This is a genomic window from Paraburkholderia sp. CI2 (assembly GCF_014201055.1).
Taxonomy (GTDB): Bacteria; Pseudomonadota; Gammaproteobacteria; order Burkholderiales; family Burkholderiaceae; genus Paraburkholderia; species Paraburkholderia tuberum.
Genome location: NZ_JACHDL010000001.1, coordinates 287604 through 690876, shown reverse-complemented (window position 1 = coordinate 690876; position 403273 = coordinate 287604). Strand labels below are relative to the sequence as shown.

Genomic DNA, 403273 nt, shown 5'->3' with positions numbered 1-403273 from the left:
CAACGGTGGCCATGGCGGTGAAGGCGGTGGCGGCCAGGGCAACGGCGGCTCCGGCCACGGCGGCCATGGTGGTGAAGGCGGCGGCCAGGGCAACGGCGGTTCCGGCAACGGTGGCCATGGCGGTGAAGGCGGTGGCGGCCAGGGTAACGGCGGTTCCGGCAACGGTGGCCATGGCGGTGAAGGCGGTGGCGGCCAGGGCAACGGCGGCTCCGGCCACGGCGGCCATGGCGGTGAAGGCGGCGGTGGCCAGGCCAACGGCGGCTCCGGCAACGGAGGCCACGGTGGCCGTGGCGGCAACGGCGGCAACGGCGGCAACGGCGGCGGTCAAGGCAACGGCGGCGGTCAAGGCAGCGGCGGCCACGGTGGCGGCTACGGCGGCGGTGGCTCCGGCAATGGTGGCCACGGCGGCGGCAACCACTAACCAGTGGCAGGAGTCCCGCGAACCTTGCGGGGCTCCCGAGGGTGGAGGCCGGCGCCGCCCGGCCTCCACACCGACCGCGCTCGCACGCCGCGGGGAGTTTGCAGCGAACGAGCCAGCAAAAAACCCAGCCAGCGAACCGGCAAACCAATCCGCAAACAAAAAACCAACCAGGCAACAAAGTGGACGGCCCCCGCCGTCCACTCAACTCCTCAACTCGATCACTCTCTGCTGTACCACCAGAAAAACCCTCTCCCCCAGAACGCGCCCCGTCTCACGCGCGCCTCCGGTAAAACTACCGAACGCCGGCAGCACCCCCCGATCGATCCCAAAGCGAAAGCACGGCACGCGCACTGAATCGATCCGCGTCGCGATCTGATAGACCGGATGCACATGCCCCGCGAGCACATACGCGTGATCGACCGCATGCGGGTGATGGCACAGCGCCCACGCCCGATATGCCACGGCTCGCGCACGGACTCGACATCCAACGTAAGCGGCAACGCACCGGCATGCCGATCGTGATTGCCCTCGACGAGCACCACGCGCCTCGACGCATGCCGCGCGCGCCACGCATGCAACGCATCGAGCGCGAGCGTCGACAGCGACTCGCGCGCATGCAGCAGATCGCCGAGAAACACCAGCGTCGCCGGCTCGAACTCGGTGATCAGACGATCGATGCGCAGCAGATTCTCCGCGGTCGAACCAGTCGGCACTGGAATGCCGCGCGCGCGAAAACACCGCATCCTTGCCGAAATGCGCATCGGCGATAACAAGCGCGCGCAGCGCCGGATCGAAACACGCGCGCAAGCTTGACAGCACGAGAGGTCGTCCGCCGACGTCGATCGCGAGCGAGGTCGGCTTCATCGTTGCGCCGCCCGTTCGAGCTCGGCCAGCATTCGCTCGACGCGATCGGCGAGCTTCTCGGTGCTGACCTTTTCGCGCAGGCGTCCGACGATCAACGGAAACGCGAACGGGGTCGGCTTCTTGGGCCGCGTGAGCACGACGCGGTTCGCGTTCATTCGTTCGAGCGCAAAACGAATGCGCCGCACGTCGAGTTCCTGCAGCAGTACTTCGGTATCGGCCTGGCCCAGCAGCAGATTGCCGCGATCGTGCTGACGAAAGATCTCGTAGAAAAGCCCGCTCGATGCCTGCAATTGCCGCGCGCTCTTCTGCTGTCCCGGATGCGCCTGAAACACGAGTCCCGACACTCGCGCAATCTCGCGAAAACGTCGCAAGGAGAGTTCGGATGAATTGAGGCTCGCAAGAATGTCGTGATCGAGTTCGTCAGGTGAAAGCAGACCATTCTCTATTTGCGCGGCCCAATCGAAAGTCTGCGCGCACAGCAATTCGAAACCGTAGTCGTTGATCGAAATCGAAAACGTGCCGGGCTTGTCGCGCGCGACTCGCCAGCGAGCAGAGCGCCAAGTCCGATATGCGCAATGTGCCCCGCGAACGGATAGCAGAAGAAGTGGTGACCCTCGCGCGATTTGAGCAGCTCGACGACGAGTACGCCCGGCTCGGGCAACGCCGACCACTTTCGCTGCAATTCGAGCAGCGGCCGCACCGCGCGCAATTCCGGTTCGTCGTAGATGCCGTCGGCGGCGCGCGCGAGCATCGTCAATGTGGCGTCGGCGAGCTCGGACGATAGCGGCTGCGGCTGCGGGCCCATTGCGGCATTGCGCCACGCGATAAGCTCGCGCGCCGCACCCACGCCGTCATGTCCTGAACGCGGATCAGTTCGAGCGCGCGGCCGCCGAACGTGAACACATCGCCGGGCTTGAGCCGCGAAATGAACGATTCCTCGATTGCACCGATGCGCCCGCCCGATAGATACGCAACGTTCAACGTGCCATTCGCGACGATCGTGCCGATGTTGTTGCGATGCCGGCGTGCGAGATCGTTGCGCGGGACGCGGTACAGACCGTCGCTATCGCGCGCGACGCGATGGTAGTCGGGATATGCGCGCAGCGTCGCGCCGCCGCCTTCGACGAAACCCAGCGTCCAGTCGAACTCCTGCTGCGTCAGATCACAATATGCATAGGTATGCAGAAGTTCATCGTACAGCTCGAGCGCGTCGAAGCCACCGCCGAGCGCAACGGTGACGAGGTGCTGCACCAGCACGTCGAACGGCTTTTGCAGCGTATCGCGGCTTTCGATCTGCTGCTTGTCGACGGCTTCACGCGCGGCCGCCGCTTCGATCAATTCGAGCGCATGCGTCGGCACGATCGTCACGCGAGACGGCAAACCGGGCGCATGTCCCCAGCGGCCCGCACGCTGCATCAAGCGCGCGACGCCTTTTGGCGAGCCGATCTGGAACACCCGTTCCACCGGCAGAAAATCGACGCCGAGGTCGAGACTAGACGTACACACGACAACCTTTAGCAAGCCGCTCTTCAACCCACGTTCGACCCACTCGCGTACCTGCTGATCGAGCGAGCCGTGATGCAGCGCGATCACTCCGGCCCACTCGGGGCGCGCCTCGAGCAGCGCCTGGTACCACACCTCGCATTGCGAGCGCGTGTTCGTGAAGACGAGCGACGTGTGTGCTTCGTCGATCGCGCGCGCGACTGCATCGACCTGCCGCATGCCCATATGACCGCCCCACGGAAAGCGCTCGATCGTGTCGGGAATGATCGTGTCGACGATCAGTGCTTTCGGCAGCGCGCCGTGCACGCTGACGCGCGGCGTCGCGACCGGCGCGAGCAGTACCTCGGTCGCGAACGACAGATTGCCGAGCGTCGCCGACAGCCCCACACCTGCAAGCCGGGCCGCCAAAGGGTGAGACGCGCGAGCGCGAGTTGGGTCTGCGTGCCGCGTTTGTTGCCGAGCAATTCATGCCATTCGTCGACGATCACGAGCCGAACCTGAGCAAGTACTTCGCGCGCATCGGCGCGCGTCGTCAGGTGAATACGAGGGGAACGGTAGCGGTTCGAACGCGGGTTCGCGCGCATCGAGCCGCGCCTGTTGCGCGCGGCTGCGTGGAATCCGGCGCGGCCTTGGCGCGCGAACGCGCTCGTCGGAGGGGGCCGGCGCTGCGCAGGGATCGCAAGCGGGGTCGTCGGAATGGGCCGGCTCGGTCATCGAAAGCGCTCTCAACAAGTGTGGCGGATTCGCTTGCCGGCGACTCGCGCCGGACGTTCATGCGGACCGAGGGGTCGCGCGACGGTTCAGCGAGGTTCCTGATGGGCGCGCAACGATCCGCGGCATCGGGCAATATGTGGGAGCCTCGGCCGACACCCGATCCGTTACAATCAAACGGACTACCCCACTGGAGATTCGCTTTGAAATCACTCGTTGCTTTGCTGGCCGCAGCCGTTCTGTCCTCGACCGCGATGGCTGCCGCGCCGACCACGGAGAAGTTGCCGTCCGGCGTCATCGTCGAACATCTGACGCAAGGCACGGGCCCGCAACCGTCCGCGACCGACGTGGTAAAGGTCAACTATCGCGGCACGCTGCCCAATGGCACCGAATTCGATAGCTCGGCCAAGCATGGCGGGCCGGCCACGTTCCCGCTCAATCGCGTGATTCCGTGCTGGACGCAAGGCGTGCAGAAGATGAAAGTCGGCGGCAAGGCGCGACTCACGTGCCCGGCGGCGACCGCATACGGCGATCGCGGCGTCGGCCCGATTCCGCCGAATACCGATCTGACCTTCGAAGTCGAACTGGTCGACATCGTCAAATAAAGCACGCGAGCGGCGCTAAAGATGCACTGACACCCGAGCCTCGCTGCGCCAATCGCAGCGAGGCTTTTTTATGGGCGCCGAATGGCCTGCCAGGGGATTCACCATGAAACGTGACAAAAGTAGCGTGCAGGTGGCCAGCATTGGTTTTACCGGCAAGAGCGCCCAGAAATTCTTCAGTTTGCTGAAGGACGCCCATGTGCGCACGGTGCTCGACGTTCGCCTCAACAACACGTCGCAACTCGCGGGCTTTGCGAAAAAACAAGATCTGCCTTACTTTCTCGACCAGTTGTGCAATGCGGCGTACGTGGAAATACCGGAACTGGCTCCCGAGCCGGACCTGCTCAAACGCTACCAGGGCAAGCAATTGAGCTGGGAGAACTTTCGGGAGGAATATTTCGACCTCGTCGCGCGCCGCCGCGTGGAAAGTAATCTGGATATCGCGCTATTCGAATCGGGTTGCCTGCTTTGCAGTGAACATTTACCACATCATTGCCACCGGATGTTTGCGCTCGAATATCTGAACCAGCACTGGAATAGTCGTCTTTCCGTTACACATTTGACCTGACCGGCGCCGATCGGGCCAGGTTACGTTTATCCGCCTCATTGGCCGGCGGCTTTCCGTGCCGGCAGGTTACATCTCGCCGGCCGCGCCCGCGTTTCCTTCAGTAGCCCGAATGGTTGCGTGGCGCGAAACGTGAAAAAGCGCGTCCAGTACGCATGTTTTTTTCAATGCGTGTGCCGCTCGCTCGTCTACTATCTACTCACGCGCAGCTCCCTGTATTCGTCTCGCCCTATCGCCGGCCACGAACCGGCCGTGATTATGCGCGCCAGGAGCGCTTGCCATGAACATCGACTTTCATTACGGCGTGGTCTACATTGCCGCGCGCGTCGGCGGCATGACGGCCGGCGATGCGCAAACCGTCGCGCATGCCTGCCAATATGTCGACGACGCAACGACGAGCGGAATACTGCGGTTCAAAGGCGGCGAGACATTCGAGCGATTCGCGACCGCGCACAAGTTATTCGATTACGCCAATACCGAGAACGACCAGAACCGGCTCGTGTGGACGCCGTTCCATTTTCTGCCGGCTGGCGAGGGTGAAAGTCTCGAGGAAAAGGCGATTTGCCGGCCCGACAGTGAAGTTGCGCGCGAAGTCGTGCGGCGCGCGATCCGGCAGCGCGATTCGGAGACCGCGTTGCACCGGCTCGGCGTGACGCTTCATACCTATGTCGATACGTGGGCGCACCAGGGATTCGCGGGCATCGAAAGCCCGTGGAATCGCGTGCATCTTCTCGAGGCACAGGATTGCACGCGCAAAGGCTGGCTCGCGAGCCTCGAACTAGCGGTCGCGCATCTGATCGAGCATGTCGAGGAGGACGTTCTGACGATCGCGTTGCCGGTCGGCCACGGCGCCGCGTTGCATTATCCCGACCAGCCATGGGCGCGCTGGCATTACATCGACGGTCGCAATCACTTCATCTCACGACATAATTTGCCGGATTTCGTGCAGGCGGCCGACATGAGTTGTCGTGTCGTGCGAGCTTATCTGGCCGGACGCGAAGATTTCGAAAACCAGCCAGGCATGCCGGACGACGTTAAAGACGCACTGACCCGGCTGCTCGATACGAACCGCGAACCCGACGACAACCTGCGTCTGAGAACCGTTTGCGAATGGGTGAATGCAGGCCGTATTCCAGGTTTGAAAGAACCCGTGCCCGGCTATATTGCCAAAGGACAAGGTTCGTGGAAGTACCAGGCCACCGGTTTGTTGTGCGATGACGACACCGGGGACAGACCGGAGTGGACGACCGCCTTCGAGAAGAGCGACTACCGGCTCTTTCACGACGCGGTCAAACAGCACCGTTTCGTGACCACTCAGGAGATCTTGCCCGCGCGCGGATTACGCATTGCCTAAGTGATCGGAGCAGGGCGCGTCGCCGCGAACGGAGATTCGAAGATCATTGCCGCGTCGCTCGTGCGAACGTTTGCGGCGGCGCCCGTATTCTCCAGTCACTGCATTCGGGCTTGCTGATGCGGCGCAGCCTGAGTCGCCGCCTGCTGTTCTTCGGCGTGCTTTTTGGCCATATGCCGTCCGACGATACAGCCGCCGACCGCGCCGACCACCGCATGATGTCCCGCGTAGTGCCCGGCGACACCGCCCACTACCGCTCCTTTCAGGCAACCGGCCGCGTTCGCGGTGCCGGCCATTGCCAACGAGACTGCCATTGCCCCGAGGGCGGTCCGAATAAAACCAGCTTTCATTGCAAGTACCATCGTGTTTGAGTGGATCGGAATTAGGGTGGCCCGGCCTCCATTTCAATAGCCGCCGCGAGCATGGCGGCTGACAAAGGACTCTCTATTGGCCATACGTCTGCCGCTGGGCACGGATACGAAGTGTAAATGGACTTGGCCGGTACAGGGGCAACAGATGCTGCAAGATCGGTAACGGCACGTTACCGGAGCCCGGGCGGTGTCTTTGCACGCGTCGTCAGTGGCGTTTCGCGCATGCTTGAATCCGTTCGCTATAGCGGGCCACGAAAAAAGACCGTTTTCAAATAAAAAGTGGACTACTCTCCTTTGAATATCCAAAGGCCTGGCTATAGTAGAAGCGACTAATGCCAGAAAGCACGGCGGCGCCCCTTTCTGTTGCCGATGCGGATGACGGGGAAACACAAATGACGCCATCGAATGCAGCGATCTATCAGACCAGGACTTGCACGCCAGAGTCGTTGCGCACGCTCGCGAGCTTTCTCGAATTGGCGCTCGACGAGGGAAAAAGCGTGGTCGTGATGCGGATCGGCAAGCAGGCGCGCAGCGTTTATGTCGGAAATCCATCCGGGGCATTGGAGGATTTAACGGATTCCGGCGTCGTCGACGCTTTCCAGGCAGATGAAATGCTGGTACTGACCCGCCTGGGCCTGAACCGGATAACGGCGGACGGTCAACACTACCGCTTCATACGGAGTGTGAGGTACATTGCCGATCGCCAGGTCGTCGTTTTTACACCCATCTGAGTGGTGGTGGAACCGAAATGAAAAAGGAAGAATCAGGAGGGAAGGAAAAGGAAGAAAGCTTCGATGACCCGGTAGAAAACCTGAAAGCTTTGTTATTTGAACGCCGCATCGGCGCTCGTATCGGTGTATTGAAGCTCGGGATAGGTCAATACACTGCCTTTCTTCCGTCATTCATGGCATAGTTCAACGATTACCACATAAGGAGCAATCAAATGCCTTCGTTAGAGCAAATCCAAGCAAAGCTTAAGAAGCTCCAGGAGCAAGCTGACGTTCTCATTGCCAGAAAAGCACAAGCCGCGGTCAACCAGATTCGCGAATTGATGCTCAAGCACGGTCTCACGACTGCCGATATCGAAGCACAGGCGAAGGCACGACGTGCCGCGCGAGGTCTGAATGGCAATCCGGCGGGTCGCGGAAGACCTGCGGGCGCGAGCAAAGCCGCCAGGTCGGCAACCCCGGCGAAGTATCGCGACCACAAAACCGGCGCGACCTGGACGGGGCACGGCCGCGCGCCTGGCTGGATCGCCGGCGTGAAGGACCGCACGGCGTTCCTGATCGACGCTGCGAGCGCAAGCAAGCCCGCGGCTGCTCCCGCCGCGAAGCGCGTCAAAGGGCAGCCGAAAGGCGCCCAGCCGCCGAAGTACCTGAATCCGAAAACCGGCGCGACCTGGAGCGGCCGCGGTCCGGCGCCGGCATGGCTCGCGGCCGTCAAGGACCGCAGCAAATTCCTGATCGATGGCGCGAGCATGGCTGCCGCTCCGAAAGCGGCGAAAACGGCGGCAAAGAGCAGCCAGGCGAAAGCGACCGCGAGTGCGGTAGGCAAGAAGACCGCGGCGAAAAAAGCAACGCGCAAGACGGCCGTGAAAAAGACCGCAGCCAGAAAGGCCACTCCGGCAAGCCGGAAAGCCGCGGTGAAGAAGTCCGCCGGCCGCAAAAGCGTTGTGAAGGCGGCAAGAAAAGCACCGGCGCGCAAGGCTGCTGCAAAGAGTACGGCCGCACCCGTCGCGGCGGCTCCCCAAACGCCAGAGACGCAAGCAAGCGCGTAATAGCCGTGGAGTCGTGAAGTAGATGGTTAGCACGTTCGATGCACCCCGGCAGGAAGATCAGGTCTTCCTGCTGGACTCCGCTCCTCATCCGGCAGCCGATGCCGCCGAACCATTCATCGTCGCCAGCGATCGCCGCGTGATCCTCACTTATCCGATCGCGGAGTCGGACTTTGAACGGTTCGGGCCATTCGATCCCGACGACGATCCTTTTTGCGCGGTGCTGTTCGCCGACGCCGTCTTTCACCGTCTCGGGCCGCCGGGCGATGACGATCTCGCCATTCATCCGCTCGCGGCGCAAGGCCTCGTCGGCTGCGCGGTGCATGAAGTCGTCAATTCGTCGTTGTGCGCCGAGATTGCCGCCGTGGCGACAGACTCCGTCGCCATTGCTCCCGAGGCACCGGCGCGGCGTCATTTCGTCATTACGTTTCAGGCATCGACGTTCGAATGCGTGGCGTCGGACTATACGGTCATCGGCGTATTCGGCGCGGGCGAAATCGCAAGCCGCGAGGCGTTTGCATTGGTCAGATAAAGCATTGGAACCAGAAAGCAAGGCGTGGTCCTGAGCCGGGCACGCGCCGTGCATGACGTGCTGATAGTGAAAGCCAGGCACGAGTGCGGCATTCTCCCGTCGGATGCGGGACTCGTATACCGTGACCCGCCGCCTGCCATCGAGGCCACGCATGCTGACCATTTCTATTACCGCGTTTGTCACGCTCGTGATCGTTCTGCTGATCGCCAATCTGTCGAGCGGCGAGAAGAAAATAGAACACAGAATCGAGCGGCTTTATAAGAGCGAAGATCCGCAATTCCTTCGTTCGATGGGTTTATTGCTCGGTCCACCCGTGGTGCCGGGTAATCGCTTCGAGATGCTGCTCAACGGCGACCAGATCTTTCCGTCGATGCTCGAGGGCATTCGGTCGGCGCGCGAAACCATCACATTTGAAACGTTTATTTACTGGTCCGGCGAGATCGGCGGACAGATTGCGCGTGCGCTTGCCGATAAGGCGCGCGAAGGTGTCGCCGTGCATGTACTGCTCGACTGGGTCGGTTCGTCGAAAATGGATCGGCACTATCTGCAACTGCTGCGGGAGGCCGGCGCCGAAGTGGTCAAGTATCACAAGCCGCATTGGACCGGACTCGGTCGCATGAACGACCGTACGCACCGCAAACTATTGGTGATCGACGGCCGGATCGGTTTTACGGGCGGGGTCGGCATAGCGCCGGAGTGGACTGGCAATGCGCAGGACGAAAAGCATTGGCGCGATACGCATTTTCGCGTGACGGGTCCAGTGGTCGGCCATATACAGGCCGTGTTCATGGACAACTGGATCAAGGCGACCAGCAGCGTATTGCACGGTCCCGAGTATTTTCCGCACATCGATGCCGAGCCGAAAGGAGCGGGCCAGGGTCTCGCGCATATGTTCAGCAGTTCGCCGTCGGGCGGCAGTGACGACATGCAGTTGATGTATCTGATGGCCATCACCGCCGCCACGCGCAGTTTGCAGCTTGCGAGCGCGTACTTCGTGCCCGACAAGCTCACCGTCAACGCGATCGTCGAAGCCGCGAAACGCGGCGTGAAAGTACAGATCGTCACGCCGGGCAAACGCATCGACACGCACACGGTGCGCGAAGCGTCGCGTGCGTGTTGGGGCGATCTACTGAAAGCGGGCGTCGAGATCTACGAGTACCAGCCGACCATGTTCCATTGCAAGTTGCTGGTAGTCGACGAGTACATGGTGTCGGTCGGCTCGACGAACTTCGATAGCCGCTCGTTCAAGCTGAACGACGAAGCGAACCTGAACATCTACGACCGCGATTTCGCCACGCAGCAGACTGCCGCGTTCGACGACGACATCGCGAAGTCGAAGCGCGTCACGCTCGAAGCATGGACGCGGCGTTCGTTCACCGAGAAGCTCGTCGAGAAATTCGTGCGGCTACTGGACACGCAGCTTTGAATGCCGGTGCGAACGAGACGAAGCGCCGATCAGCGCCAACTGGCTGTCGATATAGTCGATGCACAGCTCGCGGCAGCGCGAGGATACCGCCGCGCTCGCCGCACTGATGGAAGGCGCGGCAAACGCGGCGGCAAATGCGACCGCCGCGATCGCGGCGTATGCGCCATACAGCGCCACGCCGCCTTTGAGCTTGAATGAAAACGCCATTGTGTGCTCAGTAGTAGCCGCGCGGACGCAACGGCTCGACGCCGCCGATGCTGGTCATGTAGTCGTTCCACTGCTGCACGAGACTATCGATGATCGACTGGTTCTGCGCCGACACGTCCTGCGTTTCGCCGCGATCGGCGCTCAGGTCGTACAACTGCCAGCGACCGTCGACGGGGCCGAGCGGCGGTTCGGTCCACAGGGCGACCGCGAGGAACGTCGCGGGGTGTTGTCCGTCACGTGTGTGAATTCACGCAGCGTCGGCTTCTGCGAGGTCTGGCCCGGCCCCGGCCATGTACGTGTGATAGCCGCCGTCTTTCAGCAACTGCGCAACCGATAGCGCGCGATCGTTCAGATAGCCTTCGTATCCCGGCAGTCCTTTGCGCTCGTCGGTCGGCACACCCATCGTGCCTTCGCCGACCAGATGGTGATCGGTGCCCGAGATCAGCATCGAACGCGTGATCGCGCAGACGGTGCCCGTGTGGTGATTCGTCAGGATGCGGCCGCTTTGCACCAGCGCATCGAGATTGGGCGTGTTGATTTCGCCCCCGAACGCGTGGATGTCGGAGTAGCCGAGACTACCGCGCTAATTGCCCGGATCGAGCACGGGCTTGTCCGGTTCCGCCTGGGTGCGGTAAGGCAACTGCGCGGCGTGAGGATCGGTGATCGTGTTGTCGATCACGCGCTCGACGTCCGCCGTTTTGGCGAGTTCGGTGAGGAAAGTCTTCTTGTCGAAGCCCGGCGCGACGCAGCCTTCGACGTAGATAAAGCGGCGTTGCAGCGTGAGCCATAGCGTCGATTGCTCGCGCCAGTGCGTCGCGACGTTCAGATTCGCGAGACGCCGTTGCACGCTCTCGGCGATTTCCGCGTCGTACAGATACGCGTTCGGCAAACGGCAACGGCCTTCGATCCAGCAGCTATTGCCGCGTTCGATTCTGTAATGGCTATCGTCGAGCCATTCCTTTTCGGTTTCGAATGGGCCAAGCGGAGTTGGGCAATCGGCGATCGCTTTGGATATCTGCAGGAATGGATCGTGGCCGCGATTGACGCGCGCCGGTTCGCCATAAACGCGAGCCGTGGCCACGCAAATCATCAGACCGGCAAGACTCAGTTCGAACACGCGCTTCATGCCGTGGTCGCTCCAGGTGTGGACCGCTCATTATCGCGCGCCCGCAAACCTCAACGCTTGTTGCGCCGGTTCTCGACCGCGAACTTGATCAACTCGGCCTGTCCTTCGATATCGAGCTTGCGCTTCAGATTCAGCCGATGCGTCTCCACGGTTCGCACCGACAGATCGTTGCGCTGCGCGATCTGCTTGCTCGACAGTCCCTCGGCAAGCGCATCGAGAATGTCGCGCTCGCGCGGCGTCAAGCGTTCGACCGGCGATTGCGTTGCCGACGCCTGGATCAGTCGAGCACCGATCTCCGCGCTAAAGAACGTCTTGCCGTCGAGTACCGCGCCGATCGCCTGAACGATTTCGAGCGCCGGCGAATCCTTCAGAACGTAGCCGCTCGCGCCCGCGCGCACCGCCTGCGTCACGTATTCGAGGTTGTCGTGCATCGACAGCATCAGCACACGAATCGCCGGAAAGCGCTCGTGAAAGAGGCCCGCCAACGCAATGCCGTTCATGCCGCTTTTCATGCCGACATCCATCAGCGCCAGATGCGGCGCCTGTCGTTCGGCCAGCGCGAGCGCTTGCTGCGCGTCGCCCGCTTCGCCGACCACTTCGAAGTGGCGCACTGCTTCGAGCCGTGCGCGCAGACCGTCGCGCACGAGCGGATGATCGTCGACGAGCAGCAGACGCGCGATGGAAGGAGAGGTCGTGTCGGTCATGATGCGAGTTCCTGCAGGGACCGCACCGTTGCATGCGTCGTGGGCAGCGGCACGCGTGCGGCGACGACGGTGTGCCCCGGCTGCGAGTTCAGCGACAGCGTGCCGCCGAGCCCTTCGAGCCGTTCGCGCATGTTGCGCAGGCCGACACCTTCACGTCCGCCGACGAATGCTTCGGTCACGTCGAAGCCGCGGCCGTTGTCGGAGATCGTCAGCGTGACCGCATCGCGCGAAACCTCGAGCGCAAGCGCCGCGCTCGACGCCTGCGCATGTCGCACGATGTTCGTCAGCGCTTCCTGGGCGATGCGAAACAGCACGGTGTTGACCGTGTCGGGCAACGTGGCGGCATGCGTGTGCGCGATCTGCGTGAAGCCAATCGCGATGCCGGACTCGTCGCCGAGTTCGCGCGTCAGTTGTTCGAGGGCGGCCGCGACGCCGAGATCGTCGAGCATCGACGGACGCAGCGCATGAGAAATGCGCCGGACTTCGCGCAGCGTATCGCCGAGCCGCGTGAGTCCGGTGGACAATGCGGCCTCGGCGGCAGGCACGCGCGCGTCACCGCGTTCGAGCCGCGCGAGCGCCGATTCGAGCAGCAGCTTCACGGACACCATCATCTGGCTGATGCCGTCGTGCAATTCGCGCGACAGGCGCGCGCGCTCGTTTTCCTGCGACTCGACGACCTGCTGCGCGAGCCGCTTCAGCTTCGCGTCGGCACTTCGATATTCGGTCACGTTCAGCACGAGTGCGCACAGCGCAATGACCGCGAGGCCAGCCACCGCGATCGCGTCGATCCACTTCATCGTGCGATCGATATTGGCCGCGGCCTCCCCGTCGATGTGCGCGAGCGTCGTGTCGACGTCGTCGAGATAGATGCCGGTGCCGAGCATCCAGCCCCAGCGTTCGAGCGGCACCACGTAGCCGAGTTTCGACTCCTCCTTGCCGGTCGACGGCCGATGCCACAGATAGCGCACATAGCCGCCGCCGCGCGCGGCCGCGGCGAGTAGCTGCTGGATCGTCGGCGTGCCATGGCTATCGCGCAACGACCACAGATCCCGACCCACCAGGTCCGGCTCGCGCGGATGCATCAGCGTGCGGCCGTGCAGGTCGTACACGAAGAAGTAGCCGTCCTCGCCGAAATTCATCTTTTCGAGCACCGCGAGCGCACGCGTGCGCAGCAGCGCGTCGTCGCGTGCGTTGTCGCCGCCGGCCTCGTAGAGCGGCGCGATCGCAGTCGTCGCGAGTTCGACGTAGTGCTTGAGCTCGATCTCCTTACTCGCCATGTACGCGGCCTGGGTGGTCGCGTGCTGCCGCTCGGCGAGTGCGGTCGCTTCGCGGCGCACGCCCGTCTCGATGCTGGCGATCGCCGCCAGAAAGGGCACGATCGCGAGCAGCACTATCTTTGCTTTGAGTTTCATCGTTGAAAAAAGCCGGTCAACGGGCTACGTAATATTACGTAGACGGCTTACGTAGTTGCGCGCTTGAAAGCAAGCGCGCGAAGGCGAATACTACATGCCCGTCGCATACCGCGCCGCTCGAGGCCTGGCGCTCGAGTGTGCGACGTTCCCCGGTCTTCCGCCTGACCTCAGGCAACCGGGCATTTGCGCGTCGGGCCACGAGCCATCGCGCGCGCTGTCGATAATACTCAGGAGACGTTCGTGGAGACCTCCCCCTCGGCCGGCCGTTCATGGCTCTGGCTCATTTTGCTGATCCCTTATATCGCGCTGCTGTGGCTGCCGTTCTATAACGACACGCATCCGCCGCTCGCGGGCTTTCCGTTCTTCTACTGGTATCAGTTTCTGTGGGTGCCGTTGACCTCGCTGCTGATTTACATCGTGTATCGAGGTCTCAAATGAGCGATCTGAATCCTGTGAACCCGGTTGCGATGACGGTCTTCATCGCGTTCTTCGTGCTCGTCACGGTGATCGGCTTTTTCGCGGCGCGCTGGAAACGCGGCGATCTGACGCAGTTGCACGAGTGGGGTCTCGGCGGACGGCAGTTCGGCACGGTCATTTCGTGGTTCCTCGTCGGCGGCGATTTCTATACCGCCTATACGGTGATCGCGGTGCCCGCGCTCGTTTATTCGGTGGGCGCGTATGGCTTCTTCGCGCTGCCGTACACGATCATCGTTTATCCGTTCGTGTTCGCCGTGATGCCGAAGCTGTGGAAGATTGCGCATGCGAAGAACCACATCACCGCGGCCGACTACGTGCACGGCGAGTACGGCGGCAAGTGGTTCCCGGCGGCCGTCGCGCTGACCGGCATCGTCGCGACGATGCCGTATATCGCGCTGCAGCTGGTGGGCATGCAGGTCGTGATCAAGGGGCTCGGCGTCAGCGGCGAATTGCCGTTGATCGTCGCGTTCGTGATCCTCGCGCTCTATACGTATGCAAGCGGCCTGCGCGCGCCGGCGATGATCGCGTTCGTCAAGGACATCATGATCTATATCGTCGTGATCGCGGCGGTATGGCTGATTCCGGCGAAGCTCGGCGGCTATGGGCAAGTGTTCGCACTGGCCGATGCGCACTTCCAGGCGAAGGGCGGCGCGACCGGTATCCTGCTGAAGCCGAATCAGTACACGGCGTTCGCATCGCTCGCCCTCGGCTCGGCGCTTGCCGCGTTCATGTATCCGCATACGATGACGGCGGTGCTGTCGTCGGCGTCGGCAAAGACGGTGCGCAAGAACGCGATCTTCCTGCCTGCGTACACGGTGCTGCTCGGCCTGATCGCGCTGCTCGGCTATATGGCGATCGCCGCCGGCGTGAACGTGAAGTCGGCAAGCGACGTGGTGCCGACCCTGTTCCGCACGCTGTTCCCGTCGTGGTTCGTCGGTTTCGCGGCCGCCGCGATTGCGATCAGCGCGCTGGTGCCGGCCGCGATCATGTCGATCGGCGCGGCGAATCTGTTCACGCGTAATCTGTGGCGTCCGCTGGTGTCGCCGAACATCTCGCCCGAGGCGGAGGCAGCCAATGCGAAGATCGTTTCGCTGGTCGTCAAGTTCGGCGCGCTGCTGTTCATCGTGTTCCTGCCGACGCAGTATGCGATCGATCTGCAACTGCTCGGCGGCGTGTGGATTCTGCAAATTTTCCCGGCCATCGTGTTCACGCTGTACACGCGCCGTCTGAACACGCCGGGTCTGTTCGTCGGCTGGCTCGTCGGTATCGTGCTCGGCACGGGCCTCGCGATTTCGCAAGGGCTCAAGCCGGTGTATGGCCTGCATTTCGGCCACGAGAACTATCCGCTGTATATCGGCCTGATCGCGCTGGTCGCGAATATCGTCGTGAGCTTCGCGGTGTCGGCAGTGTCGCCGCGACGGGCTGCCGTGACGGCCTGATCGACGGTTGTCCGGCTCGATGAAGAACGCCGCGGGGCCGTTGGCCCGCGGCGTTTTTTTATTGCTTCGACGGCTGGTGGCTTGGTCGGAGGCGTGCCGTGAGGGTGGCTTTAGCGTGAGATGGCGATAATTGCGCGATGAAGGCGGAGATTTCGAGCAGGCCTCAGACCATCCGGCTAAAACCGCTCGACTCGAAACGGCCGCGGATCGACCAGCGTCTGCTCGCCGGTCATCATCTCGGCGATCAGCCGCCCCGTCACCGGTCCGAGCGTCAGACCATGGTGCGCATGGCCGAACGCGAACCACAGTCCCTGATGTTTCGTCGCGGGCCCGATGATCGGCATCATGTCCGGCGTGCACGGGCGGCGTCCCATCCACGGTTCGGCATCCAGACGTTCGCCGAGCGGAAACAGCGTGCGCGCGATCGGCTCGACCGCGTCGAGTTGCGCCGGCGTCTTGGCCGCCTCGGGGCGCGCGATTTCGGCGCCCGTGGTCAAACGGATGCCGCGCGCCATCGGCGCGAGCACATAGCCGTGTTCGACGTCGAGAATCGGATGGTTGAGCCGCGCGCTCCGACGCGGCGCGTAGTGCATGTGATAGCCGCGCTTGACCGCGAGCGGCAGCCGATACCCGAGCCGCGTGCTCGCGCGATCCGACCACGGTCCGAGCGCGATCACCGCCGACTCGGCCGTGATCGCCCCGTCCCGCGTCTCGACCTGCCAGCCTTCACGCAGCGTATCGGCATCGCCGAAGAAGAACCGTCCGCCGAGCGCTTCGAAGTACCGCGCGTATGCGGTGACGAGCGCGTTCGGATCGCTGACCGAATCGGATTGCGGATAGCGCAGCCCGCCTTGCAGACGCTTGTCGAGATCGGGTTCGAGCTGTTGCAGGCGCGGCGCGTCGAGCGTTTCGAACTCGACGCCGTACTCGCGATGCCACTGTTCGGCGAGGGTGGTTTCGGCGTCGCGCGCGGCGGCATGGCGAAACACCTTGATCCAGCCGATCGGCCGCAGCAGCGCGCTGGCACCGGCATCCGCGGCAAGCGCGCGATGTTCGCTGACACAATGCTCGATCAGCGTCGCGTACGATTTCGCGATTTCCGCGTGCTTCGCCGGATGCGAGTTGCGCCAGTAGCGCCACAGGAACGGCGCAACCTGCAGCATCGCGTCGGCGTGATAGCGCACGTCGGGCGACTGGTTGCGCGCGTAGCGCAGCAGGGTGCCGAGCCCGCGCGGAAACGCGTACGGATAGACGCCTTCGCGCTGGATCAGCCCGGCGTTGCCGAACGAGGTCTCGTTGCCCGGCTGCTTACGGTCGATCAGCGCAACCGCGCGGCCGCGTTTCTGCAGATGCACGGCGACGCACACCCCGACAATGCCGGCGCCGAGCACCACGGTATCGAATTTCATGCTCCCTGTCCGCCTTGCGTGTGTTCTGTGTGTTGTCGACGCTTCGCCGTGTTCCAGTGCGCAGCGAGGCGCCAGCTTTCATCTTATACAGGGATAGGTCCGCTTCGCTATTGGCAAAAAAGCCGCGCTCGGGAAAACGCCCGAATGCCAGGTTCGATCGGGCAAAACCGTGTCTTTCGACGCACGATCGAGCGGGCGACTTCGGACTCGCTGGCGTCAGCGTGTAAACTGCTGACTTTTTTGCGACCGGTGGTATGTTGCAAGCCCCTCAGCGCAGCGCCCTCACTGGGCCTGCACTCGTTCGCTTACTGGCCCGTCTCGCCGAGGCCGACGTCGCCGAATCGCGACAATCGCTGGCGGATCGGCTGAGCCAGTGGCTCGGCTGGACCGACGCGATCGCGTTGTCGTCGGCGCTGGATGGCAAGCCGCCGTCCGTCGCTGGTGGCGCGCGCGCGTTCGGCCGTGCGGAAGAGGAAGAGTGCACGCGCGTACGCCGCTCGCTGGTGAGCGCAATCGTGAGCGATAGCGTGCTCGCCGGCTCACGGCGGCGTGGCCCGTCGCCGTCGTCCGCCCGGATGTCGGCGCCGCGCGTGGCGGTCGACACGCAGGCCGACTACGCGGTGTTCCGACAGCGCTATCTCGCGCTTCAGCAGTCGATGGAAACGGCGATCGGCACGTTGCGTGGCCGGCTGCGCGCGCTGCTGGCGACGCAGGCGCCGTCGCTCGCGCGGCTCGCGGTCGTCGATGCGGTGATGGAGCGTGCGCTCGGCGAGCGCGAGCGGAGTTTGCTCGGCGCGGTGCCCGGGTTGCTCGGCGGGCACTTCGAGCGCTTGCGCGAGGGTGAGAAGCGGAGGATGGCGGAGGCGGAAGCAGCGGCCGAAGTTGCCGCCGATGCCGATCCCACGCGGCAGCAGTCGGCCGAAGTCGAAGCCGGCGCTGCAGCCATGCAGCTGGAAGCAGCCTTGGCTCACGTCAAAGCAAGCACCGCAGCCACGCGACTCGCCAGGTCGACCGATGGCGGCAACGCTGCCGTGCCGCTCGCGTCCGAGGCGTGGCTCGACGTCTTCCGCAAGGACATGCAGAGCGTTTTGCTGGCCGAGCTGGATGTTCGTTTTCAACCGGTCGAAGGGCTGCTCGCGGCTCTTCGCGCCTGCTAACTGGGACCCCATGTCCAGATATCGTATCGATCTCGTTGTATTTCTCGCGGGGCTCTCCGCGGCGTGCTGGATCGCCGTCGGTTATGCCGTGTCCAATCCGCTCGCGTTCGTCGTCACGCTGCTGATCGGCGTCTTCTACGTGCTAGGCGCGCTCGAATTGCGCCGCTATGGTCAGGCGACCGCCACGCTGACAGGCGCGCTCGCCGCGTTGTCCGGACCACCGCCGAGCCTCGGCGCGTTTCTCGAAGCTGTCCATCCGAGTCTGCGCAATAGCGTGCGGCTGCGCGTCGAAGGCGAGCGCGTCGCGTTGCCGGGACCCGCGCTGACGCCGTATCTGGTCGGTCTGCTGGTGCTCCTCGGCATGCTCGGCACGCTGCTCGGCATGGTGATGACGCTGCGCGGCACCGGCCTTGCGCTGGAGAGCGCTAGCGACCTGCAGGCGATCCGCGCATCGCTGGCCGCGCCGGTCAAGGGGCTGGGCTTCGCGTTCGGCACGTCGATCGCGGGTGTCGCGACGTCTGCGATGCTCGGGCTGCTGTCCGCGCTGTCCCGCCGCGAGCGGCTCGAAGCGGCGCAACAGCTCGACGCGAAGATCGCGACGACTTTGCGCGTCTACTCGCAGAGCCATCAGCGCGAAGAAAGCTTCCGGCTGCTGCAACGCCAGGCCGAAGCGACGCCGCTGCTGGTCGAACGTCTGCAGACGATGATGAGCGCGCTCGAACAGCAGAGCGCCGCGTCGAACGAGCGGAAGATAGCGAGCCTCGACGCGTTTTACGGCCGCACCGAAGCCGCCTATCTGCGGCTCGCCGGTGTGATCGAGCAGTCGCTGAAGGACAGCGTGGCCGGCAGCGCGCAGGCCGCCGGCAAGGCCCTGCAGCCGGTCGTCGAAGCGACGATGGCCGGCCTCTCGCGCGACACCGCCGCGTTGCACGACGCGGTGACCCAGGCCGTGCAGCGCCAGCTCGACGGCATGTCGAGCGGCTTCGCGGCGACCAGCGCGAACGTCGCCGAAATTTGCCACAGCGCGCTCGCCGGACATCGCCAGGCGAGCGACGAGTTGGCTGCGCAACAGTGCGCTTCGGTCGAACGCGTCGCCGAAGCGTTCGAACAGCGCTCGCTCGCGCTGCTCGACGGCGTGTCCGCGCGGCTCGAAGCGACGGCGAGCGGCATCTCGCAGGCCTGGGGCGATGCGTTGGCTCAGCAGCAAAGCGCGGGCGACAAACTCGCCGCCAACAACGAACAGGCGTTGGCGCGCGCCGCCGCGACGTTCGAGCAGCATGCCGCGGCGTTGCTGAGCGCGGTCGGTAGCTCGCATGCGAACTTGCAGACCGAACTGAGCGCGCGCGACGAGCAGCGTTTGGGCGCGTGGGCCGAGGCGCTCGACGCGATGGGTGCGAAGCTCAGCGAACAATGGCAGCAGAGGGGTGCGCAAGCCGCCAGCCATCAGCAGCAGATCTGCGACGCGCTTGCGCAAACGGCACGCGATATCTCCATGCAGACGCAAACGCATGCCAGCGCGACGATCGCGGAAATCGATCGACTGGTTCAAGCCGCGGCTGAAGCACCGAAGGCGGCGACAAACCTGCAAGCCGAACTCGCCGCGCGCGACGAACAGCGCTTCGCGGCATGGACCGAAGCGCTCGCCGCGATGACCATAAAGCTCGACGAACAATGGCAGCAAACGGGTTTGCAAACTGCGACCCGTCAGCAGCAAATCTGCGACGCACTCGAGCAAACCGCACGCGATATCTCCACGCAGACGCAAACGCATGCCAGCGCGACGATCGCCGAAATCGGGCGCCTCGTGCAAGCGGCGTCCGAAGCGCCGAAGGCCGCTGCCGAAGTCGTCGCGGAGCTGCGCCAGAAGCTCTCCGACAGCATGGTCCGCGACACCGCGATGCTCGAAGAGCGCAGTCGTCTGCTCGCCACGCTGGAGACCCTGCTCGACGCAGTCACCCACGCGTCGACCGAGCAACGCACGGCCGTCGATGCCTTGGTCTCGACGTCGGCGGGTCTGCTCGAACGCGTCGGCAATCGCTTCACCGAACACCTCGAGCACGAGACCGGCAAGCTCGGCACGGTCGCCGCGCAGGTCACCGGCAGCGCGGTCGAAGTCGCGAGCCTCGGCGAAGCATTCGGCGCGGCCGTGCACACCTTCGGCGAAGCGAACGACAAGCTCGTCGCACATCTCGAACGCATCGAAGCAGCGCTCGACAAATCGCTCGCGCGCAGCGACGAACAGCTCGCGTACTACGTCGCGCAGGCGCGTGACGTGGTCGACCTCAGCGTGATGTCGCAGAAGCAGATCGTCGAAGACCTGCAGTTGCTGGCCGCGCAGCGCGCGACCGCCGGAGCCGACGCGGTATGAGCGAGGACATCGACGGCGGCGTGGAAACCTCAGCGCCGATCTGGGCCTCGTTCGGCGATCTGATGTCGGTGCTGGTCGGCGCGTTCGTGCTGATTCTGGTCAGCGTGATCGGCGTGCAGCTCGAACTGTCGACCAAGCTCGAGCAGGAGGTCAAGCAGCGCCAGGCCGAAACGCAGCGCCGCAAGACGCTCGAACAGGCGCTCGCGGGACCGCTCGCGGCGGGGCGCGTGACGCTCGTCAATGGGCGCATCGGCATTAGCGGCAACGTGCTGTTCGCGCTGAACTCCGCCCAGCTGCAGCCTGAGGGTCGCGCGCTGCTGAAGAGTCTCGCCGGGCCGCTGTCCGCGTATCTGCGCGCGAGCGATCAGATTCTGATGGTCAGCGGCTTCACCGACGATCAACGCCTGCGCGAAGGCAATCGACGCTTCGCCGATAACTGGGAGCTGTCGGCGCAGCGCGCGTTGACGGTCACGCGCACGCTGATCGACGAGGGCGTGTCGGCGTCGTCGGTGTTTGCGGCGGCGTTCGGCTCGGAGCAGCCGGTCAGTTCGAATGCCGACGAACCCGGCCGCGCGAAAAACCGCCGCGTCGAAATCGCGCCGGTGCCGCGGCCGTCGAGTGCGGCGGCGGCGGAGAAGTCCGGTGCTTGACGACGCGATCCACGCGGCTCGCGCGAGGCTCGATGCATGGCGCGCGAGCGGCGCGGCTCGGCTCGATCCGGTGCGCTTTCATCTGCTCGACGCGCTTACGCGGCGCGCGGCACAGCACAGCGGCGAGCCGCGACGAGTGCTCGAGCAACGACTGGCAGGACTGCTGGCCGACTATACGGCCGAGGTCGAGCGTGCCGCTGCGCACGAGAGCGCGTCGCAAGCCACGTCCGGTGAAGCCGACGCGGCCGACGACGCCACGCTCGCGGCGCTGATCGAACGCCTCGCCCGCCACCACGCGCGCGCCGATGCGCCGCACGCTGCCGCCTATCCCGATCTGCCCGCAGTCGACTACTTCCGCGAAGTTTGGTCCAAACTGCGCACCGAAAAGCAGTTGCGCCAGTCGCTCGCGCAGGTGCCAGGCAACGCGGGGCCGCTCAATTCGAGCAGCCTCGTACATCGCGCGCTGTCGTTGATGCGCGAGCTGTCGCCGGAATATCTGAAGCAATTTCTGTCGTATGTCGATACGCTGTCGTGGTTCGAGCAGATGAACGGCGGCGCACCGCTCGAGAAGGAAGCGCCGCGCGCCGCGACGACCGGCAAGGGCGTTCGCAAGAAGGCGCGCTGATGCGCTAACGGCGGCTGGAATTTGCGTGCGCCAAGCCGCCGAAGCGTTCAGCCGAAGTCGAACACATCGAAAATCGAGCGCTTCTTTTGATACCCGCGATGTTCGTCGCGACGCTCCTCGTAACGCTGCCGCTCGCTTTCCAGGGCACGCTCGCCGCGCCGCGAGCCGTCGCCGTCATCCTGCGCAATCAACTTGTCCAGTTCGCCGCGATCGAGCCATACGCCTCGGCAGTCCGGACAGTAATCGATTTCGATCGAGCGGCGCTCGGTCATCAGCAAACCGGTCGTTTTGCAGACTGGGCATTTCATCACGGCATCACTCCTCGCTGCTTGCCAGACGTTTCGTTTTCGCGCGCCGCGCGAGCATGTTCATCGCCTCGACGAACGCGGAAAACGCCATCGCCGCATAGATATACGCCTTCGGAACGTGCGAGCCGAAACCATCGGCGATCAGTGCCATGCCGATCACGAGCAGGAAGCTCAGCGCCAGCATCACGATGGTCGGATTGCGATCGATGAAGCGCGCGAGCGGCTGCGCCGCGAACAGCATCACCATGATCGACACGATCACCGCGATGAACATGATCGGCAGGTGCTCGGTCATGCCGACCGCGGTGATGATGCTGTCGACGGAAAACACGAGGTCGAGCAGGATGATCTGGCCGATCGCGGCCGCCAAGGTCAACTGCACGGTCGAGCTGGTTTTCGCGGCGAGTTCGTCATCGGGGATCATGTGCTGACGGATTTCGGTGGTTGCCTTCCACACGAGGAACAGGCCGCCGCCGACGAGGATCAGATCGCGCCACGAAAAGCCATGATCGAACAGCGTGAACGCGACCGCGGTCAGCTTCGTGATCCACGCGATGGTGCTGAGCAGAAGCAGCCGCATCACCAGCGCGAGCAGCAGCCCGATGCGCTGCGCGCGCGCGCGTTGCGCTTCCGGCAAGCGGTTGCTGAGGATCGAAATGAAGATCAGGTTATCGATGCCGAGCACGATCTCCATCACGATCAGCGTGACGAGCGCGGCCCACGCGGCGGGATCGGCAACGAGTGCGAACAGGGAGTCCATGAGGTGGCGTAATCGAGTGCGCCGCGAGCGGCGGAACAGCCATCATGGGCCTATTCGCGGTTCGAATGAACCAGTCGTTTCGGATTTTTCGAAGTATCGGATCAGCATGCTCAACTATCGTCACCTGTACTACTTCTGGATCGTCGTGAAGGAGGGCGGCTTTGCGCGCGCGGCCGGGCGCGGCGTCGCGATGACCGAGGCCGGCGAGCAGGCGTTCGATCGCGCGGAGCAAATCTTCCAGCTGGGCGAGGCGTTGCTCGACGAGATGCGCGAAGCGAGCGGCGCGGACTCGGTGCGGCTCGCGGTTGGGCTGTCGGATGGGATTTCGAAGCTCGCCGCGCACGCGTTGCTCGCGCCGGTGCTGGCCACGCCGTCGCTCAGGCTGCTGTGTCACGAGGGGGAGCCCGCGCAGCTGTTGTCGGAGCTTGCGCTGGCTCGGCCGCGCGGACGGCGTCATCGAGGAGATTCGCGCAATCCGCTCGCGACGCGGCCAGCATCATGCGCTCGCGTCGCAGGTGATCGCGGCGGCGCAGTCGTGAGGGCATCGCACTGTCGCGGCGCGCCACGCCTGCGCCGCGCGAGATCGGAACGCGTGACGCATGCCCACCGTCACCGCCACCCGCGTATTCGTCGACGACGGCGGCAGCGTGTTGAGAGTCGCGTGCGACAACACCGAATCGCCCGGCGGGCCCTGCGCGTACGAAAGGCCGAAGCCGTACGAGCGGTTGTTCGCGAAGTTGCCGGCCTTTGCTGAACGAGTTCATCGTCTCGAACGTGAGACCGTGGTAAAGCGAAATCGGGGCAAATACGCGCCCATCTGTGGGAATTTGCGCACATCGTGTAGAGACCGTGAGCGTCGTCAAGGGCGACGAGCCGCCCTGGCCGTTTCATCGACACATGGCATAGTGATTGAACCCATCATCACCGGAGGCCGGCATGCGCATCCAGACATCCTTTCTTTTCGACCTCGACGGCACGCTCGTCGACAGCGTCTATCAGCACGTGCTGGCATGGAAAGAGGCGCTCGACAGCGAAGGTATCCCGCTGTCCGTCTGGCGCATCCATCGCAAGATCGGCATGAGCGGTGGGCTGTTCACGGACCAGTTGCTGCGTGAGACACACGGCGAGATCAGCGTCGAACGCGCCGAACGGCTGCGGCACGCGCATGCGGCCGCCTATCAGCGGATGCGCGCCCAGGTCTGTCCGCTGCCGGGCGCGCGCGAACTGCTCGACGCGCTGACCCAGGCCGGCACGCCGTGGGCCGTCGCGACGAGCGGGCGGATGGAAACCGCCGCGCTGAATCTGGCGGCGCTCGGCGTCGATCCGGCAAAGGCGGTCGTCGTCACGCGCGACGACGTCAAATACGCGAAGCCCGATCCCGACCTGTTCCTCGCCGCGGCCGAGCGGCTCGGCGTGTCGATCGAGCACACGGTCGTGGTCGGCGACAGCATCTGGGACATGCTTGCGGCCCGCCGCTGCCGCTCGCTCGGTGTCGGCCTGCTGTCGGGTGGCTATGGCACCGAGGAACTGGAGCGCGCGGGGGCGTTGCGCGTCTACGACGATCCGGCCGATCTGCTCGCGCACCTCGACGAGGTGGCGTCGCGGCCGTGAGCCCCGCGTCGCTCAGGGTTTGATGATGGGCGGCTCCGCGGCGGGCTGCGTCGGTCCCACCTTCGACGATTCGCGGACGAGCCGATCGGTCATCGCCGACGCGACCGGATTCGTGCCGCGGCCGCTACCCGCGCCAGCCCCCGGGGGATTGGCAGACTGCAACGGCACGGTGACGCCGGACGGCATCGGCAGCGACGGGTCGGGTTTCGCCGATTCCTTGACCAGTTGGTCCGTCAGCATCGCGGCGACCGGGTTGGCGCCATTCGGGTGCGTGTCGTCGCGCCGGCGGGCATGGGTCTGGTCGATGCGCGGCCCGTATTGCGGCCTCGGTTGAGCTTTTTCCTGTGCGTACGACTGCGACTTCGAGGGGGCGTGCGTGCCTGCGGCCGGATTGGCCGCGGGCGGCGCCGCGTTATCGATGCGGCCGCTCGCGGTCTGGCTCGACTGGGGCGTGACGCTCGGCACGGGCGCGGCCGCTGTGGCGGGCAGGGACGGGGCGGGGGCGGGCGCCGCAGCAGGTGCCGCAGCAGGTGCCTGAGCGGCTCCCGGAGCCGGAGTGGCCGACTCCATCTGCGGCAGCGCCGATTGCGGCGCGGGCGGACTCACGGGTTGCGCAGGCCTCACGCTGGCGCCAGCGGCACGCGTCGCATCGGTCTGCGGTTCCGATTCCACCGCACCGGTGACGCTGCGGGTCACCGCGCCGGTCATGGCCGGCGCCTGATCGTCCCTGGGGTACAGCAGATAACCGGCGACGCCCGCATCGACCACGAGCAGCCCGACTATCATCATCTTGCCGGTATTCGTCATATCTAAGCAACAACCATTAAGCAACTGCGATTGACTGATGATAAACGACCATTTCGACATCGACGCTTCTTGTGGGCATATTGCGGCGCGTCACGATGATTGATGTCCGAACGGACCTGGCACGAACGGCGCGCGCTTGCCGCTAAAGCCATTCGCCGGCACGACGGAAGCGGACATTTTTTCCGCGTGCCGCGATTTTCTTTTTCGACCAGTTAGTCCCCCGCAATTGCGCGGCCGGCGCCTGCAGGAATGCGATTTAAGTTGTGCCGCCAATGCGCGGAGCCTGTACTATACGAACCATTGCAGACGACCGGCAGCCACGGTTCGATTATCCGGCGTGTGAAAGCGACTTGCAGCGACTGGCTCGCAGCGCACATGCCGGCAGGCCCGCGCCAGGCTGCGCCACCCGAGACGCACGAACAGCGTCGATAGCGGCGCGAACAGCGACGGCAGGCGGTCTCCGGTAGTAGCGACAAGAACCCATTGATCATGCGGACCCGCGGGCGAGGCATCGCCCGGCATTCCTTGGGCAGTCGCCTGGCGAAACGTCAGATCGACCGACCGGTCGGTCGAGGGCCTTCGCGGCGGCGTGAGAAACACGTGAAGATATGAACAACTTTATTCGACCTCCCGTTTTTTATCCGTCCACAGTGGTTTTCGTCGACGACAACGACAGCTACCTCGACGCGCTCCGCCGTTTCTTCCCGGGCACCTACACGAACCTGTTTTTCACGCGTCCGCAAGCGGCCCTCAACTATATCCGCCAGCACGCACGCGAGAATTCGCTCGAATTCGCGGCCGCGTCGGCGTGTCTGAGCGAACCGGGCGTCGAGCGCTTCGTCGAGACCTCGGCGGAGCGCGACATCGTCGCGCAGCCGTCGCGCTTCGAGGAAGTGGCGGCGGTCGTCGTCGACTACGACATGCCGGGCATCGACGGCGTCGAGTTTTTGTCGTCGATCTCGCACCTGCGTTGCGCGAAGGTATTGCTCACCGGCGTCGCCGATGAAACCGTCGCGGTGAAGGCCTTCAACGCCGGCATCGTCGACCTGTACCTGCGCAAGACCGACGCGGATTCCGCCAATCGCCTCACGCACTTCCTGAAGGACGCCAAAAGCCGCCATTGCGCGGAGTCGGGCTGGCTCGCGCTCGGCGAAAACGGCATGACCTACTGCGATCCGCGCACGCGCAAGATGATCGACGAAGTGGTGGCCGCTCAGGGCATCGTCGAATATTACTGGCGGCCCGAGCAGAACGTGATCCTGATGTTCGACGCCGCGGGCAACCCGAGCGTGTTCGTCGCGTGGGCCGAGAACGACTGGATCTCGCAGGGCGAGATCGTCGCCGACGAGGGTGGCCCGTCCGACCTGCTGCGCCAGCTCGCCACGCGCGAGGTGATGCCGCTGTTCTGGCCGGACCTCGCGTATCGTGGCGGCATGAAGTTCCGGTCGCTGACGCCCCAAAGCATTCCTGGCTGGGACGACGCGTTCTTCGGCTGGACCCGCATAGAGCCGGCTGAGGTCGGCCTCGATCTCGTCACGTTCGCGCAGTGGCGCGGCGACCGCAATCGCTGAGCCGCGATAACGCGCCGGGCGCGGCGGTGCATATCGCCGCGCTAATGGCGTGCGTTTTCGCGGAGAAATTCGCATACAGCCCTGTGCATGGCCTGCACGCCGGGGCTTGTTTCAAGCGCGCGCCAGCATCCATGCACGAGCCCCGTGCCGACCAGCAGCCGGGCATCTCCACCAGCTTCGCGAATTCGCTCGACGAACACGCGCGCGTCGTCGCGTAGGGGGTCGTGCTCGGCGCCGATGGCAAGCGTCGGCGGCAGCCCGTCGAAGCGGGTTGCGGCGAGCGGGATCGTCCACGCGGGGCCGGGCGTTGGGTCGGCTTCCTCTCCTTTTCCCCAGTAAGCGTCGCGAAACTTATGCACGTCCGCGAGCGTCAGCATCGGCGCATCGGACTCGGTGTCGCGCGCGGGCAATTGCGGCTCGGTGCCGAGCATCGGATAGACGAGCGCGATGCCGCGCAACCCGCTCGCACATTCGTCACGCAGGCGTAGCGCGACGCTTGCCGCGAGCGTGCCGCCGGCGCTATCGCCCGCGAGTTGCAATGCGGCGCGCTCTGGGAGGTCGAACGGCAGGCGGTGGTTCAACGCGGCACGCGTGATCTCGAGGCAGTCGTCGTGCGCGGCCGGCACGCGATGCTCAGGCGCGAGCCGGTAGTCGACCGCGATCACGTCGAGGCCGGTGTCGGCGGCGAGGCGCGCCGTCACCATCTGATGACTGTTCAGCGAGCCGAGCACGAAGCCGCCGCCATGAAAATACAGCACCGTGCCGCGGATCATGCTGTGTTCGCTTGCCTTCGCTGGATGCCGGTAGAGCCGTAGCGGGATCGCATGGCCCGCGTCGGTGCGAAAGCTTGCGTCCCGTGTGGTGAGTTCGCTGGGCAGTGGCGGCGTCAACGTCGCGGCGTAGCGGTCATACAGCTCGCGCTGCTCGCGCGGCGTCATCGCCGCGTGATGCGACGGATAGAGCGCGCTCGCTCGTTCGATAAAGGCGGCGATTTCCGGCTCGAGCATGGTCACTCCGTTTGAGTAGTGTTTCCCGTTTGCACTGCGCATGGCAAAGCGATCACACGTCCCGCGAAACGCGCCGGCGGCAATGCCGCATGGGCTTGCGCGAGTTCGTGTACGCGCGCTTTGACGTCCGGATCGAAAGCAACGCCGCGCGGTCCGCTGGTATCGACGTGCAGCAGCATCTGCTCGCCCGCGGCGACGGGGCCGGTGCGTTGGCTTTGCGTCGTGTCCAGCGCAAACATTTCGAAGTACACGTGAATACGTTTCGCGTCGCAGCCGAGCACGCGCATGTCGACACGCACCTGCGTGCCTTGTTTGATTTCATGCAGATAGTTGAGATGCGCTTCGAGCGTGTAGATCGATCGATGCCGCTCTTTGCGCACCGCATCGGGCAGGCCGATCAGATCGATCAGCCCGTCGACCGCGAGACTGAAGATCAGCAGGTAGAACGCGTCGCGCATGTGGCCGTTGTAGTCGACCCATTCGGCGCGCACGCCGTCGCGGTAAGAGGGCAGGGCAACGGGATGCGACATGAGCGTCTATCTCCTCGATCGAATGCGATGTCTGCGGCGCGTCGTTGGGCGTTATCAGTGTAGTGCATCGCGTTGAGGCTGCGCCGGAACGTGGTGGCCTCGAATTGTGGCCGCTATGGCAACAGTGAATTCATGGTTCAGGGCTTACTACGTGGCTCGACCGGCTTCTAAACTGCGCTAACCGCTGCGGATGGCCGATGGTCGCACCAGGCTCCGCGGCAATCGCATGAAGCCATCTCGGGAGGTTGGAAATCATGAAGTCCATCAGGTCGCTGATCGAAGCAGGGGCTATCGCCGCTCTCGTTGCCGCGCCGCTCGTGGCGTTTGCCCAGTCGAATCCGGCCGATCAGCCGCTCGCGCGCGCCCAGGTCCGCGCCGAGCTGATTCAGCTCGAAAAGGCGGGTTACGATCCGTCCAATGCGAACGTGATCGACTATCCGGCCGATATCCAGGCGGCCGAAGCAAAGGTCGCGGCGCAAAACCAGGCTGCGCAGAATAGCGGCTACGGTGCGCCGTCGAATGGCTCGTCGCAGCGCAGTGGCCGCACCGATTTCGCGCCGACTTCGTATTCCGTGCCGGTGGTGAATTACACGCGTTGATTGCAGCGTGTACAACTAACGTCACTTCCGAAGCGCAGCAACGCGACGCCGTCGAATCTGACGAGCGGCGCGGTCGACAGCACGGGCTGAGGCTTCAGTTCACCGTTCGTCGTGAGCCCGACGGGGGCGCGCACCGACCAGCAGCGCATCCTCGGTGCGGGCCACGCGGCCAGCGCCGGCAGCGGCAGCAAGAAGGCCGGAATGGCGGAGTGGATGATCGAAGCGAAGGGGCTTTGTGCGGTGGAAAGCGGCGGTATGAGGCGCGGAAGAAGTGTTGGCATTGCCCGGTGATCGAGATCACCCCCCTGCAGCACCGAGTGCAGGTGACGCGGAAAAAAACGGGCGGAGCGGCAGTGCGCTTCGCCCGTGCTGTCAGTTTTGAATCCGGCTGCTCAGTGCCGCGCGCGCGAACGCGCGCCATCCTCAGATCACCCGTTCACGCAGCCACGCCGAGCCGAGATCGATCACCGTCACGACGACGATCACCATGATCATCACCGCGGCCGTCTGCGCATAGTTGAACGAGCGGATCGCTTCGTACAGCACGACGCCGATGCCGCCCGCGCCGACCATGCCGACCACCATCGCCGAGCGCACGTTCGACTCGAAGCGATACAACGCGTACGAGATCCACAGCGGCAGCACTTGCGGCAGCACCGCATAGACGATTTCGTCGAGGCGCGTCGCGCCGGTTGCGCGCACGCCTTCGGCCGGACGCGGATCGATCGCCTCGGCCGCTTCTGCGAACAGTTTGGCGAGCACGCCCGTCGTATGCACCCACAGCGCGAGCACGCCGGCGAATGGCCCGAGGCCGACCGCGACGATGAACAGCATCGCGAAGACCATTTCGTTGATCGCGCGGCATGCGTCCATCAGGCGGCGCATCGGCTGCACGACCCACTGCGGCGCGAGATTGTGCGCGGACATCAGGCCAAATGGCACCGCGCAGACGAGGGAGAGCGCGGTACCCCAGATCGCGACCGCCAGCGTCACGTACATCTCGTGCACGTAGCTGCGCCACTCGGTGAAGTCGGGCGGGAAGAAGTCCGCGGCGAACTGGCCCATGTTGGCCGAGTCGCTCAGCAGATCGAGCGGCCGCATGTCGGCGCCGTGCCACGCGCCGCCGAGTACCGCGAGCACCGCGATCCAGCCGAGCAACGACCACCAGTTGCGCTTGCCGGCACGATCTTTATCTTGCGCCGTCCGCGCGGCGGCCGCTTCGCTCGCGCGCGCGGGCGACGTGCTCAGATCGGCGGAGTTCATTGCTTCGACTGTGCGTTGCTGAGCGCGCTCAGCTTCGCGTCGAGAGCGGCCAATTGCGTCTTGCGGTCGCTATCGGACAGATGTGCATCGTTCTCGATCTTCTGCTTCTGCTGGAACAGCACGATCTCGCGAATCGGCAGCAGTTGCCGATCCGACGATGCCTCGAAGCCGCTGTACTCGGTGATGCCGGCCATCACCGCTTTTTCGTGCAAATCGGTTTTCGCGTAGTTCAGGAAAAACTTGCGCAGCTTGTCCTTCGTCGCTTCCGGCAGATCCTTGCGCCACACGAGCGGGTCCGAAGGAATCAGCGGCGAGGTCCACAGCACGCGCACCTGCGCGAACTTGTCCGGATGCTCGCGCTTGAGCGTTTCCATCATCATGCTGTTGTTGGTCGCGATGTCGATCTTGTTGTTGACGACGGCCAGCAGATTCGCTTCGTGGCTCGACGGCAGCACGCTCTTGAACGACGTGTAGACCGGCGCGTTGTGCTTCGCGAACAGGTAGTAGCCAGGCACCAGCGTGCCCGACGTCGAGTTCGGATCGCCGAACCCGAGCGTCACGCTCTTCGTGTCCTTGAACACGTCGTCGAGCGTCTTGAAGCGGCTGTTCACGTTGGTGATCAGCAGCGAGTAGTAGCCGCTGTCGCCGTTCGCGTGCTGCGCTTTCGCGAATACTTCGCCATTCGAACGATCGACGGCTTCGATCGCCGACGCGTTGCCGAAATAGCCGACCTGCACCTTGTTGAAGCGCATGCCTTCGATGATGCCCGCGTAATCGGTCGCGAAGAATGCCTTCACGTTCAGGCCGGTCTGTTTCTTCATGTCATCGATCAGCGGTTCCCAGCGTTGCTTGAGCACCGCCGACGAATCGGTCGAGATGATCCCGAGGTTGATGTCCTCGGCGTGGGCCGCGGCGATGCAGGCGAAAGCGGCAGCGCCGGCCGCGAGCGTGATCAGGGAGCGCAGGAATTTCATCGGTTGAGATCCGGTTGAGTGGACGGAGAGAATCAAAAGCGCGCGATAGCGTGCGTGGTTCAGTTCGACGGCGCGGGGTTCAACGCGAACGCGTAGCGCGCGGCGGCGGTGTCGGGGGCGTCAGGCTCGTCGTGAGTTTCGTCTGCGTCGTGCGTCGCGTCGTCGAGCAGTTCGCGCGCATCGCCGCCGTAGAGTTTCTTTAGCAGCGCCGGTGTCAGCGCACTGGAAGGGCCGTCGTAGACCACCTTGCCGCGACGCAGCGCGACCGTGCGCGGGCAGTACTGCATCGCGATGTCGACCTGATGCAGCGACACCAGCACCGTGATCCGGTGCTCGACGTTCAGCGCTTGCAGCATGTCCATCACGCGGCGCGACGACTCGGGATCGAGCGAGGCGATCGGTTCGTCGGCGAGCACGATTTGCGCACGTTGCACGAGCGCCCGTGCGAGCGCGGCACGTTGCTGTTGACCGCCCGACAGGTTCGCGGCCCGCTCGCGCGCATGTTCGCCGATCCCGACCTCGTGCAGCGCGGCCCGCGACAGCGCGCGTTCCGCGCGCGGGAAGCGGCCGGAGAGACGCCGCCACCACGGCAGGCGCGCGAGCGCGCCGATCAGCACGTTGGTTTCGACCGACAGCCGGTTCACCAGATTGAACTGCTGGAACACGAAGCCGATGTCGCGGCGAATGCTGCGCACCTCGCGCACGATGCGGCCGTTCTGCTGGATCGGCCGGCCGAGAATCTCGATTTGCGACGGCTGCGCGTCCGACGCGGTAAAGCCCGCGATAAGCCGCAGCAACGTCGATTTTCCCGAGCCGGACGCGCCGATCAGCGCGACCATTTCACCGGGCGCGACGCGCAGATCGATTTCGTCGAGCGCTTTGCGGCCGTTACCGAACGTCTTGCTCAAACGCTCGATTCGAATAGCTTCATGGATCGCTTCCATCTGTATTCCCTCTTGCATCCGGCCACTGCCGGCAGGTGTGGGCACATTCTAGGAAGCGACTGTGACGGTTGAGTGAAGGCATCGCAACGTCTAGACGACTACATCTTTATGCGTCGCGTTTTCCGCTGTGTCATGTGTCGTCAGGATGGCAAAACGAAGTCATTGCGAAGTCAGCGATTCGAACGAAAAGTGACATACGGATGACACGATTCGCGTGCAGACGTGCGCGCTCGCGCGTGCTGACACACAGCCAGGCTATAGTGCGGGTTTTCCGGCCGTCCTTAATAATCCCGACACTCCGGTCACGCCGTCATGCCGACTCCTTTGAGCTTTCTTCCGGACAGTTTTGCCGAATATGAAGATCTCAAGTCGATACTCGACCAGGGCAGGGCGAGCTTCGAAATCCGCGCGGTCTGCGAGACCGAGGTACGCGGCCGGCGCTTTTCCATCTACACCGCGAGCATCGGTTCATCCGATCCGCTCGCGCCAGCCATTGGCTTTTTCGGCGGGATTCACGGGCTCGAGCGAATCGGCTCGCAACTCGTCCTCGACTATATGCGCGCGCTGCTCGCTCGGCTCGAATGGGACGAATTGCTGGTGCGCCAATTGCAGTCCATCCGGCTGATCTTTTTACCGATCGCGAATCCCGGCGGCATGTGGGCAGCGACGCGCGCGAATCCGCGCGGCGTCGACCTGATGCGCAACGCACCGCAAGACGCCGACGCGCGCGTGCCGCTGCTGGCGGGCGGTCAGCGCGTCGGCGCGTGGTTGCCCTGGTATCGCGGCCGCGCGGGCGAGCCGATGGAGGTCGAGGCGGCCGCGCTGCTGCATGTAGTCGAGACGCAACTCGCCGCGCGGCCGTTGAGCATCGCGCTCGATTGCCATTCCGGCTACGGCTGGAGCGACAGCATCTGGTTTCCGTACGCCCGAACCCGCCGGCAGATGCGGCATCTGCCCGAAATGTACGTGTTGAAGAGCATGTTCGAACACGCGCATCCGCATCACGGCTACACGTTCGAGCCGCAAAGCCATCAGTATCTGGTGCACGGCGATCTGTGGGACTACGCGTATGACCGCACGCCGGCGCCGAACGTCTTTCTGCCGATGACGCTCGAACTCGGCTCGTGGCTGTGGATCAAGAAAAACCCGCGGCAGTTGTTTTCGCGGCAGGGCATGTTCAATCCGGTCATGGAGCATCGCACCGCGCGCGTGCTGCGGCGCCATGCGAACCTGTTCGACTTCCTCGCGCGCGCGGCGTTTTCGGCGCAGCGCTGGCTGCCGCAAGGCAACCGTCGCGAGCAGTTGCTGCAAAGCGCGCTCGATCACTGGTACAGGCCGGATCGCGTATGAGCACATGGATTCTGTTGCGCGGACTGACGCGGGAAACGCGGCATTGGGGGAGCTTGCCGGCGGCGTTGCGCGAAACCCTGGGTCAAATTTCGGGCGATCGCTTGCGCGATGCAACCCCAGCCGCAACGAGCACGACCGGCTTGCGTTTGCTGCTGCTCGATCTGCCTGGCAACGGTGAATACGTGCGGCGGCGCGCGCCCGCGAGCGTCGCGGGCATGGTCGCATTCGTGCGGCAGGCGGCGCTCGAAACGGGTGTGCCGGGCCCCTACAACGTGCTCGCGATGTCGCTCGGCGGCATGGTCGCGACCCACTGGGCACAGCGTCATCCCGGCGAGATCGAACGGCTCGTGCTGATCAATACGAGCATGCGGCCGTTCAGCCGCATGCACGAGCGGCTGCGGCCGTCGGCGTGGCCTGGTCTGCTCGGCGTCGCGGCGCATTGGAGCGATGCCGCCGATGCCGAGAGCGGCATCCATCGACTCACGTGCAATAACCTCCACACCTTGGGCGCGGATCTCGCTGCCTGGACCGCGATTCGCCGCAGCGCGCCGGTGAGCCGCGCGAATGCGTTGCGGCAATTGTGGGCGGCCGCGTGCTTTAGCGCGGCGCCCGCCGCGCCGGAGTGTGCACTGCTGATTCTGTCGTCGGAAGCCGATGGGCTCGTCAACCCGGTCTGTTCGGCGAAGCTCGCGGCGGCGTGGGGCGCGCCGCATCGCAAGCATCCATGGGCCGGCCACGATCTACCCCATGACGATCCCGCATGGACGGCCGCGCAGATTCGCGCGTGGCTCACCCAGCGCGCCGAGAATAGCGATGCGGCCGCGCCGGCACCGGCGCCCGCAAAGCCCGCGCGTTGAGCCGCGCACGGCGTTGCCGCGCCGCAGCGATGCCAGGGCCTGGCGATTCTTCGACGACCGGTCAGCGGGTATTACCTGACTGCGCGAAACGGCCGTATCGCGTACGGCAGGCGCATAATTCCAAGTCAGACGTTGCCTGCGAATCACGCGATACTCACCATTGCCGCCAGCCAGGGGAGTCGATCATGCAAGCAAAGAACGAAGAAGCCGTCACACACCTGCTGAACGATGTTGTCGAATTTGCGCGGGGGCGGTTGCCGGAGCCGACCTTCAATATCGTCGAACCCTTCCTGCGGCATTACTACGATTTCGTCGACGCGGGCGATCTGCAAAGCCGCTCGATCGCCGATCTGTACGGCGCGGCGCTGGCCCACTGGCAGACCGCGCAGCGCTTCGTGCCGGGCGAGCAGCGGCTGCGCGTGTATAACCCGATCCTCGAACAGCATGGCTGGCATTCCGATCACACGGTGATCGAAATCGTCAACGACGACATGCCGTTCCTCGTCGATTCGGTCTCGATGTCGGTCAACCGGCATCGGCTCGCGCTGCATTCGGTCGTCCATCCGGTATTTCGGGTCTGGCGCGCGCCGGACGGCAGCATCGCGCGCGTGAGCCAAGGTGCCGAAGAAGCCGGCGATACGCGCTCGCATCTGACCTCGTGCATCCATTTCGAGGTCGATCGTTGTGGCGATGCCGCAAAACTCGACGCGTTGCGCGACGACATCGCGCGCGTGCTCGGCGACGTGCGCGCGGCGGTCGAGGATTGGCCGAAGATCATCGAACGCGCGAAGCAGACCATTCAAGATATGAAGGTGCGTGAAACCGGTCCCGAGGGCGTCGAAGCGCGCGCGTTCGTCGAATGGATGGTCGCCGATCATTTCACGTTCCTCGGCCACCGTGATTACGAACTGGTGCAGCACGACGGCGGCTTCGGTTTGCGGGCGGTCGCGGGCTCCGGTCTCGGCATTCTGCGCGATGCGCTGCAGCCGGGCGGCGCGGCGGAAGTCACGCCGTTGCCGCCGGCGGCCGCGGAGATCATCTCCGGGTCGTCGCCGATCTTTCTGACTAAGGCCAATTCGCGCGCCACGGTGCACCGGCCCGGCTATCTCGACTATGTCGGCATCAAGCTGAGCGGCGCCGATGGCAAGGTGACAGGCGAGCGGCGCTTCATCGGCCTGTATACGTCGACCGCTTATTTCGTGTCGGCCGCGGAGATTCCGATCGTGAGGCGCAAATGCGCAAATATCGTCAGACGCGCCGCATTCCTGCCGAAAGGTCATCTGGCGAAATCGCTGGTGACGGTGCTCGAGACCTATCCGCGCGACGAATTGTTCCAGGCCGACGAGGACCAGCTGTACGACACCGCCCTCGGCGTGCTGCGTTTGCAGGAGCATCAGCGCACGCGGCTGTTCGTGCGGCGCGATCGCTTCGATCGCTTCGTATCGTGCCTCGTGTTCGTGTCGCGCGACAAGTACAACACCGATCTGCGGCAGCGCATCGCGAACCTGCTCGCCGACGCATTCAATGGTGAGAACGTCGAATTCACGCCGCTGCTGTCGGAGTCGACGCTCGCGCGAATTCATTTCGTCGTGCATGCCAAAGCGGGCGGCATGCCGAGCGTCGACACGCGCGAGCTCGAAGCGCGCCTCGTGCAGGTCGCGCGACGCTGGCAGGACGATCTGGCCGACGCATTGCTCGACGCGTACGGAGAAGAGCAGGGCAACCGTTTGCTGCAGCACTACGCCGATTCGTTCCCGGCCGGCTATCGCGACGACTATCCGGCGCGCACGGCCGTGCGCGATATCGAACTGATCGAGCGCGTGCAGGGCAGCGAGCGGCTCGCGATGAACCTGTACAGGCCGATCGAATCGGGACCGCGCGCGTTCCGTTTCAAGGTGTATCGCACGGGGCTGCCGATCGCACTGTCGCGCAGCTTGCCGATGCTCGAACATCTGGGCGTGCGCGTCGACGAAGAGCGGCCTCATCTGATCGAGGCGCCCGGTGCGATGCCCGCGTGGATCCACGACTTCGGCCTCGAACTCGCGGACGATACCGAGTTCGACATCGAGCGGGTCAAGGATCTGTTCGAACAGGCGTTCGAGCAGGTGTGGACCGGCACGATCGAAAGCGACGACTTCAACCGCCTCGTGCTGCGCGCGCAGCTCAATGCACGCGAGGTGACGATTCTGCGCGCTTACGCGAAGTATTTGCGGCAAGTCGGTTCGACGTTCAGCGACGCGTATATCGAACGCGCGGTGACCGGCAATCCGGCAATTGCGCGCATGCTCGTCGACCTGTTCATCGCGCGCTTCGATCCGGCGCTCGGCGCGGTACGCGAGGCCCGCGTCAACGTTTGTCTGGAGACGATCGACAGCGCGCTCGACCAGGTGCCTAATCTCGACGAAGACCGCATCCTGCGGCAGTTCCTCGGCGTGATCAAGGCGACCAAGCGCACTAACTACTACCGCCATGACGCTCTGGGCCAACCGAAGCCGTATCTGTCGTTCAAGTTCGATCCCGCCCAGGTGCCCGGCTTGCCCGAGCCGAAACCGATGTTCGAGATCTGGGTCTATTCGCCGCGCGTCGAGGGCGTCCATCTGCGAGGCGGGCGCGTCGCGCGCGGCGGCCTGCGCTGGTCTGATCGGCGCGAGGATTTCCGCACGGAAGTGCTCGGCCTGATGAAGGCGCAGATGGTGAAGAACGTGGTGATCGTGCCGGTCGGCTCGAAGGGCGGCTTCGTCGTCAAGAATCCGCCGCCGCAGAGCGAGCGCGATGCGTGGATGCGCGAAGGCGTCGCGTGCTATCAGACCTTCCTGCGCGGCTTGCTCGACGTGACCGACAATCTGGCGAGCACCGACGTCGTGCCACCGCCTGACGTGGTGCGCCACGACCCCGACGACCCGTATCTGGTCGTCGCCGCCGACAAGGGCACGGCCACGTTTTCCGACTACGCGAATGCGATCTCGCAGGAATACGGTTTCTGGCTCGACGACGCGTTCGCGTCGGGCGGCTCGGTCGGCTATGACCACAAGAAGATGGGTATCACCGCGCGCGGCGCGTGGGAGTCGGTCAAGCGGCACTTCCGCGAAATCGGCGTCGACACGCAGAGCGAGGACTTCACGGTAGTCGGTGTCGGCGACATGTCGGGCGACGTGTTCGGCAACGGCATGCTGCTGTCGCCGCATATCAAGCTGCTCGCCGCGTTCGATCACCGCCATATCTTTCTCGATCCGAATCCCGATCCCGCGGCGAGCATGGCGGAGCGCGCGCGGCTCTTCATGCTCGACCGTTCGAGCTGGGCCGATTACGATCCGTCGCTGATCTCGGCCGGCGGCGGCGTGTTCCCGCGCAGCGCGAAGACGATTCCGCTATCGACGGCGGTGCAGGCGGCGCTCGGGATCAGCGCGGCGGCGCTCTCGCCGGCCGAGCTGATGCGCGTGATTCTGCAGGCGCCGGTCGATCTGCTTTACAACGGCGGCATCGGCACCTATGCGAAGGCGAGCCGCGAGACCAATCAGCAGGCGGGCGATCGCGCGAACGACGCGATCCGCGTGAACGGCGCGGATCTGCGCTGCAAGGTCGTGGCCGAAGGGGGCAATCTCGGCTTGACGCAACTCGGGCGCATCGAGTTCGCGCAGCGCGGCGGCCGCATCAATACCGATGCGATCGATAATTCGGCCGGTGTCGATTGCTCGGATCACGAGGTCAACATCAAGATTCTGCTGGGCCTCGTCGTCGCCGACGGCGAGATGACGGAGAAGCAGCGCAATGCGTTGCTTGCCGAAATGACCGATGAAGTCGGTCTGCTCGTGCTGACGGACAACTACTATCAGACCCAGGCTTTGTCGATCGCGGGCCGTTTCGGCGTGGAGCTGCTCGATGCCGAAGCGCGCCTGATGCGCTATCTGGAGAAGGCGGGGCGGCTCAATCGCGTGATCGAGTTTCTGCCCACCGACGAGGACATCGCCGAGCGCGCGGCCGCGAAGCAGGGACTGACGACACCCGAGCGCGCGGTGCTGCTCGCGTACAGCAAGATGTGGCTCTATGACGCGCTGCTCGAATCGTCGATGCCGGAAGATCCGCTCGTCAGCGATATGTTGATCGAGTACTTTCCGAAACCTCTGCGGCAGCGTTTCCGCGAACCGATGCAGCGCCATCCGCTGCGCCGTGAAATCCTCGCGACGCATCTGACCAATGCGCTCGTGAATCGCGTCGGCTGCGAGTTCGTGCATCGGCTGATGGAGGAGACCGATGCACAGCCCGGCGACATCGTGCGCGCGTGCATCATGGCGCGCGACGTGTTCGATCTCGATCAGATCTGGCGCAGCATCGACGCGCTCGACAACCGCGTTCCCGACGACGTGCAGGCACGCATGTTCGCGGAGGTCGCGCGGCTCGTCGAACGTTCGGCGCTGTGGTTCCTGCGGCATCTGCAAACGGGCGCGGCCGGCGACGACGTGACCGGCCTGCTCGCGCGCTGTCGCGACGCCGCGCACCGTCTCGCGCCACAATGGCCGGCGCTGTTGCCTGGCGCGGACCTCGAAGCGTTGTCGGAGCGGCAACGGGTGTTCGTCGATGCGGGTGTCGATAGCGATCTCGCGGTGCGGATCGCGAGCGGCGAGGTGTCGGCCGCTCTGCTCGATATCGCCGAAGTCGCGTCGACGTGCGGGCGCAATCTCGAACAGGTCGCGGGCGTCTACTTCGCGCTCGGCACGCTGCTGAATTACAGCTGGATCAGCGAGCGCGCCGCCTCGTTGCCGGCGCCGACGCATTGGGACATGCTCGCGCGCGCATCTGCGCTCGCCGAACTCGCGCGGCTCAAGCGCGCGCTGACTACGAGCGCATTGGCCGGCGCGACCGATGCGTCGACGCCCGACTCGCTGGTGCAAGCGTGGCGCGACAAACGCGCGGCGCAGCTCGAGCGTTATACGCGTCTGCTGACCGACCTGCGCGCGACGGGCGGCGCGAGTCTTTCGGTGCTGCTGGTTGTCGTACGGGAGATGGCGGCGCTAGAGAGGGCGTGAGCCGCACGAATGGTGCAAAGGACGCCTGGGGAACTGGCGGCACGACGGCACATCAGGTCCGATTCCTGCGACCGGGTGTGTCGTTGTCATCCATAATATCGAGTACTTGCCGATCACTTCGCTCGTGCAATACCCAACAATACCCAGCCCGCTCACCGACCCCCGCCAGCAGATGAAAGAAGAATCGCCGAAAGCCATTTTCTACGCACTCGCCGCCAACTTCGGCATCGCCGTCTGCAAGTTCGCCGCGGCGGCGTTCACCGGCTCCGGATCGATGTTCGCCGAAGCGATTCACTCCACCGCCGACTGCGGCAATCAACTGCTGCTGCTATTCGGACTGCGCGAAGCGCGCAAGCCGGTGAGCCCTTTGCATCCGATGGGCAGCGGCCGCGAAATCAACTTCTATTCGCTGCTGGTTGCGTTGCTGCTGTTTTTCGTCGGCGGTGCGTTTTCGGTGTATGAGGGCGTGCATCGACTGATTGCGCGCGAGCCGTTGCAATATGCGTTCGTCGCGTTGGCGGTGCTCGGTGTGTCGGTGGTGCTCGAATCGCTATCGTTGTGGGGCGCGGTCAAGGAGATTCGCAAGACGCATCCGGATAAAAATCTGTGGCACTGGTTTCGCGAGACGCGCGAATCGGATCTGCTGGTCGTGGCCGGCGAAGATATCGCCGCGCTATTCGGTCTCGCGATCGCCTTCGTCGCGGTGCTATCGACGATGGTGACCGGCAGCCCCGTGTATGACGCGCTCGGCTCGGTGGGGATCGGTTTTCTGCTGATGACGATCGCGTGGCTCGTCGCGCGTGAAGTGAAGTCGATGCTCGTCGGCGAATCGGCGAGCCCGGAAGTGCGCAGCGCCATCGACGCGCATCTGCGCGCGCGTCCTGAGATTCGCGGCATCATCAACCTGATCACGCTGCAGTGGGGGCGTCACGTGGTGGTGGCGGTGCAGGCGGAAATGATCGACTACGCGAGCGGCCGCGCGATGGTCGATGCGATCAACGTCATCGAGGCCGATCTGCAGGCCACGTTTCCTCAGGTGCGCTGGGTGTTCTTCGAACCGGATGTGCCGCGCAATTAAAGAAGACTTCTCCACTCGGGCATGAATCGGGTCCATGAACCCCGCGGACGAGAGGAGGCGAGAGGAGGCGAGATGAGGCGAAGCGACGCGCGCTGCAATCGCGGGTCATTCCGCCCGTCCCGACTGGATGCCAGTACGCTTCACAGCGTTTATTTGAACCCCGCCACCGCATGCGGCACATACAGTTCTTCGAGCCGGCGAACTTCGTCGTCACTGAGCTTCAACGAGAGCGCCGCAACCGCATCGTCGAGATGATGCAGTTTGGTAGCACCGACAATCGGCGCGGTAATCGGCTTCTTCTGCAGCACCCACGCTAGCGCAACCTGCGCGCGCGGCACGCCGCGCTCTTTCGCGATCTCGCTGACCCGCTCGACGATACGCCGATCTGCTTCCTGCGTGTGCGCGTACAGCGTGCGGCCGAATTCATCGGTTTCCGAGCGCGCGCTTTCGGTGTCCCAGTCGCGCGTCAAGCGTCCGCGGGCAAGCGGACTCCACGGAATCACGCCGATGCCTTCGCTTTCGCACAGCGGCAGCATTTCGCGCTCTTCCTCGCGGTACAGCAGATTCACGTAGTTCTGCATCGTCACGAAGCGCGTCCAGCCATTGCGCTCGGCCACCTGCAGCGCCTTGGCAAACTGCCATGCGTACATCGACGACGCGCCGAGATAGCGCGCCTTGCCGGCTTTCACGACATCGTGCAGCGCTTCCATCGTTTCTTCGATTGGCGTGCCGTAGTCCCAGCGATGGATCTGATACAGGTCGACATAGTCGGTACCGAGCCGCCGCAGGCTGTTATCGATCTCCGCCATGATCGCCTTGCGCGACAGCCCGGCGCCGTTCGGGCCCGGATGCATGCGGCTATTGACCTTGGTGGCGAGCACGATCTCGTCGCGCTTCGCAAAGTCCTTCAGCGCACGGCCGACGATTTCCTCGCTGGTGCCGTCCGAATAGACGTTGGCCGTGTCGAAGAAGTTGATGCCGTGATCGAGCGCCTGCTTGATGAAGGGCCGCGCGGCTTCGTCGTCGAGCGACCAGGGGTGCGTGCCGTGCGAGGGTACGCCATAACTCATACAGCCGAGACAGAGACGCGATACATCGAGGCCGGTGCGGCCGAGTTTCACATAATCCATCGTGTTGCTCCTATAGTGAAGCGCACAAACTCGCTGCGAGGGAAGGATATTCGATTATAGGGAAACGACGGCAAGCGCGTCGTCACGGGCCGCACCGCTTTCGATCGCTTCAATGCGAATGCGCCCGCGAAGCCACTTCGCGGGCGCATGACGCAGAGTGCCGTGAACGACAGCCAACGCTCAATGCTGTATCGGGCGATACGGTGTCCACACGGGCGTGTCGGTATTCCAGTTGTCGAGTTCCGATGGTGTCATGATGTGCTCCTTGATGAAGAGGCGCGCAGTTTTGCGCCGCAAGCGCGCCGGGTTCTGAATCAACTTCTTCTAACTCGTTACTGGCCCTTCGCAATGCGCGTCACTTCGCCGTTCGTTCCTTCCTGCAACGCGATGCGCGCGGCTTGCGTCTGGCCGATCAGGCCTTTGTCCGGATACGAGGTGCGATTCAGTGAGGGCAGCGAGCCGTCGCGATACGCGGCGACCAGTTCGGCCTTGACCTCAACGCGTGTCTTCGCGCTCGCGGTCGGCGCCGGTTGCGTGTCATACGTTCCCGCGCGGCCGATACCGCCGCCGCCTTGCGCAAATGCCGGAACGCTGACGAGCAGCGACAGAGCGAGGCCTGCCAACAGATTGCGTTTCATGATTCACTCCTGTCGATTCATTGGCAGCGCGATGGCGCCGCGACAGGGTGAAATGTAGACGTCGACGCGGTGTGGATAAATCGCGGGTTTGCGAAATGAATTGTCGCGATTCAGGAACAATCGCGAGCGAGGCTTCACCGGGGCCGTGCGATTGCACGGTTGCCGCGGCATTGGCGCCGCGGCTGGAATTCACTGTTTCACTTCCCGTACTTCATGCGACCCATTCGGTCATCACCGGCGTGTCGAGTGCCGGCGCGGACTCGCGCTGCTCGAATGTGCGCTTCGTGCAGGTGGCGTCGAGAGTGCCGCGTCCGCTCAGCAATGGGCAACGATCGAACAGCTCCGCGATCCAGTCTACGAAAACGCGGACTTTCGGCGACAGATGACGACTGTGCGGATAGACTGCCGAAATCGGCATCGGCAAGGGTTTCAAGTCCGGCAGTACTTCGACGAGCTGACCCGAGCCCAGATGCGGCAGCACCATGAAGCGCGCCGGCTGAATCAGGCCGAAGCCTTCGAGTCCGCAGGTCACGTAGGCATCCGCGTCGTTGACCGACACGATGCTTTTCATCTTCACTTCCACTTCGTTGCCGTTCACCAGGAACGCCCAGTCGAGCGTGCGTCCCGTGCGGCTCGAGAAGTAGTTGACGGCTTTGTGATTGTCGAGATCTTCGAGCGAAGCGGGCACGCCCGCGCGCTTGATGTAGTCGGGCGACGCGCAGGTCACGCCCTCGAACAGACCGATGCGGCGCGCGACCAGCGACGAATCCTGCAACGCGCCGACACGCACCACGCAATCGACACCTTCTTGCAGCAGATCGACGGGCCGGTCGGTCAGGCCCAGTTGCAGATCGATGTCCGGATAGCGCGTGTGGAATTCGCACAGCGACGGAATGACGAGCAGACGGCCAATCGAGCCCGGCATGTCGATGCGTAGCTTGCCGTGCGGCTTCTTGTTGCCGCTCTGGAAACTCGCCTCGGTCTCTTCGACGTCCGCAAGGATGCGCACGCAGCGCTCGTAGTACGCGGCGCCATCGGGCGTCAGCGACAGACGGCGGGTGGTCCGGTGCATCAGCCGCGTGCCGAGAAACGCTTCGAGGTTCTGAATAATCGTAGTAACCGATGCGCGCGGCAGGTCGAGCGTTTCCGCTGCGCGGGTAAAGCTGTTGGTGTCGACGACGCGCGTGAACACTTGCATGGCCTGAAGCCGGTCCATTGCAAACCTCCAGAAGGGGCTGGTGCACAGGCGGGAATGGAGTCCGCGAAAACAATCACATCGGGATTGTTCAAAGGCACCGAATTGTGTTGCCGGATTATAGGCATTTATTTGCGAGTCTGCCGAACCCACAATTCGCACCATTGAAGTTCTATGCGCATTTGCGCGGCTCGACATGGATGCATTCAAATCGCCGTACCCGCCTTTTTCCACCGGCGTTTCCGCCGAAGACACTGGCGCTGAGGCCAATGACGCAACGCTTGAAGTCACCGACGTGGGTATCGATGGGTACGCTCAACCCATTACGTTGCGCCTGTATCGGCTGACGAAAAAAACCGCATTGCCGGTGCTGCTTTATTTTCACGGCGGCGGTTTTACGAAGGGTTCGATCGAGTGCGCGGATTTCGCCGCGCGGTATTTCGCAGAACACTTACCGGCGCTCGTGGTGTCGGTCGGCTATTCGCTCGCGCCGCGGTTTCCGTTTCCGGCCGCGCCGGAAGACGCGCATCGCGCGGCGCTGTGGGTGCAGACGCGAGCGCGGGCGTTTGGTGGCAATAGCAGAAAGATCGGTGTGGCGGGCCATGACGCGGGCGGCCAACTCGCCAATTGTCTCGCGTTCATCGCGCGAGATCGTGGCGACGTGCCGATCAGCGCGCAGGCGCTGTTCGGCCCGATGCTGGATCCGAGCCTGACGCGGCTCGGCGACGAGCGGCGGCTCGGTTCGGATATCACCGCGCGCGAGTGCGCCGCGTGTTATCGCGCGTATCTGCCGCAAGCGTCTCAGCGCATGCATCCGTATGCGGCGCCGCTCGAATCGTCGCGGCTCGCCGGCTTGCCGGCCACGCTGATCGCGACCGCGCAGAACGACGTGCTGCACGTCGAGGCCGAGAAGTATGCAAGCAATCTGATCGACGCGGGCGTGCAGACCCAGGTGGTGCGCTTTCCGAGCGTGTCGCACGCAGCGCTCGCCGATCATCCGCCCGCTTTGCAGGAAGCGGTGCGCTTTTTCCAGTGGCGCTTCGACGCGCGCGCTCATCGATAAACAGAAATTCAATCAACGATACCGGGAGCTACACATGACTATCCTTCCTCTTTCCCGCCGCCGCGTGGCGTTAGCCGCCGTGGTCGTCGTCGTTCTTGCCGGGCTTGGCACGTTCGGCGCGATTCGTGTCGATGCGAGCTCGCCGGCCGCACCCACCATCGTGCCGGAAGTAGACGTGGCGACCGTCGTGCAGAAGACGATCACCGACTGGCAGTCGTATTCGGGCCGTCTCGAAGCCGTGCAGAAAGTGGACGTGCGTTCGCAGGTGCCGGGCACGATCGTGTCAGTCAACTTCAAGGACGGCGCGCTCGTGAAGCAGGGCGACACGCTGTTCGTGATCGATCCGCGTCCGTACGCGGCCGAAGTCGATCGCGCGCAAGCGCAGCTCGCGGCCGCGCAGGCACGCACCGGCTACACGCAAAGCGACTGGGAACGCGCGCAACGGCTGATCGTCGACAACGCGATCGCCAAACGCGACTACGACGAGAAGCAGAACGCCGCGCGCGAGGCGAGCGCGAACCTGAAGGCCGCGCAAGCCGCACTGGAAACCGCGCGCATCAATCTCGGCTACACGAAGATCGTCGCGCCGGTGTCGGGCCGCGTGTCGCGCGCGGAGATCACGGTCGGCAACGTGGTGGCGGCGGGCGCGAGTTCGGTGCCGCTGACGACGCTCGTGTCGGTGTCGCCGATCTACGCGTCGTTCGACGCGGACGAGCAGACCTACCTGCAATACCTGAGCCGCGCGAAGGACGGCAGCAAGGTGCCGGTCGAACTCGGTCTCGCCGATGAATCCGGCTACTCGCGCAGCGGCACGATCGAGTCGGTCGACAACCGGCTCGACACGTCGTCGGGCACGATCCGCGTGCGCGCGAAGTTCGACAACGCGGACGGCGCGCTGATTCCGGGCCTCTACGCGCGCATCAAGGTGGGGGGCAGCGCACCGCATCCGGCGCTGTTGATCGACGATGCCGCGGTCGGCACCGACCAGGACAAGAAGTTCGTGCTGGTCGTCGATCAGGGCAACCACGTCGTTTATCGCGGGATCACGACGGGTTCGATGCAAGGCAATCTGCGCGTCGTCAAGGACGGCTTGAAGCCGGGCGATCGGATCGTCGTCAACGGCGTTCAGCGCGTGCGTCCCGGCGATACGGTCCGAGCGCACATGGTGCCGATGACGACCGACGACGACCCGAACAGCGCAGCGCTCGCGCAGTCGCGTGCCAAGGCCGAGGCCGGCGCGAAAGGCAATTCGTGAGCCGCATGCTCCAACGCGCATGCTCCAACGTTAAGAGCTTCCAATGAACATATCCAAATTCTTCATCGATCGCCCGATCTTCGCAGGCGTGCTATCGGTATTGATCCTGCTCGGGGGCATCATCTCGCTGTTCAAGCTGCCCATTTCCGAGTATCCGGAAGTGGTGCCGCCTTCGGTGGTGGTGCACGCGCAGTATCCGGGCGCGAATCCGAAGGTGATCGCCGAAGCGGTCGCCGCGCCGCTCGAAGAGCAGATCAATGGTGTCGAGAACATGTTGTACATGCAGTCGCAGGCCAATAGCGACGGCAATCTGACGCTGACGGTCACGTTCAAGCTCGGCACCAATCCCGACCTCGCGACGCAGCTCGTGCAGAACCGCGTCAATCAGGCGCTGCCGCGTCTGCCGGATGACGTGCAGCGGCTCGGCGTGACGACGATCAAGAGTTCGCCGACGCTGACGATGGTCGTGCACCTGATCTCGCCGAACGATCGCTACGACATGACGTATCTGCGCAATTACGCGCTGCTCAACGTGAAGGATCGGCTCGCGCGGATTCAGGGCGTCGGCGAAGTGCAGCTGTGGGGCTCGGGCGATTACGCAATGCGTATCTGGCTCGATCCGCAGAAAGTCGCGCAGCGCGGTCTCACGGCGACCGAAGTCGTCAACGCGATCCGCGAGCAGAACATCCAGGTCGCGGCCGGTGTGATCGGTGCGTCGCCGTCGGTGCCGGGCACGCAGTTGCAGTTGTCGGTGAATGCGCGCGGCCGTTTGAAGACCGAGGGCGAATTCGGCGACATCATCGTGAAGACCACGCCCGACGGCGGCGTGACCTATCTGCGCGATATTGCCCGGATCGAGCTCGCGGCATCGGAATATGGCCTGCGTTCGCTGCTCGACAATAAGCCCGCGGTTGCGCTCGCGATCAATCAGGCGCCGGGTGCGAACTCGCTCGCGATTTCAGAGCAGGTGCGCGCGGCGATGAAGGAACTCGCCGAAGACATGCCGGCCGGCGTCGAATACCGGATCGTCTACGACCCGACGCAGTTCGTGCGTTCGAGTATCGAGGCGGTGATCCATACGCTGCTCGAAGCGATCGCGCTGGTCGTGATCGTCGTGATCGTGTTCCTGCAGACGTGGCGCGCGTCGATCATTCCGTTGATCGCGGTGCCGGTGTCGATCGTCGGTACGTTCTCGCTGCTGCTTGCGTTCGGCTTCTCGATCAACGCGTTGTCGCTGTTCGGCATGGTGCTCGCGATCGGCATCGTGGTCGACGATGCGATCGTCGTGGTGGAGAACGTCGAGCGCAACATCGAGAGCGGGCTCAGTGCGCGCGATGCGACCTACAAGGCGATGCGCGAAGTGAGCGGGCCGATCATCGCGATTGCGCTGACGCTCGTCGCCGTGTTCGTGCCGCTCGCGTTCATGACGGGTCTCACGGGCCAGTTCTACAAGCAGTTCGCGATGACCATCGCGATCTCGACGGTGATCTCGGCGTTCAATTCGCTGACCCTGTCGCCGGCGTTGTCCGCGCTGCTGCTGCGCAGCCACGGCGAGAAGGAAGACTGGCTGACGCGTGTGATGAACCGTGTGCTCGGCGGCTTCTTCAAGCGTTTCAACAAGGTCTTTCATCGTGGTTCGGAAGCCTACGGCCGCGGCGTGACCGGCGTGCTGAGCCGCAAGGGCGCGATGCTCGCGGTGTACGCGATCCTCGTCGGTGCAACCGTATTGGTGGCGCGGGTCGTGCCGGGCGGCTTCGTGCCCGCTCAGGACAAGGAGTATCTGATCGCGTTCGCGCAGTTGCCGAACGGTGCGTCGCTCGATCGCACGGAGAAGGTGATCCGCGATATGAGCGCGATCGCGCTGAAGCAGCCGGGCGTCGAAAGCGCGGTGGCCTTCCCTGGTCTGTCGGTGAATGGCTTCACGAATAGTTCGAGCGCGGGCATCGTGTTCGTCACGCTGAAGCCGTTCAAGGAGCGCGGCAACAGGAAGCTCTCGGCAGGCGCGATTGCCGGTGCGCTGAACCAGCAGTACGGCGCGATCAAGGACTCGTTCGTCGCGGTGTTCCCGCCGCCGCCGGTGCTCGGGCTCGGCACACTCGGCGGCTTCAAGATGCAGCTCGAAGATCACGGCGCGCTCGGTTACGCGGAACTCAACAAGGCTGCCGAAGCATTCGTGAAGCGCGCGGCGCAAACGCCCGAACTTGGGCCGACCTTCTCCAGCTATCAGATCAACGTGCCGCAGCTGAACGTCGATCTCGATCGCGTGAAGGCGAAGCAGCTCGGCGTGCCGGTCACGGACGTGTTCGACACGATGCAGATCTATCTGGGCTCTCTGTACGTGAACGACTTCAACCGCTTCGGTCGCGTGTATCAGGTGCGCGTGCAGGCGGATGCGCCGTTCCGTCAACGCGCCGACGACATCCTGCAACTGAAGACGCGCAACGCGGCGGGCGAGATGGTGCCGTTGTCGTCGCTCGTCACGGTGACGCCGACCTACGGACCGGAGATGGTGGTGCGCTACAACGGCTACACGGCGGCCGACATCAACGGCGGCCCAGCGCCCGGCTTTTCGTCGGGACAGGCGCAGGCCGCGGCCGAACGCGTGGCCGCCGAGGTGCTGCCGCGCGGCGTGAAGCTCGAGTGGACCGATCTCACGTATCAGCAGATCCTCGCCGGCAATGCGGGCATGTGGGTGTTCCCGATCAGCGTGCTGCTCGTGTTCCTCGTGCTCGCCGCGCTGTACGAAAGCCTGACGCTGCCGCTCGCCGTGATCCTGATCGTGCCGATGAGCGTGCTGTCTGCGCTGACCGGCGTGTGGCTCACCGGTGGCGACAACAACATCTTCACGCAGATCGGTTTGATGGTACTGGTGGGCTTGTCCGCGAAGAACGCGATCCTGATCGTCGAGTTTGCGCGTGAGCTCGAACACGACGGACGCAGTCCGCTGCAGGCCGCGATCGAAGCGAGCCGTCTGCGTCTGCGGCCGATTCTGATGACGTCGATCGCCTTCATCATGGGCGTGGTGCCGCTGGTGTTGTCGAGCGGCGCGGGCTCGGAGATGCGTCACGCGATGGGCGTCGCGGTGTTCTTCGGCATGCTCGGCGTCACGCTGTTCGGCCTGATGCTGACGCCGGTGTTCTATGTGGTGCTGCGTTCGCTCGCGGGCGGGACGATTCACGTCGCGCAGAAAGATGCGCCGCGCTACGGCGCGCCCGTTACGGACGCCTGAGGAGAAAACAACAATGAAACGCTTTGAATCTCGCTTTGTATCTTTGCGCGGATGGGGCCGCGCGGCCGCGAGCGGTTTGCTGATCGCCCTGCTGGCCGCTTGTTCGGTCGAGCCGACGTACAAGCGTCCCGACGTCGATACGCCGGCGGCGTTCAAGGAAGCGCCGGCGATGGCGACGTCGGCTGCGGCGGCGTCGGGCGTGGCGGCTGGTTCGGCCGCGTCGGCGCAAAACACCGGCACGTGGAAGCCGGCCCAGCCCGCCGACGACGCCCTGCGTGGCGAATGGTGGAAGGTGTTCGGCGACCCGCAGCTCGACGCGCTCGAAGAGCAGGCCGCCGCCGCGAACCAGGACCTGAAGGCCGCAGCCGCGCGCGTGCAGCAGGCGCGCGCGGTCACGCAGGCGGCGAAGTCCGACTGGTTCCCGAAGCTCGACGCGGGCTTCGGTCCGACCCGGGAGCGTGCGTCGGCGGCGTCGCAATTCCTGCCGGACAGCGCGGGCGGCACGACGGGCACGATCTGGCGCGCGCAGGTCGGCGCGTCGTATGAGGCGGATCTGTTCGGGCGGGTCAGCTCGAACGTGAACGCGTCGCGCTCGGACGAGCAGCAGAGCGAAGCGCTGTTTCGCTCGGTGCAGCTGTCGTTGCAGGCCGACGTCGCGCAGAACTACTTCCAGTTGCGCGAGCTCGACACCGACCAGGATCTGTATCGCCGCACCGTCGCGTTGCGCGAGGACACGCTGAAGCTCGTCGAGCGGCGCTTCAAGGAAGGCGATATCAGCGAGCTGGATCTGTCGCGCTCGCGTAACGAGCTCGCGAGCGCGCGTGCCGATGCGGTCGGCGTCGCGCGGCAACGGGCGGCCTCGGAGCATAGCCTCGCGATTCTGCTCGGCAAGCCGCCCGCGGATTTCTCGTTCGCGGAACAACCGCTCGCGCCGGTGGCGGTGCGCGTGCCGCCGGGTTTGCCGTCGGCGCTGCTCGAACGCAGGCCGGACATCGCGGCAGCCGAACGCGCGATGCAGGCAGCGAATGCGCGCGTCGGGCTCGCGAAGTCGGCGTTCTTCCCGAAGCTCGACATCACGGGCGCGTTCGGCTTTGAATCGGCGACGCTCGGCGATCTGTTCATGTGGTCGAGCCGCGCGTTCATCCTCGGTCCGTTCGCGGGTACCGCGCTGACGGTGCCGATCTTCGACGGCGGCCGTCGCAAGGCCAATCTCGCGCAGGCCCGTTCGAAGTACGACGAGGACGTCGCGCAATATCGCCAGCAGGTGCTCGTGGCGTTCCGTGAAGTCGAGGACAATCTTGCCGATCTGCGCTTGCTCGACGATCAGATGCGCGAGCAGAACGACGCGGTCGATGCGTCGCAGCGCGCCGCGCATCTGTCACGCACGCAGTACACGGAGGGCGCGGTCAGCTATCTCGACGTGATCGATGGCGAGCGGCAGGTGCTGCAGTCGCAATTGCAGGCGAGCCATCTGGCGGGCACGCAGGCGGTCGCGACCGTGAATCTGATTCGCGCGCTCGGTGGCGGTTGGGGCGATGTGACGGCGGGGGATACGGCGGTGGGGGCGGCGCCGGTGCCGGTTGGTGCTTCCGGCGGCGCGGCGGCTTCGCTGGCTGCGGCTTCCGGCTCTGCGGCCGGTGCCGCATCGGTTTCAGCGCAGCAGCAGGTGGCGAAGCGCTGAATTCCTAAGCCTGTTGGCAAGCGCTTCATCGACCTCATCAACGACGCTTGGCATTCTCGGCGCGACGGTGATGCCGCATAACCTGTATCTGCACTCGTCGATCGTGCAGACCCGCGCGGTGAAGCGCGATCCGGCCAGCATCCGCTCGGCGATCGGCATGTCACGCATCGACACGATCGCATCGCTCGTGATCGCGGCGCTGATCAACATGGCGATCCTGATTCTCGCGGCCGCCGCGTTTTACGCGACGGGCCACGACCAGGTCACGCAGATCGAGGACGCCTACCGGCTGCTAGCGCCGATCGTCGGCACCGGCTTCGCCGCCTTCCTGTTCGCGATCACGCTGCTCGCGTCGGGACAAAGCTCGACGTTCACCGGTACGGTGGCGGGGCAGGTCATCATGGAAGGCTTCCTGAAAATGAAGATTCCGTGCTGGCAGCGGCGCTTCATCACGCGAGCGCTCGCGCTGTATCCGCTGATCCGCATGACTAGCGACCGCTCGCTGATAGGCGAATTCGCCAACACGCTGCCGACGCGCCTGCTCGTGTGGACGCTGTTTGTTGCGATCAGTGCGGCGAATCTGTGGCTCGTTGCCCAGACGGTGGGGCTGGCCGGTTGATCTGAACGACCGGTATTCGGCACGCCGGTCTGCCCGGCGCGAAGGCGAAAAAAATCCGCGCAGTTCAATCACTGCGCGGAATCATGTGAGCTTCGGTTTGAATCGGGTCGAGCGCGTCTCGCGACGGCGAATCGATCGGTCAAGCGGCCTGCGCAACCTGCGCCGCGTCGAGCGCTTCCCGGCGCGCGGCTGCTGCCTTCTTCGTCTTGCCGGCACGCGACGGCGGCTGGCAGGCGCCGCACACGACGTTGTGCTGCAGGTCGTGCTTGTGCGCGACGAACTTGCCGGTACAGCGGCAGCATCTGGTCAACTGCAGGATGTCGGCGTCGAAGAAACGCACGAGCGTCCACGCGCGCGTCAGATCGAGCACCGGCTCGGTTTCGCTGTGCTGACAGTGTTCGAGATACAGCCGATAGCCCTTGGTCAGCGCATCCAGATGCGAGCAGCGCGCTTCGTTCTTGAGGAACAGGTACGTGTTGTAGAACAGCGACGCGTGAATGTTCGCGAGCCACGTCATGTACCAGTCCGCCGAGAACGGCAGCATGCCCTTGGGCGGCGATACGCCCTTGACCTCGCGATACAGGCGGATCATACGGTCGCGCGACAGCGTCAGCTCGCTCTCGAGCACCTGCATGCGGGCGCCGAGTTCGATCAGTGCGATCGCGCGAAATACTTCCTGTGCATCTTCGGTCAGGCTTCGCTTGAGCATTGCAGTCACCTCGATCAGGCAAATTGCTCGGCGGGCTGGCCTGCAAGCAGGATCGCCGTGTGGGTCGGTGCAACTGCGGTGTGCTTCGTCGTTTGCGTCAACGCCGACAGCATCGCGTGGTCGTTGAAGCGGAAGAAGCACAAAAGCTGGTCGGAAGCGGCCAGCTTGACGATTTGCGCGAGCGACAGCCCGGCAAGCAAGTCAGCCAGTTCCGACGACAGTCCCAGCCGGAACATTCCGACCGGCTTGTCCTCGCGCAACATGCGTTGCGCGAGCATGATGTAAGACAAGTTGATCTCGCGGATTGAATCCAGCGTCTCGCTGCTACGGTCCATTTTGTCTGTTTCCGAAGCCCCGAATTACTATGTCGGCTTTGCGCCGTTATGTCTTTTCTGCCTCGCCGGCAACGCGGCCTCCGGCTACATGTTGCTACTTGCTACAGACAGCGAACATTTGATACAAGACGTTACATTTCGTAACAGCTCGGGACGAATTGTATGAAGGCTAAAAGCAGAAATCAATCCCTTCTCAAAAAAATATCTCAAAAAACTACATCATTTTTCGGTAAGTTTTTCACGCCATTGTAATGAATGATGCCAAGTGAATTTATAGCCTTTCGACACTGGCCTCTATTCCATGAAAACCCTTGCTGGATGGGCATCCTACGCGACTGTCCGAGACGTGCGTCCGCACCGCGCGGCGATCGGTAAATTTGTTTTGGATTAGAAAGGAACAGAAAGCGATGGAATGGACGGTAATAAATACTCGCGCTGGGTGGCGCGTGAGGGGCGGATGGAGCCTGTAACCGTATGAAGCGTCCCCCGTTACAAACTACGCAAACGAGGGCCGGATTTGTAACGGCTCGATGAGGATGGGCAGCCGGTCTGGCGCACGCGTGCGACCCCGAGACCGAACAGCGGTCGCAGACGCGTACCGATCACGTTGCGGACGGAGGCTGCGAGAAGCCAGTGCCGTGCAGGCTGCCTGACATGATGTCGGTGCAATAGGACGACATTACAACGTTGACGAGGCGCCGGGAATGGCCGCAAGGAAGCGTTGTCAATGATTCCGAGGGCGCTATGCGAGGAATCGCGCCATCAGATCCTCGTCATGAAACACCCCGTCGACGTTCAAGGCGCCGACTTCGCACCCATATTTGCGAAAGCCGAGCGATTCGTACAGCCTGCGCGCCGCGTCGTTGCGGCTACCCACGGTCAGCTGCACCTGTCGCAAACCGTGGACGCGCGCCGCGCGCGTCAGCAACTCGCCGAGCAGCGCGCGCCCGACCCCACGACCAGCCGCTTCCTGTGCGACATACATGCCGACCACGTTCGCCTTGTGCCGCTCCTTGTGGGCTTTATTGCGCAGCAGACCGACGACGCCGATCAGCGGAGCGTCGGCCGACGCATACGCGCCAAGCAGAAACGTGCCTTCCGTCTCCGAGCCCTGCAGTGTCACGTCATGCTGCCCGGCGCCTTTCGCCAGCGCTTCGTCGTGGCTTTGTCCGAACGAAGCGGGGTGCGCCTTCAGCCCGCGCAGACGAAGCTGGAAATAGGCGTCCCGGTCGGCGGGTCCGAGTTGGCGGATCAGCAGGGTGTCGACGTTGACGGACATCTCACTTATTCGTGGTGAGTGGAGTGGAGGTACGCGAGCGGCTAGCCGCGCTGGTGTTCGGCAAATTCGCGCAGCGCCGACGCGGTTTGCTGATCCGCCGGAAAGAACGCCTCGATGGCGAGTTCCGACAGCGTAACGTCCACGGGCGTGCCGAACACCGTGGTGGTGCTGAAAAACGACAGCACGCCAAGCGGCGTACGCAGCCGCAATGGCACGGCGATCTGGTTGAGGACTGCATCGTCCAGCGTCGAGGCGTCTGCATCCGGCGGCGCGGGGTAGCCGGCCAGTTCGTCGCGTAGTGCGCTCAGCGTGTCGTCGCCGCTGACGTCGATCTGCCGTTGCAGGCGGCCCAGCACATGCTCGCGCCACGCATGCCAGTTGACGATCGACGCCGCAATGCCATGCGGATGCAGACTCAGGCGCAGTGCGTTGACCGGTGGCTTCAACAGTTCGGGACTCGCGCCGCTCAACAACGGCGCAATCGCATTGTTGGTCGCGACGATGGTCCAGTGCCGGTCGATCGCGAGGGCCGGGTAGGGCTCATGTCCTTTGAGCACCAGTTCGACGGCTTCGCGTGCGGCGGCGAGCTGCGGGTCGGAGAGGGGACGTTCGCGAAACAGCGGCGCGTAACCGGCCGCGACGAGCAGAGCATTGCGCGCGCGCAACGGCACGTCGAGGCGCTCGGCGAGATGCATGACCATTTCCCGGCTCGGTAGCGCGCGCCCCGATTCGACAAAGCTCAGATGGCGGGTCGAAATGTCAGCCTCCGTGGCGAGCAGCAACTGACTCATGCGCCGCCGCTGCCGCCATTCGCGGAGAAGTTCGCCGACCGCCCGAGTGCCGATCGGCGCGGATGATGGAGCCGCTTGTGCAATAGAGAGTGTGTTCATGCCACCGATCATAGTCAAAGCGTGCAAGCAATCGATTACCTGAGAGGTAATGCCCCGCCAATTTCAGTCAACGAGACGCGTGCCCGGCTCAGGCGGCAGCCAGGCGCAACGGCACGGCAGTGAATTTGACGCCGATCGCACTCGCCAGTTTGAGGACCGTGTCCATGCGTGGCTTGGAGCCGGGCGCGAGTGTCTTGTAGAGGCTTTCGCGGCCCAGGCCCGCTGCCGCGGCGATCTTCGTGATGCCACGTGCCTTGGCGATATCCGCGATGGCGGCGAGCAGCAGATCGGAGTCGCCTTCGTCGAGGGCGGCGTTCAGATAGGCCGCGACCATTTCGTCGTTGTCGAGGTACTTCGATGCATCGAAGCGTGCCGTTTTGATCTTGCTCATGACCGTTCCTTTCTGATGGTTGTCCACATTGCTCCGGCATGCCTGATATCCGCCTGCTGCGTGGACTTGTTACCCCCGCAGAGCAGCAGATACATCATGCGTTCCTCGCGCGCGTAGTAGACCCGGTAACCCGGCCCGCAATCGATGCGCATCTCGAACACGCCGTTTTCCAGCAACTTCGCGTCACCGAAAAGCCCGCGTTCCGCGCGGCGGAGCCGCACGAGAATTTGCGCCTTCGCCTTGAGGTCGGTGAGGCCGTGAAGCCAACGGTCGAACTCTTCGGTGCAGTTGATCGTGTACACGCGCGGTGTTTCGATCTGCGGATGATTGTATCTCCGGGGATACGGTCGTGCAAGCGAGAAAAGCGTCTCGATAAAGCGGTCCAAGCGGTCCTCCTGTTCATTGCATTGCCCGCCTCGCGATGTCGTCGGCGGGCTTCGATGAGTCACTTGAGGTTAGCGGTGCGAAGGTTTTTTGACGACTCGGCCGAATGACCTATTTGGCGAGAAAAACAGTGAAAAGCGCTGCGTGACAGCGAAGGCTGCATCCGCTTGATTACCTCTCACGTAATCGACGCAATGCACGCGAGCCGTCAATCTTCATTCCGAGCCCGCCGCATGCGATGCGTATGCCGCGCGAAGTGCTCCGTCCTGTCAATCGAGGAGTTTGAGATGAATGCGCATACCGATTTGATCGACCGTTATTTCGATACCTGGAACGAGACCGATGGCGCGCGTCGTCGCGAGTTGATCGCGGCAACGTGGAGCGCCGATGCCGACTATCGCGACCCGCTGCTGGCGGGCGCGGGCCACGATGGCATCGACGCCATGATCCGCGCGGTGCATGAGCGTTTTCCGCATCACACGTTTCGCCGTACGACCGACGTCGACGGCTTCGCGAATCGCCTGCGCTTCTCGTGGGCACTGACGACCCCCGCGGGCGAGGCGATCGTGAAGGGCTCGGACTTCGGCGTGGTGGACGCGCATGGGCGTCTGCAAGCGGTCACCGGTTTTCTCGACGAAACCCCCGGCGCCGCCTGAGGCGTTTTTCACGGAGACGATCATGCATCAGCCCGCCGCTGCCAAGCCCGCACAAGTCCATCTCGCGTTGCTGCGCGTCGCGGCCGCGCTCGATGCGTTATCGAGTGCGATCGCCGGTTTCGCGCTGCTCGGCGGCGCGCGGGCGTTCATGTTCATCGCACTGCTCGGTTGGCGCGAGCCGGTGCTCGGCGGCGCGGGGCTCGTGCTGCTCGCTCTGGTCGGATGGCTGCGCTGGCAATGCGGTGCGTGCGCAGCGCCGCAAGACGTCCGGCGCGCTTGCTACAATCGATCGTCGTGCGGATGAAGCGTGACACCCCCGCAGCATGTTCCCAACCGAACGACCTGGAGACCCCGTGCTGAAAAATCTGGACCCGCTACTGAACGCCGATATCCTGCACGCGCTGCGCTCGATGGGCCACGGCGACGAACTCGTGATCTGCGACGCCAACTTCCCGGCCGACGCCGTCGCGCGCGATACCGTGCTCGGCAAGCCGCTGCGTCTCGACGGCGTCAGTTCGCCGCGCGCGATCCGCGCGGTGTTGTCGGTGCTGCCGCTCGACACCTTTATCGAGCATCCCGCGTCGCGCATGGAAGTGGTTGGCGAGTCGCACACGATTCCCGCGGTGCAGCGCGAAGCGCAAGCCGAGGTCAACGCGGGCGAGGGGCGCGAGGTGCCCTTCGTGTCGATCGAGCGGTTCGCGTTTTACGAGCGTGCGCGCCAGGCATACTGTGTGATCGCGACGGGCGAGGAGCGCGGCTACGGCTGCTTCGTATTCACGAAGGGCGTGTTGCTCGCGCCGGACGCGCCACGCGTATAGTCGCTACCACCTTTCTCGATTCATCACGACAAACCCATGAGCTTCCAGCTAGCCAGTCTCGATCATCTCGTTCTGAACGTCGCCGACGTCGAAGTGAGCGCGGCGTGGTACGCGCGGATGCTCGGCATGCGACGCACCGAGTTCGCGTCGCGCACCGGCACGCGCGTGGCGATGAACTACGGTAATCAGAAGATCAATCTGCGTCCCGCGTCGGCCGATACCGTCGCCTGGTTCACGTCGCGCGAGGCGGTGCCGGGCACGGCGGACCTGTGCTTCGTGACCACCGCAAGCCCGGACGACGTCAAGGCGCATTGGCTCGCGCAAGGCGTCGCTATCGAGGCGGGGCCGGTGGAGCGCGACGGCGCGCGCGGCAAGATGACCTCGGTGTATTGCCGCGACCCGGACGGCAACCTGATCGAGGTCGCCACGTATCCGTCAGCTTGAGCGGGCTTGGAAATCGCGGCCATTGCTCATATGCTCAGGGGCGAGGCGGGGAACTGAGCCCGTCCATTCGGGTCTGCTGCTTATTCATTACAGGAGTCCCCCCCATGTCGCGTCCCGTCGATTTCGGCATTATTTTCATCGCCCGTCTTGCGCTTTCCGTGCTGTTCCTGTGGAGCGGGGTGATGAAACTGCTGGGCTATGCGGGCTTCGTCGGCTACCTGCATTCGAAAGGCGTCCCGTTCGTGCAGATCGCCGCGCCGATCGCAACCGCGGTCGAGGTGCTCGGCGGCCTGCTGCTCGTGGTCGGCTTCAAGGTACGGCCGCTCGCGCTGGTCATGGCGGTGTATACGGTCGCGACGGCGGTGCTCGGCCACGACTTCTGGAATATCACCGACCCGGCCTTGCAGCACGACATGGTGATTCATTTCTGGAAGAACATCGGAATCGCGGGCGGTTTCCTGCTGCTGTTCGTTACCGGCGCGGGGCGACTGAGCATCGACAACGCGCGCGCGCCGCGCGGCGGACTCGGCGGCCTGTAAAGCGGGCTGTCAAGCGCGAGCGCGCGCAGTCGGCGCGGCCCGCATCCTGCTACACAGCAGGATTTCCAATCCGCGCCAATCATGGGAGCAGATGATGATTCAGAACTTCGAGCAAATGATCGGCGGCAAGCTCACGCAACTGTGCGCGAGTCTCGGCGAAGGGCCGACGCCGCATCGTGTGATCATCAGCCTCGCCGAGTCGGCGAAGACGCTGGTGGTTCTGGATGCGTCCGGATTCATCGGCACGCTGAAGGCGGACATCGAGGACCCGGAAAAGCTGGTCGCGGATGCGATCGCCAAAGCGCGCAACGAAGGCCTGATCGAGCGCGCAATCGCTACCGGCACGATTCAGGAGACGTCGCTGTAGGCGCCTGCATTACACACCGCTTACTTGCTCGCGGCGCTCGCGCCGCGCGCAGACGATGCCGCCGCGTGCGGCTCCGGATGCACGAAACACGCGAGCACGAGACCCAGCACCAGCAGTCCCACCGAAATAGCCGTCGCCGCTTGCATCCCCGGCACGATCTGCGTCGCGGCCGCACCGCCCGCGAGCGCGCCGAAGGCCGCCACACCCACCGCGCCGCCGGCCTGGCGCGCCGTGTTCAATACCGCCGACGCCGTGCCCGCGCGTCGCGCTTCGGTCGATGCGAGCACCGCCGTGGTCATCGCCGGCACTGCGAGTCCCATGCCCGACGGAATCAGCAAAAACGGCAGCAGCAGGCCAATCAGCGGCGTCTCGGCGTCGACGAGACGCAGCAGGCCATAGCCGAGACCAGCCGTGATCGCGCCGAGGATCATCGGCACGCGCACTCCCAGGCGGCCGATCACCCAGCCGCTCGCGACGTTCGAGATCAGGAAGCCGCCCGTCAGCGGCAGGAACGCGAGGCCCGCCTGCAACGGCGTGTAGCCGCGCACGCGCTGCAGGTAAAGGCTCAGCACGAACACCATGCCGTAATACGTCAGATTCACGCAGATGCCGAACAGCACCGCCGCGCTGAACGTGCGCGTGCCGAACAGCGACAGCGGCAGCATCGGGCGCGCGACGCGCGCTTCGACGAACACGAACGCACCCGCCGCCAGCAGCGCCAGCACGAAGCCGCCGGCGACCAGCGGATGCGCGAGCCCGAGCGGCCGCCATTCGATCACTGCGGCGACGAACGCGGTTAGCGCGACGATCGCGAGACACTGGCCGCCGAGATCGATGCCGCGTGGCGTCGCGCCGGTGTTGCCGCGAGCGGCGGCCGGCACGCCGCGTTGCGAGGTTTGCGGACGCGGAATCCACAGCAGTGTCGCGAGCAGGCCGGCCGCGCAGATCGGTAGATTGACGAGAAAGATGCTGCGCCAGCCGAACGCGGCGATCAGCAGACCGCCAGCCACCGGCCCGGCCGCGATCGAAATCGCGCCGGAGGCGGTCCACAGGCCGACCGCGCGTGCCCGCAGCTTCGGTTCGTGGCCGAACGACTGGTTGAGCAGCGCGAGCGAATTCGGCAGCATCGCGGCCGCGCCGATGCCCTGCACCGCGCGCGCGGCGATCAGCATCGGGGCGTCGAGCGCGAGCCCGCAGGCCAGCGACGCGAGCGCGAACAGCACGATTCCGCACGCATACATGCGCCGCGCACCGAAGCGGTCGCCGAGCGCGCCGGCCGACAGCATCAGCACCGCAAACGCGAGCGTGTACGCATCGACGACCCATTGCAGGCCCGCGACGTTCGCGTGCAGGTCCGCGCCGATTCGTGGCAACGCGATGTTGACGATGGTCACGTCGAGTTGCGTGACCACGAAGCCGACGCTGACGGTCGCGAGAACGCGACCGAGGGCGGGCGAAAAGGAGGGTGTGGATGAGTTCATGACTGCATCGTAAGCCCGATGCAGCGCGCCACGTTTCGGCGTGGCGTGAAGTATGGATGTCGCCGGATCAACGCGCCCGCGGCGCATCCTTGATGAACAGCGTGGTCAGCGCGCCCAGCACGCAGATCGCTGCGACGTACAGCGGCGCGGCCAGCGGGTTCGACTTCATCATCAGCGATACGGCGATCGGCGTCAGACCGCCGAACACCGCATACGCGACGTTGTACGAGAACGAGATGCCCGAGAAGCGCACCACCGGCGGGAATCCGCGGACCATCACGAGCGGAATCGCGCCGATCACGCCGACGAAAAGTCCGGCCAGTGCATACAGCGGCACGAGCAGGGACGTATCGACGGCCAACTGGCGAAACATCACGTAGTACGTGATCGCAAGCGCAACGCCGCCGACGAAAATCGTGCGACCCGCGCCAATGCGTCCGGCGATCGAACCCGCCACCACGCAGCCGATCGTCAGGCACAGCGTCGCGACACAGTTCGCGAGCAGCGCGGTGGCCGGCTCGATGTGAAATTGCTTTTGCAGCAGCGTCGGCGTCATCAGGATCACGACGACGATCGCCGCCGACAGCATCCAGGTGAGCAGCATCGACACGATCACCGCGCGGCCGTGATCGCGCAGTACGGCCTTCAGCGGCACTTCCGCGGCGATCGCCTTGCGTTGCTTCAGTTCGGCGAAAACCGGCGTCTCGTGCAGCCAGCGGCGCAGATAGACCGAGAACATACCGAACACGCCGCCGATGAGGAACGGAACACGCCACGCATATTCGGAAATATCGGCCGGCGTGAAATGGCGATTGACCGCCGACGCAATCAGCGAGCCGAGCAGAATGCCCGCCGTGAGGCCGGCCGTCAGCGTGCCGCACGCATAGCCGACGTGCCGCCCGGGCACATGCTCCGCGACGAACACCCATGCGCCCGGGACTTCGCCGCCGACCGCCGCGCCCTGCATCACGCGGAACAGCAATAGCAGCACCGGCGCGAGTACGCCGATGCTCGCGTAGGTGGGCATCAGGCCCATCAGCAGCGTCGGCACCGACATCAGCAGCACGCTCAGCGTGAACATGCGCTTGCGGCCGAACAGGTCGCCGAAGTGCGCCATGATGATGCCGCCGAGCGGCCGCGCCAGATAACCGGCCGCGAAAATGCCGAAGGTCTGCACCTGACGCAGCCAGTCCGGCATCGCCGCCGGGAAAAACAGCTGGCCGATCGCCGGCGCGAAGAAAACGAAGATGATGAAGTCGTAGAACTCGAGCGCTCCGCCGAGCGCGGCGAGACCGAGTGTCTTGTAATCGCTGTGCCCAAGCGGGCGGGGGGTGACAGCCTGCGCTCCACCCAGATTTGTCGCTTGCATTGCCATGTCTTTTGATGAATTGTGAGCCACGCGGGAGACGCGTGGACATACGGCGGTTGTCGGGCGAGAAGTGTGGCAGGCGCTGGGTAGAGCACGGGACACGGGCGCGCTGTCCGGATAGGGCGGGCGCGCTGACGACGGAGGCCGGCGCGGATTTTACAGGATGAAAGCGGAAGTCCTGCGGAGGCGCCCAGTTGGGCGAAGAAAGCGGCGGAAAATCGGAATGCTCCGAAGGGAGGGACCGGGGTGCGGCTCGGAGAATGGCCTGCATGTTCCTTGTCGAGAGTCCATCCCATGCGCGTTGCAGTCCTTCAGCGTGACCCGGTCATGCGTCAGTCCATTGAATCAAGTCTGGTGAGAGCCGGCCATTTCTGCGCGGCCTATGACGACGGCGTTGCGATGTCGAGGTCGCTCGTGCGCTCCACGATGGATCTGCTGGTGCTCGACTGGCAGGATATGCGGCCCGCCGGCGCGGACCTGTTGCACTCGGTGCGCCGCGTGGCAGGCGAGCACGTGCCGATCATGTTCGTGTCGAACGACGGCTCGGAGGAAAGCATGGTGCGCGCGCTCGCCGGCGGTGCCGACGATTACCTCGCGTTGCCGCTGCGGGACGCCGAGTTTCGCGCGCGAGTTGCGGCGCTTCTGCGGCGCGCGTATCCGGAGCGTTTCAGCGCCGCGACCTGTTTCGAGATCGGCCCCTATTGCTTCGACACGATCCGCCGGGCGGTCACGCTGCGCGGCGAGCCGGTGCCGCTGTCGCCCACCCAGTACCGGATCGCGGCGCTGTTCTTTTCCAACGTCGATCGCGTGATGTCGCGCGACCATATCTTCGCGACGGTGTGGGGCCGCGAACTGCGCGAGTTCACGCGGACCATCGACAGTCACGTGTCACGGCTGCGTGTGCTGCTCGCGATCGAGCCGCACAATGGTTTCCGGCTGCAGCCGGTATACAGAAGCGGCTACCGGTTGCTGCGGCTTCACGACCATGTGCTCAGGGAGTGAAGATTGGCAGTCGGCGCGCACGGCATGAGGTCGCCACGGCCAGGTATATGCTGAAATCCGCGTTGCAGCCCGTCGCGCTCGCCAGCGGTGTTCATTCTCCTTACGTGTCCGTATCGGTTAGCCGGGTTGCCGTGTTTGCGCCGAGGGTCATCGACGCCGATACCGAATAGCGGGACGTTTCGCGCGCCGCGCGCGCGGCGGCTCACGCATCGAGCCGCTATGCCGAAATCGTCTCAATCCGCGCGTACGCGCACCAAGACCCACCGGCCCGCGATTCCTACCATGGGCGACATGAAAACCCTCAACATTATCGACTCGCACACCGGCGGTGAGCCCACCCGCCTCGTGGTGTCGGGTGGCCCGGATCTGGGCGGCGGCACGCTCGCGCAACGGCTCGAGGTTTTCCGCACCCGCTTCGACGACTGGCGCGCCGGCATCGTCACCGAACCGCGGGGCTCGGACGTGGTGGTCGGCGCGTTGCTCTGCGAGCCCGACGATCCGACTTGCGCGGCCGGCGTGATCTTCTTCAACAACGTCGGCTATCTCGGCATGTGCGGGCACGGCACCATTGGGCTCGTCGTGTCGCTCGCGCACATGGGGCGGATCGGGCCGGGACGACACCGCATCGAAACGCCGGTCGGCATGGTGGAGGCGACGCTGAACGAAGACGGCGGCGTCGCGGTGCGCAACGTGCCCGCGTATCGCCACCGTAAGGCGGTGCAGGTCGACGTGCCAGGCTATGGCGCACTGACCGGCGACATCGGCTGGGGCGGCAACTGGTTTTTCCTCGTCGCCGAGCATGGGCACGAGCTCGAAGCCGCGAACATCGCGAGCCTGACGGCTTTCAGCTCGGCGATTCGCGACGCGCTGATCGCACAGAACATCACCGGCGCGAACGGCGCGCTGATTGACCATATCGAGCTGTTCGGACCGGGCTCGCGCGAGGGCCTCGACAGCCGCAGCTTCGTGCTGTGTCCCGGCAATGCGTACGACCGCTCGCCGTGTGGCACCGGCACGAGCGCGAAGGTCGCGTGTCTCGCGGCCGACGGCAAGCTCGCCGAAGGCGCGGTGTGGCGCCAGGAGAGCATCATCGGCAGCGTGTTCGAGGCGAGCTATCGCACGGCGGGCGACGGCGTCCACGTGATTCCGACCATCACCGGTCACGCGCACATCATGGCCGAAGGGTGTCTGTGTTTCGACGAGCTCGATCCGTTCGCGTGGGGTATCCGGACCGCATGAGACCGGACGCGCTGATCATCGGAGCGGGTATCGTCGGTGCCGCGTGCGCGGCGGAACTGGCCGCGCTCGGCATGCGCGTCGACGTGCTCGATGCGCAGCGCATCGGCGGCGGCGCGACGGCGGCCGGCATGGGCCATATCGTCGTGATGAACGACTCGCCCGCCGAATTCGCGCTGAGCCGCTATTCGCGCGAGCTATGGCTCGAGCTCGCGCCGCAGCTGCGCGCGCGCGACGCGTTCGCGCGCTGCGGCACGCTGTGGGTCGCAGCCGACGACGAAGAACGGCAAGCCGCCCGCGCAATGCAGGCGGCGTTTGAGAGCCAAGGCGTCGCCGCGCAATTGCTGGACTCGGCCGAACTGCGCGCCTGCGAACCGGCGCTCGCACCATCGATGGCGGGTGGCTTGCGCATCGAGCACGACAGCATCGTGTATGCGCCGACCGCCGCCGAATGGCTGCTCACGCAGTCGCCGCATGCGGCGAATATCAGCGTGCGACCTGGAGCGCCGGTCGCGTCGGTCGGTGCGGGCGGCGTGACCCTGGCGTGCGGCGAGCGCACCAGCGCGGCGCACGTGGTCGTCGCGAACGGCCTCGGGGCGGCGCAATTGTTGCCGCGGCTGCCGTTGCAGCCGAAGAAAGGCCATCTGCTGATCACCGACCGCTACCCGGGGCTGATCCGTCATCAACTGCTCGAACTTGGCTATATCAAGAGCGCTCATCACGCGACCGGCACGTCGGTCGCGTTCAACGTACAGCCGCGTCCGACCGGGCAACTGCTGATCGGCTCGTCGCGCCAGTTCGAAACAACCGATCCGGCCGTCGAGATGCCGGTGCTCGCGCAGATGCTGCAACGCGCCGCGCAGTATCTGCCGGGGTTGCCGGCGCTCAGCGGCGTCCGCGCGTGGACGGGGTTTCGCGCGGTGTCGCCGGACGGCCTGCCGCTGATCGGACCGGCCGGCGAGTTCGCGCCCGACGTCGGCTCTGGCTCCGCATCCCGCCTATGGCTCGCGGTCGGCCACGAAGGGCTTGGCGTGACGACCTCGCTCGCGAGCGCGAAACTACTCGCGGCGCAGATCGCGGGCCATGCCGCGCCGATTCCGTGCGAACCCTATCTACCGGTGCGTTTTGCAGAGCAGGCGGCCCATGACCGACACTGACGCGGCCCGCATCCGTTTGAGCGTCGACGGCCGCAGCATCGAAGTGAAACCCGGCACGACCATAGCCGCGGCGCTCGCGATCGCGGGTGTGCGCGGCTCGCGGCTGTCGGTCAAGGGCGAGCCGCGCGAAGCCTTGTGCGGGATGGGCGTGTGCCAGGAGTGCCGCGTGACGATCGACGGTCGCGCGCACGCGCTCGCGTGCCAGACGCTATGCCGCGACGGTCAGCGCGTGCAGACACGAAACGGGACAGTACACGCATGACGCAGCACTTCGACATCGTGGTGATCGGCGGTGGTCCGGCCGGGCTCAATGCCGCGCGAGCGGCGGCGCAGGCGGGCGCGACGGTCGCGCAGATCGATGACAATCCGCGCGCCGGCGGCCAGGTCTGGCGCCAGGGGTCCGCCTATCCGCCTCAAGCAGCGTTGCATGCGTTGCTCGCGGCGTTGCAATCGCAGCAAAACTTCACTTACTGGCCATCGACGCGCGTGATCGCGCCGCTCGGCGCGCAAGGCTTGCTGCTCGAATCCGCCGAACACGGCGGCGTGTCGATCACCTATGACAGACTGATTCTTGCGACCGGCGCGCGTGAGCGTCTTCTGCCGTTTCCTGGCTGGACCTTGCCCGGTGTGACCGGCGCGGGCGCATTGCAGGCGCTGATCAAAGGCGGCATGCCGGTGCGCGACGAACGGATCGTGATCGCCGGCAGCGGCCCGCTGCTGATGGCCGCGCTCGCCACCGCGCGAGAGGCCGGCGCGCGCGTGGTCGCGGTGGTCGAGCAGGCATCGGCGGCCGAGGTCGCGCGTTTCGGCGTGTCGCTGCTGCGCGAGCCCGCGAAGCTGCGTCAGGCGATCAGCCTCACGCACGGCTTCGCGGGACTGCGCTACTGGACCGGCAGCATCGTGAGCGAAGCCCGTGGCGCGCAGCGCGTGCAACAGGTGACGATCCGGCGCGGTGAACGCGAGGTGACGCTCGATTGCGACCGCGTCGCGTGCGGCTTCGGACTGCTGCCGAACGTCACGCTTGCCCAGGCGCTCGGCTGCGCGATCAACGACGCGGGCGAAATCGTCATCGACGACGGACAGCGCACCTCGCTCGAACGCGTTTATGCAGCGGGCGAGTGCACGGGCGTCGGCGGCGCTGAGCTCGCTGGCGCGGAAGGCGAGATCGCCGGTCTCGTGGCGAGCGGCGCGGCGAGCACGCAACGCGCCGCGCTGGCGGCGCTCGTCGCGCAACGCGCTCGCTGGCGGGGCTTTGGCGGGCGCGTCGCGGCGTCGTTCGCATTGGGCGAGGCCGCGTGCACGCCGCCCGCCGACGCGACGCTGTTGTGCCGTTGCGAGGACGTGAGCGTCGGCGAGGTGCGCCGCTGCGCCGACTGGCGTGACGCGAAACTGCAGACGCGCTGCGGTATGGGCCCTTGCCAGGGGCGCATCTGCGGGGCGGCCGCGAGCCTGTACTTCGGCTGGCCGACCGCCGCGGCGCGTCCGCCGTTCAGTCCGGCGCAAATCGGCACGCTGATGAGCGCCGCCGAACCGCCGACTGCGGCGCCATGACGGCTCCGCGCTTACCCTCGGTAGATATTGGCGGGCGACGCGCGGCTCTATAATCGACCGCAATCAACCGCACGAGCGGGCTGCCCGGCCGCACCGGCGCAGCGATCCGCGAACGCAACCTAACGCAATCAACCAGGCACGCACCCACGGAACCGCACGATGAACACGCTGGCGCATCCGCTCGAAACTGACGATACGACGCTGTCCGGCATGCTGTCGCATTTCAGGTTGCTCGAGCCGGTATTCGATGCAATGCCGGACGTCGTGTTCTTCGTCAAGGACGCCGACGCGCGGTATGCGCTCGTCAACCGCACGCTCGCTTCGCGTTGCGGCTTCAAGGAAAAGGCCGCGCTGCTCGGCAAGACCGCGGAAGACGTGTTTCCGCGCCGCTTCGGGCGCATCTATACCGCGCAGGACAAGGCGATCATCGGCGTCGGCAACCAGATGCTCGATCAGCTCGAACTGCATCTGTATCCGGGCCGTCAACCGGGCTGGTGCCTGACCTGCAAACAGCCGTTGCGTGATGCGACCGGCAAGGTGGTCGGCCTCGCCGGCATCTCCCGCGATCTGAAAGCCGACGAAAGCAGCCATCCGGCCTACAGCCGGCTTGCCGCCGTCGTGCAGTCGATCCAGCAGAATTACGTGCAGCCGCTGAACCTGAAGCAGCTTGCGGCGATGGCGGACATGTCGGTCGCGCAGTTGGAGCGGTATTTTCACAAGGTGTTTCATCTGACGCCGCGCCAGGTGCTCCTGAAAACGCGACTCGATGCAGCGACCGCGCTGCTGGTGTCGCACGACAAGGTCACCGACGTCGCCGCGCGTTGCGGCTACACCGATCACAGCGCGTTCACACGGCAATTCAAGGCGACCGTCGGCGTCACACCGACCGAATACCGGATGTTGCTGCACGGTACGCTGCGCGGCTGAACGGCGTCGCACGTGTCATGGCGGGTCGCGCGCATCACTACTACGTGTACGTCGTCGCGCTCGACGACAAGGTGTGGAACGAGGCGCGCTTTCGTCGCGCGAATCCTGGTTACCGTTTCGACAAGCCGTGCGTGTACGTCGGCATGACGGGGCTCGACCCGGACGTGCGCTTCGATCGGCACAAGGCGGGCATTCAGGCGAATCGCTTTGTGCGCGACTACGGCCTGCGTCTGATGCCCGAACTGTACGACGTGTTCAACCCGATGCCTTACCGCGGCGCGCAGGATATGGAAGTGGAATTGGCGATCGGGCTGCGCGAGGCGGGGTATGGGGTATGGCAGGCTTGAAAGGCTTGACGCGGCCGAATTCCATTGTGACGATCGTGCTCGATGTGCTCGCCGCCATGCGATGACGCTGGCCGGCACTACCAATGCGATGGCGACGATATATCCCGAAACGATCAGCACAAAGTTGCCCCAAGCCTCGACATCGTAGGCGTCGGGCTCCCAATTGGGACATAGGCAACGCAGTAGCCATCGAACGGAACCGGCGAACCATTACGGTATCTGGAACGATAGTTGTTGCGTGCCCCATGCGAGTGCAGTGCCTAATGCGACCCATATCCCAAGTGCACTGATGCACCATCGAAGCGATCGGGCGTCTCTCATCGCACTTCTACTCGCCCGTAAGCTCGCATGTTAGCCGGCTCTCTGACCTGAATAGGCCTCGACCGCGCCAAAGCCTGAACAGACGAATCGTGAAGTTTCTTTCCGATTGAGCTCGAAGATACAGCTTACAGTCATTGGTTTTTGCTCCAGAATTCCCTGAGGTGGCGGAGCAATGACTATTGCGTGTACGTCGGTGCCAGACAATCGGAGCGTTCTTAAAGATGCCTCGCATGTCTACGAAACTGATGCAGAAGCGCGGCGGTCTGATCCATCGCCAAAAACGTAGGCCACGCTCAATGGCTGTGCCTGAATAGAAAAAAGCCGCGTCAACGCAAAGCGCTGACGCGGCCTCGGATGACCGGGTCGCGAGCCGATCTGCTTACTTCACCCCAAGCCCTCGCAACACCGCATTACCCTCGGACGTCAGACGGATATGCGGCGTGCCCGCGTCGTTCGAAACGGTCTCGACGAGACCTGCTTCGTAAAGCTGCGGAATTTCGGGTTTTGCGGATGCATCGATCGGCGCGTGCAGCAGCAGCAGCAGCGTCGCGAGCTCGTGATGGCTCAACAGACGGCGCAGGATAGTAGGCCGTTTGGCCGGTGTTTCGTTGGTGTTGATTTCGGGCTGATTCATGGAGCGCACCTCGTGCGGGGACATGTCCGGGGATCTTGCGGACGAAGTCTTAAACGATTCTTAAGACTCCATTGTCCTGTAACACCGTGACATGAACGTTGCAATGGATCAGATTCCGGCGCCCGCAACTTCGCCTTTATGCGCCACAAAGCCTTATGGCGCGCAGGTTTTGCTTGCCGATTCGATCCACAGGTTGCTTACATGACGCTTGCCCGCATAGAAACGGTAAGTTGTCGCGCCGTTGTCGCTGCGTACCTTGACGACGTTCGAGTCGCCGAAGTCGAGCATCTGACCCTGCGGGATCCCCGTCGACTTGAACGCGGCGTTGTGATGATTGGCCATCTGCGTCAGACAGGCGACCACGTCGTCGACGGAACGCTGTGTCGTCGTGTCCGTGACGGGTTCGCCGGAATCCGGGTCTTTCTGGAAATACGCGCAAGCGCTGAGCAGTAGCGAAAGGGACAGGACTGCAGCGAACTTCTTCATATCTCTCCTGGCGTTGATTCGGCGATTCGGCTGAGCAGGCGCCATTATATCGAGACGGCGAGCCTGCCCCGATCGGGGACGCAGGTCGCGTGCCTGAAAAGACGAAATCCGTATCGACGCGGCGACTTCGAATGACGAAGCCGCCGTCGTGCCTCCGGTGTCCGCCCGTTACTTGCGCCGCTGCGCCTGCGCCGCGAGCCGCACCGCCGCATTGGCCGCGCCGTAGCCGTCATAGCCGCCGCGCCGCTCGACGATCTCGAGGAAGAAGCGCTGGTCCAGTTGCTCCGTATAAGCGTGGAAAAACTCGCCGCCGCGTTCGTCGCGGTCGTACAGGATATTGTTCGCGCGCATCGCTTCGAGCAGCGTGTCGGACAGCGCGTAGCGGGCCGCGAGGTCGTCGTAGTAATTGCGCGGAATGCGCAGGATCGGCACGCCGTCGGCGACGAACTCGGGGAGAGCGCTGAAGATGTCGCCGGTACTGAACGCGACGTGGTTCAGTCCGGAGCCGTGATACGTGTGCAGCGCCTCGGCCACCGCCGTATGGCGATCCACCGATGCATTCAGCGCGATCCGCACCGAGCCGTCGGGGCTGCGCAGCGCGCGGCTGCGCACGAGGCCGTACGGATCGGGAACGAGCACCCCCGGCTCGGCCAGGAAGCCGAACGCGGTGCGCAGAAACAGCACCCACGTATCGAGCGCATTCGCCGGCACCGACAGACACACGTGATCGATGCGCTCGAGCGGTCCCACCTCGGTCGGGCCGTTGACGTCGGTCAGCACGAAATCGGCCTCGAACAGCGTGGGCTGATCGGGCGTTTCGTCGACGAAGTAGTTGAGACTGCCGTCCGGCGCCTGCACGGCCGGCAGCACGCGCTCGTTCGGCCCGATCTGGCCGGAGAACGGCGCGTAGCCAAAGCCGGCCGCGCGCTCGAATGCGTGGCTCGCGTCATCGACACGAAACGCCGATGCGCACAGCGACAAACCATGCTGCTGAAAAAACGCGTTCGCGAACGAATCGGGCTCGGCGTTCAGCACGATCGAGGCCGCGCCGTGCTGATACAGCGTGACGTCCTTCGAGCGATGCTGGCCGGCCTGGCGAAAGCGCAGCTTGCCGAGCCAGTCGGCTAGCTGCGTGCGCGTGGTGTGATCGACCGCGAATTCGAGGAACTGATAGCCGACGTGCGCGGGCGCGGCGGGCGAGCGGTACAGGCCGCCTGTCGTTTTGCGCGGCTGCTGTTGCTCTTCGAGCAGCGCGCGAGTTTGCTCTTCGAGGAACAGCAACGAGCGATGGCCATCGGCGGCCGTGATCGTGGTGGGGGCGGCGCGAAAGCCGTCGTTGAAGATTTCCAGCGAAAGCGGGCCCTTGTAGCCAGCTTTGACGACCTGCGCGGTGAAGTTCGCGAGATCGAAGTCGCCCTGGCCGGGGAAGCAGCGGTAGTGGCGGCTCCATTCGAGCACGTCCATCGCAAGCTTCGGCGCGTCCGCGATCTGCACGAACGCGATGCGCTCGCCAGGAATGTCGGCGATCGCGTCGGGCGTGTCGTTCAGCGACAGCGTATGAAAGCTGTCGAGCACGAGCCCGAGATTCGGATGATTCACGGCGTCGACAAGCTTCCACGCGTGGCGATAGGTCTTTACGTGCCTGCCCCAGGCGAGCGCTTCGTAACCGGCGACCACGCCAGCCGCTTCGGCCGCGCGGGCGAGCGCGCCCAACTGGTCGATCATCAGCGAGTCGTCGCAGATCGTGTCCGGCGACACGTTGCTGCACACGAGGATGCGGTCCGTGCCTAGCTCGTGCATTACGTCGAACTTGCGCTTCGCGCGGTCGAGATTACGCTCGAGCCGTTCGGGACTGACACCGTCGAAATCGCGAAACGGCTGGAACAGCATGATCTTCAGGCCGAGGTCGTCGGCGATGCGGCGCACGTCGGCGGGCGAGCCGTCGAAATACAGCAGGTCGTTCTCGAAGATTTCGACACCTTCGAAACCCGCCGCACGGATCGCGCTCAGCTTCTCGACGAGGGTGCCGCTAATCGACACGGTGGCAATCGAACGTTGCATGAACGGCTCCTGCAAAAACGGACAAACGAGGGGGAAACTCAGAGAAAAACCGCGGCGGCGCGCCTGGAGGCGCGGCCTGCCGGGCTTGCTGCAATGCGCAAAAATGAGCGAGTTCGTTACGCACTGAAGCAAGACGCAGGCCGGAATACTCCACACTATCCGGGAGTTTTGATAGTCTATACAAACTAACTAGATGGTACAAATTCGTAGAAACCCCGAATGACGACGACGGCCGATGCGCGCACACTTCGCCATGCGTCGAAGAACCGCCGCGGGTGCCGCGGTTCGAGTCGCGCCTTATTTTGCGGGAGTCGTTGTCATGAGCTTTGCCTCCGTACTGGTCCTGAACGGACCGAACCTCAATCTGCTCGGCACGCGCGAGCCGGCCATCTATGGCGCGCAAACGCTCGACGACGTCGCGAAGCTGTGCCGCGACGCGGGCGAGCGCCTCGACCTCGCGATCGACTTCTGCCAGTCGAACGCCGAGCATCAGCTGATCGACTGGCTGCACGCGGCGCGCACCAAGGTCGACGGCATCGTGATCAATCCGGCCGCTTACACCCATACGTCGGTCGCGATCGCCGACGCATTGAGCGCGATCGAAAAGCCCGTCATCGAGGTGCATATCTCGAACGTGCATCGGCGCGAAGCGTTCCGGCATCACTCGTACGTGTCGGCGGTGGCGGACGCGATCATCGTCGGCTGCGGCACGCAGGGCTATGTGCTCGCGCTGGAACGGATGGCGACGATTCTTAAGAATAGGGCGGCGAAATGAACACTCAAGCGAACACTCGGGGAAATTCCCGGACCGACGCGCAGATCGCCGCGTTGGCCAATGCGCAGGCGAGCTTGCGGGCCACTCCCCGCTCCTTTCTGGTCGGCCTGATCGGCTCGGGCATCAGCGGTTCGCTCACGCCCGCGATGCACGAGGAAGAGGGCAGCAAGCTCGGACTGCACTATGTCTATCGACGCATCGATCTCGATGCGCAGAAGCTCGACACCGCCGCGCTGCCGGAGCTGCTGACGGCGGCCGAACGGATGGGTTACAACGGCCTGAACATCACGTATCCGTGCAAGCAGGCGGTGATTCCGCTGCTCGACGAACTGTCCGACGACGCCCGCGCGCTCGGCGCGGTCAACACCGTGCTGTTCAAGGACGGCAAGCGCATCGGTCACAACACCGACTGGTCCGGCTTCGCGCGTGCGTTCCAGCGCGGCCTGCCGGACGTGTCGCTGGAACGCGTCGTGCAGCTTGGCGCCGGCGGCGCCGGCGCGGCGGTCGCGCATGCGGCGCTGAACATGGGCGCGCAGTCGCTGACGCTGTTCGACGTCGATGCCGCCCGCGCGCAGTCGCTCGCCGACGAGTTGCAGGCGCGTTTCCCGAAAGCCAAGGTCAGCGCGGGCACGTCGCTCGAAGAATCGCTCTGCGTCGCGCAAGGCCTGATTCACGCTACCCCGACCGGTATGGCTAAAATGCCGGGGCTGCCGCTGCCGGCCGAATTGCTGCACCGCGACCTGTGGGTCGCCGACATCGTCTATTTCCCGATTCGCACCGCGCTGCTGCAGGCGGCCGAGGCGCTTGGCTGCCGCACGCTGAGTGGCGGCGGCATGGCGGTCTACCAGGCGGTCGACGCCATGCGTATTTTCACGGACCTCGAGCCGGACGCCGAGCGCGTCTACACTCACTTTCAATCGTTGTTGCAACGCTAACCGGCCGCGTAGAGACCGGCACCCAAGCTGATCGAGGAGACAAGCACGCCATGACGCAATCGTTCCAATCCAGCTCCGCGGGCTCGCCCGCGCAGAACAAGGCGGCGAGCCCCGCGCGCCGTTCGAAAGCCCGTTACAAGATCCTCGCGCTGCTCGCGGTCGGCACGATGATCAACTATCTCGACCGCACCGTGCTCGGCATCGCGGCACCGCAGCTGACGAAGGAGCTCGGCATCAACGCCGCGCTGATGGGCCTGCTGTTCTCCGTGTTTTCGTGGAGCTACGTGGCCTCGCAGATTCCGGGCGGCCTGTTTCTCGACCGCTTCGGCAGCAAGCTCACATACTTCCTGTCGATGACGTTCTGGTCGCTCTGCACGCTCGCGCAAGGGCTCGTGGGGAGCATCGGCGGCCTGTTCGCCTTCCGTCTCGGCCTTGGCGTTTCGGAGGCGCCATGCTTTCCGACCAATAGCCGCGTGGTCGCCACGTGGTTTCCGCAAAGCGAGCGCGCGATGGCGACCGGCACCTACACGGTCGGCGAATATATCGGCCTCGCGTTTTTCAGCCCGTTCCTGTTCATGCTGATGGGCGCATTCGGCTGGCGCTCGCTGTTCCTCGTGGTCGGCGGCGTCGGTATCGCGTTCGGCGTGGTGTGGTGGCTGCTGTATCGCGAGCCGCGCGATCATCCGTCGGCGAATCAGGAAGAGCTCGACTATATCGAGGCGGGCGGCGGTCTCACGCAACGCAACAAGGATGTCGCGGGTGCGGCCGCGGGTACACCTGATACGGCGGCATCGAAGAAGAGCGGCTTCCAATGGGGCACGATCGGCCAGCTGCTCAAGCATCGCCAGTTGACCGGCATCTGCCTCGGCCAGTTCGCGGGCAATTCGACGCTGGTGTTCTTCCTCACGTGGTTCCCGACGTATCTCGCCACCGAACGTCATATGGCGTGGCTGAAGATCGGCTTCTTCGCGATCATGCCGTTCATCGCGGCTTCGATCGGCGTGATGTTCGGCGGCGTGTTCTCCGACTGGCTGCTGCGCCGTGGCAAATCGCCGAACGTCGCGCGCAAGCTGCCGATCATCGCGGGTCTGCTGCTCGCGTCGACGATCATTCTCGCCAACTATGTCGAGAGCAACGTCGTGGTGATCGCGATTCTGTCGGTGGCGTTCTTCGCGCAGGGCATGGCCGCGCTCGGCTGGACGCTGGTGTCGGATATAGCGCCCGAGGGCTTGCTCGGCGTGACCGGCGGCATCTTCAACTTCGCCGCGAACCTGGCGGGTATCGTGACGCCGCTCGTGGTGGGCCTGATCGTCGCGGCGACCGGTTCGTTCGTGGGCGCGCTGGTGTTTATCGGTGTCATCGCGTTGATCGGCGCGCTGTCGTATATCTTCGTCGTCGGCGATATCAAGCGGATCGTGCTGGTGGATTGAGTCTTCCCGCCGAGCCGTCGCTTCATGTGACGGTCGTGGTTCCCTTCGAATCCCCGGTTGTCGTCGCGGTGCGGCGGCAACCACGTCGACTGCCGTCACCGGTTTGCCGGGGCAGTAAGCCGCTGAACGCGCTGCGTTTCTCGAAGCGATAAAAAACGGGATGTGGCTTTCACCACATCCCGTTTCCATTTCAGCCGGTCGCCGCGCAACCGGCGTCAATCGTCCTTCTTCACGAACCGCAAGATCGCATCGACGATCATCGCCCGATGCCGCGCCCGCAGCCGCGGATGCGACGGATCGCGCCCAAACGCGGTGCCGAACGTATGCCGGTTGCCCACGCGATGGAAACACAGCGAGCTGATCATCAGATGCAGATCGATCGGATCGATGTCGCTGCGGAACTGGCCCGCCGCGATGCCGCGCGCGAGCAGATCCTCGATCGTGTGAATCACGGTGACGTTGCGTCCTTTGAACGTCTTGACCTGCTCGACGTACTTCGCGCCGTGAATGTTTTCGATCGTCACGAGGCGCACGAAATCGCGCTGACGGTCGTGGTAGTCGAACGTGAATTCGACCAGCGCGCGCATGCCTTCGACCGGATCGAGTTCGCTGATGTGCAGGTCCTGTTCGAGCGCGCGAATGTCTCCATATACCTTTTCCAGCACCGCCTGGTACAACCCTTCCTTGCTGCCGAAGTAGTAGTACAGCATGCGCTTGGTGGTGTTCGTGCGTTCCGCGATCGCGTCGACGCGGGCACCCGTCAGCCCCATCGCGGAGAACTCCTGGGTCGCGACGTCGAGGATGTTGCGCTTAGTCTGCTCGGGATCGTATTTGCGTGGGGCGTCCACACGCGGGGCGTCGGTACGCCTGGCGCCGGTACGTCGCGCGTCGGCGTGCGGCGTGCCAGACACGATGCCGTTGGTATCAGGCTCGGCGGCCTTGCTTCCCTTTTTCATTGTGGTTTCGAGCGGCAGTGACGGCGCATTCTAGCATGGCGAAACGGGCCTCTGGCGTGGGTCCCGGGCATCGACGAAGGCATCTCGAAGGGGCTTGCGTGGCGCTTACGCGACCGGGCGCGTGGGCCGGCGGCGCGCGGCGAGTGCGTCGCGTGTTTGCATCGCGGTGTACGTGAGCTGCGCGGCCGCGAGGCCGAGCGCGCCGTACGTGCGCGCGAGGCCGAAGGTCGCGAACGCGTCGGGCACCGGCCGTTCACCGGAGATAGCCGCGGCCAGCAGTTCGCCCGACACCGTGGTCGGCGCCATGCCGTGTCCGCCGAAACCGACCGCGTACCAGACGCCGTCCGTGCTTTGGCCGATCTGCGGCATCTTGTGTCGCGCGTAGCTCATCAGGCCGCCCCATGCGTGCTCGATGCGCACGTCGCGCAGCTGCGGATAGACCTTCAGCAGGTCCTGTCGCAACAGACGCGCGATCGCCTCGGGCTCGCGGTCGCGCACGGAGATGCGGCCGCCCCACAGGATGCGCGTGTCGGGCAACGGGCGGTAGTAGTCGAACGCGAAGCGGGTGTCATAGATCGCGGCGCGTGTGGCGATTGCGTCGTGCAAGCGTTCGCCGAGCGGCTCCGTTGCCATCACGTAGGTGGCGATAGGCAGCACCGCGCGCTCGACGCGCGCGTACACGTTGCGTGCATAGCCGCCGCCCGCCATCACGACGTGACGCGCGTCGAGCGCACCTTGCGGCGTCTCGACGACGAAGCCCGCGCCGTCGCGCCGCAAGCTGACGACCGGCGAGCGCTCGTGTATCGTCACGCCCGCTTGCGCGGCCGCCGCGGCGACGCCGACAACGTATTTGAGCGGATGAAAATGGAACGCGTTGCGCTCGAACAGGCCGCCGTGATAGCGGCTCGTTTTCAGTTGCGCGGCGAGTTGGTTGGCAGCGATCGGTTCCCAGTCGACGCCGAACGAATCGCGCATCAGACGCCGTTGGGCTTCGAGACGCGCAGGTTCGTCGAACCAGTTCGCGAGGATCACGCCGGCATCGGTCGCGTCGCAATCGATCCGATAGCGCGCAATTCGCTTGCGCATCAGCTCGACCGCGTCGGTGGTCAGCGCATAGAGTTCGCGCGCGCGAGTCGGCCCGAGCGTCTTCAGCAGGTCGGCGCAATCGAGGCTGTAGCCGCCGAACACGAAGCCGCCGTTGCGTCCCGATGCGCCGAAGCCGACCTGCTGCGCCTCGAGCACGACGACGTCTTCGACGCCGCGTTCGGCGAGTCCCAGCGCGGTGGAGAGTCCCGCAAGTCCGCCGCCGACGATGCAGACGTGCGCGCTGCGTCGGCCGTTGAGCGGCGCGTAGGCGGAGGAGCGGGTGACGGTGGCTTCGTAGAAACTTTGCATGAGGCGCGAGCTTGTGGACACGCCCTAGGTTAGCGGCAATCGCGTGTGCCCGTCCAGCCCGCGTGAGCCCGCACGTCGACAGGCGCCCCGCCGCGCTTCGTTCTGCGTTATCGACCCCAGCGCAACACCAGCGGATCGAGCCGGCGTGCGATCTTCAACAGTCCTTCGCGCGTCGCCGGATGCATCTGCGGCAGCGGGTGACGCACCGCGTCCGAACCGATCACGCCGCCTTCCTTCATCAGCGCCTTGCACGATGCGAGGCCGCCCTGGCGATTCTCGTAGTTGATCAGCGGCAGCCACTGCTGATAGTGCGCGGCGGCGGCCTCGGTATCACCGGCCGCATAGGCATCGACGATCAGGCGGATGCCATCGGCATAACCGCCGCCCGTCATCGAGCCGGTCGCGCCCGCATCGAGGTCGGCCATCAGCGTGATTGCTTCCTCGCCGTCCCACGGACCGACGATCGCGTCGCCGCCCAGTTCGATCAGCTCGCGCAGCTTGTTCGCGGCCTGCGGCGTTTCGATCTTGAAGTACGACACGTTGTCGATCTCGCGCGCCATGCGAGCGAGGAACGGCGCGGACAACGGCGTGCCGCTGACCGGCGCGTCCTGGATCATGATCGGAATCTGGATGGCATCGGACACCGTACGATAGAACTCGTAGATGCCGCGCTCGCCGATGCGGATCGTCGCGCCGTGATACGGCGGCATGACCATCACCATCGCGGCGCCCGCGGCCTGCGCTGCGCGGCTGCGCTCCGCGCACTGGTACGAGCTGAAGTGCGTGGTCGTCACGATCACCGGCACACGGCCCGCGACGTGTTCGAGCGCAAGATGCATCAGTGTGTTGCGCTCGTCGTCGGACAGCGCGAACTGCTCGGAGAAGTTCGCGAGAATGCACAGGCCGTTCGAGCCGGCGTCGATCATGAAATCGAGGCAGCGCTTCTGACCTTCGAGGTCGAGACGCCCGGCGTCGTCGAAGATCGTCGGCACGACGGGGAAGACGCCGCGCAGGGCGGGAGAGTGTGACGCTTGGCTCATGGCGATGTGGTCCGTACGGGGATGGAAGGATTGCGCTCGAGCCCGCGAACGGGCGGCGCAACTGGATGAATGTCTCCTTCGGCGACTATACGGCGCTGGGCCTCGCGGGTATATTGAATTGTTTCCATATCGTGATCGCTTTTGCGACTCACCCCACCGATGAAAGACACGCTCAGCGTCCTGCTGTCGAAGCTGCGCATGAAGCAACTGCATCTGCTGATCGCGCTCGACGATCACAAATCGCTGCACAAAGCGGCCGGCGTGATGTCGATGACGCAATCGGCGGCGAGCAAGGCGCTGCAGGAGCTCGAATCGATGCTCGACGCGCCGCTTTTCGAGCGCTCGAAAAGCGGCATGATCCCGAACCAGCTCGGTCATTGCGTGATCCGATATGCGCGCGTCGTGACGACAGACCTCACCGCGCTCTGCCAGGACGTCGCCGAAATTCGTTCGGGGCGCGGCGGGCGGCTCGCGCTCGGCGCGATCATGGGCGCGATTCCCGACTGCGTGGTGCCCGCGCTGAATCAATTGCATGCGGCGCAACCGGGTCTGGCGATCGAAGTGGTCGAGGACACCAGCGCACGAATGCTCGCGCAGCTCGACGACGGGCGGCTCGATCTGGTGGTCGGCCGAGCGGCGGTCGCGGCCGATCCGTCGAAGTATCAGTATCGTCCGCTCGGCGACGAGCCGTTGGCGGTGGTGGTCGGTTATCAGCATGCGCCGTTGCCGCGCCGCGAGATGATGTTGCGCGATCTCGCCGGGCATCGCTGGGTCATGTATCCGTCACACATGCCGCTGCATGCGCTGCTCGAACGCGAGATGGATCTCGCCGGCCTCGACATGCCCGACAATCCGATTTCGACGGCTTCCACGTTCGTGACAGTTGCACTGCTGCAAAGCAGCGCCGAACTCGTTTCGCTGCTGCCGAGCGCAATTGCTGGGCCGTTCGTGCGGCACAAGATGCTGCGCGTCGTGCCGGTCAGGCTCAAATCGCCATCGCAGACGTTCGGCATCGTCACGCGCAAGGGCGGCGTGCTGTCGCCGCCGGCGGAACGGTTTATCGCGCTGTTGCGGGCACAGACGAAAGCGCGAATTTAGGCGCGGCGCAAACAGGCTGCTCAGCTGTCCGCCCGGTTGTCGGTAAGAATGCCAGCCAAAAAGCGACTTTCTTTCGGCAAGGGCCGCCAGAAACGGCAAAACCGCCCGAACAGGCGGTTTGTTATTCGTGTGAAAAGAGCTTCAATATCTCATGCCGGTTCGCGTTTTGTCATCCGACGCCAGCAGGTGTTGTAGCCGCGACACTGTCGCATCAATCCGAACCGATGAGGGTTTCTCGTTCCGAGCTACACTGGTTTGAATGAACTGAGCCAGGCTCGACGCCCTGGCCATCGCTCGGGGAGAGCAGCCATGAATCGGCCACCGCTTCGGTTTCCGCTTCGCGTGACCAGCACCGTGCCCGTGCGGAGTTGGCGTTGGCTCAAATGGGGGCTTGGCGCGTTTTTGCTGCTCGCGGTGGCGCTGATTGCGCGGCTCGTGCAGATCGAGATCGAGACCTCGCGATTGCAGGCGCGGTACCTTTCCGAGCTGACCCGCGACGTCGCTTTTTCGGTCACCGACGGTCCCAGTCATTCCATCCGCTTTCCGCAAGCCGACAAGGGCCCGTACGACGCGCGCCTCGGCTACGCGCTGTTGCCGGCTATCCAGCAGCGTCTGTTGCAACATGGCTTCGAAATCAGCTCGCAGGCGCGCGATTCAGAACGCATGCTTTCGCTAGCCGATGACGGCCTGTTCCTGCCTTACGACGAAAAAGACACGGCCGGCCTGCAATTGTTCGACGGCACCGGCGTGCCGCTATACAGCGCTCAGTTTCCCGGTCGCGTGTACGACAGCTTCGACGCGATTCCGCCGCTCGTGGTGAACTCGCTGCTGTTCATCGAAGATCGCTATCTGCTCGATCCGGATCAGCCGAACCGCAATCCGGCGATCGACTGGGGGCGCTTCAGCCGCGCGCTCGTCGACCAGGGCGCGCGCGTGTTCGATCGTCATCAGCAGACGCCCGGCGGCAGCACGCTCGCGACGCAGATCGAGAAATTCCGTCACTCGGCGGGGGGCCGCACCGCGACGCCGCCGGAAAAGCTGCGGCAAATCGCGTCGGCGTCGGTGCGCGCTTATCTGAACGGACCGCAAACGCTGCCGGCGCGCGAACAGATCGTGGTCCATTATCTGAACTCGGTGCCGCTTGCCGCGCAGCCCGGCGTCGGCGAAATCAACGGTATCGGCGATGGGCTCGCCGCCTGGTATGGGCGCGATTTCCGCGAGACCAACCGGCTGCTGAAGGCGCCGTCGACCGATGCAAATCTGCCCGACCAGGGTCTGGCGTTTCGCGAAGTGCTGTCGCTGATGATCGCGCAGCGCGCGCCGTCGTTTTTTCTGCAGCGCGGCTATCCCGAGCTCGAACGGCTGACCGACAGCTACATGCGGCTGCTCGCGAGTGGCGGCGTGATCACCGGGCAGTTGCGCGACGCGGCGCTGGCGGCGCACGTCGAACTGCATCGCGCGCCGCGCAGCACACCGGATCTCGGTTCGTTCGTGTCGCGCAAGGCCGTCACGTCGATGCGCTCGCATCTGCTCGCCGCGCTCGGCGTGCGTAGTTTCTATGAACTGGACCGCCTCGATGTGCAGGCGACAGGCACGCTGAACGATGACGTGCAACAAGCCGTTGCCGAGCGCCTCGCCGCCGCCGCGACGAAAGACGGCGCGAAGGCCGCGGGCCTCGTCGGCTACGAAATGTTGCGCGGGTCCGACGATCCGTCGCATATCGCCTACAGCTTCACGCTGTTCGAGCGGCACGGCGACGCGAACCTCGTGCGCGTGCAGACCGATAGCGTGAACCAGCCGTTCGACATCAATTCCGGCGCGCGCCTGAACCTCGGCTCGACCGCGAAACTGCGCACCGTCATCACGTATCTGCAGATCGTCACCGATTTGCACACACGGTACGCATCGCTGAGCAATGCCGAGCTGAAGGCGATCACGCCCGATCCGAACGATCGGCTGACGCGCTGGGCGATCGACTATCTGCTGCACACGCGCGACCATTCGCTGCAGCCTATGCTCGACGCCGCCGTCGAGCGTAAATACTCGGCGAGCCCGGGCGAAACGTTCTTTACGGGCGGCGGCGCGCAGACCTTCACGAACTTCGAGTCCGACGACAACAGCCGCATCCTGACCGTGCATCGCGCGTTCCAGCATTCGGTGAACCTCGTGTTCGTGCGGCTGATGCGCGATATCGTGCACTATGAAATGGTGCAGACCACCGGGCCGTCGTCGCAATGGCTCGGCGATCCGGCGACCCGCAAGATGTACCTGACACGTTTCGCCGATCAGGAAAGCCGCGTGTACATGAAGCGTTTCTACACGAAGTACCACGGCAAGACGCCTGATCAGCAGATCACGCTATTGCTGCTCGGGGTGCGCAAGTCGCCCCCGAAAGTGGCGACCGCGTTGCGCAGCGTCGCACCGGATCAATCGAACGCGTGGTTCAACAGGTTGATGTACGCGGCGCTGAAGAACACGCCGGCGGCTTCGATGCTCGACGACGAAGATCTCGCGAATCTGTACGACAAGTACGGCATCAACCGCTTCAACCTGAACGACCGCGGCTATATTTCGAGCGTGCATCCGCTCGAACTATGGACGCTGAACTACCTGCGCTCGCATCCGGATGCGACGCTTGCGCAGATCGAAGCCGCGAGCCAGGACGTGCGCCTGTCGACTTACTCGTGGCTCTTCAAAACGCGCTATCACGTGACCCAGGATCACCGCATCAAGCGCATGGTCGAGCTGCGCGCCTACGACGCGATCGGCAAATCGTGGCAGGCGCTCGGCTATCCGTTCGCGACCCTGACGCCGTCGTATGCGGCGGCGATCGGCGCGTCGGGCGATCGTCCGGCGGCGCTCGCGCAACTGATCGGCGTGATCACGAACGGCGGCAACAAGGTGCCGACCGAAACGCTGACGCAAATCGACTTCGCGAAGGACACGCCGTACGAAACGCATTTCAGCCGCGCGGTGGTCGCGCCGCAGCAGCAGGTGTCGCCGGAGATTGCCGGGGAGGTGCGGATGCTGTTGCGCGACGTCGTGACGGGCGGCACCGCGAGGCGTCTCGCGCAAGGCATGACGTTCCCGAACGGCGAAACGCTCGAAGTCTATGGCAAGACCGGCACCGGCGATCAGCGCTTGAACGTGTACGCGAAGGGCGCGCGGTTGATCGAGTCGCGCAAGGTGAATCGCAGCGCGACCTTCGTGTTCGCGCTCGGCGACCGCTTCTACGGCACGTTGACCGCGTGGGTGCACGAGCCGTATGCCGCGCGTTACGACTTCACGAGTGCGCTGGCGGTGCAGTTGCTGAAGTCGATGGCACCGGCGTTGCAGCCGTTGCTCGACAAGCCGGTTCAGAAAACGGTGACGGCGGCGCCGGCGGGATCGACGCCTGCGGCGACGAAAGTTGCCGCGCAGTGAATCGCTCACCGCTCGTCATAACCTGCCTCCGACGCCGCCGGCTTCAGGAACAGCTCATGCACCGGCGCGAAATGCGCATATAGCGGCAGAATCGCACCGCCCATCGCGCGGGCATCGGCGCCGATCGCGCCTTCGAGCAATTGCGGCCGCACCATCCCTTCCCATTCGAAACGATCGAGCACGCGCTCGGTGCGGCGAATGATCTCGCGCAGCAGTAGCCGGTCGAACTCGCCGTCGATCACGACGGCTTCGAGATCGAGCAACGCGGCCGCATTGGTTAGCGCGTTCGCGATCGCCGGGCACGCACTGTCGAGCCATCGCTCGGTATGCCGCCACAACTCGGGCGACAACGCGCGATGATCATGCGCCGCGGCCGCCGGCGCGCCCGCATCGCTGAACAGTCGTTCGAGCACGAAGCCCGATGCCGCGTGCAGCAACTGCCGCGCGGGTTTGCGTGCGCCGCCTTCGCGCAGCGGGATCGAACCGACCGCGCCCGCGTTGTCGTGCGGACCGCCATGCAGACGTCCGTCGATCACGAGACCCCCGCCGATGAAGGTGCCGACGAACAGATACAGGAAGTTGTGGATGCCGCGGCCCTGGCCCATCACGAGTTCGGCCGCGCAGGCGGCCGTGGTGTCTTTGGCGAACTCGACGGGCAGGCCGGTTATCGTCGCGATGCGCGCGCGCAGATCGATGTCGTTCCAGGCGTCGAGCGCGTCGGGCGGCGCGCCGAGAAAGTCGCGCCAGCCGCCGAGCCACAACGGCGCCGCGACACCGACGCCGACCACCTTGCCCGCCTTCGCGCCGAGCGTCTGGTTCACGCGCGCGAGTTTGTTTTCGAGCGCGGGGAACAGCGCGCGCGGATCGGGATACGCATACTCGAATACGTCGCGGCATACGATGCGCCCGGCGAAGTCCATCGCGAGCACGTCGAGACTGCGGCGTCCGACCTTGATACCGATCGTGTACGCGCCGTCCGCGCACAACGCGATCGGCACCGACGGCTGGCCGATCTTGCCGCGCACGCGCGCGTGCTTTTCGAGCAGGCCGTCGGCGATCAACCGGTCGACGATCATCGACACCGTCTGCATCGAAAGACGCGTGAGGCGGCCGACCTCGGCCTTCGGCAGTGGTCCATGCAAGCGGATCGTTTGCAGCACGATGCGCTCGTTGAATTGCCGCATGCCGACCTGATTCGAACCGACCGTGCGTTTGACCGGCGAACGCCTGCTGGTGCTGGGGGTGTTCATTGTCGTGTACCGGCCTCGTGGCTCAGCGGATTGGGCGGCGCGTCATGCGATCGCCTTCACGTCGGCTTCCTTCGCCCCGGTCATGATCGCGACCGCTTCCGACATGTGCACGTCCTTCGTATTGACGAGCGCCGCGCGCCGGCCGAGCCGCTGGATATGGATGCGGTCCGCGATCTCGAACACGTGCGGCATGTTGTGGCTGATCAGAATCACCGGCAGGCCACGCTCGCGCACGCGCCGGATCAGTTCGAGCACCATGTTGCCTTCCTTCACGCCGAGCGCGGCGGTGGGCTCGTCCAGAATCACCACGTGGCGCGCGAATGCCGCGCTGCGTGCAACGGCGACGCCCTGGCGCTGGCCGCCGGACAGCGTTTCGACCGCCTGGCGCATCGAGCGGATGCCGATTTGCAGATCCTTCATGGCCGCGGTCGCTTCGTCGAGCATGCGGCGCTTGTCGATCATCTTGAACAGCGAGCCGCGCCAGCCGGGCTTCAGCAACTCGCGGGCGAGAAACAGGTTTTCGGCGATGCTCATCGCCGGCGCGACGGCGAGTTCCTGGTACACGGTCTCGATGCCTTGTGCGCGCGCATCGAGCGGACTGCGGAACTTGACCGGTTTGCCGTCGAGCAGAATCTCGCCTTCGTCGGGCACCGTGGCGCCCGAGAGCGCCTTGATCAGCGACGATTTGCCCGCGCCGTTGTCGCCGATCACCGCGAGGATCTCGCCGGGCAGCACTTCGAAATCGCAACCGTCGAGCGCGGTCACGTTGCCGTAACGTTTGACGAGCCCGCGTGCCTGCAGAACCGGCATCGCAGCGGACATGGAAGAGGAGGTGGAGGTCGACATGACAAGGCTCCTGTGCGGGATCAACGGCCGCGGTGCGAGAGTTTATCGGCGGCGACCGCGAGAATCACGAGGATGCCGGTGATCAATACCTGGTACACCGAGGAAACACCGATCAGCGTCAGGCCGTTACGGAATACGCCGACAATCAGCGCTCCAAGCAAGGTGCCGACGATCGAGCCGCGTCCACCGAACAGACTTGTGCCGCCGAGCACGACCGCGGTGATGCTGTCGAGGTTCTCGGTTTGCCCGGCCTGCGGATCGCCGACACCGGTGCGCGCTACCGACAGCAGCGCGGCGATGCCGTAGATCGCGCCGGCAAGCGTGTAGACGGTCAGCAGAATCCGCTGCGACGACAGGCCCATCAGTCGCGCGGCCTCGGCGTTGTTGCCGAGCGCGTACAGATGCCGGCCGGGCACCGTGTCGCGCAGCACGAACCACGTGGCCAGATACATCAGCAGCGTCAGCACGGTCCCGTACGTGACTTCCGCCGGTCCGAGCCTGAACGTGCTGCCGAGGAACATGATCGCATCGGGCAGGTTCGACACGCTTTCCGCGTTCGAGTAGATCTGCGTGAGCGCAAACGCGATGTTCAGCGTACCCAGCGTGACGATGAACGCCGGCAACTTGATGCGCGTGATCAACAGACCGTTCAGTAAGCCGAACAAGGTGCTGGCGCCGATGCCGCACAGAATCGCGAGGATCGGCGGCACGCCGAGCACGACCGCGAACTTCGTCATGATGATCGAGCCGAAGGCCATTACCATGCCGCAGGACAGATCGATGCCACCGGTCAGCACGATCAGTGTCTGGCCGATCGCGATGACCGCGACGACCATCGTCTGTTGCAGGATCAGCGACAGGTTCTGGAACGATAGAAAGCGGCTGCTCTGCGAGACAAAGAATGCGCAGGCCAGCACCAGCGCGATCAGCGGTCCGATTTCGGACAGCGACGGCAGGTGCTCGGTAAAAGACGGGCGCGGGCGGCCGGCGGGCGCGGAAGGGGTCGACATGATGGCAGTCCTCGGTACATGAGCGTGACATGTAGGTCACGCTGCAAATCAATTGGCGGCCCGGTGCGACGCGCAACGGGCCGCTGTGCAATGCGCGTTACTTGTTGCCCCAGCAGTTGTCGAGGCCGAACTTCGTGTCTTTGCTGTCGATGCCGGACATCGGCTTGTCGGTGATCAGCGTGACGCCGGTGTCCTGATAACCGGACACCTTCTTGCCGGTTTTCGCGTAGTCGACGCCGGCGGTGACGCCGAGCGCGGCCATCTTCAGCGGATACTGCTGCGAGGTCGCCGCGATCGCGCCGGCCTTCACGTTGCGCACGCCTTCGCAACCGCCGTCGATCGATACGATCATCACGCCCTTGTCCTTGCCCGCCGCCTTCAGCGCGCGATACGCGCCGGCCGCGGCCGGTTCGTTGATCGTGTAGACCACGTTGATGTCGGGCGCTTTCTGCAGGCAGTTTTCCATCGCCGTCTGACCTTTCGCCTGATCGCCGCGCGTGTCCTGGCTGCAGACGATCGACGGATCGCCTTCCTTGACGCCGAAGCCTTCGAGGAAGCCGTTGTGGCGCAGCACGCCGACCGACACGCCCGGCGCGAGATCGAGCGTGGCGATCTTCGCGGGCTTGCCGTTCAGCGCGGCCTTCGCATATTTGCCGATCAGCACGCCGGCCTTGAAGTTGTCGGTGGCGAACAGGGCGTCGGTTGCGTCCTGCGGATCGGTCGGCGTATCGAGGGCGATGACCATCACACCGGCCGCGCGTGCCTTCTTGATGCTCGGCACGATCGCCTTGGTGTCGCTCGGCGTGATCAGGATTGCTTTCGCGCCGGCCGTCATCATGTTTTCGATCGCGGTGACCTGACTCGCATTGTCGCCGTCGAACTTGCCGGCGGCCGTGATCAGTTTCGCGCCGTCTTTCGACGCGGCCGCGTCCGCGCCCTGGCGCATCTTGACGAAGAACGGGTTCGTATCGGTCTTCGTGATCAGACCGATGACGGGCTGGTCGGCGGCCTGACTCGCGCTTGCGCACCACAGCGCCGCTGCCGCGGCGCACATCGACGCGATTGTCCTGGCGACAGGACGCCTGTGGAAATTCAGATTCATGAGACGCTCCTCCGGTTATTGGCAACGACGTATGGGACTGCAGATAGATCGAAACTGCGAAGCTGCGGGCTTGACGTTTGACGATGACGCTTCGATGCAATGTGGTCCGAAGGAAATCGCCTAAATCACTTTGGTTGATTTAGTACAGCAGGCGGGCGATCGCTCGTCAAGGAAATGTGAACGCGGAAAATCGCTGTGCAGCGAACCGCGTGCAGGCTGAGAGCCTTGTGTGGTAACGCTTTGGCGCCGTGCTGCAGTGCGAAGCGGCGCTTCTGGGCTTGGGGAAAGTCCTGGCCCGGGTCGGACATTTGTGGGCGAACGTCGCGTTCGCGACGGTTTCCGCGGTATTGGCCTGCATTGCGTTGGCGGTCGGTGCGCGCCGGCCTCGTCACGCGAGTTGACGCGCGGCAAGCTGGCCGAGCCTGGTCCAACTGCTACGAACTGCAACCTTGCGGCGCGGCTGTAACCGCCACATCAACGCGAACGCGGTGCGGCCGTCGATGCGCGCACGACCAGTTTCGGCTCGGACGAAATCCGCATCGGCACGGGCGCCGGCATGTCCCGCGCGGCGCGTCCCGGCTGTCCGTACGAAGTCTCGATCAACTCGCGCAGCAGTTCCACTGCAAGTCCGGCGACCTCGACCGTCGGCACCGCCACCGTCGTCAGTGCGGGGCGCGACTCGCGCGCGAGCTGGATGTCGGTGATGCCGATCACGGACAGATCGTCCGGCACGCGCAGGCCGAGATCCGCGGCCGCGTGCATCGCGCCGAGCGCAGGCAAATCATTGGTCGCGAAGATCGCGCTGAGTTGCGGATCGGCTTCGAGCAGCGCGCGGGCCGCCAGGTAGCCGCCGTGGATCGTGTCGGCCGCGTGTCGCACGCGATTTCTCGTCACACCGGCCGCGCGCAACGCGTCGACGAAACCTTCGAAGCGCGCCGCGTGAATGCCCGACGCCTTGCTGCCGACGATCGCACCAAAGCGCCGATGCCCGAGCTCGAGCAGATGCTCGCCGGCCAGTTGGCCGGCCAGCCGGAAATCGACCGCGACGCACGGCAGCCCGGGCGGCTCGGTGGGCCGCTCCCACATGCACAGCACGACCGGCGTGCCACGCGCTTCGGTCTCGTGCAGATCGGCGAAATCGAGGTTCGCGTTGGTCACGAGCACGCCTTCGGACAAGGTGCCGGCGATCTGGTCGAGGTACGCGCGGCCGCTTAGCGGATCGTCGTTGGTATTGCAGATGATCACGAAGTGGCCGCTCGTACGCGCAGCGCGTTCGACCGCGAGCGCGAACTCCGGATAGAACGGATTCGCGATGCTCGACACCATCAGCGCGAGCGTCGGCGCGCGGCCCTCGGCGAGCGCGCGTGCGGCGAGATGCGGGCGATAGCCGAGCGCCGCGACTGCCTCGAGCACGCGTTGCCGGGTCGTTTCGCCAACGCGGCCGCGCTTGCGCAGCACGTTGGACACCGTCGCTGGCGTGACGCCGGCATGACGCGCGACTTCGCTGAGTGTGGGCATGATGTGGCCAGTATTTGGGATGGCTGTCCGACATTTGCGTCGCGGCGCGAGGCGCGGCAACATCTGTCATCGAACCAACGTACAAAACGATATCGGAGACAGACCAACGATCGCCTTGCGATCGATTTTTCGGTCGCGCTGATTAAGCGCTTAATCTCCGACTTCGCGCCGATTAAATCACGGAGTCGATGCAATGGCGAGCATTTCGTTACGAGGCGTGCAGAAGGCGTATGGCGACGGTGCACCGGTGATTCGCAACGTCGATCTGGACATCGGCGAAAACGAGTTCTGCGTGTTTCTCGGCCCGTCGGGTTGCGGCAAGTCAACGCTGTTGCGCATGATCGCCGGGCTCGAGGATGTGACCGACGGCGACCTGTCGATCGGCGGGAAGATCGTCAACGACGTGCCGGCCGCGCAGCGTGGCGTAGCGATGGTGTTCCAGAGCTACGCGCTGTTTCCGCACATGAGCGTGTTCGAGAACATGGCGTTCGGCCTGAAACTCGCGAAGACCCCGAAGGATGAAATCGAGCGCAAGGTGCGTGAAGCCGCGCGCATCCTGCAACTCGAGGCACTGCTCGAGCGCAAGCCGAAGGCGCTGTCGGGCGGGCAGCGGCAGCGCGTCGCGATCGGCCGCGCGATCGTTCGCGAGCCCGGCGTGTTTCTGTTCGACGAACCGCTGTCCAATCTCGATGCAACCTTGCGCGGACAAACGCGCGTCGAAATCGCGCGTCTGCATAAGCAGTTTGCGAAGGCGAGCGTGGTCTACGTGACGCACGATCAGATCGAAGCGATGACGCTCGCCGACAAGATCGTGCTGCTGCATTCGGGCAAGGACACCGAGCGCTACGGCAGCATCGCGCAAATCGGCGCGCCGCTCGAGCTGTATCACCGCCCGAAAAGCCGCTTCGTGGCCGGCTTTATCGGCTCGCCGCGAATGAATTTCCTGCCGGGCAAGGTGGCGTCGCTCGATGCGCAGGGCGTGCTCGTCACGCTCGATCACACCGGCGAGAACGTGCGTGTGCCGGTCAGCAGCGCCGGATTGCAGCCAGCGCAGCCGGTCACGTTCGGCGTGCGTCCCGAGCATCTCGAGTTCGTCGATGCATCGGCCACGACCAATGCGGCCGCGTCGCAAGACGGCGTGCTCGCGCGCACCGTATCGCTCGTCGAGCAGCTTGGCGAACACAGCTACGTGCACCTCGATCAACCCGGCGGCGCCGTTCTGATCGCCAAGGCGCCCGGCAACACGCGCCTGGCTCCAGGCGATCGCGCGAGCCTGCGGGTGTCGCGCACGGCCTGTCATCTGTTTACCGAGGACGGTTTCGCGGCCGCGTCGCTCGAATCCGTCGAACACTACGCTTGAAAAACACTGGGGACATAGGGATGCGTCTTGGAGTCTGTTATTACCCGGAGCACTGGCCCGAGTCGATGTGGGACGACGACGCGCGCCGGATGAAAGCGCTCGGCATCGAGCAGGTGCGGATTGCGGAATTCGCCTGGAGCCGGATCGAGCCGACTCCCGGCGAATACGACTGGGGCTGGCTCGATCGCGCCGTCGACGTGCTCGGCGCGGCTGGCCTGAAGGTCGTCATGTGTACGCCGACCGCGACGCCGCCGAAGTGGCTGATCGATCGTCATCCGGAGATCCTGCCGATCGGCGCCGATGGACGTCCGCGCGCGTTCGGCTCACGGCGTCATTACGACTTCTCGTCGCCCGCGTATTTCGAGGCTTCGCGTCGTATTTGCACGGCGGTGGCCGAGCGTTACGGCAAGCATCCGGCGGTCGCTTTCTGGCAGACCGATAACGAATTTGGCTGTCATCACACGGTGGTCAGTTATTCGGCGGCCGCGGTCGCGCGCTTTCGCGAGTGGCTGAAGGCGCGTTATCGCACGATCCAGGCGTTGAACGAGACGTGGGGCACAGTGTTCTGGAGCATGGAGTACCGCGGCTTCGAAGAAATCGACGCGCCGGTCGGCACCGTGACCGAGGCGCATCCTTCGCATCGTCTCGACTACCGGCGCTTCGCCTCCGACGAAGTGGCGCGCTACAACCGCATGCAGGTCGAGATCATTCGCGCGCATTCGCCGGGGCGGCCGGTCGCGCACAACTTCATGCAGCTCTTCACCGAGTTCGATCACTACAAGGTCGCGGCCGATCTCGACGTCGCAACATGGGACAGCTATCCGCTCGGCGCGCTCGAAGAGCAGTGGTTCGCGCCGGACATCAAGGCGCGCTGGTTGCGCACTGGTCATCCGGACTTCGCGTCGTTCAATCACGACGTCTATCGCGGCATGTCGAAGCTGCCGTTCTGGGTGATGGAGCAGCAGCCGGGTCCGGTGAACTGGGCGCAATGGAATCCGGCGCCGCTGCCGGGCATGGTGCGGCTGTGGAGCTGGGAAGCGTTCGCCCACGGCGCGGGCTGCGTGTCGTATTTCCGCTGGCGTCAGGCGCCGTTCGCGCAGGAGCAGATGCATGCGGGGCTCAACACGCCCGACAACCGGCTCGACGTCGGCGGCAATGAAGCATCGCGGGTGGCGTCCGAAATTCACGCGGTGCTCGCCGCGAACGCCGATGCCAATGCGTCGATCCGCTCGAAAGTCGCGCTCGTCTACGACTATGAAGCGAAGTGGTTGTTCGAAATTCATCCGCAGGGCGCGGACTTTCACTATCCGCGGTTCGCGTTCGAGTACTACTCGGCTTTGCGCGCGCTTGGACTCGACGTCGATGTCGTGCCGGCCGATGCATCGTTCGATGGTTATAGCCTCGTCGTCGTGCCGCCGCTGCCGGTCGTGCCCGACGATTTCGCCGAACGTCTCGCGCGCTCGGGCGCGCAGGTCGTGCTCGGGCCACGCACCGGATCGAAGACGTGCGAGCTGCGGATTCCGGCGAATCTGCCGCCGGGCGCATTGACGTCGGTGCTGCCGCTGCGCGTGTGGCGCGTCGAATCGATGCGGCCGAACGTCACCGAAGCGGTGCTGCTCGAACAGCAGGGCGGTGCCGCCGAGGGCTTCGCGCGACACTGGCGCGATTTCATCGACAGCGATGCATCATCTTCATTCGACGTGCGCGCGCGTTTCGCGGACGATCATCCGGCGTACGTGCGAAGCGGCGCGTATCACTACTTCGCGAGCCTGTTCGACGACGCCTTGACCGTGCGCCTGTTCGCGCGCATCGCGCAGGAAGCGGGCCTCGAAACGCAGGCACTCGGCGACAGCGTGCGCATCAGCCGTCGCGGCGGACTGACGTATGTGTTCAACTATGGCGATCGAACCCACACGCTCGACGACATTTCCGACGACGCATTCGTGATCGGCTCCCGGGAGGTGGCGCCGCAAGGGGTAGCGGTCTACCGCTCGCAATAGAAGTCCGGCCTTGGCAATTCCACGCAGTCATTCGATATAGAAGCGACAACGACGTAAAAACCATGGAATGAAGGAGACAGTCAGGATGAAACTGAAACCACGCAAGATTCTGTTGGCGCTCGCGCTGGCCGCGGTTGCCGCGGGGACCTCGGTCGTCGTCGGCACCGCGCAGGCGGCCACGCTCGCGCTGAACATCGCGTACAAGGGCGCGAGCCAGCGCGCGGTTTGGCAGCAGGTGGTCGACGAGTTCAAGAAGGCGCATCCCGGGATCGACGTGAAGGTATCGTTCATCGATGAGGAAGCCTACAAGGTTCAGTTGCCGGGTTGGCTTTCGACTGTCGCGCCCGATATCGTCAACTGGCACGACGGCGAGCGTATGGCGTATTACGCGCAGCGTGGCCTGTTCGAGGATCTGACCGGCGACTGGCAGAAGAACGGCTGGAACGACATGTATGCGTCGACGAAGGAAGCATCGTCGTACAAGGGCAAGCAGTATGCCGCGCCGACCGTGTACTACTCGTGGGGGATGTTCTATCGCAAGGACCTGTTCGAGAAGGCCGGCATCAAGGGCGAGCCGAAAACGTGGGACGAGTTTCTCGACGCCGCGAAAAAGCTGAAGGCCGCCGGCATTACGCCGATCGCGGTGGCGGGCCGCGATGCCTGGACGCTGGCCGGCTGGTTCGATTATCTCGATCTGCGCCTGAACGGCAATGCGTTTCACCAGAAGCTGATGGCCGGCGAAATTCCGTACACCGATCCGCGCGTGAAGAAGGTCTATACGACGTGGAAGCAACTGATCGACGACGGCTACTTCATCAACAATTCACTGTCCTACGATCTCGACGCGGTGCAGCCGTTCCTGTTCCAGGGCAAGGCTGCCATGATGCTGATGGGGACGTTCATCGCGGCGGGTTTCCCGGACAACGTGAAGCCGCAGATGGGGTACTTCCAGTTCCCGATCATCGACTCCAAGGTGCCGACCGCCGAGGACGGGCCGGTCGAATCGCTGCATATTCCGTCGAAAGCGAAGAACAAGTCCGATGCGCACACGTTCCTTGCGTTCGTCGAGACGCCTCAGATCGGTGCGCAACTCGCAAAGGGACTCGGCTCGTTGTCGGCGAACAGCAAATCGCCGGAGCCTGAAGATCCGATTTCGAAGATCGGCTTCCAGATTCTGTCGAACACGAAGGGCGGCATTGCGCAGTTCTACGATCGCGACATGACGAAGGAAATGGCCGACGAAGGGATGAAGGGGATGCAGCAGTTCGTCTCCGATCCGTCGAAACTGGACGACATCCTCGCGCAGCTCGAGCAGACGCGTCAGCGTATCTACAAGAAGTGAGCGGCGGCGGCCGCAAGGCCGCTGTCCGATGCATCGGATTGGATCGGGAGATTGATCGTGTCGCATTCCGTCAGCCGTCATAGCGTCGACGGTCCTGTTGAACCCGGCGGCCCGGGCTTGCCGGCGTCGAGCGGTGCGCTGGGCGGCGCGTCGGTCGCGCCGCGCCGGCGCGGTCCCACGCCGACCGCGCGGCGGCAGCGGCGCGCCGCGTTCCTGTTTCTCGCGCCGGCCTGCTTCATGGTGGCCGTGTACGTGGTGTGGCCGATCCTCTCGACGATCCGCCTTAGCTTCTTCAACTGGGATGGGATGACCGAGCCGACCTTCATCGGCCTCGCGAACTATATCGAGCTGGTCCATACGCCCACGTTCTATACGGCGCTCAAGAACAACCTGATCTGGCTCGTGCTGTTTTTGCTCGCACCGCCGATGGGCCTCGCCGTCGCGCTGTATCTGAATCAGGCGGTGGCGGGCATCCGTATCGTCAAGTCGCTGTTTTTCGCGCCATTCGTGTTGTCGGGGGTCGTGGTCGGACTGATCTTTTCATGGTTCTACGATCCGACCTTCGGCCTGCTCGCGATGATGCTCGGCCACGGCGTGCCGGTGCTCGGCGATCCGCGCTATGCGACGCTCGGCATCGTGTTCGCGGCGCTGTGGCCGCAAACCGCGTACTGCATGATTCTTTATCTGACCGGCTTGACCACGTTGAACGCCGAGCAGATCGAAGCTGCGCGAATGGAAGGCGCGCAGGGCTGGTCGATGCTCTGGCATGTCATCCTGCCGCAGTTGCGGCCCACGACGTTCATGGCCATCGTCGTGACGATCATCGGCGCGCTGCGCAGCTTCGATCTGATTTCGGTGATGACGGGCGGCGGTCCGTTCGAAAGCTCGACGGTGCTCGCCTATTTCATGTACGACCAGGCGATCAAGTACTACCGCATCGGCTATTCGGCGGCGATCGCGGTGGTGCTGTTCGGCATCATGCTCGTGTACATCGTCTATCACCTGCGGCGAATGCTGCGCGCCGAGCAATGAGGAGCCGCTGATGTTTCCGATTCCGATCGACAAATGGAAGCCGGCCACGCGCCGCGCATACAAACTGACGTTGCCGATTGCACTCGTGATCTGGCTGTTGCCGATGATCGCGGTGCTGGTCACGTCCGTGCGTTCGACCGAAGAACTGAGCGAGGGCAATTACTGGGGATGGCCGAAGCACTTCGCGATGTTCGATAACTATCGCGAGGCATTGACGACGTCGCCGATGCTGCATTACTTCTGGAATAGCGTGCTGATTACGGTTCCTTCCGTAGTGGGTTCGATCGCACTCGCGGCGATGGCGGGCTTTGCCTTGGCGATCTATCGCTTTCGCGGCAATTCGACGTTGTTCGCCACGTTCGTCGCGGGCAACTTCGTGCCGATCCAGGTGCTGATGATTCCGGTGCGGGATCTGTCGTTGCAACTCGGTCTGTTCAATACCGTGAGCGCGCTGATTCTGTTTCATGTGTCGTTCCAGACCGGCTTTTGCGCGCTGTTTCTGCGCAACTTCATCAAGCAGCTGCCATTCGAGCTGGTCGAGGCGGCGCGCATCGAAGGGGCGAACGAGTGGACCGTGTTCTTCAGGATCGTGCTGCCGCTGATTCGTCCCGCGCTCGCGGCGTTGGCGATCCTCGTGTTCACGTTCGTGTGGAACGATTATTTCTGGGCCTTGTGTCTGACGCAAGGCGACGACGCCGCGCCAATCACGGTCGGCGTGGCCGCGCTGAAAGGGCAGTGGACGACCGCGTGGAATCTCGTTTCGGCGGGATCGATTCTGGCGGCGCTGCCATCGGTCATGATGTTCTTTGCGATGCAGAAGCATTTCGTCGCGGGTCTGACGTTTGGCGCGACGAAGGGGTGATGCTGTTCACGCGTGGCGCTGCCGCGTAGAGAAGGGTTGCCCGCGGAAGCGGGCTTTTTTCGGTGCGGCGCGCAGCTGCTCGCACGCTGACTTCTCGATCAACGCTTTTCAGCTGACGCCGGGTTGACCCGCTGCATAACGGCATTCAACGCCGCGCGCACTATCGAGAGGCCGCTTGCCTTCGCCGACTTGGCTCGCGAAGTCCAACTTCTGCTTCCGGTATGGCTGCTACCCCTATCAACCATCGAACGAGGCCTTCCTGCCTGAAAACAGGAAGGAAGGCGCCTGCCGCTATCAGGCCGGATCAGCGTACTTCAGCGTCCACGTCAGCGTACGGCTGGCGCCGCCCGTCAACGCGAACGGGTTGGTCGTACAGGCGAAGTTGGAGTGCAACTGTCCAATCGGCGTGGTCGACAGCGGGTTCGTCGCGGGGCTATTCGTGTAGCTGACCGAGTAGCCGTCGCTATTCGCCGTCGTGTTCTGGAAGTCCGCGAACGACGTGTAGTCTGTTTCCACCGCGAGATTGCCCGTCAACGTGCCCGAGCTCAGCGTATCAGTGCGCGTGATCGAGCCCTTGGCGAACGTCAACACGGTGTGCACCTGCAGATCGCGATCCGTCGTGTACAACGCGTTCCTGGCCGCTTGCCTGAACTTCGCGGTGTCGAACGTGGCGACCACCTGACCATTGGTTTCCTGCACGTTAAGATTTTTGTAGTACGTGACCGGGATATAGGTTTTGCCGTTGTACGTGACCTGCGGAATCATCAGCGCATAGCCGAGGTCAGTACGTGCCGTACGCGAGATTGTCCGAGAACGGCGCCGGATAGTACGGCGTGTACGAGTTGTAGTCGGGCGCCTGGCTCAGGTTCAGGTTGATCACGCGCTTGCCGTCGCGCACCGTGATCAGCGCGGCGCTATGCGGATGCGCGGTATCGCTTGGCTGTTGTACCAGGTCAGCGTGTAGTGCGGGAACGCGTCGAGGTAAGACTGCATGTCGAAGCATTCACTCGTCGTGGAGCCGACGCATTGCTTTCGCCTCCATGCCGACTTCCTTCGCTTTTCTTTGATCTGTCGAGGCCAGGGGCGATGCGAAAAATTACCAGGAATACCAGGTATCAGATGCGCGTGCCGATCCGTCGTGGCCACCAATTCGCCCGCTTGCCGCCCATCGGATAAGATACGGCCCGCCATGCATTTTTTAGAACGGAAGGAGTGGTTTCAATGATCGAACCGAGCAACGTTTTCAAGGAAAATCTCGCCAGAATGCCGACGATCGACGGCATCGCACACATCGATCTGGTCAACGGCAGCGGTACCGTGGTCGCTAGCATCGAGAACAAACCTGGCAAGCAGGGCTCGCTCGCGGTGTACAACTACCTGCGCGGCGCGTTCGGCACGCTCGACGCGAAGGCGGCCGAACACGGCCTCGCGCTGTTTGCCGAGCATACGGCCGACGCGCGCAACCGTCCGGGCGCGCATCCGAACGTCGATCACCTGCTGGCGATTGCCGCTGGCGGCGAGGCATTGCGCATCGATGTTGTTCCGGCAGCTTGAGGCCGCTCAAAGTCTTTTCCGCGCCGGCAAGGTAGACGTTTTCCTGCCGCTGCCGCGAATTCCAACGCCCCGGCGACGGGATTTGCGGCCCACCTGCGCTAATTGCTCGGTAAAAACCCTCGTTTTTCCCGAAGCCCCCGGATTGGCTTCAGATTCGGCTTCTGTTCGGTGAATTGAAACGCGGGGGGCGGCGCACACTGGATTCGTCCCGCCGCGTATACCGCGCTTTTCCGTCAGGAGCCCCGGATGTCTTCCCGTCACAACAAACCCCGCCGGTTCGACGCCGACCTGCCGGAACTCACCACCTCGGAACGGGATCAGCCGACGCCGGGTCCGGACGACCGCGCGATGCGCGAACTGCAACGCGGTTCCGAAGCCATCGTGCGTCTCGCCACGCAGGCACACGCGGCCATCGCCCGAAGCGACGAAGCGGGCGCGCAAGCCGCGCGCCAATCGCTCGAAACGCAGCTGACGTTCACGACCGCCCTGATCGATGAACTGCTGTTCGGTGCGCCCGAGCGGTCCACGCTGCATTGACAGCCTACGCAGCAGCATCACCGTATTAACCCGCAGTTCCGGAAACTGACATGAGCGCTTTGACCGTCATTCTTTGCATATGGGCCATGGTCGCGTTTTGCGCGGTCCTGTTCATCCGCGGCGCGAGTCCGCGCGTCGAGCGTGAGGCGGAGCAGCCGCGTGCTCGTCCGTCGCGCTATTCGATCGCAGAGTGACGCGCACGACCAACGACGCGGAACCAACGGGGTAACATGAGGAGCGCCGGCGCCACTGCCGGCCGGCACCGACGATGTTCCCCACGGAGGTTCCCGTATGGACACACATTCGATTCTCGGCATGCTGCATGCCGAAGAGGCTTTGCTGGTCTCCATCGTGCGGTCGCTGCCCGACGATATCAGGCGCAGGATCGCCAACGACTTTCACGAGCAGGCGCAACTCGCCGAAAGCTCGCATCTGAATCCCACCACGAACCGCGAAACGAGCGACGCGTTCAAGGCCCATGTCCGACGGCTGTCGAACATGCTTGCTTCGTTGTCGTAACCCGGTCGCGCAACGGCGACCCCGACGTCTCGCTCCTGAGCAAGGACTCGACGCGGGCCGTTGCCCGCGTGCCGATACCGGCGTCGGCACCCGCACCGGTCGTGCCCGCTGCGCAAGCTCCCGCGTATACCGTGAGGGAAGCGCCGGTCGAGCGTACATTCGCGGCGGCCGCGCAGAGCATCGGCGTCGATGCGGGCACCACAGCCATTCTGTCGCGCGATCTGCAACCTGGCGACCGCGTGCGCGCCGTATTCGACACCGGTAGCGACAACAGCAAAGACGCATCGCGCGAACCGCTCGCGGTGCGCATCATGCGAGGCTCGACCGCGCACGACGTGTTCCTTCAGAAAAATCTTCACGGCCAACCGGTCTACTACTCGAAAGACGGCGTCAGCCGAGGGCCTGCGTTCGAGCGCTATCCGCTCGACTTCACGCGCGTGTCGTCGGCTTTCTCGTTGCGCCGCTTCGATCCGGTGCTGCGTCGTTGGCAAAGTCATGACGGTGTCGACCTTGCCGCGCCGGTTGGCACGCCCGTGCGTGCCACCGCGCGCGGCGTAATCCGCTTTATCGGCCGTCAGACCGGTTATGGCAACGTGGTCGTCATTCAGAACCCGGCACCGTTTTCTACGACGTTCGCGCATCTGTCGCGCTTCGCGAAAGGACTGCGCTCCGGCAGCCGCGTAATGCGCGATCAGGTGATCGGCTATGTCGGCAAGACCGGTTGGGCAACCGGACCGCATCTGCATTTCGAGGTCCACGTGAACGATGTGCCGCAGGATCCGCTCAAGGTCGACCTGCCGCGGAAGAGGTCGCTTGCCGGCGATGAATTACGGCAGTTCGAGTCGCGTGTCGCGCAATTGACCGCGCTGCTGTAAGCCGCTTGCCGTCTCAACTTTGCGACACGCCGGTCCGCATGATTCAGGCGCGCTTTCGTCGCATGACGTGTCGGCATGTTGACTGGTACGGGTCGCAAACCTTGATCCGTCAATGCGCGTTCGGGTATTCCCGCGCGCGTCGAACGACGTGTACGAGCCAGCACGAAGGCGTCGGGGCATTCCCGCGGCGTCTCATTTCCGATGCATTGCGTGCGATCAGGCCAGCTTCGAAGTGCCCCGGCAGGCATTTCTCCATACGTAGCAAGCCTTCATTCCAGCATGGCATAGCCATTGCAATGACGAATGCACAAGAACTACACATGTTGCAGCCGGGATTTCACGCAGTGAACAAATGCCGACGGCAGCAAAAATCTTCGCGATTCGCGCTCGGGAAGCGTGGCGCAACTTGCGAGGTGGGGCGGGGCCAATTGCAAACGGATGTCGACAAACAACGACGACGCGAGCGGACGTTACGGCTGCATCTAACGTCCGCTCGCGATCGTGACGGCGTGAAGCGATGACCCCGCCATTTTTTTTTGTGCTCGCGGGTGAAGCCGAATTCGCGGCGGGCCCCGCTAAAGGGCGCTTGCGCGCGGGCCGGCGGGCTGCGAAGATCATGCTAACGACCGCCGCATCAGGGAATTCCATGTTAGCGTCGAGCCCGTTTCCCGCATTGCTGCACCACGCGAGCCTGTGGCTGCAAGCCTACGCGCTCGTGCTGGTCATGATGGGCGTCGGTGCGTTGCTCGAGCGTCGCTGGCCGGCCGCATTGCTGCAATCGCGCGCGGGGCAGCGTCTGAACATGGCGTATGCGGGTCTGTATCTGGCGTTGGCGGAAGCCACGAAGCCGCTGACGGCGGCCGCGAGCGTCGCGATCGTCAATGCACTCGGCGGCGGGATGGTGGTGCTGGTGTCGCGCGGGTGGGGCGCGCTCGCTTCGTTCGTGATCGTGCTGCTGACGATCGATTTCCTTGAATACGCGTTTCATCGCTTGCAGCACACATGGCCCATCCTGTGGAAGCTGCATTCGCTGCACCATAGCGCGGTGGATTTCAACGTGACGATCACGTTGCGGCATCATTGGATAGAAGTGCTGCTCAAGGGCTGCCTGCTTTATCCGCTCGTCGGCGTACTGTTCAAGGTCGAGCCGTGGATCGTCGGTGCGACCTCGATCGTGTTCATGTTCGGCAACTATTTCGCGCATCTGAATCTGCGCATGGACTTGGGCCGCTACGTCACGTGGGTCAACAATCCGCAGTATCACCGGCTGCATCACTCGATTCGCGCCGAGCATCTCAATCACAACTTCACGCAGCTATTGCCGATGTGGGATCACGTGTTCGGCACGCGTTGGGTGCCCGCGAAACACGAGTGGCCCGCCACCGGTCTCGACGATGGTACGCAGCCGAGCTCGCTGCTCGGCGCGTTCAGCTGGCCATTGGGTCAGCATGCGGCACGCGATGCGTTACCCGTTCGCAAGCCGCTTGCCGTGCTCGACAAGAAAGCGAAATAACGCTGGCTACGCGGGTTGCGCGGCGCGCACCGCCTTGCCGCCCAGCAGCGACACGATCAGCGTGGCCATCACGAGCACGCCCAGCGCCGCGCGCAGGCCGAGCACGCCGGCACCGAAACCAATCAGCGGCGGCCCGACCAGAAAGCCCGCATAGCCGAACGTGGCCGCCATCGACACGCCGATCGCCGGCGTCGCGCTCGAGCGACCCGCCGCGCTGAAAATCACCGGAACGATATTCGCGAGACCGATGCCGACCATCGCGAAGCCGACGCACGCGCTCAGCACCGTCGGCAGGCTCAGCACGAGCGCGAGTCCGGCGAGCGCGATCAGACCGCCGAGCGCGACGACCTTGCTCGAACCGAAGCGCCGCACCGATGCGTCGCCGGCGATCCGGCAGGCCGCCATCGAAAACGCGAACGCGGAGTAGCCGATCGCGGCGACGCTCGCTTCCTGGTTCAATGTGGAGCGCAGGTACACCGCGCTCCAGTCGGCCACCGCGCCTTCGACGAGCATGCACATGAACGCGAGCAGCGCCAGTTTCATCACGCTGCTGTCGGGCCATGCGAAGCCGCTCGACGCGGCGGCCGCGCGCGGACCGATATCGCGCAACGCAAACGACGCGGCGAAAATGATCAGGGCCGCGATGAACAGATCGGGCGCGAACAGCCCGCCCATGACGCCGACGCCGCTTTTCTGCAACATCGCGCCGCTCGCCGCGCCAAGCAGGCCGCCCGCGCTCCACGCGGCATGAAACGACGACATGATCGGCGCGCGCCAGCGTGTTTCGATCGCGCTCGCATGTCCGTTCATCGACACGTCGAGCGCGCCGTTCGACGCGCCAAGCGCAAACAGCACCACGCACAACGTCAGCATGCCCGGCGCGAGCGCGGGCAACGGCAGCGCGATCGCGAATGCCGCGCCGAGCAGCGCGGTGGCGCGGCCGCTGCCGACGCGTGGCGCGAGCTGTCCCGCGAGCGGCATCGCAACGATGGCGCCGAGCGCGAAGCAGAACAGCGCGATGCCGAGCGAGGTGTCGCTGAGCGCCAGGCTTTCCTTGATGCGCGGCACCTCGACCGCCCATGCGCCGATGCCGAAACCGTTGGCGAGAAAGACGGCGAGCGTCGCGATGCGTTCCCTGACGAGTGAGTTCATGGGCGTGCCGTCATCACGTTATCGCAGACGGCCTGGAGGCTCGCGACACGCGCGTGCGGCACGTCCGCTTCGACGAACAGATAATCGACGGCCGAAACAGGCGCTACCGCGAACGGCGCCGCTGTCATGAGCTTTTCCGAAGTCAGTGCGATGGCGATCTGGCTACTCGCTTTGACCATCGCGCGTTTCAGTTCGGCGTCCTCTGCGTCGAATACGGCGACGCCTTCGTCGGGGTCGAAGGCGCAGGCGCCGAGAAAACAGAGGTCCGCGCGGATCTGCTGGATCTGCAGCAGCGCGGTCGCGCCGAGCGAGCCCGCCGCGCCGCCGGCGATGCGGCCGCCGATCAGGATCACGTCGATACCGGGGCGGTTCAGCAGCCGCGCGCAGGCCTCGGGCGAATTCGTGACGACGCTCAGGCCGGCGTTGTCGGGCAGCGCCGCCGCGATCGCGACGTTCGTCGTGCCCGCGTCGAGCAGCACGATCTGCTTCGGACGAACGATCGATACGGCCGCCGCGGCAAGGCGTGCCTTGCGATCGACGGCCTCATGCATGCGCAGCGCCGCGGGTTTGTCGGCGGGCGACATCAGTAGCGCACCGCCGTACACGCGCTTGCAGTGCCCCTGATCCGCGAGATCGCGCAGATGACGGCGCACGGTGTGCTCGGAGATCTGCAGCTCGGCGGCCAGCTCGGCCGCGAGCACGCGACCGTGCGTGCGCAATCGCTCCAGAATCAGTGCTTCGCGCTGCTCGGGCAGTAGCCCGTTGATTGCATCTTCCCGGGTTCGCTGCATGGATCTCGTCTCCATTTCGGCGTGAATCGATCATAATCGAGCAAAATATATCGTAAACGTTCGTGGGGCGCAAGCGGTGCGCCCCGGCTCGTCTTGATCTCACGCGACGCCGTTCGGTTCCGGTCGTGAGTCACGGCCGAAAACCAGCCGGTCGAGCAGCCACACCGCGACGAGCGTTGCGCCCATCAGCGGGAAAACGACGCCGAGAAGCGCGAGGCCGGTTTTCCAGCCACGCATCGGCGGCGCGGCGCGCTCGCGCGACGGCGCGCCGAGCGAGCGTGGCGGCCGACGTTTCCACCACATCACGAAGCCGGTCACAGCGAGCGCGCCAAGGCCGAGCGAAATGGCCGCGCACAGTATCTGATTCGCGACGCCGAAGTAGCGACCCATATGCAGCGAGGTGCCGTACGACACGGCCTTCGCGATCGCGCCGTAATCGCCGTAGCGAATGTCCTTCAGGATCGCGCCGCTGTATTGGTCGACGTACAGCGTGCGTTCGTCTTTGGGATTCGCGGGGAACCAGGAGAGCGTGTAGACGCCGGCTGCGGAGTTCGGCAGCACGATGCGGTAGCCGTCCGCGATACCGAGCGACGCGGCGAGCGCGACGATATGCCCGAGCGACAGAGGCTGCGCCGCGTCGGTGGCCGCGGAAGAGGGCACGCTCGCGTTGCCCGCGGCCCACGGCGTCAGCGGCAACGGCAGGTCGTCCATGACCATGCCGGGCATCGAGCCCATGTCGGCGCGCGTGGCATGCGCGAGCGTGGCGCTCGCGTGGTCCGGGTGGTCCGAGGGCGTTCCCGGCACGATGGAGCGCAACGGCAAACCGCCCCACGCGCCCGGCGGAGCGCCAAGCTGCGTCGCGGTCGCGAACGCCTTGAACTGCTTGCCCCACGAGCCGGTCCACGGCAGCCCCGTCAATACGAACGCAAGTGCGCCAAGGGCGAGCCAGATGCCGATCACCGCGTGAAGACTTTTCCATAGCGGACGTCCTTTCAGCGCCAGGCGCGGCAGCAGCACAGCGCGCGTAATCGTTTTGCCGCGCGGCCACCATAGTGCGACGCCGGTGCCAATCATCACGAGCGTCCAGCATGCGGCCAGTTCCATCAGCAGTTCGCCGGGCTTGCCGAGCAGCAGCTTGCGATGAAGCATGCGATCCACCTGCATCAAGCGATGCTCGACGCTCAGCGTGCCCAGCACCTCGCCGCTATACGGATTCAGATAGACGCTCTGCTGCGAGCCGTCCGCGAGACGAAATACGAATTCCGCGCTGCGTTGCGGATCGCGCGTGATCACGACGGTCGTCGCGATCGAGCCGGGCGGCATCGCCGCGCGCGCTTTCGCGAGCAGCGCGTTGTCGGCCAGCCTCGGCACGGCTTGCGGTGCGACGACCAGTTGCTGTCGATAAAGCAGCGGCTCGATCTGCGGCTGGAAGCAATACAGCGTGCCGGTGATGGCGAGCACGAGTAGAAAAGGCATCACGAAGAGGCCCGCGTAAAAATGCCAGCGCCACAGTGTTCGATAGCCTGGATGTGTCGGGCCGCTCGCGGCGGCGGTTGTACCGTTCTGCGCGCGCACGCGTTCGGCGGTTCGAGTCGTGGACATGAAATCCTCGTCGGGCAAATGGGTCGATGGTTCGTGTGCGACAAGCGGTTTGCCGCGTCTTGCGTCAGGCCTAGATATGCAGCTTCGCTTCGACATAAAACGTGCGGCCCGGATACGGGTGGTAGACGAAGTAGCGCGCGTCGAACAGGTTGTCGACGCCGATGCCGAGTTCGCTGAGCTTCGTCGGCTTGAACGTGAACTTCGCGTCGGCGACCGTGTAGGTGCTGGTGCCGCCGAACACGTTGGGGTTCGTGTCGGTATTCGTCAGCGTGTTGTATTGACGACCCGAGTAACGCGCAGCGAGCGTCAGCGCCGCGCGCGCGTCGAAGTGATACGTCGCGGCAAGATTCGCGCGCCACAGCGGAATGCGGTAGAAGTACTTGCCGACCGAGGCCGGATTCCGTGCGTTCTCGAGGATCTTCGACTGCGTGTACGCGACGCTCGCGAGCAGATCGAGCCCGCGCACGAACACGTCCTCGCCCGAATAGCTCGCTTCGACGCCGCGCGAGCGAACCTTGCCGATGTTCTGGAAGTTCGTCACGTTCGGAATCACGGTGGTGTCGGTCTGACTGAAGATCGTGTTCTTCACGTCGTCCTGAAACAGGGAGAAGCGAAACAGGCCATTCCAATGCGCCCATTCGGCGCTCAGCTCTTTCGACAGATCGTCTTCGGGCTGCAAATATGGATTGTTGTTGACGATCGCGGAGCCGTTGATTTGCCCCTGGAACAGTTCGCTCGCGGTCGGAAAGCGATACGCGCGAGCGATCGACGCGCGCAAAGTCAGCTCGTCGCTGACATCGAACGATAACGACGCCTTCGGCGAAAGGTGGCGCTGGCTGGCATCGCTGTACGCGATCGTCGTGCCGGGCAGCGACTGTGCGCCATCGTAGGCTTGCCAGTCTTCATAGCGCACGCCGTAGACGAGCTTCCAGCGCGGCAGAAAGCGCCACGCGTCCTGCGCATAAAGAGCTTGCGTCTGCGTCTTGCCGGTGAACGCGTTGGCGAACGAGGTCGCGTCGCCGTCGCGCCAGTTCAGCGTGTTGTAGGTCTGGTTGTCGACGAAGTAGTTGTCGTAGTGGTAGCCGACGCTCAGTGCGTGATTGGCCAGTCCTGGCTGGTTCGTCGCGGGCGTATAGGTGCCGCGCAGGTCCAGCGTCTTCCAGCCGGTGCCGTCGTTGAACAGCACGGTGCCGGGGCCATTGCCCGGACCGCCGGCATTCGCGGTGCGTGCGACGCCATTGCCGATGTCGTAATACGAGGCGATCGCCTCGCCGTTCCAGCCGGTCGCGTTGCGCGTTTTCAGCGACACGCCGTAGAGCCAGTTCTCGCTGTGCCCGACACCCGGCGCAAACGCGGCCGCCGGAATCGTGTAGTGGTAACCGTTGATCGATACGTTGCCGCTGTACACAGGGTTGCCGGCCGCGTCGCGCAGGAACGTCGATGTTTCGCTGTTGTACGTCTGGTGCCAGTAGCCGAGCGTGAAGCCGCCCTGCAGCGTCGGCGTGAAGTCGTACTGCATCTTCAGCTTGAACTGGTCCTGCACCGTGTGCTCGATGCCTTCGCCGTTCACACCGAGCACGGCCGTCGGCGCATTGGTCTGGTTGTTGTAGAAATAGGCGCCGGTGACGGGCGTGTCGCCGGCCTTGGCGGGCGTGGTCGATTTAGCGAGTGTTGCGAATTGCAGCGGCTGACTCGTGTTCTCGAGATGATTGACGCCGAGCCGGTACGAGAACTTGCCGATGCTATCGCCGATCGACGCGCTCGCTTCGCTGCCGTTGAAGCTCTGGTTCACGCCGAACAGGCTGAAGTGCTGCGTGAATGCCTTCACGTCGGCGTTGGCCTCGAACTGCTTTGGCATGCGCGTGCTGATCAGCACGGTCGCGCCGAGCGAATTGCCCGGATACAGCGCGGAAAACGGCCCGTAGATTACGTCGACCTGCTGGATTTCGTCGGGATACACCATCGACCAGCGCGGCGGAAACGAATAGCTATTGCCGAGCAGGTTGCTCAGCAGCAAGCCGTCCGCATAGACGAGGCCGCGCGCGCTCTGCGTATTGCCGGTGCCGCGCACCGCGATGATCGAATTCAGATCGCCGATAAAGCGCTTGCGTACCGCCAGGTTCGGCATGTACTTGAGCACGTCCTCGGTGTTGACGACGTTCCAGTTCGCGAACTGATCGCGCGTCACGGTTTCGACGGAGGCGAGCAGGTTCGGGTCGACGGCGCGCGGTGCGGCGCTCGCGCTTGTGCTCGCACTGACGCTGACGGCGGGCAGCGTCGCGTCGGTGTTTGCGTCGGCGGCCTGCGTGGGTGTTGCGACGAAAGCCGGCACGAAGGCAGGCATGAGCGCGGGCCAAAGAACGGAACGACGAACCGCGCGATGAGCGGAAAAGACAGCGTCACGGCGGACGCAATAAGAGAGCCTTCGCAGCGCGAAGTTGAACATGAGCGTTTCCTCGATGCATTGAACAGGCGATCGCAGGCCTCGTCGATGTGGGCGACGAAGGCGCGATCAGAACCGGTAGCGATCAGGAAACGGCAGGTGGGGCGCGCGGACGTCCCGACGGGAAGGCGCCAAGCGGGGTGAAGCGGGTGGACAGCGTGGGCGGCGCGGTGCCGGCCAGCGGCAGCGCGGCCGGCGGCTCGACGGCGGCGAGCGTCGGCATCGCGACGTGATGTTCGAGCAGATGACAGTAGCCGCAGGCGCCGAATGCATCGTCGTGGCCCAGATGCACGGGCGCGGGGCTGGTTTGAGCGACGACGCTCGCATCGCTCACATTGCTTGCACCAGCCGGGTGAAGCGCCGAACATAGCGCGGCAATCGGCTCGTGGGCGCGGCCCGATTCGAGCAACTGACTCATGAGCGGCGCGAACACGACGAGCCACATGGCGACGAGGCCAAGCCATGCGGTCAGGTGGTTGCGCGAGTGTCGAGTCATGATCGTCGAAGAAAAGACGGGCGCGATTCTAGCATCACCGCGCGATCCTTTCATTCGCAATGACGGCCTGAGCTTCGTGAGCTTGCAGAAGGGGCAGGGCGAGGACGAAGCGCGCAATGCGCCGGTACACGCTGCGCCTGTTCCGGCGCGCGCCGGGCGAGGACTGGGCGAGCTCGGTCGAGCGCGTGCGGCAGGCGTGCGTCGAGCGATTCGGCGGCGCGCTATGACGCCTCTGTGAGCTGCATGTGATACAGGCCCCACGGCGACAATTCGAAGCGGTCCTTCAGTGGCTTGGCCGCGAGTTCGGGAATCTGATCGGCGTCGTAGATCGCCCATAACGGCCCCACGCCGCCGAGCGTCAGCGGCTTGCCGTCCATTTGTGTCGCGACGATGAAGTGATACTCGCGTACCTTGTCGAGCGTCGTCAACACCGCGTAGCCATCGACCGCATGCATGACGATTTGCGTGCTGCCCGCGTCGGGCGCGCCGACGTTTGCGAGCACGTCGGTGAGCAGCGGGCCGCTAAACGTATGCATGTGCGCATCGTATTCGATCGTCGGATGGATCGTCACGGTCTTCATGCTGGCGAGCCACGGCAGATCGACGCCGTACGCTTGCGAAAACTTCACCTGATGCTTCGCCAGCAGTTGATCGAGAGCCGGATTGAGCGCGCCGCGATTGCTGTGCCTGATCGCGCCGGAGATCGTCAGGAGGACTGGAGACGGCCCGCATTCGGCGTGCTCACGCTTCGCGCCGAATGCGGGCGCGATCGCCGCGCCCAGTGCCGCGGCGCTGGTCAGGAACTGGCGTTTGTTCATTACGTTTTCTCCGGGTGTCGTCGAGGCGCCGCGTGGTGAGGTGCGCGCTCTTCTATTGTCGGAGAATTGTCGCCGCAGGTGATACGGCGATGCTTCATTAACGCGTCATTCGCTATGCTATTTCCGCTTGCGGTTCGTGCCGGAACTGGCACGGTTCCTTGCGCGGCGGTCCAATGCGGTGCGCGTCTTCGCAGGCTTATGACGAAGTCCTTTTCCAATGCCCATGGACGCACGAACCAGGCGCAACGCAAGAAGCCTCGCGTACATCGGGGAAATCACACTCGACATCAACTCTTTGTTGCCCTGATCAATGGAAGTGCTCAGTTCGCGCCGATACTGACGGTGCGCGTCACGTCGACGACCGACAGCCGGATCGCGTCGATCAATGCGCGCGCGGCCGGTGACGGCGTGCCCGCCGCGCGCATCGTCAGGCCGATCTCGCGCCGCGTGTTGTGCAGCGGTACATCGAGCACCACCAGTTGCCCGGACTGAATCTCATGATGCAGCTGCTGCGCCGACAAGGCCGCCGCCATGTCGGTACCGAGCAGCAGGCCGCGAATCACCGCGAGGTCGGCGGTCTCGACGGTCGGCAGAGGCGGCTTCACCTTCATCCGCTTGAATTGCGTTTCGAACAGCGCACGCGCCGGCGCGTTGCTGCGCGGCAGAATCCACTGCGCGTCGCGCAGACCCATGATGGTCAGATCGTGCGCGTGAGTCAGCGGATGACCGCGGCGCACCAGCACCACCATGTCTTCCGACATCAGTCGCTCGTTTTTCAGGCCGCTCGTCGCGTCGTTGTCGCGCAGCGCGCCGAGAATGAAATCGATGTCGCCCGCGCGCAGACCGGCCACGAGCGTCTCGTATGCGCTTTCGTCGGTGACCACGCGCACGCCCGGATTCTCCGAGGTCATTCGCGCGATCGCCTTCGGCAGGATCAGCGTGCGCCCGAGCGGCAACGCGCCGACTGTCACCGAGCCCTGAATCTTGCCGTGCAATGCGGCGATATCGTCGGGGACGTGGCGCAGTTCGTTCAGCGCGCGGCGTACGTGAAGCAGGAACGTTTCGCCCTCGGCCGTCAGCAGAATGCCGCGCGGGCTGCGGTGAAACAGACTCAGTCCCGAGCCGCTTTCGAGTACCCGGATCGCGGTACTCACCGCGGGCTGGCTGATGCCGAAGGTTTTTGCCGCGCTCGGCATATGCCGATGCCGAGCGAGCGCCGCGAATAGTTGCAACCGCCGCGTGTTGAGCAGATACGCGGGCAATGCGCCTGCCGCGACGGGCCGGCGGCGCGTCTGTCGCGCGGTGCACCATCGGGCGAGTTCTTCGAGTTCGGCGAAGATCCGCTCGCAGCGATGCAGCACCGCGCGGCCGACCGGAGTGGGCAGCATGCCCGAAGGACCGCGATCGAACAGCGGTTCGCCGAGCGCCGACTCGAGCTCCTGCACGGAGCGCGTGACCGCCGACTGCGCGCGAAACAACGCGGCCGCCGCGCGCGTCGCGCTGCCCATCTCGGCGACGAGCCGGAATGCGCGCAGTTGCGCGAGATTGAGCAGGTCCTTGCTGCTGACCGACAGCGGCGCTTTGGCGCTCGCCTGGCTGGTTGCGGCGGAAAGCGTGTCGTTGCTCATGCCGCGCCCGCGATCAGATGCAACGACGGCAGCGACAGATTCAGACTTTCCTTCGAGATATGCGTGTGCTCCTTCATCAACGCCTCGACGCGCGCGCCTTCGCCTTTTTTCAGCGCGTCGACGATCGCGTGATGCTGGCGATGCGCGTACATCAGCATCATGAATTGACGCTCGCGCGCGGATTCGTCGAACGCGATCGTGAACGGCGACACGAACGGCACCTTGTCGTTCAGACTGAGCGCGGCCGTGACCGCCTGGTTCTGCGCCGCGTCGACGATCAGCGCATGAAAGCGGCCGTTCATCTGCGCGTAGCGCACGTCGTTTTCGACGACCATTGCGCAAGCTGCGCTTCGACGAGCCGCTGCCCCGGCGACAGTTCGCCCGACAGGATCTTCTCGCGTAAGGTCTGCACAATCGCTTGCTGGGTGGTCTCGTTCATCGTTTCGTCGCTCGTCGGAAGCAGCGCAGTATAGCCACGCGTGCAGCACCGCTCCAAGCCTTAAAAATGTGCGTTGCGAGTTGTTTTCCGGGCCATCTGTTTTATTTATCGCGTGACGAGATGCCAAGGCGTCGGGGAAGGCTTGCCTCACGGGCTTGGGATACCGAGGGGGGCCCTGCGCGGCGTGGGTCGGGGTGCGCTTCATCCGCGCTCCGGCCGCGCAAATGCCGGGCTTTTACTCGTCAACCCGGCGCTGCCTGAGGTATACCCGTGCTTCCCGTATCGCGACACAATTTCTATCTTTGTATCCCAAGACGGTCGTGGTGACTAGCGCGGTAAACCTGGCGACCTATCCGATTGGCAGCAGCACGAAGTGACGGAAGAGAACGAATATGGCAAGAATCATTGGTGGTATCGGCACGTCCCATGTACCCGCGATCGGGTTGGCGTATGACAAGGGCAAGCAGAACGAACCGGCATGGGCGCCGATGTTCAAGGGTTATGAACCGGTGGCGCAGTGGCTGACCGAGCAGAAGCCCGACGTGATGGTGATGTTCTACAACGACCACGCGAACAGCTTCTTCTTCGACTGCTATCCCACGTTCGCGCTCGGCGTGTCGCCCAACCACGAGTTCGCCGATGAAGGCGCCGGCAAGCGTCCGCTGCCCGACATCGCCGGTCATCCGGATCTCGCGATCCATATCGTCGAGCAACTGGTCGCCGACGAATTCGATCTGACCGTCTTCCAGGACCGCCCGCTCGATCACGGCGTCAATTCGCCGCTGTCGCTGATGCTGCCGCATCAGGGCGGCTGGCCGCTGTCGCTGGTGCCGCTCGAAGTCAACGTGCTGCAGTATCCGCTGCCCACCGCGAATCGCTGCTACCGGCTCGGCCAGGCGCTGCGTCGCGCGATCGAATCGTTCGAGCAGGATCTGAAGGTCGTGGTGGTCGGCACGGGCGGGCTGTCGCACCAGGTGCATGGCGAACGCAGCGGCTTCAACAACACCGAATGGGACATGGAGTTCCTCGACCTGATCGTCAGCGATCCGGAGCGTCTTGCCGCGATGAAGCACGTCGATTACGTGCGCCTCGGCGGCGCGGAAAGCGTCGAGACGATCATGTGGCTCGCGATGCGCGGCGCGCTGGGTCAGAAGGTCCGCGAACTGCATCGCAGCTACTACCTGGCGACCAGCACCGCGATGGCCGTGACGATCTACGAAGAAGAGGTGGCGTAATGAATCCGCAACTGGTTGGCGTCGAAGAACTGACCGGCACGTATCCGTTCGATATCCGCCAGAGCATGAAGGCGATGCGCCTGAACCGCTTTTTCTGGCAGATGCGCGAAGCGTCGGCGCGCGCGCTGTGGCTCGAAAACCGCACCGCCTCATACGATGCGGCCGGCCTGACGCCGGAAGAACGCACGCTGGTCGACAACACCGACTGGATCGGTCTGATCCGTTATGGGGTGTCTTTCTTCGTGCTCGAGAAGTTCGCGCGCGTGGTGAAGATCACCAATCTCGGCGTGTACGCGAGCATGCGCGGCGAAACGCTCGAAGCGTTTCTGAAGACTCGTCAGGTACCCGACGCCGTTTAAAGGCCGCGCATCAAGGCGCGCATCAAGGCAGCGCTGTCCGCTGGGCAATCCGATTTGACGCCCCCGCCAAGCCCCGCGACACGGCGATACTCGAACTCCGCGAGTTTTCTCGCCGGCTGGTCCGCGAACTCGGCTTCATGCGCACGACCATCGCCGACAGCGATCTGGCGCCATCGGCCGTGCATGCGGTGATCGAGATCGGCATGTCGCCGGGCATCAGCGCCAAAGATCTGGCGACCATCCTGCGGCTCGACGCGGCGCGTCATCTGTACGAGTCATTCGGCTTTCGGCTAGGTGAAGAATCGGAAGGCACGCAATGGGGAACACGCGTGGTCGAGCAGCGTTTCAACCGGCTTTCCGCAAGGAAAGGCGATAACGGTACTGCGTGATCGGCGGGGCAGCGAACTCGACGCCGTCGGTCAGTGCGCGAGGACCGACGCCGCGATCCGGTCGGCCAGTTCGCCGAGAACGCGGCTCAACGCGGCCGCCTGCGCGAGCGCATCGTGTCCATCGATCGCGGAGTCGAGCGTCACCTGCTGCCGCAGCGGCGCCTGATCCGAGTGCCCGGCCAGCAGCGTCCACTCCGCTTGCAGCGTCAGCGTGCCGCTCTCGTCGGCCGTGGCATTCAGCACGGTGACGACCAGCCTGCGCGTGCCGGGCGGCGCGGGTGCATCCGGAACGACGAACGATCCGGCGGGCAGCCGCGTGAGCAAGTCCTGGGCAAGCGTTTTGCGCATCATCTGAGCGAGCGGTGCGCCCCACCGGTCGCTATCGTCGATCGTCAGCCGGTTCTGCGAAGCCAGCGTGACGACTTCGAGCCGATCGAGCACCGCGGGAATATGCACGGCGGTCAGTTGAATCGGTGGGATCGGCGCCGTGGCGGGCGGCGCGTCGGCGGGCATCGGGTTCAACGTCACATAGCGTGTCGGTATGCTGTGTCCGCATCCGGCGAGCGTCATCGTCGCGACGGTTACGACAAACGCCGCCGTCCTGACGCTCGTCGCGAGCGATGCCGCGACGGCGCGTCCGACGGGGAACGTGGACCTCGTCATCATTGAGCCTCCTGCTGCCTGCCATGGATCAGCGCCTCCGGATGGCGGTCGAGATAGTCGGCCAGTGCCCGAATCGAGCGTGCGGTGTCGGTCAGCTCCTGCATGGCGGCAGGCAGGTCGTTCTGGCTCGACGCGTCGCCGCCTAGCGTCCGGTTCGCCGCGGCAATGGTGCGATCGGCCGCGTTCGCGGTGTCGCGCAATTGCGCGACGAGCGGACCGATCTGTGGCGAGACCTGCTGCAACGTGTGATCGATCTGCGCGACCGAGTGGTCGATGTGCGTCAGGCTGTCCTTGATCCGAGGCGAGGAACTGAGCGCGTTGATATGCGCCGCGATACTGCGGACCTGTTCGCCGGTTTGCCGGATCGGAAGATCGTCGATTTTCTGGATCACCTCGTTGGCCTTGGCCATCGTCGTGTCGAGATTCGCGGCGGCGACACTCGGAATGACGGGCAGGCCGTCCTCGCTGGCGAGCGTCGCCACCGGCGCGCCTTGCACGAAGTCGAGGTTGATCTTGTCCGCGCCGACGAGCGGCGGATCTTGCGACAACCGCGCGCGCAAGCCTGTGGCGACGAGGCGGGTGAGCATGCCGTCGACGAGCGGGCGCCAGTCCCCGTTGGCCGGTGGCGGCGCGCCGACGATGCCAAGCTGCGACGGGTTCAGCGCGATCTGCACCGGGGTGCTCAGCGCGCCCGTGCGTGCGTCGTAGTTCAGGCGCACGCTGGTGACGGTGCCCACGTCGAAACCGCGCAATTGCACATCGGCACCACTCTTCAGGTCGCCGACCGCACCGTCGAAGCGCACCAGATAGGTGACGACCGGGCCGTGCCCCGGCGCGAGCGCGGGGCGGCGATCGACACCGTCGAAACGCGATGCCGGCTCGCCGGGCCCGGGCTCCATCACGATCTCGGGGCCGGACAGCACTGCCTTGATCGACGCCGGATCGTTGAGATCAACGTGGGCGCCGCGCAAGAAAAACCTGGTCTCGCTGCGCAGATACTTTTTTTCGGCGCGATCTATCTTGAGCTCGGCTTTCACGTGTTGGCCATCGGGCGCGAGCGTAATCTCCGAGACGGCGCCGACCTTCACGCCGCGCAGCGTGACGATCGTGTCGTCGGGCTTCATGCCGTACGCGTTGTCGAAGGTTACCGTGACCGTCTCGCCCTGATGCATCAACGCGCGAACGCCGAGCCATCCGGCCATCGCGAAGGCTGCGACCGGCACCGCCCAGATCCAGCCGGGCCACGCGCTGCGCCGCACCTGGGCCTGCGAACGACGGGGACGCGTGCCGCTCATCGCTTGCTCCGCGGGTGGACGTCCCACATCAGGCGCGGGTCGAAGGCGCGCGAAGCGGCCATCGTCAGCAACACGACCAGCGCGAACGCGGTGGCGCCGATGGCGGGTCTGGCCGCGGCGATGCCGTCGAACCGGATCAGCGGCACGAACGCGGCGATCGTGAACACGTCGACGTACGACCATCGGCCGAGTTCGTCGATCAGGCGGTACAGATGCGCCTTGACCCGCAGATGCCGGCGCGAACGGCGCCGAACGGAGACGACGAACCATGCCATGCCGAGAATCTTCGCCACCGGAATGACGATGCTCGTACAGATGATCAGAATGCCGATCGGCCACAAGCCAGCGTGAAACAGCTGGTAGACGCCGTCGATGATCCGGGTTGAGTGGGTCCGCCCGAGTTGCATCGAAGTGGTCATCGGAAAGAAGTTGGCCGGGATCGTCAGAACGAGCGCGGCGAGCGACAGCGCAGCCGCGCGCACGACGGCGTCGGTTTTGCGAGCGCGCAACGTCAGTGCGCAGCGAGGGCAGGGGCGCCCCTCCTGCGACATCGGCACGACCAGATCGCAAACCGTGCAGGACAGCGGCGCTTCATGTTCCGGCAACTCGTTTTCCGCGGCGATCGCGCGCCACACCGTTCTCCGGTCGAGCGACGCGCGCGTGAGCATCGACAGCAGCGCCGCGGCGATGAAGCAGTAGCCGCCGGGGGCGATCGTGCCGGTCAGATTCTGCGTCACGCGCGCGTAACCGACGAAGCAGCCGACCAGATAGACATCGGGCATGGTCCAGATATCGAGCGAGGTGGTCCAGCGAAACAGCGCGCCGATTCCTCTGGTACGCCGGCCGAGCCGCAGCGCGGCGAGGACGATCACGAGGCCGCCAAAGCGGATGAATGGCAGCACGATACCGAAGGTGCCGAGCAGTACCGCGAGAATGAACCAGCCATCGTTCCACATCTCCACGATGCCCGACGACAGCAGTGATGAGCGTTCGACGCCGAGCATATGGACATACATCAGGGGCGCGAGGTTGGCCGGAAACAGCAATACGAAGGTCGCGGCCGCGCAGGCGAGCGCCGCGGTCTGGCTTCGGCCGCTACGCCGCTCGAGCGGAAAGTGACAGGCGCGGCAACGCGCGTAGGTATGTGCGGTGAGCGGCGGGATGTCTTCGAGCGCGCCGCATTCGGGGCAGCCGATCGTCATGCGACGTTCTCCATCGGCTGTCCGTTTTCAGGCGGGCAGCGCGTTGCGAATGAGGTTTCGCCGATCATCACTCGACCCCTGGCGCCGTTTGGCGCGTGCATGTACGGCAGACGCGCTGGCGCGCGCCAGCTCTTGTCCTGCACTAGCATGGCGCGTTCCCGGCCGGTCTCGGCGCGCCGGGCAGCACGGACGAACGGCGGCGGCGGTGTGGCGTCAGTCGGGTGAGCGGTTCCGATCCGCTTCGCTTTGCGAGCCGGGCGGCGTGCCCGGTTTGGTGTCCGGCGCCGCTAACGGAGCGGCGTCGGCAATGATCAGCAACCTCGAAGACAGCGCGTCGGGATGGCCCGGCTTGAACCAGTTCATCTCGGGAATGCGTGAATCGGTCAGGTAGATCGTGCCGTCCGGCCCTTCCGCGAACGTATCCGGCCATCGCAGGCCGGGCTCGTGCAGCAACGTCGTCAATGTCGCGCCGTCCCATACCTTCACCGCATGTTCTTCGACCGCGGTAATCAGCAGGCGTCCCGTCCGGTCGATGTGCAGCCCGTCGGCGGGGCGATGCTCGAGCACTTTCTCGACGCGGTTGCCGACTTCATCGGTCGCGAGCGTGGTATCGCGAAGCGCTTCGGTGGGCACGCGGTAAAGCGTTTTGCCCTTCACCGCCTGCCAGTACAGATACAGTCCATCGCGAGTGAGCGCGATGCCGTCGGCCGCCAATTCGACGCCGCGTCCATCGGGACGCCGCAATGGTGCGCCGCCTGCATGGACCGTGACGCCCGGATCCGTTTGCGTCGACGGATGCCCGTCGAGCACGCGGCGCGCTTGACCGGTGCCGAGATCGACCACCACGATCGCGCCGCGTGTTCCAGAGTCCGTGATGTAGGCGAAACGGCCGTCCGGACTGATGCGCACGTCGTTCAGATAGCTGCCCTGAGGCGCGATGTCGAGCGTGAACGCAATGCAGCCGACGACGCTATCCGTCGCAAGATCGATGCGGACCAGTTTAGGGGCACCCGGCACGACGAACGCCTGGGCCGGCGCGCCGGGGTCGAGTACCCACAGGTTGTTTTGGCAATCGCACAGCATCGCCTGCACGCAGACCCAGCGATCCTGCGGGTTCAACTCGTCACGCCTGGCATTGCGCCAGCCGTTCCATCGATCGTCGGGATAAGGACGGACGTCGCCATCGGGCGTGAGTACGCCGACGGAGATCGGCGCGTCTTCTGTCCAGCGCGGGAAGTTGACGAAGATGCGTCCGTCCGCGGCGACGGCGACGCCGGTCACCTGGTGCCCGAACGACGCAATCTCGCGCAGATGCGGCAGCGAGCCGTCGTCACCGGCGCTCGATGCAGGCGCGGCGGTCAGTGGAACCCGATCCGCGGCGGTTGGCGTGGCGGTGTCTTTCATGGGCTGCCTCCGGGACAGGACGGAAATGTCCGTATTCAGCAAAGCGAATGCCGCGTGCAAGGATAAAGTAGATCGTAATCCGCGAATCTTTCGGAAGGTATTCAACGTGAATTGCGGACCGTCCTTTATGCGAATTGTTTGACTTTCGCGAGAGCAGAGAACGGTAGTGCGCGCAATAGGGAAAGCCGAGTTGTCGCGTGGCGCTTGATACGACATGGCGCGCTAAAAGGCCGCGTTGCTACTACGTCATTCAGGGCGAAAAGAATCGCTCCGCGGCGGCGTGCGGAGCCGCCGTACCAAACGGTCCGTTTCGGCAACTCTGACTCTCAGGGTTTCTCCTGACTCGCCTTTGGACCCGCCGTGTCACTCGTGCGCTACACCGCTCATTTGCAAAGAAAAAATAATGCCGACGTCAAAGGAATGTGCTAGAAAATAACAATTGCACGCGCAGACGAATAGCCACGCCTGCAAGTAAAAATTTCGGCTTTCAATACTCTTAATCGGCCGCGAGGTGGATCATGAGAACAAGGACGCTTTGGGGGCTCGGGGTGACGACGGTCGCTTCGGTGCTAACGCTGCAGTGTTATCCAGCGTGGGCCGACGGGCCCGAAGCGGCCTATGCGTCCGACGACGAGGTGCCGGCCGGCTCGCTCAGTCCGAACGAGTACAAGGTCAATGCGGACGGCATGAAAGAAGATCCGAATGCGAAGATGTCGGACGTGGCCCGCGCGTATCGCAATGGCTATATCAATCGCGGCAAGCAGGATCAGGCCGATTACCAGGCAATGATCGACTCGCACAATCACGGTCAGCGGCAACCCGCCAGGACCGACGTCGCGCGGGTCGACGTGCCGCCGCTGCCGCCGGGCGTTCCCGAAGACGATAACTCGAAGTACACGAGCATTCCGCCGCAGCCTCAGAAGCCGCGGCCGGTCCAATACGCGCAGCGTCAGGTGCCGCAACCGCCACCGCAACAGCAATATCAGCAGGTGTACCAGCAGCCGCAATACGCGCCGCCGCCAATGCAATACCAGCAGGCGCCGGCCTACGCGCAGATGCAGCCGGTCTACGACAACCAGCCGGTATACGTGCGGCAGGACTATCCTCAGCCGCCCGTGCAGTACGTGCCGGTTTATCCGCAGGCGCAATACGATGAAGTGCCGCAGGTCGTGGAAACGGTGGTTCAACCGGTCGCGCCTGTCGCTTATCAGGTTTATCGTCCGCCGGTCTATTGGGCGCAGCCGCGCGTGTATGCGTATCGCGCGCCGGTCTACAGCTATCGTATGTGGCGTTGAGGTATTGCGCGAGTCGTGGCGGCGTTGCGCAGCAATGGAACGCCGCGGCGAATACTCGCACGCATCGATTGATTGGTCGATAGAAAGTACTCAGCCCGCCGCATTCGTGGCGGGCCGAGTACTTTCTTTTATTCGTTTTGCGCTAGTGACCGCTGGCACCTCTCGTGCGCACATTCAGATGGTTATTCACCTGTCTGACTCCGCGCACCGACCTCGCGACACTGCCCGCGCGTTGCACCTGAGCGCGCTGCGGTACCCAACCGGTCAGCGTCACGATACCGCGGCGCGCCTGCACGTGAATCGACGTTGAATGCAGGTTCGGTGTGCGTGCGAGCGCGCGCCGCACGTCGCGCGCGAGCTCGCTATCGGGTCTGTTGCGAGGCGGCGATGCCGCGATGGATTGGCTTTGCGCGGAAGCATCGTTCGGCATGCCGCCACTGGTTTGCGCATTCGCACAGGTCGCAGTGCCGATCGCAATCGCTGCCGCGGCAATGGCGCCAATCAGGGCGCTCGCGCTGTCTTTTCTCACAAGTCCTCCTGTACCACCTGATTGTCGCTCGCCGCGCAGCAGATCGACGTTGCGGCTATTGCGGTTGCCCGTTGCCCAATAGCGCGTCCGTCGTGACGACCGTGCAGTACTCGTGATCGAGATTGGCCAGTGACATCGCATGAATGTCGTCGGCGCTGCGCGGCGTTCCGTGCCAGTCGGTCCGTGCAAAAGTGAAACAGCCGTCGGCCACGAGATACGTATCGAAGCCGAGGTTGCCGGCCATTCGCACCGTGGCCTCGACCGAGTTGTTGGTGATGACACCCGCCACGACCAGCGTCGTGTGGCCGGCGGCGCGCAGGCGGTCCTCGAGTCCTGTGCCGATGAACGCGTTATTCGTGCGTTTCGCAATCACCGGCTCGTCGGGCAACGGCACGTTCGACGCCTTGAATTCGTGTCCCGCCTGACCGGGCCGATAGTGCGACCCAGGCTCCGTCGAGTCGTGCCGCACATGCCACACCGGCCAGCTTCGGCTACGCCAATGCGCGAGCAAGCGGCTCACCTGCGTCTCGGCTGCGGGATTGTTGCGCTCGCCCCAGCTCGGATGATCGATCGCGCGTTGCAGATCGATCAACAACAATACGGCGCCGGCGGAAGGAGCGGGAGAGCGCATGGGTCGAATGAGTCTGTGTAGGTGTCGATATGGTTCTGGCAGACTTTACCGTATTGGCGCCATCAATAGCCATGTATGATGGCGGGCTCGCGCCCGGCAGGGGCCCTGCGCGGGCGGCTTGCGCGGATCGCGCGCCGTCTGCCGCGCCCACCGGGCCGCAACGCCTCCCTTCACGATGATCCAGAGGAAGACCGCCATGACGGCTGCAACGCAATTCGACCAGGTTTCTGTTGTCAAACGAGCCAACGTGTACTTCGACGGCAAGTGCGTGTCGCACACCGTGCTGTTCGCCGACGGCACGCGCAAGACGCTCGGCGTGATCCTGCCCGGCATGCTGAACTTCGGCACCGACGCGCCGGAGCTGATGGAAGTGCAGGCGGGCAAATGCCGCATCCGTCTCGACGGCAGCGATGAGTGGAAGACCTATGGCGCGGGCGAATCGTTCTCGGTGCCTGGCAAGAGCCGCTTCGATATCGATGTGGTCGAAACGCTGGACTACGTTTGCAGCTATCTGTAGGCGGCTTTAAGGCGCGTGCAGTGGGATAAGAAAGACCTGTTGCAAGCAGCCGGGACGGCTTGGACAATAAGGCCCAGACTATCTTTGCTCAGATGTGTTGAAGAGACAACACGCAAGCATTCGCGAGTGCATGCGTGAGCCAGGTGCTCAGAATGGGCCGTCCATTACGCTTCGCTTCGACGATGAACCTTACACCGTCTCTTTCGCCGCGATCTCCTCGATCACCTGCACGAATTGCTCGACCGGCTGGCCGCCGGTCACCAGATAGCGGCGGTTGAAAATGATCGACGGCACCGATTGAATGCCCATTTCCTGATTGTTCTTTTCCGCTTCGCGCACTTCATCGGCATACGCGCCGCTCGTCAGCACGTCGCGCGCTTCGTTGGCGTCGAGTCCTACCGACTGGGCCGCTTCGACCAGCACGTCATGATTGCCCGGATTCTTGCCGTCGGCATGATACGCGCGCAATAGCGCGAGCTTCAGCGGCAACTGGTGGCCTTTCAGGCCGGCCCAATGCAGCAGGCGGTGCGCGTCGAACGTGTTGTAGGTGCGGGTGCGCGGACCGAAATCGAAGCCGACGCTCGCGCCGCGTTCGCGGATCATCGCCTGCGTTTCGGCGATCTGCGCGGCCGTGCGGCCGTATTTCTTGCCGAGATACTCGACGATGTCTTCGCCGTCCGGTCCCATCTGCGGATTCAGTTCGAATGGATGCACGACGATGCGCGCGTCGATTTTGTCCTGAAGCCGCGCGAGCGCGAGCTGCAGCGACGACAGGCCGATCGCGCACCACGGGCAGGCGATGTCGGAAACAAAATCGATGGTGAGCTGCTGTTTCATGGTTGTCCTGGCGGAATGAAGTGCGATGCGGCGGCGGCGAGTGCGGCCGCAACGATACCGAGAGCGTAGCGTGAATCGTCCGTCCGTGCAGTGCGGCTGAATTTGACCGCAAGACCCGGAGTGTTTTCCCGCCACCACACTCGTACACTAAGTTCATCGAGCTACCTACCTTGATGGCGCGGGCGACGAGCCCGCGCCGCCCACTCATCGACGATGAACGCAATCGCTCCCACCCAAACGATCGACCAACGCGTCGACGCACTCGACTGGCCGCGGATCGAACACGATCTCGATCAGTACGGCTGCGCCGCCGTGCCGCAACTGTTGACGCCCCGCGAATGCGACGCGCTGAGCGCGCTCTATACACGCGACGCGCTTTATCGCAGCCGCGTCGTCATGGCGCGCCACGGCTTCGGTCGCGGCGAATACAAGTACTTTGCGTATCCGCTGCCGTCGCTCGTCGGCCGCTTGCGCGGTGCCCTTTATCCGCATCTCGTGCCGGTCGCGAACCGCTGGAACATGGCGATGGGCATCGACGTGCGCTATCCGCCGAAACATGCGGATTTCATTCGACGCTGCCATGACGCCGGCCAGGTGCGTCCGACGCCGCTGATCCTGCAATACGGCGAGGGCGATTTCAACTGCTTGCATCAGGATCTGTACGGCGAACACGTGTTCCCGCTGCAGGTTGCGGTACTGCTGTCGGAGCCGGGGCGCGACTTCACAGGCGGCGAGTTCGTGATGACCGAGCAGCGTCCGCGCATGCAGTCGCGTGCCGAAGTCGTGCCGCTCGCGAAGGGCGACGCGGTCGTGTTCACCGTGAACAGCCGGCCCGTGCAGGGTACGCGCGGGCCGTATCGCGTGAATCTGCGGCACGGCGTGAGCCGCCTGCGCTCGGGACATCGGCATACGGTCGGCATCATCTTTCATGATGCGCTGTGAGGGCCGCTGTCGGCGCAATGGCGCAACACCGCGTGCCGTGAGACGATAACGGCCACGATTCCGGCGATCAGCCGCCATTGTCGTAAGATCCGTCGCCTCGTCCCATGGAAAACCTGCTCAAGAAACTCGATCTGACTTCGCTGCGTCTGTTCGTCGCCGTTTGCCAGGAGCGCAATATCGCGCGCGCGGCGCAGCGCGAGTTCATCGCGTCGTCGGCGGTGAGCCGGCGCATCGCCGAGATCGAGGCGATGATCGGCCTGCCGGTGATTCAGCGGCAGTCGCGCGGCATTACCGTGACGCCGGTCGGCGAGACCGTGCTGCGCTACGCGCTCGCGATCATCGGCAATATCGAGCAGATGAGCGCGGAGTTGTCGCGCTTTTCGACGGGCGTCAAAGGGCGCGTGAGGGTGGTCGCGAATCTGTCGTCGATCGTGCAGTTTCTGCCTGAAGACGTGGCCGCGTTCGGCCGCGCGTTCCCGGATGTAGCGATCGAACTCGAAGAAGAAAACAGCGCGGACGTGCTGCGTATCGTCGACGAACACGGCGCGGACTTCGGCATCTGCAATCCGGTTGCTGGCAGCGAGGCGTTCGAGCAGGTGCCGTACCGGCAGGACCGGCTCGCGGTGCTCGTGCCGGGTGGGCATCGGCTCGCCAGCGCGGCGCGGGTGAACTTCGACGATCTGTTGCACGACAGCTTCGTCGGCTTGCGCAGCGAAAGCGCGCTCACGCGCTTGCTCGCGCAGCAGGCGGCGAGCGCGGGCCAGCAGCTCGACGTGCGGATGCGCGTGAGCAGTCTCGATGCGCTGTGCCGGATGGTGCATGCGGGGCTCGGCATCGCGATCGTGCCCGAGCCGGTCGGCCTGCTCTACGTGAACACGCTCGACGTGCGGCTGCTGCCGCTTGCCGATGCGTGGGCGGAGCGTCATCTGATCATCATCTTCAAGGCGCGCGAGCAGTTGAGCGCGAGCGCGGCCGCGCTGGTGTCGTTCCTCGGCAATCCGCCTTAGACGATTCCACCACCCGCACTCCGCGCCGCGGCTCCGCCATCGAGCATTCGCGAAACGAGACGGCAGCATTGCCGCACCGGCACTTCGGCATCCGCCTTGCGCACCGTATAGTGAGCGCAAGGAGAATGCAGTGATGAGCGATACGATTCGTTTGGACGGCCGCGTGCTGTACCTGTCGCAAGACCCGGCCGTGATCGAGGCGCAACTGGCCGGCGAAAACTTCACTCGCGACACGGCGGGGCCGTTGCGCGACAACGTGTCGACGGACGAGATCACGCCCGTCACCGTCATGCTCACCTACGACGAGCGCCTCGGCCAGTACCCGTACGTCGGCTTCAAGGCCGGCGAGCGTCTGCCGATCGGCCGCAATGCGGTGAAGGACGGCGGCTTTCGCGTGACGGTGGCCGGCAAGCGCTACGGCAAGGGCTCGTCGCGCGAATCGAGCCCGCTCGCGGAGTTGTCCGCAGGTATTCGCCTGATCGTTGCCGAGAGCTTCGAGCGTATCTATCAGCAGAACTGCGACAACATCGGCATTCTGACCACGACCGATTTTTCCGTGCTCGATCGCTTGCTCGCAGGCGTTGCGGTGCCGATCGACGAATTCCTGAAAGGCCGCGACTCGCTCACGCAGCAGATCATCCGCAGCGGCGGGCTGCTCGCGTATAGCCGGTTCGCGCAGTGGCCCGCGCCGGGCGCGCGCGCGAGCGATGCCCCGAACGAGGCGCCGGGCGCCGAGCCGAAAACGCTGGTCGAGAAGATCATCGACCGTCATCTGCATCCGGGCACCGCGAGCGCGCAGCGCGGCGACGGCGTGTTCATCGCCGCCGACTGGCGCTTCAGCCACGACTATTTCACCGGCATGTGCGCGCATCTGATGCATCGGGCGTTCGGCAAGCCCGCGCCGCTGCATGCGCCGGATCACATCATCGCGTTCCAGGATCATCTGGTGCTCGCGCCGCAGAGCATCCCTCACGTGCGCGACGGTCTGTTGCCGGGCGTCGCGAATCTGATGGAAGGCCACACGTCGTTTTCGCGCGGCTACCCGGTGCGCTCGCACGGTGCGCTCGATGGTGTGCCCGGCTCCGAGGGCATCTGTCATGCGTTGATGGCCGAGCAATACGCGCTGCCGGGCCAGGTAGCATGCGGTACCGATTCGCACACGCCGCATTCGGGCGCACTCGGCTGCCTCGCATTTGGCGCGGGCGCGACCGAAATCGCCAATAGCTGGGTCACGGGCTACGTGCGCTGCAAAGTGCCGGAGACGCTGCGCATCGAGATCGACGGCCAGTTGCGCGACGGCGTGACCGCAAAGGACGTCGTGCTGCATCTGCTGCGGATGGAGGCGATTCGCTCGGGCGGCGCGATCGGCCTCGTGTTCGAATACGGCGGCGCGGCGGTGCGCGCGACGTCGATCGACGAACGTGCGACGCTGACCAACATGGTCGCGGAACTCGGCGGCTTCACCGGCATCGTCGAACCGGACGAGCGCACGGTCGCGTTCCTGAAGGAGCGGCGCGGCGTCGATTTCGTGCTGGAAGGCTGGATGAAAAGCGACGCGGACGCGACCTACCGCGACACGATCCATATCGATGCGAACGCGATCGAACCGATGCTCGCGCGTCCGGGCGACCCCGGCAATGGCGTGCCGGCGCCGCGGCTCGAACAGGACGTCGCGATCGATATCGCGTACGGCGGCTCGTGCACCGCGGGCAAGCGCGAGGACTTCGATTTCTATCACGAGGTGCTGCGTTGGGGCGTCGAGCACGGCCTACGGGTGCCCGAGCGCACGCGTTTGTATCTGCAATTCGGCACGATGGCGGTGCGCGCGTATTGCGAGGAGCAGGGCTATCTGCCGGTGTTCGAGCGCGCGGGCGTGACGCTCGTGATGCCTGGCTGCGGCTCGTGCGCAAACTGCGGACCGGGACAATCTGCCAACCCGAACGACGTGACGATCAGCGCGATCAACCGCAATTTCCCCGGCCGTTCGGGACCAGGCGACGTCTGGCTCGCGAGCCCGTACACGGTCGCGGCGAGCGCGCTGGCCGGGAAAATTACCACGTTCGAACAATTGCAACGCGGGCACGGCTAGAATGCTGGCCGGACTCCGGCCGACCCATCGTGGCGCGTGCGACGCGCGACAAGACGCAAGGCCGGCATCGAACCGGCCGCGGTAAGCGCTCAGCCCTGCCGTAAAAGCAGTCGCAACAGAAGGAGACAGACAACATGGCATTCCCCGATCCCGCGGGGTCCGTCGCGCGCAGCGGCGGTACCGTGGCGCATTCCACTGACGCGGCCGGCAGCGCCGAGCGCAGCGCGCCCGCGCAGGTGGCGGGCCACGCATCGCTCGACGCCGGCAGCATTTCGGCGCGCCTCGACCGCTTGCCCGCCACGCGCTCCGTCTGGAAGCTGGTGGTGCTGCTGAGCCTCGGCTTCTTCTTCGAACTCTATGACCTGCTGTACTCCGGCTATATCGCGCCGGGCCTCGTGAAAAGCGGCATGTTGACCGCGACCACGCGTGGCCTGTTCGGCTCGACCGGCGTCGCGAGTTTCATCGCCGCGCTGTTTGGCGGCCTGTTTATCGGCACGATCGCGTGCGGTTTCCTCGCGGATCGCTTCGGGCGGCGCGCGGTGTTCACCTGGTCGCTGCTGTGGTACACCGCGGCGAACCTCGTGATGGCGTTTCAGGAGACCGCGACGGGCCTTAATTTCTGGCGCTTCGTCGCCGGTGTCGGCATCGGCGTCGAACTGGTGACGATCGGCACGTACATCTCCGAGCTGGTGCCGAAGCAGATCCGCGGCCGCGCGTTCGCGTGCGAGCAGGCGGTCGGCTTCACGGCCGTGCCGGTGGTTGCGTTTCTATCGTTTCTGCTGGTGCCGCGCACGCTGTTCGGTCTGGACGGCTGGCGCTGGGTCGTGCTGATCGGCGCGCATGGCGCGCTATTCGTCTGGTGGATTCGCCGCGCGTTGCCGGAAAGCCCGCGTTGGCTCGCGCAGCAAGGACGTCTCGCCGAAGCCGACCGCGTGATGAACGCGCTCGAGGCGAAGGTACGTCACGAATATGGCCGCGAGTTGCCGCCGCCGGCGCCGCCGGTGCCGATCCCACCGCGCGGCAGCTTCCGCGACATGTGGCTGCCGCCGTACCGCAGCCGCACGCTGATGATGACGATCTTCAACATCTTCCAGACGGTCGGCTTCTATGGCTTCGCGAACTGGGTGCCGACGCTTCTGATCAAGCAGGGCATCACGATCACGACGAGCCTGATGTATTCGACCGTGATCGCATTGGCCGCGCCGCTCGGTCCGATCATCGGGCTGTTTATCGGCGACCGCTTCGAGCGCAAGACGGTGATCGTCGTGATGGCCGGCGTCAATATCGTGTGCGGGTTGTGGTTCAGTCAGGCATCGGGTGCGGTGCTCCTCGTGAGCCTCGGGGTGTGCCTGACGCTGGCCGGCAACATCATTTCGTACAGTTATCACGCGTACCAGGCCGAATTGTTTCCGACCAGCATCCGGGCGCGCGCGGTCGGCTTCGTCTACTCGTGGAGCCGCTTTTCCGCGATTTTCACGGCCTTTCTGATCGCGGCCGTGTTGCGCTACTTCGGCACGACCGGCGTGTTCGTGTTCATCGCGGGCGCGATGCTGATCGTGATGCTGGCGATTGGCTTGATGGGGCCGAAGACGAAAGGGCTCGAACTCGAGAAGATATCCGCATAGCGAAGGCCGGCTGTCGAGCCGGCCCGCCACCATGTGCCGCATTGGCTATGCCCTCAATGGAATGCACGGTCAGAGCGCCGGCCTTCCTGCAAAGCGGGGTCCAGGACTGCTTCAGGTGCCCACAGGACGGATCGACAGCGCGTTCCTGACCGAAGTTACGCCAGGCACCCCTTTCGCCACCTCGGTTGCCCGGTCGCTTTCTGCCTGAAGCGGTACGCTGCCCTGCAGCGTGACAGCACCATCGCGGGCGCGAACTGTGATATTGGCCGTTGAGATGTTCCTATCTTTCACCAGCGCATTTCGAACCTGACGCTGTAGCGCCCGGTTCGCTGCTTTCATTGACTTGTAATGCGATCGGGCTTCGGGCGTCGTGGTCGGGGCAGACTCAGGGGCGTTAGCGTTGCTCGCCTGCGCATAGGCGTGAATCGAACCCGAAATCAGAAGGGCGGTACCGACCAGTTTGACGGCGTGGATTGCTTTCATGCATCTTCTCCTGTCGTTGCAGATCGTTGGGGCTACAGATTCAGGGATATCACACACACACGTCCCCACAATATTTCTGAGGCGGATCAAATGGCACTATAGGACAATAAAGGGTTAGGTCAAGCAACAATGCAAATCCGGGCAATTGCGCGGACAACCGAAGAAATTAGAATACTTCAAATTATGACGGCGCTCTAATTCTGTTGATAGGGTTGCAAATCAAAACTAGGGATTAGTTTTTTTCCGCCTTTAATCACGGATTACCGGTGTCTGATTGACATTTTTAGCCATCCCCGATGTAGCGGCACAGTTACATTGCGCCGTCGATTTACGCCGGCCTGGAGAGCGCGGAGCATGCGATACGCGACCCGCGGCAACTCGCCCTGCCGCACCTTTGCTGTGCATAACACGCACTCCGATGAAGAGGCCGAGCCGCCGTCCATGGTGAAGTAGGCAATTCGTCCATGCTCGCAGCCGCGCGTTCGCCGCCACGATCAGAACAACTGCTTCTGCCCCGACATCAGCGTCGTGAAATCGTCGCGTAACAACGGCAGAATCGCGTCGGCAACCGGCTGCAATTGCCGCGTCAGATAGTGCTCGTAGTCGATCGCCGAGCGCAGCGTTTCGAGCGGCTCGGGGCCGGCCACCGTCATCACGTAGCTGATCCAGCCGCCGTTCTGATATTGCAGCGGACGTCCCTGCTGGCGATTGAACTCATCGGCGACGCGTGCCGCGCGCACATGCGGCGGCACGTTGCGCTCGTAAGCGTCGATCGGTCTGCGCAACTGCTTGCGATAGACGAGCTGATCGTCGAGCCGGCCGGCGAGCGTATCGCGCACATAGTCGCGCACGTAATCCTGATACGGCTGCTGCTTGAAGATGCGCCGATACAGCTCCTGCTGAAACTGCTGCGCAAGCGGCGTCCAATCGGTGCGCACGGTTTCGAGCCCTTTGTAGACCACGTCCTCGCGGCCGTCCGGCAATACCGTAAGTCCTGCGTAGCGTTTCTTGCTGCCTTCCTCGGCACCACGCACCGTCGGCATGAAAAAGCGCCGATAGTGCCGCTCGAATTGCAGTTCCAACGCACTGTCGATACCGAAGCGCGCCTGCAGCTTCTGCCGCCACGCCGCGTTGATATGTTCGACGAGCGCGCGGCCGATGCGCGCGGCGTCTTCCTCGTCATGCGCGTGCCTGAGCCAGACGAAGGTCGAATCGGTGTCGCCGTAAATCACTTCGTAGCCTTGCGCCTCGATCAGCTCGCGTGTCGTGTGCATGATCTCGTGGCCGCGCATCGTGATCGACGACGCAAGCCGCGGATCGAAGAAGCGGCAGCCGGTCGAGCCTAGCACGCCATAGAACGCGTTCATGATGATCTTCAGCGCCTGCGACAGCGGCTTGTTGTGCTCGCGCTTGGCCGCTTCGCGTGCCTGCCACACCTGCGCGACGATCGACGGTAAGCAGTGACGCGTGCGTGAAAAGCGCGCGCCGAGAAAGCCCGGCACCGAGCTCGCGTCGTCGGGATGCAGCATGCCTTCGACCAGACCGAGCGGGTCGATCAGAAACGTGCGGATGATCGACGGATACAGGCTCTTGTAGTCGAGCACGAGCACCGAGTCGTAGAGCCCGGGCCGCGAATCCATCACGAAGCCGCCGGGGCTCGCGGCGCCGGCCACGTCGCCGAGATTCGGCGCGACATAGCCCTGCCGATGCATGCGCGGCATGTACAGATGCGTGAACGCCGCGACCGAGCCGCCGCTGCGATCGGCGGGCAGGCCGGTCACGGTCGCGCGTTCGAGCAGGAACGGCAGCAACTCGGTCTTCGCGAAGATACGCGTGACGAGCTCGCAGTCCTTCAGGTTGTAACGCGCGAGCGCTGGCTTGTCTTCGTCGAAGCGGCGCTGGATTTCGTCCATCCGCTGATACGGATTGTCGATCGCCTTGCCTTCGCCCAGCACCGAGCGCGACACGTATTCGAGGCTGAACGACGGGAAGCTCCACGTCGCCGAACGCAATGCCTCGATGCCGTCGATGACCCAACGACCCGCCACGCCCGCGAAAAAGTGATTGCGCGTGACGCCGTGTTCGCGCCACTCCATCACCGCGCCGCCTCGTCCGATGCGCAGCGGCACGCGATACTGCTCGGCATGGTGTTGCAGTACCTTCAGATCGAACTGCACGAGGTTCCAGCCGATGATCGCATCGGGATCGTGCCGCTCCATCCACTCGATCAGCTTTTCGAGCAGCTGTGCGCGGGTTTCGCAGTATTCGAGCTTGAAGTCGATGGCGTCGGTGACGTTGCCGATGTTCCCGCTGTTGCCATTCGGCGGCCCAAGCATATACACCTGCCGCTCGCCGCAGCCTTCGAGCGCGATCGAATATAGCTCGGCATGCGCGCTCGTTTCGATGTCGAGCGACACGAGCTTCAACGGCGGACGATAGTCGTGGGACGGTTTGAGTTCGCTGTCGAGCCAGGGGCCATCGAGCCCCGGACCATTCTGCTGCGGCACGCCGCTGAACCACACCGGCGCGGTGACGAAGCGCTCCATCATGTAGCGCTCGGGCGGCTGGATATCGGCTTCGTAGACATCGACGCCGCCTTCTCTGAGGCGCTTCTCGAAGCCCTTCAATTGCCGGTATTGCGCACAGTAAAGCCCGCTGACCGGCCGATGCTGGAAGTCGCGCAATTCGAGCGAACGCAGATCGAGCGGCGCGTCGCGGCGCAGGATCGTTTCGGCGCGTTCGCGATGTTCGGCCGGAATGAAGGCGACGGACGGCTGAGGGCGCAGACGGATGTGGCGCGGCCCGCTGTCCGTGGCCAGCCAGAACTCGATTTCCGTGCCGGCGGGCGTGTCCCGCCAATGTCGGGTCAAAATGAAACCCTGCTCGAACTCAGTCAAACTTCCACCTTTAAAGCGGCGCAATCGCCTTGCGCGATTTTACCGCCGCAGGCAGGGACTGTTGAACGGGCAATAAAAAGGGCGCTTCGCATTGAAGCGCCCAATCAGCATGGCTTTATCTCTTCAAAGCCGGTTCAGTTCGTTCCCGGTTCGCTCAAGCTTCGAGCGCCAGCGTCGCGAACGTGGCGAGCCAGTGCTCGCCCATGTAGTCGCCGGTCACATGCGGCAGCGCGCTGTGCAGATGACGCTCGGCCGCATCGAACAGCACGGTGCGACGCACGTCGCCGGCGGGCAGCGCACGCGCGAGCGCACGCTGGCACCACGCGCGGCTCAGATTGAGGCCGTCCAGATGCGCGATCTTGCCGTCGCTGCGATCGGTCACGGTGACGGGCTCGAACAGCGTCGCCGGTTTTTTCGCGCCGAGGTCCGGCAGGAAGCGTCCGAACCAGTCGGCGAACTGCGCCGACGGCAACACACGCCGCATCAACTCCGCTTCCATCAGCGACGGCGACAGGAATTCGTCGCCGGCCGGCTCCCATGCCTGACACGCGACGTCGTCCAGATACCAGCGCTCCGCGGTGCTGACGATCAGCGCCTCGAGCGATTCGCGCGAGGTTTGCCGAGCGAAATCGAGCGTCAGCGCGAGCGCGAACGCCATGTTGAAGTGCGTGCCGACGCGCAGCGGATAGGTTGCTTTCGGCAGGAACTCCGCGAAGCGCTCGACGAACGCCTCGGTGAGCGGCGCGAACGTCTTCGCCCAGCGCGCGGCTTCCGAGATTTTCATCGACTGCAACTGCGCGCCGAGCGTGAGCAGCCACGCCCAGCCATACGGCCGCTCGAAGCCGCGGTTGTGCGGCAGCTCCAGATACGCGAGTTCGCCGGCGACGTTCGCCGCGGTGAAATGCTCGTCGACCACGGCGACGATGCGCGCGGCCTCGGGCAGATCGGGGAAGCGTTCGAGCAGATGCAGGATCAGCCAGTAGCCGTGCACGCACGAATGCCAGTCGTAGCTGCCGTAGAAGATCGGATGCAAGGCGCGCGGACCCTGTACGTCCTGCGGTCCTCCAAGCGAGTGCGTGAGCTTGTTCGGATATTCGCGCGTGAGGTGGGCGAGCGCGACATTGGCGAATCTGGACGCGAATTCGCGGGTGAGCTGGGTGGTCATCGGCGGCTCCTCAGAAGCGGAATACGAACACGTACAACAGTATGGTGTTGACGATCAGCAATAGTAAAGCGGTTGGCCATTGCGCCTTGATCACGCCGTTCTGGTCCTTCAGTTCGAGCAGCGCGGCGGGGACGATGTTGAAGTTCGCCGCCATCGGCGTCATCAGCGTGCCGCAGAAACCAGATTCTTCGTTTCGACGAAGGGCGCGTACTTGAGCGTCAGCGTACCGACCAGCGTGATCAGAGCACGCGGCCGGTGGTGGCCGCATGCAGGCGCGAGATCAGATGCCGCGCCTGTTCCTTCAGACCGTTGCGTTCGAGCAGCGCGATGACCGACAGCGTGAGCCAGATCAGGCCCATGTAGCGGTTATCCGCGAATGCCTTGCCGAACGCGCTGACGATCTCCACCGTCTGCAAGCCGCCGGCTATCCAGGTCGCGACGCCCGCGATTATCGGGTAAACGCCGAGAAAGTGGCAGCATGTGCGGGAAACGATCAACCCGCGGTCATACCCTCCGCCGTCAACTGCCGCAACTGCTCCAGCAGCTTGACCGCCGGGCTCGGCAGAATCCCCTGGCGTCGCCGGAACGCGGTCAACGTGCGCCGCCCGACCACGCCTGGGACGCCGAGCGTATCGAACACGCCGGCCTTGCTTTCGGTCACGTACATCGTCGACGCCATCCAGCTCAGAAAGCCGGAACGCGCGACCAGGCTCTTCAGCGCCGTGACCGAGCGCGTTTCGACGACGACGTTCGGCAGTCCCAGCCCGCGCGCGGCAAACACGCTCTGCATGTGCTCGAACGGGCCGGTGCCGCGTGGCGGAATCGCCCAGCGTTCGCCCAGCGTGTCGGCGAGCGTGAGGTCGGGCTTGCGCCGCAGCGGATGATCGAGCGCGGCGACCACGTAGCTCGCGTCTTCCCAGCGGCAATCGGCAATCGCGGTGATCTCGTCGGTATCGGGCACGGCCATGCTGAGCGCGAGATCGATCTGACGTTTGACGAGCGCATCGGCGAGCCGGTCCCACACGCCCTCGATGATCTCCACGCGCAGGTTCGGCCATTTCGTCAACACGCCGCTCACCGCGAGCGGCAGCACGAGGCTCGCGATGCTGCCGACCGCGCCGACGCGGATCGTGCCGCGCGCGAGGCCGCGCATCGCGTCGATTTCCTCGCGCGCCTGTTCGGCTTCGCGTTGCAACAGGTTCGCGTGCGGCAGCAGCGCCTCGCCGACCGCGGTCAAATGCATGCCGCGCGAATGCCGCTCGAACAGCGGCGCGCCGACCTGTTCCTCGAGACGTCGGATGGTCCGGCTCAAGGCCGGCTGTGTGATGTGCAGCGCTTCGGCGGCGCGTCCGAGGCTGCCGCTCTCGACGATCACCGCGAACGCCTGCAGTTGTTGCAGGTTGTAAGTCATGCCGAAAGGTAATGCCTTTTTGCGAATTGGGCAATTTTCGGTTACCCCGGCGGCCGTGATAATGGTCATTCGATTTTTCGCGCTCACCAGACAGGAGACTTCGCATGACAAGCAGCGCGCCGCAGCAGAATCAGGCACACGCAATAGAACAGAGCACGCCGTGGACCGTACGCGACGCGGTCATCGACTTCGCGCGCCGCGTCGGCATGACGTCGATCTTCGCGAACCCGGGCTCGACCGAGCTGCCGATGTTCCGCGATTTCCCCGCGGATTTCCGCTACGTGCTCGGTCTTCAGGAAGCGGTCGTGGTCGGCATGGCCGACGGCTACGCGCAGACCACCGGCAACGCGGCGCTCGTGAACCTGCATTCGGCGGCGGGCGTCGGCAATGCGATGGGCAATATCTTCACGGCGTTTCGCAACCGCACGCCGCTCGTCGTCACCGCGGGTCAGCAGGCCCGCTCGATCCTGCCGTTCGAACCGTTCCTCGCCGCGACCCAGGCCACCGAATTGCCGAAGCCCTACGTGAAGTGGAGCATCGAGCCGGCTCGCGCGCAGGATGTGCCGCTCGCGATCGCACGTGCGTACGCGATCGCGATGCAGGAGCCGCGCGGTCCGGTATTCGTGTCGATTCCCGCCGACGACTGGGATCAGACTGCCGAGCGCGTGGCCGACCGCGAGGTCGCGCACATCATGCGTCCCGATCCGGCGATGCTCGAACGCATCGGCACGGTGCTCGACGCGTGCGAGCGGCCCGCGTTCGTGGTCGGTGGCGCGGTCGATCGCGCGGACGCGGCGGCTGAAGTCGTGCGCCTCGCGGAGCGGCATTCCGCGCGCGTCTACGTCGCGCCGATGACAGGACGTTGCAGCTTCCCCGAAACGCACCGCCTGTTCGCGGGCTTTTTGCCGGCGCTGCGTGAGCGCATCGTCGAGTTGCTCGGCGCGCACGACGCGATCTTCGTGATCGGCGCGCCTGCGTTCACGTATCACGTCGAAGGCAATGGTCCGCATGTGCCGCCGGGCTCGCGGCTGTGTCAGTTGATCGACGATCCGGGCATTGCCGCATGGACGCCGCAGGGCATCGCCGCGGTCGGCAACGTGCGGCTCGGCGTGCAGGATCTGCTCGCGCGCGCCGCGCCCAAAGCGCGTGAGTTGCCCGCGCCGCGCGCGGTGGCGCCGCGCGCGCTGCCGCCCGCGCGGGGCGAGCGGATGTCGGTCGCGTTCGCGTTGCAGACACTCGCCGAAGTGCGCGATCCCGATGGCATCGTCGTCGAGGAAGCGCCGAGCTCGCGGCCCATCATGCAGACCTATCTGCCGATCGCGCGCGCCGGCACGTTCCTGACGATGGACAGCGGCGGCCTCGGCTACGGCATGCCGGCGGCGGTCGGCGTCGCGCTTGCGCGGCCGGGCGAGCGCGTGATCGCGCTGATCGGCGACGGTTCGAGCATGTACTCGATTCAGGCGATCTGGAGTGCGGTGCAGATGCAGCTACCGATCACATTCGTGATCCTGAACAACACGCGCTACGCGGCGTTGCAGGATTTCGCGCCGGTGTTCGGTTTCCCGCCTGGCGAGACCGTGCAGGGCACGGACCTGCCGGGCCTCGACTTCGTGACGATCGCGGCGGGCATGGGTTGCCCTGGCGCGCGCGTCAGCGAGGCGGCTGAACTTGCCGACGTGTTGCGTCGCGCGCTGACCGACGGTGACGTGAAAAGCGGTCCCACGCTCGTCGAAGCGATCGTCGCGTAACGGCGCATCCCATTCACGAAAAGGAGAGAGACCTACGATGAAAAGCGTACCGATGCTGATCGGCGGCGAGCAGACACAGGCGCGCAACGGCGCGACCTTCGAGCGCCGCAACCCGCTCGACGGCGAAGTCGCGACGCGCGCGCCGGCCGCGACCGTCGAAGATGCCGTCGCCGCCGCCGATGCCGCCGCGGCCGCATTTCCGGTGTGGTCCGCGCTCGGACCGAGCGAGACATGCGCATCTATCACGACGAATCGTTCGGGCCGGTCAAGCCGATCGTGCGCGTGCGTGGCGAGGAAGCCGCAATCGCGTGTGCGAACGACAACGAATACGGCCTGTCGGCGGCGGTGTTCAGCCGCGACACGGCGCGCGCGCTGAACGTCGCTAAATGCATCGAGTCGGGCATTTGTCACGTGAACGGCCCGACCGTGCACGACGAAGCGCAGATGCCGTTCGGCGGCGTGAAGGCGAGTGGCTTCGGCCGCTTCGGCGGCAAGGCGGGGATCGCGGAATTCACCGATCTGCGCTGGGTCACGCTGCAAACGACGCCGCGTCACTATCCGTTCTGGTGAGGAGCGTCGCGATGGGCTCGCTGTTCGGGGGCCAGCTCGCCGAAGCGGGCCATCGCGTCGCACCGTACTGCCGACAGCAAAAAAAATCGAACAACGCGCGTGCAGCGCAAACAACGGAGACAGGTTCATGAGTTTCGTTCCTCCCGCTTCGGCCGCGGCCTCGACCGCGACCGCGCGCGACGACGCGGCGCCCGCCGGCATCGCGCGCGGCGGCAACACGGTCGACATCGGTCATGCACTCGACGACGGCCCCTACACGTTGCTGCAGAAAATCGCGGTGGTGCTCGCGGCGCTGTCGATCGTCGTCGACGGCTTCGACAGCCAGTTGATCGGCTTCGCGATTCCGATGCTGATCAAGGAGTGGGGCATCACGCGCAACGCGTTTGCGCCGGTGGTTGCGTCGGGGCTGGTCGGCATGGGTATCGGCAGCGCGTTCGCGGGGCTGTTCGCCGATCGCTTCGGCCGCCGCTGGGCCGTGATCGGCAGCGTGTTCGTGTTCGGCCTGGCGACCTGCGCGATCAGTCTCGCGCCGAACGTCGCGGCCATTGCGGCGCTGCGCTTTATCGCGGGGCTCGGCATCGGCGGCGCGCTGCCGACGTCGACCACGCTGACCGCCGAGTTCACGCCCGCGCGTTTTCGTACCTTCGCGGTGACGGCGACCATTCTGTGCGTGCCGCTGGGCGGTATGGTCGCCGGATTGTTCGCCGGCCAGGTGCTGCCGGTGTATGGCTGGCGCGGTCTGTTCGTAGCGGGTGGTGTGCTGCCGCTCGTGCTCGCCATCGTCCTGCTCGCGGCGCTGCCGGAATCGCCGCGTTTTCTGGCACGCCGTCCGCATCGCTGGCCCGAACTCGTGAAGCTGCTGCGGCGCATGGCGCGCGACGTGTCGGCCGATGCGAGCTTCACCGATGTGCGCGAACAAAGCGCTGAGAAACACGTCGGCTTTGCCGCGCTGTTCCGCGATGGCCGTTCGCGCGACACCGTCGCGATCTGGGGCGCGTTCTTCATGTGCCTGCTCGCCGTGTATGCGGCGTTCAGCTGGCTGCCGTCGATGCTGACGAGTGAGGGTTTGAGCGTGTCGCTCGCGGGCTATGGCCTGAGCGCGTACAACCTCGGCGGCGTAATCGGCGCGGTGCTGTGCGCGCTGGCGATCGGGCGCTACGGCTCGCGCTGGCCGCTGCTGCTGTGCTGCGCGGGCGGCGTCGCGAGTGCATGGATGCTGCTCGGCGTCAGCGCGACGCAGCATACGGCGTTGATGATCGTCGGTCTCGGCTTGCACGGGCTGTTCGTCAATGCGGTGCAATCGACGATGTACGCGCTGTGCGCATACGTCTATCCGACCAGCGTGCGGGCGACGGGCACCGCGTCGGCACTCGCGTTCGGCCGCGTCGGCGCGATTCTGAGCGCATTCGCCGGTGCCGCGGTGATCACGGCCGGTGGCGCGCCGGGCTATCTGCTGATGCTCGGTATCGCAATGGTCATCGTGCTGATCGCGCTGGCGGTGGTGCAGCGGCATATTCCGCGTCGAGGCGCCGCGAGCGCGCGCTGATCGACGCGACGTCTCTCGCGATGCGTTCGTATCGCGAGGGACTTTGGCGCGCGATCTGATTTTCCCCTTTGCAAGAACCTGTTTCTCGCGCATCGCGGCGGTTTCCACTTGCCCCATGCACGAGCGACGCTATCAACCTCGCTGAATATAAACCGGCAACGCCACTGCATTCGCCGCCGGATCGCCGGCCGCATTGGTCGGCAAATACTGTGTCTGAAACGCGGTAAACATCGCGGCAAACCCATCGGCGCGCTGCACGATCACCGCGCCGTCCTGGAACGCGCCGTTTTCGTTGTAATGCGGGCCGCGCGGATTGCCCTGATTCATGTGAGTCTCGTGAAGACCGTCCTTCTTCGGCAGAAACAGAAAGCCGAACCCATAGACCACGATGCCCGCGGTGGTCGGTGTCCAGAAATCGCGGTTGTGCAACTGGCCGCTGCCGTTGTCGTAGGGCAGACTTTGCGACGGCTTGCTTTCGTCGATGGTGAGGATTTCGTCGATGATGTCGTTGACGTCGGCGCGGTTGCCGTTTTGATCCTCGTAGGGGACCGGCCGCATGCGGTGAATGTCGAGCAGGCTGCTGTCCTGGAAGTAATCGAGCCGTGGAAAGCCGCTCGTGTAGAGGCCGAGGTTCAGGGGCTGCAGTTTCGCGGTGAGTGGATCGGCGAAGTTCAGATCGGCATAGAAGTACACGTCGTCGTTGCCGCTTGCGCCCGGTTGCGTCGACGCCGAATTGACGACGATGTTGAATGGCGTGTTGTCGTTGCCGGTCACCGTGATCACATAGTGCGGACTGCCTATATACGAATCTTTGAAGGGCGCCGCGCGCAGCAGTTTTCCCTTGAACATGCAGTATTCGTTCATGACTGAATGACCTTCTCGAAGTTGACGAACGGAAAGCGACGTATCCAAGCATACGGTGCTACACGTCGATAAACAACCGCGCCCGCTGTCATACGGTTGCAATGTTTTTATCCCACCGCTATTGCGGTGTGCGAGCAATCATCAACGAGCCGTATCGAACCCGGCCGCCCATCGAGCCCATTCGACCAGCGCAAATGTCATGCCGCCGACGTCGATAACCGGCCATTCATAGCCATGGTTCGGCCGTTTCGGACACTTGTCAGTAATCAATCGCCCTATCGTGGACGCAATGCGTTCAGGCAGTCCGACGACAGCCAACTGTAATGCGAGCGACTCTCCATGTTCATGAAGGAACCCTAAGGTCTTACCGTTGTAACCAACGGTAAGGAGACGGCAAATGGCGACATTCCACCTGTCACAACGATGCAATAAGCTGTACCTACGACTTTCGATGTCAGCAGTTGCGGGAGCGGCCGCGCTCGCATTCGCTACGATGCCCACAGGGGTGTCTGCGGCAAGGGACGATCATGCGGCCCAGACCCTAACGCCAATCAAGCATGTGATCATCGTTGTCGGCGAAAACCGAACGTTCGACCACGTGTTCGGCACCTACCAACCCCCGCAAGGCCAATCAGTGTGGAATCTGCTGTCGCGGGGCATCGTCAATGCTGATGGTTCGCCGGGCCCGAACTTCAACAAGGCGCAGCAATACGAAGCGCAATTGGTTGGACCGGCAAAATTTGCGTTAGCCCCGCCGAACAAAACGCCGTACATGCCGCTGCCGGCCCCCAATACCGGCGGTGCGCCGACGGCGGCCAGCGACGCAAGTCCGCCACCTTTCGCGACTCACGATGCGGCCGCGCAGGCCGAAGGCACGGCACTCGAGGCGTCCGACATCGATCAGTTGCTGAGCGGCGCGACAGGACTGCCGAAGGATGTAAAGGATTCGCGGGTGGCCAACTACAACGCGTTGCCGAGCGGTCCATATCTGTTGCAGCCGCCACTCTACGATGCGTACATGGGCGGTCCGGTGCACCGCTTCTATCAGGCGTGGCAGCAAGCGGATTGTGCCGTCGCACATGCGAGCCGCGAGAATCCGAGCGGGTGCCTCGGCGATCTGTTCGCCTGGGTGGAAACCACCATCGGCGCGGGCAGCAACGGCAAGCCGCAACCGACGCCTTTTACCGATCAGACCACCGGCGAAGGCTCGAATGCGCTCGGCTTCTACAACGTGAACAACGGCGACATGCCGTACTTCACGAAACTGGCCCAGCAATACGCGATGAGCGATAACTATCACCAACCGGTGATGGGCGGAACCGGGGCGAACAGCATCATGATCGGTGCGGCTGATGCGTACTACTACACCGACGGCAGCGGCAATGCGGCAACGCCGCCGTCGGATCAGATCGAGAACCCTGATCCGTTGGCCGGCACCAACAACTGGTACACCCAGGACGGTTACTCGGGGGGCAGCTATAGCAACTGTTCGGACCCGGGCCAGCCCGGCGTCGGCGCGATCCGCCAATACCTTGAATCGCTGCCCTACGATCCCAAGCCGAACTGCGCGCCGAAGCACTATTACCTGCTCAACAATTACAACCCGGGATATAACGGCGACGGCACGGTGCTCGACACAACGAAGTCGCCGTTCACGATCCCCCCGTCACCCGTGCGCACCGTCGGAGACACGCTGCTTGATCGCAAGATCCCGTGGAAGTACTACGGGGAGGGCTGGAACAGCTTCATCAAGGATCCGTCGACAAGCGTCTACTGCAACATCTGCAATCCGTTCCTGTACGAGACGTCGATCATGACGAACAAGCACGTCCGGGACACACATCTTGCGGACTTACCAGACCTGTACGCGGATATCCAGGCGGGCAAGCTGCCAGCTGTGTCGTTCGTGAAGCCTGGCGGACTGCTCGATGGGCATCCGACATCGTCGAAGTTTGGGCTTTACGAGGCATTCGTGCGAAAACTGGTCGACGCGGTGAAGAGCGATCCGAAGCTATGGGCCACCACGGCGATCCTCATCACCACCGACGAGGGCGGCGGCTACTACGATTCCGGCTATGTGCAGCCCATCGACTACTTTGGTGACGGCTCGCGTATCCCGATGATCGCAGTGTCGAAGTATTCCGCTGGCGGGCGCATTTCGCACGGCTATGCGGATCACGCGTCGTTGGTCAAGTTCATCGAACGCAACTGGGGGCTGCCACCGATTACCGGACGTAGTCGTGACAACTTGCCGAACCCGGTCCAGCACAGCGATAACCCATATGTGCCGGTCAATGCGCCCGCGATCGGCGACCTGTTCGATCTTTTCGACTTCGACCGGGACTCCGACACGCACGGGCATAATGACGGGTCGCACCCGGACCATGATGCAGGCAACGGCGGTAAGGGCTGGTGGCCTTTCTGACCATAACCTGGAACGCTCGCGCGACCGGTACAACGTAAAGTAGGACCGCCGCGCGTTCCGGCGGCGGTCACGGGGGGCAGATGATTGGTGCGATCCTGCGGCTGATGGGCGATTTGAAGGCTGTGCGGGCACTCGAGGGCTGAGGGAAACTGAATCGCAACCACGCAGTGCTATCGGATGCCCACCTGCCGCGCGGTCGCATCGATCGCCGCTTCTGCCTTCGAGACGATTTCGTCGATTTCCGGCCGGCTGACCACGAGCGGCGGCGACAGCAACATCCGGTCGCCGCTCGCGCGCATGATCAGATTGCCGTTGAAGCAGAAGTCGCGGCACATCGTACCGACATCGCCGCCATTCGCGAAGCGCTTGCGCCCGAGCGGCTCCTCGGCGAGTTGCACGCTCGCCACGAGGCCCGCGCCGCTGATCTCGCCAACGATAGGATGACCGGCGAACGTCTCACGCAGTTTGTTCTGAAAGTACGGACCCGTATCCACTTTGACGCGCTCCACGATCCTCTCGTCGCGCAGCAGTTTCAGATTCGCAAGCGCGACGGCCGCCGCGACCGGATGCCCGGAGTAGGTGAGGCCATGATTGAAGTCACCGTTGTCGATCAGTGCGCGGGCGACGCGATCATGTAGACCGACAGCCCCCATCGGCACGTAACCGCTCGTCAGTCCCTTCGCGAGCGTGATCAGGTCCGGCTCGAAGCCGAAGTGCTGATGCGCGAACCATTCGCCGGTTCGGCCGAAGCCGCCGATCACTTCGTCCGCGACGAGCAGCACGTCGTACTTGCGGCAAATGCGCTCGATTTCCGGCCAATACGTGTCAGCCGGAAAAATCACGCCGCCCGCTCCCTGGAAAGGCTCACCGATAAATGCGGCGACATTGTCCGCACCGAGTTCGAGAATCTTCGCTTCGAGCTGCCGCGCGCGAGCCAGTGCGAATTCTTCCGCCGTCTGATCGCTTGCCGCTTCGCCGAAGAAATAGGGCTGATCGATATGTACGATGTTCTCGACTTTCGATGGCATCTGCTCGTGCATATAAGCCATGCCGCCGAGCGTGCCGCCCGCGATCGTCGACCCGTGATAAGCGTTTTTGCGCGCGATGACGAACTTCCTCGCGGGCTGTCGTTGCGTCGCCCAGTATTGATGGACGATGCGCAGCACGGTGTCGTTGCCTTCCGAGCCGCTGTTGCAGTAGAAGAAGTGATTGAATTGGGCGGGCGTCAGTTCGGCGAGCAGGGCAGACAGTTCAATCACGGGCGGATGCGTCGTCTTGAAGAACGTGTTGTAGTACGGCAGTTCCCGCATCTGCCGGAATGCGGCGTCGGCCAGTTCCTGGCGGCCGTAGCCGACGTTCACGCACCACAGTCCCGCCATGCCGTCGATGATCTTGTTGCCCTCCGAGTCCCACAGGTTCACGCCTTGCGCCTTGACGATCACGCGAGAACCCGCGCGATTGAGCGAGCCCATATCCGAGAACGGATGGATGTGATGCGCGGCATCGAGCGCGCGGTATTCGGCGGTGCTGCGCGATGTGGCTTGCGAGGTCGGCGCGTCTTTCGTGCCGCCATGCTGCGACGTTTCCTTTTCCGCATACATCACGTCTTCAGTCTTATAGCTCATACTGCCCTCCGTCTTTTCAAGGTTCTCATTGACCGATTGGCCCGCAGCACTCAAACGTGCAGCAGCAAATGCCGGCGTTCCCACGAACTGATCACGCGGAAAAACGCTTCGTATTCGGTCTCTTTCAAGGCGAGATACGCTCGGACGAACTGCTCGCCGAGTACTTCGGCAATCGGTTCGCACGCGCTCATCGACGTCAAGCCTTCTTCGAGATTGCGCGGTAATTGATAGGGCAGGGCATAGCCGTCGCTCGCCAGCGGTTCGGTTGCGGCGAGCCGCTGCGTGATGCCGAGATAGCCCGCCGCCAAGGTCGCGGCAATCGCCAGATACGGATTGCAATCGACACCCGGAATCCGGTTCTCGATGCGGCGCGCGACCGGCGCGGAATGCGGAACCCGGAAGCCGACCGTGCGATTGTCATAACCCCACGCGACATTGATCGGCGCGGCCATGAAACGCGACAGACGCCGGTACGAATTGATGTACGGCGCGAAGATCGGCATCAGCGCCGGCGTGTATTTCTGCAAGCCGGCGATAAAGCCGGTGAACAGCGAGGTCGGCTCGCCGTCGGCGGCGGTGAAGAGGTTGCGGCCGGTTTCCATATCGATGAGGCTTTGATGCATGTGCATCGCCGAGCCCGGCTCACCTTCCATCGGCTTCGCCATGAAAGTCGCGTACATCTTGTGACGCAACGCCGCTTCGCGCACGGTGCGCTTGAAGAGAAACACACTGTCCGCGAGCTTGAGCGGATCGCCGTGCATGAAGTTGATTTCCATCTGCGCGGCGCCGACTTCGTGTATCAGCGTATCGACTTCGAGTTCCTGCACGTCGCAGTATTCGTAGATGTCTTCGAACAACGGGTCGAATTCGTTGACCGCTTCGATCGAATACGCCTGGCGTCCGGTTTCCGCGCGACCCGTACGTCCGACCGGCGGTTGCAACGGCAGATCGGGATCGCGGTTCATGTCGACCAGATAGAACTCGAGCTCCGGCGCGATCACCGGTTTCCAGCCGCGCGCCTTATATAGATCGAGCACGCGCCGCAACACACAGCGCGGCGAGATTTCGACCGGGGTGCCGTCGAAATGCACGCAATCGTGAATCACCTGCGCGGTCGGGTCGATTGCCCACGGAATCATCCGGATCGTGCTCGCGTCGGGTACGCACACCATATCGGGATCGGTGACGCCGGTCAGCGAATCGCTTTGCGGATAGTCGCCGGTGACGGTCTGGATCATCACCGCCTGCGGCAGACGCATCGATTCGCCCGATTCGAACTTGCTGCGCGGAATGATCTTGCCGCGCGCGATGCCGGCCATGTCCGGAATAATTGCTTCGATTTCGGTGACATGATGCTTTTTTAGAAATTCGTCGATGTCATGCATGATTGTTCTCTCTGTTCTGGTCCGCGACCTGGGTCATGTGTGCAGGGTTTCGTGTATTCATGCGCTGGCGTTACTGACGCTGATTGCTTCGATCAGGCCGTCCGCTGCGAGGGCTTGGACCTCGAGGCCTACGCCCAGTCGCGCGATGCCCTGACCGTGCAATGAATTGACCCGCGCTTCGTGGGCGCAGCCCGCGAGGCGCTCCAGCATGCCGCCGCGCGTCATTACGATCGAATGCGATGCGGTGTATTGCGCGTCGAGCGAGTCGTCCTTGTTCCCGCGATGGTGGTTCAGTCCGCCGACCACGTGCGACGGATGAGCGCGGAGCATCGTTCTATCGGCGGCGATTCCTGCTATTGGTTGGTTTCGCATAACGAATAGGCGTGTCGATCCCCCGCCGCACATCACGTGAACGGCGTTAAATAGCGCGCGCGGCGAGGTGGGAAAACGCGAAGGCGAGTCGACGCCAAAGCGAATCCGCGCAATAACGCGCAGCGCTTACCCGATTAGAAGCGGTTCGATTGAATCCGTCGCGATGCGCGGTGATCAGTCAGTGCCGCGCGGACGCAAGCAGCCAGTTCGCGAAAACGCGCGCAAACGGACGAATCGAGCAGCCAAAAGAGATGAAAGAGGAGAGGCGCTACGGCAGCAGCGAAGCGACTTCGTCTGTGCGCACCGCGATGAACGCGCGCGCGGAGAGGACGTTGCGGCGTCGAACGGAACGACGCGACAGGACTGTGACGACGGACAGAAAGCGGCGAAACGCAAGGCTGCCGTTGCTGCCGTCGGCGCTGGCGCCGTCAGCGCAAGTACAACGCGCCTGACTGCAATTCCAATTCACCAAAGGGCCTCGGACTCTCACGATGACACTCGACTGGCGTAGTTGAGGGTATTGAACGGCCTGTTTCGAATCCACAGCGGATATTGAAGAAACAGGACACGGGTTGATCGAGAAGAAACGGTACTAGACGGTAGTAGCTTAATTCGCCGCGCCGCCCACAAGATCTCCCACTAGCTAGGATATACGAGCTAAAAATGCCGTCAATTTATTTTTGGATTTTGGCAAAGCGGCATCGAGCGTGATGCCGCGTGTTTCGTCTACTGTTCATTCACTCCGCGAGACGTGCGCGCAGCGTGTATTCGCCTTCGTTGCCCTTGTCTTCGAGCATGTGTGCCATCGCCATATTGAAGTCGGTCGGCAGTGGCTCGACCGGATAGCCGCGCTTTTCCCACGCATCGAGACCGCCCTTCAGCGCGCGCACATGATGAATGTTCTTCCGATGCAATTGCCTGACGATGCGCTTCGCGGTCGCTTCGTTGGGACACACGCAATAGACGACGATCGGCCGCTTCAGGTATTCCGGATGAATCGGATCGGGCGACTCGAGATCGAGCGGCCGGGCGCCGGCAATGCGGTGCGATTCCTTTTCGCGCACGGTGCTCGGGCGCGCGTCGAGAATCAGCGGCGGTTCGTTCGACTTGATCATCGCGTCGAACTGATCGGGCGTAATGCGCGTATGCGCGAGCCAGCGACGAAACTGCAAGCGGCGCAGCCAGCGATACACCAGAACCGCCGCGAAGATCACCGCGAACGTATCGAAGATCGTGCCGCCGTTGTGTCGCACGAGCAGCATCATTTGCACGATCTGGTCGTGCAGGGCGCCGCCGCCGATCACCCGCGCGCGACCGACGAATGGGCGCGGCGCACGACGCGGCGCGGCAAGTGGATCAAACCGGTTTGAGAAGCATGATTTGCCGCGCTTCAGGCGAGGCGGTCCGGGAAGAGGCCCCTTGCCTCACGCTTCCTCGGACGGATCATAGGGCACCACGCGCTCACGCTCGTCCGCGTGATTGCGCGCGACGATCGCGCGCGCCGCGGCGTTCGCGTCGAGATTGAACGGCTGATGCGGCACGCCCGGCGGAATGAACAGGAAGTCGCCCGGCTCGGTGATGACCGACTCGCGCAAGCCCGGGCCGTAGCGCGTCTCGATCTTGCCTTCGAGCATATAGATCGCCGTCTCGTAGTCGGCGTGAAAGTGCGGCTCCGCATGGCCGCCGGGCGGGACCACGACCATGTACATCGACAGCCCGGTGCTGCCCGCGGTGCCCGCCGAAATGCCGACGAAATAGGGCAGCCGCTGCATCGTCGCCATTTCCCGTTCGGGGCACACCTTGACCACCGGGGCCCGCGCGTCGTGCGTAACGTTTGACATGGTTGCTCCTTTCGTCGCCGCCGTGCCGGGCGGCTTCATGCATGCCGAACTGGAAGTCTAGGCGATACGGGCGGCAATGTCGGACGGGATCGAGCGGACCTGGTGAAGCGCGGGCGACCGCGAAATCGCGTTGCTACAATGGTCGGCATACCCCGACAGAGATCACGGAGACAGCGCATGGCCACGCTTCAGCCCATCAGCCGCTACCCGGTCCCCGAGCCGAGCGAGTGGCCCGAAGACATCAGTGCCCGCATTCTCGAAGTGCAGGAGAAAGCGGGTTTCGTGCCGAACGTGTTTCTGACGCTCGCGCATCGGCCCGACGAATTCCGCGCGTTCTTCGCTTATCACGATGCGTTGATGCTGAAAGAGGGCGGTCTAACGAAGGGCGAGCGCGAGATGATCGTGGTCGCGACGAGCGCGGTCAACGATTGTCTTTACTGCGTGGTCGCCCACGGCGCGATTCTGCGCATCTACGAGAAAGCGCCGCTGCTCGCCGATCAGGTCGCGGTCAATCACCGCAAGGCCGACATCACGGACCGCCAGAAGGCGATGCTCGATTTCGCGCTGAAGGTGTGCCGCGCGTCGGGCACGGTCGACGATGAAGACTTCCAGACACTGCGCGGCCACGGCTTCACCGATGAAGACATCTGGGACATCGCGGCGATCACCGCGTTTTTCGGGCTGTCGAACCGGATGGCCAACGTGATCTCGATGCGTCCGAACGACGAGTTCTATCTGATGGGGCGTGTGCCAAAAGCCGCGGCGGATGCACCGAAAAAGTAGCCTCGGCTGGAATCGCTTCAGCATCTCTATCGGCAATTCGCATCACGCCTGCGCGGGGCGAGATGAGCGCCGCGCGGGCGTCATCACCACGGTGTCGTCGATCGGGAAATGCAGCAGTGCCGCGATCAATCCCGCCGCGACCGTCGCTACCCATAGCAGTGAGTACGAGCCCGTCAGATCGAACACGAGGCCACCGAGCCACGCGCCGAGAAACGAGCCGATCTGATGGCTCAGAAAGCACACGCCGAACAGGCTGCCGAGGTGACGCGTGCCGAACACCTTGGCGACTAGCCCGCTCGTCAGCGGTACGGTGCCGAGCCACGTGAGGCCCATCACCGCCGCGAAAATCACCACGGACACAGCGCTTTTCGGCAGTGCGAAGAATGCGGCGATCGTCGCGCTGCGAATCAGATAAAGCCAGCCGAGCACATGATGTTGGCGGAACCGGCCGCCGAGCCAACCACATGCCCAACTGCCCGCCATGTTGAACAGGCCGATCAGCGCAAGTGCGGTGGCGCCCAGCCCGATCGGCATATGACACAGCGTCAGATACTCGGGCAGATGCGTCGCGATGAACGCGAGCTGAAAGCCGCAGGTGAAGAAGCCGAGCGTCAGCAAGCGGTAGCCGCGATGGCGCATCGCTTGTGACAGAACCTCGCGCAGCGGCGCCGCGGGCGCGTCCTCGAACCGCGCCTGAGTCGTCGCGTGGATCGGCGCACGCCGGTCGAGCGCGATGCCGAGCGGCGCGATCAGCAGCATGGCGAAAGCGAGCACGAATAGCGATGTCGCGATGCCCGAATGCAGCCGGATGCCTTGTACGAGCGGCACCATCAGCACCTGTCCGGCGGAGCCGCCGGCGCTGACGAGCCCCATCGCGACGCTGCGCTTCTCCGGCGACGCAACGCGGCCGACCGCTGGCAACACAACGCCGAAGGTCGTGCAGCTCACGCCGATGCCGACCAGCAATCCCATGCCGGTCACCAGCAGCGCACCGCTCGGGGCGACCGCCGACAGCGCGAGGCCGGCCGCGAACGTCGAAGCGCCGAACGCGACGACCGGCGCCGAGCCATAGCGATCGGCGGCCGCGCCCGCGAACGGCTGCGCGAAGCCCCACACGAGGTTGTGCAGCGCGATCGCGAAAGCGATCAGCGTGACCGGCAGACCGCGGTCGAACGAGAACGGGCCGATGAACAGGCCGAAGGTCTGGCGGATGCCCATCGCGGCGCTCAGGATCAGCGCACCGGCGATGATCACGAGCGTCGTGGTGACGGTCGTCGCGGGAGCGAGGGTGGGGGCGGGTTGCTTGCTATGGGTCGTCGACATGGCGGCTCCTCCTTGGCCACCATCCTTGCAGCCCGCCGCGCAGCCGGCAAAGGAAAAGATTTCGACGACAGGTGAGTGTGGCTCACCTATGCGCTGCTACGTTCGTCCGCCGCCGCGTCCGCATGCGCGTCGAAGGCCGCCGCCTCGTCGACGAGCCAACGTTTGAAATCGGCGAGCTCGGGCCGCCGGATCGCGCTGTCCGCATTCTCCGCGCTGACCAGCCAGTAGGCGGTGGTCGATGCGACGGTGGCCGCGCAAGCCTCGAGCAGCGCGCCGCTCGCCAGATCGCCGTCGACCAGCGGCTTGCGGCCGAGCGCGACGCCGAGGCCCATGCTGGCCGCCTCGAAGGCGAGCTGGATCGTGTCGACGTGCAAGCCGCCGCCTGTATCGATGCCGCCGGTGCCGGTCGCGTCGAGCCACGCCTGCCAGTCTTCACTCGCGGCGTTCACGTGAATCAGCGTCGCGCGTGGCAGGCTCGGGACACCGTGCTCGTCGCGCAGCGTTTCCAGATAAGCAGGGCTGCACACGGGCACGAAGCGCTCGCCGAACAGGCGCGTCCATGCCGTGCCGGCGACCGGCGCGCGACTCATGCGGATCGCAAAGTCGAAGCCGTCGACCGGAAAGCCGACCTGGCGACGCGAGGTGTCCACGCTCACGACGACATGCGGCCAGCGCGCGCGAAAACCGGCGAGGCGCGGCAGCAGCCAGCGCGACGCGAAGGTCGGCGCGCAGCTGAGCGCGATCGGCCGATCCGCGCGATGATTGGGCAGACGTTGCGTGCCGATCGCGATCAGCGAAAACGCCTCGGAGACGTACGACAGATAATCCGCGCCAATCGCCGTTAGCGAGATGCCGCGCGGCTCGCGCACGAACAGTTCGACGCCGAGCGCTCCCTCGAGTCCGACGATGCCGTGACTGATCGCGCTCGGCGTGACGTTCAGCTCGGCGGCGGCGAGCTTGAAACTTTGATGCCTGCCGGCCGCTTCGAAAAAGCGAAGCGCGGGCAGGGGTGGCAGACGAAGCGGCATGTGCGTTCCCCAAGGCGCTGCGTCGTGCGTGGCGCGCGTGCCGGGTGGTGTTGGCGGGAGTAACGAGCTTGCTGATTGGCGCAAGCATACCTTGCGCCGGCGCCTGGCGATTGGGTGGTCAAACCGCCGGCAAAATCGCCGCAAAAAGCCGCCGCTGCAAAATCATGGCGAGGCCTGTCGATTTTCCGCGGCCTCGTTCGTCGTCCCTACAGGAAGGGCGGCAAAGCGACGATGCCCGCTCGTCTTCCGTCCGTTTTTCTGACGATTTCTCACAAGGAGATGACTGATGAACGACGCAAACACTTCGATGCATACGCTGAAACCGGCCCGCGAACTGGCCGACTTGCCCTCGCGCTTTCCGGGCGAGAGCCCCGAATATCGACGCGCGCGCAACGCGTTGCTCGCCGAGGAGATCGAGCTGCGCCGCCGGATCGAGCGTGTCGCCGCGCGGCGTCGCGCGCTGCCGGCGGGCGGCGTCGTGCCGGAGGATTACCGCTTCGACGGCGAAGCGGGTCCGGTCACGCTATCGCAGATGTTCGGCGCGCACGACACGCTCGTGACCTACAACTGGATGTTCGGACCGCAACGCGCGCGGCCGTGCCCGATGTGCACGTCGCTACTGAGCGCGTGGGACGGCGAAATGCCCGATATCCTGCAGCGCGTCGCGTTCGCGGTGATCGGCCGCTCGCCGATCGACAGGCTCGTCGCGTTCAAGCAGGAGCGCGGCTGGCGGCATTTGCGGCTGTATTCGTCGGGCGGCAACACGTTCAATCGCGATTACGCGGCCGAAGATCCCGCCGGCGACGACCTTCCCGCGCTGAACGTATTCACGCGCACGGGCGGCGTCGTGCGGCACTTCTGGGCCGAGGAGATGGGGCCGTCGACGTCGGACCCCGGACAGGATCCGCGCGGCGCGCCCGATCCGATGCCGTTGTGGACGATCCTCGACATGACGCCGGGCGGCCGTGGCACCGACTGGTATCCGAAGCTGGCGTATTGAGCGGCGCTGCCCTGGAGCGATCGAGCGCTACGAATGCGTCTGCGCCGCGTGGCTCTGGGCGAGCGCGGTCCACAGAAACGTGCCGACCGCGCTCGCCCGCATCGGCAGGCTGAACAGATAGCCCTGCACCGCGCGCGCGCCGAGCGCCTTCACGACCTGGGCCTGCAACGGTGTTTCGAGTCCTTCCACCACGCATTCAAGCCCGAGGTTGCGGCATAGGTCGATCACGGATTTGATGATCTTCTTCGAGGCGCTGTTGGTATCGACGTCGCTCACGAAGCTGCGGTCGATCTTGATCGCGTCGAATGGCAGCCGATGCACGTAGCTGAGGCTCGAATAGCCGGTACCGAAATCGTCGAGAGCCAGCCGGCAGCCGGCCTGCTTCAGCATCGTCATCGCGCTGTGCGCCTGCTCGAAATCGCGCGTCAACGCGGTTTCGGTCATTTCGAACGTCACGCGATGCGGCGACACGCCGCTTGCCGCGACGATGTCGATCAGGCGGCGCGCGCGCGCCGACGTCGAGATATCGATCGCGGACAGGTTGAACGACAGATACAGATCGGCGGGCCAGTGCGCGACCTCGGCGAGCGCCTGGCGCAGCAGCACGTCGGTGATGCCGAGGATCAGCTCGGTCCGCTCTGCAATCCGAATGAATTCCTCCGGCCTGACCATGCCGAGCCGCGCGTTGTGCCATCGACCGAGCGCTTCGAGGCCGATCGGCCGGCGCGTGAGCAGATCGTAGATCGGCTGGAACTCGAGGAACAGCTCCGCTTCGAGGTCCGCATGGCGCAGCTCCTGCGTGACGAGGCTTAGACGCCGCATCTGCGTTTCGTGTTCGGTCGAGAAAATCACCGGCATGCCGCGGCGGTTTTCCTTGCCGACGTAGAGCGCGGCGTCGGCGCGTTCGAACACCTGCGCGACCGTCGAGCCCGCGTCGGGAAACGCGGCCCAGCCGATCGTGCCCGACAGCTCCGCGACATTGTCAGCGACTTGATAAGGCTGGCTGAGCGCATCGCAGATACGCAGCCCCAACTCGACCAGCGCTTCGTTCGACACCTTGTGGCGCACGAGCACCCCGAATTCATCGCCGCCCAGACGCGCGAACATCAGGCCCGTTTCGCCGATCAACACGAGCCGCGTGCCGACTTCCTGCAGCACGAGGTCGCCGCTCGCGTGACCGTAAATGTCGTTGACCTGCTTGAAGCCGTCCAGATCGATGAGGCCGACGTTGAAGCCGCCACCGGTTTCGAGCGCCTGCTCCGATATCGCGCTCAGCGCCGCGAAGAAACTGCGCCGGTTCGGCAGGCCGGTCAGACTGTCGATGCTGGCGAGCCGGTAGTTGTCGTCGCTGAGCCGTTGGGTGTTGTGCTGGCTTGCCTGCAGTTCGCGTTGCGCGTGCACCGCGTCTGCAAAGGTGCGCCAGTAAAGCTGGATGACCGCCGCGAGCGCGACGCCGACCAGCGCCATGTCGACGGCCATCGCGAAGAACACCGGCGAGCCGCTCGACACGAGGAAGCCGGAGAAACTCAGGATGACGATGCAAAGCAGCAGAAGCGCGGGCTTGCGCAGATGGATCAGGCAGAACATGCTGCCGACCAGCGTCGTCGCCATATAGAACGCGACCTGCCCCTGCTGGTAAGCGGTGCCGTACGGAAACAGCAGCACCGACCAGCCGCTGAACGCGACGCCGAACACGCCGACGATCCATGTCACGCTGCGCAATTCGCGGACCGCCTGAGCGTCCGTCATCTTATGGTTGCGTTTGCGCCACCAGCGCACGCAGCGAAACACACACAGCGCGCCGAGCGTGCCGGGCACATACATCGACAGCCAGGCCGGCGCGCTGTCCAGATGCGTCGCCGCCACCGCCGCCGTGTTGACGAGCAGGATGAAGTAGAGAAGCGGTACCTGGCGGCGGAACGCGTGCAACTGCGCACGCATCAGCTCCCGGTCACCCTCGGCGACCGACAGTACCCTCTTCAATCTCGCAAGCCAAGCCATCGCCATCCCTCTAACGTTTGCGCGCTAAACGCAGCTGTTTATATCGGCGCGAGGCTGATTAACTTGAGCGCTCAAAGGGGTAACGGAGCATCGCAGTCAAGGGTCCGTGAACCCGGCTGCGCGCTTACGGATAGTCGGGCGGTAAGTACTACCTGGCGGCGCGTGTTGGCGGCGCTGGAACCAGACGTTTGTGCCGGATGCCGATCGCGAGACTCGAGCAAAAGGCGGCCTTCGCGCATGCTCAAAGCGTGGGGCACGACAGCACCCGCTGCGGCCGCATGGCGGTGCCGGGCTGGCCGGCCGGCGCGGGCGTGCCACGCGGCGCGGCCGAGACGAGCCGGACCGCGTCGGCGCCAGCATTCGCGAGCACGTATTTTTCCGGGCTGTCATCCGGCTGCCAGTACGCGCGAAACACGTCGCCGTCGCTGAACACGAGCAGCTTGCCGTGCACGGTTTTTCCGCCGCCGACGAAGTCGACCGGTTCGCCGTCGCGTAGCGAAAAGCTCTGCGCGGCGCTGGAGTTCGTCGCACCGACGAGGGTCGCGCACGCGTTGTCGTCGGCCGCGGCCGCCGCCGACGACAACGCGGCGAGCAGCGCGCATGTTGCAAAGTGGCGAATTCTCACTTCTTTATGTCTTGCCGATAGTTAACTTGTGACATGTGTCGCAAATGGCGCGCCCGCGCATCGCGAAAAGGGCTATCGTCATCGGGAAGCCGGCGCGGGATCGCGTAACGCGACCTAAAGTACTGAAATTGCAACGGATTGTGATGCGCGGCGAACGCTCGTGAGGCGGCGCGCGCGCATAAGCTCGCGATTCTTATGGCAGTTTGGGGCGCAAAAACGTCAAACCCGCGGCTCTGCCTTGATACAAGCCTTACACCAAGCGTTTGCGCGAAGGTGCGCCTATGCGTTAGTGTGTCGGTCCCGGCGCCTCAGAGGGCGCCGGTTCCATGATTACCATACGGGAAGTGCTATGAACAAACAGGAACTGATTGATGCAGTCGCCGCAGCGACGGGCGAAAGCAAAGCGGCAACCGGCCAGACCATCGACGCGATCGTCGAGGCAGTGACCAAGGCCGTGGTGAGCGGCGATACGGTGCAACTGGTCGGTTTCGGTTCGTTCTCGACCGGCGCGCGCGCGGCACGCGTGGGGCGCAATCCGTCGACGGGCGAAGAGATCCAGATCGCCGCGGCCAAGACGGTGAAGTTCACCGCAGGCAAGGCGTTCAAGGAAGCCGTCAACGCGTCGTAAGCAACGCGCTTCACGCCGGAGCATTCGCGATGCGCGCCGCAGCCCCGCTGTGAGGCGCGCGTGAGTGATGCGTCGGGCGTGAGGATCACGCGCTGCCCAGCCCGGCCAGGCGATTCGCCGGCAACTGGTGCGGCGCGTGTGTCTGGCTCCTTGAGCCGGGCGTTCGTGGGCTCGACCGGCTTCGATCGAGTCTAAGGCGGACCCGCCGCGGCCATCGCGATCGGGCGGTCCGTGCGTTGCCCTGTCAGCCCGCGCGACGCTTGCGGGTTGCCTCGGCGAGCGTGGCGAGCACCGGTTCGGTCTGCGCCCAGCTCACGCAGGCATCCGTGATCGACACGCCGTAACGCAACGGCACACCGGCCTTCAGGTCCTGACGGCCTTCTTCCAGATGACTTTCGAGCATCACACCGATGATGCGGCGCTCGCGCTCCGACAGTTGCCGCGCGATATCGTCCGCGACCTCGATCTGCCGCAAGTGCGATTTGTTCGAGTTCGCATGCGAGCAGTCGATCATCACCTGCTCGCGCAGACCCGCTGAACTCAGCGCTTCACAGGTCGCCTGCACCGACGCGCTGTCGTAGTTCGGCCCTTTCTTGCCGCCGCGCAGGATCACGTGCGCGTCGTCGTTGCCGCGCGTTTCGAAGATCGCGGCCATGCCCATTTTCGTCATGCCCATGAACGCGTGGCTTGCACGCGCCGCGACGATCGCGTCGGCGGCGATCTGCACGCCGCCGTCGGTGCCGTTCTTGAAGCCGATCGGGCAGCTCAGGCCCGACGCGAGCTGACGATGACTCTGGCTCTCGGTCGTGCGCGCGCCGATCGCACCCCACGCGATCAGATCGGCGATGTATTGCGGGCTCAACAGGTCGAGAAACTCGGTCGCCGTGGGCAGGCCCAGACCGTTGATGTCGAGCAGCAATTGCCGGGCGAGACGCAGGCCTTCGTTGATGCGGAAGCTGCCGTCCAGACGCGGATCGTTGATGTAGCCTTTCCAGCCCACCGTCGTGCGCGGTTTCTCGAAGTACACGCGCATCACGATCAGCAGATCGTCCCGGTAGTGATCGGCGGCGGCCTTCAGCTTGCGCGCGTATTCGATCGCCTGGTCGTGGTCGTGAATCGAACAGGGGCCGACGATCAGCACGAGCCGGTCGTCGCGGCTGTGCAGAATGTCGGCGATTTCGACGCGAGTCTTCTCGACCAGCGACTGCACCGCGGGCGGCACCGGCAGTTCGTCCTGCAGCAGCGCGGGGGAAATCAGCGGACGGACCGCGCCGATGCGCACGTCGTCGATGCGCGTGGTGTCCTGGGTGGCGTCGGCCGAGCCGACTTCCTGATCGTGCAGGGGATTGTCGAGGGCGCTCAAGATGTTCTCCGCAATCGGTTGATGAGGCGGCCTTGCCGCCTGATTATGCGAGCGCCGCCGCGATGAGGGCGTGCGGGCGCCGCGTGGGTTTGACGTGGACCGTGCGGGTTGGGTTACTGCGTGCCTCGGGCGAGGTTTGACGCAAGGTCTCGCGTCGGGCTTGACGCGAAGCCGACGCGACCGCGCACGGATGCGCTGGCGCGATTATGACACCCGCGCCGGCCTCATGGCAGGTGGACCGGCGGGCAGGCGGCGCGGCGGATTCAGAGCTTCTTGAGCAACGCCATCGCGGCGGCCGGATTGCGCTCCTTGAAGCCGCTGATCACATAGAGATAGACGTCGCGCGTGGCGGCTTTCGCGGGCGGCTCCGCGCAGGTCTCGAGATCGTCGGGCGTGATGCCCGCGGCGAGCTGGCGCGCGCGTTCGGCCCATGCGTCGAGCGCTTTCGTCGAATAGCCTTTGGCTTGCTGTTCGCTCGTGCCCATGATGCGCGCGTAGACGAACGGTGCGGTGATGTCGGCGATCTGCGGATACTCGCTGTCGGCCGCGAGCACGACCGCGACCTTGTACTTGCGCGCCAGGGCGATGAGTTCCGGTGTCCTGAACGAATCGTGACGAACCTCGACCGCGTGCCGCAGCTTCTGTCCTTCGATGCTCGCGGGCAGCAGCTTCAGAAAGGCCTCGAAATCGTCGGCGTCGAATTTTTTGGTCGGCGCGAACTGCCAGTTGATGGGCCCGAGCTTCTGCTTGAGCAGCAGCACGCCGCTTGCGAAGAATCGCTCGATCGTGTCGCCGGCTTCGGCCAGCACCTTGCGGTTGGTCGCGTAACGCGGCGCTTTCAGCGAGAACACGAAATCGTCGGGCGTCTCGTGATACCACTTCTCATAGCTGGCCGGTTTCTGCAAACCGTAGAACGTGCCGTTGATTTCGATCGACGTCAGATGCCGGCTCGCATATTCGAGTTCGCGGCTTTGCGTCAGGTCTTCCGGATAAAACGGCCCGCGCCACGGCGCATAGGTCCAGCCGCCGATGCCGATGCGAATGCGTGCGGCGGACGTGGATCTGGACGACGTTTCGGTTGATTTTTTCGTTGGCGCTTTCTTTGCGGCTTTCGGTTTGTCGCCGCGTTCTTCGCCAGACTTCTCGCTTCGCTTGTTGCTTTCCTTCGCGCTTGTCGCTGCGGGCACTTGGGCTCTCCTTCGGGCTGCGGCGGGAAAGCTCGTAGATTAGCCGCTTTTCTCGCGGCGCGCGGCGCTGGCTTCGTCGAAACGACGGCTCGCTGCGGCCACTTCCACGCGAAAGCGCTGCAACGCGCCGAGCGCGAGGTCGGGCGGCGTCAGCGCGACCCACAGCACGTCGATCAACTGATCGGCGGTGGCGTCGATATCGATCTGCCGGTTCGTCAGCGTCGCGTCCCACAGCACGTGCTCCATCGGGCCGAACACCATCGAGCGCAACAGGCGCAGCGGCATGTCCGAGCGAATCTCGCCGCTTTGCTGGCCTTGCGCGAGCACGCGCATCAACGGCGCGGTGTAGCGGCGCTGCAGTTCGGTCAGCGCTTCGCTCAGTTCGTGATGCCGCGTGCGGCCTTCGGACAGCACGAGCGCGCACAGATCGGTGCCATTCACGAGCATCAGCCGCAGATGCATGCGCACGATGAACGCGAACTGCTGGCGCACGTTGCCGTCGCGCGGCAGACCCGCTTCGATCGCCTCGATGATCTCGTCGTACCAATCGCCGATGACACGAGCGCACAACTCGCGCTTGCCGCGAAAGTAGCTGAACACCGTCGCCTCGGAAACGCCCAGGCGCTGCGCGATTTCCGCGGTCGTCGCGCGTTCGTAGCCCTTTTCGGAGAACACGTCGCGCCCCGCCTGAAGAATCTCCTTCACGCGCTGCTGCGACTTGCGCCCGGCCGGCTGGCGACGTGAGACAGGTAATCCGGCCTTCTCGGCAACCGTCATATGAGTAAAATTCAGATTTGTGATGCGGATTGGGGTTCGAGCTGGCGTTTGAACGCAGCATCTGTGCCCGATGAACGCGATCGTAGCACCGAATCGGCCGGCTCATGCGGGTTTGTAAATTTATGAGTAACACTCAAAAATACCTATTGACGCTTACGTCAATCTGGCGTGAAATGCGCGTTGACATGCTTTCGCGTGCCGCTTCGCGCTCCACCAGCGGCCGCCCACGAACTCAGGAGACACCGCAATGCCCAATCTGCCCGGTTTGCAGTTCCCGCTCGGCGAAGAGATCGAAATGCTGCGCGACAGCATTGCGTCGTTCGCCGCCAAAGAAATCGCGCCGCGCGCCGGGGAAATCGATCGCACCGATCAGTTCCCGATGGACCTGTGGCGCAAGTTCGGCGACCTCGGCGTGCTCGGCATGACGGTTTCCGAAGAGTACGGCGGCGCGAACATGGGCTATACCGCGCACATGGTCGCGATGGAGGAAATTTCGCGTGCGTCGGCATCGGTTGGCCTGTCGTACGGCGCGCATTCGAACCTGTGCGTGAACCAGATTCATCGCAACGGCACCGACGCGCAGAAGCGCAAGTATCTGCCGAAGCTCGTGTCGGGCGAGCACGTCGGCGCGCTCGCGATGAGCGAGCCGAACGCGGGCTCGGACGTGGTCAGCATGAAGCTGCGCGCCCAGAAGAAGGGCGATCGTTACGTGCTGAACGGCACTAAGATGTGGATCACCAACGGCCCCGACTGCGACACCCTGGTCGTCTATGCAAAGACCGATCCCGAAGCGAATTCGCGCGGCATAACCGCGTTCATCGTCGAGAAGGGCATGAAGGGTTTCTCGGTCGCGCAGAAGCTCGACAAGCTCGGCATGCGCGGCTCGCACACCGGCGAGCTGGTGTTCCAGGACGTCGAAGTGCCGGAGGAAAATATCCTTGGAGCATTGAACGGCGGCGTCAAAGTGCTGATGAGCGGTCTCGATTACGAGCGCGCGGTGCTCGCGGGCGGCCCGACCGGCATCATGGTCGCGGTGATGGACGCGGTCGTGCCGTATATCCACGACCGCAAGCAGTTCGGCCAGTCGATCGGCGAATTCCAGCTGATCCAGGGCAAGGTAGCCGATCTGTACACGACGCTGCAGGCATGCCGCGCGTATCTGTACGCGGTGGGCCGCCAACTCGACACGCTCGGCAACGACCATGTGCGCCAGGTCCGCAAGGACTGCGCGGGCGTGATTCTGTACACGGCCGAAAAGGCGACCTGGATGGCTGGCGAGGCGATCCAGATTCTCGGCGGCAATGGCTATATCAACGAGTATCCGGTCGGTCGTCTGTGGCGCGATGCGAAGCTCTATGAAATTGGCGCGGGCACGAGCGAGATTCGTCGCATGCTGATCGGCCGGGAGCTGTTTGCCGAAACGCTGTGATACAAGCGCGCTTGAGCCCCCTCAATACGCCGCACTTTGGAGAAGCGACGTCATGCCGATCATCGAATCGAAACTGAACCCACGCTCGGACGACTTTCGCGCGAACGCGGCGGCGCTCGAAGCGCTCGTCGCCGATCTGCGCGCGAAGATCGAGCAACTCGCGCAGGGCGGCGGCCAGGCCGCGCGCGACAAGCACACGAGCCGCGGCAAGCTGCTGCCGCGCGAGCGGATCGCGCAACTGCTCGATCCGGGCACGCCGTTTCTCGAACTGTCGCAACTCGCCGCGTACGGCATGTACAACGACGACGCGCCGGGCGCCGGCGTGATCACCGGCATCGGCCGCATCGCGGGACAGGAGTGCGTGATCGTCTGCAACGACGCGACCGTGAAGGGCGGCACCTACTATCCGGTCACCGTGAAGAAGCACGTGCGCGCGCAGGAAATCGCCAGCGAAAACTGCTTGCCGTGCGTGTACCTCGTCGACTCGGGTGGCGCGAATCTGCCGAATCAGGACGACGTATTTCCCGATCGCGATCACTTCGGCCGCATCTTCTACAACCAGGCGAATCTGTCGGCCGCGGGTATTCCGCAGATCGCGGTCGTGATGGGCTCGTGCACCGCGGGCGGCGCGTATGTGCCGGCGATGAGCGACGAGTCGATCATCGTCAAGAACCAGGGGACGATTTTTCTCGGCGGCCCACCGCTTGTCAAAGCCGCGACCGGCGAAGTGGTCAGCGCCGAAGATCTCGGCGGCGGCGACGTGCATACGCGTCTGTCGGGCGTCGTCGATCATCTTGCGCAGAACGATGCGCATGCGCTCGGGATCGCGCGCAGCATCGTCGGCCATCTGAACCGCGTGAAGCCGGCGCCGCTCGTATTGCAGGAGCCGAAGCCGCCGCGCTACGACACCCAGAGCATCTACGGCGTGATTCCGGTCGACACGCGCAAGCCGTTCGATATCCGCGAGGCGATCGCGCGTATCGTCGACGATTCCGCGTTCGATGAATTCAAGGCGCGCTACGGCACCACGCTCGTCACCGGCTTCGCGCATATCTGGGGGCATCCGGTCGGCATCGTCGCGAACAACGGCATTCTGTTTTCCGAGTCGGCGCTGAAGGGCACCCACTTCATCGAGCTGTGCTGCCAGCGCAAGATTCCGCTCGTGTTCCTGCAGAACATCACGGGCTTCATGGTCGGCCGCAAGTACGAAAACGAAGGCATTGCGAGGAACGGCGCGAAGATGGTCACCGCAGTGGCGACCGCGAAGGTGCCGAAGTTCACGGTGATCATCGGCGGCTCGTTCGGCGCGGGCAACTACGGCATGTGCGGCCGCGCGTATTCGCCGCGCTTCCTGTGGATGTGGCCGAACGCGCGCATCTCGGTGATGGGCGGCGAGCAGGCCGCGTCGGTGCTCGCCACCGTCAAGCGCGACGGCATCGAAGCGAAGGGCGGCAACTGGAGCGCGGAGGAAGAAGAGGCGTTCAAGCAGCCAATCCGCGAGCAATACGAGCATCAGGGCCATCCGTACTACGCGAGCGCGCGGTTGTGGGACGACGGCGTGATCGACCCCGCGCAAACTCGCGATGTGCTTGGGCTGGGTTTGTCGGCGGCGATGAACGCGCCGATCGAAGACACGCGTTTCGGCGTGTTCAGAATGTGATGGCCCGCGTCACCGCGATGCGACCGCGTAAGGCAAAGGAGTGTTACGCATGCAATACGAAACGCTGAAGGTCGAGTTTGCCGGCCAGATCGCGACGGTCGCGCTCAATCGTCCGGACGTGCGCAACGCGTTCAACGAAACGATGATCGCCGAGCTGACCGCCGCATTCACCGCGCTCGACACGCGCGACGACCTGCGCGCGGTCGTGCTCGCCGCGAACGGCAAGGCGTTCTGCGCGGGCGCCGACCTGAACTGGATGAAGAAAATGGCCGGCTACTCGGACGACGAGAACCGCGCCGATGCGATGCGGCTCGCCGGCATGCTGTCGGCGGTATATCGCTGCAACAAGCCGGTGATCGCGCGCGTGAGCGGCGACGCATACGCGGGCGGCATGGGCCTGATTGCCGCGTGCGACATCGTCGTCGCGGTCGACAGCGCGCACTTCTGCCTGTCCGAGGCGCGGCTCGGGCTGATTCCCGCGACGATCGCGCCATACGTGATTCGTGCGCTCGGCGAGCAGGCGTCGCGGCGCTACTTCCTCACCGCCGAGGCGTTCGACTGCGCGACCGCGTTGCGGCTGGGTTTGGTCAGCGAAGCGGTCACCAGTGCGGAACAGCTCGATGCGACGGTCGCGCAGCTCGCGCAGACGCTGTGCGCGAACGGCCCGCAAGCGGTGCGCGCCTGCAAGCGGCTCGTGCAGGACATCGCGGGCCGCGAGTTGAGCGACGCGCTGATCGAGGACACCGCCGTGCGGATTGCGAAAACGCGGGCCGGCGCAGAGGGCCGCGAAGGCGTGGCGTCGTTCCTCGAAAAGCGCACGCCGGGCTGGCGCAACTGACATGCTCCGCTAACAACCATCGCCCCGTACCGCCCATTTCATCGAGACACTCATGTTCAACAAGATCCTGATCGCCAACCGGGGTGAAATTGCGTGCCGCGTCGCGGCGACCTGCAAGCGGCTCGGCATCGCGAGCGTGGCCGTCTATTCGGACGCCGACGCCAACGCGAAACACGTCGCCGCCTGCGACGAAGCGGTGCATATCGGCGGTTCGACGGCGGCGCAAAGCTATCTGCGCATCGAGCGCATCATCGAAGCCGCGCGCGCGACCGGCGCGCAGGCCGTGCATCCGGGCTACGGCTTTCTTTCGGAAAACGAAGACTTCGCGCATGCGTGCGAGGCGGCCGGCATCGTCTTTATCGGACCGCCGGTCGAAGCGATTGCCGCGATGGGCTCGAAGGCCGCCGCGAAAGCGCTGATGCACGCGGCCGCGGTGCCGCTCGTGCCCGGCTATCACGGCGACGACCAGGAGCCGCAGCTGTTGCAGCGCGAGGCGGACACGATCGGCTATCCGGTGCTGCTGAAGGCGAGCGCGGGCGGCGGCGGCAAGGGCATGCGCGTGGTCGAGCGCAGCGCGGACTTCGCGGCCGCGCTGCTGTCGTGCAAGCGCGAGGCGGCGAGCAGCTTCGGCAACGATCGCGTGCTGATCGAGAAGTATCTGACCCGGCCGCGTCACGTCGAGGTCCAGGTGTTCGCCGATCGGCACGGCGGCGCCGTTTATCTGTTCGACCGCGACTGTTCGGTGCAGCGGCGTCATCAGAAAGTGCTCGAGGAAGCGCCCGCGCCGGGGCTCCCGGCCGAGGTCAAGCGCGCGATGGGCGAAGCGGCCGTGGCCGCCGCGCGCGCGGTCAACTACGCTGGCGCGGGTACGGTCGAGTTCATCATGACGCCGACCGGCGAGTTCTATTTCATGGAGATGAACACGCGGCTGCAGGTCGAGCATCCCGTCACCGAGATGGTGACGGGGCAGGACCTCGTCGAATGGCAGTTGCGCGTTGCCGCGGGCGAGAGTTTGCCGCTCACCCAGCAGCAGTTGAAGCTCGACGGCCACGCGATCGAGGCGCGCATCTACGCAGAGCATCCGGCGCGCGGCTTCCTGCCGTCCACCGGCACGCTCAAGCATCTGCGCATGCCCGAAGGCGTCGAGTTCGCGATCGACGCGGCCGGGCTCGGCGAGCCGGGCCGCAAGGCGCCGGTGCGTATCGACAGCGGCGTGCGCGAGGGCGACACGATCACGCCGTTCTACGATCCGATGATCGCCAAGCTGATCGTGCACGGCGCGACGCGCGAGGAGGCATTGGCGCGCCTCGCGCGTGCGCTGCATGCCTGCGAGGTGGTCGGGCCGCACACGAACGTCGAGTTTCTGCGGCGCATCGTCGCGAGCGAACCGTTCGCGAGCGGCGAGCTCGACACCGGTTTGATCGAGCGTCATCACGACGTGCTGTTCGCGCCGGCACAGAAGCCGTTCAAGGAAGCGCTCGCGCTCGCGTGCGCCGCGTTGTTGACGCGCGAGGGCGGCACCGCGCACGGCGCGTCGCCGTGGGACGCGTTGTCGCACTGGCGGCTCAATAGCGGCTACACGCAAACGCTCGGCTGGCGCGTGATCGACGACGGTGCCAACGACGACAGCCCCGACGCGTTCACGGTCGTTTTCGCGCGCAACGGGGACACGCAAGCGCTCGTGCAAACACTCGAACACGACGGCGTGCGCGAGGACTTCACATGGTCGGTCGGCGCGGGCGCCCATGAATTCCGCGCGACGATCGGCGATGCGCGCGTGACGGGGCGTGTATTCGTCGACGGCGACAGGTTCCACGTGTTCTGCCATGGCGAGACGCTCGCATTCGAATGGCAGAACCTGCTCGCGCATGCCGCGGATGCCGAGCACGGCGAAGGCCGTCTGACCGCGCCGATGCCGGGCAAAGTGATCGCGGTGCTGGTCGAACCGGGCGCGGTGGTCGAGAAGGGCGCGCCGCTGATCGTGATGGAAGCGATGAAGATGGAGCATACGATCGGCGCCCCGGCGGCGGGCACGGTCGCCGAGGTGCTGTATGCGGTCGGTGATCAGGTCAGCGACGGCGCGCAACTGCTGGTGCTGGAGGTGCAGCAGGCGGGTGAATAAGCGCGTCGAGTGGCAGATGAGCGAGTAGGTGAATCAAGCGAGCCGCGCGTAGCCCGCGGCGCGCGCTTCGCTTTCCAACTCGCCGATGCGCGCGTAGTCGGTCAGCGGCAACGTCGAAAAGCCCCTTAAACGCAGCCGTTTTGCGCGCTCGGGGCGGACGCTCAGCGCCTCGTTCAACGCGTCGCGCAACGCGGCGATCGTGGCCGGCGGCACATTGGCCGCGGCGATCAGCGGCAAGCCCGGCGAGGCGGCGGTCATGCCGATCGCGCGTACGCGCCCCGCGAGTTCCGGTAGCACGTCGCAAACGAAGGCGAAGGTCACGCAGTCGATCGCGGCGACGTCCGCGCGATTGTCCGCGACCGCGCGCAGCGAGCCGACATGCGAGCCCGTGCGCAGCACCGCGCCGAAGAACATGCCGGCGCGCGCGAGCGGCGCGACCGCGTGACGAAAGGCGTTCATGCCGCTGTTCGAATCGTCCTGGTTGTAGGCGGCGCGCGCGCCTCGGCACGAGGCGAGTGAGTCGAAGCGCGCGTCGGCGCGCGCGACCAGTACGCTCGAGTAATGCGCGCCGTCGCAGCCGGGCGCATCGAAACAGGGTGTCGCGACCAATTGCACCTGCGCGTGCAGCCCCTGCATCAGCGGATAACCGCAGGTCTGGGAAATCAGCAGATTCGGGCGCCGCCAGAAGCCGTGCAGTTCCTCGTCCGGTTCGACGATGCGGCACGCGGGCTTGACCCGGCGCAGCACGTCGTCGAGCCACTCGCGCCATTCGAGGTCGAGCGCGGGTGTCACGTTGTACATCGGCAGGGCGGCGATCCAGTTCATGAAGGCGTTTCTCGCGCCTAATGTCTGACCAATTTGAATTCATCGAGACCGAGCCGCACCGGCTCGCTCGGCGTGAATTGCCATCGCTGCGCGGCTACGGAGAGGATCTCGTCCTGCGCATCCTCGAACGCGACCAACAGGTCCTGCTTGCGACGGCTCACGGCGCCACAGAACTCGACCAGCGCGTCGGCGCTAACTTCAAAAATCTGCGCACGATCGTCGCAGCACACGCGGAACGCGACCGTCGCGCATTCCGTCACACAGGGCCGGAACCCTTCATCGACATAGACCGACATGGCGAACTCCTTCGGACGCCTGAATCGACAGGATGACAAACCGCGCCTGCCAGGTATGTGGGAGAACCGGCATTGACGGCCAAATGCCCGGCGCCGCGACAGGCGCGACGGTCCGGAAACTGGCGAAAAGTAAGCCAGAAACTGGCGGCGGACTCGTTCAAGTCCGAGCCAGGGCCGCGGCGTGAACCGTGGCCGGAGGGAGACGGCGGCGGTTCGACTCGCCATCGGTCTCGCCTGCTGGTGGCCCGCCCCGGGTCAGAATCGCGGCGGGCACTGCTCAGAAAACGCTTAAATCGGGCCCTCCAATCCAATGTCGAAATCGACGCGATAGCCGCTCGCGCCGGTCTCGGACTGTGTTTGGATTTTCTCACCAACCTCGCGGTGCAGATCGGCGTAGGTATCCACTTTACGATTAGCGCGCGTTTTGTGCAGGCGATGCGTCCGGCGGGGCTGGCCGGGTTGCGTGAGCGGCCGGGATATTGAGCCGACGGATCAGCGGGCCCAATGTCGTCGCCTGAATCAGCAGGCTGAATACCACGACGAGATACGTGACGCCGATGAACATTTCGCGTCCGTGAAACTCCGGCAGCGACAGCGCGAGCGCAATCGAGATGCCGCCGCGCAGTCCGCCCCACGTCAGCACGACAGCCGAATGCGGACTGAGCCGCCGGAAGTTCTGCAGCGCGAGCAGCGGAATCGCGACGCTGACGCCGCGCGCGAACAGCACGACCGGAATCGCCGCGAGCCCGAGCCAAACGATCTCGACGCGCAGCGACAGCGCAATGATTTCGAGTCCGATCAGCCCGAACAGCACGAGATTGAGCAACTCGTCGAGCAGGTCCCAGAAGTTGAACAGATGCTCGCGCGTCTTCTCCGACATCGACGTCGACGCGCCGTGATTGCCGATCACGAGCCCCATGATCACGACCGCGAGAGGCGCTGACACGTGCAGCGCTTCGGCGAGACTATAGCCGCCGGTCGCGAGTGCGAGTGTGATCAGGATTTCGACTGGATAGCTGTCGATACCTCGCAGCAGCAGCGACGCGCCGAAGCCGAGCGCCGCGCCGAGCACGAGCGCTCCGACGACTTCGCGCAGCAGATCGAATGCGATCGCGCCCGCGGAAAACTCGTTCGCGCCGGTCGCGAGTCCGACTAGCGTGACGAATGCGACGACGGCCGTGCCGTCGTTGAACAGCGATTCGCCGGTAATCTTGGTTTCGAGGCTTTCGGGCGCCGCCGCGCGCTTGAGCACGCTGAGTACCGCGATCGGATCGGTCGGCGAGATTAGCGCGCCGAACACGAGACACCACGGCAGGCTCACCGGCTGGCCGAGCCATTGCGCCGCGTAGTAAAAGCCGAAGCCGACCACCGCGATCGAAATCAATACGCCGATCGTCGCGAGCATCAGCACCGCGCGCCGCTGCGTGCGCATCTTCGACAGATCGACGTGCAGCGCGCCGGCGAACAGCAGCAGACTTAGCAGGCCGTGAAACACGATGTCGGCAAAATCGATCTGCACGACGATCTTGCGCGCGGCGATCGCCATCGCCGGATAGTAGAACCCGAGCGCAGAAATGCCGACGCAGACGACGAGCCCCACCGCGGTGATGCCGAGCGTGTCGGGCAACCTGATGAATCGATAATTGAGGACGCCGAACAGCGCGACGATGGCGAACAGCGCACCGGCAATCTGGAAGACGCTCATCGTGCACGCTCTCCCGCTTCGCGGCGGCGCGAACGCGTGATCAGGGTGGCACCGAGGTAACTCGCGCGACAAGGCATAAAACAGGCAGGCAGAGAATGCCGACACAATTGCGATATTGAACCAGCGAGATGTTTCACCAGCAATTCCTTATTCAGGCTCATTCAATCCGATAAGCGATCTGCGGTCTGTAATGACACGATCTTTGCCGCTGGCGATCGAGCGACGTACCGGGACGGACGCTTCATTCAAACGCAGCGGACGATGCGGCCAGACGCAGCGTACTTTTTATTGGACCACGAGCGGATGACGGCGAACCGGGCGGAGCCAGGCTCGCCAGATGGGCGCCACGATGAGCAATGGCAGTGTTCGGACTACTGAAGCGCCGGAGGAGTTCCGGTCTTTATTTTGGGATATAGCTTTTTATTTCGAGATGGTTCGCGGGGCTTGATTCGTCGAGGCTATTCGATCGAATCTGAATAAACGGTATGAATCTGTAATCCGAATTTGCCGGTCCGATGACTTCACATTGCATGGAGCCTTGTGATTCATTGTTCCAAAATCTGTAAAGCATATATCTAATCTCACAGTAAAACTGTTTTGCTCGTCATTGAGCATCGTTGACGCTGGAATTGGCAGGTCGAGAGCAGGGAAAGCCCTAACCGGGAATCGCCCAGGATATGACAATTGTTGACAAATGCGAGTCGAGAATGATGCAGCATAGATACATGGCGAAATGCTGTTATGTAGCAATGGGTGAAGGCGGAGAAGAGCATGGAGCAAACCTATCGTTATCGGGGATTCGACATCGTGGTCAACGCGTTGCGCGCGACCGATATGTCCACCCATGTCGGCAGTGCCACGCCGCGGCGCGCGTACGTGGCGAGCGTCACGTTGAAGACGCGGCTGATCGGCGGCGAGTGGTCGACCGCTTTCCGGGTAGCTTCGGTGCCCGGTCGTTCGTCGACCGATCTGCGGGAAGTGCTGGCGGCTGGATTCGCGGCCGCCACTCGGGTCGTCGACGACGTGGTAAGCGTGATGGGCGACGGGTTCGCGCGCAAGGCGGCCTGAGTTCCACACGGGGCGCTCGGCGCCGTGGTGCCACGCGGCAGGCGTGATCGCGCACAGGGTGCCCAGGCGGTCCCGGCATTTCAAAGCGCTCGCGATCGTTGACCGTCGACTACGGTTGTCGGTCGTGGCGAGCGTCGAAATAACCACGGGTATCCCTGCGGTGCGTGTGGGTCCCAGGCAGGGCGTGCTCGTCTCCTCAGCGTCCTGTTGTTTTAATCCCGCCCCCCTGTGCGGGATTTTTTTTGTCAGTCGACATTGCGGGCGCTCGGTAATGCACTGCCACATCCGCACGGCAAAGAAAAACAACAATTTTAACTTTTGTTTGCATTGCGTTTCTTGCTTAATCGTTATAGTCGAACGGGAATCGCGAAAATGTGATTCGGGTTCACTTTTTATTTTTTATGCGCACGCGACACAAGGAAAAGTGCATGTTTAGCTCGCGATTTATGTCGGCTGTGTGAAATTCGGGTGAAAAAGCAAGCGGAACAAATAATGCTTATTCGAAAATCCTTTCTGTTTGCCGTTATTGTCTCCGTCGTGGGGACGACGCAGACCGATAGTCCCGATCCTCACGAACGGCCCGCGCGGATGAATGCGGCGGACGGCACACTGGCCACGTGATCGCCTGCTAACGGGGCAGCAAGGAAAAAAGCCTCGAACACAGGGCGTGATCGAGGCTGCCGAAGGACAGACTCAATGCCTGTCTGGGAAGGTCGATCGGACCCGTGATCGACCTTCCCACTATAGCGAGTTACCCGCCGAGCAACTGTGAACAAATGTCGCGGTCGAATCGACCGGCGAATTCGCGAATAAATCTGAATCGTAGCTTCGGATTCGACTGGCATGCGGATAACGCTGATTACCCACGCCCCTGCATCCGGCGTCGTATATGCAGCCGCCCCGGCGGCTCGAAATACGTGCCGAAGCGCACGAGCCCGGCCTTCTTCAAATGACATGTCATTTCGAAGCTGACCAGCACGCCGGGGTCGTCGTCCTCGAGGATGTCGATGTCGATCGCGCGAATACGAGGTTCATATTTCAGCAGCGTCGCTTCCATCTGCTGCTTCAGCGCGTGCGCCGACGACGGCAATGCCTTGTAGATGTTCGTCATGTCCGGCAGACCGTAATCGGGCAGGTGCTTCAATGCGCCCGCGCGCGTGTTCAGAATGCGTTGCACGTTCTGCTGCACGCTCAGGCATTCGAGCGTGCGGTCGTCGTATGCGTCGAGCGGCTCGCCGCCGATCTGGCCGAGCAGCATATCGTAGAGAGACGGTCCCGCCGGCATCGAGTGGCGCTCCGTTAGCCGTTCGCCGCATGTTCAGCCACGGCTTCTTCGCGATCGATGAAATCGATCGTCAGACTACCTTCGGGTGAACCGGTCAGCAGGATCCTGGCGGGCGCGATTCCATATGCCATGCGCGCGAGCAGTTCGCGCGACACCGTGGGCAGAATGCGCTGATTGACAAACGCATCGACGTTGCGCGCGCCCGATTCGCGCGCGAGACACAACGCGGCCATCGCATCGATCAGCGCTTCGTCGCAGCTCAGTTCGACACCGTGCTGGCGGTGCAGACGCTGCGCGACGTTACCGAGCTTCAGGCGCACGATCGAGGCCAGCGCGCTCGCATCGAGAGGGCGGTACACGAGCGTCTGGAAGCGCGCGAGCAGCGCCGGTTGAAAGTGGCCGACGAGCTGCGGATGAATCGCGTCGAGCAGTTCGTCGTGCGAGATCTCGGGGCTTTCCGCGGTCGTGTCATCGATTTGCGCGCTGCCGAGATTGGACGTCATCAGGATCACGCAATTGCGAAAGTCGATCTCGCGCCCCTCGCCATCGCGCATCATGCCGCGATCGAACACCTGATAGAACATGTCGAGCACGTCGCGGTGCGCTTTTTCGACTTCGTCGAGCAGCACGACGCTGTACGGACGCTGCCGCACCGCCTCGGTCAGAATGCCGCCGCGTCCATAACCGATGTAGCCGGGCGGCGAGCCCTTCAGTTGCGAGACTGTGTGCGATTCCTGGTACTCGGACATATTGATCGTCGTGAGCGCGGCTTCACCGCCGAACAGCAGGTCGGCGAGCGCGAGCGCAGTTTCGGTCTTGCCGACGCCCGATGGTCCAGCAAGCAGAAACACGCCGAGCGGCGCGTGTTCATTCTTGAGCCCCGCCTTGGCGGTCCGCAGGCTTTCGGACAGGGCGGCGAGCGCGTCGTGCTGCGCGACGACGCGTGTCGCGAGCTGCGTTTCCAGCGTCAGCAGGCTTTGCAGTTCGTCTTCGACGAGACTGCCAACCGGCACGCCGGTCCACTCGGCGACGACGCGTGCGATCGCCTGGGCGTCGACGTCGGCGAAGATCAACGGGGCCTTGCCTTGTGCAGTCGTCAGTGCGCGACGTGCTTGCGCGAAAGCGCTGGCATCGCGCGAGACGGCATCGCTGTCGCGTTGGCGGTGCAGCGCCTGGACGAGTTCGAGCTCCTGTTCGTAACGTGTTTGCAGCGCCGCGAGTTCGGCCTTCGCGCTCGCGAGCGCGGCGTCCAGTGCGCCGCGGCGTGCTTCGCTATCGTCGATGCCGATGCGTTCGTCGTCTGCGAGCGCCGCGCGTTCGAGCTTCAGCGCGGCGACCGCGGCCCGCGCGCGTTGCAACTCGGCCGGCGGTGCTTCGAGGCCCATGCGTACGCGCGCGGCGGCCGTGTCGATCAGATCGACGGCCTTGTCCGGCAGTTGCCGCGCCGGGATGTAGCGACGCGCCAGCTTGACCGCGGCGACCAGCGCTTCGTCGCGAATGTGTACATGGTGGTATCGGGCGTAGCGGCTTTTCAGGCCGCGTAGCATCAAGCAGGCCGCGTCGTCGTCGGGTTCTTCGACCTTGATCATCTGGAAGCGGCGTTCGAGTGCCGCATCGCGCTCGAAGAATTCCTTGTATTCGGACCACGTGGTCGCCGCGATCGTGCGCAATTCGCCGCGCGCGAGCGCAGGCTTCAGCAGGTTCGCGGCGTCGGCGCCGCCCGCCGCGTTGCCGGCGCCGATCAGCGTGTGTGCTTCGTCGATGAATAGCAGGATCGGCACGGGCGAAGCCTGCACCTCGTCGATCACGGTCTTCAGGCGTTGCTCGAATTCGCCTTTCACGCCGGCGCCCGCTTGCAGCAGGCCGAGATCGAGCGTGAGGATGCGCACGTGGCTTATTACGTTCGCCACGCTGCCTTCGGCGACGCGCAACGCGAGCCCTTCGACGAGCGCGGTCTTGCCGACACCCGGTTCGCCGACGAGGATCGGATTGTTCTTGCGACGGCGCGCGAGCACGTCGACCATCTGCTGGATCTCGCGCTCGCGCCCGAACACAGGATCGATGTCGCCGCGGCGCGCCTTGTCGGTCAGGTCGATCGCAAAGCGGGCGAGGGCGTCGGCGCTGGCAGGTGTGGTCTCTTTTGCGCGAAAGACGCCGTTCGCCGCCGCGGCGCTTGCCGCAGGTTGCGGCTGTTCAGATCGTTGTTCCTCGTCTTCGCTTTCGATTTCACTTTCGCACGACCGATGCGCCATTCGCGGCAGCAACCGTTCGATCTGCGCACTGCTGACGGCAAGCAGTGGCCACGCATTCTGGGCGCGCAGCATATGCGGCGCATCGACGATCGCCTGCAGCAAATTCCCCGAGCGGATTCGCGCCTCGGGGCTCTCCGAAGATGCGTGAAGCCATGCATCCCTAAGCAGTGCCGCCAGCTGCGGCGACAGGGCGGGCTTGCCGCGCAGATTGCGCGGCAGACGGTCGATTGCACCGAGCAGCGCATCCCACAGCGCGTCGATATCGATCGTGCAACGCCGCAGGATAGCGGGGATGTCGCCGTCGCCGGCTTCGATCAGCTTCAGCAACCAGTGCTCGACCGTGATCTCGTCAGCCAGCCGCGTCTGGCAAAGACTCGCGGCCGCTTCGAGCGCCTGCGCGCAGTGCGGGTTGAGTCGACGCAGCAGATGAGTGGTGTCCCAAAGGGCGCTTCTTCGGTCGTCGCGCAAGGTCATGTCGGCAGTTCGGTCACGGAGGGAAGCGGCAAGTGCGCTGTGCACTCGCCGATGAAAAGGGACCAGCCCGCCACGCGGACCGGTAAAGACGCGTCAACGCACGTCACGAGACCGGCGCTGCGCCGGTCCCACTTACCACGCTTACATCAGGAACGCTCGTTCCAGGTGTCCTTGTGGATGATGTTGCCGTCCTTGTACGACCACGTGATCGTCTCGTAGCGCAGCTCGACGTCTTCGATGTGGTTGTGCTTCTCGTAGTCGGGGTTCTTGATGTCGAACATTTTGGGCTTGACCGCGACGATCTTCACGTTGTCCAGCTTCGTGTTGAAGTACTCCTTTTCCTTGCCGGCGTCGTCGATCTTGTACCACTTGATCTCGACCGACTTCAGTGTCTGACCGCTCGTGACAGCCTTGTACAGATACGGCGTCGACGCATCGGTTTCCTTCGTCAGCGTGATCGGTTTGTGCACGCGGGTGCCGGTCAGCTTGCCGGTGTTGCCGTCGGTCGGGATATGCACGCCGTGATCGAACGCGACGAGCTCGACGCTGCCTTCGCGGCCTTGCACCGTCACCGAACCCTTGATGTCAGCGCCGCCGTCGTCCTTGAGCCACATGTAGGCCGGAATTGCCATACTTTCTACTCCTTGATTTTTCTACTGCTGCGACAACCGCCCGGAGCAGCCCCCGAGCGTCTGGATCCCGAAGCGCGATGCTTCAGGGGCGAAACACTGCGATTTTTTCGCCTATTGGTTTGAAGGAGCGTCCGGCACGAGCGTGATTTCGACTCGCCGGTTCTTCGCGCGTCCGTCGTCGGTAGCGTTGCTCGCGATCGGCCGCGTCTCGCCATAGCCCTGAATCGCAAACTGCGACGCCGTGAGGCCCGACACGTCGATCAGCCAGTCGCGCACGGCTTGCGCGCGAGCCGTGGACAACTTCAGATTGCTCTGCGGATTGCCGACGTTATCGGTGTGCCCGGCGACCAGAATCCGCTTGTCTGGATTCGTCCTGATCATTTCGAGTGCACCGACCATCGCGCGCGTCGAGCCGGGCTTCAGCTGAGCGCGGCCGCTGTCGAATAGCGACATGCTGTCGAGCGTGACGACCGCCGGCGGCGGAGCAGGCGGCACGTACGACGCGATCGCGGTGTCCAGCGCCGGCAGCAGTTGCGCACCGCGATACATGCCGAGCGACAGTCGCAGCGGCACTCCGATGCGCGCGTAACGGTCGAGCTGATCGCGATCGGCGACGAGCGCTTGCAGCGCGTCGCGTTTGGCGTTGTCGTGCGCGGCCGGAATCATCGAATAGCGGCCGAGGTCGGTGCCGATGCGATCGAGCAGGGCTTCGTTGTTTCTCGCGGCGGACCACGACGCGACGGCGGCTGCGCAAGCGAGCAGCGCGAGCGCATGCGCGCAGGCAGTGCGGCGCGGCGACATCCAGTAGCGCCGCGGTGTTGCTTCGATCAGCGGTTGCGGTAGCGGCCACGGCAGCGGTGATGCGCCGACGGCGGCGCGGCTCACACAGGTTTTCATCTGCACGTCGCGTTCCCACGGATCGGCCGAACCGGTTGCCGAACTGCTTGCTGGACCGCAATCGATCCAACCCGCGCCGAACAACGCCCACGGCGTGGCGGGCTGCTGCGGGTCGGTCAACGTGCCGATCACGACCCGCTGCGTCCAGCCGACGAGCGACGCGAGCGCCGCCGCGCGCGCGGCACCCGTGGTACTGCCCGCGTCGCCAGGCACGCGCTGAGGCTCGGCTTCGGCCGCGCGGACCACGAGTTCGAAACGCTCGGCATCGACGATTCGCGTCGCCGACGACACCCCGTACCACGCAGGCGCCGACAGACCAGGCGGGCACGTCGTCATCCGCTGATAGACGGCGACATAGCCCGGCAGCCGCGTGCCGAGCGTGCGAGCCGCATCGGCGACGCAATGGCGCACGACGCGCAGCTTCTGCGTGAGCATGTCGGCCCCGACATGCAGCGCGGGCGCCACCGACAGCACGACGCCATCGGGCGCACGTCCGTCGCGCCACTGTCTGAGCGCAACCGCGAGACGCGGTAACTGCTGCGGATGATCGACGCGCAACCAGATCGCGCCGTCGCCGACATGCGCGAAGCGCTCCTCGTGGTTGCGATCGAACAGAGCCGGCAGACCGTCGCCGGTAACGAGCACGAGCGGCATGCGGGTGCGCAGCTTCGGCGGAATTCCGGCGGTCGAGGCGCCGAGCGCGGCCAGGACCTGCGCGCTCTGTTCGCCCGCGCGGGATAGCCAGAGCGTGCGCCATCCGACGAGTACGCCCACGAGCAAGCCGACGACCGCCGTCAGCGCCCATGCGATGCCGCGTTCGCCCGGCAGCACGAACCAGATCGCCGCGAGCGCCAGCACGGCCGTGAACACGAGCATCGCGCGCCACGGGTAACCGAGTCTCTCGTACGCGCGATCGGGCGTGCGCGTCGGCGTTGCGGACAGGATGCGCAGATCGGACTTCACGGCTGCGTGGGCTTCGCGTGCGCGAGTTGCGCTAGCTGGCTGTCGAGCAGGGCCGACCAGACCAGCCAGACGATGGCGGCGACCACGCATGCGAGCCCTGCAATCGCCCACGGCGAGAGCCGGTAGAACCAGTCCGACAAGCGGCGGCCGGGGCGATCGGCGATGAAGGTGCGTGCGGGCGCTGGGCGAAGTTTTTCCAGCTGCGCATGCAGCGCTGTCGTCAACGCCGTGCGTTTCGCTTCGCCATCGCGCGCGAATCGGCCGATCAAGCCGAGGCTCAGAATCGCCGCGTAGCATTCGAGCAGCTCGATGTGCGGCGACGCTTCACGCATGCGCGCTTCGAGCCGTTCGAACACGCGCTCGCCTGCGTCGTGCAGGTTGAACAACTCGACTTGAAGTGGTTTCAGTTCCCACCCCGCGCGGCTTTCGGGCGGCAGATAGCGCAGCGCGACTTCATCGAGCAGCCCGCATTGCGCGAGTAGCGCTTCGCGCCGTACGTCGTCGGGATAGCCGCGCCGCTCGAGTGCAGTCGAGAAGTTGGCGATCAGCGCAGCGCAACGATTGCGGAAGTCGATTGCGTGACCCGCGTGACCGCCGGGCGTAAGCGTCGTGACGAGCAGCGCGGTGTCGCGCAGCAGGTCGCGAATGCCTTCGCGCGACGCGCGGGTCGCGCCGGGCGCGCTGTCGAGCAGCGCCGCTTCGTTGGGGCTTCGGGGCAGGGCGTTCATGAGCGCAGTACCGCGTAAAGTTCGAGCGATGCGTCGGGCACCGACGCCGGCAGATAGATCTGGCAGGCGCGCGCGGCGAGCATCTTCGCATGCGCGGCGTTCGCTGGATCGAGCGCGAAGTATTGGTTGTCGAGGCGCACCGGAATCGCGGCCGGCACGCGCGCTACCGCCTTGAGCGGGATGCCGAGCAGCGCCGAATTGATGATGTGCTCGACGTCGTCGGGCGCGCCGATCTTGCACAGGCGCGGGAACTGCTCTGCGAGCTCGAACGCCGGCATCGGCGCGTTGACCGACAGATACCAGTCGGCCGCGCCTTCGACGATGCGCTCGTCGAGAAACTGACCCGCCCACGTGGTCGCGCTCTTGCGCGTGAGGCCGATCGACACGACGCGCGACGGAATGATCGCGTCGAGCAATTCGCGGATCGTGGCCTCGAGCTTTGTGAACACCTCGTCGGCGCGCGCGTGGTCGTAGGCGGGAATGTCGGTGAGTTGCACGCGCGTCGAGAACGTGATCAACGCGCTGACCAGTTGCGCGAGCGTCGTGTAGAGCTGCTCCGGTGAGCGGCGCGGATGCGCCGCGTAGAGCCGCAACTGCGGCCACGCCGCGTGAATGCAGTGCAAAAGCCAGAACAGCTGCACGTCGGCGACGCCATATTCGGCGACCTGTTCGAGCCGTTCGCTACGACGCGCGCCGAGCGCAACGCTCTTCGCCTGCAGGATATCGGCGAGGCGATTGATGCGCTCGACATGCAGTGGGTGGCTGCCGAGCGTCAGGCACGGCGGCACGAAACGGTGATCGACCTGGAACTGGCCGCTCGCGCTGCGCGTGAGCCGCGCGATGGCGCAGACCGTGTCGTCGGCATGCGATTCGAAATCGAACAGCACACGCAGCGCGTGACGCTCGGACGCGATCTCGGTTTCGCTGCCGCCGTTCAGATCCACGACCTTGACGAATTCGCGATACGTGCGGCGTGGACGCGCAAGCGACGTTTCATCGAACCGGCAGTTGTCGCCGTTCGCATCGGGCAGCGCGAGCGCCGCGAACACGACGACGCTTTGCAGATCGGCGGGCACGCCTTGCGCCAGATCGCGCGCGGCGGGCAGAGCGTCGGTCAGCGTCGTGTCGACCGGCGTGCCGTCTGAAAAGCGCAGCTTGAGCCGTGCGAGCTTCAGACGGCCGGTGGCCAACGCCTCTTCGTCGATCTCGACGCCGAGCGTGCCCCACGGCTGCGCGAGCGCGGACGTGGCGAGCTGCTGCAGCGCGAAGCCGGCCCATCGTTCTTGCTGCTGGAAGTGCTGCTGCGTGAGGATGAGGCCCTCATGCCAGAGCGGTTTGTCGATCCGCATAGGTATTTTGGTCTGATGCTTGTTGCTGATTTAATCTGGATTATCCGAGATTTCGGATTCTATATGTCGTATTCGCTGTTCGTATACCCATATTTCGACTGACGTTGAAAATATGACAAAAATTGACTAATTCAGATTTGAGATACGGTTGAGATTTATCCTGAGAAAGCGAAATTCAATTTGAGATTGTGTCAAATAAATGCGCGGCGAATTGACGAAATTTAATAATTGTTAAATTGCGTTAATTCCTCGTTTCCGGCTCTGGGCGGTGCAGCGGCGAGAATATGTGAAAGCAGAATTTATTTAACCATTGTTCACACTGTTTGATTCCGCGTCTCGATCAATATGCTTTGACGTCATGCGGGAAAACCTGCTTTAATATCGTCTGAATTTAAATGAGGTGCACGATCCGAAGTCGTGCAATGCGGTATCGTCGTCGTAATTCCCATTGCGAGTCGCGCATATCTCTTTAAGCGCGCTCGCGGGCATGCGCGAATGGAATTACCGCATCGCCATGGGCGAGATCTGCGGGTTGTGTCGAATCTGATTACATGAGGAGTATGAATGGACAGCTTTCAGCGCGAAATTCCGAAGAGTCGCGTCTCGATCACGTTGGACCTGCACACGGGCGGCGCGCAGAAGAAGGTCGAGCTGCCTCTCAAGCTGCTGGTCGCCGGCGATTTCAGTGCGGGCCGCGAGCAGGCGGCACTGGCGGAGCGCAAGAAGGTCAACATCGACAAAACCAATTTCGACGCGGTGCTCGCCGACTACGCACCCGACCTGAAGATCGCGGCCGAGAACACGCTCGCCGACGATGGTTCGGAGCTACCGGTCAAGCTCGCGTTTCGCTCGATGAAAGACTTCGAGCCGGAGCAGGTGGCGCGTCAGATTCCCGAATTGCAGGCGCTGCTGGCGATGCGCAATCTGCTGCGCGATCTGAAGTCCAATCTGCTCGACAACAGTACGTTCCGTCGCGAGTTCGAAAAGGTCCTGAAGGACCGGCGCCTGTCGGACAAACTGCGCGGCGAACTCGCGCAGATCGCCACTGCCGCGACCCAGCCGGAAGGCCATGCCTGAGCGGGGACGGTCGAAGCAAGCCGTCACCGCCTGGCGCAACCGCATTGCTGCAAAAACTCAGCCAGGAACAAAAATGGAACAGAACGAATCCCGTCAGGGCGCGACCGAGACCGTTGTGCTCGATGCCGCGCAAGACATGTCCTTCGCCGGCGACAGCGTCTATGCGTCGCTGTGCAACAAGATCAACCTGAAGCCCGTATCCGAGGCGCGCCCGCTCGAGGCATTCCGCGATAGCGACATGCTGTCCGAGGCGTCGGCCGACGAGCGCATCGCGCGTGGCATCGGCGCGTTTCTCGAGCTGGTCGCGCAATCGAGCCAGCCTGTCGAGCGTCTCGACAAGTCGCTGCTCGATTTTCATATCGGCCAGCTCGACCGGCAGATCAGCCGACAGCTCGACGCGGTGCTGCATACCCCTGAGTTTCAGGCGCTGGAGGGCCGCTGGCGTGGCCTGAAGATGCTGGTGTCGCGCACGGATTTTCGCAAGAACGCGCGCATCGAAGTGCTGGACGTGTCGAAGGATGCGCTGCAACGCGACTTCGAAGACACGCCGGAGCTGATCCAGAGCGGCCTGTATCGCCTCACGTATATCGAGGAGTACGACACGCCGGGCGGCCAGCCGATCAGCGCGGTGATCAGCGACTTCGAGTTCGCCAATTCGCCGCAGGACGTAGCACTGCTGCGCAACATCTCGAAGGTCGCGGCGGCTGCGCATATGCCGTTCATCGGCTCGGTCGGCGCGGCATTCTTCGGCAAGAAGTCGATGGAGGAAGTCGCGGCGATCCAGGATATCGGCAACTACTTCGATCGCGCCGAGTACATCAAGTGGAAGAGCTTCCGCGACACGGACGACGCGCGTTACGTCGGTCTGACGATGCCGCGCGTGATCGGCCGCCTGCCGTATGGCAAGGACACGACGCCGGTGCGCGCGTTCAATTACGAGGAAGCGGTGAAGGGCCCGGACCATGACCGGTACCTGTGGGTCAACGCGTCGTTCGCGTTCGCGGCCAACATGACGCGCAGCTTCGTGAACAACGGCTGGTGCGTGCAGATCCGCGGCCCGCAGGCTGGTGGCAAGGTGGAAGACCTGCCGGTGCACCTGTACGACCTTGGCACCGGCGTGCAGCCAAAGATCCCGACCGAAGTGCTGATTCCGGAAACGCGCGAATTCGAGTTCGCGAATCTGGGCTTCATTCCGCTGTCGTTCTACAAGAACCACGACTTCGCGTGCTTCTTCTCGGCGAATTCTGCACAGAAGCCGGCACTGTACGAGACCAAGGAAGCGACGGCCAATAGCCGTATCAACGCACGGCTGCCGTACATCTTCCTGCTGTCGCGTATCGCGCACTACCTGAAGCTGATTCAGCGCGAAAACATCGGGACGACCAAGGATCGACGTCTGCTGGAGATTGAGCTCAACAACTGGATCAAGGGTCTCGTGACCGAGATGAAAGATCCGGGCGACGAGTTGCAGGCATCGCACCCGCTGCGTGAAGCGAAGGTGACCGTCGAAGACATCGAGGACAACCCGGGCTTCTTCCGCATCAAGCTTTTCATCATTCCGCACTTCCAGGTCGAGGGGATGGACATCGGGCTGTCGCTGGTGTCGCAAATGCCGAAGGCGAAGAGCTGATCAGGCGTTTTCTGATTGAGTCTTCGCACGAGCTGCCGGGGCAACCGTTAGCAGTTGCCTCGGCAGCGCTGTGATATTGGCGTAATCGAGAGGAATTCAATGCTGATGGCATTGCCGTTGCAGGCTTATGAATTGAAGCTGGCGCCGCACCCGGCGCCGTTCTCGATCCTGAAGTTCACGGGTGTCGATCGCATCAGTAAGCTGTATGGCTATGAGATCGAATTCACAAGCCCGGTAGCGGGAATTCCGATGGATCAGGTGCTCGGGCGCCCGGGGCGGTTCACGATCGAGCCGGGCGATCCGGATATCGACTATCTGTGCAAGATGTTTGGCGAGAACGCCGAGAAGTTCAGCACGAGACCGCCCGCGCATACGATTCACGGCATCGTGACGAAGTTCGACGAGTTCGAGACATCGGCCGATCAAACGCGCTACAGGGTCGTGCTGGAGCCGAAACTCGCCGATCTCGATCGCGGCGTGACGAGCCGGTTGTTTCAGAAGCAATCGGTCGAGGAGATCATTACCGATACGTTGCGGCACTACGGGTATCGCAGCGGAGTCGACTTCGTGTTCCAGCTACGTGGGCAGTACAAGCGGCATGAGTACATCACGCAGTATCGCGAGACGACATTCAGGTTTATCCAGAGGCTCTGCGCGCAGGAAGGAATGTGGTTTCGGTGGGAACAGAAGAAGGATCGCGCGATGATCGTGTTCGGCGACGATCTCGATGCGTACGCGCGTAAGCAGCGTAGGGTGCTGTACCGGCGTAATGCGGGAATGGAGGGTGCCGGAGCGGAGGCAATCACGGCGCTCGAGAAAAGGACGCAGCGCGTTCCCGAGTCCGTGCGCCTGCACGACTATAACCATCGCCAGGCGGGAATTTCGTTGCTCGTGGAGGAGAACACCGCGCGCGACGACAGCACCACGAACGCGGTCGATTACCGCTGGGGCGAGCATTACGAAACGCCCGACGAAGGTCAGCGTATTGCCCGGTTGCGGCATGAGGCGCATCGGGCCAGTCAGATTGCGTTTGTCGGCACGGGGAATCCGTTCTGGCTCGAGGCGGGCGAGGTCATGTCGATCGATCCGAATCCGGCCGATGCGAAGTATGGGATTTTCGTGACTTCAGTGAGGTCGCAGGGCGCGCGGGATCAGGCGTATCAGGTGACGTTCGAGGGGATTCCGTCGGATCGTGTGTGGCGGACTTCGATGGAGTCGGTTCGGCGGCCTACCATCGATGGAATCTTGCCCGCGCGGGTCACGTCGCCGGGGAATTATAAGTACGCGTATCTGACCGAGCAGGGCTGGTATGTGATCGTGCTGCCGTTCGATCTCGATGAGTGGAGTCCGGGCGGAACCAGCCGGCCGGTGCGGTTTGCGAAGCCCTATAGCGGGGATGATTATGGTCATCACTTTCCGCTGATCGATGGGGCGGAAGTGGCGATCGTGTTCACGGCTGGGGACCCGGATCGGCCTGTGATCATCGGGGCGATGCATGACAGCTTGCACCCGGATCTGGTTAATAACCTCAACAATACGCGCAATATCGTTCGAACCGCCGCTCAGAATGAAATGCGGATGGAGGATAAGGAAGGGGTTGAGCATATCCATCTGACTACGCCGTTTCAGACCAGTGAGCTGAATCTGGGGCATATGGTTGATGGGGAGAGGAAGGAGCGGGGACAAGGCGCCGAGCTAAGGACGGATGGGTATTTGTCAGCCCGGGCGGCCAAAGGATTGTTGCTTAGTGCCGAGGCGCAGCCTGGTGCTGTGGGCGAGCAACTCGCGATGCCCAACGCCGACACAACACTTCAGCAAGCCGAGGAAATCCTGCGCTCGCTCAACGGTTCTGCGAGTGCCGCGCAGGCGTTGCTGGCCGAAGTCGATCAGCAACGTGTGCTCGTCGAGCAAAAGCTCGCGGAACTCCGGAAGCCGGTGATCGTGGCGAGCGCACCTGAAGGCATTGGTGTCGCTAGTGGCGCGCACATGCAGTTGGCCGCGGGTAAGCAGATGTTCGTTACTGCTGGCGAAGGAATCGACATCGGCGTGCTCAAGCGGATCACGGCAGCGGCCGGCGAGGCAATTTCACTGTTTGCCGCGAAGCTCGGAATCCGGATTTTCGCAGCCAAGGGCAAGGTGCAGGTTCAGGCCCAAGGGGACGCTCTGGAATTGATGGCGCTTACCAACGTCGCGGTTAGTTCGTCGACAGGCGAAGTAGTCATTACTGGGTCGAAAGGGATCACGCTGGGCGATGGAGCAGGTGCGTACGTAAAAATCGCAAACGGGAAGATCGTGATTGCGAGCTCAAGTGAGATACAGGTCAAGGGTGGGCTGGATGTCGATGGTCCGGCGAAGAGCAATTTTACCTTTCCAAGCTGGCCGGGTGCTCCCCTTAAAGATGTCAAAGGGAACGCGAACTTCGGGTTTTCAGAATAAGCATAGTCATGGCAACTACGACTCCTCCGTCAAATCCACCCATCACGCCCGTGAAGCTGCTTCAGTTTGCGTTTCCGTTCCGCAGGAAGGGCACCGGTGGGGCGCCGGCAGATTTCATTGACGAGCATGAATTCCACAAACTGTTGAGGCAGGAGCCATCGGGCGCCTATTCGGTCAGCGGCAAAGGCATGTGGCACGGCGGAATACATGTGACCGAGGCGGGCGCCGGCGCATCGCTGGATCTGAAAGGCGGAGTGCAATGTATTGCGAACGGCGAAGTGGTCGCGTGGCGCCTCGATAGTACTTACCCGGTAAGCGAGATCCCCGCGCGGAATGGCCAACCTGCGATCAGTGCGCCGTACAGCACAGGGTTTGCGCTGGTGCGTCATTCAATGGAGTTTCCCAAAGACAGGAAACTGACTTTTTACAGCCTGTACGCACACCTGCAGGACTTCGCGGACTACGAGAGTGACGCACATCTACCCCGGCCGAAGTACTGGGCGACGCGATTCGAGGTGACCACCTGTGCGCAGGACCGTCCTACGGCCGGGCCGGGTGGCCAGCTGGCGCCCGCCGGGCAGCAGGGACTGCGGGTCCGGGTATCCAGGCCGCATGGCGCGGTACTCTGCATCCTCCCTCAGGGGGCTCAGGTTAGCCTTGGAAGACGCGAGGGCGGCTGGGGGCAGATCAAGGATGCGAGCGGCGTGTCGCCCTATCCGGGAACCGCAGGCGGTGTCGCGCATCCCGCGACAAACGGATGGATCTTTCTTGGCGCAGAGCATGGTGGTCCGGTCGTCAGGGAAGTGATGCCTGACTCCTCGCTGGACCGGGTGATCGTGTTGTCGACGCCCTCCGAAGTCGTCCCGATCAAGGCGGGTGAACTGATTGGCCATCTTGGGCGCTACGACCCGTTGTCCCGGCAGACATCCGGAAACCGGATGGTGCACATCGAGGTCTTCTGCGACGAGAGCATCAAGTCGTTCATCGACGAGGGGCGCACCTGGATCGGGCAGAACGGCGCAAAGGTCAACAAGTGGAAGCAGTTGGCCCTTCCCGGTGAGCCGACGATCCAGCGGATCGACAGTGGGACCACGTTGTACACGAGACACAATGAGGAAGGGGCGGAAGCCGGACAGACCGGTGTAATCGAGGTCTTTCCGCTTGCGGCGCTTGCCAGGGGAAGCACAGATCGTCAGTACATCGAGACAGAGACAGGCGGCGATGGCGACAAGTGGCGTTGGTGGAAGATCGACAGCGCGGATGTTCGTCACCAGCCGATCGATGGCTGGGTACGGGAAGAGAATTTTGCGGGCGGGAGGGTAACGCGGGAGTTCGCGCAGAAGTGGGTAGACTTCCAGACGCTGGACGACGAGCACGATCCGACGCATACGATGTTCGCAACGACGAACGGGTTTGTCGACTATGCGATGGGTGCGGACGTGCCGGATGTGGGTTCGCTGGGCAAGCTCAGTGCGCTCATGTCATCGATTTACCGGGCGCTGAATCTGGGCGGCGACCCTGCACAGGCTGCTGACGGATTACGCAATGCGGCGAACGACCCTTGGACGGCGCTGCGGATGTCGCGGCTGATCATCCAGCACGAGAGCGAGTGGGCGAATCCCGATAAGTGGAAGCAGTTGATTGCGGCGATCGAGCAGCGCACGGGGCCGAAGGCTGAGCACGTCGAGGAGCAGAAACGGATCGGGAAGCTGGTCTGGTGGGATGTCGTCAAGGCCGGGCTGACGGACTTTCCTGGGTCGAATGTGTTTCATATTCATCCGGTTGGGTTGGTGGGGAATTTTCTCCGTGCGCAGAGTCCTTGTGAGTGTGGATGTTGTCTGCAAAACGTCTTTAAGGTGACCCGTTACGGCCACGCACCGCACACGCACTATGGGCCAGTGTTCTGGGGTGAAGTCCCCTTAGAGAAATCGAAAGTGTTAGCGGAAATGCGGGCGAACGGCACGGTCTCGGAAAGTGAATACCGGATTATTGTTGCGATGTCAGAAAATGAAGGGAAAATCGATGCCGTCCAATCTTACGACAGCGAAATCGTAACTGCGGGAGCGATGCAGAAAACCGTCAACTCTCAAGGAAGGGGCGAGCTAGCAATGCAGGTTGCGGAATTCAAAGTAACAAACGAAGCTGACTATCACGACTTGTTTGAGACGTGTGGTTGGACCGTCGAAGGGACAGGTGAGTCAGCAACAATGTTCTATATGCATGCTGAATTAACGCAAGGGAAGAAACTCACCGGTTCGCCTTTAAAAGAGGTAATCCGGCAGGGATGCTCAGTTGATAATTTTGGAAAAACAGTAAAAAACATACCTCTGGCTGTCATTGCACATGCGATCACTTTCAAATCCTTTGAAACTAAGCAGTTGATGGATTTCATTGACAGATTAAGAGCGATCGTTTTACCGAAAATACCAAGCGGTTACCAATACACAATAGCTGATTATTTCCAATCCGATCTTGGCCGAGCAGCCGCGTTGGACCAGAGTGTCAACCGACCGGGGTATGTCGGTAGAGATTTGGGAAGATCTCTTGATGTTATTCGGGCGAGGCATCCTGGACTTTCTCGAAATCCAAGGGAATGGGGGACGGATCGATCGCGGTACGAACGAGAAATTATCGATCATTATGGAAATAATCGTGAAATGTCCAGTGATAATAATGGATCAAGTTCGAATAATCGGCGATATAGCAATTTATTGAGCAAACTCGGGTGATTGGAGCTGACATGCGCATTTACACTAAAGTGGCATTGCTCATAGGATTTTCGATGACCATTCTTTTTTCTGCAAAATCTGACGCCGATGAATCAAAAATAAATTTCCAGAGTGGCTCGTCGCTGGTTTTTTCCTTGCCGCTGAGCAAATCGGAAGAAAAGATTTTTGGCTCCGGCTGGAAAGAGGCTGTTTTTTCGGATTTATCTGGAAAGCAGGTAGCACTCTTTCACATGGGGAATTTTTCTTCTGCAGGGGGATTGATTTTTGACAAGGACTATTCTCCAGCAATCTCTCCTTCAGGAAAATACGCTGTTTTTAGTGTTTTGAGAACTGGAATTGTAGATCCCGGGCCCAGCGGGAACGCCGAAGTATCCAGCAGGCAATATTGTCCGGTATTGGATACAACGTCGGGATGTATTGTCAGCATGCAGACAGGAGAAATATGTGGAGGGGATTGGGCGGGTAATACTGATGAGTGGACGATCACTGGCAATAAGTACGACTCCACCTCGGCGATGCTTAAATATGAATTTAATCATGTGAATAACTTGTGGCGCCAATACATGCAATCCGTAGCAATAACCCCTTCTAGCACGATCAAAGATTTCGTCGAAGATAATTTGGGGATCGCGAATATGATGACGTGCGAGCCTCCATCTGTCGAAAACCGAGGTGCATATTTACTGATGGCTGGTCAGTTAAGAAAAGAAGGAGACTTTGCTGATGCGAATTTTGTCGAAAAAAGGCTCGGTTCTGATAGTGGGAATAAATCCACTTATGTAGCGATTTCAGTTGATAGGTCCCGACTTTATGAGAATCCCGATCCAGCAAGCAAGACGAAAATGTATCTGATCAAGGGTGATCTTGTCCAGGTGATTGGCGGTCGGGGGGCAGATTGGGTTCAAATTGAATACAAACAGTCGAATGGAAAAATGTTGACGAAATGGATCGCTTGTTTTGATATCGCACTTTGCAAAAAATAAACATGTCTTTGAGTGCGTGCGGCATATCGTGAAAAATATTCACCTCGAATTTTGATTAACAATTATTTTATTTTACTCGGGAGATGCACATGCGGAAGGTGTGTGCAATGATAATGAAATGATTGTGTTCAACTGTCAATCCAATCGATCGACTGCTCTATGTAAAGAGATAGGTGGTGACGCGCTAACATATCGCCACGGAAAAATTAATAGAATTGATCTTGAAGTGTCATCCGTGGGCTTGCGGAAGAAAGAAAAGTTTTATTTTGGTAGTATTCCTTATTCGGGTGGTGGTGAGGCCCATATACCATTTTTCAATGGCGGCTATACGTATTTTTTGTATGACAAGACAGTGCAGGGTGGACGGTGGTCCGGAATTTTCTTCTGGAATAGTAATACCGTGATGGCAGGAAAATAAGTCAAGAAACTTGTAATAATGATGCGTCGATTCAACAGGCTGCATATAGTGAAATTAAGAAAGAGGAATATATGGATATTGGATCGAAATAATCGCGTGCTCGTGTCTTGTCAACGCGAACACTTGTCGGAAATGGGATCTAAATTCTCCATAATGATGATCGAATCTGATTAGGCAGATGATTTGAATAAAAAACTAGCATACGAAGGCGACAGCACGAGTCACGGCGGCAAGATCCTGACCGGCTCGAATCGGATCAAGGTCAACGGGCGCCGCGCGGCACGGGTCGGAGACCTCGTGTCCTGTCCGATTCACGGCGACAACGTAATCGTGGAAGGAAGTAGCAGTTTCAAGGATGCTGGCACGCCACTTTCATGCGATGGAGACAAGACCCAGTGCGGGAGTGTCCTCATTGCCCTATCTGATGGCGCGACGGTTAGATAAACGAATGCCGATCGACTTCGCTCGTGTTCCGCCGCGGGTAGCGGTGCCTCCGCCGCCGCAACTATCAAAACTGGTTTGGACTGCGCTTCTAGGCGTCCTACTGTGTTTTGGTGCAGCACTAACGATTCTTCTATGGCCGCGAGGCGGACCAACCAATCCGATCTGGTTTTGGTTCTGCGCCATCGGTTATCCGATCCTGGCGTGGGCGTTTTTGCTGTCCTGCCGTCTCGGATATCTATATGCGCGACGCAGCGAAGCGATAGCGATGAATCGAGTTAGCGACCGTGAGACCGAAAAATGTCACGCCCATGCCAGCGTGCCGCTCGCGTTGATAGGTCATGCGTGGCGGTTTTCTGCCAATCGCGACGAGAACGATGTTCGAGGGTTTGTCGATGGCAGCCTGAAGCTGCAGCCTCGGGCGAGCAGGGCCACGCCGAATACCGATGTTGATGCACGCTGGATAGAAATCCCGAACCAGAGGTTCAATGCTGGAAACGAACTCACGGAGTATCGTCGCCAACGCGTGGTCTGCAACTGGCTTCTGGCCCAGTTGATCGACGATCTGACGCCGCAACTCGCTGCTCTTCCTGCGCGGATGACGCTTTACGTTGAAGCAGTTTCGCATTGCGCCCTTGAGAGCATCGAAGTGTCGGCGAGACTGAAGAATCTAGTTGCCGGGAAGTTCCCGTCGGTGCATGTGATCTTGAAGCCTCCGGCCGGATCCTCCACGTTGTTTAGTACCGACGCATGGTTCGACAACATGAGGCCAGAGGTGGCTCATCTGCTGGTCGCAGTGCAATTGCGCAACGCCGTCAGCGAACGTCTAGAGGATGGTGTTGCAGAGGCGGGCGTCGCGTTACTGCTGGGGCACCAAAATCTTGCCCAGACGAAGGCGAAAGCTCCTGCTGTGCTCCTGCATCGTCCGGCACGCGGTCTGGCCAATGCGGTAGGCGAAACGGTGGAAAACGCCACGCGTTGGGGAAAAGTAGAGCGGACGAACATTGGGGCGGTCTGGCGCCACGGAGTTTCGTCGGAAATGGAGGCCGCAATCAGGTCGTCGCCCGAATTCGATCGACAAAGCTCCAGGGTCGACCTGAGCACCACCGTTGGGGATTGCGGAGAGGCGGGCGGCTGGCTCGCCACCGCACTCGCGGCTGAATTCGCCGCGCGAACCGGGAAACCGCAACTCGTCCTTACGCAAGAAAACCGCGACTTGATCGCGCTCGTGTGCAGAAAACAAGCATGAATGAACACAAGTCTGAACCGGTAGCTCTTTTCATTGGCATCGGAATTTTCATCCTTTTCGTCGCGCTGGGTCTGGCCGTCTGGATAGAAGGGCGGGCGCGCGGATGGACGTATGAGACACGAATCATTATTGAATTGTGCCTTCTCTCGGGCATGCTCATCGCGCTAATCCTCGTAAAGCATTTTGAAGCCGTCCTCCTGTGGATCGCCTCGATGCGCGCGACGCGGTGGTTGGCTCTCTACGATTCGAAAAAAAAGCAAGCGCAAGGTGCCAGCGAAGGCGCGCCAGTAACGCATGTTGCGGCCCCGCAGCAGCATGTTGCATTGCGTAATGCGCTCCGCGACCTCCACGGCCGCCGCTGGCGCTACCTCGACCGCTGGATCCTGATAGCCGGCGACCTCCCTCTAGTCAAACGCCTCGCCCCGACCCTCGCCGAAACCGGCTACGCCATCATCGGCAGCACAGTCCTGCTCTACGCGACACAAACCGGCACGACCCTCGACACGACCTGGCTCACCGAAATCCGCCGCCTGCGCCGCCGCCGCCCGATCGACGCGATCGTCGCGGTAGCGCGCAACCGCAGTTCAGGCAACGCGCCATTCGACGCCGCCGCATTATCCCAACGCCTCGCCCGCCACGCCCGCGCGCTGCACTGGTCCGCGCCTGCCTATCTGCTGAACGTGACCGATTTCAGCACGGAACCAAAAGGCGAGGACGAAGCCATCGGCTTCACATGGTCGAACGCGCGGGTGCACGCCAACCACATCGACGACTCGCTGCAAAACCTCACCCGCAATCTCGCCGACGCCGGCGTGCTGCGTATAGCCGAGGACTCGAACGATCGCTATCCCGCGGAACTGTCGCAACACATCGAAGGGCTGTCCAGCGCATTGTCGGGACTGGTCGCGCAGACGGCGCATTCGCGCTACTGGCGTCAGGCCGTCCACGGCCTGCTGTTCGCGCCGCTTTTCGAGGAGCGCGAACTCGCTCCGCCCGCAGCCACGAACAAAGATACCAACACGGACAACGCGGACAAAAACGCGCGAGACAATCACCTCACCCCCCAACACCGAACGATCCCCCAAGGGGACTTCCTTCGGGGCGTCTGGCAAACCGTCGCCGACCACAGCCGCAAGCTCCACGGCCGCCGCGTCGGCTTCTCGTTATTCACCGCCGCCGCATGGACGAGCACCGCGGCCATCGCGCTATGGATCACCGGCACGATGTTCTCCGGCTGCACGAACCGCGCAACGATCCACACCGCCGGCGACACCCTAACGAAACTCGCGGGCAGCCAGGACCCAACCCGATCGATGCAAACGCTCGACGCCCTCGACAAGCAGATCGACACACTCGAATCGCACCAGCGCGAGGGCGCCCCGCGTCTCACGCGCTTCGGTCTGAACCGCGACGCGGCACTGCTCGACGCGCTATGGCCAAGGTATGAAAACGCCGCCGGCAGCATCCTCGTCAGCCCGATCCGCGAGAAGCTCGAAGCCCGTCTGCATCAACTCGCGTCACTGACCGACGCCGAAATAGCGAGCGGCGGCAGCGGCCAGGTACAAGCCGCGTACGACACGCTGAAGACCTACCTGATGCTCGCCAAGCCCGAGCGCGCGGTCGCCGCCTTCCTCGCTCCGCAGCTCGCCGCGACGTCCGCGCTCGCGCGTCCCGACAACTCGCCGCTATCGGCCGGCACATGGGAAGACCTGCGCCAGCACACAATCGACTTCTTCGCGCATCACCTCGGCCAGCACGTATCGACAAGCGGTTCGTCGCTCGCAATCGTCCTCGACAGCGGACTGATTTCAGCAACTCGTCAAACGATCATCGGCGTGCGCGGCATCCAGAACTCGACCGACACGGTCTATCAGCGGATCCTCGACGACGCGAAAGCCAAATACCCGCCGATTTCGCTCGCGACGCTGCTCGGCGATACGCAGAGCAGAGGCCTCTTCAACTCGACAGCGACGGTCCCCGGCGTCTTCACACGCGCCGCGTGGGATGAGCGCATCGCGAAAGCGATCGACGACGCGAGCGAGCAGAGCAACGTCGCGGGCGACTGGGTGCTGTCGGACGTGAAGAGCAAAACCGAGCCGCCGTCGTCGCTAAAGGCCGCGCTGCGTCAACGCTATTTCGACGACTACGCGCGCGCGTGGGCGCTGTTCCTGAATAGCCTGCGCTGGCAATCGGCCCCGACGCTGTCCGCGACGGCCGATCAGCTGACGCTGCTCGGTGACCCGCAGCGCTCGCCCCTTCTGATGCTGATGAACGCGGTCGTCTATCAGGCGGGCACGGGCGCAAGCACGCAATCGCTGTCCGACACGCTGATCAGCAAGGCGCAGCAACTGGTCGGCGCCGACGAGAAAGATCCGTCGAAGCAAACCCAGCCGCAGCTTGCGCCGCTCGCGGTCGCGTTCGGGCCGATTCTGCGTTTGACCGGCAGCGATGTCGCGTCCAGCGCCACGCCGGCGAACGCGAAGGCCGTGGCGCGACTTACGTCGACTGGCGACCTGAGTCTCGCGCGCTATCTCGAACGCGTGAGCGCGATGCGTCTAAGAATCGAGCAGATGGTGTCGAGTGCGGACACCGATGCGATGTCGCGTGTGGCCGCGCAAGCGGTGCTGCAAGGCAAGACCTCGGACATCGCCGACAGCCGCGACTACGCGGGCCGCGTTGCCGCGAGTCTGGGCGAGCAGTGGGCCGGGTTCGGCGAGCTGTTGCGGGCGCCGCTCGATCAAACTTGGCAGGTGCTCGTGCAGCCGGCCGCGGCGAGCCTCAACGAGATCTGGCGCACGGCGATCGTCGCGGACTGGAACGGCGCGTTCGGCGGCCGCTATCCGTTCGCGGACTCCGACAACGACGCGTCGTTGCCCGAGATGGCGCGCTTCATGCGGCCCGACAACGGCGTAATCGCGCAGTTCGTGATCACGCAGTTGGCCGGTGTGGTCGAGCGGCAGGGCGATCGCTGGGTCACCGCGCAGGGCACAAGCCACGGCGCGTTGACGCTCGATCCCGCGTTCCTCGACGGACTAAACAGAATGACGCGCGCATCGACGGTGTTGTTCCCCTCGGGCGACGCGCACGTGCGCTACGAGTTGCGCGCGGTGCCGACGCCCGGCGTCACCGACATGCGCTTCGTGCTGTCGGGCCGCGAACTGCATTACTTCAATCAGAAGGAGGAGTGGACGCCTTTCCTGTGGCCCGGCGACTCGCTCGACAACCTGTCGCATATCGAATGGCAGACCGAGCACGGCGGCCTGCGTTCTGCGCTCGACGCCCAGGGCCGCTTCGGCCTGATCCGGCTGCTCGAACGCGCGCAGGCGTCGCAGCAGGACGGCGCGCGTTACCTGTTGTCGTGGCAGCCCGATCAGAGCGAGGGCATTGCGCTGCGCGTGCAGCTGCGCGGTGAGGTGGGCTCAGGGCCGCTCGAAGTGCTCGCGTTAAGTCATTTCAAGCTGCCCGCGCGCATCTTCGTGACTGGTGCGGCAAAAGGCACACCGAAGCTATCCGGGGCCAATCCGCCGCCGTTGCCGCCGGCGGCGCTTGCCGCGGCGAAACGTGCCGCAGTGTCGCTGCCCAAAGGTTCGCTGCCGGAGGTCGAATAAATGCTGTCGAGTTTGTTGAAGACGCTGTTCCCGTCGCGTGATGACGAACAACGCGTGCGCGCGCGTGTCGATGCGTGGAGCGCATGGCTGCAACCGCTGCCGGGCGAACAGGGCTGCGGTCGCGACCCGGGCTACGAAGACCTGTTCTTCGAGTTGCGCGAGGAAACGCAGAAGCTCTCCGGTATCGACGATGGTCTGATCGTCCGCTCGTGCGAGCAGTTGCTCAAGGAGACCGGCAAGGATCTGCGTCTGGCCGGTTACTACGCGTTCGCACGTCTGCGCATGGACGGCCCTGTCGGCTTCGCGGATGGTCTCGAACTCGCGGCATCGCTTGTCGAGCGTTTCGGCGAGAACGTACTGCCTGCGCGCGCCGAAGCGAAGAAGGGCGCGCTCGACATGCTCGCCACCGCGCGCATCATCGAGCTGCTCGACAGTCGCGGCGAGTTCGCGCCGGCCGATCTCGAACGCGCGATCGCCGCGCTCGATCTGCTCGTCACGGCCACGGCCGCGTGGGCCGACGCGGCGCGGCCGAGTCTCGGCGCGCTCGTCGCGCGCTTCGAGCGCAACGACGCGTCGGTGCCCAGTAGTGAGCCCGATACGACAACGTCATCCGCGTCGGCCGGCGCTGCCTTTAGCAGCAGTCCAAACGTATCGATCGCATCGACGCGTGATCTGCTCGATCAGACCCGCTCGATGGCGCTGTGGCTTCGCGATCAGGAGAGCGGCTATCTACCGTCGGTGCGGCTGGTGCGCACCGTTCGCTGGGACACGCTGCACGAAGTGCCGCCCGCCGATGCGGCGTCGCGCACGCGTCTGATGCCACCGCGTGGCGAGCTGCGTCAGCAGATGAAGCGGCTCGTGCTGCAAAAGCAGTGGCATGAGCTGCTCGAACGCGTCGAGGGTGCGTTCATGGAGGGTGTCAATCATCTGTGGTTCGATCTGCAGTATTTCCAGCACGTCGCGCTCGATCACGTCGGCGCTCCCTATGGCGGATGGCGCGAACAGTTGCGCGCGGATTTCGCGCTGTTTCTCGAACGCTTGCCCGGCGTCGAACGTCTCGCGTTCAACGACGGCACGCCGTTCGCCGACGACGCGACGCTCGAATGGATCGCGCGTCACGCGGTCGTGCGCAATCTCGACGCGGGCGAAAGCATCGCGCCGCTGCCGGTATCGGCCGGCAACGACGACGATGCGACCGGTGACTGGCCCGAGATCGAAGCGCAGGCGCGCGACCTCGCGGGGCAGCACGGTATCGAGGCCGCGTTCGCCTGGCTCGAAGCGTTGCCGGGTCTGCGCACCGATCGTCATCGCTACCTGCAACGTCTGGTGATGGCGCGCCTCGCCGATCACGCAGGTCGCGCGGACACGGCGCTCGCGCTACTCGCCGAACTTGACGCGAGCGCGCGCTCGCTGCCGCTCACCCGCTGGGAGCCCGCGCTCGTCTTCGAGGTCAAGCAGCAACTCCTGCGCGCGCTGAAGGCGCTGAGCAGTCGTAAGGATGCCGATAAATCCGCGCTGGCACGCCGCATCGGCGAACTGCAAGCGGAGCTGACCGTGCTGGACCCGGCGCGGGCGCTGACCCTCTGATAACCATACCTAAGCATGGAACACGACGACCCCATCCTGCGCTACTACGAAGCCGAAATGCGCTACCTGCGCGAGGCCGGCAAGGAATTCGCGAAGGCGCATCCCGACCGCGCGCGCATGCTGAATCTCGATCGCGTCGGCGATCGCGATCCCTACGTCGAGCGGCTGCACGAAGGTTTTGCGTTTCTGACCGGACGCCTGCAGCAAAAGCTCGACGACGAATTGCCGGAGCTGACCGAAGGCCTCGTGAGTCTGCTGTGGCCGCACTATCTGCGGATGATTCCGTCGCTGTCGATCGTCGAACTGTTGCCGCTCGCGGAGAAACTGCAGCGAACCGAGGTCGTGCCGGCCGGCGTGCCGGTGCGCTCGGCGCCGATCGCCGTGCCGAACGCGGCGGGTGTCGAGAGCACGACGCCGAAGACCGTGCAATGTCTGTACCGGACCACGCAGCCGGTCACGCTGCAGCCGCTGTCGATCACGCACGCGGGCCCGGCCGTGCGCCACGATGGCCGCTCGATCATCCGGCTCGGCTTCGAGCTCGATCAGTCCGCGCGCCGCAAGGAAACCGATCTGTCGCGGCTGCGGGTGTATCTGAATGCCGATCTGCCGACCGCGTTCGCGATGCATGTCGCGCTCACGCGCGAGGTCGATGCAATCCACTGGCGCATTCCGGAAGTGCGCGACGGCGAAGCGCTGCCGCTCGCCAACGTGGCGATCGAGCCCGCTGGCTTCTCGGCCGACGAGAGGTTGTGGCCGAAGGCCGACGCGGCGTTTTCCGGGTATCAGTTGCTGCTCGAATACTTCACGTTCCGCGAGAAATTCCTGTTCGTCGATCTGTGTGGACTCGACGTGACGAAGCTACCGGAGAAGTCGACGCGCTTCGATCTGGAGATCTTGCTGAAGCACGCGTATCCGTCCGATCAGCGTTTCAGCGCGGAAAACCTGCGGCTTTTCTGCACCCCGGTCATCAACCTGTTCGAACTCGATGCCGAGCCGATCGAGATCGACCATCACGAAACGCAATACCGCGTGTTGCCGGCCGGCCATCAGGGCGAGCACGTCGAGACCTATTCGGTCGATGCAATCGACGCGTTCGATCACGACACCGCCGAGCGCTACGAGTACGTGCCGTTCGCGACGTTCCGGCATCGCGGCGGCATGCTGCGCCACGAGGCGCCGGAACGCTACTTCCATGCGCGCGTGCGGCCCGGTGTCGCGGGTCTGCATCAGACGTGGGTCGTGCTCGGCGGTCACGCGTGGGACACGATGGACACGCTGCCCGAGGAAAGCCTGTCGCTGCGCGTAACCGGCACGAACGGCATGCTGCCGCGCAAGGGCCTGCGCGAAGCCAGCATCGCCGAGCTGGCGGCCAGCACGCCGAACGTCGTGGGCGTGAACAATCTCGTCGCGCCGACCCTGCCGCTCTATCCGCCGACCGGCGACCGTTTCCAGTGGCGCGTGCTGTCGCATCTCGCGCCGAACTTCCTGTCGATGATGAACGCGGAAGTGCTGCGCGGCGCGCTCGCGCTCTACGACTGGACCAGCGACGAACTGAACCGCCGGCGCCTCGCGGGCATTCTGTGGGTGTCGCAGGAATTGCTCGAGGAGGTGTCGGGCGGCTCGGTCGAGCGTGGCGTGCACATCGAGGTGACACTCGATTCGCATGCGTTCGCGGGCGACGGCGACGTGATGCTGTTCGGCGAGTTGTTGCAACGCTTTTTCGCGCTGTACGCGGAGATCAATCTGTTCACGAAGCTGTCGATCGTCAGCCTACCGTCGCAGACCCGCACGGTCTGGCCACGCAGCAAGGCGCAGCGGGCTCCGCTATGAGCGCGTACGCTAACGCTTGCGAAGCGCGCAATGACCCGCCCAATCTCGACCCGCTCGTCGCATCGCTCCTCGCGCGCGCGCCGCGGATGAACTTCATGCAGTTGTGCCGACTGCTCGAATTGCGGATGCCGCGGCAGCCGGGCTTCGGCACGCTCGATACACCGGCGCATGAACCAGTGCGCTTCCGGCCACGCGCGCGCACAGGCTTTCCGGCGGGCGAGATCGCCGCAGTCGAATTCGCTGCTGATCCGGATTCCCTGGTCAGTGCCGCGGCGCCGACCGTGCGCACGACGTTCATGGGTCTTTACGGCGTCGACGCGGCGATGCCGTCGCACATGATCGACGAGATCGTGATGCGCGAGGAAGGGCACGAAGCGGTCGAGGCCTTTCTCGATCAGTTCAATCATCGTTTCGTCACGCTGCTGTATCGGGCGTGGAAGAAGTACCGCTATCCGGAAAGCTTTCGCGCGGGCGGCAGCGATGCGCATTCGCGCAATCTGTTGTGCCTCGCCGGCTTTGGCTGGGGCGACAAGCCGCAACGCGCCGGCTTGTCCGATTCGCGGATGCTCGCGCTGCTCGGTCTGCTGATCCAGCGAACGCGCACACCTGAAGGGCTCGCGGGCGTGATCGCGCTCGCGGTGCCCGGCGCGGACGTGCGCGTCGATGAGTTCTTTCCCGCGCTCGCGCGCGCGGGCGAGCTGCAGCCGCTGACGTCGTCGGCCGCTCGTGCCGGCGCGGCGAACGAGGACGCGCGTCGCGGCCTCGGCGGCGGCTATGTGCTCGGCAAGCGGCTTGCGTATCGCAGTCGCGCGGTACGCGTGACGTTGCGGCCGGCCCATGCCACGCAGGCGCACGATCTGTTGCCGGGTGCGTGGCTGCATCGCGAGTTGATGGCGTTCGTACAGTTGTATGTCGGGCTGAAGGCCGACGTGCATCTGCGGATGGAATTGTCGTCGCGCCTCGCGCCGTTGCCGGCGATCAACTCGCCCGGCCCGGTCGCTGCCGGATCGGCCGGACCCGCGCCGCGCCTCGGCTGGACGACCGTGCTGCCTGCCGTGAACGAACGCCTGATCGACGTCGCACTCGGGGTCTATCGGGCGCTTCCGAAGCCCGCCGCCAATCCGTACCTGACTCATGCCGCGTCATGAACGACGCGCCGAAAGGACCATTGATGAACCTTCGTTTTACCGTTTCCACCGTTGCGTCCGCCGCGCTGCTGTCGGCATGCGGCGCCTGGCAATCCGTATCGGACGCGTCGTCGAGCGCTTATCACGCAGTGTTTTTCAAGCAGATCAAGGTGCTCGACATCGATCTGTCAGCGCGCGAAGCGCTGAACCCCGACGATGCTGGTCGTGCCACATCCGTCGCGGTGCGCGTGTATCAGCTGAAGGACCGCAAGATGTTCGATGGGGCGTCGTACGAGGATCTGCTGAAGAACGACCGCACGGTGCTCGCGCAGGACTTGCAGGCGAGCATGGCATCGGTGCTGAATCCCGGCGCGTCGGCAAGCCTGTCGCAGCCGATGCGGGCCGACACGAACTATGTGGCGGTCGTCGCGTTCTATCGCAATCCGGGTAGCGGGGATGGTTGGAAGTATGTGATCGGGAAGAAGAAGCTCGATGCGGACAAGCCGTTGAAGATCTCGTTGATGGATCAGTTTCTAGTGCCTGCGGGCAGAGCGGCCCACGATTGAGTGGGCCGCCGACTCAATCCGTGCGACCGAGATAGCCCGGTAGCCCCAATGCAGAGTCGCTCCTCGCCAGCTGCAAGGCTTCCTCGAGCAAAGCTGTGAACTTCTCGTCGCTATCGGGCCGCGGCAACGTCGCGCGAAAGAAGTCGGCCCAGCGAAATTCTTCCAGCGGGACACTGGTTTTTTCATAGCCGCCGGCATCGCGGACCGCTGCCGCGAGGCTTCGGTATTCATCGTCCTTCATTTCCCACACGTGCTCCGCCAATTCGGCAAACGGCCGGCGCACGCCTTGCGCGTCATACGGAAAGGTCCATCGTTGGTTTTCCATGCTGAGCCAGAACGATGCCCACGTGTACGACGAAAGATCCCGCACCAGCACGACCGGAACCGCGCGCACGCCCACCTGCCACAGCGCCGCCGCCACATGGTGATGATCGATCGCGAACGGTATGCCGTTGGGTCCGCAGACGACCGGTATCGGCTTTTCGGCGATGGCCATCTCCAGGTCATGGCTGCTCAGGGACCGGTATTGGCGGGCTTTTTCGCGGACCTCCCGCGCGCCGTGGGTCATTTGTGTGGGGCGGAGCTCTTCGATTTGCCGCGTGTCCATGTCGGTCTCCTTGTCTGGATGCGTTGACGCGGCTCCCGCAAATTTCATGCCCCCGGGCGCGAGGCGTCGCCCACTTTCCGCCAGACGTCTACGGCGCATCGTCCACACACAGCACCGGATCGCTGACCAGACAATCCGCATCAGACGCGGCAGGTCCGCCGCCGCGCGTTTTCAACGACGTCTGCTGCGCGGCGATGCGCAATCCCTTGGGCAGCAGCACCCACATGCGCAGCCGCTCTTTGGTGTGGCTCGCCTGGGTCTGCGCGGTTTGACCGAAGCCGTAGAAGTAGTCGGCTCTGACGGCGCCCTGAATCGCACCGCCCGAATCCTGCGCGAGCATCAGGCGGTTGATCGCGCCGGGTGCCTGAGGGTCGTCACGCGTGGACACGAATACCGGCGCGCCGAGCGGCGTGGTGCGCGGATCGACGGCCACCGAGCGGCCCGCCGACAGGGGCACGCCCAACGCGCCCAGCGGACCGTTCGGTGAATCGGGGATCACACGAAAGAACACATAGCTCGGATCCGAAACCGCATACACGGGATGAGGTTTCGGCGTGGTCGTCGCCAGGGTGAAACCGCGCAGCAACGGCGACGTGGGTTCGTCATCGTCACCGTCGGCGGGCGCCGCGTTGCCTTCGTTGCTCGTAGCGGGCGCGCCGTCGTCGCTGATGTCGACCTCGATCTCCATGCCGCGCACGACGAGCTTGCGCGCGCCGGCCGTCGCGTTGCCGCTGTGCGCGAGCGGCGGCAGGAACGGCCGGCCGTTCTGTTCCGCATAGGCGAAGCGGCGAATCGAGCCGTCGCTCATGCGGACCTTGCCCGCGCCTTGCAGCTGCATCGAGTACAACATCACGGGGTCGTCGACATAGGCGAGGATCGGCGCCTTCAGTGCGCCGCGCTCGATCTCGGCGCGCGTGTAGTACGGCACGATGCGCCCGCCATCGAGCCGCAGTCGAATCTTCTTGTCGCGGATATCCGGCACGCTATCGCGCAGGTCCAGCGCGTAGACGCCTTTGAGGTCGCCACTCGTCGTATCGCTGAGCGCGATCACGTTACGTCCATCGATGCGAGCCGCGCTCACGTCACCTCGCGCGCGGTCCGGCAGGCGCCGCGCGTCGAGGTAGAGCATGTCGGCCGGCGTGCCATAGACCGGATAAAGATAGGCGCCGCCGTACTGCTGGCTGCCATTGAGCAGCGGCTCGTAGTAGCCGGTCATCGTACCGTCGAGCGAGCGGTCGGGATTGCGGATCTGGTACGCGCTGAAATACGTTTCGAAGAAACGCCGGATCGCCGCGGCGTTGCCAACGTCCACCGCTCGCGCGGCATTGCACGGTTCCGACCAGCCGCTGCGCGCGCCGAGCACGGTGCAGCTGCGGCGAAACGCTTCCCATGACGCGGTGACGTCGTCCGTGTCCCACCCGGGCAGGTCGGCGAAAGCAATCGGCTCGTAGTAAGCGTGGCGCGTGGCGAAGCCGCCGCTCAACGCAGCCTTGGGACGCGGGTTATTGGAGCCGGTGGACGTGCCCGAGACCGTCGCGTGTGTCGTTACGGGAGCCGGCGTCGGCCCAGGCATCGTCGGCGGCGCGGGTGGCGATGCTTGCGCCGTCGGCGCCGCCTGCTCGACCGGCGACGTCGCCGTGTGGCTCGTGTCCCCCAGGATGACGCTGGTCGCGGGCGTGTTGCTCGCGCAAGCCGCGAGCGTGGCTGTCAGCGCAAGCAGGAGAAGCTGAGCCCGTTGCATGCGGCCTCCTTGCGGACCATCGCGAACGTCGCGCGTGCTAGCCTGGCGGCTTGACGGCATCGATGGTGAACGTGGCGGCGCCGAACGCGCCGGCGCAATCCGCCGTGCCTGCCGGGCAACGCGGCTTGCCCGCGAACGGCGAGTAGCGCGGGCCGCGACGCGCGGCCGCTTGCTGCTGGGCATCAGCGGGGAATGACTGGAACGGCGCCGCGGACTTCAAACCACCGTCGGAAAAATCGCGCGGCGTCGTCGATACCAGCGTCAGAAAATGGTTGGGACCAGGCGGGTTGCCCGCCAGCATCGGCCAGCTGGCGCGCGGCAACGACAGTGTCTGACCGGCGGCGATCCGGTTGTTGCGATCGAGTCCGTTCGGAAACAGCATCAGGTACTGACCGTCCGGATCGACCATGAACACATACACGTAGCCCGCGCGGTTGCTGTCGAGTTTGAATTGCAGATGATCCTTGCCGATCGTGGCGGACGTGCTGCGCGGTGTGGCGGTGATCTGAATCGATGGATCGGCCAGCGTCACGATTCGCTCGAGTTCGCTCGCGGGGGTGAAGGGCGCGAGGTCGTCGGCCTGCGCGGGTGGTGTGGCGGGCGCGGCAACCGTGGCGGGCGAGGCAGGAGCAACCGGGGCAACCGGGGCAACAGCAGCAACGGCTGCCGGGCTTTGAGCGGCATTGCCAGGCGTCGGCGCAGCCGTGTCGCGCGCATCCGTGCTTGCCGTGACAGCCGGGCGCGCGGTCGGTGGCGAACGCATGGCAAACCACGTACCGACCGCCGCGAGCGCCACGACGCAAACGGCACCTGCTGCGATCAAGCCCGTGCGTTTCTTTTGACTACCGCCAGCCGCAGGAACGGCCGCTGTGCCTGGCTCATTGCGCTTCGCCTCGACTGTCGCGGCCGTCGTTGTTCGCGGCGCATTGGTACCCGCTGTCTCGACGGAAGCGCGAGTCGTGGGTTCGATCGCCGCAGCGGCGTCATCACGCGTATCGATGGCAATGCCCAGTTCGTCCGCCAGCGCCTGAACGCTTTGCGGGCGCTGTTCGGGGCGGACCGCGAGCGCATGGTCGATCGCGCGCAGGAACCGCTCGCTATAGCGGCCGGCCGCCGTCGTGGCGAGCGGCACATACGTGTCGCTCATCAGTCTGCCGACCGACGGCGGCGGTGTCTTGCCCTGAATCGCGAAATAGATGACCGCGGCGAGTGCGTACACATCGGTCCACGGCCCCTGTTTCAAGGCCGCCACTTCGGCATATTGCTCGACGGGCGCATAGCCGGGCTTCAGGATCACCGTCAAGGCCTGGGTCATGTCGCCGATCACGCGCCGCGCCGCGCCGAAGTCCAGCAGCACGGGGCGGCCGCTGCCCTTGAGCAGCATGATGTTGTCCGGCGCGATGTCGCGGTGATAGCACTGCGCCGCATGCAATACCGCCAGTGCTTCGAGCAGCGGCGCGAGCAGGGCGCGCAGCCATGCTTCATCGGGTGGGGCACTCATGCGGCGCAAGCCGTCGCGCAGCGTCACGCCCTCGTAGTACGGCATCACCATGTACGCGGTGCCGTTGGCCTCCCAGAACCGGTACACCTTGACGAGCGAATGATGATCGAAGCGGGCGAGCAGCCGCGCCTCGTTGATGAAGCTTTTCAGGCCGGCGCGAAAGGTGTCTTCATGACGTTCCGAGCGGACCGACACTTCGGCCGCGCCGACGCGCGAGGCCAGCGCAGCGGGAATGTATTCCTTCAGCGCGACGTGACGTCCTAGCTGGGTGTCGTAGGCGAGATAGACGATACCGAAGCCGCCTTCGCCAATCAGATCGACGATCTCGAACTCGCCGAGCCGTGTGCCCGCGGGCAGCGCATGTTGCGCGTTCGAACCCTGCGCGGCGGGGCGGGTGACGACTGTGCGATCGGCGTCCGCCGCTTCGGCGGGGTTCTGCTGGCCGTCCGGTCCGGACGCCCGTTGCACCATCACGGTTTTGTCGTCGGGGCTGCTCATCGGCTGTGGCTCCCTGGAGGGTACGACGGCAGAGCCCGGCACACGCGAGCGCCACCCTCACGCGCAGGCGCGTCCGTCTTTAAGACGAATGAGCGGGTCATTTTTTGAAATCAGGCGGGCGCGCGTGCCTGAGCGGTGGTCCGCGTGCGGCCGCCGGTTTCAAAATCGGCCGGCCGGATTCGTCTATACGGTGTCGGTCAACCGCTGCGTGCAGCTTGCGGGTTGTACGCGCATTCCATCCCAGCCGCTTCCTTTTGCCTTCTTGCAGGAAGTTAAAGTGAACGAGCGCCAAGGCTTATCGAGCGGGATGGCACACCGCGTCGTGCGACGCGACTCGCGGCGCGCGCTCGTCGCATGGGCGCACCGGATCGACGCCGCGTGGATCGCGGGCGCGCTCGTCATGGGCTCGATGCTGCTGGGCGCGGCGGGCAATACGCTGGCCGCTGGCACGTCCGCCGCCGCGGCGCGGCCCGCGAGCGCCGTGGCCCTCGCGCCCGAGTCGTTCGGCTTTCGTCAGGCCGATGAACGCGAACGCGACGCCGAAACGATCAACACGTTGACGTCCGAGGGACGTCTGCTGCTGTCGCGAGACCGCGTCAAACTCCCTGCCTACGACTATTGCAGCATGTCCGTCGCGGCCGCCGAGCGCGGCGACTTCCGCGACAGCGTCGATGCCGCCGCGCGCGCGCTGGTGGTGGCCGGGCAGACCAACAATGCGGATCTGGCGGCCCTGTCCAAACGCGATCTCGCGATCGCCTACAGCTATGCCGGCGACCTCGACAACGCCGAACGCTACGCCCGCGATGCTCTCGCTTCGACGCCGAAGGCGCCCGAGCAGGTCTTTGCTCCGGCCAACAAGGTGCTCGGCGATGTCGCGTTGCGCCGGGGCAAGCCGCAGCAGGCGCTGGCCGCCTACGAAGACGCGCTCACGACCGCCTCGCCGCGTTACAAACCGCTGGTGCTGATGTCGATCATCAACGCGCAGCTCGCCGAGGGCGATACGCCTGGCGCGCGCCAAACCTTCGATGCGCTCGGCGCACCGGCCACTGCGGAACTCGCGCCCGCCTACCGGCGCATCGAAGGCAATCTGCTGCTGGCCGAAGGCAAGCCCGAGGATGCGAAACACGCGTTCGAAGCGCTGTTGAGCCAAAGCGGCAATTCCAGCGACGCCAACTACGACCGCCTGTGGGCCCACGAAGGAATCGGCCGCGCCGACCTCGCGCTCGGCGACAAGCCGCATGCGCGCGAAGCCTACCTGCTGGCCGTCGACGACTCCGAGAAAATCCGCGCGCGGTTTCGCAGCGACGAGTTCAAGACGGCACTGTTCGGCGACACGCAAACGGTATTCGAAGAGGCCATCGCGCTGACGGTCGAAGCCGGTGACTACGAGAGCGCATGGAGTCTGTCCGAACGCAGCCGGGCGCGTGCGCTGCTCGACGTCGTGCGCAACCGCGTCGACGCCGGCGTCGACGACCGTCAATTGAACGGGCAGGTGCCGAGTCTTGCTGCGACGCGCGGCGCGCTCCGGCCCAACGAGGCGATCGTCGAATTTCACAGCCTGCCCAACGAGCTGATCGTCTGGGTGGTGCGCAACGATGGCCTGACCGGCCACACCTTGCCGATCGCGCGCGCGGACATGGATGCCGCCGTGACCGACCTGCGCAACGCGATCGTGCGCCGGCGACCGGCCGCGCTGACCTATGGCGACAAGCTCGATGCGTTGCTGATCGCGCCGCTCGGCTTGCGCGCCAACGAGCGGCTCATCATCGTTCCGCACGGCGCGCTGCACTATCTGCCGTTTCAGGCGCTGCACGATGCCGACGGCTTTCTGATCGAACGCCATGCGATCGCGCTCGAACCATCGGCGAGCGTCGCGGTACAACTCGCGCAACGCCAGCAGAAGATCGCGAGCGATCTGGTCGCGTTCGGCAATCCGACCATCACACCTGCCTATGCGCTGCCAGGGGCCGAGGCGGAAGTGCAGGGCATCGCGCCGCTGTTCGCGCGCAACGAGGTGTTTCTGCATAGCGATGCCACGCGCCTGAGCTTTCGCGACAACGCGCCCGCCGGACGCGTGTTGCACGTGGCGACGCACGCCCAGGCCGACACGATCGATCCGTTGCACTCGAGCATCCTGCTCGCGCCCGCGACGCAGCCGGCCGACGGCCCGGACGCGCTGCTGGCCAAAGACATCTACAACCTGAAGCTCAACAACGTCTCGCTCGTCACGCTGTCGGCCTGCGAGACGGGGCTTGGCCGGATCGCGCGCGGCGACGAAATTCTCGGCTTCACGCGGGCGTTCTTCTATGCCGGCGCCACCAGCCTGATCGTGTCGATGTGGCCGGTCGCGGACGAATCGAGCGCGCTGACGATGCGCACTTTCTACGCGCAACTCGCGCAAGGCCATGACGCGATCGACGCGATGCGCACCGCGCAACTGACGGTTCTGCACACGCCGCGCTTCGCGCATCCGTTCTTCTGGGCGCCATTCGATCTGATGGGTGGCTGGCGTTTGACCATCGCGCGTCAGCAGCAGGGATGAACCAAACAGACCCTAGACCGATGAACAGACTCCGACTGATCGCCGCGGCGGTGTCCTGCAGCAGTGCGCTCGCGTGGGGCCAGACGCTGCCGAACGCGGGCAGCATCCTGAACCAGACGGCGCCGCGCGAGACCCGGCCGGCGCCGCCGGGCGGCACTCAGGCGTTACCCGCCGTGCCGCCGCCGGCGGCGCCCGTGACGGCGCCCGGCCCGACCTTCCTGCTGAAGAGCATCAGGTTGAAGGGCAACGACACGATCGCCAGCGACGCGCTGCTTGCGCCCGTTCAGGACAAGCTCGGCAAGCAAACCAGCTTCGCCGGGCTCGAAGAGATTGCCGCGCGCATCACGCAGATTTATCGCGATCACGGCTATCTGCTCGCCCAGGTGGTGATCCCGCCGCAGGACGTCACGTCCGGCAACGTCGAAATGAGCGTGCTCGAAGGGCGCGTCGGCCATGTGCGGCTCGACATCGCGGCCGGCACGCCGATCCGCGAAGATCTGTTGCGCGCGCGGGTCGCGCAGATTCCGTTGGGCAAGCCGCTGCAGCAGCACGAACTCGAACGGACCATGCTGCTGCTGTCCGATCTGCCGGGTATTCAGGTCTCCTCGGCAATCGAAGCGGGCGAGGAGCCGGGCACGGTCGATCTGACCGTCAACGTCGCGCCGGCCAAACGCTGGACCTTTGCGCTCGATGTCGACAACTTCGGCGCGGAGTCCAGCGGTACCTGGCGGCTCGGTGCGCTCGCGCGCCTGAACTCGCCGTTCATGATCGGCGACAACCTGGACCTGCGGCTGCTCGGCAGCGAACGCGGCGACACCCTTTACGGGCGCGTCGGCTACGAAGCGCCGATCAATGCGCAAGGCACGCGCGTCGGGGTCGCGGTGTCGCGGCTCAACTATGCGCTCGGCCAGGAATTCGCGTCGCTCGACGCGCAGGGCGAGGCGACCGTGGTGGACTTCACGCTCACGCATCCGCTCGTGCGCACACGCAATCAGAGCCTGTTGGGGCGCGTCAATCTGGAGTATCGCGACCTGATCGACAACGTCGGCATCGTCGATCAACACAATCCCAGATCGCTGGTGGAGGGCAGTATCGGCCTGAGCTATGAAAGCCGCGACGCGCTGTTCGGCGGCGGCTTCAATAGCGCGGATGTCGAGCTGTTGATCGGCAGTCTGCATTTCCGCAACGCGCAAGCCGAGGCGCTCGATGCCTCGCCGCTCGGGCGCGACACGCAAGGTACCGAAGTGCGCGCCACTTTCTTCGCCAACCGCCTGAACGCGATCACCGAGCGGCTCAGCGTATTCGCCGGCGTGTCCGGCCAGTGGGCCGGAACCACGCTCGACAGTTCGTCGCGCTTCCTGCTCGGCGGCCCGCACGCGGTGCGCGCTTATTCGCCGTCCGAGGCACTGGTCGACGAGGGGTTCGTCGCCACCCTCGAAGGGCGCTTTGCGATCGATGCGCGGGCGACCGTGTTCACGTTCTTCGACTTCGGTACCGGTTGGTACAACGCCACGCCGCGTCCGGGCCAAGGGTCGAACGTGATCACGCGCAGTGGCGCGGGTCTCGGCGCGTTCTGGGCCGCGCCGGGCGGCATTGCGCTACAGGGCACGGTCGCATGGCGCACGACCGGGCCCGATACGACCGGCAACGACAGGCTGCCGCGCTTTTATGTGCAACTGACCAAGACGTTCTAGCAGGCAGCCAAACGCAACGAGACGCAACGCAACGACAAGCAGCAGCAATCTGCACCGAGGTGTGCGATGAACAAGCCATGCAATGTGCGACCGGGGCACGTGAGCACGATCGCCGGCGCGGTCGCCGCGTTGTTCGCGGCGTCGTATATGCCGCTCGCGCTCGCGAATCCGACCGGCGCCCAGGTGGTGGCCGGCACGGTCAGCATCAACTCGCCGGGCGCGGGACAGATGCACATCACGCAGGGCTCGTCCAATGCGATCGTCAACTGGAACACGTTTTCGATCGGTAGCGGCGAAGCGGTCAGGATCTCGCAGCCGTCGGCTTCCGCCGCGCTGCTCAACCGCGTGACGGGCAACGACCCCAGCGTGATCGCAGGACGCCTGCAGGCCAACGGCAAGGTGTTTCTCGTCAATCCGGCGGGGGTGATCTTTGCGCCGGGATCATCGGTGAACGTGGGGTCGATGATCGCCTCGACACTCAATATCTCCAATGCCGATTTCCTTGCCGGCAACTTCCATTTCGTCGGCGCGTCCGCGGCGGCGCTCAGCAATGCGGGGTCGCTGACGGCGGCCGCGGGCGGCACCATCGCGTTGCTCGGCGGCACGGTCAGCAATAGCGGCACGGTCAGCGCAAAACTGGGCAGCGTCGCGCTGGGGGCGGGCAACGACATCACCGTCGACTTTGCCGGCGACGGTTTGACCACCCTGAAGATCAACCAGGGCGCGGCGCACGCGCTGATCGGCAATACCGGCACGCTGGCCGCCGACGGCGGCACCGTGGTGATGAGCGCACAGACGGCCGACGCGCTGGCGGGCACCGTCATCAACCAGCAAGGCATCGTGCGCGCGCAGAGCCTGAGCGAACACGACGGCCGCATTCTGCTCGACGGCGGCACGAACGGCGTGACACAGGTGAGCGGGACGCTCGACGCCAGCGGCGGCGCGGGGCAAACCGGCGGCAGGATCGACGTGACCGGCTACGACGTGGCGCTGCTGGCCGGAGCGTACGTCGATGCGAGCGGCGCCGCGGGCGGCGGAACCGTCCACTTCGGCGGCGGCCCGGCGGGCGCGGACCCCTCCGTTCGCAATGCCAATGCGATCTGGATGTCGCCGAGCGCCAGCCTCCATGCGGATGCGCTCGTCGACGGCAATGGCGGCAACGTCGTGGCTTACAGCGAAACGGCCAGCCGCATTTACGGCACGTTGACCGCGAAGGGCGGGCCGCAGGGCGGCGACGGCGGCTTGATCGAAACGTCCGGCCATACGCTCGACACGACCGGCATGAGCGTCGACGCATCGGCGGCGAAGGGTCAGGGCGGCAGGTGGCTGCTCGATCCGTTCGAGGTCGACATCGTGACGCAGGTGCCCGATGTCACCGCGGCGCCGGTCCCGACGCAAACCGCAGCCGATTCGAACACGATGACGTTCGGGCCGATCACGGGCAGCACGTTCATCCTGAACACGGCGCTTACCGGTCCGCTGAGCCTCGGTACGTCGGTGACAGTACTGACAGGGACCGATCCCAACTTCGGCGCGGGCGATATCGTCGTCGACGCGCCGCTCAACCTCACGACCGGCACGCTTCCCGCCACGCTGAAGCTGAGCGCGACGGGATCGGTGCTGGTCAACAACACCATTACGTCGAGCGCGGGGCCGCTCAGCCTCGTATTCGATGCGAACGTGGGCGGCACGAGTCCGCTCAGCCTGGTCTCGTTCCAGGGCGTCACGGTGAAGACCAACGGCGGCAGCGTGACGTTGGGAAGCGGTGGCGCGAGCCCGGTCCTGATCCAGAACTCGAACATCGACACCGCGGGCGGCGATCTGACAGTCACCGGCACGTTCCCGATCAATGGCGTGGCGATTGGCTATCTGATCACGTCGTCGTCGGGCATTTTCATCGACTCGTCGACCATTTCCACGGAGGGCGGCGTGTTCTCGCTGACGGGCGTGGCGCTGGGTCCGAACGCCAACGGTGTGGCGATCAACGGCACCAGCTCGCTCTCGACGACGAGCGGCGCGCTTCGCATCGCCGGCACGGCGACCGCCGGCGGCGGAGGCAACGACGGCGTGATCGCGCAAGGTGACAATACGATTCAAACCGGCAGCGGCGCGCTCACCATCAGCGGCGCCGGCAGTTCGAATATCGAGGATCAGGGCATCGGCGTGCTTCTATCCGGCACTTCAGCCAGCACGACGAGCGGGGCACTGAGCGTGAACGGCAGTTCTTCTGGCAGCAGCGCGATGGGCGTGTTCCTGAGCGGCGGCGCCACGGTGGGTGAGGGTGCCGCGCTGCAGCCGGGGCTCAGCAGTTCGGGCGGCGCGATCACGGTCAACGGTAGCGTGGCGCAAGGCGCGCAAGGGGGCTTCGGCGTCGAGATTCAGAACACCACGATCTCCAACACGACCGGCTCGATCGGCGTGACGGGCAATGTCACCGGTACAGCCGCCGGCGGCACCTTCGCGAACGGCGTCTATTTCTATGGCACCACGTTGAGCACCGGCAGCGGCGACATTTCCGCCGCCGGCAGCGTGTCGTCGAACATGAACGTCAGCATCGGCCTCGACATGCATGGTTCGTCGGTCCAGTCGACGAGCGGCAACCTCGAGTTCACCGGACAAAGCGTGGGAGCCGCGGTCAACGGCGACTCGGTGATCGGGCTGATGTTCGAGAACACGCTATGCGTGGACTGCATCCAGACAGCCTCCGTATCGGTGACGACCGGCACGGGCACGGTGAGCCTGTTCGGCAGCGGCACCGGTCCGTTCGTGCAGGGTGTGCTGATCACCGACGGCACGACGATCACGTCGACCAACGGCGGGGCGATCGATATCCGCGGCGCGGTGAGCGGCCCGGCCGGCAGCAGTCCGAACCTGCAGAACGACTACGGCGTGCTGATCGCCAATGGCGCGATCAGCGCGACCGGGACGCGTACCACCACGATCGGCATTGCCGGTTCGACCACGACGTCCGATCCGGGCGTCGCGATCGGCCTTGCGGTGCCCGAGACCGAGCAGAGCGAGTTTGGGCTGATCAATCCGACCTCCATCGCCACCGGCGGCGGCGTGACGAGCGCGGTCGCCAATGCCACCGCCGACAACGTGACGATCTCGACGACGAATCCCGCTTCGATCGTGTTGCGCGCATTCAACGACGGCACGGCGAGCAGCCTCGCCATCACGCAGGCGACGCTGTCGTCGCCGGGCGGCGTGCTGTCGATCATGCCGGCGTCGGTGGACCCCTCGAGCTTCACGATCACCGCTCAGAACGCGACGCCGATCACGCTGCTCGGCACGGGCGGCGGTCTCAGCATCGACGCCCCGACTTTCTCGACCTTCGCGTCGATTCCCAGCATCGTGCTCGGGTCCAGCACGCAAACCGGGCGCATCACAGTGAACGGGCAGTGCGTATCGGCCGGCTCGCCTTGCGTGCCGACACGTCCGGGCTTCGCGAACAATCTCACGCTGTCCAACCCGGGCGCGGGCAGTCAAGGGATCGCGCTGACCTACGGCATCTCGACTCCGGGCCAGACCTTGATGCTCCTGTCGGCCGGTCCCGTCACGGACCCTGGCGGCATCCAGGCCGCCGGGCTGATTCTCGCCGGCCCCGGTACCTTCACGCTGACCGATCCGCAAAACGACGTCGGCGTGCTGGCGCTGGCCAACGCGGGGAGCGTCGACTTCTCGAACTCGCATGGCTTCGTGATCGGCCCGCTGACGAGCCAGACGTTCGACTCCGTCGCGAGCCAGTTGAGCCCGATGAGCGTGACGAACTCTACGCTAACCGGCAGCCTCGTCGCGACCGCTACGACCGGCAATATCGGGCTGGGCGCGAGCACGCCGTCCGCGACGGCTCCGAATACGAATCTGAGCGCGGGCGGCTCGATCGATCTGGTGATGGAGAACGGCGTGTTCGTCGATGCGAACTCCGGCACACTTGGCGCCGGCAACGCATGGCGAGTCTGGGCCAGCACCTGGAACGGCGAGACACGCGGCAGCGTGCAGCCGAACACCGCCCAGCCCAATTTCTACGGCTGCCTGTTTGGCTCGGGCTGTAGTTGGGGCGGCACGGTGCCCACCACCGGCAATCATTTCGTCTATGTCGCACGGCCGACGGTCACGGTCAGCGCGGACGGCGCGACGCGCTACGTCGGCGCACCGAACCCGGCGTTCACCTACACGACGAGCGGTCTGATCAACGGCGATACCGCCGCGGGCACGTTGAGCGGCTCGGAGACGACCACGGCCACTCTGACTTCACCGGCGGGTGGCTATCCGATCGACCCCAACTTCACGTCCAGCGTGGGCTATATCGTCAACGAAGTGCCGGGCACGCTGACGGTGATTCCGTTTCAGAGCACGATCCCGAATCCGCAGGGCCCGATCCCCAATCCGGTCGCGCAAAGCGGTCTGCAGACGTTTTTCAGCAGCCAGGAGCAGACGTTCGTCTACGAAAACAATCTGCAGGGCACCAACATCTGCATCGGCTCGAACCAGCCGCTCTTCAGCACGACGCCGCCTGGCGAGAAACAGGACATCCTCGCGGTCGAATGGAAGCGGGTGCGTTCGCAGCCGAACCTGAACAGCTGCCTGCTGACCAACACCCAGCACGGCTGCGGTGACTTCTAGCGGGAGCCGGGCGAAGCGGGCGGGACGGGTGGCGCGGCGCCTGCGGGCGAATGCAGCGCGCGCAGTTGCGCGATGGCGGCCTCGGCGCTCGCGACGAACCGTTGCGAGAGCCGCCATGCTTCGACGACCTCCTGATGGACGGGCTGCTCCATCCCGAGGTGAATCCGGAAGAATCGTTCAGCGTGGATGGCCGGGTGGTAATGCTGGCGCACCCGCTTCGCGTCGATCAGCCGCCGGTTGCCGAACAGCCGGCTCAATGCCCACGAAAACGCGCCGTCTTCTCCGCCGACGCGACGAAAGAACGCGTCGAGCGGAAACCCGCCCAGCGCGCGATACACCGCCCGCCGGATCACGAGACTGCTCGGCACGGTGTTGCTGAGGATTGCGGCATATTTATCGAAATCGGGATGCTCGACGATCGCGCGCGGAAAGCCCGCATAGTCGACGTCGAGCCGCACCGATGCCTCGCCCGGACAACGCTGCAGATAGCCACTCGCCGCGGCCAGCGCGCCGGGCAGATATTCGTCGTCGGCGTCGATGAATCCGAGCAGATCCTCGCTCGCGTGCATCGCGGCCCAGTTGCGCGCGGCGGCGACACCGCCGTTCACGTGCATGCGCAGCACCTGCACGCGCGCGTCGAGGCGGCCGTAATGTTGCGCGAGTTCGATCGAAGCATCGGTCGAGCCATCGTCGACGACGATGATTTGTGCCGCCTCGGGCTGGATCAGGCAGCTTTCCAGTGCGCGGCCAAGCGTTGCCGCCATCTGCAGACAGGGAATGATGATCGAGATCGGCATGATGCGAGCCCCGTTCCGATGCTGATCCGCTGCGTTACGCCTGTGCCGGGCCGGGCATCAATTGCGTCGCCTCTGCGTCGTCGCCGACCCACACCGCGAACGCCGTGAAGTTGTCGTGATTCGTGCTGGCGCTCGCGCGCACCTGTTGCGCGAGCGCGTCGAGCCAGGCGCCGGGTGTCGCCGCATGGGCCAGCGCGTCGGCGATGCCGGCGTCGTCGGCGTACTCCCACAGGCCGTCCGTGCAGATCAGGAAAGCGTCGCCGTCATGCAGCGCGAAAGTACCGTCGACGCCCGCAATGTTGAGTGCGTCGCGCGTGCCCAGCGCCGCATACAGCACGTTGCGGCGCGGATGATGACGCATCTCCTCCTCGGCGAGCAGCCGCGCGTCGACCATCTGCTGAACCATGCTGTGGTCGCGCGTGCGCGCGCAGATCTCGCCGTGGCGGAAACAGTAGAGGCGGGTGTCGCCGCAATGGGCCCACGCGGCCGTCGCGCATTCGCGGTCGATGGCGAGCACCACGGCCGTCGAGCGCATGTCTTGTTCATTGCCTTTGCCGCGCAACTGTTCTTCGACGATGTTCTCATTGGCATGCGTGAGCGCGCTGATCAGCCGGTCGCCCGTCGGCGGCAATTCGGCAACGGTCAGGTAGCGCAAATCCGCCAGCACCGAAGCGACGACGAGGCGCGAGGCGGTGTCGCCGCCGCCGTGTCCGCCGGCGCCGTCGGCGACGACGCAATAGTAGAGCCGTTCGCTCGACCAATCGCCGAACGAATCTTCGTTGCGCGGGCGGTCGCCCCGGTCGGTCAGGCTTGCGGTGGCAAGTTGCACCGTTGACCTCTCATATGCTCGTGGTCTGTCGAGCTCATTCCTGCGCGTGCGACTGCGCGGACAGAATGCCCAGAACCAGCAGGATGACGATGCGATTGCCCGGCGAGATGTCGATGCCGAGGCTGTGCTCGATCCATTGGCCGATTTGCGTGCGGGCGAAGTCGGCGGGTATCGAGCCTTTTTTCAGCGTGACGCCAAGCTTGCGCGCCCGGTAGTGATACGACGCGATGCCGTAACGCGCGGCCACCTGCGACAGACCGCCTTTCTCGTTCGACAGCCAGCCGAGACTGCCGGCGAGCAGCATGCGGTCGGCGTCGTCGAGCGAAGCGATGAAATGCGACGCGGATTCGCGTACCTCGGCTTCGTGCAGACCGTATTGCAACAGGACCGAGCCGATCGGATCGGGATGAAAAGCCGTTTGCCGGTCGATTTCGAGCATCACGTCGCCTTCGTCGAGCGACACGTTGCGCTGATGGCTCGCGCTGCGCAGACAGTCGATCAGATAGCGGCGGAAATAGGCGCACACGGCATGGCTGGTCGAAGGCGCGCTGTGCAGCGGGAAGGTGGGCAATGCCGTCGGCGCGGTATCGAGGCGGAACACCTTGAGATAGAGGAACTGCGAGATCAGTTCTTCCTTGTCCTCGCCCAGCGCCTGCAATTCCGACGGATGGTAGCCGGTCAGCGCGCGGCGCACGATCGTATAGATCGACGCCATTTCGTCGTGGCTCAGGCAGGTGCGGCGTTGCCACAGGTCGGGCAGTGCGCTTTCTCCAGCGTGGTCGGCAATTGCAGCGCTTTGGATATCTGCCACTTTTCACCCCGAGGTGGTGAGCCCCGCTTCTTAAGGGCGGAGCCCGGCTGCTGACACTACCCATTTCGCCGCGTGTGTGGTGCGCCGGTTTTCTGTCCCCAATGAATCCGGCACTCGCTTTGCCGCCATATCGGGCAGATTGCGTATGCCAAACGCTTGCAATACCGGCAATTCCGCCGTGCAACCGGCGCGTGATTGGAAAACAGACTTAGTCTATTGGCACGTTTTATATATTACAAGGTAAAACTTAATATGTTATTCACCGCTGCGGCGACGGGTTCTATCGCTATCAGGACTAACCCTAAACGCAACGTAAGCGCCTACCGGCAACCCGGAAAGGTCAAATTTTTTAAAAAATCCGGGCACCTGATTCGTTTACCCAGATGTCGGGCGATCCCGCCAATCGACCGTCCTGAAAGGGCGCGCTGGTGAGGTCGTAAGACGACTGTCCGAGCTTGTGATTGTAATGGTGCCGGAACGAAAAGGTTAAAACTTCTTAAGTGTTTATGGAGTTGAATGGTATTACATATACTGTTTCGCTTAATTAAACAAAATCCGTTTCTATTGCTATCCGGCTTTGATTTTCCGGGCTGCGTGCTATTCTCATATCGGATTGCCGCCGAGAAAGGACAACGCTCGCTAAAAACATCGCAATAGCTGGCGAAGGCAATCTAATCAGAGTTAACACGTATTTCCGGGAACGCTGATTCCCGGCGGGCAAGGGCAACCCGTACCGGTCACTTACGGTGCGTCGAGACTACTCATCCGAGACCGATACCAGACATGGCCACGCTTCTCGCGGGCGAAATGCTTGCCGACATATCAGCTGCCAGTCCATGCGGGGACGACCTCGAGTACGACCCTGACTTCCTTGCGCTCGAGCAGGTCGTCCACGGCAAGCCGGACGTGCAGTTCGGCGAGACCATGGTCGCCGCCACGCCGCCTGACTGGAAAGTGGCCGAAGCGCTATCGCTCGATCTGCTCGCAAAAGGCCGCGACTTGCGCGTCGCGGTACACCTGGCGCGCGCGCTACTCAATCGCCGTCGTTTCGCCGGCTTCGCCGAGGGCCTCGCGCTCGTCGAAGGCCTGCTCGAACAGCGCTGGGACCATGTCTATCCACAGCTCGATCCCGACGACGACAACGATCCGACCGCCCGCGTCAACGCGCTCGCCGCCCTCGTCGAACCGTCCGGCATGCTGGTGGACGTGCGCGACGCACCGCTCGCGTCGTCGCGCGCGCACGGTGGCGTCAGCTTGCGCGACATCGAATATGCGACCGGCGAAGTACCGCTGCCCAAGGGCGTCGAGGCGGCGTCGCTGAGCTCGATCGACGCGGTGATCGCCGACGCCCACCAGGACGCCGCCGAAGCGCACACAGCCTTGCTCGCGGCCACGCATAGCGCGATGCGCATCGAGACGGTATTGACCGAGCGTGTCGGCGCGGCGCGCTCCATCGATCTGTCGCCGCTATCGAGGCTGCTGCGGCGTGCAGCCGACTTTCTCGGCGAGCGTCTCGACGTCCCGGGCGGAGCGCCGCAAGCATCGCCGAACGGCGACGTGACCCCGGGCGAAAGCGCCGGCGCAGTGCCGGCACCCGTGCCGTTGTCCGGCGACATCACGGACCGTCAGGACGTGATCCGCATGATCGACAAGATCTGCGCGTACTACGAGCGTCACGAACCCTCCAGCCCGTTGCCGCTGCTGCTGCGGCGCGCTCGCCGGCTGGTCGACAGGAACTTCATGGAAATTCTGCAGGACCTCGCGCCCGAAGGCGTGCGCCAGGCCAGGCAGGCCGGCGGTATCGAAAACGAGTAAGCAGTCAGGCGGGGATGGGCTTTTTCGCTTCTAGCAACGCCAGTCATGCGCCACGCTGCTCGCGGCCGTGCGGCGTCAACCAGGGGAATGGTCGTGGCCAAGGAAAGCAGCCAGAAATTCATCGCGCGCAATCGAGCGCCGCGAGTTCAGATCGAATATGACGTCGAAGTCTACGGGTCGGAGAAAAAGGTCAATCTGCCCTTCGTCATGGGCGTGCTGGCCGATCTCTCCGGTCAGCCGGCGGACCCGCTCGCGCCGGTGGCGGATCGAAAGTTTCTCGAGATCGACGTCGACAACTTCGACGAGCGTCTGAAGTCGATGAAACCGCGCGTCGCCGTGCAGGTGCCGAACGTGCTGACCGGTCAGGGCAACCTCGCGGTCGACATGACCTTCGAGAGCATGGACGACTTTTCGCCCGCGGCGGTCGCGCGCAAGGTGGACGCGTTGTCGAAGCTGCTGGAGGCGCGCGGCCAGTTGCAAAACCTGCTGACCTATATGGACGGCAAGACCGGCGCCGAGGAGCTGATCGCGAAACTGCTCAACGATCCTGCGTTGCTGCAGTCGTTGGCGTCCGCACCGAAGCCGCAGCAATGAGCGTGATCTACAGGGGAGTCTGACCATGGCTGAACCTAGCACCCAAGGGCAAGCGCAACCCGGCGAGGCGTCGCTTGAAACGAGCGATTTCGCGAATCTGCTGCAAAAGGAATTCAAGCCGAAGAGCGAGAAGGCGAAGGAAGCCGTCGAGACGGCGGTGCGCACGCTCGCCGAACAGGCGCTGCGCGATACGAACGTGATTTCGGGCGATGTGCTCGCGACGATCGAATCGCTGATCGCGCAGATCGACGAGAAGCTGACCGCCCAGATCAATCAGATCATCCACTCGGAAGAGTTCCAGAAAGTCGAGAGCGCGTGGCGCGGTTTGCACTATCTGGTCAACAACACCGAGACGGACGAGACGTTGAAGATCCGCGTGATGAACGTATCGAAGGGCGATCTGTACAAGACGCTCAAGAAGTACAAGGGCACCGCGTGGGATCAAAGCCCGATCTTCAAGAAGCTCTACGAAGAGGAATACGGCCAGTTCGGCGGCGAGCCGTATGGCGCGCTGGTGGCTGATTATTACTTCGACAACGGCGGGCCCGACGTCGATCTGCTGACGCAGATATCAAAGATCTCGGCCGCCGCGCATGCGCCGTTCATCGCCGGCGCCGATCCCGCGGTGATGCTGATGGATTCATGGCAGGAGCTGGCCAATCCGCGCGACCTGACGAAAATCTTCCAGACTCCTGAGCATGCCGCGTGGCGCTCGCTGCGCGAATCCGAGGATGCGCGCTACGTCGGTCTCGCGATGCCGCGTTTTCTCGCGCGCGCGCCGTATGGCGCCAAGACCAATCCGGTCGAGGAATTCGATTTCGAGGAAGACACGGCCGGCGCGGACAGCGGCAAATACGCATGGGCCAATGCCGCCTATGCGATGGCGACCAATATCAACCGCTCGTTCAAGATGTACGGCTGGTGTTCGCGGATTCGCGGCATCGAGTCGGGGGGCGCCGTCGAGAACCTGCCGGTGCACGCGTTCCCCACCGACGACGGCGGCATCGACATGAAGTGCCCGACCGAAATCGCCATTAGCGATCGCCGCGAAGCCGAACTCGCGAAGAACGGCTTCATGCCGCTCGTGCACAAGAAGAACTCCGATTTCGCCGCCTTCATCGGCGCGCAGTCGCTGCACAAGCCCGCCGAGTTCGAAGACCCCGATGCCACCGCGAACGCGAACCTGGCCGCGCGTCTGCCCTACCTGTTCGCCTGCAGCCGCTTCGCTCACTACCTGAAGTGCATCGTGCGCGACAAGATCGGCAGTTTCAAGGAGAGGGACGACATGCAGCGCTGGCTGCAGAACTGGATCCTTCAGTACGTCGACGGCGATCCGGCGCACTCGACGGAAGAGTCCAAGGCACGACGCCCGCTCGCGGCCGCCGAGGTGGTCGTCGAGGAAGTCGAAGGCAATCCCGGTTATTACACGTCGAAGTTTTTCCTGCGTCCGCACTACCAGTTGGAAGGCCTGACCGTATCGCTACGGTTGGTTTCGAAGCTTCCGTCCGCCAAGGCGGCATGACGGAAATCCCCATTCAGTGACGAATTGCTTTGAGCGGAGAAGAAGATGGCCATCGACATGTTCATGAAGCTGGGCGATATCAAGGGCGAGTCTCAGGACAAGACCCACAAGGAAGAAATCGAAGTGCTCGCGTGGAGCTGGGGCATGAGCCAGAGCGGCACGATGCACATGGGCACGGGCGGCGGCGCCGGCAAGGTGTCGGTGCAGGACCTGTCATTTACCAAATACAGCGACAAGGCGAGTCCGCCGATCATGGCAGCCTGCACCAAAGGCACGCACATCGACACGGCGTTGCTGACGGTGCGCAAGGCAGGTGGCGACAATCCGCTCGAGTACTACAAGATCACGTTGAACGGCGTACTGATCAGCTCGTATTCGACCGGCGGCTCGGGCGGCGAAGAACGCTTCACCGAGAACGTCACGCTCAACTTCGAAAAATTCCATGTCGAGTACCAGCCGCAAAACGCGAAGGGCGAGAAGGAAGGCGGGGTGGTCGAAGTGAAATGGAACATCCCCGCCAACGCCACTACCTGATCGGCTGAGCGCAAAGGGCGACTGCACTGCGGCGGTCCTGCCGTCGCAGTGCGGCGGCGGGTGGGACGACTCGAGCCAGACCGGAGCGAACCGGCATGAACGCAGAAGAATGCTTGCGCGAAGGCGATCTCGACGGATGTCTGCGCGAATTGCAAAAACAGGTTCGCAAGGATCCGTCGAAAGCCGCCTATCGCGTCTTTCTATTCCAGTTGCTCGCGGTGACGGGCGCCTGGGATCGCGCATTGACGCAACTGAACGTCGTCGGCGAACTCGACGCGGCCGCGTTGCCGATGGTGCAAACCTATCGTGAAGCGTTGCAATGCGAGGCGCTGCGCGAAGCGGTTTTCAAGGGCGAGCGCGCGCCGCTGATCTTCGGCGAGCCGACCGGCTGGCTTGCGTTGCTCCTCGAGGCATTGCGGCTCGACACCGCGGGCGATAGCGGCGCGGCGGCCGCCGCGCGCGCGCGGGCGCTCGACGAGGCACCCGCCAGCGCCGGCGCATTGAATGGCGAACCGTTCAGGTGGCTCGCCGACGCCGACAACCGGCTCGGCCCGACACTCGAAGCCGTGCTGAACGGCCGCTATTACTGGATTCCTTTTTCGCGCATCAAACGGATCGAAATCGAGCCGCCGTCCGACCTGCGCGACCGCGTCTGGATGCCGGCCGTTTTCACGTGGGCCAACGACGGCCAGGGCGCCGGTCTGATTCCCGCCCGCTATCCGGGCACGCTCGCCGAGCCGAATCGAGCGTTGTGGCTCGCGCGCCTGACCGAATGGATCGGTGACGATCCCGTGCTCGCGCGGCCGGTGGGACAGCGTATGTTCGCCTCCGATGCGAACGACTACGCGCTCTTCGACGTGCGCACGATCGAACTGACGAGCGGCGACGCGCCTGCCGAACAGGACGGCGCGGCCGCTCCGGATCATGGCTGAACTGACCGCGCGTGATCGCCTGCAACCGTCGCTGCTCGACCGGCTGACCGATCTCGAACCGGAGGCGAAGCAGGAAGCGCGCGAGCGGCGCGTTCTGTCGATGCGCGCGCTGCGCGAGAGCGTGCAGCGCGACCTCGGTTGGCTGCTGAACGCGAATGGCCTCGCGTCGGTGCAGGATCTGAGCGGCTATCCGTATGTCGCGACATCCGTGATCAATTTCGGCCTGCCGGACATTGCCGGCAAGACCGCCTCAGGCATCGATCCGTCGCGGCTCGAGCGGCTCGTGCGCGATGCGATCTGGGCGTTCGAGCCGCGCATTCTGCGCGACACCGTGCGGGTCAGTTCGATGCAACTCGAAGAGACGACCGGGCGCCACAACACCGTGTCGTTTCTGGTGGAGGGCGATCTGTGGGCGCAGCCGTATCCGGAGCGGCTCTACTTCAGGACCGAACTCGACCTGGAAGTCGGCGAAATCCGCGTGATCGACCAGGGCGGGCCGCGCTGAAGCCATGAATCCAGACCTGATCAAATACTACAGCCAGGAACTGCAGCATCTTCGGGAGATGGGCGGCGAGTTCGCGCGCGAATTTCCGAAGATCGCCGGGCGCCTCGGACTGGAAAACCTCGAATGCGCGGACCCCTACGTGGAGCGTCTGCTCGAAGGCTTCAGTTTCCTCGCGGCGCGCGTGCAACTGAAGATCGACGACGAGTTTCCGCGCTTCACCCAGCATCTCGCGGAGCTGGTGTACCCGCATTACCTCGCGCCCACGCCGTCGATGGCCGTGGTGCAGATCCAGCCGGACCTGACCAGCTCCAATCTCGCGGACGGCGTGCGGGTTCCACGCGGCAGTACGCTGCGCAGCGTGCTCGACAAGAACGGCTCGACTCGCTGCGAATACCGCAGCGCGCACGAACTGAAGCTTTGGCCGCTCGACATCACGGAAGCGCGGTTTTTTACGCACGCGGGCTCGCTCGGTGGCATCGACAGCGCGCTGCCGGCGAGCATGGCGGCGGGCGCTGCTATCAAGGCCGGCCTCAGGCTGCGCCTACGCGCCACCGCTGGTCTGAGAATCAACCAGCTGAAACTCGACCGGCTGACGCTGTATCTGCGCGGCGCGGACGGGATGGCCACGCGTATCCACGAGCGTCTGCTCGGTTCGGTGAGCGGCGTCGTCGTGATGCCGGCCAAACGTCCGGCGTCCTGGCATGTGCAGTTGCCGGCGAGCGCGCTGCGGCCGCTCGGGTTTGCCGACGATGAAGCACTGCTGCCGGTCAGCCGGCAGTCGTTCCAGGGCTACCGGCTGTTGCAGGAGTATTTCGCGTTTGCGCAGCGCTTCATGTTTCTCGCCATCGACGGTTTGCACGCGGCGTTGCGGCGTTGCGCGGACACCGAAATCGAAGTCATCGTGTTGCTCAAACGCGGTGATCCGCTGCTCGAACAATCGCTCGATGCCAATAATTTCGCGCTGCATTGCACGCCCGCGATCAATCTCTTTGCGCGGCGTACCGATCGCATCGCGCTGTCGGACGAACAGTTCGAATATCACGTGGTGGCCGATCGCACCCGGCCGATGGACTTCGAGATCTATCAGATCGAGAGTGCGACCGGCTATAGCGCGGGCGCCGGCGGCGAGCAGCGCTTCGAGCCGTTCTATCACGCGCGCGATCTCGGCGCGACGTATCGCGCCGGCGCGTACTACCAGGTGCGCCGCGAAAAACGGCTGCCGTCGGCGCGTCAGCATGAGCGCGGCCCGCGCACGAGCTACCTCGGCAGCGAGATGTTCATCGCGCTGGTGGACGCGAGCAATGCGCCGTTTCGCGCTGACCTGCGGCAACTCGGCTTGCAGGTGCTGTGCACGAATCGCGACCTGCCACTGACGATGCCGGTCGGCGTCGGCCCCGCCGATTTCACGCTCGATGTCGAAGCGCCGGTGCAGAGCGTGCGCTGCGTGAGCGGCCCGAGCCGGCCGCTGCCGTCGTATGCGCACGGGGCCGTGGCGTGGCGGCTGTTGAGTCACCTGTCGTTGAACTACTCGTCGCTGCTCGATAACGATGCACAGGAGGGCGCCCGCGCGCTGCGCGATCTGCTGAGTCTCTACTGTCCCGCCGACGAGATCGCGAGTCAGCGGCTGATCGAAGGCGTGCGCTCGATCGATTCGCGCTCGGTGACGCGACGCTTGCCGGGCGCGGGACCGATCGTATTCGGCCGCGGTCTCGAAGTGACGCTGACGCTCGACGAAGCCGCGTTCGAAGGCGCCGGCGCGTTTCTGCTCGGTGCCGTGCTCGCGCAATATTTCGCGCAATACGTATCGATCAACTCGTTCACCGAGACCGTCGTGAAGACGCTGTCGCGCGGCGAGATCATGCGCTGGCCAGCGAGGGTCGGACAATGCCGGACGCTCTGACACTGTTGCGCCGGCTCGAAGACGATGCGCGCCGCTTCGACTTCTTCCAGGTCGTGCGGCTGCTGGAGAACGCGTATGCGGACAAGCCGCGCGTCGGCGAGTCGATGCAGCCGCGCGACGATGCGATCCGTTTCGTGCAGGAGCCCGAACTGGTTTTCCATCCGACCACGCTCGGTGACTTCACCCCGGCCGGCGAGCATCACGCCGCGCGCCTCGCGGTCAAGTTCTTCGGCCTGCTCGGGCCGCATGGTCCGTTGCCCACCCATCTGACCGAGTACGCTCGCGACCGCGCCCGCAACGCGAACGATCCGACCTTCGCGCGCTTTCTCGATGTCTTTCACCACCGGATGGTGTCGCTGTTCTATCGCGCGTGGGCCAATGCGCAACCGGCCGTGAGTCTCGACCGTCCGGGGCGCGATCACTTTTCCTTTTATGTCGGCAGCGTGTTCGGGCTGGGCGAGCCGACGCTGCGCGATCGCGACGCGGTGCCCGATTTCGCCAAACTGCACTTCGCCGGATTGCTGGGGGGCCCGACCCGTCCGGCCTCCGGTTTGAAACTCGTGCTGGCGCGTTTTTTCAACCTGCCGGTCGACATCGAGCAGTGGGTCGGCCATTGGATGACGCTGCCCGCGAATTCGTTGTTGCGCCTGGGCGCAGCGGACGGTGCGGCCGCGCTCGGCGTGTCGACGCTGCTCGGCGCGCGCGTCTGGGATTGCCAGCATAAATTCCGCATCGTCATCGGACCGTTGAGCCGCGCTGATTACGAGCGCTTCCTGCCGGGCGGCGAGAGTCTGAAGCGCCTCGTCGACTGGGTGCGCAATTACGCGCGCGACGGGCTCGATTGGGATCTCCGGCTGGTGCTGAAACAGGAGGATGTGCCACGCCTGAAGCTCGGGCGCCACACGCGGCTCGGTTACACCACCTGGACGCTCGGCCACCCGGCGCGCGGCGATCAGCGGCAACTGGTGTTGCGGCCGACCGGCCCGGACGGCCGTTCACGGATTGCCGTGGCGGCCCGCGAGGCGTCCGCGGGGGCGCCGCCATCGACATCATCGAGGGAATAGAAAAATGGCCGAGATCAAACGGGCAGCGTTGTTCGGCAAGCTGAACAAGCTCGGATTCCGCGCAATCGAGAGCGCGAACGTGTTTTGCAAGTTGCGCGGCAATCCTTATATCGAGCTGTCGCACTGGTTCCACCAGATCCTGCAACTGCAGGACTCCGATCTGCACCGCATCGTCAAACACTACGGGCTCGAGCCTTCCGCGTTGGCGCGCGATCTGACCGAAGCGCTCGACCGTCTGCCGCGCGGTTCGGCTTCGGTGACCGACATCTCGTCGCAAGTCGAGGAGGCGGTCGAACGTGGCTGGGTGTTCGGCTCGCTGATGTTCGGCGAGTCGCAGGTGCGCACCGGCCATCTGGTGGTCGGCCTCCTGAAGACGCCGTCGCTGCGCAACGGGCTCTACGGCATCTCGCGTCAGTTCGAGCGCATCAAGCTCGATTCGCTCGTCGACGAATTTCACGGCCTGCTGCGCGAGTCGCCGGAAGCGGCGATGGGCGCGAGCGATGGTTTTCAGGCGGGCGGCGCGCAGCGCGAAGGCGGCGACGCGGACACCACGGGCGGCCCGGTGCCGGCCGCCGCGCTGGGCAAGCAGGAAGCGCTGCGGCGCTTCACCACCGATCTGACCGAACAGGCGCGCAACGGCAAGCTCGACCCGATCGTCGGGCGCGACGAGGAAATTCGCCAGGTGATCGACATCCTGATGCGCCGCCGCCAGAACAATCCGATCCTGACGGGCGAAGCGGGCGTCGGCAAAACCGCGGTGGTCGAAGGCTTCGCGCAGCGCATCGCGGCGGGCGACGTGCCGCCGTCGCTGCACGACGTGCAGTTGCGCACGCTCGACGTCGGTCTGTTGCAGGCGGGCGCGAGCATGAAGGGCGAGTTCGAGAACCGCTTGCGGCAGGTGATCGAGGAAGTGCAGGCCTCGGAAAAGCCGATCATCCTGTTCATCGACGAAGCGCACACGCTGGTCGGCGCGGGCGGGGCGGCCGGCACCGGCGACGCGGCGAATCTGCTGAAACCGGCGCTCGCGCGCGGCACGCTGCGCACGGTGGCCGCGACCACGTGGGCCGAATACAAGAAGCACATCGAGAAGGACCCCGCACTGACGCGGCGCTTCCAGGTCGTGCAGGTCAGCGAGCCGGACGAGACCCGCGCGATCCTGATGATGCGGGGTGTCACCTCGACGATGGAGCAGCACCACAAGGTGCAGGTGCTCGACGAAGCGCTCGAAGCCGCGGTACGTCTGTCGCATCGCTACATTCCGGCGCGGCAGTTGCCCGACAAGGCGGTCAGCCTGCTCGACACCGCCTGCGCGCGCGTGGCGGTCAGCCAGCATGCGACGCCCGCAGCGGTCGACGATTCGCGCAAGCGGATCGTCGCGCTCGAAACCGAGCTGGCGATCATCGGCCGAGAAAGCGCGGTGGGCGTCGACACGCGGGAACGTGAAGCCGCCGCGGCGGAAAAGCTCGCCGCCGAACAGGCGCGTCTCGCCACGCTCGACACCCGCTGGCAGGCGGAAAAACAACTGGTGACGCGGATTCTCGCGCTGCGCGCGCAACTGCGGGGCGAGACCGGCAAGGTGGAAGGCGCGGCGCAAGCCAGCCGCACGAACGAAGCGAACGAAGCTGCGAACGAAACGGTAGACGAAACAGCGGCCACCGGCGCGACTGACAACCTCGCCAGCGACACCGCGACGCGCGAAGCGCGGCTCGCCGAACTGCGCGACCTGCAGGCGCAGCTCGCGCAGCATCAAGGCGAAGACCCTTTGATCCTGCCGACCGTCGACCAGCAGGCGGTCGCCTCCGTCGTGCAGGACTGGACCGGCATACCGGTGGGCCGGATGGTCCGCAACGAAATCGAAAACGTCCTGAAGCTCGCGGAGAACCTGAACCGGCGCATCATCGGCCAGGCTCATGCGACGGAGATGATCGCGCGGCGCATTCAGACTTCGCGCGCGGGTCTGGACAATCCGAACAAGCCGATCGGCGTGTTCATGCTCGCCGGCACCTCCGGAGTCGGCAAGACCGAGACCGCGCTGGCGCTCGCCGAGGTGCTGTATGGCGGCGAGCAGAACGTCATCACGATCAACATGAGCGAGTATCAGGAAGCGCATACGGTGTCGTCCCTGAAGGGCGCGCCGCCCGGCTACGTCGGCTACGGCGAAGGCGGCGTGCTGACCGAGGCGGTGCGCCGCCGTCCATACAGCGTGGTGCTGCTCGACGAGGTCGAGAAGGCGCATCCCGACGTCCACGAGCTGTTCTTCCAGGTGTTCGACAAGGGTTGGATGGAAGACGGCGAGGGCCGCGTGATCGACTTCAAGAACACGCTGATCCTGTTGACCACCAATGTCGGCACGGATCTGATCACGAGCCTGTGCAAGGACCCGGAGCTGATGCCGGAGCCGGAGGGTATTGCGAAAGCGCTGCGCGAGCCGTTGCTGAAAGTGTTTCCGCCGGCCTTGCTGGGGCGCGTCGTGGTCATTCCGTACTTTCCGCTGTCCGACGAGATGCTCGGCGCGATCATCCGGCTGCAGCTCGGCCGGATCGAGAAACGCATCCGCGTGTCGCACAAGATTCCGTTCAGCTACGACGACGACGTCGTGAAGCTGATCGGCAGCCGCTGCACCGAACTCGAAAGCGGCGGACGCATGATCGACGCGATCCTGACCAACACGCTGTTGCCGCGCATCAGCACCGAGTTTCTGACGCGGATGATGAACGGCAGCGCGGTCACGAAAGTGCAGATCGGCGCGCGCGACGGTGAATTTCTCTATACGTTCGATTGATCGAAAGCGGAGGATGCCTTCTTATGCCGCAACAAGTCAGCATGGGCGCGACGCTGCAATGTTCCTTCGGCGCGGCGCCTTCGACGCTCGTGGTGTTGCCGGTCAACCGGGTGATGGGCGAAGGGCCGCCCGCGGCCAACATCATGGATCACATTCCGCTCGTCAATATCATGCCGTTCGGCGTGTGCAGCTCGCCCGCCAATCCGACCGTCGCCGCCGCGACGGCGGCGGCGTTGGGCGTGCTGACGCCGATGCCGTGCATTCCGGCCACCATGACGCCGTGGACGCCGGGCGCGCCGACCGTGCTGCTCGGCAACCAGCCGTCGCTCGACAACGTGTCGACCTGCATGTGCAACTGGGGTGGCGTGGTCACGATCGTCAATCCGGCGACAGTCAAGACGATGATTCCGTGACATGACCACGCAAAACCCGAACCGACACGTCACCGTCAGTTGCGCGCCTGCCGGCGGGGATCTGCTGTTTCTGCATCTGAGCGGCACCGAGGAGTTGGGGCGCCTGAGCGAATGGCGGCTCGATCTGCTTGGCAAGCGCAACGATCTGCAGGCCGGCGATCTGCTCGGGCATGACATCTCGATTGCGCTGTCGTTGCCAGAGGACGGCGAGCGGCAATTCAACGGGATCGTCACGGCGTTCCGGATCGTCGCACCGGGCGACAACACCCGCAACCGCATGGCGCGCTATGAAGCGGTGGTGCGTCCGCGGCTGTGGCTGCTCACGCGCGCGTCGCACAGCCGCTTTTTCCATGAAAAGAGCGTGCTCGATATCGTGACCGGCGTGCTGCAGGACTACAACATCGACGTCAGCAATAAATGCCAGGCGACCTATCCGCCGCTGCAGCACTGCGCGCAATACCGGGAGACCGATTTCGCCTTCGTGAGCCGCCTGATGGAGCACGAGGGCATGTACTACTACTTCGAGCACAAAGGGGGCAAGCACACGCTGGTGTTGACCGATTCGAGCGACGTTCACGGACCGATCGAACACTATGCGTCGATTTCGTACGATGCGTGGTACGAGCCTTCGAACGAAAAGGAATGCGTGTATGCGTGGAGTTCGGGCGCGGAATTGCAGACCGGCAAGTACGAAGTCAACGACTACGATTTCGAAAAGCCCACGTTGAGCAATCAGCAAGGCCTGCTGTCGCGCGCGACGCGGCCGAAAGTCTACGATCCGCCGGTGTACGCGATGCAGGAACATCTGAGCGGCCACGCGCAGTCGAGCGATGGCGACCGCTATGCGAAGGTCGGTATCGAGATCCGTCAGGCGCGCAACGACAGCATTTCGGGCCGATCGAGCGCGCGCGGCATCTGGCCGGGCGGTCAGTTCAGGCTCGAGAATCACGCCTGCGATGCGCAGAACCACGAGTATCTGGTGGTCAGCGCCGCGTACGAGATCAATTCGGATGTCTATGTGTCGACGGTGCGCCACGATCCTTCGCTGCCGCTCTTCGACTGCGCGTTCACCGCGTTGCGCAAGGAAAACCACTTCCGCTCTGAGCGGCTGACGCCGCAGCCGGTCGTGGCGGGCCCGCAGACCGCCATGGTGGTCGGCCCGGACGGCGAAGAAATCCTCACCGATAAATATGGCCGCATCAAGGTGCAGTTTCATTGGGAGCAGTTCGCTCCGCCGGCCGATGCCGACGCGCGCATGAAGCGGTGCTGGGTGCGGGTGTCGCAGAGCTGGGCCGGCAAACGCTGGGGCACGTTCTTCTTGCCGCGAATCGGTCAGGAGGTGGTCGTCGAGTTCGTCGAGGGCGATCCGAACCGGCCGCTCGTGACCGGTTGCGTCTACAACGCGAACACGATGCCGCCGTACGAACTGCCGGCCAATCAGATGTTCTCGACGCTGAAGAGCAATTCGACCAAGGGCGGCAGCGGTTTCAACGAAATGCGTTTCGACGACGACAAGGGCAGCGAGCAACTGTTCTTCCACGCCGAGAAGGACCACGAGACCTGGGTCAAGAACGACATGCTGAGTAACGTCGGCAACGACCGGCATCTGAAAGTGACCGGCAACGAGTTCGTGGCGATCACCGGCGCGCGCCACGACGCCGTGACGGGCGACCAGAACGCCCAGGTCGATGGCAACGCGTCGCTGAAGGTCGGGCAGAAGTTGCAGGAAAAGGTCGGCATGGACTATGCGATCGACGCCGGCATGAATATCCACATCAAGGCCGGCATGAACATCGTGATCGAAGCGGGCGCGAGCATTACGCTGAAGGCGGGCGGCGCCTTCGTGGTGGTCGGGCCGGTCAGCGTGGCGGTGTCGGGCACGCCGATCCTGCTCAATTCGGGCGGCTCGGCGGGCTCCGGCAGCGGCTCGTCACCGACCGCGCCGAGCGCGCCCAAAGACGCCGACGACGGAACCAAAAAAATCAAATCGTGAGTGATGCACCTGACCGCTCGTGGGGAGCCAAGTGAACTATCCGATTCTTTCGCTGCGGGTTGCGCGATTCAACGACGAGACGCTGGCCGAGCCGATCGCGATCGCGTTCGGCCCCGCCGGAGGCACGATTGGCCGGGCCAACGACTGCACGCTGGTGCTGCCCGATCAACAACGCGCGATCTCGCGCGTTCACGCGCGCGTCGAGTTTCGCGGCGGCGACTATCTGCTGTGCGATCTGGGCAGCAATCCGAGCGTGCTGAATCAGCGCGCGTTGGGCGGCACGCGCGAGGCGCGGCTCGCGGACGGCGACCGTCTGCTGATCGGACCGTATCTGCTCGAGGTGTCGATCGGCGAGCAGGCGGCCGGCGTGCGCGGTCTGACGGGCGGGCGTGATCCGCTGAGTGCCGCGCAGGTGCTCAGTGGACCGTTGCCGGCCGATTCGCAAGGCGACGCGTTGCAGATGGGCGCGCTCGATCCACTCGGGCAGCCGGGCTTCGGCGAACCGCAGCGGATCTCGTCGGGTCCGGGCTTTGCGGGCTCGGAAAGCGATCATGTGTCGCCGGAGTTGCAGGCGTTTTCGGCGCCGCAAGCGTCCCGGCCCGATCCTGGCCGGCCTGCCACACCCACGGGGGGTATTCCGGCGGACTACGACCCGCTCGCGGAGGCGTTGGCGCAATGGGAAACGCCCGGGCAGCCGGGCAGCGGCTCGCCGGCCGCGCCGCATCCTTCGCACGAGTTGCCGGGGTGGCCCACTGCGCCCGCGCCGGCGGCCGCGCCTTTGGGCGGCCCGACCGGCTTGCCGCCGGGATTGCTCGATCCCGGCGCGGCAGGGTCGGCGGCGACACCGTTCGATGATCTGTTCGGGATACCGACAACGCCGTCGACGCAGTTTGCGCCATCGACCCCTTTGGCTCCCGTGGTGCCGGTGGTCGTGCCCGTGGTCGCGCCGCAGGCCGCCACCGCGCGGGTGGCTGTGCCTGGCGCGGCGCCGGGGCCGTCGTCCGCTGCGCAGCCCGCTTTGGAGCCTGTGATGCAGCAGCTTCAGCAGCCGGCTCCGTCCGCGGGCCCGATCACGTCAGCGCCTGCCGTGCCGGCGCCGACCGCCCAGCCGGCCCCGGTTCGGCACGCGGCCGCCGCCACTTCCGCGAGCCAGCAACCGGCCACCCTGCAGGCGCTGCTCGAAGGCCTCGGCCTCGATCCGTCGCGCGCGCCGAACCTGCCCGAACCGGAGTTCGCGCGTCTGATCGGCACGATGCTGCGCGACGCGCTGCGCGGCACGATGGGCGTGCTGCGCGCGCGCTCGATGACCAAACGCGAAGCCCGTCTCGACACGACGATGATCGTCGCGCGCGACAACAATCCGCTCAAGTTTTTCCCGGACGTCGACAGCGCGCTGGCGCAGATGCTGACTGGCCGCTCGGCCGGTTATCTGCCGCCCGACGAGGCGCTCAGGCGCGCCTTCGACGATATCGAGGCGCACGAGCTCGCGGTGCTCGCCGGCATGCGCGCGGCGCTCGCGCACGTGCTCGGACGCTTCGATCCCGCTTCGATCGAAGCGCAGCTGAAAGACTCCGGTGCGCTCGAAAAAGTGCTGTCCAACCGCAAGGCGAAACTGTGGGATCTGTTCGTCGCATTGCAGGGCGCCGTCGCGCGCGAAGCCGACGACGATTTCCAGAAGCTCTTCGGTCAGGCGTTCAATGACGCATACGAGGCCCAGATCGACGAACTGCGCGCGGCCCGCGAGCGTCAGCCGAAGCATCCCGCCGGTCCCACCTAGAAACGTTTGAACGAGACAACATGTCCTGGAACAGCAAAGTCATCTGGTCGGAGGGGATGTTTCTGCAGCCCCAGCACTTGCAGCAGCACGACCGCTATCTGCAGCGGCAACTGGAGACGCGCGCGGCCGGCCTGCGTCCGTACAGTTGGGGCTTTACCGCGCTGGAGATCGACGAGTCGCTGCTCAAGCTCGGCAAGCTCGCGCTGCTGTCGTGCTCCGGCGTGATGCCGGATGGCACACCGTTCGATCTGCCCGCCGACGATGACTTGCCCGAGCCGCTCGAGATTCCCGAAGGCACCCGCAACATGCTGGTCCAACTGGCATTGCCGGTGCGCAGGCCGGGTGTCGCCGAAACCGGCAACGAAGCCAGCGAGGAGAACTTCGCGCGACACCGTGTCACCGAATTCGACGTCAGCGACAGCAACGATCCGAATGCCGGCGCGGCGTTGCTGCAGATCGGCAAACTGCGCGTGCGTCTCGCGCTCGCTCCCGACGTGGCCAATGCCTACACCGCGCTCGGCGTCGCGCGCGTGCTCGAACGGCTGCCCGACAACCGCGTCGTGCTCGAAAACGACTACAGCCCGCCGTGTCTCGACTATCGGGTGGCGCGCCGCCTCGCGGCGTTCGTCGACGACCTCGTGGGCCTTCTGCATCAACGCGGTGAAGCGCTGGCCGGACGCCTTGCACAGCCCGGCGTGACGGGTGTCGCGGAAGTGGCCGATTTCCTGTTGCTGCAGCTGATCAATCGCCACGAGCCGCTGGCCGCGCATCTCTCGACGATGACCGGTCTGCATCCCGAGGCGCTGTACCAGGCGACGGTGCAGTTGGCCGGCGAGCTGGCGACCTTCAGCCAGGCGTTGAAGCGGCCGCCGGCGTATCCGGTGTATCGCCATGAGTGGTTGCGCGAAACCTTCGCACCGGTGATCGACGACATTCGCGCGTCGCTGAGCATGGTGATGGACCCGCACGCGGTGGCGATCCCGCTCGAAGAGCGCAAGTTCGGCTTGCGCGTGGCGATCGTGCCGGACAAGACGCTGTTTGCCGGCGCCACCTTCGTGCTCGCGGTGCGCGCGCAAATGCCGGCCGAGCACATTCTGACCGGCTTCGCGCCCCAGGTGAAGATCGGCCCGATCGAACGCATTCGCGATCTCGTCAATCTGCAATTGCCGGGCGTCGGCCTGCGCGCATTGCCCGTGGCGCCCCGGCAACTGCCGTTCCATGCGGGCTTTACCTACTTCGAACTCGATCGCGGCAACGAACTGTGGAAACAGTTCGCGAATTCCGCGGGCATGGCGTTGCACGTCGCCGGCGACTTTCCCGGACTGACGATGGAGTTCTGGGCAATTCGCCGCTGATGCATTGATTGGGGAAGTTCATCGTGAGTCCAGACGAACCGCGTGGCCCCGCCGACGATCCCGGCGCGACGATTCTGATTCCGACACCGGGCGGCGCGCGGGCGGCGTTCATGGCGGCCGCGGCAACGCCCGCGCCGATGCTGTCCGGCGGCGGCGGTCTGAATCCGCTGTTGCGCGCGGCCAACCCGCTGATCGAACTGGCGCTGCCGTTGCGGCAGTTGCCGACCCATCCGAATGTGGAAGACCTGCGCAACCAGCTGATGCAGATGGTGCGCAACTTCGAGACGCAAGGCCGCGCCAACGGCATCGACGACGAGAAGCTCGGCGCCTCGCGCTATTGCCTGTGCACGTTCCTCGACGAAGCGATCGCCAGCACGCCATGGGGGGCGGGCTTGTGGGGCAGCCGCAGCTTGCTGGTGACTTTCCACAACGAGGCCTCGGGTGGCGAGCGCTTTTTCCTGATCCTGCAGCGTCTCGCGCAGAACCCCGCGGGCAATATCGACGTGCTCGAATTGATCTACGTGATTCTCGGCCTCGGTTTCGAAGGACGTTACCGTCTGATCGACGGTGGCCGCACGCAGCTCGACACGATCCGCGAACGCCTCGAACAGATGATTCGCGGCCAGCGCGGCGCGGCCGAACGCGATCTGTCGCCGCACTGGCTGCCGGTCAAGGTCGAACGCAAGCCGTTGCTGCAACTCGTGCCGTTGTGGGTGGCGGCGGCAATCGCCTGCCTCGTGCTGGTGATCGTCAATCTGGTCCTGAGCTTCAGGCTCAACGACATGTCCGACCGCGTGTTCGAAGCGCTGCACGGCATCCGCGTCGCGCCGGCTCCGGTGCTTGCCTCGAAGCTGGCGGCGGCGCCCAAACTTGCGCCGAAGCTAGCGCAGTTCCTCGCGCCTGAAATCGCCCAAGGCCTCGTGCGTGTCTCGGAGTTGCCCGACCGGACCGTCGTCACGATCAATGGCGACGGCCTGTTCGGCTCGGGCAGCGCCGATCTCGCCGCGGGTTTCGTCCCGCTCATCCAGCGTATCGGCGACGCGTTGAAGGAAGTGCCGGGCAACGTGGTGGTCGCGGGTCACACGGACAGCCAGCGAGTCTTGTCCGCGCGCTTCCCGTCGAACTGGCATCTGTCGCAGGCGCGCGCCGAAGCGGTGCGCGACATGCTCGCGTCGCGGGCCGGCAACCCCGCCCGCTTCAGCGCCGAAGGGCGCGGCGACGCCGAGCCGATCGCACCGAACGACACCGCCGCGAATCGTGCGCGCAACCGCCGCGTCGATATCACGGTGCTGGCGCCGGGAGCGGCGTCGTGAAGGCCTTCGGGATGAGTCCGTCGCGGGTGGCACAGGGGAGCCGGGTATGAAAATCTTTGGCTGGCTCAGACGAGCCATCGTGCTGTCGTTGCTCGGCGTGCTCGCACTGTCGCTGATCGTGTGGGTCGAGGGGCCGCTCGTCGCGTACGCGGGTCATGAGCCGCTCGAAAGCAACAGCAGCCGCTGGGCCGTGATCATCGTGTTGCTGCTGGTGTGGGCGGTGTACTGGAGCGTGCGCTGGATCGCGGTGCGTCTCGCCAACATCCAGTTCACTCGCGTGGTGGCAGAGGGACCGGCCGAGCCCGCGCCCGGCAAGAAAGAATCCGAGGCTGACATCGCGGCGTTGAAGCAGCGTTTCGAAGCCGCCATGGCGACCTTGCGCAAGGCGCGGGTCAAGGGGCGCTTCGGTAGTCAGTACGTGTACCAGTTGCCGTGGTACATGTTCGTCGGCGCGCCCGGCACGGGCAAAACCACCGCGCTGTTGAACTCCGGGCTCAAGTTTCCGCTCGCCGAGCGGCTCGGCAAGCAGTCGATCGGCGGCGTGGGCGGTACGCGCAATTGCGACTGGTGGTTCACCGACGATGCGGTGCTGCTCGATACCGCGGGCCGCTTCACCACCCAGGATAGTTTCGCCGAAGCCGATCAGGCCGCGTGGGCCGGCTTCCTGCAACTGCTGCGCAAGTATCGGCCACGCCGGCCCCTGAATGGCGTGATCGTGGCCTTGTCGACGCGCGACCTGCTGCAACTGTCCGACCCGCAACGCGCGCAGCAGGCGCAAGCCGTGCGCGAGCGTCTCAGGGAACTGTACGGCAAGCTCGGCATGCGTTTTCCGGTCTACGTGATCGTGACCAAATGCGATCTGCTCGCGGGTTTCGCGGAATTCTTCGACGACCTCGGCCGCGACGAGCGCGAACAGGTCTGGGGCATGACGTTCCCGTTCACCGAGCGAGGCTCACCGGACGACGCACTGGCCGCATTTCCCGCCGAATTCGACGCGCTGGAACAGCAGTTGCAAGCCCGCGTGCTGAACCGTATGCAGCGCGAGACCGATGTGCGCCGGCGTGCGCTCGTCTATGGATTTCCGCAGCAGTTCGCGGGTCTGCAAGCCGTACTGAAAAGCTTTCTCGACGAAACCTTCAGTACCTCGCGCTTCGAGGAGTCCGCGTTGCTGCGCGGCGTGTATTTCACGAGCGGCACCCAGGAAGGCCGGCCGATCGATCGCGTGATGAGCGCGGTCGCCTCGGCGCTCGGCTTCCAGCAACAGGTCGTGTTGCCCGACCCGGCGAGCGGGCGCGCTTACTTCATCACGCGGCTGCTGCGCGGCGTGATCTTCGAGGAAGCCGGACTCGCGGGCGTGAACCAGAAGCTGGAGCGGCGCCGCGCCTGGTTTCAGCGCGCCGCGCTGGCGGCGATCGGCATCGTCACGGTGCTGGCGCTGGTTCTGTTCTTCGTCAGCTATCAACGCAATCGCGCTTACGTCGCCGATGTTCAACAGCACGTTGCCGGGTTGCAGAAGCTCGCGCAGACCACCCAGCCGGGCGATAACCCGCTTGCGCTGCTGCCGCTGCTCAATGCCGCGCGCGACCTTCCCGGCGGTTACGCGGACCGCGACAGGAGCGTGCCGTGGCTGTCGCGCCTCGGCCTTTATCAGGGCGACAAGCTCGGCCTCGAAGCGCAGACCAGTTATCGGCGGCTGTTGCGGCAGACGCTGTTGCCTCTGGTCGTGAGCCGCATGGAAGAAGAATTGCGCCGCGGTGACGCGAACAATCCCGACTTCCAGTACGAAGTCTTGCGCGCATATCTGATGCTGGGCGATTCGCTGCACTTCGACGCCGACTCGGTGCGCTTGTGGGCCGATGTCGATTGGCGCCGCGGGCCGTTGCGCGATGCCAGCGACGATCAGCGCAACGATCTCGACGGCCATCTCGCCGCGCTGTTCCAGCCGGCGCGCTTCGATGCGTCGCTGCCGCTCGACAAGGATCTGATCGCGCAGGCGCGCGCGACGCTCGCCAAAATGCCGCTGACGCAGCGTCTGTTCAACCGCGTCAAACGCGATCTCGAACAGAGCAGACTGCCGGAGTTCAGCGTCGCCGACGCGGCGGGGCGCAATGCCGCGCTGGTGCTCGTGCGCAAGAGCGGCGCGCCGTTGACGCGCGGTGTTTCAGGCGCGTACACGCGGGCCGGCTATCAGAAGTTCGGCCAGTTGCGCGACGCGGCGGTGATCGATATCGCAAAGGACGATTGGGTGCTCGGCCGTCAGGAATCGGTATTGACGCCGAACGGTATCGAGGATCTGAAGGCGGGCATCACCCGGCTTTACTACGACGAGTACATCCGCCAGTGGGACGCGTTGCTCAACGATATCGACGTGGTGCCGTTCGACGGTGTGCAGCAGGCGGCACGCGTGGCGAATGTGCTCGCGGCGCCCGACTCGCCGCTGCGCTCGCTGATGCTGGCCGCGGCGCAGGAAACCACGCTGGGCAGCACCAAAACGGGCGGTTCGCTGACGGAGCAGGGCGTTGCCGCGTTGGCCAACAAGCTCGATGCGGCCAAAAAACGCCTCGAGAGCGCGCTCGGCAACCAGCCGGAAGACGCGGCACCGCCCGCGCCGGCCGAACTCAATCCGGTCGACGCGCATTTCCAGGCGCTGCACGAACTGGCCGGCAAACCCGGTGCACCGGGCCCGGCTCCGCTGGACGCGCAACTCGCCGCGCTGAAGGACGCCGCGACCTATCTGGAGGCCGCGGACTCGGCGCGCCGTCAGGGCTTGCCGCCGCCACCCGGCGATGCGTTGAACAAGCTCAAGCTGGTGGCCCAGGGGGCGCCGCCGCCGCTCGCGACGGTGGCCACCAGCGTCGCGAGCGGGGCGGGGTCGCTGATGGTGGGCGGCGAGCGGGCGCGCCTGAACGCGTTGTGGCAGGCGAACGTGGCGCAGCTGTGCCGGCAGGCGCTCGACGGTCGCTATCCTCTCGTGCGCGGCTCGACGCGCGACGTCGCACCCGACGATTTCGGCAGGCTGCTGAGCCCAGGCGGCCTGATCGACGATTTCTTCCAGAAGAATCTGGCAACGATGGTCGACATGTCGGGACCGCAGTGGAAATGGCGCAGCGGCGTCGATACGCTCGGCATCCCGGTCGACGTGCTCGGCCAGTTCCAGCGCGCCGCGCAGATCCGCGACGCGTTCTTCCGGGCCGGCGGCCGGGACGTGTCGGTGCGCTTCACGGTGAAGCCGCTCACCATCGATCCATCGATTACCCAGTTCACGCTCGACATCGATGGGCAGCAAATGGTCGTCAAACCCGACACGCCGCAATCGATGGTGTTCCAGTGGCCGAGCGGCAAGGGCACCGGCCAGGCGCACGTCGAGTTCACGCCGGCGGGCAGCACACCGGCGGCGCGCGCCGACGGACCGTGGGCACTGCTGCATCTGATGGACGATGCGCGTCTGCAACCCACCGCGCAACCCGACCGCTTTCGCCTGAGCTTCGACTCGGATGGCCGGCGCGCAGAGTTCGAACTGGCAGCCAGCAGCATCGTGAATCCGTTTCGCCGTGCCATGCTCGAGCAGTTTCGCTGTCCGGATCGGCTATGAGCGGCGAGCTTGCGCAGGAGCCGACATTCGGGCCCGGCTTCTTCGGCAAGGTGCGCACGCATGGCGACTTCGTGGGACGGCGCTTGCCAGTCGAATTCGTCACGCGTTGGGATGAGCGCTTGCAGGAAGGCATGTTGCTCGCGCGGCAGCGCTTTGGCGCGCAGTGGCTGGAACTGTATCTGAATGCCCCGGTGTGGTGTTTCGCGCTGGGCGCGGGTCTGTATGGCCCGAGCGCGTGGGCGGGCGTTCTGACGCCGGGCGTGGACCGTGTGGGACGCTATTTTCCGTTCACGATCGCAGAGGCGATCGACGGCGCCGAACTCGCACGGCGACTGGCCGATGCGCAAGGATGGTATGACCGCCTGGTGGCGCTCGCATTGTCGACACTGACGCAGGAATTCGCCCTCGATGCTTTCGACGCGGCGTTGCGAGCCGAGAGCCTGTTCAATCGGGATCGCGGATCGATGCCGTGGCGGCTCGCCATCCCTGATGCAGCCGACGGCGGATTCGCCGCCTTGCTCGAACAGACCGTCGCAATGGGACACGCGCTCTGGTGGAGCGACGGATCGCCGGCCGTGCCGGCTTCGGCGAGAGTTTCCGCGGGCGCGACGACCGGCTTGCAGTTCGCGAGTCTGCTCGACATCGGCACGCAGGAGTGGGATTCGGTGATCGACGTGATTTCGAACCCGGGCGCACAGCAACGGCATCACTGAGGTCGCCGCCGCGGGTAGGGTAAGCGTTTCAAATTGACTTCCCATCATTCGTCTTTAAAGGATGAGGCTGTCATACGCCGGTTCCCGCCGGTGTTCGCCGACGGTCCGTAAAGGGGCGCTGGCGGCCTCACCGCAACTCCATTCTGCGGAGATCGCCGTATGTCACGCCTGACCCATCCGTCTTCCGCACGACGCATTCCGGGCGGCGTTCTGTCCGCCACGCTGTGCTTGCTCGCATTGCTGTGCACAGCCTCGCGCGCAGCCGAACCGGTCCTGAACGAGCAGGACATCAACGAGCAGTCGGTGACGCGCGCGCTCGAGCCCGACCAGTCGAGCGAGTCGGGCGAGAACGTCCTGACGCGCGGCTTCGTGCTGTCGAACAAGCCGCCGTCCGCCGCGCCGCGCCCCGCGCCCGCGAGAAAACCCGCCGCGCAAATCCTGATCACGTTCGCCACCAATTCGGCCACGCTCACCGACAGCGCGAAGGCCGCGCTCGACAAGGTCGCCGGTGCATTGCAATCGGAAAAACTCGCGGCGTACCGATTTCGCGTCGAAGGGCATGCCGATCCTCGCGGGTCGCCCGATGCCAACATGAAGCTCTCCGAAGACCGTGCGGCCGCGGTGGTCGCATATCTGACGCAGAAAGACGGCATCTCGGCGGAGCGGCTGTCGTCGCTCGGCAAAGGTTCTTCCGATCCGTTGAACAAGCGCAATCCGACGGCGCCCGAGAACCGTCGGGTGACGATCGTCACGGTTACGGATTAGGCGCTGTCGAGGTTGCCGCCGATGACACGTTATCGCGTGTATTGCAACGTGGCGACGGGCGCGGCGCTGCTGTTCGCGTGCGTCACCACGATCGCGCTCGCCGCGGGTCCGCAGGACTCGAACAACGCCGCCGACAGACCCGCGGCCGTCGACGACGACACCGGAGCGGTGCGCTTGCCGCTTGCCCGGCTCGCCGCCGCGTTGGCCCCCGACGCGCGCCTGCAACTGTTCACCGTGACGGACCAACCCGGCCTCCATGTGATGCAGGCGGCCAGCCTCGAGCAACAGGGCGCGATGTTCACGCGCGTGGTGGCATTGCTCGAACGCCGCGATATGCCGCGCGACCGCGTGGTGTCGGCGGCGGCCATCGCGGCTCACGCGCGGCGCTTTGGCACCGACCCCGCCGGGCTGACGGCGGGCAACAACTTCAGCACGGAGGAGTTGACGCATTTTTTCGAACTCGCGCGCGAGCAGGGCGTGGTGCTGAACCAGGGCGAGCGCACGTTGCAGACGATTCTCGTGCGATGGCGTTTGATTCGCGAGGAGCAGGGGATCTGGAAAGCGACGAACGCACACGATTTTCTGATCACTATTCCCGGGCTGGGTCGCGCGCCAGGCGGCGAGATGATCGACGCCACCGTCAGGGCCGCGATCCTCAGTCACGAATTGGGCCATTGGCGGTACTTTTCGGACGGCGCATACGCACATGCGTGCCGCGCGTTCTGGTGGCAGGTATTGAGCTTCGAGGAACGCGCGGAGTTGACCCGGCAACTGGAGAATCTCGGCTACGACCCGAGCGACCGGATCGTGATCGATGAGATGCAGGCCTATTTGCTGCATACGCCTGCGCGCTATATGCCGATCATCGACACGCCGGGACCTGGCGGCGTCGATGTCGGCAAGGTGCGGCGGCGCTTGCAGGAGGCGGTCGCGAGAGCGGGCGGATAGCAAGGACGAAGCGAGCCGCGCGAATCGCGCGACACACGCTGTCGAGGTGAGGCATGACGGATTACGCAGAACTCAACCGCATTTTGCCGCGCCTGTCGCACGCGCATGCGACCGCTGCGTTTAGCGACGAGGTGGCCCCGCTGCTGGTCGACCTGTGGGCTGATGATTATGTTCGGCGCGTGGCATCGTGCGAATTGCTCGAAACTTCGGGTATCCGTATTTCGTGGGTGATGAATTGTGCAATGCGGCAAAACAGCATATCGCGCCGGGTTTTCCTTGGTCACACGATCCTGATCGTTCCGCGCTTCACCATCTCATCGAAGTCGTCCGGGCCGAAGCCTCGGTTCGATTTCGTGAAATCCGAGATGTAAAAGCAAAGCTCGTTGCGCAGGCGATCGCGGAGCATCTTCTGGCTAGCACGATCGGCCGCGCGAACCTTTCGCAGCAGTTCCCGCACGCCGTCAGCTTCAGCAGGAGAAAAAGTACCTTTTCCTTTCATGCTGTGGATCCACCTGGATTTCCGAGTTTTAGTTAGCGTGGTCCGGCGCCGACTCGCGGTCGCAACGTTCGCAGGTAATCACGTTGCTTCCTTCCTCAAAGCGCTAAAGTCTCGATCAGGTTCGGCTCTTCGCGTTGGGGCAAATGTCAGGCGACGATCCGAAACCGCGACGCAACCAGCGTTGCCTGGGCGACTCTCATCCGGCCGGCACCAACTCAGCGAGACGCTCTTCGAAACGATCGAGGATCGCGTGGACGAGGCCCGATGCGAAGCGCTGGAGCGCCACCCTCGAATCTTCATCGGTGACGCCCTGAAAAGCGGCGTAGCGGACTGGGCCGACTTTTTCGTATCCTTCAGCGTCTTCGTCATCACAGAAACATCTACGGAGGGTCTTGAGCCCAACGTCCATCGCTTCGCTGTGTGTGTTTGACAGTTTCCGTTGGACGAAAAGCTCCGCCACCTCATCGATCGTTCCAGCGTAACGCAGCACGTGGACCAAGTCGCCCGCGTCCTTGTTTTCGTTGCGTTGCTCGATCGCCATCGCTTTCAGGATCACGAACGCTGGCACATCCGCAAAGCGAATGACGCGCGAGGTAACGCCTCCATCGCCAGGTAACCGGCCCGCTACCCTTTTCTCACCAAACCAGTCGTGCACGATTTCTGCGAACGTCACTGCCAGCGCAGAGACCCGTTCGCCATCGACATTCACCGGCCGCCCTGCGGTTTGGCCAACGGCATCACGCAGAAACTCGACGATGACATCCATCTGCTCGTGTACCTTGAGCTTCCATTGCCATGACGATGGCTTGCCATCCTTCAAAAAGCGCTCGAATCCACGTGCTGTGAGCTGGTCGGCCAGTGACGCGTACCCTTCCCCCGCATCGACAAGGGCGATGTTGAGGACGATATCGACGTCGGACGTGCCAGCGTGCGCGGGGACGTCCGGCGGCGCCGCGGGCGTTAGATAGCGCGGAACGAGGCCACCTACCAGCCGGAGGGTTTCCCCAAGGCTGCCGAATGCGCCGATCAGGGTGAGCAGAGTCCGCTCGCAAGCCTCGGTGACATCGGCGCTGTACCCTGCCGCAGTGGTGGGTTTGACTCCGGCCATTTATAACTCCAGTTTTTCAAGAAGGTGGTCGGCGAGCTCTTTGTTTCGGCCTCGCCCGTTCAGGAGGTCGAGATACATGATGAACGGGCTCGCGAAGTATGACGGGTACTCGGGTACCGCGTCACGGAACAGAAGGCTCGCACCGTCACGTTCGACGAAGACGACGTTGGCGCCTTTGTCGGCGGGTTTCAACCGCATGTCTCGAGCAAGACCCTCGGCTTCCCCGGGCGGGACGATGATCTCTGCAGTGTCTACGCTCGTTAGGAGCGGCGCATAGACATTTGCGGCGGCTGTACCTGTGAATGCCCAGTCGAAGGATGGGTTTGATGACTCGATCTTGTCCGTCAATTTTGTGAGCAGCAGATTTGGGCGCTCGGAGAAAAAGTACCAACTGGAACGTTGTTCCTTGCGCCTCGTCCATTGAGCAGCCCATGCTGCTAGCAATTCTCGTGGCTTGTGTAGTCGGCGTCGAAGCGTTCTGCCCGCGCCGCTCGATTCGCACCACTCACGGCGCTCCAACTCCTGCAAGACGACAGAGACCGTGTATGGCGAAGTTTGGGACATTGCGGCCAGATCTCCCCCGCTCAGCCATTTGTGCCGGTTGACCAGGAGCGCATGAACGACCGCCTCACGCGAATCCGTGAAGAGCGAGGTGGCCTCTTTTCTTACCGACGGTGGGTCGGGCCGCTCGATGTTGATCAGCCAGTTGCGCCACTTCAGGTTGAGGTTTCCGTTGCGTTCGAAATAGCCAATTCCGCGCTTGCGAAGCAGGTCCCGCGCCCCGGGACTCAGCGATTCAGCGGCTACGAGGAGGATAAGGTCGTCAAACCTATCGTGGTTGTAGGCGTGCTTGAATTCGTCAAGCTTCCATACTGCTCCCTGGACGTCGCGCGGATAGGCATAGCGGAGAGCTTCCACGGCAATGCGTACCGGACTGCCGTCTGCATCAAGATCCAGAGTGAAATCCACCCCGGGTAGATTCGCGAAATCTGATTCGATATGCCGGACCTTAATCCGACCGTCCGCGACCTCATCCAGACTTGAGCAAAGCTCCTTCGCGATTTCGGCCTCGAAAGCACTGCGCACGTCGGCGCTCGGGTTGTGGCTGAAGTTTCCCATGGCTCGTTAGCGAAAACCGGTGATATTGCTGTACCGCATAATGTACGCCGATGGCTTTACTTTAGCAATTAAAGCTTCTTTAGCTGTTCAGCTAACGCAAAGGCAAAAAAGTATCAATCTGCCCCCGTTTTTCTCAAAAGAGTGCTTACGCCCCGCGGGTGGGCGGGCTCGATGAATCGCCCAGCCACGATACCTGCCCACAGTACGGGGGCGCCTGACTGGGCACCCATCGCCCGTCCCAGGCTGGCGGACACCGGCAACGGCCAGGCGGCGTTGGGCGGTTGGCCGGTTCATATAATGAAAAGCCGGAGCCCATTGTCCTTTGGTTTGCTGCGCCACAGCATTCATCAACCGCGAAATACGGATACCCGAAACTTCCATGGGCCAGTTTTCATATCTGTTCGATATGACGACCGAGCGCCTCGTCGCAGCGTGGGGAATCAGTCAGGGAAAGAGTACGGTGGCGCGCAAGGAAATCGCGACGCGGATGCGCGGACATCCGCTCGCCAACGGCGGGACCTATCACCGGGGGCACGCCATTGCGCACACGCTCGGCGGTTCGACCGATATCAACCTCGTGCCGCAGCTGGGCAAGATCAATTCGGGGCCGTTCCAGGCGTTGGAACGACTGGCGGTCAGCCATGCGGGAGCGCTTTACTTCATCTACTGGCTGTACGGGCCGGGCAATAGTCAGGTGCCCGTTGGTGTGGAGCAGGGGCTTCTGATGCCGGGGGCGACTGCGTGCACGTTCAAGCTGGCGACGTTTGCGAATTGAGGCAAGCGCGGCGGTCCGCAATAAACGACGCTATGCGCGTCTTTTTGAAAGCCGCACGCCGCGATTGGGGAAATACGCCGTGTGTCGGCCTTCGTCGGTTAACCCCTCGACGAATCGGACCGTCTACGATAAACAGTACCGCAGACACCGACGTAACGGACCCCGATGATGCCATCCGCTCGCCGTTTCCTCGTCATGCTGGCGTCAGCCTTCCTGCGCGCACGCGCGGGCGGCGCGCTGGCGCTGTTTGCGTCGGCGGTGCCGCTCGTCCACGCGGACGTCGTCGTCTCTTTCGCCGAGAGTCCCGTGTCGGTGATTCGCGGCGCCTCGCTGTATCGGACGGGCGAGGGCGCCAGGCTGCGCGACGACGACATCATCGAAACCGACGCCGGCAAATCCGCGCAGCTCGAAGACGGTGCCGGGACGCTGATCGCGCTCGGGCCGCAAACGCAAATACTGCTCAAAACGCCGTCGACGTCGCAAAACGCCGCGGTGGGACCGCTGCGAATCACGATGCTGAGCGGCTGGCTCAAGGTTGGCTGCAAGGTGAGCGCAGGTGCGCAACCGCCGCTGTCGATCGAGCTTCACGGCCTCGACATCAAACCTTCAGGCAATGGTCCGTGGTCGGTCGTCGCGATGACCACCGGCGAGCGCGCCGCAATCTTCGCGGAGTCCGGGGATGACGCGATCGTCGTCGTTCGCGCCCCTGCCAAGCCGCCCAGGCAGATCCTGCACGCGGGCCAGTACCTCGAGCGAGATGCCGACGGGCCCCTGCGCGCGCAAGCCCGGCCATCCGCGGAGTTCATTGGCACGATGCCGCCAGGCTTTCGGGACGCGCTGGTCGGGGTGGCGGGACGGCTCGCGAGCAGGCACGAACTTGCCGCGCCACTGCGCGCCGTCGATTACGCCGACGTCTCCGACTGGCTCACGAGCAGCGTCAGCGAGCGCGGCACCTTCGTCAAACGCTTCGTGCCGCGCCTGAAAACAGCGGCCTTTCGCGCGCAGGTCGACGCCCATCTGGACGTTTTGCCGGAATGGCGGCCGATTTTGCATCCGCCGCCGCCACGCCCGGCGAGCGAGCCACACAAAAGGCCCGCGCAAGCGCCGCCGGCGGTGCGTCCCGAATCCTTCCCCAGCTGGCTATACCGGAACTAACCTACGCCGGACGACGCCGACGCGCATTGACGTACCATGCACCACCAGGCGTTGACGCCCTTGCACACCATTCGCGTGGAGCAGCCATGAACCTGTCGTTGACTCTGAAATTCAATCTCGCCTTCCTCGTCGTGTTCGCCGCGGGATTCGCCGCGACGGGTTTCGTGGCCGACCGCGTGTTGCAGGAAAACGCGGTGCAGACAACCGTGCGCGACGCGAGCCTGATGATCGAAGCCGCTACCGCGGCGCAGAACTACACGTCCGATCAGGTGACGCCGCTGCTTTCCACGCAGATCAAGTACGCTTTCGTCCCGCAGTCGATTCCCGCATATTCCGCCGTCGAGAGCCTGCTCGCGATCCAGAAGAAGTTTCCGGGCTTCTCGTACAAGAGCGCGATGCTCGATCCGACCAACCCGCGCGACCGCGCCACGGATTGGGAGACCGATGTGATCCGGCGCCTGCATGACCACCCCGAATTGCCCGAACTGATTGGCGAACGCGCGACGCCGTCGGGCCCCAGCCTGTACATCGCGCGGCCCACCCGCATCGACTCGGCCGCGTGCCTCGAATGCCACAGCACGCCCAGCGCAGCGCCGCGCACGATGATCGACAAATACGGGCCGGCGAACGGCTTCAACTGGCCCCTGCATGAAACGATCGGCGCGCAGGTCGTGTCCGTGCCGATGTCGCTGCCGCTGGGACAGGCGCACAGCGTCTGGCGCACGTTCATGCTGTCGTTCGCCGCGGTGTTCGGATGCGTGCTGATCGCGCTGAACCTGATGGTGCATTTCCTCGTGACGAAGCGGCTCAAGGCTTTGTCGCGCGCGGCCGACGAAGTCAGCCTCGGCAAGCTCGACACCGCATCGTTTTCGACGCGCGGCGGCGATGAAATCGCCTCGCTCGCGGTCTCGTTCAACCGCATGAAAACGAGTCTCGTCGAAGCGCTGCGGATGCTGGGGGCGTAAGCTGGCGTGATCGGCCAGGCGCCCCTCGACCGGAACCCGAATGAGCTACGAAGCAACGCCTACGCGCATTGGCAAGTACCGCATCGACCGCGTGCTGGGGACGGGCGCCATGGGCGTCGTCTATCTCGCGTTCGACCCGCACCTGGAAAGACCGGTGGCGCTGAAAACCGTGCGTCGCGAACTGCTCGCCGGCGAGGACACGAGTGGCGACATGCTGCTGCGTTTTCGCAACGAGGCACGCGCGGCCGGTCGGCTCGCGCATCCGAACATCGTCATGGTCCACGATTTCGGCGAAGACGGCGATACGGCTTATATCGTGATGGAGTACGTCGCCGGGCATGGTCTCGATACATTGCTGGTGCCGGGCCACGCGTTGCCGCTGTCGGACGCTTTCCACTGGCTCGCGCAACTGCTCGCCGCGCTCGCGTATGCGCATGAGGCCGGCGTCGTGCACCGCGATATCAAGCCCGCGAATCTGCTCGTCACGGCGGCAGGGCTTCTGAAGGTCGCCGATTTTGGCGTCGCGCGCATCGGCTCATCCGCAACCTCGTCCGGGTGGATGATCGGCACGCCGAGCTACATGTCGCCCGAGCAGTTCGAGGGCGAATCGGTCGATGCCCGCGCGGACCTGTTCTCGGCCGGCGTCGTGCTGTACCGCATGCTGACCGGCCGCCAGCCGTTCGTCGGCTCGCCGGCCACGATCAGGCAGAAGATCATCAAAGATGCGCCGGCCCGGCCATCGGAAATCGTCTCCGCGTTGCCGCCGGCGCTCGACGCGATGGTCGCGAAAGCACTCGCGAGGCGGCCGGACGACCGCTTCGGTTCGGCCGCGGAATGGCTCGCGAGCTTGAGGTCGTTGGCCGTCGCACCGGCGGCGGCCGACGATGACCGGACTATCGTGACGCCGTCCGCGTATTGGTCAGCGTCCGCTTCCTTGCCAGCGCATGCGACGGGCGTCGACCCCGCACCTGTGCCCGTGCCTTCGGCGCCGCCGAGTTGGCCGCCCGAGATGCTCGCGCGCATCGAACGCCAACTCGCGACCCAGATGGGCCCGCTCGCGAGCCTTCTGGTGCGACGGGCGGCCACCCAGACGAACGACCTGCCGACGCTCGGCGCGCAGCTGGCGGCGGCGTTGCCGGGCACGGCGCGGCTTGAATTCGAGCAGGCCTTCGCGCGGCTGACGGCTGGCTTGCCCGATATGTCGATGATGACCTCGTCATCGCCGGGCTCACGCGTCGCGACGGCTGCCGCAAAGGTATCGGCTGTATCGCCCGCGAGCGCCGCGGGCACGTCACCAGACAGTGCGATCGATCAGGCCAGCGTCGATGCCGTCGCCGTTAAACTGGCCGTCTATCTGGGCCCGATCGCGAAGATGATCGCCAGTCGCGAGGCGCGGCATGCCGCGAATTTCGACGAGTTCGTCCAGCGGGTCGAGGACTGCATCACCGACCCCGCGCAACGCCGTCGATTCCGGCACGATGTCGATTCATCCAGTTAGCGCCGCGACCGGCAAGCCTCTCCATGACCGGCTTCACTGCACGCAGGTAAACGAGCTCGCGCTATTCACGTCGCCCGCGCCGTTATAGCTGGGCCACGCCGGATACTGGCATAGCGGCCGCGTGCGTCCCGGCACACCCGCCGTGTCGGTGACCACCTGATGCGCCGGCGGTGTGCCGTGCTCGACCCAGTTCTCCAGCGTCGTCAGCGAGTCCCACGACGCATTGAACTCGGTGCCGACCGCGTGCTGCAGCCCCGGAATCTCATAGAAGCGCGCGAACGAGCCGACCGTGCCAAAGCCCATCGTCACCAGCATGCGCTGATAGTAGATCTCGGTTGCCCGCGTGCTGACGGTCTGATCGACGGTGCCGTGCGCCATCAGCAACTTGCCGCCGTGCTGCATGAAGGGCGTCAGGTTCGCATCGGTCGCGTCAAGCCCCGACAGCATGCTGACGCGGCCGGACCATCGACCGGCAATTGCGGGGTTGTACTGCAGCGAGTCTGCGTCCGGGTTGTCCATCACCGTGTAGCGGACGAAGTCGTCGGCGATCTGGCCGTCGAACATCGCGGTGCTTTGCAGCGGATACGACGGCTGCGTCGTGCCGAGCGCGAGCGTCGTGACGGTGCCTTCGAGCGGTGAACTGCTGCCCACCCCGAGATCGGCGCCATACACGTTATAGCCGGGATACAGCGTTTCGCCGCTTTCGAGCGGGTACGCAAACACGAGCGGCGTGTTCATCGTGTTCAGCGCCGCGATCTGCCGGTCCGACAGGCACGTGTCGCCGCGCGCGATACCGCCGGCGCAACGCAAAGGCTTGCCGTCGACGCTGGCCGTCGCCGGGTTGAACGTCGCATTGCACGCCTGCACGTTGCTGATGAGACCGTCGACCACGCCGTCGAGTCCGTCGCAAGCCTGCATGACCGCGTTGAGCAGCAGCGCGCGCTGCGCTGTGTCGAGATATGCGCCGGGCGCCGCGAAGCCTTCGGTCACGCGCAATTGCTGAAGGCTCAGCGTCGTAAAGTCGTACGCGGGATAGAACGCGATGATGCCGTCCCAGTCGCGCGGCCAGCGCTGCCCGACGGTCAGCGCCTCGCGCCCGCCAGTTGAGCCGCCCGCGAAATACGCCCTGGACGGATGCGTGCCGTAATGCGCGTCGATGATCACGAGCGAGGCGTCATGCGTTTTCTTCAGCGCTTCGCCCATGAAGTTGTCGTAGGCCTCGGCGTTGACGGAGAACGCGCCGTTCACCGAACCGTTGGTCGCCTCGTGCCCGGAATCGCTCGCGAACACCGCGTAGCCGCGCGACAACGGTCCCGGCAGAGCCGCCGGCGCGCTCGGCACGTTACCTGTGATGGCGGGAATCGAGCCGTCGAAACCCCCGCCGCCGAGCATCAGGATCTTGCCGTTCCACTCGTCCGGCAACGCGACGTTGAACAGGATGTCTGGCGCGGATGGATCGACCGGATGAATCGCGCCGGCCACGAGGCAGTACGACCCGGTAGCCGTCGCACCGCTGCCGCTCGCGGCCATCTGGGTCGTCGAGGTGACGACGGCGCCTGTCGTCGGCAAACCGATCTCACGGGCGCGGATGGTCAATCCATTCAGATTCGGACAGCTGAGTTTCGATCGGGGTGGTGGCTCGTGCCTTTTGCATGCCTCGCCCTGGCATTGTCCTGCTGTCGAACCCGCGTACGCGCCGTGGCTCCACATCGCGCACAGCGCCAGCACACAGCAGGCCCCCACCCACGACGGCACGCGCCCACGCGCGCGCCACGACTCTCTGCTCAAGTTCATCGCCGTGTCTCCTTCCAATGAGGCCTGGAGACGGCACCGGACGTCGCGGCATCAGCCCCCTATGCCATGACGTACCCATGACCTTTGACCTTTGTTGTTTTTGCCAACGGCGCGGCCACCGCGTGCGCAACGCCACGCCGCGTCTTGCGCGCAATACCGCCCGACACCGCATATCCGCACTTGCATTCGATTTGGTAGAAGTCTTTCATCGGCCTGTCGATGTGGTTCCGGTCGGCCAGAATCAACCAATCAATCATAGTCGGCTAACTCACGCAACGCGCGCCGAATCGTCATCGCGGGCGCACCAGAGTGTCGTACTCGCTCGACACTGCGAAGCCACGTAAATCGAATCGGGAATAACCACCGCATCCCCGCGTTCTTGCAGGTAAGACTGACGGCAAATGGGTGATCAAATGAACATCGTCGATATGGCCCGCGCATCGGAACAGGTCGTGACGCACGAGACCAGCGGGACGTTCGCATGACGTTGCGGATACAAGCCGCGTTGCGCCGGATGCAACTCGGCTCCGGCACTCGAGGAGCTGGAAGCGGCCGGATATAACCCGTCGGTCGGCGACGATGGTTCGTATCCCGCCGACATTCAAGCTGCCGAAGCGAAGGTCGCGGCCCTGCATCGAGTGGAAAGAGGCGCGGCGATGAGTGCGGGATAGAGCGGGCAACCGGTGCGCACGCATTGAGGGCAAAGGCGAGAACCGGAACGGAACCTGGTTGGCTGCGTCATCGTATGTAGGTCGAGGCCGGCAATCGCTAATTGCGCCCGGTCGTCGCGGAGCTGTTCGTCAGTGGGAGCAGTAGCTGGTTGCTCCCGCTGCGGACAAAGGCACGAAGCTTTCGCACTGAACCAGATTCTCCGCATTCATCGGCTTCGTCAAAAAGAACCCTTGCACGTAGTCGCAGCCTGCGTCGCGCAGCGCATGCAGCTGTGGATTCGTTTCGACACCTTCGGCCGTCACTTTGATGCCGAGTTCGTGCGACATCTGAATGATGCCCCGAACGATCGACGCGGCCCCCGCGTCGCGTCCCAGCGTTGCCGTAAACGAGCGGTCGATCTTGACGATGTCCGGCGAAAAATCGGCCAGATAACGCAGGCTCGAGTATCCCGTTCCGAAGTCGTCGATGGCGATGCGCACGCCAAGTCGCTTGAGCGCCATCAGCGTTGCCTGCGCGAGCGAGGGGTTTTCCATCAACGCGCTTTCGGTCAGTTCGATCTGGAGGCAGCGCGGCGGCACCCGGTGTTTTCGCAGCGCCTGGTCGACTATGGCGACAAGCGAGTCATCCCTGAGCTGACGCGCGGACACGTTCACCGACATGGACAGCTCTTTTCTTCCGGCGGCCTGCCAGACGGCCAGTTGAGCGAGGGCCGCGTCCACGACCCATGCCCCGACTTCGACGATGAACCCGCTTTCTTCGAGGATCGGAATGAAGCTGCCCGGACCCACCAGGCCTCGTGCTGGATGATTCCATCGAACCAGTGCTTCGACGCCTTTCACCGCCAGAGAGGCTGGCTCATGAATACCCTGGAAATGCAGCACGAATTGGTTCGACGCCAGCGCCGTGGGCAGACTGCACTCGAGTTCGAAATCGCCGAGCACATCGCTGGATGCTTCGTCGGCGAACCGGAAGCCGTTGCGACCGCCTTTTTTCGCCGCATACATCGCGATATCCGCGCTCGTCAGCAGCGCCTCGTGATTGCGGCCGTGCTCGGGAAAGATCGATATGCCGATCGACGCCGTGACGAATGGCGCGGCGTGGTCTTTTCGAACGTTGCTTGAAAACAGGTTCAGCAGAGACTGCGCCAGGCTCGCCAACGTGGCCTTGTCGCTCTCGCCCCTGACGATCACCGCGAACTCGTCTCCGCCGAGGCGCGCTACACAGGCATCCGGCGCAAGCGCTCCCTGAATGACTTTGGCGATGTCCTGCAACAGACGGTCAGCGGCCGTATGGCCCAGCGTATCGTTCAGGACCTTGAATCGGTCGAGATCGACGAACATCAGACTGAAGGCGACGTTCTGCCTGCAAAGCGTCTTCATCTGGCGGATCAGCGCGCCCCGGTTAGCCAAACCTGTCAGGCCATCGGTGTAGGCCAGATGGTCGAGCGCCGCGAGGCGCTCCTGTTCCAGCGTGATGTCCTCGCTGACACCGACGATGCGCACCACGTTCGCGGAGCCGTCGCACACGGGATAGGCCGTGCTTCTGATCCAGCGCAGGCAACCATCCGGACGGCGGATGCGGTATTCGACGCGACCTTCCGCCACTTCGGACGCGACGCGGTTCATCTCGGCGAGCAATGGCTCCAGGTCCTCCGGCACCACGAGATCGAGCCACGCGGAAGGCCTGTTGCCAAGCTCTTGAGGCGTAATGCCGAACACGCTTTCGACACCTGCGCTGACATGATGACAGTGTTCAAAATGCGAGCTATACGAATAGAACACGAGCCGGACATGCAACTCCATCTCATGCATCAATTCATCGCGTTCGCGCAGTGTCTTCAACAGCTCGGATTGCTGGGTGACGTCCTCGGAAGCACAAAGCAGCGCGCTCACCGCACCGTCGTCGCCCGTCACTGGCGTGAGCGTGGAGTTCCACCACCTGGTACGCCCCCTCGTCGTCGCACAGCTTCCAGTGAACGATGTGCTCTTGCCGGAAACGGCGCCCGCCAAAGCCTTCTCGGCCGCCGTGCGGTCCTCGCCGGTCCAGAATGCGAGCCAGTCCGCGCCGGACAGTTGCTCCGGTGACTCCGCTTCCATCAACATCGCGCCATGCTCCGACACCCGCAGCATTTTTCCGTCGGTAGCGAGCACCTTCAGGCAGTCGCGATTCGCGTGCAGAAGCCCGCTCGCCAGTGCGGTGGCGGCGCTTTGCCGCGCGTAATCCAGGCCGAGTTTGCGACGAACGATCGCGAGACCGGCGACGCCCGACACCATCGACAATGCGACACGTAGGGTAATCGCTGCTTCACCGGCCGCTTGATGCACAAGAGCACCGATGCCAACGCCGGCAACGACGGCAATGCAGAGACTCGACAACGGTATGGTCCTGCGTTGACCGTACCGCGACAGGAAATAGGAAAGAAACTGCTGGTTGCGGGCTGACCAGCCATTGGCATGTGCGTCGCTATCGACCCGGGACTCAATCGGTTTGGTTTCTTTAGGGCACGAAGCCGCTTTGAATCTCACGCTGTTCTCCGGCTACCGGGTTGAGCGACGGCTCGAACGCTGCGAGCCGCCTCACTTTTATTATTACGGTAGGAAGTCACAAATCTTTAATGCGGGGAAACGCGCGGGAACCGCGGTTCGCATGAGATCGGGGGCGGATTGCGCGCCCATCAGCCTTGGTGGGGCTTGACCTGCGCGAACTGACGAATGCGCTCCGCAAGAGCGGGTATTCCCGAGTCGCGAGCCACGTAGTGAGCGACCTGCCGGGTGGCCAGATCGATGGTCACCTGATCGTCGGGGGTCTTCGTGTTGGGTCCGTCAACGGCGGGATGGTATTCGATACGCAGTTGCCTCGCGTTGGCGACGAGCCGTAAATAGCCGAAGTTGCGGTCGTCGTAGCTTTCGAGGACCACGGCATCCGTGTCTTTCGACGCAGCCTGGATCAGTTGCGGCGCGCGAAGGGGCGGCTGTCCGTTGGTGGTGAGTCGCTGTACGGCGTGACCGCCGTTCCCGCAAACGATGTAAGGGATGTGGGTGCCATCGGAACGGGTTCGCGTAAAGCGCTGATAGTTGTGCGCGTGTCCCGCGAGGTCGGCATGCGGCCAGATACCGACCTCATTGCAAACGGTATCGATCTGCTGTTGCATGTCGACGCTCCAGCCATGACGGCCACGCGCCACATAGGGCGGATGGTGATGCGCGAAAAGCAGGGCGCCTCGATAGTTCTCTTTCTTCACCCGCAATAACGCCGCTTTCAGGAACTTCAGCTGGCTGTTGCCGATGTGACGGTCCGCGATCACGCCTGGGTCCTCGAGCGTATTGCTGTACAACGCAATGATGCGCACGAACGGCGCCTCGAACGTGAAGAAAACGCCTGGCTGGATTTGCGCCGTCCGTGAAAGGTTGCCCGCATCGGGAGAGACCTGGAAGCAGTCGGAGCAGAAGTTCCTCAGAAACGCCTGCAGGCTCTTCTCATGCTGCAACGGCGAAACCATTCCGTCGTGATTGCCGGCAGCGGCGAGAATCGGCGCATGATAGTTGCGGTACGGCTCATAGAACTGATCGTAGTAGTACTGCGCTTCGCCAAAGCTGTAGACGATGTCGCCCAGCAGGAAGTTGAATTGCGGCACCTCGGCGGGATCGGCTTCGTCGAAGTCGCTGACCATCTTGTCCGAAACTTCATTCTGGGTGGACGGACCTTTCGTACTGCCGCAATCGCCGGTGGCGTGAAAGACGATCTGTCCGCTCGCGCTGATCGTATCGAGGAGCTTCTGGTTGTTGTCCACCACCTCCGCAAACGTCAGCCGGGGCTCGGTGCCGCCGCGCGGTGGCGGAAACGGCAGCGCCTTCAGTTTGTGCTCGCGGTTCAGTTCGTCGATGACCTTGTAGGCTGCGGCATCGGATGCGTGCCTGACCACGAAAGTTTGCGGGTCCGGCGTGGGTTGTGGCTGCGAGAAAACGGGCGCGGCGAGAATCCTGTCGCTGCGGTTGCCGCGTGCGGTTGGCGATTCATCTGAACGCTTTTTCGGCATTTGCAATCCTCCTTGATCGTCGAACGGGAGCGGCCTCGCTGTTGTCGGCAAACCGTCAGCATGTGACGGCGCTGTCGCCGGCCGGATGCACCGTTCAGACGAACCTGAAACGGGGAAGTTCAGATTCGCTTGCCGTTGCGCAACCCGTGCGGCCCGAATTGCGGCGCACCGCTGTTCCGTGCGCAAGCCGGGTTCACGGTGGCACGCGTCTGTTACGACGGTACGAACATGCCTACAGCCGCCAGCGCCATCGCGAGCGTTGCTAGCCATCCTCCCCAGGCCAGCACGCCCTTGACGGCGAACTGTCCCATGACCCGCCGGCTTCGCGCCATCAGCATCATGATGACCATGATCGGCACCGCGGTAACGCCATTGATCACCGCGCTCCAGTACAGCGCGCGGATCGGGTCGAAATGCATGAAGGTGATGGCCACACCGCCCAGGATGGCCAGTGCGATCACCGCATAGAATTCACGCGCGAGCGTCAGATGCAACGCGAGACTGCTGCGCCAGCGAAAGCTGCCCGCGGCGGCGTAGGCGGCCGAGCCGGCGAGGACCGGCAGCGCGAGCAGGCCGGTTCCGATGATGCCGAGCGCAAACAGGACGTAAGCGAAGCGCCCGGCAAACGGCTCGAGCGCGCGCGCGGCATCGGCCGAGGTTTTCACGTCGATGTGATGCAGATGCAGCGTAGCCGCCGCCGTCAACATGATGAAGAATGCGACGAAGTTGGACACCCCCATGCCAACCCACGTATCGAAACGGATCCTTCGCAACTGCGCGGGCGCCTGGTGCGGTACGCGGCGCAACGGCGCCTGTTCCGGTGCCGAGCGCATTTCTTCGACTTCCTGCGACGCCTGCCAGAAGAACAGGTACGGACTGATCGTCGTGCCCAGCACCGCGACGACCATGGTCAGATAGTCCGACGTCAGCGAGATGCGCGGCAACACAATGGCGCGCGCGACTTCACCCCAGGGGATCGGAACGATGAATGCGACCGCGACGTACGAAAGAAGCGAGAGGGCGGTCCACTTCAGAACGCGCGCATAACTGTCGTAGGGGACAAAAATCTGCAGAACGACGCAGAGCGTCCCGAGGCCGACGACATAAAGGTGCTGCGGACCTGGCAGCAGCAATTCGGCCGCGGCGCCCATCGCCGACAGATCGGCGGCGATGTTGATCACGTTCGCCACGACGAGCAGGGCGACCGCGCCGTACAGCAGCCATGCCGGATAATGCGCGCGTATGTTGGACGCGAGGCCCTTGCCGGTTACCCGGCCAATCTGCGCGCTCACCAGCTGTATTGCGGTCATCAATGGATACGTGATCAGGATCACCCACAGAAGGTTGAATCCGAACTGCGCGCCGGCCTGCGAATAGGTGCCGATTCCTGACGGATCGTCGTCCGCGGCGCCCGTGATCAGGCCAGGGCCCAGGCGTCTGATCCAGGATCGCTCCACGGAATCGCGTACGGCGGATTCCGGCTCGATCAATTCTTCGTCGTTCATATATGTGTCACCTCGCGGCAACGTTTAGCAAGTCGCGGGCCCGGGCGTTCGTGCCAGCGTCGCGCGGCTTCGGAAGGCGGGCATAGGAATCGGCTACACATCATGGACGCGCTCGACGAGCGCACCGGCGAAGATGCGCAAGGCGCCTTCGCTGACAGTGCGCGGAAATGCGGGTTTCTAAACGGAGTAACGAACTTTGGGCCGTGCCGGCGGACACCGTCACGCATGGTGCGCGAGAGGCTTCGTCCGCAACTGGATCTCGTCGATCGCGTCAGGCAAGTCTTCGAGCACGATTGGCTTGGCGCGACTCAGTCCATGCGCGGCTCAGTCCAGTCGCGGCTTGAACGCATACTGCCCAATCTCGCCGCCGCGCGCGACCACCGCCGTGCTCTCGGGAATTTCCTCCCAAAAGCCCGCCAAGTCCGCGAGCGGCTCGGACAACACGAGGAACGCATTCTCGCCGGCCGTCTTGATGCGCTCGTCGTCGGGATACAACTCGCGCAGATGACGGAACGACGTGCTGTGAAACAGCGAGCGCGACTGTCCTTCGCTCGAGTAGCGGACCGCGATGATCTGCTCGCCGTCGGTCGCGCACACGGTCATGTTCAGCGGTTCATCCACGCCATGCCGGCGGCCGGTGGCTTCGACGAAGCCGACCATCCGTTCGAGCGCGGTGACGGGCGCGAGCTCCAGCCCGAAGGTCAGCGCGAGAAAAAACAGCACCTCGGAATCGGTCGAGCCTTCGATGGACGGGAACAGATCGGGGTCGATCTTCACCATCAGGTCGCGGCGCACCGCCGGATAGTTGCGCACCAGGCCGTTGTGCGCGAACAGCCAGCGGCCGTGGCGGAACGGATGACAGTTGGTTTCCTGCGACGGCGTGTCGGTCGCCGCGCGCACGTGCGCGACGAACAGCGGCGAGTGGATTGCCCGCGCGGCCTCGCGTAGATTGCGGTCGCTCCACGCGGGCTGGATGCAGCGGTAGCGAAACGGAATGTCAGTGGGATGTCCATACCAGCCGATCCCGAATCCGTCGCCATTGGTGGTGGTGGCGCCGAGCCGGGAATGCATGCTCTGATCGATCAGCGAATGCCGGGCGTTGAACAGCACGGTTTCGAGCTGAAGCGGATTGCCGGTATAAGCGAGCCAGCGGCACATGATTGCTCTCCTGTCGGTTGCGCATGACAACCCTACACCACCCGCGGGCGGCGATTGTAGGACCAAAGTCCGATTGAGGCAGACACCGTACCTGTCACTATGCCAGATGGCGTTTAGGTGCTTGCGTGCCGGGCATCGCTTTGAGCTTGCACCGGCCTGGTCTGATAGAGGCAGGACGCGCATGAGCCACTTTCTGGACAGGTTACGTTACTTCACGGCCCCCCGTCCCCAGTCCTCGGATGGTCATGGTGCTGTCACAGATGAACACCGGCAATGGGAGGATGCTGACCGCCAGCGCCGGCAGCACGACAAGATAGTTCGCTCCATGGGCGTCGTCACCGGGATCGTCTGGGTTTCGCTGATCCTGATCTACCTGTCGGAAGTGCGGCGCACACCGGTCGTGGGTTCCGTCGCTTAGCCGTGTTCGTGTTTGCTCCGCGCGAATGGTCGACTGCGCCGTTGCCGCTCGGCGGACCGCCCCGCAACAGACGAGGCGGCAAATCTGCAGCACTGAGATTCGCGCAGGCTGCAGGCTCTGCCGGCCAGCCTGCTTTTTTGCTGATGGAGGTGCCGATGAAACGCCGTGAACTGTTGGTTGCGCTGGCCGCAGGCGCGCTCGCCGAGGGTTCTACCGGCCTGGCGCAGGCAAGCCAGGCGAAATTCACCGGTCAGATCGATCTGCCCAAGCCCAACCTCAAAGGCACGCTGTCCCTCGAAGAAGCCATCGAGAAGCGCAGGTCCGTGCGCAGATTCGCGCCAAAGCCGCTGCCCGTCGAGGCCATTGGCCAACTGCTGTGGGCCGGGCAGGGCATCACCAGCTCGGACGGCAAGCGCGCGGCTCCGGCGGCCGGCGCTTTGTACGCGCTCGAACTTTACGTGGTGACCGCCACGGAGGTGATGCACTATCTGCCTGATGGCCACCGGGCCGAGACGCGGGCGACCCACGACCTGCGCCCCGAGCTGAGAGCACTGGCGGTCAACCAGGCGTCCGTCGAGGCGGCCCCGGCCTTGCTCGTGGTGGCCGCCGACCCCAGTCGGCTGACCGCGAGGTATGGCGGGAGAGCGAATCTGTATGCCGATCTCGAGGTCGGGCACGCGACCCAGAACATGCTGCTCCAGGTCGTCACGCTTGGGCTCGTCGCGGTGCCCGTGGGCGCCGTCGACGGAGCTCCGGCGGCGCGCAAGCTCGGCCTGCCGCACGCCCAGACCGTCGTCTATTTGGTCCCGGTAGGTTTTCCGGTCTAAGTCATTGCGTGAGAATGAAATGAACGCGCCCCACCCGCGAACGAAAGGTGCTCGATACTTTCAAACAGGACCTGGACCTCGCGTTCGATACGCTGACGGCAATAGAAGACACCTACAAGGCATCGCCCGCTCCCTGACACGCGGGCTCGAGGACTGGGGTCCTTCCCGGCGCGACGGCATGCGCGGACATCGATGCACCGGCCAGCAGTGCGGCAAACACGAACTTCGAAGGAGCGGGTATCGTGTGTGCCATGTCAACTCCGCGCGGTGCCTATGAAGCCGATTCTCGTGCGCTCGACCCTGGTGGAATATTCGAAGCGTCGTGCTGTCCGTTTCGCGATGACGGTGATCGCGACGATCATGGCCGGATGCGTTTCCTCCTCACAGCTGAGCGGTCATGTCACACCTTCGCAAGCTTCCGAGGCGAAGGCGCTCGACCTGGCGGTCGCCAATCCGCAACGCAGTCAGACCGCCCGGGCGCGCGACGTCTATCGTCACCCGGCGCAGACGTTGCGCTTCTTCGATCTGAGTCCGACGCAAACCGTGCTGGAGATCGCGCCGGGCGGCGGGTGGTACACGGACATTCTGGCGCCCTATCTGCACGACGCGGGTCACCTGTACGAAGCGCAATATCTGAGCACGTCCGCGGACCTGGCCTCGGAAGACCGGTCAATCGATGCAGAGTATTTGCGCAAGCTCGCGGGCGCCCCCGCAATCTACGGGAACGTCGTGGTCGGCACATTGCACGCGGGCCAGTTTTTCGGCTTCGATGCACACGAGCGGTTCGATCGCGTGCTTACTTTTCGCAACATTCACAACTGGATCAAGGATGGGCAGCTCGATGCCAATCTGCGTGCGTTCCATGACGCGCTGAAGCACGGGGGCGAACTTGGCGTGGAAGAACATCGCGCCCGGCCCGGCTCGACGGTACAGCAGATGATCGAAACCGGATATGTGACTGAAGCTTTCGTGATTGACCGGGCACAGGCGGCCGGCTTCGTGCTCGCGCAACGCAGCGAAATCAACGCGAACGCGCGAGATACGAAAGATTATCCGCATGGCGTATGGTCGCTGCCGCCGGGCTACGCGGGCGGTGACGTCGACCGCTCGCGCTACGCCGCAATCGGTGAATCGGATCGCATGACGCTGAGATTCGTCAAGCCTTAGCGTGTTCTACGGGCGCCAGCCGCGGGCGGTAATCGGCCGACGCGTTGGGCTGCGCTCAGTTTGTTGCACGACCCGCAGTAGCGTATCGACGGCAGGACGGCCGGGTAGCTGCATCGTCGCGCTCGGAAACAAATCGTTCGATTCGAACGGGGTTCTCTCTTGCGATTCAGACTACAGCTTCGATGCGTACCGGCATCGCGCTCATTACCGGCATGGCGTTGATCGGATCAAGACCAACTGTAGTGCTGAGCAACTGGTTTGGATTGGCGCCGGCGTAGGTCTCGGGCTCCTCGTCGGGCATCGGTCCCCAGCCGTGCGGGATGGACACGACGCCTCGGCGCAGCGCGGCGTCCCCTTTGACGATGGCTCGAATGCGGCCATGCGGCGAAACAATGGCCACGCACTGGCCTTCGGTCAGTCCTTGAGCAGCCAGGTCATCGGGATGCACAAAGGCCGGATTGAACGCCATGCGTCGGCGCACCGCGGGCAGGTGGTGGTACATGGTGTTCTGCACGTCGCGCACGCGCCGCACCGCCAGGCGATGCGTGAACCCCGGCGGAGCCCCCGCTTCGTTCAGTACGCCCGCCAGTTCGCACTCGACGTCGTCCGGCATCACGTCGAAGCGCGCGGCGTTCCCTGGCTCGCCGGGCTGCACGATCATCGGTTCGATCTCGTAGACTTTCCCTTGTGGGTACAGCTTCAGTTCGTCAAATGAGATCGAGCCGTGGCGAACCAGGATCGCCAGCAGCTCTTCGGTGGTCGGAGCTGCGCGCATATCGAGCGGAACGTCGTCGAATATGATGGTCTTGCCCAGGCGCCGCGCCAGATCCCAGAATACGAACCAGTCGTCCACGACTTCGGATCCCTCCGGCGGCGTCGCCACGGCGGCCGAGTATTGTGCGTAAGGCTGAAACATGATGTAGGACTCATAGTCGCGCGAATGCAGGTCGGCGCGCTCGAACATCAGCTTCGGTGGAATCACGTAGTGCGCGAGCCGCGCAGTGTTAGTCATGAAAGGCTCGATGCATACCAGCAGTTGCAGTTGGCGCAGCGCATCGGCGATGCGGCGCTGGTCGGGCACGGCATCGACTGGATTGCCGCCGTCGACCAACAGCGCGCGGATCTGGCCGGCGCCAGGCGTAGTGATTTCCTGGGCCAGCGTGCCGCTCATCTTCTGGCCGAACAGCATGCCATAGCCGCCGACACGGCTCTTCCAGCCGGATTCCCAGGAACGGCGTGGCGCAATCACTTCGGCGCGGCGCTGGTAGCGTGGGGCGACTACGCCGGGGTTCGGTACAGGGTCGCCGGGGCGAGCGAAGCGGCCACACACGACGTTGAGGCATTCGACCAGATGCTCGGCCAGATTGGAGTGCGGCGCCATGTTGGGCCCGGTTCCCGACGCGGCCGAGCCACGCTTGCGGCGCAGGCCGCCGGCCTCCCGGACCGGTTCCGCGAAGGCCGCAGCGGCGGCTTCGAGCCCTTCGACGCTTACGCCGGCGCGCCGGGCGACGTAGTCGGGCGTGAACGGCTCGACCGCGCGCGCCAGTCGTCGCAGGTCCTTGACGTAGCGCGCGCAGAATTCAGCATCGTGCCAGCCGCGACACAGAATGATGCGCAGCAGGCCAGCCAGGACGGTCGGGTCCTCGCCCGGCAGCACCTGCAGGAAGACATCGGCATGGCGGGCGGTCTCTGTCTCTCGTGGATCAATCACCACCAGCTTCAGGCCGCGCTCCTTCGCTTCGTGGAGCTGCTTGACCGGATTCTGCAATGCAAAGTTGAACGTGGATAGCGACACCAGCGGATTGGTGCCGACGAACAATAGCGCGTCGGCGAGCGCATACGGATCTTTGCCGGCGGCCCAGCCGCCCAGTCGCTCAAATGCCACCCATTTGGCTGACTGGTCGATGGTCATTGTAGAGAAAAACGAATTCGAACCCAGCGCCGCGAGGAAGGCGGGCAACATATGATTGGCGGCGAGGTTAGAGTAGTTCATGGTGCCGCGAAAGGCTGCGACCGCATCGGCGCCGTGGCGCTCGATCAGTGCCTGGAGTTGCGCCGCGATCTCGGCCAGCATCACGTCAAGCGGCATCTGCACGAAACTGCCATCGGGCTGCCGTTTCAGCGGGTGCAGGAGCCGCTCCGCGCTGTTATGCGCCTCATGCAGATACGCGCCCTTGATGCAGGCGTAGCCGCGCGTGAGCGGATTGTCGCGGTCGCCGCGCGCAGCAACGACGCGTCCGGCGTCGTCCAGGGTCAAGCGCAGTGAACAGTTGCCGGCGCAGATGCGGCAAGCGGTGACGGCTTCGCGTGGCACGGCGAGCTCCTCGTGTAGTGTGGCCCACACCTCGTAACCACCCACAACTTTCGGCGTAAAGGTTAAAGCCGAGCCGGATACCTGCGCGATGACAGAGCACCCGCATACGACTAGCGCTAGATCGCCGCCAGATTGCGGCCGTCCATTCGCTATTATAAACGACGTTCATATTTTGGCAAATAGCCCGACGACCTGTTGCGAGCGCGGCTGCCCGCAAGTCCGGCACGCCGCGCCCCGGCAGGGACATCGGGCCTCGCGACGGCCCGTCGCACGAGAAGCACGAACTCAATCCTCACCGGCGTCATGAGAGCCCAAGCTATCGCTCTTCCCGATCAACTTTCTCGCGATAGCCTCCGCGCGCGTCATGTCATCGTCAGGCGCTGGTGCCGCGTTCGCACCTGCCTGCGCGGTGGCGCTGGTGCTTAGCGCTCCGTCGCGTTGATGCGTATCGACCCACACTGTCATCGAGAGGCCTCGCTTTTCTAGCGCCCTGCTGCTGTCTCACACGACTTTGGCGCGCCGTGCTTTCGCCCGTTGTCGGCCAGAGGGCGATGCCCGCGTCTCTCATGTGAATGACGGCTGAGTCCGTGAAACCGGCCCGTCGCGCCTCACGTCTGCAGTACCGCCGGAGGGCCGAGCGAACGGGCGTAGTTCGCAACGGGCGCTTTGAGCTGCTTCATGCAAAATAGCCACATCCAGGATGTGGAGGATGACTCCGTGGGTATCAACTTCGACTTGAACGACTTGCAGGCGTTTCGAGCAGTAGTGGAACTGGGAAGCTTCCGCAAGGCCGCCGAGGCGGTGAGCATTTCGCAGCCGGCCTTGAGCCGCCGGATCGACAAGCTCGAGGAAGCACTCGGCGTGCGTCTATTCGAGCGCACCACGCGCAGCGTCACGCTCACCACCGTCGGCCGGGTATTCGCGCCGAGCGCCGAGCAGCTGCTTGATGATCTCGACGTCGCGTTGCTCGGCATCCGCGACGTTTCTTCGAGCCGACTGGGACATGTCACCATCGCCTGCGTGCCTTCGGTGGCCTACTACTTCCTGCCGAGCGCCGTCGCGAGCTATCATCGCCGCTTCCCGCGCATCAGGGTCAAGATGCTGGATATGAGCGCGAATGAGGTGCTTGGCGTCGTCATCAGCGGAGAGGCGGATTTCGGCGTGAGCTTTCTGGGCAGCCAGGAGTCCGAGGTCGAGTTCAAGGTTCTTCTGCAGGAGCGCTTCGTGGCCGCCTGCCGCCGTGATCACCCGCTCGCGCGCAAAAAACGCGTGACCTGGAACGAGCTTTACGAGTACGAGTACGTCTCGGTGGACAAAACTTCCGGCAACCGACTGCTGCTCGATCAGGCGCTGTCGGCCGTGGCGCCGCGTGCGCCGAGCGTCTGCGAGACGCGTCACGTAACGACCATGCTCGGTTTAATCGAGGCGGGGCTCGGTGTCGCCGCAGTGCCGTCGATGGCCATGCCCGGGCGCGATCACCCCATCCTCACGAGCGTGCCGCTCGTCGAACCGGTGGTGAAGCGGCGCGTGGGAATCGTGAGACGCCGCGGACGTCCACTTACACCGGCTGCGCAGGAGTTTCACAGAACGATTGTCGAGATGAAGCGCGGCGGCGTCGCATGCAGCGATGCCGTGGGCAATAACACGTCTCCAAAAGAGCCGCCAGGCAGGAAAACCGCATCGTGAGGTTGGCAAGACCGCTTCGTTCGCTCTATCTGCAGGTTTTGCTGGGCATGATGCTCGGCATGGCGTTCGGTCACTTCCTGCCGCAAGCGAGCCCGCTGCTCAAGCCCTTGAGCGACGGGTTCATCGGCCTCGTGAGGATGATGATTGCGCCGATCGTTTTCTGCACGATCGTCTCGGGGATCACGTCGCTTGCGAGCGGGAAGGCCATCGGGCGCACAATTTTTCAGGCGCTGGGACTCTTCTATTTTTTGACAGCCGTGGCGCTTGCGCTCGGACTCGTCACGGCCTTCGTGCTGCGGCCCGGCGCGGGCATGCACATCGACGCTAACCATCTGGACGCGAGCATCCTCGCGCAATATGCGAAGCACGCGCAGCCGGGCGGCCTTGTCGCATTTGCGCTGAGCGTCATCCCCGAGACGATGCTTGGCGCCTTCGACAAGGGCGAGGTGCTGCCAGTGCTGCTGCTCTCGCTGCTCTTCGGTTTTTCGCTAAATTCCTGTCCGAAGGCGGGCAGGCCGGTGCTCGCGCTCATCGACGGCATTGCCCAGGCTCTGTTCCGCATCCTCGCGATGATCATGCGACTCGCTCCGCTCGGGGCATTCGGCGCGATGGCTTTCACGGTGGGCCGCTTCGGCATCCGCTCGGTCGGATCGCTCGGGATGTTGATGGTGTCCTTCTACGTGGCATGCCTGCTGTTCATTGCGCTGGTGCTCGCTCCGCTCGCGCGGCTGCACGGCTTCGCACTTTGGCGGCTCTTGCGCTACATGCGCGAGGAGTTGCTCATCGTTCTCGCGACATCGTCGACGGAGCCGGTACTGCCGCGCCTGATCGCGAAGCTCGAGGCGCTCGGCTGCGACAAGGGCGTTGTGGGGCTTGTGCTGCCCGCAGGCTACTCGTTCAATCTCGACGGCACCGCGATCTATCTGACGCTCGCCTCGATGTTCATCGCGCAGGCGTGCGACGTGCCGCTTTCCGCGCCGCAAATCGCGATGATGCTCGCCGTTATGTTGCTCACCTCCAAGGGGGCGGCGGGTGTGTCGGGCAGCGGATTAGTGGCGCTCGTCGCGACGCTGACGGTGATTCCCGATCTGCCCGTCGCCGGGGTGGCGCTACTGGTGGGCATCGACCGCTTCATGTCCGAGGCGCGCGCCCTGACGAGCGTGATCAGCAACGCCTGCGCGGTGATCTTCGTTTCGATGTGGGAGGGTGCTTGCGATCGTACGCGTCTTGCGCGAATGCTCGGGGCGGCAGCGCCAGGCGGCGCGGACGGCGCGGACGGCGCGGGGGATCCCGCGAGAGATACCTCGGGGATGTGACAGGAAGGCCGCCTGAGGCAAGCCTTCATTCAGGTTTGCGTCAATGAGCGGAGACGGTATCTAGCCCTGTCGATTTGACGTCTGCCTGTACGCCAGGTGAAGCGAGGTAGTCGAGCAGGGCTTTCGCTTCCTTCGGATGCTGTGCGCCGACGGGAATGCCGGCGGCGAAACGCGTGACCGACTGCAGGGACTCAGGAATCTTTCCGACGAAGGTCGCCCCCTTGACGGGCAGCAACTCGCTCACCTGCTGGAAGCCGATTTCGTAGTCGCCGTTCGCCACCACCGAGGCTACCGGAATCCGCGGGATCATCTTCGCCTTCGGCTTGACCTGATCCTCGATGCCGAGCTTCCTGAACAACTCCCGCTCAATGTAGACACCGCTTGCGCTGTCCGAGTACGCGATCGACTTCGCATGCAGCAGGGTCTGCCGGAGGCCTTCTGCCGAACTGATATCGGGTTTCACCGCTCCTTCGCGCACGACCATGCCGATGCGCGAATCGGCCAGCTCGACCCGCGATCCGGGGATGACCTTGCCTTTCTGGATCAGTTCGTCAAGCGCATATCCGACCATGATAACGGCGTCGGCGGGCTCACCACGCTCAAGTCGGTTGGGGATCGCTTCGGGCGATTTGCCCATCGACGGACCAAGCGCGGTGTCGAGCGTGTTGCCCGTCCCGGATGCGAACTTCGGGCCGAGCACCTTGTACGCTGCGGTAAAGCCACCCGAGCTCATGACGTGCAGGTCGGCGGCTTGCACGTTCGCCGCAACAGCCGAGGTTGCGACCAGTGCTGCGGCGCATAGTTTCAGAAACAGATTTCTCATGATCGGAGTCGTGTCAGATTGTGTGTTTAGCCGCCTGCGGAGCGAGACGCGAATCAGTGCGCCGGAGTCAGCGTCGCTGCGCGGCGGCGATAGAGTGCAAACGTCGCCATCAGGGCGCACGCTGCCGCGAAGCTCATCCAGTAGCCGGGTGCGGCCTTGTCGCCAGTCATGTGAATGAGCGCCGTGGAGATCGCCGGTGTGAAACCGCCGAATACGGCGGTCGCGAGGCTATAGGCGAGCGAGAAGCCCGCGACGCGTACCTGCGCCGGCATCACTTCCGTTAGTGCGACGATCATCGCGCCGTTATAGATGCCGTACATGAACGAGAGCCAAAGGAGGGCGAGCAGCATGTTGAGGAAGCTGGGCGCGTGAGCGAGCAGCGACAGGGCCGGGTGCGCGGTCGCGATGGCGAGCACCGTCATGGCGATGAGGAGCGGCCGGCGGCCTATCCTGTCGGAGAGGGCTCCGCCGATCGGCAGCCACACGAAGTTCGACACGGCCACACACAGCGTCACAAGCAAACTATCGGCGGTGCTGAGGTGCAGGACCGTCTTGCCGAAAGTCGGCGCGTAGACCGTGATGAGATAGAAGCTCGCGGTGGTCATCGCCACCAGCATCATGCCTGCAATCACGACGGTCCAGTTCTGGACCAGCGTCGTGAATACCTCCTTCATGCTCGGGCGATGCTGGCGAGCCTTGAACTCCTCGGTTTCCTGCAGATTACGACGCAGCATGAAGACGAACGGCACGATCATGCAGCCGACGAAGAACGGCACGCGCCATCCCCACGCCGCGATGGTAGCGGCGTTCAGCGATTGGTTGAGCGCGAAGCCGAGGCCCGCGGCCACGACGATCGCCACCTGCTGGCTCGCGGACTGCCAACTCGTGAAGAAGCCCTTGCGGCCGGGCGTGGCCATCTCGGCGAGATACACCGAGACGCCGCCCAGCTCCGCACCCGCGGAGAAGCCCTGCAACAGCCGCCCGAGCAGCACAAGCGCGGGTGCCACAAGGCCAATGGTCGCGTAGCCCGGCACGAACGCAATGAGGATGGTGCCGCTCGCCATGATGGAGAGCGTGACGATGAGCCCCTTGCGGCGGCCGACGTCGTCGATGTACGCGCCGAGCACGACCGCGCCGAGCGGGCGCATCAGAAAACCGGCACCGAAGACCGCGAACGTCATCATCAACGAGGCAAATTCGCTCCCGGCCGGAAAGAAGACGTTGGCGATCTGCGTCGCATAGAAGCCAAACAGAAAGAAGTCGAACTGCTCCAGAAAATTTCCGGCCGTCACGCGGAAAACCGCCGCGGCCTTTGAATGTCCCGGCGAAAGGGTAGAGGGTGAGGGGTGCATCAATGTGTCTCCTGAAATCCCGAGCTATGCGGTGGTCCCGCTCTTTGTCTTTTCGGGAATTTTGGCCCGTGGCCAATCAAACGATAAGTGCAATCTTCTGAACGATTGATGTCGAATGGTTATCAATCGGCGCCCCCTTTTTCGCCGCCGCCGCGCGTTAGCTGTGCGCCAGCGCGTGGCGGCGACCATCAGAGGCCAGCGGTCAGGCCACGAAACGACACTGGGAAGCGGCCGTACGCGTGTCCATATTGCGTCCGCGGTTCAAATGATCGTCAATTTCCGCAGCGCAGCCCAGCATGCGCGGATAGAGGAAGATCGTGAACGCGGCCGTTTCAAGGTCCGCCTCGCTGAACTCCCCGCGCTTGAGCGGCTGCCACAGCATCTTCAACAGCAACGCGGCAATCACGGCATCGACATTGACGCAATAGACATTGCGCGAGACGCCTGCGTCGAACAAAGCCTGCACCAGCACACGGTAAAACGCATGAAACGCGTTGTACTCGCCGCGGGCTTCATAAAGGTTGGCGATGAAGATTTCCCGCGGGTCGTGGTTCACCGGCTTGTCTTTGAAGACCGGATGATTAACACCCGGAAGTTTCGCAATATCGAGGCTCCCCAACTGCTTCTGGCGCGCCTTGTACTGCGCGTATCGCTCGACGGAGCGCCGGGCAAGCGCTTCGAGGTCCACGGCATGATGAGCATCGGTCGGATCTTCAAGGCCGCTGCTGCGGAACGCCTCGTTGAGGAACGCAATGCCTTCGTAGCCGTTGCCGCCATGCGTATATCCAGTGTGCGTGAGGAACCCCGCCAGAGCCTTGTTTAGCTGCACCCGCTCGGGACTTTCCGGGCCATCGGCAGATACTGCGCCCTTTGCGCCTTGCGCCGAAATGGCGCCGGGTCCGTTCGTGAGCAGCAAACCGACAAGGGTCTTGAACGCGAAAAGGTCGTCGACAGTCGGTTTCAGGTTTAGCAGCGCTGCGAAGGCGATTTCCGTCAGAGTGCGTTCGCCGAGTAATTCTTCGGTGGCGAAGCCGCAAAATCCGTCCGGGCCGTGCTGCGAGGCGTCCGCTGAGGCGCCGATCATGGTGCCGAAGAGCTTTGTCCACCACGGCAAGCTTTCTGCGGTCAGGCGGGAGATCCGCTTGCGCATGAGCGGGCCCCAGGCGAGTGTCGTCGTGATCGCCGCGAGTACTGCTTCCGGGCGCGGATGGCCCGGGCCACACGACAGCCATCGGATCATTGCGGAACTTACGCCGCGCGAGGCGAGCCCGCCCAGCATGGCTTGCGCCTCTGGATCGGGTTCATCGCAGAACAGCGCTGCAGTGTCCGCGGTGTGGACGGCATCGACATCGAAGGTCTCGTCGAACGCGTCCGTGAGCCTGGCTGTCGCGAAGCGGTCGATCATCAGTGCTGCCGCCTCGCGCGCAGCACGCTGGCGATTCGGCCCGACGATCGCCGCCGCGGCCGCGAGCACGGCATTGGGCGCATTGCCCGCCTCGCGCGAAGCCTGCGCGGCCGCCAGTTCTGGTGTCCCGTGCAGATTCACTGCAGCGCCAACAGCCACGTCGATGAGCTTTGTGTCGTTTGCCCCGCCGAAGTCCCGCAACAGCGCGAGGCAGATGTTCTCCTCAAGCGAGTGCGTCGCTGCTTCGAGCATGGATACCCCGTGCAGGCTGCTCACCTGCGTTTTTGCGTCCATCTGCGAGGCGCCCGAAGCGTCCTTCAAGGGTTGGCGCGGCGGGATTGTGCCGATCTGGCTGTTCGCCCGCGTAATCTGTTCGTTGTACGGCGCGACTGCTTCCACGACCGGCAGGGCGAGGTAGTCTGGCAGTTCGATCCCCTGATCCGAGCCAAACCACGGTTTGAGCGAGAGGCTGCCTTCCGGCTCAAAGTCGGGCATCGTCGCGTTCGCGCGCATCACTGCGGTGAGCGCGGCGGGAATGTGCGCGATGTTTGTCACAACGGCGCCCTTCACCGAGCAGCATGGATCGTCCGGCGTAAAAAGACGCTCGACGCCGAACTTCTCCATGAACCAACGCTCCTTCGCAAGAGCATCGTCGGCGCCGCCCGCCATTGCGCCCGCATGCCCCACCGCGCGCGTCAGACGACTCTTCCAGCGGCCTACCACGCAGGCAATGACGGGTTTCGTAAATGTGGCGTCGGCCTCGTAGTAGCCGCCCGGCTCACAGTACAGTACGGCAGCCTTGCTGCGCGCGTCGTTGGCGAGGGCAAAGGCGAACTCCGGCGCCGCATAGTGGATGTAGACGTCCTTGCCGCTGGATACGACGGTCGTTGTACCCCAGCCGCTCATGCGCAGATATTGCGCAATGGTGGTGCTAAACCCGCCCGAGTTGGAAAAGATCGCGATCGAGCCCCGCCGCAAAGTTGCGCCGGGATCATCGCCGCCGAGCGCACCCCCGATGCGCACCCGCTGCCAGGAGTCCGCGACGCCCAGCCCGTTAGCGCCAAAAATGTCGATGCCTGCTTGCTGGCCCATCGCGCGAATTTCCCGGGCGTCGTGCACGGAGATCTTCTCCGTAATGATAAAAATCTTGCGCAGATCGGGATTGACGCGGATCAGTTCGGCCACCCCATCGCGCGCGGCCGACGGCGGCAGATAGACGACGCCGCAATTGAAACGATGCCCGGCTTCGAGGCCTTCGCGCACGTTGTTATAGACGGGGATGTCGCCGGCAGGCGTCACGAGCACCTGCCCGCGCTTGCCAGGCGCAGTGCCGAATACGATATTCCCACCGGAAAACGCGTGGCTCACCGGCGTCACGTCCGACGACTCGCCTCCCAGAATGTTGAGCACACAAACGCGGTCCTCGCGCGTGACTATTTGTGCAAGCGACTGGATGCCGACGAAATACCTGAAATGATTATTGCCTTGCTTGATCATGTCGATCTCCTTACGCCTTTGCCGTATCCGTCTGCGGTTGCGTCTGACGCGCGCCGATGCGCGCTGCGACCTGCGCGCGTCCTCCCGATTGCATCCACGCATCGGCCTTCCGTGCGTACTGGATCACTTCGCTGATGTCGGAGTCAAAGCCGAACAGGCGATAGGGAAGGCCGAGCGAATCACAGGTGTCGCGCAGTGCCGACATGCCACGAACAAGGTTTGGACCGCCGCGCCCAAGGACGACATAAAGCGGGGTGGGACCGTGCTCGCTGAAGTGCTCGCGTAGCGCATCGGCCATCGCGCGCAGTGTTTCGTAGATATCGGTGTTGTTGGACTTGCCGCCAATGATGAACAGTACGTTGGACTGCTTCAGCCAATGCCGGAAGCAGATGCGCGCCACTTCCTTCATTTTTTCGTAGGGAGGATTGCCGCCGAAATCCGAAGAGATGATGGCTGCGTCGCCCAACATCTCCGTGACGAGCGAGTTGGCCCCGCCGCCGAACGTGGGCGCGAGGATCGTTCCCTTGTCATTGATCACATAGACGTCGCTTTGACCCTGGTGCGTGCGAAGCTGGTTGATCTCCTGCTCGAAGTCTGAGTAGTCGGCAGCGAACAGGTGAGCAGGCAGGCCGAGGCGCGAGAAGCGCGGGTCGTCACGGTCGAACCCGCACTTGAAGTCGCAGGCCACGGGTGTGAGCCGACCGTTCTTGTCCTCGCGCATGCGGATCGGATTCAGCTCGAGCGTCGTCATGCCGAAGTCGTGAAAGAGCTCCCAGAGCTTCGGCAATTGCTGCACGAGTGGGGAAATGATTTCGCGCGGCGCGCCGATCTCGCTCAACGCATTCGCGACGACGAACGCCTTCAGGCCGGTCAATGCATCAAAGGGCACCATTGCGACTTGCTTTGGATCGACCTCTTCGATGTCCATGCCACCCGCGTGCGACAGCGTCATGGTGGGAGCGCGAAAGCGGGTGGAATCGGTGATCGAGAAGTAGACTTCATGTTTGGCCGGTACGCCTGCTTCGAACGTGACGCCGTTCGCCTTGGCCCTTACATGACCCACGACGTGCTCGGCGAAGTACAGCCGCTCTTTCTCGGCGAGCGCCGTCTTGAGATCTGTCGCGCGCCCGAGCAACCCGGCCTTGCCCTTCTTGCCCACGCCGCCCTTGAATACCGGCTTGATAAAGACCTGCCCGTGGCGGTCGATCAGCGACTTTATCTCCTCCTCGCTGGCGCTCGGCCCCAGCACTTCGCTAGCCGGGAATCCGACGAATTGCAATAGGCGCGCGCCGTGCAACATTCCGGTGATCTGCATATGAGTGTCTCCTGAAATTCAAGGCAATGACGAATGAAGCAGGTACTGAGTGCGCTTAGCTTGCTGCGGAAGGCGCGAAATGCTCATCTGCCGTGGACTCGCTTGAAAGCGGCGGCAGGATTCACAACGCGAGGTGGGTCATGCGAGATGGGCATCGGCTACCGTTGGCGGCACCCGTGACCGGGTTGCACTGGAATGCGGCGAAACGCTGTTCTGCGTTTCGCGCCTGTCTCCGATGCGTTCTCTGTCGACGCGTTTATGAACTTCTTGAGCATCGATATTTGCTCAAGACGCCCCGAACGAGAAGTGCAATTTTTTGAAGCATTGATGTTCAACGGTTATCAATATCGTCGAACGCCGTTACGTTGTGGCGACAAGCGCTGCTTTCATGGTGGGCCTCACGGCGACGCTTGAAATTTCGGCGCAAGCTCTAACCGGTCGACTTCGCAACTCAACCCAGTCGCACGCGGCCAGCTTTACCGTCGGCATCGTTGGGTGCAACTTTCTTGATGTCACTTCCGACCCAACGCTCTTCAGAAGATTTCAGATGCGATCGCATCGCCGCTTCTGCAGCAATAGGGTCTCCTGCTTGCAGTGCATGCAGAACATTTTCGTGCTCCTCAACCGCAGCCATCCACGTGGCCGTATTTTCGACGAGTTCGCTAATCCTCGCCCCGATCGGATCGCGCCTCGCGTCGAACAGATCGGCCACATACCGGCTCAACACCGTATTGCCGGCCGTTTCCGCGATGATCAGGTGGAATTGCCGGTCCGGTTCCACAGGAGATTTGCCGGCAGAGGCGAGGCGATGCATCGCATCCACGCTGCGCCGCAACCGGTCCAGAGAGCCGGCCGTAAGCCGCGTGCTGGCGAGCACGACGAGGCTGCCTTCGATTACGGCCCGGGCCTGCATGATTTCCGTCGGACTTTCGCCTAATACAGCCAGCGACTCTTCACGTTCGTTTGCGGTTTCGAGCACATAGACGCCCGAACCCATGCGGGTCTCGACGCTGCCGCCGATTTCCAGTGCGATCAACGCCTCGCGCAGAGACGGGCGCGAAACACCCAGTTGCTGCGACAACTCGCGCTCCGGCGGCAGTCTCGACCCCGGCGGGAAATCCCCTCCGTGGATGAGGCCGCGAATCTGGTCGGCGACTAATTGGTAAAGCCGCTTTGGCTCGGTCTGTTTCATTTTGCTGCCGGAAGGATAAATGGCCCGGGTCGTCTGTCGACCAGCGATCAAAGTCTACCACGCAAGCCTGACAAGGTTTTCAGCGCATTTCGCAGGAACAGTTCGGGTTTGCCCTTGGTAAGGCCAGAAGAAGTATCTTGCAAATTGGCTTGACCAAAATCGCCATTTATTCTTTAATCTGCATCAGATTGGCCTGACCGACGCCAGCGCCTCTACACAAAAGAAGGAGACACGTGTGACAGATCTGAGCACTGACCTGGCCCCGCGCGTGATGGACGGCTTCGCGTTAAAGGAACCCCCGGAGCTATTGAAACTGAGCGGACTGGGCAAGCGGTTTCCCGGTGTCGTTGCACTGGAGGACGTGCACTTCCAATTGCGCCGCGGCGAAGTGCACGCCATTTGTGGCGAAAACGGCGCTGGCAAGTCGACCCTGATGAAAATCGTCAGCGGGCAATACCAGCCGGATGCCGGCACGATCGTTTTTCGCGGCATGGAAAGGCGGTTCGCGTCCTCACTCGAGGCACAGGAAGCAGGCATTGCGATCATTCACCAGGAACTGAATCTGGTGCCGCACCTGTCGATTGCGGAAAACATCTACCTGGCACGCGAGCCCAAACGCGGGCCGTTCATCGATCGCGCACGACTGAATGGGAACGCCCAGCGTGCGCTCGCCCGCATTGGATTGTCGTTGCCGCCCACGAGGCTGGTGGGGACGCTGTCGATCGCCCAGCAACAGATGGTCGAAATCGCCAAGGCGCTCTCGCTCGACGCCCAGGTGCTGATCATGGACGAACCCACTTCGTCGCTCACGGAATCCGAAACCATGCACCTGTTCCGGATCATCAAGGAGTTGCGCGAGAGCGGGGTCGGCATTGTCTACATCTCTCATCGTCTCGATGAACTGAAGCAGATTGTCGACCGCGTGACGGTGCTGCGTGACGGACACCACATTTCAACCGACGATTTCGCGGCGACCAGCATGGATGAAATCGTTGCGCGAATGGTCGGCCGGGCGCTGAACGATGCGTACCCGCCGCGCCGCTCGGTTCCGACGCAGGACGTGCTGCTGCGCGTCGACAATCTGTCGCGCGCACCGGCATTTGGGCCGGTTTCGTTCGAACTGAGGCGAGGCGAGATTCTCGGCTTCGCCGGTTTGATGGGCGCAGGCCGGACCGAAGTGGCACGGGCGATTTTCGGCGCCGACCAACCGGACGGCGGCGAGATTCATATGGGGAGCGAGCGCGTCTCGATCCGCTCGCCTATCGATGCGATTCGCCACGGTATCGCGTATCTGTCGGAAGACCGCAAGAGCGACGGCCTCGCGCTGAAGATGCCGGTCGCGACCAACATCACGCTGGCCAATATCGAGGCGGTGTCGGGTCGCGCCGGCTTCATTCGTTTCGCCGAAGAAGCGGCCATCGCACAGCGTTACGTCGAAACGCTCGGCATCCGCACGCCGACCGTCCATCAACTCACGCGCAACCTGTCCGGCGGCAATCAGCAGAAGGTTGTCATCGGCAAATGGCTGTTTCGCGAATCGAAGATTCTGTTTTTCGACGAGCCCACGCGCGGGATCGATGTGGGCGCGAAATACGCGATCTACACGCTGATGGACCAGCTCGCCGCGCAGGGCATCGGCGTTGTGCTGATCAGTTCGGAATTGCCTGAAATTCTCGGCATGTCCGATCGCGTCGCGGTATTCCACGAAGGCCAGATCGCCACGATCCTGGAGACGCGCCACACCAATCAGGAAGAAATCATGCACTTCGCATCGGGACGAAATCATGCTTGAAATAACAACCGAACAGACCACTACTGTCGACACCAGCGCGAAGCTCCGGCGTCGCGACCTGATTCAGAAATTTGCCGCGCTCGGCAGTCTGATCATGCTGGTGGCCGTCTTTTCATTGACCAGTTCCGCTTTCTTCTCGGTCGACAATGGCATGACAGTGGCCTTGCAGGTGACGTCGATTGCCTATCTCGGCGTGGCGGCAACCTGCGTGATCATTACGGGCGGAATCGACCTGTCCGTGGGTTCCGTACTCGCGCTGTCTGGTGTGGTCGCCGCGTTGCTCGTCAAGGCTGGCGTGCCGATTCCTCTCGGCATGCTCGGCGGCGTCGTGGTGGGCGGCCTGTGCGGATTCGTTAATGGCCTGTGCGTCACGCGTATGGGTCTGCCGCCTTTTATCGCCACGCTCGGCATGATGCTGGTCGCGCGTGGTCTCGCGCTTCAGATCACCGGCGCGCGCCCGGTTTCGGGACTCGGCGACGCGTTCGGCGAACTCGGAAATGGCGCGTTGTTCCGCATCTCGCATATCGGGGCAGACGGGTTCCCCGATACGGTATTTCCGGGGATCCCGTATCCCGTGATCATCATGGTCGTGCTGGCGGTGGCCGTGTCGATCATGCTGACGCGCACCTCGCTTGGCCGCCACATCTACGCAGTCGGATCGAATGCCGAAGCCGCGCGGCTCTCCGGCGTCAATGTCCGCCGCGTCACCTTGTTTACCTATGTGCTGTCCGGCGTGCTCGCCGGTCTGACGGGTTGTGTGCTGATGTCGCGCCTCGTCACGGCGCAACCGAACGAAGGCGTCATGTACGAGCTCGATGCGATCGCCAGCGCCGTGATTGGCGGGACGTCCCTGATGGGCGGTGTAGGCACGATCTCCGGTACGGCCATCGGTGCGTTTGTGATTGGGGTGCTGCGCAATGGTCTGAACATGAACGGCGTATCGAGTTTCATCCAGCAAATCATCATCGGACTGGTCATTCTCGGCACGGTCTGGATCGACCAGGTCAGAAACCGTCGATGAAGCACATCGAATGAAGCCATTCGAGAAGTCCAACAAAGCAGTGCAATCACCAACCCAAGGAGTGAGACATGAGGAAGACATATCTGGTATTGGCCGCCGCACTTTTGACCGCAGTGACGGCGCACGCGAATGCGGCGGGCGGAGAGATCGCCGTGATCGTCAAGACGGCCAACTCTAATTTTTGGCAGAACGTGCAAAAGGGTGCAACGGAGGGCATGAAAGGGCTGAACGGCTACACGATGACGTTTCAGGGACCGGCGACCGAGTCAGCCGTGGCGGACGAGGTCAATATGGTCGAGAACGCGGTGAACCGGCATGTCGCGGCGATCGTGCTCGCGCCGTCCGATCCCGACGCGCTGATCCCGGCAATGAAGAAGGCCTGGGAGGCAAAAATTCCGGTCGTCCTGATCGATTCGCTCGTGTCCGATTCCGGCAAGCAGTATTACCAGTCGTTTCTCTCGACCGATAACGTCAAGGCCGGTGAGCTGTGCGCGAAAGCGATGATCGACCGTGTCGGACAGACGGGGAAAGTCGCTGTGATGTCGTACGTCGCCGGCGCGGGTTCCGAGATTGGCCGCGTGGGTGGGTTCCGGAAGTATCTCGCGCAGCACTCGAAGCTGCAGGTTGTCGGACCGTTCTACTCGCAGTCGCAGATGGCAACCGCGCTCAATCAGACGACCGACGTGCTGTCGGCCAATCCGGATCTGAAGGGTATCTTCGGTGCAAATGAACCGACTGCTGTGGGGATGGGGCGCGCGTTGGCGCAGTCCGGGAAAGCCGGCAAGATCGTCGCGATCGGCTTTGACGGCAACCAGGACCTCCAGGGCTTCATCAAGGACGGAACCATCCAGGCCATCGCTGTCCAGGGCTCGTATCAGATGGGCTACAAGGGTGTCAAAACGGCGGTGGATGTCATCGAACACAAGCCGGTTACGAAGCAACTCGATACCGGTGTCGTGATGGTCGAGAAGGACAACATCGATCAGCCCGCCGCGAAGAATGTCTTGTATTGAAGCGCGATGCGGACGACGCCAGACGGCGTTGTCCGCCCTTGAGCCCAGCGCTACTCAAGACGCGCAGTGAAGCGTTGAACATCCAGCAATGAATCCCTGGGAACGGAATTCCTGATGAAAGCAAGTGATCTGCGTGAGGTGTCGCGTGCCGGGGTGCAACTGAGCGCACTGGGTATGGGCTGTTCGCAACTTGGCGGCTTGTATCGCACGATGCCGCCGGAACAGGCGCGCGCGCTGATGGACGAAGCATGGTCGCTCGGTCTGCGCTATTTCGACACTGCGCCGTTCTACGGGTACACGCTTTCGGAACGCCGCGTGGGCAACGCGTTGTCAGCGCGGCCACGCGACGGGTTCGTGCTGAGTACGAAAGTCGGCAGGCTTCTTCGGCCGGATCCGACTGTTCAATGCGGCGACGACGGCTGGGCTGAGCCGCTTCCTTTCCGGCCGCACTACGACTACAGCTTCGACGGCGTCATGCGGTCTTTCGAAGACAGCCAGCAGCGTCTCGGTATTGCGCAGATCGATCTGCTGTATGTGCATGACATCGGTCGAATGACACATGGGGATGCAAACGTCGAATTCTGGAAACAGCTGACAGAAGGGGGCGGTTTCCGCGCGCTCGACACGCTGCGCAACGCGGGGGTGGTCAAAGCCATCGGCCTCGGCGTGAACGAGTGGCAGGTCGCGCATGAAGCCATGCAGGAATTACAACTCGATGTGACGTTACTGGCGGGCCGCTATACCCTCCTCGAGCAGGATTGTCTCGCGCCGTTTCTCGACAATTGCGTACGGTATGGGAATTCGATCGTGGTCGGCGGTGTGTTCAATTCTGGCGTGCTGGCAGGTAACGGCAAGTTCAATTACGGGGACGCCCCCGCCGGTGTCGTGTCGCGCGTCAACCGGCTGGCTGAGGTTTGCCGCGAATTCGAGGTTCCGCTACCCGCCGCGGCACTGCAGTTTCCGCTTGCGCATCCTGCGGTTGTGTCGTGCGTGGTGGGCGCGCGCAGTGTCGAACAACTCCAGCAGAACGTCGCGTGGTTTGAGCAGGCGCTGCCAGCCGGATTGTGGCAGGAGCTGAAGTCGGACGGTCTGATCGCGGACACCGCACCTGTACCCGAGGTGGTCGAGTGAGCCTGCGTATCGACGCACATCACCATTTCTGGCACCTCGCGACACATTTCGGCGACTACGCCGGTTGGCTTGCCGCCTGTGAAGATTACTGTGAGCGGTATGCGGGCGATGAGGACAAAGACGCTGTATTCGGCGGCAACGCTTATCGCTTCTACCGGCTCGAAGAATAGGGAGAGTGTAGTGCAACGAATGGGAATGGTCATCGGTATCGATCCGCAGCACATCGACGAATACAAACGCTTGCATGCGCAGGTGTGGCCGACGGTGCTCGATCGCCTGAAACGCTCGAATGTCACCCGCTACTCGATTTTCCTGCGGGAGCCCGAGAACCTGTTGTTTGGTTACTGGGAATACGTCGGAACTGACTATGAAAGCGATATGGCCGAGATTGCGAGCGACCCGGAAACACAACGTTGGTGGAGCCTGTGCAGCCCGTGCCAGAAACCGTTGGTGAGTCGTGCGCCGTCGGAACACTGGGCACAGATGGAAGAGGTCTTTTACCTCGAATAGCGTTGTCTCGACACGGCACTCGTTTGACCTCGCCATGAAGAAACAGATTAACCGGGCTCGCATCGAAACCGCACTATGGCTTCGCGGGTTCTGTAGCTGAAAAAGGAAACCTCATGCTCACTATTATTTGTGAAACTCCCGGCGTACTACGCGCTGAGACGCGCTCACGGCCACCGCGCGATCGCGGCGAAGTGTTGCTACGCGTGCGACGCGTCGGCGTATGCGGCACCGACCTGCACATCTTTACCGGCAATCAGCCATTTCTCGCCTACCCCCGCGTGATGGGACACGAACTGTCAGGGACGGTCGAAGAAGCCGACACGGATTCCGGCCTGGACGCCGGCGACCCGGTCTACGTGATGCCCTACCTGTCATGCGGTCAGTGCATTGCCTGCAGGAACGGAAAAACGAACTGCTGCGTGAACATTCAGGTATTGGGCGTGCATCGTGATGGCGCATTGACGGAGTATCTAAGTTTGCCGCGTCAGTTCGTTCACAAGGCTGAAGGAATCACGCTCGATCAGGCGGCAATGATCGAGTTTCTCGCCATTGGCGCGCACGCGGTTCGTCGCGCGGACGTTCAGGCGGGACAGCGGGTGCTGGTGGTCGGTGCAGGTCCGATCGGTATGGCCGCAATGATCTTTTCACGTCTGCGCGGGGCCACGGTGACGGCGCTCGATACACGGCTCGATCGTCTCGACTTCTGCGCTGAGAAAATTGAAGTGGCGGCTACTGTGCAAATCGGTGATACCGACGTCGACGAGCTGGCGAAACTCACCGACGGCGAATTCTTCGATGTGGTCTTCGATGCGACGGGTAATCCGGCTGCCATGGAGCGTGGCTTTGAGTTTATTGCGCACGGCGGGAAATACGTGTTGATTTCCGTGGTGAGAGACAAGATCACTTTCTCCGATCCGGAGTTCCACAAGCGCGAAGCCACCTTGATCGGAAGCCGCAATGCGACTGCGGATGATTTCGAAACTGTGCTCAGGGCCATGCGCGCCGGTCAGGTGCCCGATGCTGCACTCAACACGCACCGGATGAAGCTTGCCGATGTTCCTGCCGAATTTTCGAAACTGCTCGAACCGTCCGCAGGTGTAGTGAAAGCCATCATCGAATGCTGACTCTGACGCATATCGGATATTTGCCATGAGCCAGCCAATTCTCCAGTTCGGCACTAGCCGCTTTCTTCAGGCGCATGTCGACCTGTTTGTTTCGGAAGCCATGACGCGGGGTGCCGCGCTCGGTGGCATTACAGTCGTGCAGACCACCAGCAGCGAGTCCAGTCAGAAGCGTATTGCAGCGCTGGCAGAGGGCGGGCGATATCCGGTGCGGGTTCGAGGTATGCGTCACGGAGTGCTGGTGGACGAGATGCTGAGCGGCAACGCGGTGCGCGCAGCATGGCACGCCGAGTCTCATTGGGCACAAGTGCGAGACGCCGTGGCAGAGCACGTCGAAGTGATTGTTTCCAATACGGGAGACAGGGGATTCCGGCTTGATGACCGGGATACCGCGACGCTCGTGAATCATCCGGAGCGCGTGCCACAGAGCTTTCCGGCCAAGCTGCTGGTGTTGCTTCATGCCCGTTGGGAACGAAACCCTGATGCGCCGCTCTCCCTTTTTCCATGCGAACTCGTGGTCAATAACGGCGATACGTTGCGCGAACTTGTCGTGACTCTCGCGGTAAAGTGGCGGCTGCCGGAGCCGTTCACTACCTACCTTCGAACGCGTTGCATATGGGCCAATTCGCTCGTCGACCGCATCGTTTCGCAGGCGATTGAACCGGTGGGCGCCGTTGCCGAACCGTATGCGCTCTGGGCGATTGAGCAGCAGCCGGGGCTGGTTCTACCCTGCACCCATGAAAACATCGTTTTGACTGACGATCTGCAGCACTTCGAGCGCCTGAAGTTGTTCCTGCTCAATCTCGGTCACAGCTATCTGGCGGAGCGGTGGCTAGAGGACCGCCGACCGGTTGACGAGACCGTATGTCAGGCAATGAACGACCCGATACTACGCGCCAGCCTGGAAACTGTCTGGGCGGAAGATGTGCTCCCGACATTTGCGGTCCTCGGTCAGCGCGAGCAGGCTCTCGCCTATCTCGTCGAGTTACGCGAGCGCCTGCTCAATCCGTTTCTTGAGCACCGGATAGCGGACATCGCGCAGAATCACACAGAAAAATTGCAGCGGCGTTTTCTGCCGCTCGTGCAACTTGCCGACAAACTCGGCGTGAAGCCTGGACCGCTGCGAATACGAGCGATGCTGGAGCGCGTCGCATCGGTTTAGCCAAGTCCCGAATACCCGCCATTGCGAAGCTTGGAAATGCCTTATCACCAATCACATTTCGCAGTAGCCAACACAGTCCGCTCGTTGCCGAATACACAAGCTGCGTACGATTGGCAAGCGCTCACGTAGCGAGGATCGAACACGTTCGCCACATTCAGTGCGAGGCGCCAGTTGCGAGTGTCATAGCGCAGCGCGGCGTCTCACAACGTATAGCTTGTGATGGTGAGCGAGTTGTCGGCCGCTCCCGCCAGCGCGCTCTGATAGCGGATGCCCGCGCCGATGCCGAAGCCGGTGAGCGCGCCCGTATGCCATGTCCAGTTGGTCCACAGCGACGCCATCTGGCGCGGGCGCGCAACGTCGACCGGCCAGTTGTTCAGCGAAGCGTCGTTTGCCTTGACGTTCTTCACGTCCTGATAGACGTACGACGCAATTATCGACCGGTCCCGCGTTACATTTCCGACGTCGGCCCTCGTATGCCAGTGCTCGAACAGATCCGGGGCGATTTGATGACAATGACCTCAAGGGCAACACCACGGCGCGCTTTTCAAAACCGATTCCCAGCGCAAATTCGGGAATAATCGGACGCCCAATAAAAAGCAAACGTTTGACTGACCATATTTAACATTTAAAACGCTTAACTTTGCTCTGGAAATGCCGATATATAGATTGGAATTATTTGGGGGCCGCGCATTAAGTTCCGCTGTACAATGCGCCGCTCATCCTGAGCGCAAGGGTATCTCATGAGTTACACGCTCGTACCGCAGCGGCGGGGCCCTCGGTTGCCTTGACTGAAAAACAAGACCTGGGCGCGGCTCTCCTGAAGAGGTCTCTAAAGGGCGAGTGTATCAATGGTGCCGCCTCACGATTTGGGAATTATTATGGCGGACGCAATGATGTAACGAATAATGGTTATCCTTATTCGGTAAGTAAAAATTACAGCAGATTGCCCGATGGTACGCGGTGCAGTCTGCAACAAACAATATGGCCAGTTCGACGGGGATGGCGTATGAGCAGTGCATCAGACATTTCGAATCTCTTCCAGATGTTGGGCGTGAGCCCGTCGCATTATCAAGAAATAGAAAGAATAGAGCAGGGGCAAGGTTCGCGTGGGCGTTGGTCCATGCAGACCACGTCGTCGCCAGGGGACACGGCCCGGGACGACTCGGCTCGCGAGGCTGAAGCCGTTCTTCCCACCGATGTGACTGAAGTGGCCCCCGCCGCGCCGCCGCAGCTGATTGCGCCAGCCGTCCCCGCTGCCGTGTCCGGATCTCTTCCGGTATTGCAAGCCGCCCCCGAACAGCCGGTCCTTCAGTTCAATCCCGAACCTGTCACCGCTCCTCAACAGCCGGATTCTCTGAGCGCCGTGTTTGCGCGCCTGCGGGAACGGAGCGAGCCTCAAGAAGGTGTTCCGCAACGCCAGACGTCATGAACTTCGTCACAGTCTTTTCCGTCAATGACGGCCTGGTTAAAACCACGGTGGCCGCGAACCTGCGCGTCGTGCCGAACCGGCGCACGCGCTAGAAGACCTTTTCATGGCACAGATCAAACGTAGGCTGAGCAAGACGGAGCCGCGGCGGCAAACGCGCAACACGGACCATGCCGGAAGTTGGGACGACAAACTTCTGGAAGCGGGGACACCGCTATGGGCGTCGAACTGGCTGCGGCTGGCAGTGACGCTATTGGCCGCGCTGTTGTTCACTTCTGCCATGACGGTCAATCTGGCCGTGTCGAAGCAATGGACGTTTGGCATCCTTTGCATGGTCGTCGCGGTTCTGCTGAACCGCATTCGCGGCAGGATCATCACGGTGTCCCTGGTGGCATTGTCGGTGTTTATGTCCTTGCGCTACCTGTACTGGCGCGTGACGCAGACGCTGTCCTTTACCACCTCGCTCGACATGACCTTTGGCTGCCTTCTGCTGCTGGCCGAAGGGTACGCGGTGCTCATGCTGTTGTGCAGCTACTTTCAGACGCTCTGGCCTCTGCATCGCCGGCCTGCGCGATTGCCGGCCGATAGCTCGGCATGGCCGACGGTGGATGTGTACATTCCCACGTTCAATGAGCCGCTGCAGGTCGTGCGGCAGTCGGTGCTGGCCGCCACGCTGCTCGACTGGCCGGCCGACAAGCTGCGCGTGTATGTGCTGGACGACGGCCGTCGTGACGAATTCCGGCAATTCTGCGAGCAGGCTGGCGTGGATTATCTGACCCGGCCGGACAACGCGCATGCCAAAGCAGGCAATCTCAACGCGGCACTCTCCAGGACGAGCGGCGAGTACATCGCAGTGTTCGACTGCGATCACGTCACCACGCGCTCGTTCCTGCAGGTCTGCATGGGTTGGTTCCTGAAAGATCCGAAGATGGCCATGGTGCAGACGCCGCACGTCTTCTACTCGCCCGATCCGTTCGAGCGCAACCTCGAAACTTTCCGCAAGGTGCCCAACGAGGGTGACCTGTTTTACGGCGTGCTGCAAAACGGCAACGACTTGTGGAATGCCGCTTTTTTCTGCGGTTCCTGCGCGGTGCTGCGGCGGTCAGCGCTGGAGGATGTAGGCGGCGTGGCGACGGAAAGTGTCACGGAAGATGCGCTCACCGCGCTCAAGATGAGCACGAGGGGCTACAACACGGCCTATCTCGCCATCCCTCAGGCAGCGGGTCTCGCCACCGAGAGTCTGGGGCGTCACGTCGGTCAGCGCATACGCTGGGCACGAGGCATGGCGGAAATATTCCGTCGCTTCAACCCGCTGTTGATCGCAGGGCTAACACTGCCACAGCGTCTGTGTTACCTGAGCGCGATGATGCACTTTTTCTTCGGCTTGCCGCGCATCGTGTTTCTGATCACACCGATGGCGTATCTGTTCTTTGGCGCGCACGTCTTTCATGCTTCCGCGCTGATGGTGCTGGCCTATGTCGTGCCGCACCTCGTCATTTCGAGCCTCGGCGCCTCGCGCATTCAAGGGCGTTTCCGACATTCGTTCTGGAGCGAAGTCTACGAAACGGTACTGGCCTGGTACGTGATTCTGCCCGCGTTGCAAGCCGTACTCTTTCCAGGCAGCAAAGGCTTCAACGTGACGTCCAAGGGCGGGGTGATCCGTCAGTCCTTCCTCGACTGGGCGATGGCCCGGCCCTACATCGTTCTGCTGCTCATCAATCTGAGCGGATTCATGGTGGGTGTCGCAGGTCTGATCCGCAGTCCGGGCTGGCCCGAAGCGACGAGCATTCTGTTCAACCTGGTATGGGTAACCTACAACATCATGAACCTCAGCGCGGCCGCGGGCGTAGCGAGCGAATCGAGACAGTTGCGTCTCGCTCCGCGGGTCCAGATCGAACTGCCGGCCGCCGTGATTCACGCCGACGGAACTCGCGTCGACTGTCAGACCAGCGACTATTCGCACGGTGGTCTGGGGCTGGTGCTGCCTGAGGGCGCACCGTTGCCGGAGCACGGCGATCGCATCACGGTGGCGGTGTTGCGCGACGACTACGAGGACGTTTTCCCGGCCGAAGTGCAGGTGTGCCGCGGACGCACCATCGGCGTGAGTTTTCCGACCCTGACGATCGCTCAGGAGCGCGCCTGGATAGGGGCGACGTTTTCGCGCGCCGACAGCTGGATCGCCTCATGGGGCAGATATCGTCCCGACAGGCCGCTGCGAAGCCTGTTCGAGGTGCTCGGCATCGGCATGCGCGGCTTCGGGGAGTTGTTCCGGCATCTGTTCCTGGGTGGGCGTGAGCGCCTTGGCCGTTCGTCCGCAGACCCGGCAAGCGACTTGGGAACAAAGCAATCGTGAGTGTCGGCTACCTGTCGCTTTTGCGCTCCTTGACGAGCGCGCGCCGGTTGGGCGCGGTGTTGTGTTCGGTCCTGTTGCTCGGAGCGGGCGACGTGCTGGCCGCGTCGGCTGTCCCGGTCGATGCCGTGCGCCAAGGCCCGCACCCGGAACTCAGCGCGGCGGCGCCGGCCGACGCGTATACCTACCGGATCCCGCTGCTGCGGCAAAACGCGGAGCAGGGATTGACCTTGCTCGGCGAGGATGCCTATACGGGCATGGACTTCGGTTTGCGCCGCGACGAGCGCGTGGTCAGCGCGCGGCTCGTGCTGGACTACAGTTACTCGTCCACATTGCTGCCTACGCTTTCGCATCTCAAGGTGTTGCTCAACAGCGTCGTGGGGGCGACCGTAGCGTTGCCCGAACCGGCGCCGCGGACGCCGGCGCATATCAGTGTGGATCTGCCGGTGTCGCTGCTGTCCGGGTTCAACCAGCTCACCCTCGAGTTGATCGCGCATAGCAAGGCGAGCGATCAGGGCAACAATCCGCTGAGTTCCGACCTGTGGCTGAAGCCCGGGCCGGACAGTGCGCTGGAACTGACCGTGGTTCCGGCGACCCTGTCCAGTGACCTGTCGCAACTGCCCGCGCCGTTCCTCGACGTGCGCGATGTGCGCAGGGTGGACCTGCCCGTCGTGCTGCCGCAAGCGCCTCGCGCGCAGCGCCTCGAATCGGCCGGTATCGTGACCTCGTGGCTGGGTGCGCAGGCGGGCTATCGCGGTGCGCACTTCTCCGCGAGCCTGGGTGCGATACCCGCGCATGGACATGCGGTGGTGCTCGCGCTGCCGGGCGAGGTGCCGGGCTTGACCCTGCCTGCGGTGGAAGGGCCGATGCTGGCCATCGTGCCCAACCCCAATGACGCTAACGGCAAGCTGCTGCTGGTCATGGGCCGCAACGACGCGCAGATCCGCGAGGCCGCGACCGCGCTGGTGCTTGGCGCGAAGACGCTGTCGGGCTCTCGGGTCAAGATCGACACCCCGGTTTCCGTGGTGCCGCGCAAGCCTGATGACGCACCCAACTGGCTGCCGGGTGACCGCCCGGTGCAGTTGGGCGAGATGCTAGCGGCGGACCGCTTGACGGTGCAGGGCTTTCGCCCTGGGGCGATCAATGTGGACCTGCGTCTGCCGCCGGGTCTGTTCGGTTTTGACAACAGCGGCGCGGTGCTGAACCTGCATTACCGTTATACGGCCCGTCCGGAGTCAACGCGCTCGGAGCTCGGTGTGCTGGCCGGCAACACGCCCCTGCAGACCTTGCCGCTGACAGGCGACGCGTCGGACGGTTATGCGGTGATACGCGTTCCGACCTATCTGCTGCCGCCGTTGACGACGCTGCAATTCGACTATCGCTACGAGTCCGTGGCGCCGCAAGACCACGTCGAGGATGTGCCCGGCGGCCCGCTCCTGAGCGCCATCGATCCGACTTCGACGATCGACATTTCCCAACTGCCGCGTTACGCAGCCATGCCGGATCTGCGCGCCTTCGCAGACGCAGGCTTTCCGTTCACGCGGATGGCCGATCTGTCCGGGACGGCGGTGATCCTGCCCGCACGGCCGGTCGCTGGCGACTATTCCGCTTACCTGACGCTGATGGGCAGCATGGGTCAAACCACGGGTTATCCGGTACTGGGCGTGACGGTGGGCGATCCAGCACAGGTTGACGCGCTGCGTCGCAAGGACCTGCTCGTGCTGGCGTCGGGCGATAACCAGCCCTTGCTCAAAGCATGGCGTGATGATCTGCCGCGCGGCTTCTTCGCTCCGGTTGCTTCATCGGACCGCTGGATCGCCGCGTGGTGGGAAAAGCTGACGGGTGGGCATGCGCAGGCTGAACGCGAGGCCGCCATCGCCGCACTGTATAGCAGCGACGACCATGACGGCATGTTGGCGGGACTCGAGTCGCCGCTGGCTCGCGGCCGCAGCGCGGTGGTCGTAGCGGGCAATACGCCGGACGGTCTCGACGCTGTCGTGGACGTGCTGCAAGCCAACCGCTACCTCATCAGCAAGCGTCCGGACCACAAGATCAGCGGCAGCCTCGTGGTCGTGCATGACGGCACGCTCACCACGCTGAGCAACGATCAAAGCTATTTCATCGGGTCCTTGCCGCCTGGGCTCGCGCTCGAATGGTTCTTCGCGAGCCACATCCTGCTGCTGCTCGTGGCGACGCTCGCCAGCGTCGCGCTCATAGGTTTGCTCGGCGGCGTGTTTCTGCACCGGCGTGCCCTGAATCGATTAGACCTGGATATTCCCCAGACATCGCAACGTGAAGAAGGACGAAGAGGTTCTCATGTTTAGAAGACGGCCTGACATCTCCCGGGCACGCCTTGCGCGTTGCATGACTGCGCAACCAGTATGGCCGGCACTGTTGCTCGGTTGTGTGTTTGTCACATCGACGGTAACCGAGGCCGCGCAACCAGCGGCGGCTGCCGCCGCTGCGCGGCAGGACGCGCCGGCTTCGGCCGGCGGCGCGGCCAACCCGGTCGCGCCGCCGGCAACGGGAGATAGCAACGCGGCGCCGCTGCAGTCCGCGCCGGACGCCGGAGCCGCTACCGCGGCTTCTTCGACGGTGACCTATTCGCTGCAGCAACTCGGCGCGCAATACGCGCTCAACCTGCGCGGCGTCGACGGCAGCAATACGCTGCCGGTCGGCGTGCGCGACGATCGGGTCGTCACAGGTGCGCGACTGAACCTGCGCTATGCCTATTCGCCGGCGCTGCTGCCCGATCTGTCGCACATCAATGTGCTGGTCAACGATCAGGTGGCGGCATCGATCGACGTGCCCAAAAACACCTCCGGCACCAACCTGCAGCGCACTATCACGCTGCCGCCGTATCTGTTCACCGCGAACAGCAAGCTGCGTCTGCAACTGATCGGCCACTACACCAACCAGTGCGAAGACCCGCTGCATTCGAGCCTGTGGGCCAACATCAGCAACGACAGTACGCTGAGCATCGACACCCAGCCGCTGGCGCAGGCCAGCGAGCTGGCTCGCCTGCCGCGACCCTTCTTCGACGAGCACGATATTCGCCGGTTGAACCTGCCGTTCGTGTTCGCCGGCAATCCTGATACGGCCGCGCTGGAAGCGGCCGGCGCCGTGTCGTCGTGGTTCGGCGCATTGGCGACCTATCGCGGCGCGCAATTCCCGGTATCGATCTCTACCGTGCCTGCCAGGGGCAACGCGGTCGTCATCGTCGACAGCGCGGCGCAAGCGAGCCTGGCGGGCTCGCCGCTGCAAGGTCCGACTCTCGCCGTCGTGACCAACCCCAACGATCCCAACGGCAAGCTGTTGCTGGTGATGGGCCGTGACGGCAAGGAACTCAAGCAGGCCGCCGACACGCTGGTCATGGGCAGCCAGACGCTGTCGGGTTCGAGCGCGCTCATCACGCGGTTCGCCGAGCTCGCGCCGCGCAAGCCGTACGATGCGCCGCGCTGGCTGCGCACCGACCGTCCGATGTCGTTGGGCGAACTCGTCGACGCCAAACAATTGCAGGTGTCGGGCTACAGCCCCGATCTGATCCGCATCAATATGCGCGTGCCGCCCGACCTGTTCGGCTGGCACGCGCCCAACGTGCCGATCGACCTGCATTACCGCTATACGCCGCAGCCTTATATGGTCAATTCGTCGCTGCTGTTCAGCGTCAGTGACCAGTTCATGAAGTCGATTCCGCTGCTCTCGCTCGAACGGCTCGAGGGCGGCAGCAAGCTGCGGGGTGAAGTTTTGCCCGACAGCAGCCTGCCGCGCCAGGCGAAACTGGACGTGCCGCTGGAGGCGCTGTTGCAGCCGAATACCCAGTTGCAGTTCCGCTACATGTACGACTACATCAAGCAGGGCGAGTGCCGGGACATCATCATCGACAACGTGCGCGGCGCGGTCGATCCTGAATCGACGATCGATCTGTCGCAGTATCCGCACTACATCGCCATGCCGAACCTGGCCTCGTTCGCCCAGGCGGGCTTCCCGTTCACGCGCATGGCCGACCTGTCCGGAACGGACGTCGTATTGGGCCCCAACGCGGGCACACCGGAATACAGCACGTATCTGGCGGTGATGGGCCGCATGGGCGATTCGACCGGCTATCCGGCGCGCGGCGTCACCGTGCTGCGCGGTCAGCGCATCGACGCGATGCCGTCCGACAAGGATCTGCTCGTGATCGCCTCGGGTGCGGATCAAACCTGGCTCAAGGACTGGGCGCGGACCATGCCCGCGGCGTATGACCAGAGCGCGCAGTTCGCCGTATCGGATCTGCCGGGTCGCGTGCTGGGCTGGTTCCATGCCAACCCGCGCCTCGACGCCGAACCCCGCCGCCTGTCGCTGGCCTGGTCGGGGCCGGGCGCGAGCGCCGTGCTCGCAGGCTTCGAATCGCCGAAGCAACCGGGCCGCAGCGTGGTCATGCTGGCCAGCAATCAGCCCGACGGCCTGAAGGATGCGGTCTCCGCGTTGCTGGATGCGCCGAACTCCGGCAAGCAGCCCATCCAGGGAAGCCTCGTGTCCATCCGCGGCACGGAAGTCGATTCGCTCGTGAGCGAGCATACCTACTACGTCGGGCATCTCGGCATCTGGCGCGGCCTCGACTGGTGGCTGGCTTCATTCGGCCTGTCGCTCGCGTGGGTGCTGAAGGCGCTGGGCATCATCGCGCTCGTGCTGATCGCGGTTGGTCTGTTTTCGTTCTTGCGGCGCCGCCAGGCCCGGCGCGACGCTGAAGCCCGTGAGCGGCTGCGGGCATCGCGGCAGCAACAATCATAAGCAAGGAAAGTCATGTCAGTCAGACGCAGCCGCAACCGGGCCTGGATTCTCGGACTGATGGTCGCATCGGTCGGCCACCCGGGCTGGGCGCAGGATGCTACGTCCAACATGCTGCTGGAACAGGGCCGCTACTGGCAAACGCATGACAAGCCCGATCTGGCCGCGCAGTCCTGGTCGAAACTGCTGCTGAGCGACCCGAAGCAGCCCGAGGCGCTGTATGGGATGGGCACGATCGCCGTCGGCAAGCAGCAGTTCGCGGCGGCGAACGGGTATCTGGCCAGACTTCGTGCGGCCGCGCCGGGCAGCCGCTTCGTGCCGCTGCTCGAGCAGAGCTTGCGCCTCGCGGTCGAACCGGGTAAGTCCACGTTCGCCAAGGCGCGCCAGATGGCGCAAGACGCCGTCAACCAGAAGGATCAGGCCGCGTTGCTGGCGGCCATCGCCGAATATAACAAGGCCTTGGGCGGTAAAGCGCCGCAGGGCAGTGTGGCGCGAGAGTATTACAGCTATCTCGGCTATACGGATGGCGGTGTGGATCAGGCCATCCAGGGCCTCGAGCGCCTGAATGCCGAGACGCCGAACGATCCGAACACCATGTTGCCGCTGGCCCAGCATATGGTGCGCGACGAACAGGATCGCGCGGCGGGTGTCGCCCTTCTGGAAAAGCTTGCCGCTCGTCCGGACATCGGCGGCGAAGCGACGGAAGTCTGGCGCTCCGTGCTGACTTGGGTCACGCCCACGCCGAAAAACAGATCGTGGTTTGAAGACTATCTGAAGCTGCATCCGGACGACGACGAAATACGTCATCAGATGCTGGCGCCGCATCCGCTCGCACCGGCCGGTCCGGTCGTGGATGCACGACTGACACGCGGCTTCGCCGCGTTCAAGTCAGGCGACATCACCACGGCCGAGCAGTCCTTTTCCGCTGTGCTGCGTGACAAACCCGACAGCACGGATGCGCTGGGGGGACTGGGCCTCGTGCGCATGCAGCAAGGCGACCTGGCGCAGGCGCAGACGCTGCTGTCGCGGGCGGTGTCGCGTCCGGGCGCGGGCGCGAACTGGGCCAAGGCCCTCAATTCCGCGCGCTACTGGCTGCTGGTGAGCCAGGCCGAGGGCGCGCAAAACGTGGGCGACTTCGCCGCCGCGCGACGCGAACTCGATCAGGCGCTGCGGCTGGATCCAGCCGAGCCGGGCGGGCGCAATGCGTCGGCCCGGTTGGATGCGGCGCAGGGCGATCTGACGCGTGCTGAAAAGGGCTACCGCGACGTGCTGGCGACAAGCCCCGATAACCGCGAGGCGGCGAGCGGCCTCATCGATATCCTGGCGCAGACGGGACGCGCCGATGAGGCCCAGAAGTTGATCGACGGCATGTCACCCGAACAGAAGGCCGGCATCGGCGGGCTCGATCGGCTGCGCGCCGCCGTCGCCGCCGGCCGGGCCGATGCCGCCGCGCAGCGTGGCGATCTGAGCGCGGCCCGGCACATTCTGGAAGACGCCCAGCGCAGCGCGCCCGACAACCCGTGGATTCGCCTGGAGCTGGCGCGCTACGATCTCAAACAGGGTCATGCCGACGAAGCGAAGCAACTCGTCGACGGCCTGCTCGTCACGAACCCGGACAATCCCGACGCGCTCTATGCGAGCGCGCTGCTGGCCATGCAGATGGGCGACTGGACGCGCGCGCAGGACACGATGACGCGCATCTCCACCGCCTCGCGCACGCCGAACATGGTTGCGACGGCGCAGCAGATCGATTTTCAGGTGGTCGTGGCGCAAGCCTCGCAAACGGCGCTCGAAGGCAATCTGGAGGATGCGCGCAGTGTGCTGGCGCGGCTCGAACCCGCGGCGGGTCAAGACCCGGCCAAGGTGGGCGCGTTGGCGCAGGCGTATGTCGACGCGGGCAACACGCCGCGCGCCATGAGCCTGATGCACGGGCTGATGCCTAACGGTCTGAAGGGCAGCGGCCCGGATGTGCAACTGGCTTATCTGGGCCTGTTGCTCAAGACCAACCAGTATGTCCAGGCCGGGCTCGCGATGCGCGAGTTGCACGGCCAGACGCTGACCGCGGACCAGCGCCGGCAACTGAACGAACTGAACTACCTCTACACCGTGCGACTGGCTGACCAGCAACGTCAGCAAGGTGACCTCGCGCAGGCCTACGACACGCTGGCGCCGATCCTCGCGAAGCGGCCCGACGACAGCCTCGCCACGGCCGCGCTCGCGCGCATGTACGCCGCCGATGACAAGTATGACCAGGCACTGTCGCTTTACCAGAAGGCGCTCGTCAACGACCCCAACAATCCGGGTTTGCAACTGGGCGTCGCGATGGCGGCAGTGCAGGCCGGCAAGAACAGCGTTGCCGATGCGGCATTGAAAGAGGCCGTTGCGAAGGCGCCCAACGATCCCGACGTGCTGGCCGGCGCCGCGCGCATTTACGTCATGCAGGGCAAGACCCGCGAAGCGCAGTCGCTGCTGGAATCCGCCATTGACGCCAAGGAAAAGCGGCTCGGCGTGAAGGCGCAAGACGTCCACGTGGCGGGCAATCCCTTCGTCCACGACGACGACGGTCATCGTCGTCAGGTCCGCCACCGTCGCCTGCCCGCTGCCGAAACGTTCGCCCCGCAACCCGCAGCGCCGGATTGCGTGCTGGCGAACCAGAAGCCGGGTTTCGGGCCCGCTGCTGCTCCGGCTGCTACCGCGGCGAGCGCGACTGCCTCGACCGTGACATCCACGGCTGCGCGCGAGCGCTCGTCCTCTGGTCCATCCGCTCTGCCAACCGTGGCGGGCACGCCGGTCGGCGGCCTGGCGCCGCAAGACATGGTCGCGGTGAGCGAGCCTCAGGACGGTTCGCCGTCGCTCGAGGAAATGCGTAATGAACTCAGCGACCTCCGGGCGCAGCGTTCACCGGAAGTCAGAGGTGGGCTGTTCGTCTCGTCGAACAACGCAGCGCCCGGTACGGGTCAGTTGACGAGCGTGCAGCAAGCTCTGGAAGGGGTGCTGCCGGTCGACAACGGCAAGCTTTCCATTCGCGTGACGCCGGTTGAACTCGAGGGCGGCACGTTGGGTACCGACGTCTTCAGCGCCAGTCAGTTCGGCGGCGGCCCGGCCGCCACCCGGGCGCAGCAGGCCGGCAAGGTCGCCGCACCGGGCAAACAGACCGCCTACGGCGTCGGTCTGGGTCTCGGCTACGAGACCGGGAACTGGGTGGCCGACATCGGCACCACGCCTTTGGGTTTCAAGTACACCAATGTCGTTGGCGGCGTGATGTTCAGGAACTCCATCGATGCCGGGCAGGGCAGTTGGTTCAACGTGGGCGTGTCGCGCCGCGCCGTGACGGACAGCATCACGTCTTTTGCTGGCTCGACCGATTCGCGATCCGGCTTGAGCTGGGGTGGCGTGACTGCCACCGGCGTGCATGGTGCGATCGGCCTCGACAATCAGGACTACGGCGTCTACGGCTACGGTTCCGCGAAATACCTGGACGGTCATAACGTCCAGTCCAACGTCGGTGCCGAGGTCGGCGCCGGGACGTACTGGTACCTGCTGCGCACGGAAAACAGCATGCTGAGCGCGGGCGTGAACCTGAGCGGCATGATCTACGACCACAACGCGAACAACTTCACCTACGGCAACGGCGGCTACTTCAGCCCGCAGCGGTTCTATGCGTTCAACCTTCCGCTCACGTGGGCGCAGCGTTCGGAGCGCTGGACCTACAAGCTGCAAGGGGCCGTCGGTGTGCAGTACTACCACCAGGCCGGCTCGCCGTATTTCCCGACCGACAGCGGGTTGCAGGCCGCAGCAGTCTCAGCGGCTTCGATGATCGGCCTCGCCGACGGCGCGATCCATCCCGACCAGTCCTCGACCGGCTTCGGCTACAACCTGCTGGCCACGGCCGAATACCGCTTCACCAATCATCTGACTGGCGGAGCCTCGGTGGGCGCCAACAACTCGTCCAGCTACCGGCAGTGGGCGGCGGGCCTGTATCTGCGCTATACCCTTGCGCCACAGACGAAGGCGCTCGATATGCCGGTCATCCCTTACCAGTCGCATTACAGCGATCAGTAGCCCGCCATACTGATCGATCGGACATTGATTATTTTTTCAGGAGTCGAAGAGTCATGCTTGCTTCCGTACTTGCTGGTCTCAGCATTCTCATAGTCGGCGATAGCCATCTGAGCGAACCCGGTTATCTCATCGATACGTTGCAGGATCAGTTGATCGCCGCTGGCGCGCAGGTGCATACCTACGGCGTCTGCGGCAGTATTCCTGGCGATTGGGTGAAGTCCGTGCCCGGCACATGCGGTGGCGCCGAGCGTAACGGCAAGGCGCCCCTGGTCATCGACCACAACGCGAAGACCCAACCCGTCGATCAATTGATCGCCGCGAACAAGGCCAAGCTCGTCATCATCGTCCAGGGCGACACGGTCGGCGGATACGGCAAGGACGATTTCCCGAAGGCCTGGGCCTGGCAGCAGGTCACGGCGCTGACGCAAGATCTGGCCGCCAACAAGACGGCTTGCGTCTGGGTAGGGCCGGTCTGGGGCACCGAGGGCGGCAAGTATCAGAAGAGCTTCGCCCGTGTGAAGCAGCTGTCGTCTTTCCTCGCCGCCAATGTCGCGCCGTGTCAGTACATCGACTCGCTCACGTTTTCCAGGCCGGGCGAATGGGCGACGGTCGATGGTCAGCATTTGACGACGACCGGCTACAAGTACTGGGGCACGGACATCATGAAGGCGCTGGTCAAGCTGCCTGTCGTTCCGCAGAAATGACGCGCCGGGCTTCGAGCTGCGCCTGCCCAGGTTTCCCGTTTGAGAAAAGAATGAAAAATTTCCTCTCCTCCCTGTTGTTGTCCAGCTTCGCTCTGTCCGGTCTCGGTTTGTCCGTGCAGCCGGCCATGGCCGCAGAAATTCCGCTATACCCGAGCGGTCCCGCGGAGGACTCGTCGTTCGTGCGTTTTGTCGATGGCGGTTCGGGTCCGGTCGACGTGAGCGCGGCGGGGTCGAAAGCGCGTCTGACGCTCGACGCCGCGAACCCGGCCACTCACTTCCTTCCGATCGCCGCCGGCAAACCGGTGGGCGGCACACTGAGAGCCGGTAGCGCGCACCAGGACGTATCGGCGACGGTGCAGCCTGGCGAGTTCGTCAGCATCGTTGCGCTCGATGGCGCGGATAAAGCGGGTGGCCTGCATACGGTGACGGTCCGCGAAAAACCCGACGACTTCAATGCGCTCAAAGCTTCGGTGGCTTTCTACAACCTCGACGCTGGCTGCGCGACACCCACGCTGAAAGTGCCGGGTCGCGACATCGTGCTGCTCGACGGCGTGGCTGTGGGACAAGCCAGGCGGCGCCAGGTCAACCCGGTCGCCCTCTCGGTGCAGCTGGTCTGCGGCGGCCAGCCTGTGGGGCAGCCGCTCAGCCTGGGTACGCTCGCGGCGGGGCAGCGTTATACGGTGTTGCTCGTGCCGGGCGGGGCGCATTCGCGCATCTTCATGGCGAACGACGCGGTGAGCCACTGATCGCATTTGCGCCTCCTCCTTGAAAGCGACGCCGCTCATCGCCGATTTCCGGCTGTTCCCCGTTTTTCATCTGGTTACGACGGGCAGAGCGGGGTTCGGTGTGTTTCGCGATGGCGCGTCGGTCCAGATATCTTTTTCGATTGAGAACGATGCATGGTTTTCGCGTCCCTCGAATTCCTGACGCTGTTTCTGCCGGCCTTTCTGGCGATCTACGTCGCGTTGCCCGCGCGTTGGCGCAATGGCGTGCTGCTGTTTTGCAGCTGGCTTTTCTACGGCTGGTGGAGCCCCGTCTTTCTGCTGCTGTTCATCGCGCTGACCTTCTGGGGCTGGTTCGGCGGCATGGTCATAGACAGGGCGCCGAGCCAGCGTGCACGCGGTGGCTGGCTGGCCGTGTTCATCGTCGTCAACGTCCTGATATTGGGCTGGTACAAGTACGCCAACATCGTGGTCGATAGTCTCGACAGTGTGCTGGGGGCAGGCCATGCAGGGTCCATCCCCTGGCGACACGTCGTGCTGCCCATCGGGCTTTCGTTCATCGTGCTGCAATCCATCTCCTATCTGATCGACGTGCAGCGCGGCACGGTGGCGGCCGATCGCAGCATGATCCGTTACGGCGCCTATCAGGGGATGTTCGTGCATCTGATCGCGGGGCCGATCATTCGCTATGCGTGGGTGAGGCGCGAGCTGGTGTCGCGCGAGGTCGACTGGGACGGTTTTGCAGCCGGCGCAAGGCGGCTCATGGTGGGCATGAGCATGAAGGTGCTGGTGGCCGACACACTCTCGCCGCTGGTCGACGCGATCTTCTCGTTGCACGCGCCCACGCTGGCCGACGCCTGGCTGGGCTGCGGTTTCTACACGCTGCAGTTGTTCTTCGATTTCGCGGGCTACAGCGCCATGGCCATCGGGTTGGGGCAGATGCTGGGCTTTCGCTTTCCCGAGAACTTCAACCATCCGTACCTTGCCAGCAGCATTCAGGATTTCTGGCGCCGTTGGCACCTGTCGTTGTCGAGCTGGATACGCGATTACCTGTACATCCCGCTGGGCGGCAACCGCCACGGTGAGTGGCAAGCCTGCCGCAATCTGTTGCTGACCATGGCGATCGCCGGCCTGTGGCACGGCGGCGATAGCTGGAACTTCCTGCTGTGGGGCCTCGTTCATGGCATCGCCCTGATGGTCGCGCGCCTCTGGCGCCGGTTCGATATGCTGACCATGCCGTCCTGGTTATCGCACGTGCTGACGCTGGTTTTCGTCATGCTCGCGTGGACACTGTTTCGCGCGGCGGGTTTCCCTGCCGCGCTCGCCATGTATCGCGGCCAGTTCGGTTTGAATGGCATCGGCTTGAGCGACGCGACGCTCGTGCTGCTGCGGCCCGTGCACGCTCTGGCTGCCGGGTTGGGCATCGTGTGCGTGCTGCTGCCGCTCTGGCAACAGCGTTGGGATAGCCTTCCCGACACGGCGCTGCGGCAGCTATGGCAGGCGGGGTGGCCGCTAGCGGGTTTTCTGTTGTCGTTCGGTCTGATCGTCGCGCGCGGCGCGGTGCCTTTCCTCTACTTCCAGTTCTGACGCCATGGAAGATCCCAAGCCGCTACCTCAATTACCCGCCTCGCGCGCCAGCAAGATCGCTGCCGTCATCCTGATGGTCTTCCTGTTCGCGGGCCTGCTTTCCAATCTCAGGTTCGCGTCGACGACCGAATCGGTGTTGCCTCATGCCGTGACCCGGGCCGGCATTCTGGACGGTGCGGTATCGAAAGAACTCGCCAATCGCATGGCCGATACGCCGATCGCCGCCGACGCGGCGCGCGCGCAGCGTGCGCTGGGCTGGCTGACGCTGCACGATCTGGGGCCGCGCGTGCGCCAGGGCTGCCCGGGCTGGTTGTTCCTGCGCGACGAACTCAGCGTGTATGCCGATAGCGACAGTCATCTCGCCACGCGCGCGGACACGGTGGCCGCCGTGCGGCGCGAGCTGGCGAGGCACGGTATCGCGTTGCTGGTCGTCGTGGTGCCCGACAAGTCGCGTATCGAGCCGCAACATCTGTGCAGTCTGTATCGACCGGTTTCGTTGGGTGCGCGTCTCGCTGAGTGGACCTCGCGTCTGACCGCTGACGGCGTGCAGGTGCTGGATCTAAGTCCGGCGCTGCGTGGCGCGCCGGGCGGCGCTTTTTTTCGGACTGACACGCACTGGACCGAGGGCGGCGCGGGTGCCGCGGCGCAGGCCGTGGCGCAGCGCATCCGTGCGATGGGGGTCCCGCTGGGTTCGAGCAAGCCCGACTATCGCGTCACAGACAAGCCTCCCGGCCGGCGGCCCGGCGATCTTGTGCGTCTGGCCGGCCTGGATGATTTGCCGCCGTCCTGGCAGCCGAGGCCTGAGATTGCGGCCAGCCGTGACTACATTCCTCAGGCTCAGGCGGCCGCGTCAGCCGACGATCTGTTCGGCGATGCCGATCTGCCTGGCATCGCCGTGATCGGCACTTCTTATTCGACGACGTCCGATTTCGTGCCTCAGCTCGCTTTGGCACTCGGAACAGGCGTGGGTAATTTCGCACGCGAGGGCGGCAAGTTCGGCGGCTCGGCGCGCGCCTATTTCGCGAGTCCGGCTTATGCTCAGACGCCGCCCAGGCTCGTCGTTTGGGAATTGGACGAACGGGATCTGCAGTCGCCGCTCGAAGCGGAAGATACGGTCGTCGTGCCGAAATCCAGCGCCATAGACTCACGGACTCCGCATGTCGAAGCCAGGACACTTTAACTGCCATAGCTTGATGGCGATGATGCTAGGGGCGGGCGCGCTGCTCTACGCCGATCTGCCCATGGCTGCGCCGCTGCCGGTGATCATTACGGTGGATGCCGCGGCCAACCGGCATCCAATCAGCCCGCTCATCTATGGCTTGAACTTCGGGACGGCGGAAATCCTGCGGGATCTGCGCGTGCCGATCAACCGCTCGGGCGGCAACACCGCTTCGGCTTACAACTGGCGGGTCGACGCTCACAACACGGGCCAGGACTGGTTTTTCGAAAGCCTGCCGACCGATCCAAAGGACATCTACCAATATAACGACCGTTTCGCGGCGCTTACCCGTGACGGACACGCTTTACCGATGCTGACCATCCCGATGATCGGCAGGGTAGCGCGACTCGATAAGGACGGTAAGCCGCTCGTCAGTTTTTCGGTCAACAGGTACGGCAAGCAGCAGAGTGTCGACGCTCACGGTTTGTCTGACGCGGGCAACGGCATCGCACCCGACGGCACCCCTATCAGGAACGACCCGGACGATGCTTCGTTGCTGGACGATCCGCAGAGCCAGCAGGAGCGCGTCAGGCAACTCATGCGTGGATCCGGTAGTGCCGGCTCGGACGGTGTGCATTACTACCTGATGGACAATGAGCCGAGTCTGTGGCAACTCAACCATCGCGACATGCATCCCATCGGCGCCCATGCCAGCGAGGTAGCGAACAAGGTGATCGCCTATTCGCACGCCGTGAAGGCGGCAGACCCGGGCGCGCGGGTCGTGGCGCCGGAAGAGTGGGGTTGGACCGGGTATCGCTTTAGCGGCTTCGATCAGCAGTACTTCGCCGCGCACGGTCAGGGCAATCCGCCGGACAGGGAAAACGAAACGCGAGGCATGGACTACGTCCCATGGCTGCTCACGCAATGGAAGCAGGCCGGCCGCCCTGTCGACGTTTTCAGCCTGCACTTTTACCCGCAGGGCGGAGAATTCAAGGAAAACCAGAATGCGGCCACGGCTGAAACGCCTGCCATTGAACTCGCCCGTAACCGCTCCACGCGCGACCTGTGGGATACGAGCTACAAGGATCCGACCTGGATCAACAGCGTGGTGGCCTTGATTCCGTTGATGCGGCGGTGGGTCGACAGCTATTACTACGCTGGTACGCCGATCGCGCTGACGGAATACAGTTGGGGCGGCGATACGACCATGAACGGCGCCACGGCCCAGGCCGACGTGCTGGGCATCTTTGGCCGGGAAGGGTTGGACATTGCCACGCGCTGGGGCACATTGAATCGGGACATGCCGGTCTACAAGGCGATCAAGCTCTATCGCAACTACGATGGCCAGGGCTCGGGCTTTGGCACCACCAGCATCGCCGACACGCAGCCCGACCCGGATCGGGTCTCGTCTTTTGCCGCCGTGCGTGATCACGACCGCGTCATGACCATCGTGGTGATCAACAAGCAGCTTGATCAACCGGCTGACGCCACCATTGCGATCAACAACTTTGATGTGACTCAAGGCAAAGCCCAGACCTGGCAACTGATGGACAATGCCTTATCCCGTCTGCACGACACCGACTATGCGAGCGGCCAATTGCACCTTACTCTGCCGCCGAAAACCGTAACCTTGCTGGTTTTGCACGGCGCGGGCCGGCGCTGACTCCGTTGCTCGCATGCTGGTGCGGGCCAATTCCGGCCCGGTGGATGCCGGCCTTGAGCCGCTCGATCTGATCGTGTATCGCGCGAGCCATGCGGGTACGTCGCGCCAATCGCGGTCGCGACTCGCAGGTTCAGACCGATCGTACGGGGCAACGCTGTGCGCCCGAACCGTTTGATTGAGCAATGCATCTGCGCAATCGTGGAAAAGCGGGCGCGAATTCTGCGTGTTCGGCAAACGCTCAATGATCGTCCGCGAAGCGGCACGCGTGATCGAGCAGCCCTTCGGCCGTGCCGCTGCCGCCTTCGATGTCGATACCGCTGTTGACGATCAGCCAGCCATCCCGAGCCGCGGACGGTCCCGCGCCGGTAACCAGGATGGTTTGCGTGGCCATCGTCGCCGGATCAGGATTGTCGCGGGCGACGATCCGGAACGGGTTGTCGGCGCCGCTCAGCGAGTTCACCCGCATGATCCTGTAGCGCTCGCCATCGAGCGTCTCCCAACGCCACTCGCCGGGCGTGTCGTGAGCGTGATCGGCGAGCGCGGCGCTGACTTCACGCCGCATGCAGTCGATGTGGATATGCAGCTGGTTTTGCGAGCGACGAGATTCGGAGTTGATTTCGAGGCCGAGCTGATCGTCGGACAACTCGCGTTTGACCGCTTGCTGCACGTAATGACGCGAATCCCACGCGTCACGCCAGTAGTCCTTCGCATCGGGCGCGAGGATCAGCGGACTTTCGATGCCGGTGATGCGATCGGTCGGCATCAGCAGAAACTGCGAGCGGCCGAGAATGTCCTTCAGGACGACGTAGCGTTTGTCGAGATCGACGACCGTGCATTGACCCGGTGTGCCCGTGGCCTGCTGCGACGGCACGCAGCGGATGTCGACGATCTTCCACAGCGCGTTGGAATCGACCGTCGCGAGGCGCGCGCAGGCGCTGGCGGCGAAAGCGACCGCGAGCACGGCGCTCAAGTGAACGACGCGGCGTACGAGGCCGCGAAATGAGAGGGCGGTGGCGGGGGTCGTCATCGTCGCTTAAGAGGAGGTTCGGGCGGGCAAAGCGTCGGAATGCGGGCTGCAACGCGCAGGCATTAAAGCACAAACCTGATGGCGCGCACGTGAAACACGGGCTTCAAAGCACCGGCGCGGGCAACGTTCCCAGTACCTGTTCGAACGCGACACCGATGGCCAGCAGGCGCCTGTCCGAGCCGAGCGGCCCATCGAGTTCGAGGCCGACCGGCAGCCCGCTCGCGCTGATACCCGCCGGCAGCGACAGCCCCGGAATGCCGGATGTGCCGGCCGGGTCGGTATTACGCAGGAACGCTTCCATCGTATCGATTGGTGGACCGCCGTCGATCGTGACCGTCGACGAGCCGTTCAGATCGTCGATCGGTACCGCGACGAGCCGCGTCGTCGGAAACAGCAACGCGTCGAGACCGGCATTCGCGAACGTCGCGGCGACGTAGTTCCGCAGCCGTGGTCGCCAGTAGTTGAGCGCCGCCGAGTAGTGCGAGCCGAGCACGTCGGCGAGCACGTCGTCGTAGATCGCGCGCACATCCGGGCTCGCGATGCGCACGGCCAGTGCGGCGACGGTTTGCACCGGCGCTCGATTCGCGACCAACCACGCGAGCACGTCGTCGCGCGCTTCGTGAATGGCGAGCGGACCGCCGACCATCCCGTTCAGATACTCCAGCTCATGCATCGCGACCGGCACGAACGTGACGCCCGCCGCTTCGAGCTTTTGCAGTGCGGCGCGCGCGACGTCCTCGACCTGTCGCTCGAGAGCATCCCACAGCGGCGCGGGCAAGCCGATGCGCAAGCCGTCGAGCGCAATCGCAGGCAACGCGCCGTCGCCGGTGATCACGCCGTCGAGCAGCGCCAGGTCGGCGACGCTGCGTGCCATCGGCCCGACGGTATCGCGCGTATGGCTGATCGGCACCACCGCGTTGGGGTCGTGATAGCGCCGCTCGGCACCGCCATTGCCGACCGATGGACGCAAGCCCGCGGTGCCGGTCAGCGCGGCCGGGATGCGGGTCGAGCCGCCGGTGTCGGTGCCGAGTCCGGCGGGCGCGATGCGCGCGGCGATCGCCACCGCGGTGCCGCCCGACGAGCCGCCCGGTATCAGCGACGGATCGTACGGATTGCGCACCGGCCCCGCGTGCGCGGACAGGTTGGTACTCGTGATGCCGAACGCGAGTTCGTGCATGTTGGCCTTGCCGAGCACGATCGCGCCCGCGTCGACGAGGCGTTGCACCGATGGGGCGTTGGTGTTCGGCACGAAGCCCGCGAGCGCGGGCGTGCCGGCCGTCGTCGGTAGACCTGCGGTGTTGATGTTGTCCTTGACGACGATCGGCAAACCGGCGAGCGGCAGACGTGCCCGCTCAGCCGGCGGCAATGCGTCGATGCGCTGCGCCGCCGCGAGCGCGCCGTGGAAGTCGAGCGTGGTGAGCGCATTCAGGTGCGTGAGCGCGGCGGCGCGCGCGAGCAGGGTGGCGACGTAGTCGACGGCTTTGAGGCGGCCCGATTGCAGCGCCTCGACCGCTTGTGTCGCGCTGAGCGCGAGCTGTGCGTCGACGGTCCATGTCATGACCGGCGTCTCCGTATCGATGGGTGCGTCGCGGGCGGCGCGAGTTTCGACTGCATCCGTCGAAGTAGCGGACAGCTCACACGGGCAGACAGCGAACGCAAGGGTTCACCTATTCTGGCACATCCGCCTCAAACCCGATGCCGGGCGATGCGCAACGCGTGTCGTGCTCGCTGTCATCGACATCGATGCGCTCCGGGATCGCCTTATTGGTGATTATCGATCCACATACGCCCCCAGTCCGACGCGTAGGCGAGCGCATGCTCTTCGTCGAAGAAGTAGTCGAGCGCGTCGAACGAATAAGCCTTGCGCGTATTCTCGTCGCGCTGCTCGATCGTCAGATTGGCGGCGAATAATCCGTTGGGGAGCGGTTGCGTTGCCGCTTCGACCTCGTAGCCCTTGTAGCGGATGTGTGAGTTCATGATCTTGACTTGTCTGTGTGCCCGCGAATGTCGTGCGGAATACCAATGCGTGTGGCGCGGCCCTGTCGTTGCCATAGGTGAGTGAAGCGGCGGGCAGGTCAAGCGTAGGGCGCGCTGCGCAGCGGTTGAACCAATCTTTCGTCGAAAGCAGATCAGCGCGGGGCCGGAGTGGTAATCAGAAGCCCGGATTGGATCGAAGTCGCTGTGTCCGGTGACTCTATTCGCGTGGAGGCACGGTGTCTGTTATGTGGCGCACGGTCGCTCGGCGCAAAGCGTGGCGCCGCGCGCGATTGCGGCGGCGTCACGGTGCCCGGGGAGTATTCAGACCGCGTGCAGGACGCGCGCGGGACGACCGTCAGCGGCGATGGAGGTGGCGGGGCTCGGTGCGCAGGCCAGGCTCGCAGTCGCATGGCTCGCAGTCGCATGGCTCGCAGTCGCATGGCTCGACGCGGCGGGCGCTTTGCAATGCACGTGAGCGCGCGGCCGATAAGCATATGGCGAACCGTTGGTTGGGCGCGTGCGGGTCTGACGGTAAGATGGGCTCATCTCCTCCATGACATCTCCTTAGACATGGGACTCGGTCTCGCTACGCAAGTGGTGGGGCCTTTTTTTCGTGGGCCGTTGGAGGACGATCTGCCGCCGTGCCATCGCGGCAATGCCGGCATGCGCGTGCCTGCGTGGAGGCCGGGTCACGATGACGCCGCTTTTAGCATGCTACGATGCCCGCAGTGATTTTTCGCGAGATCGAGTCCAGCATGGCAACCCTGTATGAGACGCTCGGCGTGCCCGCGCACGCCACCGACGACGAAATCAAGCGGGCCTACCGGAAAGCCGCGATGAAGTGGCATCCGGACCGCAACCACGGTGCCGAGGACGTGGCGCGCGCGGCGTTCCAGGAAATCAGGGACGCGTACGCGATCCTGTCCGATGCCGAGCAGCGCAACGTCTACGACGCGGTCTACACCGAGCAGATGCGCGAGTGGGAGGCGCAGCACACGCGTCGGCAACGCGCGCAGGCGAAGCGCGAGGCAGCGGCGCGTGCGGCCGACGAAGCCGCGTATGCCGAGATGGTGTCGATCGCGATCCGCTTCGCCGACCAGGGCCACAATCGCGACGTGCTGTTCGGCGTGCTGCTCGGGCGGCAATGCGAACCGCAGCGCGCCGCGCAGATCGCCGACAGCGTCGCGGCGTTGCAGGCCGCGCGCCGCGACGAGGCGGACGCCGCGCAAAACGCCCAGCGCGCGGGAAAGACCGCGAAGAGCGCGCAAGCGGCGCAAGCCGAGGCGTCCGAGCCCGAACTGGCGGACCGCGCGCAAGACACCGGCGCGGCCTCGCAAACCGCCCCTCACCACACGCAGCCTTCCAGAAGCGAGAACCATGCGAAGCGCGACGAAACCGTCAGCGACATGCATCCGGCCGGCGCGCTCGGCAACCTGTGGTTTCAGTTCCTCAACAGCCTGAAGTTCTGACCCGCCGCCGACGGCGACCGGGCCAGGCCCATCGTGCCGGACCGGCGGGCCGGCGGCAGCGTCGGTTGATCTGGCAAATATTGACAGGGTGCTGAAACAGTGGGCCGGACACTGGTACACTGCCCATCGTTCGCAAAGTTGTGCTCTGTGCCCGTGAGTCGAGATACCTGGTGCGAATCCCGAGGCGCAAATAATAAAGATGCCGTAGTGTCACGGGGGCGCAAGACTGGAGCGGCACAATTCCGCCCAGAGGCCAATAAAAAAACATCGGTACGGGGTAAGCGTGTCCAGAAAATATAAGGTGTTGTTTCTCTGCCGCGATAATTCGATCCGCAGCATCATTGCCGAAGCTTTACTGCGCGAACTGGCGGGGCACCGGTTCGACGCGTTCAGCGCGGGCCCTGAACCGGCCGCGCGCCTTCATCCACTCGCGGTCGCGCAATTGCGGCCCGGCATTTCCGGGCGCGCGGTGCTGAGCCCTAAAAGCTGGCTCGAATTCACCGGCGAATGGGCGCCGCGCATGGATATCGTGATCGCGCTCGACGAATTCGTCGGCGGACTGCACGCGCCGGTATTTCCCGGTGCACCGGCGTTCGTCTATTGGACCATTACCGATCCGCTCGCGGGCGGCCACGGGTCCGCTGACGAGCAGGCCTGTCTTTTCGACAAGACCTTCTGGCAGATCGTCCGGCAGGTCAGCGCGCTTATCGAGCTGCCGCAATATGCGCAGCCTGCCTCGAATCACGCGAATCTCGTCGATGCGGCGAATGCCGTCAATGCGGGGAATACGGTGAATGCCGTAAATGTGGCAAGCGGTGGCGCAAAACCGGTGCGTGGCACGGCGGTTCGTTTCGAAGCCGCAGCCATTGTGCCCGCGCCTTCGAGCGCGGCGGCCTGCACCTAGCGGTTATTCGGGCGCCCGAGCCGCGTGCCGGCGAACGGGTCATTCGACCAGTCCACCTGTTTTTTCGGTTGGGGCGCGGGCGCCGGTTTTGCGGCCAATTCGAAATGCTCAATGCTCTGGCCGGCACTAATAGCCTGCCTCAACCATTGCGGCATTTCGCCGTTGCCGTCCCAGCTGTCTCCGGTCGCATTGCGATAGCGCTCAGCCTTTTTGGCCAATGACTCGGTCGCCAGCGCTGCGGCAAGGTCTTCTGGTCTGATACCAAACTCTTCCATACGATGGCGGAGATACGCAATCATGCTATCTCGCTTCCTTTCGTCCATAGGATATTCGTCCTTCTAAAACGTGCAGCGTGCTGTCGAAGACAGATTGCGGGGAAAAAGCTGCGAAGCATCGAGCCCGACTGAATGGGGCCGCTCCGCGGTGGGGTTGTCGATTGACGGAAATGCCATGTGCCGGGTTAAAAAACGTTGCTCCCTGAATTGCAATACGGCCTCGGACAAAGACGGCCGCTGGAACAACCGACCCTCGAACCGAGAGTCTCGATCAGCAAATATTTCAGCATGTCGCAACGCGACGAACGAGGCCGGTAAGCCTGACGTTCGCTATGAAAAACTCTGTGTCTCGATGCAATGATTGCGAATGGATGGAGTCATTCCACGCTGTCCGTCTTTCACCGGACTTTCGTCGATGTGCGGGTTCGCTTTTTGTGCGTTGTAGCAACATGATAGCGCAATGCGCGAGCAAAGCACGCTTAGTTCACGTTGAATTTGTCGGTGAACGCGGTTTATCGAACGGTGTGGACGATTGGCGACACTGCTGGAAGCTCCTGGGATTGAATTCCGGTGTGCGCGAACTATAAAAGAAGGACGACAAGCTGCGAATGCAGACTTACAGCCGCCTTGTGCGCGCCGATTCCGCCGACGCTCGGGAACGCGTCGAGTATCGGTTGCAAGCGCGGTAATTCTTCATCTGTTTAGTTCGGTGACCCGTCGCAGCAGTAGCGCATTGGCATCGACCCGTTCCTCGGCCCGATTGGGCAGGTTGGCTGTTCGCGGATCAATTCTTGTGGAGGACGAACACTGCTGCGCCGGATTCGAGGAGTCCGGAAATGAGAGTACGTATATTGATGATTGCCGCGACCGCCGTTCTGTTTCTCGCGCCGAGAACGGCCATCGCGGAGGAGTGGAGCGGCCAGGCGGACCACGCCGTGTCGGGTCGCGCGATGATGGAGCACGATGCGGACGAATCGGCGCAGGCGACGACCGACATGTCGTTCGGTCAGAACTGGGACCCACGAGAGCAGGGCATACGCAACGCGTCGTATGGTGGTGTTCCGGCGGGCGAGTCGCAAGCGGGAGGCCGGCGCAGCCAGTCATGCTCGTTCAGCACGGAGTGCAAGACTTATTTCGGTCAATGACCAGAGTTCGCGAGCGGCAGCGGGGCGCCAGGAACGACCCCGGATCGCGAGGCAACGAACAGGTGCCGAGCGCTGCCGCCGCCGCCTTTCACGCGCTTGATCGCAAGCGCATGCCATTTCACGCGAATGCCAATTCCCGCTGGGCGTCAGCGCAGCGCTCGCCGAGGCGAGCGACGATATCGTCGACGCCGCGCGCCGCGTCGTTTTCCGCCGCTTCGTAGTAGCCGCGGAACTCCTCGAGCAGAGCGCGCCATGACCCATGCCAGCGCGTTTCTCTTAGACAGGCGCCGGACGAATCGGCAATACGCAACACGCCGTTGTCCGGATAGAACGTCAGCGTGACGAGGAGGCCGTCGATGACGCAGGCGGCGGTGCAGGGGCGAGTCGTGACCATGTGTGGTGTCCTTTCGATAAACCAATGTGTGTGCGTTAGACGGTGACGCGAGCGTTAGCGAACGCTGTGCCTGTGATGCCCACATGACTATGGCCATCGGCTCGGGCGTCCTTATTCGTTGCCTTGACGGCAAAATTCGCTCGATCAAAAGCCGTGTTCGCAGTATTCCAATGATTGACGACAATTTTTTGTATTCGTCGCGCAGCGATGCGTAATCGCTTCAGTATCATCCATTAAGGGTTTGTGCGGAGTCGTTCGGCGATTGCCAATCTGCCGCGCGCCTACCGCTTTTCAATGCATATCGAATGCGCCGATTCGACTGTTGTCAGGCAACCGGACAGAGTCAGAGCGAGGACGGCGTCGCCGGGCATCTGAACTCAGCGAATTGCAGCGATCATATTTTTATCGCAAATGAATCGCCCATCGTCATAAAAGATTTGACGCGGCAAACCCGATTAATCGGGAATGGCGATGCGCCACTTTTCTTGCCATTCCTTTGCGCGTTTGCTAGCATCTCCGAAACCGTTTTAAATAGTCATAACGTTCGGCAATTTCCGGACCCGCTCACGTTGGGTCGCCCGGTAGTCCATCTCGTTGCGAGGAATATGTTATGGCTAGCTCTCTACCCCTCCGCTGACGCTCGCGGGAACGCATGTGCAAAGCCGCGCGGCTCCTTGCGCAAGCTCATCCGCCACGACTCCGCATACCGATTGCATCGCATGGAGAAGCACGCGCTTTTCGCGATCAGCTCTCCAGGACAAATCGACGCATTAGAAAGGAACCGCCATTGGTTTCAAAAAGCGTAACCCCGTCCGATAAAAGCGATTAATAGTCCGTTTTTCTTTTTATTCGAAGCGACTGCACTTGCCGCTGCTAAGCGTAGTACGCGATCTGCGACAAAACATTTGCCGTAACATCGAGGCAATCAAAAGGAGCATTTCATGGCTTGTAATTCAACGGACTCCGGGCTCATGCGGGTGAAGGCGATCGCGGTTGCGTTGGTGGTTTGCGTCGCGGCGGCGGGTCCGGCGCTGGCACAGGACAACGCGGCCGCGTCCGCGCCGGAACAGCGGGCAATTGGCGCCGCCGCGCTGCTGCACGTTCAGGCGCGCGTCGTTGCGATCGATCCCGCGACGAACAGCGTGACGCTGCGCGGCCCGCAAGGCGGCGAGGAAACTTTCGACGTGAATCCGCAAGCCGCCGACGTCAGCAAGCTGCATGTCGGCGACGTCGTGACGATTGCGTACAAGAGGGCGGTGCTGGTCGGCGTCGACAAACTCGCGCCGAACGGAATCCGCCAGCGCATCGATACCGAAGTCACACAGCCTGCGGCGAACGGTGTCGTTGCATCGGCGCGGCGCGTCGAGGTCGTCGCGACGGTGCGCAAGATCGATCGCAAGAAGCGCACGATCACGCTGCGCGGGCCGTCGCGCACGGAAACGCTCGACGTGGCGCCGGACATTACGCTCGACAAACTGAAGGTCGGCGATTCGGTGCGCGCGGTATTCGTCTCGGCCATCGCGGCGTCGGTGTCGCGCAATGGCGCGGACGTCAAATAACGGCGATCGAGAAGGCTTAAATAAACTACGCTGAAGCGTATCGAGGTGCACGGCGTCGAACCGCAACCGGCGGTTCGACGTCGCGCCGGCCATTGCGGCTCAGGTTTCACGATGGTCATCGCGTCGCGCGCGAAGGAGCGGGGAATGGAACAGAGCGAAACGGAAACCACTGCCGAATCGGAGCGCAAACGGCTGGTCCGCAGCAAGATACACGTGGGCTTCGCCGCGCTCGGCACGTTATCGTCGGTGTTCGGGATCGGCATAGCGATCATCGGCGGGATCAACTTCGACCAGACCAAGGTGCTGGTCGGCGTCGGCATCATTGTCGTGTCGACCATTCTGTATGTCTCAATGCTTTTCATCGCTGCCGATGATTAGCCGCTTCGCTTCCCTTTAGCGCTCGCTCCCGCTGCCGATCCACTTTTGCTATCGCCCCCGCGAATAGTCGAATTGTTGGCGCATCGCACCGCCCGTATATTGACTGCAGCGATATACAACAACTCGATGGCACGCCGCACGGCGGCCTACAGGAGCACAGCAATGAATCGGATCGATCTGGAGGGGCGCACGGTCGTCATCACCGGCGGCGCGCGTGGCATCGGCTACGCGGTCGCGCAGCGGGCGTTGCGCTCGGGCGCGTCGGTCGCGTTGTGGGACGTCGATAGCGAACGGCTCGCGCGCAGCCAGCGCGAGCTGAGCGAACTCGGCAAGGTCAGCGCCATCACGGTCGAGCTGACCGACGACGCCGCGGTTCAGCAGGCCACCGCGCAAACGGTCGCCGGGCACGGCTCGATCGACGTGCTGATCAACTGCGCGGGCATCACCGGCGGCAACGGCACGACCTGGGAGCTTGCGCCCGACATGTGGCGCCGCGTGATCGACGTGAATCTGATCGGTCCGTACCTGACCTGCCGCGCGGTCGTGCCGCAGATGCTGAAGCAGGGCTACGGCCGCATCGTCAATATCGCGTCGGTGGCGGGCAAGGAGGGCAATCCGAATGCTTCGCACTACAGCGCATCGAAAGCGGGGTTGATCGGGCTCACCAAGTCGCTCGGCAAGGAACTCGCGACCAGAAACATCCTCGTCAATGCGGTCACGCCGGCCGCGGCCAAGACCGAAATCTTCGATTCGATGTCGCAGCAGCACATCGACTACATGCTGTCGAAGATTCCGATGAACCGTTTCCTGCTGCCGGAAGAAGCGGCGTCGCTGATCCTGTGGCTGTCTTCCGAAGACTGCGCGTTCAGCACCGGCTCGGTATTCGACCTGTCGGGCGGCCGCGCCACCTATTGAGCGCGCTGCTCGCGCATTGCTCACGCAGTGCTCACATCCCGCAGCGTATTGCACACGCGTCGAACGCGCGTTGTCGAGCCGCTTCGACGCCTCTCTCCCGGAGCCCTTTCATGGCCATGCCTACCATCCGGCACGTGCGTGCCTTCATCGTTCGCGGCGGCGGCGCGGACTATCACGACCAGGCCGGCGGACACTGGATCGACGATCACATCGCGACGCCGATGGCGCGTTATCCCGAGTACCGCCAGAGCCGTCAGTCGTTCGGCATCAATGTGCTCGGCACGCTGGTCGTCGAGATCGAAGCGAGCGACGGCACCGTGGGCTTCGCGGTGACGACCGGCGGCGAGATCGGCGCGTTCATCGTCGAGAAGCATCTCGCGCGTTTTCTCGAAGGGCAGCTGGTGACCGACATCGAGAAGATGTGGGATCAGATGTACTTCGCGACGCTGTACTACGGGCGCAAGGGCGTCGTGCTGAACACGATTTCCGGTGTCGATCTCGCGCTGTGGGATCTGCTCGCGAAGGTTCGCAAGGAGCCCGTGTATCAGCTATTGGGCGGCCCGGTGCGCGACGAGCTGGTGTTCTATGCGACCGGCGCGCGGCCCGATCTCGCGAAGGAGATGGGCTTCATCGGCGGCAAGCTGCCGTTGCAGCATGGTCCCGCGGAAGGCGAAGACGGACTCAGGCAAAACCTCGACAAGCTCGCCGACATGCGCTCGCGCGTCGGCGACGACTTCTGGCTGATGTACGACTGCTGGATGAGCCTCGACGTGCGCTACGCGACGTGGCTCGCACAAGGCGCGCACGAATACGGCCTCAAATGGGTCGAGGAATGTCTTCCTCCCGACGATTACTGGGGTTACGCCGAACTGCGCCGCAACGTGCCACGCGGCATGATGGTGTCGACCGGCGAGCACGAGGCGACGCGCTGGGGCTTCCGGATGCTGCTGGAGATGCAGTGCTGCGATCTGATCCAGCCCGACGTCGGCTGGTGCGGCGGCATCACCGAGCTGATCAAGATTTCCGCGCTCGCCGATGCGCACAACGTGATGGTGGTGCCGCATGGGTCGTCGGTGTACAGCTATCACTTCGTCGTCACGCGCCATAACTCGCCGTTCTCCGAGTTTCTGATGATGGCGCCGAAAGCCGACGAAGTCGTGCCGATGTTCAACCCGCTCCTGCTCGACGAGCCGGTGCCGGTGAACGGGCGCATGAAGGTGCCGGACACGCCGGGCTTTGGCGTGCGGCTCAATCCGGAATGCGCGCTGGTGCGGCCTTATCAGCATTGAACGTGTCGAACGTTTTGAACCTGTGCCGAACGGCGAACCGCCGCAAAGGAGACTAAGGTGCTGCTCAAGGACAAAGTCGTGATCGTCACCGGCGGCTCGCGCGGCATCGGACGCGCGATCGCGGTGGCCTGCGCGCGCGAAGGCGCGGACGTGGCGATCAACTACTGGGGCGACAACGACGCATCGTATGGCCGGCGCTCGGCGGTCGAGGAAGTCGTCGGTGAAATCGAGGCGTTGGGGCGGCGCGTGATCGCGGTGGAAGGCAACGTCGCGGCGCGCGACACCGGCCAGGAGCTGGTGCGACGGACGGTCGACGCGTTCGGCAAGCTCGACGTGCTCGCGAGCAATGCCGGCATCTGCCCGTTTCACGCTTTTCTCGACATGCCGGCGGACGTGCTCGAATCGACGGTCGCGGTCAATCTGAACGGCGCGTTCTTCGTCACACAGGCTGCCGCGCAGCAGATGAAAAAGCAGGGCACCGGCGGCGCGATCGTCGCGACGAGTTCGATCAGCGCGTTGGTGGGCGGCGGCATGCAAACGCATTACACGCCGACCAAGGCCGGCGTGCATTCGCTGATGCAGTCGTGCGCGATCGCGTTGGGGCCGTTCGGCATCCGCTGCAACTCTGTCATGCCGGGCACGATCGCGACCGATCTGAACGCCGAAGATCTCGCCGACGAAGCGAAGAAGGCCTACTTCGAAAAGCGCATTCCGCTCGGCCGCCTCGGGCGTCCCGACGACGTCGCCGATTGCGTCGTGTTTCTCGCGTCGGACCGCGCGCGCTATGTGACGGGCGCCGCGCTGCTCGTCGACGGCGGCCTGTTCGTGAACCTGCAATAAGCGACGCGCGATGCGGGCGTCAATTGACCGTGACGGGCGTAGTCGGCGTGCCGGGTGCGGCGGCCGGATCGTCGCGCGCGAGGTCGCGCGAGAAGCCGCGCAGCAGTTCGATGAAGCGCAGCGCCGGCTCGGCGAGCTGCTCTTCCTTGCGCGTGAGAATGCCGAAACCCGCGAGACTCTTGCCGATTTCGAGTGGCAGCGCGACCAGCAGCCCGCCGCGCACATGATCGCGCACGACCGACTCCGGCAGCATCGCGACCGCATCGTAATTCTCGAGCAATTGCAGCGTCGCGAAGATCGACGCGCATTCGGTCAGATTGACTGGCGTGGCGAGCCCGGCACGCGCGAGTTCTTCCTCGAACAGCACGCGCGCCGGACTCGTGACCGGTTGCGCAACCCACGGCCACGCGACCAGTTCGCGCAACGTGATGCGCGTGCGCCGCGCGAGCGGATGCACGGCGCGAACGACGAGCAGCAGCGTTTCGCGCGCGAGCGGCTCGAAGCTGAAGTCGTTGTGCTGCAGAGGGTTGGTCAGGCGCCCCAGCGCGAGATCGACCTCGCGCCGATGCAGCAATTGCACGACCTGATCGCTTGTTTCACCGAGGATGCGCACGCTGAGCAGCGGGCTTTCGGTCTTCAGCGCGGCGACCGACATCGCCAGCAGATCGGGCGCGGCGCCCATGATCGCGCCGACGGTCAACTGGCCGTGACCGCCGCGGCGTTTGACATCGAGGTCTTCGGCGAAGCGTGTGAGCTCGGCAAGCGCACGGCGCGCGTAAGCGAGCGTGACGACGCCGAGCGGCGTCGGCGTCATACCGCGCGCGTTGCGCTCGAACAGCAGGAAGCCGAACGCTTCCTCGATGTCGCCGAGCATGCGGCTCGCGCTCGGTTGCGCGACGTTGACGGCCTCGGCGGCCTGATGCAGGTTGCGGGTGTCGTCGAGTGCGACGAGCAGGGCGAGATGCTTGAACTTGAGACGATTGACGAGTGCGACGGCGGCTGAATGTTGGCTCATGGTGCCAGTAGGAGTGCCCGTGCGATTCGGTTTGTGGATCGACCAATCCCAACAACGGATTGAGAGGCTATCGATGCAGGAATTATAGTCGTTCGAAGAGGTCGACAGGAGACAGGCCGCAATGGAGACAATCGCTTTCCGGATGGTGCTGAACCCCGGCATGCGCGAAGAATACGAACGGCGTCATACGCAGATCTGGCCCGAGCTCGTTGACGCGCTGCACAACGCCGGCGTGCGCGACTACCGGATTTTCTTCGACCCCGACACGCATCATCTTTTCGCGGTGCTCTCGCGCACCAGCGATCACACGATGGACCAGTTGCCGCAACTCGACGTGATGCGCAAATGGTGGGATTACATGGCCGACATCATGCAGACCGGGCCCGATCATACGCCGCTGTCGCAGACGCTCGAGCCGGTCTTTCATCTCAGTCATTGAGTCGCGCTGAACGCAGCTGAACCCCGCAACGACGCACGAACCTCGAAACGCTTTTCACCGGACGAAGGTGCCGCATGCAGGTTGTCGATTCGCATATCCATCTGTGGGATCTGAAGACGCATCGCTATCCGTGGCTGGAGAATCCGGGCGTGTCGTTCGTCGGCGATGCGCGCGATCTGACGCACGACTATCTGCTCGACGATCTGCTCGGTGAAGCGGGCGACGTCGACGTGCTGAAGCTCGTGCACGTCGAAGCGAATCACGATCCGGCCGATCCCGTCGAGGAAACGCGCTGGTTGCAGTCGATCGCGGATCGCGACGCCTCGCGCGGCATGCCGAATGCGATCGTCGCCGCCGTGGACCTGTCCGCGCAAAATGCGCCCGCGTTGCTCGAAGCGCATGCGTCGTTCGCGAATACGCGCGGCATCCGGCAGATTCTCAACGTGCACGACAACAAACTGTTCGATTACGTCGGCCGTCATTACATGCGCGAGCCGCGGTGGCGCGAGCATTTCGCGTTGCTGCGCCGTTACGACCTGTCGTTCGATCTGCAGCTGTATCCGTCGCAAATGGAAGAGGCGGCCGCCTTGGCGCGTGCGCATGCGGACACGCTTCTGGTCGTCAATCATGCGGGCATGTTCGTCGATCGTAATAGCGTGGCCGGTTACCGCGCGTGGCGCGAAGGCATGCGCGTGCTCGCGGCGTGTCCGAACGTCGCGGTGAAGATCAGCGGGCTCGCGATGTTCGATCATCACTGGACCGTCGAAAGCCTGCGGCCTTATGTGCTCGAAACGATCGATACGTTCGGCGTCGAACGCGCGATGTTCGCGTCGAATTTTCCGGTCGACCGGCTGTTTGGTTCGTATACGGATTTGTGGCGCGCGTATGCGGCGATCGTTGGCGATGCGAGCGAGGCTGAGAAGGACGCGCTGTTTCGGCGCAACGCGGAACGGTACTACCGGATTTGACGCGCGGCGCGTCGAAGAGAAGACAGCCGCAAAAAAGGAGACACGCAGTGCAGCCATCCCCTTCCACGGTGCCGCGACTCGAATTGCGGCACGCGAGCAAATCCTTCGGCCGGGTGCGCGCGCTGTCCGACGGCGACCTCGTGCTGTGGCCCGGCGAGGTGCATGCGCTGCTCGGCGAGAACGGCGCGGGCAAATCGACGCTCGTGAAAATTCTCGCCGGGGTGCATCAGCCCGACGCCGGCGAGCTTCTGGTGAACGGCGAGCCGCGTCGCTTCGCGACGCCGGCCGAAGCGCGCGACGCTGGGCTCGCGGTCATCTATCAGGAGCCGACGTTGTTCTTCGATCTGTCGATCGCGGAGAACATCTTCATGGGCCGGCAGCCGGTCGACCGCTTCGGCCGCATCCAGTACGACGCAATGCATCGCGAAGTGGACGGACTGCTCGCGTCGCTCGGCGTCGAGTTGCGCGCGGATCAACTGGTGCGCGGTCTGTCGATCGCGGATCAGCAGGTGATCGAAATCGCGAAGGCGTTGTCGCTGAACGCGAGCGTGCTGATCATGGATGAACCGACGGCCGCATTGTCGCTGCCCGAAGTCGAGCGGCTCTTCGCGATCGTGCGCAAGCTGCGCGAACGCGACGTCGCGATTCTGTTCATCACGCACCGGCTCGACGAAGTGTTCGCGCTGACGCAGCGCGTGACGATCATGCGCGACGGCGCGAAAGTCTTCGACGCGCTGACCGCCGATCTGAGCACCGACGCGATCGTCGCCAGGATGGTCGGCCGCGATCTGCAAACGTTCTATCCGAAGGCCGATTGCACACCGGGCGACGTGCGTCTGTCGGTGCGCGGCCTGACGCGCATCGGCGTGTTCAAGGATGTCTCGTTCGACGTGCGCGCCGGCGAGATCGTCGCGCTCGCGGGCCTCGTCGGCGCGGGACGCAGCGAGGTCGCGCGGGCGATCTTCGGTATCGATCCGCTCGATTCGGGCGAAGTGTGGCTGACCGGCAAGCGGCTCGACACCGGCAAGCCCGCGGCCGCGGTGCGCGCGGGGCTCGCGCTGGTGCCGGAGGATCGCCGCCAGCAAGGGCTCGCGCTCGAACTGAGCATCGCGCGCAATGCGTCGATGACGGTGCTCGGACGGCTCGTTCGGCATGGGCTCATTTCGACGCGCAGCGAAACGCAGCTCGCCAACAAGTGGGGCACGCGTCTGCGCCTGAAGGCGAGCGACCCGGGGGCGCCGGTCGGTACGCTGTCGGGCGGCAACCAGCAGAAGGTCGTGCTCGGCAAGTGGCTCGCGACCGGCCCGAAAGTGCTGATCATCGACGAACCGACGCGCGGCATCGACGTTGGCGCGAAAGCCGAGGTGTATGGCGCGCTCGCCGAACTCGTGCGCGATGGCATGGCCGTGCTGATGATTTCGAGCGAGTTGCCCGAGGTGCTCGGTATGGCCGATCGCGTGCTCGTGATGCACGAAGGCCGCATCAGCGCGGAGCTCGCGCGCGCCGACGCGAACGAGGAGCGCATCATGGGCGCCGCGCTCGGTCAGGGACTTTCACCATTGGGACGTGCAGCATGATGCGCCATTCCACCCATCCCGCGCCGGTGCGGCAGTCGCTGCCGAAGCGTTCCGCCGCTTCATCGGGCGGCCTCGTCGCGAGCGTCGCGAAGAGCCGCGAAACCACGTTGTTCGTCGTGCTGATCCTGCTGATCGCGGGGACCGGGCTCGCGAAGCCGCAGTTCCTGAATCTGCAGAACCTGCGCGACGTGCTGCTGAACGTATCGATCATCGGTCTGCTCACGGCCGGCATGACCGTCGTGATCCTGATGCGGCATATCGATCTGTCGGTCGGCTCGACGGTGGGTATCAGCGCGTACGCGGTGGGCAGCCTGTACGTTGGGTTCCCGCATATGCCGGTGCTCGTCGCGCTGGCCGCGGGGCTCGCGATCGGGCTCGTCGCGGGCGGCATCAATGCGCTGCTCGTCGCGGTGGGGCGCGTGCCTTCGCTCGTGGCGACGCTGTCGACGCTGTACATCTTTCGCGGCGCCGATTACGCATGGGTGCACGGCGGCCAGATCAACGCGACCAGTCTGCCCGACGCGTACTCGCGGCTCGCGACCGGCACGCTGCTCGGCATCCCGACGCTCGCGCTGATCGCGATCGTCGTACTCGCCGGCCTGTCGGTGTATCTGAAGCAGTTTCGCGGCGGTCGCGAGCACTATGCGATCGGCTCGAATCCGGAAGCCGCGCGGCTCGCGGGCGTGAACGTCGAGCGTCGCGTGATGTCGGGCTTTTTGTTGTCCGGGGCGATTGCGGGCTTCGCGGGCGCGTTGTGGCTCGCGCGCTTCGGCACCGTCGATGCCAGCACCGCGAAGGGCATCGAATTGCAGGTCGTCGCGGCGGCGGTGGTCGGTAGTGTCGCGATTACGGGCGGCGTCGGCACGATCCTCGGCGCGACGCTCGGTGCGCTCGTGCTCGGCGTGATCAGCATCGCGCTCGTCGTGCTGCACGTGTCGCCATTCTGGGAGCAGGCGATCCAGGGCGCGCTGATCGTCGCCGCGATCGCCGCCGATACGCTGCTGGCCCGCTCCGTCGCCAAACGCATGATGAGGAAACGCGATCATGGCTAAACCCGATTCCGCGCTGCTCACGCGCAAGCGCGAAACGCCGCTGCAATGGGAAGTGTTGCTGGTGATCGTGCTGATCGTGTCGCTGGTGTTGGGCCGCTGGCTGTCGCCGGTGTTTCTGACCGGCGCGAACCTGAGCAACGTATTCGCCGATCTGACCGAGATCGCGCTGATGGCGCTGCCGATGACGCTGATCATCGTCGCCGCCGAAATCGATCTGTCGGTCGCGTCGGTGCTGGGCGCGTCGAGCGCGCTGATGGGCGTGCTGTGGCACATGGGTCTGCCGATGCCGGTCGTGATCGTCGTGGTGCTGATCGCCGGCGCGCTGGCGGGCCTGCTGAACGGCCTCGTGATCGTCAAGCTGAACCTGCCGTCGCTCGCGGTCACGATCGGTACGCTCGCGCTGTTTCGCGGTCTCGCGTATGTGCTGCTCGGCGATCAGGCGGTCGCGGATTTTCCGGCCGCGTATACGGCGTTCGGCATGAACACGCTTGGCCCCACGTTCATTCCGTTGCCGTTCGTGATCGTGATCGTCGCCGCTGTGCTGTTCACGGTTGTGCTGCAAGCCACCGCGTTCGGCCGCAGTCTCTATGCGATCGGCGCGAATCCGACCGCCGCCGCGTTCTCCGGCATCGAGGTCGCGAAGATCCGCTTGCGCCTGTTCGTGCTGTCGGGTCTCGTCAGCGCGCTCGCGGGCATCGTCTATACGCTGCGCTTCACGAGCGCGCGCGGCGATAACGGCGAGGGCTTCGAGCTGTCGGTGATCGCCGCGGTGCTGTTCGGTGGCGTCAGCATTTTCGGCGGACGCGGCTCGATGGTCGGCGTGCTGCTGTCGCTGCTGATCATCGGCGTGCTCAAGAACGCGCTGACACTCGACGACGTATCGAGCGAAACGCTGACCATCGTGACCGGCGTGCTGCTGCTCGCGTCGGTGCTGATTCCGAACCTCGTCGCGCGCTGGCGGGCGGCGCGCGACCGGCGTTTCATCGCGAAGTCCGCCGCCACGACTTCTTCATCCGCAACCTAGCTTCCCCTCTCTGTCCAACAACAACGCAGGAGACACTTCATGTTCAAACCTCTACGTCACACCGGCATAGCCGCGCTCTGCGCCGCGTTGCTCGCGATCAGCTGCGGCGGCGCGTTCGCCGCGGAACTGAAAAGCGGGCTGAAGATCGCGTTCGTGCCGAAGCAGATCAACAACCCGTACGAAGTGATCGCCGACGACGGCGGCCTCGCCGCGATCAAGGAGTTCGGCGGCGTGGGCAAGGCGGTCGGGCCATCGGATGCGGGCGCATCGTCGCAGGTGTCGTACATCAACACGCTGATCACGCAGCACCAGGATGCGATCGTGATTGCCGCCAACGATGCGAACGCGGTCGTGCCGTATCTGAAGAAGGCGATGGGTCAGGGCATCAAGGTCGTCACGTTCGACTCCGATACCGCGCCCGAGGGCCGCCAGCTGTTCGTCAATCAGGCGAACGCCGAAGGCATCGGCCGCGGCCAGGTGCAACTGGTCGCGAAGCTGATGGGCGGCGAGGGCGAGTTCGCGATTCTGTCGGCGACGCCGAACGCGACGAACCAGAACACCTGGATCAAGTGGATGCAGGAGGAACTGAAGAAACCGGAGTACTCGAAGATCAAGCTCGTCAAGATCGCGTACGGCAACGACGACGATCAGAAGTCCTTCGTCGAAACGCAGGGCTTGCTGCAGGCGTATCCGAACCTGAAGGCGATCGTCGCGCCGACGACGGTCGGCATCGCGGCGGCGGCGCGCTATATCTCGTCGTCGTCGAGCAAGGGCAAGGTGGCGGTGACGGGCCTCGGCACGCCGAACCAGATGCGCGCGTTCGTGAAGAACGGCACCGTGACCGCGTTCCAGTTGTGGGACCCAAGCGAACTCGGCTATCTGGCCGCGTACGCGGCGGCGTCGCTCGCGTCGGGCAAGATCACAGGTAAGGAGGGCGAAACGTTCGACGCCGGCAAGCTCGGCAAGCGCACGATTGGCGCGCACGGCGAAATCATTCTCGGGCCGCCGACCACGTTCGATGCGAGCAACATCGACAAGTACAACTTCTGAGCTTCGGCAACGCCGACTGTCCACCTGATCGCCGTTGGCGGGTCGTGGGCAGTCGGCGCAGCGGATCTCGGGGCTTTCGCGTGCGGTCCGCTCAGCGGCGGATCGCAAAACGCCGCGCATAAGCGGCGGATGGTGAGCCGCTTCCCCACACCGCGCCATCGATCAGTGCCCTTGTGACGTCCTCGCCGGGCACCGGCACGTTCACGCGTGCGGCGGCCTCGCGATACAACTGCGTCTGGTTGATGCGCGCGGCGACCGCGTCGTAGTCGTTGTGCGCATCGATGATCCCCCAGCGCTCGAACTGCGTGAGGAACCACGCGCCTTCGAATGGATGCGGATAGTTGACCGCGCCGTCGTCGAAGAAACGCATCGGCAGGCAGCGCGGGTTCGCCGTGTCGAGGTGGTCGCCGAGCCGCGCCGCGATCAGCGTCTCGTCGATACCGATGTAATCGGGCCGCGCGAGCCAGCGGGCGATCTCGTCGCGATGCCCGGCGCCGTCGAGCCAGCGGCACGCTTCGAGCACGGTCTGCACGAGCGCGCGCGTCGTGCGCGGATGCGCATCGACGAAATCGCGTCGGCAGGCGAGCACTTTCTCGGGATGCTCGGGCCACACCTCGCTCGAATAAGCGATCGTTTTGCCGACGCCGTGCGCCTCGGCCATTTCATTCCATGGCTCGCCGACGCACAGACCGTCGAGCCGGTCTTCGGCAAGCGCGGCGACCATTTGCGGCGGCGGAATCGCGACACTGTCGATGTCGCGCAACGGATCGACGCCTTGCGCCGCGAGCCAGTAGTACAGCCACATCGCATGCGTGCCGGTCGGGAAGGTGTGCGCGAACACCGGCTTGCGGCCGAGCGTCGCGAGCGCCTCGCGCAATGTGCCATGCTTCGCGAGCGCATCGGCGAGCCGATTCGACAGCGTGATCGCCTGGCCGTTGCGGTTCAGCACCATCAGCACGGCCATGTCGGTGCGCGGGCCGCCGAGGCCGAGCTGCACGCCATACACGAGCCCGTAAAGCGCGTGCGCGGCGTCGAGATCGCCGGCTAGCAGCTTGTCGCGCACGGCGGCCCACGACGGCTGGCGGCACAGTTCGAGCGTGAGCCCGTGCGCATGGCCGAACTCGAGCAGCTTCGCCGCGATCAGCGGCGCCGCGTCGGACAACGCGACGAAGCCGAGCCGCAGATGGGTCTTTTCAGGCGGCTCCGCAAAGGCCGCGGCGGTGACGGAAGTGGCTGGATTCATGAGCGCATCATTTGAGCGAGCCGGCCGACGCGACGACCTCGCGCGCCACCTCGGCGAGTTTGACGCCCTGGTTCATCGCGCGTTTGCGCAGACTCGCGTAGGCGGCCGGTTCGGTGAGTTTCTGCTGATCCATGAGCAGGCGTTTCGCGCGATCGATCAGCTTGCGCTCGGCCAGTTCGTTTTCGGCCTGCGCGAGCCGCTCGCGCAATTGCGACTCCTGCGCGAAACGCGCGAGCGCGACTTCGAGAATCGGCGCGAGCCGCTCGGTCGCGAGGCCTTCGACCAGATACGCGGTGACGCCCGCGTTGACCGCTTGGCGGATCAGTTGCTGGTTCGCGTCGTGGCTGAACATCAGCACGGGGCGCGGCGCGGTCGCGTGCATCACGGCGAGCTGTTCGAGCGTATCGCGCGACGGCGACTCCGTATCGATGATGATGACGTCGGGCCGCTCGTCCTGAACCGCGCGATGCAGCGCCTGCGGCGTCGCGGTGCCGGAGAGCATTTCGCAGCCGAGACAGGCGAGCGCGTCGCGCAGATCGCCGATGGGTTTGTCGGTGTCGGTGACAAGGAGAACACGCAGCATGGAGTCGGGGGAAGGGACATCTGACCAACAGTAAAGCAATGGATATGCCAGTCTTCGCGCGACGGGGCTTGGAGAGGTGTGTGAGCGCATTCGCGCGAATGGCGGGGATCGATTGGGATTTTTGCGGGCGATCGCTGCGAATCGTCCGCGAAAGAGGTGACGCGGCCACGCCGGTCGCGCTGCACCGGCGAGGGGCATGCAGGACAGCGGACGCCCGATGCACCGAAGCGGCGCAGCGCGTTCGTCGCGGCCGCAGCCTTGGAGCCTTAAAGCCAACGCGAATAACTGCGCGGTGAAAACAGCGAGTTCACCGCCATCATCGCGGCGATGCAGCCGGTGAGCATGATCCACGCGGCGACGAATCCGCCGCGCCAGTCGCGCACGATGCCGGCCACGAGCGGCGCAACCGCCGCGCCGAACGCGCCGGCGCCCATCGCGACCACCGGCAGACTGGTCAGCAATGACGCGCCGTAGAAGCTCAAGCCGGTCGCGTCCGCGAATCGTCGTCATCAACGGGCTGATCGAGGTCAGCAGCGGGTGCAGATGGAGCTGGAGGAGCGGGTGGTCGAGCAGGTGCGCAAAAGCGCGGGTGGGGAGGATTTGGGGGCGGTGTTTGGAGTTTAGCGAGACGTGCTGCGACGTGCGCGGTCGCCGAAGCGGCGTGCCGCCAGATTCCAATCAAGACGCCGCGCGTGTTGCGGCGTACGACGTTCGCGCATGCGCTGGAGAGCATCCCGAATGTCAGGGAAGACGTCTATTTCACGCGCTTGGGCGGCGAGGCTGACGTAGCGCGTTCAAGCGGAACGCGGAGTCGGAAGGTATGGCGCGAGTCTGTCAGGCCTCGCGCTTTCGCATGGGTTCGGGCGGGCTGCCCGCATCGCCTGCACAACATCACAGGTACGCAGGGCGGCGCCGTGACCCCTGCTTACCTCCGCCGCGCCGCTTGCCGTGGGGCACCGCCGCCACTCGCACGCTCGTCCTTGTGGCGGAAATTGATCCGCCCCTTGGTCAGGTCGTAGACCGACAATTCGAGCGTCACGCGATCGCCCGCGAGAATACGGATATGGTTCTTGCGCATGCGCCCGGACGCATAGGCGCCGACCACGACGCCGTTGTCGAGCGTCACGCGGTAGCGGCTATCCGGAAGCACTTCGTCGACGATACCGTCAAGTTCAAGCAGTTCTTCTTTCGCCATGCATAACTCCTGGTCGATGGGATAAAGGGGAAACCGGCCGCAGGCATTGCGAGCGGCGCGACTGTGGATTCGTTTGAAAAGCAGCGGCGCCCGAAAGCACGCTGCGCGACATGAGTGACGCGCCGATGACGCCGCTCAAAGATCGGTGACCGACTGACCGCTCACCTGGCCGTCGATCAGCCGTTCCGCATGCGCCATGCACGCGATGCGCGCCTTGCCCATGCCGTCGAACGGAAACAGATACTGCAGGCGAAATACCCGGCCGTCGGCTGCCGGATTGGCGCCGACGCGGCAGATGCGCACCGACGCGTCGTAACCGGCGCCCGGATTGCGGGTCGCTTGCGCGCCCGGGGGGCGGCGCGGATAAACGAGCGGGTGAATTTCGTAACCCTTGTAGGTCTTGACTGCTGGATTCATGAGAAACATGTCCTGTATTGCGTGGTCCACGCGCCGCCTGCGGGGCGCTGCTTCCGGCAACGCTCCTTTGACGCGTCACGGCGCGGACCGGCGGCGCAGCACCGACGGGCGCGCCGCGTTAAAAATGGTTGGCACAGGCCTGCTAGACCCGGCGGGCTCAATGACAATGGCTCGAGCGGTCGCGCGAAAACGCGGATTCGACCGAAAAAACGCTGAAGCGGCGCGTCAATTCGGGCGCCGGACGCATGATGCTGAACCGCTCGGTGTACTTCTCGCGACGGCGAATGCGGGCGGCGCATTGCCGGAGTGACGGGATCGCCGATAAAGGGCGGTCGAACAGTCGGGGGTGGTGCGGAGATGCCGGGTTGAGACTGCCTGGTGCTGCCAGTGCTATATGGGTGCGAGGTGCAACTATTGCAATATCATGCCTGAAATAGCCCTGATTGGATAGTGCAAACTTCAGCGCGCGACCGGAACGCCCGACTGGCAGGGCTTCGCGGGCGGTTGGCGAAGTCGTGTCGGAGGCGGGACGGGCGACGGACGCGCGAATTGCGCGAGTGGCGCGCGCGAGGCTCGCTATCCGAACGCGTGCGCGAACGCGTGCGTCAGCGCGACGTCTCGGCGACGCGCTTCTGCAATTCGCGCGCGGCCGCCCGCGGCAGGCGCGCATCGTCCCAGCCGGTCAACCATTCGACTTCCTTGGCCGTGAAGACCTGACCATGGTTGCGCAGCGCGTACTGCAGCGAATCGATGATGTGGTTGCGAATGATCTCCGGCGTGCGCTTGTCGTCGAGCACGGCGCGAAGCGCTTCGAGTGTGGCCATCAGTTGGCTCCGTTCGGTTGGGTGTCGGCGGATCAGTGTTTATCGCACGAAAAAAATGCGCTTGCGAGGTAGACAAAATTGCCGTCCGGCGTCGAGTCGCGGCGCCAGCGCGAGGCCGCTACAATGGCGACTTCCTGAATTGCGGACCGAGCGGGCGCGCCGGCGTCCACTGCGGGCATCTGGCTTCGGCGTCATCCGCTATTGCGCGCCGCCTCCTTCGAACCTCGCGTTTTTTCCATGCGCAACCCGAACGTGTCTCCTGTCAAAGACCTGCTGCTGAAGCGCTACGCGCCGATCGCCGACGGCATCGCCGCGCTGCTCTATCCGTGCGCCGAGGTGGTGATTCACGATTTGCGCGATCAGACCATCGCGTATCTGGTGAACAATCTGTCGCGGCTCGAGGTGGGCGCGCCGTCGGTGCTCGACGACGCGCACTTCGCGGCGCGCGGCCAGACCATCGGCCCCTATGAGAAGCTGAACTGGGACGGCCGCCGCATGCGCTGCGTGAGCAACATCCTGTTCGACGACGACGGCAAGCCCGCCGGCATCCTGTGCGTGAACTTCAACATCGCGGTGTTCGAGGATGTGCGCTCGACGCTCGATCTGTTCATCAAGGGCGGCGCGATGACGGGCGCGCCTGCCGACGAACTGTTCCGCGACGACTGGCAGGACCGCATCAACACGTATCTGCACACGTGGCTGCGCGACCGGCAAATCGGCATCAATGCGCTGACGCGCGAGCACAAGCGTGAAATCGTCGAGGCGCTGCACGCGCAGGGCGCGTTTCGCGGCCGCAGCTCGGCGAATTACGTGGCCGCGGTGCTGACGATGGGCCGCGCGACCGTCTACAAGATCCTGAAGCAGATGAAAGAGGGCGGCTGAGCTCAGGCGCGCCGTGCTTGAAAATGCATCGACGACGCCCAAAATGGGGTCACACACCATGCGCTACCGACACTACAAAGGCGGCATTTACGAACTGGTCTGCGAGGCCACGCTCGAATCGGATCCGACGGTCACGATGATCGTCTACAAGGCGGCCAATGGTACGATCTGGACCCGTCCAGCGACGGTGTTTTTCGAGCTGGTAGAGCAGAAAGGCGTCAAGGTGCCGCGTTTTGCGCCGCTCGATGAGTTCAGCAACGAGGCAGATGCGTCCCCCGCGGACTCACCCATGCTGCCGTAATCACAGGAACAGGAAAACCGAATGCGTCTTTTGCTTGCCATCATTCTGCCGTGGCTGCAGTTTTTCACGATCGGCCGTCCGTTTGCGGGCATCATCTGCCTGATTCTGCAAATCACGCTGATCGGCTGGGTGCCGGCGGCCATCTGGTCGGTGTATTCGCTGAGCCAGTACAACACGGACAAGAAAATTGCCCGCGCAATGGGCAACGGGCGGTAAGACACAGCGCGTGAAAGCGTCGGCTAGCGGGGCGCCAGGCCCCTACGCTCCCGCTCACCGTGCCGGTATCGCGACCGCATCCGGCACTTCGATCACCACGTCGGTTTCCGCGACCGCCACGCACGGCAGGATATAACCGTCCGCCTTTTCCTCGCGGCTCACGCCGGGCCATTCAATCGAGTAGCGCACACGCCCAGACGTCATCCGGCACAAGCATGTTCGGCACGTGCCGTTGCGGCACGAACGCGGCAAACGCAGATTGGCGAAAGCGGCGGCTTCGAGAATCGTCAGCGAATCGGGCGCTTCGAAGCTCTGGCCGAGCGGTTCGACGCGAACCACAGGCGGGCGGGTGGGGGCGGACATCGTGCAGGTCAATGACTAGGTGCGCGACACTTTACACGGGATCGGACACCGCTTTATGCCGCGCCGCAACATCGGCGCGTCAGTCGCGCCTTCAAGAAAAAATCGGGGAAATCTTGCACCTGGCCCGAACTCGTCTAAAGTAAATCAATTCACCTCCGCGTGGCGCGAACTGACGATGCCGCGTCGAGGCGACGGCCCGCGTCGGCTGCATGGGACAAGGAGGAACGAGCGGCGGACGCGATAGCAAGCAATCAGCGCGTGCATTACCCGAGCGCATCGTGCGCGCACTCTTCCAGGTGACTCCCATGCAGATCCAATTCCCGAACGAAGCCCCTGAATATTCAGGTCGCGAACTTACTTTGGCGTTTCCGGCAATGGTCGATGGGCAGAGGGTGGAGTGCATGATCACCGCGGAAGCGCTCGAAGATCACTTCGGCGCCGCGTCCCCCCGGCTGGAGGACATGATCGTCGCGTTCGACGCGCACCGGCCGCGCATCGAGGCCGCCACGCGCCGGCTGTTGTCGGAAACGCGCGCGCAGTGTCTCGTGCTCAGAAGCGGTTACGTGCGGTTTTACGAGGCGAACTGGCGCAACTGACCGATCTGAAACTATCGGCTGGCTACCGGTACCGCAGCTTCGGCAAGCGCGACTGCTGCCGAAGCGCGAAGTTCGGATTCACCCGCGCCGCTGCCGCTGGCTGGCCTGCGCGCAAGCCGCGACCGCGTGCAATGCATCGGCGGCACGCAGCCAACTCCATTACTTTCAAATGATCCGCCGCAGCGCCCGATCCTTGAACACCACATGGTGCGCGATCGCCGCGAGCGCGTGCAGTCCGATCACCCAATAGAACACGTTGCCGAGCCACTCGTGCGCGTCCTTCAACAGCGGCCGCGCGATCGCATCCGCACGCACCAGCGTGAAGCTGATGTCCGTCCATGCGAGCGACACCGGCCGCCCGCCCGCATTGACCGTCAGCATGCCGAGCAGCGGCTGCGCGAAGATGAACACATAGAGCGCGAGGTGCGCGGAGCGCCCGAGAAAAGCGAGCAGCCGATTGCTTTCGAGCTCCTCCGGCGCGCCGGCCCACAGTCTCCACAGCAGCCGCAACACGGCCAGCCCGAGCACCAGCGTGCCGGCCCAATAATGCACGCCGGTCCAGAACGCGCGGCTGTCGGAGCCGCGCGGGCCGCGGATTTCGATGGCCAGATAGGCCAGCGCGACCAGCAGAAAAATCATCCAGTGGAAGAAAATCGCGGGCTTCGTGTAGCGGTCCGTCGTGCGGTTATATGAGGACATCAAGGCTCCTGGGGTGGCGACCCGTGCCGCGGCGACCGAGTCGATCGCGACCCGGTCGATCATCATTCGAAACATCGGATGATAAACGGTCCCCGAACCCGACGACACATTCGACCCCCGGCCGCGCGAGCGCGACCTCCTCATTCGCTGCCGAGATAGAAATACCGGAACAGGAAAATCGCCGCGATGATCCACACGACCAGCTTCACCTGGCGCGCCTGGCCCGTCAGCAGCTTGAGTCCCGCGTACGAGATGAAACCGAATGCGACGCCGTTCGCGATCGAGTAGGTGAACGGCATCAGCAGCGCGGTCAGCGCGGCCGGCACGACTTCGGTCGCGTCGTCCCACGGCAGGTCGACCAGTTCGCGCAGCATCAGGCACGACACGTACAGCAGCGCGGGCGCGGTCGCATACGGCGGCACCACTTCGGCGAGCGGCGCGAAAAACAGCGCCGCGACGAACAGCACGGCGACCGTGATCGCGGTCATGCCGGTACGGCCGCCGGCCTGCACGCCCGATGCGCTTTCGATATACGCCGTCGTCGACGAAGTACCGAGCATCGAGCCGGCGAGAATCGCGGTGCTGTCCGCGAGCAGCGCGCGGTTCAGCCGATGCATCTTGCCTTCCACCAGCAGCCCCGCGCGGTTCGCGACGCCCATCAGCGTGCCGGTCGCATCGAACAGCTCGACGAGGAAGAACACCAGCACCACGTTCAGCACGCCGCTCGACAGCGCGCTGCGGATATCGAGCTGCAACAGCGTCGGCGCGATCGACGGCGGCGCGGACACGATGCCGTGAAACTGGTTGCCGCCAAAGAAAAAGCTCAGGATCGTCACGCCGACGATACCGATCAGGATCGAACCGCGCACACGCATATGATCCAGCGTGACGATGCCGAAGAAGCCGACCGCCGCGAGCACGACGTGCGGGTCATGCAGATTGCCGAGCGTGACGAGCGTGGCCGGATTGCCGACCACCACGCCGGCCGACTTCAGCGAAATGATCGCGAGAAAGAGACCGATGCCGCCGGTGATCGCGATGCGGATCGAATGCGGAATGCCCTTGACGATCACCTCGCGCACGCGGAACAGCGTGACGATCAGGAACAGGCACCCGGAGATGAACACCGCGCCGAGCGCGGCCTGCCACGTGTAGCCCATGCCCTTGACGACCGTGTACGCGAAGTACGCGTTCAGGCCCATGCCGGGCGCGAGCGCGATCGGGTAATTCGCGTACAGACCCATGATCAGCGACGCGAGCGCGGCCACGAGGCAGGTCGCGACGAACACCGCGCTCTTCGGCATGCCGGCGTCGCCGAGAATCGCCGGGTTCACGAAGATGATGTAGGCCATCGTCAGGAAAGTGGTCACGCCGGCTAGCACTTCGGTGCGCAGGTTGGTGTCGACGGCGTCGAAGCCGAAGTAGCGTTTGATCGAGTCCATGTGGCGGGTTTTCTCTCTTTCGTCGTTCAGACAGTGTTTTTGTCATCGAGGCGGTGACAGCGCGGCGCGGCAAGGCAGGCCGCGCGGCAGCGTTACGGCGGAATTGTAATCACGAATGGCAGCGCCCCGGCGCCTGTGGCGGCGCCAGCAGGCCGCCCGGGCCCGTCAGGCGGGCGGTTTGCCGTGCGACTGTGGCGCCTGCGCATCACCGCGAGGCGCCTGATGCGCGAGCCAGCGATCGAGTTCGCCAGCAAACGCCTTGCCATCGCGCGCGCTGAAGGCGGCCGGCCCGCCCGTGTCGACGCCGCTCGAGCGCAACTGGTCGAGCATCGAGCGCATGCGCAGCCGTTCTTCGATCGTGCCGGGCGTGTACCAGTTGCCGCGCGGATCGAGCGCGTGGGCATTTTTTGCCAGCACGGCGGCGGCGAGCGGGATGTCGGCGGTGATCACGAGGTCGCCCGCGACGACGCGCTCGACGATCAACTGATCGGCGGCGTCGAAGCCGGCCGGCACCTGGATCGCGCGGATCAGCGGCGACGGCGGCACGCGCAGAAACGAATTGGCGACCAGCGTCAGCGGCATGCCGGTCCGGCGCGCCGCGCGATAAAGCATGTCCTTGACGACGGCCGGGCAGGCGTCGGCATCGACCCAGATTGGCATGGCGCGGGTTCCGGCTGTGTGCGGCTGGTTTGCTGCGTGGGGGATGGAGGGACCGGATGATACCTTGCCGCGACGCAAGCCGTGCCATGCCGCCCGCGGCGGGCGGAATTCAGGCTGCGACTATGCAAGCCGCGACCGCTTTACTGCACGGCCGTCGGGGCGTTGCCTTGCTGCTGCTCGCGGTGTTGCGCGACGATGCGGCCCGCGCGCTGCGCGTTCTCCGGATAGTTGATCCAGTCGAGCGGGTCGTAGCCGGCGGCGAGCCATTCCGCGAGGTCAGCGCGGACCTGGGCGCGCGTTTTCGGCGCCGACGGGTCGGCGGGCTGCGTCACCGCTTGCGCGTAGACGGTGCTGATACCCACGGCGGCCAACAGCGCGCCGAGTCCAATGCGGGAAGACAGTTTCATGGCGGGCTCCTGCGAAGCGGAAAAACAGCCGGACCTGGTGGTTTTTCGGTGCGCCGGGTAAGGCGGTACAAGCAACGCACCATTTCTGCCGGCAAATCGAACCCGCCGCGAGCCTCGTTCGCCACGTCAGCGCAAGCAACGCGCAAGCGGGCGGGTATGCCGAAACGTCGACGCTAATCCGCGCCGAATGGATGTCCTGACAAATATCGTCCTATCACGCCGATGGCTTGTTGAAGCGTTCCAGCCCCGCACTCACGAGGTCGATCGGCAGCGGAAACACGATCGTCGAGTTCTTGTCGGCAGCGATCGTCACCAGCGTCTGCAGATAGCGCAACTGCATCGCCTGCGGTTGCCGCGCGAGCGTCTGGGCCGCCTCCAGCAACTGCTTCGATGCCTGCAACTCGCCTTCCGCGTGAATCACCTTCGCGCGCCGTTCGCGCTCGGCTTCGGCCTGACGCGCAATCGCGCGGATCATCGTTTCATTGATATCGACGTGCTTGATCTCGACGATCGATACCTTGATGCCCCACGCGTCGGTTTGCGAGTCGAGCACTTTCTGGATGTCGGTGTTCAGCTGCTCGCGCTCCGACAGTAGCTGGTCGAGGTCGTGCTTGCCGAGCACCGCGCGCAGCGTCGTCTGCGCCAGCTGGCTGGTCGCCTCGAAGTAGCGCGCGACCTGGATCACCGCCTTCTCCGGATCGACGACGCGGAAATACACGACCGCGTTGACCTTGACCGACACGTTGTCGCGCGTGATCACGTCTTGCGTCGGCACGTCGAACACGATGGTGCGCAAATCCATGCGCACCACCTGCTGCACGATCGGAATGATCAATACGAGCCCGGGCCCCTTGACCTTCCAGAAGCGGCCGAGCATGAACACGACGCCGCGTTCGTACTCGCGAAAAATCCGCACCGACGACGCAATCAGCGCGACCACGAGCAGGATCAGGATGCTGCCGAAGCCGAATGTGAAGCCGATCATGAGCGTTCTCCTTGTAAGGCGTCGACCGACGTAACGGGCACCACGGTCAGTGTGAGGCCGTTGCGCGCCGTCACGCGCACGCTCTGACCCGGCGCGGCCGGCGTGGTGCTCGAGACGCGCCAGCGCTCGCCGTGCACGCGCGCCCAGCCGGCCAGCGGGCCGCCTGCCGCGTGTTCGGGTTCGGGCAGCAAGCCGCCGTCCAGCACCACGCCGACGCAGCCGATCAGCGCCTCCGAGCCCGTCACGACCGGCCGCCGCCGCGCGCGCAGCGCGAGCCGCGACACGCCGAGCACGAACGCGACGCTGAACACGACGACCGCGGCGATCAGCGGCAGCGGGATGCCGTAGCCGGGCACGTCGGTATCCATCAGCATCGTTGCGCCGACCACGAACGCGACCACGCCGCCGAAGCCGAGCGAGCCGAAGGTCGGCAGGAACGCTTCGCCGATCAGGAAGGCGATGCCGAGAAAGATCAGCCCGAGGCCGACGTAGCTGATGGGCAGCATCTGCATCGCGAACAGGCCGAGCAGCAGGCTGATCGCGCCGACCACGCCGGGCAGCACGAAGCCCGGATTGGCGAATTCGAAGAACAGGCCATACATGCCGAGCATCAGCAGAATCAGCGCGACGCTCGGATCGGTGATCACGGCGAGAAAGCGGCTGCGCCAGTCGGGTTCGAGCGTGATCAGCGGCGCATGCGCGGTGTGCAGCGTGACGCTGCCCGCGCTCGTGACGTACGTGCGGCCGTCCAGCTGGCGCAGCAGGTCCGGCACGTCGCGCGCGACGATATCGACGACGTGCTGCGCGAGCGCTTCCTCATCGGACAGGCTCACCGCTTCGCGGACCGCGCGCTCGGCCCAGTCGGCGTTGCGGCCGCGCATCTGCGCGAGGCCGCGGATGTAGGCGGCGGCATCGTGGACCTGCTTGCGCAGTTCGGTCGATTGGGTGTCGAGCGGCAGAGCGCTGGCGGCTTCGGATGATGCGCCGGGTGACGCAGGCGCAGGCGCGGACGCGCCGCCAGGCAGCGTGCGCATGTCCGGCAGCCCCGGCGTGCCTGGGGTGGCTGGCGTTACCGGCGGGCCGCCGGCGGGCGGCTCGTTGCCGCCGATGCCCATCTGGATCGGCGTCGCGGCGCCGAGGTTGGTGCCCGGCGCCATCGCCGCGATATGGCTCGCGTAGACGATGTAGGTGCCGGCGCTGGCCGCGCGCGCGCCGCTCGGCGCGATGAAGGTTGCGACCGGCACCGGCGAGGCGAGGATCGCCTTGATGATCTGCCGCATCGACGTATCGAGGCCGCCGGGCGTATCGAGTTGCAGGACCGCGAGCTGTGCGCGCTCGCTGGCCGCGCGCTGCAAACCACGCACGATGAAATCGGCGGTGGCCGGTCCGATCGCGCCATTCACCGGAATCACGACGACGCTGTTGGCGGTCGCGGCGGCGACGTTCGCCGCGCTTGCCGCATTGGCCGCTTGCAGCGGCGCCAGCGCTTCGCGCGTCGCGAAGCCGAACGCGCATAGCACGCCGAGCACGGCGATGCCGCGCATCAAACGGCCCACGATGCCGCCGCGGATAAGCGGCCTGCGCGGACCGGACTGCCGGAGCGGGAGACGCGGAGTCGTGTTCATCGCTGACGGCCGTCGCGCCAGCCGGTGCGAACCGGCGGCGCGGGCCCCTACCCTCGATCAAGGCTGGCCTGTTGCCGCTTAAAGCTTAGTCCGATTCGGCGCGTCGCGTGAGATCGAGCCCCGCGGCCCGGGCCGGCCGATAGTCGGTCGGGCGCATGCCGGTCCATTTGCGGAACGCGCGATGAAACGCGCTCGGCTCCGCGAAGCCGACGGCGTTGGCGATATCGGCGATGGTGCGCTGCGTGCGCTGCAGTTCGGCGATCGCGATGTCGCGCCGCAGCGCGTCCTTGATCGACTGATACGTGTGGCCCTCCTGCTTCAGGTGCCGCCGCATCGTCGCCTCGGCGACGTGCAGGCGCGCGGCCATCTGATCGGCCGCGGGCCAGCCCGACATCGGCAGCGCGCGCAGCGTCTTGCGCACGCGCGCGGCGAGCGAACCCGGATTGCGGTACTTGACGATGAAGCTGCCCGGCGCATCGCGCAGAAACGGCCGCGCCGAGCGCGAAGTCTGGATCACCGGCAGTTCCAGAAACGCAGGGTCGAGATCGACGGACGACTCCGGCTCGTCGAAATACATCTCTTCGCAGAACATCAGCCGGTATTCGTGCGCGGCCGGCGGCGCGGCGCAGCGAAAGCGCGCTTCGAGCAACGGAATGCGCCGGCCGACGAGCCAGCACACGAGCCCGTACACGAGGATGAAATACGTCGCGTAAGCGAACATCGCCGGCTTGCGCGTGCCCGCGCGCTCGACGAACTTCAGGCGCACGCGCTGCGCGTCGGTGTCGATCGTCGCGCCGAGATCGTCGAGCACGAGCCGCATGAAGCCGACCGCGCGCGCAAGCGCCTGCGCGCCGTTGCGCGCGCCCAGCGCCGTCTGCGTCATCGCGATGAAGCTGCCGCTTTTCATCGGATGCGAGTCCTGGCCGAAGAATTCGTCGTCGAGCGCGCGTGCGATGCCGGCCCACAGCGCGCCGTATTGCGCCGACGATACGCGGCTTTTCGGCGACGCGAGCATCGCCGCGGCAATGCCGGCCGCTTCGGCGAGCGTTCGCGCGTCGAGGCCGCGCGCCGTCGCGAGCGCGAGCGTTTCCTCGACGAGACTGACGGAGATCGTGCCTTTGTCGCTTTTCATCGGGATTCGGCTTTTCTGGCAAAAGCGCTCAGCATAGGCTGGATCGTGGTTCATGAAGCCCCTGAAATGGCGAGGCTCCATGCATGTGCATGGTAGCAGTATGGCAAAAGCGCTCAGCAAGAATGAGCGGAGCGAGCATCGAACGGCGCGGGCCGCTTGCCTACACTTGCCGCATCACAGCGATCGCCAGCACGGCCGGCGGCACCAACGAGGACGCAGTCATGGACAGCTTCTACACCGACGAACAACGGATGATCCGCGACGCCGCGCGCGACTTCGCGACCGAATGCCTCGCGCCGCACGCGGCGCAATGGGATCGCGACGCGCAACTGCCGGCCGAGGTCGTCGCGCAGTTGGGCGAACTCGGCTTTCTGGGCATGATGGTGCCGGCCGAGTGGGGCGGCTCCTACACCGATTACGTCGCCTATGCGCTCGCGCTGGAAGAGATCGCGGCCGGTTGCGCCGCCTGCGCGACGCTGATGAGCGTGCACAACTCGGTCGGCTGCGCGCCGATCCTGAACTTCGGCAGCGCCGCGCAGAAAGACCGCTATCTGCGCGAGCTCGCCAACGGCCGGACGATCGGTGCGTTCTGCCTGACCGAGCCGCAGGCGGGCTCCGAGGCGAACAATCTGCGCACCCGCGCGCAGCGGCGCGACGGGCAGTGGATTTTGAACGGCAGCAAGCAGTTCGTGACCAACGGTGCGCGCGCCGGTCTCGCGATCGTATTCGCGGTCACCGATCCCGAGCGCGGTAAGCGCGGCCTGTCCGCCTTCATCGTGCCGACCTCGACGCCGGGTTTCGACGTCGGCCGGCCGGAGCACAAGCTCGGCATTCGCGCGTCCGACACCTGTCCGATCTCGCTCGATCAGTGCGCGGTGCCCGAGGCCAATCTGCTCGGCGAGCCGGGCGAGGGTCTGCGCATCGCGCTGTCGAATCTCGAAGGCGGGCGCATCGGCATCGCCGCGCAGGCAGTCGGCATTGCGCGCGCCGCGTTCGACGCCGCGCGCCGCTACGCGAACGAGCGCGAACAGTTCGGCAAGCCGCTGAAAGACCACCAGACGATCGCGAACATGCTTGCCGACATGGCGACGCGCCTGAATGCCGCGCGCCTGCTCGTACATCACGCGGCACGGCTGCGCTCGGCGGGGCGGCCGTGTCTGTCGGAGGCGTCGCAGGCGAAGCTTTTTGCGTCGGAGCTTGCGGAGGAGATCTGTTCGAACGCGATCCAGATTCATGGCGGCTACGGCTATCTGGAGGACTATGCGGTCGAGCGCCACTATCGGGATGCACGGATCACGCAGATTTACGAAGGGACGAGCGAAGTGCAGCGGATGGTGATCGCGCGCCATGTTTGAGGGCGGCGTTTGAGCGCACAATAGCCTGGCCGTGGATGCTCGCCTGGATCACCGCGGCGAAAATAACCGAGCGCGCCCCGCGCCACTCGCAACTACGTTGCATGAGACCGGAGTAAGCGCTAAAGCGCTAACTCTGGTCGACAGGAGACGACGATGACAGCAGCGAAAGCCTTTCTCGAAGCGCGCGATCTGCTAGTGCGCCATCGCACCGACTACGAGCGCGCGTACCGCGAATTCGCGTGGCCCGCGCTCGGCGAGTTCAACTGGGCGCTCGACTACTTCGACGCGATCGCGCGCGACAACGACAACCCCGCGCTGTGGATCGTCGACGATCCTTCCAGCGACGGCCTGCGTCTGTCGTACGCGCAGATGTCGGAGCGCTCGTCGCGGATGGCGAACTTTCTGCGCGGCGCGGGCGTCGGCCGCGGCGACCGTGTGCTGCTGATGCTGCCGAACCGCGTCGAGTTATGGGACGTGATGCTCGCCGCGATGAAGCTCGGCGCGATCGTGCTGCCCGCCACCACGCAGCTATCCGCCGACGACGTGCGCGACCGCGTGCAGATCGGCGGCGCGAAGTTCGTCGTGGTCGACAGCGCGGAGCTGGGCAAATTCGATGCGCTCGACGTGCCGCTCACCCGCCTGTCGGTCGGTGCGCCGCGCGACGGCTGGATCGATGTTGCCGCCGCGTACGAGGCTTCGCCGCATTTCACGCCGGACGGCGTCACCCACGCCAGCGATCCGCTGTTGCTGTACTTCACGTCCGGCACCACCTCGAAGCCGAAGCTGGTCGAGCATACGCACCAGAGCTATCCGGTCGGGCATCTGTCGACGATGTACTGGATCGGCCTGCAACCCGGCGACATCCATTGGAACATCAGCTCGCCGGGCTGGGCCAAGCACGCGTGGAGCTGCTTCTTCGCGCCGTGGAACGCGCAGGCCTGCGTGTTCGTGTTCAACGTCCCGCGCTTCGTGCCGAAAGACACACTCGCCGCGCTCGTGCGCTTCAACGTCACCACGCTGTGCGCGCCGCCGACCGTCTGGCGCATGCTCGTGCAGGAGCCGCTCGGCGACTATCCGGTGAAGCTGCGCGAAATCGTCGGCGCCGGCGAGCCGCTGAATCCGGAGGTCATCGAGCGCGTCAAGCACGCGTGGGGCATTACGATTCGCGATGGCTACGGCCAGACCGAAACGACCTGCCAGATCGGCAATTCGCCGGGCCAGCCGGTCGTGGCCGGCTCGATGGGGCGTCCGCTGCCGGGCTACCGGGTCGAGCTGCTCGACGCCGACGACCAGCCGGTCGGCGAAGGCGAAATCGCGCTGCCGCTCGCCGAACGGCCGCTCGGCCTGATGACGGGTTACGCGAACAACGCCAACGCGACCGCGCAGTCGATGCGCAACGGCCTCTATCGCACGTCGGATGTCGCGCTGCGTCGCGACGACGGCTACTACGTGTACGTCGGCCGCTCGGACGACGTGTTCAAGTCGTCCGACTATCGCCTGAGTCCGTTCGAACTCGAAAGCGTGCTGATCGAACACGAGGCGATCGGCGAGGCGGCCGTCGTGCCGAGCGCGGACGCGTTGCGTCTGTCGGTGCCGAAGGCGTTCGTCACCGTGCGTCACGGCTACGAAGCCGGTCCCGAACTCGCGCGCGCGGTGTTCGCGTTCTCGCGTGAAAAACTCGCGCCGTACAAGCGGATTCGCCGTCTGCAATTCAGCGAACTGCCGAAGACGATCTCCGGCAAGATCCGCCGCGTCGAATTGCGGCGCCGCGAAATGGAGCGCGCGGCCGAGCCCGCGCGTCTGCCGGACGAGTATTGGGAAGAGGATTTTCCCGACTTGCGGTGACTGTCTTTATTCCTCGCCATTGCTGGTTTGCCGCCCCGGTTTGAATCGCACGTGTTGAATTCGAGCTTCGGATTCGACGCGTCGGGGCACTGTTTTCTAAATCACAGGAGTTTCAGCATGAGCACCCTTGCTTCGAACGAGACCGGCCGCGACGTTGCCGGCGCCGTGGCCACCGTCAAACTGCTGATCAACGGCGAGTTCGTCGAATCGAAGACGACCGAGTGGCGCGACATCGTGAACCCGGCCACACAGGCGGTCCTCGCGCGCGTGCCGTTCGCGACCGTCGCGGAAGTCGACGCGGCGGTGCATAGCGCGCACGCCGCGTTCAAAACGTGGAAGGAGACGCCGATCGGCGCGCGCATGCGCATCATGCTGAAGTACCAGGCGCTGATTCGCGAGCATATGCCGCGCATCGCGAAGACGCTGTCGGCCGAGCAGGGCAAGACGATTCCCGATGCCGAGGGCGACATCTTCCGCGGTCTGGAAGTCGTCGAGCACGCGTGTTCGATCGGCACGTTGCAGCAGGGGGAGTTCGCCGAGAACGTCGCCGGTGGTGTGGACACTTACACGCTGCGCCAGCCGCTCGGCGTATGCGTCGGCATCACGCCGTTCAATTTCCCCGCGATGATCCCGCTGTGGATGTTCCCGATGGCGCTCGTGTGCGGCAATACCTTCGTGCTGAAGCCATCCGAGCAGGACCCGCTGTCGACGATGCAGCTCGTCGAACTGGCGCTCGAAGCCGGCGTGCCGAAGGGCGTGCTGAACGTCGTGCACGGCGGCAAGGAAGTCGTCGATGCGCTGTGCACGCATGAACTGGTGAAGGCGATTTCGTTCGTCGGCTCGACGGCGGTCGGCACGCACGTGTATCGCCTCGGCAGCGAACACGGCAAGCGAGTGCAGTCGATGATGGGCGCGAAGAACCACGCGGTCGTGCTGCCCGACGCGAATCGCGAACAGACCCTCAACGCGCTCGCCGGCGCCGCGTTCGGCGCGGCCGGTCAGCGCTGCATGGCGAGTTCGGTGGCGGTGCTGGTCGGTGCCGCGCGCGAGTGGCTGCCCGAGCTCGTCGCGAAGGCGAAGACGCTGAAGGTCAACGCGGGTCACGAGCCGGGCACCGATGTCGGGCCGGTCGTGTCGCGCGCCGCGAAGCAGCGCATTCTCGGTCTGATCGACGCTGGCGTGAAAGAGGGCGCGACGCTCGCGCTCGACGGCCGCGATGTGAACGTGCACGGCTACGAGCAGGGCAACTTCATCGGCCCGACGGTGTTCACCGACGTGACGGCCGACATGGAAATCTACCGCACCGAAATCTTCGGGCCGGTGCTCGCGGTGCTGAACGTGGCGACGCTCGACGATGCTATCGCGCTCGTCAACGCGAACCCGTTCGGCAACGGCGTCGGCCTCTTCACGCAAAGCGGCGCGGCGGCGCGCAAGTTCCAGAGCGAGATCGATATCGGCCAGGTCGGTATCAACATTCCGATCCCGGTGCCGGTGCCGTTTTTCAGCTTCACCGGTTCGCGCGGCTCGAAGCTTGGCGATCTCGGTCCCTACGGCAAGCAGGTCGTGCAGTTCTACACGCAGACCAAGACGGTCACCGCGCGCTGGTTCGACGACGACACCGTCAACGATGGCGTCAACACGACGATCCGCCTGCGTTGAAGGCACTGAGGGCACACCCGGAGACGACATCATGAAGATCGGCTTTATCGGACTCGGCAATATGGGCGCGCCGATGGCGCTGAACCTGCTGAAGGCGGGCCACGCGCTCAGCGTGTTCGACCTCAGCGCGGAAGCTGTGCGCACGCTCGTCGACGCGGGCGCACAGCCGGCCCGCTCACCGCAAGCCGCCGCGAGCGACGTCGAATGCGTGATCACGATGCTGCCCGCCGCGGCTCACGTGCGCAGCGTGCTCGTCGCGGACGATGGCATCCTCGCCGGCATCGCGCCGGGCGTGCCGATCATCGATTCGAGCACGATCGATCCCGCCAGCGTGAAAGCGTTTGCCGAACTCGCCGCGGCTCATGGCAACAGCTTCGTCGATGCACCGGTCTCGGGCGGCACGGGCGGCGCGGCGGCGGGCACGCTGACCTTCATGGTCGGCGGCAGTGCGAGCGCGTACGAGCAGGTCAAGCCAGTGCTGTCGGCGATGGGAAAAAACATCGTGCGTTGCGGCGACACCGGCACGGGCCAGGTCGCGAAGATCTGCAACAACCTCGTGCTCGGCATCTCGATGGCGGCCGTCGCCGAGGCGATGTCGCTCGGCGAGGCGCTCGGTATCGACACGAAGGTGCTCGGTAGCATCATCAATACGTCGACCGGGCGCTGCTGGAGTTCGGACACGTATAACCCGATGCCGGGCGTGATCGAGACCGCGCCGTCCTCGCGCGGCTATACCGGCGGCTTCGGCACCGACCTGATGCTGAAAGACCTCGGCCTCGCCACCGATGCCGCGCGCGGCGTGCGTCAACCGGTCTATCTCGGCGCGCTCGCGCAGCAGCTCTATCAAACCATGAGCGCGAACGGCGCGGGGCGCCTGGACTTTTCGGCGGTGATCAAGCTGTATCGCTCGCGTGAGCGCGGCGGTAACGGCCAGGGAGGCACGCAATGATCGACCTCGATTACGCAGATGACGGCGCCGTTGCTTTGATCAGGTTGAAACGGCCGCCCGCGAACGCTTTCACGCCCGACGCTCTGCTGCAATTGCAACGCACCGTCGAGCAGTTGAACGCCGATGCGCGCGTGCGCGCGCTCGTGATCACCGGCGACGGTCCGAAGTTTTTCAGCGCGGGCGCCGATCTGAACACGTTCGCCGACGGCGATCGCGAAGTCGCGCGCACCGCGGCCGCGCGTTTCGGCGCGGCCTTCGAATCGCTGCAGAACGCGCGGCCCGTCGTCATCGCGGCGCTCAATGGCTTTGCGATGGGCGGCGGTCTCGAATGCGCGCTCGCCTGCGATATCCGCATCGCCGAGCAGCATGCGGTGCTGGCGCTCCCCGAGACGGCGGTCGGTCTGCTGCCATGCGGCTGCGGCACGCAGACGCTGCCGTGGCTCGTCGGCGAAGGCTGGGCCAAGCGGATGATTCTGACCGGCGAGCGCGTCGATGCGGCGACCGCGCTCAGCATCGGTCTCGTCGAAGAAGTGGTGGAGCGCGGCGCCGCGCGTGAAGCCGCGTTGAACATGGCGCAGCGCGTCACCGGTTTGAGCCCGCAGGCGGTCAGCTTCAGCAAGGAGCTGATCCATCAGGCGCGGCATGGCGTGCCGCGCGCCGCCGCCCTTGCGCTAGAACGCGAGCGCTTCGTCGATCTGTTCGATGGCGCCGATCAGCGCGAGGGCGTCAACGCGTTCCTCGAAAAACGCGCGCCGCGCTGGCAGACGAGCCGTGCATCGGGGGAGACGCAGCAATGAGCACTTTGCACGGCTTTGCAGTCGAAATGCGCGCCGCGACGAACACGCAAGCCGAACCCGACGTGCTGTTTCGCGTCGTCAACCGCGTGGCGATCATCACGCTGAACCGGCCTGCCGCGCTCAACGCGCTGTCGCACGCGATGGTGCGCGAACTCGCGGTGCTGGTCGAGCATTGCCGCACCGATCCCGGGATCGTCGCGCTGGTGCTGAAGGGCGCTGGCGACAAGGGCTTTTGCGCGGGCGGCGACGTGCGCGAGGTACATCGGCTCGCGACGCAGGGCGACCCACGCTGGCTCGCGTTCTTCGTCGACGAATACCGGCTCGATTACGCGTTGCACACGTTTGCGAAGCCGGTGGTCGCGCTGCTCGACGGCATCGCGATGGGCGGCGGCATGGGCCTCGGCCAGGCGGCGCGGCTGCGCATCGTGACCGAACGCAGCCGCATCGCGATGCCGGAGACGCGCATCGGCTTCGTGCCCGACGTCGGCGCGAGCCGCTTTCTGAGCGTGATGCCGGCCGAGCTTGCGCTGTATGTCGGGCTGACCGGCGCGACGCTAGCGGGCGCCGATGCGATGCGGCTGCAACTGGCCGACCTGTGCGTGCCGGCCGACTGGCTCGCGAGCTTCGAGGAACGTTTGCAGCGCATGTCGCACGACGGCGAGCGCATCGACGCGCTGCGCGCCGTGTTCGAGCCGCCGTGCAATATCGTGCCGCACGCGCCGCTCGGCGCGCTGACGCAACTGATCCTGCGCCACTTCGACCGGCGTTCGGGCGTCGAGCGCATCGTCGCGACACTGCGTCAGGATCTCGAACGCGAACCGCCGCGCGAGGTGCGGCAATGGCTGCAAGCGACCTACGACGCACTGACCGCCCATTCGCCGACGATGCTGCACGTGACGCGCGAAGCGCTGCTGCGCGGCCGGCAGATGACGCTTGCCGATTGCTTCCGGATGGAGCTCGGCATCGTGAAGCGCTCGATCGAGGAAGGCGATTTCCGCGAGGGCGTGCGCGCGCAACTGATCGACAAGGACCGTCGGCCGCGCTGGTCACCGGCGACGCTCGCCGATGTGCAACCCGAGCGCGTGCGGCATTTCCTGAGTTCGCCGTGGCACGGCGACGCGCATCCGCTGGCGGCGCTGGGCGCGGAGCATGGCGACTGACTTGCGCGGCGTATCGCATGCCGCGCGGGGCGCGCGGCCCGGCGCACGCGCGCCCGCCCTTAGCTCTGCCTGGCATGTCCCGCCCATCAGCCGCCGGTGCCAATTGTGGTGTGGCGGACACAGACTACGCGCGCCAATTGACATCTTTCCGGGCGCAATCTTAGATAGATAGTTCAGCTCCGTCCCGACCGGCAAAGCCTGCTCGCAGCCCTCATCACGGCGCTCGTCCGACCTACGGTGCGTTTATACGTCACCGCTTCCCGCATTCCCGTGCTCTTGATCGATCAGGAGGCAATGCGTATGGAAAAGCCGTCAGATGAGAATCGCCGCTCCAAACCCTTCGGCGACAAACCCGCTTCCCACCTCGATCAGGGCCCTCATGCAAAAAAGCTCGCCCTCACCGCGCTAGGCGGCATTGCGGTTCTGGTGGGCAGCGGTATCTACTGGATGGTGACCTTTTCGCATCGCGTGCCGGATGCGGATTGCTTTCCTCCCGGCATCGAGTGCGTTAAAAAGATCGCCGCGGTGATGAAGGAAGTCAGCGACGCGGATCGCGCAACCAGCATGGGCGAGAGCTGGCTGCTTGCGTTGCTGGTCACGGCCTTCACGTTCCTCGTGTTTTATGTCCACATTTGCCGTGGAGAAGAAGAACGGGCGCGGACCATCGCGGAACGCGAGTTCGAGGAGAAGAAGCGTATCGCGGAAGAGGAAGGCGAGGCCGCTCCCGACGTCGACTCCCGCTCGAAGGGTGTAGTCGGCATCCTGCGAACCTGGTTCGCGTCGCGCTGGTGCATTCCGGTGTTCTGCTACGTCCCCGCGGTATTGCTGTTCGGCGGAGAGATATGGGAGGGCTATACCGATGCGGTCGTACTCGCATTGGCGCTCGCCGCCATTTACGTGGCCGCCGAACACTATTCCGCGCTCGAGCAGCAACGCAAGCTCGTCGACGAGCAGGAAGCGGTGCTCGAGACCATCCGCAAGGAGCTCAGCGACAAGGTGGCCAGCATCGATAACGCGATGGGAACCCGCTATGGTCTTCGCGTGATTTACGACGCCTATCGCGACCCGAACCACGACCAGTCCCGCGCAGAGGAGAGGCAGCGCTTGCAGCCGGGCGCGGCGCACCAGCCTCACGGCGGCGCGGCGAACGTTCAGGAGTCTGAAAAAGGCATTTTTTCGATCTATCGTTTCTTCGATATCGACAAGCAATGGTGGGCGCGCGAGTCCTGGGACGGCTATCGCAGCAGCCCCGCGGCGACGCTCTATCGGACCTTGAAGGAAGGCGCGCGCACGAAGATGACGCTGGTGACGCCTCTCGAATATCCCGAGTTCGACGACGGCTCGATGCAGGACAAGGCACTCTTCTTCGGCAAGTTCATTGGACTCGTATGGCATTACGTCGTGCTGTGGCACGTACGGCGCGCGCTCGAGGCCGACTCGAAAGACGTCGTGTGCGAACACAAGATCCGCATTGCGCAGACTTCGCTGTGGCTGCATGTGGTCGACCGGACCGTCTATCAGATTCTCGGCGACGATCGCGGCAAGGACGTCAAGGTGCGCAACCTGACGCACGACATGGATGAGATCTCGGTATCGCTCGCCCGCTGGGCCAAGCGTGAAATTCAAACGCTGGCGGCGCGTGGCCCGACCGTCGAGGAGTACATCTGCACCTGCCTGACCGATGCCCATCAGGCCATACCCGCGGACGGCGCGGCCACCTTCGGACAGAACGAGGATCACGTACTCGAAAGACTCGGATTCAAGGAATGGGCGAACGAAGGAGACGCGCCATCGGGAATTCGCAAGCGAGTGTTGGCCGCGCGCTGCAAGGGATTGATCCGGGATGCCGTGGCGATCATCGCCACGTCCGAGCCGGGGCAGACGGCGATCATCGACGGCCGATACGATCCGTCGATCGAAGAGATAGCAGCGGAGGTCGAGTGATGACTAATTCCATCGATGCGATGCTGGCCGACCTGGAGATCATCAGCGACCTGGTGATGTGCATCGTGGTGCCGACGAAAAACACGGACCGGTCGAACTTCACGACGCCGATCTCGCTGATCGTCAGACACCATCTGGTCGGCGGGCAGTCGCCGCTTGCCGGTCGCGACGTGCGCGGTCTCGTCGACCGGCTCAAGCACTGCGCCGGCGCGCTGTGCAAGGTCGGATCGGGCAAGAAGCTGCTCGCCGATTCGCAGTTGATGCGGGGCATTCCTGCGGCGCCATATCAGGCGAATCAGTTCTACGTCGAGTTGCTGACGGCAGTGTCGCTCGGTCTTTATTTTCTCGGCGTGCCGATCGGCGAGCCGTGGGACCTGGTGCAGACCTGGGCCGACGAGGAGGGGGGCGGGCTACCGAACGGCATCTGCGTGGCGAAGGCGATCGGCGATATCGTGCGCTCGTCGCGCAAGTGGCATCCCACGCTGCCGGTGGAAGCCGATGCGAACGAGCGCGCCAAACGCAGGGCGTCGACGGATCTGATCGTCCATTCGTTCCTGCCGATGATCCTGTTTCGCGATCTGATCCTGTGGGGCGGCGGACAGCCGGAACCGGAGAATTCCGGGCTGCCGGAACATCCGTCGATCCGCAGTCAGACGGCGACCGGACCCACCGAAGGCGACGAGTCGGATGAACGGTCTTTGCTCGTGCCGTCGATCCATGCGTTGGGCCGCTGTTACGAAGTGTTGCAACTGCAACTTTACCTGAGGGCGGGTTATCCGATTTACTATGCCGTGCCAGAGGCCATTCTGAAGACCGAAATTTTGCGGTCCTGCGCGGCGGGAAAATCCACCGAGGAGTGCTGGGAAGAAATGTGCACGTTCCTGCGTGACAAGATCTTCCGCGGCAAGCTGCCCGACGCCGGCAATCTGCAGAAGCAGTGCGTCTACGTGATCGACCGGACCAAGCCTCCCGCGTGCTTCATCAATCACGATGCGGGGCTGCTGACCTTCGAAGGCATCGATCTCGACGTGGGCAGCCGCGAACTGCCGCTACCGGCGAGTTACATGCTCGATGAACGCAGGGAGCGCTACCGCAAGAGAGTGCTTTCGTTCAAGCCGGCCGATGACGAAGCCGCGCTGCGAAACCTCTTGAATGGCGCAAAGAACAAGGAACTTTTCAAGCATATCTTTCATGGCGCGAAAGATGATCATCCTGATCCGGCTCACGGCAAGGATGCCGCCAACGACGCCGCGAAGGACACCGTCACGGTGAGGTGACGATGCGCGGCGCACTGGGTATCGGGAACGCCGGATGCTAGGAATTTTAAGGTTGCTCCGACGCGGATCGCCTCTGGCGAAGCGATCCGCGCCATAACGAGGCGCGTCGCGCCGTACGTTGGCTGTTTCGTTGCAACGCCAGCAGGCAACTCCACAGTCAAACCTGGCAGGAAGGCACCATGGACAGGAATCGTGTAGAAGGTACAGCGAAGGAGCTCAAGGGCTCGGTCAAGGAAGCGATTGGCAAGGTCACCGGCAATCGCGCGAAACAGGCCGAAGGAGCGGCCGAAAAAATAGCCGGCAGGATACAGGCGAGAATCGGCGAAGAAACCGAAGAGGTACGAGAGCGTGTGAAGAGTTAGCGAGCCGAAACTTCACGTACCCGCAGCTTCATTTATCCTGCCCCCCGGTTTCGGGCGCATCAAGTCACGCACGCAAGCCGTGCAATGACGCACCGCGTGCGTAGCGCCTCGCACGCCGCCGGTGCTCGCCGCGTCGCGCCCTCGCCGCGTCGCGCCCTCGCGGCGCGGCGTTCGACACACGGAACGTGTAAATTTCTGTTACGGTCCAGAGTCAGCCGGCGCACTCGTCGCGCCGGCGCCGCATCGCCCATTCGAGGACGCTTCATGCTGGGATTCGACGTCGGCGCGGCCAGGAAAGTCTGGACCGCGTCTCTGCTCGCGCTGCTATTTTTCCTCATCTATATCGCGTCGACGACGGTGCTCGTCGTCGTGTTCGCGGTGTTTTTCAGCTATCTGATCTACCCGATGGTGGTGCTGGTCGAACGCGTCAGGCCGCGCCGCATGCCGCGCGTCGTGTCGATCGCGGTCGTGTTCGTCGTCGTGGTCGCGCTGCTCGCGGTGGTTGGCTCACTGTTCGGCGTGGAATTGCAGGATCAGGCGACGCGCCTCTTCACGCAACTGCCCGCGCTGCTGCGCACCGATGTGCCGAACCGTTTTCCGCTGCCGCATTTTCTCGAACCGCTGCGCGAGCGGATCGTCGATTTCGTGCGCAGCCAGATCGAGACCGGCTCGGACAACGCCGTGCCGTTGGCGCGCAGCCTCGGGCTCGGCGTCGTCCACGCGGCGAGCAACCTGATCTACCTGGTGCTGATTCCGATCCTGAGCTTCCTGCTGATCAAGGACGGCGAACGGATGCGCGACGCGTTTCTGGCGTTGCTGAACAGCCGGCATCGCGTGCTGTGGAACGAGATCGTCGACGATCTGAACGTGCTGCTGTCGAAGTACGTGCGCGCGCTGCTGTTTCTGTCGCTCGCCACGCTATTTAGCTACGGCGTCGTGTTCTCGCTGCTCGGCGTGCCGTACGCGTTTCTGCTCGCGGTCAGCGCCGGGCTGCTTGAATTCGTGCCATTCGCGGGGCCGCTTGCCGCGGTCGCGATCACGCTCGTGGTCGCCGTGTTCAGTGGCTATCCGCACCTGTTGTGGCTCGTGATTTTTATCGGGCTGTACCGGCTGTTCCAGGACTACGTGCTCAATCCGTATCTGATGAGCGAAGGCGTCGAGGTCAGTCCGTTTCTGGTGATCGTCGGACTGCTCGCGGGCGATCAGCTTGGCGGCGTCGCTGGGATTTTTCTCGCGGTGCCCGTCATCGCGACGCTGAAAATCGTGATCGGCCGGGCGCGCGTGTTTTACTCGGCGTCGCACGGGCAGGGCGAGGCCGCGCGGCGCGCGCTGACGGGCAGCACCGACGATGAGGCGTAACGCGCGGCGCGCAGTCGGCGCAGCGACACCGCGCGCTGCCTGGCATCGCTAACCTTCTCCAGCGATGTGAGCTTCAATGCCGGCGCGAGGCATCGTCGCGCCAGCGGCGCTGGCCGCCGCCACTTCGCGCGGCACGCCCTTCACGCGCGAGACCCACAGCACCGCCGCGCATGCGACCGCCACCGCCGCCCAGCCGACGGTTCCGTACCCGGCGATGCGGCCATCAGCCGACGTGCTCAGCATCAAGCCGCCGAGCCACGCGCCAGTGCCGGTGCCGAGCGCCTGCAGCGCGCTGTTCGCGCTCAGGAACGCACCGCGTCGCGCGGGTTCGGGGACCGTGGTCAGCAGTGCCTGCATCGGCACCATGCGGCCGTTCATCAACACGAGGAAGCACGGGAAGAACAGCACGAGCGCGTAGAACGGCAGGTTCGGCAGATGCGTGATGAACAGCACCGGCACGAACGACAGCAGCGCCGCGCAGCGAAACACGCGCTGCGTGCCGAAGCGGTCGGCGAATCTGCCGACGAGGCGCGACGTGAAGAAGGTCGCCGCGCCGCCGGCCATGTACAGCCACGACAGCTGTCGCGGCGCGACGCCGTGATTGGCGACCAGCATCGGCGCAATGAACGGAATCACCAGCATGTGCGCGATCATCATCATGAACGTCAGCGCGAACGCGTTCAGATGGCTTCGGTTGCTCAGCAGGCGCCACAGCTCGGGCAGTACTTCCGCGAGCGGCGGCTGCCGGCGGCTCAGATGCGCGGCCAGCGACGGCACCTGTTGCGAGGCCGCGAACCACACCAGCAGCGACAACGCGACCAGCAGGAAGAACGGCGCCGCCCAGCCGAACTGCGCGCCGAGCATCACGCCGGCCGGCACGCCGGCGATCGCCGCGAGCGAGAACGCGGTCATGATCGTGCCGGTCGCGGCGCCGCGCCGTTGCAGCGGGATCACGTCGCCGACGATCGCCATGATCACGGAGCCGAGCACGCCGCCGGTGATGCCCGCGAACGCGCGCGCGGCGAGCAGCAGCGCGAAGCTCGACGCGAGCGCGCACGCGAGGTTCGACAGCGCGAACAGCGCGTAAATGGTGAGCAGCAGACGGCGCCGGTCGAAGCGGTCGATATAGGTCGCCGCGAACAGGCCCGACAGCCCGGAGCACCACGAATACGCGGATACGGCCGTCGCGAACGCGGCCGGCGCGATCTGGAACGCGCTCATGATCTGCGGGCCGAGCGGCATCATCACCATGAAGTCCATGATGATCGTGAACTGCGTGAGCGCGAGCAGCCACAACAAACGACGCTCGTGCCGTGCAGTGATTGAGTACATCGGTTGATTTCCTTTTGTCGTTGTTCGAAGTACGCCGCTAATGCCGCGCGCCACGCGAGCAGAAGCTCAGTCGTCGATCGTTTCGTGGACCGCGACCGCGCCCTGTTTCCAGTAGCTGGCCGCGCGAATCCGCGTTTTGTCGACGCCGCGCTCGCCGCATAGATGCTGACGCACCGCGCGGATCGTCGCCGCTTCGCCTGCGGCCCACACGTAGCCTTCGCCGTTCTCCGGCAGCCAGGTCTCGCGCACCGCGTGCAACAGCGCTTCGCCGCGCGTGCCGTTTTGCGTGTTGGCTTCGTTGCGATAGCACCAGACCAGATGCACCTCGGCCTGCGTCGTGAACTCGATGCGCGCCGACGGATCGGCGACCTCGATCACCGCGGCGACGCGCGTGCCGGCCGGCAACTCTTCGAGACGGCGCGCGATCGCGGGCAGCGCGGTGTCGTCGCCGATCAGCAGATGCCAGTCGAAGCCGGTCGGAATCACCAGCGAACCGCGCGGGCCGCCGACGCCCAGATACTGGCCCGCCTGCGCCTGCGCGGCCCACGTCGCTGCGGGGCCCGCGTCGTGCATCGCGAACTCGATGTCGAGCTCGCGGGCGTCGCGATCGAAACGGCGCGGCGTGAAATCGCGCGCGGTCGGCCGCTTGCCTTCCGGGAACACCGGGCCGTCGGGGCCGGCTTGCGGCAGCGTAGGTTTGTCGGCGCCGGGGTCGGGGAAGAAGACCTTGATGTGATCGTCGAACGAGGCTGAGACGAAGTCGTGCAGATCGGCGCCGGTGAAGGTCACGCGAATCAGGTACGGCGTCAGCGCGCGCACCTGCTTGACCTGCAGCAGACGAAACTTCAACGGATGCCGTACGCGATGCACGGCGAGATCAGGGCGAGTGTGTTGCTCTTGCATGTGGGCGATGCTCCGGTTCGGTTCGGGAGGACGCGCGGGTCGCCTCATGGACGGGCGCGCGTTGTCAGGCGGTCGGCTCGCTGTCGTTGCCGGGCTTTGCGATGTCGCCACGGTTGCCGCCTTCGATTTCTTTGGCCGCGCGCATCAGGATCGCCGCGATGCGGCGCTGTTCGTCGGCCGGCGCGTTGTCGCGGCGCAGCAGCGCGTTCTTCAGCGTGCGGCGCGCTTCATTCAGCTCGGGCACCCAGCCGCCTTCGCTGACGTCGGCCGGCTCCTCGCCGGCAAACGCGCGGCGCACCGAATCCATCTTGCGTGCGATATGCGAGAGTCGCGCGAGCATCAGCTCGACGCGCTCGCGGTTCGCGGCCAGATATTCGCGGCCCGCATCCGCCAGCTCATAGCGCTTGCGGTTGCCTTCGAGCTGCACGGTGACGTAGCCGAGTTCTTCGAGATAGGTCAGCGCTGGATAGACCATGCCGGGGCTCGGGCTGTAGAAGCCGTTCGAGCGCGTTTCGAGCGCCTTGATCAACTCGTAGCCGTGACTCGGCTGCGCTTCGATCAGCGATAGCAGCAGCAGTTGCAGATCGTCGGAGCTGAATTTGCGACCACGCGGGAAACCATCGCCGTCGCCGCCGAAGCCGCCGGGGCCGCCGCCACCGTATCCGCCCGGACCGCCGAAACCACCGCCGAAGCGCGAGCCACGGCCGCCGAAGCGCCACTCGTGATGGCGGCCAAAGGCGTGACGCAAAACGCGCAGCTGGTAGTGGTGGCGGGCGCCGGAGGAAGCGCATGCTTCGGAGGCGCCCAGGTCGGCGACTTCGCTCGCCTGCGGCGACGGAAGGCGGAAACCGGGATGAAAACGGTCGCGCGCGCCGCGCGGACCGGAAAAATGATGTGGATGACGCATCTGGGACTCTCCTATGAGTGTCGTAAGATGCATCTTAAGATATATATCTAAAGATTGTCTGTCAAACTTTTTTTGCGGTGGTATCGGCGCACAACAAAGTCTGCGGCATACGAAAACCCCGCTTTCAGAGACAACAAAGTCTGCAGCAAGTCCAAAAAGCGCATTGCAATGCAGCATTTTCTGCCGGGGTTAGCAGGGTTGGAACGCCTGAAAGTAGGGCGGAAGCAATGGCTATTTTTCGATCGCTTAAATAGGGATGGATTGAAGTGATCCCGTGCCTCGGATCAAGCAGACGTCTTCGACTCATGACTTTCCGACTCTTGCTCATGCGGAGATTGCCGCCCTTGCCGAAGACGCGCAACGTCCACTGGTCAGCCTCGTCGACATTGATCCGCGGCAGCGCCAGATCCTCATTCCACACCAGCTCCGCCACGGAATGCATGCTGGCGCTCGGAGATGGTATGGCTGACTATGAGGGTGCGCATTCGTCCCGCCGGAGGCGGCGCTCCACGAATGTTTCGATGCGCTTTCATGCCGGTGGCCTTCTTAAGGCGGGAAGGAGGTGCGGGCCAGGCTCGTGACCAGCCCATCGCCGGAATCGGGCGACATTCGCGGGCAGTTTCGAGTGGCGCAATGTCTTGAGGTTTGTTCGATGCCTGCCCATGTCCGTGGCCTCGGGGTGCGCGCCGGCGCGTGCGGGCAGGCGTTGAATAAACCTGAAGGGAGGAAACCGCGGAGTGCTCTGATGCAATGGAGTCTTCGGGGCTATGGCGATTGATTGCCCGGGATGGCGAGCGGTGTTGCGGGATGCGTGGTCAGGCGGGAGGCCGGCTGAGGGCTGAGGTTGTGCCGAAGCGGTGCAGTGGCGCCATCGTGATGGCGGAACGGACGTGCAAGGGCCTGTGCGAAGCGACAGACGCAAAGGTCTGCTCGTGGGCCGCGTTGCCGCAAAGCCGAGGGTCGGGTTGTTCGTCCTGGAACAGTGGCGCTCATATCTCGCCCCGGCGCGTGGGTGGTGCGCGGATCGGTGCAGTGCGCGCAAGGATATCGATGACGATCATCGGCGCGCCGCAGTGCCGGCAGATGAAGGCGGGGCGCGTTTCGATGACGGTTTCGTGAGCTGATGTGTTGACGTCGGTCGCGACGTGCAGCAGTTCGCGGACCTTCGCGAGACTGGCGCGGCGCACCGGGTTGGCGAGCAGTCCGTAGTGACGGATACGATGGAAGCCACCGGGCAGCACATGGAGCAGGAAGCGGCGCATGAACTCGCCGGCTTCGAGGGTCATGGTCTTGTAGCGGGTGTGCCCCTTCGCACGGTAGTCCTTCCAGCGGAAGGTCACGCCGCGTTCATCGAATGCAAGCAGGCGCTGGCTGGAGATCGCGACGCGGTGCGTATAGCGCGACAGGTACGCGAGCACTGCTTCGGGTCCTGCAAAGGGACGCTTTGCGTAGACGACCCATTCGCAGGCACGCAGCGGCGCAAGCCACACGTCAAAGACAGCTGGGTCGGCAAGTTCAGCGTACTGGCCGAAGAACTGCAGGTGGCCGTGCCGGTGCGCGTCCGTGAGCGCTTCGAGGAAGCGCCTGCGGAACAGGCGCGATAGCACACGTACCGGCAGGAAGAAGCCGGGCCGGCATCCGATCCACCGCTGACCATCGGGCGACAGCCCACCACCGGGGACGATACCGTGTACGTGCGGATGATGCGTGAGTGCCGAGCCCCAGGTGTGCAGCACGAGCGTCGCGCCGATCTGGGCGCCGAGGTGCTTCGGATCAGCGGCAATGGTGCGTAGCGTTTCGGCGGCGATATCGAACAGCAGCCCGTAGATGACGGCCTTGTTGTACCAGGCGATGGCACTGATGGGCGCGGGCAGCGTGAAGACGACATGGTAGTACCCGACCGGAAGCAGATCGGCCTGGCGTGCCTGGAGCCAGCGATGCGCAGCACTGCCCTGGCACTTCGGGCAATGACGGTTGCGGCAGGAGTTGTAGGCAACCTCGATGCGGTCGCAGCCGGCGCAGCGCAGCACATGCCCCCCGAGTGCCGCACTGCGGCACTGTTCGATGGCCGACATGACCTTCAGCTGCCCCAGGCTCAGCGCTACCGTGCGCCGCCACGCCGGCCCGCAGGCGCGGAAGATATCCGCGACCTCCAGCACGGGGTGCTCCGCGTGCGGCCGGGCTAGCCGGCGGGCAGGCGGTCCAGCGGACTGACCACCTTGCGCAGGAGGTCAGTGGCAACCTGGGTATAGAGCGTGGTGGTCTCGATCTGCCTGTGTCCAAGGAGCACCTGGATCACGCGGATATCCTCCTTCTGTTCCAGCAGGTGCGTGGCAAAGGAATGCCTCAGCGTGTGCATGGATACGCGCTTGTCGATGTTTGCGGTCTCGGCGGCCGCATGGATGGCGCGGGTCAGTTGCCGCGTGCTGAGCGGGTCGATCGGATCGAGGCCCGGAAAGAGCCACCCGCCATCGAGCATGCAGCCCTGGGCACGGGCAACGCGCCACCAGACGCGCAGACGTTCGAGCAGGACCGGCGAGAGCATCGCGTAGCGGTCACGGCGGCCCTTGCCCTGCTCGATGCGCAGGGTCATGCGCTGGCTGTCGATGTCGCTGACCCTGAGGGCGACCACTTCGCTCGCACGCAGCCCGGCGCCATAGGCGACCGACAGCGCGGTCTGATGCTTGAGGTTTCCGGCTGCCGCGATGAGCCGGCGCACCTCCTCGGGGCTGAGCACAACCGGGAGCGTGCGAGGCACGCGTACCGGCTGCATCCGCGCCATCAGCTCAGGTCGGCCGAGCGTGACTTCGAAGAAGAACTTCAGACCGCTGATCGCGGCGTTCAGCGACACCGGCGACGCGCCGTGATCGACCAGATGCAGCTGGTAGTCCCGGAGGTCCTCGACAGTGGCGGTATCGGGTAAACGCCCGAGGTATCGGGCGAACTGACGTACGGCACGTAGGTAGGCGGCCTGGGTCTTGGGTGCGAACTTGCGCATGCGCAAGTCCTCAAGCATACGGCGGCGCAGCGGGCTGATGCCCGGATCGGAGGAGGTCATGATGGGGCTCCTGCTGGAGGACGAGGCGGATTGCCTCAACCACCAACATAAGCGCCGGCGCCACTGGCCTCCCATTCGCCGCCAGAGACGGGCCGCAGCCCCCTACCGCGCGAGCGGTTTAGTCCCATCGGCCATTGCCGACGTTGGGGCGCTCTGGGTCGTGCGTCAGCAATATCGCGGATTGCTGACGGTGGCGGCATCGAGCAACCCGACGGCAGCTTCCTGCATCAGCGAATTCACACTTCCGACCCACTGCCGCCGTTCAGGCTCACACAGTGCCTGCGGCCGCTTTCGAGTCATCAACGGCCATCCAACACGGACAGGGCCTGCCTGGTGCTCGGCCATACTGGCCCCCTGGCCGCTTCGATCGTCTCCGCCATCAGTTCATAAACGCTGGCTTCGCCAGCCGCTTGCGCCAGCGCGCTTAGGCGCACCGGCGGCTGCTTCAGGCCTGATCTGCTCGTAGTGCAACTGTTGCCGGAAGAAATCTCCCGCGTCATCTGTTCATCTGCCCATAGGCTCGCCAATGGCCAGCCATATCGAGCTTCTGGTGTTGCCTTGGGGAGCGACGCGCTGCCGCCTATTGCCCGCGCGGCCCGCGCCCCCCTTCGCCGTCGACGCGCACAGCCATGGTGCCCGTCTGGATACCGAAGTCACAACCTTTGCTGCAGCTGGTTCCATCGAGGGCGGTGATGGGGCTCGGAGAAGAGTGGAAAGCGCTCACGACGCCGTACATCTGTTTGCCTCGGTCGAGGACGACGATCTCGGTTGTAATCGTTTTCCCACCCGGGTAAATAATCTGCATCTGACCGCTACAATCTCCCGACAGAGTGTACGTGAGCGTTTCGTCGGTCTCGAATTCAAGTGGCGGCTCACCAGGGGTTCTTGTTCCATTTAGCATCCCAAAATCTTTCTGGTGGCCCCCTCCGAAACCGTCGAATGTCGCAAGAGCAACGGCGTCGATAACGCCGGCATTGGCCAGGCGATGGAGAGTCTGACTGGGAGCCGTCCCCGTCAGGATTCCAAGCAAATCCGCATGGATCTTGAAGCCATACGTCCCTCTCAACGTCGCCGTGGTGCATGCGAAGTCATCTGTCTGCGCTACGCAATTTAGCGACAGTAATGCCATCGCCGCTGCCACCGTTTCCTTGAAGAATCTGCTAAACATCTTCTTCTCCTTTCTGCTAAATCAGTCCGGGAAAATCAGCGATACCCCGACGTTGGAACGTGGGTTTGCAAACAGCAAAAGGCCTGTGTCCATCAACCGAAGTAACTGGATATATGCGTCGGTCATGCAACGGGCGGTTGCCCGGTCATCGAGCCGGTACGCCTGATCCGACGTCTCGCGGCTGCCAGCTAGCGCAAGGTGGTTTCGCGGATCGCAACGGCAATCCGCGAATCCTTCTGACTACTGACCTATATATTTAGTGACCACTGTCGGGGTTGCATTGGGGTAGATGACCGCAGGTAGCCCACCCCGAGCGACCCATACCGCCGCTTACACTGCTGCTTCCGGAAACACCGCCATACCCGGAGTTACTGCTAGCATTGGCCGATGCCGATTGCCCATCTTGTTGCCCGGATGCCTGCTGCGCTTGCCCATCTTGTTGCCCGGATGCCTCCTGCGCTTGCCCTACGCTCGCAAGCGAGAGAATGCCCACGAGCGCTGCAGACGCGAGAATTGTCGTCTTCATGGCTTAACTCCTTCAGTACGAAATCAGGTTCAGTTAGGGCGGCCGCTTTGACATAGGCAACGAGCGTAGCAGCCGACACGCGCGCCAGGATATTCGCTGCCAGGCGAATTCGTCCGTTGCCGTGACCCGTTGCGGGGACGTTTTTCCTGGCTTTCGACCAGGTGGGGAAAGAAACGGCGCGGCAATACCGCGCGTAGCGTCCGAGGTGTCAGTAGCACCTGAAAGACCGCCGGTGGGCCGGTAAGCCCGGTGCGCAGAAGAGGGCGCACATTTAAAACCGCAAATCACTTGCCTATAATCCAAACAATCCTGTGCGTCCGACACTCCCATTTGGGAGGGATGTGATAGGAGGCGATCATGACGCATGTCGAAGAAATTCACTTTGCGATTCGACGCATCTATGAAGCGGCTCTCTTTCCAGAGAACTGGCCCAGTGCACTTGCCTCCGTGACGGAAGCAATCGGCGGGTATAAGGCACTGCTGACCGAGAAGACACCTGGCGCCGCCGGTAGATCGTTTTCGAGCGGTTTTGAGGTCGAGAATGCATCAAGGCTGCAGCGGGAGTTCGAAACCCGTCTTCCGGACTGGATTCGGGCCATTCCGGTTGGCGCGCCGATGCGACAATCGTCGATGATTTCAGACGCGGCCTTCAGGCGATCGGAGATCTATAACGAAACAATTCGCCCATTCTACGGTGGATTCTATGGGATCGTCGCGCCTCTTGCGCAGCACCCTGGGCGGCGGGCTTACTTTTCGGTCTGCCGACATTTGGGCGCGCCGGATTTCAGCGACGACGATCTCGAAGCAGCAAAGCTGATCGTCCCGCACCTAAAGACGGCGCTGGAAGTGCAGGGTCGTCTTGAGGCAGCAGACTTGCGGACGCAGGGCGTGCTTGACGTTATCACGCAGCTGAATGTCGGTGTAATCCTGTTCGACGCGGCACTGCGCCCAGTCTTCGTGAATCCATGTGCCGAAGCAATCGCGGCGCGTCGTGACGGTTTGCTGTTGAGCAGACAGGCGGTCGCGGCGACTCTCCATTTGGATACGGAGGGTCTGCGCCGGGTCATGAAGGCCGCGCTCGCCTGGCACGACGTCAGCCGGGACGGCAGCGTGGTTGCGACGCGCACAGGAGCGCCGGAGCGCTGCTACCTGTCGCGCAGGCCGCCAAGGCCACCGCTCGTCGTCTTGGTCGTGCCGCTTTGTACGACAGGCCTTACGAGTGCGTGGAATTCGGACGCACGCGCCGTCCTGTTCGTGATGGAACCGGACAGCGCGTCCGGTCTGGAGCAGATGGTCCTCATCGAGACCTTCCAGCTCACCCGGCGAGAGGCTGCGCTCGCCAGTTTGCTCGCTCGGGGTATCGACCTCCCGGACACGGCAGCGCGGCTGGGAATCGGCATTGGAACAGCGCGCGGATATCTGAAACAGGTGCTTGCCAAGACAGGCACACACAGACAGGCGGAACTCGTAGCGCTACTTCTGCGCAGTGCCTGTATGGCCGGTGGTGTGACGACCGCCCCGAACTCGACGGTTCCTTGTTCGCATCGGAGCGACAGTCGAGGCCAATGATTCGACGGGCATTATCGGCTCAGCGAATGTCCATTGTCGGTTGGCGAGCCGACGTTGGAATGTCCGCGCTGATGCCTAGGCCGATGACCGCAGGTGGCCGGTCTCTGCCTGACGGCGATCGGCAGCACGCGACCCTGAGCGGACCACGACGCAACATTGACTCGGTGGCAGCTTCCGAGTGTAGAACGGTCGACTGGTTTCTGACGGCGCTTGCGGATACGGCCAAACGACGCGTTCAGCGTTCACGCAACCCAAGACTTGTAATCAGTGGCGCTCCGACCAATACAAATGAACCGACAAATGGTAACTAGCGACAACTGGGCATGCCCCCGTGGGTTGCGAGTGGTCGACCGATCGTCCGGCAGGGCCTCTCATGATTTCGATACCCTGCGCTTAGATCTTGAACTCGCTGGTCATAGCGTAGTGACTAGCGGGGATGCCATGGCTCGTTTCGCTATATGACTCAGAGTTGACCCGCAGGCTAGGTCAGGACCGCCGCGCTGAGCGCGTTCGATCATCTGCAACGGCCTGTTTGCGCTTGGGTCTGCGGGACTGCTCAACGACCGCGTGGTGACCACTCACTGGATGGATGTGCCGCGTTTGGCCGCGACGTTTCCGCGCGCACGGATCGAGCCGGATCAGATCTACGCGAAAGACGTCTAGACTACGGCGGGCGTAACGGCAGGGATCGATCTTTCACTGGTGATGATCGAGGCGCTAAGTATCAGGTCGTCTATCTGCGAAGAGCAGGTGGACAATCGCAGTTCAGTCCACTGCTCGAATCGCAGACCGCGCCTGATTCGCATGTGATCGCGATCCAGCAATACATGCTCGACAATCTTGCCGTCGAGCATACGCTTGCGTCGCTGGCTGAGCGCGCTCATATGAGCGCGCGCAACATGACCCGCCTGTTCTCGAAGGAATGCGGCATAAGACCGACATTGTTCCTGAACAACGCACGTATTGATGCCGCGAGGCGCTATCTGGAGAGCACCGATCTTCCGCTGCGCGATATTGCCCGGTGGTGCGGATTCGATGGTACGGATGGTCTGCGCCGCACCTTCCAAAGGCGACTGCAAATCAATCCGGCTGACTATCGGAGTCGCTTCCGTTCGGCGGATTCGCCCGATCGTAGGCAAGACGTTGTCGCCCACGCGCGGTAGAAACAAGCAACCGCTCGACCGGTTTCTCAGTCGATATCTGGACCCGTGAGTAGGTTCGTATCCTGGTCGAGCGCGAGTTAGGCTTCAGTTATTCGCCCTCGCATGTCAAAAGGATTATTCGCGAGCTTGGCCTGACACCTCTCTTCGCCAAAGCGTCGCACGGCAAGAATTCGGGACATGTTCACGCCGACGAGACCAAGATCGCCTATGGTGCCGTCGATTCCCGCTCGACCATTCTTCATCTCTATGAATAAGCTGGACGTGTGGGAAAGGCGGTCCGGGTTACAAGACCGGTAGCGACGTCCGTGTTCACGCTGATCGATTGAAAATCATCTAGCGGGCCGCACCGACCCCGCTTACGACCTCCGTGCTGGTGTCAAGGCCATCACAGATTGCCTGGCAGATGCAATGCAATCCCATACTCCTGCCAAAAGATGCGCACCTCAAGAGAAGGCGTCCCATCCTGTTGAAAGCAGTACGTTAGGCGCGAAGCATGGCGCAATAGATCGACCACGAGCATCGGGCGGCCGTTACAGAACCGGAAAACTAATTTGCTTCCGGTATGAGGCGAAAACCAGATTGACGCGAGCCAGGGTGCTTGCTAGTCTGCGTAAAGGCAGACCCCGTTTTAAGGGGCAGGTCCTTGGCCGCTGCCGGCACACCAGATGATTGCAGTTAGCGCTGTGAATCACGAATTGACAATACCGGCAGTGCGCATCCGCTTCATCACCGACGCTCACAGCCGCACCAAGGCGATAGATAGCGCCGCCAATTATTGCTTCTTCCAAAGACGGGAGTAGTGCAATGAGGCCCGAATCAACGGAAAACCCAGCGAGCAGTGCGAACGTCGTGTTCGCAGAACGAGAGATACCCATCTTCCGCGCCGGCGACATCGTCCGGGTCGCTGAACGAAGCCCAGTTGGACATTACCGCGTGCCTACGTATCTGCGGGGCAAGACCGGTGTCGTAGAAGCGGTCATCGAGCCGCCTGGTATCGATAACGAAGACGAAAGCTTTGGCCGGAACACCGGAATAAAGCTGCACTACTACCGGGTTTCGTTTCCGATGACCTCTATTTGGGATAACTACAAAGATTCACCGAGCGATGCACTGCACATCGAAGTATTCGAGACGTGGCTCCAGAAGGAGAAACCATGAACACAGAGGCTCCTGCGCACGGCGATGATCACCCTCACGGCGACGATCACTCGCACTCTCACGCTCCCGTCCAGCAAGAAGGGCATCCGTCGTACTACGAAATCATGGAAATCGCAGTACGTGAGTTGCTGATCGAGAAGAAATTGCTTGGCCCCGGTGAGATCAGACGGCAGATCGAAGTGCTCGATTCACGCACGCCGGCCCTTGGCGCCAAGGTAGTCGCGAGAGCCTGGGTTGATCCTGCCTTCAAGGCACGCCTTCTCGAGAGTGGCCGCAAATCCTGCGAGGAGTTCGGGATCAGTTTCTACGACGACACTCAGCTTATCGTGCTGGAGAACACCGAGAAAATACATAACGTAATCGTGTGCACACTCTGCTCGTGCTATCCGCGTGCGTTACTGGGCCTACCCCCGGACTGGTACAAGCTTAAGCCCTATCGCGCCCGCACCGTATCGGAGCCAAGAGCGGTGCTTGCCGAGTTCGGCACGGTGATACCAGAGGACGTCGAAGTGCGCGTGAGCGACTCAACGGCCATGGTCCGATACCTCGTCTTGCCACGTCGCCCGTCGGGCACGGAAGCGCTGACAGAGGAGGAGCTCGCTGCGTTGGTCACCCGAGATGCCATGATCGGTGTCGTTATGGTGAAAGGCCCCAATGAGAAGGAAGCGTCATGACTACCACAGAGCAGCAGGTAAAACGCCTTCCCAACGACATCGGCGGCCTCCCCGCCGCGCCTATCCAGCAGGTAGAGCACCCGCTTGAACCTTGGGAGAAGCGCTGCCATGCACTCGCTGATGTGCTTGATTATCACAAGATCATCAATACGGAAGAGAAGCGTCGTGGTGTAGAGGCGCTGGGTGCCGAAATGGTGAACAGCCTGAGCTACTACCAGCGCTGGATTGTGGCTTTCGCCAACATACTCTTCCAGAAGGGCATTCTGGTGCCTGGTGAGCTGGCGGACAAGATGGATGAGGTGGAGTCTCGCTTTCACGACTCTGATCCCAGCGCAGTGGCGCCGCGCGATTCATGAACTCGACACCTGCGAATGCAGTGCCGACCTGCTTTGTCGAGGCCGACCCGCAGCTGCAACTGGCACGGCGAGCAACGGTTGAGTGTATCGGCACATTGCTTCTAACCACAGTGGCTGCAGGCGCCGGCCTGGCGGCAACGCAGGCAGAGCCGGGTAATCACGGGTTTGCTTTGCTGCTGGGCGCGTTAGCAACGAGCGGCGCACTGGTCGGCCTGATCTTTGCGTTTGGGAAGGTCTCTGGCGGTCATTTCAATCCCCTCATCACGCTGCTGCAGTGGTTAACCCGGGAGCGCACTGGCAAGTGCGCGGCTGCCTACGTGACGGGCCAGTTGATTGGAGCCGCATTAGGCGCAGGTATCGCGAACACGCTGTTTCCAACGCCGTCTATGGGACAGGCGATAACTACGCCAACAGTGGCTCTTGTTGCAAGTGAATTCATCGCGTCCGCAGGGTTGATGACGATCGTCTTTGGTTGCATGCGAAGCGGGCTGGCCGTTACCGGGCCAATTGCCGTCGGCGCGTGGCTGTTCGCCGCGATCATCGCTACGCCGTCCGGTTCTTACGCAAACCCCGCGATCACCGTGGCCTCTTTAATTGCCCATGGCCCCATCCACCTGAGCGTTCAGACGGTTTGGCTCTATACGCCTGCAGAATTGTTCGGCGCGTTGCTCGCGCTGCTCATTGTCGCGATCGGCTATCCGCGCAAGGACCTGCCTGATGCGGTGGATCAGCAAGTTGATAGAGGCGCGCTCCAACCATAAGCGTTATGCCGCATCTTGTGTGGCGTGTGGCGGACCTTCAACAAGGTGCGTCGCGGCGAGCCATATGAAAATGAAGATCCGGACCTGCTGCTGAACAATCGCGGACTGCTCGCGCGCCTGTTCCGTCCGATGTTCCGCCTCGTGTCGAACCCGATATAGATGCTCCCACTGGGCTTCCTGTTCGGCCTCGGTTTCGACACGGCAACCGAAATTAGCCTGCTTGGCATCTCGGCGAGCCAGGCGGCGCAAGGTGTGTCGATCTGGGTCGTACTGGTGTTCCCGGTGCTGTTCGCGGCGGGGATGTCCCTCGTCGACACCACCGATGGCCTGCTGATGCTCGGTGCCTACGATTGGGCGTTCGTGCGTCCGATTCGCAAGCTCTACTACAACCTTACGATTACGCTTGTGTCCGTGGTCGTGGCCGTCTTGATCGGCGGTATTGAAGCCCTCGGGCTTCTGGCCGACCAGCTTAGCTTTAAGGGGGGCTTCTGGGATGTGATTGGCGCACTGAACGACAACTTCAACAATCTGGGCTTTATCATCATCGGCGTATTCATCGTTGCGTGGCTGGCATCATTCTTCATCTACCGAATGAAGGGTTACGATGATCTGGAAGTGAATACGGGTGGGCGCTAGGTGTCGCGCCGCAGCGGAGCTGTCCATCTCCGCGCTGCGAACTGCTTGCTATGCGCGCTCACGACTTCCGGCGCCTATTCACGCGAACGCCGCCCTTCAACTCTGTGGCTTAAGCGTCTTCATGTGGCCGGCTCCCAGCAATGAATGAGCATATCAGCGCCAGCACACGAACGTCAGACTGGCCCGATGAAGCAGCCTTGGCTCATGAGAGTCGAATGGCCGGTAACTGGGGCGGAGCCGACGCGTGAATGTCCGACCGACGACCGCCCGCTTGTGGCCGATTGCGCCAGTTCAGCGAGGGGCATTGGAGTCGTCATCGGCAGTTTTCCTGCAGGCTGGGTCAATGCGTACTTCCGGCCATTTCCAGCCGTTCACCTTGCCGCAGGGGGACTCGTCCTAACGTCGGGATGCCATCTGCAAGGAGACATTCCAGCGCGTGTTGTTCAGTCGGGGGGAACCGAAATGAGAAAGTAGCGACTGCGAAGAGGCCCGCTACGGAGCCTCGAACATGAGACCGAAGAGGCCGTAAAGTCACCGCCTCAGGTTGGCGAGCGCCGCCGTCGACGGGGCTGCGGCAAACAGCGTCTTGACCGGTGTCCTTCTCGAATGGAAGCGATTAAGCTCCCTCGCAACCTCCGCTTAATCGTCCTTCCCAATCCTTCGTCTCGATCAGGAATGCGTCCATCTCCTGCCAAAACTGATCCGAAAGATTTTCAGAGAGACGGGCGAAGGACTGCTTGAATTCATCGGCGGTCTTTGCCCCGAAAACGATCGTGCTGACCGCAGAATGTCGCAGAGGAAAAAGCAGGGCAGCGGTAGCCAGCGATACGTGATGGCGCCGGCAAATGCGTTCGAGTCCTTCCGTCTGCAACAGGGCTAGCCGCGTCGCGGGCCGCATGTTGTAGAAGGCGTCGGGACGCGAACCGGTCGCGAGAATGCCCGAGTTGAATGGCGACGCCGCGATCCAGGCAATGCCTTTCTCGACGCAGTGATCCAGCAATGCGGTGCTGCGCGTGCGAAGCAACGAGTACTCTCCCGCCGGCATGACGACATCTACGTCGGCCAGTTCGGCGAAGTCCAGGCAGGCCTGCCAGTCCATACTGGCGACGCCTATCGCGCCGACCACTTTTTCATCCTTTAGGCGCTGTAACGCGGGAAACGCACCTTCGACGGCCGTTTTGAGTTCCTCGCGATACGCCGTCCGGGCAAAACCGGGATCCAGATCGTGAATAAAAACTGCACCGAGACGATCGACATGGAGTCGCGACAGGCTGCGCTCGACCGATCGGAGCGTCGTATCGTACGTGTAGTCCAGGTAAAAGTTGCTACCACCTGGCAAGGAGCTTGCGCCAGGCTGGCTCAAGTACCTGCCGAGCTTGGTCGATACGTACAACTCGTCTCGCGGATACGCTGCCAGCGCCGCGCCAAGCCGTTGCTCGCTTACACCGCCAAGATAAGCTGCCGAGGTATCAAAATATCGAACGCCACTCGCCCATGCGGCATGAATCATGTTGAAGAACGCCTGCTCGCCCGCCGCGTTTGCGAGGCTGCCGGCTCCGACTCCCACCCGGGGAAACTGAACAGTTCCATTCGGCTCTGAAATTCGCGCGGTCATTAAATTCGGTATCCCTGATAAACGGTTGTGACAATCGCCAACGATTTTGTGGCGACCACAAAGACGAGCCCCCGAAAATGTGTCAGTAGGCTTACCTGGTATGTTCGTTTGCGGCGATGTAATCGCGGCGCACGCGCTCTGCGGAGGCCTGGAGAACGGCGACGGCCCGCGCGCCGACACGTTCCGAATAGCGCACCGACGGAATCGCGACGTTCAGCGAGCCGAGCGGAAAGCCCGACGATGACAACACTGGCACGCCGATGCCGACGATGCCCGGCGTGTATTCGTCCATCGAATAGGCGACCCCGGTATGTCGGATGGTTTCGATCTGTGCAAGCAGCGCCTTCTTTGATGTGATCGTCTTCGGCGTGATGGCTTGCATCTTCACGGTCTTGATGTACTCGCTACGCATCTGATCCGGAAGAAACGCGAGAATCACCTTTCCACCCGACACTGCATACAGCGGTGCAAGATCGCCGAGTCGCAGATGCGATACCAACCGTTGCGGGCTGGTCACTGTCGCAACGACTTCCACCTGATCGCCTTTGATCTGATTGAGCGCGCACGACTCCAGCGTCTGCTGTGTGATCTCTGCCAGCACCGGCTGCGCGCAGCTGACGAGCGAGCGGCTATGCGTGGATTGCTGCGAAAGCCGGATTAGCGCTTCGCCGAGGCGATAACCCTTGGTGACAGGGACGAACTCGACAAAACCACGAGCCGTAAGATTCTTGAGCAGCTTGGTCAGCGAACTCTTCGGTATATCCAGCGCTTCCGCGATTTCCGTATGGGACATCTCGCGTCCCCATCTCGCGAGCAACTCGATCACGTCGAGCACGCGATCCGCCGATTTGACCACTGCATTCGATTCGTCTTCCAACAGCATATCCGGCTCCTGTTTACATATGGAAACATACTAGCATCAGGACACTGGACCAGCGAGAAACGTCCGCATGCGTGCATGGATGCGTCTCGCCTGTTCTTCGAACGGCAGGCCACGCAGCGGGAGCGTCGGCGCCTCGACGGCGAGTGGAAGATCGGACCGCAGTCTCGACAGCAGTTCGCGCAGCGGCAATTCACCATCGCCGGGCAGCAGCCGGGCCGTCCTCGCTTCTTGTCGCCGTGCTTCGAGGGACTGCGGTGCGGCGCTCGGTGCATCGCAAATCTGGATGTATTCGATCAGCGCCGGGTCGATTGCATCGATCTGCTCGCACGTCGCGCCCGCACGGAAGTACTGCAGTGCGTCAATGAGTATTCGCGCGTTCGGCTGTCCGCTGTCTCGCACGACCTCGAGCGCGTCGGCGGGCGTCCCCACCGCGCAGTATGTGATCGCTTCGAGCCCGACCGAAAGGTCAAAGCCGTCGGCCGCTTCGCACAGGCGGCCGAAGTTGTCCCGCAGGCGAGCGCGTTCGGTGTCGTTGCCGACGCAGAGCACGTGCCGCGCACCGAGCATACGACCCGCTTCGAGTGCAGGCAGTAGTGACGCGACATCCGTCTGCGGACTCAGCCAGATGGCCTCGATGTCCAGCAGCCTGACGCCGGTTGCGTGGAGTCGCGCGCGTAACTCGCGGATGAGTGCGGGATGGTTCGCAACATCCACGATCGCATCGGCACCGGTGGGCGCGACCAGCCGCAAGCCGCAAAACTCAAATCCCGCAGCGGCGGCCGCATCGACGAGTTGCAGCGGATGCGCGTCCAGAATGGTCAGATGATGCAACGACAGTTCATGCATGGGAACACGTCCGTAACATAAAAATGGCTCGTGGCGCACAGCGGTCAGTTCTGCAGCGGCAGCACGAAATCATAGGCAAGCAGGGCACTCGGAACATCGACGAGATGACCGGCCGGACTCAGGCCCGGTGCGAGCGGTACCAGTGGTTCGATCAGTGCGTCCTTCACGCCGAACACGACGTCCGAGTCCAGGTAGATGTCGCCGCTCACGAACACGTGCGTAACGAGTGTCTGGAAGCCGGGTGCACTGACGCGGAAGTGCACGTGAGCGGGGCGGTAGGGATGCCGCCCCTGCGCATCGAGCATGCGGCCAACCGGGCCGTCGTTCGGAATCGGATAGGCCGCGGGTACGATCGAGCGATACCAGAATGCGCCTTCCGGATCGGTCAGGAAGCGCGCCCGCATGTGCAGGTTCTCCTTGCCCGCCGCCTTCTGCACATCATAGAAGCCATGGCTGTCCGCGTGCCACGTCTCGATCAGTGCGCCCGCGATCGGTTTCCCGTTCAGATCGCGTAAGGTGCCCTCCACCAGCAGAGGGTCGCCCGGCTCGCCATCGGCGATCGAAGCGCCTAGCGGCAGAATAGCCGCTTCTTCTACATAGAACGGACCGAGCACGGTAGTTTGCGTCGCGTCGCCCGGATAGCGATGATTGATCGCGTCCACCAGCATCGATACACCGAGCGTGTCGGAGAGCAGAATGAACTCCTGCCGGGTGTCGGTGCACATCTGCCCCGTCTGGGTGAGAAAGCGAATCGCGGCAGCCCATTCGTCTTCGGTAGGCTCGATCTCCTTCACGAACGCATGCAGGTGACGAACCAGCGCGTCGCTGATCTGGTGCACGCGTTCGCTCTTGCTTCCCGCAAGGCGCTCGATGACCGCTGCAGTGATGTTGTCTTCGTCGAAATTGCGCATCTGGTATTCCTCACAGCGAATCGGGTTGCGGTGCCGCGCCGCGCCATGCCCTTTCGAGCATTGCCCTGATCGAGTCATAGCCCGGCGTGCGCGGATTCGCATAGGCCTGTTGCAGCACCAGATCGGCCGCGCGCCCGATACCATCGTGCGGCATGCCAATCTCCGCAAGAGACTGGGGAACGTGCAGCCTTGCAGCGAGCGCGTGCAGCCCAGACCATGCGTCATCGGCTTCAAGCGCGTGTGCGATGCGGCGCATTGCATGCGGCGCCGCGCCAGCCTGGTAGGCAACGACGTGCGCAAGCATGATCGCATGGGTGTCGGCATGCGGCAGATCGAAGGTGCCGCCCAGCACATGACAGACTTTGTGATGCAGCGCCATGCCGACGGAGCCGAGGCACGTTCCGCACAACCACGCACCGTACTGGGCGCGGCTGCGCGCATCACGACTGGCGGGATTGGCGAGAATCTCGGGCAGCGCACCGGCGAGGGCCGCGATACCCTGTTCAGCCATGATCGACGTGACCGGATTGGCGTCGACGGAATAGAGCGCTTCCACCGCGTGAGCCATCGCGTTCAGACCGCTGGCCGCCGACAAGGGCGCGGGCAGCGTCAGGGTGAGTTCCACATCGTAGATCACGGCCTCCGGCAGCACGTCAAGCGTACGACGCGTACGTTTCTCGCCGTCCTGCGTCTCGCCGATGATTGGTGTGACTTCAGAGCCGGCGTACGTAGTGGGCAGCGCGATTTGCGGCAGGCCGGTGCGCAGTGCAAGCGCTTTGGCGAGGCCTATCGCCGAACCACCGCCGACAGCAATCAGGGAGTCCGCGCCGGTCTCCTGCGTGACCGCGAGTGCACGCGATGTCACGTTCCACGGCGTGTGCATCGCGGCCTCGGAAAAGATATGCGCCGGCGAACCGGTGAACAACGACGCGATGGCATCGGCCAAATCCTTCTGCTCCGGTGTGGAGACGATCAACGGATGCGTGCAGCCCAGTTGCCGGGCGACTTCAGGCGTTTCCCGACGCCTGCCCGCGCCGAACAGCACGCGCGCCGGCAGCGCCTGGTAATCGAAGCGCATCGGCGAGACGTCCTCCATCATAGCGCTCCGTTTTGCAGATACTGGCGGCCGCGCGCATAGAGCGCTTCTACCTCCGGGCCCGTCAGTGTCGGCATGTCGCGTTTGACCTTGTAGCCGATTCGGGTCTGCATATATGCGAGATGCCGGTAGCCAACGGGGAACTCGGCCAGCAGCGCCGCATCGAGAACGGGACGGGCGTCCGGCTTGACCGGATCCAGACGATCCTTTTCGTAGATGGGCTGTCGAAGCAGCAGCAGCCATCGGTCGTCGACCTTCTCGAAGAAGTCGTAGAAGCGGCCGGTGCACACGACGTCGCATAACGTGTCTTCGACTTCTCCACGCTGCGAAATGGTCATCTTGGTCTGCGCGACGGCACGCGAGCCGCTCACTACGATCGACGTGCCGCCCAGAAAATGCAGGATGCTCACGCCGTTGGCCCAACCGGTCTTCGTCACTTCGATGAACTCGCGGCCGCTTCCCTGAAACCACGTCGCCATCATGCGGCCGTCCGGATGCCAGAGCGTCGCGAACCGCTCCCAGTCTCCTGCATCTCGCCATACCGCCCAGTTTTCGATCGTCTCGCGGATCGTCAATCGATCAATCATCGCCTGTTCCATCTATCGCTCCTCGGTGTTCCCGTATAGAAATCAGTTTCTATGTTGGTACTCATGACGCTGCGCGGTCAAGCGGTTTTTATCGCGAACCGGGACATTCCCTAGTTTGTTCCCCTATGTGAATGAATGGTGGGATTGCCGTTGACGAGCCGGAATATCGTTTCTAGGATAGGAACTACGTTATATATAGGAACAAACGGACATGGAAAACCAATCGATAACACAACGAAGATTTGAATCACGCACGGCCATCGTGACGGGCGCCGCGCGTGGCATCGGGCGCGGTATCGCAGAGCGTCTTGCGGACGAAGGCTGCCGGATCGCCTGTTGGGATATCGATTGTTCATCGCTCGAAACAGGCGGCGACTCGTTCGCGGCGCTTGTTCAGGCCGTCGATCTTGCCGACGCGCGTTCCGTTGAGGCCGCGTTCGCTGTCACGCTCAAGTCGTTCGGTCATGTCGACATACTCGTGAACAACGCCGGCATCAACGGACCGGTCGTGCCGATCCAGGACTATCCGGTCGACGCATGGAACCGCGTTCTCGCCGTCGATCTGAACAGCGTCTTCCACACCTGTCGCCTCGCCGTGCCACACATGCGCGGACGTGGCGCGGGACGCATCGTCAACGTGGCGTCGATCGTCGGCAAGGAAGGACATTCGAACATTTGCGCTTATGCCGCAGCGAAGGCGGGTGTCATCGGTCTGACGAAATCGATTGCGCGCGAGTTGGCCGGAACGGGCGTCACGGTCAATGGCATCGCGCCTGCGATCACCGAAACGGATCTTTTCCGGGAGATGACGGAGGAGCACATCGAGGCCAGTAAAGCACGCATTCCCATGGGGCGGTTTTTGACCGTTCCGGAAATCGCCGCCATGGTGGCATGGATCGCAAGCGACGAATGCAGCTTCACGACCGGCTTCACCTTCGACCTGTCAGGCGGCCGCGCGACGTATTGAGCGCACGACGGTACACGAGCCCTGTTCCCGACCGCCGACAAGACACATGCAGGAGACGAAATGACAGCAACGCATCAGCAGAGCAGTAATCAGGCACGAACCGCCACCGCGAGCGCGTGGATAGGCTCGGCGCTGGAGTACTACGACTACTTCATTTATGCGCAAGCCGCCGCGCTGGTTTTTCCGCAACTTTTCTTTCCTTCCCAAGACAGTCGCGTTGCGATCGCCGCGTCGCTTGCGACCTATGGCGTCGGCTATCTCGCACGACCAGTCGGCGCATTTGTGCTCGGCCGTCGTGGCGATACGCATGGCCGCAGGAACCTGCTTCTCACCTGCATGTTCATGATGGGGTTGTCGACGCTCGCTGTGGGTCTTCTGCCGACATTTGCGCAAGTTGGCTTCGCAGCGCCGATCCTGCTCGTGATCCTGCGGCTCATCCAGGGCTTCGCGGTCGCCGGGGAGATCTCCGGTTCCAGTTCCCTCGTGCTGGAGCATGCGCCGCTCGGCCGTCGCGGCTACTTTGCCAGTTACGCGATGCAGGGCGTGACCGCCGGCCAGGTGTTCGCGGCGGCCATCTTCATGCCGCTCGCCAACTATCTCCCCGAGAAGCAGTTCCTGGCGTGGGGTTGGCGCGTACCGTTCCTGCTGAGTGTGCTCGTGCTCGTAGCCGGTTATGTGATTCGGCGGAAAGTGTCTGAGACACCGGCTTTCGTCGATGAAGCGCAACAGCGACAGATTCCCGCGTCCCCCGTCAAGGAAGCATTGCGCGATGGCTGGCGGGATATCGTCCGCATCGCCGCAATCGCGTTGATTGCGATCATCCTCGCGGTGACCTCTATCTTCGGCGCGGCCTATGCGGTACAGCCCGCTTACGGTATCGGTCTTTCGAAAGGATTCTTTCTCTGGATTCCGCTGCTCGCCAATCTGACCGCGATGTTCTTCATTCCCTTCGCAGGCAGTCTGTCCGATCGATGGGGACGCCGGCCGCTCATCATATTCGGCGCGCTTGCCTCGGGTCTGCTGTCTTACGCGTATCTCTATGCGATCAGTCTGCACAATGCCATGCTGGCGATCGTCATCGCGATCGTGATGTGGGGCGTGGTGTATCAGTGCTTCAACGCGGTCTATCCGAGCTTCATGCCTGAGCTGTTCCCGACGCGTATCCGGGTTACCGCCATGGCGATCGGCCAGAACATCGGCACGGCCATTACCGCGATCCTGCCGGCGTTCATCGCAGCCGCCGTGCCGCCCGGCACACAGCACATCCCGTTGATCGTGGGGACGATCACGCTGGTCGTCTGCGGCATCGGCGCGCTAGGCGCATGGACGGCGCGCGAAACCTACCGGCTGCCCGTCAACGCGCTCGGCCAGCGAGATGCAGCACCGGTCAGTCAGGAGGAATACGACCGCCTGCGCGCGGACATTCGCAGGAAGAAAACTGCGTCCAACGTTCCCGTTTAACGCGATTTCTGTTACCGCCGTCCGCGTCAGTCGACGGGCGGTACCGCACCTTCGACCAAGGTCTTGATGAGCCGCGCGCGACGCTTTTCGAGGTCCGCGATCTGACGATCGATGGCTTCGAGCCGTATCCGCTGGACGTCGGTGATCTGGTCGCACGAGCGTGCGCCTTCGATCAGAAGCATGCAGTCCGGAAAGCCGCGAATATCGTCGATGGTGAAACCGGTCGCGATCATGCGCTGAATCTGCTTGACCTGCGTGACTGCCTTCCCGGGGAACATGCGATAGCCATTGCTCGCACGTACCGAGGTGAGCAGACCGTGTTCGTCGTAGTGCCGGATCGATCGCACGCTCGCGCCGGTGAGTTGCGAGAGTTGTCCGATCGTCAGCAGTTCCTGTGGAGGCTTGTCTTTCATGAAAAGCAGGCTAACACAATTCGCTTGACTCTTACATCAGTGTGAGGGTTGAGACTCGGCGCAGTGACACTCTCCAAGGAAGGGCAATGAGCTTACGAACGTTCCCTCACTTTCTGGTTTCCACGCGTTCGGCGGCGACCTTGTTCGCGTCCGCACCCGACGCCATCGCAGCACCGACCAGCTATACAATTGCATCGACGGATGGCGTAAGGCTGGCGGTTGAGGAAAGCGGTAACCCGAACGGCCCGCCAATTATTCTGGTGCACGGGCTGCTTGGCAGCCGCCTGAACTGGGAGGAGCAGGTCCGCAGTCCAGAATTACGCCAATACCGGATCATTACATACGATCTGCGCGGCCACGGTCTGTCGGACAAGCCATCCGGCCCGCAGGCATATCACGACGGAACCCGTTGGGGGGACGACCTCGCAGCGGTAATCCACGGTTCACACGCGCGCAAGCCCGTCGTAGTCGGCTGGTCGCTCGGCGGCGTGGTGATATCAAACTACCTCGCCAGGTATGGCGACCGCGCGATCGCGGGCGCCGTGTATGTCGATGGCGTGGTCGAGCTCGCTCCGGGTCAGATCGTCGATCAGCCCGACATTTATCGGGACATGAATTCGCCCGATCTGAAGACGCATCTGGACGGTGAGCGCACCTTCGTCGGCCTTTGTTTCAACCATCGGCCTGACGCCGACACATTCGACCGGCTGCTCGCGAACGCCGCCATGGCATCGTGGGACATGCAGAAGGAAGTGCCGACGATGACGGTTTTTGCCGCGGAGGGGCTCGGCAAGGCGCGTGTGCCGCTGCTTTTTATCTACGGCGGTCATGACGCGCTGGTCGACACTCACGCGACGCTGGCCCGCGCGACCGCGCTGAATCCGCACATCGTCAGCAAGGTCTATGCGGACTCGGGGCACGCGCCGTTCATCGAGGAAGCCGAGCGTTTCAATCGCGATCTGGCCGAGTTCGTCAGGTCGGCGTCGCAGCAATGAAGTCACGTTTTACGAGGAGATAACCATGGAGCATGAAGTCGGGAAGGACTTCTTTCCGGGCTTCGCGAGGCTTGACGTCGAAGCAGACGATGTCTCGTTTTGCGGCAGGAGCGGCGGGAGCGGATCGCCGGTTTTGCTTTTGCACGGGTACCCGCAAACTCACGTCGCGTGGCGATTGATTGCGCCGACGCTCGCGAAGTCGCACACCGTCATCGTGCCGGATTTGCCAGGGTACGGCGACAGCCGCACCCGCAACGATCAGCCGCGATGGACCAAACGTCGCGTAGCCGGCGCGCTCGTCGCGCTGATGGGCCGGCTCGGGCACGAGCGCTTCGCAGTGGTCGGGCATGATCGGGGCGCTCGGGCGGGATACCGGCTTGCGCTCGACCATCCTCGACGCGTCGCCGCGTATGCCTCGTTGACCGTGATACCGACGCTCGATGCATTCGCAACTATCGACAAGACGTTCGCGTTGAACGCCTGGCACTGGTTCTTCCTGGCACAGCCGGGCGATCTCCCGGAGCGGATGCTTGCGGCTGATCCGGATGCTTATCTCGACACTGCACTGGCGAAGATGGCGGGCGGTCCGGAGCGGATCGATCCTTGGGCCCTCGACGTTTATCGAAGCGCGTTCAGGAATCCGCACGTGCGCCACGCCATGTGCGAAGACTATCGCGCCGCCGCTTCCGAGGACCTGGAGCACGATGCGAGCGATTTGGCTGCAGGCCGAAGGCTTGCCTGTCCGGTCCTGGTACTGTGGAGCGAGAGCGAACAGAAGGCGAGAAGCACTCTGCCCCTCGACGCGTGGTCCCGATGGGCAGCGAACGTGACGGGCAAGGGATTGCCCGGCGGCCATCTGCTGCCCGAGGATGCGCCGAATGAGGTGTTGACGTCCCTTGAGAATTTTTTGGTCGGACAGGTTTAGCGTTGGCTACCGTGAAGACATTGACGATTCGGAGATCGATGGGCAGCAAGATCCCGAAAGTAGATCAATCACGATAACGTGATCCATCGATATCGCGCCCGCAAGCAGTCTATAGAGCGAATGACTGCTTCAGCTCCAAAAGCGCAAATAAGGAGGCCGGGTCAGTGAACGGCCGAGAAGGGTCGGACAGCGCCCGCAAAGTGTCATTCGGCGTAGCGCCGGTCGGCCGTTCAGACGTCCGTTCCACTCTTCAAACGGTCATTGGTCTTCCAAAGGCGCGCGTTGCCTGACCGGACCAGGACTTAACTCCGACGGAACCGGAGCCGAGGGCTCAACTCGATTGCGCTCGGTTTACGCTGCTCGGCAATTCGACAAAATCCTCGGTCTTGTCCAATGCATGCATCGCATCGAGCAGGGCGGGAGGTGGACACGTCAGCTTGCGCTTTTCCAGATCGAGCCAACCAACCGCTGAGGTCACGCGGGCCACCAGCTTGCCTTCGCGAAGAAACTCGTTGCACAACAGCGTACGGCTTCCATCGGCAGACAGGCCAGCGAGCGCAAAGCCTACTGTTATCCGATCAAGCAGATGGATCTCGCGAAAATATTCGATCTCGTCCTTCATTACCACCGGTCCGATACGGAGCTTCATGAACTCCGACATCGAAAAACCCTGTTTCGCGAAGTACAGCATCCGCGCATCGACCGACTTGTCGAGATAGGCGGTGTTGCGCATATGTGAGTTGAAATCCATGTCGCCCCAGCCGGCGAAGAGTTCCGTCTCGAACATAGTGTGGCCTTACAATAGGTGTTGCGTGATATCTTCCTGCCGGTCTTGTGTTCGCATCACGGGAGTGGAATGGCCTTAAGAACGCCTGAAGGGTTGAATTGCTCTTTAACGCTCGCTAGACGCGCGGCGTTAGGTCCATAGGCGCACGCGATTTGTTCTGCGGACGTGTCGGGTAGCAGGTTGGCGTACCCGCCCGGGAGTGCTGTCGGGCTAAGCGCCGCGTTGAGCCTATGTGCCCACGCCCGATGGGGTTCAGCGTCATCCCTCTCAGGCGTCCAGGTCGCATAGATCAAGGCCGTAAAGTGAGGCTTGCGCATCCCAAACGCGGTATCCTCGGGAGCGACGTCGGTTGCTGCTCCGTGGCAGTGGTGAATGATGATTGACGTGAGCGGCGAGGTACGGGCCTCGAACGCAGAGACAAGAGCGTCGATTGTGGCCGGGCCGAGCGCGTCGAACCATCTGGTCGCGACCTCGTAACCGCGGCCTTGCGCGAGCTTCCCGTCGGTGAGAGACAAGAGGCTTGACGCCGGCATCGGAACGGCCTTGACGAGAAGCGGAGTTCCCACGGACCCGACCCTGGCCAGAATTGCCTCGCCGGTCGCCACCTCGCCTGACCAGACCATGGAAAACACGACGACCGGTTTGCCATCAGGTACAGGCGACAGGACGGCAGAGGCGAACAGATTGGCGGGTGCCTGACTTGCCACGTCCGCAAAGCGAGCCAACACCGCGCGCGCGTCTGCCAAAGGGAAGACTATCGTGCCACTGAGCACCGTTCCGGGATCGTACAGGCGCAGCCGCATGGCGGTGACGACGCCGAAGTTCCCACCGCCGCCTCGCAAGGCCCAGAACAGATCGGCGTTGCGCTCTGCGTCGCAGACGACAATCCTCCCGTCAGGCAGCACGACCTCCGCGGACAGAAGGCTGTCGCAGGCCAGGCCAAAGCGTGTCATGAGCGGGCCGTACCCCCCACCGAGGACGAGGCCGGTCATGCTGACCGCGCCGTCATTGCCGATCACTGCCGCGAGGCCATGCTCGCCCGCAGCCTGATTGAGTTGGGCTGCCGTGACACCGCCGCCGATCATGACCTCGCGACTATCGGCGTCGATCGCGAGTTTCGCCATCCTTGATATGTCGAGGATGACGGTGCCTTCGCGGAGTGAGCGACCGGCCCAGTCCTGCCCGCCGTTGTAGATAGATATTGGGACGTGAGCGTCGTTGGTTACGCGCAATGCACGACTCACCTTCTCGGTGGTATCGCAGCGCGCCAGGAGCAATGGCCGTGGGCAAAGCGCGCCGTTCCACCAGCGCGGCGAAACATTTGCCCAGTCGCTCGGTTCGACGACTTCGAATCCCACTTCTCTGAGAACTTCAGCCAACCTGAGGAGGTCAGCGCTTGTGTGGTTAGCATTCATTGAACTCTCCCGCTCACTGTTCCGAAAGTTGTAGCAGGGTCCGTGCCGCCTTGAGCGCGATGTGGCGGGTCCGAATCCATTGAGGGGCGACAACAGGCTGTCCCCGTGCCGAGGCCGTCCGGTCTCTTTCAATGTTACCGCTTTCCCCTGGGGGCATCATTGGACCGCGTGCGGCCAACTCCGGACGTTCGACTCGTTGCTGTGAACCGTTGACAATCACCGCGCTCGATCCAGCGAGTCGACGGCCCCAATATTTAGCGACCTCGTGGAGCATGCCGGAGCTCATTTCGCAAGACTGGATGTGGTCGCGATGCAAACCATCGGCATTTCTGCTGTCGCAACGGATTACTTGCGTTCCCCAAAATGCACGTCCACTATGCGGAGTGAACGGTTTGTGGTCTTGCATCTTTGCGCAGCAATAGATTGCTAATGTCATGAGTTATAAATTCGCTAAACAAGCAGCGAGCCGCAATCCCGCTGCAAATCATGAACGCTCATCGCAGGACGTTCGACCGCAGGTGGAAACACGCACCACACACCGTCATCGTGGAGGAAGAAATAGATTGCCAATGTGCCTGCTGGCCGCAATGCCTCCACACATACATAGCGCCGCTGATTTGAGTTCATGCGGCCGAACCGGGTCACCCGGGCCGACATGGCCGCAGTCGGCCCAAGCCATTTTTCGACCAGCAGACGTAAAGAGCTCTTTATCGTACTCATCGACCGCTCCTTCAACTTCGCATCTCGTTGATGCAGCTAGCTCCCCGTTTTGTTAGGGGCTACGAATGGCTGGCCAAAGTGTCGTATGCGAATTTCCAACTCATGGCACTAGTTCGGCTTCAGGCACTACACGATAGTTTGGTGTAAGCAAGCGATACAGCGCCTCCCTCAGGCCAGAAGAGGCACTCCCGATCAGGCGGCGACCGGGATAAGTCACCAAGGCGGCAAGGCTCCGTAGCTGTCGGCAGTCAGCGCGCTCGCGCCCGACACCCGCCACGACCCGGGAACAAAGTTTCCAGCCAATATCCAATGTTTGGTCTGTGCAGCCATCTGCGACAAGAGCAGGTCGAGCAGTTTGTCCGCACAGGCATCACCTCATTTCGACTTGCGCCCGACTGCGATGAGCGCCGATGAAGGCAGGTTGATTGAGCCGTCCGACTCTGCATACGCCTGGAAAGCCGCTTTCAGAGCGGGTTGGAGCCGCGCGTGTTGCTCGTCTGTCAAGGCCGCATAGTTCGGCGCGAAGTGAAATAATGGGCCGAATTCCTCCAACAAGGCGTCGACCGAAGCAGCACTTTGGATCGTCTCGCAAACCGTCACGGTGACGTCGGAGCAGCCACTTTCAATCACGGCGCCTCGCAAGCTCGTTTGCGACCACTCATTCAGGCCATTTTCGCCCCACAGCGATCGGCCGGGGAAGACGCGGCTGAACACGCCATCCAGAATCACCATCGGCGTGGCGCCAACCCGGCTTGGCCAGGCTGCCACAACGACCCGCCCATTGGCCCGCACGACGCGCACCATCTCAGCCAAACCCGCCCGCCACGACGCAAACAACATCACGCCAAAGATCGAAAACGCCGCGTCGAAACTCGCGTCACCGGCGTCGAGTGAAGCGCCGTCCATCACTCGCGCCTCACATTCCGGGAACGGACGTAATCGTTCGCTGGTCCGCGCTACCATGGCAGGCGCGATATCGGTGGCAAGAACCCGGGCCCCCATAGCCGCTACAATCAGCGCAAGTGCGCCCGTACCGGTCGCCACGTCGATCACCTGCTCGTTACTGCCTACGCCAGATAAAACCGCTGCCCGCTCGCAAAAACGGCTGGTCAGTGGTTCAGCAAACCGCTCATACGGGTTCGCCAATGAGTTGAAGTCCGGCATGTCTTCGGTCATGAACGCGCTCCTGTCAGAATTGGGTTGACGTATGGCACTGCGGCGGAACGCAACCCGTCTGCGACCTTCGCTATGGACATCTGATTAGCTTGCATCTGCGTAGCCTGGGTTTGCGCCTGAGGCGGAAGGCTCGCTGCGCCGGGCGCCGTGTGGCCCTACACACGCTTTGACCTCTTCACTCGTCACCTTGCGCATGACCTCCGGCGCCTTTAACGCGCTGACCGGCTTCAACAGGTTCAACACCTCGATAAGCAGTTTATGAATATCAGGATCCTGGTGCGCCGCCTGGGTGACCGCAATATGGTGCTCAATGGATTTCTCCAAATCGGCCGGGCGTTTGCCCCGCGCGTCGGGATAGGCCAGATCCGGCAACGCAGCCAGCGTCCACGGGTTCTCGACAATCGACTCGATCGCTAACAGGAACTCACTGCTGAGTGTGGCAAGCGGATCGGCATCGCCGGCGTGCGCCGCGAGCAGATTTCGCAACACGACAGCTTCCTGCGCGGCGGCGCTCATTCCCTGTCCATAGACCGGATTGAAACGGCACACTGAATCGGCGATCGGGATCAGTCCGCGAGGAAAGTCGTTGGAGCTGTCGAAGTGACGCCGCCGACTTTCAGGGAACGCAAACTTTTCGATGTGGCCGTGCAGGGTGGCGTTTTTGATCGCGTGATACACGGTGGCAGTCGGCAGGCTTGCGGCGTAGTCGGCGAATGCGTCGCCGTCGGCGGGCGGCGTGTCTGTGCCTCGTCCTCCGAGTGCCGCGAACCACTTGCCGTCTTCACGCAGAAGCACGATACCCATACGGCTTTCTTCCGGCGCCTTGGGCATGGTGTACATGACCTTCATGTCGGGAGTCGCATCGGGCGCAATCGTATAGACCGCGGTCGAGTAACCGAAGTCGACGCCGATGACCGTCTCCTCAGGCATGGGTCGGCCGGTAGCCTCAAGTAAGTCCAGCGTAGGCTTGCCGCGTCCGGACGCATCGACGACGAGGTCGGCCGGCAATATCTCCAGCTTGCCCCCGCCGGTCTTGTACGAAACCGAAGCGACCGAATTGCCGTCAGGCGTGGCGCCGATGGCGACGACGCGACACCCGTCGCGAAAGACGACGTTCGGGCGTTCATGCACACGACGACGCACGGCAAGCTCGAGCAGCGGACGCGTCATCGTAAAGGTTGCTACACCGAGACTGCGAGCCGGAAACGGATCCTGTCCTGGATACTCAAGGTATACCTCGAGACCCGAGTCGACCGAGTGGGCGCCTGCCTGCACGAGTGTGGATGAAAAACCCGGAAACAGGTCGCACAGTGCCTTGAAGCCGCCGGCAAGCAGCCCATGCGGGTGCTTGCCCTGCGGCACGCCAGGCCGAGGCGTCGAGTCGGACGGAAGCGCATCCCGTTCGAGCACGACGACTTCCCTGAAGTAGTCGGCAAGCGCCTGTGCTGCGGGCAGTCCGCCCATTCCTGCGCCAATGACAACTGCTCGTTCACCTGAAAAACGATTCGGCATCCTAGCTCCTGCGACGTTAATTGGAAGTAAAGCACCTGCTCGGCGTAACGTGCACCACGATGAATTCTTGTGAGCGGGACAGTCCGCGACTCAGCGGACTTAGCTAGAAAACAGCCGTAGCAGTGGCTTTATTCCGTGCCGCGGGAGAAGGGCGCGATGCTGTTTTCAGGGAGCCGTCTACAACAAAGGAAGACTGAGTGCGCCGGAAGACCGTCAAGAAACAGGAGGCGCATGACCGCTTCTGGCCGCTTTTGCAAATGCTCTGTCTCCAGCAGAGTGTCACAACATCGTCAACAGAACCAGACATCTACCTATCCGCCAAATACCGCGGAATTTTCTATCTTGTGAGGTGTTATCCGAGGAAGCAATGCAACCGCTTCGTCTGGATCCGTTTGATTTCAGATAGCTAGATGACGATCGGCCTGTTGCATGTCTTTCAGATTGCAAGGGAGATGCACGATGTGTGGAATCGCTGGCTGGGTAGATTACGACCGCGACCTGAACGAGCAAAAACCGATCATTGAGGCAATGACACGCACGATGGCACTGCGCGGGCCCGACGCGCAGGGCATCTGGATCGACCGCCACGCAGCACTGGGACACCGCAGGCTTTCCGTCATCGATCTCGAAGGCGGAGCGCAACCAATGCAAGCTGCGGAAGAAGGTAAAGCGGTTGCATGCCTGACCTACAGCGGCGAAGTGTACAACTTCGTTGAACTACGCGACGAGTTGATGAAGCGCGGCCATCGCTTTACGAGCCGCAGCGATACCGAAGTCGTGTTGCGCAGCTACCTCGAGTGGGGCGAGTCATTTGTCGATCGTCTGGTTGGTATCTATGCGTTCGCGATCTGGGATACGCGCAAAGAGGAGTTGCTGCTGGTGCGCGACCGTGTAGGCGTGAAGCCGCTGTTCTATCAACCCTTCGGCAGCGGCGTGCTGTTCGGTTCCGAGCCAAAAGCGATTCTGGCTCATCCGGATATTGTCCCGCGAGTGGGGCTGGAAGGGTTGCGGCACGTAATCAGCATGTTCCGCATGCCCGGCGACGCGGTATACGAAGGCATGCGCGAAGTGATGCCTGGACACCTGGTGCGCGTGTCGCGCAGTGGCATCGCGCAACGGTCCTACTGGAAGCTCGAGGGTTACGAACATACCGATTCGCTGGGTGTCACGATCGAAACGATTCGTGGACACCTCGACCGGATCATGCGCCAGCAGACCGTTGCCGACGTTCCGCTTTGCAGCCTGCTTTCGGGCGGGCTCGATTCGTCGTTGGTCACGGCGATGGCCGATCGGATATTGCGCCAACGAAGCGGCCGGGCAGTGCACTCCTACTCGGTCGATTTTGCGGACCATGGGCAGGCGTTCGCCAAGGACCCGTACCGCGATACCGCCGATACGCCGTTCGTGCGTGAGTTCGTCAAGCAGGTGAATACGCGGCACACCGAGGTCGTGTTGAACGACCGCGAGCTCGCGAACATGCAAGTGCGGCGTGCCGTTGTCGACGCGCTCGACTCGGCATGGTTCGTCGGCGGCGACCTGTTCCCATCGCTCTATCTACTCTTCAAGGCAGTGCGCGAGAATTCGACGGTCGCATTGTCCGGCGAGGCCGCCGACGAAGTGTTCGGCGGCTATAGATGGTTTCACACGCCGGAAACCGTCAACCTCGACACGTTCCCCTGGATGCGGGTTGCGCCGTCGAAGCTCGACACGCTGTTGTCGCCGGACCTGTCAAAGGAGCTGCGACTGAAGGAGTATGAGGCCGACTGTTACGCCCAGGCACTCCGCGCAGTACCGCATGTCGGCAAGACGGGCGCCGAAAAGCGTATGCGCGAGATATGCCACCTCCATCTGATCAACTGGCTCCCCATCCTGCTAGACCGGAAGGACAGGATGAGCATGGCTGTAGGCCTCGAAGTGCGCGTGCCATTCTGCGACCACGAACTGATGCAGTACGTATTCAACACGCCGTGGAGCATGAAGACGTTCGATGGTCGCGAGAAGAGCCTGCTGCGCGCAGCGGCAGGCGACGTCGTGCCCACGGCGATTCTCAAACGCGTGAAAAGCCCCTATCCGGCCACGCAAGACCCAGCGTATGAACGCGCTTTGCGTGACTGCATGGGCAGCGTGATCTCGAAGGCGTCGCCGCGCACGGCACAGACTTTCGACGTGGACGCGGTTCGTAAGCTGATCGATCAACCGCTGAACGAAGTTAGCATCGGTTGGGAGCGAGGGGACATCGATCACGCGCTCGCGATGTCGGACTGGCTGGAAAGGTACGACGTGGAACTTGTATAGGCGAGGTGGCGTTATGAGATTTTAGCGCCGGATGCGCTCTGCCGCCGTCCCTGCCGGCCAACACAACACACGCCGATAAGCTCGCCTTGTAGGGGGCAATCAGACGCATCAAGGATTCGCGGCTCCGATCAAGGGTGCCGATACATGTCATTTGCCTTCGGCAAACACTGATCCGACGTGTAACCAGCCAATGAAACGTTCAAGGAGAACACATGGCGACTACCCAGAATATCGCTGCACGGATCGATGCACTCGAAAGCCAATTCGCGCTGGACCGGCTCATCGCCGCATACAGTCAGGCGTTCGACAATCGCGATGAGGCACTGCTACGCAGCATTTGGCATAGCGATGCGAGTCTGTTACCGGGCGACGCGTTCGGCAACTGTACCGGTATCGATGCCATCATCGAGTCAGCTCACAGGAACTGGGCGCAGATCCCGTACATGCATCACTGGACGGCCAATCCACTGATCGACATTAACGGCGACCTCGCCACGGGCAAGGTGGCGCTCAACGCGCTGGTTACCCATGCGGAGATGGGGCCGGTCCAGATCAGCGGCCTTTATCACGACCGGTTCGAGCGCCGTGACGGCCACTGGGCATTCACGGAGCGCAGATTCGATTTGCACTACGTGACGCCCCTGCCGAACTGGAAACCGGTTGCCGGAATCGAAGCTGCGTCCCAGTCCTGAGCCGAATAGCCAGGCGGATCACCGGGCCGGATCAATGTCCGGAGCAACTTCGGGCCAGTGTGGAGGACACTCTCCGCAGTCTGGGCGTCGACCAGCTTGCCGTCGCCAATCTGCGCCGCCTGGACGTCGGGCCCGGACTGAAGGCCGAAGGTGATCAGGTCGTCGACCTGGATGACCAGCTGGCTGTGAGTTGCGGCTTTTGATCAATATCTCGGTGACATTCATACGTAAGTCCTACGTACTTTTTGTTGGCAACGCCCAGTACCGCTTATGGAATGACGACAGCCCACAAGGTGTTGTATCGATGTGACCGGTCAACTCACATGCACTTCGAGATTGCAGGCCGCCAATGGACGGGTTCGATTGGTAGAGAAAACTCCCCGTCGTGAAGACCAGCCCATCCGGAACGCTGTCGACGCTGGATTTCGGGAGGTTCGGGTCGAGCCGCTGCTCGGCCCGGATTCGATGATTATCGGCGTCCGGTAGGTACCCCAAATTCGCGAATCAATCGTAACGCGAAATCATACGAGGAGTAATTGATGAGTGTAGCGACCACACATACTGCTTCGGAGCTGACCGCGGCGCGTGAACTGCGCGCCATGATGCAGGGAAGAGTCGTGTTGCGCGGCGACGATGACTATGCTCGCACGCGGCGGATATGGAACGGAGCAGTGGAGAACCAGCCTGCGTTATTTGCAGTGTGTGAGACGTCCGCGGACGTCGAGGCGGCCGTGCGTGTCGCGCGTCGCAATGGCCTGCCGCTCTCGGTGCGCGGCGGCGGGCACGACTGGGCAGGCCGTGCCTTGTGCCCGGATGGACTCGTCATTGACCTCGCCAGGATGAGGCAAGTAGTCGTGGACCCGCACTCGCGAGTCGCGACAGTCGCAGGGGGCGCCACGACCAAGGACCTGGCCGTGGCCGCCGGCTCCCACGGCTTAGTCGCGGCATTGGGCAACTGCGGTGCAGTCGGCGTAGCCGGCTTGGCCCTGGGTGGTGGCTATGGCCCTCTTAACGGTCGATACGGTTTGGCAGCGGACAACCTGCTTGGCGCTGAGGTGGTGCTTGCGGATGGGCGGCTCGTGGCCACCGGTCCCGATGAGGAGCCGGAGTTGTTCTGGGCGATCCGAGGCGGTGGCGGCAACTTCGGCGTGGTTACGTCTCTGCGGTTCCGTCTGCACGAGATGCGTCACATGCTCGCGGGGCCAATTGTGTATTCCTGGAGCGAGGCCGAATCGGTGCTGCGCCGCTACGCGGCCTTTGCGGCCACCATGCCTGACGAGCTCGGTGTATCTATGGGAATGCCGTCCGGCCCGGATGGCCAGCCCACGCTATTGTTGTTGCCGCTGTGGAATGGCGACAAGCACAGGGGCGAGCAGATCATACGTGACTTGCAAGCCCTTGGTACACCTCAGCTTGCCCAGGTCGGGCCGACGACCTACGGCGACATGCTTGCCTTGTTCGACGCGGCGGTGGATGCGGCAGACGGCTGCCATTGGGAGACCCGGACGCGCTCACTGCCCGTGCTCACGCCCGGTGCCGTCGATGCGATCATCACGGCGGTCGCCCGCAAGACGTCGCCCTATTCTATGGTCAACTGGCACCACGCCCACGGCGCGGCCACGCGTATCGCTGCAGAGGAGATGGCTTTCGGCTTGCGCCGGGAACATTTTATGGTGGAGATCATCGCCGGTTGGAAGCCCGACGCGGGTAACGGCGCGGAGCACCGGCAATGGGCGCAGGAGCTTTGGGAAGGCCTCGCCCGTTTTGCGTTGCCAGGCGGCTACGCCAATTTCCTGGTACCACGTGATCGAGAACAGGTTCGGGATGCCTACGGCAGCAACGGTGCCCGGCTGAGATCCTTGAAGCGCCGTTTCGATCCCGACGGCGTGTTCGCCTCCGCCATTCCGTTGCCCGACTAGCATGGATGTCCCAGGAGCGCACGACAACCAACTAAAGGGAGAACGTTATGAATATCGCGGAGAAGACAGTCTTGATCGCCGGCGCCAACCGCGGCGTCGGTGAGGCGCTTGTCAAAGAAGCTCTCAATAGAGGAGCGAAAAGAGTTTTTGCGGACACTCGGGGCGCACTTCCAAATACTGACCCACGCGTGACGGCGCTGACGTTGGACGTAACCAACGCTTCGCAGATCCAGGTTGAGCATTCTCTTACCCACCTACGGCTGCACGCCCTGGCGCCACCTCTGGTGCCGCTTGCTCAAGCGGCAAGAACGGAAGCAGAATCGTCCGCACGTGCGGCGCAACGGCGCGGCCTGCAGCAAGACAAGTGGCCGCGCGAGCGGCTGGCATACTTTCACCGGAGGCAACAATGACGCTCGACGAAATCGTGAGCGCGTATTGCGCCGCATGGAACGAGAAGGACGAGGTGGCGCGCACCGCTTTGCTGGAGAAATCCTGGGGCGATAGCGGCGTCTACGAGGATCCGACGAGTGCCGTTCCGCCAGGCCGCGCAGCGCTCCATGCCCATATCGCCGGCTTCCATCGGGCCTATGCGGGCGCAAGACTCGTTCGCACCAGCAGGGCCGACCAGCACCATGGCAAGATTCATTTCACCTGGCAGATGATGTTGCCCGACGGAACCGTTGCCGTCGACGGGCGCGATTTCGGCGAACTCGACACCACGGGACGCATTGCCCATATCGTCGGCTTCTTTGGCCCGCCCCCGGCGCTGTGAGGACGGCCGCGCGCTTTTCTCGTGTGCGGCGCCTCATCCGGCCTTCAGCACCACCCGCTCGATGTCCTGAACGATGACTGGAATAGCCGATCACGACCGGCGCTACGATGGACCGCGTACGCGGGTGCTTTGACCGCCCAGAATGTCGGGCCAATGACTCGCGCCAAGACGCGGACATCCTGGCGTCGCCTCTGCCAAGGAAGCCGCCGTACAGGTGGCGCCGGTTTCTATGTCCGTAGTGGGTCGATCAGCGACATTCGAAACGCCGCTTCTGGACGACCTGTCCCGCCTCCGCTGGCAGGTACCTGCCCAGCTGTGACCAGTATCACCGAATGCGGGGCAGGCTACCTATATCGCAAGATTGTCGGTCACGAACCACGTCTCATCCGTGCTCGCGCCGGACAGCCAATTCACGTCAAGCCACCTTCTAAAGCCCGACGCCATACAAGGGTTGCGGATGCCTACTTGCCGCCGATGCCGACCTTGCCGCGCCCGACCTTTCGATGCGGCACACAGGGGCGCAGCCTCTTCCTTGAGCTAGCCGTCAATGTGACGTGCTCCGCAGGGTAGCGGGTCGTCCTGTTCAGCGCGGCCTGATAGGCGGAATGGCCCGGATCGATGCGCTTGAGAGCTGACATCACTGACTCCTCCTCAGAGGATTCTAGTCCGAAACGGCACGGCGGTTATGTCGCCTTCCTGAACATGCTGTAGTCGAAGTCCGCGACCCGGCGCTCGGCGAACCCGGGCGTGCCCTTGACGATTGCCATGCGCTCGTTCCGGTGTGTGCCCACAGGTAATTATTCGAGCGCGCGGCGCACACGCGCGGGATTCTAACCTTCAATCCAATCGGGACTCGTGCGTCCCTTCCCGGGTGGGGCGGGACACGGCATGCCGTCGGGGCGAAAAAAACCGAATCTCGACGGGCACCCCAAGCAACGCATCCTTTCGGCCATCGATCACGACATCGCGAGCCTGCTGGAACGGTCGGCTGATGCCGAACCGGCTCCGGCACCCCGGCCGCGCATGAAGGGGCGGCTTCATAATTCCGACAATAAAGCACGCTAAGCGGTGGACGCAGGTTGCCGGCTGCGCATTCGTGTCCGCCTCTTGTCGGCCGGCCGTGAGCGGTCACTGACCCTGCGAGAACTGTTACCCGAAGCGGTCGCTCATGAGCCTACAATAGGAACGCATCATCGCGGCCGCAGGCACCGAATTGCACTGCGGAGAACCAATGGGGGACGGCGATGTTCAAATTCATCGATGGGTTACCGCAAGATGTGCTCGCGATCGAAGCCACGGGCAAGGTTACGCACGACGACTACAAAAGTACACTCATACCCAAGGCTGAGGCGATGATGGGCAAGGGGCCGATCAAGATGCTCTATGTCGTCGGGAAAGAGTTCACGGGATTTGAGGTTGGAGCGCTTTGGGATGACGGCGCGTTCGGGCTGAGGCACTGGCACGATTTCAGCCACATCGCAGTGGTTACGGATCTCGCATGGCTACGGGTTATGGTTGGTATGCTAAAACCCTTTTTTCATGGCGATGTCCGCTTGTTCTCGCTTGCTGAATTGCCTACCGCGAGACGCTGGATCACGGACTCCAAGCGAGTTAGTCGATGAATAACATCCGCTGGTAAAAATCTGAAATCCATCTGCGCTACAAGGCGTTTCTACGGAAGATGAATTTGCCGGAACAACCTCATTGCACCATTTTCGATTCCCTATTGCTGTCAGTCACGAGTGTCTCAAGCGGTCGGCCCCGGCCTTCCGCGCGAGACGCAGCTCGCGAATTCAGGCCCGTGGCGTCATCTGGCAGAGGTCGGCCAGTTAAAGACCTTCGACGTCTCGGCCAAAATTGACGACAATGTTCCCAAGGAAAGATTGCGGGTCGTGCTCCGTCGTCGGAGACGCCGCTGAATCTAAAAGGAAAACATGAGACGACTGTTCCTCGCTGGGCTCGCAGCCACCTCTTTCGTGACTTGCGTTCATGCGCAAAGCAACGCGTCCGGCCCGCTCGTCACGCCCTCGGGTAACTTGCAATTCGTGCGCGTCGACGGCGATTTCGTGGGGATGCTCGACAAGGAAATTTTCGATCGCTTTAGCGCGAGCATGCTCACGCATTTCGACGACGTAGGCAATGCAAATGACAGCGTCACGCGCACGCTCGTGCAGACTGATTCCGGCCCGGTGCTGTACGACTTTCGCCACCATCCGCCGCTTGTGCAACGCTCGGGTAAGCGCATGACGGTCAAGCGCGTGTTCTGGCAAGGCGATGAAGTCGTGATGCAAAGCTCGCAAGGCTGGTTCCAGTTCAAACGCGGCGTGCTGACGAAGCTGCAGTCGTCTACGACGACGTACCATTGATTACGCGCACACCCCCCAACACACGAGCCAGCGATGACATACGTCGCCTCGCCGCGCACGTCGTTGCCTTTTTCCAAGTTGCCTTAACCTCTTGCGGGTCGAGCTCAGCGCGTCGTCGTGGGACAGGTTTCGGCCAATCGACCCCGAAGGCTAAGTCGTTGAAAATCTGTCCGGCGGTGGGCTGGGGCCTAACGATTTGCGGTGCACGGTTGGCGGACTTCGAACGCTTGATGCACGTCTTCCGGTCACCCCATTATTCGAAGAGTTCTGCCGGTTTCTCAGTCATCCGGGTTGCAACCATATTGAGATTTCACGCATGCCGATGAAACCTTCAAACAAAACCACGTCCTCGAAAAGACGACGTATTTTGCAATCTGCGGTCGGAATCACATTTTTGCATGGTGCCCGGAAACAGATGCTCGCTTCGGCGCAAGCGGCGGTATCCGGAGCGTTCACTCGCGTGCGTCCGGGCGATCCAGGCTGGCCGTCCGAGGCGCATTGGAACGAACTCAGCCAGCAGGTCGGCAATGCACTGGTGAAAGTGCAATCGCCCCTGGTGGCTTGCCTGAACGCGCCCGATAGTGACGACTGCAGGCAACTATTCAGGGAGCTCAAGAACCCCTATTTTCTCGGCGACGAGGTGGGTCTAACGCAAACCCTCGGCTGGGTTGACGCGTGGACATCGACACCCAGCGTCTACGCGGTGGCTGCCCGCAACACGGATGACGTCGTCGTCGCCGTTAACTTCGCACGTCGGAACAATCTCCGCCTCGTGGTGAAGGGCGGCGGCCACAGCTATCAAGGCACATCGAATGCGCCGGACTCTCTGCTGGTCTGGACGCGAAAAATGAACAACATCACCGTGCAGAACGCGTTTGTCGGCACAGGATGCGAGGGACATGCGGCACCGGTGAGGGCGGTCACGGCCGGTGCCGGCGCGCTCTGGGCGCACGTCTACGATGCGGTCACTACCAAGGCGGGCGGTTACGTGCAAGGTGGCGGCTGCATGACGGTCGGCGTGGCTGGCCTGATCCAAAGCGGCGGGTTCGGCAGCTTTTCCAAGGCCTACGGACTGGCCGCGGGAAGCCTGCTCGAAGCGGAAGTTGTGACGGCAGATGGCGCGGTCCGGATCGCCAATGCCTGCACGAATCCCGATCTATTCTGGGCGCTGAAAGGCGGCGGCGGGAGCCTGGGCGTGGTCACCCGGCTGACGCTGCGGGTTCACGAATTGCCCGAGACTTTCGGCGCGGTGAACATGACGATCAAGGCGACATCGACGTCTGCGTTTCGCCGGCTGATTGGCGTGATCATCGACTTCTATAATCAGAACCTGATGAACCCGCACTGGGGCGAACAGATCAGATTTCGCCGCGACAACGTCCTCACTATCTCGATGGTGTTCCAGGGGCTCAGTCGCAGTGAAGCGCAAGCGATCTGGGAGCCGTTCATGGATACGCTTGCCGCGTCCCCGGACGATTTCAAGGTCGAGTTCTCGCCACTGAAGATTGTCGCCATCTCGGCCCGCAGTTTCTGGGCTCCAACCCTGTTCAAGAAGCTCCTCGGCTTCATCAGCACCGACGACCGGCCGGGCGCACCCGACGACAATATCTTTTGGTCGGGTAATCGCGGAGAGGCGGGACAAGTGCTACACGGCTACGAGTCCGCGTGGCTCCCCGCGGCCTTGCTGCAAGATGACCGGCGTCAAACCCTGGCCGACACGCTGTTTGCGGCGACCCGTCAATGGAGCGTGTCGCTGCACGTCAACAAGGGCTTGGCGGGTGCACCGGCGGAGGCTGTCGCTGCCGCGAGAAACACAGCCACGAACCCGGCCGCGCTGGACGCCTTCGCGTTGCTTATCGCCGGGGCGGAGGGGCCGCCCGCGTATCCGGGCATTCAGGGCCACGAGCCCGACACCGCGCTGGCGCGCCGGGACCGGCAGGCCATCGGACGTGCAATGGCCGAGGTGCGCAAGCTGGTTCCAGACGCCGGTTCCTACGTGGCGGAAAGCAATTTTTTCGACGCGGACTGGCAGCGGTCCTTCTGGGGCTCAAATTACAGCAGGCTGCTCGCCATTAAGGATCAGTATGATCCCGATGGTTTGTTCTTCGTTCATCACGGCGTAGGGAGCGAACGCTGGAGCGCCGACGGTTTCACGAAAATCGTCTGAACGACTCGACCTTCGAACTCGCACATATGGTTCAGCGGAAATCACATTTCGAAATCTCGTATTGAGGCTTCCCAGCACCATTCGGTCATGACAGGCCGCTAACGTGAATGTTGAAAGGCTATATCCGGTCGACTCCCGCCGACCGCATCGGGCAGGACCCGGCCAAGACCGGTCGTTCGACACACCGGCGCGAATCGTCGACAATCGAGTGAAACAACTTCATTTCCGACGGAAATCAGGCGGATGGAACCTTGCGAGATCCAATTTACAGTGGATAACCTTTGCCATTGGGCAGGCATGGGCGACTATGTGCTGACACCGCCTGATCGCAGTTATGCGGTCACGCTGCGATATCAGGGTGAACCGCCACATGGGGATTCATTTCACATTATTGATGTGGCCGGGCGCAGGTTTCCAGGCTATGCATGGGGTTGCATGTTCGTGATGTCCGATTGCTCGAACTTCATTGCCTTCAGTTGGATGGAACGGAAATTCGAAAGACTGACGACGGTGATCGACGTGAGACATTCCAGTTACTTCGTTTTGCAGCAATACATCTACCATCCACGCATCGAGTGGCCATCAATTCTGGACGCAGCGAACGAACAGGAAGCGTATGCATTCGACGGGACGGAGGCTTGGATGGTCTTTTGACGTTTCGAACCTTCATGTCCGCATCTAGGAGCCATCTTCGATTGGAGATTTGCGGTGGGGCAAGGTCTGCGCCTGATTATTACGCAGACGGTGCCCAAGGCCCTAGGCGCGGTCAGCACTACCTTCCGGTGCACCTCGCGGGGTGCCGTCTCCCGCCGCAGCGCCAACTATATCGATGTCTCGAAACAAAAGCATAGTCGGCGGTCTTCTCGGCGAAGGTTCTCGTTGCCCCGGGCCGGCTGGCCCGTCGGACGGTCGTCGGCCAGTTGCGGTCAATCGGCACGGCATCGTAGATCGTTGTCAATCTATGACCAGTCACCAAACTAGTGCACCGGCTGGCCGACTATCGAATCCCGATGATCATCGAATCCGGCCCGAGTAGTGGTTCGACCCGAATCTCCCTGAAGCCGACGTCGGCCATCCATTCACGGCACTGCGCACCCGTATAGTCAAAGCCCCCGGGCGTCTCGATTAGCATATTGAGGCTCATCAGCAAGCCGAACGCATTCTGTCTGCGCTCATCGTCAATAATGGCGTCGTAGACGATCAGGCAGCCGCCCGGAGGCAGCGCCTCATAACATTTGGCGAGCAGTTCGCGCTTCTGCTCGAGATTCCAGTCGTGAAGAATGTGGCCCATCACGAGCACGTCGGCCGACGGGCAGGCTTCCTTGAAGAAATCGCCCGGATGGAAACGAAGGCGCTCCTTTAACCCGTGTTCCGCGACATACTTGTCAAATAAAGGTCCGACTGCCGGCAAATCGAAGCCGCCACCCGTGAGATGCGGATGCGCGCTTGCAACCTCTACGACTAAAGCGCCTTGCGCCGCACCAATGTCGACGAACGAACCGTAGTCTTGCCAAGGAAATTTCTGCGCAAGCGCTTTAGCGGCGCCGAGGCTGATCCCAGTCATCGATTCCAGAAAAACACGCAGTGTTCGTTCGTTCCGATAGATCGCATCAAACGGGTTGCCGCCCTGCTTCGCCTCGTTCTGCGGCAGTCCGCTGCGCAGCGCTTCGGTAAGCGATCCCCAGAACGGATATAGTCGGTCGTTAGCCATTTGCAGTATTCCCCCGATATATCCCGGTTGCGTTCTATCGAGAAATAGTCCTGTCTCGCACGTGTTCCGATAGAGACCGTTTTCTCGCTCCAGCACCTGCAACGAAACCAAAGCATCGAGAAAGTCCAAAGCCGATCTCGGATGCAATCCCAACTCGTCAGTCAACTGCTCACCGTTGCGAGGCCCTTTCCCGAGGTGCGTAAATACACCGAGCTCGACCGCGGACAGCAACGCTTTAGAGCCCCAAAATCCCATGCCCAGTTGCATGAGATTAGCGGGCGAATAGGCTGCCCCGTCTACGTCGTCAGACACTCTTGTGCCGGATTGATATTCCATTGACTCATTTCCTTTGGCGAACGCGATAATGGGGTTGCGGTTTGTACTGCACGACTACATTCACAGAACACCTTGTCGTTAGACTTTATTCCCGCGCCCCAATCCAGGCAGACAAATTGCCCGAACAGCGCACGGCCCATTTCCGCTGAATCCCGCGGCTAAACTGGCGAGCACCGCGCCGCCCTGAATGTCCGGTCTCGGCGATCTCGAATGACTGAAACGGGTCGTATTTGGGCTTTCAGTTGCCCGGATTCTGCCATATCCTTCGTTAGCCGCTCTCATAGAATGAGCGTTAGCGAGAAGTCGATAATCGCCTGTCCGCTCATCCTCTGACTTGCGTTGCTCGATTCATCTGATGTCCGGCGGCATGAACAAGCATAAGCCGCGCCATTGCCACCCCGCGAGCAGGTAACAGGCAAATGGCGCAGAATAGAATCGCGCGCATGTTCGCGCACGCGAGAGGACGTGGCGCCCGACTTTGGACGTCAGAGCCTCCATGTTAGTGAGACAACCTTGCTGTAGTGAGACCATGAAGAAAGGAAAGACAAAACTCACCCGCCACGATGCTGAGCGCCTTTTCGAAGGCCTGCCCAGCGGGAACGTGAAAGTAAGCGGCCGGCCCGAGAACCCATTCGAAGCCGGGGCGTTCGACGCGGTCGAGCGCGTCGACAACGAAACCAAACTCTGGAAGGACAACCTCATTACTCTTCCGATGGCGATCGAGCTGCCTACTGGCTACGAGTCGGTGTCTCACGTACGCGAGGCGATGGCGAAAGCATGGCACGCGAAGTGGGTAAGGGAAGGAAAAAACGAGGTTGTCGCTGAGTTTCCTGAGGGTTGGACAGCCGTTCGGCAGGGAAGTGGACCCACGGAGTTGCGAGATTCCACCGGCGTAGTTCGCGCGGTATACGGGTGGGCGGAGGACGCGGAGCTCAGGATTCTGCCGCGGTATCTGGTTGAATCACAGACGAACAGTTCAAGCGGACTGGGCAGCCTGGTTGTCCGTGATCGCTTGAACGGTCTGGTTCTTGAAAGATCGTCAATATGGTCTGCCCAAACCGGTACCAACCATCCCGACTGGGCCAGACTGTCGGCGTGGCTCAACTTACACTATCCACAATATCGCGATCCGCTTCGGTACTGGGAAGACTACGGTAAAAACGTCCAAAACTAAATAAGCCATTTTCTGGCGTGCCGTCGTCAATCAGCGGCGCCATCCCGAAACTGGATGGGTGTTTCCATTGCCGCTCAGTGAAGAACTATTCCACCGTCGGCGGCTGCGACCCGTGAGCGATCCGACCTCGCACGCTGGAATAGGCACGCCGGCGGTTGAACACCGGATCAACCGTTGTTCATCTTCTCCAGCAATCGAAACCCTTCGGGCCAATTGCCAAGGTTGCTGTCGGCGTTGAGATGTCCCTTCGCTCTAACTTCGACGAGTTCGCTGCCCCACGCAGCTGCGCAGGCGCGTGCGTGGTCCACGCTGCCGTATGGATCGTTGGTGCTGGATACGACGGTCGTCGGAAACGGCAACTGCTCCGATGGCAGGGGCGCGAATCCGCCCGCGGCTACCCGGGGAAATGCCGGTGATACCGGGTCCGGCACGGCCACAAGCAGCGCGCCACGAATCTTCCGCGCGTACCTGGCAGCCCAATGGACCACGGCCAGACATCCGAGGCTGTGCGCCACTATGACAGTCTCCCTCCCGTTTGCCGCTAGCTGCCGTTCTATCGCCGCTACCCACTCATCGCACACGACGTAATCCCAATCCTCGAGTGCGAGGCGTTGCCAATCCGGATGCGCGGCTTGCCATACGCTCTGCCAGTGCAATGGACTGGAGTTGCCGATGCCAGGAACAACAAGAACGGGGTAGTCCATCTGCCAGATCTCCATGAGTGAATGAGCATCCAGTGTAAAAGCTCGCGAATTCAGGCAACATCGCAAATCAAATGGATTGATGGTCATACACAAACGAATTGACTGAGCTTGAGGGTGCTTACAAATGAAAACTAAGCCGGTAACGTTGGACAGGCTCGACTGGCGGATCTTGGAGGTGCTTCAGCGCAATGCACGTGTCACCAACACGGAACTTGGGAAGCAGATCGGGCTTTCTCAGCCGGCTGTCACCGCCCGCATCAGAAGGCTCGAGGAGCGGGGAGTCATCGAGGGCTACGCGGCGCGGATAAATCCCGGCCTCGTCGGTCGGGGCATCGCGGCGATCGTGCGAATCCGCACCACCCATGCTGAGATTAAGCATTGCCTGAGCGCCTTCGAAGCAATGCCTGAGATCGTCGAGGCGCACCGGATCACTGGTGAAGACTGCTTCATCGTTCGGATTGTGGTTGAAGAGATGGCCCAGCTCGAAACCGCAATCGACGCGCTTGCCAGATTCGGGCCCGTGACCACTTCTGTCGTGCTAGCGAGCTATCCGCCGAAGGCGATCCTCGGATCGCAGACTTGACGGGCTGCTTTGTAGAAATCTGGATGACCGCTTGGGGTCGATAGTACCCTTCGTTTAGCACCCCCCAGCGGGGGAAATGCGGTCAGCGTCGCAGCGATGCACAATATAGTCGACGTGGCGAGCGCGCAAAACCACGCACTAGTCATGACCAGGCGAAGGAGCGTGCGATGGGCACCACTGAAAACTCAAGTAACCTGCTTGCGAAACTCGGAATTGCTGTACCGATCATCCAGGCGCCGATGGCCGGTTGGGCCACCCCGGCGCTGGCTGCGGCCGTGTCCGATGCAGGTGCGCTGGGCTCCGTCGGTCTTGGCGGCATGACTGCGGAGAACGCTCGCGCCCTCATCCGCGAAACACGTTTGCTCACTGAACGTCCATTCAACGTGAATGTCTTTTGCCATGTTCGACCACCCGCAGACTTGGCGCGTGACGCGCGTTGGCTCACGTATCTGAAGCCGCATTTCGAGCGCTTCCAGGCACAGCCGCCAACGGCCCTCGGCGCGGGTTACTCAAGCTTCGTCGACGACGACGCGATGTTGACGTTGCTGTTAGAAGAACGCGGCCCATACACCAACTCGCCTAATGGTGAACCGTCGCGGCATCCCCGTGATTTCAATGCAGATTACGACTGTAGTGCGATCCAGACACGACAAGGTTAAGCGGTCAGCTCGAACTGGACCGTCCCTATTTAATGCGGCGCAGCATGATTCGAATGCGGCACTTTTTTGTTGTCGCTTCACAAGCCTTGTTGGTAGGCGATCCCGCAGACTTTGCGGATCTGCAATCGATGCAGTCTCAGAAATCGCGGTTGCTGGTGCAAACTTTGACCCTGCCTCGTGCTTGCGACTTCGACGGTGATAGCGGCCGTTCGATCAATTTTTCCCCCGAACTTTGTTGTACGCCCATAGGTGGGCAGATCGTTGAGCGCGGCTATGGTGTCCGTGCTGCCGTTCATCTGCACGTTGTATTCCTTCGTGCCGATCTTCGCGGTGCCGCCCGGCAGGATCAGGTTCTGCGCGTTGACGGCGTTGACCACGTCGAGCGGTGCGAGGCCTTTGGCTTGCAATGCGCGCGGGTCGATATCGACCATGATCTGCCGGACCTTGCCGCCGAACGGCAGCGGCACCGACGCGCCTTGTACCGTCGCCAACTGAGTGCGGATCGCGCTGTTGCCGAGGTCGTAGAGTTGCTGTTCGGAGAGCGTGTCGCTGCGGAGAGCGTGTCGCTGGAGAGGCCGAGTTGCAGGATCGGCACCGTCGAGGCGTTATAGGTAACGATGTTCGGCGGCAGCGTGCCGGGCGGCAGCACGCGTAGGATCGATGCGGAGTTCGACGCTGCCTCGGCGATCGCGCGATCGATGTCCGCGCCCGGATGGAAAAAGATCTTCACCACCGAGACGCCGTTCAGCGATTGCGACTCGATATGCTCGATGTCGTCGACGTCCGAGCTCAGCGCGCGCTCGTAATTCGACGTGATGCGATTGGCCATGTCCTGGGCGGAAAAGCCGTTGTACGTCCAGACGATGCTGACCACCGGGATATCGATGTTCGGGAAGATATCGGTCGGCGTGCGCAGTATCGCAAGCGGGCCGACGATAAGGATCAGTACGGCGAGGACCACGAAGGTATAAGGGCGGCGCAGCGCGAGCTGGACGATCCACATGACGGGTTCCTGAAATGAGGCCATGAAGGCACGGCGTTCCTGCGCTGTCAGAGCGCGTGACGCGGGCTTCGCGAGTCAGGAGTGTGATGGTGCGGCCCTTATGGGCTGCGGTCGGCTAGATTACCGTTCTGTTATCTGGTGTTGATGGGAACGTGCGGTGACGTGAGGACTCACGCGCGATCTATCGATCGTGGCCGGCCTCGCGTCTATGGAGACGGTTCAGGAAGACACCGGCGACCCGACCACCCATGGCAAGCGCGCTGCCAACGCGCCGCGCTTCCAGGCGAATGCGTTCCACGTTTGCCGCGTTCCGGGCGTCCCTGATGTCGCAACGTCTTACCAGGCTCGCGGCCAACCTGACAGTGCGCGTTCGGCTATTCCAGGCGCGTTTCTGAGCCGGACTCCGCGTCCCGGTTCGAAGGCGCGCGATCGGTACGCCTTTCGCCGAGATCGAACTGCCGTCGCGCCGATTCCATTTCCGCCATATGCGCTTCCACCCAGTCCCAGATCCCACAGATCTTGTCGAGCAGACTGCGTCCTAGCGGCGTCAACTGATAGTCGACACGAGGCGGTATCACGGGATGCACATAGCGCGTGACGAGACCGTCGCGCTCGAGTTGCCGCAAGGTCTTCGTGAGCATCTTCTGACTGACGCCCCCCACCTCGTCGCGTAGCCGCGAGAAACGCATCTCGCCATGGGTGCCCAGCGCGTCGATCACGAGGATCGTCCACTTGTCGGCGATCTGCTCGATGACGTTGCGCGCGAGGTCATCGGTTTTCTTCTGTGGGTTCTCGGCGGCGTGAGGGCCGTCGTAGCAATTTGTTTCCATGGGGAAAGTATGGAACCTTCAGGTGCCTTCTTGTGATCGCCGGATCCGGCTGAAATAATCGACTCGCCTGCCCGTCCTTTGGGCACGTCGCATTTTCTCGGACCGCATTCGACATGGATGCGGCGCTTTAACCAGAGAGCATCGCATGACTATTGAAACAATTGAAGTTGAGGGTTTATCGACGCCTGTATCGCGTATCGGCCTGGGCACGTGGGCGATCGGCGGATGGATGTGGGGCGGCACTGATGAGAAGGACTCGATTGCGGTGATCCGCCGGGCGCTCGACAGCGGCGTGAACCTTATCGACACGGCGCCGGCGTACGGCTTCGGCGCGTCGGAGGAAATCGTCGGCAAAGCACTGGCCGATGGATATCGCCACAAGGCAGTCATCGCGACTAAAGTCGCTCTCGAATGGCAGGACGGCAAGGTATTTCGCAATGCTTCGCCGGAGCGCATTCGTCACGAAGTAGAGGATACACTTCGGCGCTTGCGGACAGATTACATCGATCTATACCAGGTTCACTGGCCCGATCCGCTCGTGCCAATCGAAGAGACGGCCGCGGTGCTGAACGACCTACGCAAGGAAGGCAAGGTTCGCGCTCTCGGCGTCAGCAATTTCTCTGCGGCGCAAATGGACGCGTTCCGCCGCGTGGCGCCGCTGTCCACCACGCAGCCGCCTTATAACCTGTTTGAACGCGACATCGACCGCGATGTGCTGCCTTATGTGAAACAGCATGGGCTGGTTGCACTCGCCTATGGCGCACTGTGCCGCGGATTGCTGGCAGGGCGCATCGGCGCCGAGACGCGTTTCGAGGGTGACGATCTGCGTCAACATGACCCGAAGTTCCGTGCGCCGCGTCGTCAGCAGTATGTCGACGCTGTGAAAGCACTGGACGTCTTCGCGCGCGATAACTTCGACAAGTCGGTGCTTGCGCTTGCAGTGCGCTGGGTGCTGGACCGCGGCCCGACGATCGCGCTGTGGGGTGCGCGCCGTCCGTCGCAACTGGACGGACTCGAAGCCGCGTTCGGCTGGCGACTCGACGACAAGGCCTTCGCGCAAATCGACGCGATCGTCTCGCAATTCGTCAAGGACCCGGTAGGCCCGGAGTTTATGGCGCCGCCGCAACGTGTTCTGGTGTCGTGAAAGGAGTGTATTGAACATGCGAACCCATCGACGAACTTTCATTGTGCATACCGTTGGCGCCGCGGCGCTGGCAATGACCGGCGGCACGGCGTGGGCCGCGCCCACGCAGCTTCAGGAAAGCGATCCGGCCGCGCAGGCGCTCGGCTACCGGACCGACGCATCGCGCGTCGATCACGCGAAATATCCGCGCTTCAGCGCCACCCAGCGCTGCTCGAATTGCCAGTTCTATCAGGGCAAGCCAGCCGACACGAGCGCGCTTTGCGCGCTGTTTGGTGCGAAACAGGTGAGCGGCGCGGGATGGTGCAACGCCTATCAGGCGAGAGCCTGATAGGCTTGGGCGGGTAAAGCGATACGGCGCATGACGACTTCGTGCCGTTCGCGTCGACTACGAGGAATCAGTTGATGGAACTCATTGTGAACGGCGTTCATCACAACGTCGATGCGGACGCGAATATGCCGCTGCTGTGGGCAGTCCGTGATCTGCTCGGGCTGCACGGTACCAAGTTCGGTTGCGGGGTCGGCGCGTGCGGCGCATGCACGGTCCATCTGGACGGTGTCGCTGTGCGTTCGTGTGTGACCGCACTGGCGGATGTTCAGGGCAAGCCCGTCACGACCATCGAGGGACTCGGCAAAGGCGGCGATCACCCCGTGCAGCGCGCGTGGAAAGCCGCCAATGTGCCGCAGTGCGGTTACTGCCAGCCTGGACAGATCATGCAGGCCGCGTCGTTGCTCAAGCAGACGCCGAAGCCGAGTGACGAGCAGATCGTCGAAGCGATGTCCGGCAATGTTTGCCGCTGTGGCACCTATCAACGCATCAAGGCCGCCATCAAGGCGGCAGCGTCGGAGGCGTGATGGGCGAAATCGTCAATCTGAGCCGGCGCGGGGTGTTGAAAGGGACTTTGGCAGGTGGGGTTGTGCTGGGCTTGCAGATCGGCGGCGCGGGTACCGCACTCGCGGCGAGCGTGCTGTCATCCGCGAATGGCGCTAAAGCGGCTTTCGCACCGAACGTGTACGTCTCGGTCGCGCCGTCCGGCGAGATCATTCTGGTCGTGCATCGTTCGGAGATGGGGACCGGTATCCGCACCAGTCTCGCGATGATTCTTGCGGACGAACTCGATGCCGACTGGAACACCGTCAAGGTCGTGCAGGCGCAAGGCGATGCGAAGTATGGCGACCAGAATACCGATGGCTCGCGCAGCATCCGCCAGTTCTTCCAGCCATTGCGCGAAGCAGGTGGCACGGCCCGGCAGATGCTCGTGGCGGCCGCCGCCGTGCAATGGCGCGTGGCGCCGGCGACCTGCCACACTGAGCCGGGTCATGTCGTGCATGCGGCGAGCGGGCGGCGCGTGGCCTACGGCGCGCTCGCAACGGCGGCGGCGCGTCAGCCGGTGCCGGGCCGTGACACGCTGCATCTGAAAGACGAGGGTACCTGGCGCTATATCGGCAAGTCGCTGCCGATCGTCGATCTCGACGACATCGTCCACGGCCGGGCGACGTACGGCATCGATGTCGTGTTGCCCCGAATGACGTACGCGTCGATCGAACGTTCGGTGGTCTATGGCGCGACGCTCAAGAGCGTCGATTCGACCGAAACGATGAAAGTGCCCGGCGTGCTGCATGTGGTCCGCATTCCCGCTGCGCCGTTGCCCGCCGGTTTCCAGCCGCTGGGCGGCATCGCGGTGGTGGCAACCAGCACCTGGTCTGCGATGCAAGGGCGGCGGAAATTGAGGCTCGACTGGGACCTTGGGCCGAATGCATCCTATGACAGTCAGGCTTATCGCAAGGCGCTCGAGGACACCGCGCGGCAGCCGGGCAAAATCGTTCGCAACAACGGCGACACAGCGGCTGCGCTAAAGAGCGCCGCCCACCATGTCTCGGCGGACTACTATGTGCCGCACCTGGCGCACGCGGCGATGGAGCCGCTCGCCGCGACCGCGTCCTACGCGAACGGTGCGGTTGAAGTATGGACCGCGACGCAGAATCCACAGCAGGCTCGCACGACCGTGGCACAGGTGCTCGGCTTGCAGGAGCCGGCCGTGACGATCAATGTCACGTTATTGGGCGGCGGCTTCGGCCGCAAGTCCAAGCCTGACTATGTGGCCGAGGCGGCGTTCCTGTCACGCGAGGTTGGCGCTCCCGTGAAGCTCACGTGGACTCGCGAAGACGATGTGCACAACGACTATTTCCATGCGGTGTGCGCCCAGCACATGGAAGGCGGGCTCGATGCGCAAGGCAAGACGGTCGCGTGGTTGCACCGCACGGTGTTTCCGTCGATCAGTTCGACATTCAAGGCTGATGTCCGTTACGGGGCGGCGGGTGAACTGGGGCAGGGCGTGACCGACATGCCTTACGACATCGCCAACGTGCGGTGTGAGAACGGCGCCGCCTCTGCACACACGCGCATCGGCTGGTATCGATCGGTGTACAACATTCCCCACGGCTTCGCATTAGGGTCGTTCGTCGATGAACTTGCCGCGGCCGCGCGGCACGATCCGGTGCAGCACCTGCTCACGCTGCTCGGCACGCCGCGGCATGTCGATCTGCATGCACTAGGGGTCGATTACCCAAACTACGGCGCGTCGATCGACGAGTATCCGATCGACACCGCCCGCTATGCGGCCGTGGTTCGCGCGGCCGCCGTGCGCTCCGGGTGGTCGACCGTATTGCCGGCGCGGCACGGGCGCGGGATTGCGGTACATCGCAGCTTTCTGAGTTACGTGGCGGCGGTCGCGCATGTGCAGGTGGCCGACGACGGTTCGGTGCGTGTGACACGCGTCGATCTGGCCGTCGACTGCGGGCGCATCGTCAATCCCGATCGGGTTATTGCGCAGTTCGAGGGTGCGGTGGTGATGGCGCTCGGCAACACGTTATACAGTGAACTCACTTTCCGGAACGGCGCGTCGGAGCAATCGAACTTCACGGACTACCAAGTTGCCCGTATCGATTCCGTTCCCGAGACACACGTGTATATCGTGCCGAGCGATGCGCCGCCGGGCGGTGTTGGCGAGCCGGGCGTGCCGCCGACTTCAGCGGCCATCTGCAACGCGATCTTCAATGCGACCGGCCAGCGCATTCGTGCGTTGCCGGTGGATACGTCGCTGCTGAAACGGGCGTAGCGGCGCAACGCATCGGTTGCGGCGGTATTGTGTTGCGAAATGGCCATTTGCAGCGCGGTGCCTCCGCGTGCGTGGACATGATTGACGTTCGCTCCGTGCGCCACCAGCATCGCAAGCATATCGAGCCGGCCGAACAGCGCAGCAAACGATAGCGCCGTTTCCCCTGCGTTGTTGGTTTGATCGATAGGGCAGCGCGTCCCGAGCAATATTTGCGCAATGTTCGTTTCGCCCTTGAAAAGCGCACCCATCAACGCGGTATTGCCGTGCTTGTCGGCGGCGCATGCGTTGGCGTGTGCGGAAAGAAGCGCCTTTAGCGTGTCCGGGTGATTGTCATACGCGCTAAGAATGAGCGCCGTATATCCGTCAGGCGTTGCGGTTTCGATCGGATAGTGTGCGTCGATCAGCAATTGAACGATATCGGTGCGCCCTTCGCGCGCCGCGGCGAACCAATCATCGGTGTATCCCCGCGCGTCGACCGTGCCGGAATACGTTGCTGGCCGACAAACGTGCTCCGCACAACTCGCGGTCAGGAGTGCGGCTATCGCTGCCACGGGTGCGTTTCGAACTACTCGCCGCGCAGTAGAGAAACCTCGCATGACATTCTCCGTCGGAAATCGTATTCAGGCAACACGGGGCCTACTGGCTTCAGTTATTGCCAAGGTGCGACGCCATATCCTGCACGCGTGAGAGATCCGCATGTGTGGCGCGCGCGAGGCGGGTACCGTAATCGGGATCAGCCTTGTAGAAGTACGACAGCATCGTGTACTTGTTCGCGTCGTTTGTTACACGGCCCAGATCGCCCGACAATGCCGTGACCCGATCCGCCTTGTTGGCTTCAGGTAGCGTCCGGTAGAACTCGCCAGCCTGACGGAAGTCGAGCGTCTTGTGGATCGCCATTTGCTGCGTCGTTCCGCTGAGCGGCGTCTGCACGGACTTGTACCTGGCCTGCTGCGAGATCTCCGCTACCCGGGTCATTCTGAACGGACTCTCTCTGTTTAATTTGGACCGGTAGCCGTCAATGCGCTCGATACAATTTCCGCACTACTGCGATGCGGCTTGCGTATGGCCGCTAACCTCGCAGCCGGCATCGGGTTCGATGCCGATAAAGTAGAGCATGGAGATCAGTACCAACACCGCGACAAGCAGAAATGCGACCCGGAAGTCAGCGAGCGAAAGCTGCGCGTGGCCGCCATGTATCAGGACTGCAGCATGCAGCGCGATCGCACCGAATGCGATGCCTAGACCGATGGTCATCTGCTGGACCATGCTGAAAAACGTGCTCGCCGAACTCATCCGCGCCGACGGCACGTCCGCGAATGCGAGCGTGTTGATGCTGGTGAAGTGCATCGATCGGCATAGCCCGCCGATCAGCAGCACCAGCATGATCAGCGTGCGTGGCGTGTCCGGCGAGAGTAGGGCGCACAGGGCGATGGTGGCGGCAGTGAGCAGGCCATTCACGATCATTACCTTGCGAAAACCAAAGCGCTTGAGAATGGGCGTGGTGACGGTCTTCATGGCCAGATTGCCGGCCGCGTAAGCGAGCACGAGCAAACCGGCGGCGAACGCGTTCAGCCCGAAACCGAGTTGGAAGAACAGCGGCAACAGGAAGGGCGAAACGCTGACCGAGACGACATACAACGAACCTCCTTCGAGGGTCAAGCGAAAGGTCGGGATTCGCCACGGCGCAAGATCGATCAGCGGATGTTCGGCACGCCGGAAATGCCGTACCGCGAAGGCCGCGGCGACCATGCCACCCGTCAGGGCTGCGACCGTGATGTGCCAGTCGCCATATGGTTGCCCAACGAGTTCCATGCCATACATGAGGCAGGTTAGTGCGACTCCGCTAAGCACGAATCCGGGCACATCGAACGGCCGGCGGCTGGATTCGCGGTAGTTCGGAATGAACGTGGCGGTCAGCACCAGACCCAGCAGACCGATCGGTACGTTCAGCAAAAAGATCCACCGCCAGCTGAAATAGGTCGATATAAAGCCGCCCAGCGCTGGACCCAGCACCGGTGCGGCCAACCCGGGCCAGGTAATGTAGGCGATCGAGCGCATCAGATGACGCTTCTCAGTGCTGCGCAGCACCGCGAGCCGGCCTACCGGCACCATCATTGCACCGCCGAGTCCCTGCAGGATCCGCGCGACTGTGAATTCGACGAGACCGTTGCTGAGTCCGCAAAGTATCGAGGCGCCCGTGAACACGACGATGGCGCTACCGAACACAGAGCGTTGCCCAAAGCGATCCGCCACCCAGCCGCTGATCGGGATGAAAACCGCGAGCGCGAGCAGATAGGCGGTCATGCCGATACTCAACCTCACGGGCGTGACGCCGAACGTAGCGGCCATGTGGGGCAGCGCCGTCGCAATCACCGTAGCGTCGAGGTTCTCCATGAAATAGGCACTGGCAACGATCAATGCGATGACGACCGATTGACGGCTTGACAAAGACATGAGCGGAGAACCGATACGGGTTGAGTGGCAGACTCGCAAACGCCTTGGCGCGGGTGTTTGCCGATGCCGGCAGTCACAGATGAAGCTCGCTTCGCGATGGCACTGAGATAGTGCATGGCTAGACCGGGAGCATGGCGACACCGGTTCATGCTTGCGGACGATGTACTCTATCAAATCATAAGTCGTCATGTGAAGATGTATTTGAAAAACCCGTTCACAAGGGAGGGGCATGAAGGCAGGGATGGCGCCGATCAAACGGCCGAAAAAAAAACGCCACATCGCGATTTCCCTTACAAATAAGCAAATACACCAGCTTGCATGCTGGATCGACGTCGAGCCTGTTCATGGAAATTTAGTCGTCAATTGACGATTTAATTTATCGGCGATATCCTCGTTGCCAATGCGATGGCTGAAGCAGTAGCTGTCCCCACGGGGTGAACAGCGCCGCGCATGCGGCTGGAGCGAATCATGAGCAGCGTCAAGCGAATCGGGAATGGCCGACGTCGATTGCCTCGGTTATCGGCGGGCGGGGGCTGTCGCGGGTTGCCGGTCTTCGCCCGGAATTGCGGCCTGAGTCCGCGGGCGCAAGGCATATGAAACCCACCGCATTTTCGTATCACCGGCCGAGCACGCTCGACGACGCGCTGTCGCTTCTTGCTCTTCACGGTTTTGACGCCAAGCTGATCGCCGGAGGACAAAGCCTCGCGCCGATGATGAATATGCGCTTCGCGCAACCGGCGCACCTGGTCGATCTGAATGCGCTGCCTCAACTCAAGGGCGTCACGCTTGAACCCGATACGCTAGCGGTCGGCGCAATGACGCGCCATCACGAGTTGGCCACCAGCAACACAGTGCGCGCTGATTGCCCGCTACTGGCTGAAGCGGCGGCGACGATCGGACATTACGCGATCCGACAGCGCGGGACGCTCGGCGGCAGTCTCGCGCATGCGGACCCCGCGGCGCAATTACCGCTCATTGCGAGCACGCCAGGCGCAAGGTTTGACGCCGGGCCTTGAATTTCACCTGACTTACGACCCTCCGGCCATGACCTATTCGAATGCGGCTCATGGATGCGAGATCGAGGTGGACGTCTTGACCGGCGCAATCCGTATCGCGCGTTACGTCGTCGCCGAAGACTGCGGCACGCTGCTCAATCCCACCGTGGTGGAAGGGCAGCAGCATGGCGCCGTGGCGATGGGACTGTCGGGCGTGCTGTTCGAGCAGATGCGTTACGACGACTCAGGACAGAACGTGACCGGCTCACTCGCCGACTACCTGATCGCTACTTCAACTGAATTGCCCAACTTCGAGATCATCCCGCTGCATACGCCTGGCAAGTCGACGGCGGCCGGCATCAAGGGGATGGCCGAAGGCGGGGTGATGGGAGCGATCGGCGCATTGACCAACGCGGTCAATGATGCGCTTGCGTCATTTGGCGTCGTTGCCGACCGTCATTCACTGACTCCCATGCTATTGCGCGACTTGCTGCGCGACAAACTCTGAACGGACCAACCATCATGAATCAATCTACAGGCAAACCCGCGATTGGCTTTATCGGCCTTGGCATCATGGGTTTCTCGATGGCCTCGCGGCTCGCCGCCGCCGGCTATCCGCTGCATGTCTATAACCGTACGCGTGCGAAGGCTGAGCCGCTCATCGAGGCCGGCGCGACATGGCAAGCGACCCCGCGGGCGCTCGCCGAAGTATCGGACGTCGTGTTCACGATTGTCGGCACCCCCGCGGACGTCCGCGCACTATATCTGGGCGACGACGGTCTGATCGCGCATGCGCGGCGCGATGCGGTGCTGGTCGACATGACGACGTCGAGTCCAAAACTGGCCGAAGGGTTGGCCGCGCACGCCGCTGAGCGCGGGGTGCACATGCTGGATGCGCCGGTATCGGGCGGCGACATCGGTGCGCGCGAAGGGCGCCTGTCGATCATGGTCGGCGGCGCAAGCGCTGTGCTCGCACGCGTGGAACCGATGTTGCGCTGCCTCGGCACCAACATCGTCCTGCAAGGCGGCCCGGGTGCGGGTCAGCACACGAAGCTGTGCAATCAGATCGTCATTGCGTCGACGATGATGGGCGTGTGCGAAGGGCTCGCCTATGCGCACAGCGCCGGGCTGGATGCCGACACCGTATTGAGCGCGATTGGCGGAGGTGCGGCGGGTGGATTCCAGCTGAACAACCTGGGGCCGCGCATTGCCAAGGGCGATTTTGCGCCCGGTTTCTTCATCGAGCATTTCATCAAGGACATGCGGATTGCGCACGAGGAAGCGCGGAGCATGGGACGTGAATTGCCGGGTCTGGAACTGGTGCGCGTAATGTACCAGGAGTTGGCCGAGCGGGGCTGCGCGCGCAACGGCACGCAGGCGCTGTTCAAACTCTACGAGCGCTGAGCGGCGGCGATGAAGCTGACAGATCAAACCATCCTGCCCGTGCCCCCTGAAGCCGCATGGCGTGCATTGAACGATCCCGTAGTACTCGAAGCATGCCTGCCTGGCTGCAAAGCGCTGAAGAGGCTTCACGACCTGCATTTCGAATCGACCGTGCAGATTCGCGTCGGTCCGATGGCGGCGACCTTCAAAAGCAACGTCGAATTGTCGGATCTTGATCCGCCCAGGGCCTATACGATTGCCGGTATGGGCAGTGCAGGTGCGCTGGGCTTCGCCAAAGTCACTGCGCGCCTGCAACTTGGAGCGCAAGGCAATACGACCGTGCTGGTGTACGACGCTGACGTCGGGATTGGCGGGAAGCTGATGAGCGTGGGCTCGCGCCTGATTCAGTCCGCCGCGAGCAAGAATCTCGATGAGTTCTTCAGCGTGCTGAAGGCGCATGTCGAAAGCCACGCGGTCTGACGGCGGTGTGCTGCGAGAGAGTACCGATCGAAACAGAGGGAATCATGTTGGTAGAAATGCGTACATATCAGATTACGGCGGGAAAGACAGGCGAGTTCCTGGACATCTACGAGCGCGAAGGGCTCGGCATCATCAGTCAGTACGCCCGCCTCAAGGGTTGCTGGACGAAGGACTCAGGCACGTTGAACTCGATCGTGTTTTGCTGGGGCTACGAGGGCTACGGGCATCGGGCCGCGCAGCGCGCGAAACTCGCAGTCGATCCACGCTGGCAAGCTTTCACGCCGCGCATCCTGCCGTATCTCCTCCATCAGGAATCGGTGTTTCTGTCGCCAGTGCCGTTTTGCCCAATGGACTGAAGTGACTGGTGAATTTCCCGGCCGCGCGACCTATCGACGTACCTGCCGTTTGGCGGTCTGCTTGTGAGGTGGCGGGCTGACGTTTTATGACGTATCAGAAAGGACTATTGATGACACACTTTACTTTCACCCCCGGAGCCGTCGCCGTCGTGACAGGCGGCGCTGCCGGCATTGGACTCGCCTCGGCGAAGCGGTTCGCGCAGCTCGGGCTTCGCGTGTGCATTGCGGATCTGGGTGAGGACCGCCTGGCGCACGCGAAGCAGGCGATTGCCAGCGTGGCTGCTGAAGGCGCGAAGGATGTACTGGCCGTCGAGACGGACGTCAGCCGCCTCGAAGACCTGGTCCGCCTCGAAGCAGCCGTTCGGGATCGCTTCGGCGGCACGGATATCCTCATGAACAATGCGGGGATTCAACCGGGTAGCGCCATGTTCGGAGCGGCCGCTAACTGGGATCGGGTGCTCGACGTCAACCTGTGGGGTGTCATTCGTGGCACTCAGACCTTCGTGCCCGCGATGATCGCGCGCGGACGCCCGGGCCTCGTCATTAACACCGGTTCGAAGCAGGGCATCACGACGCCGCCCGGCGACCCGGCTTATAACGTCTCCAAGGCCGGCCTGAAGGCGTTTACCGAAGCACTGCAGCACGAGTTGCGCAATACGCCGGGCTGCCGGATCAGTGCGCATTTGCTGATTCCTGGCTTTGTGTTTACGGAGCTTGCCGCTCAAGGTCGTACCGAGAAACCGGCGGCTGCCTGGACGCCCGAGCAGACTGTCGATTTCATGATCGAGCGACTGGGTGCCGGCGATTTCTACATTCTGTGCCCCGACAACGATGTGCCTCGCTCCCTCGACGAGCGACGCATCCTTTGGGCTGCGGGAGACATTGTAGAGAATCGCCCGGCGCTATCGCGTTGGCATCCGGACTACGAGCAGGCGTTCGCAGCGTATATCCGGAAGAACGACTGACTTGCCCGCCCCGCAAATCGTAAGTGGAAGATGGGAGATCGTAGAGATTCCAAGGTGGCGACAGAGCGAAAGCTATCCCGATCCGTCGGTGGAGGTCCTCGATCCGCGCTTTCTGAAATATCGCATTACCAATGCCGCAGTGGAGCGCCTTGCGACTGGAATGCGCTTTGAGGCAGCCGGCTTCAGCATTGCGACTGCCCTCGATGCTCATCGACGACGAATGGCGTCCACTTGCGATGCCCGTGACCACCTCGTCAATCAAGAATCTGTTCGATCTGCCGCTCCATTACAACGTCTACTCCGCGCTCGATTGAAACGCTCGGTGTTTGTTGTCGGTCGCTGTCATGGTCTTGTCATTCCGGTCGGGTGAAATGAATTCGCAGTCGTGCATGGTAGAGCGCGGACCGTGATGAAGCCATCACGGTCGTGCTCGCGGAATCGGCCGGGTGGATCTTTCCCTAAACATCTAGACGTTTAGACGAAAGCGCGGCCAGCAACCGCTTTCTGGGCCGGCAGGAAACGCCCATGAAGCACGAGCGTCGCTTTCTGCCGGGCGGAGCGTCGAGATCGCGGACGCAACAGCACGACTCATCGCGTCGAATCACGACCAACGCTGCGTCGTACAGCAGCACGCTAAAGCCGACACACATACGGAGCATGTCGATGCTGATCAGGAACGCTCGCGTCGTCACGCGGGACGAGGAATTTACGGGAACCTTGCGGATTGAAAACGGTGTCATTGTCGACCTTGAACGGGGCACGACGTCGGCGGCCGAAGCCGAAGACTGGAACGGTGACTATCTGTTGCCGGGCCTGGTCGAACTACACACAGACAATCTCGAGAAGCATCTGGCGCCGCGGCCGGGCGTGAGATGGAATATTGACGCGGCGTTGGTGATTCATGACGCACAGGTGGCCGCGGCGGGCATCACAACCGTATTCGATTCGCTCAGGATCGGCGCGCGTTCGGACGTCGACATGCACAGCCGGGATCTTCAGACGCAGTGCGTGGAGGCACTCGCGCGCCTGTCCGCGTGCGAGTTGCTGCGTGCCGAGCATTTCCTCCACCTGCGCTGCGAAATCGCCGCCCCCGACGTCGTGAATGTATTCGATTCGCTGTGCACACATCCATTGCTGCGGCTCGTTTCGGTGATGGATCACACGCCGGGCCAGCGCCAATGGCACGATCGGGATCAATGGCGTCGCTGGCAGGAACGGCACGGCAAATTGACCGACGAACACTTCGCCGCAGTGATTGCTGAGCTTTCAGACGGACAGGAACGTTTCGCCGACCGGCACCGTCGCGAGATCGTTGCGCGCTGCATGGAGCTCGGCGTGCCGGTGGCGAGCCACGACGACACCGTAATCGAGCATGTTGAACAGGCAGCGGCCGAAGGCATCGTCCTGGCGGAATTCCCAACCACCCGCATCGCCGCGCAAGCCGCACGCGAACACGGCATCGCAACGATTATGGGCGCGCCCAACGTCGTAAGAGGCGGATCGCACTCGGGCAACGTCTCGGCAATCGAACTTGCAGAAGCCGGACTGCTCGACATCCTGTCCTCGGACTACGTGCCCTCGAGCCTGTTGACCGCCGCCTTCGAACTGGTCGGCAAGGCCGGCTGGACGCTGCCGCGCGCGATGGCAACGGTATCCGCGCAACCCGCGCGCGCAGTCGGGTTGGACGACCGCGGCGCGATCGCCCCCGGTTTGCGTGCCGATTTTGTGCGCGTGCGGATGCACGATGCGCTGCCTGTCCCCCGCGCGACGTATCGGGCAGGCGAGCGCGTCGTCTGATGGACGGAACAAAGCAATCCGTTGTTGAATCGCCTGGCATGTACGAAACATAAATTGAGGAAAATATGAAGGTCTCTAAAATTCTATCTGCCGCGGCTCTGGCCGTGAGTTTTGTCTCCGTTACGGCACATGCAGCTGGTACGTGTCCGAACGATGGCGTGGTTCGCTTTGGTGTCGAACCATACGAATCGGCCCAGCGCATGCTGCCGGTCTATACGGATCTCGCCAGGATGATCGGCGACAAGCTTGGCTGCACGGTGCAACTTTACGTCGCAACCAGCTATAACGCCGAGATCGAGGCAATGCGCAACAACAAGCTCGAATTCGGCGAATTCGGTCCCCTCGGCTACGTGCTCGCGCACCAGGTCGCGCACGCTGAAGCCGTCGCCACGTTCGCCGGCGAGCAGGGCAAGCCGGCCACTTACTACGCCTCCATCGTCACGTGGCCCGGCTCGGGCATCAAGACGCTGGGCGACACCAAGGGTCGCTCGTTCGCTTACGCCGATCCGGCGTCGACGTCCGGCCATCTGTTTCCCGCCTTCGGACTGAGCAAGAACGGCATCGATCCGGACAAGGGCGTAAAAGCAGTCTACGCGGGCAGCCACACGGCGTCGTTCGAGGCGCTGCGCAACCACAAGGTCGAAGCGGGGGAGCTGAACAGCGAAGAAATCGCCAGCGCCAAGCTACACAACGAATTCGATCCTGCGGCTTACGTGACGCTGTGGAAATCGGAACCGATTCCGCTCGACCCGCTGGCCGTGCGCGGAGACTTGCCGGCGGATTTCAAGGCCCGTCTGGCAAGTGTGCTGAGTTCGCTCGATCTACGCCAATTACCGGAAGCCGATCAGAAGTTCCTGGCATCGAACGAGAACCCGGAACTGAAGACGGTGCCGCAGACGGATGCTGCTTATAACCAGATCCGCGATCTGGTTTCGACTCTTCACATCGACCTGGCAAAACTGTGAGCACTCTGTCCAGCACCTCGGGCGGCGTCCCGATAGATTCGGCGAGCCGGTTTTCAGCCGGCGTGTCGAGCCTACCCGGAGCAGCACTCCATACGACGCGTGGGCCCGGCGTAAAGCTGGCTGTCCGTGATCTGACGATGCGTTACGCAAATGGCCACACTGCGCTGCGCGGCATGAATGTGTCGGTCCACGCCGGTGAGCTGGTCGTGGTGCTGGGCAGCAATGGCAGCGGCAAGTCGACCTTCATGAAGTGCGTGGTCGGACTGAATCGGCCGACCGCCGGGTCGGTCGAGGTGGCTGGGCGCGATCTCGCCGCACTGTCGGGCAAAGCTTTGCGTGAGGCGCGTCTGCCGCTTGCGTTGATCTCGCAGAACGCCAATCTCGTGAAGCGGCGCAGCGTGCTGGCGAACGTCTGCTGCGGCGCGCTCGGCCGACACCGGACGCTGGCAACCGCGCTGGGTCGGGTGCCTCGCGAGGAGATCGATCCGGCGCTGTCCTATCTGGACGAGGTCGGCTTGCTGCATCTGGCGCGCCAGCGCGCCGGCACGCTTTCGGGCGGACAGGCGCAGCGCGTGGCGGTGGCCCGCGCGTTGGCCCAACGTCCTCACGTCTTGCTCGCCGACGAGCCGGTCGCCAGTCTGGACCCCGAAGCGGCCGACGAAGTCATGCGGCTGCTGCGCCGCCTCGCCGACGAGGAAGGTCTCGCGGTGGTGTGCGTACTGCACCAGCCCGAACTGGCGACGCGATATGCCGACAGACTGATCGGTCTGCGCGGCGGCCTGCTTGAATTCGATCGGACGGCGTCGGCCGTCTCCCGTCAACAGATCGCGAGCCTTTATTTGGCCGAGGCGTCATGAGCAAGGTTCTTGAAATGCGTGCATCGACGGGCTCGTCGAGCAGCCGGACCATCTGGTCGGTGTGTGCCGCCGTCGTGCTGTTCGCGCTGTTTGTGCAGGCGTGGATCGTCGTCCAGGCCCGTCCGCAGGATCTGGTTACCGGTGCCCACGGTATGGTCGACATCATTTCGCGCGCCGTGCCGCCGGCGTTCGATCAGTTCGTCCCGAACTTGTGGCCGGTTCTCGAAACGATTGACCTGGCGATTTTCGGCACGGTGTTCGGGGTGCTGCTCGCCTTTCCGCTGTCGATTCTGGCGGCCGCGAATGTCACACCGGCGCTGCCCCTGTACTACGCCGCGCGCGCGCTGATCGGCGTCACCCGGGCAGTGCCCGATCTGGTCTGGGCACTGTTGTTCGTCACGGCGGTCGGGCTGGGGCCGTTTCCGGGCGCACTTGCGCTTGCGGTCCATTCGGTCGGCATGCTTGGGCGGCTGTTCGCGGAAGTAATCGAAGACATGGATATGGGCCCCGTCGAAGCGTTGACGCTGACCGGTGCAGGGCGCCTGCAGGTGTTAAGCCATGCTGTCGTGCCGGGCGTGTTGCCCTCGCTGCTCGGCATTGGGCTGTTCCGCTTCGACGAAAACCTGCGCTCGTCGCTCGTGCTCGGCTTTGTTGGAGCAGGCGGAATCGGCTTCCAGTTGCTGACTGCAATGAACCTGTTCCAGTACCAGACGGTGTCGTTCCTGTTGATCGCCACCTTCGTCCTGGTCGTCTGTGCCGAACGCGTTTCCGCTTACCTGCGCAGCCGTGTCACCTGAACGCGGGCCGCTCACCTGCGTCGCCGTCGCTCTACATGCCCTGGCGCGATCGTCATGGGAAGTGCGCAGCCGGCGGCCCAGGGCTCTCCTCATCATTGAAGCACGAGAATCGATATGTTGATCAATCATGGCGTCGGCGTCGATCCGTGGGCGCTCGGTCGCGTTCTGTCGGAGCATCCGGAAATCCATCCAACGGCGGTAGTTCGCGCCAGCGACTTTGGCCGTTACACCTATCTCGGTCCGCGCAGCCATGTCGCCGAATCCGTCATCGGCGACTACGGCTATGCGATGGGTGACAATCAGATCGCCCACGCACTCATTGGCAAGTTCGCCAATATCGCCACCGGCGTACGCATCAACCCGCCCAATCATCCTTCGTGGCGTGCGACCCACCATCACTTTACCTATCGCTCACGATCGTACGGATTGTCCCTCGACGACGACGCTGACATCTTCCAGTGGCGGGCCCAGGAGCCGGTCGAGATTGGTCACGACGTGTGGCTCGGCCACGATGCCATCATCATGCCCGGCGTGACGATCGGCACTGGCGCCGCGGTCGGCTCAGGAGCCGTTGTGACCAAGGACGTACCGCCGTTCGCCATCGTCGTCGGGGTGCCGGCGCGGGTGCTGCGTTTTCGCGTCGACGCGCGCACCTCGGAGCGCATGCAGCAGATAGCCTGGTGGGACTGGAGCGCCGAGCGCATTGACGCGGCATTGGCCGATTTTCGTGGGCTCACGGCGGCCGAGTTCGTGGAGAAGTACGACGGGCAAAAGTGAATGAATGGCCAAGCGGCCGTTTCTCCGCGACGGGCGGAGCCTTGCACGGCCCTAATGGTGCGTTGCCCAGACGAGGGTGCCAACGGTCGTCGCTTCAATCACCTGGTCTCGACGTGCCCGTCTCTATGGATGTGTCACGTGGAATTCCCAGGTTAGATCCTTCAAATTAACGGAACAGTCTCAAATGGAATTTCGCCAACTTGGCCGCTGCGGCCTCAAGGTTTCGACGCTGACGCTTGGGACGATGCTGTTCGGCGATCCGACCGACGAAGCAACCGCGGCACGCATCGTCGACCAGGCGCATGAACAAGGCGTCAACTCGATCGATACCGCCGACGTCTACGCTGGCGGTGAATCGGAGCGTGTCGTCGGGCGTTGCATCGCCGCCCGGCGCGATCGCTGGGTGCTGGCGACCAAATTTGCCAGTCCATTCGGCGATGGTGACGTCAATGCGCGCGGCGCGTCGCGCAAACACATGGTGCGAGCCGTTGAGGCCAGCCTCAAGCGCCTGAAGACGGACTATATCGATCTGCTTTACCTCCACGCTGAAGATCACGACACGCCGGTCGATGAAACGGTGCGCGCGCTAAATGATCTGGTCCAGGCCGGCAAATTGCGCTACTACGGCCTGTCGAACCATCGCGCATGGAAGATCGCCGAATTCAGTCATACCGCCCAGGCACTGGGTCTCGCTGCCCCGGTAGCCAGTCAGCCGCTCTACAACCTCGCGAATCGGCAGGCCGAGGCCGAACAGCTGACAGCTGCGCACCGTTACGGCCTCGGCGTGATTTCGTACAGCCCACTCGCTCGCGGCGTGCTGACCGGCAAATACGAATTGGGCGTGACGCCCGCGGCCGATACGCGTGCAGGGCGCGGCGACCGCCGCTTGCAGCAGGCCGAATGGCGGCCCGAATCATTGGAGCTGGCACGGCGCGTTCGCGAGCATGCAGAGGCGCGTGGACTGAGTGCGGGACAATTCGCACTCGCGTGGGTGCTCAACAGCAGCTATATCAGTTCAACCATCGCCGGACCACGCACCGCGGCGCAATGGGACGATTATCTGCCAGCTTTGAGCTACCGCCTGAGCGCCGAAGACGAAAACTTCGTCGACTCGCTCGTCACTACTGGCCACCCTTCGACGCCCGGGTTCAATGATCCCAAGCATCTTTTCTTTGGGCGGATTCCCCGTCACGGTTCGTAAGCCGGACACGCGCAGGAGAATTTCCAGAGTCGCGGCATTCCGAAGAGGTTCCGCCACATCGGACTGCTACGCGTGCTATCGACAGCGTGCGCAACCGGCTCACCCCTCCCGCTTGCGCCCTGTGCAGGCCTTCAATTTGCGCCCTGTGCCATCGTTGTCGCGACGAGTGCCCGCGTGGCAGCCACTTGGGCGAGTTCATCGCTCGACCATCCGCCGCCCAGCGCATGCAGCAGTTGCACGTTGGCACTTAGCTGGCGTGTCTGGATATCGAGCACGCTGCGTTGTGCTTCGAGTGCGACGGTCTGCGCCTGCACGACATCGAGGTAACCTACAGTGCCTTGGCGATATTGGCGCAACGCCAGATCGACCGAGTACTGCGCGGCATTCGCGGCATCCTTTTGCTCGCCAAGCGCGGTGCCGAGATACGACAGCAGCGCAAGGTTGTCTTCGACCTGCTGGAATGCCGACAGAACCACGCTGCGGTAGCGGTCTCCGGCTTCCTCGGTTGCCGCCTTCGCGGCATCGAGTTGCGCATGACGGTAGCCGCCGTCGAAGACGTATTGCACGAGCTGCGGGCCGATCGCCCAGAACAGATTGGGCGCGCTAACCAGTCCAGCATAGGCGGCGCTTTGCACACCACCCTGCAAGCTCAGCGTGATGTCCGGGAAATATGCCGCGCGCGCGACGCCAATCTTTGCGTTAGCCTCGGCAACCCGGCGTTCCGCTGCTGCGACGTCGGGGCGACGTTGCAGCAGCGTCGAGGGCAGGCCGGTTGGAATCGCCGGCAACGCGATGGCGGCGGTCTGCTGCGGCAGGCTGAATTCGGACGCGGAAGTGCCGACCAACACGGCAATCGCGTGTTCGATGAGCGCTCGTTGCGCGAGATTCTGCGACAACTGGGACTTCGCCGACGACAATTGCGTTTGAGCCCGCGAAACGTCGAGGCCCGCCACGATCCCGCTGCCATGCAGCGTCTGCGTGAGTTGCAGCGCTTTCGCATACGCCATGACCGTCTCGTTCAGCAGCTCGGTCTGCTGGTCGAGGCCCCGCAAACCGATGTAATTGTCTGCGAGTGCCACTTGCAGGGCCAGTTTCACCGAAGCCAGATCGGCTTTGGTCGCCTGAGCCTCATCCTTGCCGGCCACCACGGAGTCACGCACGCGGCCCCACAGGTCGAGGTCGTAATTGACTTCGGCGCCGAGCGTGACGGAGTTGTAGTCGTTCGGGCCGCCCACGCGCAACGGCCGGTCGTCGGACTGGCGAACGCGCTGCGGCACGGCGCTTGCGCTGATGGTCGGATACAGTCCCGACGCGACCTGCGCGACGAAAGCCTGCGCTTGCGCATAGTGCGCGTACGCGGCGCGCAGATCGGTGTTGTTTGCCAGTAGACGCGCTTCGAGATCGTCGAGTTGCGCGTCGCCATATATTTTCCACCAGCCGTTACGGTCTATCCGGTCGGCAGGCTGAGCGGCGGTCCAGGGACCAACGGTTTTGTATTGCGCCGCTATCGGCGCCGAAGGCAGCTGATATTGCGGCGCGAGCGAGCAGGCGGATAGCGCCAGAACGCCCGTTAAAATCGCGACAAGTCCAGGCTTAACCATGTGCGGTCGCCTTCCTGTCAGTGGCCGGCGCAACCTGCACGCCGTCGCCGTCGGCGAGTCCATCGGGCGGCGTATCGATCACGCGATCGTTGGCGGCGAGTCCCGAGCCGATCTCCACCGAGTCGCCCAGATCGCGGTCGATCTTCACCTGCTTGAACAGTACGTGACCGTTCGCACCGAGCGTGGCGACCACGACGCCGCGGCTATCGAACACGAGCGCGCTAGCTGGGACCCGAAGTGAATCGGCGGACGCGGGCAACGTGAATTTCAGGCTGGCGAAACCGCCCGGCAGCAGCTTGCCGTTGGCATTGTCGACCAGCAACTGCACCAGCGTCGTTCCCGAACTCGAATTGACGGAGTCTGCCGCTGCTATCACGCGCGCGGTGAAATGCTGGTCGGAGTACTCGGGAACGGTCAGGGTCGCGGTCGTGCCATCGTGGATCGCGGGAGCGTAGTTCTGCGGTACCTGAACATACACACGCAATTGCTTGACCTCGGAGACCGCGAACAGCTCCTGGCCGACGCCACCGCTACCGGCGTTCACCAGCGCGCCGACGTCGGTGTCGCGCGCGGTCACCACGCCGTCGAACGGCGCGACGATCCGCGCGAAGGCCTTCGTAGCGACGAGGCGATCGACGTTGGCCTTCGCGGCCGCCACGATCGCCTCCTTCGCGGTGTAATCAGCAGTGCGTTGGTCGACGTCCTGCTGGGCCACGGAATCGGTGCCTCTTAGCGCCTCCCAGCGCTTCGCCGTCGTACCCGCTACGACGGCATTCGCCTGCGCGCTCTGCAGATCGGCGCGTGCCTGAAGGAGCTGCTGGTCAAGCTCGGGTGTTTCGATTTCGGCGAGCACTTGACCCGCCTTGACCGGCGCGCCGATATCGACGCTCCATGATTTCAGGTAGCCGCTGACCTGCGCGAAAATCGGCGCCCGCGTGAACGCTTCGAGCCGGCCGGGCAGTTGCAGTGAAGGTCCGTTGGGGTCGCGCATGGGCTGGATCAGATTGACTGTCGGTACGGCCTGAGCCTCCGTCCAGGTTTTCAGCTTGCGGGCGTCGACGGCTCGCAGCGCGACACCGCCAACGACGATGCCTAAGGCGACCAGCAGGCCGATCACACCCGCAACCCGAAGCGGACGGCGCGATGGCGTATTAGTGGGAAAAGCGGATTCAGACGACATGTGCAGGATCTCCCGGGACGGATGCTGGGGTCGCCGCGCGCCCTGGGCGCGCGTGAACAATACAGAAGATGACGGGGACCAGGAACAGCGAAGCCGTGGTGGCAAACATCAAACCGCCGATCACGGCGCGGCCGAGCGGCGCGTTTTGCTCACCGCCCTCGCCGAGAGCGAGCGCCATCGGCGCCATGCCGATCATCATGGATAGCGCGGTCATGAGCACCGGGCGAAAGCGCGTAAAGCCCGCTTCGAGCGCCGCCTTTAACGGATCGCCATGGACGGCAAGACGTTCGCGGCAGAAGCTGACGACCAGAATCGAATTGGCAGTCGCCACCCCCATGCACATGATCGCGCCAGTGAGTGCGGGTA

346 protein-coding genes and 21 pseudogenes (1 of these 367 running past the window's edge) are annotated in these 403273 nt (G+C 63.6%); 209 read left to right on the top strand and 158 right to left on the bottom strand.

What is annotated here, in order from left to right:
• The 3 genes and pseudogenes from HDG32_RS03095 to HDG32_RS03085 form a co-directional block, all read right to left on the bottom strand.
• Positions 1–403, bottom strand: a 403-nt coding sequence (locus HDG32_RS03095; RefSeq protein WP_184063102.1) for a hypothetical protein, incomplete at its 3' end; no start/stop codon positions are given.
• 219 nt (positions 404–622) lie between these two features.
• A pseudogene (pdeM, locus tag HDG32_RS03090) lies at positions 623–1285 on the bottom strand (ligase-associated DNA damage response endonuclease PdeM).
• Positions 1282–3502, bottom strand: a pseudogene (locus HDG32_RS03085) (ligase-associated DNA damage response DEXH box helicase). Before HDG32_RS03085 ends, pdeM begins: the two co-directional pseudogenes overlap by 4 nt.
• 251 nt (positions 3503–3753) lie before the next feature.
• Between HDG32_RS03085 and HDG32_RS03080 the strand changes: the two are divergent.
• The 3 genes from HDG32_RS03080 to HDG32_RS03070 all read left to right on the top strand — a co-directional run bounded on the left by HDG32_RS03080 (position 3754) and on the right by HDG32_RS03070 (position 6020).
• On the top strand, positions 3754–4104 hold the full coding sequence (locus HDG32_RS03080; RefSeq protein ID WP_373685682.1) for an FKBP-type peptidyl-prolyl cis-trans isomerase: 351 nt from the start codon (positions 3754–3756) through the stop codon (positions 4102–4104).
• 103 nt (positions 4105–4207) lie between these two features.
• Entirely contained in the window at positions 4208–4669 is a 462-nt protein-coding gene (locus HDG32_RS03075; protein ID WP_184063100.1) for a DUF488 family protein, read from the top strand.
• Positions 4670–4946: 277 nt separating this feature from the next.
• The gene (locus HDG32_RS03070) at positions 4947–6020 is read left to right on the top strand and encodes a DUF6765 family protein (protein ID WP_184063098.1); all 1074 of its coding nucleotides are present in this window, start codon (positions 4947–4949) and stop codon (positions 6018–6020) included.
• Between the two features lie 95 nt (positions 6021–6115).
• Here HDG32_RS03070 and HDG32_RS03065 read toward each other — a convergent pair whose 3' ends face one another.
• The gene (locus HDG32_RS03065) at positions 6116–6367 is read right to left on the bottom strand and encodes a hypothetical protein (protein WP_184063095.1); all 252 of its coding nucleotides are present in this window, start codon (positions 6365–6367) and stop codon (positions 6116–6118) included.
• Positions 6368–6780: 413 nt separating this feature from the next.
• Here HDG32_RS03065 and HDG32_RS03060 point away from each other — a divergent pair, with 413 nt between their 5' ends.
• The 5 genes from HDG32_RS03060 (at position 6781) to cls (ending at position 10120) form a co-directional block, all read left to right on the top strand.
• Positions 6781–7119 carry a hypothetical protein gene (locus tag HDG32_RS03060; RefSeq protein WP_090807114.1) on the top strand — a complete coding sequence of 113 codons (339 nt, stop codon included), beginning with the start codon at positions 6781–6783 and terminating at the stop codon, positions 7117–7119.
• A gap of 17 nt (positions 7120–7136) precedes the next feature.
• Positions 7137–7301, top strand: coding sequence for a hypothetical protein (locus HDG32_RS03055; protein ID WP_184063093.1), 165 nt, complete (start codon positions 7137–7139; stop codon positions 7299–7301).
• Between the two features lie 30 nt (positions 7302–7331).
• A complete protein-coding gene (locus HDG32_RS03050; protein ID WP_184063091.1) occupies positions 7332–8165 on the top strand; it encodes an H-NS family nucleoid-associated regulatory protein in 834 nt (277 codons plus the stop codon).
• Positions 8166–8187: 22 nt separating this feature from the next.
• Positions 8188–8694 (top strand): hypothetical protein, encoded by a 507-nt coding sequence (locus HDG32_RS03045; protein WP_184063089.1) that lies wholly within the window; start codon positions 8188–8190, stop codon positions 8692–8694.
• Positions 8695–8845: 151 nt separating this feature from the next.
• Positions 8846–10120 (top strand): cardiolipin synthase, encoded by a 1275-nt coding sequence (cls, locus tag HDG32_RS03040; RefSeq protein ID WP_184063087.1) that lies wholly within the window; start codon positions 8846–8848, stop codon positions 10118–10120.
• On the opposite strand, the gene HDG32_RS03035 is transcribed toward cls, so the two are convergent.
• From HDG32_RS03035 to HDG32_RS03015, 6 genes and pseudogenes are all read right to left on the bottom strand, one after another.
• Positions 10100–10327 (bottom strand): hypothetical protein, encoded by a 228-nt coding sequence (locus HDG32_RS03035; RefSeq protein ID WP_184063432.1) that lies wholly within the window; start codon positions 10325–10327, stop codon positions 10100–10102. The genes cls and HDG32_RS03035 overlap by 21 nt on opposite strands.
• Before the next feature lie 7 nt (positions 10328–10334).
• A complete protein-coding gene (locus HDG32_RS36145; RefSeq protein ID WP_260335507.1) occupies positions 10335–10481 on the bottom strand; it encodes a hypothetical protein in 147 nt (48 codons plus the stop codon).
• A gap of 129 nt (positions 10482–10610) precedes the next feature.
• Positions 10611–10901: pseudogene (locus HDG32_RS36140) on the bottom strand (sulfatase-like hydrolase/transferase); the annotation flags it as partial.
• Positions 10902–10910: 9 nt separating this feature from the next.
• A complete protein-coding gene (locus tag HDG32_RS03025; RefSeq protein ID WP_184063085.1) occupies positions 10911–11453 on the bottom strand; it encodes a hypothetical protein in 543 nt (180 codons plus the stop codon).
• A gap of 50 nt (positions 11454–11503) precedes the next feature.
• Entirely contained in the window at positions 11504–12157 is a 654-nt protein-coding gene (locus tag HDG32_RS03020) for a response regulator transcription factor (RefSeq protein ID WP_184063083.1), read from the bottom strand.
• A complete protein-coding gene (locus HDG32_RS03015) occupies positions 12154–13569 on the bottom strand; it encodes a cache domain-containing protein (RefSeq protein WP_184063081.1) in 1416 nt (471 codons plus the stop codon). The genes HDG32_RS03020 and HDG32_RS03015 overlap by 4 nt, the downstream gene beginning before the upstream one ends.
• Positions 13570–13809: 240 nt before the next feature.
• Between HDG32_RS03015 and HDG32_RS03010 the strand changes: the two genes are divergently transcribed.
• Positions 13810–14007 carry a DUF3311 domain-containing protein gene (locus HDG32_RS03010; RefSeq protein ID WP_090807102.1) on the top strand — a complete coding sequence of 66 codons (198 nt, stop codon included), beginning with the start codon at positions 13810–13812 and terminating at the stop codon, positions 14005–14007.
• Positions 14004–15485, top strand: a complete 1482-nt coding sequence (mctP, locus tag HDG32_RS03005) for a monocarboxylate uptake permease MctP (RefSeq protein WP_184063079.1) — start codon at positions 14004–14006, stop codon at positions 15483–15485. Before HDG32_RS03010 ends, mctP begins: the two co-directional genes overlap by 4 nt.
• A gap of 176 nt (positions 15486–15661) precedes the next feature.
• On the opposite strand, the gene HDG32_RS03000 is transcribed toward mctP, so the two are convergent.
• Positions 15662–16894 carry an FAD-binding oxidoreductase gene (locus HDG32_RS03000; protein WP_184063077.1) on the bottom strand — a complete coding sequence of 411 codons (1233 nt, stop codon included), beginning with the start codon at positions 16892–16894 and terminating at the stop codon, positions 15662–15664.
• 254 nt (positions 16895–17148) lie between these two features.
• On the opposite strand from HDG32_RS03000, the gene HDG32_RS02995 reads away from it, so the two are divergent.
• From HDG32_RS02995 to HDG32_RS02980, 4 genes are read left to right on the top strand one after another with little or no spacing between them, the layout of a single operon-like run.
• A complete protein-coding gene (locus HDG32_RS02995) occupies positions 17149–18051 on the top strand; it encodes a DUF3348 domain-containing protein (RefSeq protein ID WP_184063075.1) in 903 nt (300 codons plus the stop codon).
• A gap of 10 nt (positions 18052–18061) precedes the next feature.
• Entirely contained in the window at positions 18062–20419 is a 2358-nt protein-coding gene (locus HDG32_RS02990) for a DUF802 domain-containing protein (protein ID WP_184063073.1), read from the top strand.
• Entirely contained in the window at positions 20416–21069 is a 654-nt protein-coding gene (locus HDG32_RS02985) for an OmpA family protein (RefSeq protein WP_184063071.1), read from the top strand. Before HDG32_RS02990 ends, HDG32_RS02985 begins: the two co-directional genes overlap by 4 nt.
• A complete protein-coding gene (locus HDG32_RS02980) occupies positions 21062–21694 on the top strand; it encodes a DUF2894 domain-containing protein (protein WP_184063069.1) in 633 nt (210 codons plus the stop codon). The genes HDG32_RS02985 and HDG32_RS02980 overlap by 8 nt, the downstream gene beginning before the upstream one ends.
• A 47-nt stretch (positions 21695–21741) precedes the next feature.
• On the opposite strand, the gene HDG32_RS02975 is transcribed toward HDG32_RS02980, so the two are convergent.
• Positions 21742–22002: a zf-TFIIB domain-containing protein gene (locus tag HDG32_RS02975; protein WP_184063409.1), complete on the bottom strand. Its 261-nt coding sequence runs from the start codon at positions 22000–22002 to the stop codon at positions 21742–21744.
• 7 nt (positions 22003–22009) lie between these two features.
• On the bottom strand, positions 22010–22762 hold the full coding sequence (locus tag HDG32_RS02970) for a TerC family protein (RefSeq protein ID WP_184063067.1): 753 nt from the start codon (positions 22760–22762) through the stop codon (positions 22010–22012).
• Positions 22763–22868: 106 nt separating this feature from the next.
• Here HDG32_RS02970 and HDG32_RS02965 point away from each other — a divergent pair, with 106 nt between their 5' ends.
• On the top strand, positions 22869–23516 hold the full coding sequence (locus tag HDG32_RS02965) for a hypothetical protein (RefSeq protein WP_260335506.1): 648 nt from the start codon (positions 22869–22871) through the stop codon (positions 23514–23516).
• Between the two features lie 182 nt (positions 23517–23698).
• Positions 23699–24373, top strand: a complete 675-nt coding sequence (locus tag HDG32_RS02960; RefSeq protein WP_018423463.1) for an HAD family hydrolase — start codon at positions 23699–23701, stop codon at positions 24371–24373.
• Between the two features lie 12 nt (positions 24374–24385).
• Here the strand turns inward: HDG32_RS02960 and HDG32_RS02955 are convergent, their stop codons facing one another.
• Positions 24386–25180, bottom strand: coding sequence for a hypothetical protein (locus HDG32_RS02955; protein WP_184063066.1), 795 nt, complete (start codon positions 25178–25180; stop codon positions 24386–24388).
• Positions 25181–25788: 608 nt separating this feature from the next.
• On the opposite strand from HDG32_RS02955, the gene HDG32_RS02950 reads away from it, so the two are divergent.
• Positions 25789–26751 carry a response regulator gene (locus HDG32_RS02950; RefSeq protein WP_184063064.1) on the top strand — a complete coding sequence of 321 codons (963 nt, stop codon included), beginning with the start codon at positions 25789–25791 and terminating at the stop codon, positions 26749–26751.
• A 41-nt stretch (positions 26752–26792) separates the two neighbouring features.
• On the opposite strand, the gene HDG32_RS02945 is transcribed toward HDG32_RS02950, so the two are convergent.
• Together HDG32_RS02945 and HDG32_RS02940 are read right to left on the bottom strand one after the other, a co-directional pair.
• A complete protein-coding gene (locus tag HDG32_RS02945) occupies positions 26793–27758 on the bottom strand; it encodes an alpha/beta hydrolase (RefSeq protein ID WP_184063062.1) in 966 nt (321 codons plus the stop codon).
• 2 nt (positions 27759–27760) lie between these two features.
• The gene (locus tag HDG32_RS02940; RefSeq protein WP_184063060.1) at positions 27761–28288 is read right to left on the bottom strand and encodes a thioesterase family protein; all 528 of its coding nucleotides are present in this window, start codon (positions 28286–28288) and stop codon (positions 27761–27763) included.
• Positions 28289–28542: 254 nt separating this feature from the next.
• Between HDG32_RS02940 and HDG32_RS02935 the strand changes: the two genes are divergently transcribed.
• Complete coding sequence (locus tag HDG32_RS02935; RefSeq protein ID WP_184063058.1) at positions 28543–28887, top strand: DUF4148 domain-containing protein; 345 nt, start codon at positions 28543–28545, stop codon at positions 28885–28887.
• Between the two features lie 423 nt (positions 28888–29310).
• Here HDG32_RS02935 and phnE (HDG32_RS02930) read toward each other — a convergent pair whose 3' ends face one another.
• From phnE (HDG32_RS02930) to phnC, 3 genes are read right to left on the bottom strand one after another with little or no spacing between them, the layout of a single operon-like run.
• Positions 29311–30150, bottom strand: coding sequence for a phosphonate ABC transporter, permease protein PhnE (gene phnE / locus HDG32_RS02930; protein WP_184063056.1), 840 nt, complete (start codon positions 30148–30150; stop codon positions 29311–29313).
• Positions 30147–31124, bottom strand: coding sequence for a phosphonate ABC transporter substrate-binding protein (phnD, locus tag HDG32_RS02925; protein WP_184025290.1), 978 nt, complete (start codon positions 31122–31124; stop codon positions 30147–30149). The genes phnE (HDG32_RS02930) and phnD overlap by 4 nt, the downstream gene beginning before the upstream one ends.
• A 59-nt stretch (positions 31125–31183) precedes the next feature.
• Positions 31184–32068: a phosphonate ABC transporter ATP-binding protein gene (phnC, locus tag HDG32_RS02920; protein WP_184063054.1), complete on the bottom strand. Its 885-nt coding sequence runs from the start codon at positions 32066–32068 to the stop codon at positions 31184–31186.
• 312 nt (positions 32069–32380) lie between these two features.
• On the opposite strand from phnC, the gene HDG32_RS02915 reads away from it, so the two are divergent.
• The 4 genes from HDG32_RS02915 (at position 32381) to HDG32_RS02900 (ending at position 40377) form a co-directional block, all read left to right on the top strand.
• Complete coding sequence (locus HDG32_RS02915) at positions 32381–33418, top strand: M14 family zinc carboxypeptidase (protein ID WP_184063052.1); 1038 nt, start codon at positions 32381–32383, stop codon at positions 33416–33418.
• On the top strand, positions 33415–34275 hold the full coding sequence (locus HDG32_RS02910) for an alpha/beta fold hydrolase (RefSeq protein WP_184063050.1): 861 nt from the start codon (positions 33415–33417) through the stop codon (positions 34273–34275). The genes HDG32_RS02915 and HDG32_RS02910 overlap by 4 nt, the downstream gene beginning before the upstream one ends.
• A gap of 185 nt (positions 34276–34460) precedes the next feature.
• Complete coding sequence (locus HDG32_RS02905; RefSeq protein WP_184063048.1) at positions 34461–39299, top strand: NAD-glutamate dehydrogenase; 4839 nt, start codon at positions 34461–34463, stop codon at positions 39297–39299.
• Between the two features lie 172 nt (positions 39300–39471).
• On the top strand, positions 39472–40377 hold the full coding sequence (locus HDG32_RS02900; protein ID WP_090807058.1) for a cation diffusion facilitator family transporter: 906 nt from the start codon (positions 39472–39474) through the stop codon (positions 40375–40377).
• Positions 40378–40526: 149 nt separating this feature from the next.
• On the opposite strand, the gene HDG32_RS02895 is transcribed toward HDG32_RS02900, so the two are convergent.
• The 3 genes from HDG32_RS02895 to HDG32_RS02885 form a co-directional block, all read right to left on the bottom strand.
• Positions 40527–41507 carry an aldo/keto reductase gene (locus HDG32_RS02895; RefSeq protein WP_184063046.1) on the bottom strand — a complete coding sequence of 327 codons (981 nt, stop codon included), beginning with the start codon at positions 41505–41507 and terminating at the stop codon, positions 40527–40529.
• Positions 41508–41839: 332 nt separating this feature from the next.
• Positions 41840–42145, bottom strand: coding sequence for a DUF4148 domain-containing protein (locus HDG32_RS02890; RefSeq protein ID WP_184063044.1), 306 nt, complete (start codon positions 42143–42145; stop codon positions 41840–41842).
• Between the two features lie 211 nt (positions 42146–42356).
• Positions 42357–43361, bottom strand: a complete 1005-nt coding sequence (locus HDG32_RS02885) for a LysR family transcriptional regulator (RefSeq protein ID WP_018423444.1) — start codon at positions 43359–43361, stop codon at positions 42357–42359.
• 175 nt (positions 43362–43536) lie between these two features.
• On the opposite strand from HDG32_RS02885, the gene HDG32_RS02880 reads away from it, so the two are divergent.
• From HDG32_RS02880 to HDG32_RS02860, 5 genes are read left to right on the top strand one after another with little or no spacing between them, the layout of a single operon-like run.
• Complete coding sequence (locus tag HDG32_RS02880) at positions 43537–44403, top strand: alpha/beta hydrolase (RefSeq protein WP_184063042.1); 867 nt, start codon at positions 43537–43539, stop codon at positions 44401–44403.
• 34 nt (positions 44404–44437) lie between these two features.
• Positions 44438–45658 (top strand): efflux RND transporter periplasmic adaptor subunit, encoded by a 1221-nt coding sequence (locus tag HDG32_RS02875; protein WP_184025310.1) that lies wholly within the window; start codon positions 44438–44440, stop codon positions 45656–45658.
• A 43-nt stretch (positions 45659–45701) separates the two neighbouring features.
• Positions 45702–48887 (top strand): efflux RND transporter permease subunit, encoded by a 3186-nt coding sequence (locus HDG32_RS02870; protein ID WP_184063040.1) that lies wholly within the window; start codon positions 45702–45704, stop codon positions 48885–48887.
• A gap of 13 nt (positions 48888–48900) precedes the next feature.
• Complete coding sequence (locus HDG32_RS02865; protein WP_184063038.1) at positions 48901–50568, top strand: efflux transporter outer membrane subunit; 1668 nt, start codon at positions 48901–48903, stop codon at positions 50566–50568.
• Positions 50471–51187: an Nramp family divalent metal transporter gene (locus tag HDG32_RS02860; protein ID WP_311539297.1), complete on the top strand. Its 717-nt coding sequence runs from the start codon at positions 50471–50473 to the stop codon at positions 51185–51187. The genes HDG32_RS02865 and HDG32_RS02860 overlap by 98 nt, the downstream gene beginning before the upstream one ends.
• Before the next feature lie 139 nt (positions 51188–51326).
• Here HDG32_RS02860 and flhC read toward each other — a convergent pair whose 3' ends face one another.
• The 6 genes from flhC to HDG32_RS02830 form a co-directional block, all read right to left on the bottom strand.
• Positions 51327–51896 carry a flagellar transcriptional regulator FlhC gene (gene flhC, locus HDG32_RS02855; protein WP_018423439.1) on the bottom strand — a complete coding sequence of 190 codons (570 nt, stop codon included), beginning with the start codon at positions 51894–51896 and terminating at the stop codon, positions 51327–51329.
• A 14-nt stretch (positions 51897–51910) separates the two neighbouring features.
• Complete coding sequence (gene flhD, locus HDG32_RS02850) at positions 51911–52231, bottom strand: flagellar transcriptional regulator FlhD (protein WP_184007179.1); 321 nt, start codon at positions 52229–52231, stop codon at positions 51911–51913.
• Between the two features lie 742 nt (positions 52232–52973).
• Positions 52974–53510, bottom strand: coding sequence for a GNAT family N-acetyltransferase (locus HDG32_RS02845; RefSeq protein ID WP_184063036.1), 537 nt, complete (start codon positions 53508–53510; stop codon positions 52974–52976).
• 41 nt (positions 53511–53551) lie between these two features.
• Positions 53552–54400, bottom strand: coding sequence for a helix-turn-helix domain-containing protein (locus HDG32_RS02840; protein ID WP_184063034.1), 849 nt, complete (start codon positions 54398–54400; stop codon positions 53552–53554).
• A gap of 88 nt (positions 54401–54488) precedes the next feature.
• Positions 54489–54791 carry an addiction module antidote protein gene (locus tag HDG32_RS02835; RefSeq protein WP_018423436.1) on the bottom strand — a complete coding sequence of 101 codons (303 nt, stop codon included), beginning with the start codon at positions 54789–54791 and terminating at the stop codon, positions 54489–54491.
• Complete coding sequence (locus HDG32_RS02830) at positions 54788–55177, bottom strand: type II toxin-antitoxin system RelE/ParE family toxin (protein WP_221307591.1); 390 nt, start codon at positions 55175–55177, stop codon at positions 54788–54790. Before HDG32_RS02830 ends, HDG32_RS02835 begins: the two co-directional genes overlap by 4 nt.
• Positions 55178–55462: 285 nt before the next feature.
• Here HDG32_RS02830 and HDG32_RS02825 point away from each other — a divergent pair, with 285 nt between their 5' ends.
• From HDG32_RS02825 to HDG32_RS02800, 6 genes are all read left to right on the top strand, one after another.
• Complete coding sequence (locus tag HDG32_RS02825) at positions 55463–55831, top strand: nuclear transport factor 2 family protein (protein ID WP_176379337.1); 369 nt, start codon at positions 55463–55465, stop codon at positions 55829–55831.
• Positions 55832–55853: 22 nt separating this feature from the next.
• Positions 55854–56135, top strand: coding sequence for a hypothetical protein (locus tag HDG32_RS02820; protein WP_184063032.1), 282 nt, complete (start codon positions 55854–55856; stop codon positions 56133–56135).
• 49 nt (positions 56136–56184) lie between these two features.
• The gene (locus HDG32_RS02815; RefSeq protein WP_184063030.1) at positions 56185–56649 is read left to right on the top strand and encodes an RbsD/FucU domain-containing protein; all 465 of its coding nucleotides are present in this window, start codon (positions 56185–56187) and stop codon (positions 56647–56649) included.
• 36 nt (positions 56650–56685) lie between these two features.
• Positions 56686–57093 carry a VOC family protein gene (locus tag HDG32_RS02810; protein ID WP_090806942.1) on the top strand — a complete coding sequence of 136 codons (408 nt, stop codon included), beginning with the start codon at positions 56686–56688 and terminating at the stop codon, positions 57091–57093.
• A gap of 104 nt (positions 57094–57197) precedes the next feature.
• The gene (locus HDG32_RS02805) at positions 57198–57632 is read left to right on the top strand and encodes a DoxX family protein (RefSeq protein WP_018423430.1); all 435 of its coding nucleotides are present in this window, start codon (positions 57198–57200) and stop codon (positions 57630–57632) included.
• Between the two features lie 94 nt (positions 57633–57726).
• Positions 57727–57999 (top strand): hypothetical protein, encoded by a 273-nt coding sequence (locus HDG32_RS02800; protein WP_184063403.1) that lies wholly within the window; start codon positions 57727–57729, stop codon positions 57997–57999.
• A gap of 20 nt (positions 58000–58019) precedes the next feature.
• Here the strand turns inward: HDG32_RS02800 and HDG32_RS02795 are convergent, their stop codons facing one another.
• On the bottom strand, positions 58020–59480 hold the full coding sequence (locus HDG32_RS02795) for an MFS transporter (protein WP_184063028.1): 1461 nt from the start codon (positions 59478–59480) through the stop codon (positions 58020–58022).
• Between the two features lie 67 nt (positions 59481–59547).
• Entirely contained in the window at positions 59548–60849 is a 1302-nt protein-coding gene (locus HDG32_RS02790) for an MFS transporter (protein ID WP_184063026.1), read from the bottom strand.
• A 294-nt stretch (positions 60850–61143) separates the two neighbouring features.
• Here HDG32_RS02790 and HDG32_RS02785 point away from each other — a divergent pair, with 294 nt between their 5' ends.
• The 7 genes from HDG32_RS02785 (at position 61144) to HDG32_RS02755 (ending at position 67069) form a co-directional block, all read left to right on the top strand.
• Positions 61144–61851 carry a response regulator transcription factor gene (locus HDG32_RS02785; protein WP_184063024.1) on the top strand — a complete coding sequence of 236 codons (708 nt, stop codon included), beginning with the start codon at positions 61144–61146 and terminating at the stop codon, positions 61849–61851.
• A gap of 282 nt (positions 61852–62133) precedes the next feature.
• Positions 62134–63090: a 4-hydroxyproline epimerase gene (locus HDG32_RS02780; protein ID WP_184063022.1), complete on the top strand. Its 957-nt coding sequence runs from the start codon at positions 62134–62136 to the stop codon at positions 63088–63090.
• Positions 63087–64244, top strand: a complete 1158-nt coding sequence (locus HDG32_RS02775; protein ID WP_184063020.1) for an FAD-binding oxidoreductase — start codon at positions 63087–63089, stop codon at positions 64242–64244. The genes HDG32_RS02780 and HDG32_RS02775 overlap by 4 nt, the downstream gene beginning before the upstream one ends.
• The gene (locus HDG32_RS02770; RefSeq protein ID WP_184063018.1) at positions 64231–64506 is read left to right on the top strand and encodes a 2Fe-2S iron-sulfur cluster-binding protein; all 276 of its coding nucleotides are present in this window, start codon (positions 64231–64233) and stop codon (positions 64504–64506) included. Before HDG32_RS02775 ends, HDG32_RS02770 begins: the two co-directional genes overlap by 14 nt.
• Positions 64503–65795 carry an NAD(P)/FAD-dependent oxidoreductase gene (locus HDG32_RS02765; RefSeq protein WP_184063016.1) on the top strand — a complete coding sequence of 431 codons (1293 nt, stop codon included), beginning with the start codon at positions 64503–64505 and terminating at the stop codon, positions 65793–65795. Before HDG32_RS02770 ends, HDG32_RS02765 begins: the two co-directional genes overlap by 4 nt.
• Before the next feature lie 159 nt (positions 65796–65954).
• Positions 65955–66722 (top strand): AraC family transcriptional regulator, encoded by a 768-nt coding sequence (locus HDG32_RS02760; RefSeq protein ID WP_090806925.1) that lies wholly within the window; start codon positions 65955–65957, stop codon positions 66720–66722.
• Positions 66723–66739: 17 nt separating this feature from the next.
• Positions 66740–67069, top strand: a complete 330-nt coding sequence (locus HDG32_RS02755; protein WP_184063014.1) for a hypothetical protein — start codon at positions 66740–66742, stop codon at positions 67067–67069.
• Between the two features lie 700 nt (positions 67070–67769).
• Here HDG32_RS02755 and HDG32_RS02750 read toward each other — a convergent pair.
• The 3 genes from HDG32_RS02750 to HDG32_RS02740 all read right to left on the bottom strand — a co-directional run bounded on the left by HDG32_RS02750 (position 67770) and on the right by HDG32_RS02740 (position 70571).
• The gene (locus tag HDG32_RS02750; protein ID WP_090810191.1) at positions 67770–68024 is read right to left on the bottom strand and encodes a hypothetical protein; all 255 of its coding nucleotides are present in this window, start codon (positions 68022–68024) and stop codon (positions 67770–67772) included.
• Between the two features lie 153 nt (positions 68025–68177).
• Positions 68178–68510 carry a hypothetical protein gene (locus HDG32_RS02745; RefSeq protein WP_090806920.1) on the bottom strand — a complete coding sequence of 111 codons (333 nt, stop codon included), beginning with the start codon at positions 68508–68510 and terminating at the stop codon, positions 68178–68180.
• A gap of 168 nt (positions 68511–68678) precedes the next feature.
• On the bottom strand, positions 68679–70571 hold the full coding sequence (locus HDG32_RS02740; RefSeq protein ID WP_184063012.1) for a bifunctional sugar phosphate isomerase/epimerase/4-hydroxyphenylpyruvate dioxygenase family protein: 1893 nt from the start codon (positions 70569–70571) through the stop codon (positions 68679–68681).
• A gap of 319 nt (positions 70572–70890) precedes the next feature.
• Between HDG32_RS02740 and aroQ the strand changes: the two genes are divergently transcribed.
• The 3 genes from aroQ to HDG32_RS02725 are packed head-to-tail and all read left to right on the top strand — an operon-like array spanning position 70891 to position 73711.
• The gene (aroQ, locus tag HDG32_RS02735; protein WP_184063010.1) at positions 70891–71346 is read left to right on the top strand and encodes a type II 3-dehydroquinate dehydratase; all 456 of its coding nucleotides are present in this window, start codon (positions 70891–70893) and stop codon (positions 71344–71346) included.
• Positions 71343–72281: a shikimate dehydrogenase gene (locus HDG32_RS02730; RefSeq protein WP_184063008.1), complete on the top strand. Its 939-nt coding sequence runs from the start codon at positions 71343–71345 to the stop codon at positions 72279–72281. The genes aroQ and HDG32_RS02730 overlap by 4 nt, the downstream gene beginning before the upstream one ends.
• 50 nt (positions 72282–72331) lie before the next feature.
• The gene (locus tag HDG32_RS02725) at positions 72332–73711 is read left to right on the top strand and encodes an MFS transporter (protein WP_184063006.1); all 1380 of its coding nucleotides are present in this window, start codon (positions 72332–72334) and stop codon (positions 73709–73711) included.
• A gap of 215 nt (positions 73712–73926) precedes the next feature.
• On the opposite strand, the gene HDG32_RS02720 is transcribed toward HDG32_RS02725, so the two are convergent.
• The 3 genes from HDG32_RS02720 to HDG32_RS02710 form a co-directional block, all read right to left on the bottom strand.
• Positions 73927–74667, bottom strand: coding sequence for a TetR/AcrR family transcriptional regulator (locus HDG32_RS02720; RefSeq protein ID WP_090806910.1), 741 nt, complete (start codon positions 74665–74667; stop codon positions 73927–73929).
• Between the two features lie 105 nt (positions 74668–74772).
• A complete protein-coding gene (locus HDG32_RS02715; protein WP_184063004.1) occupies positions 74773–76062 on the bottom strand; it encodes an FAD-binding oxidoreductase in 1290 nt (429 codons plus the stop codon).
• A gap of 107 nt (positions 76063–76169) precedes the next feature.
• Positions 76170–77102, bottom strand: coding sequence for a dihydrodipicolinate synthase family protein (locus tag HDG32_RS02710; protein WP_184025420.1), 933 nt, complete (start codon positions 77100–77102; stop codon positions 76170–76172).
• A 159-nt stretch (positions 77103–77261) separates the two neighbouring features.
• Here HDG32_RS02710 and HDG32_RS02705 point away from each other — a divergent pair, with 159 nt between their 5' ends.
• Together HDG32_RS02705 and HDG32_RS02700 are read left to right on the top strand one after the other, a co-directional pair.
• Positions 77262–78200: a LysR family transcriptional regulator gene (locus HDG32_RS02705; RefSeq protein ID WP_184063002.1), complete on the top strand. Its 939-nt coding sequence runs from the start codon at positions 77262–77264 to the stop codon at positions 78198–78200.
• Positions 78201–78509: 309 nt separating this feature from the next.
• Positions 78510–81623 carry a transglycosylase domain-containing protein gene (locus tag HDG32_RS02700; protein WP_184063000.1) on the top strand — a complete coding sequence of 1038 codons (3114 nt, stop codon included), beginning with the start codon at positions 78510–78512 and terminating at the stop codon, positions 81621–81623.
• 5 nt (positions 81624–81628) lie between these two features.
• Here the strand turns inward: HDG32_RS02700 and HDG32_RS02695 are convergent, their stop codons facing one another.
• The 5 genes from HDG32_RS02695 to HDG32_RS02675 all read right to left on the bottom strand — a co-directional run bounded on the left by HDG32_RS02695 (position 81629) and on the right by HDG32_RS02675 (position 87349).
• A complete protein-coding gene (locus HDG32_RS02695) occupies positions 81629–82873 on the bottom strand; it encodes an ROK family transcriptional regulator (protein WP_184062998.1) in 1245 nt (414 codons plus the stop codon).
• Positions 82874–82915: 42 nt separating this feature from the next.
• Positions 82916–83719: an ATP-binding cassette domain-containing protein gene (locus HDG32_RS02690; RefSeq protein WP_184062996.1), complete on the bottom strand. Its 804-nt coding sequence runs from the start codon at positions 83717–83719 to the stop codon at positions 82916–82918.
• Positions 83720–83739: 20 nt separating this feature from the next.
• The gene (locus tag HDG32_RS02685; RefSeq protein WP_184062995.1) at positions 83740–84729 is read right to left on the bottom strand and encodes an ABC transporter permease; all 990 of its coding nucleotides are present in this window, start codon (positions 84727–84729) and stop codon (positions 83740–83742) included.
• A 97-nt stretch (positions 84730–84826) separates the two neighbouring features.
• Entirely contained in the window at positions 84827–85831 is a 1005-nt protein-coding gene (locus HDG32_RS02680; RefSeq protein WP_184062993.1) for a sugar ABC transporter substrate-binding protein, read from the bottom strand.
• A gap of 474 nt (positions 85832–86305) precedes the next feature.
• The gene (locus HDG32_RS02675; RefSeq protein WP_184062991.1) at positions 86306–87349 is read right to left on the bottom strand and encodes a LacI family DNA-binding transcriptional regulator; all 1044 of its coding nucleotides are present in this window, start codon (positions 87347–87349) and stop codon (positions 86306–86308) included.
• A gap of 193 nt (positions 87350–87542) precedes the next feature.
• Here HDG32_RS02675 and HDG32_RS02670 point away from each other — a divergent pair, with 193 nt between their 5' ends.
• The 5 genes from HDG32_RS02670 to HDG32_RS02650 all read left to right on the top strand — a co-directional run bounded on the left by HDG32_RS02670 (position 87543) and on the right by HDG32_RS02650 (position 93945).
• Entirely contained in the window at positions 87543–88709 is a 1167-nt protein-coding gene (locus HDG32_RS02670; RefSeq protein WP_184062990.1) for an ABC transporter ATP-binding protein, read from the top strand.
• A gap of 20 nt (positions 88710–88729) precedes the next feature.
• Positions 88730–90709: a beta-galactosidase gene (locus HDG32_RS02665; RefSeq protein ID WP_184062988.1), complete on the top strand. Its 1980-nt coding sequence runs from the start codon at positions 88730–88732 to the stop codon at positions 90707–90709.
• An 85-nt stretch (positions 90710–90794) separates the two neighbouring features.
• The gene (locus tag HDG32_RS02660) at positions 90795–92051 is read left to right on the top strand and encodes an ABC transporter substrate-binding protein (protein WP_184062986.1); all 1257 of its coding nucleotides are present in this window, start codon (positions 90795–90797) and stop codon (positions 92049–92051) included.
• A 57-nt stretch (positions 92052–92108) separates the two neighbouring features.
• Positions 92109–93083 (top strand): carbohydrate ABC transporter permease, encoded by a 975-nt coding sequence (locus tag HDG32_RS02655; protein ID WP_184062984.1) that lies wholly within the window; start codon positions 92109–92111, stop codon positions 93081–93083.
• 10 nt (positions 93084–93093) lie between these two features.
• Positions 93094–93945, top strand: coding sequence for a carbohydrate ABC transporter permease (locus HDG32_RS02650; protein ID WP_018423397.1), 852 nt, complete (start codon positions 93094–93096; stop codon positions 93943–93945).
• A gap of 294 nt (positions 93946–94239) precedes the next feature.
• On the opposite strand, the pseudogene HDG32_RS02645 reads toward HDG32_RS02650, so the two are convergent.
• A pseudogene (locus tag HDG32_RS02645) lies at positions 94240–94932 on the bottom strand (hypothetical protein); the annotation flags it as partial.
• Positions 94933–95166: 234 nt separating this feature from the next.
• Here HDG32_RS02645 and HDG32_RS02640 point away from each other — a divergent pair.
• From HDG32_RS02640 to HDG32_RS02615, 6 genes and pseudogenes are all read left to right on the top strand, one after another.
• Positions 95167–95499 carry a DUF2322 family protein gene (locus HDG32_RS02640; RefSeq protein WP_184062982.1) on the top strand — a complete coding sequence of 111 codons (333 nt, stop codon included), beginning with the start codon at positions 95167–95169 and terminating at the stop codon, positions 95497–95499.
• A gap of 246 nt (positions 95500–95745) precedes the next feature.
• Positions 95746–96036, top strand: coding sequence for a hypothetical protein (locus tag HDG32_RS02635; protein ID WP_184062980.1), 291 nt, complete (start codon positions 95746–95748; stop codon positions 96034–96036).
• A 50-nt stretch (positions 96037–96086) separates the two neighbouring features.
• Entirely contained in the window at positions 96087–96230 is a 144-nt protein-coding gene (locus tag HDG32_RS02630) for a hypothetical protein (RefSeq protein WP_167368704.1), read from the top strand.
• A gap of 97 nt (positions 96231–96327) precedes the next feature.
• Complete coding sequence (locus HDG32_RS02625) at positions 96328–96555, top strand: hypothetical protein (RefSeq protein WP_018423381.1); 228 nt, start codon at positions 96328–96330, stop codon at positions 96553–96555.
• A gap of 101 nt (positions 96556–96656) precedes the next feature.
• Positions 96657–97430 carry a M23 family metallopeptidase gene (locus tag HDG32_RS02620; protein ID WP_311539266.1) on the top strand — a complete coding sequence of 258 codons (774 nt, stop codon included), beginning with the start codon at positions 96657–96659 and terminating at the stop codon, positions 97428–97430.
• Between the two features lie 517 nt (positions 97431–97947).
• Positions 97948–98766 (top strand): annotated as a pseudogene (locus HDG32_RS02615) (sterol desaturase family protein); the annotation flags it as partial.
• A gap of 183 nt (positions 98767–98949) precedes the next feature.
• Here the strand turns inward: HDG32_RS02615 and HDG32_RS02610 are convergent.
• From HDG32_RS02610 to HDG32_RS37160, 9 genes and pseudogenes are all read right to left on the bottom strand, one after another.
• Positions 98950–100095, bottom strand: a complete 1146-nt coding sequence (locus tag HDG32_RS02610; protein ID WP_184062977.1) for an MFS transporter — start codon at positions 100093–100095, stop codon at positions 98950–98952.
• Positions 100092–100886, bottom strand: a complete 795-nt coding sequence (locus HDG32_RS02605; RefSeq protein ID WP_184062975.1) for a DeoR/GlpR family DNA-binding transcription regulator — start codon at positions 100884–100886, stop codon at positions 100092–100094. Before HDG32_RS02605 ends, HDG32_RS02610 begins: the two co-directional genes overlap by 4 nt.
• Positions 100887–100985: 99 nt before the next feature.
• Complete coding sequence (locus HDG32_RS02600) at positions 100986–102488, bottom strand: PepSY domain-containing protein (RefSeq protein WP_184062973.1); 1503 nt, start codon at positions 102486–102488, stop codon at positions 100986–100988.
• A gap of 70 nt (positions 102489–102558) precedes the next feature.
• Positions 102559–104832 carry a TonB-dependent receptor gene (locus HDG32_RS02595; RefSeq protein WP_260335502.1) on the bottom strand — a complete coding sequence of 758 codons (2274 nt, stop codon included), beginning with the start codon at positions 104830–104832 and terminating at the stop codon, positions 102559–102561.
• A gap of 184 nt (positions 104833–105016) precedes the next feature.
• Positions 105017–105427 carry a DUF2946 domain-containing protein gene (locus tag HDG32_RS02590; protein ID WP_184062969.1) on the bottom strand — a complete coding sequence of 137 codons (411 nt, stop codon included), beginning with the start codon at positions 105425–105427 and terminating at the stop codon, positions 105017–105019.
• 221 nt (positions 105428–105648) lie between these two features.
• A complete protein-coding gene (locus HDG32_RS02585) occupies positions 105649–106245 on the bottom strand; it encodes a molybdopterin-dependent oxidoreductase (protein WP_184062968.1) in 597 nt (198 codons plus the stop codon).
• Between the two features lie 320 nt (positions 106246–106565).
• On the bottom strand, positions 106566–107873 hold the full coding sequence (locus HDG32_RS02580; RefSeq protein WP_184062966.1) for a LysR family transcriptional regulator: 1308 nt from the start codon (positions 107871–107873) through the stop codon (positions 106566–106568).
• Positions 107870–108196 (bottom strand): annotated as a pseudogene (locus tag HDG32_RS02575) (FCD domain-containing protein); the annotation flags it as partial. The gene HDG32_RS02580 and the pseudogene HDG32_RS02575, both read right to left, overlap by 4 nt.
• A gap of 8 nt (positions 108197–108204) precedes the next feature.
• Positions 108205–108336 (bottom strand): annotated as a pseudogene (locus tag HDG32_RS37160) (GntR family transcriptional regulator); the annotation flags it as partial.
• Between the two features lie 368 nt (positions 108337–108704).
• Here HDG32_RS37160 and HDG32_RS02570 point away from each other — a divergent pair.
• The 3 genes and pseudogenes from HDG32_RS02570 to HDG32_RS36125 all read left to right on the top strand — a co-directional run.
• Complete coding sequence (locus tag HDG32_RS02570; RefSeq protein ID WP_184062964.1) at positions 108705–109547, top strand: gallate dioxygenase; 843 nt, start codon at positions 108705–108707, stop codon at positions 109545–109547.
• Entirely contained in the window at positions 109547–109906 is a 360-nt protein-coding gene (locus tag HDG32_RS02565) for a protocatechuate 3,4-dioxygenase (RefSeq protein WP_090806862.1), read from the top strand. The genes HDG32_RS02570 and HDG32_RS02565 overlap by 1 nt, the downstream gene beginning before the upstream one ends.
• A 47-nt stretch (positions 109907–109953) precedes the next feature.
• Positions 109954–110160: pseudogene (locus HDG32_RS36125) on the top strand (MarR family transcriptional regulator); the annotation flags it as partial.
• A gap of 165 nt (positions 110161–110325) precedes the next feature.
• Here the strand turns inward: HDG32_RS36125 and HDG32_RS02555 are convergent.
• From HDG32_RS02555 to HDG32_RS02540, 4 genes are all read right to left on the bottom strand, one after another.
• Positions 110326–110961: a membrane integrity-associated transporter subunit PqiC gene (locus tag HDG32_RS02555; protein ID WP_184062962.1), complete on the bottom strand. Its 636-nt coding sequence runs from the start codon at positions 110959–110961 to the stop codon at positions 110326–110328.
• Positions 110958–112253 (bottom strand): MlaD family protein, encoded by a 1296-nt coding sequence (locus HDG32_RS02550; protein WP_184062960.1) that lies wholly within the window; start codon positions 112251–112253, stop codon positions 110958–110960. The genes HDG32_RS02555 and HDG32_RS02550 overlap by 4 nt, the downstream gene beginning before the upstream one ends.
• A complete protein-coding gene (locus HDG32_RS02545) occupies positions 112250–113455 on the bottom strand; it encodes a paraquat-inducible protein A (RefSeq protein WP_184062958.1) in 1206 nt (401 codons plus the stop codon). The genes HDG32_RS02550 and HDG32_RS02545 overlap by 4 nt, the downstream gene beginning before the upstream one ends.
• Before the next feature lie 213 nt (positions 113456–113668).
• Entirely contained in the window at positions 113669–114859 is a 1191-nt protein-coding gene (locus HDG32_RS02540; RefSeq protein WP_184062956.1) for an L-dopachrome tautomerase-related protein, read from the bottom strand.
• 518 nt (positions 114860–115377) lie between these two features.
• On the opposite strand from HDG32_RS02540, the gene HDG32_RS02535 reads away from it, so the two are divergent.
• Complete coding sequence (locus HDG32_RS02535; RefSeq protein WP_184062953.1) at positions 115378–116154, top strand: hypothetical protein; 777 nt, start codon at positions 115378–115380, stop codon at positions 116152–116154.
• A 142-nt stretch (positions 116155–116296) separates the two neighbouring features.
• Here HDG32_RS02535 and HDG32_RS02530 read toward each other — a convergent pair whose 3' ends face one another.
• Positions 116297–116683, bottom strand: coding sequence for a BON domain-containing protein (locus tag HDG32_RS02530; protein WP_184062951.1), 387 nt, complete (start codon positions 116681–116683; stop codon positions 116297–116299).
• Positions 116684–116738: 55 nt separating this feature from the next.
• Positions 116739–117281 carry a cysteine hydrolase family protein gene (locus HDG32_RS02525; RefSeq protein WP_409339998.1) on the bottom strand — a complete coding sequence of 181 codons (543 nt, stop codon included), beginning with the start codon at positions 117279–117281 and terminating at the stop codon, positions 116739–116741.
• 229 nt (positions 117282–117510) lie between these two features.
• Between HDG32_RS02525 and HDG32_RS02520 the strand changes: the two genes are divergently transcribed.
• Entirely contained in the window at positions 117511–117831 is a 321-nt protein-coding gene (locus tag HDG32_RS02520; RefSeq protein ID WP_184062947.1) for a pyrimidine/purine nucleoside phosphorylase, read from the top strand.
• Positions 117832–118020: 189 nt separating this feature from the next.
• Here HDG32_RS02520 and HDG32_RS02515 read toward each other — a convergent pair whose 3' ends face one another.
• Positions 118021–118668, bottom strand: coding sequence for a DsbA family oxidoreductase (locus HDG32_RS02515; protein ID WP_184062946.1), 648 nt, complete (start codon positions 118666–118668; stop codon positions 118021–118023).
• Between the two features lie 213 nt (positions 118669–118881).
• Between HDG32_RS02515 and HDG32_RS02510 the strand changes: the two genes are divergently transcribed.
• The 4 genes from HDG32_RS02510 (at position 118882) to HDG32_RS02495 (ending at position 124331) form a co-directional block, all read left to right on the top strand.
• Positions 118882–119610: a 2OG-Fe(II) oxygenase gene (locus HDG32_RS02510; protein ID WP_184062944.1), complete on the top strand. Its 729-nt coding sequence runs from the start codon at positions 118882–118884 to the stop codon at positions 119608–119610.
• A 104-nt stretch (positions 119611–119714) separates the two neighbouring features.
• On the top strand, positions 119715–120617 hold the full coding sequence (locus HDG32_RS02505; protein WP_184062942.1) for a LysR family transcriptional regulator: 903 nt from the start codon (positions 119715–119717) through the stop codon (positions 120615–120617).
• Positions 120618–120750: 133 nt separating this feature from the next.
• Positions 120751–122706 (top strand): aconitase family protein, encoded by a 1956-nt coding sequence (locus tag HDG32_RS02500; RefSeq protein WP_184062940.1) that lies wholly within the window; start codon positions 120751–120753, stop codon positions 122704–122706.
• 134 nt (positions 122707–122840) lie between these two features.
• Positions 122841–124331 (top strand): MFS transporter, encoded by a 1491-nt coding sequence (locus tag HDG32_RS02495; protein WP_184062938.1) that lies wholly within the window; start codon positions 122841–122843, stop codon positions 124329–124331.
• Positions 124332–124442: 111 nt separating this feature from the next.
• On the opposite strand, the gene HDG32_RS02490 is transcribed toward HDG32_RS02495, so the two are convergent.
• The 6 genes and pseudogenes from HDG32_RS02490 to HDG32_RS02465 all read right to left on the bottom strand — a co-directional run bounded on the left by HDG32_RS02490 (position 124443) and on the right by HDG32_RS02465 (position 130287).
• Positions 124443–124814, bottom strand: coding sequence for a BON domain-containing protein (locus HDG32_RS02490; RefSeq protein WP_018423351.1), 372 nt, complete (start codon positions 124812–124814; stop codon positions 124443–124445).
• 494 nt (positions 124815–125308) lie between these two features.
• Positions 125309–127711 (bottom strand): DNA polymerase II, encoded by a 2403-nt coding sequence (locus HDG32_RS02485; protein ID WP_184062936.1) that lies wholly within the window; start codon positions 127709–127711, stop codon positions 125309–125311.
• A gap of 154 nt (positions 127712–127865) precedes the next feature.
• Positions 127866–128876, bottom strand: coding sequence for a DUF2891 domain-containing protein (locus tag HDG32_RS02480; protein WP_184062934.1), 1011 nt, complete (start codon positions 128874–128876; stop codon positions 127866–127868).
• A 10-nt stretch (positions 128877–128886) separates the two neighbouring features.
• Positions 128887–129060, bottom strand: a pseudogene (locus tag HDG32_RS02475) (5-oxoproline transporter, DUF979 family subunit); the annotation flags it as partial.
• A 58-nt stretch (positions 129061–129118) separates the two neighbouring features.
• Positions 129119–129325: pseudogene (locus tag HDG32_RS02470) on the bottom strand (5-oxoproline transporter, DUF969 family subunit); the annotation flags it as partial.
• A gap of 44 nt (positions 129326–129369) precedes the next feature.
• Positions 129370–130287 (bottom strand): LysR family transcriptional regulator, encoded by a 918-nt coding sequence (locus HDG32_RS02465; protein WP_184032110.1) that lies wholly within the window; start codon positions 130285–130287, stop codon positions 129370–129372.
• 104 nt (positions 130288–130391) lie between these two features.
• Between HDG32_RS02465 and mdlC the strand changes: the two genes are divergently transcribed.
• From mdlC to HDG32_RS02450, 4 genes and pseudogenes are all read left to right on the top strand, one after another.
• A complete protein-coding gene (mdlC, locus tag HDG32_RS02460) occupies positions 130392–132035 on the top strand; it encodes a benzoylformate decarboxylase (RefSeq protein ID WP_184062932.1) in 1644 nt (547 codons plus the stop codon).
• A 37-nt stretch (positions 132036–132072) separates the two neighbouring features.
• Positions 132073–132210, top strand: a pseudogene (locus HDG32_RS37155) (hypothetical protein); the annotation flags it as partial.
• Positions 132211–132266: 56 nt separating this feature from the next.
• A pseudogene (locus tag HDG32_RS02455) lies at positions 132267–132605 on the top strand (aldehyde dehydrogenase family protein); the annotation flags it as partial.
• A gap of 127 nt (positions 132606–132732) precedes the next feature.
• The gene (locus HDG32_RS02450; RefSeq protein WP_184062930.1) at positions 132733–134151 is read left to right on the top strand and encodes an MFS transporter; all 1419 of its coding nucleotides are present in this window, start codon (positions 132733–132735) and stop codon (positions 134149–134151) included.
• A 132-nt stretch (positions 134152–134283) separates the two neighbouring features.
• Here HDG32_RS02450 and HDG32_RS02445 read toward each other — a convergent pair whose 3' ends face one another.
• Positions 134284–135015, bottom strand: a complete 732-nt coding sequence (locus tag HDG32_RS02445) for a DUF2278 family protein (protein WP_184062928.1) — start codon at positions 135013–135015, stop codon at positions 134284–134286.
• Between the two features lie 559 nt (positions 135016–135574).
• Here HDG32_RS02445 and HDG32_RS02440 point away from each other — a divergent pair.
• A complete protein-coding gene (locus HDG32_RS02440; protein ID WP_184062926.1) occupies positions 135575–137440 on the top strand; it encodes an alkaline phosphatase family protein in 1866 nt (621 codons plus the stop codon).
• 170 nt (positions 137441–137610) lie between these two features.
• Here the strand turns inward: HDG32_RS02440 and HDG32_RS02435 are convergent, their stop codons facing one another.
• The 6 genes and pseudogenes from HDG32_RS02435 to HDG32_RS02415 all read right to left on the bottom strand — a co-directional run bounded on the left by HDG32_RS02435 (position 137611) and on the right by HDG32_RS02415 (position 142663).
• Positions 137611–139065: an aspartate aminotransferase family protein gene (locus HDG32_RS02435; RefSeq protein WP_184062924.1), complete on the bottom strand. Its 1455-nt coding sequence runs from the start codon at positions 139063–139065 to the stop codon at positions 137611–137613.
• 50 nt (positions 139066–139115) lie between these two features.
• Positions 139116–140450 carry a glutamine synthetase family protein gene (locus tag HDG32_RS02430; RefSeq protein WP_184062922.1) on the bottom strand — a complete coding sequence of 445 codons (1335 nt, stop codon included), beginning with the start codon at positions 140448–140450 and terminating at the stop codon, positions 139116–139118.
• Positions 140451–140507: 57 nt separating this feature from the next.
• Positions 140508–140780 carry a gamma-glutamyl-gamma-aminobutyrate hydrolase family protein gene (locus tag HDG32_RS02425; RefSeq protein ID WP_409339997.1) on the bottom strand — a complete coding sequence of 91 codons (273 nt, stop codon included), beginning with the start codon at positions 140778–140780 and terminating at the stop codon, positions 140508–140510.
• A gap of 310 nt (positions 140781–141090) precedes the next feature.
• A complete protein-coding gene (locus HDG32_RS36120) occupies positions 141091–141294 on the bottom strand; it encodes a hypothetical protein (RefSeq protein ID WP_260335499.1) in 204 nt (67 codons plus the stop codon).
• Between the two features lie 265 nt (positions 141295–141559).
• A pseudogene (locus HDG32_RS02420) lies at positions 141560–142126 on the bottom strand (rhodanese-like domain-containing protein); the annotation flags it as partial.
• 120 nt (positions 142127–142246) lie between these two features.
• Positions 142247–142663, bottom strand: coding sequence for a cupin domain-containing protein (locus HDG32_RS02415; RefSeq protein WP_184062918.1), 417 nt, complete (start codon positions 142661–142663; stop codon positions 142247–142249).
• Between the two features lie 177 nt (positions 142664–142840).
• Here HDG32_RS02415 and HDG32_RS02410 point away from each other — a divergent pair, with 177 nt between their 5' ends.
• Positions 142841–143446, top strand: coding sequence for a peroxidase-related enzyme (locus tag HDG32_RS02410; protein WP_184062916.1), 606 nt, complete (start codon positions 142841–142843; stop codon positions 143444–143446).
• 42 nt (positions 143447–143488) lie between these two features.
• Here the strand turns inward: HDG32_RS02410 and HDG32_RS02405 are convergent, their stop codons facing one another.
• Both HDG32_RS02405 and HDG32_RS02400 read right to left on the bottom strand, forming a co-directional pair.
• The gene (locus HDG32_RS02405) at positions 143489–144769 is read right to left on the bottom strand and encodes an MFS transporter (RefSeq protein ID WP_184062914.1); all 1281 of its coding nucleotides are present in this window, start codon (positions 144767–144769) and stop codon (positions 143489–143491) included.
• 86 nt (positions 144770–144855) lie between these two features.
• Positions 144856–145797, bottom strand: coding sequence for a LysR substrate-binding domain-containing protein (locus HDG32_RS02400; protein WP_184062912.1), 942 nt, complete (start codon positions 145795–145797; stop codon positions 144856–144858).
• 286 nt (positions 145798–146083) lie between these two features.
• On the opposite strand from HDG32_RS02400, the gene HDG32_RS02395 reads away from it, so the two are divergent.
• Positions 146084–146797: a DUF899 family protein gene (locus HDG32_RS02395; protein ID WP_184062910.1), complete on the top strand. Its 714-nt coding sequence runs from the start codon at positions 146084–146086 to the stop codon at positions 146795–146797.
• Positions 146798–146824: 27 nt separating this feature from the next.
• On the opposite strand, the gene HDG32_RS02390 is transcribed toward HDG32_RS02395, so the two are convergent.
• Positions 146825–148798: a bifunctional diguanylate cyclase/phosphodiesterase gene (locus HDG32_RS02390; RefSeq protein ID WP_184062908.1), complete on the bottom strand. Its 1974-nt coding sequence runs from the start codon at positions 148796–148798 to the stop codon at positions 146825–146827.
• A 241-nt stretch (positions 148799–149039) separates the two neighbouring features.
• Positions 149040–149423: a hypothetical protein gene (locus tag HDG32_RS02385; RefSeq protein WP_176078989.1), complete on the bottom strand. Its 384-nt coding sequence runs from the start codon at positions 149421–149423 to the stop codon at positions 149040–149042.
• Positions 149424–149772: 349 nt separating this feature from the next.
• Here HDG32_RS02385 and HDG32_RS02380 point away from each other — a divergent pair, with 349 nt between their 5' ends.
• A complete protein-coding gene (locus tag HDG32_RS02380) occupies positions 149773–150051 on the top strand; it encodes an HU family DNA-binding protein (protein ID WP_013092091.1) in 279 nt (92 codons plus the stop codon).
• 244 nt (positions 150052–150295) lie between these two features.
• On the opposite strand, the gene HDG32_RS02375 is transcribed toward HDG32_RS02380, so the two are convergent.
• The 3 genes from HDG32_RS02375 to HDG32_RS02365 all read right to left on the bottom strand — a co-directional run bounded on the left by HDG32_RS02375 (position 150296) and on the right by HDG32_RS02365 (position 153378).
• Positions 150296–151414 carry a 3-deoxy-7-phosphoheptulonate synthase gene (locus HDG32_RS02375; RefSeq protein WP_311539229.1) on the bottom strand — a complete coding sequence of 373 codons (1119 nt, stop codon included), beginning with the start codon at positions 151412–151414 and terminating at the stop codon, positions 150296–150298.
• A 263-nt stretch (positions 151415–151677) separates the two neighbouring features.
• Positions 151678–152601: a DUF72 domain-containing protein gene (locus tag HDG32_RS02370; protein WP_184062906.1), complete on the bottom strand. Its 924-nt coding sequence runs from the start codon at positions 152599–152601 to the stop codon at positions 151678–151680.
• 39 nt (positions 152602–152640) lie between these two features.
• Positions 152641–153378, bottom strand: a complete 738-nt coding sequence (locus HDG32_RS02365; RefSeq protein ID WP_184062904.1) for a TetR/AcrR family transcriptional regulator — start codon at positions 153376–153378, stop codon at positions 152641–152643.
• Positions 153379–153625: 247 nt separating this feature from the next.
• Between HDG32_RS02365 and HDG32_RS02360 the strand changes: the two genes are divergently transcribed.
• Genes HDG32_RS02360 through HDG32_RS02345 form a run of 4 tightly spaced genes read left to right on the top strand, consistent with a single transcriptional unit; the run spans position 153626 to position 159427 of the window.
• Positions 153626–154807 carry an isovaleryl-CoA dehydrogenase gene (locus HDG32_RS02360; RefSeq protein WP_184062902.1) on the top strand — a complete coding sequence of 394 codons (1182 nt, stop codon included), beginning with the start codon at positions 153626–153628 and terminating at the stop codon, positions 154805–154807.
• A 52-nt stretch (positions 154808–154859) separates the two neighbouring features.
• Positions 154860–156467 (top strand): carboxyl transferase domain-containing protein, encoded by a 1608-nt coding sequence (locus HDG32_RS02355; protein WP_184062900.1) that lies wholly within the window; start codon positions 154860–154862, stop codon positions 156465–156467.
• A gap of 49 nt (positions 156468–156516) precedes the next feature.
• Complete coding sequence (locus HDG32_RS02350) at positions 156517–157305, top strand: enoyl-CoA hydratase/isomerase family protein (protein WP_184062898.1); 789 nt, start codon at positions 156517–156519, stop codon at positions 157303–157305.
• 52 nt (positions 157306–157357) lie between these two features.
• Positions 157358–159427 (top strand): acetyl/propionyl/methylcrotonyl-CoA carboxylase subunit alpha, encoded by a 2070-nt coding sequence (locus tag HDG32_RS02345; protein ID WP_184062896.1) that lies wholly within the window; start codon positions 157358–157360, stop codon positions 159425–159427.
• Positions 159428–159460: 33 nt separating this feature from the next.
• Here the strand turns inward: HDG32_RS02345 and HDG32_RS02340 are convergent, their stop codons facing one another.
• The 3 genes from HDG32_RS02340 to HDG32_RS02330 all read right to left on the bottom strand — a co-directional run bounded on the left by HDG32_RS02340 (position 159461) and on the right by HDG32_RS02330 (position 162253).
• A complete protein-coding gene (locus tag HDG32_RS02340; protein WP_184062894.1) occupies positions 159461–160252 on the bottom strand; it encodes a phosphate/phosphite/phosphonate ABC transporter substrate-binding protein in 792 nt (263 codons plus the stop codon).
• A 17-nt stretch (positions 160253–160269) separates the two neighbouring features.
• A complete protein-coding gene (locus HDG32_RS02335; RefSeq protein WP_018423012.1) occupies positions 160270–160548 on the bottom strand; it encodes a DUF1488 family protein in 279 nt (92 codons plus the stop codon).
• Between the two features lie 412 nt (positions 160549–160960).
• Positions 160961–162253, bottom strand: coding sequence for a sodium:proton antiporter (locus HDG32_RS02330; RefSeq protein WP_184062893.1), 1293 nt, complete (start codon positions 162251–162253; stop codon positions 160961–160963).
• A gap of 771 nt (positions 162254–163024) precedes the next feature.
• Here HDG32_RS02330 and HDG32_RS02325 point away from each other — a divergent pair.
• Positions 163025–163321: a hypothetical protein gene (locus tag HDG32_RS02325; protein ID WP_184062891.1), complete on the top strand. Its 297-nt coding sequence runs from the start codon at positions 163025–163027 to the stop codon at positions 163319–163321.
• A gap of 859 nt (positions 163322–164180) precedes the next feature.
• Here the strand turns inward: HDG32_RS02325 and tssE (HDG32_RS02320) are convergent.
• From tssE (HDG32_RS02320) to tssK (HDG32_RS02295), 6 genes are all read right to left on the bottom strand, one after another.
• A complete protein-coding gene (gene tssE, locus HDG32_RS02320; RefSeq protein ID WP_184010942.1) occupies positions 164181–164606 on the bottom strand; it encodes a type VI secretion system baseplate subunit TssE in 426 nt (141 codons plus the stop codon).
• Between the two features lie 14 nt (positions 164607–164620).
• Entirely contained in the window at positions 164621–167332 is a 2712-nt protein-coding gene (tssH, locus tag HDG32_RS02315; RefSeq protein WP_184062889.1) for a type VI secretion system ATPase TssH, read from the bottom strand.
• A gap of 146 nt (positions 167333–167478) precedes the next feature.
• Complete coding sequence (locus HDG32_RS02310) at positions 167479–167964, bottom strand: Hcp family type VI secretion system effector (protein ID WP_184062887.1); 486 nt, start codon at positions 167962–167964, stop codon at positions 167479–167481.
• Positions 167965–168075: 111 nt separating this feature from the next.
• Positions 168076–169824, bottom strand: coding sequence for an OmpA family protein (locus HDG32_RS02305; protein ID WP_311539220.1), 1749 nt, complete (start codon positions 169822–169824; stop codon positions 168076–168078).
• Positions 169821–170552: a DotU family type IV/VI secretion system protein gene (locus tag HDG32_RS02300; RefSeq protein ID WP_184062883.1), complete on the bottom strand. Its 732-nt coding sequence runs from the start codon at positions 170550–170552 to the stop codon at positions 169821–169823. Before HDG32_RS02300 ends, HDG32_RS02305 begins: the two co-directional genes overlap by 4 nt.
• Positions 170549–171901: a type VI secretion system baseplate subunit TssK gene (gene tssK / locus HDG32_RS02295; protein WP_184062881.1), complete on the bottom strand. Its 1353-nt coding sequence runs from the start codon at positions 171899–171901 to the stop codon at positions 170549–170551. Before tssK (HDG32_RS02295) ends, HDG32_RS02300 begins: the two co-directional genes overlap by 4 nt.
• A 564-nt stretch (positions 171902–172465) precedes the next feature.
• On the opposite strand from tssK (HDG32_RS02295), the gene tssB (HDG32_RS02290) reads away from it, so the two are divergent.
• The 13 genes from tssB (HDG32_RS02290) to tssJ all read left to right on the top strand — a co-directional run bounded on the left by tssB (HDG32_RS02290) (position 172466) and on the right by tssJ (position 191582).
• Positions 172466–172978: a type VI secretion system contractile sheath small subunit gene (gene tssB / locus HDG32_RS02290; protein WP_184062879.1), complete on the top strand. Its 513-nt coding sequence runs from the start codon at positions 172466–172468 to the stop codon at positions 172976–172978.
• A 73-nt stretch (positions 172979–173051) separates the two neighbouring features.
• Positions 173052–174608 (top strand): type VI secretion system contractile sheath large subunit, encoded by a 1557-nt coding sequence (gene tssC / locus HDG32_RS02285; protein WP_184062877.1) that lies wholly within the window; start codon positions 173052–173054, stop codon positions 174606–174608.
• Between the two features lie 99 nt (positions 174609–174707).
• Positions 174708–177044 (top strand): type VI secretion system Vgr family protein, encoded by a 2337-nt coding sequence (locus tag HDG32_RS02280; protein WP_184062875.1) that lies wholly within the window; start codon positions 174708–174710, stop codon positions 177042–177044.
• Positions 177045–177094: 50 nt separating this feature from the next.
• Entirely contained in the window at positions 177095–179773 is a 2679-nt protein-coding gene (locus tag HDG32_RS02275; protein WP_311539215.1) for a hypothetical protein, read from the top strand.
• 11 nt (positions 179774–179784) lie between these two features.
• Entirely contained in the window at positions 179785–180756 is a 972-nt protein-coding gene (locus tag HDG32_RS02270) for a hypothetical protein (protein ID WP_184062873.1), read from the top strand.
• A 118-nt stretch (positions 180757–180874) separates the two neighbouring features.
• Positions 180875–181174, top strand: coding sequence for a hypothetical protein (locus HDG32_RS02265; protein WP_184062871.1), 300 nt, complete (start codon positions 180875–180877; stop codon positions 181172–181174).
• 183 nt (positions 181175–181357) lie between these two features.
• Positions 181358–181618, top strand: coding sequence for a PAAR domain-containing protein (locus HDG32_RS02260; protein WP_184062869.1), 261 nt, complete (start codon positions 181358–181360; stop codon positions 181616–181618).
• Positions 181587–182864: a hypothetical protein gene (locus tag HDG32_RS02255; RefSeq protein WP_260335497.1), complete on the top strand. Its 1278-nt coding sequence runs from the start codon at positions 181587–181589 to the stop codon at positions 182862–182864. Before HDG32_RS02260 ends, HDG32_RS02255 begins: the two co-directional genes overlap by 32 nt.
• Positions 182861–186472 carry an ImcF-related family protein gene (locus HDG32_RS02250; RefSeq protein WP_184062867.1) on the top strand — a complete coding sequence of 1204 codons (3612 nt, stop codon included), beginning with the start codon at positions 182861–182863 and terminating at the stop codon, positions 186470–186472. The genes HDG32_RS02255 and HDG32_RS02250 overlap by 4 nt, the downstream gene beginning before the upstream one ends.
• A complete protein-coding gene (gene tssA, locus HDG32_RS02245) occupies positions 186473–188059 on the top strand; it encodes a type VI secretion system protein TssA (RefSeq protein ID WP_184062865.1) in 1587 nt (528 codons plus the stop codon). It begins immediately after the preceding gene.
• A gap of 15 nt (positions 188060–188074) precedes the next feature.
• Positions 188075–189889, top strand: a complete 1815-nt coding sequence (gene tssF, locus HDG32_RS02240; RefSeq protein ID WP_184062863.1) for a type VI secretion system baseplate subunit TssF — start codon at positions 188075–188077, stop codon at positions 189887–189889.
• Positions 189886–191037, top strand: a complete 1152-nt coding sequence (tssG, locus tag HDG32_RS02235; RefSeq protein ID WP_184062861.1) for a type VI secretion system baseplate subunit TssG — start codon at positions 189886–189888, stop codon at positions 191035–191037. The genes tssF (HDG32_RS02240) and tssG (HDG32_RS02235) overlap by 4 nt, the downstream gene beginning before the upstream one ends.
• A 23-nt stretch (positions 191038–191060) precedes the next feature.
• On the top strand, positions 191061–191582 hold the full coding sequence (tssJ, locus tag HDG32_RS02230; RefSeq protein WP_260335496.1) for a type VI secretion system lipoprotein TssJ: 522 nt from the start codon (positions 191061–191063) through the stop codon (positions 191580–191582).
• Positions 191583–191595: 13 nt separating this feature from the next.
• On the opposite strand, the gene HDG32_RS02225 is transcribed toward tssJ, so the two are convergent.
• The 3 genes from HDG32_RS02225 to HDG32_RS02215 all read right to left on the bottom strand — a co-directional run bounded on the left by HDG32_RS02225 (position 191596) and on the right by HDG32_RS02215 (position 195929).
• On the bottom strand, positions 191596–192189 hold the full coding sequence (locus HDG32_RS02225; protein ID WP_184062857.1) for a ParB-like protein: 594 nt from the start codon (positions 192187–192189) through the stop codon (positions 191596–191598).
• 88 nt (positions 192190–192277) lie between these two features.
• The gene (locus HDG32_RS02220) at positions 192278–193930 is read right to left on the bottom strand and encodes a murein transglycosylase A (protein WP_184062855.1); all 1653 of its coding nucleotides are present in this window, start codon (positions 193928–193930) and stop codon (positions 192278–192280) included.
• 37 nt (positions 193931–193967) lie between these two features.
• Positions 193968–195929: a serine/threonine-protein kinase gene (locus tag HDG32_RS02215; RefSeq protein ID WP_184062853.1), complete on the bottom strand. Its 1962-nt coding sequence runs from the start codon at positions 195927–195929 to the stop codon at positions 193968–193970.
• 277 nt (positions 195930–196206) lie between these two features.
• On the opposite strand from HDG32_RS02215, the gene HDG32_RS02210 reads away from it, so the two are divergent.
• The 3 genes from HDG32_RS02210 (at position 196207) to HDG32_RS02200 (ending at position 204791) form a co-directional block, all read left to right on the top strand.
• Positions 196207–198471: a CHAT domain-containing protein gene (locus tag HDG32_RS02210; protein ID WP_311539208.1), complete on the top strand. Its 2265-nt coding sequence runs from the start codon at positions 196207–196209 to the stop codon at positions 198469–198471.
• Positions 198472–198491: 20 nt separating this feature from the next.
• Entirely contained in the window at positions 198492–200165 is a 1674-nt protein-coding gene (locus HDG32_RS02205) for a ShlB/FhaC/HecB family hemolysin secretion/activation protein (protein WP_184062851.1), read from the top strand.
• Between the two features lie 66 nt (positions 200166–200231).
• A complete protein-coding gene (locus HDG32_RS02200) occupies positions 200232–204791 on the top strand; it encodes an S-layer family protein (RefSeq protein ID WP_184062849.1) in 4560 nt (1519 codons plus the stop codon).
• Here the strand turns inward: HDG32_RS02200 and HDG32_RS02195 are convergent.
• The 3 genes from HDG32_RS02195 to HDG32_RS02185 are packed head-to-tail and all read right to left on the bottom strand — an operon-like array spanning position 204788 to position 207228.
• Positions 204788–205588 carry a glycosyltransferase family A protein gene (locus tag HDG32_RS02195; protein WP_221307588.1) on the bottom strand — a complete coding sequence of 267 codons (801 nt, stop codon included), beginning with the start codon at positions 205586–205588 and terminating at the stop codon, positions 204788–204790. The genes HDG32_RS02200 and HDG32_RS02195 overlap by 4 nt on opposite strands.
• Before the next feature lie 34 nt (positions 205589–205622).
• Entirely contained in the window at positions 205623–206417 is a 795-nt protein-coding gene (locus HDG32_RS02190) for a protein phosphatase 2C domain-containing protein (RefSeq protein WP_184062847.1), read from the bottom strand.
• A 34-nt stretch (positions 206418–206451) separates the two neighbouring features.
• Positions 206452–207228, bottom strand: coding sequence for a hypothetical protein (locus tag HDG32_RS02185; RefSeq protein ID WP_184062845.1), 777 nt, complete (start codon positions 207226–207228; stop codon positions 206452–206454).
• Between the two features lie 783 nt (positions 207229–208011).
• Here HDG32_RS02185 and tssA (HDG32_RS02180) point away from each other — a divergent pair.
• The 19 genes from tssA (HDG32_RS02180) (at position 208012) to HDG32_RS02090 (ending at position 232116) form a co-directional block, all read left to right on the top strand.
• Positions 208012–209043 carry a type VI secretion system protein TssA gene (gene tssA / locus HDG32_RS02180; RefSeq protein WP_184062843.1) on the top strand — a complete coding sequence of 344 codons (1032 nt, stop codon included), beginning with the start codon at positions 208012–208014 and terminating at the stop codon, positions 209041–209043.
• 93 nt (positions 209044–209136) lie between these two features.
• Positions 209137–209637: a type VI secretion system contractile sheath small subunit gene (gene tssB / locus HDG32_RS02175; RefSeq protein ID WP_026226255.1), complete on the top strand. Its 501-nt coding sequence runs from the start codon at positions 209137–209139 to the stop codon at positions 209635–209637.
• Positions 209638–209662: 25 nt separating this feature from the next.
• Positions 209663–211159 (top strand): type VI secretion system contractile sheath large subunit, encoded by a 1497-nt coding sequence (gene tssC / locus HDG32_RS02170; RefSeq protein WP_184062841.1) that lies wholly within the window; start codon positions 209663–209665, stop codon positions 211157–211159.
• Between the two features lie 45 nt (positions 211160–211204).
• The gene (locus HDG32_RS02165) at positions 211205–211693 is read left to right on the top strand and encodes a type VI secretion system tube protein Hcp (RefSeq protein ID WP_184031795.1); all 489 of its coding nucleotides are present in this window, start codon (positions 211205–211207) and stop codon (positions 211691–211693) included.
• 95 nt (positions 211694–211788) lie between these two features.
• The gene (locus HDG32_RS02160) at positions 211789–212625 is read left to right on the top strand and encodes a type VI secretion system accessory protein TagJ (protein WP_184062840.1); all 837 of its coding nucleotides are present in this window, start codon (positions 211789–211791) and stop codon (positions 212623–212625) included.
• Complete coding sequence (tssE, locus tag HDG32_RS02155; RefSeq protein ID WP_018422993.1) at positions 212618–213130, top strand: type VI secretion system baseplate subunit TssE; 513 nt, start codon at positions 212618–212620, stop codon at positions 213128–213130. Before HDG32_RS02160 ends, tssE (HDG32_RS02155) begins: the two co-directional genes overlap by 8 nt.
• Before the next feature lie 4 nt (positions 213131–213134).
• Positions 213135–215030, top strand: a complete 1896-nt coding sequence (tssF, locus tag HDG32_RS02150) for a type VI secretion system baseplate subunit TssF (RefSeq protein WP_184062838.1) — start codon at positions 213135–213137, stop codon at positions 215028–215030.
• Positions 215015–216094, top strand: coding sequence for a type VI secretion system baseplate subunit TssG (gene tssG / locus HDG32_RS02145; protein WP_184062836.1), 1080 nt, complete (start codon positions 215015–215017; stop codon positions 216092–216094). The genes tssF (HDG32_RS02150) and tssG (HDG32_RS02145) overlap by 16 nt, the downstream gene beginning before the upstream one ends.
• A gap of 4 nt (positions 216095–216098) precedes the next feature.
• Positions 216099–218876: a type VI secretion system ATPase TssH gene (gene tssH / locus HDG32_RS02140; protein WP_184062834.1), complete on the top strand. Its 2778-nt coding sequence runs from the start codon at positions 216099–216101 to the stop codon at positions 218874–218876.
• A gap of 23 nt (positions 218877–218899) precedes the next feature.
• Positions 218900–219289 carry a DUF4280 domain-containing protein gene (locus HDG32_RS02135; RefSeq protein WP_018422989.1) on the top strand — a complete coding sequence of 130 codons (390 nt, stop codon included), beginning with the start codon at positions 218900–218902 and terminating at the stop codon, positions 219287–219289.
• Between the two features lies 1 nt (position 219290).
• Positions 219291–221282 carry a type VI secretion system Vgr family protein gene (locus HDG32_RS02130; protein ID WP_184062832.1) on the top strand — a complete coding sequence of 664 codons (1992 nt, stop codon included), beginning with the start codon at positions 219291–219293 and terminating at the stop codon, positions 221280–221282.
• 31 nt (positions 221283–221313) lie between these two features.
• A complete protein-coding gene (tagH, locus tag HDG32_RS02125) occupies positions 221314–223059 on the top strand; it encodes a type VI secretion system-associated FHA domain protein TagH (protein WP_184062831.1) in 1746 nt (581 codons plus the stop codon).
• Between the two features lie 20 nt (positions 223060–223079).
• Complete coding sequence (gene tssK, locus HDG32_RS02120; protein ID WP_184062830.1) at positions 223080–224414, top strand: type VI secretion system baseplate subunit TssK; 1335 nt, start codon at positions 223080–223082, stop codon at positions 224412–224414.
• Positions 224415–224437: 23 nt separating this feature from the next.
• On the top strand, positions 224438–225727 hold the full coding sequence (locus tag HDG32_RS02115; protein ID WP_184062829.1) for a DotU family type VI secretion system protein: 1290 nt from the start codon (positions 224438–224440) through the stop codon (positions 225725–225727).
• Positions 225728–225773: 46 nt separating this feature from the next.
• Positions 225774–229319 (top strand): type VI secretion system membrane subunit TssM, encoded by a 3546-nt coding sequence (gene tssM, locus HDG32_RS02110; protein ID WP_184062828.1) that lies wholly within the window; start codon positions 225774–225776, stop codon positions 229317–229319.
• The gene (gene tagF, locus HDG32_RS02105) at positions 229316–230032 is read left to right on the top strand and encodes a type VI secretion system-associated protein TagF (RefSeq protein WP_184062827.1); all 717 of its coding nucleotides are present in this window, start codon (positions 229316–229318) and stop codon (positions 230030–230032) included. The genes tssM and tagF overlap by 4 nt, the downstream gene beginning before the upstream one ends.
• A 159-nt stretch (positions 230033–230191) precedes the next feature.
• Positions 230192–230797 (top strand): OmpA family protein, encoded by a 606-nt coding sequence (locus HDG32_RS02100; RefSeq protein ID WP_184062826.1) that lies wholly within the window; start codon positions 230192–230194, stop codon positions 230795–230797.
• Positions 230798–230818: 21 nt separating this feature from the next.
• Positions 230819–231745, top strand: a complete 927-nt coding sequence (locus tag HDG32_RS02095) for a hypothetical protein (protein WP_184062824.1) — start codon at positions 230819–230821, stop codon at positions 231743–231745.
• Positions 231746–231798: 53 nt separating this feature from the next.
• Positions 231799–232116 carry a hypothetical protein gene (locus HDG32_RS02090; protein WP_184062822.1) on the top strand — a complete coding sequence of 106 codons (318 nt, stop codon included), beginning with the start codon at positions 231799–231801 and terminating at the stop codon, positions 232114–232116.
• A gap of 324 nt (positions 232117–232440) precedes the next feature.
• Here HDG32_RS02090 and HDG32_RS02085 read toward each other — a convergent pair whose 3' ends face one another.
• Positions 232441–233352 (bottom strand): hypothetical protein, encoded by a 912-nt coding sequence (locus tag HDG32_RS02085; protein WP_184062820.1) that lies wholly within the window; start codon positions 233350–233352, stop codon positions 232441–232443.
• On the bottom strand, positions 233353–234471 hold the full coding sequence (locus tag HDG32_RS02080; protein ID WP_221307586.1) for a type IV toxin-antitoxin system AbiEi family antitoxin: 1119 nt from the start codon (positions 234469–234471) through the stop codon (positions 233353–233355). It abuts the gene before it with no gap.
• 379 nt (positions 234472–234850) lie between these two features.
• On the opposite strand from HDG32_RS02080, the gene HDG32_RS02075 reads away from it, so the two are divergent.
• The 4 genes from HDG32_RS02075 to HDG32_RS02060 all read left to right on the top strand — a co-directional run bounded on the left by HDG32_RS02075 (position 234851) and on the right by HDG32_RS02060 (position 238864).
• Positions 234851–235246 carry a DNA/RNA non-specific endonuclease gene (locus HDG32_RS02075; RefSeq protein WP_260335495.1) on the top strand — a complete coding sequence of 132 codons (396 nt, stop codon included), beginning with the start codon at positions 234851–234853 and terminating at the stop codon, positions 235244–235246.
• A 165-nt stretch (positions 235247–235411) separates the two neighbouring features.
• Positions 235412–236401 carry a hypothetical protein gene (locus HDG32_RS02070; protein WP_184062818.1) on the top strand — a complete coding sequence of 330 codons (990 nt, stop codon included), beginning with the start codon at positions 235412–235414 and terminating at the stop codon, positions 236399–236401.
• Positions 236402–236487: 86 nt separating this feature from the next.
• Positions 236488–237366: a DUF3365 domain-containing protein gene (locus tag HDG32_RS02065; protein ID WP_184031725.1), complete on the top strand. Its 879-nt coding sequence runs from the start codon at positions 236488–236490 to the stop codon at positions 237364–237366.
• Between the two features lie 40 nt (positions 237367–237406).
• On the top strand, positions 237407–238864 hold the full coding sequence (locus HDG32_RS02060; protein ID WP_184062816.1) for a serine/threonine-protein kinase: 1458 nt from the start codon (positions 237407–237409) through the stop codon (positions 238862–238864).
• Positions 238865–238897: 33 nt separating this feature from the next.
• On the opposite strand, the gene HDG32_RS02055 is transcribed toward HDG32_RS02060, so the two are convergent.
• Together HDG32_RS02055 and HDG32_RS02050 are read right to left on the bottom strand one after the other, a co-directional pair.
• Entirely contained in the window at positions 238898–240658 is a 1761-nt protein-coding gene (locus tag HDG32_RS02055; RefSeq protein WP_260335494.1) for a tannase/feruloyl esterase family alpha/beta hydrolase, read from the bottom strand.
• 59 nt (positions 240659–240717) lie between these two features.
• The gene (locus HDG32_RS02050) at positions 240718–240867 is read right to left on the bottom strand and encodes a hypothetical protein (RefSeq protein WP_184062814.1); all 150 of its coding nucleotides are present in this window, start codon (positions 240865–240867) and stop codon (positions 240718–240720) included.
• Between the two features lie 324 nt (positions 240868–241191).
• Between HDG32_RS02050 and HDG32_RS36115 the strand changes: the two are divergent.
• Positions 241192–241329: pseudogene (locus tag HDG32_RS36115) on the top strand (DUF4148 domain-containing protein); the annotation flags it as partial.
• A 129-nt stretch (positions 241330–241458) separates the two neighbouring features.
• On the opposite strand, the gene HDG32_RS02045 reads toward HDG32_RS36115, so the two are convergent.
• The 4 genes from HDG32_RS02045 to HDG32_RS02030 form a co-directional block, all read right to left on the bottom strand.
• A complete protein-coding gene (locus HDG32_RS02045; protein WP_311539193.1) occupies positions 241459–243654 on the bottom strand; it encodes an EAL domain-containing protein in 2196 nt (731 codons plus the stop codon).
• A 350-nt stretch (positions 243655–244004) separates the two neighbouring features.
• The gene (locus tag HDG32_RS02040; RefSeq protein WP_184062810.1) at positions 244005–245366 is read right to left on the bottom strand and encodes a metallophosphoesterase; all 1362 of its coding nucleotides are present in this window, start codon (positions 245364–245366) and stop codon (positions 244005–244007) included.
• 212 nt (positions 245367–245578) lie between these two features.
• The gene (locus HDG32_RS02035; RefSeq protein ID WP_184062808.1) at positions 245579–246871 is read right to left on the bottom strand and encodes an NRAMP family divalent metal transporter; all 1293 of its coding nucleotides are present in this window, start codon (positions 246869–246871) and stop codon (positions 245579–245581) included.
• Positions 246872–247195: 324 nt separating this feature from the next.
• Entirely contained in the window at positions 247196–248029 is an 834-nt protein-coding gene (locus HDG32_RS02030; protein ID WP_090806646.1) for a class II glutamine amidotransferase, read from the bottom strand.
• Between the two features lie 181 nt (positions 248030–248210).
• Between HDG32_RS02030 and HDG32_RS37150 the strand changes: the two are divergent.
• The 3 genes and pseudogenes from HDG32_RS37150 to HDG32_RS02015 form a co-directional block, all read left to right on the top strand.
• Positions 248211–248354 (top strand): annotated as a pseudogene (locus HDG32_RS37150) (nitrate reductase); the annotation flags it as partial.
• Between the two features lie 248 nt (positions 248355–248602).
• The gene (locus HDG32_RS02020) at positions 248603–249274 is read left to right on the top strand and encodes a SagB/ThcOx family dehydrogenase (RefSeq protein WP_184062806.1); all 672 of its coding nucleotides are present in this window, start codon (positions 248603–248605) and stop codon (positions 249272–249274) included.
• 273 nt (positions 249275–249547) lie between these two features.
• Positions 249548–250441 carry a class I SAM-dependent methyltransferase gene (locus HDG32_RS02015; protein ID WP_184062804.1) on the top strand — a complete coding sequence of 298 codons (894 nt, stop codon included), beginning with the start codon at positions 249548–249550 and terminating at the stop codon, positions 250439–250441.
• 166 nt (positions 250442–250607) lie between these two features.
• Here the strand turns inward: HDG32_RS02015 and HDG32_RS36960 are convergent, their stop codons facing one another.
• Positions 250608–252755, bottom strand: a complete 2148-nt coding sequence (locus tag HDG32_RS36960; protein ID WP_184062802.1) for a molybdopterin-dependent oxidoreductase — start codon at positions 252753–252755, stop codon at positions 250608–250610.
• Between the two features lie 717 nt (positions 252756–253472).
• Here HDG32_RS36960 and HDG32_RS02005 point away from each other — a divergent pair.
• Positions 253473–254441: a LysR family transcriptional regulator gene (locus HDG32_RS02005; protein WP_184063383.1), complete on the top strand. Its 969-nt coding sequence runs from the start codon at positions 253473–253475 to the stop codon at positions 254439–254441.
• A complete protein-coding gene (dctA, locus tag HDG32_RS02000) occupies positions 254438–255757 on the top strand; it encodes a C4-dicarboxylate transporter DctA (RefSeq protein ID WP_184062801.1) in 1320 nt (439 codons plus the stop codon). Before HDG32_RS02005 ends, dctA begins: the two co-directional genes overlap by 4 nt.
• A 40-nt stretch (positions 255758–255797) precedes the next feature.
• On the opposite strand, the gene HDG32_RS01995 is transcribed toward dctA, so the two are convergent.
• The 5 genes from HDG32_RS01995 to HDG32_RS01975 all read right to left on the bottom strand — a co-directional run bounded on the left by HDG32_RS01995 (position 255798) and on the right by HDG32_RS01975 (position 263341).
• Complete coding sequence (locus HDG32_RS01995) at positions 255798–256580, bottom strand: substrate-binding domain-containing protein (protein ID WP_184062799.1); 783 nt, start codon at positions 256578–256580, stop codon at positions 255798–255800.
• A gap of 53 nt (positions 256581–256633) precedes the next feature.
• Positions 256634–257932: an MFS transporter gene (locus HDG32_RS01990; RefSeq protein WP_184062797.1), complete on the bottom strand. Its 1299-nt coding sequence runs from the start codon at positions 257930–257932 to the stop codon at positions 256634–256636.
• Between the two features lie 202 nt (positions 257933–258134).
• Positions 258135–260834 (bottom strand): CoA-binding protein, encoded by a 2700-nt coding sequence (locus HDG32_RS01985; protein WP_184062795.1) that lies wholly within the window; start codon positions 260832–260834, stop codon positions 258135–258137.
• 10 nt (positions 260835–260844) lie between these two features.
• Entirely contained in the window at positions 260845–262149 is a 1305-nt protein-coding gene (locus HDG32_RS01980) for an ATP-grasp domain-containing protein (RefSeq protein ID WP_184062793.1), read from the bottom strand.
• A 451-nt stretch (positions 262150–262600) separates the two neighbouring features.
• The gene (locus tag HDG32_RS01975) at positions 262601–263341 is read right to left on the bottom strand and encodes a FadR/GntR family transcriptional regulator (RefSeq protein WP_184062791.1); all 741 of its coding nucleotides are present in this window, start codon (positions 263339–263341) and stop codon (positions 262601–262603) included.
• 271 nt (positions 263342–263612) lie between these two features.
• Between HDG32_RS01975 and HDG32_RS01970 the strand changes: the two genes are divergently transcribed.
• The 8 genes from HDG32_RS01970 (at position 263613) to HDG32_RS01935 (ending at position 271091) form a co-directional block, all read left to right on the top strand.
• Positions 263613–265133 carry a sugar ABC transporter ATP-binding protein gene (locus HDG32_RS01970; RefSeq protein WP_184063380.1) on the top strand — a complete coding sequence of 507 codons (1521 nt, stop codon included), beginning with the start codon at positions 263613–263615 and terminating at the stop codon, positions 265131–265133.
• Positions 265126–266154, top strand: coding sequence for an ABC transporter permease (locus HDG32_RS01965; protein WP_184062789.1), 1029 nt, complete (start codon positions 265126–265128; stop codon positions 266152–266154). Before HDG32_RS01970 ends, HDG32_RS01965 begins: the two co-directional genes overlap by 8 nt.
• Before the next feature lie 68 nt (positions 266155–266222).
• Positions 266223–267167, top strand: a complete 945-nt coding sequence (locus HDG32_RS01960; protein ID WP_184062787.1) for an ABC transporter substrate-binding protein — start codon at positions 266223–266225, stop codon at positions 267165–267167.
• A gap of 114 nt (positions 267168–267281) precedes the next feature.
• Entirely contained in the window at positions 267282–268298 is a 1017-nt protein-coding gene (locus HDG32_RS01955) for an aldo/keto reductase (RefSeq protein ID WP_184062785.1), read from the top strand.
• The gene (locus HDG32_RS01950) at positions 268295–268468 is read left to right on the top strand and encodes a hypothetical protein (protein ID WP_184062783.1); all 174 of its coding nucleotides are present in this window, start codon (positions 268295–268297) and stop codon (positions 268466–268468) included. Before HDG32_RS01955 ends, HDG32_RS01950 begins: the two co-directional genes overlap by 4 nt.
• Before the next feature lie 25 nt (positions 268469–268493).
• Positions 268494–268808 (top strand): L-rhamnose mutarotase, encoded by a 315-nt coding sequence (locus HDG32_RS01945; RefSeq protein ID WP_090806617.1) that lies wholly within the window; start codon positions 268494–268496, stop codon positions 268806–268808.
• Positions 268809–268921: 113 nt separating this feature from the next.
• A complete protein-coding gene (locus tag HDG32_RS01940; protein ID WP_184062781.1) occupies positions 268922–269932 on the top strand; it encodes a zinc-binding alcohol dehydrogenase family protein in 1011 nt (336 codons plus the stop codon).
• 25 nt (positions 269933–269957) lie between these two features.
• Complete coding sequence (locus HDG32_RS01935) at positions 269958–271091, top strand: mannitol dehydrogenase family protein (RefSeq protein ID WP_184062779.1); 1134 nt, start codon at positions 269958–269960, stop codon at positions 271089–271091.
• Between the two features lie 44 nt (positions 271092–271135).
• Here HDG32_RS01935 and HDG32_RS01930 read toward each other — a convergent pair.
• Positions 271136–271552 (bottom strand): annotated as a pseudogene (locus tag HDG32_RS01930) (TonB-dependent receptor domain-containing protein); the annotation flags it as partial.
• Between the two features lie 545 nt (positions 271553–272097).
• Between HDG32_RS01930 and bcsR the strand changes: the two are divergent.
• The 10 genes from bcsR (at position 272098) to HDG32_RS01880 (ending at position 289534) form a co-directional block, all read left to right on the top strand.
• The gene (bcsR, locus tag HDG32_RS01925; RefSeq protein WP_184062777.1) at positions 272098–272520 is read left to right on the top strand and encodes a BcsR/BcsP family cellulose biosynthesis protein; all 423 of its coding nucleotides are present in this window, start codon (positions 272098–272100) and stop codon (positions 272518–272520) included.
• 103 nt (positions 272521–272623) lie between these two features.
• Positions 272624–274870, top strand: a complete 2247-nt coding sequence (bcsA, locus tag HDG32_RS01920) for a UDP-forming cellulose synthase catalytic subunit (protein WP_184062775.1) — start codon at positions 272624–272626, stop codon at positions 274868–274870.
• Positions 274867–277191 (top strand): cellulose biosynthesis cyclic di-GMP-binding regulatory protein BcsB, encoded by a 2325-nt coding sequence (gene bcsB, locus HDG32_RS01915; RefSeq protein ID WP_184062774.1) that lies wholly within the window; start codon positions 274867–274869, stop codon positions 277189–277191. Before bcsA ends, bcsB (HDG32_RS01915) begins: the two co-directional genes overlap by 4 nt.
• 40 nt (positions 277192–277231) lie before the next feature.
• Entirely contained in the window at positions 277232–279640 is a 2409-nt protein-coding gene (gene bcsB, locus HDG32_RS01910; protein ID WP_184062772.1) for a cellulose biosynthesis cyclic di-GMP-binding regulatory protein BcsB, read from the top strand.
• A 12-nt stretch (positions 279641–279652) separates the two neighbouring features.
• Complete coding sequence (locus tag HDG32_RS01905; RefSeq protein ID WP_184062770.1) at positions 279653–283699, top strand: cellulose biosynthesis protein BcsC; 4047 nt, start codon at positions 279653–279655, stop codon at positions 283697–283699.
• A gap of 53 nt (positions 283700–283752) precedes the next feature.
• Entirely contained in the window at positions 283753–284403 is a 651-nt protein-coding gene (locus HDG32_RS01900; protein WP_184062768.1) for an SGNH/GDSL hydrolase family protein, read from the top strand.
• A gap of 50 nt (positions 284404–284453) precedes the next feature.
• On the top strand, positions 284454–285149 hold the full coding sequence (locus HDG32_RS01895) for an alginate O-acetyltransferase AlgF (RefSeq protein ID WP_260335492.1): 696 nt from the start codon (positions 284454–284456) through the stop codon (positions 285147–285149).
• Between the two features lie 219 nt (positions 285150–285368).
• Positions 285369–286712, top strand: a complete 1344-nt coding sequence (locus HDG32_RS01890) for an MBOAT family protein (protein WP_260335491.1) — start codon at positions 285369–285371, stop codon at positions 286710–286712.
• A 4-nt stretch (positions 286713–286716) separates the two neighbouring features.
• Positions 286717–287892: an alginate O-acetyltransferase AlgX-related protein gene (locus tag HDG32_RS01885; RefSeq protein ID WP_184062764.1), complete on the top strand. Its 1176-nt coding sequence runs from the start codon at positions 286717–286719 to the stop codon at positions 287890–287892.
• Positions 287870–289534 (top strand): glycoside hydrolase family 44 protein, encoded by a 1665-nt coding sequence (locus HDG32_RS01880; protein ID WP_184062762.1) that lies wholly within the window; start codon positions 287870–287872, stop codon positions 289532–289534. Before HDG32_RS01885 ends, HDG32_RS01880 begins: the two co-directional genes overlap by 23 nt.
• 238 nt (positions 289535–289772) lie before the next feature.
• Here the strand turns inward: HDG32_RS01880 and HDG32_RS01875 are convergent, their stop codons facing one another.
• The 3 genes from HDG32_RS01875 to HDG32_RS01865 form a co-directional block, all read right to left on the bottom strand.
• Entirely contained in the window at positions 289773–290561 is a 789-nt protein-coding gene (locus tag HDG32_RS01875; RefSeq protein WP_184062760.1) for a CDP-diacylglycerol diphosphatase, read from the bottom strand.
• A gap of 103 nt (positions 290562–290664) precedes the next feature.
• Positions 290665–292119 (bottom strand): indoleacetamide hydrolase, encoded by a 1455-nt coding sequence (gene iaaH / locus HDG32_RS01870; RefSeq protein WP_184062758.1) that lies wholly within the window; start codon positions 292117–292119, stop codon positions 290665–290667.
• 203 nt (positions 292120–292322) lie between these two features.
• On the bottom strand, positions 292323–292538 hold the full coding sequence (locus HDG32_RS01865) for a transcriptional regulator (RefSeq protein WP_184062756.1): 216 nt from the start codon (positions 292536–292538) through the stop codon (positions 292323–292325).
• A 755-nt stretch (positions 292539–293293) separates the two neighbouring features.
• On the opposite strand from HDG32_RS01865, the gene HDG32_RS01860 reads away from it, so the two are divergent.
• Together HDG32_RS01860 and HDG32_RS01855 are read left to right on the top strand one after the other, a co-directional pair.
• Complete coding sequence (locus HDG32_RS01860; RefSeq protein WP_184062754.1) at positions 293294–294007, top strand: J domain-containing protein; 714 nt, start codon at positions 293294–293296, stop codon at positions 294005–294007.
• Positions 294008–294290: 283 nt separating this feature from the next.
• Entirely contained in the window at positions 294291–294911 is a 621-nt protein-coding gene (locus HDG32_RS01855; protein WP_184062752.1) for an arsenate reductase ArsC, read from the top strand.
• Here the strand turns inward: HDG32_RS01855 and HDG32_RS01850 are convergent.
• Complete coding sequence (locus tag HDG32_RS01850; RefSeq protein WP_184062750.1) at positions 294908–295234, bottom strand: H-NS family nucleoid-associated regulatory protein; 327 nt, start codon at positions 295232–295234, stop codon at positions 294908–294910. The genes HDG32_RS01855 and HDG32_RS01850 overlap by 4 nt on opposite strands.
• A gap of 788 nt (positions 295235–296022) precedes the next feature.
• Between HDG32_RS01850 and HDG32_RS01845 the strand changes: the two genes are divergently transcribed.
• The gene (locus tag HDG32_RS01845) at positions 296023–296331 is read left to right on the top strand and encodes a hypothetical protein (RefSeq protein ID WP_184062748.1); all 309 of its coding nucleotides are present in this window, start codon (positions 296023–296025) and stop codon (positions 296329–296331) included.
• 118 nt (positions 296332–296449) lie between these two features.
• On the opposite strand, the gene HDG32_RS01840 is transcribed toward HDG32_RS01845, so the two are convergent.
• On the bottom strand, positions 296450–296725 hold the full coding sequence (locus HDG32_RS01840) for a hypothetical protein (protein ID WP_184031549.1): 276 nt from the start codon (positions 296723–296725) through the stop codon (positions 296450–296452).
• Between the two features lie 941 nt (positions 296726–297666).
• Between HDG32_RS01840 and HDG32_RS01835 the strand changes: the two genes are divergently transcribed.
• The 5 genes from HDG32_RS01835 (at position 297667) to HDG32_RS01815 (ending at position 301706) form a co-directional block, all read left to right on the top strand.
• Positions 297667–298284 carry a copper-binding protein gene (locus tag HDG32_RS01835; RefSeq protein WP_184062746.1) on the top strand — a complete coding sequence of 206 codons (618 nt, stop codon included), beginning with the start codon at positions 297667–297669 and terminating at the stop codon, positions 298282–298284.
• Positions 298285–298428: 144 nt separating this feature from the next.
• Positions 298429–298662, top strand: a complete 234-nt coding sequence (locus HDG32_RS01830) for a hypothetical protein (RefSeq protein ID WP_184062744.1) — start codon at positions 298429–298431, stop codon at positions 298660–298662.
• Between the two features lie 162 nt (positions 298663–298824).
• Entirely contained in the window at positions 298825–299577 is a 753-nt protein-coding gene (locus tag HDG32_RS01825) for an SDR family NAD(P)-dependent oxidoreductase (RefSeq protein WP_090810144.1), read from the top strand.
• A gap of 110 nt (positions 299578–299687) precedes the next feature.
• Positions 299688–300866 (top strand): L-rhamnonate dehydratase, encoded by a 1179-nt coding sequence (gene rhmD, locus HDG32_RS01820; protein ID WP_184062742.1) that lies wholly within the window; start codon positions 299688–299690, stop codon positions 300864–300866.
• Positions 300867–300923: 57 nt separating this feature from the next.
• Positions 300924–301706: an SDR family NAD(P)-dependent oxidoreductase gene (locus HDG32_RS01815; protein ID WP_184062740.1), complete on the top strand. Its 783-nt coding sequence runs from the start codon at positions 300924–300926 to the stop codon at positions 301704–301706.
• A 19-nt stretch (positions 301707–301725) separates the two neighbouring features.
• On the opposite strand, the gene HDG32_RS01810 is transcribed toward HDG32_RS01815, so the two are convergent.
• A complete protein-coding gene (locus tag HDG32_RS01810; protein WP_184054564.1) occupies positions 301726–302721 on the bottom strand; it encodes a LysR family transcriptional regulator in 996 nt (331 codons plus the stop codon).
• A gap of 121 nt (positions 302722–302842) precedes the next feature.
• Between HDG32_RS01810 and rhaM the strand changes: the two genes are divergently transcribed.
• From rhaM to rhaS, 6 genes are all read left to right on the top strand, one after another.
• On the top strand, positions 302843–303160 hold the full coding sequence (gene rhaM, locus HDG32_RS01805; RefSeq protein WP_184062738.1) for an L-rhamnose mutarotase: 318 nt from the start codon (positions 302843–302845) through the stop codon (positions 303158–303160).
• Between the two features lie 74 nt (positions 303161–303234).
• Positions 303235–304128: an amidohydrolase gene (locus tag HDG32_RS01800; protein WP_184062736.1), complete on the top strand. Its 894-nt coding sequence runs from the start codon at positions 303235–303237 to the stop codon at positions 304126–304128.
• A gap of 47 nt (positions 304129–304175) precedes the next feature.
• Positions 304176–305705: a sugar ABC transporter ATP-binding protein gene (locus tag HDG32_RS01795; protein ID WP_184062735.1), complete on the top strand. Its 1530-nt coding sequence runs from the start codon at positions 304176–304178 to the stop codon at positions 305703–305705.
• Positions 305702–306757 (top strand): ABC transporter permease, encoded by a 1056-nt coding sequence (locus tag HDG32_RS01790; RefSeq protein ID WP_184031485.1) that lies wholly within the window; start codon positions 305702–305704, stop codon positions 306755–306757. The genes HDG32_RS01795 and HDG32_RS01790 overlap by 4 nt, the downstream gene beginning before the upstream one ends.
• A complete protein-coding gene (locus HDG32_RS01785) occupies positions 306750–307781 on the top strand; it encodes an ABC transporter permease (protein WP_184062734.1) in 1032 nt (343 codons plus the stop codon). The genes HDG32_RS01790 and HDG32_RS01785 overlap by 8 nt, the downstream gene beginning before the upstream one ends.
• 39 nt (positions 307782–307820) lie before the next feature.
• Positions 307821–308831 carry a rhamnose ABC transporter substrate-binding protein gene (gene rhaS / locus HDG32_RS01780; protein ID WP_184062733.1) on the top strand — a complete coding sequence of 337 codons (1011 nt, stop codon included), beginning with the start codon at positions 307821–307823 and terminating at the stop codon, positions 308829–308831.
• A 91-nt stretch (positions 308832–308922) separates the two neighbouring features.
• Here the strand turns inward: rhaS and HDG32_RS01775 are convergent, their stop codons facing one another.
• The 6 genes and pseudogenes from HDG32_RS01775 to HDG32_RS01745 form a co-directional block, all read right to left on the bottom strand.
• Positions 308923–310074, bottom strand: a complete 1152-nt coding sequence (locus tag HDG32_RS01775; RefSeq protein ID WP_184062732.1) for a CmpA/NrtA family ABC transporter substrate-binding protein — start codon at positions 310072–310074, stop codon at positions 308923–308925.
• Between the two features lie 7 nt (positions 310075–310081).
• Complete coding sequence (locus HDG32_RS01770; protein WP_090806551.1) at positions 310082–310657, bottom strand: ANTAR domain-containing response regulator; 576 nt, start codon at positions 310655–310657, stop codon at positions 310082–310084.
• 406 nt (positions 310658–311063) lie between these two features.
• Positions 311064–311257, bottom strand: a pseudogene (locus tag HDG32_RS37145) (hypothetical protein); the annotation flags it as partial.
• 325 nt (positions 311258–311582) lie between these two features.
• Positions 311583–311852 carry a translation initiation factor IF-1 gene (gene infA / locus HDG32_RS01755; RefSeq protein ID WP_184031475.1) on the bottom strand — a complete coding sequence of 90 codons (270 nt, stop codon included), beginning with the start codon at positions 311850–311852 and terminating at the stop codon, positions 311583–311585.
• Between the two features lie 135 nt (positions 311853–311987).
• The gene (locus tag HDG32_RS01750) at positions 311988–312269 is read right to left on the bottom strand and encodes a hypothetical protein (RefSeq protein ID WP_184062731.1); all 282 of its coding nucleotides are present in this window, start codon (positions 312267–312269) and stop codon (positions 311988–311990) included.
• Positions 312270–312874: 605 nt separating this feature from the next.
• Complete coding sequence (locus HDG32_RS01745; protein ID WP_184062730.1) at positions 312875–313093, bottom strand: hypothetical protein; 219 nt, start codon at positions 313091–313093, stop codon at positions 312875–312877.
• A gap of 237 nt (positions 313094–313330) precedes the next feature.
• On the opposite strand from HDG32_RS01745, the gene HDG32_RS01740 reads away from it, so the two are divergent.
• From HDG32_RS01740 to HDG32_RS01730, 3 genes are read left to right on the top strand one after another with little or no spacing between them, the layout of a single operon-like run.
• Positions 313331–313975 (top strand): transcriptional regulator, encoded by a 645-nt coding sequence (locus tag HDG32_RS01740; RefSeq protein ID WP_184062729.1) that lies wholly within the window; start codon positions 313331–313333, stop codon positions 313973–313975.
• A 43-nt stretch (positions 313976–314018) separates the two neighbouring features.
• Positions 314019–314276 (top strand): DUF1653 domain-containing protein, encoded by a 258-nt coding sequence (locus HDG32_RS01735; protein WP_260335489.1) that lies wholly within the window; start codon positions 314019–314021, stop codon positions 314274–314276.
• A gap of 21 nt (positions 314277–314297) precedes the next feature.
• Entirely contained in the window at positions 314298–314492 is a 195-nt protein-coding gene (locus tag HDG32_RS01730) for a YqaE/Pmp3 family membrane protein (RefSeq protein WP_090806541.1), read from the top strand.
• Positions 314493–314546: 54 nt separating this feature from the next.
• On the opposite strand, the gene HDG32_RS01725 is transcribed toward HDG32_RS01730, so the two are convergent.
• Positions 314547–314855, bottom strand: coding sequence for a 2Fe-2S iron-sulfur cluster-binding protein (locus HDG32_RS01725; protein ID WP_184062727.1), 309 nt, complete (start codon positions 314853–314855; stop codon positions 314547–314549).
• Positions 314856–315160: 305 nt separating this feature from the next.
• Here HDG32_RS01725 and HDG32_RS01720 point away from each other — a divergent pair, with 305 nt between their 5' ends.
• The gene (locus HDG32_RS01720; RefSeq protein ID WP_026226687.1) at positions 315161–315451 is read left to right on the top strand and encodes a DUF1488 domain-containing protein; all 291 of its coding nucleotides are present in this window, start codon (positions 315161–315163) and stop codon (positions 315449–315451) included.
• Between the two features lie 165 nt (positions 315452–315616).
• On the opposite strand, the gene HDG32_RS01715 is transcribed toward HDG32_RS01720, so the two are convergent.
• From HDG32_RS01715 to HDG32_RS01685, 7 genes are all read right to left on the bottom strand, one after another.
• On the bottom strand, positions 315617–316150 hold the full coding sequence (locus tag HDG32_RS01715; RefSeq protein WP_184062725.1) for a cytochrome b: 534 nt from the start codon (positions 316148–316150) through the stop codon (positions 315617–315619).
• Positions 316151–316290: 140 nt separating this feature from the next.
• The gene (locus HDG32_RS01710; RefSeq protein WP_184062724.1) at positions 316291–317592 is read right to left on the bottom strand and encodes an NCS2 family permease; all 1302 of its coding nucleotides are present in this window, start codon (positions 317590–317592) and stop codon (positions 316291–316293) included.
• Positions 317593–317757: 165 nt separating this feature from the next.
• On the bottom strand, positions 317758–318252 hold the full coding sequence (locus HDG32_RS01705) for a YaiI/YqxD family protein (protein WP_184062722.1): 495 nt from the start codon (positions 318250–318252) through the stop codon (positions 317758–317760).
• 140 nt (positions 318253–318392) lie between these two features.
• Positions 318393–318659, bottom strand: a complete 267-nt coding sequence (locus tag HDG32_RS01700) for a DUF4148 domain-containing protein (RefSeq protein ID WP_184062720.1) — start codon at positions 318657–318659, stop codon at positions 318393–318395.
• Between the two features lie 214 nt (positions 318660–318873).
• Positions 318874–319644 carry a slipin family protein gene (locus tag HDG32_RS01695; RefSeq protein WP_184062718.1) on the bottom strand — a complete coding sequence of 257 codons (771 nt, stop codon included), beginning with the start codon at positions 319642–319644 and terminating at the stop codon, positions 318874–318876.
• Positions 319641–321269 carry a nodulation protein NfeD gene (locus HDG32_RS01690; RefSeq protein WP_184062716.1) on the bottom strand — a complete coding sequence of 543 codons (1629 nt, stop codon included), beginning with the start codon at positions 321267–321269 and terminating at the stop codon, positions 319641–319643. Before HDG32_RS01690 ends, HDG32_RS01695 begins: the two co-directional genes overlap by 4 nt.
• Positions 321270–321354: 85 nt before the next feature.
• Positions 321355–322401 carry an AraC family transcriptional regulator gene (locus tag HDG32_RS01685; protein WP_184062714.1) on the bottom strand — a complete coding sequence of 349 codons (1047 nt, stop codon included), beginning with the start codon at positions 322399–322401 and terminating at the stop codon, positions 321355–321357.
• 221 nt (positions 322402–322622) lie between these two features.
• On the opposite strand from HDG32_RS01685, the gene HDG32_RS01680 reads away from it, so the two are divergent.
• The 10 genes from HDG32_RS01680 to HDG32_RS01635 all read left to right on the top strand — a co-directional run bounded on the left by HDG32_RS01680 (position 322623) and on the right by HDG32_RS01635 (position 335108).
• Positions 322623–323756: an acyl-CoA dehydrogenase family protein gene (locus HDG32_RS01680; RefSeq protein ID WP_184062712.1), complete on the top strand. Its 1134-nt coding sequence runs from the start codon at positions 322623–322625 to the stop codon at positions 323754–323756.
• A gap of 153 nt (positions 323757–323909) precedes the next feature.
• Positions 323910–325601: an AMP-binding protein gene (locus tag HDG32_RS01675; protein WP_184062710.1), complete on the top strand. Its 1692-nt coding sequence runs from the start codon at positions 323910–323912 to the stop codon at positions 325599–325601.
• A gap of 117 nt (positions 325602–325718) precedes the next feature.
• Positions 325719–327260: a CoA-acylating methylmalonate-semialdehyde dehydrogenase gene (locus tag HDG32_RS01670; protein WP_184062709.1), complete on the top strand. Its 1542-nt coding sequence runs from the start codon at positions 325719–325721 to the stop codon at positions 327258–327260.
• Between the two features lie 31 nt (positions 327261–327291).
• Positions 327292–328209, top strand: coding sequence for a 3-hydroxyisobutyrate dehydrogenase (mmsB, locus tag HDG32_RS01665; RefSeq protein WP_184062707.1), 918 nt, complete (start codon positions 327292–327294; stop codon positions 328207–328209).
• Positions 328206–329006 (top strand): enoyl-CoA hydratase, encoded by an 801-nt coding sequence (locus HDG32_RS01660; RefSeq protein ID WP_184062705.1) that lies wholly within the window; start codon positions 328206–328208, stop codon positions 329004–329006. The genes mmsB and HDG32_RS01660 overlap by 4 nt, the downstream gene beginning before the upstream one ends.
• Positions 329003–330166: an enoyl-CoA hydratase/isomerase family protein gene (locus HDG32_RS01655; RefSeq protein ID WP_184062703.1), complete on the top strand. Its 1164-nt coding sequence runs from the start codon at positions 329003–329005 to the stop codon at positions 330164–330166. Before HDG32_RS01660 ends, HDG32_RS01655 begins: the two co-directional genes overlap by 4 nt.
• Positions 330167–330466: 300 nt before the next feature.
• Complete coding sequence (locus HDG32_RS01650) at positions 330467–332110, top strand: hypothetical protein (protein WP_184062701.1); 1644 nt, start codon at positions 330467–330469, stop codon at positions 332108–332110.
• A complete protein-coding gene (locus HDG32_RS01645; protein WP_221307584.1) occupies positions 332110–333387 on the top strand; it encodes a hypothetical protein in 1278 nt (425 codons plus the stop codon). The genes HDG32_RS01650 and HDG32_RS01645 overlap by 1 nt, the downstream gene beginning before the upstream one ends.
• Before the next feature lie 179 nt (positions 333388–333566).
• Positions 333567–333749: a CsbD family protein gene (locus HDG32_RS01640; RefSeq protein ID WP_018425391.1), complete on the top strand. Its 183-nt coding sequence runs from the start codon at positions 333567–333569 to the stop codon at positions 333747–333749.
• A 264-nt stretch (positions 333750–334013) separates the two neighbouring features.
• Positions 334014–335108, top strand: a complete 1095-nt coding sequence (locus HDG32_RS01635; RefSeq protein ID WP_184062697.1) for an AI-2E family transporter — start codon at positions 334014–334016, stop codon at positions 335106–335108.
• 48 nt (positions 335109–335156) lie between these two features.
• Here the strand turns inward: HDG32_RS01635 and HDG32_RS01630 are convergent, their stop codons facing one another.
• The 7 genes from HDG32_RS01630 to HDG32_RS01600 form a co-directional block, all read right to left on the bottom strand.
• On the bottom strand, positions 335157–336440 hold the full coding sequence (locus HDG32_RS01630; protein ID WP_184011232.1) for an MFS transporter: 1284 nt from the start codon (positions 336438–336440) through the stop codon (positions 335157–335159).
• 66 nt (positions 336441–336506) lie between these two features.
• Entirely contained in the window at positions 336507–337343 is an 837-nt protein-coding gene (locus HDG32_RS01625) for a siderophore-interacting protein (RefSeq protein ID WP_184062695.1), read from the bottom strand.
• Positions 337344–337407: 64 nt separating this feature from the next.
• Positions 337408–338250 carry a PadR family transcriptional regulator gene (locus tag HDG32_RS01620; protein WP_184062693.1) on the bottom strand — a complete coding sequence of 281 codons (843 nt, stop codon included), beginning with the start codon at positions 338248–338250 and terminating at the stop codon, positions 337408–337410.
• Between the two features lie 124 nt (positions 338251–338374).
• Entirely contained in the window at positions 338375–338692 is a 318-nt protein-coding gene (locus HDG32_RS01615) for a hypothetical protein (RefSeq protein WP_184062691.1), read from the bottom strand.
• A 547-nt stretch (positions 338693–339239) separates the two neighbouring features.
• The gene (locus tag HDG32_RS01610) at positions 339240–340409 is read right to left on the bottom strand and encodes an IS91 family transposase (protein ID WP_184062689.1); all 1170 of its coding nucleotides are present in this window, start codon (positions 340407–340409) and stop codon (positions 339240–339242) included.
• A gap of 23 nt (positions 340410–340432) precedes the next feature.
• Positions 340433–341308, bottom strand: a complete 876-nt coding sequence (locus tag HDG32_RS01605) for a site-specific integrase (RefSeq protein ID WP_184062687.1) — start codon at positions 341306–341308, stop codon at positions 340433–340435.
• 580 nt (positions 341309–341888) lie between these two features.
• Complete coding sequence (locus HDG32_RS01600; RefSeq protein ID WP_184062685.1) at positions 341889–342476, bottom strand: hypothetical protein; 588 nt, start codon at positions 342474–342476, stop codon at positions 341889–341891.
• Between the two features lie 883 nt (positions 342477–343359).
• Here HDG32_RS01600 and HDG32_RS01595 point away from each other — a divergent pair.
• From HDG32_RS01595 to HDG32_RS01565, 7 genes and pseudogenes are all read left to right on the top strand, one after another.
• Positions 343360–344571: a helix-turn-helix transcriptional regulator gene (locus tag HDG32_RS01595; protein ID WP_184062683.1), complete on the top strand. Its 1212-nt coding sequence runs from the start codon at positions 343360–343362 to the stop codon at positions 344569–344571.
• An 806-nt stretch (positions 344572–345377) separates the two neighbouring features.
• On the top strand, positions 345378–345734 hold the full coding sequence (locus HDG32_RS36090; protein WP_311539137.1) for a helix-turn-helix domain-containing protein: 357 nt from the start codon (positions 345378–345380) through the stop codon (positions 345732–345734).
• An 804-nt stretch (positions 345735–346538) separates the two neighbouring features.
• Complete coding sequence (locus tag HDG32_RS01585) at positions 346539–346892, top strand: SH3-like domain-containing protein (RefSeq protein ID WP_184062681.1); 354 nt, start codon at positions 346539–346541, stop codon at positions 346890–346892.
• Positions 346889–347566 (top strand): nitrile hydratase subunit alpha, encoded by a 678-nt coding sequence (locus HDG32_RS01580; protein WP_184062679.1) that lies wholly within the window; start codon positions 346889–346891, stop codon positions 347564–347566. The genes HDG32_RS01585 and HDG32_RS01580 overlap by 4 nt, the downstream gene beginning before the upstream one ends.
• Positions 347563–347922, top strand: a complete 360-nt coding sequence (locus HDG32_RS01575) for an SH3-like domain-containing protein (RefSeq protein WP_184062677.1) — start codon at positions 347563–347565, stop codon at positions 347920–347922. The genes HDG32_RS01580 and HDG32_RS01575 overlap by 4 nt, the downstream gene beginning before the upstream one ends.
• Positions 347919–348683 (top strand): aquaporin, encoded by a 765-nt coding sequence (locus tag HDG32_RS01570; RefSeq protein ID WP_184062675.1) that lies wholly within the window; start codon positions 347919–347921, stop codon positions 348681–348683. Before HDG32_RS01575 ends, HDG32_RS01570 begins: the two co-directional genes overlap by 4 nt.
• Before the next feature lie 12 nt (positions 348684–348695).
• Positions 348696–349319: pseudogene (locus tag HDG32_RS01565) on the top strand (HoxN/HupN/NixA family nickel/cobalt transporter); the annotation flags it as partial.
• A 616-nt stretch (positions 349320–349935) separates the two neighbouring features.
• Here HDG32_RS01565 and HDG32_RS01560 read toward each other — a convergent pair.
• The 6 genes from HDG32_RS01560 to HDG32_RS01535 form a co-directional block, all read right to left on the bottom strand.
• Positions 349936–350934 (bottom strand): aldo/keto reductase, encoded by a 999-nt coding sequence (locus HDG32_RS01560; RefSeq protein WP_184062673.1) that lies wholly within the window; start codon positions 350932–350934, stop codon positions 349936–349938.
• A gap of 91 nt (positions 350935–351025) precedes the next feature.
• Positions 351026–351817 (bottom strand): IclR family transcriptional regulator, encoded by a 792-nt coding sequence (locus HDG32_RS01555; RefSeq protein ID WP_184062670.1) that lies wholly within the window; start codon positions 351815–351817, stop codon positions 351026–351028.
• A 36-nt stretch (positions 351818–351853) separates the two neighbouring features.
• Entirely contained in the window at positions 351854–352702 is an 849-nt protein-coding gene (locus tag HDG32_RS01550; protein WP_311539132.1) for a TIM barrel protein, read from the bottom strand.
• Between the two features lie 5 nt (positions 352703–352707).
• The gene (locus HDG32_RS01545; RefSeq protein WP_184062669.1) at positions 352708–353574 is read right to left on the bottom strand and encodes an intradiol ring-cleavage dioxygenase; all 867 of its coding nucleotides are present in this window, start codon (positions 353572–353574) and stop codon (positions 352708–352710) included.
• A 10-nt stretch (positions 353575–353584) separates the two neighbouring features.
• A complete protein-coding gene (locus HDG32_RS01540; protein ID WP_184063369.1) occupies positions 353585–354670 on the bottom strand; it encodes a maleylacetate reductase in 1086 nt (361 codons plus the stop codon).
• Positions 354670–355257, bottom strand: coding sequence for a nuclear transport factor 2 family protein (locus HDG32_RS01535; RefSeq protein ID WP_260335488.1), 588 nt, complete (start codon positions 355255–355257; stop codon positions 354670–354672). Before HDG32_RS01535 ends, HDG32_RS01540 begins: the two co-directional genes overlap by 1 nt.
• Positions 355258–355468: 211 nt before the next feature.
• Between HDG32_RS01535 and HDG32_RS01530 the strand changes: the two genes are divergently transcribed.
• Both HDG32_RS01530 and HDG32_RS01525 read left to right on the top strand, forming a co-directional pair.
• Positions 355469–356224, top strand: a complete 756-nt coding sequence (locus HDG32_RS01530; RefSeq protein ID WP_184062665.1) for an SDR family NAD(P)-dependent oxidoreductase — start codon at positions 355469–355471, stop codon at positions 356222–356224.
• 60 nt (positions 356225–356284) lie between these two features.
• A complete protein-coding gene (locus tag HDG32_RS01525) occupies positions 356285–357685 on the top strand; it encodes an MFS transporter (protein ID WP_184062663.1) in 1401 nt (466 codons plus the stop codon).
• Between the two features lie 26 nt (positions 357686–357711).
• Here the strand turns inward: HDG32_RS01525 and HDG32_RS01520 are convergent, their stop codons facing one another.
• On the bottom strand, positions 357712–358098 hold the full coding sequence (locus HDG32_RS01520) for a MerR family transcriptional regulator (protein WP_184062661.1): 387 nt from the start codon (positions 358096–358098) through the stop codon (positions 357712–357714).
• Positions 358099–358184: 86 nt separating this feature from the next.
• On the opposite strand from HDG32_RS01520, the gene HDG32_RS01515 reads away from it, so the two are divergent.
• Both HDG32_RS01515 and HDG32_RS01510 read left to right on the top strand, forming a co-directional pair.
• Positions 358185–359093 carry an alpha/beta fold hydrolase gene (locus HDG32_RS01515; protein ID WP_184062659.1) on the top strand — a complete coding sequence of 303 codons (909 nt, stop codon included), beginning with the start codon at positions 358185–358187 and terminating at the stop codon, positions 359091–359093.
• A 25-nt stretch (positions 359094–359118) separates the two neighbouring features.
• Positions 359119–360018, top strand: a complete 900-nt coding sequence (locus HDG32_RS01510; RefSeq protein WP_184062658.1) for an alpha/beta fold hydrolase — start codon at positions 359119–359121, stop codon at positions 360016–360018.
• Between the two features lie 331 nt (positions 360019–360349).
• Here HDG32_RS01510 and HDG32_RS01505 read toward each other — a convergent pair whose 3' ends face one another.
• From HDG32_RS01505 to HDG32_RS01485, 5 genes are all read right to left on the bottom strand, one after another.
• Positions 360350–360805 carry a thioesterase family protein gene (locus HDG32_RS01505; RefSeq protein ID WP_184062656.1) on the bottom strand — a complete coding sequence of 152 codons (456 nt, stop codon included), beginning with the start codon at positions 360803–360805 and terminating at the stop codon, positions 360350–360352.
• Positions 360806–360861: 56 nt separating this feature from the next.
• Positions 360862–362220 (bottom strand): FAD-binding oxidoreductase, encoded by a 1359-nt coding sequence (locus tag HDG32_RS01500; RefSeq protein ID WP_184062654.1) that lies wholly within the window; start codon positions 362218–362220, stop codon positions 360862–360864.
• Positions 362221–362670: 450 nt separating this feature from the next.
• A complete protein-coding gene (locus tag HDG32_RS01495; RefSeq protein WP_184062652.1) occupies positions 362671–362940 on the bottom strand; it encodes a hypothetical protein in 270 nt (89 codons plus the stop codon).
• Between the two features lie 375 nt (positions 362941–363315).
• Entirely contained in the window at positions 363316–364116 is an 801-nt protein-coding gene (locus HDG32_RS01490) for a class I SAM-dependent methyltransferase (RefSeq protein ID WP_184062650.1), read from the bottom strand.
• An 84-nt stretch (positions 364117–364200) separates the two neighbouring features.
• Positions 364201–365628, bottom strand: coding sequence for an NAD(P)/FAD-dependent oxidoreductase (locus tag HDG32_RS01485; RefSeq protein WP_184062648.1), 1428 nt, complete (start codon positions 365626–365628; stop codon positions 364201–364203).
• A gap of 459 nt (positions 365629–366087) precedes the next feature.
• On the opposite strand from HDG32_RS01485, the gene asnB reads away from it, so the two are divergent.
• From asnB to HDG32_RS01455, 6 genes are all read left to right on the top strand, one after another.
• Complete coding sequence (asnB, locus tag HDG32_RS01480; RefSeq protein WP_184062646.1) at positions 366088–367923, top strand: asparagine synthase (glutamine-hydrolyzing); 1836 nt, start codon at positions 366088–366090, stop codon at positions 367921–367923.
• Positions 367924–368135: 212 nt separating this feature from the next.
• Positions 368136–368615, top strand: a complete 480-nt coding sequence (locus HDG32_RS01475; protein ID WP_184062644.1) for a nuclear transport factor 2 family protein — start codon at positions 368136–368138, stop codon at positions 368613–368615.
• A 59-nt stretch (positions 368616–368674) separates the two neighbouring features.
• Positions 368675–368818: a hypothetical protein gene (locus tag HDG32_RS01470; RefSeq protein WP_221307583.1), complete on the top strand. Its 144-nt coding sequence runs from the start codon at positions 368675–368677 to the stop codon at positions 368816–368818.
• 336 nt (positions 368819–369154) lie between these two features.
• Positions 369155–370534, top strand: coding sequence for an FAD-binding oxidoreductase (locus HDG32_RS01465; protein ID WP_221307582.1), 1380 nt, complete (start codon positions 369155–369157; stop codon positions 370532–370534).
• A 47-nt stretch (positions 370535–370581) separates the two neighbouring features.
• Positions 370582–370944 carry a hypothetical protein gene (locus HDG32_RS01460; protein WP_184062643.1) on the top strand — a complete coding sequence of 121 codons (363 nt, stop codon included), beginning with the start codon at positions 370582–370584 and terminating at the stop codon, positions 370942–370944.
• The gene (locus HDG32_RS01455) at positions 370941–371306 is read left to right on the top strand and encodes a nuclear transport factor 2 family protein (protein WP_184062641.1); all 366 of its coding nucleotides are present in this window, start codon (positions 370941–370943) and stop codon (positions 371304–371306) included. The genes HDG32_RS01460 and HDG32_RS01455 overlap by 4 nt, the downstream gene beginning before the upstream one ends.
• 461 nt (positions 371307–371767) lie before the next feature.
• On the opposite strand, the gene HDG32_RS01450 is transcribed toward HDG32_RS01455, so the two are convergent.
• The gene (locus tag HDG32_RS01450) at positions 371768–371944 is read right to left on the bottom strand and encodes a hypothetical protein (RefSeq protein WP_167368717.1); all 177 of its coding nucleotides are present in this window, start codon (positions 371942–371944) and stop codon (positions 371768–371770) included.
• 606 nt (positions 371945–372550) lie between these two features.
• Here HDG32_RS01450 and HDG32_RS01445 point away from each other — a divergent pair.
• The 4 genes from HDG32_RS01445 to HDG32_RS01430 all read left to right on the top strand — a co-directional run bounded on the left by HDG32_RS01445 (position 372551) and on the right by HDG32_RS01430 (position 376493).
• Positions 372551–372928 (top strand): STAS/SEC14 domain-containing protein, encoded by a 378-nt coding sequence (locus HDG32_RS01445; RefSeq protein WP_090807178.1) that lies wholly within the window; start codon positions 372551–372553, stop codon positions 372926–372928.
• A gap of 312 nt (positions 372929–373240) precedes the next feature.
• A complete protein-coding gene (locus HDG32_RS01440; RefSeq protein ID WP_090807180.1) occupies positions 373241–373672 on the top strand; it encodes a hypothetical protein in 432 nt (143 codons plus the stop codon).
• 316 nt (positions 373673–373988) lie between these two features.
• Positions 373989–375839 carry an FAD-binding oxidoreductase gene (locus HDG32_RS01435; protein ID WP_260335487.1) on the top strand — a complete coding sequence of 617 codons (1851 nt, stop codon included), beginning with the start codon at positions 373989–373991 and terminating at the stop codon, positions 375837–375839.
• 243 nt (positions 375840–376082) lie between these two features.
• Positions 376083–376493 carry a hypothetical protein gene (locus HDG32_RS01430; protein WP_184062639.1) on the top strand — a complete coding sequence of 137 codons (411 nt, stop codon included), beginning with the start codon at positions 376083–376085 and terminating at the stop codon, positions 376491–376493.
• Positions 376494–376836: 343 nt separating this feature from the next.
• On the opposite strand, the gene HDG32_RS01425 is transcribed toward HDG32_RS01430, so the two are convergent.
• Positions 376837–377886: a methyltransferase gene (locus tag HDG32_RS01425; protein ID WP_184062637.1), complete on the bottom strand. Its 1050-nt coding sequence runs from the start codon at positions 377884–377886 to the stop codon at positions 376837–376839.
• Positions 377887–378415: 529 nt separating this feature from the next.
• Between HDG32_RS01425 and HDG32_RS01420 the strand changes: the two genes are divergently transcribed.
• Complete coding sequence (locus HDG32_RS01420) at positions 378416–379060, top strand: hypothetical protein (protein WP_184062635.1); 645 nt, start codon at positions 378416–378418, stop codon at positions 379058–379060.
• 167 nt (positions 379061–379227) lie between these two features.
• On the opposite strand, the gene HDG32_RS01415 is transcribed toward HDG32_RS01420, so the two are convergent.
• Positions 379228–379764, bottom strand: a complete 537-nt coding sequence (locus HDG32_RS01415) for an alpha/beta hydrolase (RefSeq protein WP_184062633.1) — start codon at positions 379762–379764, stop codon at positions 379228–379230.
• A 124-nt stretch (positions 379765–379888) separates the two neighbouring features.
• Here HDG32_RS01415 and HDG32_RS01410 point away from each other — a divergent pair, with 124 nt between their 5' ends.
• Positions 379889–380347: an Lrp/AsnC family transcriptional regulator gene (locus tag HDG32_RS01410; protein WP_184062631.1), complete on the top strand. Its 459-nt coding sequence runs from the start codon at positions 379889–379891 to the stop codon at positions 380345–380347.
• Between the two features lie 167 nt (positions 380348–380514).
• On the top strand, positions 380515–381006 hold the full coding sequence (locus tag HDG32_RS01405; protein ID WP_311539119.1) for a nitronate monooxygenase: 492 nt from the start codon (positions 380515–380517) through the stop codon (positions 381004–381006).
• Positions 381007–381257: 251 nt separating this feature from the next.
• Here HDG32_RS01405 and HDG32_RS01400 read toward each other — a convergent pair.
• Together HDG32_RS01400 and HDG32_RS01395 are read right to left on the bottom strand one after the other, a co-directional pair.
• Positions 381258–382009: pseudogene (locus HDG32_RS01400) on the bottom strand (efflux RND transporter permease subunit); the annotation flags it as partial.
• A 374-nt stretch (positions 382010–382383) separates the two neighbouring features.
• Positions 382384–382839, bottom strand: a complete 456-nt coding sequence (locus HDG32_RS01395; protein WP_184062629.1) for a helix-turn-helix domain-containing protein — start codon at positions 382837–382839, stop codon at positions 382384–382386.
• Between the two features lie 145 nt (positions 382840–382984).
• Here HDG32_RS01395 and HDG32_RS01390 point away from each other — a divergent pair, with 145 nt between their 5' ends.
• From HDG32_RS01390 to HDG32_RS01375, 4 genes are all read left to right on the top strand, one after another.
• On the top strand, positions 382985–383983 hold the full coding sequence (locus tag HDG32_RS01390) for an aldo/keto reductase (RefSeq protein ID WP_018422833.1): 999 nt from the start codon (positions 382985–382987) through the stop codon (positions 383981–383983).
• A gap of 16 nt (positions 383984–383999) precedes the next feature.
• Positions 384000–384311: a high-potential iron-sulfur protein gene (locus HDG32_RS01385; protein WP_184062627.1), complete on the top strand. Its 312-nt coding sequence runs from the start codon at positions 384000–384002 to the stop codon at positions 384309–384311.
• 71 nt (positions 384312–384382) lie between these two features.
• Positions 384383–384835: a (2Fe-2S)-binding protein gene (locus tag HDG32_RS01380; protein ID WP_026226223.1), complete on the top strand. Its 453-nt coding sequence runs from the start codon at positions 384383–384385 to the stop codon at positions 384833–384835.
• Complete coding sequence (locus tag HDG32_RS01375) at positions 384835–387099, top strand: xanthine dehydrogenase family protein molybdopterin-binding subunit (protein ID WP_184062625.1); 2265 nt, start codon at positions 384835–384837, stop codon at positions 387097–387099. Before HDG32_RS01380 ends, HDG32_RS01375 begins: the two co-directional genes overlap by 1 nt.
• Here the strand turns inward: HDG32_RS01375 and HDG32_RS01370 are convergent.
• The 3 genes and pseudogenes from HDG32_RS01370 to HDG32_RS01360 form a co-directional block, all read right to left on the bottom strand.
• A pseudogene (locus HDG32_RS01370) lies at positions 387099–387695 on the bottom strand (ankyrin repeat domain-containing protein); the annotation flags it as partial. The gene HDG32_RS01375 and the pseudogene HDG32_RS01370 sit on opposite strands and share 1 nt — an antisense overlap.
• 49 nt (positions 387696–387744) lie before the next feature.
• A pseudogene (locus tag HDG32_RS01365) lies at positions 387745–388059 on the bottom strand (catalase-related domain-containing protein); the annotation flags it as partial.
• An 81-nt stretch (positions 388060–388140) separates the two neighbouring features.
• Positions 388141–389553: a DHA2 family efflux MFS transporter permease subunit gene (locus HDG32_RS01360; RefSeq protein ID WP_184063361.1), complete on the bottom strand. Its 1413-nt coding sequence runs from the start codon at positions 389551–389553 to the stop codon at positions 388141–388143.
• 593 nt (positions 389554–390146) lie between these two features.
• On the opposite strand from HDG32_RS01360, the gene HDG32_RS01355 reads away from it, so the two are divergent.
• From HDG32_RS01355 to HDG32_RS01300, 12 genes are all read left to right on the top strand, one after another.
• Positions 390147–390569, top strand: a complete 423-nt coding sequence (locus HDG32_RS01355) for a xanthine dehydrogenase family protein subunit M (RefSeq protein ID WP_260335485.1) — start codon at positions 390147–390149, stop codon at positions 390567–390569.
• Between the two features lie 28 nt (positions 390570–390597).
• Entirely contained in the window at positions 390598–391056 is a 459-nt protein-coding gene (locus HDG32_RS01350) for a molybdopterin cofactor-binding domain-containing protein (RefSeq protein ID WP_260335484.1), read from the top strand.
• Between the two features lie 14 nt (positions 391057–391070).
• A complete protein-coding gene (locus HDG32_RS01345) occupies positions 391071–391952 on the top strand; it encodes an NAD(P)-dependent oxidoreductase (RefSeq protein WP_184062624.1) in 882 nt (293 codons plus the stop codon).
• Positions 391953–391961: 9 nt separating this feature from the next.
• Positions 391962–392411: a CoxG family protein gene (locus HDG32_RS01340; protein WP_184062623.1), complete on the top strand. Its 450-nt coding sequence runs from the start codon at positions 391962–391964 to the stop codon at positions 392409–392411.
• A gap of 44 nt (positions 392412–392455) precedes the next feature.
• Positions 392456–392767 carry an NIPSNAP family protein gene (locus HDG32_RS01335; protein WP_184062622.1) on the top strand — a complete coding sequence of 104 codons (312 nt, stop codon included), beginning with the start codon at positions 392456–392458 and terminating at the stop codon, positions 392765–392767.
• 110 nt (positions 392768–392877) lie between these two features.
• A complete protein-coding gene (locus HDG32_RS01330) occupies positions 392878–393732 on the top strand; it encodes an SDR family NAD(P)-dependent oxidoreductase (RefSeq protein ID WP_184062621.1) in 855 nt (284 codons plus the stop codon).
• A gap of 663 nt (positions 393733–394395) precedes the next feature.
• Positions 394396–395529: an alpha-D-ribose 1-methylphosphonate 5-triphosphate diphosphatase gene (locus HDG32_RS01325; protein ID WP_184063358.1), complete on the top strand. Its 1134-nt coding sequence runs from the start codon at positions 394396–394398 to the stop codon at positions 395527–395529.
• 65 nt (positions 395530–395594) lie between these two features.
• Positions 395595–396494 (top strand): phosphate/phosphite/phosphonate ABC transporter substrate-binding protein, encoded by a 900-nt coding sequence (locus HDG32_RS01320; RefSeq protein WP_184062620.1) that lies wholly within the window; start codon positions 395595–395597, stop codon positions 396492–396494.
• A 173-nt stretch (positions 396495–396667) separates the two neighbouring features.
• Positions 396668–397351, top strand: coding sequence for a phosphonate ABC transporter ATP-binding protein (locus HDG32_RS01315; protein WP_260335483.1), 684 nt, complete (start codon positions 396668–396670; stop codon positions 397349–397351).
• Positions 397348–398148 carry a phosphonate ABC transporter, permease protein PhnE gene (gene phnE / locus HDG32_RS01310; protein WP_184062617.1) on the top strand — a complete coding sequence of 267 codons (801 nt, stop codon included), beginning with the start codon at positions 397348–397350 and terminating at the stop codon, positions 398146–398148. The genes HDG32_RS01315 and phnE (HDG32_RS01310) overlap by 4 nt, the downstream gene beginning before the upstream one ends.
• Positions 398149–398262: 114 nt before the next feature.
• Complete coding sequence (locus tag HDG32_RS01305) at positions 398263–398925, top strand: DapH/DapD/GlmU-related protein (protein ID WP_184062615.1); 663 nt, start codon at positions 398263–398265, stop codon at positions 398923–398925.
• Positions 398926–399109: 184 nt separating this feature from the next.
• Positions 399110–400126: an aldo/keto reductase gene (locus tag HDG32_RS01300; RefSeq protein WP_184063356.1), complete on the top strand. Its 1017-nt coding sequence runs from the start codon at positions 399110–399112 to the stop codon at positions 400124–400126.
• 131 nt (positions 400127–400257) lie between these two features.
• On the opposite strand, the gene HDG32_RS01295 is transcribed toward HDG32_RS01300, so the two are convergent.
• The 3 genes in view from HDG32_RS01295 to HDG32_RS01285 are tightly spaced (each overlapping or abutting the next) and all read right to left on the bottom strand, a layout consistent with a single transcriptional unit that may run on beyond the window.
• Positions 400258–401727 carry an efflux transporter outer membrane subunit gene (locus HDG32_RS01295; RefSeq protein WP_184062613.1) on the bottom strand — a complete coding sequence of 490 codons (1470 nt, stop codon included), beginning with the start codon at positions 401725–401727 and terminating at the stop codon, positions 400258–400260.
• Positions 401720–402907 carry an efflux RND transporter periplasmic adaptor subunit gene (locus HDG32_RS01290; protein WP_184062611.1) on the bottom strand — a complete coding sequence of 396 codons (1188 nt, stop codon included), beginning with the start codon at positions 402905–402907 and terminating at the stop codon, positions 401720–401722. The genes HDG32_RS01295 and HDG32_RS01290 overlap by 8 nt, the downstream gene beginning before the upstream one ends.
• Positions 402897–403273 carry the end of an efflux RND transporter permease subunit gene (locus HDG32_RS01285; protein WP_184062609.1) on the bottom strand. 2815 nt of this gene lie beyond the right edge of the window, so the window shows 377 of its 3192 coding nt (coding positions 2816–3192); its start codon lies beyond the right edge, outside the window; it ends in the stop codon at positions 402897–402899. Before HDG32_RS01285 ends, HDG32_RS01290 begins: the two co-directional genes overlap by 11 nt.

Excerpts from the sequence above, each read along its gene's own strand:
- HDG32_RS01355 (WP_260335485.1), top strand. The coding sequence starts at position 390,147 with ATGAAACCCACCGCATTTTCGTATCACCGGCCGAGCACGCTCGACGAC.
- HDG32_RS01725 (WP_184062727.1), bottom strand. The coding sequence starts at position 314,855 with ATGTCCGCCCCCACCCGCCCGCCTGTGGTTCGCGTCGAACCGCTCGGC.
- HDG32_RS01670 (WP_184062709.1), top strand. The coding sequence starts at position 325,719 with ATGAGCACCCTTGCTTCGAACGAGACCGGCCGCGACGTTGCCGGCGCC.
- HDG32_RS01710 (WP_184062724.1), bottom strand. The coding sequence starts at position 317,592 with ATGGACTCGATCAAACGCTACTTCGGCTTCGACGCCGTCGACACCAAC.
- mmsB (WP_184062707.1), top strand. The coding sequence starts at position 327,292 with ATGAAGATCGGCTTTATCGGACTCGGCAATATGGGCGCGCCGATGGCG.
- HDG32_RS01845 (WP_184062748.1), top strand. The coding sequence starts at position 296,023 with ATGAGAGTACGTATATTGATGATTGCCGCGACCGCCGTTCTGTTTCTC.
- HDG32_RS03035 (WP_184063432.1), bottom strand. The coding sequence starts at position 10,327 with ATGGCGTTTTCATTCAAGCTCAAAGGCGGCGTGGCGCTGTATGGCGCA.
- HDG32_RS01395 (WP_184062629.1), bottom strand. The coding sequence starts at position 382,839 with ATGGAAACAAATTGCTACGACGGCCCTCACGCCGCCGAGAACCCACAG.
- HDG32_RS02490 (WP_018423351.1), bottom strand. The coding sequence starts at position 124,814 with ATGAAAGCAATCCACGCCGTCAAACTGGTCGGTACCGCCCTTCTGATT.
- tssF (WP_184062863.1), top strand. The coding sequence starts at position 188,075 with ATGGAACACGACGACCCCATCCTGCGCTACTACGAAGCCGAAATGCGC.
- HDG32_RS02340 (WP_184062894.1), bottom strand. The coding sequence starts at position 160,252 with ATGAACTGGATCGCCGCCCTGCCGATGTACAACGTGACACCCGCGCTC.
- HDG32_RS01905 (WP_184062770.1), top strand. The coding sequence starts at position 279,653 with ATGTCAGTCAGACGCAGCCGCAACCGGGCCTGGATTCTCGGACTGATG.
- cls (WP_184063087.1), top strand. The coding sequence starts at position 8,846 with ATGCTGACCATTTCTATTACCGCGTTTGTCACGCTCGTGATCGTTCTG.
- HDG32_RS02060 (WP_184062816.1), top strand. The coding sequence starts at position 237,407 with ATGAGCTACGAAGCAACGCCTACGCGCATTGGCAAGTACCGCATCGAC.
- rhmD (WP_184062742.1), top strand. The coding sequence starts at position 299,688 with ATGGCCATGCCTACCATCCGGCACGTGCGTGCCTTCATCGTTCGCGGC.
- HDG32_RS01790 (WP_184031485.1), top strand. The coding sequence starts at position 305,702 with ATGATGCGCCATTCCACCCATCCCGCGCCGGTGCGGCAGTCGCTGCCG.
- HDG32_RS02040 (WP_184062810.1), bottom strand. The coding sequence starts at position 245,366 with ATGCCGAAAAAGCGTTCAGATGAATCGCCAACCGCACGCGGCAACCGC.
- HDG32_RS01520 (WP_184062661.1), bottom strand. The coding sequence starts at position 358,098 with ATGAAAGACAAGCCTCCACAGGAACTGCTGACGATCGGACAACTCTCG.
- HDG32_RS02250 (WP_184062867.1), top strand. The coding sequence starts at position 182,861 with ATGAATGAACACAAGTCTGAACCGGTAGCTCTTTTCATTGGCATCGGA.
- HDG32_RS02430 (WP_184062922.1), bottom strand. The coding sequence starts at position 140,450 with ATGCATGACATCGACGAATTTCTAAAAAAGCATCATGTCACCGAAATC.
- HDG32_RS01880 (WP_184062762.1), top strand. The coding sequence starts at position 287,870 with ATGTCGAAGCCAGGACACTTTAACTGCCATAGCTTGATGGCGATGATG.
- phnE (WP_184063056.1), bottom strand. The coding sequence starts at position 30,150 with ATGAACTCCGCCGATCTGAGCACGTCGCCCGCGCGCGCGAGCGAAGCG.
- HDG32_RS01315 (WP_260335483.1), top strand. The coding sequence starts at position 396,668 with ATGAATGTGTCGGTCCACGCCGGTGAGCTGGTCGTGGTGCTGGGCAGC.
- tssF (WP_184062838.1), top strand. The coding sequence starts at position 213,135 with ATGAATCCAGACCTGATCAAATACTACAGCCAGGAACTGCAGCATCTT.
- HDG32_RS03045 (WP_184063089.1), top strand. The coding sequence starts at position 8,188 with ATGGTTAGCACGTTCGATGCACCCCGGCAGGAAGATCAGGTCTTCCTG.
- HDG32_RS02080 (WP_221307586.1), bottom strand. The coding sequence starts at position 234,471 with ATGGGAAACTTCAGCCACAACCCGAGCGCCGACGTGCGCAGTGCTTTC.
- HDG32_RS02035 (WP_184062808.1), bottom strand. The coding sequence starts at position 246,871 with ATGAACGACGAAGAATTGATCGAGCCGGAATCCGCCGTACGCGATTCC.
- HDG32_RS02950 (WP_184063064.1), top strand. The coding sequence starts at position 25,789 with ATGAACAACTTTATTCGACCTCCCGTTTTTTATCCGTCCACAGTGGTT.
- HDG32_RS03065 (WP_184063095.1), bottom strand. The coding sequence starts at position 6,367 with ATGAAAGCTGGTTTTATTCGGACCGCCCTCGGGGCAATGGCAGTCTCG.
- HDG32_RS02330 (WP_184062893.1), bottom strand. The coding sequence starts at position 162,253 with ATGAGCGTCTTCCAGATTGCCGGTGCGCTGTTCGCCATCGTCGCGCTG.
- HDG32_RS02065 (WP_184031725.1), top strand. The coding sequence starts at position 236,488 with ATGAACCTGTCGTTGACTCTGAAATTCAATCTCGCCTTCCTCGTCGTG.
- HDG32_RS02745 (WP_090806920.1), bottom strand. The coding sequence starts at position 68,510 with ATGAAGAAGTTCGCTGCAGTCCTGTCCCTTTCGCTACTGCTCAGCGCT.
- HDG32_RS02325 (WP_184062891.1), top strand. The coding sequence starts at position 163,025 with ATGGAGCAAACCTATCGTTATCGGGGATTCGACATCGTGGTCAACGCG.
- HDG32_RS02415 (WP_184062918.1), bottom strand. The coding sequence starts at position 142,663 with ATGTCAAACGTTACGCACGACGCGCGGGCCCCGGTGGTCAAGGTGTGC.
- HDG32_RS03015 (WP_184063081.1), bottom strand. The coding sequence starts at position 13,569 with ATGAAACTCAAAGCAAAGATAGTGCTGCTCGCGATCGTGCCCTTTCTG.
- HDG32_RS02580 (WP_184062966.1), bottom strand. The coding sequence starts at position 107,873 with ATGAGCAACGACACGCTTTCCGCCGCAACCAGCCAGGCGAGCGCCAAA.
- HDG32_RS01700 (WP_184062720.1), bottom strand. The coding sequence starts at position 318,659 with ATGAAACTGTCTTCCCGCATTGGACTCGGCGCGCTGTTGGCCGCCGTG.
- HDG32_RS02410 (WP_184062916.1), top strand. The coding sequence starts at position 142,841 with ATGGCCACGCTTCAGCCCATCAGCCGCTACCCGGTCCCCGAGCCGAGC.
- HDG32_RS02915 (WP_184063052.1), top strand. The coding sequence starts at position 32,381 with ATGCCGACTCCTTTGAGCTTTCTTCCGGACAGTTTTGCCGAATATGAA.
- HDG32_RS02075 (WP_260335495.1), top strand. The coding sequence starts at position 234,851 with ATGGGCCAGTTTTCATATCTGTTCGATATGACGACCGAGCGCCTCGTC.
- HDG32_RS01720 (WP_026226687.1), top strand. The coding sequence starts at position 315,161 with ATGCAGATCCAATTCCCGAACGAAGCCCCTGAATATTCAGGTCGCGAA.
- HDG32_RS01825 (WP_090810144.1), top strand. The coding sequence starts at position 298,825 with ATGAATCGGATCGATCTGGAGGGGCGCACGGTCGTCATCACCGGCGGC.
- HDG32_RS01800 (WP_184062736.1), top strand. The coding sequence starts at position 303,235 with ATGCAGGTTGTCGATTCGCATATCCATCTGTGGGATCTGAAGACGCAT.
- HDG32_RS02820 (WP_184063032.1), top strand. The coding sequence starts at position 55,854 with ATGCATCAGCCCGCCGCTGCCAAGCCCGCACAAGTCCATCTCGCGTTG.
- rhaS (WP_184062733.1), top strand. The coding sequence starts at position 307,821 with ATGTTCAAACCTCTACGTCACACCGGCATAGCCGCGCTCTGCGCCGCG.
- HDG32_RS01690 (WP_184062716.1), bottom strand. The coding sequence starts at position 321,269 with ATGAACACGACTCCGCGTCTCCCGCTCCGGCAGTCCGGTCCGCGCAGG.
- HDG32_RS03055 (WP_184063093.1), top strand. The coding sequence starts at position 7,137 with ATGAAAAAGGAAGAATCAGGAGGGAAGGAAAAGGAAGAAAGCTTCGAT.
- HDG32_RS01785 (WP_184062734.1), top strand. The coding sequence starts at position 306,750 with ATGGCTAAACCCGATTCCGCGCTGCTCACGCGCAAGCGCGAAACGCCG.
- bcsR (WP_184062777.1), top strand. The coding sequence starts at position 272,098 with ATGAGCAGTGCATCAGACATTTCGAATCTCTTCCAGATGTTGGGCGTG.
- HDG32_RS01375 (WP_184062625.1), top strand. The coding sequence starts at position 384,835 with ATGGGCGAAATCGTCAATCTGAGCCGGCGCGGGGTGTTGAAAGGGACT.
- HDG32_RS02965 (WP_260335506.1), top strand. The coding sequence starts at position 22,869 with ATGCTCAACTATCGTCACCTGTACTACTTCTGGATCGTCGTGAAGGAG.
- HDG32_RS01485 (WP_184062648.1), bottom strand. The coding sequence starts at position 365,628 with ATGCCGAATCGTTTTTCAGGTGAACGAGCAGTTGTCATTGGCGCAGGA.
- HDG32_RS02705 (WP_184063002.1), top strand. The coding sequence starts at position 77,262 with ATGAAAGACACGCTCAGCGTCCTGCTGTCGAAGCTGCGCATGAAGCAA.
- HDG32_RS02835 (WP_018423436.1), bottom strand. The coding sequence starts at position 54,791 with ATGAGCAAGATCAAAACGGCACGCTTCGATGCATCGAAGTACCTCGAC.
- HDG32_RS02740 (WP_184063012.1), bottom strand. The coding sequence starts at position 70,571 with ATGCAACGTTCGATTGCCACCGTGTCGATTAGCGGCACCCTCGTCGAG.
- phnE (WP_184062617.1), top strand. The coding sequence starts at position 397,348 with ATGAGCAAGGTTCTTGAAATGCGTGCATCGACGGGCTCGTCGAGCAGC.
- HDG32_RS01945 (WP_090806617.1), top strand. The coding sequence starts at position 268,494 with ATGGTCATCGGTATCGATCCGCAGCACATCGACGAATACAAACGCTTG.
- tssM (WP_184062828.1), top strand. The coding sequence starts at position 225,774 with ATGAAAATCTTTGGCTGGCTCAGACGAGCCATCGTGCTGTCGTTGCTC.
- HDG32_RS02555 (WP_184062962.1), bottom strand. The coding sequence starts at position 110,961 with ATGATGACGAGGTCCACGTTCCCCGTCGGACGCGCCGTCGCGGCATCG.
- HDG32_RS01510 (WP_184062658.1), top strand. The coding sequence starts at position 359,119 with ATGGAGCATGAAGTCGGGAAGGACTTCTTTCCGGGCTTCGCGAGGCTT.
- HDG32_RS02550 (WP_184062960.1), bottom strand. The coding sequence starts at position 112,253 with ATGAGCGGCACGCGTCCCCGTCGTTCGCAGGCCCAGGTGCGGCGCAGC.
- HDG32_RS02390 (WP_184062908.1), bottom strand. The coding sequence starts at position 148,798 with ATGGCTTGGCTTGCGAGATTGAAGAGGGTACTGTCGGTCGCCGAGGGT.
- HDG32_RS02500 (WP_184062940.1), top strand. The coding sequence starts at position 120,751 with ATGAGCGATACGATTCGTTTGGACGGCCGCGTGCTGTACCTGTCGCAA.
- HDG32_RS02020 (WP_184062806.1), top strand. The coding sequence starts at position 248,603 with ATGAAACGCCGTGAACTGTTGGTTGCGCTGGCCGCAGGCGCGCTCGCC.
- HDG32_RS02960 (WP_018423463.1), top strand. The coding sequence starts at position 23,699 with ATGCGCATCCAGACATCCTTTCTTTTCGACCTCGACGGCACGCTCGTC.
- tssH (WP_184062834.1), top strand. The coding sequence starts at position 216,099 with ATGGCCGAGATCAAACGGGCAGCGTTGTTCGGCAAGCTGAACAAGCTC.
- HDG32_RS01830 (WP_184062744.1), top strand. The coding sequence starts at position 298,429 with ATGGAACAGAGCGAAACGGAAACCACTGCCGAATCGGAGCGCAAACGG.
- HDG32_RS01990 (WP_184062797.1), bottom strand. The coding sequence starts at position 257,932 with ATGCACCCCTCACCCTCTACCCTTTCGCCGGGACATTCAAAGGCCGCG.
- HDG32_RS01650 (WP_184062701.1), top strand. The coding sequence starts at position 330,467 with ATGGAAAAGCCGTCAGATGAGAATCGCCGCTCCAAACCCTTCGGCGAC.
- HDG32_RS02570 (WP_184062964.1), top strand. The coding sequence starts at position 108,705 with ATGGCAAGAATCATTGGTGGTATCGGCACGTCCCATGTACCCGCGATC.
- HDG32_RS01525 (WP_184062663.1), top strand. The coding sequence starts at position 356,285 with ATGACAGCAACGCATCAGCAGAGCAGTAATCAGGCACGAACCGCCACC.
- HDG32_RS02775 (WP_184063020.1), top strand. The coding sequence starts at position 63,087 with ATGAGACCGGACGCGCTGATCATCGGAGCGGGTATCGTCGGTGCCGCG.
- HDG32_RS01980 (WP_184062793.1), bottom strand. The coding sequence starts at position 262,149 with ATGCAGATCACCGGAATGTTGCACGGCGCGCGCCTATTGCAATTCGTC.
- HDG32_RS01960 (WP_184062787.1), top strand. The coding sequence starts at position 266,223 with ATGAGGAAGACATATCTGGTATTGGCCGCCGCACTTTTGACCGCAGTG.
- HDG32_RS02625 (WP_018423381.1), top strand. The coding sequence starts at position 96,328 with ATGGACACACATTCGATTCTCGGCATGCTGCATGCCGAAGAGGCTTTG.
- HDG32_RS02200 (WP_184062849.1), top strand. The coding sequence starts at position 200,232 with ATGAACAAGCCATGCAATGTGCGACCGGGGCACGTGAGCACGATCGCC.
- HDG32_RS02840 (WP_184063034.1), bottom strand. The coding sequence starts at position 54,400 with ATGAACACACTCTCTATTGCACAAGCGGCTCCATCATCCGCGCCGATC.
- HDG32_RS01595 (WP_184062683.1), top strand. The coding sequence starts at position 343,360 with ATGACGCATGTCGAAGAAATTCACTTTGCGATTCGACGCATCTATGAA.
- HDG32_RS02690 (WP_184062996.1), bottom strand. The coding sequence starts at position 83,719 with ATGTCGACCTCCACCTCCTCTTCCATGTCCGCTGCGATGCCGGTTCTG.
- HDG32_RS01435 (WP_260335487.1), top strand. The coding sequence starts at position 373,989 with ATGCCGATGAAACCTTCAAACAAAACCACGTCCTCGAAAAGACGACGT.
- HDG32_RS01895 (WP_260335492.1), top strand. The coding sequence starts at position 284,454 with ATGAAAAATTTCCTCTCCTCCCTGTTGTTGTCCAGCTTCGCTCTGTCC.
- HDG32_RS01340 (WP_184062623.1), top strand. The coding sequence starts at position 391,962 with ATGAAGCTGACAGATCAAACCATCCTGCCCGTGCCCCCTGAAGCCGCA.
- tssH (WP_184062889.1), bottom strand. The coding sequence starts at position 167,332 with ATGACCTTGCGCGACGACCGAAGAAGCGCCCTTTGGGACACCACTCAT.
- HDG32_RS01415 (WP_184062633.1), bottom strand. The coding sequence starts at position 379,764 with ATGGACTACCCCGTTCTTGTTGTTCCTGGCATCGGCAACTCCAGTCCA.
- HDG32_RS02945 (WP_184063062.1), bottom strand. The coding sequence starts at position 27,758 with ATGCTCGAGCCGGAAATCGCCGCCTTTATCGAACGAGCGAGCGCGCTC.
- HDG32_RS02785 (WP_184063024.1), top strand. The coding sequence starts at position 61,144 with ATGCGCGTTGCAGTCCTTCAGCGTGACCCGGTCATGCGTCAGTCCATT.
- HDG32_RS01685 (WP_184062714.1), bottom strand. The coding sequence starts at position 322,401 with ATGAAAAGCGACAAAGGCACGATCTCCGTCAGTCTCGTCGAGGAAACG.
- HDG32_RS02940 (WP_184063060.1), bottom strand. The coding sequence starts at position 28,288 with ATGTCGCATCCCGTTGCCCTGCCCTCTTACCGCGACGGCGTGCGCGCC.
- phnD (WP_184025290.1), bottom strand. The coding sequence starts at position 31,124 with ATGAAATTCCTGCGCTCCCTGATCACGCTCGCGGCCGGCGCTGCCGCT.
- bcsA (WP_184062775.1), top strand. The coding sequence starts at position 272,624 with ATGGCACAGATCAAACGTAGGCTGAGCAAGACGGAGCCGCGGCGGCAA.
- HDG32_RS01835 (WP_184062746.1), top strand. The coding sequence starts at position 297,667 with ATGGCTTGTAATTCAACGGACTCCGGGCTCATGCGGGTGAAGGCGATC.
- HDG32_RS02875 (WP_184025310.1), top strand. The coding sequence starts at position 44,438 with ATGACTATCCTTCCTCTTTCCCGCCGCCGCGTGGCGTTAGCCGCCGTG.
- HDG32_RS01405 (WP_311539119.1), top strand. The coding sequence starts at position 380,515 with ATGGGCACCACTGAAAACTCAAGTAACCTGCTTGCGAAACTCGGAATT.
- HDG32_RS02595 (WP_260335502.1), bottom strand. The coding sequence starts at position 104,832 with ATGCCTGCCTTCGTGCCGGCTTTCGTCGCAACACCCACGCAGGCCGCC.
- HDG32_RS02380 (WP_013092091.1), top strand. The coding sequence starts at position 149,773 with ATGAACAAACAGGAACTGATTGATGCAGTCGCCGCAGCGACGGGCGAA.
- tssE (WP_184010942.1), bottom strand. The coding sequence starts at position 164,606 with ATGCCGGCGGGACCGTCTCTCTACGATATGCTGCTCGGCCAGATCGGC.
- HDG32_RS02605 (WP_184062975.1), bottom strand. The coding sequence starts at position 100,886 with ATGCAGCGAACCCGGGAAGATGCAATCAACGGGCTACTGCCCGAGCAG.
- HDG32_RS01625 (WP_184062695.1), bottom strand. The coding sequence starts at position 337,343 with ATGCAAGAGCAACACACTCGCCCTGATCTCGCCGTGCATCGCGTACGG.
- HDG32_RS02895 (WP_184063046.1), bottom strand. The coding sequence starts at position 41,507 with ATGGATTATGTGAAACTCGGCCGCACCGGCCTCGATGTATCGCGTCTC.
- HDG32_RS01840 (WP_184031549.1), bottom strand. The coding sequence starts at position 296,725 with ATGGTCACGACTCGCCCCTGCACCGCCGCCTGCGTCATCGACGGCCTC.
- HDG32_RS02680 (WP_184062993.1), bottom strand. The coding sequence starts at position 85,831 with ATGAATCTGAATTTCCACAGGCGTCCTGTCGCCAGGACAATCGCGTCG.
- HDG32_RS01645 (WP_221307584.1), top strand. The coding sequence starts at position 332,110 with ATGACTAATTCCATCGATGCGATGCTGGCCGACCTGGAGATCATCAGC.
- HDG32_RS02710 (WP_184025420.1), bottom strand. The coding sequence starts at position 77,102 with ATGAGCCAAGCGTCACACTCTCCCGCCCTGCGCGGCGTCTTCCCCGTC.
- HDG32_RS01865 (WP_184062756.1), bottom strand. The coding sequence starts at position 292,538 with ATGAACTCACACATCCGCTACAAGGGCTACGAGGTCGAAGCGGCAACG.
- HDG32_RS02970 (WP_184063067.1), bottom strand. The coding sequence starts at position 22,762 with ATGGACTCCCTGTTCGCACTCGTTGCCGATCCCGCCGCGTGGGCCGCG.
- HDG32_RS02465 (WP_184032110.1), bottom strand. The coding sequence starts at position 130,287 with ATGACTTACAACCTGCAACAACTGCAGGCGTTCGCGGTGATCGTCGAG.
- HDG32_RS02405 (WP_184062914.1), bottom strand. The coding sequence starts at position 144,769 with ATGTCGACGACCCATAGCAAGCAACCCGCCCCCACCCTCGCTCCCGCG.
- HDG32_RS02720 (WP_090806910.1), bottom strand. The coding sequence starts at position 74,667 with ATGAAAAAGGGAAGCAAGGCCGCCGAGCCTGATACCAACGGCATCGTG.
- HDG32_RS01540 (WP_184063369.1), bottom strand. The coding sequence starts at position 354,670 with ATGGAGGACGTCTCGCCGATGCGCTTCGATTACCAGGCGCTGCCGGCG.
- HDG32_RS01305 (WP_184062615.1), top strand. The coding sequence starts at position 398,263 with ATGTTGATCAATCATGGCGTCGGCGTCGATCCGTGGGCGCTCGGTCGC.
- HDG32_RS01630 (WP_184011232.1), bottom strand. The coding sequence starts at position 336,440 with ATGTACTCAATCACTGCACGGCACGAGCGTCGTTTGTTGTGGCTGCTC.
- HDG32_RS01530 (WP_184062665.1), top strand. The coding sequence starts at position 355,469 with ATGGAAAACCAATCGATAACACAACGAAGATTTGAATCACGCACGGCC.
- HDG32_RS02160 (WP_184062840.1), top strand. The coding sequence starts at position 211,789 with ATGAACGCAGAAGAATGCTTGCGCGAAGGCGATCTCGACGGATGTCTG.
- HDG32_RS02805 (WP_018423430.1), top strand. The coding sequence starts at position 57,198 with ATGTCGCGTCCCGTCGATTTCGGCATTATTTTCATCGCCCGTCTTGCG.
- HDG32_RS02670 (WP_184062990.1), top strand. The coding sequence starts at position 87,543 with ATGGCGAGCATTTCGTTACGAGGCGTGCAGAAGGCGTATGGCGACGGT.
- HDG32_RS02760 (WP_090806925.1), top strand. The coding sequence starts at position 65,955 with ATGAACACGCTGGCGCATCCGCTCGAAACTGACGATACGACGCTGTCC.
- HDG32_RS02650 (WP_018423397.1), top strand. The coding sequence starts at position 93,094 with ATGTTTCCGATTCCGATCGACAAATGGAAGCCGGCCACGCGCCGCGCA.
- HDG32_RS01580 (WP_184062679.1), top strand. The coding sequence starts at position 346,889 with ATGAACACAGAGGCTCCTGCGCACGGCGATGATCACCCTCACGGCGAC.
- HDG32_RS02975 (WP_184063409.1), bottom strand. The coding sequence starts at position 22,002 with ATGAAATGCCCAGTCTGCAAAACGACCGGTTTGCTGATGACCGAGCGC.
- HDG32_RS02435 (WP_184062924.1), bottom strand. The coding sequence starts at position 139,065 with ATGAGCTATAAGACTGAAGACGTGATGTATGCGGAAAAGGAAACGTCG.
- HDG32_RS01975 (WP_184062791.1), bottom strand. The coding sequence starts at position 263,341 with ATGAAACAGACCGAGCCAAAGCGGCTTTACCAATTAGTCGCCGACCAG.
- HDG32_RS01615 (WP_184062691.1), bottom strand. The coding sequence starts at position 338,692 with ATGCATTCCGTGGCGGAGCTGGTGTGGAATGAGGATCTGGCGCTGCCG.
- HDG32_RS02520 (WP_184062947.1), top strand. The coding sequence starts at position 117,511 with ATGACGGCTGCAACGCAATTCGACCAGGTTTCTGTTGTCAAACGAGCC.
- HDG32_RS02445 (WP_184062928.1), bottom strand. The coding sequence starts at position 135,015 with ATGAACGAATACTGCATGTTCAAGGGAAAACTGCTGCGCGCGGCGCCC.
- HDG32_RS02770 (WP_184063018.1), top strand. The coding sequence starts at position 64,231 with ATGACCGACACTGACGCGGCCCGCATCCGTTTGAGCGTCGACGGCCGC.
- HDG32_RS01675 (WP_184062710.1), top strand. The coding sequence starts at position 323,910 with ATGACAGCAGCGAAAGCCTTTCTCGAAGCGCGCGATCTGCTAGTGCGC.
- HDG32_RS02350 (WP_184062898.1), top strand. The coding sequence starts at position 156,517 with ATGCAATACGAAACGCTGAAGGTCGAGTTTGCCGGCCAGATCGCGACG.
- tssA (WP_184062843.1), top strand. The coding sequence starts at position 208,012 with ATGGCCACGCTTCTCGCGGGCGAAATGCTTGCCGACATATCAGCTGCC.
- HDG32_RS03000 (WP_184063077.1), bottom strand. The coding sequence starts at position 16,894 with ATGAAATTCGATACCGTGGTGCTCGGCGCCGGCATTGTCGGGGTGTGC.
- HDG32_RS01955 (WP_184062785.1), top strand. The coding sequence starts at position 267,282 with ATGAAAGCAAGTGATCTGCGTGAGGTGTCGCGTGCCGGGGTGCAACTG.
- HDG32_RS01745 (WP_184062730.1), bottom strand. The coding sequence starts at position 313,093 with ATGGCCACACTCGAAGCGCTTCGCGCCGTGCTCGACGACAAGCGCACG.
- HDG32_RS02700 (WP_184063000.1), top strand. The coding sequence starts at position 78,510 with ATGAATCGGCCACCGCTTCGGTTTCCGCTTCGCGTGACCAGCACCGTG.
- HDG32_RS01620 (WP_184062693.1), bottom strand. The coding sequence starts at position 338,250 with ATGCGTCATCCACATCATTTTTCCGGTCCGCGCGGCGCGCGCGACCGT.
- HDG32_RS03020 (WP_184063083.1), bottom strand. The coding sequence starts at position 12,157 with ATGACCGACACGACCTCTCCTTCCATCGCGCGTCTGCTGCTCGTCGAC.
- HDG32_RS01495 (WP_184062652.1), bottom strand. The coding sequence starts at position 362,940 with ATGAGTACGATAAAGAGCTCTTTACGTCTGCTGGTCGAAAAATGGCTT.
- infA (WP_184031475.1), bottom strand. The coding sequence starts at position 311,852 with ATGGCGAAAGAAGAACTGCTTGAACTTGACGGTATCGTCGACGAAGTG.
- HDG32_RS02545 (WP_184062958.1), bottom strand. The coding sequence starts at position 113,455 with ATGACGATCGGCTGCCCCGAATGCGGCGCGCTCGAAGACATCCCGCCG.
- HDG32_RS02685 (WP_184062995.1), bottom strand. The coding sequence starts at position 84,729 with ATGTCGACCCCTTCCGCGCCCGCCGGCCGCCCGCGCCCGTCTTTTACC.
- HDG32_RS01350 (WP_260335484.1), top strand. The coding sequence starts at position 390,598 with ATGACCTATTCGAATGCGGCTCATGGATGCGAGATCGAGGTGGACGTC.
- HDG32_RS01500 (WP_184062654.1), bottom strand. The coding sequence starts at position 362,220 with ATGAATGCTAACCACACAAGCGCTGACCTCCTCAGGTTGGCTGAAGTT.
- HDG32_RS01770 (WP_090806551.1), bottom strand. The coding sequence starts at position 310,657 with ATGCTGCGTGTTCTCCTTGTCACCGACACCGACAAACCCATCGGCGAT.
- HDG32_RS01875 (WP_184062760.1), bottom strand. The coding sequence starts at position 290,561 with ATGACGACCCCCGCCACCGCCCTCTCATTTCGCGGCCTCGTACGCCGC.
- HDG32_RS01410 (WP_184062631.1), top strand. The coding sequence starts at position 379,889 with ATGAAAACTAAGCCGGTAACGTTGGACAGGCTCGACTGGCGGATCTTG.
- HDG32_RS02600 (WP_184062973.1), bottom strand. The coding sequence starts at position 102,488 with ATGTCCACGACTCGAACCGCCGAACGCGTGCGCGCGCAGAACGGTACA.
- HDG32_RS01885 (WP_184062764.1), top strand. The coding sequence starts at position 286,717 with ATGGAAGATCCCAAGCCGCTACCTCAATTACCCGCCTCGCGCGCCAGC.
- HDG32_RS02085 (WP_184062820.1), bottom strand. The coding sequence starts at position 233,352 with ATGGCCGGAGTCAAACCCACCACTGCGGCAGGGTACAGCGCCGATGTC.
- HDG32_RS02515 (WP_184062946.1), bottom strand. The coding sequence starts at position 118,668 with ATGAAACAGCAGCTCACCATCGATTTTGTTTCCGACATCGCCTGCCCG.
- HDG32_RS02750 (WP_090810191.1), bottom strand. The coding sequence starts at position 68,024 with ATGAATCAGCCCGAAATCAACACCAACGAAACACCGGCCAAACGGCCT.
- HDG32_RS02565 (WP_090806862.1), top strand. The coding sequence starts at position 109,547 with ATGAATCCGCAACTGGTTGGCGTCGAAGAACTGACCGGCACGTATCCG.
- HDG32_RS02635 (WP_184062980.1), top strand. The coding sequence starts at position 95,746 with ATGTCTTCCCGTCACAACAAACCCCGCCGGTTCGACGCCGACCTGCCG.
- HDG32_RS01860 (WP_184062754.1), top strand. The coding sequence starts at position 293,294 with ATGGCAACCCTGTATGAGACGCTCGGCGTGCCCGCGCACGCCACCGAC.
- bcsB (WP_184062772.1), top strand. The coding sequence starts at position 277,232 with ATGACTGCGCAACCAGTATGGCCGGCACTGTTGCTCGGTTGTGTGTTT.
- HDG32_RS01850 (WP_184062750.1), bottom strand. The coding sequence starts at position 295,234 with ATGGACGAAAGGAAGCGAGATAGCATGATTGCGTATCTCCGCCATCGT.
- HDG32_RS01515 (WP_184062659.1), top strand. The coding sequence starts at position 358,185 with ATGAGCTTACGAACGTTCCCTCACTTTCTGGTTTCCACGCGTTCGGCG.
- HDG32_RS01450 (WP_167368717.1), bottom strand. The coding sequence starts at position 371,944 with ATGTCAGCTCTCAAGCGCATCGATCCGGGCCATTCCGCCTATCAGGCC.
- HDG32_RS02865 (WP_184063038.1), top strand. The coding sequence starts at position 48,901 with ATGAAACGCTTTGAATCTCGCTTTGTATCTTTGCGCGGATGGGGCCGC.
- HDG32_RS02225 (WP_184062857.1), bottom strand. The coding sequence starts at position 192,189 with ATGGACACGCGGCAAATCGAAGAGCTCCGCCCCACACAAATGACCCAC.
- HDG32_RS02220 (WP_184062855.1), bottom strand. The coding sequence starts at position 193,930 with ATGCAACGGGCTCAGCTTCTCCTGCTTGCGCTGACAGCCACGCTCGCG.
- HDG32_RS02215 (WP_184062853.1), bottom strand. The coding sequence starts at position 195,929 with ATGAGCAGCCCCGACGACAAAACCGTGATGGTGCAACGGGCGTCCGGA.
- HDG32_RS02795 (WP_184063028.1), bottom strand. The coding sequence starts at position 59,480 with ATGAACTCATCCACACCCTCCTTTTCGCCCGCCCTCGGTCGCGTTCTC.
- HDG32_RS01345 (WP_184062624.1), top strand. The coding sequence starts at position 391,071 with ATGAATCAATCTACAGGCAAACCCGCGATTGGCTTTATCGGCCTTGGC.
- HDG32_RS01325 (WP_184063358.1), top strand. The coding sequence starts at position 394,396 with ATGCTGATCAGGAACGCTCGCGTCGTCACGCGGGACGAGGAATTTACG.
- HDG32_RS01390 (WP_018422833.1), top strand. The coding sequence starts at position 382,985 with ATGACTATTGAAACAATTGAAGTTGAGGGTTTATCGACGCCTGTATCG.
- HDG32_RS02790 (WP_184063026.1), bottom strand. The coding sequence starts at position 60,849 with ATGCAAGCGACAAATCTGGGTGGAGCGCAGGCTGTCACCCCCCGCCCG.
- HDG32_RS02015 (WP_184062804.1), top strand. The coding sequence starts at position 249,548 with ATGAAGCCGATTCTCGTGCGCTCGACCCTGGTGGAATATTCGAAGCGT.
- HDG32_RS01300 (WP_184063356.1), top strand. The coding sequence starts at position 399,110 with ATGGAATTTCGCCAACTTGGCCGCTGCGGCCTCAAGGTTTCGACGCTG.
- tagF (WP_184062827.1), top strand. The coding sequence starts at position 229,316 with ATGAGCGGCGAGCTTGCGCAGGAGCCGACATTCGGGCCCGGCTTCTTC.
- HDG32_RS01545 (WP_184062669.1), bottom strand. The coding sequence starts at position 353,574 with ATGCGCAATTTCGACGAAGACAACATCACTGCAGCGGTCATCGAGCGC.
- HDG32_RS01680 (WP_184062712.1), top strand. The coding sequence starts at position 322,623 with ATGGACAGCTTCTACACCGACGAACAACGGATGATCCGCGACGCCGCG.
- HDG32_RS03060 (WP_090807114.1), top strand. The coding sequence starts at position 6,781 with ATGACGCCATCGAATGCAGCGATCTATCAGACCAGGACTTGCACGCCA.
- HDG32_RS01750 (WP_184062731.1), bottom strand. The coding sequence starts at position 312,269 with ATGAATCCAGCAGTCAAGACCTACAAGGGTTACGAAATTCACCCGCTC.
- HDG32_RS01810 (WP_184054564.1), bottom strand. The coding sequence starts at position 302,721 with ATGAGCCAACATTCAGCCGCCGTCGCACTCGTCAATCGTCTCAAGTTC.
- HDG32_RS02265 (WP_184062871.1), top strand. The coding sequence starts at position 180,875 with ATGATTGTGTTCAACTGTCAATCCAATCGATCGACTGCTCTATGTAAA.
- HDG32_RS02535 (WP_184062953.1), top strand. The coding sequence starts at position 115,378 with ATGAGAACAAGGACGCTTTGGGGGCTCGGGGTGACGACGGTCGCTTCG.
- HDG32_RS01570 (WP_184062675.1), top strand. The coding sequence starts at position 347,919 with ATGAACTCGACACCTGCGAATGCAGTGCCGACCTGCTTTGTCGAGGCC.
- HDG32_RS02050 (WP_184062814.1), bottom strand. The coding sequence starts at position 240,867 with ATGAAAGACTTCTACCAAATCGAATGCAAGTGCGGATATGCGGTGTCG.
- HDG32_RS02095 (WP_184062824.1), top strand. The coding sequence starts at position 230,819 with ATGACACGTTATCGCGTGTATTGCAACGTGGCGACGGGCGCGGCGCTG.
- tssG (WP_184062861.1), top strand. The coding sequence starts at position 189,886 with ATGAGCGCGTACGCTAACGCTTGCGAAGCGCGCAATGACCCGCCCAAT.
- HDG32_RS01420 (WP_184062635.1), top strand. The coding sequence starts at position 378,416 with ATGAAGAAAGGAAAGACAAAACTCACCCGCCACGATGCTGAGCGCCTT.
- flhD (WP_184007179.1), bottom strand. The coding sequence starts at position 52,231 with ATGGACCGTAGCAGCGAGACGCTGGATTCAATCCGCGAGATCAACTTG.
- HDG32_RS02425 (WP_409339997.1), bottom strand. The coding sequence starts at position 140,780 with ATGCTCCGCGCTCATCCGTCGCACGTGGTCGGCGGACTGAACCACCAT.
- HDG32_RS02640 (WP_184062982.1), top strand. The coding sequence starts at position 95,167 with ATGATCGAACCGAGCAACGTTTTCAAGGAAAATCTCGCCAGAATGCCG.
- HDG32_RS02910 (WP_184063050.1), top strand. The coding sequence starts at position 33,415 with ATGAGCACATGGATTCTGTTGCGCGGACTGACGCGGGAAACGCGGCAT.
- HDG32_RS02890 (WP_184063044.1), bottom strand. The coding sequence starts at position 42,145 with ATGAAACGCAATCTGTTGGCAGGCCTCGCTCTGTCGCTGCTCGTCAGC.
- phnC (WP_184063054.1), bottom strand. The coding sequence starts at position 32,068 with ATGGAAGCGATCCATGAAGCTATTCGAATCGAGCGTTTGAGCAAGACG.
- HDG32_RS01425 (WP_184062637.1), bottom strand. The coding sequence starts at position 377,886 with ATGGAATATCAATCCGGCACAAGAGTGTCTGACGACGTAGACGGGGCA.
- HDG32_RS01995 (WP_184062799.1), bottom strand. The coding sequence starts at position 256,580 with ATGAGAAATCTGTTTCTGAAACTATGCGCCGCAGCACTGGTCGCAACC.
- HDG32_RS02310 (WP_184062887.1), bottom strand. The coding sequence starts at position 167,964 with ATGGCAATTCCGGCCTACATGTGGCTCAAGGACGACGGCGGCGCTGAC.
- HDG32_RS02030 (WP_090806646.1), bottom strand. The coding sequence starts at position 248,029 with ATGTGCCGCTGGCTCGCTTATACCGGCAATCCGCTTCAGCTCGAAACC.
- HDG32_RS01730 (WP_090806541.1), top strand. The coding sequence starts at position 314,298 with ATGCGTCTTTTGCTTGCCATCATTCTGCCGTGGCTGCAGTTTTTCACG.
- HDG32_RS02270 (WP_184062873.1), top strand. The coding sequence starts at position 179,785 with ATGCGCATTTACACTAAAGTGGCATTGCTCATAGGATTTTCGATGACC.
- HDG32_RS02130 (WP_184062832.1), top strand. The coding sequence starts at position 219,291 with ATGACCACGCAAAACCCGAACCGACACGTCACCGTCAGTTGCGCGCCT.
- asnB (WP_184062646.1), top strand. The coding sequence starts at position 366,088 with ATGTGTGGAATCGCTGGCTGGGTAGATTACGACCGCGACCTGAACGAG.
- HDG32_RS01695 (WP_184062718.1), bottom strand. The coding sequence starts at position 319,644 with ATGATCGGCTTCACATTCGGCTTCGGCAGCATCCTGATCCTGCTCGTG.
- HDG32_RS02630 (WP_167368704.1), top strand. The coding sequence starts at position 96,087 with ATGAGCGCTTTGACCGTCATTCTTTGCATATGGGCCATGGTCGCGTTT.
- HDG32_RS02905 (WP_184063048.1), top strand. The coding sequence starts at position 34,461 with ATGCAAGCAAAGAACGAAGAAGCCGTCACACACCTGCTGAACGATGTT.
- HDG32_RS01605 (WP_184062687.1), bottom strand. The coding sequence starts at position 341,308 with ATGACCTCCTCCGATCCGGGCATCAGCCCGCTGCGCCGCCGTATGCTT.
- HDG32_RS02870 (WP_184063040.1), top strand. The coding sequence starts at position 45,702 with ATGAACATATCCAAATTCTTCATCGATCGCCCGATCTTCGCAGGCGTG.
- HDG32_RS02480 (WP_184062934.1), bottom strand. The coding sequence starts at position 128,876 with ATGACCACCCAGCTCACCCGCGAATTCGCGTCCAGATTCGCCAATGTC.
- HDG32_RS01445 (WP_090807178.1), top strand. The coding sequence starts at position 372,551 with ATGTTCAAATTCATCGATGGGTTACCGCAAGATGTGCTCGCGATCGAA.
- HDG32_RS02810 (WP_090806942.1), top strand. The coding sequence starts at position 56,686 with ATGAGCTTCCAGCTAGCCAGTCTCGATCATCTCGTTCTGAACGTCGCC.
- HDG32_RS02985 (WP_184063071.1), top strand. The coding sequence starts at position 20,416 with ATGAGCGAGGACATCGACGGCGGCGTGGAAACCTCAGCGCCGATCTGG.
- tssG (WP_184062836.1), top strand. The coding sequence starts at position 215,015 with ATGCCGGACGCTCTGACACTGTTGCGCCGGCTCGAAGACGATGCGCGC.
- HDG32_RS02660 (WP_184062986.1), top strand. The coding sequence starts at position 90,795 with ATGAAACTGAAACCACGCAAGATTCTGTTGGCGCTCGCGCTGGCCGCG.
- HDG32_RS02765 (WP_184063016.1), top strand. The coding sequence starts at position 64,503 with ATGACGCAGCACTTCGACATCGTGGTGATCGGCGGTGGTCCGGCCGGG.
- HDG32_RS02055 (WP_260335494.1), bottom strand. The coding sequence starts at position 240,658 with ATGAACTTGAGCAGAGAGTCGTGGCGCGCGCGTGGGCGCGTGCCGTCG.
- HDG32_RS02540 (WP_184062956.1), bottom strand. The coding sequence starts at position 114,859 with ATGAAAGACACCGCCACGCCAACCGCCGCGGATCGGGTTCCACTGACC.
- HDG32_RS01535 (WP_260335488.1), bottom strand. The coding sequence starts at position 355,257 with ATGATTGATCGATTGACGATCCGCGAGACGATCGAAAACTGGGCGGTA.
- HDG32_RS02880 (WP_184063042.1), top strand. The coding sequence starts at position 43,537 with ATGGATGCATTCAAATCGCCGTACCCGCCTTTTTCCACCGGCGTTTCC.
- HDG32_RS01460 (WP_184062643.1), top strand. The coding sequence starts at position 370,582 with ATGAATATCGCGGAGAAGACAGTCTTGATCGCCGGCGCCAACCGCGGC.
- HDG32_RS01900 (WP_184062768.1), top strand. The coding sequence starts at position 283,753 with ATGCTTGCTTCCGTACTTGCTGGTCTCAGCATTCTCATAGTCGGCGAT.
- HDG32_RS02510 (WP_184062944.1), top strand. The coding sequence starts at position 118,882 with ATGAACGCAATCGCTCCCACCCAAACGATCGACCAACGCGTCGACGCA.
- HDG32_RS01455 (WP_184062641.1), top strand. The coding sequence starts at position 370,941 with ATGACGCTCGACGAAATCGTGAGCGCGTATTGCGCCGCATGGAACGAG.
- HDG32_RS02800 (WP_184063403.1), top strand. The coding sequence starts at position 57,727 with ATGATTCAGAACTTCGAGCAAATGATCGGCGGCAAGCTCACGCAACTG.
- HDG32_RS01735 (WP_260335489.1), top strand. The coding sequence starts at position 314,019 with ATGGGGTCACACACCATGCGCTACCGACACTACAAAGGCGGCATTTAC.
- tssA (WP_184062865.1), top strand. The coding sequence starts at position 186,473 with ATGCTGTCGAGTTTGTTGAAGACGCTGTTCCCGTCGCGTGATGACGAA.
- HDG32_RS01740 (WP_184062729.1), top strand. The coding sequence starts at position 313,331 with ATGCGCAACCCGAACGTGTCTCCTGTCAAAGACCTGCTGCTGAAGCGC.
- HDG32_RS01970 (WP_184063380.1), top strand. The coding sequence starts at position 263,613 with ATGGACGGCTTCGCGTTAAAGGAACCCCCGGAGCTATTGAAACTGAGC.
- HDG32_RS02195 (WP_221307588.1), bottom strand. The coding sequence starts at position 205,588 with ATGCCGATCTCGATCATCATTCCCTGTCTGCAGATGGCGGCAACGCTT.
- HDG32_RS02070 (WP_184062818.1), top strand. The coding sequence starts at position 235,412 with ATGATGCCATCCGCTCGCCGTTTCCTCGTCATGCTGGCGTCAGCCTTC.
- HDG32_RS01660 (WP_184062705.1), top strand. The coding sequence starts at position 328,206 with ATGATCGACCTCGATTACGCAGATGACGGCGCCGTTGCTTTGATCAGG.
- HDG32_RS02780 (WP_184063022.1), top strand. The coding sequence starts at position 62,134 with ATGGGCGACATGAAAACCCTCAACATTATCGACTCGCACACCGGCGGT.
- tssK (WP_184062881.1), bottom strand. The coding sequence starts at position 171,901 with ATGCGGATCGACAAACCGCTCTGGCATGAGGGCCTCATCCTCACGCAG.
- mdlC (WP_184062932.1), top strand. The coding sequence starts at position 130,392 with ATGACAAGCAGCGCGCCGCAGCAGAATCAGGCACACGCAATAGAACAG.
- HDG32_RS01430 (WP_184062639.1), top strand. The coding sequence starts at position 376,083 with ATGGAACCTTGCGAGATCCAATTTACAGTGGATAACCTTTGCCATTGG.
- HDG32_RS03025 (WP_184063085.1), bottom strand. The coding sequence starts at position 11,453 with ATGAAGCGCGTGTTCGAACTGAGTCTTGCCGGTCTGATGATTTGCGTG.
- HDG32_RS02665 (WP_184062988.1), top strand. The coding sequence starts at position 88,730 with ATGCGTCTTGGAGTCTGTTATTACCCGGAGCACTGGCCCGAGTCGATG.
- HDG32_RS02400 (WP_184062912.1), bottom strand. The coding sequence starts at position 145,797 with ATGCCGCTTCGTCTGCCACCCCTGCCCGCGCTTCGCTTTTTCGAAGCG.
- mctP (WP_184063079.1), top strand. The coding sequence starts at position 14,004 with ATGAGCGATCTGAATCCTGTGAACCCGGTTGCGATGACGGTCTTCATC.
- HDG32_RS03070 (WP_184063098.1), top strand. The coding sequence starts at position 4,947 with ATGAACATCGACTTTCATTACGGCGTGGTCTACATTGCCGCGCGCGTC.
- HDG32_RS02450 (WP_184062930.1), top strand. The coding sequence starts at position 132,733 with ATGAGTTTCGTTCCTCCCGCTTCGGCCGCGGCCTCGACCGCGACCGCG.
- HDG32_RS01705 (WP_184062722.1), bottom strand. The coding sequence starts at position 318,252 with ATGCCAATCTGGGTCGATGCCGACGCCTGCCCGGCCGTCGTCAAGGAC.
- HDG32_RS03080 (WP_373685682.1), top strand. The coding sequence starts at position 3,754 with ATGGCTGCCGCGCCGACCACGGAGAAGTTGCCGTCCGGCGTCATCGTC.
- HDG32_RS02725 (WP_184063006.1), top strand. The coding sequence starts at position 72,332 with ATGACGCAATCGTTCCAATCCAGCTCCGCGGGCTCGCCCGCGCAGAAC.
- HDG32_RS02955 (WP_184063066.1), bottom strand. The coding sequence starts at position 25,180 with ATGACGAATACCGGCAAGATGATGATAGTCGGGCTGCTCGTGGTCGAT.
- HDG32_RS02900 (WP_090807058.1), top strand. The coding sequence starts at position 39,472 with ATGAAAGAAGAATCGCCGAAAGCCATTTTCTACGCACTCGCCGCCAAC.
- HDG32_RS02365 (WP_184062904.1), bottom strand. The coding sequence starts at position 153,378 with ATGACGGTTGCCGAGAAGGCCGGATTACCTGTCTCACGTCGCCAGCCG.
- HDG32_RS02845 (WP_184063036.1), bottom strand. The coding sequence starts at position 53,510 with ATGTCCGTCAACGTCGACACCCTGCTGATCCGCCAACTCGGACCCGCC.
- HDG32_RS01715 (WP_184062725.1), bottom strand. The coding sequence starts at position 316,150 with ATGTCCTCATATAACCGCACGACGGACCGCTACACGAAGCCCGCGATT.
- HDG32_RS02505 (WP_184062942.1), top strand. The coding sequence starts at position 119,715 with ATGGAAAACCTGCTCAAGAAACTCGATCTGACTTCGCTGCGTCTGTTC.
- flhC (WP_018423439.1), bottom strand. The coding sequence starts at position 51,896 with ATGCTCAAGCGAAGCCTGACCGAAGATGCACAGGAAGTATTTCGCGCG.
- HDG32_RS01295 (WP_184062613.1), bottom strand. The coding sequence starts at position 401,727 with ATGGTTAAGCCTGGACTTGTCGCGATTTTAACGGGCGTTCTGGCGCTA.
- HDG32_RS01335 (WP_184062622.1), top strand. The coding sequence starts at position 392,456 with ATGTTGGTAGAAATGCGTACATATCAGATTACGGCGGGAAAGACAGGC.
- tssC (WP_184062841.1), top strand. The coding sequence starts at position 209,663 with ATGGCTGAACCTAGCACCCAAGGGCAAGCGCAACCCGGCGAGGCGTCG.
- HDG32_RS02100 (WP_184062826.1), top strand. The coding sequence starts at position 230,192 with ATGTCACGCCTGACCCATCCGTCTTCCGCACGACGCATTCCGGGCGGC.
- HDG32_RS02990 (WP_184063073.1), top strand. The coding sequence starts at position 18,062 with ATGTCCAGATATCGTATCGATCTCGTTGTATTTCTCGCGGGGCTCTCC.
- HDG32_RS03075 (WP_184063100.1), top strand. The coding sequence starts at position 4,208 with ATGAAACGTGACAAAAGTAGCGTGCAGGTGGCCAGCATTGGTTTTACC.
- HDG32_RS01635 (WP_184062697.1), top strand. The coding sequence starts at position 334,014 with ATGCTGGGATTCGACGTCGGCGCGGCCAGGAAAGTCTGGACCGCGTCT.
- HDG32_RS02995 (WP_184063075.1), top strand. The coding sequence starts at position 17,149 with ATGTTGCAAGCCCCTCAGCGCAGCGCCCTCACTGGGCCTGCACTCGTT.
- HDG32_RS01360 (WP_184063361.1), bottom strand. The coding sequence starts at position 389,553 with ATGTCTTTGTCAAGCCGTCAATCGGTCGTCATCGCATTGATCGTTGCC.
- HDG32_RS02280 (WP_184062875.1), top strand. The coding sequence starts at position 174,708 with ATGCTGATGGCATTGCCGTTGCAGGCTTATGAATTGAAGCTGGCGCCG.
- HDG32_RS02590 (WP_184062969.1), bottom strand. The coding sequence starts at position 105,427 with ATGACTCGACACTCGCGCAACCACCTGACCGCATGGCTTGGCCTCGTC.
- HDG32_RS01655 (WP_184062703.1), top strand. The coding sequence starts at position 329,003 with ATGAGCACTTTGCACGGCTTTGCAGTCGAAATGCGCGCCGCGACGAAC.
- HDG32_RS02935 (WP_184063058.1), top strand. The coding sequence starts at position 28,543 with ATGAAGTCCATCAGGTCGCTGATCGAAGCAGGGGCTATCGCCGCTCTC.
- HDG32_RS02885 (WP_018423444.1), bottom strand. The coding sequence starts at position 43,361 with ATGGACCGGCTTCAGGCCATGCAAGTGTTCACGCGCGTCGTCGACACC.
- HDG32_RS01985 (WP_184062795.1), bottom strand. The coding sequence starts at position 260,834 with ATGATCAAGCAAGGCAATAATCATTTCAGGTATTTCGTCGGCATCCAG.
- tssB (WP_184062879.1), top strand. The coding sequence starts at position 172,466 with ATGGACAGCTTTCAGCGCGAAATTCCGAAGAGTCGCGTCTCGATCACG.
- HDG32_RS01775 (WP_184062732.1), bottom strand. The coding sequence starts at position 310,074 with ATGAATCCAGCCACTTCCGTCACCGCCGCGGCCTTTGCGGAGCCGCCT.
- tssE (WP_018422993.1), top strand. The coding sequence starts at position 212,618 with ATGGCTGAACTGACCGCGCGTGATCGCCTGCAACCGTCGCTGCTCGAC.
- HDG32_RS03050 (WP_184063091.1), top strand. The coding sequence starts at position 7,332 with ATGCCTTCGTTAGAGCAAATCCAAGCAAAGCTTAAGAAGCTCCAGGAG.
- HDG32_RS01600 (WP_184062685.1), bottom strand. The coding sequence starts at position 342,476 with ATGTTTAGCAGATTCTTCAAGGAAACGGTGGCAGCGGCGATGGCATTA.
- HDG32_RS01555 (WP_184062670.1), bottom strand. The coding sequence starts at position 351,817 with ATGCTGTTGGAAGACGAATCGAATGCAGTGGTCAAATCGGCGGATCGC.
- HDG32_RS01385 (WP_184062627.1), top strand. The coding sequence starts at position 384,000 with ATGCGAACCCATCGACGAACTTTCATTGTGCATACCGTTGGCGCCGCG.
- HDG32_RS02395 (WP_184062910.1), top strand. The coding sequence starts at position 146,084 with ATGAACGACGCAAACACTTCGATGCATACGCTGAAACCGGCCCGCGAA.
- HDG32_RS02715 (WP_184063004.1), bottom strand. The coding sequence starts at position 76,062 with ATGCAAAGTTTCTACGAAGCCACCGTCACCCGCTCCTCCGCCTACGCG.
- HDG32_RS01575 (WP_184062677.1), top strand. The coding sequence starts at position 347,563 with ATGACTACCACAGAGCAGCAGGTAAAACGCCTTCCCAACGACATCGGC.
- HDG32_RS01505 (WP_184062656.1), bottom strand. The coding sequence starts at position 360,805 with ATGTTCGAGACGGAACTCTTCGCCGGCTGGGGCGACATGGATTTCAAC.
- HDG32_RS02695 (WP_184062998.1), bottom strand. The coding sequence starts at position 82,873 with ATGAACACCCCCAGCACCAGCAGGCGTTCGCCGGTCAAACGCACGGTC.
- rhaM (WP_184062738.1), top strand. The coding sequence starts at position 302,843 with ATGGAGACAATCGCTTTCCGGATGGTGCTGAACCCCGGCATGCGCGAA.
- HDG32_RS02090 (WP_184062822.1), top strand. The coding sequence starts at position 231,799 with ATGACGGATTACGCAGAACTCAACCGCATTTTGCCGCGCCTGTCGCAC.
- tssC (WP_184062877.1), top strand. The coding sequence starts at position 173,052 with ATGGAACAGAACGAATCCCGTCAGGGCGCGACCGAGACCGTTGTGCTC.
- HDG32_RS01320 (WP_184062620.1), top strand. The coding sequence starts at position 395,595 with ATGAAGGTCTCTAAAATTCTATCTGCCGCGGCTCTGGCCGTGAGTTTT.
- HDG32_RS01965 (WP_184062789.1), top strand. The coding sequence starts at position 265,126 with ATGCTTGAAATAACAACCGAACAGACCACTACTGTCGACACCAGCGCG.
- HDG32_RS02360 (WP_184062902.1), top strand. The coding sequence starts at position 153,626 with ATGCCCAATCTGCCCGGTTTGCAGTTCCCGCTCGGCGAAGAGATCGAA.
- HDG32_RS02585 (WP_184062968.1), bottom strand. The coding sequence starts at position 106,245 with ATGAACAAACGCCAGTTCCTGACCAGCGCCGCGGCACTGGGCGCGGCG.
- HDG32_RS02300 (WP_184062883.1), bottom strand. The coding sequence starts at position 170,552 with ATGAACGCCCTGCCCCGAAGCCCCAACGAAGCGGCGCTGCTCGACAGC.
- tssJ (WP_260335496.1), top strand. The coding sequence starts at position 191,061 with ATGAACCTTCGTTTTACCGTTTCCACCGTTGCGTCCGCCGCGCTGCTG.
- HDG32_RS02205 (WP_184062851.1), top strand. The coding sequence starts at position 198,492 with ATGAACAGACTCCGACTGATCGCCGCGGCGGTGTCCTGCAGCAGTGCG.
- HDG32_RS01440 (WP_090807180.1), top strand. The coding sequence starts at position 373,241 with ATGAGACGACTGTTCCTCGCTGGGCTCGCAGCCACCTCTTTCGTGACT.
- HDG32_RS02135 (WP_018422989.1), top strand. The coding sequence starts at position 218,900 with ATGCCGCAACAAGTCAGCATGGGCGCGACGCTGCAATGTTCCTTCGGC.
- HDG32_RS01290 (WP_184062611.1), bottom strand. The coding sequence starts at position 402,907 with ATGTCGTCTGAATCCGCTTTTCCCACTAATACGCCATCGCGCCGTCCG.
- HDG32_RS01585 (WP_184062681.1), top strand. The coding sequence starts at position 346,539 with ATGAGGCCCGAATCAACGGAAAACCCAGCGAGCAGTGCGAACGTCGTG.
- HDG32_RS02495 (WP_184062938.1), top strand. The coding sequence starts at position 122,841 with ATGGCATTCCCCGATCCCGCGGGGTCCGTCGCGCGCAGCGGCGGTACC.
- HDG32_RS01465 (WP_221307582.1), top strand. The coding sequence starts at position 369,155 with ATGAGTGTAGCGACCACACATACTGCTTCGGAGCTGACCGCGGCGCGT.
- tssK (WP_184062830.1), top strand. The coding sequence starts at position 223,080 with ATGTCCTGGAACAGCAAAGTCATCTGGTCGGAGGGGATGTTTCTGCAG.
- HDG32_RS02825 (WP_176379337.1), top strand. The coding sequence starts at position 55,463 with ATGAATGCGCATACCGATTTGATCGACCGTTATTTCGATACCTGGAAC.
- HDG32_RS02730 (WP_184063008.1), top strand. The coding sequence starts at position 71,343 with ATGAACACTCAAGCGAACACTCGGGGAAATTCCCGGACCGACGCGCAG.
- HDG32_RS02755 (WP_184063014.1), top strand. The coding sequence starts at position 66,740 with ATGGCGGGTCGCGCGCATCACTACTACGTGTACGTCGTCGCGCTCGAC.
- HDG32_RS01330 (WP_184062621.1), top strand. The coding sequence starts at position 392,878 with ATGACACACTTTACTTTCACCCCCGGAGCCGTCGCCGTCGTGACAGGC.
- HDG32_RS01490 (WP_184062650.1), bottom strand. The coding sequence starts at position 364,116 with ATGACCGAAGACATGCCGGACTTCAACTCATTGGCGAACCCGTATGAG.
- HDG32_RS02610 (WP_184062977.1), bottom strand. The coding sequence starts at position 100,095 with ATGAACTCACTCGTCAGGGAACGCATCGCGACGCTCGCCGTCTTTCTC.
- HDG32_RS01940 (WP_184062781.1), top strand. The coding sequence starts at position 268,922 with ATGCTCACTATTATTTGTGAAACTCCCGGCGTACTACGCGCTGAGACG.
- HDG32_RS02355 (WP_184062900.1), top strand. The coding sequence starts at position 154,860 with ATGCCGATCATCGAATCGAAACTGAACCCACGCTCGGACGACTTTCGC.
- HDG32_RS01475 (WP_184062644.1), top strand. The coding sequence starts at position 368,136 with ATGGCGACTACCCAGAATATCGCTGCACGGATCGATGCACTCGAAAGC.
- iaaH (WP_184062758.1), bottom strand. The coding sequence starts at position 292,119 with ATGACATGGACCGTCGACGCACAGCTCGCGCTCAGCGCGACACAAGCG.
- HDG32_RS01935 (WP_184062779.1), top strand. The coding sequence starts at position 269,958 with ATGAGCCAGCCAATTCTCCAGTTCGGCACTAGCCGCTTTCTTCAGGCG.
- HDG32_RS01640 (WP_018425391.1), top strand. The coding sequence starts at position 333,567 with ATGGACAGGAATCGTGTAGAAGGTACAGCGAAGGAGCTCAAGGGCTCG.
- HDG32_RS02675 (WP_184062991.1), bottom strand. The coding sequence starts at position 87,349 with ATGCCCACACTCAGCGAAGTCGCGCGTCATGCCGGCGTCACGCCAGCG.
- HDG32_RS02345 (WP_184062896.1), top strand. The coding sequence starts at position 157,358 with ATGTTCAACAAGATCCTGATCGCCAACCGGGGTGAAATTGCGTGCCGC.
- HDG32_RS01560 (WP_184062673.1), bottom strand. The coding sequence starts at position 350,934 with ATGACCGCGCGAATTTCAGAGCCGAATGGAACTGTTCAGTTTCCCCGG.
- aroQ (WP_184063010.1), top strand. The coding sequence starts at position 70,891 with ATGAGCTTTGCCTCCGTACTGGTCCTGAACGGACCGAACCTCAATCTG.
- HDG32_RS02165 (WP_184031795.1), top strand. The coding sequence starts at position 211,205 with ATGGCCATCGACATGTTCATGAAGCTGGGCGATATCAAGGGCGAGTCT.
- HDG32_RS02335 (WP_018423012.1), bottom strand. The coding sequence starts at position 160,548 with ATGTCGGTCTATGTCGATGAAGGGTTCCGGCCCTGTGTGACGGAATGC.